Genomic DNA, 378,139 nt, shown 5'->3' with positions numbered 1-378,139 from the left:
AAAGCTCCGCGTCGTATCGCTGGCCGACCTTCAGTGGTTGCGCCTAATCGTGTGCAGCGGCAGTTTACCGTTGTCCGGGCCAATCAGGTCTGGGTCACCGATATTACTTATATCCGCACCTGGCAGGGCTGGCTGTATCTGGCGGTGGTTATCGATCTCTTCGCCCGTAATGTGGTCGGTTGGTCGATGAAACCCACTCTCTCACGCGAACTGGCGCTCGACGCGCTGATGATGGCCGTGTGGCGTCGAAAACCGGACGGCGAGGTTATCGTACATAGCGATCAGGGCAGCCAGTACGGTAGTGACGACTGGCAGCGCTTCTGCCGGGCCAATAACCTGGCGCCGAGCATGAGCAGGCGTGGCAACTGCTGGGATAATGCGGTGGCCGAATCGTTCTTCAGTTCGCTGAAAAAAGAACGGATCAGAAAACGCATATATAAAACCAGGGATCTGGCCCGGGCGGATATCTTCGATTACATTGAAGTGTTCTACAACCGGACCCGGCGTCACAGCCACCTCGGCGGCGTCAGTCCGGAGGCCTTTGAACAGGCCTCGTCGTGAGGACAGGAAATGTCTACTGTTGTGGGGTCAGTCCACAGACAGCAATACCTGGTCAGTAGGCTGGCATTTTAATCAACGTTACGAACATCAGGGATATGCAAGCGAGTCAGTTGCTGCACTGTTTGATTATTTATTTAAAGTAAAAGGCGCCAGACGTTTGTATGCCTGGGTGGAAGATTATAATTACGCCTCTCAAAAACTATGCGAACGACTACTTATGCGACGTGAAGGATGTTTTAAAGAATTTGTCTCCTTTGAAAACGAGGAGGGTAAAGCAAGGTATGACGACACATACATCTATGCGTTACTGCATAAAGAATGGACGAAGTAGAGGATGAAGAAAAATGTCCGCTCCTCGCTCATGGCGGACCTTTGGCTCAGTTAACAGTTCGCGCCGTGCCAGAAGCGGATCTCGCTTACTGCCAGGTATCAGTATTTACGGGAAGCAGATCAGCCAGGCTAGGGATATCTATTATTGAGTATTGAACTGAAATCGTATGTCTTGGATTTAAAATCGTTTGCGGGTGGGATATAGGCATTGAGCTTTTTACTGATGCTTGATACTCTCAGAGCACAAGCAGCGACCCAACACCATACTATAAAAGCCACAATAACGACGTATAGAGATTTCAAAATCTCTATACCATCACTCTGTGAAGAACCTCTGTATATCTCAGCACCGATATATAATAGCAAAGATATTAACACAAAAGGTATTATCCACTTATGGAATTTATGAGGGTATATATTCCCGTTAGTAATTGTGTACATGCCCTGATAACGCAAGACTGCCTTCAGGGACGGAATCAACGACTGTGCATAATCGGAACTCAAGCATATGATTTTATAAGATAAATGCCAATCTCTATGCAGTCCGAACGACTGTAGGCGGAACTGCTGTTCCGCCTTTGCTAACGGATCGGAGATGGGTACAGAAGAGGTTCTAAGCCATTCGACTGCTTTTATCTGCTCGGAGGATGAGCGTGAAAAAAAGTCTCTGCGATGAAACTGAATATACTTTTTTGTAATCGCTCCAATGATAGTAAGAATGACTGCGGAAACCACTTGATTACTAAATAGGTCCTTTATTATCGATATCATAGCTTTTCTCCTGCTTATCTGATTTCTAAAAGAGATAATATTTTATTTTTTAAAAGCTAAAAAATTTGGTTCCTCAATTTTATAGCAACTACAGTTCCTTTCAAAAGATCTCAGTCTAAAGAATACTACTTTCTCCGGCAGCAACTCCATTACCTGTGGTTTAACACGTAGCATAAAGTCATCAATGGAGCTATCCCGTTCCCGAACTTCCGCTCCTCGCTCAAATCAGACCTTCATCCCAGTCAGATTGCCCACGTCGTGCCAGAAGCGCAAGTAGGAACGCCAGAAGCCCTCAAATATTGATGCTTCGTTTCGCCGGGATGCTTACACTCAAACCAAAAAAAAGCCCCTGCGCGAAAGCAGGGGCAAGCCATGTCAGAGCTTATTTTTTATTAGTTAAATACCATCCCGCCGTCGATCAGCAATGACTGACCGGTCATGTAATCAGAATCCGGGCTGGCAAGATAGGAGACGCAGGCGGCGACATCTTCCGGCTCGGATAGCCGACCGAGGGTGATGCGTTTGGCGAACTCGGCGGTACCGTAGCCCAGCGGTTTACCGGCGGCTTCTGACACCTGGCGGTCAATTTCGGCCCACATCGGCGTTTTGACAATCCCCGGGCAGTAGCCGTTGACCGTGATGCCCAGCGGCGCGAGGTCGCGAGCGGCGGTCTGGGTTAAGCCGCGCACCGCGAATTTACTGGAGCTATACACCGCCAGCTCCGGGTTGCCGACGTGGCCGGCCTGGGAGCAGGCGTTGATGATTTTCCCGCCGTGCCCCTCTTTCTTAAAGGCTTCGACCGCCGCCTGAATGCCCCAGATCACCCCTTTGACGTTGATGTTGTAGACTTTGTCGACAATTTCCGGGGTAATGGACTCGATCGGCGTGGACGGCGCTACGCCGGCGTTATTGACGATGACGTCGAAGCCGCCCAGCGTTTTGCGTGCCTGTTCAACGGCGGCAAATACCTGGTCGCGGTCAGAAACATCCACTTTCACCGCCATGGCGCGGCCGCCGGCCTGGTTGATTTCCGAGGCGACCGCTTTGGCGGTGGCATCGTTATAATCGGCAATGGCCACGGCAAATCCATCCTTCACCAGACGAAGGGCGATAGCTTTACCAATCCCCTGGCCGGCGCCGGTAACAAGTGCGACTTTTTTCATTTTCCTTTCCTTATTGTGATGACTTACAGAATCTGACTCAGATGCAGCTGGCCCATCAGCAGCGGGTTATCACGATAATCCACCGGAATGGCCACCACCGCCGGGCCGTCGACGTCCATCGCCGCGCGCAGGGTCGGCTCCAGCGCCTCGGCGCTTTCCACGGCAAACCCTTTGGCGCCGAAGGACTCGGCATAGGCTTTAAAATCCATCGGCCCGAACTCGACGCCGGACAGGCGCTGATATTTTTTCTCTTCCTGGATGGCCACCATGTTGTAGCCGTTATCGACCCAGATCAGGTGCAGCACGTTGGCTTTCAGGCGGACGGCGGTCTCCAGCTCCATGCTCGACTGCAGGAAGCCGCCGTCGCCGGAGACGGAGACCACTTTGCGCTCAGGATTGACCAGCCAGGCGCCGATGGCCCAGGGCAGGGCGACGCCCATGGTCTGCTGGCCGTTGGAGATCATCACCTGACGGGCGCGGAAGCTGTACAGGTAGCGGGCAATCCAGATATGGAAGCTGCCCATGTCCACGGTCAGCGTGACGTCGCTGTTGACGATATCCTGCATGGCGCGAACGATGCGCAGCGGATGCAGAGCAAACTGATTCAGCTGCGCGCCGCGGCGGTCCAGCAGTTCGCGCTGGTGCTGGCGGTCGCGGAGGATCTCCGCCGCCTGCGGGGAGAGCACCAGCCGGCGATCGATATTTTGCGCCAGCTTGTTGAGGGTGCCGGCGATATCGCCCACCAGCTCGACGTCCGGGGTGTAGTTGCGCTCTTCATAGGCGGGCAGGACGTCGATATGCACCAGCGTCGCGTTGCCGCTGTTCCACATCGCCGGTTCATATTCCACCGGGCTGTAGCCGATGCAGATCACCAGGTCGGCGAGCTGCAGCAGACGGTCCCCGGCCTGGTTGTTAAACAGCCCGACCCGGCCGGCGAAGCGAGAGAAGTTATCCTGATTCACCGCCCCGGCGGCCTGATAGGTGCTGGTGACCGGAATATGGCTGGCCTCCAGCAAACGGCGCAGCGCCGCGCTGTTCTCCGGCTGGCTGGCCATCAGGCCGAGCAGGAAGATCGGGTTTTTCGCCTGAGCGATAAGCTTCGCCACCTGGTCGATGGCGGCATCCGGCGCGGCGCCCATCTGCGGGGCCCCGCTGGCCGGCAGTACTTTGCCGCTGACCGGGCCATCGACCACATCCTGCGGCAGGCTGACGAAAGCGCTGCCCGGGCGGCCCTGCTCGGCGGCGCGGAAGGCGTTGGAGACCACTTCCGCCAGCGCGTCCGGCGCGGTCACCTCGACGGCGTATTTCGTCACCGGGCTGAACATCGCCACCGTATCCATACTCTGGTGGACCTGTTTGGCTTTATCGGCGCGTTTCACCGCGCCGCCCAGGGCCACCACCGGGTCGCCTTCGCTGTTGGCGGTGGCCATACCGGTGATCAGGTTGGAGCAGCCCGGGCCGGAGGTGACCAGCGCCACGCCGGCTTTACCGGTAATGCGCCCGACGGCGGCGGCCATAAACGCGGCGTTGGCTTCGTGGCGTACCGGAATAATGCGAATGGAGGAATCCAGCAGTGAGTCGAATACCTTGTCGATTTTGGCGCCAGGGATGCCGAACACCTGACGTACCCCCTGGGCTTCCAGCTGGCTGACGACGAGATCGGCGCCGTGCGCCCACTGGCGTACCGGATACTGTTTGTCCATGTGACCCCCTTAACTTTCTACGGAACGGATGGCGGCATCGAGATTATCGGGATGCAGATTGGCCTGCAGGAACGCGCTGTCGGCGGGCAGGTCGATCATCAGCTTGTGAATTTCGCCGAAGGTCAACACACCGTGGTCGAGCTGGTAATCCAGCAGGTGACCGCCGCCTTTGCGGTCATCGGTAATAAAGTGCTCGTGATACCCGGCGACGTTGATCCCCTGCATATGCTGCGGGGTACGGAAGCCGACCAGTACCCCTTCGCGCTGGTTAAAGCGGAACACCGGCTGATCGTCGAGGACGTCGGTCATCGCCCGGTACGGCGGCGTCTGGCGCGGTACGGTGCGGGTATGGGCATGGCGGAAATGGCCATCGATGCGCAGGGCGCAGAACAGGTTGTCAGAGGGAATTTGCTGGTCGATCACCTCGTGCAGCTGCTGGCGGCTCACCGGGTGGTCGAAAGTTTTCCGGTACTGCGGCTGGAACCAGGTCATCACCGCGAACGGCGTTTTCTGCTCCGGCTGGGCTTTGCGCGCGCTGCCGTCGGCCCGCAGCTGATAGACCTGACTGCTAAAGGCGATCAGCTCCCCGTCCAGCTCATTAAAGGTGCCGAGACCGAAATCGCCGTGCTTCAGCAGGTCGGCGATGGTGGTGCTCCCTTCGTAAACCCCGCTTAGCAGGGCGCTCATGAGCGATGTCTGATAGAGCACGCTCTCGGGATGCTGCGCGGAAAACGCCCGCAGGGTTTCGCATAGACTCTCTTCGCAGGTGCATTCAGCAGAATGATTCATATACCACTTCCTCGTTCAACAAATATAAGAAAGGTTAAATAAATGTTGACCCGATTCAGCTCACAGTTCCAATATAGAAACCATGCTGGTTTGAGACGTTTTCGATATGGAACTTCGTTATCTTCGCTATTTTGTCGCCGTCGCCAGGACGCGGCACTTCACCCAGGCCGCCAAGGAACTGGGTATTTCACAGCCTCCGTTAAGTCAGCAAATTCAGCGGCTTGAGCGCGAGGTGGGGACCCCGCTGTTTCGGCGTTTGACCCGCGGGGTGGAGCTCACCGAGGCCGGTGAGTCGTTCTATGAGGATGCCCGTCAGATCCTCGCCATGAGCGATGCGGCGCTGGAGAAGGCCAAGGGCATTGCCCGCGGGATGAACGGCAGCCTGTCGCTAGGCATTACCAGTTCTGATGCTTTCCACCCGCAAATCTTCACGCTGCTGCACCGTTTTCAGCTCGACCACCCCGGGGTGACCCTGCACCAGATGGAAGACAACATGGCCAATCTGATGACCGCCCTGAGCGAGGCCGAGCTGGATATTGCCTTCGTCCGTCTGCCGTGCGAGAGCAGTAAGGCCTTTAATCTGCGGATTATCGATGAGGAGCCGATGGTTATCGCGCTGCCGCGCGATAACCCGCTGGCGACGCAGCCGACCCTGGCCCTGGAGCAGCTGCGCGACGTGGCGCCGATCCTCTTCCCGCGGGAAGTGGCTCCGGGGCTGTATGAGCTGGTGTACAACAGCTGCCTGCGCGCCGGCATCGATATGGAGCGCGCCTGGCAGTCGTCGCAGATTTCGTCGTCGCTGAGCATGGTCAATGCCGGGTTCGGCTTCGCGCTGGTTCCGCAGTCGATGACCTGCATCCAGCAGCCGAACGTGAGCTATCACCCGCTCAGCGGGGCGCCGCTGAAGACCGATATCGCCATTGCCTGGCGGCGCTTCGAGCGCTCGCGCACGGTGAAACGCTTTCTGGCGATGTTCTGATCTTCGCGACGCCAGTGGCTTACTGCGCCACCCAGCCGCCGTCCATGTTCCACGCCGCGCCGCGCACCTGGGCGGCGGCGTCGCTGCACAGAAACAGCGCCATTTCGCCCAACTGCTGCGGGGTGACAAACTCCCCGGAAGGCTGTTTTTCCGCCAGCAGCTGGGCGCTGGCCTGCTCCGGGTCGACCCCCTCGGCGATGCGCTTATCGATCTGCTGCTGCACCAGCGGGGTCAGCACCCAGCCGGGACAGATGGCGTTGCAGGTGATGCCGCTGCGCGCGGTTTCCAGGGCCACGGTTTTGGTCAGGCCGACCACCGCGTGCTTGGCGGCGACATAGGCCGATTTCTCTTTCGACGCCACCAGGCCATGCACTGAGGCAATGTTGATGATGCGCCCCCAGTTGCGCTGGCGCATGCCCGGCAGCGCCAGGCGAGTGGTGTGGAAGACGCTGGAGAGATTGATCGCGATGATGTCGTTCCATTTGTCCACCGGGAACTGCTCCACCGGGGCCACGTGCTGGATGCCGGCGTTATTGATCACGATATCGACGCCGCCGAAGGTGCTTTCGGCATAGCGCATCATCGCCTCGATCTGCCCGACGTCGCGGAGGTCGGCGTCGTGATAGCCGGGGATCTTGCCCAGCGCGGCGACTTCAGCCCGGGCGTGGCTGCTGTCGCCGAAGCCATTGAGCACCAGCTGGGCGCCTGCCTGCGCCAGCACTTTGGCGATCCCTAAGCCGATGCCGCTGGTGGAGCCGGTGACCAGCGCTGTTTTACCGTTTAAATTCATCATATTTCTCCTTCAGTCGGGTCTCAGACAATGCCGGTCACATAGAACGTGGCAATGACAAACAGTACCGCGAGGCTTTTGATCACTGTGATGGCGAAAATGCCGCCATAGGCCTGGCGATGGCTCAGGCCGGTGATCGCCAGCAGGGTGATCACCGCCCCGTTATGCGGCAGGGTATCCATGCCGCCGCTGGCCATGGCGGCGACGCGGTGCAGGACCTCCAGCGGAATATTGGCGGCGTGGGCGGCGGCGACAAAGGTCTCGGACATCGCCGCCAGGGCGATGCTCATTCCCCCGGAGGCCGAGCCGGTGATCCCGGCCAGCACCGTGACGCTGATCGCCTCGTTTAACAGCGGATTGGGAATAGCCGCGAGGGCTTTCGACAGCACCAGGAAACCCGGCAGGGCGGCGATAACCGCGCCGAAGCCATACTCAGAGGCGGTGTTCATCGCCGCGAGAATAGCCCCGCCCACCGCCGTCCGGCTTCCTTCCGCCAGCCGGCCGCGAATATTGCGGTAGCCGCAGACCAGTACCAGCACAATGCCGGAGAGCAGCGCCGCCTGTACCGCCCAGATGGCGGTGATTTTCCCCACCTCGGTGACCACAGGCTTCGCCAGACCCGGGAGGGTGAGCTCATGGCTGGCGCCGTACCACTGCGGGATCCAGTGGGTAAACAGCAGATTCAGCACCCCCACCAGCAGCAGCGGGGCGATAGCGATCAGCGGATGCGGCAGGTTGATGTCATCCGGGGTCTCCGGCTCATTTTGCAGGTCGGTCCCATAGCCTTCGCCGCTGGCCTGCGCTTTGCGGCGCTGGCGCTCCAGCCACAGCAAACCGAAGAGGATAATGAACAGCGAGCCGATAAGCCCCAGCCACGGGGCCGCCCAGGCGTTGGTGCCGAAGAAGCTGGTGGGAATAATATTCTGGATCTGCGGCGTGCCGGGCAGGGCGTCCATGGTAAACGAGAAGGCCCCGAGGGCGACGGTGGCCGGGATCAGCCGTTTGGGGATCCCGCTCTGGCGAAACAGCTCGGCGGCGAAAGGGTAGACGGCAAAGGCCACCACAAACAGCGATACCCCGCCGTAGGTCAGCAGGGCGCACACCAGCACGATCACCGGGATCGCATGGCGGCGTCCAAGGATGCGGATGGCGGCGGCGACAATCGACCGCGAGAATCCCGACAGCTCAATCAGCTTGCCGAATACCGCGCCCAGCAGAAACACCGGGAAATAGAGCTTCACAAAGCCGACCATTTTTTCCATAAACAGGCCGGTAAAGGCCGGGCCGACCGCGCCCGGGTCGGTGAGCAGCACCGCGCCGAGGGCGGCGATCGGCGCAAAGAGGATCACGCTGTATCCACGGTAGGCTGCCAGCATCAGTAATGCCAGCGCGGCCAGGGCTATTATCACACTCATCACGACGTCTCACTCTCATTGTTATTGTAGGGGTACAGAACGCGATACTAGGGCTTCAGGGCGAAGCGCAGCTGGTGTTCCCGGCGCGACTGGATGCGCTGGCGCCGGGCCTCGTCCCAGCGGTAAAAGCCTTGCCCGCTGCGGGCGCCGGTGTCGCCTCGCGCTACTTTCTCCGCCACCAGCGACATCATCTCGGTGCCGCTGGCCAGCTCCGGCAGCAAGTGCTGGCAGATATCCTGGACCGTCGCCAGGCCGGTCATGTCCGCTGCCTCCAGCGGGCCGACCATCGCATAGCGGCGCCCCAGCGAGGCGCGCATCACCTGGTCCACCACCTCCGGGGACGCGATGCCGCTGTGGACGATATGCAGCGCTTCGCGCAGCAGGGCGAACTGCAGCCGGTTGCCGACAAAGCCCGGCGCGGCGCGGTTGAGCACCACCGCTTCCAGCGCGCAGGCGGCGCAAAAGTCGCTCACCTGGCGCGCCAGATGAGGCAGGGTGGCGCTCCCGGGCACCACTTCCACCAGCGGGATCAGGTGCGGCGGATGCCAGAAATGGGCGATCAGTAGCCGTTCCGGGAGGCGCATGCCCTGCGCCAGCCGATCCGGCGGCAGGCCGCTGGTGTTGCTGGCGATAATCGCCTCGTCGGCGATCAGCGTTTCCAGTTCGGCATACAGGGCGTGCTTCAGCCCCAGCCGTTCGGGGATCGCTTCAATCAGCAGCGTGGCGTCCGCCAGCGCTTGCAGCGCCGGGGTAGGGGTTAAACGGCTCAGCACGGCGTCGCGGTCGGCGGGAGCCTGCTGACCGCTCGCCTCCAGCTCGCGCAGGATCGCCTCGGCTACTGTGGGTATCTCGGCGAGACGTTGCGGATCGGTGTCATACAGGCGGACGGCGTGACCGTGACGGGCGAAATGGCAGGCAATGCCGACGCCCATCAGTCCGGCGCCGAGTACCGCCAGGCGTGGTGTAAACATAGTGGCTCCTGTTAACGTTGAAGGGTCATGGCGATGCCCTGTCCGCCGCCGACGCACAGGGTGGCCAGCCCTTTGCTGGCGCCCCGGCGCTGCATCTCATGCACCGGGCTGACGAGGATCCGGCAGCCGGAGGCGCCGATGGGATGGCCAAGGGCGATGGCGCCGCCGTTAACGTTGACCTTCTCGCTGTCCCATTCGAGCAGCTGGCCGACGGCCAGCGCCTGGACGGCAAAGGCCTCGTTGGCTTCGATCAGATCCACCTCGTCCAGCGTCCAGCCGGCGCGCTGCAGCGCCTGGCGGCAGGCGCTCACCGGGCCGATGCCCATCACCGACGGGTCGACCCCGGCGACCGCCGCGCTGACAATGCGCGCCAGCACCGGCAGCCCAAGCTCGTGCGCTTTATCGACGCTCATCAGCAGGACCGCCGCAGCGCCGTCGTTCAGCGATGAGGCATTCCCGGCGGTGACGCTGCCGTCAGCCGGGCGAAACGCCGGGCGCAGCTGGGCCAGCTGCTGCTCGCTGGTCTCCGGGCGCGGTTGCTCATCGTCGGTCACGACACGCGGCGGCTTTTTGCCCTGCGGGACGCTGACCGGGACGATCTCCTCGCGAAAGCGTCCGGCGGCGATAGCGGCCGCCGCTTTGCGCTGGGAGCTGGCGGCGAAGGCGTCCTGGCGCTCGCGGCTGATGTCGAAGGCGTCGGCAAGGTTCTCGGCGGTAATGCCCATGTGGTAGTCGTTAAAAGCGTCCCATAGGCCGTCCTGGATCATGCTGTCCTGCAGGCTGGCATGGCCGAAACGCAGGCCGTCGCGGGCGCCATTCATCAGATAGGGAGCATTGCTCATGCTCTCCTGGCCGCCGGCGATAACGATCTCGGCGTCGCCGCAGCGGATCGCCTGCACCGCCTGCTGAACCGCTTTCAGCCCTGAGCCGCACACCAGATTGACGGTGACCGCTGGAGTGTCCACCGGCAGGCCGGCCCGCAGCGCGGTCTGGCGCGCCGGGTTCTGCCCGCAGCCGGCGGTGAGCACCTGGCCGAAAATCAGTTCATCGACCGCTGCGGCGGGCAGCTGGCAGCGTTCAAGCAGGCTGCGCACCACTGCCGCGCCGAGGTCGACGGCGGAAAGCGGGGCGAAGGCGCCGCGAAAGCTGCCGACCGGGGTGCGTACGGCAGCAACTATGGCAATATCGGTCATGGTCTCTCCTTAGCTGAAGCGCATTTCGCGCACGTCTTCGGCGACGATCAGCCGTCCCGCCGTTTTACGCATCACTTCGTCGGGGCTGACCCCCGGGGCCACTTCGCGCAGGACAAACGCCCCGTCGACAATGTCCAGCAGGGCCAGGTCGGTGAGCACCCGGCGAATGCAGCCCACGCCGGTGAGCGGCAGGGTGCACTGCGGCAGCAGTTTGGATTCGCCGTTCTTTGAGGCGTGGGTCATCACCACGATGATGTTCTGCGCGCCGGCCACCAGGTCCATGGCGCCGCCCATCCCCTTGACCATTTTTCCAGGGATCATCCACGAGGCGATATTCCCTGCGACGTCGACCTCAAAGGCGCCAAGAACCGTAAGATCGACGTGGCCGCCGCGGATCATGGCGAACGACTGGGCCGAATCGAAGATCGCCGCCCCGGTTTGCGCGGTGACGGTCTGTTTGCCGGCGTTGATCATGTCGGCGTCGAGAGTTTGCTCATCGGGAAACTCGCCCATCCCCAGCAGGCCGTTCTCCGACTGGAGCATCACTTCAATGCCGGCGGGAATGTAATTGGCCACCAGCGTCGGGATACCGATCCCGAGGTTGACGTAGTCGCCGTCGCGCAGCTCCTGGGCGACGCGCATCGCCATTTGTTCGCGGGTTAACATCTCAGTGCCCTCCGGCGCGCAGGGTGCGCTGTTCAATGCGTTTTTCGAATTGCCCGACGATCAGCCGGTCGACATAGATCCCCGGGGTGTGAATGGCGGAGGGCGGCAGTTCGCCCGGCGGCACAATCTCTTCCACCTCCACCACCGTAATGCGCCCGGCGGTGGCCATCAGCGGGTTGAAATTCTGTGCGGTATGGCGATAAACCACATTGCCGTACCAGTCAGCCTTCCAGCCCTTCACGAGGGCGAAATCGCCGCGAATAGCTTGTTCAAGAATGTAATTTTTACCGTCGAACTGGCGCACCTCTTTGCCTTCGGCGACCGGTGTGCCATAGCCGGTGGCGGTGTAAAAGCCGGGGATCCCGGCGCCGCCGGCGCGGATTTTTTCCGCCAGCGTTCCCTGCGGGGTGAGCTCTACCGCCAGCTCGCCGCTCAGCACCAGCTGTTCAAACAGCGCGTTTTCCCCGACGTAAGAGGCCACTACCTTGCTGACCTGGCGCGACTCCAATAGCATGCCGAGACCGAAGCCATCGACGCCGCAGTTGTTGGAAACCACCGTCAGCCCCTTCACCTGGCGACGCTTCACCTCGGCGATCAAATTCTCGGGTATACCGCACAGGCCGAAGCCGCCGGCGAGCAGCGTCATGCCGTCCGTTAACCCTTCCAGCGCCGCTTCGTAGCTGGCGACGCGTTTATCCAGTCCTGCCATCTTGTCTCTCCTGCCTTGCGATACCCTTATCATTGGCGCGGGCGACTGATTTGATAATTTTGAATTTGTGACTCACTCATTTGGAAATTTAATTAATTTCCTGTTAACTAATTTCTTTCAATTAGTTAACAGGATGAAAAATGAGAATGAGTGTCAAACAGTTACGCGCGTTTTTAGCGGTAGCTCACACTCTCAATTTCGCCCACGCCAGCGAAAGGCTGAATCTGTCGCAGCCAGCGCTCAGCCTGACCATCAAAGGGTTGGAGGAGGCGCTGGGGGGCGCGCTGCTGCAGCGCAGCACCCGCAAAGTGACCCTCACCCAGGAGGGGGAACTCTTTCTGCCGATGGCCCGTCAACTGCTGGCCGACTGGGATAACGTTGAGGAGGCGATGCGCCAGAGCTTTACCCTGCAGCGCGGCAAAATCTCGGTCGCCGCGATGCCGTCGTTCGCCGCCAACGTTCTGCCGGAGGCGCTGAAAGCCTTCCGCGACCGCTATGCCGGGGTGAACGTCACGGTGCATGATGTGATCAATGAGCAGGTAATCGAGATGGTGCGTGAGGGGCGGGTAGAGATGGGCATCGCTTTCGAGCCATCGCCCAACCACAACCTGCTGTTTACCCCGCTGGCGGTGGACCGCTTCGTGGCGATCGTTCCCCGGCAATCGCCGCTGGCGAAGAAAAAAAAGCTCACCTGGCAGGAGCTGTTAACTCTCGACTTTATCACCCTCCAGCGTCCCTCGGCGGTGCGCCTGATGCTGGAGGAGGCGCTGGCGCGCAGCGGGCGTCAGCTGGACGTGGCGCTGGAGAGCCACCAGCTGGTGACGGTGGGGAGGATGGTAGCCAGCGGGCTGGGAGGCAGCGCGGTGCCGGCGCTATGCAAAACGCAGATGACCTCGCTGGGGGCAGTGTGCATTCCGCTCAGCGATCCGCCGATTGAAAAGTGCGTTGGGGCGATCCATGCCGGACATCTGCCGTTGTCGAAGGCGGCGCAGGCGCTGCTGGATACGTTGAAAGGGTATTTACCCACCTGAGGGGGCGTGGGGGCAAAAAAACCGGCCCGCAGGCCGGTTTGATAATCAGATTTTGCAGGCGTCGCCGCAATCGTCATCGGCAACGATCGCCTGGGCTTTTTTGTCCGCTTCTTCCAGACGCTCCGCGTTGCGCTCTTCCGCTTCATCCAGGCCGCTGAAGACCAGGTTGTCGAGATCAATTTCCATAAGTTACCTATCGTTGCTGGTTTTGAATCAGCGTCAAGTATAGGGCATAACCGCCTGCGGAGGTAACCGCTCTTCGCGCCGAACGCACAGAGCGTTAAGTCCGCCGGCAGCAGATAAAACCCACCATAAATAACCGTTGACAGGATGGCGTTAGCTTTAAATATCTCCACCAGAATAATTTCCTGCCTAAATATTAAATGAAAGGACAACGAAGGTGTAATTAAGCATTGACGAATGGCTTTTATGTTAATATGGCCGCGATTATGGATGAATCTATGGATCTTAATCAATGGAACATACTGTTACAGGCGCCATCAAAGAATGGCGTAAACATAATAAAGTGATCGGTCAGGTCAAAATAAGCTATAAAAAATTCTTACGAAAATGCAGAGAGCTCTCGCTCGCAGGAGGTAAATACAGAGAATATCAAGGACTTTGCGCCAAATATCAGTGCGCACGATTGACCGCCGTGACCCAGGGACTGGTGCCTTTCGAGGATAAACCCTTTAAGGCCTATCTTAATAAACGGATGTCAAAACGGCGCAAGCTGGATATTGCCCACGGTTCGCTGAATTTTATCGAGAAAACGTTTCAGCCCGATGTGCTGCCGCAGCTCTATAACGTGGCGGATTTTGGCCGGACGATGTTTGCTATTCCTCTGAAAAATGGCGAAAAGCTTGACGTTAAGCTGCTGGCATCGCCGTTTCAGGAGGAGGGTGAGCTGATGCTGCAGCTGTTTCTCGGCGACCGGCGCGTTTATAGCGTCTGTTTTTCCTGTACCGACGATGGCCGCGCTTATATCGGCGGAATACAGGGCGGGAAAGATATCACCAATGATGAGGTGAAGGTGCTGACCAAAGAGCTGCATGGCGCGCGGCCGAAAAATATCATCATGAGCGTGCTGTATGGTTTCCTGCGTTATTTCGGCATCACTACGGTCTACGCGATCGATTCCGATTACCACGTGAAAAGCGATCTGGTGAAAGCCAGTTATTCATCGCTGTGGCTGGAAATGGGCGGAGAGAAACAGGCTCGCGGCTGGTATAAACTGCCGGCGCAGGAGATCAAAAAAAGTCTTGAAGAGGTAAAAAGTAAACACCGCAGCCAGTTTATTAAGCGCGAAGGTGTCAAAGAGCTGATTCAGCTCGAAATGGCGAACGCTCTGCGGCAAATAACCTTGAATCCGCAGATGAATTAACGCCTTTCCCACGTCAGGCAGGCAGCAGGGGGCTGTTGTCCGCCTGACGATATCCTTTCTTTACTGGCCGCTCTCGCCGATCGGCGGCGATACCGAGTTGGTGAGCAGCGGGGCGCTGCGCCACCACACTATCAGCGCGACCAGCGCGATAACGCTCAGCACGCCGAAGGCGGTAGCAAAAGAGTAGCGCCCGGCGATAGCGCCGGTTAACGCCGGACTCATCGCCGCCCCGGCGCCCTGCATTAGCATCACCACGCTTTGTCCGGCGTTAACGTGCCCGCTGCCGCGCAGCAGCGAGACGATAAAGCTGGGCACCGCCACCCCCAAAATCCCTGCCGCCAGACCATCAAGAATTTGCACCGGGACCATCATCGCCGGGGCGTCGCTGGCGGCCGCCAGCGCCGCGCGGATGGGCATGATCAGCAGCGCCAGCAGAATGCATCGCCAGTAACCATATTTGTCGATGCTGTCGGCGACCCGGATGGCCACCGGGATCATTACCACCTGCGAAATAATCACCGTGGCGGCGGCAAACAGCCCCGGATTGAGGTGTCCCGGCGCGGCGGCGATCCGCATGCTGAGCATCGGCAACAGCGCGGCGTTGGCGAGATGGAACAGCATCAGGGTCACGCCGGCGATCAGCAGCGGCGTATGGCGGAACAGGATGGCAAACCCAGGCACAGCGGGCGTGACGGCCGACTCGAGGCCGCGGGCGGCGTCATCGTCAATATCGCTGCTGCGGATTGCCAGCAGGGCGATCAGGGTAAACAGGGTGGTACAGGCCATCAGGATGAAAATGCCGCCGATGCCCCAGTACCAGGCGATGGCCCCGGCAATCAGCGCAGTGAAGAAATTCCCCGCATGGTTGAAGGCTTCGTTTTTTCCCATCTGAGCGCTAAAGCCGCGCTGTCGGGTCAGCCCAAGGGTGATCCCGGCGATTAACGGTCCGACAAAGGCCGCGCAGATCCCGCTGGCAACCTGTGAAAGGGCCACCACGCTGGTCTTCTGACTGAACCAGAGCAGGAGGGTGGTCAGGGTGATCGCCAGGCAGACCCCGGCCAACAGCACGCGCTTATGCCGCGAGGTGTCGGTGATGAAGCCGGCGGGCAGGGTCGCCAGCAGGCCGGCCACGCCGCCGACGGTCATCAACAGGCCGATGTCCTCCGCCTGCCAGTGACGCTGGGTGAGAAAGATCCCCAGAAACGGGCCGAGGCCGTCGCGAACGTCGGCGATAAAGAAGCTGGTCAAACATAAAGCCCGCAGTGAACGAAGCGACATTTTCTTCCTTTAGCATGAACGATCCGCGGATCAGCGGCGGACCAGGGCGGTCATGGCGTGCGCCACGAATAATAGCCGGGATCGGACCCGGCAGAGAGCCTCATTCTTTATCGCACCGTTCGATGAAACCAAAATGTCACCCAGTCGTCGGGTAACGTGGCAATGCAACATACCTGCTCGTCGCGGCTTCCGCCAGAGGCCTACGAAAGTTCTGTATCAGGGCAACCGCGCCGCTCTCAGCGTTCGTCTGCCTTAACGATCTGCAGCGCGGCGGGATTCGCCACGCTGCCGCTGGCGGTGACGAACCCGGGATGGACGGCCTCGCCGCTGGCGCTGTCCACCAGCGCAATATGCGGCGTGCTGTGCAGCACCTGCTGGTGGCCCCATTCCATCAGGGCGAACAGCACCAGCGCCAGGCTACGGCTTTTTTCGGTGAGAACATATTCATAGCGCTCGCGAGCCCCCGCTTCCCGATAGGGGACTTTGCGAAGCAAGCCCATTTCGGTCATGGTTTTCAACCGGGTGGTGAGCGTCTGGCGGGTGATATGGGTATGCGCTTGCATCGTTTCAAAGCGCGTCACGCCGTAAAACGCCTCGCGGAGGATCAGCAGCACCCAGCGGTCGCCCAGTATTTTGGCTCCTTCCGCCAGGCCGCACAGCTCAGGATCGAGGTAGGGCAATGATTTATTTTTTGACATCGTGAGATTGGCCTTCTAGTCTGAGTTTGAAATTTAGACTTAGATGCTAAGGAGCATAGCGTGCCATTTGTTAACGTGCAAACCTTTAAAGGGATCATGACCGCGGAACAGAAAAGTGAGCTGCTGCGGCGGATGACCGATCTGCTGGTGGAGATTGAGGGGCAGGGCGATCCGCAGTTCCGCCAGTCGGTGTGGATCCGCATTGATGAACATGACCCGGAGCAGTGGAGCCTGGGGGGCGTCCAGCCGACGGCCGCGATGATTGCGGCTAAATTCGCCGCCGCGCGGCGCGACTGATCCCCTGAAACAAGCGGGCTGCGAAGCCCGGCCCGGCGATCTGGCGCAGAAGCGGCGTCAGGTCGCCGGGTAATATTGCTATTCGCTATGGTGCAAAAGCGTATTTTGCGGCTAAGGTAACGGTCAGGGAACCCAACAAACAGGGCGCGATGCCAGACGACCCGCCTGGCGCCACTCTCAAACTGGTGAAAACAACGGATGTCTAGCGAACAGATGCTGCCGCTGGCGGCGCAGAACAACAATATCATCCGCCTGGCCGTCGCTCAGGCGCTGGCCGGCGCCAACTCGGTGGTGTTCTACGCCACTGGCGCTATCGTCGGCAATACCATCGCCCCCAGCCCGTCGCTGGCCACGCTGCCGATCACCCTGTTTGTGCTGGGGATGGCGGCCTCGATTCTGCCTTTCGGCGCGCTGGCGCGTAAGCGGGGCCGCAAAGCCGCGTTTATGGCCGGTACCGGCGCCGGGGTGGTTACCGGTCTGGCGGCCGCTCTGGCTGTGGTGCTGGGCTCTTTTCTGCTGTTTTGTTTCGCCGCGATGCTTGGCGGCGCCTATGCCGCGGTGGCGCTCAGTTTTCGCTTTGCCGCCACCGACGGCGTCGCTCCGGAACGTCGCGCCCGCGCGCTGTCGCTGGTGATGGGCGGCGGCGTGGCCGCCGGGATCATTGGCCCGATGCTGGTCACCGGCACCATGCACCTCTGGCCGACTCATACCTTCGCCTTCACCTTCCTCGCTCAGGCGCTGGTGGCGGCGCTCGCCGCCATTCTGCTGGCAGGCGTGACGCCAGCAGAGCCCGCGGCGGCCAGCGTTCACGGAGGGCGACCGCTGCGCGAGATTGTCCGCCAGCCGGGCTTTGCCACCACGGTGTTCAGCGGCGCGGTGGCCTATATGGTGATGAATTTTCTGATGACCGCCGCGCCGCTCTCCATGCATATGCACGGCCTTTCCCAGCAGGCCGCCAACCTCGGGATCCAGTGGCATGTGATGGCGATGTACGGTCCGGGATTTGTCACCGGCCGGCTGATCCAGCGCTTCGGCGCAGCGCGCATGGCGGCGGCGGGATTGCTGATCACCGGCGCCTCGGTGGCGGTCGGTCTCAGCGGCGTCGGGGTGTATCATTACTGGCTGTCGCTGATTTTGCTCGGCATCGGCTGGAACTTTGGCTTCACCGGCGCTTCGGCGAAAATCATCGATTTCCACCGCCCGGAAGAGAAGACCCAGGTTCAGTCGCTCAACGATTTTCTGGTCTTCGGAGTGATGATCGTGGGTTCGTTTTCGTCCGGCGTTCTGCTCAACGCCTTCGGCTGGAACGCGGTGCTGTGGGGCTCCCTGGCGCCGGTGGGGCTGGCGCTGTTCACCCTGCTGCTGCGCCCGTTATCGCCGCCCCGCGCTTAGCGCCTGGCCTGCCGCTGCGCGGGCCCTCGTTTTGTGCTTTTTAGCTATGCATTGCTGAAATTCATCTTAACCTGCGCGCGAATAAACGTCACACACGTTACATGCTGTAGTAATCTCTACATCATGACAATGCATCTCTTGATCCTTAACCTGACGACGTCTCAAGCCACGCTGCGCATGCGTGTCTGGCGAACCCTGAAGCAGAGTGGTGCGGCGGTCCTGCGCGACGGGGTCTATCTGCTGCCCGACGTGCGCCAGGGCTATGACATTTTCCTCAGCACCTGCCAGGCGATCCGCGCGGAGGGCGGGGCCGGGTATGTGTTTACGATTGAGTCGGCGGAAGAGGAGGCGCTCAGGCCGCTATTCGATCGTCGCGAACAGTATGATGCGCTGTTGCAGGATCTGCTGGCGCTGCAGGGGGCGTTATCCGCCGACGGACTGGCGGCTCAGCTCAAACAGCTGCGTAAAATTCAGCGTGACTACCAGCGGATCGCGGCTATCGATTTTTTCCCGGGGGCCGCCCGGGAGCAGGCCGCTGAGCGACTGGCCACCCTCGAGCAGGCGATTAATCAGCGGCTATCGCCGGACGAGCCGCAGGCGGTTGCGGGCGAACTGAGCCTTCTGGATAGAGAGGCCTTTCGCGGCCGTTTGTGGGCCACCCGCCGACGCCCGTGGGTCGATCGTCTGGCCAGCGCCTGGCTAATTCAGCGCTTTATCGACCCTGAGGCGCGGTTCCTGTGGATGGCCGCGCCTGAGGATTGTCCGGCGACGGCGGTCGGTTTTGATTTTGACGGGGCGCTGTTCAGCCACGTCGGCATGCGGGTGACCTTCGAAGTTCTGGTCCGGCGCTTTGCTCTGGAGGCCGCGATCCCCGACGCTCTGGGCCGGCTGATCCACTTCCTGGACGTCGGTGGGGTATCCACCCCGGAGGCGGCGGGGGTGGAAAGCATTCTTGCAGGGCTGCGGGAAACCATTACGGACGATGACCAACTGCTGGCGGCAGCCTGCTCGCTGTTCGACGGCTTACTGAAGTCCTGTGAAATGAGGTCTGGTAATCATGAGCAAAACGGTGGTTCTTCCGCAGACTGACAGCCCTTCCGTCGTCGCTTCCGTATCCTTCTGGCAGGCATTTCGCTTCTGGCTGAAGCTCGGCTTCATCAGCTTCGGCGGACCTGCCGGGCAGATCGCCATGATGCACCAGGAGCTGGTGGATAACCGACGCTGGATCTCGGAAGGGCGATTCCTGCACGCGCTCAACTTTTGTATGGTCCTGCCGGGCCCGGAGGCCCAGCAGCTGGCGACCTATATCGGCTGGCTGATGCATAAAACCTGGGGAGGCATCATCGCCGGGGTGCTGTTTATTTTGCCCTCGCTGGTGTTGCTCATCGCGCTGGCGTGGATCTACCTCGTCTGGGGAGATGTCGCGGTGGTGGCGGGAATTTTTTATGGCATCAAACCCGCCGTGGCGGCGATCGTGCTGCAGGCGGCGCACCGCATCGGCTCGCGGGCGCTGAAAAATGGCGCCTACTGGGCCATTGCCGCCGCAGCCTTTGTCGCTATTTTTGCGCTGAACGTACCTTTTCCGCTGATCGTCCTGACCGCGGCGATCGTCGGGTTTATCGGCGGACGGGTGGCGCCGGCGACCTTCGGCAAAGCCGACGCCCATCGCGCGCAGAGTCAGCCTGGCGGGGCAGCCATCATTGATGACGCGACGCCGATCCCAGCCCACGCCCTGTTCAGCTGGCGGCGCACCGCCCGGGTGCTGATCGCCGGGATACTGCTGTGGCTGGTGCCGATGGCCACCCTGGCGCTAATGCTGGGCTGGGCGCACCCGCTGACCCAGATGAGCTGGTTCTTTACCAAAGCCGCGTTGATGACTTTCGGCGGGGCGTATGCCGTCTTGCCTTACGTTTACCAGGGGGCGGTGACCCACTATGGCTGGCTGACCGCAGGGCAGATGATGGACGGCCTCGCCCTGGGGGAATCCACCCCCGGACCGTTGATCATGGTGGTGACCTTTGTCGGGTTTGTCGGCGGCTACACCAAAGCGGTGTTGGGCGTGGATGATGTGCTGCTGGGGGGCATCGCGGCGGCGTGCCTGGTGACATGGTTTACCTTTTTACCCTCGTTTATCTTTATTCTCGCCGGCGGGCCGTTTATTGAAACCACGCATAATAAAGTGGGATTTACCGCGCCGTTGACCGCCATTACCGCCGCGGTGGTGGGCGTTATCCTGAATCTGGCGCTGTTTTTTATCTGGCATAGCGTCTGGGGACCATCCGGTTTCGACCCATGGTCTGCGGCCATTGCTCTCGCCACCGCCGGGCTGCTGTTTCGCTATAAGTGGAAGCTGACCTGGGTACTGGCCGCCGCCGCCGCGGTAGGGTTTATCGTCCATATGGCGGGACTGTCCGGCGCAGGGTGAGGTCGGCTTCGGGCTGAAAAGGCGGGAGGCAGGGACGGTATGGGGAAAGGGGCCGATGCCTGGTGAAACAGTCGTCGGCCGGAAGGTGTGGTAATAGCAATGTCTCTATTTCTCAAAGCATCTATAAGACTTCGCGTTACCAAAAGCGAGCTGCGTAATTAAAATGCTTCATCTGATGTTCATCAACATATGAGCTAGTTTCATCGGTGACTACAGGATTTGTGGAGACGGTGTTACCTGAGATATATAACGGGATGCCTGCCTTATTTTTACCTGTGTAAATCCCGGCGTGATCTCCTGGCTTTTTGCCGTTAGACTGGGCGGGATAATCTACTCTTAAAACAATATCGCCAACGGCAATGTCGGAAATATTTATTATTTTTCCGTGCGCTAATGACTCCTGATAGAATTTCGCTACGCTGGCGGTTTTAGGCAGGCCGGGAATACCAGCCTGACAGCTACACCAGTAGACGAAAGCCATACACCATGGCGAGTCGGAGGGGCTACCCACGTAGTCGAGATAGGTATTTACCATCGGGCCAGAGTTGCTGTTAAGTGGTTCCTCTTTAACATTAAGCTGACTTCTTGCTGCGTTTATTAAGTCATTACCATTAGGCATGTTCTTATCCTCATCAGGTAGATTGTTAAATTGTGGATGGCAGAGAATGATTTTTTCGAGTTTCGCTCCTTATCTGGCTGAACTTTTCTGTTTTTATCTTTGAAGTATTTATTTGTTCTTGAAGTATCTATTTAATTTTGTAAGGGGAAGGCTTGTCTGATAAGCGGAAGTAATATCTCGCCTGATTTTTTTGTAATTATGCCAATCAAAATTAATAAGAAATTGATAAGCGGTTTCTGCGCCAAGTCTAAACAGTTTAAGTTTGTTGGCATCGCACATACTGAAGTCTAACCAGCCAATGTCTCCAGTGTCTATGAATGATACTAGCTTATTGTAATCAGGGTTTTTTTTAATGAAATCGTAATTCATGGCATGTCTGGCGGTGTTGAATGATTGAGCAAATATATCAAGGGTGCTATTAATTTCATGACTGTGATCATCAAGTTGCAGTTTGACACCAAATGTGGGTCTTGCTGGAATTTTTGTGGGGTTGTGAAAAACATCAATCGGAAAGTTTGACATGATGCCGCCATCAACAAAACAAGCGATAGGTGGCGGAAATCGAGTGGCTAATCTGCTTTGAAAACTAATGCCGGTATATTTTTGCCATTTCAATTGTAGATTATTATCCATATGAGGTATTTTTACCGTGTAGGGCTGAAAAACAAAAGGGATAGACATAGAGCAGCGGCAGAACACCGCGGGATTTACATCGTTCGGTTTTTCCCAGTATAGTTCTGCCATGACAGGAAGTTCAACTTTATATTCGGTGGCTAAATCTGCTGTTATCAGGCATAAATAGTCATGATTTACATCCAGTTCATCAAGGGATTGTTTACCTTCAAGTTGGGATGGTTTATCAATGCTGGTGCTTCTAAGCTTCCATCCGTATGGAGTCGTCGCCATTCTTTTTCTAAGATCGTTGACTGTATAAATATTAAAAGATGATAGCTGTTTTTTAAGCCAGGACTCAAATTCATCGCCTCTATTAAGTCCTTGCATTATTTTTAAGTTGTCCGTTGTCGTAAGAAACCTTAAAAATGCACTAAAATATTTAAACCCTGACTTGTTTTTAGAGTTCATTAAGCCTGTGGCGGTATCCATAAATTTCTTTGGGTCATAATCTCCGTCCTTTTTCCCATCAATAAATGTATTTATTGGCATGTTGGCGATCATATCTATTAGGCGTTCGCTTTTTTCTTTTTCAGGTACATCTATGGCAGATAATAACAAGGCGGCAATTGAACCGGCTGACGTGCCTGCGATACCAATGAATCTTATCCCTGCTTGCTCTAAAATATATATGTAACCTACAAGGGCTAATCCGAGGACGCCGCCACCCTCCATTACCAGATCAACGTATTGATGGCCATTTTCATCAATAGTGTCACTGAATTCTTTATTGGACAGGGCGGTGGCTTTATTTTTTATTTCTTCAACTTCTTTTAGGTACCTATTCACGGATAATGACATTTTAATTTCCTTAGCAACGGATCTGATCATTGTTGATCATACAAGGGAATTTATTGGCCGTTATCAGAAGACCTCTTTTTTGCTCAAAGAGAAAATTGAGAAAATGCTGTGAACAATTTTTAACGGCCGTCTCGTCAACTACAGAAAAGTATAACGGAGGAAACAGAGACACCACTCATTCATATGAATGAGTGACGTAAAAAAACTCGCCGTGCGGGCAGGGGGAAGAGAGACGGGCCCGCTCCGCGTTAGCCCGCACGCGGAGCGGGGGCGATCAGGTCGCGGGGCTTTCGCGGGTGGCCCGCGCCAGCGGGTTGCTGTCCAGCTCCAGCTGGTCGCGCAGCGCCCAGCCGCGCAGTTTGCCGGGGTTAAGCAATCCTGCCGGGTCGAGAGATTGTTTAACCGCCACCACGTCAGGGCGGATAACCCCCTGTTTGCCGTCCTCAACCTGCAGTACGTGGGGATTGTTAATTTTGACGTCGTTATCGCGAAATATCTGCATGATCGCGTTGAGACGTTCGGGCGTGGTATAGCGCACCAGCTGCAGACCGCTGGCGGTAAGGTTGCCTTCGATATCGCGCAGAAATTCAATATGGGAGATCACCTCCCCGGCGAAATGCTGCTCCATTTGTAAAATTTGCTGCGGATAGCGCAGCGGATCAAACGCCGTCTGTAGATAGGTCAGCGTATTGTCCACCTTGAGCGCATGCAGGGTGGTGTGGTTCCAGCAGTATTCCATTAACGAGGCGTTTTGCGCCCGGGCCTCGTCGCTGGCCTGACGGATGGCGTTACTCCCGCGATGGCGCGGTAACAGGCTGGCGCAGAGTCCTTCGCTCTCCACGGCGATCAGGCTGATAACCGCATGCTGGCCGGCGCGGTAACGATCGTTCAGGTGGCTAAAATAATCGGCGATCGGCGTGGCCAGCAGCGCCACCTGGCGCTTCACCAGTCCCGGGGAGCGGACGCAGGCGTTGGCATAGTTCAGCGCATCGGCGAAATCGTCAAACACGTCCAGGCGTTCTATCCACTGGTGCGCGGGAGCCAGCGCCAGCTCAACCTCGAGAATGATGCCGTTGGTGCCGTAGGCGTGATGCAGCAGCAGCGCTTCGGGAGCCGGGACGGTCAGTACGCGAGGGACCGGCTCGACGGTCATCACTTTGACGCTGAGCACATTGCCGGGCGCCGCCAGCGGCCCATAGTTGATGGAGCCGATGCCGCCGAACCCGCCGCCGTAGAGGCCGCCCAGGCTCGCCAGGCGATAGGTCGACGGCATACAGCGCAGCTCCCAGCCCGTCGGGCGGGCGGCGGTTTCGATGTCCGCCAGGCGAATGCCGGCCTGGGCTCTCACCGTGCCGTTGCCGAGGGCGACGATCTGGTTGAGCCCGGTCATATCCACCAGCATCCCGCCTTCGAGGGGGACCAGTTGGCCGTAGTTGCCGGTGGCGCTTCCGCGCAGGGTCAGCGGCAGCTGGTGCTGCGCGCAGGAGGAGACCAGTTGCCGCAGCTCCTCTTCATCGCGCGGGCGAACCACCGCGTCCGCCTGTTTTCCCGCCAGCTGCTCGGTGAGCACCGGACTGAACCAGTGAAAATCGCGGGAAAGCCGTTTGAGTTTCGCCGGCTGCAGGGTCCACTCCAGCGCCGGGAGTGCCTGCTGGATCGCCGCTATCGCTTGTTGACGCTGTTCATCAGTCATCATTCTTTTTCCTGTTCGTCAGCAGAACATTAATGAGATTGCACGGATTCGCTTTCATGCCAGGCGCTGAGCGCCCGACGCGAGACCCAGGACATCACGCCGAACAGCGCAATCCCGGCGAGAGAGATCAGCAGCAGCGCGGCAAACATCAGCGGGATATCCAGCTGATAGCCGGCCTGCAGGATCTGATAGGCCAGCCCGGTATTGGTCCCGCCAGTGCCGGCGACAAACTCCGCTACCACCGCGCCAATCAGCGACAGCCCGCTGGAAATACGCAGCGCGCCGAAGAAATAGGGCAGCGCCGAGGGGATACGCAGTCGCACCAGCGTTTGCCAGCGGCTGGCGTGATTGAGGCGGAAATAGCTCAGCAGGCCGGGAGAGACGCTGCGCAGTCCCTGGGTGGTATTGGAGATGATGGGGAAGACCGCCATCAGGGTGGCGCACACCACCAGCGAGAGGGTGGCGTCCTTCACCCAGATGATGATCAGCGGGGCGATGGCGACGATCGGCGTCACCTGCAAAAACACGATGTAGGGAAACAGGGCGGTTTCCACAAACCGGTTCTGCACCAGGATAAACGCCACGGCGGCGCCGATGACAATCGACAGCAGAAACGAGATCAGGGTGATCTTAAGGGTAAACAGCAGCGCCAGCAGCAGCGGCGTGAGATGCGTCCACAGGCTGTCCAGCATCACCAGCGGCGACGGCACCAGAAAGGCCGGGATGCGGAAATAGCTTACCGCGCCCTGCCACAGGAGCACCACCGCCACCGCGACGAGGGTCGGATAGAGAATTTTGAGAAAACGCGGATGCTGGATCCACGGCGTTGCGGTTGTGGTTTTCATATTATGGCTCCATACCAGACTGGCTGGCCTGCAACAGACTGTCCTGCAGCTGACGGGCATACAGGGAAAAGGCCGGACTGACGCGGAACGCCTCGCTGCGCGGGAACGGCTCCCGGATGGCGATATCTTCCACCACCCGTCCGGGACGGGCCGCCATCATGATCACCCGCTGCGAGAGAAACACCGCTTCGTGGATCGAGTGGGTGACGAAGACCACCGTCAGGTTCTGCTCCTGCCACAGACGCAGCAGATCGCTGTCGAGCTTGTTGCGCGTAATTTCATCCAGCGCGCCGAAGGGCTCATCCATCAGCAGCAGCTTTGGCCGGGTGACCAGACCGCGGGCGATGGAGACGCGCATTTGCATGCCGCCGGAGAGTTCGCGCGGCAGGACGTCGGCGAACTTGCCCAGCCCCACCAGCTCAAGGACTTCACTCACCCGGGTATTACCTTCCGCGCGCGGCACGCCGGCCAGATCCAGCGGCAGCCTGACGTTATTGCGCACGCTGCTCCACGGCATCAGGGTGGCTTCCTGGAAGACGAACGAGAGCGGATGCTGGGCCTTTTCCCGGCTGTCGCGCCGCCACAGCATCAGCTTGCCGTCGCTGGGCTCCACCAGGCCGGCGACCATCTTCAGCAGCGTACTTTTACCGCAGCCGGACGGACCGAGCAGGGTAATGAACTCCCCCTGATTGATGGTCAGGTTGACGGGCAGCAGCGCCCGGGTGCCGTTGCTGTAGATCTTCTCCGCCGACAGCACCTCAATGGCCGGCGTGGCGGAGGCGGGCGTAAAGCGGGTGTCGCTCATCACGGTCAGTTTCGGGGCGGTATTCATGGCATCACTCCGGCGTCTTTGACCATCTCCAGGGTGTAAGTCTGCTCAAACGGCACCTTGCTGGCGTCGATCAGTTTGTTTTTCACCAGCATGTCCCAGGTTTTTTTCAGCCGCGGCTCGGTGATGATGCCGATGCCGCCGGTCTTAGCATCGCCGCCGGTCACCAGCTGGTAGTGCTTCATCTGGGCAATGCCAAAGGCGATCTGCTCGGCGCCCATTTGTGGATTCGCTTTGCCGATCAGGTTGTTTCCGGGGGTGGGATTCTGCAGGTAGCTTTTCCAGCCCTCCATGGAGGCTTTGACGAAGGCCGCCACCGCCGCCGGACGTTTGCGGATGGTGTCCGCCATACAGATGATCGAGTTGCCGTAGGGCGGGTAGCCCCAGTCGCTGAGCGGATAGACATAGAACGGCTGCCCGCCTTTGGCGACGGAGAACGGCTCGGAGGTGACGTAGCCCTGCTGCACCAGATTTTTGTCGGCGAGGAACGGCTGGACGTTAAAGGTATAGGGGCGCACTTTGCTGCCAGCCAGACCCAGCTCGCTCTTCGCCCACGGCCAGAAGGAGGTATAGGCCTCGGTGGCGAGCAGGAAGGTTTTGTCTTTAAGCTCAGCCGGGTTGCTTACTTTGTCATGGGTGATAAACACCGTCGGCGAGTGCTGGAACACGGTGGCGACGGTTACCGCATGCACCCCGGCCTGCCAGGTCTCCAGCGCCTGGCCGTTGTCGCCAAGGGTGCAGTCCGCCTGACCGGCCGCCATCAGCTGCATAACGTTGATCTGCGGGCCGCCCATTTTAATTTCGACATCGAGACCGGCGTGTTGGTACAGCCCGGTGGCCTGGGCCTGGTAAAACCCGCCGTGCTCCGCCTGGGCATACCAGTTGGTGAGAAACGTAAACTTCTCCGCCGCGAAGGAGGAGGCTGAGGTGGCGAGGGCGGCCACGGTCAGCAGGGTAAAAACGGGCGTCGATCTGGTATTCATCAGGGCTCCTTGGAATCAGCAGCGAAAGAGGGGGGGAGGGACTGGACAAAGCCGTGCCAGTGCTGTTTGCCCCAGGTCGGTTCGCGACGTTCGACCCAGGCCATGCGGTGGATCTCGATGATTGCCTGCGCCCAGCTGGCGGCGAGGGAGTCGAGCAGCCCTTCGCCTTGCTCCCGCGTCGCCGGGGTCGGGTCGCCAATCACCCCGCTGGGGCCAAAGTCATACGCTGCCCATGCCGCCGCCGGGCGGCCTTTCGACAGGGTCGGGCAGGGGAATTCCGGCGGGAAGTTGGCGACCGCCCGCTCCATATGAACGCACTCCGGCGCCAGCGCCAGCATCAGCGCCGTTTCGCTATGGCCGGCGTGCATCGCCATCCGCTGTTCATGCGGGCTGAGAAACTGTTTTTCGCAGTTGGGCACGTTGAACACATCGTGCGGGATGGCGATGAAATCCCCGTGGCGCAGGCGCATTTCCCGGCAGGCGATCTGCAGGATCTGCGGCTGGCCGCCGTGGCCGTTGATCATCAGCAGCTTGCGAAAACCGGCCCGATAGAGAGATTCGGCGATCTCCAGCAGGGTATGCAGCAGCGTATCGCCGCTGAGGGTCAGGGTGCCGGGAAAATGCAGATGCTCCTCTGACTTACCGTAGACGATCGGCGGGATGGCGTAGGCCGGGATCGCCGCCGGTAGCCTGGCGAGGGCATGGCCCGCCACGCCGGAAGATATCACGCTGTCCACCGAGCAGGGCAGATGCGGGCCATGCTGTTCGATCGCCCCGGTGGGGAGGACGATAACCGTATTGCTTTTATCCGGCAGGGCGGCCACGTCCGTCCAGCTCAGGAAAGGGAGAAAGCGCGCTGCAGGAATGTAACCGTTAATCATCGCGGTGCCTCGAGTGAATTGGCTGGGGTAACCAGACGGTTGCTTCGACTTCAATCAATACCGTGGCGTCGGGCAGCATTTCGCTGACCTGCACCACGGTGGAAACGGGCGGTTGGTCGGGATAAAACAGCTTCCTGACCCGGCTGTAATAGGGAAAATGGTCAAGGTTGCGAAAGTACTGCACCAGCTTGATAACGTCGCTCATCTGCCCTCCCGCGGACTCCACGGTGCGGCGGATGCTTTCCAGGACGTACCAGCTCTGGGCGAGTATCGGCCCCTGTTTCGCATCGGTTGAAAATTCGCCGGTCGCCCCCAGCAGCTCCCGCACCGGCTCAGGCACATCCTGAAAGCCATTGACGATGGTGCCGGTCAGGGGATTGACCGGAATAATGCCGGAGAGAAAGATAAAATCGCCGGCTCTGCGCCAGGCGGCATACCGCGCCAGCGGCGCCCCCGCGCCTGCTTCAAGACTCATGTGCTATCTCCTCCTGCCACACTCGCCGGTGGGTTAACCTGCCGTGGTTAACCACCAGACGGGCGGCGCTGTTTAAAGGCCAGGTAAAGCGGTCGCTACCCGGGAAAATCACCACGCTGGCCGCCGCCCCGACGGCAAAGGGCACCGCGTCTGCCGGCGAACCGGTTAGCGCCGCGCGATCGCAGATCAGCCGCGACTGCCGGTCGAACGGGTCGCTAAGCTGGGCGCTGAACAGGCCGCAGGCCAGGGTGTCCAGCGGGTCGTAGCTTCCCGCCGGACAAAAAGCGTCCTGCACGTTGTCGCACCCAAGCAGGGTGGCCACGCCGGCGGCCTGCGCCTCGTGCAGCAGGGTGATCCCCCGCTGGCGCGGCGTGCGGCCGAACGTCGCATCCTGCAGCAGCAGGTTGGTCATCGGCAGGGCGATAAGGGTGACGCCGTGCGCCGCCAGCTGACGCAGGATTTGCGCCGCCTGCGCGTCGCTGCCGGCGGCCAGCGCGCAGCCGTGGCTGCAGCAGATATGTCCGGGGAAAGGGTGGCGGGAGAGATGATCCGCCAGCCAGGTCAGCCCCTGAGACACCTCGCTGAGCTCCTCATCGATATGCAAATCCAGATCCAGTTTCCAGCGGGCTGCGCTATGCACAAGGTTTGCCATGGCGGCGGCGTCCCAGTTGGAGGAGTGGATGAAGCCGCCCAGCAGGCAGCGCTCCCCGCTGTTGGCGACCGCGCGGGCAATGGCCTCGGCATCCGCCGGATCCTGAAACAGGGGCAGCGGGACCAGCGCCACCCGCTCCAGGGTGATGCCGCCGGTATCGAGGCGGGCGATCTCCTGCCAGGCGTCCGGCGCGTCGGCGGTAAACCAGTCGATATGGCTGCGCAAATGGGTCACGCCATTCGCTGCCGCCCGGGCCAGCGCGGCGGACGCCCGACGTTGAATATCCGCCCCGGTCCAGTGTCGGCGATCCTCATGCATGGCGTGGATCGCCGGCAGCAGCCCGGCCTGCGCCGGACGGCAGCGTTCAATGGTGAATGTCTTGTCCAGATGGGCATGGGGTTCCACCAGGCCGGGGAGCGTCAACGCCCCCGCCAGATCCCACAGGCCGGGAGCCGGCTGGTCGGTTGGGGTCAATGCGGCGATCCGGCCATCGCGAAAGGCCAGGTCCGCCAGCAGCGGTTCACCGTTGGCCTGCGTCGGCCAGCCTTCGGGCAGCGCCCAGGCCGGGAGTCGGGCGCGGCTGATACCGGTGAGCGGCGCGCAAGAGGAGGAGAATGTCATCGTCAGTCTCCTCACAGATCCAAAACCAGACCCGGCGATTTCGCCCGCGAACAGCAGAGCGTGATCTGGTCGTTGCCAGCTTTCTCTTCCGCCGTCAGCACGCTGTCCCGGTGCTCGGGGATCCCGTCGAGGACCCCGGTAATACATGACCCGCACATTCCCTGTTCGCAGGATAGCATGACCTCCACCCCGGCGTGCTGTAATACCTGAGCAATGGTTTGATCCGCGGCGACCTGCAGACGCTGCCCGCTGGAGGCCAGCTCAATATAAAAAGCGTTTTTCGCCGCAGTATTATTTTCCGCCGCGGGAGTGAAGCGCTCGAATACAAATTGCGACGGCGACCAGCGATATTCATCCATGACCGACCGCAGTCGCTGAATAAAGCCCTCCGGGCCGCAGGCCACCACCGCGGTATCAGGATCGGGCGCGGTTAAGCATGGGGGGATCTGCTGGCGAAACGACTCGCCTTCCTCGCTGCAGTGAATCGCCACCGTGCCGCTCGCGGCCAGCTGAGCCAGGCGCGGGGAGAAGGCGGTCTGGCGCGAGCTGGCGACATAATAATGCAGCTCCAGCTCTCCCTTTCTGGCGGCAATCGCGTCAGCCATCGCCAGCAACGGCGTGATGCCGATACCGCCGGCAAACAGCAGGTAGCGCCCGGCTTGCGGCAGGGGGAAATGGTTGCGCGGCTGCGAAATGGAGAGCCGATCGCCGGCTTTGAGCTGCTGGTGCAAATAGCGTGAGCCGCCGGTGGAAGCGTCCGCCAGCCTGACGCAAACTTCATAGCGATTTCCGCGGTCAGGCATGCCGCACAGGGAATATTGCCGCGGGCCGACGCCGGGAATAATAATATCGATATGCGCCCCGGCGGAGTAGGCCGGTAATATTTCCCCGGCCGCTGCCTGCAATATTAAAGACAGATTTCCCTCTCCGTTAGGCCGTATTTCCCCGACCGAGACCGAAATAAAATCGTGGCTGTGCATTACCGTTTACTCTCCCTCATTCCGCTGTCTGCAGGGCGGCCAGGGTCGGCGAAGAGATAACTCCCCTTCGCGGTGAACTGTCCGGCGTGCAAGAAAATGGGTGAAACGATCGTTTCTCCGCTATGAATGCTACGGTATTGTGATAAAACTGTTGCGTCCAGAGCTTTGATTCGCACAACCCGTTGCAAAAAAGAGAGCACCCAAACGATGTTTGCCTTCTCCCGATTTCTGCTCTATTTCACTGAAGTGGCCCGTCAGGGGTCGTTTCGTAAAGCGTCAGAGGCGCTGCATGTCTCTGCGTCCTCTATCGACCGTCAGATTTTGCGCGTGGAACAGGAGCTGGCGATGCCGCTCTTCGAGCGCCATCCCACCGGGCTGCGGCTGACCGCCGCCGGGGAGCTGCTGCTGCATGCGGCCAATAACTGGAAAAAGGACTTTACCCGGGTCTGTGAACAGCTGGATGACCTGCGCGGACTGCGGCGCGGGCATGTGCGCATCGCCACCATCGATGCCATTAACCGGCATTTCTTTTCGACGATGCTCAAAGAGGTGCATAAACATTATCCCAACATCTCTTTTACATTGACCACCATCAACAATATCCACATCCAGCAGGCGCTGATCTCCGGCGAGGCGGATTTCGGCATCATGCTCAACCCGCAGACCTCCCGTGAACTGCAGGTGAGGGCGTTTGCCGAAATGAATATGGGGATCGTGGTGCCGACCGGCCATCCGCTGGCTAGCCGCAGCGCTGTGCGCTTTAGCCAGTGCATCGACTACCCGTTTATCCTGCCCTCCGCCCCATTGATGATCAGCGAACCGGTAGAGGCGCTGGTGAACATCAGCGGCAACGAGGTGAAGGAGGTGGCGGTGTCGAATAACATCCACATGATCCGCACCCTGATTAAAGAACAGATGGGTATCGGCATACTGTGCCGGCTGGATATTCTCGATGAGATCGAGTCCGGCCAGCTGGCGTTTGTGCCGCTTACCGATCCGCAGCTTAAGCCTTTCACGCTGGCGCTGTGCGTCTCGCCCGCCCGCCAGCTTTCACTTGCCGCCTCGATGATGTTGAACCAGCTGGAGATGCTCTTCAGCCAGCTGTGAGAGACCGACAGGCACTAAAATCATTCATTAGCGCACCATAATGGTGCGTTTTTTGTGTGCATGAATCAAAGGTTGCATGCCCCAGGGCGGCGGCGCAGGCGATTTTGCGCGGCCGCGCGCGGGCGATAAAATCTGGCATTGTTTTTGTATAGCTAAGTGTGAGTAGAAGCGGTCAGTACGGGTTATCCATACGGGACATTGCTCAGTCACCATGTCGCGGTTCAATGTTGACCGGGATGGGAGGCTGAGCCACATTCGCTCGCTCCCCCTCCCGGCGTAAAGAGGAGAGGGATAATGAACACAGGCGCACGCCTTCCCCGGGGTTTACGCTGGCTGGGCCTGATGGCCCTCGGCGGTGTCTCGCTGGCCGTTCAGGCCGAGGAGAAAATCGTTCTGCTGACCTCCTGGTACGCTCAGGCGGAGCAGGGGGGGTATTATCAGGCTCAGGCCACTGGGCTGTATAAAAAATATGGTCTCGACGTCGAGATCCGCTCCGGTGGCCCCCAGGTCAACGGCATGCAGTTGCTGTTGTCGAAGCGGGCCGATGTGATCATCGGTTACGATCTGCAGCTACTGGAAGGCATTCAGCGCGGCTTCCAGGCGAAAGCCATTGCCGCGCCCTTTCAGTACGATCCCCAGGGGCTGCTGACCCATGCCGATGTCACCTCCCTGCAGGGGCTGAAAGATAAAACCATTCTGGTCTCCAGCTCCGGTCAGGCGACATGGTGGCCGTGGCTGAAGGCGCAATACCAGCTGAGCGACGCGCAGGTTCGCCCCTATACCTTCAATATTCAACCCTTTGTCGTCGATGACGCTGTCGCCCAGCAGGCCTATGTCAGCTCCGAGGTGTTCCAGGTGCAGAAGGCTGGGGTGAAGGCGAACTTCTTCCTCTTTTCTGAGCATGGTTACCCTCCCTATGGCGGCATTCTTATTGCCCGCCCGGACACCATCGCCGAGCGTAAAGCGGCGATGGCGAAGTTTGTCCGCGCTTCAATGGAGGGTTGGGTGAGCTATTTCAAGGATCCGGCGCCGGGCAATGCGCTGATTAAGCAGGACAACCCCAAAATGACCGACGATCTGCTCGCCTGGGGCGTGACCCAGATCCGTGAGCATCATCTGATCGACGGCGGGGATGCCGCCAGTCAGGGCTGGGGGACGATGACCGACGCGCGCTGGCAGAAGACCCGCGATTTTATGGTCAGCGCCGGTCTGCTGGCGGCGGCCACCGACTGGAAACAGGCCTACACCACCGAATTTGTTCAGGCCATGCAGGTTAAACCCTGAGGAGCGACGCCATGTCATTAATGATTAAAAATGCCCATGCCATCCTCAGCGGTCTGCCCGGAGAGGCGGCGAGGCTGGCCGGGCCAGATATTCGCATCCGCGACGGCAAGATTGCGGCCATCGGCAGCCTGACGCCGCTGCCGGAAGAGCGACAGATCGATGCCCGCGACTGTGTGATCTATCCGGCATGGGTGAACACGCACCACCATCTTTTTCAGTCGCTGCTGAAGGGCGAGCCGCAGGGGCTGAACCAGAGCCTGACGGCCTGGCTGAGCGCCACGCCGTACCGCTTTCGCGCGGCTTTCGATGAGCATACTTTTCGTCTGGCGGTGCGCATTGGCCTGGTGGAGCTTCTGCGCTCGGGCTGCGCCAGCGTGGCGGATCACAACTACCTGTACTGGCCAGATATGCCTTTCGATACCTCGGAGATTGTCTTCAGCGAAGGGGAAGCGCTGGGGATGCGCATCGTTCTGTGCCGGGGTGGGGCGACCCAGGGGCGGGCGGTGGAACAGGATCTGCCGGTGGCGCTGCGTCCGGAAACCTTCGACGGCTATATGGCGGATATCGAACGGCTGGTCAGCCGCTATCACGACCCCCGGCCCGATTCTCTGCGCCGGGTGGTGATGGCGCCCACTACCGTCCTGCACTCCGCGCCGGGCGCCCAGCTGCGGGAGATGGCGAAGCTGGCCCGCCAGCTGGGGATCCGGCTGCACAGCCATTTATCGGAAACCGTCGATTATCTTGACGCCGCGCGGCAGAAATTCGCCATGACGCCGGTGCAGTTCTGCGCGGAGCATGACTGGCTGGGAAATGACGTGTGGTTTGCCCATCTGGTGAAGCTGCTGCCGGAGGAGATTGCCCTGCTGGGCCGCACCAGAACCGGCATCGCCCATTGCCCGCAAAGCAACGGTCGGCTGGGCAGCGGCATCGCCGATCTGCTGGCGCTGGAGCAGGCCGGGGTCCCGGTCTCGCTGGGGGTGGATGGCGCTGCCTCCAATGAGGCGGCGGATATGCAAAGCGAAGCCCACGCCGCATGGCTGCTGCAGCGCGCGCGCAAGGGGATGCTGGCGCAGCCGCGCTACGCCGGAGGCACCTTCGAGGGCGGGGCCGATGCGGCCACGGTGGAGGATGTGGTGCGCTGGGGCAGCGCCGGCGGGGCGCAGATCCTCGGCTTAGCGCAGAGCGGCACTCTGCAGGTCGGGATGCAGGCGGACCTCGCCATTTACCGGCTGGACGATCCGCGCTACTTCGGCCTGCACGATATGGCCATTGGCCCGGTGGCCTGCGGCGGGCGCGCCGCGCTGAAGGCGCTGCTGCTCAATGGCCGACCCATCGTGGAAGATGACGCCATTCCCGGTCTCGACCTTGACGCGATGCGCCACGACGCGCTGGCGGCCGTCCGTACCCTCCAACAGCGCGCCGCTGTTTAACTGATAACAGGATAATGACGATGAACGCAACCACCCAGAATCAACGCTATGCCTTACAGGAACTGGAAAAAGAGGCGCTGATGGGCGCCGAGGGCGAAGAGACCTTCACCCGCGAAGTGCGCTGTATCGACCTGTCGAACTTTGCCGAAAGAAAAAATGATATTGCCGAACAACTGTGGGAGGCGGCGGTGGAGATCGGCTTCTTCCAGGTCAGCCACCATGGTATTCCGCTGGCGGAGATCCGCCAGGCGTTCAGCACGACCGAGGCGTTTTTCAACCTGCCCGACGAGGTGAAGCGCCAGTATCCGCTGGCCGGCAACGCCGGCTGGGAGAGCAAGGCGCAGGTTCGGCCATCGACCCGCACGCCGGATCAAAAAGAGTCCTATCAGATAACCCGTCCGCTGATGGATGGGCGCTGGCCCAGCGATCGGGAGCTGCCAGGCTTCCGACAGACGATGCTCGGGTTTGAATCGCAGTGCTGGCAGCTGGGGATGAAGATCCTCTCCTGCTTTGCGTTAAAGCTCGGTTTTCCGGAATCGTTTTTCACCACCGCGCACGATCCGCAGCGTGACACCTATCAGAGCACCTTGCGCATGCTGCACTACTATGCAACCGAGCAGTCGCAGCAGGGAATGTGGCGGGCCGGCGCGCATACCGATTTTGACTGTCTGACGCTGCTGTTCCAGCGCCCCGGTCAGGGCGGCCTGCAGGTTTGTCCCGGTAAAGACCGCGAAAGCCAGCAGTGGACCAGCATTGAGCCGCGCGAAGAGGTCATCACCTGCAATATCGGCGATATGCTAATGCGCTGGAGCGACGACCAGCTGCCGTCTAACTTCCACCGGGTGAGAAACCCGCTGCCCCACGAATATCAGGGGCCGCGCTACAGCCTGGCGTTTTTCTGCCAGGCCAATAAAGATGTCGAGATCCTCGGGCCGCAGAGGAAGTACCCGCCCATCAGCGCCGAGGATTATCTGCAGCAGCGGATCCAGGCCAATTTTGCCAAAGGGTAAGATGCGCTCTTGAATGGTATACCTGCCGCCGGCTTTCGCTGGCCGCGCGGCAGGACATCCGGCGCTGAGCTTTTCAGGGGGTAGGGCTTGCCGATACGGGTGACAAGGGTATCTCTGCCGCAGCCATAAAATCGATAAAACAGCGTATTCGCGGTGACAGGTAGCGGCTGGCGGGCCACAGGACCGAGAAATGCCCATCCTTGACGCAACAGCCGGGCAACACCTCCTGCAGTTGTCCCTCGTTGATGGCCTCGCGCACGACAAAATCAGGCACATAAGCGATGCCCATCCCCGCCGCGCTTAAGCGAATGGCGGCCTCAATGTTATTGACTGTCATAATGGCAGCGGCCCTGAAATCTCCCGTCAGCCGCATATCGCGCAGTTCCCTGGGCTGGATCAGCCCCGTCGCGGGGAAGCGAAAAAAAAAGCACTTGTGCGCCGCTAATTCCGCTGGCGAGCCGGGAACGCCGTATTCCGCCAGATAGGCCGGACTGGCGCAGAGCACAAAACGAAAGCCTCCCAGCTTTCTGGCGATCAAGCGGGAGTCCGCTAGTTCACCGCTGCGGATAGCGACATCAAATCCTTCATCGATCAGATTGACCAGCCGGTCACTAAAGTCGAGATCCAGTTCAACCTGCGGATAAAGACGGGTAAAGGCGGTGAGGGCGGGGAGCAACAGGCGGTAGCCAATGACGGGCAGTGAAATCCTCAGTTTGCCGGTGGGCTGTGAGAGACTGCTGGTCAGCTCTGACTCGGCCTCCTGGATCTGCTCCAGGATACTCTGGCAGCGCGTCAGAAATGCGGCCCCCTCCGCCGTCAGGCTGACGTTTCTGGTGCTGCGGTTGAACAGCCGGACTCCCAGTTTATGCTCAAGGCGGGCGACATTCTTACCCACCGCCGAGGCAGATATGCCCAGCAGCCTGGCGGCCTGAACAAAGCTTAGCATTTCGGCGGTGCGGACAAAGGACGTCAGCGAGGTGAGGCTGTCCATTGATTATAAACCTTATGTCTCTTAAGAAGATATTTTCAGTCTATTTATCGGCAAGAACATCCGCAATAGGATGGCGATAGTTTATTCATTCCTTGCCGACTGATGAGGGCCGCCCGATGTTACTCACCGCCAGAACACCTTCCCGATACGCCAGCGCCCTGGCGGCGCTTTCTGTCTTTATGGCGGCCTTGCTGCTGCCGTTAAGTTTTACCGGCGGCGTCATGACCACCCCCGCGATACAGCAGTCGCTGGGCGGCTCTCCCGCTGCGCTGTCGTGGCTGACCAATGGCTTTATGCTGACTTTCGGCAGCTTTTTGCTGGCCGCAGGGGTGACGGCGGATGCCATCGACAGAAAACGTATTTTTATCGCCGGCGCCGCGCTGTTTTGCCTGAGCAGCCTGCTGTTTTGTCTGACGCACAATCTCTTCCTGTCAGGCGTGCTGAGGGCGCTGCAAGGTCTGGCCGCGGCGATGATTTTAGCCAGCGGCAGTGCGGCGCTGGCCCAGCTGTATGATGGTGCTCAGCGGACGCGGGCATTCAGCATCCTGGGCACGGTGTTCGGCGCCGGCCTGGCGTTCGGCCCGCTGCTGATCGGCTTCATGACCGACGCGGTGGGTTGGCGCGGCGTATACGCCCTGTTTGCGCTGCTCTCGGCGATGGTTCTGCTTATCGGTCTGGCGTATCTGCCGGCGGCAGAACAAAGCCAGCCGCGGACACCTGACAACCTCGGCTTAACCCTGTTTACGCTGGCCCTGATGCTGTTTACTGCATCGCTTATGGTCATTCCGGCCCGCGGCTTTTTATCGCTGACCACGCTGGCCTTGTTCATCGCGTCGGCGGGACTGTTCGTGGCGTTTGCCGTGCGCTGCCGGAGGGTGAGCAACCCGGTGCTGGAACTCTCCCTGCTGCGCCATCCGCGTTTTGTCGGCGTACTGTTGCTGCCTGTCGCCACCTGCTGTTGCTACGTGGTCCTGCTGATTGTTGTTCCACTGCATTTTATGGGCGGAGAGGGGATGAGTGAGTCGAAGAGCGCGCTGTATCTGATGGCGCTGACCGCGCCGATGCTGATTTTCCCATCCGTTGCGGTCCTGCTCACCCGCTGGTTTTCACCGGGGCGGGTATCCACGGGAGGGCTGATGATGGCCTCCGTCGGGTTGCTGTTGCTGGGGAATGCTTTTCACAGTAACCATCTTCCGCAACTGGTGCTGGCGTTGATCCTCTGTGGGGCGGGGGCGGCGCTTCCCTGGGGGTTGATGGACGGCCTGGCGATATCCGCTGTGCCGGTGGCGAAAGCCGGTATGGCGGCAGGCCTGTTCAACACCGTTCGCGTTGCCGGTGAGGGGATCGCCCTGGCGATAGTCTCCGCGGTATTAACGGCAAGCAATACCCTGACCCTGCAGAGTCGCGTTCACGGGTATGCCCCCGAGGTGATTCACCGCGCCGCAGGCTGGCTGGGAGCCGGCAATATGCCGCAGGCGGCTGCGCTTTTGCCTGACTTTTCCCTCCGGGTGCTGCGCGAGAGCTATGACTCTGCTTATACGCTACTGTTTAGCGGGCTGGCGGTCGTCACCCTGCTGTGCGCCCTGATGGTCTGGCGGACGCTATGCCGGAAGGGGAGCGATTTCCAAACCCGCAACAGCGGATCCTGAGCCCCCTTGATAACGCATTGGCGTCACGCTCCCGGCAACCGCCTTTCCCGGTCTGCTTAGCGAACCGGGACTGTCATTGTTTCGCTGGCGGAACTATGCTGATCAGGGCGGCCACATGCGCCGCTCCGGCAGCGGAAACAGTGACTCACAGGTGGCAGTATGGCGAGTGATCCGGAACTGATTTACATCGAGATCCTGGAAACGGTGCTGATGGCCACCCTGGATCCCGATTTGTGGAAATCGGCATTGCAGAAACTGGCGTTCCTCACCGGCCATCAGTACGCGGCATTTCTGTTCTACGATAAAGGCAATGCGCATCTGTTGACCGATTCATTCCTGCTGGAGGAGAAGGTCTTCACTGCCTATCGCGACGTGTTTCTGGCCATCGATCCCGCCGAAAAAATATTGACCGCGTTACCGGTCGGGCAAATGTACCGAGACCGCGAGTATTTAGGCGATAAATTTATTGCCGGCAGCGTCTATTACAATGAGTTTCATCACCCCAACGATCTGAATAATCTTACCAGCGTCAAGCTATGCACCCTCAATGGCTATGCCACCTATCTGTCACTGATGACGGCCAATACGGCGGCTTATCCGCAGCCGGCGCAGTTTGAACTGTTCAGGCGCTTGATCCCGGCGTTAAAAACCGCCTGCCAGCTTCACGCCCGATTTGAACAGCTGCGAGACACCATAAAATACCAGAGCGCGGTGATGGACAACGGGATCTACCCGGTATGGCTGGTGGATCATGGCGGTAAAATTGTCTACGCCAGCGCGCATGCCGAACGCTACCTGCGCGCTAACACCCGCCTCTCCTGGTATAGCGGGGGCGATACGCTGTGCCTCAATACCGACAGCAAAAAACTGAAACGGGCTATCGAGCAGGCCACCCGGACGGCAGAGCCGCCGAGGGCAGGGGTGTGCTATACCGCCGGGCGTCAGCCGAAACCGATCCTCGTGATCCCGACGGCCCGCCTTGCCGGGGTCGCCTGCGTGATTATTCCCGAGCCGTTTCTCACCGGCAGCGCCTTGATGGAACTGTTTAACGTCAAGCCTGCCGAAAATGCGGTGGCGGAGTTGCTGGTGCGGGGCATGACGCCGGATGAATGCGCCTTACATCTGGGCGTATCTATCGCCACGATCAGAACTCACCTTAGCGCCCTGTACCGGAAAACCCACACCCGTAATCAGGCAGAACTACTGCTGATCATTCGTGCGATTCACGGCTGATGCTCTCGCATCCTCAGGAATGATGGTCGCGCAGGAAAACGGTCAGCACATCTTTCGGCGGCACGCCGCCGCATTCGCCAATCATCCAGCCTACCGCGCCGCGGTGATAGGCGCCGTGAAAGAGCATGTGGTTCAACATCTCCATCGCGGTCATATTGCCGTCGCCGCCGTCGACAAATTTGAAGGCGATACGTTCGTGGAAATCGGCGGGGGTCATGGCGCTGACGTAGTGAATGTATTCGTCCGTACAGGCGGTCATTGCCGTTTCCAGCGCATCAATGGTTGGCGTCTCGGGGGTATTCAGCGCGGTGTAACCGTGCGTCCTGCCGCGAAGATTCGCCCGGAAAATCATGTCAACGACATGGATATGGTTCATCAGCCTGAGGGTCAGGTGGCGTTTTTCGCCATGTACTGTTCCGTCTATCGTGCGGATCGCCTGTAAGGTGGCAAGGTCAATCCAGCGCTTGTACTTCAACAGCGTCACTACAGTGTCTTTGTCCATAGTCGGTCCCGGGTTGGTTGAGCCATTATCTTAGCGATGATGCCAGCGAGTTGTCACTCGCCAGCGCCAGGCACAAAAAAAGCCTCGCCGGGGCGAGGCTTTTCAATAAGCAGGTGAGTTAGTCAAACACACCGTTAATCACGGCGGTGACAATGGCAGTGCTCAGCGCTACCAGCACCAGGTCATCGCCGACCGCCCTCCATTCATAGCCCGGATAATAGGGCAGATCGTTAATCATAGAAGCTGGCAGGGTCTTTTTCGCGATACCCGGAGGGAGCGGTTTGCCGCGGGCGACATTTTTGGCGATACCCGGAGGCAGCGCCTGATAGCCGACCAGACCGTAGTTCACGGCCAGGGAGCGCGCCCGTGAGAAGCTAATATCGCTGTCGACGTGGTCGGGCTTGCCGTAGTTTTTGCGGTTGCCATGATCGGCGGTGGACTGACCTTTATTTTGTCCTTTATTACCATGGTCGCCGCTGTTACCGCTGTTACCATGATTGCCGCTATTGCCATGGTTACCACTGTTCCCGTGATTACCGCCGCCATTGCCATTACCGTTACCCGGGTTGGCATAGGCCGGTGCCGCCATGACGGCGAGAGAAATAACCGCCGCCAGTGCTGTTTTAATAGTGCGACGCTTAAGCATGATCTTGCTTCCTTAATGTGGAGTACACGCTTAAAAAATAAGATAACGCTATGCCTCAGGCAATCTCATAGAGTCTTATTTTTTTCCGGGATTTCACGGGAAGGTCATTAAGGAATAGCGGGACGCGGGCGAGCAATTCCATTGCTGCGTTTTGACAGACGGGCGACCGCGCCCCGCTAAATTTGTCGCCGGCAGGATCGCTCCCGGGCGTGTCGCAAAAAAATGCCCGAAGCCATCGGGCAAAAATGAACAAAAATATTACGCTTCATTCATAACGCGTCTCACAAGACGGAGCGGATAGTAAATCCTGGCGCCGCTGCGCACAATCGACCGGTTGTTTAGAAATAAATAACCCCCGTCGGCCGCGCTCAGGACGCGACCCAATGGCAGGCCACCCGATGACCAGGGGCCACCTCGCGCAGCGCCGGAGCTTCTCTGCGGCACAGATCGCCGGCCTGCGGGCAGCGAGATGAAAAGCGGCAGCCGGCGGGAGGATTGGTCGGATCCGGGATCTCGCCTTGCACCAGCGCCTGCGGTTCGCTGTGCGGGTCGAGGGTCGGCACCGCGGCTAGCAGAGCGCGGGTGTAGGGATGGAGGGGGCGGCTGAACAGCGCATCGCGGCTGGCGCTTTCCACCAGTTGCCCGAGATACATCACCGCCACATCGTCACATAAATGCTCCACCACCCCGAGGTCGTGGGAGATAAACAGAAACGTGACGCCGCGGTCGTCGCGCAGGTCGGAAAACAAATTGATGATCTGCGCCTGAATCGACACATCGAGGGCCGAGATGGGCTCATCGGCGACGATAAAATCCGGGTTGAGGATCAGCGCCCGGGCAATACCGATCCGCTGGCGCTGGCCGCCGGAAAACTGATGCGGGAAGCGGGCGTAGTGTTCCGGCGCCAGGCCGCAGATCTTCATCACGTCGATCACCCGGTCATAGAGCTCATCGCGGGTGCAGAGCTTGTGCTGCAGCATGGCTTCGCCTATCGCCTCGCCAATACGCAGCCGCGGGTTCAGTGAGCTGTAGGGATCCTGAAATACCAGCTGCATCCTCGGCCGAATGGCGCGCAGGGCGGGCCCGGTCAGGTCGGCCAGCTCCTGACCGTGAAATTTCACGCTGCCGGCGCTCTTCTCGTACAGGCCAAGCAGGGTTCGGCCGACGGTGGTTTTGCCGCTGCCGGACTCGCCCACCAGGCCAAAAATAGTGCCCGGACGGATGTTAAAGCTGACGCCGTCCACCGCGCGAAGCTCGCCGGTCTGCTGGCCAAAGAGGCCGTCGCGCAGCGGAAAATACTTCTTCAATCCATCCACTTCAATAACATAGCGATCGCTCATGCTGTCGCCTCCGCAAATTCGCTATAAAAGCAGGCGGCCCGCTGGCGCTCGCCGAGCAGCGGCGGAATCGCCTCCCGGCAGCGCGGCGTCGCCCGTTCGCAGCGCCCGGCAAAAGCGCAGCCCGCCGGCAGGGCGGCCAGATCCGGTACCTGACCGGGAATCGAGTACAGTCGCCGACGCCGCTCGCCCGGCACCGGGCGGGAGGCGATGAGCCCACGCGTATAAGGGTGCTGCGGATGGCGTAGCACCTCCGCCGTGGCGCCCTGTTCCACGATCCTTCCGGCATACATCACCACCACCTGTTCGGCCATCTGCGCGATCACCCCCAGGTCGTGGGTAATCAGCATCATCGCCATCTGGCTGGCCCGCGCCCGGTCCCGCAGCAGGCGCAGGATTTGCGCCTGCACGGTGACGTCCAGCGCGGTGGTCGGTTCGTCGGCAATCAGCAGTTTGGGCTGACAGCTCAGCGCCATGGCGATCATCACCCGCTGCAGCATGCCGCCGGATAGCTGGTGGGGGTAGCTGGCCATCAGGCTGTCGCCGCGCGCCAGGCCGACCTCGTTTAGCAGCCGGGTAGCCAGCTGCCAGGCGGCTTTCGGCGTGGCGCCGAGGTGGCGGATCGCTGGTTCGCACAGCTGTTCGCCGATGGTCAACACCGGGTTCAGGGCCGACATCGGTTCCTGAAAGATCATGGCCAGCTGGTGGCCGCGCAGGTCGGCCATCTGTCTGGGGTTCAGCCGCAGCAGATCGCGGTCCGCGAAACGAATTTCGCCGCCGTCGATGCGCGCTGCCTGCGACGGCAGGAGGCCCATCAGCGCCATGGCGGTGACGCTTTTGCCGCAGCCGGACTCGCCCACCACGCCAACGGTTTGCCCGGCCTGAATCGTGAAAGAGACGTCCTGCACCGCGCGCACGCGATGACGTTCGCCAGCGAAAGAGACGGAGAGATGATTAAAAGAGACTAACGGTAGGGTCATTTCAGCCTCGGTTTCATATTGGGATCCATGGCGTCGCGCAGGCCATCGCCCAGCACGTTAATGGCGATCACGGTGAGAAAGATGGCGATCCCAGGCGGCATCCACAGCCAGGGACGGCGCTGGAAATCGATCAGGCTATTGGCGGCATCCATCATATTGCCCCACGACGGCGTTGGCGGCACCACGCCGAGGCCGAGATAGCTCAGCGCGGATTCGCTGAGAATGGCGTTGGCGACAGCCATGGTCGCCATCACCACCAGAATCGGAATGGTATTCGGCAGCAGGTGGCCAAACAGCCGGCGACGCGCCGACAGGCCCAGTACTTGGGTGGCCAGCATAAAATCGCGTTCGCGCAGGGAGAGACATTGCCCGCGCACCAGCCGCGCCAGTCGGGGCCACTCCAGTAGGCTGAGCATTACCACCACCATATAGATGCGCGAGTCCGGGGAAAAATCGAGCTCGGAAAGCATCGCCCCGGCAACAATCAACAGCGGCAATCCAGGGATGGTCATCACCAGGTCGGCCACGCGCATGATCACTCTGTCGGTTAACCCACCGACATAACCCGAGAGGGCGCCGAGCAGATAGCCGAGGAATACCGACATCACCATGGTCAGCAGGCCGATAATCAGCGAGATGCGGCCGGCCAGCAGCAGGCGGGTGTAGACATCGCGACCAAGGAAATCGGTCCCCAGCCAGTGTTCCGCCCCGGGCGGTTGGTTGATGCTCAGGGCGTCGGTGGCATCATCTTTCCACGGCGACCAGACGGGCCCCAGCACGCACCACACCGCCATTACGGCCAGCAGGATCAGGCAGAACATGGCCAGCCGGTTACGGCGCAGCTGTCGCCATCCCTGGCGCCAGGGAGAGGGGGTAATGTGCGCCAGCACCGGGATAGCCGCCTGCCGCTGGCGGCGACGGGAAGCAAAGTAAGACAGGATCATCATGACCTCACCCGAATACGCGGATCGGCCCAGGCGTACAGCACGTCGGCGAGCAAATTACCGACTATCGTCAGCACCGCCAGAAACAGAGTAAACCCCATCAGCACCGGATAGTCGCGGGCGGCCAGCGAGTCGATATGGATGTGGCCTGCCCCCGGCCAGTTGAATACCTTTTCGGTAATGATCGCCCCGGAGAACAGCCCCGGCAGCTCAAAGCCCAGCAGGGTGATGATCGGCAGCAGGGCGTTGCGCAACGCATGTTTAAGGATCACCGTGCGCTCATGCAACCCCTTGGCGCGGGCGGTACGGATAAAATCCATTTTCACCACGTCGAGCATACTGGCGCGCACATAGCGCGTCAGGCTGCCCGCCTGCAGCATCACCAGCGCCAGCACCGGCAGCGCCAGGTGGGCAGCCACTTGCAGCACATACTGCCAGCCGCTTTCGTCGCTGCCGGTATTGGTCATCCCGCCTACCGGCAGCCAGTGGAGATCGACGGCAAACCATTTAATCAGCAACAGGCAGAGGAAAAAGGTGGGGAATGACATGGCGGCAAACACCGCAACGCTCACCAGATGATCAAACCAGGAGCCAGGTCGCAGGGCCGACACCACGCCGACCGCCAGGCCAATGCCCCAGTAAAAGACCAGCGCGACGCTGGCCAGCAGAAAAGAGTTCCAGATGTACTGATTGAGCAGCTGGCTGACCGGGATCTGATACTGCAGCGAAAAGCCTAAATCGCCGCGCAGAAGCTGTCCCAGCCAGTGGAGATAGCGGGTGAACAGCGGCTGGTCGAGGCCATAGATCGCCTTCAGCTCTGCAGCGCGGGCGGCGGTCAGGGTAATATTGCCATCGATAAAGTCGCCGGGGGTTTTGGCAAACAGCATAAAAATAATGAACGAGGCCAGCAGTAGCATCGGCAGCGTTTGCAGCAGGCGCCTCAGGATGAAATTTTTCATGACGATCTCGCATCAGCCGCCGGTTAACCCGGCGGCCAGGGGATTTACTTAACGATTTTCACATCCGGCAGGCTGCCGGTCAGGCCGTTGTAGATATCCGGTTTAAAGCCGGTGACGCGGGCGCTGCTGGCGGAAAGGATGTTGCGATAGCCGAGCAGGATCACCGGCGGATCGTCGGCCAGCACTTTATACAGCTGGTGATAGATCGGCTTGCGCTTTTCGATGTCGAGCACCGCGTTGCCGGCGTTAATCAGCTTATCGACCTCCGCGTTGTGGTAGCCGGACTCTTTAGCTTCGCTGCTGTAGAAATCCCATACCCCGTCGTGCGGGTCGTTGAGAGTGCTGGTGCTGAACGAGGCGAGATCGTAATTTCCGGCTTTGCGCTGCGCCATCAGAGCGTTGAAATCCACCACCTGCGGTTTAAGCAGCACGCCGATCTGCCGCCAGTTCTCCTTGGCGATGGGGATCAACGCATCGTTGAGCACCTTCTTGCTCACCAGCAGGGTCAGCTCCAGGCGCTGGCCCTCTTTGACGCGGATACCGTCGGCGCCAGCTTTCCAGCCGGCCTCATCCAGCAGTTTTTTCGCCTGCGCCGGATCGTAATGGTAAGGATTGACGCCTTCTGCGTTAAAGGCCCAGGAGATCGGGGCGATCGGCTCGATGGCGACTTTGCCGTACCCCTGATAGACCACGTCGATCAGCTTCTGCCGGTCCAGGCCGTAAATCAGCGCCTGGCGTACCCGCTTATCCTGCAGCGCCGGACGATGAACGTTGAATTCCACCTGGCTGTAGTCGCTGGAGCCGTAAAGATTAATGTTGGCGAAGCCGAGCATCTTCAGCTGTTCGATATCGTCAGGACGCGAGGTAAAGGCGTCGTAGTCGGTCTCCCCGGTCTGGAACAACTGGAAGTTGGTCGACGGATTGGTCACGCGATAGATAAAGCGCGGCGTTGGCGGCGTCCCACGGTAAAAATGGCTATTGGCATGGAAGCGAATTTCCTGACCGGGAATATAGGTATCGTACACGTAAGGGCCGTTGCCCAGCGGCTTGCCGTGCAGTGAGCGCAGATAGTCGAGATGTCCCCGTTGATATCCTTTGCCGTACCAGGCTTTCGACAGCACTGGCCCGCCAATTTTGGCCAGCGTGGTGGCGCCTGGCTGGGTGGTGGTCACCTGAAGAGTGAGCGGGTCGATGACCTTCAGGCCGCTGACGCTGTCAGCCTTGCCGGCTTTGTATTCTGCGCCGCCAGCGATATTGGCCAGGGTGATGTCGGTATCGCCATCATATTTGGGGTCGAGCAGGACCGTCAGGGTAAAGGCGACATCTTCCGCCGTCAGCGGTGAACCATCGCTGAAGGTCAGACCAGGGCGCAATTTAATGGTATAGACTTTACTGTCCGGGCTGACCGTCCAGCTCTCCGCCAGCCCCGGGACCAGCTTGCCCTGGCTGTCCCAGTCGATCAGGCGTGAAAAAATGACGTTAGTGACGTTCTCATCCCAGCCGTTGACGAAAAAGTAGGGGTTAAAGATCCCCTGCGGCTCGGAGATCCCGGCCACCACCGTGTCTTTGCGCAGCTTAGCGCTGGCCGGGATCTGACTGGCGTCAGTGGCCGGGGTGATGCCTTCTTTCAGGAGACCCTCAGCAAAGACAGCAGAAGAAAATGCTACCACGCCGCCGAGCAGGGCCACTTTTAGCGCCAGGGCGAAGCGGGTTTTTTGGGTTTTTAATCCTTGTTGTAATCTGGACAAAAGTGCTACCTCATCAAGTGATTGCGTGGTGATTTACAATTCATGACGAAAGATAAGAGGCGCACTTCGCCCTGTCTAACACTGAAACGCTATGATTTATAACCAATTATCCTTAGCAAAGGATCGGAAATATAATTCCATTCTATGGCTATGGCGCAGTGGTTTCCGCTGTCTGAAGAGGGTGGGTCAAAATGCTGTCCGCGACCCAGCCATCCTGCACCAGCGCGCTGGCGGCCAGCGGCCCGCTCAGCCGGACCTGCAGCTGGCCGATGACCCGGCCCTGGATACGCTCGCAGTTGCTGTACAGCAGGCGGGCGTCGCCCCCCAGCAGGCTGGCGATATGCTGCAGATTGGGTTCGCGACCGCTGCTGCCGTCAAACCGTAAGGTCACGATCTGCTCGCCGTCGCGCAGCGATGGCCCGGCCTCCGGGCGATCGGGGTGCTGCAGGCCGAGCATAGCGCGCGTCACCGGATGCTGCGGGTTGCCAAACACGCGCCAGACCTCCCCCTGTTCGACAATGCGTCCGCCTTCAAGCACGCTGACCCGATCGCAGAGGGTGCGAATAACCTCCATTTCGTGAGTGATCAGCACGATAGTCAGCCCCAGGCGCTGGTTAATCTCCTTCAGCAGGGTTAACACCGACAAGGTGTTTTCCGGATCCAGCGCCGAAGTTGCCTCATCGCACAGCAGAATTTCCGGTTGAGTGACCAGCGCCCGGGCGATGCCGGTTCGCTGTTTCTGGCCGCCGGAAAGGCGGGCAGGGTAGCTGTCGCGCAGGGCGCTGAGGCCCACCAGCTCAAGCATTTCCGTAACCCGCCGCTGACGTTCGCCGGCCGGGATGCCAGCCATCTTCAGCGGCAGCGCAATATTCTGCGCCACGGTTTTGGTGGCCATCAGGTTAAAGTGCTGAAAAATCATCGCCACCCGCCGACGCAGGTCGCGCAGCTGGCGCGGGGAGTAGCGAACGGTCGACTCGCCGTGGATGAACATCTCGCCGCTATCGGCACTTTCCAGGCGATTAAACAGGCGCAGCAGGGTGGATTTTCCGGCGCCGCTGCGGCCGATGATGCCGAAAATTTCGCCCTGACGGATGGTCAGGTCAATGTCCTGTAGCGCCTGCACGCCGTTAGGATAGGCTTTGCTGATACCAGCAAACTCAATATGGATCGGTGGGGCGGGGATATGCGTCACGATGATGCGCTCCGTTTGCCCGGGCAGCGGCTGTCGCCGCTGCCCGCGGTGATTAAAATCCGGGTAAAATTTTGCCCTGATAACGCGTCAGAATGAACTGACGAACGGCGTCCGAATGCAGCGCTTGCGCCAGTTTCTGAATGCCCGGGTCCTGAATATTGTCCGGACGCGCCACCAGATATTCGACGTACAGATCGCTGCCTTTTTCCACCAGCAACGCTTTATCGGTGTCGATACCAGCCTCCAGCGCATAGTTGGCAAAGATAAAGGCGAGGTCGACCTGCTTCACCGCCCGCGCCAGCATGGCGCCCTCCAGTTCGCGGATTTTAAAGTGATGCGGGTTGCTGGTGATGTCCTTCGTTGCCGATTGCGGATTGTGCGGATCCTTGAGGGTAATCAGCCCGGCGTTGCTTAACATCACCAGCGCGCGTCCGGTGTTCACCGGATCGTTAGGAATGGCGATCGTCGCCCCGTCCGGCACCGCGGTGAGACTCGTGTATTTGCTGGAGTAGGCGCCGAAAGGTTCGATATGCACCCCGACTACCGGAACAAGGTTGGTATGCCGGGTCTGGTTGTAGTTATCGAGAAACGGACGGTACTGGTAGTAGTTAGCGTCGAGGTGTTTCTCCGCCAGCTGCTGATTGGGCTGTATAAAATCGTTAAATACTTTGATCTGTAAATCGACGCCTTCCTTTGCCAACACGGGCTTCACAAACTCCAGGATTTCCGCATGCGGTACCGGCGTGGCGCCGACGATCAGCGTCTCGTTAGCCATTGCTGTGGTGGAGAAGAGGGCCAGAAGTCCGGCGGCGATAATGGATTTTTTCATGATAGTGATTCCTGAAACCTGGAAGGGTAAGTTATTTGCGGCTGACGTAGCGCACCAGGCGGTCGCCGCTCATTTGCAGAAGCTGTACCAGCGCAATCAGCATCAGGACGGTGACCACCATCACGTCAGTCTGAAAGCGCTGATAACCAAAACGAATGGCCAGATCGCCCAGCCCACCGCCGCCAATCACCCCCGCCATCGAGGTGTAGTCGACCAGCAAAATGGCCGTCACGGTCACAGCGGCGATCAGCCCGGCCCGCGACTCCGGTAACAGCGTGTGCCAGATAAGCTGCCAGGTGCTGCCGCCCATCGACCAGCTGGCCTCCACCAGGCCGTGCTCCACCTCGCGCAGAGCGGTTTCCACCAGCCGGGCGAAGAACGGGGCGCAGCCGGCGACCAGCGGCGGAATGGTTCCTTCCACCCCCAGCGAGGTGCCGGTCAGCAACGTGGTCAACGGGATCATGACAATGAGTAAAATGATGAACGGCAGGGAGCGCAGCACGTTGACGCACAATGACAACAGGCGGTAAAGACGCGGGGCGTACAGCAAACGCGGCTCGCCGGTGAGATAGAGTACGATCCCCAGCGGAAGGCCCAGCAGCACGGTCCAGCCCAGCGACCAGGCCAGCATGGTGAGGGTATCGAGGGCGGCCTGGGCCACATCGCTCCAGTCGATTTGTGCGAAAAATGCCAGCAGACTCGTCATATCAGTTCCAGTCGTGTCGTTGCGGACGAATACCGTTCAGCACCCAGTTTCCGAGCAGCTGATACTTCCAGCGTACCGGGTCGTGCAGGGTGTGCACCCGGGCATTGCGCCAGTGGCGGTCGAGGTTGAGCGACTCACCGGTAGCCCGCGTGCCCCCCAGCTCAAACAGGCGGCTGGCGGCCTCCAGCGCTACTTCAGTGGTCCAGATTTTGGCGCGGGCGACGGCCAGCGATGCCTCGGCGACATGTTCCTCACTGAGGTCATTTTTATAGCGGTCGAGCACCCGTCCGGCCCGCTCCAGCAGCGCGTCGGCAGCGGCAAGACGGCTATCCAGCTGACCGATATGGTAGATAGTCAGCGGGTCGTCACTGGCCCGCGCCACACCGGCGTCGATCCACGGTCGGGCGCTGTTGCGCACGAACGCCACGGTATCGTCCAGCGCCGCGCGGGCGATACCGGCGTCTATCGCCGCGGTGGTCAACTGGGCAAAGGGGCCGGCAAGGGTCGGGCTGGCGTAGGACTTCCACGTTGGGAAAAGGTGGAAGGAATTGACCGGAAGATTATCGGCCAGTACGGTGCCGCTGGCGGTAGTTCGCTGACCGAGGCACGCCCAGTCATCGACCACCGTCAGCCCCGGGCTGTTCTGTGGCACAAAGGCGAGCTGGGCGCGATCGTCAGCATCCAGCGCCAGAATGCCAATCCAGTGGGCATACAGTGATCCGGTGCAATAGCCTTTACGGCCATTGATCCCCAGCCCCTCGGCGCCTTGCACGATACGGGTACGAATATCGAGGACCGTTTTCCCCCCGGTTTCCGACAGGGCATTGGCGAAGCGATAGCCTTGCAGTACCTGGGCGAAAAAGAACGCCTGCTGGTCGTCGCTGCCCTGCAGACGAATATCTTCCAGCAGGCAATAGTGGTTCTGGGGAATCTGACCTAACGATGGATCGGCCGCGGAAAGAATGGCAATGACCTGCGCCAGGGTCGCGGCCGAGACCTCGGCGCCGCCAAAGCGGCGCGGCACCGTAATACCCCACAGCCCGCTGTTGGAGTAGGTGTTGACGATCTCCACCGGGACGATACCCGTGCGGTCGCGCTCGGCGGCGCCGGGTTTGAGCACGGCGGCGATCTCATCGGCGATGGCGAGGGCTTCCGCATCGCTGGCAATAATATGCGCCTGCGGCGAGGACTGGGTGTAAGGCAGAGCGGGTGAACTGGCTGACATCATCTTCTCTCTTATTCAGTGAATAGCTTATGCGTAAATTGGATAAATATATTATTCATAATGCCCATGGGTTATATGTATGGGTAAGCAAAACACGTGCCAGCGAGAGAGGAAGGCAGGTTGGCGATATTTAGCGGGGTGGCTATGTCTGCTGACGGAGCGGACTGCTGCAAATGCAGCGCGCTTTTGCGCTGCCTGTTGCAAAGGCGACAGTTAGGGAAAAGCGACCTCCGGACAGAGGGAAGACTGCCCGGCGGTGAGTGTGGCGAGTTCTCAGCGATCCTTCGCCGTAGGGGGGAGCAGTGAGGGGGCGGTCGCGGTTAGCGGCTGCCAGAGCCGCTCGGGGTCACGAAACCCCGCTTCGACGAGGGCATAAAAGCGGCTGGCATGGAGACCATCGACGAAGGCATGGTTAAATCGCCCGGCTACCGGGATCACGCCGTTCTGCAGTTTCCCCCAGGTGAGCGCAGGAACCGCGGCGCCCACCGCGTATTCCGCATGGGTCATCGAAGTAAAGTGGAGCCACGGCAGACAGCTGGCGCAGATAAAATGTTCGCCATCGACGATGAGCGGCGCCGGCGATGTCTCTCTTGCCGCGACGATCTTCGGCGTTGCCGCGGCGCTGAAGGCGGTGAACTCGGCAGCGTTGTCGCACCATACCTGGCGGAAGCCCTCCTCGACGGTCATCACCGGCGTCATGACCGCCAGGCTGTCATATTCAATCACCTCGCCATCGCGCACGCGCTGCCGGAGCTGCGGCACCCCGTTGGCCGCGCGCAGCAGGGCATAGAGCGCGAGCTGAAAAAATGAGACCCGCCGGTCCTTCGCACATTCGTACAGGCGCTGCGCCTCTATCGGAACGCAGAGATTAAAGCTGGGGTTGGCAAATTGTCGGTAAAAGGTGAAATGGTCCCGGCGGGGCCAGGCCGCGGTGTCGATGATCCGGTAACGTGCCATGGATGCCTCCTTATAGCTGGCGGTCTACTGACTATGCGACGATTTCAATCAGGTTGCCATCGGGATCGGCGATCACCGCCTCATAATAGCCGTCGCCGGTGGTGCGCGGGGGTGAAACCAGTATTCCCGCCGCTCCGGCGCGTTGGGCAAGGGCATCGACCTGTTCTGCACCGCCCACCGAGAGGGCCAGATGCGCCCAGCCGGTATGGTTATTATCCGCGCTGGCCTGCTGCAGGCCAGGCTTGGTCATCAGCTCGATCACTACTTCGTCGTCGATGGTGACAAAATAGGAGGCAAATCCGGGGTTGGTCTGGCTGAGGTATTTTTCATTGATACTGGCGGCAAAGAACTCGACCCAGAAGCGGGCCTGAGCCTCAAGCTGTTGGGTCCACAGAGCGAAATGGGCAATTTTCATGGTAAACCTCCGGGCTGGAACATTGACAATCACAGCAGGGCAGACGATCATGCTTACTGTTGCTCGTTTATGATTATTTAAGGAGTTGCCTTGCTCGATTATGCTGCTTTTCCCCAACAGCGACAAGCGCTGATTTGCCAGATCCTGCAGGAAAACGGCAGAGTGGTGTGTGCGGATCTGGCGGCGCGTCTTCAGGTGTCTGAACATACTATCCGCCGCGATCTGCATGAGCTTAGCCGCGAAGGCGTCTGTAAAAAAGTCTACGGCGGGGCGGTGTTGAGCCTGCCGGAAGCGGGAGACTACAGTGAACGGAAAGATAAAAACCGAGCAACAAAACTCAGGATCGCGCAGCAGTGCGCCCGGCTGGTGAAACCCGGCGGCACTATTTTCATTGATACCGGCACCACCAATCTGGCGATGGCCGAGGCGCTGCCCGCCGAGCTGGCGCTGACCGTGGTGACGAACTCTCCGGAGATCGCCGCGGTGCTGGTGAAAAAGCCGCTCTACGACGTGGTGATGCTCGGCGGCCAGGTACAGCGGGCAAGCGGGGGCTGCGTTGGGGCCGCGGCGGTGGCTCAGGTGCAGGGGATGTTATTCGACCAGGGGTTTATCGGCGGCTGCGCCATGGCGCCAGAGTCAGGCCTGACCGGTTTTGACTATGCCGACTGTGAGTTTAAGAAAGCGGTGATTAAGCAGTGCAGCGAAATTATCATCGGCCTGACCTCGGATAAAATTCCGGCGGTGGCGCGGTTCGTGGTGGCCGCGAGCAGCGATATCGATGTGCTGGTGGTGGAGGAGAATATTAGTCGCGAATATCGCGTTGCCTTTCAGCAACACGATATCCGTATCCATACCGTGTAGCCGCTAGCGGGTGAGAGAGGTAGCGATAAGCCGCAGGCCCAGCGCCCCCAGCACCGTCGCGGTGGCGATATCGATTCGCCGCTTCAACCGCAGGTAGACCCGACGCGGGCGATCGGCGGAGAGCACCAGCGCCACCAGTGAATACCAGCTAACGTCAATCAGAAAACTCATCAGCGGCACGATGTAATAGAACGCGGTGGGGATCTGCGTCGGCAGCAGGGCGGTAAAAATCGAGGCAAACACCAGCGCGGTTTTGGGATTGCTCAGCTGGGTATACAGCCCGTCGCGGAAGGTCTTCAGCAACGAATGGTTGCCGGCCATACCGCTGGCGGAAAAATCCATCGGCTGCGCCGAACCGCGGAAAATCTTATAGCCCAGCCACAACAGGTAGAGCCCGCCCGCTACTTTCAAGCCAATAAACAGCTCTGGCACCGCGGTGAGCACCTTCTGCAGGCCCAGCATCGCCATAATAGAAAAAATGGCGGCGCCGGCGCCGGTGCCGAGGGCGGTCACCAGACCGTGCAGGCGCGAGCGGGCGACCGCATTGCGCGCGACAAAAATAAAGCTCGGGCCGGGACTGATCACGCCCATGATCAGCACCGCGGCAATGGCCATCAGGCTGGATAAGAACATAGCAACTCCTGGTGTGTTCGCCGCCGTCAGGCGGTCGGCAACGTGGGGACGGTACGAGCAGACAGAGTAGCAAACTGGCTCAGGAAAGCACGTGAAAACCCTGTGGAATAGGCGAGGCTGAATGGGCATCCGCGGCGCGCGTTTTCTGCGCAACTGTTTGAATAACGATTCCCATTCTTGTCAGCAATGGTAAACTGAATAACTGTGATCTTTGTCATACCGTAATAACTACAGAGAAGAGACACTGCTATGCAACATATCATTGAGGGCTTCCTCAACTTCCAGAAAGAGATCTTCCCCCAGCGTAAAGAGCTCTTCCGCAGCCTGGCTTCCAGCCAGAATCCCAAAGCGCTTTTCATCTCCTGCTCTGACAGCCGTCTGGTGCCGGAACTGGTTACCCAGCAGGAGCCGGGACAGCTCTTTGTTATTCGTAATGCCGGGAATATCGTGCCGTCTTTCGGGCCGGAGCCGGGCGGTGTATCCGCGACCATTGAGTATGCCGTGGTTGCGCTGGGCGTGACTGATATCGTGATCTGCGGCCACTCAAACTGCGGGGCGATGAAAGCGATCGCCACCTGCCAGTGCCTGGAGCCGATGCCTGCGGTGTCTCACTGGCTGCGCTACGCTGATGCTGCAAAAGCGGTGGTGGAAAAGAAAACCTGGGCCAGCGAAACCGATAAGGTCAACGGCATGGTGCAGGAAAACGTCATCGCTCAGCTGAACAACATCAAAACCCACCCGTCGGTGGCCGTCGGCCTGCGCGACCATACCCTGCGCCTGCACGGCTGGTTCTACGACATTGAAAGCGGCGAGATTCAGGCGCTGGATAAAAACACGAAATCCTTTGTTTCGCTGTCGGACAATCCGGACGTCTTTTTCGAATAAAGCCGTTCCCAGGGCACGGAGGCCCTGTTCATCTCATCTCCTCACCCCTACCACTCCACGCAAATTTTGCCGAAATGGGCGCCGCTTTGCAGATAGCGGAAGGCGTCTGGTAAGGCCGCAAAATCAAACACTTTATCGATGACCGGCCGCGACGCCTGCAGGTTCAGCGCGTTGACATAGTCCTGTTGTTGCCGGCGATGACCCACCACCAGCCCCTGCAGCCGGGCCTGTTTACTCATCAGCAGATGGGTGGGCACATGACCTTCGAAGCCAGTCAGGACGCCGATGAGGGCGATGTGTCCGCCAACACGGACGGCTTCGAACGACTGGCTCAGGGTGCCCGGTCCGCCGAGCTCGAGGATAATATCGGCCCCGCGATGACCGGTGATGTCCTGCACCGTAGCACCCCACGCCGGGGTGGTGCGGTAATTGATGAGATGGTCAGCCCCCAGGGCGCGCGCGCGGGCGAGCTTTTCATCTGATGAGGAGGTGACGATGACCTGCGCGCCCATGCTTTTCGCCAGCTGCAGGGCGGTTATCGACACGCCGCCGGTGCCGAGCGTCAGCACCGTATCGCCCGCTTTTAGCCGCCCCTCCACCACCAGCGCGCGCCAGGCGGTGAGGCCGGAGGTGGTGATAGTCGCCGCTTCCCTGAAGCTCCATCCGTCAGGCGCATGGGTAAAATGGCTGGCCGGTCTGACCACATACTGGCAGGCAAACCCCTCGGCGCCGTCGCCCGGGGTCTGGCTGAAGTCCTTCACCTGCGGGCCAGGACGGCCATCCAGCCACTGCGGGAAAAAGCCAGCCACCACCCGGTCGCCTGGCTGAAACTCGCTGACTCCGGCGCCAACCGCTTCGACCACCCCCGCGCCGTCCGCCATCAGGATCCGCCGATCGGCGGTGGGAATCACCCCCGTCGCTACCAGCAAATCGTGATAATTCAGGGAGGTGGCGTGGAGCGCTACGCGGATCTCGCCTGCCGCCGGCGCGCCGGGGTCGGCAAGATCGACAAGCTGCAGATTGTCCAGTGAACCGGGTTTGTTGACGATCCAGGCTTTCATCATCGGGTTCTCTTTTCCGGGGGATACGGTAAGTATTGGCCCGGAATTGGCTGAACGCCACAGCGCGCCGCTCAGGAAATCACTGCCCGGAGAAAGAGGCGAAAAAAAAGCGCCGTTTTTGACGGCGCTTTTTTCATTGCGAAAGAACGAAGAGATTATTTGCTCAGCTCAGCCGTCATATGGACGCGATTATTAAACTGGGCGCTGGTGATTTTATAGGACGCACCCTGCTCAGCGGCCTGGGCGGCGATTTTGGCTTCAGCACGGTCCAGGGTGGAGGCGGTGGCGCTGACGCTCTGGGCGAAGCTAACGGAAGAGAACAGTGACAGTGCAGCAACAGCAACGAAAGTTTTGATGGATTTCATGGTCGTATTCCTTAATCTGGTGTCTGATATAGGGCTTGTCGCCCTGATGTGATAAAGAATACGCGCAATACCTCGTGGTTAAAATCAAAACAATTTGCGAAACTCATTCAAATTATATGAATGATTTTCGGCCGGTCGCGATGCGGCACGTCGTTGCCGGGCTGGCCGTACTCCTGGTCTATAGCAGCTGTGATCGGCGCAGAGGTGGCTAAACGTGGCCTCCGCGGTCATAAAATGATGAAAATGAGTATGGCTGACGAGGCGAAAATTCATTTTGATCCGCTCCAGTCCGTTATAAACCCGCTTGCGATTAACCCCCAGCGCGTCCGCCATCTGATTAATTGACTGTCCGTCGACCACGCCACGAATCATCTGCATCTCCAGGTCATTAAGTGGGGCTCGCAGCCGGGAGGAGTGACTCTGACGCTGATGGCGCGGCGCGAAAGGGCGGCTACGGTCTGCCAGCCGGCGCAGAAGGCGGCCGATCTCGTGAACGCTTTCCCGCTGGCTGACCCACAGGAGGGTATCCGCGTAAAAGGCGCGTCCGCGTCTCACATTGTTGGCGGAGGTAAATCCGACCACCAGACCGGGATAGCGCTGGGCTAATTCAGCAGCGGCCTGATAATCGTGATAGTTTTCCAGCGCTAAAATAATTACATCCATCCCGGCCAGATCGGGCAGATGGCTGAGCGGCAGTGAATGAATAATATTCAGACCGGGCAGGGTTTCCTGAATATCTCTGAAACACTGGGCGAGGCCGATATTAAAATAAATATTATTGCTGTGAATTAAAATATTCAAAGAATAAATCCTGTTGCAAGCGATCTAAACGGCGTGGAGAGGAGATTAGTTGCGAACCAGGAGCTTATTCATATCAGCAGGCGAGTTATTTATATAATTCATCATGCCCGGCGGTTTGAAGGAATAAATTTCGGCTACGCAAGCAGGGTTAATATAATACCCTGCGCATTTAACGCGGACAATTAACGTGCTTTCGACCCCCGCCTGGTTTAAGCGAGATTTTAGGGTCTGGATAACCTGCCATAATCGCTGCGCGGACGGACGGAGATTATTTTTTTCCCAGACGTTAATCATTAACTCTTCATCGCTGACCAGACGTTCTCTGCCATGCGCCAGCAAATACTCCAGTAAACAAGCCATGGTGCTGCGCAGCTGAACCTGCGTTCGCGTCCCACGTAACGCGATAATTTCCCGATGATGCAGGCAGTAGAAAATATTATCCGCTAACTTATAGCCAAGTAGTTTATAGCCTGTAGTCATCCACCACTCCCTGACAAATCCCCGTATTGCCGGTGCAGAGTAACCGCCTGCGGCGGTCTGACCAAGTGAATTTTATTAGCTAGAATAATCAAAACAATTAACCACATTAGCATACATAACTAGAATAAAAATCTGATAATCTTGCCCTCTTCTGTTGGATTATGTGGTATAGGAAAAGTCTTAATCAAGCGGTGGCCGAAGTTAAACGGTTGAAAATATAGGTGGCGAAATCAAAAAATCGCACTTACATTGATCTAGATCAATTTAATACCTTTCAGGTGGCAATCACCATTTACATAGCAAAACAAAGATTGAAATAACTACGTTTAAGCGGTGATAAGCTGATTCTGAACTTATGGAATTACCCAGGGAACTGTTCATTACTTTCAGGAGCGTTTTTATGGTCATTGCAACTCGTAAGCCTCTGTGCAACAAACGCTGGTCCGCCAGCCCGGCCTCTCAGGATCTTCAGTTGACCCAACTGCGTCACCCATGGGTCGCCACCAAAGCCAGCTGCAAAAGTAAAAAAGGCTGGAAGAGCCGCGGTTAACGGCTAGTCCACTTCCCCAGACACCACGCCCCGGTCGCGTTAATGTCACGACCGGGGTTTCGCTGTGATCGGTGTTCGCCGCGAAGGTCACACCGGGCGCAGGCAGTAGCCTGAGGCGGTATTCTCCACGCGGGCGAAACCCGGCAGGCCAAGATGCATACCGGCGATGAGCCACCGTTCGCGGGCGGCCTGGCGCAGCAGACTTTCCCGTGTATGCCGGGCCTGGTCAGGATCGACGTCAAATGCCACCGACACCTCTGGCCGGGCGCTCTGGATCGAGGGAAAGTGGACGATATCCCCCCAGATTAGCAGCGACGTTCCGCCCGCCTCAAGGCGATATCCGGTATGCCCTGGCGTATGGCCGGGCAGGGGACATGGCCGGATCCCGGCTACCGGCTCGTCTTCATCAATATCACGAATTTGCGTCGCACAGATCGCCATTATGCGGCGGACGAGCAGCACGTTACGTTGTCCACGATCGCTGGCGTTGTCCAGTGTCGATGGCGCCAGCCAGTAAGCGCTTTCCCGCGAGGGTAGGAACACCATGGCGTTGGGATAAGCCGGTGTACCGGCGGCGGTCAGCAGGCCGCCGATATGGTCCGGGTGCGCGTGAGTGAGAAGGATGGTGTCAATTTCCTCAGGGCGCACGCCGAGCAGCGCCAGATTGGCAATAAGCGCGCCGCCGACGCCGTTGGCCCCGCCGGTGCCGGTATCCACCAGCACCGTGTGCCCGCGTCCGCGGATCAGGTAAGCGCCGATCTCGATGGCCTCCGGCGAGGTTAACCCGGCCTGGCGCTGCAGACGCGCCGCCTCTTCAGGGGCGATCCCCGCGAGTAGCGTCAGCGGCGCTGTCATCTGACCATCACTGATGGCGCTTATCGTCAGGTCGCCTGCTGTCAGGGTATAAAAGGGAGCAGGTGTCATGTTGACCTCACGCTTGCTCCGCCGGGTGACGCAACCTGGCGGTAATGGGCTGATAGATAAAGACCGCGGCAGAGGTGACCCGGTGATGCAGATCGTCACGCGGGACGATGGCGGCATAGCGGGTATGCCGGGTGGCCAGACCCCCGGGCTGCAGGACGATCGGCGCAGCGACGGGCAGGGCTTCCGCGGTATCGCTCAGCAGCAGCACCTCGTCAGGAGCCACCTCCCGCAGCGCGTGAGTCGTGAGATAGAGGTGGCGATGCCAGTCGGCGATCGCCGATTGCCAGCGGGCAAAATGACCCCCACCATTGCGGCGATAGGCGTCGCTGTCGAGGACGGCGGCATCGCGGATATCGTGTAGGGCCAGGTAGCGAGGGCAGCCCTCGCTGAACGCGCAGAAGCGCTGGGAGGCATGAAAACCGGGCACCGAGACCAGCGCCGGCAATTTTTCCCGATTGTAAAAGGTATTCCACGCCGCTTCGCTTTGCGGGTCGGTGTAGGCGCATTCGACGACATAGAGCATAGTGACCTCGAGAGACAGATGATTCAGCGCATAACGCGTTTTAGTGAGTTTTCTTCATCCTATCCGGCAATAATGGCGCTGAAAAACGATGTTTATTCATCACTCAGTGATATTATGTCACTGACTTTCAATGGGCCCGCACAAGGAGCATTGGCTATGCGTCGTAAAATCCCCAGCAGCGCTGCGCTACTGGCCTTTGAGGCCGCCGCCCGCCACGGCAACTTTGCCCGCGCAGCGGCGGAGCTCGCGTTAACAGAAGGGGCCATCAGCCGGCAGATCGCCCGTCTGGAAGCGCTCCTCGACAGCAAACTCTTTGACAGGATCGGGAGCCGGGTACGGCTCAATCCGGCTGGCGCCCGCTATGCCAGACAGGTCCGCGAGATCCTCAGCAGGCTGGAGCGGGAAACCCACGACGTCAGCGGGATGCCCGCCGATGGCCGCAGTCTCGAGATCGCCGTGCTCCCCACCTTCGCCAGCCGCTGGCTCATCCCCCGGCTCGGGCAGTTCACGGCGCAGCATCCGCATATCGTGGTCAATATCGCCGCCCGCAGCGACCCCTTTATTCTGCCGGGCAGCGGATTTGATGCGGCCATCCATTTTGATCACCCGGCGTGGACCGGAATGGATGTGACGTTTTTGTTTGCGGAATATCTGCTGCCGGTCTGTCATGCCGCGCTGCTGACGGATGACGATCTCCCGGGGCTGCTGAACCGGCTGCCGCGCATTCATCGGCGGCAAAACCCGGACGCCTGGCTGCACTATGCCCGCGCGTGCGGTCTGGCGCTGGATAACCCGGCGCAGGGGCCGCGCTATGATCTGCATGAGATGGCGATCGCTGCGGTACTCAGCCAGCAGGGCGTGGCCCTGGTGCCGAAGATGTATGTGGAGAGCGAACTGCGCAGCGGGACGCTGGTCGCCCCATGGCCGGGCTTGCCGACGCTGGCCAAGCGCTTTTGCCTGATCAAACCCGGCGGCGGCGAGGGGGAGCCGGCGCTGCAGGTGTTTGAGCGCTGGCTGCAGACGACGATTGCGGCAGGTTAACTTATGGCGGGCCTGGGGGGCACTGCGCCGCCCGCTGGCGGGCATATTTGCCCGGCGATATCCCGGCATATCGGGTAAAGGCCACGCTGAACGCGCTGGTCGAGCCATAGCCGAGGCGCTCGGCGATATCCGTTATGCTGATGCCCGTCTCGCCCAGCCACTGCATGGCCAGGGTCATGCGCCAGCTCAACAAATAGCCCATCGGGGTCATTCCGGTCAGGCCGGTAAAGCGTTCAAATAACGTCGAGCGAGACAGCGCGCAGTCGGCGGCCAGGGCGTTGACGGTCCAGCGTCTGGCGGGGGCCTGATGCAGCAGGCGGATTGCCTGGGCGACCCGCGGGTCGCTCAGGCCGCGCATCAGTCCGGGGGTGGCGAGCGTTCCGCAGGATCGGATGGCCTCGATAAACAGCAGCTCAACCATCCGCGCCAGAACGAAAGATTTGCCTGCGCGATCCGCCTGGGCTTCCTCTTTCAGCAGCCCGACAAAGGTGGCCAGCCGCGGCTGGTCGCGAACCACCACTAAGGCGGGCAGCAGGGAGGTTAGCAGGCTGGCGTTATCCGAATCGGCAGCGCAGTGGCCAATCAGCGCCTGCATCTCCGCTGGCTGGTCGAGAGCTCCCAGGCGAAAGTGTTCCGCCGCAAGCTTCACCGGGGTGGTCTCCAGCGCCGGTGAAGGCGGCGGGGTCAGGCTGGTTAACGCGAAACGGTACGCCGCCGGGATCAACATAAAATCCCCGGCGCGCAGGATCTGCGGCGCATGCTGGTCTATTTCCAGCCGACAGCCGCCTTCCAGTACCACGCCGTAGAATGACATTCCCTGGTCTGAACGTTTAACGCGCCATTCTCCCGCCCCCTCAATGGTTTTGGTCAGCACCGCTCTGAGATTGAGCATCGCTATGATTTCCGCCAGCGGGTCGCTCATTTCCGGACTCCTGCTAAAGAATAATGGATTATTGACCCTATATCGTCCGGAGCGGGCTGTCTATGATGAAAAGGAAGAAACCAACGGAGACAGAGAGATGCAAACGATTATGATCACCGGCTGTTCATCGGGTTTTGGTCTGGAGACGGCACGTTATTTTCTTGAACAGGGCTGGAAGGTTATCGCCACGATGCGGGTTCCGCGCGAGGATCTGTTGCCGGCCAGCGACCGTCTGCGGCTGGTGCGTCTTGACGTCACCTCAGCGCAGAGTATCGCCGAGGCGATTGCCGAGGCCGGAGAGATTGACGTTCTGGTCAATAACGCCGGAGTGGGGATGCTCAATGCCCTGGAGGGGGCGTCGCACGAGGCGATAGCGAACCTGTTTGCCACCAACACGCTTGGGACTATCGCCATGACCCAGGCGGTACTTCCCCGGTTCAGAGCGCGCTGTAGCGGGACGATCATTAATATCACCTCGGCGGTCACCCTGCAGCCGATGCCCCTGCTGGCGGTCTATACCGCGAGTAAAGCGGCGGTGAATGCCTTCACGGAGTCGCTGGCGCTGGAGCTGCGGCCCTTTAATATTCGCGTCGGTTTGATCCTGCCGGGACGCGCTCCCCAGACCCGCTTCGGGGAAAACGCGCGTCGAACGATGGGCCAGCTCCCGGAGAGCTATGCGCCGCTCGGCCAGCAGATCCTCGACAGCATCCAGGATAACGCCAGCGTGACGCAGGCTGTCGATGTGGCTCAGGCCGTCTGGCGGATGGTGAACGATCCTCAAGCCCCTTCGCGGTTGCCGGCAGGGGAGGATGCCCTGGCGATGGCGCAGGCTATTCATAGTCGCGAATAATCGGGTTTCGCTTTGTCGCTGGCAGGGTTCGATGACGTTCAGGCTGGAAGCGCAGAAGGCGTGCGTTTTCCGGTCACGATGCAGCAGGCTAATGTTGAGAGGGAATGATACGAAACGAGATTGGTGCGTCTGAATGGACTCGAACCATCGACCCCCACCATGTCAAGGTGGTGCTCTAACCAACTGAGCTACAGACGCATTATGGTGCGTTTAATTGGACTCGAACCAACGACCCCCACCATGTCAAGGTGGTGCTCTAACCAACTGAGCTATAAACGCATAATGGTGCGTTCGATTGGACTCGAACCAACGACCCCCACCATGTCAAGGTGGTGCTCTAACCAACTGAGCTACGAACGCAATGTTGTGGTGACAACGGGGACGCATATTAGCGGCAGGCAGGGGATGTGGCAAGAGGTAAACGTCACTTTTCTTGTACATTGTATGCGATTGCGGATCTTTTACCCACTCCGGCGATATTTTACTGAACCACAAGGATATTTCTTCGCCAGCAGGCGCCTCGCCTCTCTTTTCTTTGCCGGTCTCACCCTGCGCGTAAGGGGTGCCGTTGTGTTAAATTATCGCCCACCAGAAGAGAGGAGTAATAAGGAAGATGAAATCGATTGGTATTTTCTGCGGTTCTTCAGCTGGCGAACATCCGCTGTATCTCGAAACCGCCCGACGGGTTGGCCACATGCTGGCGCAGCAGGGACTGGCTGTTGTCTATGGCGGCGGCAAAGTTGGCTTGATGGGGGCGGTTGCCGATGCGGCGCTGGAGGCCGGGGGCACGGTCATCGGCGTAATGCCGCGCGGCCTGGTGGAGCGGGAAATTGCCCACCGCGGGTTGACGGAGCTGCATGTGGTGGAGGATATGCACGAACGGAAAACCAAAATGGCGGCGCTGGCCGACGGCTTTATTGCTCTGCCGGGCGGAGCGGGGACGCTTGAAGAGATTTTCGAACAGTGGACCTGGGCGCAGTTGGGCATCCATGAAAAACCGTGCGCATTCCTGAATATCAAGGGGTATTACGATCCGCTGCAGGCGATGGTCAATAACATGGTACGGGAAGGATTTATGCACCCGCGCTACGCGGAGATGCTGCCGTTTGCTGCTTCGCCAGAGGAGATTATCGCCGGTTTCCGCGACTATACGCCGCCGGCCCGTAAATGGGTTCAGCAGCCCGCTATTTAAACATCAAGCGAAGGGTAAACAGCGCGCAGACGATGAGCAGAACCAACAGCAATTCGAAGCGATAGCGTTGCAGCATGATGTCCTCCTGAAAAAAAACCGGCGCTATTCAGCGCCGGTTTATCACCTTAACGCCCTGACCGTTATGCCGCCGGTTGTACCGCCGGTTTGGCTGCGTGGTGCGCCGCTTTATGGTGCTTCTTCGCCGCCTGGGCTTTCTGCGCTACGGCCGGTTTCGCCGCGGCTTTATGGTGCTTTTTAGCTGCCTGGGCTTTCTGCGCTGCTTCCGGTTTCGCCGCGGCTTTGTGGTGCTTCTTCGCTGCCTGGGCTTTCTGTTCGGCTGCCGGTTTCGCCGCCGCTTTGTGATGTTTCTTGTGGTGAACGGTGGTGTGGCTGGCTGCGGTAGCCGGGGTGGTGGTCGCGGCGTCGGCTGCGAAAGCAACAGATGACAGACCCATAGCAGCGGCAACAACCAGAGCTAATACTTTTTTCATGCTGAAATCCTCGAATTGGTTTCCTGAGTAACCCCACTGCGGGGCTGTTGGCCACACTATATGCATCTCCGGGGCGCTCATCAGTGAGTCTTTGGTGTCGGGGAGTAACGGAATGTACAACGTCGGAACATAACTGAAGAAAGAAAAAGCCCGCCAGGGTGGCGGGCTTTGGCAGGATTAGCGCGCGGCGCGCTGTAAGATGATGCTGGAGGGCTGGCGCTGCAGAAAACGCATCCGCAGCATCATCATAATAGCGGCGGAGGTCAGGCCGATGATAAATCCGCACCAGAAGCCGGCGGGCCCCATGCGGGGGACAATCACGTCGGTCAGCGCCAGCAGGTAGCCGCTGGGTAAACCCAGCACCCAGTACGCGGTAAAGGTGATAAAAAAGATAGACCGCGTATCTTTATAGCCGCGCAGGATACCGCTGCCGATCACCTGAATAGAGTCCGAGATCTGGTAGACCGCCGCCAGCAGCATCAGATGCGAGGCCAGCATCACCACCTCCGGGTTATCGTTGTACAGCAGGGCAATTTGCTTACGCATCAGCACGGTAAAGATAGCGGTAAACACCGCCAGGCAGACGCCCACGCCCACACCCGTACGGGCGGAAACCTGGGCATCGATCGTTGAGCCCTGGCCGAGGCGGAAGCCGACGCGAATGGTGACCGCGGCCGCCAGCGACAGCGGCAGAACGAACATCAGCGAGCTGAAGTTCAGCGCAATCTGGTGGCCGGCGACGTCAATGATCCCGAGCGGGGAGACCAGCAGCGCGACGACGGCAAACAGGGTCACTTCGAAGAATAGCGCCAGGGCGATGGGTAGCCCCAGCTGCACCAGCCGCAGCAGGACGGCGAAATCGGGGCCGCTGAAGCCCTCGGCGCAGCGGATATCGCGCATCGAACGCGACCGGCGCACCCACCACAGCATGCTGGCAAACATCACCCAGTAAACGGAGGCGGTCGCCACGCCGCAGCCGACGCCGCCCAGCTCTGGCATGCCGAAATGGCCATAGATAAAGATATAGTTCACCGGAATGTTGACCAGTAAACCGATAAAGCCCATGACCATTCCGGGCTTGGTTTTTGCCAGCCCTTCACACTGGTTACGGGCGACCTGGAAGAACAGATAGCCCGGCGCCCCCCACAGCAGCGCGCGCAGATAGCCAACCGCTTTCTCCGCCAGCAGCGGATCGATGTTATGCATGGAGCTGATGATATACCCGGCATTCCACAGCACGACCATGATCAGCACCGAGACCAGCCCCGCCAGCCAGAAGCCCTGACGTACCTGCGGCGCGATACGCTCCCGACGCCCGGAGCCATTAAGCTGCGCCACCACCGGGGTCAGCGCCAGCAGCAGCCCATGGCCGAAGAGAATGGCCGGCAGCCAGATGGAGGTTCCGATGGCCACCGCGGCCATATCGGTGGCGCTGTAGCCGCCCGCCATCACGGTATCGACAAAACCCATCGCCGTCTGCGCTACCTGCGCAAGAATGACGGGTATAGCCAGAGCTAATAACTGACGCGCTTCAATGAAATACTTCTGCACGTGAACACCTTTGTATTGTTGTTATTTTGAGACTAAAAAAGCCGCCGTAACTGGCAGCAAGGGGATAAAAATGAGGAAATTCCAGTCTATTGTAGCGAGGATTAGCCATTAAGCCAGTGAAAAAAGAGTCGAGGCACGAAGCGCGCTGGCAACCGCTCAGCCCTCCTGTTATTGTTCCCGATAGCGAAAACGGTAATGATACCGTCATGATTTTCAACAGGAGCCAAACATGTTTACTGGTATTGTTCAGGGAACCGCGAAAGTGGTCTCCATTGATGATAAACCCAATTTTCGCACCCACGTGGTGGAGCTGCCGGCGCATATGCTGGAGGGGCTCGAAACCGGGGCATCGGTAGCCAACAACGGTTGCTGTCTGACGGTGACCGACATCAACGGCGCGCGCATCAGCTTTGATCTCATGAAAGAGACGCTGCGGATTACCAATCTCGGCGATATTCAGGTCGGGGATGAAGTTAACGTCGAGCGGGCGGCGAAATTCAGTGATGAAATCGGCGGGCATTTGATGTCCGGCCATATTATGACCACCGCGGAAATCGTGAAGATCCTCACCTCCGAAAATAACCGTCAGATCTGGTTTAAAGTACAGGACCCGACGCTGATGAAATATATCCTTTATAAAGGATTCATCGGTATCGATGGCATCAGCCTGACGGTAGGTGAGGTGACGGCAACCCGATTCTGCGTGCATCTTATTCCGGAGACGCTGCAGCGGACCACGCTGGGGGCGAAAAAGCTGGGCGACCGCGTCAATATCGAGATCGACCCGCAAACCCAGGCGGTTGTCGATACGGTCGAACGCGTGCTGGCGGCGAAAGAGATGGCGGCAAAGGTCAGTGAAGCCTGAAAAAAAATCCCCCGTCGGTGAGCGGGGGACTGTGTTTTAACGGGCGACGCGCAGTCCGTGTTCAACCCCGCGCGAGAACACCACCTGCCAGAGCTGAATGTCGCGGGCGCGGAAGGCGCCGGCGCAGGCGTTCAGGTAATAACTGAACATGCGTTTGAAACGCTCTGAATAGTTATCGGCAATTTCCGGCCAGCTGGCGAGGAAACGCTCATACCAGGCCATCAGGGTGGTGTCGTAATCGGCGCCGAAGTTGTGCCAGTCTTCCATCACAAAGTGCTTCTCGCTGGCATCGGCGATCTGCCGTACCGACGGCAGGCAGCCGTTGGGGAAGATATATTTATTGATCCACGGGTCAACGTTATGGTCGGTGACTTTGGAACCGATGGTGTGCAGTAAGAAGCGGCCGTTGGGTTTTAAATTACGATCGGCGACCTCAAAGTAGGTGGCGTAATTTTTGGGACCCACATGCTCGAACATGCCGACGGAGACAATGCGGTCGAAGCTGTCGTGCAGATCGCGATAATCCTGAAGACGAATCTCTACGTCAAGGCCATCGCAGCGCGCCTGGGCCATCTTTTGCTGTTCGGCGGAGATGGTCACTCCGACAACGCTCACCTGGTAATTTCGCGCCATATATTCGGCAAGACCGCCCCAGCCGCAGCCGATATCCAACACTCGCATGCCTGGCTCGAGCTCCAGCTTACGGCAGATGAGATCCAGCTTATCCTGCTGCGCGGCTTCGAGGGTCTGCGCCTCTTTCCAGTAACCGCAGGAATATTGCATGTAGGGATCCAACATCCGGCTGAAAAGATCGTTGCCGAGGTCATAGTGCTCTTTGCCGACAATCCAGGCGCGTTTTTTACTTTGCAGGTTAAACAGGCGAGCGCCTGCGATGCGGAGTGTGTCTTTGAAATGATGAGGGAGTTGTTTTTCCAGCCCGGCGCGGAGCACTTTATGGAAGAATATATCCAGACGCTCGCAGTCCCACCAGCCGTCCATATAGCTTTCGCCTAAACCCAGCGACCCCTCCTGCAATACGCGTTTAAAAAAAAGAGGGTTTTTAATCCGCAGGTCTGACGGCGCGGAGCCGTTGATTTCAACTCCCGCACGGCCCAACAATTCAGCTGCAATCCGGTACCAGTCATCATTTGGTACACTTACTTCTTCTATACACGATGAACTCATAGCTTCTCCATCACGCCCAAGTGATCAGAACCTTAAAACAGCGTAGACGCTTTTTTGGCTTTGTGAGAAATCTCACGGATAATCCGTGAAGTCGCTATCCGACGTAGAACAGAGGAAGGGAGATAACCCTTGCCGAAAGGCCTTCCATGGTGAAACGGAGGCATCCTGCATCCGTTAATCTGTTAAATATTTTTTATTTATGTGAACCCGGATCCAGTATAGGACGCTAAGTACTGGCTTTCAATAAAAATATCTTAGCGTGCTAATCACTGGTCCGGGCTCTGGCGACGGGCGTCAGGCGTGGGAAGAGTGGACCGCCAGCTCTGGCGTCTGCTGCAGTCGATAACCCACTCCGGCTAACAAAATAGAGACCAGCATCACGCTGGTGGTGGTCAGCAGCGGCGTGGCGATCAGCGCGGAGACTAACAGGCTGGTCAGGAAGCACAGGCCAAGCTGGAGCGTGTTCTGCAGCGCCGCCGCGCGGCCGGTTGCCTGCGGGAAAGGCTTCAGCGCCTGAGCGACCACGATAGGGTAGATCCCGCCGTTGACTACCGCCATCAGGCAGAACGGGATCATTAACGCCACCAGCGAGGCATGCGTTTGCAGACCCACCAGCCAGGTGGCGGCGACGCTGACGGCGAAGATCACCAGCAGCCAAGGTAGCATCTGCTGTCCGGACCATTTTTGCAGCAGCGCACGACAGCCATAACCGCCCACCAGAAAAGCGATGGTCTGCGGGATATAGCTCAACCCGATAGCGGTTGGGCCGTAGCCCATCTCATGAAGGATAAACGGCGAACCGGTAAGCCAGGCGAAGAAGCTGGCGGAACAGGCGGCGTAGATCAGGACGTTGCCGCTGTATTCCCGGGAGCGCAGCAGCGCGAGAAAAGTGATTTTCTTTTCAGTCACAGTGGCCGACTTAGCGGCGGCTTTCAGGCGCAGGGCAGGCAGCATCAGCAGCAGGGTGATGGCAAACAAGGTGGCGAAGATGGCCTGCCACTCGAAATGCACCAGCAGCCAGCTGCCCAGCAGCGGGGCCAGCGCAGGGGACAGCCCTACCAGCGGCATAATGGTGGCGAAGATGCGGTTGGTGCGCTGGGCGGGATAGTAATCGGTCACCATCGCCTGCCAGGTGACCGCCGCGGCGCAGACGCCAATCGCCTGCAGAAAGCGCAGCGCCAGCATCAGAGTGGCGTTCTGCACCCACAGCATCCCCAGGCAGCCGACCGCGAAAATCGCCAGGCCGCTCAGCAGCACCGGTTTGCGCCCGTAGCGGTCCGACAGCGGCCCCCAGAACAGCTGGCCCAGCGCGAAGCCGGCAAGGAACAGGCTCAGGCTGGCGCTAATGGATGCGGCGGAGGTGTCGAGATCCTGCTGCATGGCGGCAAATGCCGGCAGGTACATATCGGTGGCCAGAAAGCCCAGCACGCTCAGGCCGGCCAGCCAGACTAAAAATCCTTTCCCAGGTTGTGACATAACGTTCTCTTTTTTGGAGTACAGGTACGATGCCGCAGAGTGTAGGGAGTGCATGGTGGCTTGTGAAACGCTAATATTTGTCACATGCATTCAAAAATTTTGCAGGCAGAAAATGTGGTCTGAATACTCTCTGGAAGTGGTTGATGCCGTCGCCCGTAACGGCAGCTTCAGCGCGGCGGCGCAGGAGCTGCACCGGGTGCCTTCCGCCGTCAGCTATACCGTGCGTCAGCTCGAAGAGTGGCTGGCCGTCCCCTTGTTTGAGCGCCGTCATCGTGACGTGGAGCTGACCCCTGCCGGGGTCTGGTTTTTACAGGAAGGGCGCTCTGTTATCAAAAAAATGCAGATCACCCGCCAGCAGTGCCAGCAAATCGCTAATGGCTGGCGCGGGCAGTTGTCAATCGCGGTGGACGATATCGTGAAACCCGCGCGGATGCGCCAGATGATCGTGGATTTCTATCGCCATTTTCCCGACGTCGAACTGATCGTTTTCCAGGAAGTGTTCAACGGCGTATGGGATGCGCTGGCCGACGGCCGCGTGGAGCTGGCGATTGGCGCAACGCGCTCTATTCCGGTCGGGGGGCGCTACGCGTTCCGCGATATGGGGATGCTGAGCTGGGACTGCGTGGTGGCGAGCGATCATCCGCTGGCGAAGATGGCGGGTCCGCTGAGCGATGATGTTCTGCGCAACTGGCCGTCGCTGGTGCGGGAGGATACCTCGCGTTCATTGCCCAAAAGGACAACGTGGCTGCTGGATAACCAGAAGAGGGTGGTGGTCCCCGACTGGGAATCGTCGGCCACCTGTCTGTCGGCAGGGCTCTGCGTCGGCATGGTGCCAAGCCATTTCGCCCGGCCATGGGTGGATCGCGGCGAGTGGACCGCGCTGGCGCTGGAAAATCCGTTTCCGGATGCGGCCTGCTGTCTGACCTGGCAGCAGAATGATGCTTCACCGGCGTTAAACTGGATGCTGGACTACCTGGGGGACAGCGACACGTTGAATCGGGAGTGGCTGCGGGCGCCGGAGTGATCCGCGCCCGCCAATGCTTTAGCGACGATAGTCGACAAACGGGCCATCCGCCACCGAGCGGCGTTCGACCAGCCGAGGGTGCACTTCGATAGACTGCGACTCTTCGCGCTTGTTGACGATACGATCCAACAACATATTGAACGCGGCTTCGCCCAGCGAATCTTTCGGCTGATGAATGGTGGTTAATGCCGGGCTGAAATAGCGGGCGTTGCGCACATTATCATAACCGATCAGCGAAATGTCCTGCGGCACGCGCAGCCCCATTTCATCCGCGGCGCAGATGGCGCCCATCGCCATAATGTCGCCGCCGCAGAAGACCGCCGTTGGACGGTGCTGCTGGCTGAGGATCTGCTGCATGGCGCGGTAGCCGGACTCCGGCTCGAAGTCGCCCTGAACAATCCAGTTTTCCGGCACGCTGATATGCGCCTCTTTCATCGCCTGCATGAAGCCGGCCAGTCGCCCCGCGCCGGTGTTGCGCTCCAGCGGGCCCGGGATCACGCCGATTTCGCGGTGACCGCGTTCAATCAGGTAACGTCCGGCGATATACCCGCCCTGGAAGGCGTTATCGATCACCGCATCGGTAAAGTCGGCTTTGGCTTCGCCCCAGTCCATCACCACCATCGGAATATGGCGGTACTCTTCCAGCATGCTCAGGACGGAATCCGGATATTCCGAACACATCACCAGCAGACCGTCGACGCGTTTTTGCGCCATCATCGACAGATAGGCACGCTGTTTTTCCGGGTCGTTCCAGGCGTTGCCGAGGATCAGAGTATAGCCCTTCTGGAAACAGCTCTTTTCCACGGACTCAATAATTTCAGCGAAATAGGCGGCTTCGCTACTGGTCGCCAGCAGGCCAATCGATTTTGTATGATTGACTTTCAGGCTGCGGGCCACCGCGCTCGGCGAGTAGTGCAGCTCTTTAATCGCCGCCCATACCGCATTACGCGTCTCTTCGGCAACGAAACGGGTTTTGTTAATTACATGTGACACAGTTGTAGTGGAAACGTTTGCGCGCTTCGCTACATCTTTAATAGTTGCCATTACATCTCACTCCATGCCTTGACCTGATCGCCTGATCATCGATACGTAAACGTTTGCCTACACACACCCTGAATACAATTTTCAACATTGCATCACGTCGGGAAAACGACACAGAACGACAGGAAGGGGTCAATGGCCGATACGCTTTTAAATTAGCGTGGGATTTTGTCCGATCTTGGGGCAAAGTGGAAGAGCAAAAATGTGCATCGCCCTAAATCCCGGAAGATTTTTGCGATTTTTTGTGCAAAAATGAGCAAGCTCACTTTTGGTGTGGGGATAACAAGAGGGAAAAATGATGGATACCAATTTAAAGTTTTCGCTGATCACCACGATTATTGCTCTCGGCGTGATCGTCGCATTCAGCCTGACCGCCATTCTGCACTAATGCTCCAATGAGGGAGGAGCGCGGCTTCCTCCCCGTATCCCGCCATTATTATCAATTCTGCAAAAATCTTTTGTCATTTCGTTCACTTTTGTTTTTTTGTGATTGATGTCATGCTTTTGGCTTCTGATGTTATGCCGTCCCTCCCGACGGTCTGATGGAGTCATTGAATGAAAATCAACTTTCCTTTACTCGCGCTGGCGATCGGCGCCTTTGGCATCGGTACCACCGAGTTCTCCCCAATGGGATTGCTGCCGGTGATTGCCAAAGGCGTGGACGTTTCAATACCGGTGGCGGGAATGCTGATCAGTGCATATGCCATCGGCGTCATGGTCGGCGCGCCGCTGATGACTCTGCTGCTGTCGCATCGCGCCCGACGCAATGCGCTGATTTTTCTGATGGGGATCTTCACCGTCGGCAACCTGCTGTCATCCATTGCGCCGGATTACACTACGCTGCTGCTGTCGCGCATTATTACCAGCCTCAACCACGGCGCCTTTTTTGGCCTGGGGTCGGTGGTGGCGGCCAGCGTGGTGCCCAGGCACAAGCAGGCCAGCGCGGTGGCCACCATGTTTATGGGCCTCACCATCGCTAATATCGGCGGCGTGCCTGCCGCGACCTGGCTTGGGGAAACCATCGGCTGGCGGATGTCCTTCCTCGCCACCGCGGGGTTAGGCCTGCTGGCAATGGTGAGCCTGTGGTTCTCCCTGCCGAAGGGCAGCGCGGGCGAGCGGCCGGATGTCAAACAAGAGCTTTCGGTCCTGTTACGGCCGCTGGTGCTCTCAGCCTTGCTGACCACCGTGCTGGGCGCCGGGGCGATGTTTACGCTGTATACCTACATTTCGCCGGTCCTAAATACGCTGACCCATGCTTCATCGCTGTTTATTACCGCGATGCTGGTGCTGATTGGGGTTGGTTTTTCGCTGGGCAACTATCTGGGTGGCAAATTCGCCGACCGGTCGGTCTCCGGCACGCTGAAAGGCTTTCTGCTGCTGCTGATGGCGATCATGCTGGCGATCCCGCTGCTGGCGCAATCCCAGGCGGGTGCGGCCATCAGTATGATCGTCTGGGGCGCAGCCACCTTTGCGGTGGTGCCGCCGCTACAGATGCGAGTGATGCGCGTGGCGCATGAGGCGCCGGGGCTCTCATCTTCGGTGAATATCGGGGCGTTCAACCTTGGCAACGCGCTGGGCGCCGCCGCCGGCGGGGCGGTGATCTCCGGCGGACTGGGATACGCTTTTGTGCCGGTGATGGGCGCGATCATTGCCGGTCTGGCGCTGCTGCTGGTCTGGTTTAGCGGACGAGCGCAGCCGGAAGAGGCCTTTGCCAGTCAGTCATAAACGGGTGGGAAAGCGCTAAAAAAAACCGCAGCCGGGGGGACCCAGCTGCGGTTTGTCGTTTATGCGGCCAGGTTAGCGGCAACAAACTTCCAGTTAACCAGCGCCCAGAAGTGATCCAGATAGCTTGGACGGGCGTTGCGGTAGTCGATGTAGTAAGCATGTTCCCAGACGTCAACGGTCAGCAGCGGCTTGGCGTCGGTGGTCAGCGGGGTACCGGCGTTGCTGGTGGAGACAATAGCCAGGCTGCCGTCGGCATTTTTGACCAGCCAGGTCCAGCCAGCGCCAAAGTTTTTCGCCGCGGCGTCGGTAAATTTGGCCTTAAACTCAGCGAAGCTGCCGAAGGATTTGGCAATAGCGGCAGCCAGCTCGCCTTCCGGTTCGCCGCCGGCGTTCGGTGCCAGGCAGTTCCAGTAGAAGGTGTGGTTCCAGACCTGCGCCGCGTTATTGAAAACACCGCCTTCAGAGGTGCGCACGATCTCTTCGAGCGACTTCCCTTCGAATGCGGTGCCTTTGATCAGGTTGTTAAGGTTAGTGACATACGCCTGGTGGTGTTTACCGTAGTGGTATTCCAGGGTTTCTGCGGAAATGTGCGGCGCGAGGGCGTCTTTTGCATATGGTAATGCAGGTAATTCAAACGACATTGCTACTCTCCTTATAACTTTTTTGTTTTATCTCACATTGACAAGATGAGGTTTTCACCTGAATCGAGTGCTGACCGGCCGACGCTGTCGCGTCCCGGCCTGTTATTGTATTGAGAATGTTAACATTTGCCGCAGGCAGTGAAAAGCCTTACAACGATAAAGGCTATTATCACAGGCGCAACTGCCGAAGGCTTAACCGTTTTCTGCGGAGCAGAGCGTAAGACGCCCGAAGATGTTGCAAAAATGTATAAGTTAAAGGGGGCAGGGTCACCAGTCTCTCGCCGCGATGGTTCATTTCTCAGCACGTCATTCGAAGATCCCTGCAGCGCAAGCGCCTGAGTGGAAATAAGCATTCTAAATCAATTAATTAATGATGCTATGCTTTCAGGTAATCGCCGCTATGCCAATAATTCATTGTCTATTTTCATATTTGTATGACAAATATAGCCGCCGGCAGCAATTTCCACAGGATGGCTACGATGGCAAAAACAGATGAAGTGGTAAGCCCGAAAATGATCCCGGTAGTGCAGGGGATCGTTGACTGGATCGAAGCACATATTTTTGACACCCTGCCGGTGAGCGCGATAGCGAAAAAGTCCGGCTACTCGCACTGGTATTTCCAACGGCAATTCGCCATGGTGACCGGCTGTACGCTGGCGAGCTACGTCAGCCGACGGAAGATGACCATCGCGACAATCTACTTAACGCAGACCGAGGCCTCGATGCAGAGTATTTCTCAACGTTTGGGGTACGACGGGCAGGCGGCATTCTGCCGCACCTTTCACCGTCACTTTGGCATGTCGCCCACCCGCTATCGTCGGGAAGGGCCGGTCACAGAGGCGAATATGCAGTTTCCCCTGACGGTAGGGGCGGAGAACGGGCAGGTGAAGAGGGCTGCCGCCGTAGCGGCAGACCGGGATCAGCGAATGGTTTTCGGGGTCATGACGCGCCGGGCACCGACGTAATGGCGAACCCAGTAATCTTCGCTCAGGGAGGTGATTTGTATATCGCGACCTGTGCGCGGTGACTGAATGAATTTCCCGTTGCCGACGTAAACGCCTACGTGGTCGGCAGTGCCGCGTCCGCGGGTGCGGAAGAAGACGAGGTCGCCGCTCTGCAGTTCGTCACGATCGACCGGACGCGCATCGCGCAGGTGATACATTTCGTTGGCGGTACGCGGGATATGAATCTTGACCAGGTCTTTGTAGGCGTAATAGACCAGCCCGCTGCAGTCGAACCCGGTGCGCGGGGAGGTGCCGCCCCAGCGATATGGTTTACCCAGCTGGCCCATCAGTTTGTTCATGGCGGTACTCTGCGCTTTTTGCACCCGGACTTTATGCGCATCGGCGATCGTCAGATTCGCTTCGCTGGCCTCGGGTTTACAGCGCTTTTTATAGCCCTTACGCACCACGCATTTGCTTTTGACGCTGTTCAACGCCAGGGTAGGCTCGGCGCTGGCGGCCACCGTTTTCGCGCACTGCTTTTTATACCCTTTACGCAGCACGCATTTTTTCGTGGCGCCGACGGCCTGACGATGAAGCGCGGTTTGGCTTGCTGCGGTAGTGCGGGTAGGGAGCCGGGTGCTCGAGGACTTTTTACTGGTGGTTTTAGCGGTGGTTTTACTTTTTTGACTGGTTGCTTTTTTCTTGCGCTCTGAGCCGCTTTTCGCGGGCAACGCCTTTGGCGAGGCGGAGGCGTGCGTATGCCCTGAAGCCTGAGCCAGTGGTGTGAATGAGATAGATGTGAACAGTAATGCACAGAGCGATATCGCGATTTTGTTTAGCCGCGCCACTGAGCAATCCCCTGATTAATTACAGACATGTACAAATGCCTGACGATGAATGACAAACCGGAACGATTCTAAAGCATAAAAACCCGGAAAGTTAATATTCTTTTGTATCAAAAATGTCGATTGGTTAACGATTGCAAGAAAACGCGTCAGACATTGACCGCCTCGCACAGAAAATGCGCAACGCGCGCCTGCCCGCGGCGTCAAAATGATATTTTTAAGGCAACTTCGCGCAACAGAAGATAAAATATGAATAGTGAAAAAAATGTTATTATCGGTCCTGCCCTCGGGACGCTACAATGACAAGTTACTGCCGTAGAAAGAAGTTTAAGGAAGCACGACAATGAGCTCGACTTTAGAAAAGATCCAACTCCAAATCGCTGAAAACCCGATCCTGCTGTACATGAAAGGTTCGCCGAAGCTGCCAAGCTGCGGTTTCTCCGCTCAGGCCGTTCAGGCGCTGTCCGCCTGTGGCGAACGTTTCGCTTACGTTGATATTCTGCAGAACCCGGATATCCGCGCTGAGCTGCCAAAATATGCCAACTGGCCGACCTTCCCGCAGCTGTGGGTGGACGGTGAACTGGTGGGCGGCTGCGATATCGTCATCGAAATGTACCAGCGCGGTGAACTGCAGCAGCTGATCAAAGAGACCGCGGCGAAATATCATACTGACGAGCCGAAAGCGGAATAATTCCCGCTGTCAGTAAAAAAGCGACTTCCTGGAAGTCGCTTTTTTTATCACTCCGGCGTCGCTACCGGCAGCGGCCAGCCGCCCAGACGCTTCCAGCGGTTCACTATCTCGCAAAACAGCTGCGCCGTCTGCTCGGTATCGTAGAGGGCGGAATGGGCCTGCGCGCCGTCGAACGGCATACCTGCGGCAATACAGGCTTTCGACAGCACCGTCTGGCCCAGCGCCAGCCCGCTCAGCGCGGCGGTGTCAAAGGTGACAAACGGATGGAACGGGTTGCGTTTTAGCCCCGCCCGTTCGGCGGCGGTCATGGTGAAGCTGTGGTCAAATGTGGCGTTGTGCGCCACCATGATAGCCCGACTGCAGTCGCTCTCTTTCATCCCTTTGCGTACCATTTTGAAGATGGCATGCAGGGCATCGTATTCGCTAACGGCGCCGCGCTCTGGATCGTGCGGGTTAATCCCGTTAAAGGCCAGCGCTTCGGGCTGGAGATTGGCGCCCTCGAAAGGTTCAACATGGAAATGCAGCGTTTCATCGGGCATCAGCCAGCCTTGCTCATCCATCTTCAACGTAATGGCGGCGATCTCCAGCAGGGCGTCGGTTTTGGCATTAAATCCTGCGGTTTCAACATCAATCACCACTGGATAAAAACCGCGGAAACGGTCGCACAGACCATTCAGTTGAGCGTTCTCGGACATCAGATTCTCTTAGCTGGTAAAAAGTAGCGCGCATTATGGCAAATTTTGCCACGGCTTGCAGCAGGCAGGGGTGAAAACAACGGGCGCCGCAGCGCCCGGGCGAGCGATGAAAATAAAGACGCTATGGTCGGGAGGGGTTAGTTGCCCAGCCCTTTGCCGGCGTCTTTCTCTTCAATCAGCTCAATTTTGTAACCGTCAGGATCTTCCACGAAGGCGATAACGGTGGTGCCGCCTTTTACCGGCCCGGCTTCACGGGTGACGTTGCCCCCGTTCTGGCGGATCCGCTCGCAGGCTTCGGCGGCGTTGTCGACGCTCAGCGCGATGTGACCGTAGGCGGTGCCCAGCTCATAGCTGTCCACGCCCCAGTTGTAGGTCAGTTCGATCACCGCGGTATCGCTCTCTTCGCCGTAGCCGACGAAGGCGAGGGAGTATTTGTACTCCGGGTTTTCGCTGGTGCGCAGCAGCTTCATGCCTAACACGTTGGTATAGAAGTCGATAGAACGTTGCAGGTCGCCAACGCGCAGCATGGTATGGAGTAAGCGCATAATGTCCCCTATGCAGTTTATTTGCTAGATCAGAGCGTTGAGTATAGCGGCGATACGTCGCCGCTATCAATGGAGGGATTACAGCGTAGGATAATCGGTGTAGCCTTCCGCGCCGCCGCCGTAGAAGGATTCCGGGCGCTGTGGGTTAAGCGCCGCTTTTTTCTGCAGGCGGGCCACCAGATCCGGGTTGGCGATGTAATCGCGGCCAAAGGCCACGGCATCAATCAGCCCTTTGTTGATCAGGTCGTTGGCTTTTTCAACGGTGTAGGCGCCAGCGCCAATGATCACGCCAGGGAAGCGGTCGAGAACTTTCTGACGGAAAGCTTCACTATACGGCTTGCCGCCCGCCCAGTCCGGCTCGGACATGTGCAGATAGGCGATACCGCGTTTCGCCAGCTCGCTAATCAGATACAGCGCGTCTTCTTCTTCATTCGGGCCATTATCCACATTCTGGAAGCTGCCAATCGGCGACACGCGGATGCCAATCCGGTCAGCGCTCCACTCTTTGCTCACGGCGTCGACCACTTCCAGCACCAGACGGGCGCGGTTTTCCACGCTGCCGCCATACTGGTCGGTACGCTGGTTCGCCGACGGCGAGAGGAACTGGTGCAGCAGATAGCCGTGGGCCGAGTGCAGTTCAACCAGATCGAAACCGGCGTCACGGGCATTGCCCACCGCCTGACGGAAATCATCGACGATCCCCGGGATCTCTTCGGTTTCCAGAGCGCGAGGCATCGAGGTGTCGACGCGGATGGCGTGGCCGTTTTCGTCGCGCAGCGAGGTGCGGGTGCCGGCGCTCAGCGCAGACGGCGCTACCGGTGCGGCGCCGCCGGGCTGCAGGCTGCTATGGGAAATTCGTCCGGTGTGCCACAGCTGCACGGCGATATGGCCGTTTTCCGCGTGAACGCCGGCGGTGATTTTCTGCCAGGCGGCAATCTGCTCCGGGCTGTGCAGCCCTGGCGCGCCGGCATAGCCTTTGGCCTGGGCGGAAATCTGCGTCGCTTCGGTGATGATCAGCCCGGCGCTGGCGCGCTGACGGTAGTATTCGCCCATCAGCGGGGTAGGGATATCGCCCGGCTCGATGCTGCGCAGACGCGTCAGTGGAGCCATAAATACGCGATTAGGGACGGTGACGGCACCGACTTTCAACGGGGTGAATAATTTTGATTCCGACATAATGACTCCTGAGTAGACCGGTCGTCTAGGAACTGATGAAATAAAAACGCCTGTTATACAGCAGGCGCCGCAATAATCTGTTTCGCGTGGGCAAGGGCGCTCTCCAGCGGCGTTGCGCTACGCGTTATTTTGGCCTGCAGGTTGGCGCCGAGCCACAGGGAATAGAGTACCTGCGACAGCGTCCTGGCCTCGCCGTCAAAGGTCAGACTGCCTTCCTGACGCCCTTTCTCCAGCGCGTCGCCCAGCAGGGCGATGATCTGGCTGGCGCCGTGGTCCATGGCGGTGCGCATGTCTTCCGACAGATCGCAAACCTCTGCCGACAGCTTGACGGTGAGACACCCGCTAATAATCCCCTGCTGGTAAAACTGATTCAGCGTGTGCTGATAGTAGGCCAGCAGCCGATCGCGATAGTTGCCCTCGCCATGGGCGAAGTGATCGACCAGGCGCTGCAGATATCCGGCGTAATGGTTTTCAAGCAAGGCGACGCCGAAGGCTTCTTTAGAGCGAAAGTAATGATAGAAAGAGCCCTTGGGCACTTCCGCCGTCTTCAGGAGTTCGCTCAAGCCCATGCCGGTAAAGCCGCGATGCATGCATAGCTGCTCGCCGGTGGCCAGGATATGTTCTCGGGTATCGCAATCGCTGTGTCTGTTCATGGCGCACACTGTAGTAGACCGATTGGTCTAATGCAAGACTTAGCGCAAAAATGTTAGCTGGCGCAGCACGGAGTGAACAAAATTTGCGTCGGCGCAGGGAAACGTCTTCAATGAAAGGAGATGAGGGGACAGGAGGCGTGTGGTGGCAGAGCAGTTAGAGTTTTTCCCGGTGCAGAGCCCGTGCCGGGGAATTTGTCAGACCGATGAGCGCGGCTACTGTCGCGGCTGTTTCCGTAGCCGTGAGGAGCGTTTTAACTGGCAAACGATGAGCGATGCGCAGAAACAGGAGGTATTGCGTCTGTGCCGTCAACGCCTGCTGCGCAAAATACGCGCGAACAGACCAGAGGCGGCGGAAGAACCGCAGCAACCCTCACTGTTTTAAGCCAAAAATTACGTATACTCAGAGCACTTTTTTATTGAGGAAGCGGTTATGGTTCAGCGTATTGCTATGGCTCCCCAGGGGCCGGAATTTTCGCGTTTTGTGATGGGCTACTGGCGTCTGATGGACTGGAAAATGTCGCCAGACGAGCTGGTCGGCTTTATCGAACAGCATCTCGATTTAGGCATTACCACCGTCGATCACGCCGATATCTATGGCGATTACCAGTGTGAATCCGCCTTTGGTGAAGCCCTGAAGCTGGCGCCGCATCTGCGTAGCCGGATGGAGATTGTCAGCAAATGCGGCATTGCCACCCGGGCGCGCGCTGAAAACACCATCGGTCACTACATTACCGACCGGGACCACATCGTGCTCAGCGCCGAGCAATCGCTGCGCAACCTGGCAACGGACCATCTCGATCTGCTGCTGATCCACCGGCCGGATCCGCTGATGGACGCCGACGAGGTGGCTGAAGCCTTCCTCGCGCTGCACCACAGCGGCAAGGTACGTCATTTCGGCGTCTCGAACTTTACCCCTGCCCAGTTCACCCTTCTGCAGTCGCGCCTGCCGTTTACGCTTGCTACCAACCAGGTGGAGATCTCGCCGGTGCATCAGCCGTTGCTGCTTGACGGTACCCTCGACCAGCTGCAGCAGCTGCGTATTCGTCCGATGGCCTGGTCCTGCCTCGGCGGCGGCCGCCTGTTTAATGAAGAGGGCTTTCAGCCGCTGCGCGACGAGCTGGCCCAGGTGGCCCACGAGCTCAACGCCGACAGCATCGAGCAGGTGGTTTACGCCTGGGTGATGCGCCTGCCGTCGCAGCCGCTGCCGATTATCGGCTCGGGTAAAATTGAGCGCGTGCGCTCGGCGATTGTGGCCGAAAAACTGAGTATGACCCGCCAGCAGTGGTTCCGTATCCGCAAAGCCGCGCTCGGTTACGACGTGCCGTAACGGCCATTTCGCCTCCGGAAAGCAGTTCCTGGTTTACACTTAACAGAGAGACAGCCATCCGGAGGTGTTATGCAACGATGTATTCTCGCTATCCTTTCCCTCGCATTTTGCGCTGGCGCGCAGGCCGTCAGTGAAGATGTGCCACTTAATCTCGTGACCAGCCAGGGCGTTGGTCAATCCATCGGCAGTGTAAAAATCACCGAAACCGACCGCGGACTCGAATTTGCTCCTAATCTGCGGGCGTTACCGCCGGGCAAGCACGGCTTTCATATTCATGCTGAAGGCAGCTGCCAGCCGGCGATGAAAGAGGGCAAAGCCGTAGCCGCCGGAGCGGCGGGCGGACATTACGATCCGCAACATACCGGTAAACATGAAGGGCCGTTGGGCACCGGGCATCTTGGCGATCTACCGCTGCTGGTGGTCAACGACGCGGGTGTGGCTGACCAGCCGATTATCGCTCCGCGTCTGAAAACGCTGGCGGAAGTGAAAGGCAAAGCGCTGATGGTTCATGTCGGCGGCGATAATATGGCCGACAGTCCGCAGCCGCTGGGCGGCGGCGGCGAACGGTTTGCCTGCGGGGTGATTAAGTAATCTTTTCGCCAATCGTTCCGGCGACCGGAGCCTGTTCCAGCTGCGACAGCGCGCAATACAGTCGCCATATCGCGGCGGCCAGCTCCCGGGCCGCCGGCTGATGATGGTGGTTCAGAACTTCGCAGATCCGCAGCAGCTCCTGCAGCGTGGAGGCCAGCGGCCGCTGCTGCACGCCACGCTCGCTCATCACATCGCGCAGCAGGTTGATACACAGGTCGCGCACCTGGGCGAGAGGATCGGAGCGCGTTTCCCACTCGCGAAGCTGCCAGACCACGTGGGAGCAGTTCAGCAATACCACCCCCCAGCGCAGCAGCCAGCGGCGAGCCAGCGCATCCTGGCTCTGACTGAGCTGGCTGACATGGTGATATACCAGCGATTCAAATTTGTGCTCGCTGTGCTGGGGGTGGCGGCTGAGCTGATCGACAAAGTGACGCCGTAACGCTCTGATGTGGCGTCGACCTTTACGGGCGTCCGAGCCGGGACTGAGCACCGCAAAGGCCAGCCATGCAAAGCCCACGCCGACAATCTTACTTAAATTGTCATTAAAAAAGGCCGCATAGTCGTAAACCGGTGGGTTGGTGACGGAGATAAACGAGCCCATAAAGACGATAAGCTGCCCCCACAGGCCGGCAAATTTTGGCCACTGCAGCTTGAGTAACTGCATGGTGGTCAGCAACGGGAACAGAAACAGCAAGAACTGCCACAGGTCGGTTATCTGCACCATCAGGCCAAATTTCACCACAAAACTGAACAGCGACAGCAGCACCAGGGTCTGCATCAGCAGCGTCAACGAACGAAACGGCGAGGCGGAAACCGAATAGAGCACGCAGCAAATGGAGGCCAGGGTCAGGGCCGCCGCGCAGCTGGTCCACTGGGTACTGATCCCCCACGCGCCAATCGCCACCAGCGCGCAAAAGGTACGGATGCCGTTGAGCAATGCCTCTGCCTGGTCGGTGTGGCGGGCCAGCGCGGGCGCGGAAGGGACATTGAACTCGGCGATCGCCGAGGCATTTTCAACCCGGCGGATCCAGCGGCTGTTTTCCAGATAAATGCGGCAGAAATAGCGTAACCGCGCCCAAAAGGCGAGGTGGCGGTAATCCGCGTCCGGCGGCGGCGCCAGCGGCGCCAGAATGCGGGCGACGTGATAGCTGTCAGCACTGGAGGTGGCGAGCTCCGCGAGCAACGATTCCAGCACCTGGCGGGTATTGGCCGGGGCGTCAGGCCAGTTCAGCAGCATACGCCGCAGACTGGAAATGACGCTGGTCATGCGGAGCTGCTGGTGCAGCAGGTAGTTCAGCAGGGGATTTTGCCGACGGAAGCGGTAGTGGCTCCAGAAGGCCTGGATGCGCAGCAGGTTCATGGTCAGGATCTGGCCAATTACGCTTTCATGGGCGGTGCGGATGGCATCCGTCGTTTCCGGGACCCACAGCAGACTGGCGTGCTCCAGCAGGCGGGCGTGCATGGTTTTCAGGGCCGTCAGCAGATTGCTGCCATCGGAGGTGCTGGGCAGGATCATCATCATCAACCCGCCGCACAAGATCCCAACGATGACTTCGCACACGCGCGACTGGGCAATCACCCATAGCTCGTAGCTGTCGCTGATATTAATCACCGGAAAGGCGATGATGGCGCAGGTATAGCCCGCCAGCTGAAAGGCGTAGGCCACGTTATTGGTGAACAAGGCGCAGGCCCAGGTGCACAGCGCCAGCCAGCCGGAGATACTGAACAGGAACAGCCAGGGATCGTTGAGCGTATGGCCCGCCAGCAGCAGGGCGGCGCAGGCGCCGAGAAGGCTGCCGGCAATGCGGCCAAAACTTTTACTGATCACCCCGCCGACGGTGGGAAAGCTGACCACCGCCGCGGAGGTCATCGCCCAGTAGGGCTCATCCAGATCCAGTGCGTAGGCGATGCTTAACGCGAGACACATGGCGATGCCGTTGCGTAGCGCGTATCGCCACTGCGGTCGGGTGGCTTTAACCCAGGGCAGCGTGCGCCATGACAGGGTCTGCAGATTCATCACTGTCCGCCGATCGAGACGGTGCAGGTGGTACCGGAGACCAGAGTGACATCGGCCGGCAACGTCTCAAAGGCAATCCGCACCGGCACGCGCTGGGCGAGGCGGACCCAAGGGATATTCGGTTTGATATTGGCCACCAGCCCGGTTCCCTGTTCCACGCTCTGGTCGACAATCGCGCGACCGATGCTGGCGACATGCCCCTGCAGCGTCTGCTGATTGCTGTAGAGAATGATTTGCGCCGGATCGCCGATGCGAATATGGCGCAGTTTGGTCTCTTCAAAGTAGCCCAGCACGTAGAACGAATGGCTGTCCACCAGGGCAAAGACCGGATGGCCGGTGGTGGCGTAATCGCCGACCCGGGTGGAGAGGTTAGTCACCCAGCCGTCTACCGGCGCTTTGACGACCGTCTGGCTGAGCTGCCACTGCGCATGTTTCAGCGCCGCCTCGCTGACACCGACTCCCGCTCTGGCGGCCGCCAGGGTAGTGGTGGCGGTATTCAGGGCGGTATTGGCGTTTTCAAGGTCTTCAGCTGAGATGGCATTTTGCGACAGGTTTCTGCGACGGCGGGCTTCGCTGGCGGCTTTGCTTTGCTCCGCCTGCGCTTTCGCCACCTCAGCTTGCGCTTTCGCCAGCTGTGCCTGGGCGTTCAGCACCGCGATGCGGTAGGGGGTGTCGTCGATGGTAAACAATACCTCACCGGCCTTGACCTGCTGGTTATCGGCCACGTTCAGCTGCAATATACTGCCGGAAACCTGAGGGGTGATCCCGACCTGCTCGGCGCGCACTTTACCGTCGCGGGTCCAGGGGGACTGAGTGTAGAAATTCCATAACAACCACGCGGCAACCAGAGCGATGGCCGCCACCAACAGTGTTGAAAGATATTTTAATTTTTTCATAGCAGGAAGATCACCAGGCAATCAGTAACACCAGGGCCAGACAGACCGAGAGCGCGAACAGGGAGAGATCCATCAGCAGTGGATGCCAGATGTCGCCCGCATACATCCAGTCACGCAGCTGGCGATGTAAAAACAGCCAGATAAAGAAGCCCAGCAGGACGGCTTTGAACAACGGAGGGAAATAGACGGATGCGCCGAACACCAGGTCCTGCAGCGGCAATCCGGATGAATTAAGACTCAGTTTCACAAGCAAAAATCCTTTGCCATAACAGGGATAACCTCAGGACGTGCTACTCTTTAACAGTGTAAATCATTGTTTTGGTTTTTGTTGAATCAAGTAATTCATTTGTTTTGATTATTCAAATGCTGCACACTATTCTAAAATCAGTATAATAACTTAGCAAGCTAATTATAAGGAGATGAAATTGGAATCGCCACTTGGTTCTGATCTGGCACGTTTAGTTCGCGTCTGGCGCGCGCTAATCGACCATCGCCTGAAACCTCTGGAGTTAACGCAGACCCACTGGGTTACGCTGCATAACATCCACCAGCTGCCGCCTGAGCAGTCGCAGATCCAGCTGGCGAAAGCCATCGGTATTGAACAACCGTCCCTGGTGCGCACGCTCGATCAGCTGGAGGAGAAAGGGCTTATTTCTCGCCAGACCTGCGCAAGCGATCGGCGAGCCAAACGCATCAAGCTGACGGAAAAAGCCGAACCGCTGATCAACGAGATGGAAGAGGTGATAGGCAAAACCCGCGATGAAATCCTCGCAGGGGTCTCGAAGCAGGAAGTGGAAACGTTGCTTCACTTAATTCGTAAACTTGAACAAAATATCCTCGATCTCCAGGCAAAAGATTAATCGTTTTGCGGCCCGGTTTATCCCGGGCCTTTTTTTACCTGCCCTGGCGTCGCCAGATTACCACCCGGTTACGTCCGCTGTTTTTTGCTTCATACATGGCTTCGTCCGCGCGCTGGACGCACTCTTCGGCGGTCACACTGCCGTCATGGGTCGTATACACGCCCATACTGATGGTCATCCGCTCCGGCAGAGGGGTTTGCTCGGCGCTGACCGCCAGGCGGACGCGCTCAGCGATCGCCTGCGCCTCGTCCTCTGCGGTGTTGACCAGCAGCAGGGCAAACTCCTCACCGCCAATGCGGGCGGCCGCGTCATCCTTACGTGAATGGCTGTCCAGCACCGAGGCGGCAAACTGGATCACCTTGTCGCCGGCGATGTGGCCATAGTTATCGTTGATGCGTTTGAAATGGTCGAGGTCGCAGATGATCACCGACAGCGGATGCTGGGCCTTCACCTTTGCCAGCTGCTGGTTGAGGGTATCGTAGAAGAAGCTGCGGTTGTAAAGCCGGGTCAGCGGGTCGCGTATCGAATTCTGGTATGAGTTGACATACTTGTGGTTAGACTCGCGATAGAGGATAAAGACGTCTACCAGCAGCACCAGGATCAGGAACAGGGTGCACAGCGTTTCAAAAAAACGCGCCTGATACCAGGCCTGATCGAGCTCCCCAACGGCAGAGAGCAGCTGGAAAATGGTGAACAAATATGCGCTGCAAAAAAAAGCGCCGCTGTACCAGAAAATATTGCGCAGTTTGCTAAACCAAATTATTAAAATCAGCGCGATAAACCAGACTGCCATCAGCAGCCAGCCAATAATACTTCGCCACAGCGGCGTAAAAGTATGGCTCAGATCGTCAATAAACCTAATGCTCAACCATGGCGAGTGGCTGGAGAAGATCCATGACAAAAAAATTATCATTAACGTAAAAACAATACATGCCGCGAAAGTCATTACATGGGCTTTAAAGGAGTGCATGATCCGTCGGCGAAAGTAATACAAAATAATTGACGACGTGAATAAGACGGCCATCATTATATTGCGAAAGAAATAATATATCACAGCGTCATTTTGTTTCACCACCGGCGCGGGATTACAGCTGAGCCAGTCCGGATAGCTACTGAGGGTGCCCAGCATCAGTAACGCCGAACAGGCAAAACCGAAAGCGACAGGCGTCAGATACAGGCGACGCTTGCTGCTCCAGTATTTCATGCCCATAAAACAGGCAATAGTGATATGAAAAACCATCAGAAAACTGGTCAGCAGGGGAAATAGTATTGATGAGGTGCTGTTGAATCTGGTCTCAAAAGAGCTGGTTAATCCGGTAATGCCGACTCCGGCCAGCAAACAAATAAAAAAATAAATGATAAGACGTCTAACAACATGACTCACATGTTTGGTCATAGGCAATATTCCAGAATAATAAACAACAGCAACGAGGTTGGGTTGGCTTAATAATATTAACGGTTATAAGAGTAGTGGGGGCTGTGGGCAAAGATATTGCGCAGGCGCAATGATTGATGAAATATTAAAATTAATATGTGTTATCGCTAATACAAAACTTTTACGGCGAGATAAATGTGGGTGATAAGTACGATGCGGCGCAACTGGCCGCATCGTGACAGGTGTTAGCGAGGAGAGACGGTGACCTGGCTGCCGCTGCCGGCAATGGCTACGCGCTGTCCAACAGAGAACGGGGTGCTGCCCTGTTTCTGTACCACCATGATGGTGTTGCCATCATCTTTACGAATTTCCAGTTCCACGCCCTGGGTTTTATTCATGGCGCCCTGTACGCCCTGACCGGCTACGCCGCCCGCGACCGCGCCAGCCGCAGTGGCCAGAGAACGTCCGGTGCCGCCGCCGATGGTATTCCCGAGGAAGCCGCCCAGAATCGCGCCGCCAATCGCCCCGATGGCATTGCTGTCGTCGCCGCTCTGGATCTGTACGGCGCGGGTATGCACGATGGTACCGTATGTCACGCTCTGCACCTGTTTGGCTTCAGATGCGGAATAAACGTCGCCGGACAGGCCGCTGCTGCTCACACAGCCCGCGAGCGTAAAACCAATCATCGATACAGCCAAAACACGTAAAATCATTTATGAATCTCCTGTTCACCGAAGGTGTTCAATTGAACGTCCATGCGGTTAATTATATGGCATTTAGTCGTCGGCGGGCATAGCTTCCCCCCGGGATATACAAAAAATAATAATTAATGGTGCTTCAACCTAAACTAAACGCCGGTTCTTTACGATGTTCTCCGAAATGTCTCTCTATTGTTAAAAAGTATTATTACAACATAGCATTAGCAGACACTTTATGATGGAGTGAGACGCATACGAGGGTCATGGAATGAAGGAAAAACGTATGAGATCGGGTCGCTTTATTGGCGTTATGTCGGGTACCAGCCTTGATGGTATTGATGTCGTTTTAGCCGCTATCAACGAAAACATGGTGGCGCAGCAGGCCAGTCTCACCTGGCCCATCCCACACGCGATAAAAGAAGAGATCCTGGCGATTTGTCAGGGCCAGTCGCTGACCCTCTCGCAGCTGGGGCGTTTGGATACCCGCCTCGGAAGGCTGTTTGCCGAGGCCGTGCTGGCGCTGATGCGTCAGGAAAGTCTCAAACCCGCGGACGTCATCGCCATCGGCTGTCATGGGCAGACTGTATGGCACGAGCCGCAGGGCGATGCCCCGCACACGCTGCAAATTGGCGACAACAACCAGATTGCCGCCCATACCGGCGTCACTGTGGTGGGGGATTTCCGTCGGCGTGATATGGCGCTTGGCGGGCAGGGGGCGCCGCTGGTGCCGGCTTTTCATCATGCGCTGCTGGCGCACCCCGTTGAGCGGCGGATAGTGCTGAATATTGGCGGGATCGCTAATGTGTCGCTTCTGGTGCCGGGCCAGCCGGTGCGTGGCTATGATACCGGGCCGGGCAATATGTTGCTGGACGCCTGGATCTGGCGTAAGCAAGGTAAACCTTACGATAAAGACGCCCAATGGGCCAGTGAAGGCAAAGTGATCCTGCCGCTGCTGCAGGATATGCTGAGCGATCCGTGGTTTGCCTTGCCGGCGCCGAAAAGCACCGGTCGGGAATATTTCAATTACGGCTGGCTGGAGCAGCATCTGGCTCGTTACCCGGGGCTGTGCGGACAGGATGTGCAGGCAACCCTCGTGGAATTAACCGCCGTGACCATCAGTGAGCAGGTATTGTTAAGCGGTGGCTGCGAGCGTTTGTTAGTGTGCGGCGGCGGCGCGCGTAACCCATTGTTAATGGCGCGCCTGGCGGCCCTGCTGCCGGGAACCGAAGTCTCCACCACCGATGAAGCGGGGATCAGCGGCGATGATATGGAAGCGCTGGCCTTTGCCTGGCTGGCCTGGCGCACCATCGCTGGCCTGCCGGGGAATCTGCCCTCTGTGACTGGCGCCAGCGAAGCCACGGTGCTGGGCGCCATTTTCCCTGCTAACCCGCCGCAGAATCGGAGTTAACTGAAATCTTAAATACGACGCGACCGGTAAACTGGACATGTTAAGCGGAGGGCGGAGTGCCCTCCGTGACCGGGAAAGTCGAAGGCAAACGAATGAAAAAAATTCTTATCGCAGTTGTACCTTTTATGCTGGCGGGCTGTAGCTACTACAACCAGTTTGTCGAGCGGATGCAGACGGACACGCTGGAGTATCAATGCGACCAGAAACCGTTGACGGTCCATCGCAATAACTCACGCCAGCAGGTGAGTTTTATTTATGACAATCAGCAGCTGAATCTGTCAGAGGGGCTGTCGGCTTCCGGAGCGCGCTACACCGACGGCGTCTATGTCTTCTGGTCGAAAGGCGATACCGCCACCGTCTATAAGCGCGACCGCATCGTTCTCGATAACTGCCAGCTGCAGACCGCCAAACGTTGAGATTTCTGTCCGGGGGGCGCACAATAACGCCACCTTATGACTATATCCTCAATGGCCATGTCTGATAACGACGAACTCCAGCAAATCGCGCACTTGCGCCGTGAATACACCCGTGGCGGTTTGCGTCGCCACGATCTTCCAGCTGAACCTCTGCCGCTGTTTGAGCGCTGGCTGCGTCAGGCCTGCGACGCGAAACTCGCCGACCCGACGGCCATGGTGGTTGCCACCGTAGATGAACGCGGCCAACCTTATCAGCGTATTGTGCTGCTAAAGCATTACGACGAAAAAGGGCTGGTGTTTTATACCAACCTTGGCAGCCGCAAAGCCCATCAGATTGAAAATAACCCGCAGGTCAGTCTGCTGTTTCCGTGGCATATGCTGGAGCGCCAGGTGATGGTGATCGGCAAAGCGGAACGCCTGTCCACGCTGGAGGTGGTCAAATATTTCCACAGTCGCCCGCGCGACAGCCAGATCGGCGCCTGGGTCTCGAAGCAGTCGAGTCGGATCTCTGCTCGGGGTATCCTGGAGAGCAAATTCCTCGAGCTGAAGCAGAAATTCCAGCAGGGTGAAGTACCGCTGCCGAGTTTCTGGGGCGGATTCCGCGTCAGCATTGAGCAGATGGAGTTCTGGCAGGGGGGCGAACATCGCCTGCACGATCGCTTTTTATACCAGCGCGATAACGGCGCCTGGAAAATAGACCGCCTGGCACCGTAATTGCCGAAATTAGTTATCGAAGCGCTGGCGCTGAAAGGGCCGGCGCTTTATTCTATGTACTTTTCGCATCTGGCGAAAAGTCGTGTACCGGCAGAGGTGCAGTCGTTTATACATGGAGAATTTGATGGCAAGCAGTAACTTGATTAAACAATTGCAAGAGCGGGGGCTGGTAGCCCAGGTGACGGACGAGGAAGCGTTAGCAGAGCGACTGGCGCAAGGCCCGATCGCGCTCTATTGCGGCTTCGATCCTACCGCTGACAGCTTGCATTTGGGGCATCTTGTTCCATTGTTATGCCTGAAACGCTTCCAGCAGGCAGGTCATAAACCTGTGGCGCTGGTGGGCGGCGCTACCGGTCTGATTGGCGACCCAAGCTTTAAAGCCGCTGAGCGTAAGCTGAATACCGAGGATACCGTGCAGGAGTGGGTGGATAAAATCCGCAAACAGGTAGCCCCGTTCCTTGATTTTGACTGCGGCGACAACTCGGCGATCGCGGCGAACAACTATGACTGGTTTGGCAGCATGAACGTGCTGACCTTCCTGCGCGATATCGGTAAACACTTCTCTGTTAACCAGATGATCAATAAAGAAGCGGTGAAGCAACGCCTGAATCGTGACGATCAGGGCATCTCCTTTACCGAGTTCTCCTACAATCTGCTGCAGGGTTACGACTTCGCCTGTCTGAACAAACTGCACGGCGTGGCGCTGCAGATTGGCGGCTCCGACCAGTGGGGCAACATTACCTCCGGTATCGATCTGACCCGTCGTCTGCACCAGAACCAGGTGTTTGGCCTCACCGTGCCGCTGATTACCAAAGCGGACGGCACCAAGTTCGGTAAAACCGAGGGCGGCGCCGTGTGGCTGGATCCGAAAAAGACCAGTCCGTATAAATTCTATCAGTTCTGGATCAACACCGCGGATGCTGACGTCTATCGCTTCCTCAAGTTCTTCACCTTCATGGACATTGCAGAGATCAATGCCCTGGAAGAAGAAGATAAAAACAGCGGTAAAGCGCCGCGCGCCCAGTACGTGCTGGCAGAGCAGGTGACGCGTCTGGTGCATGGCGAAGAGGGTCTGGAAGCGGCGAAACGCATTACCGAGAGCCTGTTCAACGGCAACCTGAGCGACCTCAGCGAAGCTGACTTCGAACAGCTGGCTCAGGACGGCGTGCCGATGATCGAGATGGAAAAAGGCGCCGATCTGCTGCAGGCGCTGGTGGATTCCGAGCTGCAGCCGTCCCGCGGCCAGGCGCGTAAAACCGTCGCCTCTAACGCGGTGACCATCAACGGTGAAAAACAGGCCGATCCGGAATATGTTTTTGCTGACAGCGATCGCCTGTTTGGTCGCTACACCTTGCTGCGCCGCGGTAAGAAGAATTACTGCCTGGTCTGCTGGAAATAAAAAAATACTACCAGGGCGTGGGAAACCACGCCCTTTTTCTTTTTAGGGTTGTGGTAAGAAAATGAAGAACATCCTCGCCATTCAGTCTCACGTGGTGTTTGGCCACGCCGGCAACAGTGCCGCCGAGTTCCCGATGCGCCGCCTGGGTGCCAATGTCTGGCCCCTCAATACCGTACAGTTCTCTAACCATACGCAGTACGGCAAATGGACCGGCTGTGTGATGCCGCCTTCGCACCTGACGGAGATCGTCCAGGGCATCGCCGACATCGACAAGCTGCAGACCTGCGATGCGGTACTGAGCGGCTATCTCGGTTCTGCTGAACAGGGCGAGCATATCCTGGGCATCGTGCGTCAGGTAAAAGCGGCCAATCCGGCGGCGAAGTATTTTTGTGACCCGGTGATGGGCCATCCGGAGAAGGGCTGCATCGTCGCCCCGGGCGTGGCGGAATTCCACGTGCGCTACGCGCTGCCGGCCAGCGATATCATTGCGCCTAATCTGGTGGAGCTGGAGATCCTCTGCGGTCATCCGGTCGCCAGCGTGAGCGAGGCGGTGGCCGCCGCGCGGGAGCTGATTGTCCAGGGGCCGGAGGTGGTGCTGGTTAAGCATCTTTCCCGCGCCGGCATGAGCATGGACCGCTTTGAGATGCTGCTGGTGACCGCAGAGGAAGCCTGGCATATCAGCCGGCCGCTGGTGGATTTTGGCCTGCGTCAGCCGGTGGGCGTTGGTGATGTGACCAGCGGTCTGCTGTTGGTGAAACTGCTGCAGGGCGCCAGCCTGCGCGACGCGCTTGAGCACGTCACCGCCGCGGTGTACGAGATCATGTTGACCACCAAAAACATGCAGGAGTATGAACTGCAGGTGGTGGCGGCGCAGGATCGTATTGCCGTGCCGGAGCACTGCTTCAGCGCTACCCGGCTGTAACTTTCTGACTCTGCCCGGCAGACCGCCGGGCAGAGTCTGGTCTTACTTTAAGCCTTCCGCCGCCAGTGCGTCAGCCACTGCCGGACGCGCCGCCACCTGCGCCATCCAGCTGCCGATATGACCGCAGGCGGCCATATCCAGTTTAATCGCATAGCCCCAGCGCAGCACCGTGAACAGATAACCATCGGCGATGGTGAAGCGATGGCCGGTCAGCCACTGTTTATCCGCCAGCGAGGCATCCACGTACTGCAGTTTTTTCTCGAGCAACGCGCGGGCAACGGGCTTATAGTCTTCCGGGGTGTCCGGGCGGAAGAGCGGCGTAAAGCCTTTATGCAGTTCGGTAGCCACGTAGTTCAGCCATTCCAGGGTCTGGTAACGGGCAACGGAGCCCACGGGCGCCAGCAGATGGCGGTCCGGCACCTGATCGGCGATGTACTGCATAATAGCCACGCCCTCGGTGAGCAGGATGTCATCATCCAGCAGCAGCGCCGGCACCTGACCTTTCGGGTTGATCAGCAGATAATCTTCCCCGTTTTCCAGCTGTTTCCTTGCCAGATCCACGCTCTGCAAAGTGAAATCCAGGCCGCTTTCGCGCAGGGCGATGTGTGAGGCGAGGGAACAGGCGCCGGGTTTGTAGAACAGTTTCATGCGTTACTCCTCGTGGCTGCAGTTTTCTGTATGTTAGTCCCGCCAGGGGTAAAAAAAAAGCCGCTAACATAACGTTAGCGGCTTAAAAATAATTGGTTTTCCCTGCGGCGTCAGGCTGCCGCGGTTTCGCGTGCTTTTACGTCCGCGCTGTCGTCCTGAGTCATTCGGTTCAGCTTCGGCGCGGTCAGCAGCATCAGAGCGGCGATGACCGCGGTGACGATACCGATCTGCAGGAACACGTGGCCGTACACTTCCAGCGACACCAGCGGATCGGTGACGTTTTCCGGTACCGCCATCAGGTTGGCGATTTTCCCGGCGATGATTGCCGCACCGGCGGTGGTGAGGAACCAGCTGCCCATAATGAAGCCCATCAGACGCTGAGGAACCAGCTGAGCGACCATCGCCAGGCCGAGGCCGGAAATCATCAGCTCACCGATAGACTGCAGCGCATAGCTCAGGATCAGCCAGTTAACCGAGACGATACCAGCGTCGCTGGCGAACTTCGCCCCTAAAGGCAGGACGAGGAACGCGCCGGAGCACAGCACCATACCGATAGCGAACTTGTGCGGCATCGGCAGGCGATCGCCCATCTTGTTATAGATGGCGGCCAGAATAGGGCTACCAATCATGATCCAGAACGGGTTCAGCGCCTGATACTGTTCCGGCTCGAAGGCGATGCCGAGGATCGAGTGCTCCACGTTGCGGATAGCGAAGAAGTTCAGAGAGGTCGGCATCTGGCTGTACAGTACGAAGAAGACGATCGCTTCTACCATCAGCAGGAAGGCGACGATCATTTTCCGACGCGCGGCACCTTTCAGGCCCATCGCTTCTTTGGCGAAAATCACCACGATACCCAGCGCGATGACGCCCAGCGCCATGCGTGCGATACCCTGGTTGTGCAGCAGCCAGGTCGCGATAGCGACCAGCACCACCACGCCAGCGATGGTCGCCAGCAGTTTACCCATATGCACCGGGGCAAAGTCCGGTTTCGAACCGTACTGTTTCACCCATTTCTGGCAGAAGGCGAAGTTGATGATGGTGATCACCATCCCCACCACGCTCAGGGCGAAGGCGACGCTCCAGCCGAAACGCGCGGCCAGCCACGGAGTTGCCAGCATCGAGAAGAACGAACCGATGTTGATGGACATGTAGTACATGGTAAATGCACCGTCCAGACGCGGGTCGTTTTTGTCATAGCAGGTAGAGAGCAGGGAAGACGGGTTGGCTTTAAACAGGCCGTTACCGACGGCGATAGTCGCCATACCCATATAGACGATAGCGGCGTCATGGCCGGACCAGGCGACCAGCGCATAGCCGATGGCCAACACGATAGCGCCCAGCATAATGACGCGTTTAGTACCCAGCACTTTATCGCCCAGCCAGCCGCCAATGGCGACCAGGCCATAAACCAGCGCGCTAAAGGAGGAGAACAGAGTAATGGAATCCGCTTCCGACATACCCAGCTGTTTTACCAGGTAAACGGCCATGATCCCTTGCAGGCCGTAGTAACCAAAACGCTCCCACAACTCGATCGAGAAAATGAGATAGAACGCGCGTGGTTGTTTGAAAGCGTTCAGACTCACGCTTTCTGCTGGTTTATTGTTTGCAGTAGACACATATACCTCTTTTTTTACATCCCATATTTACTGGGGGGTGTTCGGGGCGCAATCTCGTTGGACCGCCGCCTTTATAGTTATTCTTGGAGGGAAAACGGCAGGTAATGTTCACTATCCTGGCGCATCAGGCAAGGCTTTTGTAATAATCTGTTACACATAATCAGGGTGGCATAATGCTCCGGACATATGAATGTTATCTAGAGTTAAATTTCACCGTTACGTTATCGTTGATATTTTTATCTTTTTGATTGCCCACTTTTCGTCAAAATGGCGATATATTCTGCTGATCGCGCAGTGAGGTAGTGATATGGTCCATTATCCTAAAAATTCATGGGCTATTATCCTGGCAATCTTTGCTCAGCCGTTGTATTACCTGACTTTAATTTCCATTTTCATAACATTCGTTCAACATTGAGTTGCGAGCATGATCTGGATCACAAATGTATAGAAATTTTGCGTTGATAAAAAATGAATGAGCTAGTTGTTTGTTATATAACCGGATAATTGCCCAGCAAAATGCGGTTTATGCGGTGTTAACGGCGGGTTAAATAGCTAAATGCGGACCATAACCCAGAGTGAGGCTATGGTCGTGAGAAAGGCGCTCAGGCGTAGACTTTGTCTTTGAATTCGCAAAGGTCTTCAATCAGGCAAGAGCCGCAGCGCGGCTTGCGAGCGATACAGGTGTAACGGCCGTGCAGAATAAGCCAGTGATGGCAGTCGACCTTAAACTCGGCGGGAACGACCTTCAGAAGCTTCTCTTCAACCTGTTCGACGTTTTTCCCGGGAGCGAATTGCGTCCGGTTGCAAACACGGAAGATATGGGTATCCACGGCGATCGTCGGCCAGCCAAAGGCGGTATTCAGCACCACGTTGGCGGTTTTGCGGCCCACGCCGGGCAATGCCTCCAGCGCCGCTCTGTCCTCTGGTACCTCGCCGTTGTGCTGCTCCAGCAGGATACGGCAGGTTTTGATGACGTTTTCCGCTTTGCTGTTAAACAGGCCGATGGTCTTGATATAGGATTTCACGCCCTCCACCCCCAGCGCCAGCATCGCCGCGGGCGTGTTGGCCACCGGGTAGAGTTTGGCTGTCGCTTTATTGACGCTCACGTCGGTTGCCTGCGCCGAGAGCAGGACGGCAATCAGCAGCTCAAACGGCGAGCTGAAGTGCAGCTCGGTGGTGGGGTGGGGATCATTGTCCCGCAGCCTGGTCAGGATCGCCAGGCGTTTGGCTTTGTTCATGTTACGCTTTCCCTGTCGCGTCAGACGGGGCGACAGCGTCGGCCCGGGCCGCCTGCGCCTTCCGCTGCTTGCTACGTTCATCGATAAGGTATTTTACCGCCAGCATCATGCCGAGGCCAATAAAGGCGCCTGGCGGCAGCATAGCCAGCAGGAAAGGGGTGTCCGTATGGAAAACCTCGATGCGCAGCACCTTTGCCCAGCTGCCAAGCAGGCTGTCGGCGCCGTCAAACAGCGTGCCATTGCCGAGGATTTCGCGCAGGGAGCCCAGCACGAACATCGCGCAGGTGGCCCCCATACCGATAGAGAAACCGTCCAGCGCCGACAGCGCCGGCCCTTTTTTGGCGGCAAAGGCTTCGGCACGGCCTACCACGATGCAGTTGGTGACGATAAGCGGGATAAATATCCCCAGAGACTGATACAGACCGAACGCATAAGCGTTGATCAGCATCTGCACCACGCTCACTACCGAGGCGATGATCATCACGTAAATCGGGATGCGGATCTCCGCCGGGGTCCAGCGGCGCAGGCTGGAGATGGTCAGGTTGGTCAGGGTCAGCACCAGGGTGGTCGCCAGACCCAGCCCAAGGGCGTTGGTGGCCGTCGAGGTGACTGCCAGCAGGGGACACATCCCTAACAGCTGAACCAGAGCGGAGTTGTTTTTCCACAGACCCTGGACGATGACGTCTTTAACTTCGCTCATGGTTACTCTCCACAGGCGCTGAATTCAGGAAGTTGCGCAGGCAGCGTTTGTGCATACAGGCCTGCGCGCTTAACGGCATTGACCACCGCCCGGGGGGTGATGGTGGCGCCGGTGAACTGGTCAAAATCGCCGCCGTCTTTTTTGACCGCCCAATGGCTGTCGCCCTGACCGTGGATGACTTTCCCGGCAAAATGGGTGATCCAGTCCGACAGGCGAAGCTCGATTTTATCCCCCAGACCCGGGGTCTCATGATGCTCGGTCACGCGGGTGCCGAGGACCGTGCCGCTAAAATCGGCGGCCACCAGCAGCTGGATCGCTCCGGAATAGCCGTCCGGCGCGGTGGCTTCCATGACCGCGCCAATCGGCTGGTCGTTATTTTTGGCGATCCACACTTTATGCTGGCCTTTGCCCAGCGCCGGGGCGCTGACCAGATAGCAGCTCTTGAGCAGATCGTTATTATAGCGGTCGGCAGGTAAAACCTGGTCGAATAACGCTTTCTGCTGCAGGGCCGCCTGCTGGTCGATGGTGCTTTTGGTCAGCTCATTGATCGCCGCCGTTAGCCCGGTGGAGCCGGCGGCAAAAAGCGCCAACGTGACGCCGTGTTTTCGCATCGTTTTTAACATCATCGTTCTCTCAACGGTGGCCATACACGCGCGGGCGCGTGTAGTAATCGATCAGCGGCACGGTAATATTCGCCAGCAGAACGGCAAACGCCACACCGTCCGGGTAACCGCCGAAGCTGCGAATAAGCCACACCAGCAGGCCGGCGAGGGCGCCGAAGATCAGACGTCCGCGGTTGGTTGTCGAGGCCGTCACCGGGTCGGTCAGAATAAAGAAGGCGCCAAGCATGGTGGCCCCGGAGAATAAATGCATCTGCGGCGAGGCCAGACTCTGCGGCGAGAAGATCCAGCCGAGGGTTGCGCACAGGCCAAGGCTGACGAGGAAGCTGACCGGTATATGCCAGCGGATCGCCTTCTGCCACAGCAGGAACAGACCGCCCGCCAGCCAGGCGATATTCACCCACTGCCAGCCCAGCCCCGCCAGAACGCCGCCGTAAACCGGCAACTGCAGTACCTGCTGGACGCTATGCCCGGAATGCAGGGAGGTTTTAAAAGTATCCAGCGGGGTGGCCTGACTGATGCCGTCGATACCCAGCCGCAGGGTGGCCATGTCGTCTCCGACGGCGGTATGACCGGTGAAGATCATCTGCAGCGTATCGCTGAACGTCGGGATATGGGCGGCAATCTCGTAAGAAGGCAGCCAGGAGGTCATCTGCACTGGGAACGAAATCAGCAGCACGACATAGCCGATCATCGCCGGGTTGAAAGGGTTATGGCCGAGTCCACCGTACAACTGCTTGGCGATCACTACGGCAAAGGCGGTGCCGAGCACCACCATCCACCAGGGGGCCAGCGGCGGAATACTCACCGCCAGCAGCAGGCCGGTGAGCAGGGCGGAGTTATCCCTCAGGGTGGCCGCAACAGGCTGTTTGCGCAGTTTGAGAATAGCGGCTTCCGTTGCCCAGGCCGTCAGGGCGGCGAGGACAATCTGCAGGAGGGTGCCCCAGCCGAAAAACCACGTCTGGATCACAATACCAGGCACGGCGGCGAGCAGCACCAGCAGCATAATGCGCGAGGTCTGCCGCTGGTTATGGGTATAGGGGGAGCTTGCGATTCTGAAAACCATTTATTCCTCGTTAACTGCCTGCTGTGTTGCTTTGCGCGCCTGAACGCGAGCGATCGCCGCGGCGACGGCCGCTTTGCGTGGGTCGTCATTGGCTGCGGTTGACGCAATATCCGCCTGGGCAGCCTGCTGTTCGGCTTTGCGCGCTTTGGCGCGAGCGATAGCGGCCTCCACCGCGGCCTTGCGCGGGTCGACCGGCTCGGCTGGCGGGGCTTCCGCCGGCGCGGCCTGCTGTTCAGCTTTGCGCGCTTTGGCGCGGGCGATAGCGGCTTCCAACGCCGCCTTGCGCGGGTCGACCGGCTCGGCTTGCGGGGCTTCCGCCTGGGCAGCCTGCTGTTCGGCTTTGCGCGCTTTGGCGCGGGCGATGGCGGCTTCCACCGCCGCCTTGCGGGGGGCGACCGCCTCGGCTGGCGGGGTTTCCGCCGGCGCGGCCTGCTGTTCGGCTTTGCGCGCTTTGGCGCGGGCGATAGCGGCTTCCACCGCCGCCTTGCGCGGGTCGACCGGCTCGGCCGCCGGGGTTTCCGCCGGCGCGGCCTGCTGTTCGGCTTTGCGCGCTTTGGCGCGGGCGATGGCGGCTTCCACCGCCGCCTTGCGGGGATCGGCTGCGTCGGTCGACGGAGTTTCCACCGGCGCGGACTGCTGCTGTGCTTTACGCGCCCGGGCTTCGGCCTTCCGCGCTTCGCGGGCGGCAATCGCCTCGCTGTTGTCCGGTTTGGCGCCGGCCTGAATCACGATAGGCTGCGCGGCGTCGCGCTGTTTATCACGTACCCGGGCCAGGGCGGCGTTAATCGCATCCTGATCTTTGGCGGCTGGCTGGACGGCGGCTTTTTTATGCCGCTCGGCGCGGGCCGCTTTCTCACGCTCCAGGCGCGCCTGTCGGGCCTCGAATCGCGCCTTGGCTTCCGCAGCGCGCTGCTCTTCCAGACGAATCGCCGCGATCTCGGCTTTCTCCTGGCGGAAGTACTGCACCAGCGGAATATTGCTTGGGCATACCCACGCGCACGCGCCGCATTCGATGCAGTCCGCCAGATTGTGAGCGGTGGCTTTATCGTGCTGCTGGCCTTTACTGAACCAGTACAGCTGCTGTGGCAGCAGATCGGCCGGGCAGGCGTCGGCGCAGGCGCTACAGCGAATGCAGCCTTTTTCTTCCTGCGGCTCGCCCATTTCGCTGGCGGAGGGCGCTAACAGACAGTTGGTGATCTTCACTACCGGGACGTCGAGCCCCGGCAGAGTAAAGCCCATCAGCGGGCCGCCCATGATCACCATCGGCTCAGCGCTGGCGCAGAATCCGGCGTCGTTCAACAGATGGCGCACCGGCGTGCCAAGGCGCGCCCAGACATTGCCCGGCCGGGTTACCGCCTCGCCGGTGAGGGTGACCACGCGCTCGGTTAACGGTTCGCCGTCAATTACCGCGCGTTTCACCGCGTAGGCTGTACCGACGTTCTGCATTAGCACGCCAATGTCCGAAGAACGACCGCCGTGCGGCACCTGTTTGCCGGTGAGAATCTGGGTGAGCTGCTTGGCGCCACCGGAGGGGTATTTGGTGGGGATCACGCGCAGCGAAATGCCATGGGCGTCGCAGAGTACAGCCCGCAGCATGGAGATGGCCTGCGGCTTATTGTCTTCAATGCCTATCAGCACCTCGTCAGGCTGCAGAATGTGGGCGAGGATGCGGATCCCTTCGACAATCTGCGCCGCGCAGTCCTGCATCAGGCGGTCGTCCGCCGTGATATAGGGTTCGCACTCGGCGGCGTTAATGATCAGCGTTTTAATTTTATCGCCGCCGCCGCGCAGTTTACTGCCGGTGGGGAAGCCGGCGCCGCCGAGGCCGGCAACGCCAAACTGGTGGATGCGCTCAATCAGCGCTTCACGTGTGCGGGTCTGGTAGTCGCTCCAGCCGTCGCGTTCGATCCAGCGGTCTTCGCCGTCGGCGTCAATGATCACGCTCATCTCCGCCAGCGCGGATGGATGGGCGGTGGTGTGCGGGGCGATAGCGGCAACGGTGCCGGAGGTGGGGGCGTGAACCGGCAGCATTCTTCCCCAACCGCGGGTTAGCGGCTGGCCGCGCAGCACCCGGTCGCCTACTTTGACGCACAGTTCGCCTTCGGCGCCGATGTGCTGCTTCAGCGGGATCACAAAGCGCTGCGGCAGGGAAACCTGGCGCAGCGGGGTGCCGTTTGACTGGGTTTTCATCTCCGGCGGGTGAATACCGCCGTTAAAATCCCAGACTTTGTCTTTTCGGAAAGCGGAAAATAGCTTAAACATGTTGTTCCACAGGAATATTTCGCACCGGGATCGTGTGCAGATCCCATTTCCAGGTCTCCGGGGTGGTCGCCACCGGAACGAGTGAAATGCACTGGGTCGGGCAGGGGGCAACGCATAGGTTGCAGCCGGTGCACAGGTCGCTCATCACGGTATGCATGGCGCGGGTCGCCCCGACAATGGCATCCACGGGACACGCCTGAATACATTTGGTGCAGCCGATGCAGTTCGGTTCGTCAATTACGGCGAGCATGCGGGCCGGCTCGGCTGCCTGCTCGTCGCCGTCGACAGGCTGCGGGTCGACGTTGAGCAAGGCGGCGATTTTTAACATCACCGCTTCGCCACCCGGCGCGCAGCGATTAATTTTCTCACCCTGCACCCCCACCGCTTCCGCATAGGGGCGGCAACCAGGGTAGCCGCACTGCCCACATTGGCTCTGCGGTAACAGTTCATCAATTTTTTCCACCACCGGGTCGTCCTGCACCGCGAAACGGCGCGACGCATACCCCAGTATTAAGCCGAAAATCAGCCCCAACAGGCTGATGGCGATCACGGCTATCCAGACTGCGCTCATTACAACTTCACCAAACCACTAAAGCCCATAAAGGCCAGAGACATTAAACCGGCGGTAATCAGCGCGATGGCATTACCGCGGAACGGCGCGGGGACATCGGCCACCACCAGACGCTCGCGGATCGCCGCGAACAGCACCATCACCAGCGAGAAGCCGACGGCGGCGGCAAAGCCGTACAGCGCCGACTGCAGGAAATTGTGGCCCAGGTTGATGTTCAGCAGCGCCACCCCGAGCACCGCGCAGTTGGTGGTGATAAGGGGCAAAAAGATGCCCAGCAGGCGATAGAGCGCCGGGCTGGTTTTACGCACAACCATCTCAGTGAACTGAACCACCACGGCGATAACCAGAATAAAGGCCAGGGTACGTAAATAAACCAGATTTAGCGGGATAAGGATCCAGGTATCAATCAGCCAGGCGCAAATAGAGGCCAGGGTCATCACGAAGGTGGTGGCGAGCCCCATCCCCATTGCGGTTTCCAGCTTTTTGGAAACCCCCATAAACGGACACAGGCCAAGGAACTTCACCAAAACGAAGTTATTGACAAGGACAGTACCGATAAAGAGCAGTAAATAATCAGCCATCATGCGACCTGAAACGAAAAAAAGCCGCTTATTATCGAATAAAACGATACCGGCGACAACAGGTTAAGTGTGGGGTTATTACGGATTAACAAAGGTCCGTTTTACCCGCTGTGAACGGCGAAAATAGGGCGCCAGCAGCGCGGCGGCCAGCAGCGGAAACAGTAGCTGACGCAGTGCAAGGACATCCGAAACGGGGGAGAAGGCAAACGCCTTTATCGCCAGCAGCAGCGTAATGAGCAGCCAGATAATATAGTGTTTCGGCACCAGCGAGCGCCGCTTGAAAAAGGCGATGGTCAGCCAGAGCGTATAAAACCACATGGCGAGGGCAAACAGCAACGAGGCGACCCACAGCGCCATGTGTCCGGTGCTCATGGCGCGCAGCAGGGCCCAGGTTTGCGGCGACATGAGGGCATTGGCAAAAAACAGCAGCGATAACGAGGCGCTCAGCAGCGCCACCAGCAACCAGGCCAGCGGTGCCAGCAGCCATCCGCCGATGCGTTCCGCAGATTGAGACGTCATGGTTCTCCCCTATTTAACGCCAGTATATAAAAGCAGGCCGGGAAGTATAAGCAACTGGCGTGAAGGATGACAGTCTTACTGCACGAATCGCCAAACGGATTTAGGCACCTGGCCCACATCGAACAATTTACCGCCGGAAACCAGCTCTGCCCGGCGGTGATCGGCGGCGCGATACATATTAACGATCTCTTCGGTGTCAGTCAGGGAGTAGTTAAGGTGATCAAATAGTTTTTCAAGACTTTCCAGCGAACTGATTTTGCGGAATTTTAATAAATAGTCCAGAACGGTCATTTTCGTATCCATTTTATAATCGGAATAATTACGTTGAATATTATCAGCATTCACTAAACCTACTCTCAACCAACGGCGCCTTCTGCCGGGGCCGCGTGGAATGTTTCAGGTTATATAAACCCATGACAAGGGGCAAAGCCAGCCTTGAAGAGCAGGGAGATGTTTAAGAATATTCTAAATCAGACCGGGCGCCGAATGGCGCCCGCAGGAGAAGATTAACGCTGTTCGCCGCGACTGGCAATAACAGATTTGTACCAATAAAAACTCTTCTTTCGTTTCCGTGCCAGATTTTGCTGGTGGTCCACATAGACAAAGCCATATTGCTTTTGATATCCGTTGAGCCAGCTAAGCAGATCGATAAACGACCAGGGATAATAGCCGCGAACGTCAGCTCCCTGCGCCAGCGCCTTTTCCAGAGCGCCAATATGGCTGCTCAGGTAGTCGATTCGCGGATCGTCGACCACCTCACCGGCAATAATCGGGTCTTTCGCTCCCAGGCCATTCTCGGTGATATAGATCGGGATATCGCCATAGCGCGCCTTGATCATCATAATGCCGTCGGTTAGCCCCTGCGGCCAGATCTCCCAGCCCCATTCGGTATAAGTGCTCTGCGGATTACGCACGAAATAGAATAACCCCTCCACGCCAGGCTCGCCGCCGGTGGGGATTTCGGGCGGCTGGGCGGATACCGTTTCCCGACGATAGTAATTCAGACCGATAAAGTCACAGCGGTTGTCTCGCAGCAGCGCGTCGTCGCCTGGAGCAAAGCGCGGTACTCCCCACAGGGCTTGAGTCTGCGCCAGCAGGGCAGCAGGATAGGTGCCTTTTAGCACCGGATCGTACAGCCAGTGGGTATGGATGGCGTCAGCCAGGTCGGTAGCCTGCCTGTCCGCCTCGCTGTCGGTGAGCGGGGTATGCGGCTGCAGCACATTGACGAAACCAATCTCGCCCGCCACGGCCATCTCGCGAAACGCCTTCACCGCCAGCGCATGGGCGATAAACACGTGATGACAGGCCTGGATGGCGCGCGCCGGATCGCGAACGGCCGGCGGATGCAGGCCGTTAATGTAGCCGTGGCCGATAAAGACGATGGTCTCGTTAAAGGTAGCCCACAGCTTCACCCGCGAACCAAAGCGGGCGTAGCAGAGGCGGGCGTACTCGGCGAAGGCTTCGGCGGTGCTGCGTGCTTCCCAGCCGCCCTCATCCTGCAGGGCCTGCGGCAGGTCCCAGTGATAGAGGGTAATCATCGGCTCAATATTATGCGCCAGCAGTTCATCGATCAGATCGCTATAAAACTGCACGCCTGCTTCATTAACCTCGCCGCGCCCGGTGGGCAGCAGGCGCGGCCAGGAGATGGAAAAGCGATAGCTCTGCAGGCCCATCTCGGCCATCAACGCCACGTCTTCGCGAAAACGGTGATAGTGATCGACGGCGATATCGCCGGTGGTCCCTTCAAAGGTGGTTCCCGGCAGGTGAGAGTAGATATCCCAGATTGACGGTCCTTTACCGTCAGCGTCGTGCCCACCTTCAACCTGATACGCTGCGGTAGCGGCACCCCATAGAAAATGTTGCGGAAAAGCGGCCATGAAAAAACTCCCAGTCTGATGATAGAGGGAGTGTAATCAAAGCAAGGATAACTGTGCAACCGGTTTCTGAAACCGGTTGCACGGTTGCGAAGCGGGTCACTGTTTCACGGCGGCGCTACTTTGTCTGCACCACATCCGCTGGCGGTGGCGACTGGTAGTTATCAATATGGTGCGCGATAACCAAAAGCAGTGCGGAAATCCCAAAAACAATCCAGCCAATAAGTTCTACAATACGAGTAAAAACAGTCGTCATAACACTTCAATATCCTTTGAACACAGTGGGAAATGTTACTCTATGGTCAGCAGATCACAAGGGGTATCTGTCTGATTTTGCACGCATGCGTTAAAACCTTAAGTGAAAAAATGATAAGTTTTATTCACGTTTTGTAAGAATATTCTCATTAGTCAGATATTGACATCAGCTGAATAAGAGAGGCGGTTAAATGAGTGATGCGATCCGGGTGGGGCTGGTGGGCTATGGCTATGCCAGCAAAACGTTTCACGCGCCATTAATCAGCGGCACGCCGGGCCTGGCGCTGACGACGGTCTCCAGCAGCGGCGCGGCCAAAGTTCATGCCGACTGGCCTGGCGCGAAGGTGGTCAATGCGGCGGGTGAATTGCTGAACGACCCGGAGATCGATCTGGTGGTCATCGCCACGCCGAACGACACCCACTTCCCACTGGCGAAAGCGGCGCTGGAGGCCGGTAAGCACGTGGTGGTGGATAAACCCTTTACCGTGACACTGTCACAGGCTCGTGAGCTGGAGAGCCTGGCGAAGCACTGTGGCCGGGTGCTGTCGGTATTTCACAATCGGCGCTGGGACAGTGATTTCTTAACGGTCAGAACGTTAATCGACGAAGGCCTGCTGGGAGAGGTGTGTTACTTCGAATCCCATTTCGACCGCTTCCGCCCGCAGGTACGCCAGCGCTGGCGGGAACAGGCGGGCCCCGGGAGTGGAATTTGGTATGATCTCGGACCGCATCTGCTCGACCAGGCGGTGGTGCTGTTTGGTCTGCCGGTGAGCATCACGGTGGATCTCGCTCAACTTCGGCCCGGCGCGCAATCCACCGACTATTTTCACGCGGTGCTGGCCTATCCACAGCGGCGGGTGGTGCTGCACGGCACATTGCTCGCCGCCGCGGAGAGCGCGCGCTTTATCGTCCACGGCTCGCGGGCCAGCTTTATCAAGTACGGTCTCGACCCGCAGGAGGAGCGGCTGAAAAATGGCGAGCGTTTGCCGCAGGAGGACTGGGGGTATGATATGCGTGACGGTACCCTGACCCGCGCCGAAGGCGACGAACGTAGCGAGGAGACATGGCTGACGCTACCGGGCAATTATCCCGCTTACTATGCCGCTATCCGCGATGCGCTCAATGGGGTGGGAGAAAACCCGGTTCCGGCCAGCGAGGCGATTCAAATCATGACCCTGCTTGAGCTCGGTATCGAGTCGGCCCGGCATCGCGCCACGCTCAGCCTTGTGTAAGAGATAGCCCGGCAGCGCGGCTGCCGGGCCGGCTATCAGCCTTTAGCCACCCGCTGAATGAGCGCGGCTTTTTCCTGTTCGCTCAGAAACGCCTGGGTCAGACCATTGATCTGGGCCTGGCGGATCTGCTCCCGGCTCAGGCCCGCCGCCGGCGCCGCCACGGTGTATTCGTGGATAATATCGACCCCCTGGACCGCCGGATCGTCAGTGTTGAGGCTCGCCAGCACGCCGTGCTCAAGGAACTGCTTCAGCGGATGCTGGGCCAGAGAGGGTACGGTGCTGGTTTGCACGTTCGAGGTGAGACAGGATTCAATCCCGATGCGGTGCTCGGCCAGATAGTCCATCAGGGCGGGATCCTGTACCGCTTTTACCCCGTGGCCGATACGCTCGGCGCCCAGCTCACGAATGGCCTGCCAGATACTTTCCGGGCCGGCCGCTTCGCCAGCGTGAACGGTGATATGCCACCCGGCATCGCGGGCCTGGTTAAAATGACTGAGGAACAGCGCCCCCGGGAAGCCCAGCTCATCGCCAGCGAGGTCGAGGGCGGTGATGCCATCGCGGTGGGCGAGCAGCGCCGCCAGCTCTTCCTGACAGGCCGCTTCGCCAAAGGTGCGGCTCAAAATGCCGATCAGGCGGGCGTCGACCTGAAAATCGCGGCACCCCTCACGTACCCCGGCGATCACTGCCTCTACCACGCCGTCAACCGGCAACTGGTGGGTCATCGCCATATAGCGTGGGGAGAAGCGCAGCTCCACGTAGTGCAGGCCATTGCGCGCCGCGTCTTCGACGTTCTCATACGCCACGCGACGGCAGGCTTCCAGCGAGGCCAGGACTTTCACCCCCCAGTCGAGCTTGGCGAGAAAACTGACCAGATCGGGCTCCAGGCTGGTGACCTGGACGTGGGGACGCAGCGTGTCAAGGGTGGTAGCGGGAAGGGTGATATTAAACTCGCGGCCAAGATCGAGGATGGTTTGGGCCCGGATGTTACCGTCAAGGTGGCGGTGAATGTCGGTTAATGGCAATGAGGAATCAATCATGGTCGCACTCTTTTTTTAGTTAAAGTGCACGTCATTATACAACATGAGCATAACTGTTTAAAAGCATTGAAAAAATCTATGCGATACAAACAGCTGGGGGCAATCAGGTCATTTTTACGCGCTTTTTGACTGGCCCCTTCAAAACAGGGGCCGAATGTCATGATCGACGCGATCCTGACCAGACAAGAAAAGCACACGCGCTGACCGCGGCACCCGCAAGGCATACCGCCTGCCATCCCCAGTGGGAATAAAGCTGTGTGGCAACGATAGCCCCTGCCGCGCTACCCAGCGAATAAAAACACATGTAAGCCCCAACCAGGCGGCTTGCCGCTGCAGGCCTGGCGGCAATAATCAGGCTCTGGTTAGAGACATGTACGGCCTGTACCGCAAAGTCCAGCGCAATGACGCCAACTAACAGCCAGAGCAAAGAGGTTTCAACATAGGCGATAGGCAGCCATGAGAGAGCCAGCAGCGCCAGCGCCAAGCCGGTAGTACGCTGAGCCCATCCCTGGTCAGCCCACTTTCCCGCTCTTGAGGCGGCCAGCACGCCAGCGAGGCCGGCTAAGCCAAACATCCCCGCCTGGGTGTGCGAGAGGGAAAGGGCGGTAAGCGGCATGACCATAGTTGTCCATAGCATGCTGAAGGCGGCGAAGATAAGAAGCGCCAGGATGCCGCGCTTTCTCAGTTGCGGTTCAGTGATATATAGCTGAAACACTGACTTCAATAAGGAAAGGTAGGTGGACTTTTGTGGCTGCGATTGCTTTGAGGGCGAAGGCATGACCTTCCAGACGACACCGGCCATCAACAGCATCATACAGGCAGCCGTGAGATAAACGGCTCGCCAGCCGGCAATATCGGCTATCGCGCCTGAGATAAACCGAGACAACAGGATGCCTGAAACAATTCCGCTGGTCAGGGTACCCACCGCCTGGCCTCGTTTCTGCGGTGTCGCCAGTATTGCCACCCACGCCACCATCAACTGCACCACAACGGCCATCAGGCCAACGATCAGCATGGCGCCAAGCAGAGTGGCTATATTGGGGGATAACCCTGCTACAACTAACGCCGCCGCTGAAAGCAACAGCTGAGTCATCGCCACGTATTTACGGTTCAGCCAGTCCCCGAGCGGAACCAGGAACAGTAAGCCAATGGCATAGCCCAACTGCGTAGCGGTGATGACGCCGCCAATCATGCCTGGCGCCACCTTGAGGCTGACCGCCATCGAGTCGAGTAAAGGTTGAGCTGAATAAACGTTGGCTACCGCCAGCGCGCAGGTCAGTGAAAACAACGTCGTTATCCCTGCGGTGAGCATCGCGTCAGGGGCTGACGCGGTTTGAATTCCGTGGCCGGTACACCTGCTTGTCTTATCTTTCATAAGAGACCTTCTATCTGGTTGCTTTTTAAAACTCGTTTACCTATAGAAATAGCCATAGTGGTTTTTTTTTGCAACTGGTAAAACGGAAGATTAAGCTAGCATTAGTAGACAGATTGATGAGGAGCGCGCAGATGGCAAAACAGGAATCACTCAGAACCAGTGAATGTCCGGTGGCGAGAACGTTGGAATCAATTGGTGAACGCTGGTGCCTGATGATTATCCGCGAAGCATTTGACGATGTACGGAGATTCAGCGAGTTTCAAAAAAATTTAGGGCTGGCCAAAAATATCCTTGCCGCGCGCCTGAAGCACCTGGTCGAGATCGGTATTTTCGAGATTTTACCGGCATCGGATGGCAGCGCATATAAGGAATACGTCCTGACTGAAAAGGGGCGCTCCGTGTTTCCCATTGTTGTGGCGATTCGTCAATGGGGAGAGCGTTATATGTTTGAGCAGGGAGAAACCTACTCTGTCCTGCTGGATAACGAACACGGCCAGCCGCTTCAATATCTGGATGTGCGTTCCGCTCAGGGAGATAAATTGCAACCAGGCGACTGTCATCGCCGGCGCGTTGTATCAGATACCAGCGCCGAATAATGTCGTGAAGGGTTTGCGGAATTCTAGTGAGAATACGATCGTACCGCTAAAGGGTTGTGGAACAATCCTGACCTATTTTTTGCGCACTGCTTCTGATGCTAACTCCCCGGACGCGTAACAGTGACCCGCCGCCAGCCGCATAATCATTTACATTTATATTTTATTTGAATGTATTCATGTTACATATTAAATTCTGCTTACTTTATCGACGATGAGGCAGGGATGCGGATGTGGAAAGCGTAATCCATAATAATATTGAGGGTTTTCTGCTGTTGTTATTAAGCATGTGGCCCATTCTGCTGGTGGTATTCGTTGGCGTCGCGATCTCCTTCTATACCATGCTGTTACGCAAAACGGCGCTGGCCTGCCTGCTGTTCGCCGTCGCCATCGGCGCCGCAGGCTGGAGCTTTGCCTGACGCCAGGCCTCAGGGTTTATCCAGCAGGCTCATACTGGAGGTGGCGGCGCCATCATTCAGATTGGACGGCGAATGCCAGTCGCGACCCGCCAGGGCGCTGTCTCTCTGACCACTACTGGCGACGCTGTCCTGCTGCGTCGACAGCGTTGACCCTTCAAGCGCTTCCTCTGCCCCCGACTGGTCGGGCAGAGAACTGCTATACCCGCCATTATTCGAATACGTATCCATACCGTTGACTTCATTCGGCACCGTGTCGGTAGTGGTCCCGTCATCGTTAATGCAAAATGAGCCGCCGATGCCGTTAGGCTGACAGTCCGCGGCGAAAGTCGGGCTGGCCAGCGCGGTCAGCAGCAATAGCGGTAAGCTGATTTTCTTCATTTTCATCTCCATATGCAGCGTGGCCGACAGATGTTCTCAACTATAGAGGGGAGAGCGCGGCGGCAGGTAACAAAAATGTTTAATTTTGTAATAGCGGATGGTATCCGGCGCCCGTTCGCGTGGTCCGGGTGCAGCGGCTCAGCACAATGCGGTAATCAATTGTTAATTCAACGTAAAGGTTAATGAAAATTTAAGAGAAGGCCGCTATGTTGGCACAATCACACTTTCCATTAAGGATATTCCATGCGCGATAAATATTCCGGCCTGCAGATCGGCATCCACTGGCTGGTCTTTCTGCTGGTGGTGGTGGCCTATGCGGCGATGGAGCTGCGCGGATTTTTCCCCCGCAGCGATCGGCCGCTGATCAATATGGTTCATGTTTCCTGCGGAATCACCATTTGCGTGCTGATGGTGGCGCGTCTGCTGGTGCGGCTGAAAATGCCGACGCCGCCGATCGTGCCAAAGCCCTCACCGATGATGACTGGTTTCGCCCATCTCGGCCATCTGATTATCTATCTGCTGTTTATCGGCCTGCCGCTGATTGGCATGGTAATGATGTACTGGCGCGGGAATCCCTGGTACGCATTTGGCCTGACGATGCCGTATGCTCCGCAGAGCGATTTTGAGCGGGTGGACACCCTGAAAGCGATCCATGAATGGTTAGCGAACGCCGGTTACTTCGTGATTGGCCTGCATGCCTTTGCTGCGCTGCTCCATCATTACTGGTGGAAAGATAATACCCTGCTGCGAATGATGCCCCGTAAGCGCTGAAGGGTTTGCTTCAACATTCAGACCCCGTCCCGAGACGGGGTTTTTTTTGCCTTTGTGGTAAATAAAATATAGTATACCCCCCTATATGATACGGAGGCGTTATCGTGCCACATTCACCTGAAGATAAAAAACGGGCGCTCAGCCGCGTACGACGCATCCGCGGCCAGGTTGAAGCCCTTGAACGCGCGCTGGAGTCCGGCGAGCCCTGTATGACCATCCTGCAGCAGATCGCCTCGATTCGCGGGGCGGCAAACGGTCTGATGGGCGAAATGGTGGAGATCCACCTGCAGGACGAGCTGGTCAGCGGCGACACCACCCCGGACCAGCGGGCCGCGAGAATGGCAGAGGTCGGTCATCTGCTACGATCCTATTTAAAATAACATCACGACGAGGAAGAGACAGTTATGAAATCACGCGCAGCAGTGGCCTTTGGCCCCGGTCAGCCGTTAAAAATCGTAGAGTTTGACGTCGCGCCGCCGAAAAAAGGCGAAGTTCTGGTGAAAATCACCCATACCGGCGTGTGCCATACCGATGCTTTCACCCTTTCCGGCGACGATCCGGAAGGGGTCTTCCCGGCGGTGCTGGGCCATGAAGGCGGCGGCGTGGTCGTGGAAGTGGGCGAGGGCGTCACCAGCCTTAAGCCGGGCGATCATGTCATCCCGCTGTATACCGCCGAATGCGGCGAGTGCAAATTCTGTAAGTCGGGTAAAACCAATCTCTGTCAGGCGGTGCGCGCTACCCAGGGCAAAGGGCTGATGCCGGACGGCACCACCCGTTTCTCGTATAACGGCGAACCGATTTATCACTACATGGGCACCAGCACCTTCAGCGAATACACGGTCTGCGCTGAGATCTCGCTGGCGAAAGTCAATCCGCAGGCGCCGCTGGATAAAGTGTGTCTGCTGGGCTGCGGCGTGACCACCGGTATCGGCGCGGTGCACAACACGGCGAAGGTTAAGGCCGGGGATACCGTCGCGGTCTTTGGTCTGGGCGGCATCGGCCTGGCGGTGATCCAGGGCGCTGTGCAGGCGCAAGCCGGGCGCATTCTGGCAGTCGATACCAACCCGGATAAGTTCACTCTCGCTAAAGAGATGGGGGCTACCGACTTTATCAACCCCAACGACTACGATAAGCCGATTCAGGATGTGATCGTTGAGCTGACCGACGGCGGGGTGGATTTCAGCTTCGAGTGCATCGGTAATGTCAATGTGATGCGCGCGGCGCTGGAGTGCTGCCATAAGGGTTGGGGCGAGAGCGTCATTATCGGCGTGGCCGGCGCCGGGCAGGAGATCAAAACCCGTCCGTTCCAGCTGGTGACAGGCCGCGTGTGGCGCGGCTCCGCCTTTGGCGGCGTGAAAGGCCGTAGCCAGCTGCCGGGAATGGTGGAAGACGCGATGGCGGGTAAAATTCGCCTCGACCCGTTTATTACTCATCGCCTGCCGCTGGAGCAGATTAACGAGGCCTTTGACCTGATGCATGAAGGCAAATCGATTCGCACCGTGATCCACTTTGGCGACCAGTAATCACTAACGCGCAAGGCGTTTCGGCAACAGCAAAAAAGGGCCCGGATGGGCCCTTTTGCTTAAGTCAATCAGTGATGGTCAGGGAGCGCGTAGGCGATAATGTAATCGCCGCGATCCGGAGACTGACGGGCGCCGCCCGCATTGATAATGATGTACTGCTTACCGGTTTTCGGCGACACGTAGGTCATCGGGCCTGACTGGCTGCCAACCGGCAGACGGGATTTCCAGATCTCCTTGCCGTTAGCGGTATCAAAGGCGCGCAGGTAGAAATCCTGAGTGCCGGCGAAGAACAGCAGCCCGGACTGCGTCGCCAGCGACGCGCCAAGGGTCGGCATACCGATCGGAATCGGCATGTGCATGCGGATCCCCAGCGGCCCGGTATCTTCTACGGTACCTACCGGCACCTGCCACACCAGTTTCCCGGTTTTCAGATCCACCGCGGACATGGTGCCGAACGGCGGCTTCTGGCACGGAATGCCCAGCGGCGACAGGAAACGTTCGCGCATGGCGCCAAACGGCGTGCCTTCCATCGGCACGATGCCCATCTCGATGCCGCTGGCGTCTTTCGCCACCTTCTCGCGCGGCACCATATAGTTGGCGAGACCCAGACGCATATCGTTAACGAACATCAGGCTGTTGTTGGGATCCACCGAGACGCTGCCCCAGTTCATGCCGCCAAGCGAGCCCGGGAACTGCAGGGAGCGGTCTTCCCCCGGCGGGGTAAAGACGCCCTGATGGCGCATCTCTTTGAACTGGATACGGCACAGCAGCAGGTCGATCGGCGTCGCTCCCCACATATCGGACTCGGTCAGCGTCTGGTTACCGATCATCGGCATTCCCACCGAGTAAGGCTGCGTCGGCGAGTAGCGCTCGCCTTTGACATTGCCCACCGGCACCGGCCGCTCTTCCACTTTCGCCACCGGCTCGCCGGTTTCGCGGTTGAGCATAAAGATCATGCCCTGCTTGCTGGTCTGCACCAGCACCGGGGTGGTGCCGCCCTTGCCGTCAGGCAGATCGTACAGCAGCGGCTGAGACGGCAGGTCAAAGTCCCACAGGTCGTGGTGGGTGGTCTGGAAGTGCCAGCGTACCTGGCCGGTAGCGGCATCCACGGCGACGATGGAGGAGCTGTATTTATCGTCCAGCGCGGTTCGTTCGCCGCCAAAGAAGTCAGGCGTAGCGTTACCGGTCGGCAGATAGATCAGGTTCAGCTTCGCGTCGTAAGACATCGCCGACCAGACGTTCGGCGTGCCGCGCGTATAGGTCTGGCCCTCCGGCGGTACGCCGGTCAGCGCCGGATTACCCGGATCCCACGCCCAGGCCAGTTTACCGGTGTGGACGTCAAACGCACGGACCACCCCCGGCGGTTCGCCGGTAGAGTAGTTATCCGCGACGCGGCCGCCGACCACCACCACATTACCCGCGACCAGCGGGGTGGAGGTCTGCTGATAGTAGCCTGCTTTGACTTCGCCCATCCCGACGCTAAGGTCGACAATACCGCGATCGCCGAAGCTCTCGCACAGTTTGCCGGTGTCGGCATCAATGGCGATCAGGCGGGCATCGATCGTCGGCAGGAACAGACGGCGGGAGCAAGCGGCAGGCTGAGCGCCTGACGCTGGCGTCGTCTGCGCCTGGCTATCTTCGTAATAGCCTAAGCCGCGGCAGCGCTGCCAGTTAGGCGAAGAGGATTTGGAATCATAGCGCCATTTCTCTTTGCCGCTGTCGACATCCAGCGCCAGCACTTTGCTGTAAGGGGTACAGACGTAGAGGGTATCGCCAATCTGCAGCGGGGTATTCTGATCTTCCGCGCCGGAGCCATTGCTCTGTGGGATATCGCCAGTATGCGCCACCCAGGCTACCTGCAGCTGGTTGACGTTTTGCTTGTTGATTTGATCCAGGGCGGCGAAGCGGTCGCCGTGGGTGGTGTTGCCCCAGTGCGCCCAGTTTTTCTGCTCTTCGCCCGGCGCGACGGGTTTCACCGGCACCGCTTCCGTGGCGCTGACCAGCGGTTCGGATTTAAACATCCAGCCAAAGCTTCCCGCCAGCGCCACGGCGAGCACGGCGGCGATGGCAAAAGCCGGGCCTTTTTTCGCCGGCGAGCTGGCAAGGAAAGGCCAGACCAGGGCGGCGAGGAAGGCCAGCACGCCAAGGGCGAACAGACGCGAGAAGAGCGGCCAGAAGTTCCAGCCAGCGTCGCCGATCGCCCAGATCACCGAAGCGATAAACGCCACGGCGTACAGCAGAATACCCCCGCGGCGGCGACGGAAAATCAGCACCGCCGCGATAACCATCACCACGCCCATCAGCGCGAAGTACAGCGTGCCGCCGACGAGAGCCAGTTTTACCCCCAGAATACCGATAGCCAGACCGATGATGAGCATCAGTCCGGCGAGAAGCCACTGCAGGATCCGGGGGAATCCGCGCGGCGCGTTGCCAGTTGTCATGAAATCTCCTTAACCACACCAGCCACCTCAGTGCGAACCAAATGAAACAAAGTTATTTTGTTTTATTTTTGAATGAAGTGGTTTGTATCTTCATAAAGCCAAGTTTATTGCCTGTTTTGATTTCGTATGAACCATTTGGTGAAATCGCGATATGATAGATCTGTTAAAGAAATTTGCGCAAATGTTAATAAATAATTTCGCACTAAATGATTATTCTGCTGAATGTGACGCAGTCAGCGTTGGCTCCCCGGCCGCTACGGGCCGGGGGATCAGCGGATCAGGCAGGCATTGATTTACGAATAGCGCTGAGCAGGGTTTGTGTCCCGGGGGTCAGCGTCGCATCGACGCGGGTTAGAATGCCGATGGGCTCCCCGGCGCCCTGGGTGGCAATCGGCAGGGCGGTCAGTACGCCACGGCGAAGATCGTCTTTCACCGCCCCGGAAGGGACGAACCAGACATAGTCAAAATCGACCGTCAGCTGGCGCGACAGTGAAGCGGAGAGGGTCTCGATGCAGCCGGCGGGCATTTTACAGCCCTGGCTCTGGAGCAGCGCTTCGGCGTTTTGCCGCGGCACGGTGCCCTTTGGCGAGACCACCACCGGCCACTCCATCACCCGACTGAGGGTCACGGTCTCCTGCAGCAGAGGATGTCCCGGGCGTACCACCAGCTTAAGGGATTCCAGGAACAGCAGTTCGTAATGCAGCCCGCTCATCAGCTCCGGATCGGACATCCGTCCGATGCCGATGTCGATCTCCCCGGATTTTAACCCGGCGAGCAGCATGGTGTTGTTCATGGTGGCGACCTGCAGCGTGATATCTTTTTGCTGCTTATGGAACTGGCCGATCACCGTCGGCAGGATCCCCAGCGCGGCGGTAGGCAGCGCGCCGATGCGCACGATATCGTTATTCAGCCCCTCTTTACGGTTCAGCGCCTGGCCCGCCGAGTTAAGGGCATCAAGCACTTTCACGGCATGAGTCAGAAACTGTTCCCCGACCAGGGTCAATTGCGCCCCCAGACGTCCCCGCTCAAACAGACGGGTACCGGTCAGCTGTTCAAGCTCGTTAAGCGTTTTTGAAAGTGCTGGCTGGCTCAGATTTAAAGTTTCAGCCGCGCGCCCCAGCGTTCCCTGTTGAGCGACGGCCACGAAGGTGTGTAGATGGCGCAAGCGAATGCGCTGACTGAAGAGACCATTTTTTTCCATAGTAAGATGATGTTAAAAACACAGCGGTGAAAGAGACAAGCGGCCTTGTTTAAATTTGATAACCAGATAGCAAAATATTATTAACATTTGAGCTGATTACATTACAAGATCTTTCCCTATGGTTTAACACGCCGTCGCCCCGGCTGTGCGGGGCGACGGCGGTGGTCAGCATGGCCGCTAGATATCGAAAAAGACGGTTTCGTTCTCGCCCTGCAGATAAATGTCGAAACGATAGACCACTTCCGCACCGCGAACCTCGCGCTCGGCGATTAAGGTTTTGCGTCTCACCTCCCATTCGATGAGATTCAGCACCGGGTCGCTGGCGTTGGCCTCGTGCTCATCGGCGAAATACATCCGCGTATTCAGGCCAATGTTGATCCCCCGCGCCACCACCCACAGATTGACGTGCGGCGCCATCAGACGGCCGTCGCGGCCAACCACCGCGCCGGGCTTGATGGTTTCAAAGCGCCAGACGCCGGAGGTGAAGTCAGAGCAGGTGCGCCCCCAGCCGCGAAAGCCTGGGTCGACCGCTTTCTGCTGCTGACGGTCCTCAGGATGGTTATAGCGTCCCGCGGCGTTAGCCTGCCAGATCTCCAGCAGCACGTCGCGGACCGGGGTCCCGGAGCCGTCGATAACCCGGCCTTCAATGGTGATCCGTTCCCCGACCGTATCGGCGGTGGTGAGAACCGGACCAAAATTTTTTTCAAAAATATGAAAACCCGCCGCGTCCGGTGCCAGACCGATATGAACATAGGGTCCCGCAGTCTGCGAGGCGGTTTCAGGCAGATACTCTTTCATCGGGCGGCCCCCTGAGTGCGATTTTCAAACAGCGTGGCGCGATGGCCGCGCAGAACAAGGTCGAAGCGGTAGGCCAGACAATCCAGCGGCACGGCGGCGTGCATGTCCAGCTCGGCGATCAGGGTGCGCACGGCGTCGTCATTATTAATGGTCCTGACGATCGGGCACTGCTTGATCAACGGGTCGCCTTCGAAATACATCTGGGTGATCAGGCGCTGGGCCCAGGCGTCGCCTGAAAGCGAGAAATGAATATGCGCCGGACGCCAGTCGCTGGCCTGGTTGCGCCAGGGGTAGGGGCCGGGCTTGATGGTGCGAAAACAGTAATAACCGTTCTCGTCGGTCAGCACCCGACCGCAGCCGCCGAAGTTCGGGTCAATCGGCGCCAGATACTGATCTTTTTTATGTCGATAGCGGCCGCCGGCATTGGCCTGCCACACTTCCACCAGGGTGTTTTTCATTGGTCGGCCGAAACCATCCCGCACATAGCCGTGCACAATGATCCGCTCGCCAATCGGCAGGCCTTCTTTGGCATAGTTAAGGATAAGGTCATTATCCAGCGGTCCCAGGTCGTCGCGGCTAAACACCGGGCCGGTGATCTCTGACAGCGAGTTCTGCAGGGAGATTAGGGCGTTTTTCGGGGAGCGCAGGACGCTGGTTTTATAGCCCGGGGCGTAAGCGGGCGGGTGACTACTGTAATCGCGATGGATAACCTCGCGCGGGGACCATTTATCGTTCATCGGGTACTCCGTATAGAGGGTAGAGAGGCATGTTGTTGTAATGTCGCCAGAAACAGTGTGTGTAAATATATTGTTAATTTAAAGTGAAATTACCGGGTGTTTTTCATAACCGTCGGTTATGCCCTGCGCCATGCCCATGACCGGAAGCAGGTTATCGCCATCACAGTTTCTAAATTCTTCCCCCCGCCGGGAGGCAGCTTTCCTACACTCCAGGAAGTATTCACTGGAGGTAACACATCATGGCGAACACCATCACGGCTGATGAGATTCGGGAGCAGTTTTCGCAGGCCATGTCGGCCATGTACCAGCAGGAAGTTCCGCAGTACGGGACGCTGCTGGAGCTGGTGGCTGACGTCAACCTGGCGGTACTGGAAAATAATCCGAAGTTGCATGAACAACTGGCCAACGCCGACGAGCTGGCTCGCCTGAACGTTGAGCGCCACGGGGCGATCCGCGTGGGCACAGCGGAGGAACTGGCGACGCTGCGTCGCATGTTTGCCATCATGGGGATGTATCCCGTCAGCTATTATGATCTTTCACAGGCCGGCGTGCCGGTTCATTCCACGGCGTTTCGTCCTGTCGACGATGCCGCGCTGGCGCGCAATCCGTTTCGGGTTTTTACCTCGCTGCTGCGTCTGGAGCTGATCGAAAACCGCGCTCTGCGTGAGCGAGCCGAGGCGATCCTCGCCCGGCGCAACATATTCACTCCCCGCTGTCTGGCGCTGATCGCCCGGCACGAGGCCGAAGGGGCGTTCACCCCTGCGGAAGCCCGCGAGTTCGTGCAGGAGGCGCTGGAGACCTTCCGCTGGCACCGGCATGCCACCGTCGATGAGGAGACCTACCACGCGCTGCATCGCGAGCATCGCTTGATTGCCGATGTGGTCTGCTTCCCGGGATGTCATATCAACCACCTCACGCCGCGAACGTTGGATATTGACCGCGCGCAGGCCCTGATGCCGGAGTGCGGCATTGAGCCAAAGGCCCTGATCGAAGGTCCGCCGCGCCGGGAGGTACCGATCCTCCTGCGACAGACCAGCTTCAAGGCGCTTGAGGAACCAGTAATGTTCGCCGGCGAACACCGCGGCACTCACAGCGCCCGCTTCGGCGAAATTGAGCAGCGCGGCGTGGCGCTGACGCCAAAAGGACGCGCGCTATACGACCGATTGCTGCAGGCAGCAGGGACCGGCAAAGACAATCTCAGCCACCAGCTGCATCTGCAGGAGGTATTCCGCGAATTTCCCGACAGCGAATTTCTGCTGCGTCAGCAGGGGCTGGCCTGGTTTCGCTACCGCCTGACGCCGGCTGGCGAGGCCCATCGCCACGCGTTTCGCCCGGGCGACGATCCCCAGCCGCTGATCGAGCGCGGGTGGATAGTGGCCCAGCCTATCGTCTATGAGGATTTTTTACCGGTCAGCGCGGCGGGCATTTTTCAGTCCAATCTGGGTAACGAAACCCAGGCCCGCAGCCACGGGAATGCCAGCCGCGAAGCCTTTGAAGCGGCGCTGGGTTGTCCGGTGCAGGATGAATTTGAACTGTACCAGCAGGCGGAGGAGCGCAGCAAACGACGTTGCGGTCTGCTGTAAAATCAGTAACCTGCTGGCATCAGCCTTACAGGGAGCAGGTTATGCAACATCCGTCGAAACCGCTGGCGAAAACCCGGCAGGGCACGCTGGCCGGGAGCGCAGAGCAGGGGATCCATATCTGGCGCGGCATTCCGTACGCCGCGCCGCCCGTGGGGCCGCTGCGCTGGCGCGCGCCGCAGCCTCCCGCCCGCTGGCCGGGCGTGCGTCAGGCCGACGCCTTTTCCGCCGCCAGCTGGCAGGACATTGACTACTGCCGCGAACTTGGCGGCGGGGATCCCGGTCGCTTCAGCGAAGACTGTCTCTATCTCAACGTCTGGGCCCCCGCCAGCGCAGCGCAGCCGCTGCCGGTGATGGTCTGGCTGCACGGTGGTGGGTTTACCATCGGCGCCGGTAGCCTGCCGCCTTACGATGGCCTGGCGCTGGCCAGCCGCGACGTGGTGGTGGTGACGGTGAACTACCGTCTGGGCCACCTCGGCTTTTTCGCCCACCCGGCGCTGGAAGAAGAGGCGGGCGAGCGGCTGTATAACTTCGCGCTGCTCGACCAGATCGCCGCCCTGCAGTGGGTCCAGGAAAACATTCACGCCTTCGGCGGCGACGCCGCCAACGTCACGCTGTTTGGCGAATCCGCCGGCGCGCGCAGCGTGCTGTCGCTGATGGCCTCGCCGAAAGCGAAAGGGTTGTTCCATAAAGCGATTATTCAGAGCGGGTATACCTTACCCGATCTGCCGCGGGAAAAGGCGCTGGAGAAAGGCCGTCTGCTGGCGGAACATTTCGCCTTACCACAGGCCAGCGCTGAGCAACTGCGGGCAATCCCGGCGGAGGCCTTCTGGTCGCTTTCCGCCCCGCTGAATATCGGGCCAGCGCCCATCGCAGGCGATATCGTGCTCCCGCAGCCGATGCTGGAGACCTTTTTTGCCGGGCGCCAGCATCCGATGCCGGTGATCATCGGCTCCAACAGCGATGAAGCCAGCGTGATGGCGGTGTTTGGCGTCGACATCGCCGGGCAGATCCAGAAACTGCGCCGTGAGCGCCGTCTGGGTCTGGGACTGATCAAACTCCTCTATCCCGGCGTAAAAGGCGATGAAGCGCTGGGGCGGGAAGTCTGTCGGGATATGGCGTTTACCACCCTCGGCTATGTTGTGATGCAGGCCCAGCAGCGCGTGGGCCAGCCATGCTGGCGGTACTGGTTCGATTATGTCGCGGAAGCGGAACATGACGCCTATCCGCACGGCGCCTGGCACGGCAACGAGGTGCCCTACGTGTTTGATAACCTGCGGCTCACCGATCCGGTGCGGCAGTATGCCAGTGAAGCGGATCTGGCCTTCGCCGCTCAGGTCGCTGACTACTGGGTCCAGTTTGCCCGCGTCGCCAGCGGCGAGCAGGTGCTTGCCGGCGCGGTGCGCTGGCCGGCGTGCCTGCGCGGACGGGATCGTTTGCTGCGCATTGGCCTGCATAAGCGTGCCGGGTTTAAAGTGGAGAATCGCTTTATGCGCGCCCGGCTGGCGCTGTTTCGCCGGGTGATGAAGCACCACGTGACCCTCGAATAAAGGGGATGGGGGCGGCTCAGCGGGGCACGCCCCTGCTGCAGGCCGCGGGTGGCTAAGAAACGGCCCGGCGATGAGACAGGGCGCCGGGAGAGTGCTGTCCGCTTTGTTTAAGGCGGGTTTGCGTTAGATATTGCGCTCTCCCTCCGCCGGCGATGAAAAAACAGCCTGTTCTGGTAGACAGGGCTTTTTTACCGTTTTTCTGCTGGCAACAATTGGATTATTAATCGTTTTTGTCTAGAGTGGGCGGAAATTATCACGCAGCGTGATGACGCGTTGCGAATCATTTCACCCGTGCAGAAGGACGCTTTCTCAGGCATGAACCGCAGACGTTTTCTTAAATCTTCCATGGCTGTTGCCGCCGTATGCGGAACGTCAGGAGTCGCTTCCTTATTCAGTCAGGCCGCGTTTGCTGAAGACGCGGGCATTGCCGACGGGCAGACGCGTCGGTTCGATTATGCCGTGCTGCAGGCGATGGCCCACGATCTGGCGCGCCAGCCGTGGGGCGGGGCCCCGCGCGATCTACCGCCGACGCTGGCCAATCTCACCCCGCAGGCTTATAACAGCATTCAGTATGACGCTAACCACTCGCTATGGAACAATATTGAAGAACGCAAACTGGATATCCAGTTTTTCCACGTCGGGATGGGGTTCCGTCGCCGCGTGCGCATGTTCTCTTTAGACGCCGCCACCCAGCAGGCGCGCGAGATCCACTTCCGTCCGGAGCTGTTCAAGTACAATGACGCCGGGGTAGATACCCGCCAGCTGGAAGGACAGTCCGACCTCGGCTTCGCCGGGTTCCGGGTATTTAAAGCACCTGAGCTGGCGCGCCGGGATATCGTGGCGTTTCTCGGCGCCAGCTATTTTCGCGCGGTAGACAGCACCTACCAGTATGGCCTGTCGGCCCGTGGGCTGGCGGTGGATACCTTTACCGATACCCCGGAAGAGTTCCCCGATTTCACCTCTTTCTGGTTCGAAACGGTCAAAGGGGACGCCACGGTCTTTACCGTTTACGCCCTGCTCGACAGCCCGAGCATCACTGGCGCCTACAAGTTCACCATCCACTGCCAGGATACCCAGGTCATTATGGACGTGGAGAACCATCTCTACGCCCGCAAGGATATCAAACAGCTGGGGATCGCGCCGATGACCAGCATGTTCAGCTGCGGCAACAACGAGCGTCGGATGTGCGATACCATCCACCCGCAGATCCACGACTCCGATCGGCTGTCGATGTGGCTGGGCAACGGCGAATGGATCTGCCGGCCGCTGAACAACCCGCAGAAGCTGCAGTTCAACGCCTTCCAGGACAAGAACCCGCGCGGCTTTGGTCTGCTGCAGCTGGACCGTGATTTTTCCCACTACCAGGACGTGATGGGCTGGTATAACAAGCGTCCCAGCCTGTGGGTTGAGCCGCGTAACCAGTGGGGCAAAGGGGCGGTCAGCCTGATGGAGATCCCGACCACCGGTGAAACGCTGGATAATATCGTCTGCTTCTGGCAGCCGGAAAAGGCAGTGAAGGCGGGCGACGAACTCGACTTCAGCTACCGTCTCTACTGGAGCGCACAGCCGCCGGTCAGCACACCGCTGGCGCGTGTGCTCGCCACCCGCACCGGGATGGGGGGCTTCCCGGAGGGATGGGCGCCGGGCGAACACTACCCGGACAAGTGGGCGCGTCGTTTTGCCATCGACTTTGTTGGCGGCGATCTGAAAGCGGCCGCGCCGCGCGGTATTGAACCGGTGATCACCCTCTCCAGCGGCGAAGCGAAGCAGATTGAAATCCTCTACGTCGAGCCGTTCGATGGCTACCGGATCCTCTTCGACTGGTATCCGACTTCCAACTCGACCGACCCGGTGGAGATGCGTCTGTTCCTGCGCTGTCAGGGAGAAGCCATCAGCGAAACCTGGCTCTATCAGTACTTCCCGCCGGCGCCGGATAAACGTAACTACATTGACGACCGGATCATGAAATAACCCCGTGACAGCCGTGGCCCCAGGCACCCCCTGCGGGCCCGTAGAGAGCCCCATGACCACAGACATTCCAGCAGTACCGGAGTCGATCCCGGTGACCGAGGCGCTGACGCTTATCGCCATTGATGAACGCTACGTCAGCGACCTGCACCAGCTGGTGGTGAAAAACCAGCGCTGGCTACAGCAGTCGCTCAGCTGGGCCGGCGAGGTGCGCAGCGAAGAGGAGACCCGCCGCCATGTGCAGGGTAACGTGATGCTGCATCAGCGGGATTACGCCAAAATGTTTTTGCTGTTTCTCGAAAAGCGGCCGATTGGCGTTCTGTCGTTCAACCAGATCGAGCCGCAGAATAAGACGGCCTATATTGGCTACTGGATCGATGAGGATCACCAGGGGCAGGGGTATCTGTCCCGTTCCCTGCAGGCCTTTATCCACCACTATGCCCGCAGCGGGCTGGTGCGCCGGTTTGTGATCAAATGTCGGGTGGCGAATACCCGCAGCAACCAGGTGGCGTTGCGTAACGGGTTTGTTCTGGAAGGCTGTCTCCGACAGGCCGAGTATCTGAACGGCAGCTATGACGATCAGAATATCTACGCCCGTATTATTGACCGCGACGAGGCGCTACAGGGCGCCTAACAGCGGCGTTCGGGTGATCTGCTGTTGGCCGCCGAGGGTCTTCGGGCCGCGCAGGTGAATGGCTTCTCCTTCCCGTGCGGCGATTTGCACCTCGTCCCCAAGAGTGACCTGGTGCTCAACGATCACATCGCCGACGATGACAGCCCGCCCCTGGATCAGCACGTCATCATCAAGCAGAATCGGTCCACCGCGCAGCTGCGCCTCGCCGCCCACCATCGCCCGATGCTTTAGCAGACAGTTGCCTTCAATCACCGCATTCTCCGCGACCTGCGAGCTGTAGCGCACGGTGGGAATGGCGTCCTCACCGCGTCCCGCGATCAGACGGGCATGCCCGTAAATCCGCGCGTTATCGCACACCCAGACGTCGTTCTCCTCGTTTCCCTCGAGCCTGGCATGGTCAAAGACTTCCGCCCGATGTTCGACAAAAGCGTGTTCGACGAAGGCCTCGCCATAGATCTGCGCCTGGTGGAGAATGCGCGACGCGCTGACGGTGGCTCGCTGATAAATCTGCAGCACTTTGTCGCGATCGGCGGTCAGCCCACGGGCGGCAATGACTTGACAGTGGGGCAGAAGACGAGCCTCATCGGCGAGGCGACAGAAGCCGCGCACCAGACTCTGGCTAATCGTGACGTTGTCACCAATCTGCGCGTGATGGCTGACCTGCGAGGCGTGAATGGATGCCCGTCCGCTGATGATAGCCCCATGGCTGACCACGCAGGGGCCATTGAGTCGGGCATCGTCGAGGATGCGCGCCCCGGCGAAGACCACGCTATTGGCATCGTAGATCCAGCACTCTCCCTGCTGGCTGAGGGCGCTTTCTTCATCCACCCAGCCGCCTTCGCTGCCCGCTTTGACGTCAGCGAAATCGATAAGCGCCACAATCTGGCGCAGGGTGACGCACTGTTTGCCATCCTCTTCCTGGTAACAATACTGCCGGGTCTGTTCGCTGAGACGGTATTTACGCATTCCCGATCCTCATTACTTATGGTTAACATAAACATAGCAAAGATCGCCGTAGCGCGTGGTATAAGGTTCCTTTAGAATGCAACTTCAAATTTAATTGATAACATCAATAAAATGAGCAAAACGTATAGGTCGCAGCAGGTGCTTAACCTGCCGGCGGGATATTTTGGCATGGTGCTTGGCACCATCGGGATGGGCTTTGCCTGGCGTTACGCCAGCACCCTCTGGCCGGTCAGCCGCAGTATTGGTGATGGGCTGGTGACGCTGGCGATAGCGATATGGGTCCTGCTCAGTATGGCGTTTATCAGCCGGGCGATCCGCTTTCCGGCGAGTGTGCTGCAGGAGATGCGACATCCGGTCAGCAGCAGCTTCGTCAGCCTGTTTCCCGCCACCACGTTGCTGGTATCGATTGGTCTGGCGCCCTGGTGCCGACCGCTGGCCATCGGGCTGTTTGTGCCGGGCGTGGCGCTGCAGCTGGCCTATGCCGCCTGGCAAAGCGGCGGCCTGTGGCGGGGAAACCATCCTCGCGAGGCCACTACGCCGGGGCTGTATCTGCCCACGGTGGCGAATAATTTTATCAGCGCGATGGCCTGCGGCGCGCTGGGGTTTACCGACGCCGGACTGGTGTTCCTTGGCGCCGGGGTCTTCTCCTGGCTGAGCCTCGAGCCGGCTATCCTCCATCGTCTGCGCAGCGCAGGCGAACTGCCGACCGCGCTGCGCACGTCGCTGGGGATCCAGCTGGCGCCTGCGCTGGTGGCCTGCAGCGCCTGGCTCAGCGTTAACGGCGGTGAGGCCGATACCTTCGCTAAGCTGCTGTTCGGCTACGGTCTGTTACAGCTGCTGTTTATGCTGCGTCTGATGCCCTGGTATCTTCGCCAGCCGTTCAATGCTTCTTTCTGGAGCTTCTCGTTCGGTATCTCCGCCCTGGCCACCACCGGCCTGCATCTGGGCCAGGCGAAGGCGGACGGCTTTTTTCATCATCTGGCGCTGCCGCTCTTTATTTTTAGCAATCTGGTCATCGGCCTGCTGCTGCTGCGCACAGGGCTGCTATTGGTCAGCGGGAAACTGTTGCTACAGGTCGACCGGGAAACACTCCTGAATAAGAAGGAAGGATCATGACAACGCGAGACGCGGATTATTTTAGTGAAAAATATGGCCTGACCCGCACCCACTCTGATGTGCTGCATGCCGCGACGATTGTGCCGCCGGGAAGGGCGCTGGATCTGGGCTGCGGCAACGGACGTAACAGTCTTTATCTGGCGGCGAATGGCTTCACGGTGACGGCGTGGGATAAAAATGCCATGAGCATCAACAATCTGGAGACTATTCGCGCCGCCGAAGGGCTGGATAATCTGCAGACCGCGGTGAAAGACCTCAACAGCCTGGCCTTTGACGGCGAGTATGATCTGATACTCTCCACCGTAGTGATGATGTTCCTCGAGCCTGACACCATCCCTGGACTCATCGGCAATATGCAGCGCTGCACCGCCGCCGGGGGCTATAACCTGATTGTCGCGGCGATGGACACCGAGGACTATCCCTGCACCGTCGGCTTCCCGTTTGCTTTTAAACCCGATGAACTTCGGGAGTACTACCGGGACTGGGAATTACTGAAATATAATGAGGACGTCGGTGAGCTGCATCGGACCGACGCCAGCGGCAACCGGATCAAATTGCGCTTCGCCACGCTGCTGGCGCGCAAGCCCGCATAATCCTCAGCGGCGCGTGTAATTACTGAGATTGACCGCGCCGCCTCTCACGAATACACCTCGGATCAAGAAGCGCGAAAATCCTCGCTGAAAAGAAAGGTTAAAGCCGACCTGTTAACGTTTTAAGTAATTATTTAATAACGTAATGTTGATCCCATCAATATTTGTATATCTTCCTTGACGAAGCCCTCATTTTGTCACAAAACTAGTGGGTCTTATCTGCTATAACGTCTGCCGAAAAAACTGCATTTACAGGGATCTCTTTATGCGTACTCGCGTGTTATTTAAAGTCGCCGCTCTGGCGGGGATGTTAGCGTTGACGGGCTGTGCGTCCAAACTGGCGCAACCGAATCAGTATTCGGGCTTTTTAAAAGACTATTCCAACCTGAAAGAAGCCACCACTGCCTCCGGTAAGTCGGAGCTGCGTTGGATCGATCCAAACTACAATCCGGCCAACTACGATAATGTCGTCTACCATCCGGTAACGTACTATCCAGTACCGAAGCCGACGACCCAGGTGGGTGAAAAGGCGCTGCAGGATATTTTGAATTACACCAACAAACAGCTCAAACAGGCCATTTCCGAGCGTAAACCGCTGGCAACCACCGCCGGCAAGCGTAGCCTTATTTTCCGCGGGGCGATTACCGGAGTGGACTCCAGCAAAGAAGGGCTGCAGTTCTATGAAGTGGTTCCGGTAGCGATGATTGTTGCCGGTACTCAAGCCGCCACCGGCCATCGTACGATGGACACCGACCTCTATTTTGAAGCCGAACTGATTGACGCCAGCACCAACAAGCCGGTGATCAAAGTGGTTCGTAAAGGTGAGGGCAAAACCCTGGCCAATGAAAACACGCCGCTGACTATCGAAACCATGAAGCAGGTGATCGATGATATGGCGGTAGACGCCGTCAAATTCGACCCTTCCCAGCGGTAATCTCGTCAGCGCCGTCTGCCGACGGCGCTGATTTATCTTCCGCCGTTTCAGGCCAGCTTTCGGCGCAGCAGCAGCTGTTCCGGTTTGGCAAACATCACCAGATTACCCAACAGGATCAGCGCCAGTCCGATAACGGCGTTGCTGTGCCATACATACCCTTCATAGACGGTGGAGATGGACAGGGCGACCAGCGGAAACAGCAGCGTACTGTAGGCGGCTTTGCTGGCGCCGATGCGCCCTACAAGGGTGAAATAGGCGCCGAAGGCGACAACTGAGCCGAACAGCGCCAGGTAAAGCAGGGCGCCAAGATAGCTGACGGTCCACTCCGGCATGAAATTATCCCCGCGGAGCAGAGCGATAGCCCCCATCACCAGCGTGCCGTACAGCATCGCCCAGCTGTTGGTGGTCAGCGTCTCCAGCCCCCGCCGCTGGTGACGAATACTGAACATATTGCCCAGCGAAAAGCCATAGGTGCCCAGCGCGCTCAGACCGATCCCCCACAGTAGCGTAGCGTTTAGCCCGTTGGCCAGCAGGTCATCCCAGAACAGGGTGACGATACCGGCCAGACCGAGCGCGGCGGCAGCCCAGAAGCGTCCCGGCGGCTGCTGGCGGAAGAAAAGAAAGCTGTTGATGGCGTTAAACAGTACCGCCATGGAAAAGATCACCGACTCCAGACCGGTGTTGATCCAGGCGGCGGCGGTATAAAAGCACCAGAAATTGAAGCAGAAGACGCAGCAGCCCTGCAGCAGGCAGCAGAAATGGTCCTTCGCGCCCAGCGGCCGCAGACGTCGTGTGACGAGCAGAATCGTCAGCATTGTGACGCTGGCCACGGCGAAACGCCAGAATATCGATACCGGCGCCGCCACCGGCCCCTGTTGTAAAAAAATAGCAATCCACGTCGTCCCCCAGATAACGACAACGAGTGCATAAAGTAATGCGTTCACCCTGGTTCTCCTCTGCTTGTTGAACGGAGGAGTATGCCGCCTGCCGCAACCTGCGGCTTTCATCCGCTTGTTGTCGGCTTGCAAATTCTTGCGCTTATTTGTCTTTTGCCGGCGGTGAGGACTGGAAACCGCATCGCAGTCTCCCTAGACTAGAGTTTTCTTGACAGAACAGATGTGTGAAGGCGATGGGTTACGGGACGTTTGAAACATTACGGCGACAGAATGCGGTGCTGAAGGGCACCGTGGAGCTGAATTCCGGTATTCAACTGGCCGCGTGGTATAACAACTGCGATACCGTGACGGTGCGCAGCGATCATCATACCTTAAGCCTGTACATCGCCGATGGTTATGAAAGCTATCAAAAGACGCCGCACGGCTGGAAGAATGGCGGCGGCCCGGATCGCTTTTGCCTGATGCCGAAAGGCGATGAAAGCGTCTGGGATATCCGCGGCGATCTGTCGTTTGTCCATCTCTATTGTACCGATGCGCATCTGCGCCGCGTTGGGGAGGAAGTGTGGGATCGCAGCCCGGCTAACTTCACCCTGCAGGAAAAAACCTTCGCCAGCGATGACAAAATCACCAGCGTGTATCGTCAGTTTTTGCTGGCTAATGACTGGCGACAGCCGGCGAACCAGCTGACACTTAGCGCCGCCAGCAGTTTGTTGCTCACCCATCTGATCCAGCACTATTCCACAGTGCAGTGGCGCTTGCCCTCGGTCACAGGAGGACTGGCGCCAGGGGTGAAGCGTCACGTGCTGGCCTGGATTGACGCTCATCTCGATCAGCCGTTGACCCTGGCCGACCTGGCGCAGCAGGCGGGACTGAGTGAATTTCATTTTGCCCGTATGTTCCGCCAGTCGCTGAATATGGCTCCGCATCAATATGTGATGCAGCAGCGAATGGCGAAGGCGCAAAACCTGATCTGCCACAGCGCGCTGCCGCTCACCGAGATCGCTCTGGCATGCGGTTTCAGCTCCGCCAGCCATTTCAGCCATCGGGTCAAAGCCGCCACCGGCCTGACGCCCTCCCAGCTACGGGCGGCGCAGCGCGGATAACACGCCGTAGCTCACTCCGCCGAGCATCACGCCCCAGAACGCCGAACCAATTCCCGCCAGCGTCACCCCGCTGGCGGTGATCAGAAAGGTCAGCACCGCCGCGTCGCGCTCACTGGCCTGGTGTACCGCCTGAAACAGGCTACCGCCGATGGTGCCGAGCAGCGCCAGGCCGGCCAGCATCTGGATCCACGCTGTCGGCAGGGCCGACATCAGCGCAGTGATCGATCCCCCGAACAGACCGGCCAGCAGATAAAAACCGCCGGCAGCCATGGCCGCCAGCCAGCGCTGCTGAGGATCCGGGTGCGCTTCCGGGCTCTGGCAGATGGCGGCAGTGATCGCCGCAATACAGATGGAGTAGACCCCAAACGGCGCCAGCAGCAGCGCCAGCCCCCCGCAGACAACGATCAGCGCGGAGACCGGTACGACATAGCCTGCTGCCTGCAGGGTAGCGAACCCGGGCGCGTTCTGTGAAGCCATGGTGACGAGGAAGAACGGCAGGCCGACGCTGAGAAGCAGCGCCGGGGTAAACTGCGGGGCGATCCATTCCGGTGCGACAAACGCCAGCGGCACAGCGGCGCTGGCTACTTCCCCGGAGACCGCGGCTATCAGCGCCCCCGCAGCCAGCGCGGCCACCACGGCGAAGCGGGGCCACAGCGCCTTACACAGAAGCCAGGCGGCGAGCATGCCGCCGCACAGCAGCAGATGATCCTGTAAGCCGGCGAAGGCTTGCAAACCGAAACGCAGCAGAATGCCGGCCAGCATTGCGGCGGCCAGCGAATGGGGAATGATTTTCATCAGCCAGGCAAACAGGCCTGTGACGCCGCAGAGGACGATCAGCGCATTGGCGAAGATAAATACCCCCACCGCCTCGGGTAGGGGCACCCCCTGCAGGCCGCTGACCAGCAGGGCGGCGCCCGGCGTTGACCAGGCGGTGAGCACCGGCACTTTTCGCCAGCCGCTCAACGCGAGGGTGCTGACGCCCATGGCGAGGCCCAGGGCCGTCATCCAGCCGGCGATCTGCCCGGGCGTGGCGCCGGCGGCCGCGGCGGCCTGCCAGATGATGGCGGCAGAACTGGCGTAGCCCACCAGCACGGCGACGAAGCCGGCGAACAGGGTGGGAAGCGGAACGGTAAACGAGCGCATAGTTTTCTCTTGTGCGTTATAACGTCCGTTTACTCTATCATTGTACGTTATAGCGCACAAGCTATCCGCGGCGTGAGGGTAGCGCCACCGAGGCGCTCGTCGCAAACGGCCCGCGATGCCGCTAATCGCCCTGTAGAATGAGGCAAATGGGGGTATACTCTGGGCTGAAAAATCAGGAGGTAGGATGAATATTGCGCAACATCTGGCGGCCACCCTCAAACATCTGCGTCAGCAGCGCGGCTGGAGCCTGTCGCGTCTGGCGGAAGAGACCGGGGTGTCGAAAGCCATGCTCGGGCAGATAGAGCGGAATGAATCGAGTCCGACGGTAGCGACGCTGTGGAAGATTGCCACCGGGCTGAACGTGCCGTTTTCGGCATTTATCGTTCCGGATGACAGCGTGGCGCCCTCCGCGTTTGACCCGCAGCAGCAGGCGATGGTGGTAACCCCGGTCTTTCCGTGGGACCCGGAGCTGCGCTTTGATCATTTCTCGATAACCCTCGCTCCCGGGGCGTTGAGTGAATCGACGCCGCATGAACAAGGGGTGATTGAGCATGTGGTGGTGATTAGCGGTACTCTGGAGCTCTGCTTACAGGGGGAATGGCACTCGCTGCAGGCGGGTGAGGGTCGGCGCTTTGCCGGCGATGCGGCGCATGCCTATCGGAACAGCGGCGTCCTGGCGGCTCATTTCCATTCGCTTATCCATTATCCAAAAGAAAAAACCGCGGGCGAACCCGCGGCCAGACAAGATGACTGATGATAACCACTCACAACGTGACGAGGAAAATCCGGAATACGTAATGACAGTACTCTGTACGGTGATTTGAAGGAAATATCTTTTCCTTCAATACTTTGCTGAAAACTGAAAATTCGTCGTCCCATGACGGCGGAAAAGGTTTTCGTCTGCGCCCGGTTCTGACTACAATAGCCGCCATTTCGACCCCCTTATACTGGATAACAACACGCGTATGCGCCTGCACAATCATCGTCTTGAACTTCTTAGTCCTGCCCGCGACGCCGGTATCGCTCGCGAAGCGATCCTTCACGGCGCTGACGCCGTTTATATCGGTGGACCTGGCTTTGGCGCCCGCCACAACGCCAGCAACAGCCTGAGTGACATCGCCGGGCTGGTGCCTTTCGCCCATCGCTTTGGCGCCAAGGTCTTTGTGACGCTGAACACCATTCTGCATGACGATGAGCTGGAGCCGGCGCAGCGGCTGATCACGGATCTCTATGACGCGGGCGTCGATGCGCTGATTGTTCAGGATATGGGGATCATGGAGCTGGATCTGCCGCCAATCGAGCTGCACGCCAGCACCCAGTGCGATATCCGTAGCGTGGAGAAAGCAAAGTTTCTCTCAGACGCCGGCTTCAGCCAGATCGTGCTGGCGCGCGAGCTGAACCTCAGTCAAATCAAAGCCATCTACGATAATACTGACGCCACCATTGAATTCTTTATCCATGGCGCACTGTGCGTGGCCTATTCCGGCCAGTGCTACATTTCCCACGCCCAGACCGGACGCAGCGCCAACCGCGGCGACTGCTCGCAGGCCTGTCGCCTGCCGTATACCCTGAAGGACGATCAGGGGCGCGTGGTGGCCTATGAAAAGCATCTCCTGTCGATGAAAGACAACGACCAGACCGCCAACCTGGCGGCGCTGATCGACGCCGGGGTACGCTCCTTCAAAATTGAAGGCCGTTACAAAGACATGAGCTACGTGAAAAACATCACCGCTCACTACCGCCAGATGCTGGACGCCATAATCGAAGACCGCGGCGACCTCGCGCGCGCTTCAGCCGGCCGCACTGAGCATTTCTTTATCCCGTCCACCGATAAAACCTTCCACCGCGGCAGCACCGACTACTTCGTTAATGCCCGTAAAGGCGATATCGGCGCCTTTGATTCGCCAAAATTTATCGGACTGCCGGTGGGCGAAGTGCTGAAGGTGGGTAAAGACCATCTCGACGTCGAGGTTAGCGAACCGTTAACCAACGGCGACGGCCTTAACGTGATGATTAAGCGCGAAGTGGTGGGTTTCCGCGCCAATACCGTGGAAAAAACTGGCGAAAATCGCTATCGAGTGTGGCCGAACGAGATGCCTGCGGATCTGCATAAAGTGCGTCCGCATCAGGCGCTTAACCGCAACCTCGACCACAACTGGCAGCAGGCGCTGCTGAAGACCTCCAGCGAACGCCGCATCGCCGTAGACGTCACCCTAAGCGGCTGGCAGGAGCAGCTGGTTCTCACCATGACCTGTGAAGATGGCGTCAGCGTGACCCATACCCTTGACGGGGTGTTTGCCGAAGCTAACCAGGCAGAGAAAGCGCTAACCAACCTGCGTGACGGTGTCACAAAACTGGGGCAAACCATTTATTATGCGCGCGATGTGCAGGTCAACCTGCCGCCGCTGTTTGTTCCCAACAGCCTGCTCAACCAGCTGCGTCGTGAAACCGCCGAAATGCTGGATGACGCGCGTCTCAACGCCTGGCAGCGCGGTACCCGCAAGCCGGTCTCCGTGCCGCCCCCGGTTTACCCGGAGACCCATCTCTCCTTCCTCGCCAACGTCTATAACCATAAGGCGCGGGCGTTCTACCAGCGCTATGGCGTGCAGCTGATTGATGCCGCCTATGAAGCGCACGAAGAGAAGGGCGATGTGCCGGTGATGATCACCAAACACTGCCTGCGCTTTGCCTTCAATCTCTGTCCGAAACAGGCGAAAGGCTCCATCAAGAGCTGGAAAGCCACGCCGATGCAGCTGATCCATGGCGATGAAGTGTTGACCCTGAAGTTTGACTGCCGTCCGTGCGAAATGCACGTGGTCGGCAAGATCAAAAACCATATCCTCAAAATGCCGCATCCGGGGAGCATCGTGGCCTCCGTTAGCCCTGACGAGCTGATGAAGACCCTGCCGAAGCGCAAAGGGGCCTGATCTGCGGCGACGCTACTGGCTGTGTGATGCCCGCGGTTTGCGGGCGTCCTGCCAGCGGTGATGCTCGCGCAGGTCGGCGGCGTTCTCTTCGCACCGGCTGCGAAGCTCATCGCTATCCGCCTCATGCAGCAGCTGCTGTTCGAGACCCTGTACCGGAAAGTAATCGTGCCCCTGACGGTGGGCCAGCAGATGCCCGGAAAATAGCGCGCACAACAACAGCAGGGCACTCGTGCTTCTTCTCAACATACCTTTTCTCTGCGAATCAATGGCGTGGGCTTACTATGCCAGGGGCTGTGCAGGTTTTTTTCCCGGTTTATCAAAGAAGGGCAAGGGTTTGTCAATGTCTGCTGAAAGAGGGTGAAAAAAGCCTGGCGTAGAAGGCCAGGCCTGAGGGATTACGCTTTTGGCGGCAGTGGTTTCCCGCTGTGCTCGCCGCCTTTTGGCGGCTGCTTACCACCATGCTGCGGTTGTTTGCCGTCTCGTTGCGGCTGCTTGCCATCATGCTGCGGCTGCTTGCCGTTGTGTTGCACTTGCTTACCGTCGTGTTGGCCCTTTTTCGCCGGCAATTTACCCTGATGGTGCGCGCCTTTTTCTGGCGGCGGGTTGTCGGCAGCGAAAGCCCATGACGATATTCCCAGCGTCAACGCGGCGGAGAGTAAAGCTAACTTCTTCATAGCAATATCCTTTATTCTGATGTGTCCGCGTATTTCAGCAGGTAAAAGTGAAGACAAGATGGAGAAGTCCAGATCCGGAATACTCTGCATCCCGGTTCAAACTTTAAGACCTGCGGCGGCCATCAGCAGGCGAAATAGCAGGCTGATGGCGGCCAGCGTCAGCACGCTGCCTCCCCACAGCGCGATCAGCCACAGCAGACGTTTGGACCAGACGGTTTTCATCAATGATAACCCTCCCCGGGCTGGACTTTGCCGCGGAACACGTAATAGCTCCAGCAGGTATAGCCAAGAATAACCGGAATAATCAGCAGCGCGCCCACCAGCATAAAGCCCTGGCTTTGCGGCGGGGCGGCGGCCTGCCACAAGGTAATCGATGGCGGAATAATATGCGGCCAGATGCTGATCCCCAGGCCGCTAAAGCCGAGAAACACCAGGCCCAGCGTTAGGGTGAAAGGCGAGACATGGCGGTCATGCAGAGGTAGCGTGCGCCATAGCCAGGCGCTAATCAGGAGCACCAGCAGCGGCACCGGCAGCAGGAAATAGAGATTCGGCAGGCTGAACCAGCGGGCGGCGATCGCCGGGTGCGCCAGCGGCGTCCACAGGCTGATGACGGCAAATACCCCCAGCAGCGCGACCAGCATCTGCCGCGACGCCCTGCGCATCCGCTGCTGCAGCGCGCCTTCGCTCTTCATTACCAGCCAGGTGGCGCCGAGGAGCGCATAAGCCACGCACAGCCCGAGTCCGCAAAAGAGGTTGAACGGGGTCAGCCAGTCAAACATGCCGCCGCTGAAGGCGCGACCGCTGACGGTAAAACCATTAATCACCGCTCCGACCACCACGCCCTGGCTGAAGGTTGCCAGCAGGGAACCGCCGAAAAAGGCGCGATCCCAGAACGGCCGGTGCGACGGCGTGGCCTGGAAGCGAAATTCAAAGGCCACGCCGCGAAAGATCAGGCCGATCAGCATCAGGGTCAGGGGGATCGACAGGGCGTCGATAATCACCGCGTAGGCAAGAGGAAAGGCGCCAAACAGACCGGCGCCGCCCAGCACCAGCCAGGTCTCATTGCCATCCCAAACCGGGGCGACGCTGTTCACCATCACGTCGCGCTCTGTGCTGCCCTGGACCGTGCCGAACAGTATGCCAATGCCCAGATCAAAGCCGTCCATGACGATGTACATCAGAGTGGCAAAGACGATAATCACGAACCAGATCACCGATAATTCGATACCCATTAGCGGGACTCCTTCTGCAGATAACCTTCAGTAGCGGCGGACAGCGGGCGGGCTGGCGTACCGGTTGTCGCGGGTTGCACCGCCTGCGGCCCCTTGCGGATCAGGCGCAGCATATAGCTGTAGCCAACGCCGAAGACGGCGCTATAAACCACAATAAAGGTCAACAAACTGACCGACATATGCAGATCGCCGTGGGCGGAAACGGCCTCGGCGGTGCGCTGAACGCTATACACTACCCATGGCTGGCGGCCCACTTCGGTGGTCACCCAGCCGGCGAGAATGGCAATCAGTCCTGAGGGGCCCATCCACAGGGCGAAGCGCAGAAACGGCCGCGAGTGGTACAGCCGGTCGCCACGGCGCAGCCACAGGGCCAGCACCCCGAGCAGCAGCATCAGCATACCCAGACCGGCCATCAGGCGAAATGACCAGAACACCACGGTGGAGTTTGGGCGATCCTCTGGGGCGAACTCCTTCAGCGCCGGCACCTGTTTATCCAGGCTATGGGTGAGGATCAGACTGCCCAGCGCCGGGATCTCAAGCCCGTAGCGGGTGCGCTCCTGCTCCATATCTGGCCAGCCAAACAGCAATAATGGCGTAGGCTCGCCGGGCGGGTTTTCCCAGTGGCCCTCAATGGCGGCGATTTTTGCCGGCTGGTGTTTCAGGGTGTTCAGGCCATGCATATCGCCGATCAGCGCCTGGACCGGCGCGACCAGCAGCGTCATCCATAGCGCCATGGAGAACATCTTGCGGATCGCTGGCGACTGATTGCCGCGCAGCAGATGCCAGGCCGCCGAGGCGCCGACGAACAGCGCGCTGCTGAGAAATGCCGCCACCGTCATGTGCAGTAAGCGGTAGGGGAACGACGGGTTAAAAATCACCGCCAGCCAGTCGACGGGCACCACCTGGCCATCGACGATTTCAAATCCCTGCGGAGTCTGCATCCAGCTGTTGGAGGCGAGGATCCAGAAGGTTGAGATGATGGTCCCCAGGGCTACCATGCAGGTGGCGAAAAAGTGCAGCCCCGGCCCCACCCGGTTCCAGCCGAAGAGCATGACCCCGAGAAAACCGGCTTCCAGAAAGAACGCCGTCAGGACTTCATAGGTCAGCAGGGGGCCGGTGATGCTGCCCGCGAACTGCGAGAAACCGCTCCAGTTAGTGCCGAACTGATAGGCCATCACCAGCCCGGATACCACTCCCATACCGAAGTTGACGGCGAAGATCTTTGACCAGAAATGGTACAGCGAGCGCCAGGTGGGATTTTTGCTTTTCAGCCACAGGCCTTCGAGAACCGCCAGGTAGCTCGCCAGGCCAATGGTGATAGCGGGAAAGATAATATGAAACGAGACCGTAAAGGCGAATTGAATTCGCGCCAGATGGAATGCATCAAGACCGAACATGCAGGACTCCACAACAAAATTGATTCAGCGCAATTTTAGGCAGGGTGGCGGCAAGGGGGCAGAGGCAGTAGGGCCATTTTTTAGCATAACAGTTAGCGGCTGTTATGATCTTTTTGCCGGTCTCCGGGGACCGCCAACATGGAGATCCCCCGGGTGAACAGCGTCATTTTTAACGCTGAAAGCAAAGCCAGATTGTTGGCCAGGAAAATATTAATAATCTATTTCACTGTATTATCGTAGTCTTACGGATCAGCTTAGACCTATAGCTGCCCGGGAAAGCGCGGTCGTTTAATTTTTGTGAGCAATATCCTCTGATTACGACAGATATAGCATTTTATTATCTGTTCTTTATTAATGAATTTAACGTCTGCACACGTTTGCTAGTATGAGAATCAGTAAAAAGGATGAGTCAGTTAATTATGAATTAAATAATTTTAAATTTTCGTATTTAGCCGTGCTTTGTATTTTATTCTCAGGATATCAATAAAAGGGAATGGTCATGTCAGAAAAAGGATTACATAGCTTATGTATTACCATCGGTATCATGTTCATTTTTTGGTTATGCATCATATCGTTTTTTTGGACAATTTTCTCGTGAACCTTTCCTGCGGGCGTTCTGTGTGACCGGGTTGCGCTGTTTTACATAACAGTTACTTAAAAGTGTTAATTTATAACAACTGATATATGATAAAGGGAGGTTGCAGCAAGGAAAGGGTGACAATGAAAAAGTATCAACAGCTGGCGCAGCAGTTGACCGACCAGATCGCGCTGGGCGTCTGGTTGCCGGGCGATCGGCTCCCCTCGCTGCGCGAGCAGGTGATCAGCAGCGGCATGAGCTTTATGACCGTCAGCCATGCCTATCAGCTACTGGAAAGCCAGGGGCGCATCGTCGCCCGACCGCAGTCGGGATATTACGTCGCCCCCCAGCCGGTGAAGCTTCGTCAGCCGGCGCCGCCTGCTCAGGTGACCCGCGATGAAGCGGTCGATATCAATACCTACATCTTTGAGGTGCTCCAGGCCAGCCGCCAGGCGTCAATGCTGCCCTTTGCCTCGGCCTTCCCGGACCCGCGTCTCTTTCCACTCCAGCAGCTTAACCGTTCGCTGGCTCAGGTGAGTAAAACCGCCACCGCCATGAGCGTGATTGAGAACCTGCCGCCGGGCAACGCGGAGCTACGGCACGCCATTGCCCGGCGCTATGCCCTGCAGGGGATGAACGTCTCGCCCGACGAGATCGTCATTACCGCCGGAGCGCTGGAGGCGCTAAACCTCAGCCTGCAGGCGGTGACCGAGCCCGGCGACTGGGTGGTGGTGGAAAATCCCTGTTTCTACGGAGCCCTGCAGGCGCTGGAGAGGCTGCGTCTGAAGGCGCTGTCGGTGGCCACCGACGTCAAAGAGGGCATTGACCTGACGGCGCTGGAGGCGGCCCTGCAAAACTATCCGGTCAAGGCCTGCTGGCTGATGACCAACGGCCAGAACCCGCTCGGCTTCACCCTCAGCGCCGAAAAAAAAGCAGCGCTGGTGGCGCTGCTGGCGCGCTATGACGTGATGCTGATTGAAGATGATGTTTACAGCGAGCTCTACTTTGGCCGCGAGAAGCCGTTGCCGGCGAAGTTCTGGGATCAACAGGATATGACGCTGCACTGCAGTTCGTTTTCAAAATGTCTGGTGCCCGGCTTTCGCATCGGCTGGGTGGCGGCCGGGAAACAGGCGCGGCGGATCCAGCAGCTGCAGCTGATGAGTACGCTCTCCACCAGCTCGCCGATGCAGTTAGCCCTGGTGGATTACCTGTCGACCAAACGCTATGACGCCCATCTGCGCCGTCTCCGTCGCCAGCTGGCGGAACGTAAACAGCAGGCCTGGCAGGCGCTGCTGCGCCATCTGCCGCCGGAAGTCACTATCCATCACAGCGACAGCGGCTATTTTCTGTGGATCGAACTACCGGAAGGGGCCGACGCCAGCGTGCTGAGCGCCAGGGCGCTGGCGTCGCACATCAGCATCGCCCCGGGAAAAATGTTCTCCACCTCCGCCAGCTGGACCTCGTTTTTCCGCTTTAATACCGCCTGGGGCTGGGGAGAACGCGAAGAGCAGGGGGTGAAGCGCCTGGGCGAGCTAATTCGTGAGCAGCTTTCCTGATCGCTTTGGCTATTATTCGCCGCGATAACCAATCGCTATAAATAAACGAAGAGTTATTTTTATCGAGGCCGGCCATTATTTTACCGGCGCTCACCATAGGAAATACGCATACCCCTCCTTTTTCTCTAACTCGTTGTCTATAATCCATAAAGTCAGTCTTGTGTTGGCGATTTTTGCGTAATGCGTCCCGGGTCACAACCTGAATAAATTCCCCCGAGGGCGTTAATCCGCTGACTACCCTTATTTCAGGAGATATTTTTACGGCACGGCTGCCGCTAATTCCCTTGTGACAGGAGTAACACCTGATGAGCAAAAAATTGGCCCGTTGCAGCCTTTATGTGCTGGGGATGGCCTGCCTGACCGTCCAGGCGGCTGAGCCATTCACCTCGCTGGATAAACCGGAAGGGCGCCTGGATATTATCGCCTGGCCGGGGTATATCGAACGCGGTCAGACCGACAAGCAGTACGACTGGGTCAGCCAGTTTGAAAAGGAGACCGGCTGTCAGGTCAATGTGAAAACCGCCGCCACCTCCGACGAAATGGTCAGCCTGATGGCTAAGGGGGGCTACGATCTGGTGACCGCCTCGGGCGATGCTTCGCTGCGTCTGATCATGGGTAAACGCGTTCAGCCGATTAACACAGCGCTGATTGCCGGGTGGCGCACTCTTGACCCGCGCATTGCGCAAGGGGCATGGTTTAACGTCGGGGGCAAAGTCTACGGCACGCCGTATCAGTGGGGACCGAACCTGCTGATGTACAACACCCGCGTATTCCCGACGCCGCCGGACAGCTGGAGCGTGGTCTTCGTGAAGCAGGATCTTCCGGATGGCAAAACCAATCAGGGGCGAGTGCAGGCCTATGATGGCCCGATCTATATCGCCGACGCCGCGCTGTTTGTCAAAGCCACCCAACCACAGCTCGGGATCGACGACCCCTATCAGCTGACCGAAACCCAGTACAACGCGGTGCTGAAAGTGCTGCGTGACCAGCAACCGCTGATTCACCGCTACTGGCATGACGCCACCGTGCAGATGAACGACTTCAAAAACGAAGGGGTGGCCGCCTCCAGCTCGTGGCCCTATCAGGCCAACGGCCTGAAGGCGGAAGGCCAGCCTGTCGCCACCGTATTTCCGAAGGAGGGGGTGACCGGCTGGGCGGATACCACCATGCTGCACAGCGAGGCGAAGCACCCGGTCTGCGCCTATAAATGGATGAACTGGTCGCTCACGCCGAAGGTGCAGGGCGATGTGGCGGCCTGGTTCGGCTCGTTGCCGGTGGTGCCTGAGGGCTGTAAAGCCAGCGCGCTGCTCGGAGAGAAAGGCTGTGAGACCAACGGCTATGACCAGTTTACCCGCATCCACTTCTGGAAAACGCCGATTGCCGAGGGGGGGAAATACGTTCCCTACAGCCGCTGGACGCAGGACTACATTGCGATAATGGGCGGCCGCTAAGGATCGGAGGCAAACAATGACGTACGCGGTCGAGTTTCAGAATGTATCGCGCCTGTATGGCGATGTGCGGGCGGTGGACGGGGTCAGCATTGGCATCCGTGACGGCGAGTTTTTCTCGATGCTGGGTCCTTCGGGCTCGGGGAAAACCACCTGCCTGCGGCTGATTGCTGGTTTTGAGCAGCTCTCCGGCGGCACCATCCGGATCTTCGGTCAGCCGGCCAGCGAGCTGCCGCCCTGGCAGCGGGACGTCAATACCGTGTTCCAGGACTATGCGCTGTTTCCCCATATGTCGATCCTCGACAATGTTGCTTACGGCCTGATGGTCAAAGGCGTGGCGAAGAAAGCGCGCCATGCCCGCGCCCAGGAAGCGCTGGAAAAGGTGGCCCTCGGTTTTGCGCACCATCGCAAGCCCTCCCAGCTCTCCGGCGGTCAGCGGCAGCGGGTCGCCATCGCCCGGGCGCTGGTGAACCAGCCGCGGGTGCTGCTGCTCGACGAGCCGCTGGGCGCTCTGGATTTAAAGCTGCGCGAGCAGATGCAGGTGGAGCTGAAAAAGCTACAGCAGTCGCTGGGGATCACTTTCATCTTCGTTACCCACGACCAGAGCGAAGCGCTGTCGATGTCCGATCGCGTGGCGGTGTTTAACAACGGGCGCATTGAGCAGGTGGACGCCCCGCAGGATCTTTATCTGCATCCGAAGACCGCCTTTGTCGCCGGTTTCGTCGGCACCGCCAACGTCTTTGAGGCCGAGGCGGCCCGGCGGTTATGCGGCCTGGCGGGCTGCTGGTCGCTGCGCCCGGAGCATGTTCGCCTGCAGGGCGGCGGGGAGGTGCAGGTGCAGGGCGTGGTTCAGGCGGTACAGTATCAGGGGGCGGCGACGCGGATCGAGCTCCGGCTGGCGGATGGCGACAAGCTGCTGGTCAGCCAGGCCAATATCGACGGCGCGGCGGCGGCGAGCGTTCCTCGAACCGGGCAAACGGTGCAGGCGTCATGGTCGCGTGCGGCGATGACCCCGCTGGAAAGCGGAGGCTGAGATGACCATGGCGATTGTTCCTGCGCAGGCCGGACGCGTATCGGGGATCTTCTGGCGCCGGCCGGCGCTGGGCCTGTTTTTGCTGCTGCTTGGGCCGTTGATGTGGTTTGGCATCGTCTATCTGGGCTCGCTGCTGACCCTGCTGTGGCAGAGTATCTACACTTTTGACGACTTCACCATGTCGGTGACCAGCGACTTTACGCTGGCCAACCTGCAGGCATTGTTCAACCCCGCAAACTACGACATTATCGTCCGCACCCTGGTGATGGCGCTGTGCGTGACCTTGGCCAGCGCCCTGCTGGCGCTGCCGATGGCCTGGTATATGGCGCGCTACACCAGCGGCAAAATGAAGGCCTTCTTTTATATCGCGGTCATGCTGCCGATGTGGGCCAGCTATATCGTCAAGGCCTACGCGTGGGTGCTGCTGCTGGCCAAAGATGGCGTAGCGCAGTGGTTCCTCGGCCATCTCGGGCTGGAAGGGGCGCTGAACGCTCTGTTGACCGTCCCGGCGGTGGGCGGCAACACCTTATCCACTTCCGGCCTCGGACGCTTTCTGGTCTTCGTCTACATCTGGCTGCCTTTTATGATCCTGCCGGTGCAGGCGGCGCTGGAGCGTATTCCGGGCTCTCTGCTGCAGGCCTCGGCCGATCTTGGCGCTGCCCCACGGCAGACCTTTCGCTACGTGGTCCTGCCGCTGGCTATTCCCGGAATTGCCGCCGGGTCGATCTTCACCTTTTCGCTGACGCTGGGCGATTTTATCGTGCCGCAACTGGTCGGCCCGCCGGGGTACTTTATCGGCAATATGGTCTACTCGCAGCAGGGGGCGATCGGCAATATGCCGATGGCGGCGGCGTTTACCCTCGTGCCGATCGTGCTGATTGCCCTTTATCTGGCGTTCGTGAAACGTCTGGGAGCCTTCGATGCACTCTGAACGCGCACCCTGGTACCTGAAACTGGCGACATGGGGCGGGGTAGTGTTCCTCCACTTTCCGCTGCTGATCATCGCCATCTATGCTTTTAATACCGAAGATGCTGCCTTCAGCTTTCCGCCGCAGGGGCTGACGCTGCGCTGGTTCAGTGAGGCGGCAGGGCGCAGCGATATTCTGGAAGCAGTGACGTTGTCACTTAAGATCGCCGCCCTGTCGACGGCCATTGCCTTAGTGCTTGGCACGCTTGCTGCAGGCGCCCTGTGGCGGAGCACCTTTTTTGGTAAGAACGCGGTGTCGCTACTGCTGCTGCTGCCCATCGCCCTGCCGGGGATTATAACCGGCCTGGCGCTCCTGACAGCCTTTAAAGCGGTCGGCCTGGAGCCTGGTCTGCTGACCATCGTGGTGGGGCACGCGACCTTCTGCGTGGTGGTGGTGTTTAACAACGTCATCGCTCGCTTCCGCAGGACCTCCTGGAGCCTGGTGGAGGCCTCGATGGATTTGGGGGCGACTGGCTGGCAGACCTTTCGCTACGTGGTGCTACCCAATCTGGGTTCGGCGCTGCTGGCGGGCGGGATGCTGGCATTCGCCCTGTCATTTGATGAAATCATCGTCACGACTTTTACCGCGGGGCATGAGCGAACCTTGCCGCTGTGGTTACTGAATCAGCTGGGGCGGCCGCGAGATGTGCCCGTCACCAACGTTGTCGCGCTGTTGGTGATGCTGGTAACAACGATACCAATCTTAGGGGCCTGGTGGCTCACCCGCGACGGCGATAACGTCGCCGGAAACGGGAAATAAAACCATGAAACAGGATAATGCTATGCAACACAACCTCTTAATAAACGGTAAGTTAGTGGCAGGTGAAGGCGAAAAGGTGCCGGTATACAACCCTGCGACCGGCGAAGTGATCCTGGAGATTGCCGAAGCGACAGCGGCCCAGGTGGATGCCGCCGTTGAGGCGGCGGATCGGGCGTTTGATGCCTGGAGCCAGACGACGCCGAAAACGCGCGCGGAATGTCTGCTGAAGCTGGCGGATGCCATCGCGGCGCAGGCGGAGCCCCTGGCGCAGCTGGAGTCGCTGAACTGCGGCAAGCCGCTGCACTGCGTGCTTAACGATGAGATGCCGGCCATTGCGGACGTTTTCCGCTTCTTCGCCGGCGCCGCCCGTTGCCTGCCGGGGATGGCGGCCGGAGAGTATCTGGAAGGGCATACCTCGATGATCCGTCGCGACCCGGTGGGCGTGGTAGCCTCCATCGCGCCCTGGAACTATCCCCTGATGATGGCGGCCTGGAAGCTGGCCCCGGCGCTGGCGGCAGGCAACTGTGTGGTGATAAAACCCTCCGAGATCACGCCGCTGACGGCGCTGAAGCTGGCAGAGCTGGCAAAAGATATTTTCCCGGAAGGGGTGATCAACGTACTGTTCGGCCGCGGCAAAACGGTGGGCGATCCGCTGACCGCCCACGCGAAAGTGCGGATGGTTTCTCTGACCGGGTCGATTGCCACCGGCGCCCATATCATCGGCCATACCGCCTCGTCGATTAAACGTACCCATATGGAGCTGGGCGGTAAGGCGCCGGTCATCGTCTTTGACGACGCGGATATCGACGCGGTAGTGGACGGCGTTCGGACCTTCGGGTTTTACAACGCCGGCCAGGACTGTACGGCCGCCTGCCGGATCTACGCCCAGCAGGGTATTTATGAGCAGCTGGTGGAGAAGCTCGGGGCGGCGGTGGCCAGCCTGAAAATGGGGGCGCCGGAGGATGCCGCCACCGAGCTGGGGCCGCTGAGCTCGCTGGCCCATCTTGAGCGGGTCAGCGCCGCGGTGGAAGCCGCAAAGGCGCTACCGCATATTAAAGTGGTTACCGGTGGCAATCGGGCTGACGGCGCCGGCTATTATTTCCAGCCGACGCTGCTCGCCGGAGCCCGGCAGGAGGACGCTATCGTGCAGCGCGAAGTGTTTGGCCCGGTGGTCAGCGTGACGCCTTTCAGCGATGAAGCGCAGGCCCTGAGCTGGGCAAATGACTCCCAGTATGGGCTGGCCTCTTCGGTGTGGACGAAAGATGTTGGCCGCGCCCACCGGCTCAGCGCCAGGCTGCAGTACGGCTGCACCTGGGTCAACACCCACTTTATGCTGGTGAGTGAAATGCCGCATGGCGGCCAGAAGCTGTCGGGCTACGGGAAAGACATGTCGATGTATGGCCTTGAGGATTACACCGTGGTTCGCCATGTGATGGTTAAACATGGCTAACGGATTGACCCTTAAGCGGTAAAAGATTATTACGCAATGGGTGTATTAGTGCGCTAATAGTCACGATGGCAAAAATGGTTAAAACTCGCGGCGGGGGATGTGAGATTATTCTGATACCCCTTCAAGAGCTAAGCCATCGTGAGTGCCGGAGATAAGCGCCGGATGGGGTTCGCCAGCCACCCTGGGCGCATCGCGCCCGGCGGGTGAGGCGGCAACGTCGCGGTTTGCGACCGGATACCGGCCCCTGCCTGATGGCAGGGGCTTTTTTATGTCCACAGTAAGCCAGGAAGAGGAGGATGCCAGCGACGCTGGAGCAGGGAGGAATTTGTTTTAACCGTGTTCAGCGTTTGGTTTTTTTGCTCGGCAAGCTGGCGCTGCGACGGTCACGTATATAGGAAATAAGATTATACACCGCCGCGACCAGCAGGATCAGCGCGATGACCAGCGTGATGATTCCGGACATATCCACCTCGAAATATAAAAGCGCACTGCGCTAAAAACATTACCAATAGTTATGAATGTAAGTATTCTCTGCAGAGAAGGCAAATGATATTTGTTGTCATTTAGCGCTATTTTGGGCCCTGGCCAGCGAGGCCAGACAGGAAAAGGTTTGGTTACAATAGCTTGTAGTCGCCTGTTATCTTATTCAGATCCAGCGCCAGTGTGGTATATCGCATTTTCGGTCAAGGCGCGCTAATCTTTTCATTTGCGATTGGCGAAATATTATCTTTATCAGATGAATCAGATTGCGCTGAACAGAAACTATTTCACGACTATAAATAAGGCTTTTATATTTGCAGTCAGCGGGTGATATTTATTCGCAATATTTAATCACCGACGAATCAATCCACCATACGCGCCAGCGCGGTGGCGCACGCTCCCGGGTTTGACTTTCCGCCGCCGCTCATGCGATCATTTCATGCATATTCGGTTTTAACGTTGATGTCGCTGTGAAAATTTTGGCTTTTATTCTGCTGGCAATCGGCACCGTGGCGCTGAGCTATGGTAACGCGCCGGCAAAACGTATTAAGGACTGTGAGAACGCGGGAGTGGGGCAGGCCGTCTGCGCCGCTGCCGAATGGGATAATGAGAAAGTAAATGTTCTGCCTCATTATAACCCTGAGCTGAACAAGGTTATTATCGCAGGCCATTCAGCCCGTAGCGTTTATGACTCTGATAATGGCGCCAGCCTCCGCACGTAAAAAAGCAGCCCAGTGGGCTGCTTTTTTAGGTTTCGTTGCTGAGTAAAATGATTAAAACCAGCCAAATCTCACCGACAGCAGGCTGATAAGCGCGAACGCGGCGCAGACATTAATCATAACGACGGTCTTGCTGGAGACATCCATAACGCCACCTTAATGAGTAAGTCCCTAAAGGTATAGTACGGCGGGCGCGGTTGCGCTATCGGATTAAGACGAATCAGGCTTTGTTCTGAATATTGAGCCCGATTCTGAATTTGTTATACAGGTATCTCTGAATCACGACGTCATGGCAGATAATTATCCCACCATGGAACGCTCCTCAGGGAAGGAAAACTAAGAATGACGTTATATCAAAAAATGTTGGTGTTTTACGCCATTATGGGCGTGATCTGTGCCGTAATTAGCTGGTTTTTAACCAAAGAGAGTTGGGTGATCCGCCTGCTGGCGGCCCTGTTGATCGGTGCCACCTGGCCGTTCAGCTTCCCCATGGCGCTGCTCGTCTCGCTGTTTTAACCTTCCGGCGGCGGACGACAGAAAAGGGTGGCGGCAAAGGTAAGGTTACTGTATAAAAACACAGTAACCTTATCATGGAGGCAAACAGGTGAACGGTTTCTTTTCGTCCGTCGCAGGCGCCACATTGCGCTGGCTCGATCTCCCGGGAGAGGGGCTTCCGCTGGTGTTTATCCACGGCCTCGGCTGCGCGTCCTCTTACGACTACCCCCGCGTCGCCAGCGACCCCGCGCTCAACGGGCGGCGCAAAATACTTATCGACCTCCCGGGCTTCGGCTACAGCGATAAACCGCACGACTTTAGTTACAACATACATAAGCAAGCGCAAGCTGTGGAGCAGGTCCTCAACCACCTGCGCCTGCAGCGCTTCGCGCTGTATGGGCATAGCATGGGTGGAAGCATCGCCATCGAAGCGGCAGGGCTGCTGGCGGAGCGAGTGACGACGCTGCTGGTGTCTGAACCCAACCTGTTCGCCGGAGGCGGTGGGTACAGCAGACGCATTGCGGCGCAGGCAGAGGGGGCCTTTATCGCTGAAGGTTACGCCAGGATGCTGGCGGAAGAGCGCTCGCCGTGGGCCGGCTGTTTGCAAAACAGCGCCCCCTGGGCCGTCTGGCGAGCCGCCAGCAGCCTGATAAACGGCAGCGACACGCCCTGGTTTACCCAGCTCTGCCAGCTGCGCTGTCAGAAGATGCTGATCGTCGGCGAGCAGTCGCTCCCTTATGCGGATATCGAACGGGCAGAGGCGCACGGGATCCCGGTCGGGATTGTGCCCCACGCGGGGCACTCGATGGCGTGGGAAAACCCGGAAGGGCTGGCGCAACTCATCGCCAGCCACGGCTGAGGGGAGACGGCGTCAGAAAGGCAGTTCGCGGGGCTGGGTCTGGAGCGTTATCCAGCGCAGCTCAGTGAATTCTGCAATTCCGGCCCGGCCGCCGAACCGGCCATAGCCGGAGGCTTTGCAGCCGCCAAACGGCATCTGCGCTTCATCATGAACGGTTGGACCATTGATATGGCAAATGCCGGTTTGCAGACGTTGCGCCAGGTTCCACGCTCTGGCGCTGTCGCGGCTGTAGACCGCCGCGGAAAGGCCATATTCGCTGTCGTTGGCTACCGCCAGCGCCTCTTCGTCATTATTAACCCGAATAATCGCTTTTACCGGGCCGAAGGACTCTTCGTTCCACAGCCGCATCTCGCGGGTGACGCCGTCCAGTAAGGTCGGCGCCATGTGGGTATCGCTGGCTTTACCGCCGGTCAGCAGGCGGGCGCCCTTGGCTAAGGCATCGTCGATTAACGCGTTGCAGCGGGTGACGGTATTCATGTCGACCACCGGGCCGGTCAGGCTGGCGGGGAGAGAGGCGGCGCGCCTCGCCAGCAGAGGGATAAAGCGCTCCGCCACGGCGTTGTCGACAATAATGCGCTCGGTGGACATGCAGATCTGTCCGGCGTTGGCGAAGGCGCCAAAAATGGCGCCCGCCGCCGCCTGTTCGATATCGGCATCGTCGAGGACCAGCAGCGGCGCTTTGCCACCGAGCTCCAGCACCGCTGGTTTCAGATACTGCCCGCAGGTGCGGGCGATAATCCGCCCCACCGGCGTGGAGCCGGTAAAGTTGACGCGCCGCACCGCCGGATGGGCGATCAGCGACTCCACCAGCGCCGGCGCGTCTTGCGGCGCGCAGGTAAGATAGTTCACCACACCCGGCGGGAAGCCCGCCGCGTCGAGGGCGTCGATAATCAATCCTTGTGTCGCCGGGGAGAGCTCAGCGCCCTTGAGGATCACCGTGTTGCCGCAGGCCAGCGGCGTCGCCAGCGCCCGGGTGGCAAGGATCAGCGGCGCGTTCCACGGCGCCATGCCCAGCACCACGCCAGCCCCCTGGCGGACGCCCATCGCCAGATTGCCCGGCACGTTGGATGGAATGATCTGTCCTTCAATCTGGGTGGTCAGCGCCGCCGCTTCGCGCAGGATTTCAGCCGCCAGATGGACGTTAAATCCGGCCCAGTGCGCGGTCGCGCCGGTTTCCGCCGCCATGGCGGCGATAAATTTAGCCTCCCGCAACAGCATATGTTCCGCCGCGTCGAGCAGTAAGCGACGCCGTTCCGCCGGGAGCGTATCGCGCCACTGTGGGAAGGCGCTGGCCGCGGCCTCGACGCAGCGTTTGCCGTCGGCGAGACTGGCGGCAGCGGCAACCGAAGCGACATCGTCTTGGGCCGGGTGGCGCCGGGTGAAGGTCCGACGGTCTTCGGCATCATGCCACTGGCCATCAATGTACAGATTGCAGGTGATTGTCATGGGGGTAGTAACCTCTTGTTCTGCGGTCCCTCCAGTGTACCGGTCGCCGCTGATGGCGAGCGTGAGCGGGGCGGTTATCGCACATTTTTTTGCCGGAATTGTGCGTAGCTCACAACATCCCAATCGTGCCTGACGCAAAAAGCAGCGCGACGCCGATTAAACCAGCAAATTCAGCGCGATTGGCATAAGGTGATAGCCATTGATTATTTGCCGGTGGCGAGGGGCTGTGCTGTTATTACTGTTCTTATAATCAATAATCAGGACTTATAACCATGTCTACAGGGAAAACCACGCTGGCGCTGCTGCTGAGCGCGCTGTTGCCGGTCAGCGCCGCATGGGCCGCGGGCAATGATACGCTGGTCTATTGCTCAGAGGCCTCCCCGGAGTCTTTCAACCCGCAGATCGCCAGCTCCGGCCCGTCGTTCGTCGCCAGCTCGCAGGTGCTGTATAACCGCCTGGTCACTTTTGACCCGGTGAAGAACACGCCGATCCCGTCGCTGGCCACCGAGTGGCACGTCTCTGAGGATGGCAAGACCTGGACCTTCACGCTGCGTCAGGGGGTGAAGTTCAACAGCAATAAATTCTTCAAACCGACCCGCGATTTTAACGCCGACGACGTCCTGTTTTCCGTGCTGCGCCAGATGGATCCTCAGCATCCTTATCACAAGGTGTCGCAGGGGAACTATGAGTACTTCCACGACGTGGGCCTCGATAAGCTGATTAAGTCGGTGAAAAAGGTCGATGACTATCACGTCCAGTTCGTACTTAACGAGCCGAACGCGGCGTTTCTTGCCGACTGGGGAATGGACTTCGCCTCTATTCTGTCGGCGGAGTATGGCGAGGCGATGCTGAAGAAAGGGACGCCGGAAAACGTTGATAACTGGCCTGTCGGTACCGGACCCTATGCCCTGCAGCAGTATAAAGTGGATTCGCAAATCCGCTATATCGCCAATCCCCACTACTGGGAAGGCGAGGTGCCGACTAAGCACTTAATCTTTTCCATCACGCCAAACGTCGAGACACGCCTGGCGAAACTGCAGACTAACGAGTGCCAGATTATTCCTGCGCCTTCGCCGGTTCAGTTCCCGGTAATTAAGGGCAATAAAGATCTGGCGCTGCACGCCGTCGAGGCGCTGAACGTCGGCTACCTGGCGTTTAACACGGAGAAAAAACCGTTTGATAATGTGCTGGTGCGCCAGGCGTTAAACTATGCCACCGACAAGCAGGCAATCGTTAAGGCGGTGTTCCTCGATTCCGGTACGGTGGCGAAGTCACCGATCCCGTCCACCATGCTCGGGTATAAAAAAGACCTCCCGGACTACGACTACGATCCGCAGAAAGCGAAAGCGCTGCTCAAGCAGGCGGGTCTGGAGCAAGGGGCGGAAGTGACCCTGTGGTCGATGCCGGTTCAACGTCCGTACAACCCGAACTCAAAACGCATTGCTGAAATGATCCAAAATGACTGGGCGAAAGTCGGGGTGAAAGCGAAGATCGTCAGCTATGAGTGGGGCGAATACCTCGCCGGCATGCGTAAAGGTGAACACGATAGCGCGCTGTACGGCTGGATGTCGGACAATGGCGACCCGGACAACTTTGCCGGCACGCTGCTCAGCTGTGATAATATCCAGACCGGCTCTAACGCCGCCCGCTGGTGCGATAAGTCGTATGACGCGCTGGTGAAGAAAGCGCTGCTGGTGAGCGATCCGCAGGCGCGCGCCACGCTCTATGAACAGGCGCAAGAGATCTTCTACCAGCAGGCGCCGTGGATCACCCTGGCGACCGGCAAGACCTTCTATGCCACCCGCAGTAACGTCAGCGGCTACCGCGTGAGCATGATGGGCAGCGATTTTTCCAAAGCGAAGCTGAATTAAGCGAAAGGAGAACAGGATGGCACATCTGGATGAGGTTATCGTCAAAGTCGATGACACTATTGCCGAGGGGGTTATCACTCATATGAATGAGCTGCTGATCGCCCTGAGCGATGACGCGCAACTCAGTCGTGAGGAGCGCTATACCCAGCAGCAGCGCCTGCGCACCGCTATCGCCCACCATGGCCGACAGCATCAGGAAGAGCAGGACGCGCGCCGCGAGCAGTTGACCAAAGGCGGCGCGATCCTCTGAAGAGGCGCTCAGAACTGGCGTCTGGCCACCAGCCAGGCGCCCACCACCAGCATCACTGCGCCGCATAATGGCCCGAGCAGCGCCCGCAGCGGTACGCCGTGGGCGCGAATTAAATCCATGATCAACCCGCCGACCAGCTGGCTGGCCACCAGTACCGCAATGGTGGTGGCCGCGCCGACGTTTTGATAGCCGCTGATGCTGGCAAAAACGAAAAAGGACCCCAGCAGGCCGGGGATCAGCGTCCACCACTTCACGCTCAGGGCCAGCTCCTGAAAGCCAGCGGCGCCCTGGCGCAGGAGTAACAGGGTCACGAAAATAACGATACCCACCAGCGAATTGAGCAGCATGGCGATGAGGATCGTCGACGCTGACTGGGTGATGCGCACCATCAGGGTGTTCTGTAGTACCAGGCCTACGCCGGCGGCCACCAGACAGGCGAGGGTGAGCGACGCATTCATGCCTTACCGTCCGGTTCCTGGCGCGCATCCAGCTGCAGCTGCATAAAGGTGAGATCCAGCCAGCGGCCAAATTTGGTTCCCACCTGCGGCATCTGCCCGGTGGTGATAAAGCCCAGCGTTTCATGCAGGTGCAGCGAGGCGTGGTTCTGCGACTCGATCCCGGCGACCATCACATGTTTATTCAGCCGCCGCGCTTCGGCGATCAGCGCAACCAGCAGTTTGCGGCCCAGGCCTTTCCCCTGATGGTCGGGGTGAACGTACACCGAATGCTCCACGGTGTGGCGAAAGCCGTCAAACGCGCGCCAGTCGCCAAAGGAGGAATAGCCGGTGATGACGCCGTTTTCCTCGCTCACCAGCACCGGAAAGCCGGCCAGCTGGCGGGCTTCAAACCACGCGATGCGGTTGTCGGTATCCACGGTTTTATCATTCCAGATAGCGGCGGTATGCACGACGGCGTGGTTATAGATCTCGGCGATCGCCGCGCAATCGTCTTTAATGGCAGGGCGGATGGACATAGCAAACCTCAGTTCTCGTACACTATAGTAGTACGTTATTATTACAATAATGTACGCCACGCTGTCATCCGTTTTCAGCGAAATATTGCTGATGGGCCAGGGGGGGGGGCGCGGCCCAACGGGCGATTGTGTAATGCGTGCGCGCACACTATAGTGTTACGTTATGAATACTATAGAAGACAACCTCAATCAGCGCATCAGCGCGCGCATCCGCATCGAGCGCGAATCCCGCGGCTGGTCGCTGAACGACCTCGCCGAACGGGCCGGCGCCTCGCGGGCGATGATCCATAAGATCGAGCGCGGTGAAAGCAGCCCGACGGCCTCAATGCTGGGCCGCCTTTCCGGCGCCTTCGGCATCAGTATGTCGACCCTGATCGCCCGGGCGGAAATGCAGGAGGGCAAGCTGCTGCGCTTTGCCAGCCAGCCGGTGTGGCACGACCCGCAAAGCCACTATCTCCGTCGCCACGTCTCGCCGCGCAGCGATCTGCCCATTGACATGGTGCAGATCGAGCTGCCGCCCGGCAGCGATGTGCCGATGCCGGCCTCGTCCTACGTGCTGGCCCGCCAGCTGATCTGGCTGCAGCAGGGCGAACTGGTGTTCATGGAAGGGAATACCCGCCACGAGATGCAGACAGGGGACTGTCTGGAGCTCGGCCCGCCGAACGACTGCCGCTTTATCAATGAGTCCGCAGAGACCTGCGTCTATCTGGTGGTGCGCCTTAATCAATCGCCATCCGGCTCTTAATGTTAAAGCGCATTGCGCATAAAGCAGCTAGCCTCAGTACAGTCTGCTAACAAGAGGAGTTTGCTATGACAGAACAAACGCAACGCCATCGCCGCTGGGTACTGGCTTCCCGTCCCCATGGTGAACCGACGGCAGAGCATTTCCGCCTGGAAGAGAGCGAGGTACCGACGCCAGGGCCGGGCCAGGTTCTGCTGCGTACCGTTTATTTATCGCTGGATCCCTATATGCGCGGGCGGATGAGCGACGCGCCGTCCTATTCACCGCCGGTGGCCATCGGCGCGGTGATGGTGGGCGGGACCGTGAGTCGCGTCGTGACCTCGCAGCATGATGATTTTCAACCAGGCGACTGGGTGCTGGGCTACAGCGGCTGGCAGGATTATGAGCTTTCCGACGGCAGCGGACTGGTGAAGCTGGGGGACAACCCGCAGCACCCGTCCTGGTCGCTGGGGGTTCTGGGGATGCCGGGCTTCACCGCCTACATGGGGTTGCTGGACATTGGCCAGCCGAAGGCGGGTGACACGCTGGTGGTCGCTGCGGCCACCGGGCCGGTGGGCGCCACGGTCGGACAGATCGGCAACATTAAGGGCTGCCGTACCGTCGGCATCGCCGGCGGCGCGGAGAAGTGTCGCTATGCGGTTGACACCTTAGGCTTTGATGTCTGCCTTGACCATCGCGCAGCGGACTTTGCCGAACAGCTGGCCCAGGCCTGCCCGCAGGGCATTGACGTCTACTACGAAAACGTCGGCGGCAAGGTGTTTGACGCGGTGCTGCCGCTGCTGAATACCTCGGCCCGGGTTCCGGTCTGCGGGCTGGTGAGCGGCTATAACGCCACCGGTCTGCCGGATGGGCCGGATCGTCTGCCTTTGCTGATGGCGACCATCCTCAAGAAACGCATCCGGATGCAGGGCTTTATTATCGGCCAGGATTACGGGCATCGGATCGCGGAATTCCAGCAGCAGATGGGGCGCTGGGTGCAGGAGGGGAAAATTAAATATCGCGAACAGCTGATTGACGGTCTGGAGCAGGCGCCGCAGGCGCTGATCGGCCTGTTGAAAGGCGAAAACTTTGGTAAGGTGGTGATCCGCGTGGCGGCGGACGACTAATACGCCGGGTTTAGCCTGAATGCGCCTCTCTCCCGGCCGGGAAGAGAGGCGCTGCATGAATATCAGGCGTAAAAGGCTAACCGCTGGGCGAGCAGATCGACAAAGGCTTCGCGGTCCACATCCAGCAGCAGGGTGGTATTGGGCGGATTGCCGGTCAGATGGTAGTAATCGACCACCGTCATCCCCTGGGTATATTTTCCTTCCGTTTCCACGCCGACCCAGCGCTCGATGGTGGTAAAGAGCTCCGGCTTGAGGAGCCAGGCGATGGTGCAAGGGTCGTGCAGCGGCGCGCCGTCGAAGCCCCACTTTTCATCCTTATGGTAGGCCATAAAGAAGTCGAGCAGTTCGGCGACGATAGTGGATACCGGATTGCCAATCTTGCGGAATCGCTCAATATCCGCAGGAAGGATCTGCGCCCGGTGGGTGACATCCAGGCCCGCCATTACCACCGGGATCCCCGACTGAAAGACCATCTCCGCAGCCTGCGGATCAACGTAGATATTAAACTCCGCCGCCGGCTGCCAGTTGCCCAGCCCCATGGCGCCCCCCATGATCACGATGCGGGCGATCTTCACGTGCAGCTCCGGATGGCTGGCGAGCAGCAACGCCACGTTAGTCTGCGGCCCGGTGGCCACCAGTGTCACTGGCTCCCGGCTTTCCCGCAGCACCCTGGCCATCAGCTCGACGGCGGTGCAGTTCTGCGGGGCAAAGGCCGGCTCCGGCAGGTTCGGGCCATCCAGTCCGCTTTCCCCGTGCACGTTATCGGCGATGATCAGGTCGCGCATCAATGGCTTCCACGCGCCGCCGGCGACCGGAATATCCGCTCGGTTCAGCAGGGTCAGCATACGCAGCACGTTGCGCAGGGTCTTCTCCGGCGTCTGGTTGCCTGCGGAGGCGGTGACGGCTTTCACCTCCAGCTCCGGCGAGGCGAGAGCGAGGACCAGGGCGATCGCGTCATCATGTCCCGGATCGCAATCAATCATAATCGGCAGTGCCATAGCAGCTCCTTGTTGGCGTTGTTCTGTGACCAGACTAACGCTGCGGCGCGAAGCAGACGAGATAGTGTGCAGAATAGTGTGATGGCAAGCACGGTTGCACCGGCAATCGCACGGTTAGTCGCGGCGGTCCTGCGTCATCAGGCCTCGCCTTGCGGTGGCGCAAGCTTGCGTCCGCCGCGGCGCGATAGAATAAAAATCGCTAATCCTTACGGATATTAATGGTTTGCTTTTCGGCGAGCGGATTCTTATCCTTAAGAAAACTCAAGAGGTTATGACGATGAAAGATGTAGTAGATAAATGCAGCACCAAAGGCTGCGCCATTGATGTCGGGACGATCATTGATAACGAGGACTGCGTCTACCGGGCTGAGAAATTATTCCCGAGCCGCGAGGAAGCGGAGTCAACCGTAGCCGCCGTTCGCGAGCGTGCCGCCGCGGCGGCGCCCGCCAGTGAACCGCCGCAGGTTGACTACACCCTCGCCGCCGCCGGCGACGAGGTGAAGCTCGATCTGTCCATCGCCTTCTCCTGCCAGGCGGAAAAGATCATTTTCGAATTGTCCCTGAGAAACCTGCTTTAATCAGCGTCCTGGGCGCCAGCGCCTGAGAATAACGCCTTCGCCCGCGAATCCGCGGGCGAAGTCGAGCGTTACTCGAAGCGCCAGGCGAGGTTCAGTCCGATACCGTAGTTGCGTCCGGGCGCGGGCTCGTAGTAGCGTCCGTTGGACTCGTTAACGATGACGGACCCGACGTATTCGCGGTCGAACAGGTTGTCGACCCGGCCGAACAGATCCATATCCATCCTGCCATAGCTCCACTTATAGCCGGTCGTCAGGCCGACCACCGTCCAGGACGGGGCTTTGGCGGTGTTTTCGTCATTCGCCATGATGTCGCTCATGTAGCGAATATCGCTTCCGGCGTACCAGCCCTGCTCAGGCTGATAGCCGAAGGAGGCGTAGCCCATATTGCGCGCGATCCCCGGAATACGGTTACCGTTGCAGCTGGCGTCGCCGCAGACGTTGGTGCGATAGGTCGCGTCCAGCCAGGTCCAGGCCGCCTTCAGGCGCCAGCTCTCGCCAAACTGCTGATCCAGTCCCAGCTCCATGCCCTGACGACGGGTCTTGCCGGCGTTTTTATAGCTGGTGCGCCCGCCGCTGCTGCTGTCGACCACGATCTCATTATCGGTATCAGTCTGGAACAGGGCGGCGGTGAGCAGCCCATTGCCGATCCGCGTCTTGCTGCCGATCTCCACCGTGTCGTTGGTGGAGGGCTTAAGGCCGAAATTAAGGCCGCTCTGGTTATCGGAGCGGTATGACAGTTCGTTGATGGTCGGCGTCTCGAAGCCGCGGCCGGCGGAGAGGTAGACGTTCCACGCGTCGGTCAGGGCATACTTCAGCGAGCCTGCGGGCAGCCATTTGTGATAGCTGGCATCGCCGCTGTCATCGCCATTGCCCGGCGTGATGTAGTAGTCATTCGAATCGAACCATACCGAGCTGTAGCGCACCCCGGCATCGAGCGAAAGTTTGTCGGTGAGCTGCCACTGGGTCTGCAGGTAAGGGTCGACGTTCCACATCAGGTTGCGTTCGTTACGACGCAGCGCGCCCTGTTCGCCATACTGCGGCGCGCCGTTGACCATCACAAAGTTTTCATAGCCTTTGCGGCGCTCGCTCATGTTCTCGTAGTCAAGACCGGCGGTCAGGGTGACCGGCACCAGCAGCTCCCCGCGATGGGTCAGCCGGGTATCGATCCCCTGGTAGTGGCGGGTGAGGTCAATCACCCCGCCGGCGTGGCTCGGCTTCAGCTGCGGCGCGCGCGGGATCGACTGGAACTGGGTGGTTTCGCGTTCCCCGGCGTACATCATGACGCTGAGATCGTCCTGGGCGCTCAGCTGGCGCTCATAGCGCAGACCGGCCTGGGTCTGCCGGGTATTTTTGCGGGTATTATACTGGTCGCCGCGCGGCGACTGGCGCGGGTTATCGCGCCATTCATCGGCGGTTAAGCCGCCGGCGTCATTGGCTTTGATATCGACGCTATTCAGCAGCAGAGTCAGCTTACTGACGTCGTTGATACGCACCCCCAGCCGGGCGTTGGCCAGATTTTTGCGCGCGCCGCTGTGATCGCGATAGCCGTGGGTGGTGAAGCGGTTAGTCGACACCGTGTAATCCACATCGCCCGCGTGGCTGCCGTCGCCAACGGCGCCGGTGGCTTTCATTCCATAGTGCCAGGTGCCAAAGCTGCCATAGTAGCTGCTGGCTTCCACGGTGGGCGGCTGGGTGCCGGTCTGGCTGGTGACGTTGATCACCCCGCCGGACGAGTTACCGTAGAGGGCAGAGAAGGGGCCGCGCAGCACCTCAATGGTGTCGACGCTGCCGATATCGATATTGGACGTCTGCCCCTGGCCGTCGGGCATGGTCGCCGGAATGCCGTCCACATAGATGCGCAGCCCGCGCACGCCGTAGGTGGAGCGGGAGCCAAAGCCGCGAATCGACAGCTGCAGATCCTGGGCATAGTTTTGCCGGTTCTGCACCTGCAGGCCCGGCACGGCGCCCAGCGATTCAGAGAGGTTGACGCGCGGCGCGGCCTGGCGCATCTCATCCCCATTGACCACGCTGACGGCGGCGGGGGTATCCAGTTCAGAAACGGTGGTTGGCGCAGCGGTCACCACCATGGTTTGTTCATCGGCGGCCTGGGCGGCGGCGATGAGCGGCAGCAGCAGGGCCGGCAGGGCCGCGTGTCGCACGGATAGGATTTTCATCGATAGTACTCGGGAGACGAACCAAATGGAACATATGTATATATGTTACCCCGTTTGTAAAATATTTGAAAATTATTAACTGCTGTTAGTTAACGGATAGTGCTTCAGGCTGACGAATTTACCGGGCAACAACAATTAGCGCTCCACTTTAATAAGAATAATGATTACTATTCTCATTCAAAACAAGGTAGAGCCATGACTTTGCCGCCGGAAGCGATGTCGGGTCAGCACATATAGGTTTATCAAAGGGAGTCGTCATGTCATTACGTCAGTTTGCCGCGCCGCGTCTGCGCCATTCACTGTTATTCACTTCTCTGCTGCTGGCTGGCAGCTTTAGCGCCCACGCCGCGGAAGAGATGCTGCGCAAGGCCGTCGGAAAAGGGGCCTACGAAATGGCCTACAGCCAGCAGGAGAACGCGCTGTGGGTTGCCACTTCGCAGAGTCGTTCGCTGGACAAGGGCGGGATTGTGTATCGTCTTGACCCCACCACCCTCGACGTGACGCAGATTATTCACAACGATCTGAAGCCGTTCGGCGCCGCTATCAACCATGCCACCGGTACGCTGTGGTTTGGCAATACCGTTGACAGCACCGTCACCGCCATTGACGCCAAAACCGGCGCCGTGAAGGGGCGACTGGTGCTGGACGAGCGTCAGCGCAGTGAAACCGTGCGCCCGCTGCAGCCGCGCGAGCTGGCGGTCAATGAGCAAACCAACACCGTCTACATTACCGGTCTGGGCAAAGAGAGCGTGATTTGGGTGGTGGACGGCGCTACCCTGAAGCTGAAAACGACCATTACCGGCACCGGGGCAATGGCGACGGGCCTGGCGATCGACCCGCAGGCTAAGCGTCTCTATACCACCAACGCCGACGGCGAACTGCTGACCATTAACAGCGAGAACAACACCATTGTGTCGCGCAAAAAATTGCTGGATGACGGCAAAGCGCATTTCTACCTTAACCTGAGCCTAGATACCGCCGGCCACCGCGCCTTTATTACCGACAGCAAGCAGCCGGAAGTGCTGGTGGTCGATACCCGCGACGGCAAGGTGCTGGAGAAAATCGCCGCGCCGGAATCGCTGGCGGTGCTGTTCAACCCCACCCGCAACGAAGCCTATGTGACGCATCGTAAAGCGGGGGAGGTGAGCGTTATCGACGGCAAGAGTTATAAGGTGGTGAAGACCTTTAAAACGCCGACCCATCCCAACAGCCTGGCGCTCTCTGATGACGGCAAAACGCTGTACGTCAGCGTGAAACAAGCTTCCAGCCGTGAGAAAGAGGCCACCGCCCCGGACGATGTGATCCGCATCGCGCTGTAAGGTCCCCGGGCGCGACGACCACTGCCACCGGTGGTCGCGCCCGGCATCTCACCCTCTGTTACAAACGCGTATTGGCCTGATAAACCAGATGGTTATACACTTATCCCTTTCCCGCCTCGCGCGGGCAGTGGTAATCAGTGGAGATAAAATGAAAAAGCCATTTATGGTGATTTGCGCCGGCGCGATGCTGGCCTTGCTGGCAGGCTGTTCGTCCAACTACGTTATGACCACCAAAAGCGGTCAGACGATCGTGACTCACGGCAAGCCGCAGCTGGATAAAGAAACGGGGATGACCAGCTATATCGATGAGTCTGGTAATAAGCGGGAAATTAACAGCAGCGACGTGTCGCAGTTGGTTGAGGATAACTAAGTCCTGACCTCCCGGTTTGCCCGCGATGGACAAACCGGGAGTCCTGCCATTTACTGCTTGAGCGTCGGCGCTGTGCTGTGAATCGCATGCACGCGTTTACGTACGCCAAACCAGCCCGCCACCAACAGCACCGCCAGCAACGGGATGGAGCCAATGGTATAGGTGCCGTTCGGATAATCGAAGGCCATCAGCACCAGCACGCTAAACAGGAACAGCAGCGTCAGCCACGAGGTGAACGGCGCCCCCGGCATTCTGAAGCTCACCTGAGCCGCTTTCCCTTCCTTAATCGCTTTGCGCAGACGCATCTGACACACCACGATAAAGCCCCAGGAAGCAATGATCCCCAGCGAAGCGACGTTGAGGACGATCTCAAACACCTGCGACGGCACCAGATAGTTGAGGAACACCCCGACCACGTACACCGCCAGCGTCGCCAGGATCCCGGCGTAAGGGACGTGGTGACGGCTCATCTTCGACATGAACTTCGGCGCGGAGCCCCCCATCGACATGGAGCGCAGAATACGTCCGGTGCTGTAGAGGCCGGAGTTAAGGCTGGAGAGGGCGGCGGTTAATACCACGATGTTCATCACGCTGCCGATGTACGGCACGCCCAGTTTTGAGAAGAAGGTAACAAACGGGCTCTGTCCCGCCTGGTAGGCGTTCCACGGCAGCAGCAGCACCAGCAGCACCACCGACCCGACGTAGAACAGGCCGATACGCCAGATCACGCTGTTGATGGCCTTCGGCACCATCGTCTCCGGATCTTTACACTCACCGGCCGCGGTGCCCACCAGCTCAATGGAGGCGAAGGCGAAGACCACGCCCTGCACCAGCACCAGCGCCGGCAGGAGGCCGTGCGGGAAGAAGCCGCCGTTATCGGTGATCAGGTGGAAGCCTGTGGCATTACCGTCCAGCGGCTTACCGGAGCCGAGGAAAATGGTACCGACCACGAGAAACGCGACGATCGCCAGTACTTTGACCAGTGCGAACCAGAACTCCATCTCGGCGAACCACTTCACGCCGATCATGTTCATGGTGCCAACGATGGCGAGCGCGCCAAGGGCGAAGACCCACTGCGGCACATCGCCAAAGGCGCCCCAATAGTGCATATACAGCGCCACGGCGGTGATATCGACGATCCCGGTCATTGCCCAGTTAACGAAGTACATCCAGCCGGCCACGTAGGCGGCTTTTTCGCCGAGGAATTCCCTGGCATAAGAGACGAAGCTGCCGCTCGAGGGGCGGTGGAGAACCAGTTCGCCGAGCGCGCGAAGAATAAAGAAAGAGAAGATGCCGCAGACCAGATAGACCAGTGCGAGCGCTGGCCCTGCCATTTGTAAACGTGCCCCGGCGCCGAGGAACAAACCGGTACCGATGGCGCCGCCGATGGCAATCATCTGTACCTGACGGTTGCCCATCGCTTTGTGATAACCCGCTTCGTGTGAGTTGAGCCAGTGGCGTTTTGCAGCATGGTGCTCCGCTGCAGTGTCGTGTTTCGTATTCATTGATGTATCAGTTTCCTGTCAATGCCCATGTTTGCAGCCGGTGTGGAGGACGGCTGGCACATTATGCTGGCTTTCTCATCATTCTGACGTAGGAGATAAGCTCAGACATGGCGCTGAATCCTACACGTAACCTAATAGTTACGCACCTAAAACATTTACCGATAGCATTTGACAGATTTATCAATGAGATCAGCGTCGCAGAGTTTCCCGCAACAGAATGAAAGCGCTGGTATGTTGGCGTCGACTGGGGTAATAGCGAGGCTGTCCGGGGACGGCGTGGGGCCAGTTCGCCTGCTGGCGCATTCGTTGGTCACAGGCGATAGCCAGCTGTTCGCCGAGTCGCAGCCCAGCGTTTAACCGGTCATCGACGACCACCGTTTGGCCATTATCATCAGTGCTTTTGATGTTAATATCCGGATATTCCAGCATAAATGGCTTCAGCGTCAGTCACGGCGGGGATGCGCAGACGGGAGAAGCATGACGCCTGCCTGCCGAAGAGCAGAATGAACAGAGCGGTTAAGCCTTAGTGTTTAATTCATTCTGGCGGCGCAGGTATTGTAAGATGCAAGATCAGACCCATAGCGCCAGGCGACCCCACACAATGACCCCCTTACACTTTCATAAATATCACGGACTGGGTAATGATTACCTGGTATGCCATCGCGCCGTTGCCGACCAGCTGAGCAACGAGCATATTCGAATTCTGTGCCATCGCCACTATGGCGTTGGTTCCGATGGTCTGCTGATCGACAGCGGCGATCAAACCCATCCCACGCTGCGTATAATCAATCCGGACGGCTCCGAGGCGGAGAAAAGCGGTAATGGGCTACGGATCTATGCGCGCTATCTGTTTGATATCGGTCGCGTCGGCCATGAGCCTTTTTTAGTGCACACGGCGGGCGGAGATGTCTATTGCACCGTGGAGAGTGATTTTCATCAGATTAGCGTGGATATGGGGCGGGCGAATTTCAATCCGGCGGCGTTACCCGCCTTAGTGAATTTGCCCGAGGCGGTGAATTATCCGTTGACGCTGGCGGATGAAACCCTGTCCGTCGTGCTGGTCTCCATGGGCAATCCCCACTGCGTTGTCCTCGTGGATAAGCTCGACCTGGAACAGGTTCATCGTTTAGGACCGCAAATTGAACATCATCCCTTATTCCCCAAACGCTGCAATGTGCAGTTCGTGGAAATTGTCGATCGCCATACGCTGAAGATTGGTATCTGGGAGCGGGGCGCCGGGTTTACGATGGCCTCCGGGAGCAGCAGCTGCGCGGCGGCCAGCGCCATGCGCCGGTTAGGGAAGGTGGACGATCGGGTGGATGTCAACATGCCTGGTGGTCAGCTGCACATCACCTTCGACGCAGATTTTCAGGTCCGTATGCGTGGCCCGGTGCATAAAATCGCCAGCCTGACGCTGGATAAAGACTGCTTTGTTGGCGGCTGCGCCATCTTCACTGGCGCGGCATGACAGGTGGGGCGATCAGCCGGAAATTTTTTGCCTTTCGCTTGCTGGCGTAAGCGGCTGTACATACTGCCTTTTCCCATCCGGGCAAAGGCGGCGAACAACGGGAATGGCTACCAGGGAGAAACAGAGATGAACATCAACGTGGTCGGCACCAGCGGCTCAGGTAAATCCACCCTGGCTCGTCGCCTGGCGCACAGGCTGGGGCTGCGCTGGATCGAACTGGATCGCCTGTACTGGCGGCCGAACTGGCAGGGCACGCCGGATGAGGCGTTTTTCGCCGCCATTGCCGCCGCGACGGCCTCGCCGGGCTGGGTGCTGGATGGCAATTACAATCGCAGCCGCGGGGTCAAATGGCGCGAGGTGGATCTGGTGATCTGGCTGGATTATGGCCTCTGGCGCACGCTGCGCCAGGCGGTGTGGCGGGCCGCGAGCCGGGCGTGGCGACAACAGGAGCTATGGCCGGGCACCGGCAACCGCGAGAGTTTCCGCCGTTCGTTCTGCAGCCGGGAATCCATCATCCTCTGGACGCTGAAGACCTGGCGGCAGAATCGTCGACGCTATCTGGCCGATATGCAGGATCCGCAATATCGGCATATTCGCTTCGTCCGGCTGCGCAGTCCGCGGCAGGCCGAGGCGCTGCTCCGCGAGCTGGAAGCGCAGCGGTCAGGCGGGCATATCTAATTTTCAGCAGTACACATGTGAATTAATTGTTTCTCAATAGTTAGCAGAGATTTTAATAATGCAGGCACGTACTTTCATATGAGCCTGCGAAATGTCTTATCGAATCAGTATCCTGGATAAAAGTCCGCTTGCCGCCGGGGAAACCGCCGCGCAGGCGCTGGCGCGCACATTAACGCTGGCGCAACACGCCGAAGCCTGGGGCTATCACCGCTTCTGGGTCGCCGAACACCACAATACCGATCAGCTGGCGAGCCCCTCTCCGGAGCTGGTTATCGCCTGGCTGCTGGGCCACACCCGGCGCATTCGTCTTGGGTCCGGCGGCGTTATGCTCCAGCACTACAGCCCCTATAAAGTCGCGGAAAACTTTAACCTGCTGGCCGCCCTCGCGCCGGGTCGCATCGATCTCGGGGTGGGCAAGGCGCCTGGCGGCCTGCCGCTCTCCACCCGCGCCCTGCAGCAGGGCCTGCATCAGGAGGAGAAAGGGACCTTTGCCGATCAGCTGGCGCAGCTGGATAACTGGCTGTCACTGACTGAGCCAGGGGGAGAGGAGAGCCTGCGCGCCACGCCGATCCCGCCGCGCCGGGCCGACGGATTTCTGCTCGGCGCCAGCCTGGAGAGTGCGGAACTGGCCGCCCGTCTTGACTGGAACTTCGTGTTTGCGGCCCATCTCAATGGCGACAGCGCGCTGCGCCGCACGGTGATCAACCGCTGGCGCGAGCTCAGCCCGCGTGAGGCGATCGTCGCCGTGCAGGTGGTGGTGGCTGACGATCCGGCCACCGCCGCTGCGCTGGCGCAGCAGGTCGAGGTGTGGGGCGTCGAGCTGGAGAACGGCCAGCGGGTGACCGTCGGCAGTGAGGCTCAGGCCGTCGCCTTTGCCCGCCAGGCTGGCAGCCGGCCGACACGCATCCACCGCCGCGAATCTTCACTGATCTCCGGTACTCCCGAACAGGTTAAAGCCCGGCTTGACGCGCTGCAGGCGGAAGATCAGCTGGATGAACTCATCATTGATACCCCCATTAGCGACGGGCCAGCGCGCCTGCACTCCCTGCGCCTGCTGGCGCAGGCTCACTACGGCAAGGAGGTGCTGAATGTCCTTTGAACAACAACTGATTAGCTGGCGGCGCGAGCTGCACCAGAACCCAGAGCTCTCCCTACAGGAAGTAGCCACCACCGCGCGGATCCGCGACTGGCTGCAGAGCGGCGGGCTGACTCTGCTGCCCTTCGATCTGAAAACCGGGCTGGTCGCCGAAGTCGGCAGCGGCGACAAGGTGATTGCCCTGCGGGCGGATATCGATGCGTTGCCCATCGAGGAGGCGACCGGTCTGCCTTACCGCTCGCAAAATGAAGGGGTGATGCATGCCTGCGGCCATGATATTCACACCAGCGTGATGCTGGGGGCGGCGCTGCTGCTGAAGGAGCGGGAAGCGGAACTCCCGGGGCGGGTACGGATCCTGTTTCAGCCGGCGGAGGAAAATTTTGGCGGCGCGAAAACCCTGATCCGCGCCGGGGCGCTGGAGGACGTGTCGGCGATCTTTGGTATGCACAATGAGCCCGGCCTGCCGGTGGGCGAATTTGCCACCCGCGGCGGCGCGTTCTACGCCAACGTCGATCGCTTCGTCTTCAAAGTGACCGGGAAGGGGGCGCATGCCGCCCGCCCACATGAAGGAAAGGATGCGATCCTGCTGGCCAGCCAGCTGGTGACGGTGCTGCAGAGCGTAGCCAGCCGGGAAGTGAACACCCTCGACTCGGTGGTGCTCAGCGTGACGCGGATCCAGGGAGGCAATACCTGGAACGTGCTGCCGGAGAGCGTCGAACTGGAGGGGACGCTGCGCACCCACAGCAGTGAAGTGCAACAGCGGGTCAAGGCCCGGGTCAGCGAGATTGCGGCCGGTTTCGCCAGCGCTTTTGGCGCGCAGATTGACGTCTTCTGGTACGCCGGCCCGACGGCGCTGGTCAACGACGCCCGTTGGGCCGACTTCGCCAGCGAGGTGGCAGCTCAGGCCGGGTATCGCACTCACCACGCCGATCTGCATCTCGGTGGCGAAGATTTTGCGGTCTATCTTCAGCATATTCCCGGGGCGTTCGTCAGCATCGGCAGCGCCAGCGAATATGGTCTGCACCATCCGGCATTTAATCCGGATGAACGGCTGATTGCGCCCGCGGCACATTATTTCGCCCGGCTCGCGGAAGAAGCGTTACAACACATTTAACGGATGGCAGGGGAAGGGGTAGCTATGTCTGAAAATCGACAATTGCGTCTGGGAACCATATTACATGGTGCATCGGGAAATATGTCCGCATGGCGTCATCCGGCGGCCCAGGCCGACGCCAGTATTAATTTTGATTTTGTTACAGAGACGGCGTTAAAAGCGGAAGCGGGTAAGCTGGATTTTATTTTTGTCGCCGACGGTTTATATATTAATGAAAAATCGATTCCCCATTTTTTAAATCGCTTCGAGCCCTTAACGGTGCTTTCCGCGCTGGCCGCGGTTACCCGGCGGCTGGGGCTGGTGGGGACTTTATCCACTTCATACAGCGAGCCGTTTACCACCGCCCGACAGTTCGCCAGCCTTGACCATTTAAGCCAGGGACGGGCAGGCTGGAACGTGGTCACTTCGCCGCTGGAAGGGTCGGCGAAAAACTTCTCCCGGGCCCAGCATCCGGATCATGCGCTGCGCTATCGCATTGCCGATGAATATCTGCAGGTGGTGAAAGGCTTATGGGATTCATGGGAAGAGGACGCCTTTGTGCGCAATAAGGAGACTGGCCAGTTCTTTGATAAAAATAAACTGCATACGCTCGATCACCATGGCGATTTCTTTAAAGTGGCCGGGCCGCTAAATATTGCCCGCACGCCACAGGGACGGCCGATTATTTTCCAGGCTGGCGCGTCGGACGACGGCAAGAAATTAGCCGCACGCCACGCCGATGCCATTTTTACCCATCAGGAATCGCTGGCCGAGGCGCAGGCATTTTATCAGGATGTCAAAAGCCAGCTGGCGGCATGGCAGCGCACCCCGGACCAACTGCATATCTTCCAGGGCGTCAGCGTCATCGTCGGGGATGACGCCGAGGATGCGGAACGTCAGTACCAGACTACCGCGGCGCTGGTTTCCATCGAGGATGCGCTGAACTATCTTGGGCGCTATTTCGAACACCATGATTTTTCGCAGTACCCGCTTGATGAACCGTTCCCGGATATTGGCGACCTGGGACAAAACAGCTTCCGCAGCACCACCGACGAGATTAAACGTCACGCCCGCGAGCGGGGATTAACCCTGCGCCAGGTGGCCCTGGAGGCCGCGAGCCCACGTCCGCGCTTTACCGGCACCGCCAGCGATGTCGCCGATGGCCTGCAGCTGTGGTTCGAACAGCGCGCGGCGGACGGTTTCATCATTCAGGGCGGCACGCCGGAAACCTTCCCGCGCTTTGTTGACGAGGTGGTGCCTCTGTTACAGGCGCGCGGTCTGTTCCGTCGCGACTATCCGGGCACCACCCTGCGGGAAAGTCTGGGCCTGGCGCTACCCGCTAATCAATTCCAAAAATAAGAAAAGAGAATCACGCTATGCAGAAAACAACACTCTTGCTGGCCGTCGCGTTGGCATTTAGCGCCTCGTCGTGGGCACAGGACGTCAAGATCAATGGCACCGGGGTAAGCCTGGAGGCCAACAAAACGCCGATTCACACAGCGAAAAACCCGAAGGCCATTGCCCTGTTGCCGAAAGATCTGCATCTGGCGGTGCCGGGGAAATTCACCGTCGCGGTGGCGGCCCTGAACTCACCGCCGCTGACGGTCTTCGCCGATGACAACAAAACCCTGCTCGGCAGCGAGGCGGATATCGCCCGGCTGGTGGCGGAGAGTCTCGGGCTGGAGGTGAACGTAGTTCCCACCTCCTGGGAAGACTGGCCGCTGGGAGTCACCTCCGGCAAATATGATGCCGCGATCAGCAATATTACCGTCACCAAAGAGCGAAAAGAAAAGTTCGATTTCGCCACCTACCGCAAAGATTCGCTGGGCTTCTACGTCAAAAGCACCAGTCCGCTGAACAAAATTGACAAGGCGGAGGACATCGCCGGGCTGAAGATTATCGTCGGCTCCGGTACTAACCAGGAGGCGATCCTGCTGGCGTGGAACGCGGAGAACGTCAAGAAGGGGCTGAAGCCGTTTACCCCGGTTTACACCAAGGATGATGCCGCCCAGACGCTGGCGCTGCAGACCGGGCGAGCCGACGCCTTTTTCGGCCCTAACGTAATTGGCGCATGGAAGGCGGCGCTGACCGGCAAAACCAAACTGGTGGGCAGCGTCGATGGCGGCTGGCCGAAAGCGGCGCATATCGCGGTAACGCTGAAAAAAGACAGCGGGCTGGTGAATGCCGTCCAGGCGGCGCTGAACGGCGCTATCGCCAGCGGGGACTACGCCAAAGTGCTTAACCGCTGGGGCGAAGGGGTGGAAAGCATACCGCAATCGGAAATCAACCCGCCCGGGCTGGGCGACTGACAGGAGGCGCGATGAGCGAAGCATTCCGCGATATTTCTCCGGACGCACCGGAGCTGCAGCCGATTATTAGCGGGCTGTTTGCTGAATACGCCGCCCGCTACGGCGACTATTTTTCCCGCGATGCGGAAGTGGAGTTGAGCGAGTGGTATTTGCCGCCGCAGGGGCTGTTTATCGTCCTTGAGCGTGAGGGCGAAATTATCGCCACCGGCGCTTATAAACCTAAGGATCGCCACACCGCAGAGATCAAACGTATCTGGACGCACCGCCGTCTGCGCCAGCAGGGGCTGGCGGCGAAAGTGGTTCAGGAGCTGGAGCGGCGGGCGGTGCTGGCCGGGTACAGCCATATCTACTTGACCACCGGCTTCCGCCAGCCGGAGGCGGTAAAGCTCTATCTCAGCCAGGGGTATGAGGCGCAGTTTGACCTCGCGCGAGACCCGGAAGAGTACAGTCAGCCGCCTTACGATGGCCGGCTGCGGTTCACTAAAGCGCTGGCGGTGAGCGCCTTTAGCCACAGCGCCTGAGGAGGCATTATGCATACATCTGAAACGATAAAAGTGGTGCCGGCGCGCTATCCGCTGCGGGTGGTGGGAGCCCTGGTGGCCCTGCTGGTGCTGGCGGTAGTGATCCAGTCGGTGGCCTTCAACCCGCGCTGGGAGTGGGGCGTCTTCGCCCGCTGGTTCTTTGACCCGGTGATCCTCGAAGGGCTGGGACAAACCCTGCTTCTGACCCTGCTCGGCACGGTGCTGAGCGTGATCTTCGGCGGCCTGCTGGCGCTGGCCCGCTTGTCCTCATCCTGGCTGCTCAGCAGCCTCGCCTGGAGCTATATCTGGCTGTTTCGCTCGCTGCCGCTGATTGTAGTGCTGATCATTCTCTACAACTTCTCCTATCTTTACGACACCCTGTCGCTGGGGATCCCGTTTACCGGCGTCACTTGGGCCAGCTACCAGACGATAAACGTGCTGGGGCAATTCTCCACGGCGGTGGTGGGCCTGACCCTGGTGCAGAGCGCCTATACCGCGGAGATTATTCGCGGCGGCTTCCTCGGCGTTGACCATGGGCAGTATGAGGCCGCTGCCGCGCTGGGGCTGCCCGCCTGGCGACGCACGCTGCGCATTATTTTGCCGCAGGCGCTGCGCACCATTCTGCCATCCGGCTTCAACGAGATCATCAGTCTGGCGAAAGGAACGGCGATGGTGTATGTCCTGGCGATGCCGGAGCTGTTCTACACCATCCAGATGATCTACAACCGTACCCAGGAGGTGATCCCGCTGTTGATGGTCGGCGCCGCCTGGTATCTGGCGATCACCAGCGTTCTCTCCGCCATACAGTACCTGGTAGAACGTGGACTGGCGCGCAGCGAGCGCCGCTCGGCGGTGAACAGCGCCCGCAGCAGCCGTCTGAATCAACCCGCACGTCAACCACAGCCCCAGGAGGCCGTCCATGCCCAGCTCTCGTAATGGCCATATCTCTATCACCGGCGTCAGCAAATACTATGGCCGCCACAAAGCGCTGGACGATGTGTCCTTGGAGATACTTCCGGGCACGGTGACGGTGATCCTCGGCCCTTCCGGTTCGGGCAAGTCCACGCTGCTGCGCACCATTAATCACCTCGAGCGCGTTGATGAGGGGTTTATTCAGATTGATGGCGACTATATCGGCTATCGCCGCAAAGGCGACAAGCTGTATGAGATGAAAGAGAAGGAGATCCTCCGCCAGCGGATCAACGTCGGCTACGTGTTTCAGAACTTTAACCTGTTTCCGCACCTGACGGTGCTGGAGAACCTGATAGAGGCGCCGATCGCCCACAAGCAGGCCACGCGCAAAGAGGCCATTGCCCGTGCCTGGGAGCTGCTGGACGTGGTTGGACTGCGCAATAAAGCAGATGCCTGGTCGCGGCATCTCTCCGGCGGCCAGCAGCAGCGTATCGCTATTGCCCGGGCGCTGGCGCTGGACCCGCGGGTGATCCTGTTTGATGAGCCCACCTCGGCGCTGGATCCGGAGCTGGTGGGCGAGGTGCTGGATGTCATCAAGAAGCTGGCGCGCTCTGGCACCACTCTGGTGGTGGTGACCCACGAGGTTGGCTTTGCCCGCGAGGTGGCCGATCAGGTGGTGTTTATGGTCGACGGCAGGATCGTCGAGCAGGGCAGCAGCGACGAGGTGCTCAACCATCCGCAGCATCCGCGTACCCGGCAGTTTTTATCCAGGGTGCTGCCGTCATGAACAGAGCGATAGCGACCCTTGTATTCAGCGCCCTGGCGCTGGACGCTCACGCGGCGCTGGATCTGCGCGCCAATGAGCAGCCATTGCCGGTCACCCGCGACCCGCAGGCGATCGCGAAAATTCCACCGGGCTATCGCTTCGTGGAACCGGGGACGCTGACGGTGGCGATCTCGGCGCTCAATTCTCCGCCGCTGGCGCTGCTTGCCAGCGACAACCGCACGCGGATCGGCAGCGACCCGGATATAGCCCGCCTGCTGGCCGGGAGCCTTGGCCTGAAGCTCAGGCTGGTGCCCACCGCGTGGGAGGACTGGCCGCTGGGCATCGCCGCCGGCCGCTACGATGTGGCGCTGATCAATATCGCGGTAACCGAGAAGCGCAAAGAGAAGTTCGATTTCGCCACCTACCGGGTGGACTCCCTGGCCTTCTCGGTGAAATCCACCAGCGACATCGCCGCGGTAAACGGACCCGCAGACCTCGCCGGGCGCAAAGTGATCGTCGGGTCTGGCACCAACCAGGAGCGGATCCTGCTGGGCTGGAATGAGGACAACCGGGCCGCCGGGCGGCCGCCGGCCCAGCCGGTCTACCTGACCGATGATGCCTCCGGCAACCTCTATATCCAGTCCGGGCGGGCGGATATCTTTTTCGGCCCGCAGTCGGTGGCCGCCTATAAAGCGGCCCTTAATGGCCAGACCCGGGTGGTAGGCCTGGGGCCGAAAAAAGCGTGGGTGGCGACAACCACCAAAAAAGGCAACGGCCTGGTCTTTGCCCTGCAGGCAGCCCTCGACGGGGCGATTGCCCGCGGTGAATATCAGCAGGTGCTGGCGCGCTGGGGAGAGCAGGGCGAGGCGGTGGCGCAGTCGGTGGTCAACCCGCCGGGGATCACCTACTAACCACCCGGGCCATGGTGTGCCGGTTGGGTGAGCGGTAATTTTCTGCCTACACTTAGGCTTTATCCTGGAGGCAGACCATGATTACCGTTTATGGCGTGCCGGGATGGGGCTCGACGATTAGCGAGCTGATGCTCTCCCTGGCCGATATTCCCTACGAGGTGGTTGACGTTGAGGGCTTTGACCAGCCCGGCCCGGCGCGCGAGCGCCTGCGGCAGATTAACCCGCTGTGTCAGGTGCCCACCCTGAGGCTGGCCGACGGCAACATCATGACCGAAACCGCCGCCATCGCGCTGATGATCCTCGACCAGCGTCCCGACCTGGCCCCCGCGCCGGGGACGCCGCAGCGTCAGCAGTTTCAGCGCCTGCTGGTCTGGCTGGTGGCTAATGTCTATCCCACCTTTACCTATGCCGATTATCCGGAACGCTGGGCGCCCGCCGCAGCGGAGCAGCTTGTGGAGAATTGTCGCCAGTACCGGAACAACCTCTATCTCTGGTTCGAACAGCAACTGGCCGCCAGGCCGTGGGCGCTGGGCGCGTCGATTACCCTCCTGGACTGTTATATCGCGGCGATGTACAGCTGGGGGCCGCGGGAGGCGTGGTTTGACGACCACGCGCCAAAATTCGCGGCCGTCGCCCGGGCGGTCTACCAGCGGCCGGAGTTGGCCGCGGCGCTGCGCCGTAACAAGCTGATTTAACGCACGCGATGCCAACCATAACGGCCATTGTGTGGTAGCGTTATGGCTCTGACCACAAGGAGTCTTTGCTATGCCGCATGTAGATATTAAATGTTTTCCCCGTGAACTGACTGACGAACAAAAAACCGCACTGGCCGCCGACATTACCGAGGTGCTGATCCGTCATCTGAACAGCAAAGAGAGCGCGGTCAGCGTCGCGCTCACCCAGGTTGAGCCGGACGCGTGGCAGGCGGTGTGGGATAGTGAGATCGCCCCGCAGATGGCGCAGTTGATTAAGAAGCCGGGTTATAGCATGTAATTGCCACTGGCGGGCATGATGCCCGCCAGTGACGCTCGGTCAGAACCAAATCTCCGTCTGCACGCCGAAGTTCCATGTCCCGCCAGCGGTAAAGCCTTTGCTGCCGAAATCATCGTTGATCGCATAACGATCCAGGTCTTTATCCCAGTTCATCCACGTGACAAAGAAACGTATCTCCGGCCGCGCTTTGATATCAAACACATCGCCCACTTTAAAGGTGGGGGCGAAGGTCAGCTTGTAGAAATCACCGCGCACCGCCTGATACTGATAAACGTTGTCATTATAGCGATAGCTGCGCCCGTTCGGATTGAGATCCATATACTGCCACGAGGCCTCATACAGCAGGGCGAAGTGAGCGGAGATCCCTTGCGATACCCGCAGGTTAAACGTCGCCCAGTCGTAGCGGTCGCCGTCGCGATAGCGGTCTTCGCTGTGCTGGGCTATCACCGACGGCGCCAGCTGCCAGTTTTTCCCCAGCGGCAGGATCCCGTACGACGCAAAGCGCAGGGAGGCCGCGTTCTCGGTCAGGTCGCCATCGCTCCCCGGCTGACGCGCTTCGGCGCCCAGCCCGACGCCGTACTGCAGGGCGCTTTCCGACACCCCCGGCGCCAGGCCGTAGAACTGCTGTTTGTCGTGGAGGGCCAGCATCGCGTAGTAGCCGTTTTTGGCGGTGTTATCGCTGCGCAGGGCATAGCTCCCGGTGGTCGAGGTATTATCTTTCAGGTCATCGTTGCCCTGGGCGGTCATCACCGTGGTCATCAGCTGCCAGTTGCCGTAAAAATGGTTGGCGGTGAACAGCAGATTCTGGATGTCATTATCCGCGTAATTATCGCTGCCAAGGTCGCCGAAGTTACGCGCATACACCGAATAATCGCCGCGCAGGCCGCTTCCCCAGTCGACATCATTGATCCCGCCGCCGGTGCCACCGAGGAACATGATGTCGCTATCGGTAAAGTGGATATCGAAGTTATCCCGATCGAAGCGCTTGCCAGCCCAGATCGAGGCGCGTTTTAACGGCCCGGTGAACTCGGCGAAATCGCCCATCTCGACGTACAGCTGACGAATGTTCAGATGGTGGCTGTCGTTATCCTGAACCCACGGATCCGGGTTGGTGGCCCCGTCGGCGAGCATGGTCTTAAAGCGCGCCCATGAGCCATCGTTGAAGGTAAGCTTTTTGCCAAAGCTCAGCTCAGCGTAATTATCTTTTTCGTTGCCGAGACGGCCGACGTGGGCATCGCCGTTGAGCGAACTGGCCGGGGAGATACCTGGCCCGCCGCGGGCGCCTTTGCCGTGGCTGTTGACTAACATTCCGGAGCGGGCGTAGGCGTTGAACTCGAAGCCATCGCTGAGGCTGCTTTTCGCCAACTGTTTGTCGGTGTCCTGCTGCTTTTGCTCGGTCGCTGCGGTGCGCTGACTGAGGGTCTGCACCTGCTTTTCCGCTGCCGCCGCGCGCTGTTCCGCGGCGCTGGTGCGCAGCTCCGCCTGCTGCGCCCGACGTTTAGCTTCTCCCGCCTCCTGCTCCGCATGATTTAGCCGGGCCTCCAACAGAGCCAGCCGTTGCTCGACAGTGAGTGGGGCCGCACTCGCGCCGTAAGCCGAAAAAAGGGCGCAGCAAACCGCTGCGCTTATCAAAGAGATACGCATATCAATCCTTATTTTTTTCAGAGGTATGAAGCGTGTGCTGCGCCTTACAGGGCGTGGTTTTCTCCACCAACAGACGATGCGTTCGACGGCGCACGGCGTCCAGCGTCAAGGTCAGCGCGGATCTGCTCGTACTGGTCGTCGAGGCGGTAGAAGCGACCCATCCACAACATTGAGGCCACAATCAGCAGCGCGGGGATATAGAGGTAGCAGGCTTTTATCGCCAGCATCGCGCCGTCGCTTTGCGTCTGGTTAGCGATATAACCGGCGGATGAGAGCAGTACCCCGGTAATGGCTCCTGCGCCCGCCATCGCCACCTTGCCAAGAAAGCCGTTGATGGAGGTTAAAATGCCGGCGGTATTGATGCCGGTTTTCCATACCCCGTAATCCACCGGATCGGCCTGCATGGAAAAGTAAATTGCCGTGCGCTGTCCGGCGCCAAGCGATAACACGACCGCTCCGGCAACCAGACCCCAGCTGTTAACGCCTGCCGCCATCATCATACCCATGCCGACCAGGTTGATCCCGCTGGCGACCAGATACACGTGGAGCTTTTTCATCCGGCTGGCGAGCAGCGGCACGGTGAGGGTGCCCAGCAGGGGAACGAAGGTCGAGATCCCGGCGACGACCGCCGTGAGTTCGTTATTGCCGACGTAATAATGGAAGAAGTAGACCAGCGCCCCGGTTTGGAAGAAAAACGCGCCCCACATCAGGAAAATGTTGATGGCGAAGACGAACCACGGTCGATTGGCGCGCAGGCTGACCCAGGCGCGTTTTAAGGTCATGCGCTCCTGAGTAATGCTGATATTTTCCTTAACGTTCCGGAAGCTCACCAGCAGAAAAAAGGTGGCAATAACGCCGAAAACTACCGCCGTATAGAAGAAGCCGTGCTCCTGATTGCCTTTCCCCAGCGCGCCAACCAGCGGCAGAGTGGCGACCGCGACAATGGTCGCCCCGAGCGAGCCGAGCAGAATACGCACTGCCGACAGCGTCGTGCGCTCTCGCGAGTCGTTCGTCAGAAACGGCAGCATGGCGCAGAATGGAATATTAACGAGGGTATAGAGAAACGACAGGCACAAATAGGTGACAAAAGCGTAGATCAGCTTACCGGTGGTGCCGAAATCGGGCACGTAGAAGGCCAGAATACACAGCAGTCCAAAGGGGATCGCGCCAATCAGCAGATACGGACGGCAGCGCCCCCAGCGGGTGGCGGTATTGTCGATTACCAGCCCCATCAGCACGTCGGCCACGCCGTCCACCAGTCGGGTGACCAGAAACATCAGGCCGACGTAATAGGCCGGGAGGCCCATCACGTCGGTGTAAAAAAACATCAGATACAGAGAGATCATCTGCCACACAAGGTTGCAGGAGAGATCGGCAATGCCATAGCCAAGGCGCTGCCGCCACAGGGTAAACGTTGTTTCTGCCATAAATCACTCGCTTATCGTTGTTGTTAAAGTCCGTACTGGCGAATAAACCAGGCCGGCGTACAGCTCCACGCATGGCAGTAACTTTTGATGAGCTTACTGCCATAGGGGGAAAAGTCAGGATGCTGCGGATCGAAAATTTCCCAGAAGGTGTCGGCGCCGTAGTCGACCATCGCTCCCCAGTAGGCCTTGATCTCCGCTACCGCCTCCTCGCGCAGGCCGCATTGCAGCAGGGCGACAATGTGATGATGGCGCAAGTACGGGGTATTCATGGCAATGGCGGGCGGATGTTGCCGCAGGCGGCGCATCAGCGCTTGCCGCTGCCCGGCGGTGCCAACCTCCGCCAGTACCAGCCAGATCTGCGATGCCCATGAGACCTGGCGCGCGGCGCCGCTGATAAACACCTGCCGCTCGCTGTCCCACAGGTGGCGGAGGGCGGCCTCTTTCAGCTGCGCGAGCGTAGCGGTGTAGTCGGCTACCCGCTGCGGTTCAACACGCTGCGCCAGCCAGAGGGCACGCTGCAGGCAGTAGATAAGCACCCCCTGCGCCGACGACTGTTTATTCAGCTCTGCCTGCCAGTAGATAAATACCCATCAGTCATCGCTGTCGCGCACCAGGCCGCGGGTATCGCAGCGGGTCAGCGCCAGCTCGATTTGCCGTCGCGCCGTGGGCCACAGTTCACGGGCGGTTTCCATGTCGCCAGTGCTTTGCAGGTAGTGATAGAGTACGTCGACAAAAAATAATGAATAATCAAAGAGAAATGTGTCATCGGCACGCACGTCAGGCTGAACAAAGACATTGGCGGAGACCATGCCATCTTCCCGGGTATGGCCGGCAAACAGGTACAGGCAGCGGCGGACCAGATCGTGGTGGCCGAAGGTCACGTCATTGACCAGCGCCTGCAGGCGCAGGTCGCCGAGCCACAGCCGACGGTCGCGTTTCGGCCCATCCTCAAACACCTCCTGCATGCAGTTTTGCAGGGTGCGAACCGCGACGTCATCAATGGCTTTCAGCTCCGAATCGGCGATGACCGCCGGCTGCGGGCTGCCGGCTGAGGTAACGGTTTCCAGGGCTATCTCATCGAACTGCAGACGAAATTTGCGCGACAGCGCTTTGATTTCCACCTTCAGGTAGCGCAGGCAGTAGCGACGCGGCAGGTCAACCCGGGCGGGCAGGACGTCGAGCCACAGATCCTGTTGCTGCAACCAGCTACTGCTCAGCCACCCCTGGTACTCGCTGAACGGCTCGCAGACTTCGCTCAGCGTTTCGCCGAAGGTGAAGTGCAGATGGGCCGGGGCATCCGGCGGGCTGCCGACGCTGCGGCAGCTGAACTGCAGGTAGCCAACAAAATGGCTGCCAAAGTCAATGATAATGCTGTCGCCGACGCGAAGCGGCTGCTGATAAAACTGCTCAGGCGTGCAGACGGTGTGTCCCCGCCAGCCGTTCAGCGCCGCCGGATCGGCGACGGCCTCGACGATGGCCTGCGGCGCCTGGCGCTGACGATGTAGCGCGGGCGTTAGGGCGGCCGCACGCTCTAATAAATGCGGATGGCGGGTCATCGCCACACTGGAATTGTATTGAATTGCCTGTGACATACTGCGTCCTCTCCATTAGGTTAGGCGCAGCATAGGCCGTCGTCCGGCGGCACCACCACTCTGGCAATGCCAAACCGTCAGTGAAAATGGCAGGAATAATGAGGTGGGGGCGCTGGCGATCACAAATCCGCACATCGGGCGCGTGCCGAGGGCCGGAATAGATTATCGTGCCCCTGCGCACCAGGCTGTTCAGGATTTGCTGTAATGATGACACTGACCGTTGAGTATTATTTCACCCACCCCCAGGATAAGCTCGGCATGTACGCCAGCGACCCGGAAGATAATAGCCAGGAACATGGCCACGAGTTTGCCGAGCTGGTGATCGTCGAGGAGGGGCATGGATTACACGTTATTAATGGCCGCCCGCTGTATATCCAGCAGGGCGATGTATTTTATGTCCAGCCTGGCGATGTCCACTATTATGATGAGCTGGGGACGCTGAAGTTGATTAATGTCTTAATTAATCCGGCGGTGGCCTTTCGCTATTTACAGCAGATGGAGGGATTGCTGCAGCAATTATCGGCGCAGCGCGCCGCCTGCTATGGCTGGCTGGCACCGGAGACCCGCAGCTATTGTCGGGAACTGGTGGAAAAGATATTTTCCCCGGCGCTGAGGGCGGCGGATAATACCCCGCAACGGGAGTCTCTCTTTTTCCAGCTGGTGACCACCATTCTCACAGCCGAGTCGGAAGCCGAATATAGCAGCACCCGCTATAAACTGCATAAATTACTCACCTGGCTGCAGGAGCACTGTTTCGAAGAACATAACTGGCAGCAGCTGGCGGAGCAATTTCATCTCACCACCCGCACGGCGTTTCGCCATATTAAAGAGGCCACCGGATTAACGCCGGATAATTATCTGAAACGTCTGCGACTGGTCTCCGCGCGGGTCAAATTACGCGAAACGGAGATGACCATTACCGAAGTGGCTTATCTGTGCGGCTTCGCCAACAGCAACCACTTTACCACCCTGTATAAAAAAGTGTTTGGCCTGACCCCAAGCGCCGATCGCCGCCGCCCACCGGGTTAAAAGGGGGGCCGCAGGCCGGGCAGGGGAAAAATCTGCCACCCGCGGCAGGTCACGCTTATTCGTCGAGGGAGTTTGCCCGCACGTGGCGGCCACTGGCGACAAAATTGCCTGTCCCCAGATGATGCAGGGTATTGATCTTATCGTCGTCGAACTGCCAGCGTCCGGTGACGAATGCGCGTTCATCGGCGGCGGCAGACACCACCTCCCCGAACAGGGTGTCGTACTGGGTCTGGGCCGCCGTCGCCGGCAGCAGGCGGCACTCCATCCATGCCAGACACTTCTCCTCGATCAGCGGCAGGCCCAGCTCCGGACCGGTCACCACCGGAATTCCGTAAGCATTGAATTTGTCTTCATCGCGGCCGCTGACGCTGCCGACGGCGTAGGTCCAGCTGGCGGCGGCCACGCCGGGAACCACGATGCCGAAGGTGCCGTTGCGCTCGATGATTTCCCGCGTCCAGGTGCTTTTATCCACCACGATAGCCACCCGCGGTGGGGCGAATTCCACCGGCATCGACCAGGCGGCGGCCATGACGTTGCGCCGGTCGGACGCAGCGTCGTAGCTGGTGATCAAAATGGTCGGACCGTGGTTGAGCAGGCGGCTGGCATACTGCAGTTCCACGTGGCGAAAGCGGCTCATAGGCGTTCCTTGAGTAATGGGTCGGTTGGCGGGTAATACGTTAAGCCGCAATGAAAATGTAATCAATACGTCATCTCGTCTGACTATAGTCGCCAGCACAAAGTCCCAAAGAGGATCACAATATGTTGGCTCCCCTGATGTTATCCCAGGTGAGCGCGCCCCGTCGGATGTCGACCGCCGGGCAGGGGTTGCTTTCCCGCAAGGGAGGGCGACAATGCGCGCGCTGACCCCTATCACTCTGCAGGCGGTCTCATTCGCCTTCGCAGAGACCCCCATTCTCGATCGCTTCTCGCTGCATATCGAACCCGGCAGCATTGTGGCGCTGCTGGGCCCGTCCGGCTGCGGCAAAAGCACCTTGCTGCGCCTGCTGGCGGGGCTGAGCGTGCCGGCCAGCGGTGAAATCCGCTTTGGCGATCGGCTGGTGGCCCGCGCAGGCTGGGGATTGCCCCCGGAACAACGCGATATCGGCATGGTTTTCCAGGATTACGCCCTCTGGCCGCATATGAGCGTGGCGCAGAACGTCGCCTTTCCGCTGCGCATGCGCGGCATTGCCCGCGCCGAACGCGAGCGCCGGGTGAGCGAGGCGCTGGCGCGGGTGGGCCTCGACGGCTTTGCCGAACGTAAACCTTCAGGCCTTTCCGGCGGCCAGCAGCAGCGGGTGGCGCTGGCGCGGGCGATCGTCGCCGCGCCGCGGGTGCTGCTGTTTGATGAGCCGCTCTCCAACCTGGACAGCGAACTGCGCGAATCGCTGTGTGGCGAAATGAGCCGCCTGCTGCGCCAGCTCGGCATCACCGCCGTGTATGTTACCCATGACCGCCGTGAAGCCGAGCTGTTAGCCGACCGGATAGTCCATTTATCCGCGGGCCGCGTGGCCGCTGTCCGCGCCGTTACGCCAACCTCAGGGGACGTTGTATGAACACCGTTATGACCGTTAAGAAAGGAGTGGTACTCGCGATGGCTCTCTCCGCCATGATGCTCTCAAGCGCCCATGCGCTGACCGTTTACACCGCCGGCCCTGGCTCGCTGGCGAAAAGCCTGGCCAGCGGTTTTGAACAACAGACCGGGGTGAAGGTGACCGTTTTCCAGGCCACCACCGGCAAAGTGATGGCCCGTCTGGAGGCCGAGCAGGCCAACCCACAGGCGGATGTGCTGATCTCCGCTTCATGGGATACCGCGGAGGATCTGCACCAGCGGGGTTGGTTGCTGCCTTTTCACAGCGCCAACGCCGACAAGGTACCGGCTAATCTGAAATCGGCGGACTATATCGCCCAGGGGGTCTCGGCGCTTGGCATCGTCTGGAACAGCAAAAGCGGCACTCCGGAGCCGAAAGAGTGGCGGGATCTCACCCAGCCGGCGTTTAAAGATAAGGTGACGACGCCTGACCCGGCGCTCTCCGGCGCGTCGCTGGATCTGCTGATTGGCCTGCAAAACAGCATGGGCGACCAGGCCTGGCAGCTGTTTGACGATCTGAAAAAGAACGGCATGGTGGTCAGCGGCCCCAACGCCCAGGCGGTGACGCCGGTGATGCAGGGGGCGAAAGCGGCGGTGTTCGGCGCGGTGGATTATGTCTCCTACGGCAATATTCAGCAGGGCGAGTCGCTGAAGGTGATCTTCCCGGCCAGCGGGACGGTGATTGCCCCACGCCCGATGATGATCCTCAAAACCAGCCAGCATGCCGACGACGCCAAAGCCTTTATCGATTACGTGCTGTCGCCGGAAGGTCAGGCGCGGGTCGCCGACGCCTGGCTGATGCCCGCTCGCCGCGATGTGGCCGCTAAACGCCCGCTGCTGGACGCGCTGAAGGTCTTGCCCACCAGCGGCGAGGGGAGTAGCGAGCGTAGCGCCGTCCTGACCCGCTTCAGTCAGCTGTATGCCCAATAATTGACACGATTCTCCGGCGCTGGCCGCCGGAGAACGCTTCGTTTCAGGAACCGCTGTGAAACAAAAATTCCTTTCCGGCGTGACCCTTGCTGCCCTGACGCTGCTGGTCGCGTTACCGCTGTTGTTTATTCTGCTGCAGGCAATTTTTCCCCATTTTAGCGCCGGTTCGCTCCATGACGCCTTTGGCGGCGTCTCGCCGCTGCTGGCGGACCCTCAGCTGATGTCGATGCTCGGCGGTACGCTGTGGATCGCCGGCGGCGTGGCGCTGGCCAGCGTCCTCATTGGCCTGCCGCTCGGCATTCTGCGCGGTATGTTTTCGTTGCCGCTGCCCCGGCTATGGGACCTGCTGTTTTTGATCCCCTTTCTGACGCCGCCCTATATCTCGGCGCTCTCGTGGATGTTGGCGCTGCAACGCCAGGGCTATCTGCAGCAGCTGACCGGCTGGCAGCTTAACGATCTGCTATTCAGCCGCAGCGGGATCGTGCTGGTGATGACCTTTAATATTTTTCCCGTGGTCTACTTTGCCGTTTCCCGCAGCCTGCTGGCGAGCGGGCAACGGCTGGCGATGGTCGCCCGGGTCCATGGCGCCAGCGCCTGGCGCGCCTTCTGGCACGTGACGCTGCCGATGCTCTCCCCGGCGCTGGCGGCGGGGATGCTGTTGGCGTTTACTCTCGCCATCGAGGAGTTTGGCGTACCGGCGGCGCTGGGCAGCCGGGCGGGAGTGGTGATGCTGACGGTGGGCATTGAGAAAAAGCTGGCCGACTGGCCGGTGGATCTCACCGGCGCTGCGCTGCTGTCGCTGCTGCTGATGGCGGTAGCGCTGTTCGCCTGGTGGCTGCAAACGCGGCTGGTGGGTGAGAAGGAGGTCACCAGCGTCACCGGCAAACCGGGAGAAAACCGTGGGACGTCGCTGGGCTGGATGACGCTGCCCGCGCTGCTGGCGATGGCGGCCGTCGGCGGCCTGGCGGTCGGGGTCCCCGCCGCCTCGATGATGCTCACCAGCCTGATGGGCACCCTCTCGGGCGGAGTCAGCCTGGAGAATGTCACGCTGCGTCATTTCGCGGCGCTATTCGACCAGCAGGGCGATGCCCTGTCGACCCTCGGCGTCAGCCTGTCTCTGGCGCTAGGTTCGGCGCTGATCGTCGGCGCGCTGGGGCTGCTGGCCGCCTGGCTGGTGATGGTGCAGAAGATCAAAGGGCGCGGGGTGGTGGATGCGCTGTCGCTGATGCCGGCGGCGCTGCCGGGCGTGGTGGTGGGGGTGGGATTGATCCTGCTGTGGAACCAGCCCTTCTGGCCGCGCTCGCCCTACAACACGCTGTGGATGCTGCTGCTCTCCTATTGTTGCCTGCTGCTGCCCTGGCCGGTGCGCTATGTCGGCAGCGCGCTGCGCCAACTCGGCCCCAATCTTGAGCCCGCCGCCCGGGTCCACGGCGCGTCGCCGCTGCAGGCGCTGCGGCTAATTGTTCTGCCGCTGGTCTTTCCGGCGCTGCTGGCGGCGATGCTGATGGTGTTTGCGGTGGCGTCCCGGGAGCTGGTGACCTCGCTGCTGCTGGCGCCCGCCGGCACGCAGACCGTGGCGGTGTTTATCTGGCGCCAGTTCGAACAGGGATCCGTTGGTCAGGGCATGGCGATGGCCAGCCTGACGCTGTTGACCGGTCTGCTCCTGATGCTGACGGCGCTGGCGCTGATGCAGCGCAGCACGCGCGGTTAACGACAAGCGCACAAAAAAGAGGGTCGGCGCGGGAATATAGGCTATAAATGTCGGACACCAACAGCTGGAGACCCTGATGAGTCCCTTTTTACGCGCCTATTTTTCCCGTCTGGGCTGGACGGGAGAGCCTGATGTTTCTATTGATACCTTGCGCCAACTGCATCTGCAGCATAACAGCGCTATCCCTTTCGAAAACCTCGACGTCCTGCTGCCGCGCGAGATCCATCTTGACGACCTGGCGCTGGAAGCGAAGCTGATCGCCGGCCGACGTGGGGGGTATTGTTTTGAACAAAATGGCCTGCTGGAGCGCGCGCTACGCGAAATAGGTTTTAATGTCCGCAGCCTGCTGGGCCGGGTGGTGCTGGCCAATCCGCCGCAGATGCCGCCGCGCACCCATCGTTTATTGCTGGTGGAAGTGGCGGGTGAGCGCTGGATCGCCGACGTTGGCTTCGGCGGCCAGACGCTGACCGCGCCGATTAAGCTGCTGGCCGATATCCCGCAGCAGACGCCGCACGGCAGCTATCGTCTGGTGCATGAAGGGGATGAGTGGACGCTGCAGTTCAACCATCACGAGCATTGGCAGTCGATGTACCATTTCGATTTAGGTCGCCAGTATGCGTCTGATTATGTGATGGGTAACTTCTGGTCGGCGCACTGGCCGCAGTCACACTTTCGTCACCACCTGCTGATGTGTCGTCATCTGCCGGACGGCGGCAAAATGACCCTTACCAATTTCCACTTTACCCACTGGGAAAATAACCACGTGGTGGAGAAGGTCGATTTTGCCGATGTCTCCGCGCTGTACGAAGGGCTGCAAACCCGCTTCGGCCTGGGCGTGGACGATCCTAAACATGGCTTCAGCGAAGCGGCGCTGGCGGCGGTGATGGCGGCTTTCGATACGCATCCGGAAGCCGGGAAGTAAATTTCCTCATGCCCGGCGGCCGGGCCTACGGGGTGTGAGCCTGTGAGTGGATCCTGTAGGCCGGGTAAGGCGCAGCCGCCACCCGGCGAAATCAAGGATACCGTGCCTGATATCTTGCCCGGCGGCGCTGCGCTTGCGCGGGCCTACGGGGTGTGAGCCTGTGAGTGGATCCTGTAGGCCAGGTAAGGCGCAGCCGCCACCCGGCGAAATCAAGGATACCGTGCCTGATATCTAGCCCGGCGGCGCTGCGCTTGCGCGGGCCTACGGGGTGTGAGCCTGTGAGTGGATCCTGTAGGCCGGGTAAGGCGCAGCCGCCACCCGGCGAAATCAAGGATACCGTGCCTGATATCTTGCCCGGCGGCGCTGCGCTGGCGCGGGCCTACGGGGTGTGAGCCTGTGAGTGGATCCTGTAGGCCGGGTAAGGCGTAGCCGCCACCCGGCATAAAAGTGGCTCCGTGCCCACAGTCATCGCCCGGTGGCGCTGCGCTTGCACGGGCCTGAACGCCAGCCGGACGGTTCCCTCTCCCTCCGGGAGAGGGCCAGGGTGAGGGGAAGCACTGCAGTGTGGTTGTTTATGTTATCTGTGGCTTCAGCGTAGTTTGCGCTCCCGGTTAATTGTCTGCGTTATGTCTCTTAAGGCGCAGGGAGCGCACAGGGGGCGGCCAGTCGCCGCCGCCCCCTGTACCCCCGGGCTCCGGCCAGCAAAATCGCCACTGCGTGGTGCCTTCGACTTATCCCGCCAGGCTTCGGGTCGGGCCGAGGCAGCGTCCTTGCAAAACACGGCCCTCAGCCCGCATCCATGCGGGCTGCCCCGGCCTGCCGGGAACGTCTCAGCGATTTTGAGGCCGCCAGCACCGGCAGTTTCAGCAACAATGGTGAATAAATTAACGGCAGGTCGCACGAACCGTAGGCCGGGAACGTAGGCCGGGTAAGGCGCAGCCGTCACCCGGCGAAATCAAGGATACCGTGCCTGATATCTTGCCCGGCGGCGCTGCGCTTGCGCGGGCCTACGGGGTGTGAGCCTGTGAGTGGATCCTGTAGGCCGGATAAGGCGTAGCCGCCATCCGGCATAAAGGCTGGAACCGGGGCCGATAAATATGACCCGGAGTCGGCACGAGCGCCTCGTCCGGGCTACTGGTAAGGATGAATGATAAACGCCGTCAGCGTCGGGAGCGCACCACCTGGTAACGGCGGGTGAAATACTCCACCGGCGCACTCCAGACGTGAACCAGACGGGTGAACGGGAAGATCAGGAAGATGGTCATCCCCAGCACCAGGTGGACGCGGTAAATCCACGCCACGCCGTCCAGATGCGCCGAGGCGCCGCCGTGGAAGGTGACCACCGCCTGCGCCCAGTCCACCAGCTTGAGCATTTCGCTGCCGTCCGGATGCTGGGCGGAGAAGGGGATCGTCGTCAGCCCCAGCGCGCACTGAATCAGCAAAATGCACAGGATCAGAATATCTGCCGTGGTGGAGGTGGCGCGAATGCGCGGGTTGGTCAGGCGGCGAGCCAGCAAGCCGATGCCGCCCACCAGGGTGAGCACCCCACACACGCCGCCGAGGATCATCGCCATCAGCTGCTTCTGCGACATTGGCAGGAACCACGAGTAGACCCAGTGCGGGGTCAGCATGCCAAAGAGATGGCCGAAAAAAATGCCGAGAATGCCGATATGAAACAAGTTCGACCATAGCACCATCCCGCGTTTATCCAGCATCTGGCTGGATGACGCGCGCCAGGTATACTGCCCGTAGTCGTAGCGTAGCCAGCTGCCGAGCAGAAACACGGCGCCGCAAAGGTAAGGGTAGATATCGTAAAAGAAGACGTTCAGATACTGGATCATTTCGGGCCTCCGGCGCGGATGTCGACGTACAGCGGCGCCACATCCTGGCTAAAGCGTCGTTGATAAGCTTGCATAGGCGAGCTGTCGCAAGCGGTCGCATTATCTTCAATAAACTTCACCTGCTCTTCTTCCCACACTTCGTCCAGCGCCTGACAGGTATCGTCGCGCTTTTCTCCCGCCACCTGTTTGGTGACACTGTCACTGGTGAGCGGGCTTTTTGCCAGTTCCAGCAGGGCGTCAAACAGTTGATAATACGAGCATTCTCGTTGCTTCAGGCGGCCGCCGATCAGCGCCAGAATCGGCGCGATATTCTGCAGCCCTTCACGGGCGTCGGCGAGGGGTAAAATACTGAGATACTCCAGATACAGCGGCAGATAGTCGGGCAGTTCTCGGCAATCGATCAGCAGACCTGCCTGCTGATACTGATTCATCAGGTCCACCATCGCCTGGCCACGGTCGCGGGACTCAGCATGCACATGTTCAAACAGCAGCAGCGAGGTGGCGCGCCCTCGCTCGAACACCTCGCACCAGTCGGCCTGGCGATCCAACAGCGGCGCCGCCAGCAGCTCCCCGACAAAGGGCGTCAGGGAAGGGATATCGGCGCTGACCAGCGCCAGGGCTTCGTCGCGGTTCTCCCACAGCACCTCGTCGGGATACTCCAGCAGCAGACCGAGCACTTTCAGGATCCGCATCACTCTCCCTCCCCATGCTTACGCACGCCGCTGACGTCGATGGCGTCAATCCGCCGGCTGTTAAACAGGTTGAATTTCGTATCTGACCCGTGGCAGCCGTCGCCGAAGGTAAAGCCGCAGCCGTTGCGTTCCGGGAAGGCATCCTCCGCCAGTTCGCGATGGCTGGTGGGGATCACGAAGCGGTCTTCGTAGTTGGCGATCGCCAGATAGCGATACATCTCTTCGACCTGCTCAACGCTGAGTCCCACCTCTTCAATTGCCCGGGTATCGGTCACGCCCTCAACGGTTTGCGAGCGCTTGTAGTGGCGCATCGCCATCATCCGTTTCAGCGCGCGCAATACCGGTCCGGTATCCCCGGCGCTCAACAGGTTCGCCAAGTACTGGACCGGAATGCGCAGGCTCTCCACCGCCGGCAGGATGGCTCCGTTGTTGGGCAGGCCGCCGGCGTCGGCAACCGACTGGATCGGCGACAGGGGCGGCACATACCAGACCATCGGCAGGGTGCGATACTCCGGATGCAGCGGCAGGGCCAGCTTCCAGTCCATCGCCAGCTTATAGACCGGCGATTTCTGCGCCGCCTCAATGACATTGTGGGGGATGCCTTGTTTTAACGCTTCCTCGATGACCGCCGGATCGTTTGGATTAAGGAATACCTCGCACTGGCGCTCATAGAGGTCGGTTTCATGCTCGGCGCTGGCAGCCTCTTCGATACGGTCGGCGTCATACAGCAAGACGCCGAGATAGCGGATGCGCCCGACGCAGGTTTCGGAGCACACCGTTGGCTGCCCGGACTCAATGCGCGGATAGCAGAAGATGCATTTTTCCGACTTACCGCTCTTCCAGTTAAAGTAGATTTTTTTATATGGACAGCCGCTGATGCACATCCGCCAGCCGCGGCATTTGTCCTGATCGATCAGCACGATGCCATCTTCCTCACGCTTGTAGATGGCGCCGCTCGGGCAGGTGGCCACGCAGCTCGGGTTGAGGCAGTGCTCGCACAGGCGCGGGAGGTACATCATAAAGGTGTTTTCGAACTGGCCGTACATCTCTTTCTGCATGGCTTCGAAGTTACGGTCGCGGGCGCGTTTCTCGAACTCACCGCCGAGCAGTTCCTCCCAGTTCGGGCCCCAGTCAATTTTATCCATCCGCTCGCCGCTGATCAGCGAGCGTGGGCGGGCGGTAGGCAGATATTTTCCCTCCGGCGCGTTGTGCAGGTGCTGGTAATCGTAGGTGAAGGGTTCGTAGTAATCGTCAATCGCCGGCAGCACCGGGTTGGCGAATATCTTCGACAGCACGCTAACCCGATTGCCGAGGCGGGGCGTCAGTTTACCGCTGATGCCGCGGATCCAGCCGCCTTGCCACTTCTCCTGGTCTTCCCAGTTTTTTGGGTAGCCAATGCCCGGTTTGGTTTCCACATTATTGAACCACGCGTACTCCATGCCCTCCCGGCTGCTCCAGACGTTTTTACAGGTGACCGAGCAGGTGTGACAGCCGATGCATTTGTCCAGATTCAGCACCATTCCAACCTGAGAACGGATTTTCATTTTTTCGCCTCCTGTACCTGATCGCGACCTTCGTCATCCAGCCAGGCAATATTTTTCATTTTGCGGATCATGATGAACTCGTCGCGGTTGGAGCCGACGGTGCCGTAGTAGTTAAAGCCATAGGCCAGCTGGGCGTAGCCGCCGATCATGTGCGTCGGCTTCGGGCAGACGCGGGTAACGGAGTTGTGAATGCCGCCGCGGCGGCCGGTCACTTCCGAACCCGGGATATTCATAATCCGCTCCTGAGCGTGATACATCATGGTCATCCCCGGCGGCACGCGCTGGCTCACCACCGCCCGGGCGGTGAGGGCGCCGTTGGCGTTGAACGCTTCAATCCAGTCGTTATCTTCAATGCCCAGCTCTCTGGCGTCAGTTTCACTGAGCCAGACGATCGGCCCGCCGCGCGACAGCGTCAGCATCAGCAGGTTTTCGCTGTATGTGGAGTGGATCCCCCATTTCTGGTGCGGGGTCAGGAAGTTCAGCGCTTTCTCCGGAAAACCGTTCGGCGGCACGGCCTTCATCTGGCTGACGCTGCGGGTATCAATGGGCGGGCGATAAGCCACCAGGCTTTCGCCGAAAGCCCGCATCCACGGATGGTCCTGATACAGCTGTTGCCGCCCGGAGAGGGTGCGCCACGGGATCAGTTCGTGCACATTGGTATAACCAGCGTTGTAGGAGACGTGCTCGCTTTCCAGTCCGGACCACGTTGGGCTGGAGATGATCTTGCGCGGCTGCGCCTGAATATCGCGGAAGCGGATCTTCTCATCCTCTTTATTCAGCGCCAGATGAGTGTGGTCGCGACCGGTAAATTCTCCCAGCGCCTGCCAGGCTTTCACCGCCACCTGGCCGTTGGTTTCCGGCGCGAGGCTGAGAATAACTTCTGAGGCGTCAATGGCGCTGTCGATCCGCGGCCGGCCTTTGGCCGGACCGTCCTGCTTGAGGTAGTTAAGCTTGCCGAGGAAATCGACTTCGCTTTGCGTATTCCACGAGATGCCTTTTCCGCCGTTGCCAAGCTTATCGAGCAGCGGCCCGAGAGAGGTGAAGCGTTCCCAGGTGGCGGGATAGTCGCGCTCCACCAGGGCAATCGACGGAGCGGTTTTCCCGGGGATCAGATCGCATTCGCCCTTGCGCCAGTCAAGCACCTCGAACGGCTGCGCCAGCTCAGCCGGAGAGTCATGCTGCAGCGGGACCAGCACCACGTCGGTCTCTTTCCCGAGATGGCCGACGCAGACCTGCGAGAAGGATTTGGCGATATCTTTGTAAATCTCCCAGTCGCTCTTTGCCTCCCACGCCGGGTCGACGGCGGCGGAAAGCGGGTGGATAAACGGATGCATATCCGAGGTGTTCATATCGTCTTTTTCGTACCAGGTGGCGGTCGGTAGAACAATATCGGAAAAGAGACAGGTACTGGACATGCGGAAATCCAGCGTCACCAGTAGGTCGAGTTTGCCCTCGATAGCCGCCGTCTGCCACTCGACTTCCTCAGGTTTCACCTCATCGCTGGCGCCCAGTTCATCCCCCTGAATACCGCTGTCGGTCCCGAGCAGGTATTTCAACATGTACTCATGCCCCTTACCGGACGATCCCAGCAGGTTAGAGCGCCAGATAAACAGGTTCCGCGGATGGTTTTTGCCGCTGTCCGGCTGCTCGGCGGCAAAGCGGATCTCGCCGGATTTTAGCGACCGCACCGTGAACGCCGAGGGCGATAGCCCGGCGGCCTCGGCCTGCTGCTTGATGGCCAGCGGGTTGACGTTGAGCTGTGGCGCAGAAGGCAACCAGCCCATCCGTTCCGCGCGGACGTTGAAGTCGATAAGGCTGCCGCTAAATTTGCTGGCGTCGGCCAGCGGCGACAACAGCTCCTGCGCGGTCAGTTTTTCATAGCGCCACTGGCTGGCGTGATTGTAGAAATAGGAGGTGCTGTTCATTTGCCGCGGCGGGCGGTTCCAGTCCAGCGCGAACGCCAGCGGCAGCCAGCCGGTCTGTGGGCGCAGCTTCTCCTGGCCGACATAGTGCGACCAGCCGCCGCCGCTCTGGCCGACGCAGCCGCAGAACACCAGCAGGTTAATCATCCCCCGGTAGTTCATATCCATGTGGTACCAGTGGTTTACCCCGGCGCCGAGGATAATCATCGAACGGCCATGGGTTTTATGCGCCGTATCGGCGAACTCGCGGGCGATTTGTTCGATATGCTGGCGCGGCACGCCGGTGATCTGCTCCGCCCACGCCGGGGTATAGGCTTTAACCTCGGCGAAATCTTTCGCCGCATTGACATCATCAAGCCCTCGGTCCAGGCCGTAGTTAGCCAGAATCAGGTCATATACGCTGACCACCAGGCCGCTTTCGCCACTGGCCAGCGTCAGCTGTTTCACCGGGAGCGGATGAAGGGTTACCGGTGCCTGCGGCACGCTGCGGAAATGCGGGTTTTCATTGCCGCCGAAGTAGGGGAAGGCGACTGACGCCACGCTGTCGCGAATATCCAGCAGAGACAGCGTGAGCTCCACCGTTTTGCCGTCAGCCAGCGGTTCGAGGTTCCATTTCCCTTTTTCGCCCCAGCGAAAGCCGATGGAACCGTTTGGCGCCACCAGTTCGCCGTCGGCGGTGCAGGCGACGGTTTTCCATTCCGGGTTATTCGTTTCGCCCAGTCCATCCAGCAGGTCGGAGGCGCGCAGCATGCGGCCTGGCACATAGCTGCCATCGTCGCGCGGCTCAAGCATCACCAGCATCGGCATGTCGGTATAGGTGCGGCAGTAGTTAAGAAAGTAATCGCTCGGGTTATCAAGGTGGAAGGTTTTGAGGATCACGTGGCCCATGGCCATCGCCAGCGCGCTGTCGGTACCTTGCTTCGGCGCCAGCCAGTGGTCGCACAGTTTGGCCACTTCCGAATAGTCCGGAGTGATGGCGATGGTTTTGGTGCCTTTGTAGCGCACTTCGGTGAAGAAGTGGGCATCCGGGGTCCGGGTCTGCGGCACGTTGGAGCCCCAGGCGATAATGTAGCTGGCGTTGTACCAGTCGGCGGATTCCGGCACGTCGGTCTGCTCGCCCCAGGTCATCGGCGAGGCGGGGGGCAGGTCGCAGTACCAGTCATAGAAGCTAAGGCAGGTGCCGCCGATAAGGGATAAATAGCGGGTACCCGCGGCGTAGGAGACCATCGACATCGCCGGGATCGGCGAGAACCCGGCGACGCGGTCCGGACCGTAGTGTTTGATGGTCCAGACGTTGGCGGAGGCGATAAGCTGATTCAGCTCTTTCCAGCTGGAGCGGACAAAGCCGCCTTTGCCGCGCGCCGCTTTATAGCTGGAGGTTTTGGCCGGATCCTGCATGATGCTATCCCAGGCCTGCACCGGGTCGGGAAACTGCGCCAGTGCTTCGCGCCACAACGCAATCAGCCGTTTACGCGCCAGCGGGTACTTCAGACGGTTGGCGCTATAGAGATACCAGGAGTAGCTGGCGCCTCGCGGGCAGCCGCGTGGTTCATGGTTCGGCAGATCCGGGCGGGTACGCGGATAATCGGTCTGCTGGGTTTCCCAGGTCACCAGACCGTTTTTGACATAAATTTTCCAGCTGCAGGAGCCGGTGCAATTCACGCCGTGGGTGGAGCGGACAATTTTGTCGAACTGCCAGCGTTGACGGTAGCTATCTTCCCAGTCACGGTTGTTGTTGTAGACCTGACCGTGGCCGTTGGCAAAGGTCTCGCCTTTCTGCTTAAAGTAGCGAAAGCGATCCAGTAGTTTACTCATGACATTTCTCCTGCTCCGATGATGTCCGGCATCGTGCCACCCGGCCGGATGAGCGAACGAACGCGTAGGCCGGATAAGGCGTAAGCCGCCATCCGGCAGATAAATCGTTATGGTTAAGCGGGTTTACGTCGGCCGTAGACCAGCCAGGTCACCAATACGCAAACCACGTAAAAAACGAAGAAGACCTTCATCGCCCCGACCGGCGAACCGGTCATCGCCAGCGAGGTGCCGAAGGCTTTCGGGATAAAGAAGCCGCCGATGGCGCCAATTGCCGAGATAAAGCCCAGCGCGGCAGCGGTATCGGTTACGGCTTCGTGCTGCGCTTCTTCTTCGCTGCCGCCGCGCTGCCTCACGCTGTCGATGGTGAGCTGACGGAAGATGACGGCGATCATCTGGAAGGTGGAGCCGCTGCCGAGTCCGGCGGTTAAAAACAGCCCCATAAACACCACGTAGAAGGCGAGGAAGCTGCCGGATCCGCTGCCCGGCAGGGTGAGGAACAGCAGGCCGGTAAAGAGCGCCATCAGCACGAAATTGACCAGCGTCACCCGCACACCGCCCAGACGGTCGGAGATGATCCCGCCGAACGAGCGCGCCAGCGCGCCGATAAACGGCCCAAAGAAAGCCAGCTTGAGAATGTCGACCGCAGGAAACTGGGTTTTCGCCAGCATGGCGAAGCCGGCGGAGAAGCCGATAAATGAGCCAAAGGTCGCCAGATAAAGCAGGCTGAGCAGCCACATATGCGGACGCTTGAGCACCGGGAGTTGATCGCGAATCGAGGCCTTCGAACTGGCGATGTCATTCATACCGAACCAGGCGGCAGCGGTGGCGAACAGCAGGAGCGGCACCCAGACGAGCGCCGCATTGCTCAGGGCTATCGTTGAACCATCGGGCTGGGTGACGCCATGGACGCCGAGGAAGGTGAAGAGCGGCAGGAAGATTACCGCCGGAGCGACCATCTGCATCACGCTGACCCCCAGATTGCCAAGGCCGCCGTTGACCCCCAGCGCGCTGCCCTGTTTGGCTTTGGGAAAAAAGAAACTGATATTTCCCATACTGGAAGCAAAATTCGCCCCGGCAAAACCACACAGCAGCGCAATAACAATAAATCCCCAAAATGGAGTAGCAATATTCTGGATCGCCACGCCCAGCCAAATACAAGGCACAATCAGGATCACTGTACTTAATACAGTCCAGTAGCGCCCGCCGAAGAGGGGCACCATAAAGGAGTAGGGCACCCGTAATATCGCGCCGGAAAGTGAAGGAAGTGCGGTTAATAAAAAAAGCTGGTCGGTAGTGAAATGAAAACCGACCTTATTAAGATTGACCGCCACGGCGCTGAATAACATCCAGACGCAGAAGGCCAGTAGTAAGCAGGTTACTGATATCCATAAGTTTCTTCTCGCAATAGCCTGGCCCTTGTTTTCCCAGAAGGCCTTATTTTCTGGCCGCCAGTTTTTCAAAAGGTAATGATTATCTTTCTCATTTTGTACCGACATATTGCCCTCTAATTGCCCGGAATGGAGTAAATAAATAAGGTCAACAGCTGAATACAAGGGGACGGAGAATAACCCTTAATTGGCGTTATCTAAAAAGCGTAGATAAAAAAAACGTGCTGTAGGAGAGCACGTGGAGAGCGTAGCGGGATTAATTGTTACTAAATGTAAAATTTAACTAAAATAACTCCAGGGTTATCATCTTATTGACGTAACGGCTAAACGCCGTCTCGTCCAGGGTCTGGGTGCCGAGGGCGTAAATCCCGTCGAGGCCGCACACCAGGGCGATAAAACGCCAGGCGATATCCGCCGGCGGCTCGGTCGAATGAAACTCACCGCAGGCGAGGCCCTGCTCAACGATCGCCACGGTCTCGGCATGCCACATGGTCATGGTTAGCAGGTAGGCCGCTTTGATGTCCGGGTCGCTGTCGGCCAGTACCTGGCCTTCCCGCCACAGGCGGATATAGGGTTCCAGCCGGCCATCCTCGCTGCCGATCATCGAGAATAACCGCTCGCGCCAGCTGGCGTCCTCGGCCACCAGCGGCATGTCGAGCATCTCGCGGATAAGACGGATGAACACCTGGGACTTCAGCTCGCCGATGGAGGCGAAGTGGTGGTGCAGTTGCCCGGCGGCCACTTGCGCTTCGCAGGCGATCTGCCGGACGGTCATGGCGCTGAAGCCGCCGCGCAGCGCCAGGCGCATGGCGGCTTGCATAATCCCTTCCCGTCGCTCATCCCGCTGTAAATAGTGCATAGAACCCCGCTGATATCTGGCTTTGGCCGAGTGTAACAAAAAGTTGGACATGTGTTCAACAATCCGGCAGGATCGCCATCCTGGACGTGTGTCCAAGTTCTAACATTGAGGTACAAGCTATGTCACGGCAATGGATGACGCTGATGGCGATTTTGCTGGTTTATATTCCGGTGGCGATTGACGCCACGGTGTTGCATGTGGCCGCACCTACCCTCAGCGTCGCGCTGGGCAGCAGCGGCAATGAGCTGCTGTGGATCATTGATATCTATTCATTGGTGATGGCCGGGATGGTGCTGCCGATGGGCGCCCTTGGCGATAAAATCGGCTTTAAACGTCTGCTGCTGCTCGGCAGCGCTATTTTTGGCGTCGCCTCGCTGTGCGCCGCACTGTCGCCGACGGCTCTGACGCTGATTGCCTCCCGTGCCCTGCTGGCGGTGGGGGCGGCGATGATCGTGCCGGCGACGCTGGCCGGCATCCGCAGCACCTTTGCCGAGGCCAGCCAGCGCAATATGGCGCTGGGGCTGTGGGCGGCGGTGGGCTCCGGCGGCGCGGCCTTTGGCCCGCTGGTGGGCGGCATGCTGTTGGAGCATTTCTACTGGGGATCGGTGTTCCTGATCAACGTACCGATTGTGCTGGTGGTTATCGCCATTAACGCCAAAGTGGTGCCGCGCCAGCCCGCGCGCCGCGACCAGCCGCTGAACCTGCTGCAGGCGCTCATTTTGATTGCGGCGATCCTGATGCTGGTGTTTAGCGCCAAATCGGCCCTGAAGGGCCAGCTGGCGTTGTGGCTCACCGCGCTGGTGGCGATCGGCGGGGCGGCGATGCTCACCTGGTTTATCCGCAAACAGCTGTCGGCGGCCCGGCCGATGGTGGATATGCGACTGTTCACTCATCGCATTATTTTAAGCGGGGTGATGATGGCGATGACTGCCCTGATTACCCTGGTGGGTTTTGAGCTGTTGATGGCTCAGGAGCTGCAGTTTGTGCATCAGAAAACGCCGTTCGAGGCGGGGATGTTTATGCTGCCGGTGATGGTGGCCAGCGGCTTTAGCGGGCCGATTGCCGGGATGCTGGTGTCGAAGCTCGGGCTGCGCGAGGTGGCGACCGGCGGGATGTTGCTCAGCGCCTTCAGCTTTCTGGGCCTGGCGCTGACCGATTTCAGCACTCAGCAATGGTTGGCCTGGGGGCTGATGACGCTGCTCGGCTTTAGCGTCGCCAGCGCGCTGCTGGCCTCCAGCTCCGCCATTATGGCGGCGGCGCCGAAGGAGAAAGCGGCGGCGGCCGGGGCGATCGAAACCATGGCCTATGAGCTGGGCGCTGGCCTCGGCATTGCCCTGTTCGGCCTGATCCTGACCCGCAGCTACAGCGCCACCATTGTGCTACCGTCCGGGCTGAATGAGACCATGGCGCAGCGGGCGTCGTCATCGATCGGCGAGGCGGTTAGCCTGACCCAGGCGCTACCCGCCGGGGTGGCGGAGGCGCTGATGGCGGCGGCGAAGGCGGCCTTTACCCAGGCGCACAGTCTGGTGCTGGCGACAGCGGGTGTCATGCTTCTGCTGCTGGCCGCCGGGATCTGGCGCAGCCTCGCCACGGTGAAGAAGCCGCAGACGGCGCTATAGCTGTAGCGACAGGTCCATCGCCGCGCGGCGTAGCGGGGCGAGGGCCTTCTCTTTTAACGCCGCGGCGCTGACCGACGCGGCCGGCACCCCGACATTCAGCGCGGCCACCACCTGACCGTGACGCGACAGCACGGGTACCGCCAGCGAGCACAAGCCTACCTCGATCTGCCGGTCGGCGAGGGCATAGCCCTGCATGCGCACCCGATCAATCTCCGCGCGTAGCCCGGCCATATCGCACAGGGTGTGTGGGGTGTAGCGAATGAGCACGGCACGTGACAGTGTCACCTCTAGCTGCTCTTCCGGCAGCGCGCTGAGCAATACCCGACCCATCGACGTCGCCCACGCCGGCAGGCGACTGCCGCGTCCGATATCGACGCTCAATAAATTATTCACCGCCGCGCGGGCAATATAGAGCACGTTATCCCCGTCGAGCGTCGCCGCCGAACAGGATTCGCCGAGGGCTTTGCCGAGGCTGTCCAGCGCCGTCTGCGCCACTTTCGCCAGCGGGGTGCCGGCGAGATAGGCATGGCCCACCGCCAGCACCCGGGGGAGCAGCTCATAATGGCGGCCATCCGGGCTATGGACCATGCCCAGCGCGGCGAGGGTATACAGGCAGCGGCGTACCGCCGCGCGGGAAATTTGCGTTTTCTGGCTTAACTGGGAAATGGTCAGCCGCTGACGCTGTGGGGTGAAGGCGTTAAGCACCTCCAGACCGCGGGCCAGAGACAGCATAAAGTTGGGATCGTGCTCGGCCTGCCTGGCGCTCAGCGTATTGGGGATATTGTCGCTCATCGCATCCTTCTCCGTTGCAGCGTAAAGCTCACGGCAGATCACTATACCTTGCGCAAAATGGGGCGCGCTGAATTGTGCCGGTTTTACCACCACGATCACATTAATAACCGTCTTTTAACAAACGCGTCGATAATCGCACAACATTTCGATTATCGCCGTTGACCATCCGCCAGGCCGAACCCTATTGTCAATGGCACAGCCCTCCCCGTTATGGATGTGGGTACAAAAAGTTATACATCTCATCAGGAAGCGAAAATGACTGCCACCGTAGAACGTATTGAGAGCTGGATTGTGGATGTCCCAACCATCCGGCCACATAAATTGTCGATGACCACCATGGGATGTCAGACGCTGGTGATCGTGCGCCTTACCCGCTCCGACGGCATCTGCGGCATTGGCGAGGCCACCACCATCGGCGGCTTGAGCTATGGCGTCGAGAGCCCGGAGGCTATCTCGTCGGCGATAACGCATTACCTGACGCCGCTGCTGCTGGGGCAACCGGCTGATAACCTGAATGCGCTGACCGCCCGCATGAACAGCGCCATTAAAGGCAACACTTTTGCCAGGTCCGCCATTGAAACCGCGCTGCTGGATGCCCAGGGCAAAGCGCTGGGGCTGCCGGTGTCGGCGCTGCTCGGCGGCGCGCTGCAAACGGCGTTGCCGGTGCTGTGGACGTTAGCCAGCGGCGATACCGCGAAAGATATTGCCGAAGGGGAAAAACTGTTAACCGAGCGGCGCCATCAGGCGTTCAAGCTGAAAATTGGCGCACGCGAATTAGCGACCGACCTGCGCCATACCCGCGCCATTGTGGAGGCGCTAGGGGATCGCGCCAGCATCCGCGTCGACGTCAATCAGGCCTGGGACGCCGCAACCGGCGCGAAAGGCTGCCGCGAGCTGGCGGCGATGGGCGTCGACCTCATCGAACAGCCGGTCAGCGCCCACGACAACGCGGCGCTGGTGCGGTTAAGCCAGCATATTGAAACCGCGATCCTCGCCGACGAAGCGGTGGCCACCGCTTACGATGGCTATCAACTGGCGCAGCAGGGCTTTACCGGCGCTTACGCGTTGAAAATCGCCAAGGCCGGCGGACCGAACAGCGTACTGGCGCTGGCCCGCGTCGCCCAGGCGGCGGGTATTGGCCTGTATGGCGGCACCATGCTGGAGGGGACCGTCGGGACTGTCGCCTCGCTACACGCCTGGTCGACGCTGCCGCTGCAGTGGGGCACCGAAATGTTCGGCCCGCTGTTGCTGAAAGACGATATCGTCAGCGTACCGCTCTCCTTTGCCGACGGCGAGGTGGTGCTGCCGCAAATCCCGGGTCTTGGCGTCGAGCTGGATGAAGACAAACTGCGTTTTTACACCCGCCAGGCGTAGCGGGAAACAGGAGAAACAGATGCTATTTAAAGTGGATATGACCGTGAATATACCGCTCGGCTTTCCCGTCGCCGAAGCGGAGGAAATAAAACAACGCGAAAAAGCCTATTCGCAACAATTACAGCGGGAAGGCAAATGGCGACATATCTGGCGCGTCGCCGGTCTTTACGCCAATGTCAGTATTTTCGATGTCAAAGATACCGAAGAGTTACATCAAATATTAATGGGATTGCCGCTGTATCCTTTTATGGATATTCGCGTCGAGGCGCTGTGCCGCCATCCCTCGTCTGTTCGTGACGATGATAGCTAATAATAATAACACCTGACCTCATGCCGGGGTGACCCGGTAAATACCCTACAACGATAAGAGAGAATAATAATGAGTAATGCTTTCGTACAACAAGAAGCCGTGCAGAAATTATTACGTGAAGGGGCGGGTTTACACGTCCCTGGCGGAAACGAACGTTTTAAAGCCATTATTCACCGTCTGCTGGAGAATATCTGTACGCTGATCGACGACTATAACATCACCGAAGAAGAGTTCTGGCATGCGGTGAACTATCTGCATGCGCTGGGTGGTCGTCAGGAGGCGGCGCTGCTGGCGGCAGGGCTGGGTCTGGAGCATTTCCTCGACTTGCGTCAGGATGCCATTGACGCAGCGGCGCGCCGGGAAACCGGCACCCCGCGCACCATCGAAGGGCCGCTGTATGTGGCCAATGCGCCGCTGGCCGAAGGTCACGCCCGGATGGATGATGGCGCCGACCCAGGGGAAGTGATGTGGCTGCATGGCCAGGTCAAAGATACCGAGGGCCGGCCGGTGGCCAACGCCATCGTCGATATCTGGCACGCCAATACCCTCGGCAATTACTCCTTCTTCGACCCGAGCCAGAGCGAATACAACCTGCGCCGTCGGATCCGTACCGGCGCCGATGGCCGCTATAGCGTGCGCAGCATCCTGCCTTCCGGCTACGGCTGTCCGCCGGATGGCCCAACGCAGAAATTGCTGGATCAGTTAGGCCGCCACGGCAACCGTCCGGCGCATATTCACTTCTTCGTCTCCGCGCCGGGGCATAAACATCTCACCAGCCAGATCAACCTCAGCGGCGATAAATACCTGTGGGATGATTTTGCCTTCGCCACCCGCGACGGTCTGATTGCCGACCCGATTAAAGTGACGGACCGCGAGACTATCGCGCAGCGCGACCTTGAGGGAGAGCACACTGAGGTTTGTTTTGATTTCACCCTGTGTAAAGCGCTCAGCGCCGACGAAGAGCAGCGCGGCGCCCGCCTGCGCGCCAAAGCGTAATCTGCTGTAACGGCCCCGGGCACGCGGTTGCCCGGGCCAGACATTGCACCTGAAAGCTAACAATTCACCCGGTTTATTTCATCCTGAATACTGCAGGAGGGACTGACTCATGCAAAAAACGCTATCAGCGCTTAAAGACAAAATTAACAACGCCTTAATTGTCGATCGTGAAAATCATATTTACCGCTGCCACCGGTCGATATTTACCGACCCGCAGCTGTTTGAATTTGAAATGAAGCATATCTTCGAAGGTAACTGGGTATTTCTCGCCCATGAAAGCCAAATTGCCGAACCGGGTGATTATTATACCCTGACGCTGGGGCGTCAGCCGGTGATTATTACCCGCGATAAAAAGCATGAGCTGCATGCGTTAATTAACAGCTGCGCTCATCGCGGCGCCATGTTATGTCGACGGAAAACCGGGAATAAAAACTCTTTTACCTGTCCGTTTCACGGCTGGACCTTCAGCAATAACGGCAAATTATTAAAAGCCAAAGATGAAAGCACCGGCGCTTATCCTGACACCTTCAAACAGGAAGGATCTCACGACCTGCAAAAGCTGCCGCGTTTTCAGTCCTATCGCGGTTTTTTATTCGGTAGCCTCAATGCCGACGTGCAGCCGCTGGAAGCCTATCTCGGGGAAACTTGTAAAATCATCGATCTGATCGTCGACCAGGCGCCGGAGGGGCTGGAAGTGCTCAAGGGTTCGTCGAGCTACGTTTACGAAGGCAACTGGAAGCTGGGCGCGGAGAACGGCGCTGATGGCTACCATGTCAGCGTAGTGCACTGGAACTACGCCTCCACCATGTCGCGACGCAACTATGAAGCGCAAGGCACCCATGCGGTGGACGCCAACGGCTGGTCAAAAAGCCTCGGCGGCGGCTACGGATTTGATAACGGCCATATGCTGCTGTGGACCCGGGCGCTGAATCCGGACGCCCGGTGTATGCCCATCGCGAGCGTCTGCAGGCGGAATTCGGCGAACGGCGCGCCGACCAGATGGTCAACGAAACCCGCAACCTGTGCCTGTATCCCAACGTCTACCTGATGGATCAGTTTTCTACCCAGATCCGCGTAATCCGCCCGATTGCGGTCGACAAAACCGAAGTCACTATCTGGTGCTTTGCCCCGAAGGGGGAATCCGACCAGGCGCGGGCCCTGCGTATCCGCCAGTATGAAGATTTCTTTAACGTTAGCGGGATGGGTACCCCGGACGATCTCGAAGAGTTCAGCGCCTGTCAGCGCGGCTATCTCGGTGAAAATCTGGCGTGGAGCGATCTCAGCCGCGGCGCGCTGCGCTGGGTCGATGGTCCGGATGAGCATGCGCAGCACGCCGGATTTAATCCGCGCTTAAGCGGCGTGAAATCGGAGGACGAGGCGCTGTACATCGCCCATCACCATCACTGGCAGACGCTGATGCTCGCGGCGATTGAACAAGAGCAGAAGCGCTATGACCAGTCGATCACCCAGCGTGTGGAGGTGGCCTGATGCTGAACCTCGAACAGGTACGCCAGTTTCTCTATCACGAAGCCCGTCTGCTGGATGACCGTCAGTGGGATGAATGGCTCAGCTGCTACAGCCCGCAGGTGATCTACTGGATGCCGGCGTGGGGCGACGACGATCAGCTGACGCGCGACCCGCAAAAAGAGATTTCGCTTATCTACTACCCCAACCGGGAAGGACTGGAGGATCGTGTCTATCGCATTAAAACCGAACGTTCCGGCGCCAGCACGCCGGAGCCGCGGACCACCCATATCATCAGCAACGTCGAACTGCTGGGGGAGAGCGACGAGGGGCTGGAGGTGCGCTACAGCTGGGTGACCTGGAGCCACCGCTATCAGCACACCGATGCCTTTTTCGGCGCCACCTGCTGCACGCTGACCGAGCAGGACGGCCGGCCGCAGATCGTGCGCAAAACCGTGCGCCTGAATAACGACTATATCCGTCAGGTGATTGACGTTTACCACATTTAAGAGGCGCCTATGACCTTCACTATTGCTCTTAATTTTGAGGACGGTATCACCCGCTTTATTCAATGCCATGCCGGAGAGAAAGTCCTGGATGCTGCCTATCGGCAGAAGGTGAATCTGCCGATGGACTGCTCGGACGGCGTGTGCGGCACCTGCAAATGCCACTGCGCCAGCGGGGAATACGATCTCGGCGAGGAGTATCTCGACGAGGCGTTAAGCGATGAGGAAGCGCAGGCCCGCCAGGTGCTGACCTGCCAGATGGTGCCCACCAGCGACTGCGTTGTCGATGTGCCGGTGGCCGCCGCGCAGTGTAAAACCGCCTTGACGAACACCGGGGCGCAGGTGCGACAGGTGAATTGTCTGTCCGATACCGCCACCGAGCTGGTGGTCGCCCTCGATGAGCCGCTGGACTTCCTGGCGGGGCAGTACGTCAACATTCAGGTGCCAGGCACGCCGCACGTTCGCGCCTATTCCTTCAGCTCACGGCCAGGCTCGGCAGAAGGGCGTTTCCTGATCCGTAACGTGCCCGGCGGCATGATGAGCCAGTGGTTAACCCTGCAGGCGCGGCCCGGGGATCGTCTTACCCTCAGCGGCCCGATGGGCAGCTTCTATCTGCGCCACGGCGAACGTCCGTTGCTGATGCTGGCCGGCGGTACCGGGCTGGCGCCGCTGCTCTCCATGCTCGAGACCTTGCAGGCGCAGAACGCCGCGCGCCCGGTGACCCTGATGTATGGCGTCACGCGCGACGCGGATCTGGTGAAGACCGAGGCGCTGGAGGCATTCCGTCAGCAGTTAAACCACTTTCGCTGGCTACCGGTAGTGGCGGAGGAAAACAGTCCTTGCCCGCAGCGCGGCTTCGTCACCGATCATCTTGACGACGCCATGCTGAATAATGGCGAGGTCGATATCTACCTTTGCGGACCGCCGCCGATGGTCAACGCGGTCGCCACGGCGCTGCGTGAGCGAGGGATCACCCCGGCGGGCTTCTGGTACGAGAAATTTATCGCCAGCCAGAGCGCGGCGGCATAAGGAGGCAGTATGCGTTTTAGCGATAAAGTGGTCGCCATCACCGGCGCGGCCCAGGGCATTGGCCGACAAACCGCGGAGCAGGCGGCTGCGGAAGGCGCGGCTCTGCTGCTCATCGATCGTTCGCCCTGGGTGCATGAGCTGGCGGCGACGCTGGCTCAGTCCGGCAGTCAGGTGCTGGCGCTGGAGGCGGACCTGGAACAGTGGCCGAGCGCCGAGCAGGCGTTTGCCGACGGGGTGGCGCATTTTGGCCGCATCGATGTGTTAATCAATAACGTCGGGGGGACCATCTGGGCGCGGCCGTTTGCCGAATACCAACCGGAGCAGATTGAGAAAGAGATCCGCCGCTCGCTGTTTCCCACCCTGTGGGGCTGCCGCGCGGCGCTGCCGTGGATGCTGAAGCAGGGCAAAGGCAGCATCGTCAACGTCTCGTCGGTGGCGACGGCGGGGGTCAACCGGGTGCCTTACTCGGCGGCGAAAGGCGGCGTTAACGCGCTGACCCGGTCGATTGCCATGGAGTACAGCGGCAGCGGCATCCGTATCAATGTCGTCGCGCCGGGCGGGACGGAGGCGCCGCCGCGCCTGACGCCGCGTAACGACGAGCAGCCCAGTGAGCAGGAGAAGGCGTGGTATCAGCAGGTGGTCGATCAGACGGTGGCCAGCAGTCTGATGCACCGCTACGGCACGCTGGCGGAACAGGCAAACGCGATCCTGTTTCTCGCCAGCGATGAGGCCAGCTATATCACCGGCGTCACCCTCCCGGTGGCGGGCGGCGATCTCGGCTAACGGCGGGTCGCGTACCAGCAGAGCAGGGAGCCGAGACACACCATCCCGGCCCCCTGCCAGAACGACCACGATAGCGCGGCGCTAAGCAGGATCGCCGCCAGCGCGGAGGAGAGCACCGGGGTGAAGTAGGAGGCCGCCGCCAGCAGGCTGACGTTGCCGTGGAGGATCCCCACGTTCCACGCGGCGTAGGCCAGACCGAGCGCCACCGCTACCGTCAGCAGCTTGATGCTGACCGGCCAGCTGAAGACCATCGGCGGCTGCGGCGTGGCGAGAAACTTCAGCCACAGCGTCAGCGCGGTTAACAGGACGAACAGGGTAATGGCATTTTTGCCGCCGGCATATTTGGCCGTCACCGTGCAGTAGGCCGCCCAGATAAAGGCGCCGACAAAGGCCAGCAGATAGCTGAGCGGACTGGAGATGACGTTGCTGATAATCTCCTCCAGCTGCAGGCCGTGCTCACCCCCCAACACCCAGCCGACGCCAAGCAGGGCGAGAAGCAAACCGGGGATCACCAGCCAGCTGCTTTTCTGACCATTAAACAGGATGGCGAACAGGATGGTCAGGCTGGGCCACAGATAATTGACCATCCCCACCTCAATGGCCTGTTGACGGCTGGCGGCATAGCCCAGGGACAGCGCGAGGCAGATTTCATAGCTGACGAACAGCACGCTGCCGGCCAGCAGATAGCGGCGCGGGATCTGGCGCAGGTTAGGGAAACCGACGGTAAAAATCAGCAGCAGGCCGCTGAGGCTGTAAATCATCGCCGCGCCGCCGACCGGGCCCAGTCCTTCGCTGACGCCGCGAATCAATCCGACCATCGTGCTCCATAAAATAATGGCGGCGAAGCCGATGGTCGTGGCTCTCTTTTTCTCCATGCTTATCCTGAGGGTTACGCGAATGCAGCCGGCATATATATCATCTTTTGACCGCCGCGGGGCGAAATTTTCCGCCATGGGTAACCCCTGGGGATTAGTGAAAACGGCCGCGGCTGGCGATTAAGGGGGAGTGGGTTTTGCTCCTTGATTTGACGCAAATTTTCCCGGGATTTTACTGTTAGTTTCCTCCGCGCGATGAATCAACATCCTGCATGGAGGAATGCAATGGACGTCAGCCGCAGAAAGTTCTTTAAGATCTGCGCAGGCGGTATGGCCGGAACCACAGCTGCCGCCCTGGGCTTTGCCCCCAAAATGGCGCTGGCTCAGGCACGCAACTACAAATTGCTGCGTGCGAAAGAGATCCGCAACACCTGCACTTACTGCTCCGTTGGCTGCGGGCTATTAATGTATAGCCTCGGCGACGGCGCGAAAAACGCCAAAGAAGCGATTTACCATATCGAAGGAGATCCGGACCATCCGGTGAGCCGCGGCGCGCTATGCCCGAAAGGCGCCGGCCTGCTGGACTATGTCCACAGTGATAACCGCCTGCGCTACCCGGAGTACCGCGCCCCGGGATCCGATAAATGGCAGCGACTCTCCTGGGATGAAGCCTTCAGCCGCATTGCCCGGCTGATGAAAGCCGACCGCGACGCCAACTTTATGGAAAAGAACGAGCAGGGCGCGACGGTTAACCGCTGGCTTTCCACCGGTATGCTGTGCGCCTCGGCGGCGAGTAATGAGACCGGCATGCTGACGCAAAAATTTGTGCGATCGCTGGGTATGCTGGCGGTAGACAACCAGGCGCGCGTCTGACACGGACCAACGGTAGCAAGTCTTGCTCCAACATTTGGTCGCGGTGCGATGACTAACCACTGGGTGGATATCAAAAACGCGAACGTCGTGGTGGTGATGGGCGGTAACGCCGCGGAAGCCCACCCGGTGGGATTCCGCTGGGCGATGGAGGCGAAGAACAACAACGACGCCACGCTTATCGTCGTCGACCCGCGCTTTACGCGCACTGCGTCGGTGGCCGATATCTATGCGCCGATTCGCTCCGGTACCGACATTACCTTCCTGTCGGGGGTGCTGCTGTACCTGATCGAACATAACAAAATCAATGCCGAGTACGTGAAGCACTACACCAACGCCAGCCTGCTGGTGCGGGATGATTTTGCCTTCGAAGAGGGGCTGTTCAGCGGCTATGATGCGGACAAACGCCAGTATGATAAATCGTCCTGGAACTACCAGTTCGATGAAAACGGCTACGCTAAACGCGATGAGACGCTAAGCCATCCGCGCTGCGTGTGGAATCTGCTGAAGCAGCACGTTTCCCGTTACACGCCAGAGGTGGTCGAAAACATCTGCGGTACGCCGAAAGCGGACTTCCTCAAGGTGTGCGATGTGCTGGCCTCAACCAGCGCCGCCGATCGCACCACCACCTTCCTGTATGCCCTGGGCTGGACGCAGCACACCGTCGGCGCGCAGAACATTCGCACCATGGCGATGATCCAATTGCTGCTCGGCAATATGGGCATGGCCGGCGGTGGCGTGAATGCCCTGCGCGGTCACTCTAATATTCAGGGGCTGACCGACCTTGGCCTGCTGTCTACCAGCCTGCCAGGCTACCTGACCCTGCCTTCTGAAAAGCAGCCGGATCTGCAGACGTACCTGGCGGCCAACACGCCAAAAGCGACCCTGCCGGACCAGGTGAACTACTGGAGCAACTACCCGAAATTCTTTGTCAGCCTGATGAAATCCTTCTACGGCGAGGCGGCGCAAAAAGAGAACGACTGGGGCTTTGAGTGGTTACCAAAGTGGGACCAGGCTTACGACGTTATCAAATACTTCAACATGATGGATAACGGCAAAGTCACTGGCTATATCTGCCAGGGCTTTAACCCGGTCGCGTCCTTTCCGGACAAAAACAAAGTGGTTCGCAGCCTGAGCAAGCTGAAGTATATGGTGGTTATCGATCCGCTGGTCACCGAAACTTCCACTTTCTGGCAGAACCACGGCGAGTCTAATGACGTCGACCCCTCGACGATTCAGACGGAAGTCTTCCGCCTGCCATCGACCTGCTTTGCCGAAGAGGACGGTTCGATCGCCAACTCCGGCCGCTGGCTGCAGTGGCACTGGAAAGGTCAGGATGCCCCAGGTGAAGCACGTAACGACGGCGAGATCCTGGCCGGGATTTACCATCGCCTGCGCGAACTGTACCGCACCGAAGGCGGGAAGGGTGCGGAACCCCTGCTGAAGATGAGCTGGCGCTATAAGCAGCCGGACCATCCGGAATCGGAAGAAGTCGCGAAAGAGAACAACGGCTACGCACTGGCGGATCTTTATGACGCCAACGGCACCCTGGTGGCGAAAAAAGGCCAGCTGCTGAACAGCTTCGCGCTGCTGCGTGACGACGGGACGACGGCGTCTTCCTGTTGGATCTATGCCGGCAGCTGGACGGAGCAGGGCAACCAGATGGCGAATCGCGATAATGCCGACCCTTCGGGTCTGGGCAATACGCTGGGCTGGGCCTGGGCGTGGCCGCTTAATCGCCGGGTGCTCTATAACCGCGCTTCGGCCGATATCAACGGCAAGCCGTGGGATGCGAAGCGGATGCTGATCCAGTGGAACGGCAGCAAGTGGGTCGGGAATGATATTCCGGACTTCAATACCGCGCCGCCGGGGAGTAACACCGGGCCATTTATCATGCAGCAGGAGGGGCTGGGTCGCCTGTTCGCGCTGGATAAGCTGGCGGAAGGACCGTTCCCGGAACACTACGAGCCGATGGAAACCCCGCTTGGCACTAACCCGCTGCACCCGAAGGTGGTCTCCAGCCCGGTGGTGCGTTTGTATGAAGAGGACGCCATCCGCTTAGGTAAGAAGGATAAGTTCCCGTATGTCGGGACCACCTATCGTCTGACCGAGCATTTCCATACCTGGACCAAGCATGCGCTGCTCAATTCCATCGCGCAGCCGGAACAGTTTGTCGAAATTAGCGAAGGGCTGGCAAAAGCGAAAGGGATTGCCAACGGCGACCGGGTGAAAGTCAGCAGCCAGCGCGGCTTTATTCGCGCGGTAGCGGTGGTGACGCGCCGCCTGCAAACGCTCAACGTCAACGGCCAGCAGGTGGAGACCGTCGGGATCCCGCTGCACTGGGGTTTTGAAGGCGTGGCTCGCAAAGGCTATATCGCTAACACCCTGACGCCGAACGTTGGCGATTCCAACTCGCAAACGCCGGAATATAAGGCGTTTCTGGTCAACATCGAGAAAGCGTAAGGAGCGATTCAATGGCGATGGAAACACAAGACATTATTAAACGCTCCGCGACCAACCCGATCACCCCCGCGCCGCGCGCGCGGGACCATAAAGCGGAAGTCGCCAAGCTTATCGATGTCTCCTCCTGCGTGGGCTGTAAAGCCTGCCAGGTGGCCTGCTCCGAATGGAATGACATCCGCGATGACGTGGGGCACTGCGTCGGGGTGTACGATAACCCGGCGGATCTTAGCGCCAAATCCTGGACGGTAATGCGCTTTAGCGAGACCGAACAGAACGGCAAGCTGGAGTGGCTTATCCGCAAGGATGGCTGTATGCACTGCGCAGAGCCGGGTTGTCTGAAGGCCTGCCCATCCGCCGGGGCGATTATTCAGTACGCCAACGGCATCGTCGATTTCCAGCAGGAAAACTGCATCGGCTGCGGCTACTGCATTGCTGGCTGTCCCTTTAACGTACCGCGTCTCAATAAAGAGGATAACCGGGTCTATAAATGCACCCTGTGCGTGGACCGGGTCAGCGTCGGTCAGGAACCGGCGTGCGTGAAAACCTGTCCTACCGGCGCGATCCACTTCGGTACGAAGAAAGAGATGCTGGAGGTGGCCGAGGAGCGGGTGGCTAAGCTGAAAAAACGCGGTTATGCCAGGGCCGGGATTTACAACCCGCAGGGCGTCGGCGGCACCCACGTGATGTACGTCCTGCATCATGCCGACCAGCCCGAGCTGTATCACAAGCTGCCGAAGGAACCGCAGATCGATACCAGTATCAATCTGTGGAAGGGGGCGCTGAAGCCGCTGTCGGCGGCGGGCTTTATCGCCACCTTTGCCGGGCTTATCTATCACTACATCGGTATCGGGCCGAACAAGGAAGTTGACGACGATGAGGAGAAGCATGATGAGTAAATCGAAGATGATTGTGCGCACGACCTTTATCGATCGCGCCTGTCACTGGACGGTGGTTATCTGTTTCTTCCTCGTGGCGCTGTCGGGAATATCGTTTTTCTTCCCGACGCTGCAGTGGCTGACCGAAACCTTCGGTACCCCGCAGATGGGGCGTATTCTGCACCCCTTCTTTGGCGTGCTGATTTTTATCGCCCTGATGTTTATGTTCGTGCGTTTTGTCCATCACAACATCCCGGATAAACAGGATATTCCGTGGCTGAAAGGCATTGTGGAGGTGCTGAAAGGCAACGAGCATAAGGTGGCGCGGGTCGGTAAATATAACGCCGGGCAGAAGATGATGTTCTGGACCATCATGAGCATGATTTTCGTGCTGCTGGTGACCGGGGTGATTATCTGGCGGCCCTGGTTTGCCCAATATTTCCCGATTCCGGTGATTCGCTATAGCCTGCTGATACACGCCACTTCAGCCATTATTCTGATCCACGCCATCCTTATCCATATGTATATGGCGTTCTGGGTGAAGGGGTCGATTAAGGGGATGATTGAAGGCAAAGTCAGCCGCCGCTGGGCGAAGAAACACCACCCGCGCTGGTATCGCGATGTCGAACGCCTTGAAGCGATGAAAGAGAGTCGCGAAGGGATGAAGTAAGCCTTCACGGCGCGAAACCCGCTCCGGAGATGTCGGAGCGGGTTCCCGGCAGTCAGCAGTTCGTGATAAGTGTATCGATTGAATCGATAACGCCCTGGCGCGCATGACTCAGATTGCAGACGAAATCCTGTGGCTGGATCCGTTTATTATTTAAGTTACTGATCATTGGCGTACAAAGTAAAAAGCTGTCAAATTCAATATTTATCCTTGGTACGACATGCTGATGCCAGCGTGGTAACTGTTGTGGTCGCATTAAAGGAATAATGACTCTCGTGGCCAGGTCTGCATAATAATCATTCTGCACAATCATATAATATGGCAGGGTTTTATTTGTCTGAGCAGAACAATTTCGATAAACATTGAATTGTTCAAGCATCATAGTACCCTGAAAAATTCATCATCAGTAAGAGTGCCTCCTTTTGCAATAAATTCATTCATTGCGGCAATGAATTCCTTGTGCTGTCTCTGTTTATCTGCTTCTCGTAAATCCTTACCTGGCTGTACTGACACCTTCTGGACGGGTACGTCAGTGGGTCTTTTACGTAGCGTATTACTTTTCATCATAGGCTCCTTGCGGTTGGTTCTGTGATTATTCACTTTACTCACTAAAAGATAAATGCCAGCAGTAATTTTAATGTTTATTTTGCGAGGCAGCTTCCAGAGGAAAGTAATCGCCTGAAATATTAATGGTTATAGTAATAAACCCGGCGCTGGTATTAACCAGCGCGGCGGGAAATAATCAGAACTTCTCCGGAATAAAGCGGAAGGGAAAATTGGTCTGTTTCATTTTACCAATTTTGCGCTTCGGCAGCGTGACATGCTCCACTGGCAAGGCTTCGTAGGGGATCTGCGACAGCAGGTGGGTGATGATATTCAGACGCACCCGCTTTTTATCCTCGGAGCGGGCGACGAACCACGGCGCCCAGGCGGTGTCGGTGGCGGCGAACATGGCGTCGCGGGCGGCGGTATATTCATCCCAGCGATTGAAAGACTTGATGTCCATCGGCGAGAGCTTCCAGATCTTGCGCCCGTCGTCGATGCGATCCCGCAGGCGCCGCTCCTGCTCCTGCGGGGAGACCTCCAGCCAGTACTTGAGCAGGATAATGCCCGACTCGACCATGCCGCGCTCCACCATCGGCGCGCCGTCGAGAAATTTCTGCACCTCCTCCGGGGTACAAAAGCCCATCACGCGTTCGACGCCGGCGCGGTTGTACCAGCTGCGATCGAAAATCACGATTTCCCCAGCCGCCGGGAGATGCTTGATATAGCGCTGAAAATAGAGCTGACTTTTCTCGCGTTCGGTGGGCGAGGGTAAGGCGACGACCCGGAAGATACGCGGGCTGACGCGCTCGGTGATCGCCTTAATGGTGCCGCCTTTGCCGGCGCCGTCCCGGCCTTCAAAGACGATGCACACCTTCAACCCTTTATGCACCACCCAGCGCTGCAGTTTCACCAGCTCCACGTGGAGCTTGCGCAACGCCTTCTCATACGCTTTATTGTCAAGCGGGGCGATCTTCACCGCCGCGTCGACCGGATTACCGCTTTTCTTATTACCCATCGCCATGCTCCGTGTTGCCGAGGTATCCCTTTGAAGTGTAATCCTTCACCGGCGAGGCGGTGGAAAATATTCCGCCCGGGACGGGTTAGCGGGCGCTCCCCGCGGCGATGACTTCCAGTCCCACCCGCTGCCCCCACGACAGCTCAAGGGTGTTACCGTCCGGGTCGGCAAAGAAAGCGAAATAGCCTACCGGATCGCCCAACTGCTCCGGTTCCCGACGCAAAACGCCTTCCCGCCGCGCCTGAGCGACTTTCTCATCGATCTCCGCCTGGGTGGCGCAGGCGACGCCGAGATGGCCGAACGGACCCAGCGGCGTGTCGGCAGGGTCATCACTTTGCACCAGCACCAGGGCGAAAGGTCGGGTGCGATCGCTGAGCCACGCCACTTTACGCGCCGAGGGGAGGTCGGGTTCGCGCTGGTGAATAACGGTCATCGCCGTATAGCGGGTATAAAAATCGATGCTGCTGGCCAGACAGCGGACGGTAAAGGCGACATGGGTAAAGCCGACATCAACATTTTGCATGGATGATTCTCCCGAGGTGAACGATGTCTCGACTTTACAACCTCAAGTAAACTTGAGATCAATCCGCGATGTATCCCTGCGTGCCCACCAATTTTTACAGGGGATTATCCACCGCCAGGCGCCTCTGCCGTCGGCTGGAAAGCCAACAGTGGCGCTGGCGAGCGCATGAACGAATCAGGCCGTTGTATGGAGGATACTGCCGTCGGGCGTTTTTAGCTGGTGTGGCGAGGCGGGATGGTCAATAATGCCGGCCGTCTCTCAATACCCCTAAAAGATGTATGAAAAAAACGATTTTTTCACTGGCGCTGGGCACTTTCGGACTCGGCATGGCGGAATTTGGCATTATGGGCGTGCTGCCGGACATGGCGCGCGATGTCGGAATATCCATTCCCGCCGCCGGCAATATGATTGCCTGGTATGCCTTCGGCGTGGTGATCGGCGCGCCGATCATGGCGTTGCTCTCCAGTCGGTTTTCGTTGAAATCGGTGATGCTGTTTCTCGCGGCCCTGTGCATTCTCGGCAATACCCTGTTTACCTTCTCCAGTAGCTACGCCATGCTGGCGCTAGGCCGGCTGGTTTCCGGGTTTCCCCACGGGGCGTTCTTTGGCGTCGGCGCGATTATCCTGTCGAAAATCGCGCCGCCAGGGAAGGTGACCGCCGCGGTGGCCGGGATGATTGGCGGCATGACGATCGCTAACCTGGTGGGCGTCCCCGGCGGCACCTGGCTTGGGCATCACTTTAGCTGGCGCTATACCTTCGCGCTTATCGCGGTGTTTAACGTCGCGGTGTTTCTGGCCATCTGCTGCTGGGTGCCCACGCTGTATGACCGGGCCAGCACGCGGCTGCGCGAGCAGTTCCGTTTTCTGGCTTCCCCGGCGCCGTGGCTGATTTTTGCCGCCACCATGTTCGGTAACGCCGGGGTGTTCGCGTGGTTCAGCTATATCAAGCCCTTTATGCTCAACGTCTCCGGCTTTGCCGAAAGCCGGATGATGCTGATTATGATGCTGGCGGGGCTGGGTATGGTGGTTGGCAATCTGTTCAGCGGTAAAATTTCCGGGCGCTACAGTCCGCTGCGCATCGCGGCCATGACTGACGGGGCGATCGCCGTGACGCTGCTGCTGATCTTTGCCTTCGGGGAGCATAAAGTCGCTTCGCTGACGCTGGCGTTTTTCTGCTGTGCCGGGCTGTTTGCCCTGTCGGCGCCGCTGCAGATCCTGCTGCTGCAGCACGCCAAAGGCGGCGAGATGCTGGGGGCGGCAGGGGGGCAGATCGCCTTTAACCTCGGGAGCGCCATCGGCGCCTTCTGCGGCGGAATGATGATTGCCCAGGGGTTCGGCTGGAACAGCGTGGCGCTTCCCGCCGCCACGCTGTCGTTTCTGGCGATGAGCGCCTTGCTCATCTACGGTCGCCATCAGCGCCGACAGGCTTGCTAACGACGCTTACTCACGCCAGGGTTCGCCGAGCGTCAGCATCAGCCGGTTGGCCCAGGCGAAAAAGGCCGCTGACTGCAGCAGATCCAGCTGGGCCAGGGTATCTAAGCCCTGCTCATCAAGCGCAGCCAGATGGCTGGCTTTCAGCGCGGGCGGCGTCACCGACAGCGCGGCGGCGGCATCGATCTCCGCCTGCCAGCGCGGCGACTGCCCGCCGCGCAGATCGTCTCCCGGCGTCACCGCCAGCAGCGTGTCGACGGCGGTCTCGTCCTTCGCCAGCTGCGCCGCTTTGCGGGCATGTACCGAGGCGCAGTAAATACAGCCGTTGATTTTACTGGCCACCGTGGCGGCCAGTTCACGTTCGGCGCGCGGCAACCCCCCTGGGGTATAGAAAATGCCTTTATCAGTCAGCGTCCGCTGCTCCAGCACCGGCTGGTTGCGCGCCAGCAGGCGGAAGTAAGGCGAATCGCTATGGCCATATTTTGCCAGGATCGCCTGTTCTTCAGGGCTAAATTCCGCCAGCGGTTTATCCGCCAGCCAGGGTTCCCAATGCAGTTCATCACGGGTGAAACGCACCGGGGCCGCTTTGCCGCTTTGAGTTTGTGGGGTGGTGTGCCAGTACCCGGCCACCACCGGCGTGTCGGCGCTGACGATGGGCTGATGGTTGAGCGCCCGCAGGCCCAGCAGCAGGCGGCTCTGGAAGCTGACAAAGGCTACCAGCTGCGCCAGGGTGACGATGCCCCGCAGGCTCCAGCCTGCTTTTGTCAGAGCCAGCAGCGCGGCGGGGGTCGCTTCGACAGGAGTGAAGGTCAGCAGGCGGGCAAAGGCCAGCGCCGGAACCAGACGGTCCGTGGTCGGGTCGGCAAGGCCGAAGCCGGCATAGTGCGCCGCCAGCGCGTCCGCCTGGTGCAGTTTCGCCACCTTCGCGGCCACGGCGAAGCGTTCATCAAGAGGAAAGTCAGTATCCTGCTGGCTGAACAGCACTTCATAACTTCCCTGGGCGTGACGGGTGGCGGCGTCGCGGACTGCGCGCGCCTGATCGAGCGGGGAACCGATGGCGATCTCCGCCAGTTCGGCCAGAATATCCTGACTCAGCGTCATGGTGACTCCTTATCTGATGTGGGGGGCAATATGCTGGGCGATCAGCTCAATGGAACGCAGCGTATCCCGGTGCGAAGGCTCCACCGAGTGCACCTGAAACGAAATATCGGTAGCGCGGGCCAGCACGCTGTCTTGCGCCAGGGAGGCGATAACATGCTCAGGATCGCCGACGTGGGCATCCAGCTGCTGCAGATAGTCAGTGACACTGTCACCTTCTATCCGATGACCCGCTTCCCGGTGCTGTGCCGCCTGTTTGCGCAGGCCGGGTTCGGCGACCTGCAGGGCGTGGGCGTGGCTGTCAGCGACAAAGGCGGTGCGCGAGGCGAGGATCCGCGGCGCAACGCCGTCCGGCAGCGCCGACAGATAGGCGTCGATGATCGGGTTCTGAATGGCGTCCAGCGGCAGGCGCGGCTCACCGGGCGGCCGGGGCTGCGTGCGGGACAGCATCAGCCCGTGTCCCGCCTGACCGGCACGGATGGCGCCCTCCACCGAGAAGGTGGCGATCCAGATTCGCGCCGCCAGCTGCGGCGCCGGCGGATAGAGATGGTTGTCCGGGTGGCTGAGGGTGTCGCCGCGCCAGGCGCTGTGGATCAGGTGCAGATGGTCAGCAAACACCGCTCCGCGCTGCTCGCTGGTCAGGCCGAAGGGCAGAAATGAGGTTGGCGTGCCGCCGGAGCCAAACCCCACCTCCAGACGCCCGTCGGTGAGTAAATCCAGCACCGCCGCGTCTTCGGCGACGCGCAGCGGATTTTCCATCGGCAAGGTGATAATGGCTGTGCCGAGGCGAATGCGGTCAGTCTGCGCCGCGACGTGGGCGAGAAACACCAGCGGGGAAGGCAGGCCGCCTTCCTGTTCATGAAAATGGTGTTGGGCAATCCATGCGCTGTCGAAGCCGACGCGCTCCGCGTGGCGGATCTGTTCGGCCGCCAGCAGGTAGCGCGTTTGCGCAGAGCCCTGGTCGAGCAGACGGGTAAAAAAGCCGAGGCGTTTAGGCATTATGCGTTCTCCGTATAGGGCTGCGCTAAGCGGGGGGAAACCTGGGGGATAGCGGCGATCAGCTCGCGGGTGTAGGCCTGCTGCGGGGCGGCGAACAGGCGGCCAACGTCGCCATGCTCCACCACCTGGCCGGCGCGCAGCACCGTGACGCTGTCGGCAATCCGCCTCACCGTCGCCAGATCGTGGGTAATGAACAGATAGCTCAGACCAAGCTGCTGCTGTAGCTGCTCTAGCAGGGCGAGGATCTGCGCCTGAACGGTGACGTCGAGTGCCGAGGTCGCTTCGTCAAGGACCAGGATCGCCGGCTCGAGGATCAGCGCCCGGGCAATCGCCACCCGCTGCCGCTGGCCGCCGGAAAGCTCCCGCGGCGTCCGCGACAGCAGCTCCGGGGCCAGTGCCACCCGCGCGGCGACGCTCTCCACACGCTGGCGACGCGTCGCCGCGCTGAGGCGCTCAAAGTTTTTTAATGGCTCTTCGATAATCGCGAACAGCGTCTGGCGCGGGTCGAGCGAAGCGAAGGGGTTCTGATAGACGAACTGGATTTTGCGCCGCAGCTGACGCTGCGCCTCGCGGCTAAGATGCCCGGCGTCAATACCGTCGATGGTCACCTGTCCGGCGTCGGCGCGCTCGAAGCCCAGCAGGATCCTCGCCAGGGTGGTTTTCCCGGAGCCGGACTCGCCCACCAGCGCATGGGTGCTGCCGCGCCTGACCTCAAAGCTGACGCTGTCGAGCGCCTGCAGCGCCTGCAGCGCCTGTTTGCCCAGCGAGAAGCGTTTGCTGATCCCGTCGACGCGAATGGCCGGCGTGGCCAGCGGACGAGGACGATCCGCCGTCAGCCTCAGCGGCGCGTCCTGCAGATCGCGGAGCAGCTGGCGGGTGTAAGGGTGCTGCGGACGCCGGACAATCGTCTCGGTGGCGCCTTGTTCCTGAATCTCGCCCTGGCGAAACACCATGATCCGGTCGGCGCGTTCGGCGGCCAGCGCCAGATCGTGGGTGACAAACAGCACGGCGGTTCCCGACTCGCGACGCAGGATATCGAGCAGGTCGAGAATGCGCTTCTGCACCGTGACGTCAAGGGCGCTGGTAGGCTCGTCGGCAATAATCAGATCCGGCTGCAGGGCAATGGCGATGGCGATCAGCACCCGCTGCTTCATCCCGCCCGACAGCTGATGCGGGTACTGGTCAAGACGCTGTTCCGGGTGGCTGAGCCCGACTTTAGCGAGCAGGTTGAGGACCTGCTGCCGGCGTTCGGCGGCGGAGAGGGATTGATGCAGTTGCAGAATCTCTTCCACCTGCTGACCAATGGTTTTTACTGGGTTAAGCGAATTGCCTGGGTCCTGCGGCACCAGGCTGATGCTCACTCCGCGCAGGCGGTTCAGGCGTTTTGCCGACCAGTCGCTAATCACTTCGCCATTGAGAATAATTCGCCCGGCGTCGCGGCGGGCATTATCCGCCAGCAGGCCGATAATCGCCTGCGCGGTTGTGGTTTTCCCCGAGCCGGATTCCCCAACGAAGGCCAGCATTTCGCCGCGCTGAATGGAAAAGCTGACGTTATGCACCACTTCGCGCCATTCGCCCCGCGAGCGGTAGCTGATGCGCAGATCTTCAACAGACAGAACGTTCATGGGCGTACTCCACTCCACTGGCGGCTAAGACGATTGGCGGCAAGGACCACCGCGACCACGGCGAGGCCGGGGAAGGTGGTCAGCCACCAGGCGGTCGACAGGTAATTACGACCTTCGGCGATCAGTAATCCCCACTCCGGGACCGGCGGCGGGGTGCCGTAGCCGAGGAAGCTGAGGGTGGCCAGAGCCAGCATCGCCTGACCAAACTGCAGCGTTGCGAAGGCGAGCACCGCGGTGAGCGAGTTGGGCAGGATATGACGCCAGAAGATGGCGAGAAAGGTGCCGCCGCTGCCCCGGGCCGCTTCGACGTAATCGCTGTGGCGCACGCGCACCACTTCCGCCCGCGCCAGGCGCGCGAAGCTGGCGATAGCCGCGACGCCGACCGCCACCGCCGCATTCACCGTGCCAAAACCCAGCAGAATGATCACCGTCAGCTGCAGCAGCAGCGAGGGGATGGCCAGCAGGACATCCACCAGGCGCATGAGGGTGGATTCCACACGTCCGGCCAGTGCCCCGGCGAGGGTGCCAAGGGCGGTGCCGACCACCAGGCCGATGGCGACGGCGATTAGCGCCGCCGACAGAGAATGTACCGCGCCGTAAACCACCCGCGTCCACAGGTCGCGGCCCAACTGGTCGGTGCCCAGCCAGTAGTGCGCCTGCGGCGCCAGGCGCTGAGCGCCGGGGATCCCTTCCAGTGGGTTAGCGGAGGTAAACCACTGTGGGGCAAGGGCCATTAACAGGGCGGTGATCATCACCGCCCACGCCAGCCACAGGCCTGGCTGCAGACGCACTCTGCGCCACTCCGGGCGGCGGCGAACCGCGATGGCATAGTCGACCAGGCTCATTTCACACCTCCGGTCTGTAATTGGAGTCGGGGATCCAGCCGCGGCATGACCAGGTCGACCAGCAGGTTGATCAGGACGAAACCGAGGGCGGAGATCATCACCACCGCCTGCAGCACAGCAATATCCTGGTTATTGACCGCCTGCTGGGTCAGCTGCCCGAGGCCGCTGCGGCCGAAGACGGTCTCGGTGATCAGCGCCCCGGCAATCAGCTCGCCCAGCAGTAGCCCGGCTATGTTCAGCGCAGGCAGCAGGGCGTTACCCATCACATGGCGCCAGAGGACGCCGGTCTCGCTCATTCCCTTGGCGCGGGCGACCGCGACGAAGGGCTGAACCGCCACCTGATCCATGCTGCGCATCAGGATCTGCGCCAGCGGGGCGGAGATGGGCAGCGCGACGGCGATAACCGGTAAAATCAGCCCTTCCAGCGGACCGGGGTTGATCACCGGGATCCAGCGCAACTGAAACGAAAAGAGCTGGATCAGGGCGATACCCAGCCAGAAGGTGGGCAGCGAGATAAACAGCACCGGCAGCGACTGCAGGAGGTTGCTCAGCCAGCGCAGCCCCGGCAGACGCGAGGCGAAGGCGAGGGTGAACGCCAGGATCACGGCCAGCAGGAAGGCCGGCAGGGCGAGGCTTAAGGTATCCGGCAGGTTGCTGGCAATCAGGCTACTGACCGCCAGACCCGCCTGCAGGGAATAGCCAAAGTCGCCGTGCAGCATTGCCAGCAGCGTGTGCAGGTACTGGCGCCACAGCGGGCTGTCGGCGCCGTAGGCCAGCCGCATGTCGGCGATTTGCGCCGGGCTCAGACCGAGGTCCGGGTTCTGAAACTTGATCAGCACCGCATCCCCTGGCAGCACCTGCAGCAGGAAAAAGGTGAGGGTAAAGGCCGCCCACAGGACCAGCAGCCCCTGACCGAACCGTCGCAGAAGATAAGCGCTCATATCCGGCCTCTTAATGTTTATCCAGCCAGGCGCTGTAGAACGACGGACGACCGACGGCCTCGAAGCTGACGCCTTTCACCCACGGCGCGCCGGCGAACACCTGCGGCTCTTCGAAAATCGGGATCACATAGGCGTTTTCGATCAGATAGCGCTGGGCATCGCCGGTTAACTGCAGACGCTGCTGTGGCTCCACCGCCGCGGAGATGCCGGTCAGCAGATCGTTCAGCTTATCATCGCGGAAGTGCTGTACTTTATCGCTGGAGCCGCCTTTCTGCAGCAGCGCGTCGCGGTTGTTGGGGAAAAACATGCTTTTTACCACATCCGGATCGGCGCGGCCCACTTCCGAAACGGTGAGCGGCGTTTTCTGCGGGTCGAGGTTGTCAAGCGTACGGCTGCCGGCATCCCCGGCTTTGACCGTTAACGCGACTCCCACCTGGCGCCATTGCTGGGCGATCAGCTGCAGCACCTCTTTATTCTGCGGCTGCGGGAGCGACTCATAGACCGTCAGCGCCAGCCGCTGCCCGTCTTTGCTGCGAATCCCGTCGGCGGCCGCTTTCCAGCCGGCCTCATCCAGCAACTGCCGGGCTTTGGCCTGGTCGAAGGTCAGTTTATCGCTCAGATTGACATAGCCGGCGGCAGAGCTGGCCAGCACGGAGGTGGCTTGCGGGTAGTTAGCGGAGAACAGCGTCTCCACCACCTGTTTGGCGTTGGTGGCATGGAGCAGGGCCTGGCGCACCCGCAGGTCGGCGACCAGAGGGTTATCCGGGCGGAAGCTCAGGCTGTCGTTGACCCCGCGGGTAGGGGCGGCGTAGACCTTAAATCCCTGATCGGTCGCCTGCTTTTCATCGTAGGCCTGCACCTGGCGAATAAAGCCCGCCTGGCCGGCCAGCAGCGCGCCGATGCGCACGCTGTCTTCCGGGGTCACAATATAGGTGATGCCGTCGAGGTTGGCGGGCCCCTGCTGGGCGATGTTTTTCGGCCCCCACTGATAATCCTTGCGCGCCACCAGCGTCAGCTCGCGGCCCGGTTTTTCATCCTGCACCACAAAGGGACCGGAGCCGATGATATGCCGGGCATCGCCCAGCTCCTCAAAATTGCGCTGCAGGGTGCTGAGGGACACCAGACCGGAGCCGATGGTGGCGGTCCCTTGCAGGAAGCCCGGCGACGGTTTGTTGAAGTAAAATTTCACCGTCAGCGGGTCGATCACTTCGCTGCGCTGGTAGTTATTGATCACCTCCGAGACAGGCAGGCGGTGGGCTTTATCGCCCAGCCCATAGGTGTCGAAGTTTTTGGCGACGGCGGTGGCATCCAGCGGCGTACCGTCCGAGAAGGTGACCCCTTTGCGCAGGTGGAAAGTGTACTCGGTTTTATCGGCATTACTGGTCCAGCTCTCGGCGATCCACGGCTCAATCTCCAGCGTTTTCGGGTTCTGCCAGGTCAGCTTGTCGGTGATCTGATTGAGAATGCCGCCGTTTGGATAAAAGCCGCCGGCGGGTGGATAGAGATTGGTGTGCGGTTGCTGCTCCAGATAAATTAAGGTACCGCCTTTAACCGGCGTGTCGGCGGCCCAGACGGAGAAGGCGCCGGAAAGAAACAGCGCGGCCAGCGCGGGCAGGCGAAAATGACGATGCATGGTGAATTCCTTTGTTATCTATTGTGTTGCCATCATCGGGCGCGACTAAAAACAAAGGAACCAAGGAATTGCGCTAAGCATTTGCGGAAATTGCATTTACTTTTCGCGGCGGGAAGCGAGGGGAAGCGCCTCTCCCGGGCGGGAGAGGCGCTGGCGATTAGCTACGCAGATCGATAACCATACGGCCGCGGATCTGACCCTGCTCCATCTCTTTAAAAATGGCGTTGATATCTTCCAGCGGGCGCAGGGTGACTTTCGGCACCACTTTGCCTTCGGCGGCGAACTGGAAGGCTTCCACCAGATCCTGACGGGTACCGACCAGCGAGCCGACCACTTCGATGCCGTCGAGCACCAGACGTGGAATATCGAGGCTCATTGCTTCCGGCGGCAGGCCTACCGCCACCACGCGGCCGCCGGCGCGAACGGCATCCACCGCCGAGTTAAAGGCCGCTTTAGCAACCGCGGTCACCACGGCAGCATGCGCGCCGCCGGTTTTTTCCTGAATCACTTTCGCCGCATCTTCATTGCGCGAGTTGATGGTCAGATCGGCGCCCATCGAGGCCGCCAGCTCCAGCTGGCCGTCGTTGACGTCGATGGCGATCACTTTGGCGTTAAAGACATTCTTGGCATACTGCAGCGCCAGGTTGCCCAGGCCGCCGAGGCCGTAGATAGCGATCCACTGGCCCGGTTTGATGTGGGAGACCTTAACGGCTTTGTAGGTGGTGACCCCGGCGCAGGTGATGCTGCTGGCGGCGGCGGAGTCGAGGCCGTCCGGGACTTTAACCGCGTAGTTGGCGGTGACGATGCACTCTTCCGCCATGCCGCCGTCGACGGTATAACCGGCGTTTTTCACCGAGCGGCACAGCGTCTCGTTGCCGCTGTTACAGTATTCGCAGTGGCCGCAGCCTTCGAAGAACCACGCCACGCTGGCGCGATCGCCCGGCTTCAGGGAGGTGACGCCAGGGCCGACTTTTTGTACTACCCCGATCCCTTCATGACCAAGAATAACGCCGGTTTTATCGCCAAAATCGCCGTTTTTCACGTGCAGGTCAGTATGACACACGCCGCAGCATTCCATTTTCAACAGCGCTTCGCCGTATTCCAGCGGGCGCAGCGTTTTTTCCGTAACGTTAACCTGATGGTCGTGGGTAACAACAGCTGCCTTCATGCCTGTCTCCTTGTGAGGGGAATGATTAATTTTATTAATGCAATACTACCTAATAAGGATTAGACGCTATGGGGAAAAAAACAAGGCGCTTTAGTACAGGATGTGGTTTTTTGCTACAACGATAGCACAAAATTCAGACAATACCTCTAATTTTGGTAGGTAATAATAGCGTCACTGAATGGTCATGTTTTCTTCATCACTCAACACTATTGTTTTGCGCATCAATTTCTTATAACAACAGAGTGATACAACAATGCATCTGGTCAAAACGCTCCTCACTGCCGGTCTGCTTTTTTCCGCCGCCGCACAGGCTCACAATGTGCTGGAATTCCCGCAGCCGGAAAACAATCCCGAAGAGTTTTACGCGGTTACCGAGATCCCGGCTGGCGGGATCATTAAGTATGAAACCGACGCCAAAACAGGATTTATCATCGCCGACCGCTTTCAGTCGATGCCGGTGGCTTACCCGGCAAACTACGGTTCATTAACCCAGTCGCTGGCCGGGGATGGCGACCCGCTGGACGTGGTGTTTTACACCCGCGCGCCAATGGCCCCGGGCACGCTGATTAAGCTGCGGCCGATCGGCGTCCTTAAGATGGTAGACGGCGGTGAGAAAGACGACAAAATCATCGCCGTGCCGGCCAGTAAAATTGATCCCACCTATGACGACATCAAGACCATCGCCGATTTGCCGAAAATCGAGCAGCAGCGGCTGGAGGCCTTCTTCCGGGTCTATAAAGAACTGCCGGAGGGGCGGAAAAAGGTCGAGCTGGCCGGGTTTAATGATGCCGCCGCCGCGAAGCAGGAGATCAAATCGGCCTGGGAAGCCTGGAAGGGGAAGAACCCGCAATAATATTCATCGCGGGCGCAGTCCGGCGCCCGCAGCATTCCATCATCCGATACGCTACCCAGCCGTACTGGAGGGGTTATCCTCTTGACGCGTCCTGCGATAGATGGTTGTATAATACAACTATATCTTGATCTGGACGCATCGCTATGGCTGACATCTCCTTAATCCAACAGATCCGTACCGCCTCACGGTTAATGGTGCGCGAGCTGGGTTTTATGAACACCACGCTGGCCGCCACCCACTATTCGCCGTCGGCGGTGCATACCCTGCTCGAAGTGTCGGTGAGAGGGGCGATGACCGCCGCCCAGCTGGTGACTTTGCTGGGCCTGGAAAAATCGAGCGTCAGCCGGATGGTTGCCCGTCTGCTGGCGGCCGGGGAGCTGGAGGAACGTCCCTGCGCGGAGGATGCGCGGTCTAAATCGCTGGCGCTGACCGCCAAGGGGCACGATACGGTGGCGATGATCAACGCGTGGGCTACCCGCCGGGTGGTGGAGGCGTTAGGCCATCTGGATGAGCCGCAGCAGCGGACCGTCGCCAGCGGACTGGCGGCCTATGCGCAGGCGCTGGCGCAGTGTCGGGATACTGCGCTGGCGGATACGACCCCGCAGATTTCGCTGGTGACCGGCTATCAGCCGGGAATGATCGGTCGGATAGCCCAGATGCACGGGGAGTATTACGCCCGGCACCATGACTTTGGCGCTTTTTTTGAAGGCAAGGTCGCCAGCGGCGTGGCGGAATTTGCCACCCGGCTTTCCTCGCCGGCCAACCAGATCTGGCTGGCGATGCGCGAGGGGAAGATTGTCGGTTCGGTGGCGATCGATGGCGAGGATCTCGGCCAGCAGCAGGCGCATCTACGCTGGTTCATTCTCGATGACAGCTGTCGGGGAACCGGCATTGGCAGGCGGCTCCTCAGTGAGGCGATGGCTTTCTGCGATAGTCGTCAGTTCAGCGCCGTTCAGCTGTGGACGTTTAAAGGTCTGGACGCGGCCCGCAAACTGTATGAGTCCTTTGGCTTCACGTTAACCCGCGAATGGCAGGGGGATCAGTGGGGAAAGGTGATGACCGAGCAGCAGTTTACCCGGCCAGGCAACGCCGGCTAAGGGCGGGGTGCCTTAGCCGGCGGGGGGGCGAAGATTACCCCAGTTGATTAAGCAGCCGGGCGATCTCCTCTCGCCACTGCGCCTGCAGCGCAGGCTTTTGATGTTTCGGCTTACGGGCCATGTCGTCCGCCAGCCATTGCTCCAGAGCGATCAGGCGCGCCAGCAGCGCCTCTTCATCATCAGCCGCGAGTGACGGCTCCTGAGGTGAGTAGGCCACCGTCGGGGTGGAGGGCTGCGCCTGCATACGGGCATAAACCTCTTCCAGACTGTGCCACTCCGTTAGCCCGGCGCGGTCGATCAGCCAGAAGCGGTTACAGCTTTCGCTAATAAGCTGGCGGTCATGACTAACCAGCAGCACGCCGCCGGGGTAGTCGCGGAGCGTCTGCGCCAGCGCCGCTTTGCCCTCCATATCAAGATGGTTGGTGGGTTCATCCAGCAGCAGCAGGCTGTAGCGCGCCAGCGACAGGCCGACGAACAGCAGTCGCGACCGCTCACCGCCGCTGAGGGTGCTCACCTTCTGGCTATGCCTCGCCCAGTCAAATCCAGCGGCGATCAGCGCCCGTTTCCGGGTGTCCGCCGACGGGGCGAACGGCGTCAGGGCGTCGAGCAGGCTGGCATCGTCCGGCAACTGCGCCAGCGTCTGGTCGTAATACCCGGGGTGAAGCCGGGGGTGCAGACGCAGCCCCGGAAGAGGCGATGCGTCGTTCATCTGCTGCCACAGCAGGCGCAGCAAGGACGATTTACCGCCGCCGTTGCGTCCCATGATGGCCACGCGATCTCCGCTGCGCAGTCGCGCCACGCCGGTGGTAAACAGGGCCGGCAGTCCCGGCGCGGGGGCCACCGGCAGCCTGTCCATCTCCAGCAGGCGGTCCGCCGGCAGGGCGTCCCCTTGCAACACCAGGCGCCACGGCGGGCCGACGCTGAGCTCAGTCTGCTCGTCTTTCAGGCGGGCGACCTGCTTCTCCATCTGTTTGGCTTTGCGGGCGAGATCTTCGTTGTCATACACCCGACCCCAGGTGGCCAGCCGCCGGGCGCTGGCGCTGACCCGGTCGATCTCTTTTTGCTCGGCCTTATGACGTAATGCGGCGCTTTCATCCTGCTCCTGCAGTGCCTGACGGGCAGCGCTGCAGGGCAAGGCGAAGCTGTGCAGCGTCTGGTCGCGAAGGATCCAACTGGCATTAGTTACAGCATCCAGTAAGGTGTTGTCATGTGACACCAGCACGAAGCTCCCCTGCCAGGTTTGCAGGAAGCTTTCCAGCCACAACAGGGTGGGCAGATCGAGATGGTTGCCGGGCTCATCCAGCAGCAGCAGGTCAGGCTGGCGGATCAGCGCCCGGGCCAGCAGCAGGCGCGTGTGCTGCCCGCCGCTTAGGGTGCTGGTTTGCTGCGCCATCACCGCCGGCGTGAAGCCCATCTGCGCCAGCAGGCGTTCGGCCAGCCAGCGCTGTGCTTCCCGGGCGTCGGCGGGTAACGGGGCCAGCACCGCCTGCAGCAGTGACTGCGAACGCAGCGCCTCCGGCAGATGCTGTTCAACGCGGGCCATCAGACACTGACCGGCGAGCGAGACGCTGCCCGAGGTGGGCGCGAGAGTGCCATCCAGCACCTGCAGCAGGGTGCTTTTGCCGCAACCGTTATGGCCAATGAGACCGATACGGTCGCCTTTCTTCAGGGTGAAGGAGAGGGTGTTAAACAGCGGCCCAAAAGCCGTCTCCACGTGGAGCGCATGGGCAGTTAGTAATGTACTCATAGTCAACTTACTCAAGAGTTACAGGCATGCGAATGCCTCGTCAAAACTCGCTGACGATAACCCGGTAAGCCGGAGAGAAGGGATTCTGTGAAGGGTCTTCGCTCAAGCCAAAGTTATCGCAGCACGATACCGATAACGCTTGAGCTGGCGCCATTGCCTAAGGCATGTGAAACAATAAACATTTCACAATACAGCATGGGGGGCCTCCTTTTATATTCAGTTAGTGAATGGGTGATGGCAGTGTAGTGGGGAAAGGAAAAGCGCGCCAGTGACAAAACTGGCAGGGGGCGAGCGCGGCGCCCCTCAGAGTTTAGCGTACAAAGGGAAACCAATACGCTTTTGCCAGTACCGCTTCGGTCAGGGTATTAGCGTCAGTTATTTTTTGGCACTGGGCTTCGAGGACATCAGGTTTACCCTTCGGGAACCAGCGTTGAGAAATGTAAAGCGTCAGGAAAACAGTTTCACGTGTTTGCTCACAGTGATAGGCATTTTTAATGTTATCAATTCTTCGGAATCCATATGGGTCTCTGTATTCTATGTAAGTTTCATAGTGGGATCTGGATTCAAAATAATTATCTGGTTCCATGCTTGCCCAGACAATACTGAGATAATGCTTATCATGAAGGAAGTAACGATAACGGGTTGTCTCTCCACCGGGAATAACGCCGGGGAACAATCCAAAAAAGATGAAAATCAGCAAAGATAGCATAACGGGAATAACCGGATGACGCAGTTTACGATGCGTTGATTTTCTCGTTGATAACAGCCAAATCAACGGTATAACGAGTGAGGAGAGAATAGCGACAAACGGTTTATAGAAGGTGTACAGACTATGTTCGATAAGATCACCAGCAACGGCATCATATGAACTGATTTCAAAGGGGGAATGCAGTGTTTCACCACTCAGTGAACATAAGCCATAGACTAACCCTGTTATTCCTGTCAGTGCTAAATATAAAATGATCATCCTATTCGTCATATTTTTTGTCGCAACCTGGTGGGGCATATTAACGTTCCTTGTTTGTCTTAGTAGTGAGAATCATTGAAAGTATTATCATTGATTTATTTAAAAAATAATGGGAAACCAGCGGGCGTGGTCGCGGGTATATTCCGTCATCGCCTGGGGATCCTTTATCGCCTGGCAGGGAGCCTCGAGAATATTCGGATACTCATCCGGATACCAATCCTCTTCGGTCGTTAAGGTAAAAAAGCGAGACTCCCGGTGGGTTTCACAGGTATAGGCGTTTTTAATATTGTCGGCTTTGCGATATCCCTTGGGATCGCGATATTCGATATACACGTTGTACTCAGAGCGGATACCCCGCCACGCGCCCGGCTCCGGTTTCTGCCAGCGGACCGTCTGGTAGTAGCGCTCCCGCTCGCCGTAGCGATAGACGGCGGTCTCCCCGCCGGGAATCACGTCGGGTCTGAGGAAGAAAAAAGCCAGTCCCGCCAGCAGCAGTAGCAATGGCGGGAGAAGGTGGGTCAGCGGCCGCTGCGGCAGACGGTTGACCAGCAGCAGCCACAGCAGCGGCGGGATCAGGCTGACGATAATAGCGAAGAGGATTTTCGCCGGCGTGTAGAGTTCATGCACCGACACCTCGCCGGCTTTCGCCGCGTAAAGCGCCTGCTTATCGCCGAAATACCAGTACTCGCCGTGAAAGCCGCTGATGGCGCTCACCAGCAGCAGCCCGCTAAACAACCCCAGCCAGACCCGTAATAGCGGTTGCAGAACCATTTTTTGCTGGCTCATTTATGGTGCCTCCACAGGAACGGTGGCGATCGGGCGGGCAATCATGATTGCCGTGTCGCTGAGCGCGTTCAGATCGCTTACCTGAGTACACTGGCGGGCCATGACCTGCGGATCGCCGTTCGGAAACCAGCCCTCATTGAATGACAGGGTGTAAAACTGGCTGTGCCGCTGTACTTCACAGCGCCAGGCGCGGCGAAGATTATCCCTGTCGACAGGCCAGCGCGGATCTTTCGCTTCAACAAAAATCTCATATTTAGAGGGCTGAGTGATACGTTGGTTAGAATTTGTCTTCATCCAGAAAATGGCAGTGTAGTAAACGTTGTGTTTCCCGTACTGAATACTGGCATCCCGTCCGGGGGTGACCTCCGGATGGAGGAAAATAAAGATCCCGGCGGCAATCAGTACCATCAGCGGGAATAGCGGATGCTGTATCGGCCGCCAGGGAATATTACGCACCGCCAACAGCCAGACCAGAGTCAGAAATAACACGTAGAGCAGGGCGAAGAAGAATTTACTCGGCGTATAGATGACGATATCCACCAGATCGCCGGTAGCGGGCTGATACTGCTCAGCGCGCGGGGTGAGCATCCACATATCGCCGCCAGAGTGGCACAGGCCGGCGATGATGGCGATACTACCCGTGAGGAGTAAGACAATCCGGATCAGAATAGCCTTCGCTTTATTCGCGTCAGGGGTTAATTTTTGCATTTCACATTCCGTTGTGAGGGGGTGAGAAACAACTATTTTGCACAGCGGAGGGCGCGCGGCAAATGCTATCCGTTTTCTATTTTTACGATAAATGAATATGGGCGGAAAAGGCGTTTCTGTGGCGGGAAATATTATCCGGACGCTATTAATAACCGGGCCGATCGCTCGGCCCGGTGAGCGCGATTAAATTGAGGTGCGGCGGTAATTACGATATTCCGGCAGCCAGAAATTATCGCTGATGGACTGCAGCAGCGCTTCTGCGGAGGTTTTCACCGCCACGCCCTGCTCCTGAGCCACCTTACCGACCGCGAAGGCGATCGCCCGCGAGACGGTTTGGATATCCTTCAGCTCCGGCAGCACCGGACCTTCACCGTTGTTCACCAGCGGCGAGTGTTTCGCCAGGGTTTCGCTGGCGGCCATCAGCATCTCGTCGGTGACCCGCGACGCGCCGGAGGCGATCACCCCCAGACCAATGCCCGGGAAGATATAGGAGTTGTTGCACTGGGCGATGGGGTACTGTTTGCCTTTGACGGTAACCGGGGCAAACGGACTGCCGGTGGCGACCAGCGCCTCGCCGTCGGTCCAGCTCAGGATATTCTGCGGCGTGGCTTCCACCCGTGACGTTGGGTTGGAGAGCGGCATCACGATTGGCCGCGGGCAATGCTTGTGCATTTCGCGGATAATCTCTTCCGTGAACAGCCCCGGCTGACCGGAAACGCCGATCAGGATGTTCGGTTTCACGTTGCGCACCACGTCGAGCAGGGAGAGCACATCGTTAGTGGTATCCCAGCCCTGCAGATGTTCGCGTTTCTGCACCAGCTTGTTCTGGAACGGCAGCAGATTAGGCATGCCGTCGGTTAACAGGCCAAAGCGGTCAACCATGAACACGCGCTGGCGGGCCTCTTCTTCACTGAGTCCTTCGCGGACGATCTGGGCGATAATTTGCTCGGCGATGCCGCAGCCGGCGGAGCCCGCCCCGAGGAAGACAATTTTCTGTTCGCTCAGCTGGCTGCCGGCGCCGCGGCTGGCGGCGATCAGCGTCCCGACGGTCACCGCCGCGGTACCCTGGATATCGTCGTTAAAGGAGCAGATCTCATTGCGGTAGCGGTTGAGCAGCGGCATGGCGTTCTTCTGCGCAAAATCTTCAAACTGCAGCAGCACGTCCGGCCAGCGGGCCTTAATCGCCTGGATCACGTCGTCAACGAACTGGTAGTACTCGTCATCGGTAATACGCGGGTGGCGCCAGCCCATATACAGCGGATCGTCCAGCAACTGCTGGTTGTTTGTTCCGACGTCCAGCACGATGGGCAGGGTGTAAGCCGGACTGATGCCGCCGCAAGTGGTGTACAGCGACAGTTTGCCGATCGGGATCCCCATCCCGCCGATGCCCTGGTCGCCGAGGCCGAGGATACGCTCGCCATCGGTCACCACAATCACTTTGACGTTATGGTTCGGGACGTTCTGCAGAATGTCGTCAAGATTATGGCGATTCTGGTAGGAGATAAAGACGCCGCGGGCGCGACGGTAAATCTCGGAGAAACGTTCGCAGGCGGCGCCTACCGTCGGGGTATAGATAACCGGCATCATCTCTTCGAGATGGTTGCCAATCAGGCGATAGAAAAGGGTCTCGTTGGTGTCCTGGATGTTACGCAGGTAAATGTGTTTGTCGATTTCTGTTTTGAATCCCTGATACTGGATCCACGCGCGTTCCGCTTGCTCTTCGATGGTTTCAACCACTTCCGGCAGCAGGCCAAGAAGGTTGAAACTGCTGCGCTCTTCCATACTGAAGGCGCTGCCCTTGTTGAGCAGGGGGAATTCAAGCAGAACGGGACCCGCGTAGGGGATGTACAGGGAACGGTTTTTCTTATGGGTAAATTGCATCGCACTAACTCCTTGATCGTGTCCACAGTCCCGGCGCGGCGATAAGCGAAGGGCGGGTGGAAAAGCAGCGGGCAGAGTATAGAGCAGAAGGTCTTCAAGCGGGTAAACAAGCCGTCAATTGCCATAAAAAAACACCATCCTGGCAACAGGACGGTGTTGTTTATCATCACTCAGGCTGAAAATTAACCACCGCGGCGTTTGCGGCCGGTAGCATGGATATGGTTGAGGGTGGTTGCTTCATCGCCTTCCAGCACCACTTTTTTCTGCTGGGAAAGCTTGTAGTTCAGACCGAGAAGATGACGTGCCTGATGGTTCGATTTCATTCTGACTCCTTTATCCTGTTCTGGTTTCAAGGGCAAACCCGGTGGTGACCGGATGAAATGTAACCCAAAGTTGGCCGCACGTTTTTTATGCGGCCACAGGTAGGGTGGTCCATTTTCAGGGCAATAGCAACCTCAGTGTGCCAGATTAAGAACAGTCTCCCTCGCGCAGCGCCGGCGTTACCACTTCATCTCGCCGGTATTAACTTTGGCGCTGAGCTCCAGCGAGCTGGTTTCCGCCAGCCCTGGCCACTGTGTATCCATCGCCTTGATCACCCCGGCGGAATCCTTATGTGTCTTCAGCGCTTGCTCAAACTGCTGGAGGTAGGTTTTGGTAAAGCGCACCGCGCTGTCACCCTCCGGCGGCGTGCCGAGGTAATGTCCCGGGATCACCTGCTGCGGGTGCAGAGCAATCATCTGGTCCAGCGTAGTGCGCCACTGCTGTCGACTGGCCGGCGTCTGGGTGTCGGCGGTCCAGAGATGCATGCCCCACGCCACGCCGGTGCCGCCGAGGATCGTTTTGTTCGCCCGGATCCAAACGAACGCCGCGTAGTCATGAGGCTGCATAATCGTCACTTTTTCGCCATCGATGGTAAAGCTGTTGGCTTTCAGCGCCTGCGGGACGTATACCTGCGTCGGCGCGCCGTCTTTCATCTGTGGTCCCCAGTACGCCAGCTTTGCCGCTTTGGTGGCTTCAATATGTTTAACCACTTCCGGCGTGGCGACCACTTCCGCCTGCGGGAAGGCTTTCACCAGCGGCTCAAGGCCAAAATAGAAGTCAGGATCGCCGGAGGTGATCACAATCCGCGACAGCGGTTTGCCGTTTTTCTTGATCATGTCTACCAGCTTTTCGCCGTCTTTGACGCTGAACTGGGCGTCAAACAGCACCGCTTCATGCGGGCCGGAAACGAGGGTGGAGTTGACGGCAAAAAGACCTTTCTCCTGAGGGTTGTAAGTCTGCAGCGTCAGCGGCGCCGCGAAGACCGCGCCGCTGAACAGGGCGGTGGCAATAGCAAGAGCAGATAATTTCATGATTCATTCTCAATGACAGGGGAATGCGTAGCATTGTACGGATTTCGCCATTTGATAGAATTCCTGAAATAAGAGATGCTGAGTTTCATAAATCGTGCAGATAAAGGGGGCGTGATGGACAGGGTAATTGCGGCGCAGGTGTATCTGCGAATTTGCGAGCTGGGAAGCCTCAGCGCCGCGGCGCGCGCGCTGGGGATGTCGCGCCCGATGGTCAGCCGCTATCTGGAACAGATGGAGAGCTGGGCCGGCGCCCGGCTGATCCATCGCTCAACCCGGCGGCTGACGCTGACCCCGGCCGGGGAGAAGGTATTGCTCAAGACCCGCGGCCTGACGCGGATCGCCGATGAAATCGCCGGCGAACGCCAGCGTGCCGACCCCAGCGGCACGCTGCGGGTGGCGTGCGCGCATTTTACCGCGATGCAGCTGATCTCCCCGCTGCTGCCGGATTTTCTTGCCCGTTATCCGCTGTTGCGTCTGGAGCTGGATATCAATAACCATCCGGTCAGCCTGATCGGCGAGCGCATCGACGTGGCTATTCGCATTACCGATAATCCGGAGGTGGGGGCTATCGCTCGCCGCCTCGGCGTGTGCCGGTCGCTACTCTGCGCTGCGCCGCGCTGGATCCGCCAGCATGGTCCGCTGACGACCCTTGACGATCTGCAACAGCATAACTGCCTGTTATACAGTCATTTTGCCGGCCAGCGCTGGCAATTCAGCGATGCACAGGGTCAGGAGGCGTCGGTGGCAGTGAACGGTAATCTGAGCGCCGGGATCTCTTCCTTACTGCTGGAGGCGGCGGTCGCGGGGTGCGGCATCGCGATGCTCCCCGAACTGGAGGCGCGGAGCGCGATTGCCAGCGGCGCGCTGGAGGTGGTGCTTCCTGACTGGACGCCGAAGGCGCTGAGCGTTTACGGCATCTATCTTTCCCGCGACTATCAGCCCGATGGGCTGCCGCTGTTTCTGGATGAGCTGCAGCGACGGCTGGGGGAGACGCTCGCCGATGCCTGAGCAACGGCGCCGCCTTCAGCGGCAGCGCCGGCGGGCGGTTGCCCTGCCGGAAAGCCAAGGATCAACCTTACTCATTGCCCCACTGATTAAGGAAGTTGGCGATATCGTCAATACGGCGTTCGTCAATGGCCGCCTCGCGGGCCATCTCCTGCTGCGCTTCTTCATCGATCTCTTCGTTGTTGGTTAATCGCGCAATCAGCAGCTGAAAATAGCGCGCCAGCGCATCGCGTTCCTCATCCTTAACCGGGGCAGCCGCTTCGGTCTCGTATTCGTCCACGATGTCATAAAATTTCAGGGGAATGTCGTTGCTCATCTGTCGTCCTCAGGATTGGCGTCAGGGCCGGGGTTAGCGCACAGCGGCGGGCGAGTATCATAGCACGCAGCCGGTCGGCTGCAGGAGAGGAAAAATCGCTGCGGCGGCGAGGCGAGAGGGCAGATATCGCTCCCCGGGGGACGGAGGGTAAAACCGGCGCGCGATGCCGCACGCCGGTCTGCCAGGAGGCTTAGACTACCCCGTCTCCACCGTCAGAGCACCACACCTGGCCGGAGGTATATGAGCAGGCATCGGATGCCAGGGTGACGTACAGCGGGGCGATCTCGACCGGCTGCCCCGGGCGCCCCATCGGCGTGTCTTTCCCGAACTGTTTCACTTTCTCGTCCGGCTGACCGCCGCTGGACTGCAGCACCGTCCAGTAAGGGCCGGGGGCTACGGCGTTAACGCGAATGCCGCGTTTTGCCACCTGTTTGGCCAGCGATTTGGTGAAGATCGCCAGGCAGGCTTTGGTCTGGGCGTAATCGAGGAGGATCGGACTGGGTTTATAGGCCTGCACCGAGGTGGTGTTGATGATCGCGCTCCCGGCCTGGAGATGGGGCAGCGCGGCGCGGGTGATCCAGAACGGCGCGTAGACATTGGTCTTAAAGGTGGCGTCAAAGTCTTCAGTGGTCAGCTCCTCAAGGGTCTCACAATATTGCTGACGTCCGGCGTTATTGACCAGGATGCTCAGGCCACCCAGCTGTTGCACCGCGTCGGCCACCAGCGACTGACAGAAGGACTCGGAGCGAATATCCCCCGGCAGGGCCACCGCGGTGCGGCCTTCGGCTTTGATCAGAGCGATGACTTCATCGGCGTCCTCTTGCTCCTCCGGCAGATAGCTTATGGCGACATCGGCCCCTTCGCGGGCAAAGGCGATCGCCACCGCGCGGCCAATGCCGGAGTCGCCGCCGGTAATTAGCGCTTTCTTACCGGCCAGCCGCCCGGTGCCGGTGTAGCTGGTTTCCCCATGGTCCGGTGACGGCTCCATTTCCGCATCCAGACCCGGCGGGTTCTGTTCTTGCTCCGGGAACTCCGGACGTGGAGCCGTCTCTTCTGGCAACATGGAGGTGGGTAGTTTCTTCATGGGCGGTTTTTCATCTTGCATAGTCATCTCCTTCAGACAGAACGGGCCAGCTGTAAGGATAGGTCAGGTTCCCCCATCGCCAGACCCCGGATGACTCACCCAGGGCCAGTGAATGGCCGCTAAAAGACGCATTGTTATTCCTTAACCGACTGATCCCCGGCGTATTTAAGCAAATAGCGCTGCGTTATCATTGCCGGGGTTAAATTAGGATTATTCCATCATGACTTAATGCGGGCTGGCTATTTTATTTGCTGCGCGGCGGAGATTTTTTAAAGGCAGAGAGGGAGACAAAGTGAAAAGGGGAATAATAGGGTAATCCGCTACGCATGGATAATAATGGTATACCTCTTTGGTGTTAATTTTTGGAAGGGTGGCAGCCCGGGATTAGTAGAAACATTTATTCATCAGATTATTTTCATTAGTTTACAAACGTGAACCAATGTCCACAGTACAGTTCACAAGGTACATATAACCCAAAGCGAATAAGGGAGTTGCGTAAAAATTAATTTTTATTGCCGCTTCGCTGTGGTTAATTTATTTTGTCGATGCGCTGGGTGATGGCCAAAATTAATTTGACTCCTGCGGGTATTCCTCTAGTGTTAGATATCGAGGGCGATGATTTGTAACAGGGTCATTTTCCATTTACCAACCGATATTGATCAAACCAAAGGTGAAAATTATGGCAGAGCATAGAGGCGGTTCAGGTAATTTTGCAGAAGATCGTGAAAAAGCATCCGAAGCCGGGCGTAAAGGTGGGCAGCACAGCGGCGGGAACTTCAAAAATGATCCTGAGCGTGCATCCGAAGCCGGTAAAAAGGGTGGTAAGAACAGCCATGGCGGCGGCCGTAAATCCGGCGACAGCTGATGACTGATGACCCGTGACGCCGTTATGACGGCGTCGGGAAAGAAACCTGTGGGCCTGTGGGTCCGCAGGTTTCTGTTTATTTGCAAACGCTTCCCTCAGCTAGTGTCTATTGTCCGCGACGGGAAAAGAGGTGCAGGATAATTCAATTACAGCCATCTTAACAATTAAATACTGATTACCGCAACGGCATTGTGCCGGCGAAGCGCTAAGAGTGAGTAAATAACAGTTCGGAGCAATACGTAACAGTACTGCTTTTTATCGCTGTAAAAAAGTAAGCTATTTTAAGCCTGGTGTCAATCGTCGGACGCCAGGGGCGGGTAGCAACACATTCGCTTGCTAAATATTGTTCAGATCTAAGGTAATAAAATGAAACTGACGCCGTTATTTATTAAGCGCTGTCATCTTGTGGCCGCCGTTATGTGGGTGGGCCTGGCGATACCCTCGTTAATCTGGTGGAAAGACAGCGTCCTGTGGGTCATTCTCATCAGTATTTATGCCAATATTGTTGGACATTTATCCGGATATAGCGCAGCGCGAGCTGACCAGGCGGCGGAAGAGAATGAAGATTCCCCGTCAAAATAAATAATTAACGATCAGAGGTGTATATGACGGATAGTGAAAATTACCACAACTGGCTTCGCGATGCCCATGCCATGGAAAAACAGGCCGAGTCACTGCTTATGGCCACCATCAGACGCCTCGATAATGAACCGCAACTGCGAACCCGCCTTGAACAACATCTTTATGAAACTCGTCGGCAACTGTCTGCTCTGCAGGACCTTATCGCCCGCAACCATATTTCCCGCTCGGCGCTGAAGGATGCGATGAGCCGGGTCGCAGCCCTGGACCAGACTATCGGCATCATGCTACCCGGCGATGAGCTCATTAAACTCATTATCACCGCCTACGTTTTTGCCCATTTTGAGGTCGCCTGCTATACCGCTTTATTAACGGCGGCGAAGCGCGTGGGGGACCATAGCGCGATGCCGACTCTGGAAGGGATCCTTGCCGAAGAGAGAGGGATGGCTGACTGGCTGCTGCATCATCTGCCGGCGCTGACCGGACAATATCTGATGCATAACTCTCTGCCCGGCGTTGAGTCCGGACAATAAGCCGCCGGAGTCAATCATGGTTAAGCGCCACACCATCGCGATCCTCGCCACAGAGAAAGCGGTTCCGCTGAAATTAACCGCCAGGCAGCAGGCGCTGGTGGACGCGGTGGCGAACAGGGTGCCACCTGCAGAGCACGACCCCGTATTGCCAGTCGACAAAACGCGCACGAAAACCAGCAGGGCGCGCTGAGGACGCTGACAGTGGCGGGCAGAACGCAAGGTGATAGTGATGCAACAGGAAGAGTGGTTTCACAGAGCGGTCATCTATCAGGTTGACAGTGCTCTGTTTTACGACGCCAACGGCGATGGGTTTGGCGATCTTGCCGGTATACGCCAAAAGCTGCACTACATTCGTAGCCTGGGGGCGACGGTGCTCTGGCTGACCCCTTTCTATCTCACCCCACTGCAGGATGATGGCTATGATATCAGCGACCATTTGCAGCCCGATCCCCGTTTCGGGACCATCGCCGACGTGATTGAGCTGATTGCCCGCGCCCGGGAGCTGGGGCTGCGGGTGATTGTTGAGCTGGTTATCCAGCACACTTCTGCCCAGCACCCGTGGTTTCAGGCGGCGCGACGCGATCCCCGGTCGCCGTGGCGGCCATACTATCTTTGGGCCGATCGGCCGCCGGAGAACGACGATCCTCCCATGTTTCCCGGCGTCGAGGAGAGCGTCTGGAGCTGGGACGACCAGGCCGGACAATACTATCGCCACATGTTTTATCGCCATGAGCCCGACCTGAATCTCGCTCATCCGCCGGTGATCGCTGAAATTGAAAACATCATCACCTTCTGGCTGCAGGCCGGGGTGTCAGGATTTCGCCTCGATGCGGCGTCACATCTGGTGAAGCAGGCCGGGAAGGGCGACGAGGCGCGGGGCTACCCGCTGTTGACGCATCTCCGGCAGGTCGTGCAGCGCCTCAATCCCGACGCGATACTGTTGGGTGAAGTGGACGTGGAAGTGGAAGATTATCGCCATTATTTCGGCCGCGACGATCGGCTGCAGATGGTGCTCAATTTTTGGCTTAATAAATATCTCTATGTCAGCCTGGCGCAGCAGCGCGCCACCCCGGTAGTGAAGGCGTTGCAGGCAATGGTGGCCCCGCCGGACGGATGCTGCTTCGTCAACTGGCTGCGTAACCATGATGAACTGGATCTTGAGGGGATTGGCGAACGCAACAAACGCCAGGTTATCCGCACCTTTGCCCCTGATAAATCGATGTCGGTTTACCAGCGTGGCGTGCGCCGGCGGCTGGCGCCGATGCTGGATGGCGATACCCGACGCATCGCGCTGGCCCATGCCATCCTGCTCGCGCTGCCTGGCGTGCCGGTGATGCGCTATGGCGACGAGATTGGTATGGGCGACGATCTGCGCTTACCGGAGCGCTACGCGGTCCGAACGCCGATGCAGTGGTCGGGCGCGCCCAACGGCGGCTTTTCCCGGGCGGCGCCGGATGATTTGCCGGTGAAACCGGTGGCCAGTGGACGGTTTCGCTACCAGCGGATCAATGTCGAAGCGGCGTTGCGCCACCCCCGGTCACTACTGCATCGGGTACGCAATATGGTGCTGGTGCGCACGGAATATACTGAACCGGGATCCATCCCTTTTACCCTTATTACGGTGAAGCCAGCCGCGGTGCTGGGCTTGTGCTATCGCAGCGAATCGCGGGAGGTGCTGATGCTGGCGAACTGCAGCCAGCAGGCGGTGGAGGTCCAGCTCCCGCCGCTGGCCGAGGGTTACTGGAGCCCGATCCTGGAAGATAAGTTCTACCAGGACGGGCTATACGGCGGGGAAAAGGCGCGGCTGGCGCTCTCCGGCTATGGTTACCGCTGGTTCAGCCGCAGCCTGCTTTAGCGCCGTCTTCCTGGTCGGCGGAAGAACGCCCGCAGGGCCATCGTCGCCACCGCCACACCGACGCCGGCAGCCACTTTACCCGGAAGATCGGCGCTGATGGTCACCGCTTTACGCCGCGCGCCATCGTTAAAGGGGCCGTGTCCGGGATGATTGCCGCGCACTGGCGTGAACAGGTCGTCCTGATGTTCTGCCGGCTTCGGCTGGCCGGTAAACTGTCCCTCCCACGCTTTTTTCACCATCAGCCGATCGAGCAGACGAGGGAAGAAGATCTGGCCGAGGATCGACTGGATGGTGCTTTTCCCCACCCACAGCTCGTTCACCGGCCGCTGGATCACGCTGTAGATGGCCTCAGCGGCGACCTCCGGCTGATAGACCGGCGGTACCGGCTGCATGGCCTGCTCCATTTTGTTGCGCGCCCAGCCAAACTGAGCAGTGTTCATCCCCGGCAGCTGGACCATGGTCAACTGGATGTGGCTTTTCTCATGCATTAGCTCGGTGCGCACGGCATCGGTGAAGCCGCGGATCGCCGCTTTCGCGCCGCAATAGGCCGACTGCAGGGGGATCGAGCGCCAGGCCAGCGCCGATCCAGCCTGAATAATCACCCCCCGATCCCGGGGCGTCATGACCTTGAGCGCCGCGCGGGTGCCGTTGACATAGCCGAGATAGGTCACCTCCGTCACCCGGCGAAATTCGTCGTCGCTCATCTGCCGAAAGGGCGCCAGCACGGTGGTCATGGCGTTATTGATCCAGACGTCTATGGCGCCGAGGGTGGCTTCCACCTCGGCGGCGGCGCGCTGCACGGCCCCGGCATCGGCGACATCGGCGCTAATCGCCAGCGTTTTGACGCCGAAACGTTCACAAGCCTGCTGCGTCTCCTGCAGACCCGTTTCATCGCGGGCGATCAGCGCCACGTGATACCCTGCGCGGGCGAAACGCAGCGCGGTGGCTTTTCCTGCCCCGGCGGTTCCGCCGGTAATAACCATCACGGACATAGTGACCTCATTAATTGTTTCGCTATCGTAAATTTAAGCTGCACGGATCGAATCATTATTAAGCATAAATAACGACGGTGAGGTGGGAAATATCCTGGAATAAGCGCAGTGTGAATCAGGCGACATATCCTGATGACTCTGGCCTGTTTCTGCATAAGCAGGCGTTAAGGTTCTATAATCTGTAAGATACTTGACAACCCGCGAGGAGGAAAAATGTTGACAGTAAACACGCGTAGCGTTGAAAAAGAAGAGGACGACGCCACCCGCGCCCCGGAATCGGGGGATAAACAACCGGAGCGCGATAAATAGCTAAGCCGGTGTTATTCCTGTTCCGGAATAATGGATATCTGGCCGTTACGTTCGAGAATAGCGAATTTTATCGCTTTCAGTTCATAAATCCCATGGTGCTGCCTGGCCGCCAGCAGGATATCATCGACAGAAATATTGACGAGCTTCATTTTCTCATCGATGACAGCACCATTTTCCACTACGATAACCGGCGTGCCATCCAGAAAATTTTCCGCCTGGGCAAATTTTTTCTTAATATAGCCGCATAAAATATCAATACTGACCAGGGTGACGATAGTCAGCATCGAACCGGTAACGGAATAGTCTGTGCTGAGCATCGGCTGCTGGGTCGCTTCACTGATAATCAGCAGCAGTATCAGGTCAAAATTGGTTAACTGCATCAGGGTTCGTCTGCCGGCAATCTTGAAAATAATCAGCAGGATCAGATAGATTGCTGCGGCTCTGAGGACCATTTCCATCGCGACTCCTACGGATAGACAAACTGTTGCCAGCTGACGGCAGGGCGATCGTTGACTGCCGCCTGCAGGGAAATATTGCCTATCGTTTTGGGGGTAATAGATAACCATACCGATTGCGGCGAGCGGCTGGTTGTCCGCTGATACACCAGATGTAATTTCCCGTCGGCACTGTACATCTTATCCGGCTGCGGGCGGATATCGCCAACCTGGTAGCGGGTTAATAACGTGGCGGCGAAACTGATCGTCGTATCATTTTCCTGCGTGGGTTTGATTTGAATATTCAGTTCGGTTTCACTCATCAGTCTGGCATAACGCTGGTAATCGACGCGTAATTCACCTTCAGGGCTTTCCCGGTGCGCCTCACTGAAATATCCGGAGGACCACAGGCCGCTTAATGCGGTAAGAATGATGAGGCTGAGAACAATTATCCCATAGCGCCTGAAGCGATATTCAAAGCGGAGGGCCTGTTCATTCTCGTCGACGATGTGACAAGGTTGTTGATTCTCAGTCATTATTATTTCCCCGCGTTTCGTTTCGCCATCAGCGTAACGATAAGGACATTCTTATATTAGACGATATCAGAACAATTGACTTTGTAAAAATGGCCAGCCTCAGCCAGGCTTTAATCTGTTCATCAGCAAAAACAAGGAGGCATGATGAAAAAATTAGCCTTGGCCATGGCCTGTTTGTTTGCCGCCGCGGTCGCGCAGGCGGACGATAAAGGCGGTTTTAGCCAGGATGCCGCGCCGCCGCCGCCGCACAAACTCGATGACGGCTATCGCGGCGTCGAGGAGGGGCGGATCATGACCGTTGAGCAGGCGAAAACCATGCACGACGGCGCCACGGTTTCCCTGCGCGGCAATCTGCTCACCCGACAGGGGGATGACCGTTATCAGTTTCGCGATAAAAGCGGCACCATCACCGCCATTATTCCGGTTGCCGCGTTTAATGAACAGCACGTAGAGCCTGACGATCTGGTCAGTATTAACGGCAGCCTTGATCGCAAAATGACGCCGCCGGTAGTACGTATCGATCGCCTGCTCAAACAGTCGCCTAAGTAAGGGGAGCTTACCGGTATGAGCACAACATCCCACCCGCATGACGAGGAGCGCGGGAAGCACCCTGCGCGCGAGGCGCCTGACGAACATGGCGAAGTGCCGCGTAAACGGGACGACAGCGAGGATGACAAAACCGATCCTTACCATCCTCACGATGGCCGTTAGCGTCATCCGCAACGGGAACTTTTTGGGAACGCTGATGCGGCGGGCCGCAGAATAGAAGCAGGTTCAGCATCAGGCACTATACTTTTTGTTCGACATCATCACAGGAGGAGTCATATGGCGATTCATAAGAAAGGGCTGGCGCACTGGGAAGGCGATCTCAAGCATGGCAAAGGCACCGTGTCGACGGAGAGCGGGGCGCTGAGCCAGCAGCCCTACGGCTTTAATACCCGTTTTGAAGGGGTGAAAGGCACCAATCCCGAAGAGCTGATCGGCGCCGCACATGCCGCCTGCTTCTCGATGGCCCTATCGTTGATGCTCAGCGAAGAGGGCTATACCGCGACGTCCATCGACACCACCGCAGTGGTCACCCTTAATAAAACCGACGGTGGGTTTGCAATAACCGACATCGCGTTGCAAAGCCAGATTGTCCTGCCCGGCGTTGCGCCGGCGGCGTTCGATGAGATCATCCAGAAAGCGAAGGCCGGCTGCCCGGTATCACAGGTGCTGAAAGCCAATATCACCCTTGACTACCAGCTAAATCCATAAGCTGTTGTGCCCGCACTCTGCGGGCACCGTTCCCGCGATCTCTCTCCCTGTCACTGCCTCCGCTGCGCAATAGTGGTATCTTTGGTCCTTTGGTAAACGTAAGGGACTCCAGCATGATCGGCATTCGCGGAATGATCGAGGCGCAGGTGCTCGGCCTGACCGGCATGGCGCTAAAAGAGATTGATTTTGAACAGCCCAAAGGGGAGCCGGGGCTTTTTGGTCCGCAATCAGCCATCTGGCAGGTGCATGGCGATTTTACCTCAATGCTGTGCGGCGGCATTAGCGCGCTGTTGCTGCAGATGCTGCACCCCCTGGCGCTGGCCAGCGTCTGGGACCACTCCCGTTTCCGCGAGGATATCTTTGGCCGCCTGCGTCGCACCAGTCAGTTTATCTCCGCTACCACCTTCGCCGCCACCCCCGACGCCGAGCGGTTGATCGCCAAAGTGCAGGGGATCCATCAGCGGATCGCCGGGGTGGACAAGGACGGCACGCCGTATCAGGCAAGCGACCCGGCGCTGTTGACCTGGGTGCATGTCGCTGAGTGCAGCCGCTTTATGGCCTCCCACCTGCGCTACAAGCGGACGGTGGTCAGCGTCCAGCGCCAGGAGGACTATTTTCGCGAGTCGGCGGAGATCGCTCGTCGGCTGGGAGCCAAAGATATTCCCCAGACGCCGAATGAGGTCGCGGACTATCTTGAGGCGATGCGGCCGCAGCTGCGCTGTGACGAACGTACCCGGGAGGTAGCCGAGGTGCTGCTCACCACCCGTCTGCCGGGTCGCCTGAGTCAGCCGGTTGGCCAGGTGATGATGCGGGCCGGGATCGATCTTCTGCCGCCATGGGCGCAGGAGATGCTGGGACTGTCGCTGACGCCGCTGCAGCGGCGCACGACGCGTCTGATGGTACTGGCCATCGCCCGCGTGCTGCGCGCCTCGGTACGTAACGGCGCCTGGCATTGCGCCATGCGCCGGATGGCGGAGGCGTGATTCAGCCCGCCTTGCCCAGGTGCCGGGCAATCAGCGCCTCCAGGCTACCGTCCGCCCGCCATTCGTCCAACGCGTCATTCACCGCGCTAAAGCGGACCACATCATCCCGGGCGACGCAGATGGCCTGCTGGATCTCGGTAAAATTATCCGCTAAGACCCGCACCCCCGGATGGCGGCGCGCTGTCGCCTCCAGCGGCTGACGGATGCCAGCGACCATATCCCCTTCACCGGCGAGGAAGGCGTCGATGGCCTCCTGCGAGGAGGGGAGACGATTCAGGCTGGCGTGCTGCAGATGGCGGGTGAGCCACAGATCGTAGGCGGCGTTTTGCCCGACGTTAATCGTGGTTGCCGGGCGATCCATATCGGCCACGCTCTGGCAGGGCGAACCGGCTCTCACCAGCGCGGTCCCCTGAATGGTGATATAGGGAGAAGTAAAGCGCAGGGTCGCCTCCCTCGCCGGGTCGATGGCCAGAAAGGCGATATCCCAGCGTTCGCCGCCGGCGTCGGCCACCACTTTACCGGCGGCAGGATAGGTGACGAACTCGGCGACGACGCCCCAGCGCTGCGCCAGTCGATGGCTGAGCTCGGGGGTAATGCCTGTCGGCTCGCCGTTTTCTCCAGGATGGGCCAGTACCGCATTGCCCAGATTAATGGCAAAACGCAGCCGGGATGGTGTGATTGCTGACATCGCTGACTCCTGTGGTGGCTAAGAGAAGGTGGCCCGACCTGTTGGTCGCCAGTGAAAAGATAGTCCATCCGCGCGCGGTTGTACCTCCGGGGCCACACTTTCAGAATACAGTAATTAACGACCGCAGCGATTTCGTTAAACAGCAAGGCAATGGCTTTTATATTGTTAAGCATAAACTCAGCTTGTCAGTTTATTCTTCCCGCTCACTGAGGGAGAGAAATAATGGCACAACATAATTTTGAAAATGATAATAAATATCATCAGCGTTCTGAGCAGGCGCGAAGGAGTACCCTGGTTAGCGTGGTGGTCAATATTTTTCTCTCCGCGTTGCAGATTGCGGTGGGAATATATTCTGGTTCCCAGGGGTTAATTGCCGATGGCATGCACTCTTTTTCCGATCTGCTCGCCGATGGCGTCGTGCTGGTGGCGAATAAAAAGAGTCGCCGACCGTCTGACCACGATCACCATTATGGCCACTGGCGTTATGAGAACGGCGCCTCTCTGGTCCTCGGCGCGATCCTGGTGCTGGTCGGGGTCGGTATGCTGTGGTCTGCCGCGGGTCATCTCGCGCAACCGCAGACGATTCCGCCGGTGCACAGCGTGGCGCTGTGGATGGCGCTGACGGCGCTGGTGGTCAAAGAGGGGCTGTTTCGCTATATGCTGGCGGCCGCCAGGCGGCTGAACTCCTCGCTGCTCATCGCCAACGCCTGGCATGCCCGCTCAGACGCCGCGTCATCCCTGGTGGTGGCGCTGGGGATTATCGGTAATCTGGCCGGGTTCGCCTGGTTCGACCCGCTCGCCGCGCTGGCGGTAGGGCTGGTGATTACGCGGATGGGCTATCGTTTCGCCGCCACCGCGCTGCACGATTTAATGGACCGCGCTGTCGATGAAGAGACGCAGCGGGCAATCGCCGGCACGCTGCGGGCCACGCCGGGCGTGGCGGGTCTGCACGATTTGAAAACCCGTAAGGCGGGGGATCTGGTGCTGGTGGATGTCCATCTCGAGGTAGCCGGAGAGCTGTCGGTCGCTGAAGGGCATCAGATTGCCCGGCAGGCGCGGGAGCGGGTCATGGCGCAGCATCCGGTGCTTAATGTGATGGTGCATCTGGATCCCTGCGCGGCGGTTGCCAGTTCGCCGGAGGAGGCAAACTGCCTGACGTCATAAGCAGAAATAGACTGGCTCAGCGGTTATTTTATCCCTGAGCCATTATTCCTCGCGCCTTCCGCCCGCGCATTGATTGCCTGAACGATAAATAAGGCTCATACTGAGCCGGCCATTACCATCGCTAAATAATGGCGCAGATCTGCCCGTTGCAGTTAACGATAAAATAAACCAATCGGTTCATAGATAATCTCTATTCTTTATTTCGAGATAATGACCAGAGCGGTAATTCAGGAAGTCAGACAATGATCATTCGGCCAGAACAACACTGGTTTCTTCGCCTATTTGACTGGCACGGCTCCGTGCTGTCAAAAATCATCTTTCGTCTGCTGCTTAATGTGCTGATGTCCATCATCGCCATTATCAGCTATCAATGGTACGCGCAGCTGGGGATCCACTTAACGGTGGCGCCGTTCAGTCTGCTGGGCATCGCGATAGCGATTTTCCTCGGCTTTCGCAACAGCGCCAGCTATAGCCGCTTCGTCGAGGCGCGCAATCTGTGGGGGACGGTGCTTATCGCCGAACGTACCCTGGTGCGCCAGCTGCGCAATATCCTGCCGGCGGAACACGACGCCCATCAGCGCATCGTCAGCTATCTCGTGGCCTTCAGCTGGAGCCTGAAGCACCAGCTGCGCAAAACCGATCCGACGGCTGACCTGCAGCGGCTGCTGCCCGAGGAGAGGGTGACGGAGATCCTCGCCAGTTCGATGCCCACCAACCGGATCCTGCTGCTGGCCGGTAACGAAATTGGCCAGCTGCGCGAGGCGGGCAAGCTGAGCGACATCACCTACGGGCTGATGGACAATAAGCTCGATGAGCTGGCGCACGTGCTGGGCGGCTGCGAAAGGCTGGCCACCACCCCGGTGCCGTTCGCCTATACCCTGATCCTACAGCGCACCGTGTACCTGTTCTGCACGCTGCTGCCGTTCGCCCTGGTCGGGGATCTGCACTACATGACGCCGTTTGTCTCGGTCTTTATCTCCTACACCTTTTTATCCTGGGATTCGCTGGCGGAAGAGCTGGAGGATCCTTTCGGCACCGCCGCCAACGACCTGCCGCTGAACGCGATGTGCAACACCATTGAGCGCAATCTGCTCGACATGACCGGTCAACATCCGCTGCCGGAGACGCTGCGTCCGGACCGTTACTTCAACCTGACCTGAACCCCTGCGCGCCGGGCAGTTTCCGCTGCCCGGTCATCACTTTCCCGTCCCCGCGTGACCCGCCGCGCAGAGGGCGGCGATAAAAGCAAAATTTGCAAATAAGTTAAATTTAACACCCGATAGATAACATCAATTATACAGATTTGTGGCGTATGTTATTATTCGGTTAACAAACGCAGTACCTACGCTTTCCCATCGTACTATCCTTGAGAAACAGCATTCTTATCAGGTGACGCCGCGCACACCACGCCTCGTCGCCGGAGTCGTCGCACGCTTTTTTTCGGCCGGCGGCGGCCAGAACAGAGCAGCAGGAGTAAAAAGATGACCAATAAAAGACGCGCGGTTCCCGGTGTTCACCCCTATGACGGTCCGGCAGGCGGATGGGGCGCGCTGAAGGCCACGGCCATTGCCGTGCGTACCCAGATGGATGCCTTCGAGGCGCCCGCCACGCTGCTGCGAACTAACCAGCCGGATGGGTTTGACTGCCCGGGCTGCGCCTGGCCGGATAAAGAGCATAAATCCACTTTTCAGTTTTGCGAAAATGGCGCCAAAGCCGTTACCTGGGAGGCGACCACCAAACGGGTGACGCCAGCGTTCCTCGCGGCTAACACCGTGACCTCCCTGCTGGCGAAAAGCGATTTTGAACTGGAGGGCTATGGCCGCTTAACCCATCCTTTGGTCTACGACCGCGCCAGCGATACCCTGCGACCGGTGGCGTGGGAGGCGGCCTTCGCCCGTATCGGCGAGATCCTTCGCGGCCTGCAGCCAGATGAAGTTGAATTCTACACCTCCGGACGGGCCTCCAATGAAGCGGCGTGGCTGTTTCAGCTGTTTGCCCGCGAGTACGGCACCAATAACTTTCCCGACTGCTCTAACATGTGCCATGAATCCACCAGCGTGGGCCTGCCGCAGTCGATCGGCATTGGCAAAGGCACCGTCTCCCTCGACGATTTTGACCAGACCGAGCTGGTGATCTCCATCGGCCATAATCCGGGCACCAACCATCCGCGGATGATGGGCACTCTGCATGAGCTTTCCCGCCGGGGTGTGCCGATTATCGTTTTTAACCCATTGCGTGAGCGGGCGCTGGAGCGTTTTGCCGACCCGCAGAACGTGATGGAGATGGCGACATATCGCTCGACGCCGATCGCGTCGACCTACTACCAGGTACGGGCCGGCGGCGACGCGGCGGCGCTGAAAGGGATCGCCAAAGCGCTGCTGCAGCTGGAGGAGGAGCAGGGCCAGGTGCTCGACCACGCGTTTATTGCGCAACATACCCAGGGGTTCGCCGCCTTCGCCGAGGATCTGCACGCCACCCGCTGGCAGGATATTGAGCAGGAGTCCGGTCTGACGCGCGAGTCGCTAACCCAGGTCGCCGTGGCCTACGCCAAATCCACGGCCACCATCGTCACCTACGGCATGGGCATCACCCAGCATAATAAAGGCACCTCCAACGTCCGGCTGATTGCCGACCTGCTGCTGATGCGCGGCAATATCGGCAAGCCAGGAGCCGGGATCTGCCCATTACGCGGCCATTCAAACGTGCAGGGAAACCGCACCGTCGGGATCAGCGAAAAACCCACTGCGGCCTTCCTCGACAGCCTGCAGCGGGTGATGGGGATCGTGCCGCCGCGGCATCATGGTCACGATGCGGTGAAGGCGCTGGAGGCCATGATCGCTGGCGACGCCAAAGCCCTGATCTGCCTCGGGGGCAACTTCGCCGTGGCGATGCCGGATCACGAACGCGCTTTCCCGGCGATGCGCAACCTTGAGCTCAGCGTTCACGTCGGCACCAAGCTCAACCGCTCGCACCTGCTGACGGCGAAAGAGGCCTTTATTCTGCCGTGTCTGGGCCGCACCGAGCTTGACCTGCAGGCCAGCGGCCGACAGTCGATCACCGTCGAGGATTCGATGTCGATGGTACATGCCTCCTCAGGCAAGCTTAAGCCCGCCTCGCCGACGCTGCGCTCGGAGCCGGCGATTGTCGCCGGTCTGGCGAAGGCCACACTGCCGGCCAGCAAAGTCGACTGGCTGTATCTGGTGGAAGATTACGACCGCATTCGCGATCTGATCGAACAGACCATTCCGGGGTTCGAGGATTACAACCAGCGCATTCGTCACCCAGGGGGCTTTCGCATGCCGCTGCCGCCGACCGAGCGCATCTGGCCTACCGCCACCGGCAAAGCCATGTTCTCGGTTTTCAAAGGCGTGCATGAGAACGTGGTGGTGGAGGGCGAGGATGTGATGCGCTTAGTGACCCTGCGCAGCCACGACCAGTACAACACCACCATCTACGCTATGGATGACCGTTACCGCGGCGTTTTTGGCCGTCGCGACGTGCTGTTTATGAACGAGCAGGATATGGCCGCCCAGGGCCTGGAGCATGGCGATCGGGTGGATATCCACACCGCGCTGCCGGGCAGCGCATTGACGCTCAGAGATATCACCGTGGTGGCCTACGGCATCGCGCCCGGCACCGTCGGCGCCTATTATCCGGAAGCCAACGTGCTGGTGCCCTTGAACTATCTGGATGAAGAGAGCGGTACGCCCTCCTATAAGTCAGTTCCTGTCCGCCTGACGCTGCGCTCGAAAGAGATCCGCCCGCTGGCTGGCGTGCGTTAAAGAAGCAGGGCGTTGGGCGGCGTTGCGCCGTCCTGCGCCCCGTCGCCCCTCCTGTCCTCGCTTGAATTTATCGGTGATGAAACTAACATTCTGGTAACCTGTGCGCGGCCCCGGGGGTGAACGGCGGGGTTCAAACGGGAAAGAGAATGGATATTAAGCAACTCAAGTATTTGATCGCGCTCGATCAGACGCGCCATTTTGGCCAGGCGGCGGCAGCCTGCCATATTACCCAGCCGACCCTCTCCATGCGCATTCGTAATCTGGAAGAGGAGCTGAACCTGACCCTTATCCAGCGCGGGCAGCGCTTTGAAGGTTTTACCCCGGAGGGGGAGCGGATTCTCGCCTGGGCGCGAGCGGTGCTTGCCGCCCATGACGGCCTGGCGGCGGAGGCGGCCATCTGTCGCGGGCAGATGGTCGGCCAGCTGCGGGTTGGTATGGTGCCACTGGCGAGCCTCAACCCGATGCAGCTGATTAAACCCCTCGCGGAGAAGTACCCGGCGCTGCAGTTCAGCCTGCTGTCAATGACCTCGGAGCAGATTATCGATGGCGTTAGCCGCAACCAGCTGGACCTGGGGATCTGTTACCTGCAGCATCTGGATGAACGCCTGTTTAAGATCGCCCGGCTGCCGCAAACCCGGATGGGACTGCTGCACGATAAACGCCATTTCGACTTCAGCGCCGGGACGCCGGGCTGGGATACGCTGGCGGCGCTGCCCCTTGGCTTTCTGACCAAGGGAATGTACTACCGGGAATCCATTGAAATCAGCTTTAAGGCCAAAGGGCTAACCCCGACGTCTGTCTTTGAAAGCGATTCAACGTTTCAGATTATCCAGGCGGTGCAGGCGGGGATCTGCTGCGCCATTATGCCGCTTAACAACGGCCTCGAAGCGCTGAGCGATAATCTTGAGATCCTGCCCATCGCCGAAAGCCAGGTCGATTCGCAGCTGGCGCTGATTATGCGCCAGCAGGAGCCGGTCTCGTCCCTGGCGGAAAAATGCTTCGCCGAGGCGCAGGGGATTTTTGGCTGAGGCCAGCCTCAGATATTCTCCAGTCGAATGCCCCGGGTTCTCGGGCCGAAGATCCCCACCGACAGCATCACCATCAGCATACTGACGACGATAAAGCTAATCACCCCCGGCGTGCCGGCATATTGCAGAATAATGCCGATCAGGATGCTGGTCACCGCGGTCGAGAGACGACTGAACGAGTAGCAGAAGCCGACGGCGCGGGCGCGAATATGGGTCGGGAAGACCTCGGCCTGGTAGGCGTGGTAGCTGATGGTCAGCCAGGCGTTGGACCAGGTGATCATAAACCCGCAGATCACCAGCAGGATAGGATTGTTTTGCAGCGCAAACAGGGTGCCGAAGATGACGGTCATCAGCGCGGAGAGAACGATCTGCCACTTGTTCTCAAAGCGATGCACGAATCGGGTGCAGAACAGGCAGCCCAGCGGATAGGCGAGGGTGATAAAGAAGGCGTACAGCAGACTGTGGGTGATACTGGCCCCCTGACCGGAAAGCAGCGCCGGCAGCCAGTTGCCAAAGCCGAAGAAACCGATCGCCTGGAAGAAATTCATCACCATCAGCATCAGGGTTCGCCGCCGATACTGCGGCGCCCAGATTTCGCGGAAGGTGCCGCGTTTGACGACGCTCTGTGCCGCCTGCGCATGCTTCGGCGACGGCGTCAGGCCGCAGCGGGCTTCCATGGCGCACATCACCGCATGCGCCTCATCATGCCGCCCTTTGCTTTCCAGCCAGCGGGCTGACTCCGGCAGCTTTTTGCGGATAAACCAGATCGCCAGCGAGAACAGCGCACCGAAGATGATCACCCAGCGCCAGCCGCTGAGGCCGAAGAGGGTGGTTGGCACCAATATCCAGGACATCAGCGCTACCGCCGGAACCGACAAGAACTGAATAAAGAAGGCAAAGGCGAAGGCTTTATTGCGCAGGTGGGTAGGTACCCATTCGCTGAGGTAGGTGTCAATGGTCACCAGCTCAATGCCGAGGCCGATTCCCACCAGAAAGCGGAAGAAGATCACCCCTTCCGCACTGCTCTGGGTCGCCATCAGCAGCGAGAAAAAGCCGTACCAGGCGAGCGCCACCATAAAGGTCAGGCGGCGCCCCAGCTTGTCCGCCAGCGGCGCCAGCAGACTCGCGCCGATAAACAGCCCCATAAAGGTGGCGGAGGCAAAGGCCGCCTGATCGGCGATGCCAAAGATCCCCGCCGCGCCGGTGTGGAAAATACCCTCCGCCAGCAGGCCCGCGCTGATGTACCCGGTCTGGAACAAATCGTAGAGCTCAAAGAAGCCGCCGAGGGAGAGTAGGGTGATAAACGACCATAACCCGAAGGAGGCGGGCAGCGCGTCAATGCGTCCGGTTAAGCTGGCGTGCGGTTGTCCTGGCGAAGCATAGGGCGATTCGCCGAGAACCTGGGTGGTAGACATGGTGTTGTGTTCCTCAGGAAGAATGGTTTGCTTGCTAATGTTAAGTGATTGTTAATAGTTTTAAATTTTTAATCTTTAGCGTTAACGGCAATCTTTAGCGCAAGATCGCGCCATGCAGGGTAAAAGATGATATTCATGCTGGTTTTCGCCGCACGCTGAGGGAAGAATTGAAGTAAATCACCGTGGGGGGCAATGTTCTCCGCCAGGCGCTGTCGCGCTGCGCAGGGCCAGGCCCAGGCCCAGGGCCAGGGCCAGACAGAGTAAACGAATCCTCACTGGCGGCGTTTTCCCGCTTTACCCGCTATTGCGCCGGGCTATAATGTGCCCACTTTCATACAGGAGTCATGCGTTGGACAGTCATCCTTATTGTTATTCTCCGGCAAGTTAACGCGACTATTTTCGCTGCTTGCCGAACCGGCGGGCAGCAATCTTTGATTACCGGATTGCCTCCCTGAATGTAGTGATTCGCGACCGAACGCGAGAGGCATCGTTATGTTTCTGTTTCCCACTACCTTATTTCCTCCACCATCATCCGCCCGCTAATTGCCCGGCGCGGCTGAGCGCGACATCAATACATTTTTATTGCTTTCTGTTATCTGGAGGAAGGCGCGATGGTATTTCCTTATATGACACATTTACTCGCGGCAATGCTGCTGGGAGCGCTGATCGGCGCGGAAAGACAATGGCGGCAACGTATGGCCGGTTTGCGGACCAATGCGCTGGTGGCCACCGGCGCGGCGGTGTTTATTCTTAGCGCGATGTCGGCCTCGCCGGACAGCCCGGGGCGCATTGCGGCGCAGATCGTCTCCGGTATCGGCTTCCTGGGGGCGGGAGTGATTATGCGCGATGGCATGAACGTTCGCGGCCTCAATACCGCCGCCACCCTGTGGTGCTCGGCCGGTATCGGTGTCCTTTGCGGCCTGGGGCAGTTCTGGAACGCGACGGCGGCGACGCTGATTATTCTGTGCGCCAATATCCTGCTCCGCGAAGCGGCGCAGCGTATTCATGCCTTGCCGGGCGCCGGTGACGAAGAAAAACGCTATATCTTACGCGTCACCTGTTTGCGCGAGCATGAAAAGGCCGTGCGTCAGCTGCTGCTGAATATTGCTCAGCAGCAGAGGTTCACCCTGCAGGGATTACAGTCGGCGGCAGCAGACACGGCGGATCAGCTGGAGATTTGCGCGGAGCTGATTAGCCATAAGCAGCATCAGAAAACGCTGGCGCAGATTATGGCGCAAGTGGGCGTTCAGCAGAACGTCACCTCGGTACACTGGCGCGTCGGAGAAGCGTAGAGACAGGCGGTGGGGCAGCGGAAACGGCCGCTGGCCGCGCGATTCGCCAACCCGTGGGAAAGCGGCTAGAATGGCCTCCTGCCGGAGGTTATAAGAATGTTAAATAATGGATGTGTGCCGTCGGAATCTGGCCAGACTATGACGACGGCTGATTTTCGCTTTACCCGCGTGATGGCCGAGCAGGCGGCGCGTGCCCGTCTGACGCTGGACAACGATCAGCTGTCGCTCATCGCTCGCCTGGACGCCCTGGGCCAGCAGCTGTTGTCCGCGCCCGGCACGCCGCAGGGACTGTACGTCTGGGGACGCACCGGGCGAGGGAAAAGCTATATTCTCGATCACTTTTTTGCCAGCCTGCCGCTTGCCGCCCGGCGTCGGGTCCATTTTCATCACTTCTTCCGCGAACTGCACCAGCGGCTGAATGCCCCCGGCGCGCCCGGCCTGCAGACGGTGATGATGCAGATGACCTCCGGCTGCCGCCTGCTGTGTTTCGACGAATTTCATCTTCACGACCCAGGCGACGCCATGCTGATGAAGGCGCTGCTGGAACACCTTTTTCAACGGGGCATCGTGCTGCTGGCAACCTCTAACTACCCGCCGGAGATGCTGCTGCCTAATCCGCTGTATCACGATCGCTTTTTACCGTCGATCGCGCTGATCCGCGCCCACCTGGCGGTCGTCGCGCTTAACGGCGAGGAGGATTATCGCGAACGGCATCTGAGCCAGGATAACGCCTTCTGCAGCGGGCGGCTATGGGTTAACCCGGGCGAATCACAGCGTCAGCTGTACGAGCTGCCCTCGCTGCCTGCCGAACCGGTCCCGCTGGAGGTAGGCTACCGCACGCTGCAGGCGGCCGCGGCGTCACCCGCCTTGCTCCATTTCTCTTTTGCCCAGCTCTGCCAGGCCGCCACGGCGGTGATGGACTATCTGGCGCTCAGCGAACGTTATGCCGTCTGGTTACTGGACGAGGTGCCGCCGCTAGCCACGGTAGGGCCGGCGGCCCAGCAGCGCTTTATCAACGTGATTGATGTGTTGTATGAAAAGCAGATCCGCCTGCTGCTGGTGACCCGCTGCGACCTGGAGACGCTGGTGGCCGGGGTGGAACTGGAGGATATTCAGCGAACGCGGAGCCGCCTGCAACAGCTGCCGCGGGCGGTATAAAAAAAAGCCCCGGCGGGTGCCGGGGCGAGGGGATCACAGGTCGAAACGGTCGAGGTTCATCACCTTGGTCCAGGCGGCGACAAAGTCATGCACCAGCTTCTGCTGCCCGTCGGCGCAGGCGTACACTTCCGCCAGGGCGCGAAGGACCGAGTTGGAGCCAAACACCAGATCCACGCGGGTGGCGCTGTACTTCGCTTCGCCGGTTTTACGGTCGCTGCCGGTAAACAGCTCCGCCCGATCATCGGCCGGTTTCCAGACGGTGGCCATATCCAGCAGGTTGACGAAGAAGTCATTGCTGAGCACGCCGACGCGGTCGGTAAACACCCCGTGTTTGCTGCCGTCGTAGTTGGCGCCCAGCACGCGCAGTCCACCCACCAGAACCGTCATTTCCGGAGCGGTTAAGGTCAGCTGCTGCGCTTTATCGATCAGCAGCGTTTCCGTCGACACACCGCCCTCGATGCGACGGTAGTTGCGGAAGCCATCCGCCAGCGGCTGCAGCAGGTCAAACGACTCGACGTCGGTCTGCTCAGGCAGGGCGTCGACGCGGCCAGGGGTAAACGGCACGTTGACGCTGACGCCAGCCGCCGCCGCAGCCTGCTCAACGCCGACCACGCCAGCCAGCACGATGATATCGGCCAGCGACGCTTTGCCGGAAGCTCGCTGGATCGCCTGCAGGGTCGGCAGCACCCGGCTGGCGATAGCATTGACCGGCCAGTCCTTCTGCGGGGCCAGCGCCAGACGCGCGCCGTTGGCGCCGCCGCGCTTATCGCCGCCGCGGAAAGTGGAGGCGGAGGCCCAGGCTACCGATACCAGCTCACTCACCGACAGGCCGGCGCCGGCGATGGCGGTTTTCAGGCTGGCGATGTCTTCCGCGCTCGGCTGATGGGTGGCCGCCGGCAGCGGATCCTGCCAAATCAGATCTTCTTTTGGCACTTCCGGCCCGAGGTAACGGGATTTCGGCCCCATATCGCGGTGGGTCAGCTTGAACCACGCCCGGGCGAAGGCCTCGTTAAAAGCCTGCGGGTCGTTGAGGAAGCGACGGGAGATCTTCTCAAACTCCGGGTCGAAGCGCAGGGTCAGGTCGGTGACCAGCATGGTCGGTTTGCGCTTTTTCCCCGGGTTAAACGGATCCGGGATAATTTCCGGGGCGTCTTTGGCTTCGAACTGGATAGCGCCCGCCGGGCTGCGGGTCTGCACCCATTCGTATTTGAACAGGTTCTCGAAAAAATAGTTGCTCCACTGGGTGGGCGTCTGCGTCCAGACCACTTCCAGACCGGAGGTAATGGCATCCGCGCCTGCGCCGCTGCCGTAGCTGGAGTGCCAGCCCAGGCCCTGTGCTTCCAGCGGCGCGGCTTCCGGCTCGGCGCCGACGTGGCTGGTTTCTGCGGCGCCATGGGTTTTACCCAGCGTGTGGCCGCCGGCGATCAGCGCGACTATTTCTTCATCGTCCATCGCCATATTGCCGAAGGTGGCGCGAATGGCCGCGGCGGCGGACAGCGGCTCGCCGCTGGCGTTCGGTCCTTCCGGGTTAACGTAAATCAGCCCCATTTCGGTGGCGCCGATGGCCTGTTTCGCCAGGCTTTCCGGGTGACGGTGGGCCAGCCACTCTTTCTCATCGCCCCAGTCAACGTCCAGATCCGGTTCCCAGACATCTTCACGACCGGCGCCAAAACCGAAGGTGCGGAAGCCGGCGTTTTCCAGCGCCACGTTACCCGCCAGCATGTAAAGGTCGGCCCAGGAGATTTTCTGGCCATATTTCTGTTTCACCGGCCACAGCAGACGGCGGGCCTTATCTAGGCTGACGTTGTCAGGCCAGGAGTTCAGCGGCGCAAAGCGCTGTTGCCCACGACCCGCGCCGCCGCGACCGTCAACGGTGCGGTAGGTGCCGGCGCCGTGCCAGGCCATACGAATAAACAGACCGATATAGCTGCCCCAGTCTGCTGGCCACCACTCTTGCGAATCGGTCAGCAGCGCTCTGAGGTCAGCCTTCAGCGCGGAGTAATCGAGCTTTTTAAACTCTTCCCTGTAGTTAAAATCCTCACCCAACGGGTTGGAACGACTGGAGTGCTGGTTCAGCAGATCGACACGCAGCTGGTTAGGCCACCAGTCGCGGTTGCCGGTGCCGCTGCCGGCGCTCTGCTTGGGCGTCTCGGCGTGGAAAGGGCACTTTCCGGCGGATGCGTTGTTGGATGGGTCGTTAGACGTGCTCATATCAGGCTCCGTTTGCTTTTGTGAATGCCGTTACGATATACACTGCTACCAATAAGCGATATTTGAATGAGTCTACGGATTTAATAGCTAATTCCGTTCAACGAAGGGCGAAACACCCTCTTATATGACCTGGCGGATCCAGGGGTAAAAAATACACCTCACCATTAACCATAGACGTAACGAGACGGCAAAGGAAACGATCTGCGTCAATCGGGCCGAAGGAATGCTAATTGTTTGAGATATGACAATTTTACTATGAGAAAAGGATGAGGGTTTTCCGCTGAGCGAGCGTAACGAATGCCCGGCGCAGGGGTTGTTGGCGGACACAGAATAAGCTAATACTTAGACACCATGTGACTGGCGCTAAAGACAGAATACTGTTGGGGAGCATGGTCGACGTCGCCGCGCGCCTGGGCATTACCGCTATCTGGAGATAAGTTATGCCTGAATTCGCTTCATTAATGGCCTTTGCCGCGGTGGCGCTGGGATTAGTGTTAACCCCCGGCCCCAATATGATGTATCTCACTTCGCGTTCGATTTGCCAGGGAAAACGCGCTGGCTTTATCTCCCTTGCCGGGGTTGCCGTGGGCTTTTTCTTCTATATGCTGTGTGCCGCTTTCGGCATTACCGCGTTGGTTTTCGCGGTCCCTTATGCCTACGATGCCTTGCGTTTATGCGGGGTCGCTTATTTGCTCTATCTGGCGTGGCAGGCGATAAAACCAGGAGGGAGGCCGATATTCGCGGTGCGTGAATTACCTGCGGACAGTGGGCGTAAGCTGTTTCTGATGGGATTTATCACCAGCCTGGCGAACCCCAAAGTTGCTATCCTCTATTTGTCCCTGCTGCCGCAGTTTATCACCCCCGGACTCGGTAGCGTGCTCAGCCAGTCGTTAATGTTAGGCTGTACTCAGGTATTAATCAGTGTGGCGGTGAACGGCCTGATTATCTTGCTGGCCGGGCAGGTGGCGTTATTTCTTAGCCGGCGGCCGGGCTGGCAACAATTTCAACGCTGGCTGATGGCGACGGTACTGGCCGGAATGGCGGTTAAGATCGCTTTTGAGGCCAGAAAATAACCGGGTTTGTCGGGAAAAGGGAGGCCAGCGATATCCGTCGCTGGCTAACCTCGCACCCTGATGCCTTTCTGCCACAGAGAAAGGCTCTCCAGGCTCTAACATGCTGAAACATTTCTGCCAGATCATTAGCAACCTTTCAGTAGGGCTAACGCCGCGATAAGGCTATGCTTCCCGGCCGTTACGCCGTTGGCTTTTCCCGTGATCCAGGTGATGTACCGCTAATGCCCCTTTTGAGAGATGAAATTCGCGACCACTCCGCGGAAGAGATGCTGTTTATCCGCCGGGCCGCAATCGCCTTTCTGCTGGTGGTGGTCTGCTTTGGCGTGCTGATTTTCAACCTCTACCATCTGCAGGTGGAGCAGCACGATTTCTACCAGACCCGCTCCAACCAAAACGATATTAAAATGCTGCCCATCGCCCCCAGCCGCGGGCTGATATTCGATCGCAACGGCATACCGCTGGTGCAGAATATTACCCTGTATCGCCTGCAGGTGATCCCGAGCAAAATTCCCGATATGGCCGCGCTGCTGCAAACCCTGACGCCGATTGTCGACCTGACGCCGGACGACATCGCCAGCTTCCGCGACGATATGCACCACAGCAGCCGCTATAAAGCGGTTACCCTCAAATCCGACCTCAGCGACGTGGAGGTGGCCCGCTTCGCGGTCAACGAATTCCGTTTCCCCGGGGTGACGGTGGAGAGCTATCAGCAGCGTGAATACCCCTACGGCGCAGAGCTGGCGCACGTGGTGGGCTATGTGTCGAAAATCAACGACAGCGACCTGCAGCGGCTGGCGAAAGATGGCGAAGAGGAGAACTATGCTGCCGACCACAATATCGGCAAGCAGGGGATCGAGGGTTATTACGAAAAAGCGCTCCACGGCACCACCGGCTACCAGGAGGTGGAAGTGGACAACCACGGCCGGGTGGTGCGTCTGTTGAAAGAAGTACCGCCGGTGGCCGGGAAAAACCTCTACCTGACCCTTGACCTGCACCTGCAGCAGTATATTGAGTCGGTACTGAAGGGGCAGCGCGCGGCGGTGGTGGTGGTCGATCCCCGGGATGGCGGGGTGCTGGCGATGGTCTCCAGCCCCAGCTATGATCCTAACCCGTTCGTCAAAGGTATCGGCTATCAGGCCTATAAATCGCTGCTGGATAACCCGGACCGGCCGCTGATCAACCGCGTCACCCAGGGGCTGTATCCCCCGGCCTCGACGGTGAAGCCCTATATGGCGCTGTCGGCGCTCTCCGCCGGTGTGATCACGCCGAACACCACCTTCTTCGGGGCGCCGACGTGGACCCTGCCGGGCACGCAGCGTCGCTACCGCGACTGGCTGAAAACCGGCCACGGCATGCTCAACGTGACCAAAGCCATTGAAGAGTCGGCGGACACCTTTTTCTACCAGGTTGCCTTCGAGATGGGCATCGACCGGATCCATGAGTGGCTGAGCAAATTCGGCTACGGCCAGTCCACCGGCATCGATCTCAATGAGGAGTATAGCGGGGTGCTGCCCAGCCGGGAGTGGAAACAGCGAGTGCATAAAAAGCCCTGGTACCAGGGGGATACCATCTCCGTCGGTATCGGCCAGGGATACTGGATCGCCACCCCCATCCAGATGGTGAAAGCGCTCACCACGCTGCTGAACAACGGTAAGGTGCAGGACCCGCATCTGCTCTATTCGATGAAGCAGGGCAATCATGTGGAACGTTATCAGCAGCCGGCGGATCTGCCTCAGGTGGGCGATCCAAAATCCCCGTACTGGGGTATTGTGCGCAACGGCATGTACGGGATGGCGAATTTGCCCAACGGCACCGGCTACAAGCTGTTCCATACCGCGCCGTACCAGATTGCGGCGAAGTCCGGGACTTCGCAGGTGTTCAGTCTGAAGCAAAACCAGACCTATAACGCCAAAATGATCCCGGTGCGTCTGCGGGATCACATCTTCTATACCCTGTTTGCCCCTTATCAGCATCCGAAGGTGGCGATGGCGCTAATCCTGGAGAACGGCGGCGGGGATGGGGTGGTGGCCGGACCGACGGCGCGCGCCATTCTGGACCATATTTTTGTCCCGCAGCAGGCGCCGGCGGCCGCAGCCGACGTGCCGCAGCGGGAGAGCGCGGACGCCCAGTAAGCGGCTGGACTTATTCCGCAGGCGCATCGTTCATAGAAATTGGTTATTTGTCCCGTCATCTTCCAGGCGGCATAGTATTTTCCAGGGAACATGACGAGCGAGGAGGAAGGGTGACACGTAACCGATTATTGCTGGTTCAGACCGGGACGCCGCCGGCAGCCATCCGTGAGGAGCATGGCGATCTGCCGCGCTGGTTCCGCACGCTGCTGGCGCCGTGGCAGGCGCAGCTCACCGCGGTACGGGTGTTTGAGGACGAGCCGCTGCCGGCGCCGGATCGCCAGACGGTGGCGGTGCTGACCGGCTCCTGGGCGATGGTCTCCGACCGTCTGGCATGGAGCGAACGGACCGCCGACTGGATCCGTCAGGCGGTGGCCATCGGCATGCCGCTGTTCGGCGTTTGCTATGGCCATCAGCTGATGGCTCATGCCCTGGGGGGCGAGGTGGCGTATCATCCCGCCGGACGGGAAAGCGGCAGCCAGACCGTTTCGCTATCGCCGTGGGGTGTCGACGACCCGCTGCTGCGGGGCCTGCCGGCCGCATTTCCCGCGCATCTGAGCCATTTGCAAACCGTGACCCGTCTGCCGGAGGGGGCCACGGTGCTGGCCGCATCCTCCCACGATCCCCACCAGATCGTGCGCTACGGGCCGCACGCGGTCTCCACGCAGTTTCACCCGGAATTCACCGCGCCGATTGCCCGCTCGCTGATCCGCTACCGGGAGGCGGTGCTGCAGGCGGAGGGCATCGACGCGAAGCGATTACACGATGAAGTGCAGGAGAGCCCGCAGGCCGCGGCGATCCTCTCGCGCTTCGTCAGTGCCTATCTGCCCCCTGATGCCCCCGGCCATTAATCCCCGGCAGTGAACAGTACCCGCCAGCGGCGACGACGGCGGGACATCTCGTAGGCCAGGTCGTCGACCTCTTCAACGCGCAGCGCGTCAGCCGCCTGCGGCGTCAGCTCCGCTAAACCATACTTCTGACGCAGGACGGCCAGAGCTTGCGCCTCGGGCGGCGTCCGGGCGCGAACCTGTGCGGCCAGGCGCTGCTGTAGCGGCCTGAAGGTCGCTTCATCCAGCGGCGGCAGCTGGCGCAAAAAGGTGTTGCAACAGCGCAGCAGCGCCACGGCGCGGCGATCCGGGGACTGGAGCGCCATCAGCAGCCCGTCGCGATCGGCGACGCGCTGATAGCGGCAGCTCACCACATAGCCGATCTGCTGCTCCACCCGCAGGCGCTGGAAAAAGAGTGGCTCACAGCGCTGCGCCAGCACCCTCAGGGCCGCCAGCGAGGCGCCTTCCGGCAGCGGAATAAAGACCAGCAGCGCTGTATCGCCCCCGGGGAAAGTCAGCCGTTCGACGCCGCGGCGGCAAGGGACGGGGAGGTTGCCCGGCGGGTTAACCCGGGCGCTAAGCAGGCTCAGCTGGCGCGCGATCCACTGCGCATCCTCTGCGCTGCCGCCGGTCAGGGCCGCCAGCCAACCTTCCTGAAGCTCTGATGCGCCCAACCGATCGGGGAGCAAAGCCATGAGATGACGGATAGCAATACTCTCCGGCGGCGGGGCCAGCGGGGCGACCGGGAGTGCGAGCTGCCGCACAATGGCCTGCAGGATCGCCGCCGGCCGTCGGCCGGACGCTGGCCACTGCAGGAGCAACTGCCAGCTGCCGTCGACGCGATGCCACTCGCCGCGGCCCCCGGCGTGGCGCAGCGCGGCGAGCAGCGGGCGCAGCTGTTCCCCGCGCGCCAGCCCTTCGGCCTGATCGGGCGAGCAGTAGAAGGGCGGTCGGAGCAGGAGCCTCGGCGGCTCGCCCGGTGACGGGAGATGGAGCAGCGGCGCAGCTTTCTCCGGGTTTTCCGCGGCGAGGCCGCCAGCGGCTTGCGGATAAAAAGCGAATTCCAGCGCCGGGTCAGAGACCGGGCGGCGCCACCACCGGCTAAGCGGCAGGCTAAAGCCCTGGGTGGCAACAGGCTCCCCTGGGGAAATGGTCTGGCAGGCCAGGCTGACCGTGGGGGCGGCCTGCAGGGCGGCGCAAAAATCGGCGAACCCGACGGGCGGCCCGCCGGGGGCAAAGCCGAATGCCCGCTGGCGCAGCTGATCGAGGGGCGACAGCGTTTGAAAACGGCGCCAGGACAGCTGATAGTAGTGTTGCTGCTGGTCTGGCGTCGTCTGCCGTAGCGCCTGCAGCCAGTGGGTTATCTGCTGGTCGACCTGTTCCGGCCGGTCGCTGGCGAAGACCAGCGCCAGCCAGCCGAGGCGCTGATCCTGATACAACCAGCTCAGCGCCACCTCTTGCGCCTGGCCACGCTGGCGCAGCCCGGCCATCAGGCTGCCAGGGGCTTCATCAAGCAAAAACTCGCGCAATAACGTGACGTTGTCACTTAAGGCGATCAGCGGGCTGCGCCACAGCGCGGGCTGGCTGGAGACCGCCAGCTGCAGTGCAGTGGACTCGCCCAGGCGCAGCGGCGGCGCCGGCGGTGGAGCCTCGCCTGCGGCAAGCCCGACGGCGAAACGGGCCGCCAGCTCGCCGAGCGCCTCCAGCGACTGCGGCCCTTGCAGCCAGAGCTGCATCCGCCGGGCGACGTAATGGGTGCGGTGAAAATCACGTAACGCCGCCTGCAGTGCAGGGAGATCGCCCGCCAGCGCGTCGGCATTGCCTACCTGAAAGCGGCGAAAGGCCGCGGGCGCGCTGGCGGCGTGGCGCACGGCGGCTTCCCGGCGCGACGGCTCATGCTGCTGGATCAGGCGGTACTCGGCGTCAATCACCGCCACTTCACGCTGAATATCTTCCCTGAGCAGCCGCGGCGCCTGCAGCATCTCCTGTAGACGCGCGACACCGTCAGCCAGACCATCGGCGGCGACCTCGAAAAAGAACGCGCTGTGGCGGGCCAGGGTGGTGGCATTCACGCTTCCGCCCTGGCGCTGCACCCAGCCCATCAGCCGGTCATCATCCCGGTAGCGCTCACCGCCGTAAAACAGCAGATGCTCCAGCAGGTGCGCCAGACCGGGAAAGCGCGATGGTTCGTGGTGGCTGCCGGCGGCGACCCGCGCCAGGGCCGCGGCGCGATCGGCATGCGGCTGATGGACCAGGGTGGCCTGCAGGCCGCCCGGCAGCGTGACGGTGCGTGTCGCCAGCGTCATTACAGGTCCCGGGTTTTGTAGATCAGCTGCGAGCGGGTACGGTTGCGGAACTGCAGCTGGCTGACTTTTATGTCGCTGCAGGCCGCTTCGCGCCGGGCGTCGAGGATTTTGTGATGATGCGGCGATTTGCTGCACACCGGGTCGGCGTTATCGGCGCTGCCGGTCAGCATAAAGGCCTGGCAGCGGCAGCCGCCGAAGTCTTTCTCTTTTTCATCACAGGAGCGGCACGGCTCCGGCATCCAGTCATACCCACGGTAGCGATTGAAGCCGAACGAGTCATACCAGATCGACTCCAGGCTCTGCTCCAGCACCGACGGAAACGCCACCGGCAGCTGACGCGCGCTGTGGCACGGCAGGGCGGTGCCTTCCGGGGTAACGCTGAGGAAAATCGATCCCCAGCCGCCCATGCAGCCTTTCGGCCGCTCTTCGTAATAGTCCGGGGTGACAAACAGCAGGTTGGTGAGATTGCCGCTGGCGGCCATTTTCTGCCGGTAGTCGGCGACCACCTGCTCGGCGCGGGCGATCTGTTCCCGGGTCGGCAGCAGCCCCTCGCGATTGAGGAACGCCCAACCGTAGAACTGGCAGGTGGCCAGCTCAACGTCATCCGCTTCCAGCTCAATGCACAGCGCGATAATTTTATCCAGCTGATCGATGTTGTGCCGGTGAAGAACGAAGTTGAGCACCATCGGGTAGTCGCGCGCTTTTACCGCCCTGGCCATCGCCAGCTTCTGCTGGAAGGCTTTTTTGTTACCGGCCAGCGCAGCGTTGAGCACCTCATCGCTGGCCTGGAAGCTAATCTGGATATGGTCCAGCCCGGCCTCGCTGAAGGCGTCGAGTTTGCTCTCCGTCAGCCCTATGCCGGAGGTGATCAGGTTGGTATAGAATCCGAGGTCGCGCGCGGCGCGGATCAGCTCTGGCAGATCTTTACGGGTCAGCGGCTCGCCGCCGGAAAAGCCCAGCTGTACGCTGCCCATCGCCCGCGCCTGGCGAAAGACCTCGATCCATTGTTCGGTGGTCAGCTCCTTGTCCTGTTGGGCGAAGTCCAGCGGATTCGAACAGTAGGGGCACTGCAGCGGGCAGCGGTAGGTTAGCTCCGCCAGCAGCCACAGCGGCGGATTGACGGCGGGTTTACTCTGGCTCACGGCAGGTGATCCACTTCTGTTGACAGGCTATCTGCAGGAACTCGATGACGTCGTCATCGACGCCACCGGCTTCCGGGAAGCGTTCGTTGAGCACGGCGATAATTGCCGCGACGTCACGCCGGCCGTCCACCAGCTCGAGGATCGCCGCGGCGGTCTCATTGAGTTTAGCCATTCCCTCCGGATAGAGGATCACATGGCTCTCCTGGGCAGCTTCCCACTGCAGACGGTAGCCGCGACGAAAGGCGACGATGGAGGTTTTTTGCATGGTTACACCAGTCGGGTCGTGTGCCAGGCCGCCTTGTCGGTGACCGTATGATAGGGCGGGCGCTGCAGGGCATAGGCCATGGTCATGGCGTCAAGCATCGACCATAAAATGTCGAGCTTAAACTGCAGGATCTCCAGCATCCGGTTCTGTTTTTCAGCGCTGTCGCAGTAGGCCTTCGCCAGCGCCAGGCCATGCTCCACGTCGCGGTTGGCCTGGCTCAGACGGCTGCGGAAGTAAAAATAGCCTTCCTCTTTGATCCACGGGTAGTGCTGCGGCCAGCTGTCGAGGCGCGACTGATGGATCTGCGGGGCGAACAGCTCGGTCAGAGAGCTGCAGGCCGCCTCCTGCCAGCAGGCGCGACGGGCGAAATTAAGATAGGCATCCACCGCGAAGCGCACGCCGGGCAAGACGTGGCGCTCGCTGAGCAGATCGTCGCGGCTCAGACCGACCGCTTCTCCCAGCCGCAGCCAGGCTTCAATCCCGCCGTCCTCGCCATGGCTGCCATCGTGGTCGAGGATCCGCTGCACCCATTTGCGCCGGGTCTGCGCGTCCGGGCAGTTGGCCATGATCGCCGCGTCTTTCAGCGGAATGGTGGTCTGGTAGTAAAACCGGTTCGCCACCCAGCCCTGAATTTGCTCGCGGGTCGCGTCGCCGTTATGCATGGCAATGTGGTAAGGGTGGTGAATATGGTAGAAGGCGCCTTTGGCCCGCAGGGCCTCTTCAAAGGCCTGCGGCGACAGCGTGTCGGTGATCAGCATGCGGTTTCCTGAAGGGTGATAGCCATCCCGTCCCAGCTCACTTCAATCCCCTGTTGCGTCAGCGCCTGGCGCTGGGGAGACCGCTCGTTAAGGATCGGGTTGGTGTTATTGATATGAATAAGAATTTTACGTTTTGCCGACAGGGAGGCCAGCAGGGCCATCATCCCGTGCTCATCACCGAGCGCCAGGTGGCCCATATCGCGGCCGGTATTGCGCCCAACGCCGGCGGCCTGCAGTTCGTCATCCTGCCAGACGGTGCCATCGATCAGCAGACAATCCGCTTTTTGCAGCCATGGCAGAATGGTCTTATCCGGTTCACCGAGCCCCGGTGCGTAGAACAGCGTCTGCCCGTTGCGGCGGTTTTCGATAAACAGCGCCACGTTATGGCCCGGCAGCGGCCGGTCGCGATACGGTGAATAGGGCGGCGCGTTGCTGGCGATAGGCACCGCGGTAAACTGCAAATCAGGACAGGCGTCAACGGTAAAAGGCTGCTGCGGCGCGATGGGGTGATGCACCAGGCCGCCGTTCCAGTGTCGAAGCATGGTAAACACCGGGAAACCGGTGGAGAGATCCTCATGGACCTCCGGGGTGCACCACACCTGGTGCGGGCAGCCTTCGCGCAGGCTCAGTAACCCGGTGGTGTGGTCGATCTGGCTGTCGGTGAGAATAATGCCGCCGATATGCGTTCCGCGCAGCACGCCGGCTTTATTTAACTCGGGCGTGTGGGAAATCTGCTGACTGATATCCGGCGAGGCGTTGCACAGCACCCACTCCTGACCGTTATCGCTGACGATGATCGACGACTGGGTGCGGGCGCTGGCCTGGATCGTGCCGTCGCGCAGACCCTGGCAGTTGGCGCAGTTGCAGTTCCATTGCGGGAAACCGCCGCCGGCGGCGGAACCGAGGACTTTAATGAACATGAAGACGGACCGGGTAATGTAAAAAGATGCCCGCGCGAACGGCGGGCGGGGCGATTAGCGGTTAGAAATGTACAGCGTCACTTCCAGACCGAGACGTAAATCGATAAAAGCAGGTTTCTTCCACATGTTTTGTTCCTCTTAAAAATGACCACAGGCCTCACGGATAATGCAGGATCTGTGACGGCCGCCGCATATTGCGCTTCACCGGGTGAGAGATCAACCCGGAATCTGTAAGGATTTAACTTTATGTTTACAATATAACCTATTGTTGCCAAACATGTTTTAATACCCGCAGCCAGTTACGCCACAGCAGCTTATCCAGCACCAATTGATCATAGCCGCTGTCACGCAAGGCATTGATTAGCAGCGGTAAGCCGGCCACATCCCCCAGCGCGTCCGGCAGGGTGACGCCGTCAAAATCCGAACCGAGGGCCACATGATCCTCACCCATTATGTTAATAAGATAGTCGATATGCCGGACGATGGTGGCGATGGGCGTGTCGCTATCGCGCCGTCCGTCGGCGCGCAGGAAGGCGTTGCCGAAATTGACGCCCACTACGCCGCCGCTGTCGCGGATCGCCCGCAGTTGCCGATCGGTCAGGTTGCGCGGCTGCGGGCACAGGGCGTGGGCATTGGAGTGGGTGGCCACCAGCGGGGCGGTGGAATGGTGGGCGGTATCCCAAAAAGCCTGTTCATTCATGTGCGAAACATCGATCTGCATCTTCAGGGCGTTGGCCTGGGCGATGAGCGCGATGCCCTCGCCGGTAAGACCCGGCCCGCTGTCCGGGCTGCCGGGAAAGGCGCCGGTGACCCCGCAGCCGAAGCGATTAGCGATATTCCAGAACGGACCGATGCTGCGCACCCCGGCGCGATAAAAGGCCTGCAGATCGTCGCCTTGCGCGTCGAACCCGCCGGCGCCTTCGATGTGCGCCACCATCGCCAGCGCCTTATCCTGACGACAGCGTTCGATATCCGCCGCGCTCAGGCACAGCCGCGCGCGGCTGGCGTCATGGGCGCAAATCGCCTTGAGAATAGCCAGCTGCTGCCAGAGGATCGTTAAGGGATCCCACGCCTGGCTGGCGTACTGCGGCGCCATACGGGCGATGTACTCCTGCGGCGGCACAAAGAGGGCGAACAGGCCGCCGGCCAGACCGCCCTGGAGAATACGCGGATAATCGAGGTGGCCGTTCTCTATCCCGGCAAAGAAGGCGGTCACCGGATCCTCGCGATGGTGAAGCCAGAGATTCAGCAGCAGGTCATTGTGACCATCAAAAATCGCCATAGCGGGCTCCTGGGTTATCAGGTGGTAAAAATGGCTGACACGGTAGCGGATTTATGCCCGGGGGCAAGCAGAAATTCACAAGCCCGCAACAATTGCCAACGTGAACTGTGTATCACACTGTATCCCGCGGCGGGTTCCTGACATTAAGAGATAAAAATGGCCCCGGTCGGGCACATGGCGGATACAAATTTCCGCTTAACTGGTCACGTACTCTCTTGATGAAGATAAAAGGTGAGAAAGCGATGAACAGATTATCCCTGATCCGGTATGCCAGCGCCGCGGCGCTGGGGTTATCCACCCTGTGGTCCGCCGCCGTTTGCGCCGCTGAAGACGCGGGGGCGTTCGACAAAATCCACCAGATTCACGCTGGCGATCTGAATATTGGCTACGTGGATATCGGTCCGCGGGACGGCCAGCCGGTGATTCTGCTGCACGGCTGGCCCTACGATATTCAGAGCTATGCCCAGGTGGCGCCGGCTTTAGCGCAGAAGGGTTACCGGGTGATTGTGCCGTATCTGCGCGGCTACGGCGCCACCCGTTTCCTGTCGGCGAAAACGCCGCGTAATGGTCAGCCGTCGGCGATGGCGGCCGATATTGTCCATTTGATGGACGCCCTGAACATCAGGCAGGCAGATCTGGCCGGCTTTGACTGGGGGGCGCGCACGGCGGATATCGTCGCCGCGCTGTGGCCGCAGCGGGTGAAATCCCTGGTCTCGGTGAGCGGGTATCTGATCAGCAGCCAGCAGATTGGCGAAAAACCGCTGCCGCCGCAGGCGGAACTGTCGTGGTGGTATCAGTTCTATTTTGCCACCCCGCGCGGCGAAGCCGGTTACCGGCAGAACACCCACGACTTTGCGAAATTTATCTGGCATCAGGCGTCTCCGCAGTGGCCATTCAGCGACGCGACCTTTGCCAAAACCGCCCGGGCGCTGGATAACCCGGACCACGTGGCGATCGCCATCAGCAACTACCGCTGGCGCCTGGGGCTGGAGAAGGGGGAAGCGAAGTATGCCGGCTATGAACAACGGCTGGCGGCGCTGCCGCCGATAACCGTGCCCACCATCACTCTGGAAGGGGCGAATAACGGCGCGCCGCATCCGGCTCCGGCCAGCTACCGGGCCAAATTTACCGGTAAATATGAGCACCGGGATCTGCCGGGGGCGGTAGGCCATAACCCGCCGCAGGAGGATCCGACGGCGTTTGTGCAGGCGGTGGTGGACGCCGATCGGTTGTAACCCGCGACTTGCCGGCGGCGCGACGTTGCGCTTCCGGCAACACGGCTTATGCTTGTGAAGAGTTTATTTTGCCGCAGGAGCATCCTTTGGAGCGTGTTGACCACATCCTGGTCGTCGATGACGACCGCGACATCCGGGAACTGATTGTCGACTATCTGGAAAAATCGGGATATCGCGCCAGCGGCGCGGCGAACGGCAAAGCCATGTGGTCGGTGCTCAAAAATCATCAAATTGACCTGATTGTGCTGGATATCATGATGCCGGGCGAGGATGGCTTAACGCTCTGCCGCCTGCTGCGCGCTAACCCGCAGCAGGATATTCCGGTGCTGATGCTCACCGCCCGCACCGACGACAGCGACCGGATCCTCGGCCTGGAAATGGGGGCTGACGATTATCTGATTAAACCCTTTGTGGCCCGCGAACTGCTGGCGCGCATCAAGGCCATTTTACGCCGCACCCGGGCGCTGCCGCCCAACCTGCAGATCACCGAGGCGGGCAGGCTGATCGCCTTTGGCGACTGGCTGCTCGATACCGCCGCCCGCCATCTGCTGGACGACAGCGGGGCGATTGTCGCCCTCAGCGGGGCGATTGTCGCCCTCAGCGGGGCGGAATATCGACTGCTGCGGGTGTTTCTCGACCATCCCCAGCGGGTGCTGAACCGCGATCAGCTGCTCAATCTGACCCAGGGACGCGACGCCGAACTGTTCGAACGGTCAATCGACCTGCTGGTGAGCCGACTGCGTCAGCGCCTGCGGGAGGATGCCCGGGAGCCGGCCTATATTAAGACGGTGCGTAGCGAAGGCTATGTGCTGTCGGTCCCGGTCTCCATCCGCGAGAGGAATGAATGAGGTTCTGGCCCGTCTCGCTGCAGTCGAGGCTGATGGCGCTGCTGTTTCTGGCGCTGCTGCTGGCGAACACCTTAACCCTGTCGCTGCTGTTTTATGAGCGAATGAGCAGCGTCCGCAGTGTGATGCTGGGCAATCTGGCGTCTGATGTCGCCACCAGCGTGGCGATCCTCGACCGTCTGCCGCCCGCTGAACGCCCGCAATGGCTGCCGAAGCTGGCGCGCGGCAACTACCGCTATCAGCTGGACGCCGGCGAACGCGGCGACTACCCGGACAGCTGGCGCGCCCGGGACGCGGCGCGCTCCCTGCAGGAGGCGCTGAGCGCGCAATATCCGGTGAGTATTGTGGCGATCCCCGGTCCGCGTCAGCATATCCAGGCCCATATTACCCTCCACGATGGCGCCCCCTTGACCCTCGACCTGTGGCCAAAGCTACCGCCCATCGCCCGCTGGCTACCGGTGGTGCTGATCGCTCAGTTTGTCCTCCTGCTGGCCTGCGCCTGGTACGCGGTTCGCCAGGTACTGCTGCCCATCACCCGTTTTACCCATGCGGTGAATGCGCTTGAGCCGGCCAGCGACACGGCGGGAACCATGGCCGAGCAGGGGCCGGAGGAGGTGCGCCGTGCCGCCCGCGCGTTTAATGCGATGCAGACCCGCATCCACGATCATCTGCAGGAGCGGGCGCGGATCCTCGCCGCCATCTCCCACGATCTGCAAACGCCGATCACCCGGATGAAGCTGCGGGTGGAGATGGCCGACCAGCCGGAACTGCGCGACAAACTGCTGCAGGATCTCGACAATATGACCCGCCTGGTGCGCGAAGGTATCGCCTTCGCCCGCACCTCGCAGCCGCTGGCGGAGGCGCGCCAGCGGCTGAACCTTGACGCCTTTCTCGACAGTATCGCCTGCGATTATGCCGACGTTGGCCGGCCGGTGCGGTTTTGCCCCGAGGAGAGCGCCGGGGTGGTGTGGATCCCACCGCAGGCCCTGCGCCGGGTGATGACTAACCTTATCGATAACGGGCTGAAATTCGGCGCCACGGTAACGGTAACCCTGACCCGCGACGCCGCCGGGGATATCACTATCCATGTGCTGGATGAGGGGCCGGGGATCCCTGAGGCGTCGCTGCAGGCGGTGCTGCAGCCCTTTTTTCGCCTGGAGGACTCGCGCAATCGCGATACCGGCGGCACCGGTCTGGGACTGGCGATCGCCGCGCAGCTTGTCAGGCAGATGAACGGCACGCTGCGCCTGTCCAACCGCCCGCAGGGCGGCCTGGACGCCAGCGTGCGTCTCGCCGCGCAGGGATTGTATCCTGCTGTATCTCCGGCGCAGTTGGAAAACTAAGCCGACAATTCTCCCGCTTTCCTGACACATCCGCCCTACATCTCCTTGCTGTAATGTCGTGGCTGCCACTCCCGGCAGCGACGACACAATGAGGAGAAGGCGATGTCGATATTAATTGCGTTTTTCGGCGGGATGTTAACCCTGCTGAGCCCCTGTACGCTGCCGGTGATCCCGCTGCTGTTCGCCAGCGTCCGGGGCCGCCGGGGGCAGCTGGCGATCATGCTGGCGGGAATGGCGCTGATGTTCGGCGTTGTCTCGTGGCTGGTGACGGTCGCCAGCGGCTGGGTGGTCAATCTGACTCTGGTTGGACGCAGCCTGGCGCTGGCGTTCTTCGCCCTTGTCGGGCTGAGTCTGCTTTCGCAGCGCATCGCACAGCGGCTGACTTCACCGCTGGTGGCGCTGGGGAATCAGCTTAACGACGCCAGCTCACGCCAGCGCGGCTGGATCGGTTCGTTGCTGGCCGGGCTGGCGGTGGGTCTGCTGTGGGCGCCGTGCGCCGGGCCGGTACTGGGGGCGATACTGAGCCTGGGCTTTGTGCATCCGGGCCAGGCGACCACCGGTGGGTTGCTGCTGGCCTACGGCAGCGGCGGGGCGCTGATGTTATTCCTGCTCGGGTGGTGCGGCGCGGCGTTGATTGCCCGTCTGCGTTTCGGGCTGGCGTTCGGCGAACGGCTGCGCCGGCTGGCGGGGGTGGCGATGCTGGCCTCGGTGGCGCTGATCGCCAGCGGCGGCGACCGCTATTTGCAAAGCGCGGGAGGGTGGAGTCAGGCGCTGGAGCAGCGGCTGGCCGCCCGTCTGCCGCAGCCGACGCAGAAAACGGTTCTGCAACCGATCGCTATGCCCGAGCCCAGCAGCGCCATGCCTTCGCTGGTGGGGGGCAGCGCATGGCTCAATAGCCCGGCGTTAACCCCGGAGCGTCTGAAGGGCAAAGTGGTGCTGGTGGATTTCTGGACCCGGGAGTGCATCAACTGCCAGCATACCCTGCCTTACGTGCGCGACTGGGCGAACAAATACCGCGCGGCCGGGCTGGTGGTGATTGGCGTGCATACTCCTGAATATCCCTGGGAGCGTTCGCTGCCGCTGCTTCGCCAGGCGGTGAAGGAGTGGCGGATAACCTACCCGGTGGTGGCGGATAATGAGTACAGCATCTGGAACGCCTTTGGCAATCAATACTGGCCGGCGCATTACATTTTTGACGCTCGCGGGCAGCTTCGCTATACCGCCTTCGGCGAAGGGGATTATGCCCGCCAGGAGCAGGTGATCCAGCAGCTGTTGCAGGAGAGCAAAGCCTGACCCGCGGCGCAGGCCTCTGGCGGATGGATCCCTCCAGGCCTTATACCTGATGCCGGGCGGCGCTGCGCTTGCCCGGCCTACGGGAGCGCGTAGGAAGAATGTAGGCCCGGTAAGGCGCAGCCGCCACCGGGCACTGAAACGGGAACGGCGCAGAATACCCCTTGCCGGTGACTGCCGAACGGTTCCCTCTCCCTTCGGGAGAGGGTTAGGGGAGTTATCGTGACACTGTCACCTTTCAACCCACCCCTGCAGGGCTTCGGTCATCAGTTCGCCGAGCAGCGCGACCGCGGCGGAATGGGGTTCCTGACGCGGGGTTTGTTGCAGACTGACGGCCAGACTGCCAGGGGATGGCAGCAGTCCGCCGGCGGGGCGCAGATTGCCGGGCATGCCGATGCGGGTGCGAACCGTCAGCCCCAGGCCGGCCTGCACCGCCGCCCAGATGCCGCTCAGGCTGTGGCTGACGAACACCACCTGCCAGGGGATCCCAGCGGCATCGAGACAGGCAATGGCGCGGGAACGCATCAGGCACGGGCTGTCGAACATCACCAGCGGCAGCGGCTCGCCGGACGCCAGCCGCGCGCGAACGTCAAAGTCAGGATGCGCAATCCACGCCAGCGGACAGCGGCCCAGCCCCGGACCCTGATCTTCGGTTTGCCACAGCAGCGCCAGATCCAGCGTCTCCTCCGCCAGCGCCTGGCGCAGCGGGCCATTGCGATCCACCCTCGCGACTATCCGTACCTGCGGATGGTGGCGGGTAAACTGCCCAAGGATCCCCGGCATCAGCGATTCGCCAAAATCTTCCTGCATGCCAAGGTGAATTTCGCCGGTGAGCCGCTCGCCCTGCAGCGCGCGCAGGGTTTCATCATTGAGCGCCAGCAGCCGTCTGGCGTAGCTCATTAACTTTTCGCCTTCCGCGGTCAGCGCCAGGTGCCGCCCCTGCTTAACCACCAGCGCGGCGCCGCACTGGCCCTCCAGCTTTTTAAGCTGGGCGCTGACGGCGGAGGTGGAGCGCGCCAGACGCTGCGCCGCCAGGGCGAAGCTGCCGCACTCCATGCCGGTCACAAAGCTGCGCAGGGCGTCGAGATCGAGGCCGGGTAAGCGTTTCTCCATTATCATCCTTATTACCGGGACGTTAGGTTCTGGCGATTGCCATTATCGGGACCATACTGTGGCATCGCGGCGGGCAGGCGTCAACGAACCTACGGCGAGAAGCGTAGAAGCGCGTCGGTAGCGCAGGCAGGCATAAAAAAAGCCGATAAGAGAACTTATCGGCTTAGTACTGGCTGGGCTGGCCGTTGAGCGGGGCGACAGACGCCGCCTCGCTCAGGCAGATTATTGCGCCAGCAGCTCCTGAGCGGTGCGCTCCACCAGGCTCAGCAGGACCTTCACATCATCCAGCGTCACCACCGGGTTCAGCAGGGTCAGCTTCAGGCAGGTAACGCCGTTGTGCTCGGTCACGCCGACGTTAGCGCGGCCGGAAGTCAGCAGGGCGTCGCCGACGCGCTGGTTGAGCAGGGCGATTACCGCCGCGTCGCTCTGCGCCATCTGCGCCGGACGGGAACGGAACAGCACGCTCGCTAGCTGCGGCTGCATCACCAGCTCCAGCGTCGGCTGAGACTTCACGTACTCCGCGACGTTTTTCGCCATGGTGACGCCGTGATCGATGATCGCGGCATACTGCTTCTGGCCCAGCGCTTCGAGGCCCATCCACAGCTTCAGCGCATCGAAGCGTCGGGTGGTCTGCAGCGATTTGGACACCAGGTTCGGCACGCCGTGTTCTTCATCGAACTCGGAGTTGAGATAGGCCGCCTGATAACGCATCAGCTCGTAATGGCGGGCATCCTTCAGCAGGAACGCGCCGCAGCTGATGGTCTGGAAAAACTGCTTGTGGAAGTCCAGGGTAACGGAATCCACCAGCTCCAGACCGTCAAGATAGTCGCGATACTGCTCAGACAGCAGCAGCGCGCCGCCCCATGCTGCGTCAACGTGCAGCCAGATCTGATGCTCCGCGGCGATACCGGCGATGTCGCGCAGCGGGTCGATAGCCCCCGCGTCGGTGGTGCCGGCGGTGGCGACGATCGCCATGATCTGCTCGCCGTTAGCCTGCGCTTGCGCAATCTTCGCCTGCAGATCGGCCACGTCCATCCGCGCGAATTCGTCGGTTTTCACCAGCGTGACCGAGCGGTAGCCGAGCCCCATCAGCGCCATGTTCTTCTGCACGGAGAAGTGGGCGTTTTCGGAGCACAGTACTTTGTACTTGCGGATATCCCCCGGCAGCCCATCCTGCTGGATGGAGTGTCCCTGACGGGCAAAGAAGGCGTCGCGCGCCAGCATCAGCCCCATCAGATTGCTCTGGGTGCCGCCGCTGGTGAAGACGCCGGCGTCGCCTGCCGGATAGCCGACCCGGGCGCGCAGCCACTCGATCAGCTTCATCTCAATGATGGTCGCCGACGGGCTCTGGTCCCAGGAGTCCATGCTCTGGTTGGTGGCGTTGATCAACACTTCCGCCGCCTGGCTAATCACCAGGCTCGGGCAGTGCAGGTGCGCCACGCACTGCGGGTGATGCACCGACAGACTGTCTTTCAGGAAGTACTCGATTGCACGGTCAATCGCCGCCTGGTTACCCAAACCCTGTTCGTTAAACTCAAGGGAGATACGCTCACGCAGTTCGTCAACGCTTTTCCCCTGATACATCTCAGGTTGCTTCAGCCACTGCACAACGGCCTGACTGGTCTGCTCGATAACCTGCTGATAGGCCTCAACGCTCTGCGCCGAACCAGCAAGAATCGGATTCAATGTGGACATGGTGGTCACTTACTCCACTCAGACCGGTTTTACGCCGGCGGCCAGCAGGGCCTGTTCAAATTTGTCGAGGAACACATCCAGTTCCGCGTTGCTGATCAGCAGGGACGGCAGCAGGCGCAGCACGCAGCCGTGACGGCCACCGCGCTCCAGAATCAGGCCCGCTTCGAAGCATTTCTTCTGCAGCAGGGCAGAGAGTTCGCCGTCAGCCGGGTAGCAACCCATGTGATCCTGCGCTTCGTTCGGCTTGACGATTTCGATACCGATCATCAGACCGAGACCGCGAACGTGGCCGATTACCGGGTAGCGCTTCTGCAGCTCCGCCAGTTTGCCTTTCAGCCACTCGCCCTGGGCGGCGACTTTGTCAGCAATCTTGTTGTCGCGCAGATGACGCAGGGTGGTCAGGCCGGTAGCCATCGCCAGCTGGTTGCCGCGGAAGGTGCCGGTGTGGTGACCCGGTTCCCAGGCGTCGAACTGCTTTTTAATGCCCAGCACCGCCAGCGGCAGACCGCCGCCAACCGCTTTCGACATCACGATGATGTCCGGCTGAATACCGGCGTGTTCGAAGGCGAAGAATTTACCGGTACGGGCAAAGCCAGCCTGCACTTCATCGACGATCAGCAGAATGCCGTGCTCTTCGGTCACTTTGCGGATGCGCTGCAGCCACTCGACCGGCGCCGGGTTCACGCCGCCTTCGCCCTGAACGGCTTCGAGGATAACCGCCGCCGGTTTACGGACGCCGCTCTCTACGTCCTTGATCAGGTTTTCGAAGTAGTAGGTTAGCGCTTTGACGCCGGCTTCGCCGCCGATGCCCAGCGGGCAACGATACAGGTGCGGGTAAGGCATGAACTGGACTTCCGGCATCATGCCGTTGACCGCCGCTTTCGGCGACAGGTTGCCAGTGACGGACAGCGCGCCATGGGTCATCCCGTGATAGCCGCCGGAGAAGCTGATCACCGCGGAACGGCCGGTGTATTTTTTCGCCAGCTTCAGCGCCGCTTCCACGGCGTCAGCCCCGGAAGGACCGGTGAACTGCAGGCAATACTCTTTCCCTTCGCCCGGCAGGCAAGAGAGCAGGTATTCGGAGAAACGATCTTTTAACGGGGTAGTCAGATCGAGAGTATGTAACGGCAAGCCGCTGGTAATGACACTTTGGATGCTCTGCAATACATCAGGGTGGTTGTGGCCCAGAGCGAGAGTACCGGCGCCGGCGAGGCAGTCCAGGTACTGTTTGTTATCCGCATCCGTCAGCCACACGCCTTCAGCTTTAGTGATAGCCAGCGGTAACTTACGCGGGTAACTCCTGACATTCGATTCAAATTCGGCCTGACGGGCCAAAAAGGTTTCGTTGTTTGCGTCTAATAAATCAGCACGTAAAGTATCAATACGGACTTTATCCGTCATCATATCACTCCCACAACCAGCATTGCGGTTGAACGCTGGTTGAATAATTGGTGTAAGGAATTGAATTGGCATTCATAAAGCGCGCACAATATATGGCTTTTTAAATCCGCATTCAACGTTTTATTGATTGCGTTATTTTGACGCTATTCTTACCGGGGTAAAAATTAACATAACCTGCTGAATTATAATAAAACAACCCAAGGTAACGATAACCCTTTAAAGTGTAATTATTAGTGAGAAAGTCTCTATATTTTTATTGCCGCTGCGTTAAAGCGCTGACGGAAAGCCTTCCGTCAGCGATAGCAAGAGTCAATGCAGCTCAACCGCATAATTTGTTAAAGGTGTAACTTTTTTCACCAACTTATTGTTATATAAAAACTGTTCGTAAGTGTCATAGCGCGCTTTATCCAGCGCCGCCGGATCGGTGGCGAACAGCGGCACGGTTTGCAGCCACGCCTGATGGTTAAGCTCGGTCTTCAGCTCCGGGTGCGCGGCGGCGAACGCCTCCCAGCTCTCCTGCGGATGGGCGCGCAGGTAGCTGACCCCGGCCTGCAGGGCGGTGAGGAATTTACGGATTTTCGCCTCATGAATCGCGTCGCGGTGGGCGACAATCACCAGCTCGTCATAGGCCGGCACGCCGTAATCCTCGACGTTCATCACCACCGGAGCTTTGCCCTGCAGCTTCAGCTCCTGCGCTTCTATATTACGATAGCCGCCGATGACCGCGTCCACCTGGCCCGCCAGCAGAGCGCTGGTCAGCTGAAAATTGACGTTGACCAGCTTGATACTGGCCGGATCGATCCCCGAATGCTGCGCCATGGTCGCCAGGGTGGCCTGCTCAATGCCGCTGACCGAGTAACCCACCTTCCTGCCTTGCAGATCCGCCGGGGTTTTGATCTGCTTATCGAGGGCGATCACCGTATTCAGCGGCGAGTTGATCAGGGTGCCCACGCGCACCAGCGGTAATCCTTCGTCAGCGAAGAAGTGCACCTGCGGCTGGTAGGTGATGGCCAGGTCTGCCTGACGGGCGGCCACCATACGGGGCGGCAGCGCCGGATCCGACGGAGGGACAATCTTGACGTCCAGACCCTGGGCCTTAAAGGCGCCGATCTGCTCGGCCACCATAATCGGCGCATGGTCGGGGTTAATATACCAGTCCAGCACCAGGGTGAGCGGTTCATTGGCCAGCGCGTGACCGCTGAGCAGCGTCGTCAGGGTTGCCCCGGCGAAAAGCGACGTTTTCATCTGTTTTCCTTTATTACTTCATGATTATTCCGGCGACCAGTCGATCAGCCGGTGCAGCAGGGTGTCTACCGCCAGCCACAGGAAGAGGGTCAGCAGCACTAAAATAAACAGCGCGGCGAAGCAGATATCGGTTTGCAGCCGCGCGTTGGCATTGAGCATGACGTAGCCCAGTCCCTCGGCGGAGCCGACCCATTCGCCGATAATGGCGCCGATGGGGGCCACCGCCGCCGCCATGCGCAGGCCCGAGCCCAGCGCCGGCAGGGCGGCCATCAGGCGGACATGCCGTAGCTGAGCGCCAAAGGAGGCGTTCATGCTGCGCGCCAGATCGAGATAGTCGTGGTTGACCCGTCGCAAGCCGTCAAAGAAGGCGGAAGTGACGGGAAAGAAAATCACCAGCACCGCCATCGCCACTTTGGCGCTCATGCCAAACCCCAGCCACAGCACCAGCAGCGGGGCGAGGGCAAAGACCGGGATCGCCTGGCTGGTGAGCACCAGCGGCATCAGCCAGCGCTGCAGGCGCGGGGAGAGGATCATGCCCAGCGCCAGCGTGACGCCGAGCGCCACCCCCAGCGCCAGGCCGCTGAGGATCTCGCTGAGGGTAATCAGCGTGTGCCAGCCGAGATAGGCGCGATTGACCCACAGCGCCTCGGCGACCGCCGCCGGGGAGGGTAAAAGAAAGCGCGGAATGCCGCTGCGGCTGGCCAGCCCCCAGAGAAGCATCAGTCCGCAGAACACCATGCCGCCGCGCCAGAGACGTCCGCTCATGAGTGGGCCCTCATCAACTGCTGCAGCAGCGCCGCCTGGGCGTTCAACAGCTCGGGCGCGTCCGGCGCGCGCGGAGGCGCGCCGGTGAGGTGATGGCTGTCGTCGATCTCCCCGTCGGCGGCCGAGAGGACCAGCAGACGGTGGCTCAGCCGGCAGGCTTCCAGCGGATCGTGGGTGATCAGCACCACCGTCCGCCCCGCCAGCAGAGTGGCCGCGAGGGTCTGAATGCGCGTGCGGGTGAGGGTGTCCAGCGCCGAGAAAGGCTCATCCATTAGCACGATGGGCCGGTCCTCATACAGGGTGCGGGCCAGCGCGGCGCGCTGACGCATCCCGCCGGAGAGCGTCGCCGGCCGGGCGTCGGCGCAGGAGGCGAGCTCCACCTGTTCCAGCAGGGTGGCGACCCGGGCGTGATCCACTTTCTCACCGCGCAGCCGCGCGCCGAGGGCGACGTTCTCCCGAACGCTCAGCCAGGGGTAAAGCAGATCTTTCTGCCCCATCCACGCCAGGCGGCCGGGTATCGGCTTGCCGTCGCTGGCGACCACTTCCCCGCAGGTGGCGGGGGCCAGGCCGGCCATGACCCGCAGCAGGCTGGTTTTTCCGGCCCCGCTGGCGCCGAGCAGCGACACCCACTGGCCGCCGGGGACCGTCAGCGACAGATTGTCGAACAGGCGGCGGTCGCCGAAATGGAGGCTCAGATTGCGGACCTCGATACCTGGCGCCGTCACGCCCGGGACTCCACCGCGGCGTTGAGCCCCATCTGCCAGAACTGCGCCTCAAGGCGGGTGGCGGTGGTGAAGATGTCGCTCAGTTCAGTGATACGGGTCTCGCTTCCACGCTGTTGCCACACGGTCTCCAGCAGCGCCAGCGCGGCGCTGACGCCCTGCAGATAGCCTTCATCGCCGTAGTTGCGGATCCACGAGGCGTAAGGATTGTCGTCCAGTCGGGTGGTGGGGTGATGCAGCAGGCCCAGACCGATTTCGGCGTAACCCGCTACGCAGGGCATCAGAGCGACCAGCAGATCCAGCGCGTCGCCTGCATGGCCGATATCCAGCACGTAGCGGGTATAGTTGATGGTTTCCGGCGCTTCAGGCTGGGCGGCCATCTCCGGTTCGCTAATGCCCCACTGGGCGCAGTAGCCGACGTGCAGCGGCACTTCGTTAAGAATGGCGTTCATGGAGGCGGCCGCGGCGCGCATCTCCGGCAGCGTGCGCAGTTTACTCACCAGCAGCGCGTAGCTGCGGGCGAAATGGATCAGAAACAGATAATCCTGGGTGAGATAGCGACGAAATGCGCTTTCAGCAAGGGTGCCTTCGGCGAGCTGCCGGACGAAAGGGTGCGCCACATAGTGCTGCCAGTCAGCGGCGGCCAGCTGGCGTAAACGGCCATAAAGACCTTGGCTAAACGCGGGAACAATCACAGGACCTCCAGTTGTGCAGGGGAGATCCGGGCGTGCAGGGGTGTGAACAGGCAATGGCGGTAATGCTGGCAAAATTGCCGACCCGTCCCTTCGCTGGCATGACCCAGATCAGGTTCAAAGGGTTCGGCTTGCGCCATCTCAGCCCTCACGGGACACCCCTCGGTAGCGCTATGTTATACGACATTCACCTTATGAATACAATCATCGCGCCGTCCGGCGGAGCGAAGGCGGCTTTCTGTGACGGCCAGCTCTTTTTTATCCAAAAATACCCAAAAAACAGGCCACTGCGCGTTGGTGAGGGTTCTCCGGTTACGTTATATTTTCCTTATTCCGTTGTAATAATCCTGTTCGCCACGCGTGTCGTGCGCGCCCCAACGCCCTGGAGTGAGCATGAAATTCCCGCTGTCCACGCTGGCGCTTCTGTTCCTGTTGTGCCCGCCTGGCGATGCCGCCGATCTGTTCGATGCGGAAGATGGCATGCTCGACATGAGTCAGTATCTGGCGGAAAACCGTTACGGTTTTCTGCCGGTGCCGCTGGCGATAACCGAGCCGGCCATCGGCTATGGTGGCGGACTGTTTGGCCTGTTTTTACACGGCAAAGGTAGCCGGGAGGGCGGGCAGTTTATTCCTCCGCCGCTCACCGCTTTTGGCGGGGCCGCCACGCAGAATGGCACCTGGTTTATTGGCGGCGGTCATCGTCACACCTGGCAGCATGATCGCATTCGTTACCTGGCGGGCGCCGGCTACGCTAACGTCAATCTGGATATCTATTCCGGCGACACCGGCGGCTTCAGCCATGCTAAACCGGTGCAGACGCAGACCAAAGGCGTCGCCGCGCTGCAAAAGCTGTTGTTTCGCCTGGGCGACACGCCGGTGTTCCTCGGGGCCTCCCAGGTGTATGCCCGGGCGGATGTCTCTACCGATAATCCACGAGTCAACCGGGTGTGGCAGCAGGTGCTCGGGCAAAACAGCACCTCTTCGGCGCTGGGGGTGGTGGCGGAATATGACACTACCGATAATATTTTCTATCCTCAGAGTGGGTTAGCGCTGAAGGGGGAATATCGGTTTTTCCGTTCGCTGCTCGGGGGCGATTATCACTACAACACTTTTTCGCTGGACGGAAAGGTGTTTATTCCGCTCAGCCAGACGCTGACCCTGGCGGTCGCGGGCAATTATCAGTCCTTAACCCACCATGATAAGCATCTGATGCCGATGGCGCGTCCTTATATCGCGTTGCGCGGGATTTCGCGCTACCGCTATCAGGGCGACTACGTGGCCACGGCGCAAACCCAGCTGGCCTGGGCGGTTACTCCGCGCTGGATCCTGCAGGGATTCGTTGGCGCCGGGAGCGCCGCTGACGCGGCGGATACGCTATGGGAAGAGTCAGAGGTGGCATGGGGGGCCGGTTTTCGATACCTGATCGCGCGACAGTACGGTTTACGTACCGGGATTGACGTGGCGTTCAGCGAGCATGAACAGGCGGTCTATTTCAATGTCGGTTCGGGTTTATAACTACACATGAGAACAAAAATGAGATCATCCGGCGCGGTGTTAACGCTGCTGTTAGCGGCCTGGGGCACGTCGGCTGCGGAGCCGGACCAGAGCGACAGCTATTTTCCGATCTGGGGCGAGGAGGCTCGCGCCAGGGGATATTCCATTCCGTTACCTTACGGCGTCAATCTGAGCTATATGAATATCCGACAGGATATCATGGTCGACAGTATTACCTTTTCCGGGCTTAAGCTCGGCAACCATCCCATTCCCAGCGATATGTTCGCCATCGATGCCGGGCACACCCGCGAGAAGAGCAAAACCGAAAACCTGCGCCTTGATATGTGGGTCTTTCCGTTCCTCAACGTATACGGACTGGTGGGGCATACCCGCGGGTCGTCCGTCTCCCAGGTCTCAGTGGATTCAGATCCGTCGCAGTTTCGCGGTCTGGACCGGGTCATCGCCGGCGCGGTTCATCAGCTTTATCAAAGCGGAAAGCTGCAGAATATTGATTTTACGCTTGATTTTAAAGGCACCACCTGGGGGACCGGCTTTACGCTCGCCGGCGGCTACGGCAACTGGTTTGGGTTGGTGGATACTAACTACACCCGCACCGACTTCGATATCCTCGACGGCAGCATTTCGGCGGTCACCGTCTCGCCGCGCGTCGGCTACCGCTTCAGTTTTCAGGGGATCGACGGGCCGTCCCATCTCAGCCTGTGGGTCGGCAGCATGTATCAGGACGTGCAGCAGGAGTTTAAGGGCGATCTCGCCGACCTGCACATGCCGCCAGAGCTGCAGCCCCTAATTGCCGCGGTCAATAAAGACGGCGAGGGCAAATTCGACGTTAAGCAAAAGCTGACCTCGCCGTGGAATATGCTGATTGGCGCCCAGTATGAAGTCACCAAAAACTTTAACGTGCTGACTGAATTCGGTTTTAACGACCGCAATAGCTTCTTTGTCTCCGGTGAATACCGCTTTTAACTAAACCTGCAGGCGCCGTCTGCCGGTAAGATGCGCGTTCTTTTGTTGCTGTGGAGAGGCTGTTGATGCGTAAAGCCTTATGGCTGTTATTCGCGCTGGCGCTGCCGGCGCTGGCGCAGGACCCGGTATTGCCCGCGGTGACGGCGATCCATCCGGTTCCCACCCTGGGCGAGCTGTCGCCGCCGGAATCGCTGCGGCCATGCTGCGCCTTTGGTTACGACCTGCACGTGCGGGCGGTGGGCATCCCCATCCCGGTGTACCAGATTGGTAACGTGCTGACTCTGGATTCTCTGGGCAAGCACCATTACAACGACAGCGCGCTCGGGGCGGTGAAAAATCTGCTGGGACTGAGCGAGGAGCAAAACGGGCTTATTTATACCCGTCGCGGCGGGTTTATCGATATTGCCCATGTGCGCGACACGGCGGATTACACCTTTTATCTGTTCAATCGCATTTCGCCGACGCTGGGCCAGGCGGGGCGCATATTCTACAGCGAAGAGCTGGGGGTGCGCCGCGTTCAGCTGAATGCCTTTACGCCGCCGCCGGGCGTCAGGCAGCGCTATCAGCTGGCGGCCTGGCTCGCCGGGCATCTGGCCTTCGAAATCGCCCAGTGGCATGAGATCGCCCAGTGGTATGGCTTCCAGTCGGTGCCGGGGTTTTCTGAGGAGATCTCCGCGTTTTCGCCGGAAGATCTCTATTCCAATTTACTGGGCGCCAGGCTGGCGATTAACGTCATCCTTAGCGGCCATGGCGGGTCAGTGGAAGCGTATAACCAGGCCATGGAGGCGGCGCTGAAAAAGGCGCTGACCCGGCTGATGGTGGCCACGCGAGGGGAGACGGAAGCGATGTTCCAGCGGATAGATGGCGACTGGTGGAACAGTCGCCGACGGGTGCCGGATAAATTTCTGGTGCTGAAGCGTAATTACGACCTGCAGGAAAACCGGCTGCCGACGCCGGTCCCTTTCGAAACCATGCCGCCATATCGCCTGACCATGCCCTCGCAGGTGGCGGGGTTCCGCTTGCGCGACCTCGGCGAGCTGCAGATCTACCCGGGGCACGATATGCAGGCTCTACCGGCGCCCGAGCAATACTATGGCGCCGCAGCGTTTCAGGGGCTGGCCGATCGCGCCCGCGAGGCCGATAAAACCCAGCTGGCGCGCATTGAAAAGTAACGTGGAAGGCTCAGGGCTAGGCCCTGAGCCGGCGAGTTAGCGGAAGTCGACCCAGCAGGCGCCGTTGTCGGCCGAGCGCACGCAGTTTTCCACCCAGCGGACGCCGAACGCCCCGGCGCGGGCGTCCGGATACCAGAAGTCGGCCAGCAGCGCTTCGTCGCGCCGGTCCGCGGCGTCCATAGCGATGGCGAAGCGGCGATAGAGATTCGACCAGGCCTCGAACAGCCCCTCCGGGTGACCACCGCCGATGCGATCATCCTGACGCGCCAGCGGATCAAGATAGTCCATGCCTCGCTCCAGAATGCGCGCTGGCTCGCCCTGCACCTCGTAACGCAGCTGGTTGGGCTGTTCATCCCACCATTCGAGACTGGCCTTTTCCCCCACGATGCGCACCTTTTGCCCGTGCATGGAGCCGCAGTTAACGGCGGAGCTCCACAGCGAGCCGATGGCACCGTTGTCATACTCCATCAGCACCTGCGCGTTATCCTCCAGCGGCGCGCGGCTTTTGACGAAGCTTTGTCTGGCGCACATCAGCCGGGCGATCTTCAGCTGCGGGGCCATGGTTTCGACCAGAAACAGCGGGTGGGTGGCTAAATCCCCCAGCACATAGCTGGGGCCGACGAAGCGGGGATCGACCCGCCAGCGGGTACTGGCGTTTTCCTGCTCCACCGGCTGGGCGTGGAAACCATGAGCAAACTGCATATTGACGATACGGATGTCGCCCAGCAGTCCGTCGGCGATCATCTGCCGGGCCTGGAGGATAAGCTGATGACCGGCATAGCCGTAGGTCACGCCGATGATTTTGTGCTGCCGCTGGCTGAGGGCCACCAGGTCGTCCGCCTCTTCGCTGCTGAAGCACAGCGGCTTTTCGCACACCACGTGCAGCCCGGCCTCCAGCGCCGCCCGGCAGATGGCATAATGGGTATTATTCGGCGTGGCAATCGACACGGCCTGAATACCGTCCGGGCGGGCAGCCTCGCCGCGAAACAGACTCTGGTAGTCGGCGTAACAGCGATCGGGATCCACCCCCAGCTGTTGGCCGAACTGGCGCCCGCGTTCGGCATCAATATCAAAGGCGCCTGCCAGCAGCGCAAAGGTGTTATCGCGCAGGGCGGCAGAGCGGTGAATATAGCCGATCTGGCTGCCGCCGCCGCCGCCGACCATGCCCCAGCGCAGGGTGCGATCGAGAGGTCTTAAACCGTTAATCATGGGGTGTCTCCTGTCAGAATCCAACGTCGCGCAGATAGCGCAGGCTCTCCGTGACCGCCTGCAGGCTGCCTGCGGCATGGCGCGGATCACGCTCTTGTTCAATAGTTATCCAGCCCTGATAGCCGCGGCGGGCAAGGAAATCGTTAATGGCCGGGTAGTCAATGGCGCCGCTGCCGAGCGGGCACATCACCCCTTCGGCGCAGGCGGTGAAAAAGTCGATGCCTTCGGCGATGGCGCGCTGGTAAACCTGCGGATCCACATCCTTGAAGTGCAGATAGTCGAGTCGCGCGTAATAGCGATCCAGCCAGGTGAGCGGATCCATTCCGGCGTAGTAGAGATGCCCGGTATCCAGACACAACCCCGCCACGTCGTGCGGGATATCGTTGGCCAGCCGCTCGATTTCATCGGCAAATTCGATGCAGCCCCCGGCGTGGGGATGGATAACCGCCCGCACACCGTACTCCCGCCAGGCGAGGGTGCTGAGGGCGGTAATGTGCGCCATCATCCGCTGCCAGTCCTGGTCATTGAGGCGCGGAGCCAGCGCGCTGCGTCCGGCAAAGCGCGCCCGCTCGGGGTTGCCGAAGTCGATAATCACCAGATAGGGCGGCTGGAAAGGGTGCCCCGGGATAGGTTCGGCGGCCTGAACCTGAGACAGATTGCGGCATATTTGATGGGTCAGCGCCTCCAGAGTGGGGTAATGGGCCTCGCTGACCAGATCGTCAAAGATCGTCCCGGCGACCAGCGACAGCTGATGCTGTTCCAGCGCCGCGCGTAGGCTGGACGGGTCGGTGGGCAGGTAGCCCCACGGGCCGAGCTCGATGCTGCGATACCCGGCCTGCGCCGCCTCCTTCAGCACGGTAGCCCAGGCGGGAAGGTCAGGGTTTTTCGGGTCATCCACACCCCAGCTGCAGGGGGCGTTGGCGATAGGATGTGTCATGTCGGCTTCCTTTTTTCACAGGGGATGCCGCAGAGTATTGAATGAAAATTTCATAGCCAACAATATTGGAATGATGATTTTATGATGGCCATCATGATTTATATTGAGGTTGTTTTTGATAGTTATTTATCAAAATGAGGCGAGGCGTGGTTCAGGCGTGAGGCAGCCCCGTTGGCGACGGGGCGAGCGTTTACATATTTTCTTTGGTGATGATATCGAAAGGCTGAGGGTGCGAAATCACGTCGCTGGGCGGCCGCGAAACGGCTTCCGTCATGGCGCGCAGGGTGGCGGCGGCCAGGTCATCCAGCCGGTGGTTGAGAATGACATCGATGGTGCCGTCGATCAGCGCCAGTTCACTGCCGCTTAGCGGGCCATGGCAGACCAGGGTGACGGCCTGCTGGCGGCCGCTGTCGCGCAGCGCCCTACAATTCCTTCGACGCCGCCGCAGGGAGCATAGATCGCCTGCAGGGCCGGGTACTGGCTGAGCAGCTTTTCCGTTACGCTTCTGGCGACATCCGCCCGTTCGTGGCTGCGAACCGGCTCGAGGATCTGCTGCCCTTTACCCTGCTCACGCAGGCAGGAGCGGAAGCTGATCTCACAGCTTTCCTGACAGGTAAAACGATTATCGCCAATGATAATGGCTATTTCGCCTTCGCCACGGCATAAGCGGTCGATAAACCAGGCGGCGGTGCGCCCGGCTTTTTGGTTATCGAGGCCGATATAGCCGCTGCGCTGGGGAACCGACAGATCTGAAAGTAGAGTGAATACGCGAACGCCGCGGGCGGCGGCCCGGCCCACCGCATGGCGAATCAGCGGGTGATCCAGCGCCACCAGGCCTAACACGTCCACTTCGTCACTTAGCCGGTGAATGGCCTGAGCCATCGCTTCCACCGCATCGATGGCAAAATGTAGTATCACCGGCACCTGGCCCGCCGGTAGCCATGGGGCGGCCTCTCGCGTCAGCGCCTGGGCCAGCGGCAGGTAGAAGGAGTGGGTCTCCTGCAGCAGAATAAACCCCATTCTGACCGTGACCGGCGCTTTCCCCGCCGCCAGGCGATAGTGGGGCTGCTCGAGGGTAAACCCCAGTCGTCGTGCCGCCTCCAGTACGCGGTACGCGGTCGATTCCTTCACCGCCGCGCGCTTGTTGAGTACCCGGTCGACGGTGGCCACGCCGACGTTAGCTTCACGCGCAATGTCGGAAAGCGTGATTTTGCTGGTGGATTTTTTCACTGTGATGACCATTAAAAATGAGCGTTATGATAGAAACTATCACGGTAACCCTGCGCAGAACAGCGACAATCTGCGTGCCACAGGACAAGCCTGCGTTCCTGCCGCGTAAAGTGTGACGGGTATACACAGTCTGTGATCAAAAGCGACTACCTGTTCTGGCATTGCTGCTATGCAATTGAAATAAAATTAATAATAAAGGCAGTGTCGTCTTTGTCGGTTAAACCGTGCGCAAAGTCGCTCCGGATGGGCGTCGCTGGGCCTGTAACCGACTATACTTGCCGCGCACGCGCGTAATGACGTTTACTCGATGACTTTTTGCTATCACTTTATGCCAGCGTCAGGGCTGCACTGAATAATGTGCCGTTCCGCGCCGGGAGTGGGTCGGTTTGGGGCCTGTATGTTATTAAAAGAGCTGGCTGTTTTTGATGTATTAAGCACGCCGATATGGGTAGTCCATCCTTTTACTGAAAGTGTGGTCTATGCCAATCCGGCTTCCCGGACATTGAGCGGCGATATGTCGCTGAAGGAGATGCGCAACGGTATCTATTCGACCTGTCCTGAAACGCAGCTGCAGCATTATCTTCGCTATCTCGATACGATGACCGAGATATTTGAAGTCTGGACGTTACAGACGGGCAAGGGCCTGCAGTCGGTATATTGTAAAACCACCCTGGTCGACACCGACGACAGCGGTACCTTATTGCTGTTTGAAGCCGTGAAGCTGCTGGCGCAAAATCAATCCATTCATACCGGCTCCCGCCGTTATCAGCGACGCAACAATGGTTTTTTTGCCCGTTTTTTTATGACCAATACCGCGCCGATGCTATTGATCGATCCCAGTAAGGATGGTCGAATTGTCGATGCCAATATTGCGGCGCTGCGTTTTTATCATTATTCCGATGAGGAAATGCGCAATAAACATACCTGGCAAATTAATACCCTTGGTCGGGACGTGATCCCCATCATGAATAATATTGCCAATATGCCAGGCGGGCATAAACCGCTTAATTTTACGCATATTTTAGCCGACGGTACGCTGCGCCATGTCCAAACCTATGCCGGGCCCGTAGTGCTTTATAATATTCGACCGATGTTGTGCATTATTCACGATATCACCGAGGAAGTGCATCTGAAAAAAGAGCTGGAATTCTCTGCCGCCCACGATCCGCTCACCGGATTGCTTAATCGACGTGAATTTTATCGCCTCGTCGATGCGCCGTCATTTATCGCGCAAGGCTTTTGTCTGCTGTTAATCGATATCGATCATTTCAAAAGTATTAATGATATTCACGGTCATCAAAAAGGGGATGAAGTCCTGCTGGTGATCTCCCGCATTCTGGAAACGTCGGTGGATCGCGAAGATAAAATTTATCGCTGGGGGGGAGAAGAGTTTCTGCTCTTTTTACCCCATTCGCCGATAGCGCGCGCCCTGATACTGGCGGAAGGGATCCGCCAGGCGGTCAGCGAGTATCAGACGCTGTCGGTGACGGTGAGCATCGGCGTGGCCGAACACCATGACGGGGAAGCGATTGATCAGCTTTTTTCCCGCGTCGATAAAGCGCTGTATGTGGCCAAAAATGGTGGGCGCAACCGGGTCTCGCGCCTGCCGTTTGAAAATGTGGAACTGCTGCATAGCCGCGGAGGCGCGGCCTGACCAGCCCGATGCTTTTTCTCCCCGCCGGACGCGCAGGCTGACTCACCGACTATACTGAGTGAACGCCAGCCTGCTGATTTAGGTGGCAATATTGTTAGCCTGTCGCTGAGGTGGCAAACGACATATGGTGCGTCTTTTCGTTCTCCTGTCGGTACTTTCGCTTTACGCGCCGGCGACGCTGGCGGCGAACGGTCACGCCATCAAGCAGCGTGCCGATGCTGTCCTGACCCTGATGAGCTATACCGTGGTCCCCGACGTGACCGCCAGCGATCTCAATATTGGCTCCGGGAGCAACGACAAACACAACCTGGCCATTACTCAGTTTGGCGGCGGGGCGACCCTGAGCGAGTCGTTTCCTCTCTATCTCGAAGGAACGATGGGCTACAGCCGTTACGACCCGCGTTTTGTGGTCAGCAATGGCGAACAGACGCGGAATGTGCCCACCAAGTGGAACAGCCTGACCACCACCGGCGGCGTCGGCTGGGATTTTTCGCTGCACCGGGATCGCTTTGGCGGCAACCTGGTGCTGCGGCCGATCGTCAATGTGATGCTCGGCACCCTGGCCAGCGATGCGCGCCTCGGCAGCTGGGTAATTGAGCGAAAAACCAACGCCGATCTGCAGTTCCTCGACGGCGGTCGGTTCAATGCATGGGGGCTCGGCGGGGCGCTGATGCTGGATTATGAACGCTTCTCCGCCACCCAGGATATTGATGCCGAGCTGCGTTACTCCTATATGCAACTGCAAAGTTTCGGCAGCAGCGCCGAGGTGGTGCAGGGGGAGGCCAGCGCGGAGAATCTCGGTCTGTATCTGCGCCGCCGCGCGCCGATCGCTGACTGGACGCTGCTGGGCAACCCGCTGCGCTACGTGCTGGAAGGGGCGCATACTGCATATCTGGGCGAACAGCGAGGGGCGCTGGGCTTCTCCGGTTTAACGTCGCTGGGGATTGGACTCGAGCTGGACAGCAGTAAATACCCGGTCTTTATCACCCGCACCCGGCTGGTGGCGCGCTATATGTTCGGCAATAACACCACGGGCTATGGCGTTGGACTGGCGATGAGTTTTTGAAGGCCACTAACCCAGCCGCCGCCGGCCAGCGCCTTCTTACCCCCGGGAGAGACCAGGGCGAAGGGGGTCCATAACCGTCCCCGCAGCCAGACGGTTTCCTCTCCCCCCAGTGTGAGGGCCAGGGTGAGGGTTAACCCTGACACCACACCCGCTCGCCGTTCACCCACGTCTCGCTGATATTGCGCTCATCACCCAGGGTCATCAGTACGAACAGCTGCTCATAAATATCATGGCAGCGGCCCATCCGCAGACGCTGCAGCGGAGTGACCGCCGGGTCAATCACCACAAAATCGGCCTCTTTGCCCGGCTGAAAATTGCCAATCTTCTCTTCCAGCCGCAGGGCGCGCGCGCCGCCGAGGGTGGCGTGATAGAAGGCCTCGCTGGCGCGCAGGCGATAGCTTTGCAGTTGTCCTACCTTGTAGGCCTCGCCCAGCGTCCGCAGCATGCTGAAGGTGGTCCCGGCCCCGACGTCGCTGCCGATACCCATCCGCACCTTGTGCTGCCAGCAGGCGGGCAGGCGAAACAACCCGCTGCCGAGAAACAGATTCGAGGTCGGACAGAAGGCGACTGCGGAACCGGTGTCATGCAGGCACTGCCACTCGGCATCATCAAGATGGATCCCGTGAGCAAATACGCTGCGTTCGCCGGTGAGCTGATAGTGATGATAGACATCCAGATAGCGCGCATGCTCCGGCCACAGCTGCTTAACCCAGGCGATCTCCTCGCGGTTTTCACTGAGATGCGTCTGCAGCCAGGTATCGGGAAACTCGGCCCGCAGACGCTGCACCGCCTCCAGCAACGCCGGCGTCGAGGTGGGAGCAAAGCGCGGGGTAATGGCATACCCCAGCCTGCCGCGCTGATGCCAGCGGCGGATCAGCCCCCGGGTCTGCTCGTAGCTCTCCCCGGCGGTTTCGCACAGGTAGTCGGGCACATGGCGATCCATCATCACTTTCCCGGCGATCAGGCGCATATTGAGGCGCAGCGCTTCGCTGAATAACGCCTCCACCGAGGCCGGATGCAGGGTACAAAACACCAGCGCGGTGGTGGTTCCATGGCTTATCAATTGATTTACAAAAAACTGCGCTATCTCCTGGGCATACTCCGCATCGGCAAACTGGCTCTCCACCGGGAAGGTGTAAGTGGTAAGCCACTCCAGCAGCTGTTCGCCAAAGGCGCCGATCATCTCGGTCTGCGGATAGTGGACGTGGGCATCGACGAACCCCGGCAACAGCAGTTTACCCCGCAGGTCAACATAGCCCTTCAGCGGATGCAGAAAGGCTTCACCCTCCTGCCATGGCAGCAGCGCGACAATTTTTCCGTCCTGCAAGAACAACAGGCCATCATCGAGATAGCGGGCCTGGGCGGCCACCTCATCCGGGGTCTCCGCCACGCCGGCGATATCAAAAAATGCACCGCGCACCGCGGTCTGGTAATCCATCATCGAACCTGCCTTCTCTTAACACTCTGGGAATAGTGATAAACAGCAAGATTGGTGCCAGTTTGCAGCCTGCCGTGGCCAGACGCCGCGGCAGAAGGGGAAGGTTACTCTTTTTGCGCCACCGCGCCGGAGCGGAAGGCGGCTTTCGCCTGCACTTCGCGCTCGTCGCGAGCCAGCCAGCGGTAGGTGGTCGCGCCGAGGAAGACGCCGATAAACCAGCTGAAGTTCGCCACTTCATGCAGGGCCGGAATAAAGCTGATAATCAGTCCCAGGCCCACCGACGGCAGCAGGGCGGCAATGGCTTTCGGGTTAAAGCCGTTGCGGTACCAGTATTTACCCTTCGGCGTATCGTCAAACAGGTCGTCCACCGACACCCGGCCGCGTTTGATCAGATAGAAGTCGGCGATCAGGATGCCAAACAGCGGGCCAATAAAGGCACCCAGCACGTCGAGGGTATAGTGGATCAGCTCCGGTGAGTTAAACAGGTTCCACGGCGTCAGGAGTATCGAGCCCACCGCAGCGATCATCCCGCCGGCGCGGAAGCTGATTTTCTGCGGCGCGCAGTTGGAAAAATCGAAGGCTGGCGAGACGAAGTTAGCCACGATATTGATGCCGATAGTGGCGGTGATCATGGTCAGCAGGCCGATGGCCACCGCCAGATCGTTGCCCACGCGGCTGACGGTTTCAATCGGGTCGGTGATCATTTTGCCGAACAGCGACTGGGTGCCGGAGACAATCACCACGGTGACCACCGAGAACAGCAGGAAGTTAAACGGCAGTCCCCAGCGGTTGCCGCGGCGGATCTCGCCCATGCTTTTGCCGTAGCGGGAAAAGTCGCCGAAGTTGAGCAGCGGCCCGGAGAAGTAAGAGACGACCAGCGCCGTGGCGGTGATCATCTGCCAGGTCTGCTCGCCAGCGCTGAGGGATTTGCTGGCGAGGGTAAAGGAGATCCCATCCAGACCGGTCTTGTATACAATCCAGCCAGCCAGGGCCAACATCACCACATACACCGCCGGACCGGCGATATCGATAAAACGCTTGATGGCGTTCATGCCGTGCCAGAACACCATCGCCTGCAGCAGCCACATGGTGGCGAAGCAGAGCCAGCCAAGGGTCGACAGCCCGAGGAAACTGCTGCTGGTCAGCGAGGAAAGGGAGGGCCAGAACTTGAGCAGGACCAGCATCAGGGCGTTCGCCGCCAGATAGGTTTGAATACCGTACCAGGCGAAGGCGATTAGCCCGCGGATCACCGCGGGGATATTGGCGCCGAAGACACCGAACGCCTGACGACAGATCACCGCGTAAGGCACCCCGGCCATCTGGCTGGGCTTCGCCACCAGGTTAGCGCACAGCTGCACAATACAGATGCCCACCAGCAGGCAGAGCAAAACCTGCCAGCTGGCCAGCCCAAGCGTAAAAAAGCTTGCCGCCACCACGTAGCCGCCCATGCTGTGCACGTCCGACATCCAGAACGAAAAGATATTGTACCAGCTCCAGTTCTGGTCGCGGGTGGGCGCCAGATCGTCATTACAAAGCCGCGGACTGTAGCCGGCGGCCGCCTCGTGAGTCTTCGTCTGCTGCGTGTGGGATGAATGTGGCATGAAACCTGCTCCTCTGAATGAAAACCCTTTGATATGGATTGCTGAGGCTATTGCAGGATCCAGGCCAGAATGATGAATCTTGTATACAAAAAATAAATTTTATGTATACGATCTGCTATCGATAAGTGAAACCGGAGTGGGTTAATGAATAATGAACATCGTCTCCAGGCCGCGCCAGCGCTGCAGGATAAGGACGAAAGCATTTACCAGGCGCTGATGACGGCTATCGTCGAACATCAGCTGCCGCCGGGCAGCAAACTGCCGGAAGAGGCGCTGGCGGAAGTGTTCGCCGTGAGCCGCACCGGCATCAGAAAAGTGCTGCAACGACTCGCCTCTGTGCAACTGGTCACATTAACGCCCAAACGTGGTGCACACGTCACCAGCCCGAGTGTGGAAGAGTCCCAGGCGATCTTTCGCACCCGGGCGCTGCTTGAGGTCGCGAATCTGCCCGATGTGATCGCGCGCTGTCAGCCGCCGCATCTGGCGGCGCTGGAGAACATTATTCAGCGTGAGCAGCAGGCTCATGAGGCGCACGACGGCCCGGCGGCCATCCGCCACTCCGCTGACTTTCACATTCAGCTGCAGGCTATCTCCGGCAACCCGGTGCTCACTGAGATGGTGACCCGCCTCAGCCAGCGCTCCTCGTTAGTGATTGCCGCCTGGGGCGCACCCTGGCGCCAGGGCTGTCGCTGCGACGATCACCAGCAGCTGGTCGGTTTGCTGCGGGATAAAGCCCTGCAGCCGCTCAGCGAGGCGCTGATGCACCATTTTGATCATATTGTCGCCAGCCTGTGCTTCGAGCGCGATGGCGTCAGCCTGCCCGATTTTTCCCGGCTGTTCGCCGGTCACAAGGAGTCGTGATGTCTTTTGTTTGTATACAAGTGATCAACCCCAACACCAGCCTGGCGATGACCGAAACGATAGGCGCCGCCGCGCGCGCGGTCGCCGCGCCGGGTACCGAGATCCTTGCGGTCTGTCCCCGCGCCGGCGTGCCGTCAATTGAGGGCCATTTTGACGAAGCCATCGCAGCGGTCGGTGTGCTGGAGCAGATCAAGGCCGGACGCGAGCAGGGGGTGGATGGACATGTGATCGCCTGCTTCGGCGACCCGGGGCTGCTGGCAGCGCGCGAACTGGCCCAGGGGCCGGTGATCGGCATTGCGGAAGCGGCGATGCATATGGCGACGATGGTCGCCACCCGTTTCTCCATTGTGACCACGCTGCCGCGCACGCTGATCATCGCCCGTCATTTACTGCACCAGTACGGATTTCATCAACACTGCGCGGCGCTGCACGCCATTGATTTGCCGGTACTGGCGCTGGAAGACGGCAGTGGCCTGGCGCAGGAGAAAGTGCGCGAGCGCTGCATTCGCGCGCTGAAAGAGGATGGCAGCGGGGCGATAGTCCTTGGCTGCGGCGGGATGGCGACCCTGGCGCAGGAGCTGACCCGCGAGCTGCGGGTGCCGGTGATCGATGGCGTCAGCGCGGCGGTGAAGATGGTGGAGTCGCTGGTCGCGCTGGGCCTGGCGACCAGCAAGCACGGGGACTTAGCGTTCCCGGAGAAAAAGGCGTTAAGCGGGCAATTTCAGTCGTTAAATCCATTTTAAAAGGGGCAGAAGATGGTTGAGAACCAGGAACACTATCCTCGCGATCTGCGAGGTTATGCAGGGCAGCCGCCGCACGCGCGCTGGCCGGGCGGGGCGCGGATCGCGGTGCAGTTCGTCCTCAACTATGAGGAAGGCGCGGAGAATCACGTCCTGCATGGCGATGCGGGTTCGGAACAGTTCCTGTCCGATATCATCGGCGCCGCCAGCTATCCGGCGCGTCATATGTCGATGGACTCGCTCTATGAGTACGGCAGTCGGGCCGGGTTCTGGCGCATCCATCGCGAATTCAGCCAGCGAGGGCTGCCGCTGACGGTTTTCGGCGTGGCGATGGCGCTAGCGCGTCATCCGGAGATTGTGGCGGCGATCAAGGCGGCGGATTACGATGTGGTCAGCCACGGCTGGCGCTGGATCCACTATCAGCACATGGATATCGCCGAGGAGCGAGAGCATCTGCACAAAGCGGTGCAGGTGCTGACCGACCTGTTCGGCAAGCCGCCCACCGGCTGGTATACCGGCCGCGACAGTCCCAACACCCGCCAACTGGTGGTGGAGCACGGCGGCTTTGACTATGACAGTGATTATTACGGTGATGATTTACCCTTCTGGAGCGAAGTGGCCTGCAGCGACGGCAGCCGCCGACCGCACCTGATCGTGCCTTATACCCTCGACGCCAACGACATGCGCTTTGCCACCGCCCAGGGGTTCAACACCGCGGAGCAGTTTTATACCTATCTGAAAGACAGCTTTGACGTACTGTACGCCGAGGGAGAAACCGCGCCGAAGATGATGTCCGTGGGGATGCACTGCCGGCTGCTTGGGCGTCCGGGGCGTTTCCGCGCGCTGCAGCGATTCCTCGACTATATCCAGCAGCACGACAAGGTGTGGGTCTGCACCCGGCAGCAGATCGCCGACCACTGGCGCGAGGTTCATCCGTATCGCGGGTAGCCTGCTGCCCCTTTTCCTTGCCCTCTCCCCGGTGAGAGGGCATCACCCGATCGCGACTCTTGCACCGATAAACCCTGAAAGACGCCGTGATGAATCGTGATTATTGAATCAGCATGGCGAGGAGCACCAGGAACAGTAGCAGGACATAGATGCGTGCATACCATACATCCGGTACCGCAGGGATAGCCCGGCGGCTAAACGCTATCCCTGCCCAGCCGGTCAGGACGAGCAGGCCTAGAATTTTCAGGCTGATAAAACCCAGAAATCCGCTCAACGGAATGGTGTGCCAGCCAATGATGGCATAGGTCACAGCGCCGCATAGCGCCACGGGCAAAGAAAGCGGGTTGGATGCGCTAACGCACTCCTGCATCGCATACCCGTGTCGCCGTAGCAGGGGCACCGTCATGACGCTGCCGCCCACGCCCAGCAATGCGGCAATCGTACCGATAACCACACCGCCGCCGGTGACCATTGGCAGTGACAGCCGACGCCGAGCGCTGCCCGTGAAAAATCCCTTGCGCAACAAACAATCGCTGATGGTTGCCAGCATATAGAGAATAAACAGCGCGCGAACGATATTCTCGCTAAATATCCCCGCCAGACAGGAGCCTGCTACTGCCCCAATGGCAATAAACCATATCAACGGAAACAGCGTCTGTGCGGCAAGCTTGCCCGCCCGCCAGTTACGATAGCTGATCCAGCCGGCGTTAAATATCATCACCGCCGTTGAGGTAGCCACCGCGACGTGCATAGCGTTTTCCGTGAGTTCCGGCTGGCGGAGCATCAGTTGATAGACAAAGGGCACCACCACAAAGCCGCCCCCGAAGCCGAACAGCACCGTGGTAATACCGGTAGTAAAGCCTGCCATTGCAATAATAACGATATCATTCAACAGAATATCCCCGCCCTGAAAATGAGCGAGCAGCTTATACCGGTCGCGTACAACTTCCCATTTGCACAGCGCTCAATTACCTTTGTAAATCGGTCAAAGGGAGACAGATGTGCGCAACGTAAAAATTGACGAGGTCGATCGGCTCGATCGCGAAGTGGTGGCGTTAGGTAATGACTATGCGCAAGGGTTTATCCTGCCCCCGCACCAGCATCGCCGCGCACAGCTGCTGTATGGCGCGACCGGACTGATGTATGTCACTACGCAGGACGGAGAATGGGTGGTTCCTCCGCAACACGCTGTCTGGATCCCCCCTGAAACCGTGCACGCTGTCAGATTTGTGGGGGTGACCACGCGCAGCTTATATATTGAGCCAGATTGTGTGTCCGCTTTCATTAAACACCATCGTTGCGAAGTGATCAGCGTCTCGCCGCTGTTGCGCCAGCTACTGCTGGAGGCTGTGGATTTACCACCGTTGTACGACAGCCCACGCGATCGCATGCTGATACAGTTGATGTTGCTGGAACTGGCCGCCATGCCGGTCCGCGAATTTGACATTCCGTTGCCACAGCATCCGGCGCTGCTGGCGCTTTGTCAGGCTTTTTTGCTTAACCCCACTATCCATGATCCTGCGGCGCGCTGGGCCAGGGCGCTGTTTATGAGTCCCAGTACCTTTCGCCGCCATTTCCTGAAGCAGCTGGGCCTGTCATTTTCCGCCTGGCGACAGCGAGCCTGCGTGGTGAGCGCCCTGGCATGGTTGATAGCAGGGAAACCGGTGAACGAAGTGGCCTTATCCCTCGGATACGACAATGCGTCCTCTTTCGCCACCATGTTCCGCCGCGTGACCGGGCAACCGCCGTCGTTTTATCACCCAGCCTGATGCTCAGGGGAAGGGGGCTCCCGGCAGCATGTGTCGGCAATGAATGTCACTTTCATGGCGTTGCTATGCATTAACGCAGCCATAAGACAGACACCTGGCTTGCGTCTTCAGGTACCCCAACATTTAGTGGTTGCTACCTCGATGCGGTTTATCTATTCTGCCTGTAACCATGAGAAGACCGGAATCTCTCTTTGTGAACCATCTAATCTTTGAAAAAGTCATCATCATCTTCATTCTCGTCCTGTGGGTATTCGATACATTCAGAACCAGGAAAAGAAAACGTTTTGATCCTGCCATTGAAGCGGCTGATGCCAGAGAACGTTATCAATGGCGTTATTTCAGATGGGGTTTTCGGATCATACAAGTGGTAGCGGGAGTGTATATCTTCGTACAGCTGATTCAGGTTTTACTGAGATAGAGGCCGCCGGCAGGGGCTACTGAACATAATCCGTGTAAGCGACACGTGTTCCTGTTTTTCGTTGAGAGCTGAGAACTTGCCAGCATATAAACGGGGTGTTTTTAGTTTGTAACATTTTAAACAACAGCATATGTGACCCTTCAATGATGCAAGTAATACTGGTTCGACACGCGGAAACAGAGTGGAATGTAAAAGGTATTATTCAGGGACACAGTGATAGCGCCTTGACGCTTCGTGGGGAGCGTCAAACAGCAGCCTTGCTGGCAGCGTTTGTAGCGAGTGATTACCGGGTAGAATGTGTTTACGCTTCTCCGCTTGGCCGGGCCTGGCAAATGGGACAGCGCCTGGCGGAGAGTTTTCATTGTTCACTGATAGCTGAACCAGCTCTGAAAGAACAGGCTTTTGGTCAGTTTGAAGGTATGACAACCATAGAGCTCCTGCAGAATAATCCAGACGCCGCAGAAGCGTTATTCAACCTTGATGCAGAGTATTGTCCGCCAGAGGGTGAGTCTCTCTCACATGCTTCGCAGCGAATTATGCATTTTTTAACCAATTTGGAAAAAAAACGTCATCATCGAACAATATGTATTGTGTCTCACGGACAGGTCATTCAGGGTGTGCTTGCGATGCTAAAAAGTGGTGCTGTGGATGATTTTCACCGGTATGCACAACCCAACGCGAGTTACTCCGTGTTCGAACTGATTAATGGAAGATGTACCGCCCTAAAATGGGGGATCGCGACGCATTTACGTCACCTGGATTAAACAGTCTGACTTACCCCAGATTCCTGCTGTTCATGTTTGCTGTTCTTCCTCAGTTTGTCGTTCCCGTCGCGGGTCCGGTCTGGTTGCAATTGCTTGTTCTGGGGAGTATCAAAAAAGCGGGCTGGAATGGTTTCCCTGGGTTCAGTCGCGATGGCATCAGGGACGTTTGGAAACGGTCCTTAACACCCGGGCGTTATCAAATGGCAGGAGCGGTGTACAGGCGTTGTCATCCGCATGATATTTAGCGGGGCCGGCATAGTATCGACATCCCCCCGTTAAGGTATACACAACCGGTAAACCCGCTGTCCGTTTCTCGTTCAGAGTGGAACGTAACCTCAGTTGGTTCGTCCGCTCTGTGCCAGAAGCGGACAGCCATGGAGTATAGGTATGTTGCTCTGAATACCGGTCAGGAATTAATCCCGTTCAGATCGGCAACTGCGCGGAATACCATCCTCAGGTGAAAGTTCAACGCGTCCATTAGCAACTCGAATTTCAAGGGCGCTTTATTAAAAGACGCTTTCTGAAACTTCCAGGGGACATCCCCATTATGGTGCTAAAGGCACGCCTGAACGCTGTTTCATCGCCGTATCCGCATGCACTTGCGATCTGAGAAATAGTTTTTCCTGGGCTTTCCAGCAGCACGGATGCCGTTTCAATACGAACTCGGGTAATGAAGTCTTTTGGGCTTTCCTGGACGAGTAGTTTCATTTTACGGTTTAGCGTCCGGGTGGTCATATTCAGAGCTGCAGCAAGTTGCTCAACCGTCATTGCAGGATTTTGATAACGAAGCAGGCTCTCTGCTTTAGTCAGCAAAGGATGTCTTGAATTGAGAAAACCTGCGGGCGCATAAATTTGCTGTGACAGAGGCTGGCTGTCAGCAACGGCCATGTCAGCTGTTAACTTTGCCAGCTCATTACCTGCGTATTTGCGAACTAGGTATATGACCAGATCAACCCATGAAAGTGGTCCACCCGCAGTGACAACATTGTCCTGCTCGGCCAGGGTTTTTCCCCATACAGGTTTTGCCAGTGGATAGCGTTCAGCGAAAGTGGGATATAACCACCACGTTGTGGTGCAGACCCGTCCGTTGAGTAAACCCGCTTCTCCCAGTACAAAACTGCCTGCACAGGCTGAGGCAATACAACTTCCCTTTAAATACTTCACTTTCAGCCACTCGGCTGCATTTGATACAGCGGCTCTGTCAACGGGAAATCTATGCTCATCCAGCTGCATACCGCTGGCAATAATCACCCCAAAGGTATCAGGTCCACTAAATGCGCCATCACTTTCAATACTGCGTCCCTGAACATCCCTGACCGGCTGACCATCAGCGGTAATCGTCCTGACGTCGAATAAAGGAACATCTCTGGATAACTCAGGATTTACCGTAGGGTTCATCCTGACCACCTGATTCGCCAGCCAGAACATATCAGCCAGCCCCGCAAGCGCCGAACGCATGCTGCCCGGAAGAGCAAGTAACGCAACGCGCATGTTTAACCCCGTCATGAAGAATGTCTGATTTCGCATGTTACCTGTCATTAATGACACTTCATACCCTTTGTCATGGTGATTACACTGCCTGAAATTCAACACCGCAGGAAGAATACAAACATGTGGATGAGAAATGTTATGTCACGCGCGCTGATAAAAGGAGCATTTGCCTTGTGTCTTCTATTCATGAATAGCCCGTTGCTTATGGCACAGGAAGAGGGGATAAAAAATATCGTGCTGGTTCACGGTGCCTTTGCTGATGGCTCGTGCTGGTCAGCCGTCATCTCCCTGCTGCAGGAGAGGGGATACCACGTTTCGGCTGTTCAGAATCCTCTGACGTCATTACGAGACGATGTAACTGCAACTGAGCGTGTGCTTGAGCGCCAGAAGGGTAACGTTCTGCTCGTGGGGCATTCATGGGCAGGAGCCGTGATCACTCAGGCTGGCAATGCGAGCAACGTCAGGGGACTGGTCTATTTATCCGCTCTTGTTCCTGACAGCAATCAATCCGTATCTGACGCACTGGCGCGATTTCATGCACCCATGACAGGGATGGAAGCCGATAAGAACGGCCTTATCTGGCTTGATGAGCCAGAGTTTTTTCACCAGGTTATGGCCAATGAGCTAAGCATCAAAAAGAGCCGGCAGCTCGCTGCTGTGCAGCAGCCTGTCGCCGCTACCGCCTTTCAGGAAAAAGTGAAGGAAGCCGCCTGGCGAAAGAAACCGTCCTGGTATCTCATCACAGAAAACGACAACGCGCTGAATCCGTCAGTACAGGCCCGTTTTGCCCATGAGGCTGGGGCGCACATCACGCGAATTCACTCAGACCACCTGTCCATGATTTCTCATCCCGAAGAGGTTGCCGCATTGATTGTTAACGCGGCGCAGAGCATCCACTGATCCGTACATGCCAGGAAAATTTGCAATGAAAATTCTCCATCTTGATTCCAGCATCAACCATGAGTTTTCAGTAACCCGCCAGTTGTCGGCTGAAATAGTAAGGCAACTGGTGGCAACCGGTCAGGGGCATCAGCTGACTTATCGGGATCTTGTTAAAGACGAAATCAGTCATCTGACCGGGGAGATCGCTTCAGGTTTCAGGTCTGTATCGGAACGGCCGATTGCTACACCCCTTCTGGCATCTGAGCAGCAAATATCAGACGCTCTGGTCTCGGAGTTTCTTGAAAGCGAGATGATTGTTGTCGGCGCGCCAATGTACAACTTTTCTGTATCCAGCCAGCTGAAGGCCTGGATGGACAGAATTGCTCAGCCAGGGAAAACCTTCAGCTATACCCCAGCTGGGCCCGTTGGACTTGCGGGGGGCAAAAAAGTCATCATCGTCTCAGCGCGGGGCGGTTTTTATGCCGGTACGGGACTGGAAGATATGGATTTTCAGGAACAGTTCCTGCGCAAGTTTCTGGGCTTCCTGGGCATCTCGTGTGTTGAATTTGTCCGTGCTGAAGGTGTGTCGAAAGGCGAGGACGTAAAACTCAGAGAAATTTCCCGTGCTTTGTCTTTAATTCCACAGGCCATTAATGCGATTTTTGCCGCTAAGGAATGAACCATGCTGTACGCCGTTACACTGACTTACCTGACACAACCCGATGCAATTTCTGCTCATCTTGACGCACATAAGCAATGGCTGGTCAGGGGTTTTAAAGAAGGCAAAATCCTTTTTGCTGGCCCCCTCAGCAATCATGCCGGCGGCTACATACTTTTTAAAGGAGACAATGCAAGTGAAATTCAACACTGTCTTCAGGATGACCCCTTCATCATGCATAACATTGCCGATGCAGAAATAATGGGTATTGAGCCAGCGCTATGTGCGCAGGGATTCCCTGAGAAATGGGCAGAGAAAGCCCGTTTCATTTGACTATTAATCGCTGTAAAGTGCCCTGCATCCTGTGAAATGACTCCGTAACAGTTATTTAGAGGGCACTTTCTCTTATCATTTTTATGTCCGCTCCTCGTTCATAGCGGACCTTCAACTCAGGAAGCTTGTCCGCTCTGTGACAGGAGCGGACATTAAAATCAAAACCGACGGCAAGCTCACCAGCATGACATTATGCTTGCGCTGCTTTGTAACGTGCCTCCAGCTTATCCAAAAAGCCAAAAAGTACTTGGTTCATTTCGCTATAATCGTGCGCCCGGAGCGCTTCAGGCGTGTCAACGAAACGATATTCTGCTGCACGGCTCAGGTCTTTCTCAGAATGAGCGATCAGCAGCTCTACAACGTCCAATGTGAGCTCCATGTGGCACTGGAAACCAAAGACGCGGTCAGAATAGGCAACGATCTGCCGCGGACAGCCTTCGCTGTAAGCAATAATTTTGGCCTCTGGCGTCAAACCCGGCATATCGTTATGCCAATGACCCACTGCCAGTGTTTTCCCAAAGTGAGAGAACATCTCATCCTTCCTGCCGTCTTCGGTCAATGTGATCGGGAATTTACCAATCTCTTTTTCCGGGCTATGAGAGAAGGGCGCGCCCAGCGCTTCACCGATTAGCTGTGAACCCAGGCAAATACCGATCACCGCCTTACCGGTTTTAACCGCAGAAGCAATCAGCGTCTGTTCCGCTTTAGCATTAAAGTGCGGGCACGCTTCAAGCGTTGTGTCCGGATCTTGCGGACCGCCCATAACGATAAGAAAATCGATGCCTTCGGCGTCAGCAGGTAGCCGATCGCCTCCATAGACGTGTGAGTAAGTTACATCATGACCCTGGTTTATTGCCCAGGTTGCATATGCGCCCGGGGCTTCAAAACTTTCATGTACGATAAAGTGTACGCGCATGAGGTTAAGCTCCTGTAATATCTTTGATGATCAGAATGATAAGTCACGCACCCATTGCCTAAGGCTCTTCTCCGGGTGGTTCCAGTTTCGATATGATAATGGCAGGGGCTAAATCTGAAATGCCAGGTAGTATAGATAAAGCGCCAAGACATGATGAGGCCACAGGCTGGTCCAGTACTGCGATAAGCTATCAACGCGGCGAGGCAGATCCTCCCCATCATCATGTTGAGGGGCAGCTACTCTTCGCCACCAGAGGGGTTATGCTGGTGCAAACAGAGAGCGACCGGTGGGTGATCCCTCCTCAGCGGGCATTATGGTTACCGCCTCTGCATATCCATAGTTACCATCTGCTTTCACAAACCGATCTCAGAGCGATCTATTTCAGCAGTAGCCTTATCGCAGAATGTACGAGCTTTACGAAGAGTCAGCAGGTGCATGTGATCACGGCTACGCCGTTAGTCAAAGAGCTTATCGCTGGGCTGTTCAGTGAGGACTACGCCAGACCGATTCAACGGAAGATAGCTTTGTTGCTTCTGGAAATTCTCAGCGAGGCTCCACCTTTAACGATGGCGCTACCCATGCCGAATGATGAGCGATTATTTAGCGCGGCCAGATCGCTACTGGTCAATCAGCGCTGGGAAGCATCGCTAAGCGAGCTGGCTTTTATGTCGGCCATGTCGGAACGGACCTTTTCCCGCTTGTTTATGAAGGATACAGGCTTTAGTTTTAGAACATGGAAGCAGAGAGCCAGAATTTGCGCTTCGTTGGATCTTCTTGCGAACGGCATTCCAATCAAACAGGTCGCTTACCAGCTTGGTTTCTCATGCCCGGCGGCCTTTACCGCTGCTTTTCGCTGCATTTTGGGGGCAACGCCGCGCGATTATGTGCCTTAAACCGGGAAACCCTCAAAGCGGTCTTTGAGACTGTCATGGGCATATTACCAGACGCAGAAACCCTGCGAGGGTAGGCGTATCCCGCCTTTGCTGTTGAGAAAGGTAGTTTAATTTGCACCCGACACACTCTCATTGATTAAAGCACGGAGTGGAGATTACTGCGGTCCACAGTTCTGACAAACCGTGAAAGAGAAGGCCTGCGTCAAGAAAAAAGGTGTCGCGATACGTTATGAAATTACCTTATGACAGACCTTGCGGTGATTTACGGCACCGGGTGGATTCCGGACGCTGTGAACCGACTCATTGCTACGAAGCCTGATTCTGCTGTACCTCAGGCCATATGATAGCCTGCACAACAATCACATACCGCCCATTAGTGCGTCCAGGGGAGTACACCCGGGCCCTTGACGTCCCCTGTGTGCCAAAAGCGGAAGTAGGCTGAAGATAAATTAGCATTGCTGTTAGTCGTGGGTTCTGCAGATGGGTAGAAATTGATAACTTAGGATGCAAGTTCGTCCCGCTCTTTCTGCAGTTTTCATCGAGGGGATATTCTCCGGAATAATTGTGCCCATATACAAAGATAGTTCAGAATCGGAATGAGTTAATAATCGGTACAGCAGGCGTTGCGCTCGGGCTGACAATGATCGACCACGAAAAGCAGGAAGTATTACTTTGTCAGTAATACGATATCCTCGCAGAAAAGCGATGTTTCCTTTCTGGCATATTAGCAACCCGGCGCGAACGTCGTTTTCATAGATAATATATACTTCTCTCTCAGAAATATGGTCACACAACTCTTCGTCATCAACTGCTACCAAATTGTTTGCAGAAAGTTCGCGAACTGTCTGCCATGTATGCTTATAGGCATCGCCCAGAGCCTGACAACACCAGTCAAAATCTTCGTATGTCGCCACTTGCAAAGTAAGAGATTTATCATTGAATTCAGGGGGTTCAGAAAAAGAGGTGGCGTATATATACTGGTCGGGAATACCCTGCGGGAAGGACTGGCCGGGTACAAGAATGCGAACATATTGAGCTCTGAGTTGTGACCATTCCTTACTAATGAGTTCTAATGCAGTATGATTTAGGTCAGAATCCATACCTACAATATCAATAAAAGGTTTGTTAATATTTCCGCCCTGATAACGGGGGCCAGTAAGAAATTGCTTTCCATCAATTTTGAGTTTTCGTTGTAAAAAATATTCCTGACATAATCCAGTTTCTCTCCAGGGAAATCGCGCCGAGAAACTTCTGTCTGTACACATCGATTCCTGCTCTGACAACCATTGTTTTAGTCATGAACGTAGGGTAAATTCAGGCACAGGTAGCCTGGCATATTGAGATAGCATGTAAGATAGCATAAAAAATATTTCGCCCTTGGATGTAAAAATGTTCTTTATAAACAAATTAGAATAGCTCTACTCTCATTTTATTACCAATTATAGCTGGCACGTCCGCTCCTTGCTCAATGCGAACCTTTAGCTCGATAGCTTGTCCGCTCCGCGCCAGAAGCGAACAGTGTTATCAGTGGCGATTGATAAAAACGTCAGCCCGTTGACCTTTTCTCACAGCACCTCAACCACTTCAAATTCTTCTGCGATCAACTCCATATCCTTAGAAAAATGACCTTCGGAGCTGAAAAATCTCTGATGCTCTCTCTTCCAGTATTCAAGGCTTAAATCGCCTTCACCTTCTTTGCGGGCGAACGCTTCTGTGACATCACAAAAACGAACCAGCTGCATCGAAATCAGTCTGATCACGCAAACTGGAACATTCTGGCCATCAAGAATAATGTGATAACTCCCTATCCTCGGAGCAGATTCTTCCTGCTGGTAAGAGGCAATAGATCCGCAAGAGGCCGTTTTGATCCCTTTTTTGATCAGTTCCGCAAGCTCGTTAGCCAGCTCCGGACTGTCACCCATTTGCCAGGCGTCTGCGCCGGGATACTTCTTTTTTATTTCCTCAACCTCAACCATGAAAATCCCTTCGTTATCGTCAATGAAAAGAAATGGCATACCTTTTTTAATAAGAGCGGTCCCAACATTATCAGCGATATCTTTCTTTAGATAGTGTGGTCCGTTTTTCGCTCAGAACGGACCTTAAGGGCATTTAACGCGTCAGAAACGGCAGTTAACTTCAAGACGAGCCATAAAGTCGCCTGTCTTATTGAGACTGCCAGTAAAGCGGTGAACCGAACGCGTCGATGTAGTAATCGATAATCGCCCGCACGTTCAGCGGAGGGTGGCGGGCATTCGGATAGATTGCCGCGATATGCTGTGGCTCCGTTTTTATGGACCTATCCAGCTCCGGCAGCAGTTCGACAAGCTCGCCGCTCTTTAGCCGGTCTCCAATCAGCCAGTCAGGAAACAGCACAATCCCCATCCCTCCGAGTGCGGCAATCAGCAGGGTTTCAGCATTATTCGATGACATCAGGGGCGAGACGGGGTAGTGCACCCATTCCTCTCCGTGCCGGCGCAGCAGCCATTGGTTTGGTCCTGACGAACCGCGGTAGACCAGGCATTTATGCCGGGCGAGCTCTTCGGGCGATCCCAGCATGCCGTGCCGGCGGATATAATCCGGTGACGCGGCAAGATGATAGCACTGCTGGCCAAACACGCGCGCATGAAATGCGGAATCCGTCAGCACGCCAATCCGGAAAATCACGTCAGCCGGCTCACGGTGCGGATCGATGTAATCATCAGTCAACGTAAGCTCAATGCTGAGCTTCGGATATCGCTCCGTCAGGCCCGGTAACGCGGGTGCGACATGGCGCTGTCCAAAGAATACGGGTGCGTTTATGCGGACCATTCCGGAAGGCTCAAGCGTTCTCTCGTTGAGTTCCCGCCGCGCCTCCTCCATGCTGCCAGTCATCGCTCGCGCATAGCGGATAAAAAGATGGCCGCTTTCCGTCGGGATTATCGCCCGGGTATTGCGGTAAAAAAGCTGCTGGCCGAGCACATCCTCTATCTGATGGATGACCCGCGATACCTGAGAGGCCGATATCCCTTCCCGCCGGGCCACCACAGAGAAATTCTGCGTCTCATAGACGTCTATAAAAATCAGCAGGGCGCGAATACTGATGTTCCCAAGCTCATTCATTAATGCATATCCTGCACAGGTGTTTATCTCATTATGGCATTTTTCTCATCCATATTAAGCCGTAATCTCCTCCGCCTGGAGTACTGGAGATGATTGCTATGCAGCTAATATTGATTTTTATCGTCATTGCCGGAGGCATGGGACTGTCCATAGAGGCAGGATTGCTCGGACCATTGGGTGGGGAGGTCGGTGACCTCTGGGCAACCTTCAGCATATTCGGCGTGGGCGCGGCGCTGACCTTTCTGCTGATGCTTTTTTTCAGCCCGCGCAACAGCCCGTCGTTCTTTGCGCAACCAGCGTGGCAGCTGCTTGGCGGCGTGCTTGGGCCGATTTACGTCATCATCCTGACCGTGGTAACGCCGGCAATCGGCATCGCCATGACGATGATCGGCATCCTGGCAGGCCAGGTGTTCAAGAGCCTGATTATTGATCACTTCGGTCTGCTCGGTACGTCACGCAGGAAAATTGACAGTAAACGTATCATTGCGCTGATTTTCATTATTGCAGCGCTGGTTATGGTTGCACAGGGGTAAAGTAACATTATGACTATTATCATGATTCTGCTCGCCGTCGCCGGTGGCGCCATGCTGAGTATCCAGGCGGCTATCAATGGCCAGCTGGGCAGCAAGGTCGGCGTATTCAAAAGCGCGTTCCTGACATTTTCTGTCGGCGCCCTGGTGACGGGACTGCTGATCTTCTTCTTCGAACCCAAACACCCCCTGACGCTGATGGACGTGCCTAAATGGCAGCTGCTGGGCGCAATGTTTGGTGTGCCTTATATCGTTATTATGGTACTGGCCGTCCAGCGTATTGGCGCAGCAGTGGCTACGGTCGCTGTCATTTTTGGTCAGTTGACCATGAGCATGCTGATCGATAACTTCGGCTGGCTTGGCAATGCGTCGATTCCATTCTCGATGAGCCGAATCGGCGCCATTGTCTGCCTGGGTATCGCGCTGTTCTTCATTTACTCCAGCAGCAGGGCAAAAGCTGCCACGGCGAAAATCCCCCGCCAGCCATCGCCGGGGGGGAGCTGACGCTTATTCCCAGCGTTTCAGCAGCAGGCTGGCGTTAACGCCGCCAAAGCCAAAACCGTTCGACAGCGCATAGCGCATCTTCTGCGGGCGGGCCTGCAGCGCCACCAGATTCATGCCTGCCGCCTCTTCATCGGGGTGATGCAGGTTCAGCGTCGGCGGCACCACCTGATCACGCAGCGCCTGAATGGTGAAGATGGCCTCAATCCCGCCGGCAGCGCCTAACAGATGGCCGGTGGCGGATTTCGTCGAGGTAATGGCGACCGGATGCGCGCCAAACAGCGTTTTAATCGCCGCCAGCTCACCTTTATCACCGACCTGCGTCGAGGTGGCGTGGGCGTTGATATGGTCAATCTCGTCGACGGTCACCCCGGCCTGGCGAATAGCGGTCTCCATGGCCCGACGCGCGCCGTTCCCGTCTTCCGGGCCTGCGGTCAGGTGATAAGCATCTGCGCTGGTGCCGTAGCCGACCAGCTCGGCCAGCGGCGTGGCGCCGCGCGCCAGCGCGTGCTCCAGTGACTCGATCACGATAAGCCCCGCGCCTTCTCCCATCACAAATCCATCGCGGTCGCGGTCAAAGGGGCGGGAAGCGGCTTCCGGCTGGTCGTTGGAGGCGCTGGAGAGCGCCCTTGCCGCGGCAAACCCGGCCAGGCTAACGCGATGAATTGCCGCTTCCGCGCCGCCGCAGAGGGCAATATCCGCCTCGCCGCTGCGGATCATCCGCGCCGCATCGCCAATGGCCTGGGCACCCGCTGCGCAGGCGGTGACCGGCGCGCCGATGGGGCCCCGGAAGCCGTGAGCGATAGACACATGCCCGGCGGCCAGGTTGGCCAGAAAAGAGGGGATAGTGAACGGCGAGAGGCGACGCGGCCCGCGTTCATCGGTGGTATGTACCGCATTGGCGATCTCGCTGAAGCCGCCGATCCCGGTGGCGATCACCGTGGCGGTACGTTCCTGTTCGGCCGCAGATGCTGGCGACCAGCCGGCCTGGGTCAGCGCTTCACGGGCGGCGACCAGCGCAAACTCGATAAAGCGATCCATCTTTTTGCGCTCTTTCGCCGGGATGGTCGCCAGCGGGTCGAAGCCGTGCAGCGGATCGCTTTCAATGGACGGCACCTGGCCGGCCACTTTGCAGGGAATATCCGCGACCAGCTGCTCGCTGAGTCGGGTGATCCCTGTCTTTCCTGCCAGCAGCGACTGCCAGACGTGCTGTACGCCGCAGCCCAGCGGGCTGACAATCCCCATCCCGGTGACGACAATGCGTTTAACGGAAACGCCCATAGTTTACTCTCCTGTAGTATCAGTGTGCCGGCGGCTTTTTCATCAAGGGAACCAGCAGCGCGGCAAGCAAAAAACCCATCATGATGAGGTAGAAAGCATCGGAAAAGGCCTGGGTTCGCGCCTCCCGCAGCGCCAGCGCGGAAAGATTTTTCAGCGCCGCCGTCTGCGCGGCATCCGGCGAGATCCCCTGGACGGTGAAGTTTGCCGCGCTGCGCTGAACAAAATCGCTCATTGCCAGGTTGGCGTTATTCAGATGGTCCGCCAGGCGGTTGTAGTGCAAATTGGTTCTGTCGTTAAGCACTGTGCCGCACAGGGCGATGCCGATGGCGCCTCCGAGGTTGCGCATGAGATTAAACAGCCCGGAGGCCAGCTTCAGGCGCGCGGGCGGCAGGCTGCCCAGCGTCAGGGTCACCGTTGGCGCGACGGCAAACTGCTGCGCCAGTCCGCGAAACGCCTGAGGGAGCAGCAACTGGTCCGCCCCCCAGTCATGGGTTATCGGGACGAAGCTGTACATCGACACCGCAAAGCCGATCAGCCCGGCCATCAGCAGCCAGCGCAGGTCAACGCGGTTGGCCAGCCACGAATAAAACGGAATAGACATGACCTGGAACAAGCCGGTGGAAAATACCGCCAGGCCGATCTCCAGCGCGCTGAAACCGCGCACGCTACCGAGATACAGCGGAGTTAAATAGATGGTGGCGAAGATGCCGACGCCTGCCATAAACGAGAAATAGCAGCCGAGGCTGAAAGTTCGGTCCTGCAGGGCCCGCAGATCCATCACCGGCTGCGGATGGCGGAGGGTGCGGATAACAAAAGCCACGCCGCAGAGCAGGGCGACCCAGGCGGTGGTCGTCAGGGTCGCGTCATCAAACCAGCCCCAGCGAGGACCTTCTTCGAGGGTATATTCCAGGCAGCCGAGGGACACGGCCAGCAGCAGAATACTGAGATAGTCGGCGCCGCGCAGCAGAGTGGGGTCGGCGCTGTCTACTTTCACCAGCAGCGGCACTGCCACCGCGATGTAAATCCCCGGAACAACGTTGATAAAGAACAGCCAGTGCCAGTTGTAGTTTTCGGTGATCCAGCCGCCCACCGTCGGGCCCAGCGTCGGGGCGAGGGAGGCCAGGCCGCCGATTGTCGCCGCGGCAATGACCCGCTGTTTGCCCTGAAAAAAGGCGAAAGCGGTGGTGAACACCAGGGGGATCATCGACCCGCCCGCCAGCCCCTGCAGGGCGCGGAAGGCGATCATACTCTGGATGTTCCACGCCCAGCCGCACAGCAGGCTCATCAGCGTGAAGCCCGCCGCGGAGGCGGCAAACAGCCAGCGGGTCGACATGACCCGGGCCAGCCAGCCGGAAAGCGGGATAATAATGATCTCGGCGATCAGGTAGCTGGTTTGTACCCAGACGGTCTCATCGTCGCCCGCCGACAGGCCACCGCCGATATCCCGCAGCGAGGCGGAGACAATCTGGATGTCGATAAGGGCGATAAACATCCCCACGCACATGCTGGCGAAGGCAAAGATTTTCTTCGCCGTCGGCATCGACAGACTTTGCGGGGCGGACAGCGCCTGAGCGGTGCTCATCGAGGGCTCTTTTCATTCACGGTGACGATCACCGACAGTCCCGGGCGCAGGACGTCAAGCTTTGCCCCGTCACCTTCCAGCGCAATGCGGACCGGCACCCGCTGCACGATTTTAGTGAAATTCCCGGTCGCGTTCTCCGCCGGCAGAATGCTGAAGCGTGAGCCGGTCGCCGGCGCCAGGCTGGCGACATGGCCCTTAAAGGTATGGTTCGGCAGCACATCGGCGACGATGGTCACCGCCTGGCCGGCGCGCATATGCGCCAGCTGGTTTTCCTTAAAGTTGGCGTCAATCCACAGGCCGTGCGCGGGCACCAGGGAGAGCAGCTGCGTGCCGCTGCTGACGAAGGAGCCGGACCACGCGCGGCGGTTGCCAATCACCCCATCGAACGGCGCGCGAATGTCGGTATAGCTGAGGTTCAGCCTCGCCATCTCGAGGTTAGCCTGGGCCTGCGCCAGGGCAGCCAGGGTTTGCTGCTGGCGAGCATCCAGCACCGTCAGCTGACGTTCGGCCACGGTTTTATCCGCTTTGGCTTTCTCCTGCTCGGCATGCGCCCGGCGATAATCGGCGGAGGCGTTATCGCGGATCTGTGCGGAAATCGCGCTCGACGCGGCCAGGGCGTTATAGCGTCGGTTGTCGTTAGCCAGTTTTTCGGTTGCCGCCGTGGCGGCCAGTAACGAGGCCGTAGAGCCGGCAATGGTCGCCTGCTGTAGCTGGCGGGTAGCCTGGATATCGGCCAGCGCGGCCTGCTGCGCCGCCACTTCTCCGGCGGCTTTCGCAAGGGCGGCGCGGTAATCGCGGTCGTCAATGCGGATCAACAGGTCACCTTTTTTCACCGCCATATTGTCCTGCACCGCCAGCTGCTGGATATAGCCGGAGACTTTGCTGGAGATGGCGCTAATGTCGCCGCCAACATAGGCGTCATCGGTGGTCTGCAGAAAACGTCCGGTATGCCACCAGTACGCGCCGTAGCTCGCTGCCGCCAGAACGGCGGAGAGGGCCGCCAGGACGAGGACGCTTTTCTTATTGGCCAGCTTCATGGTTGGCATCTCTGTAGGGTTCAGGCTGGAATTTTTGCCCGCTATCGCCTTCGCGTTTGCGCAGCAGATATTCATGACGATATTGCATCAGCGGCGAGGCGGCGGGGCCCGGCACCATGGCGTATTTACCCGGGATAATCTCTTCCCCGGTCGCTTTATCCACCATGACTGGCTCCACCCGGCGCTGGGTGGCGGTTTCCACCAGCTGCATCTGACGGCCTTCGGGAGCGAAGTGGCGGTTACCCCATTCCGCCAGCGCCAGCAGCACCATGCGGAAATCGCGGCCGCGCGGGGTGAGGTGGTATTCGTAGCGCGGCGGCGTGCTGCTGTAGCACACCTTCTCCAGCAGGCCGTCGTCGACCAGCGCCTTCAGGCGGCGCGACAGAATATTGGGCGCGACGTTGCTGCTTTTCTGAAATTCGTCGAAGCGGGTAAAGCCCGCAAAGGCGTCGCGCAAGATCATGATGCTCCAGCTGTCGCCGATGCGGCCCAGGCTGCGGGCGATGGGGCAGGGAGCGTGGCAAAGCGGTTCATTTTTCATGGGCGGTCCAGGTAGCAGGTGGCTTTTGCCAGCAAATTGACATAGTCACTATCAAAATGCAAGTGACTATTCATGGCAGCCAGGGGAGAAGCCGCTGCCGTTCCGCTACGTCGTTTCTCCCTTTGAACAGTCTCCGCCGCCTATATCTGCTTGACCGTAATAAGAGATAACTATCGCTGATGGCAGATGAAACATTTTAATAATGATAAAAATCGATGTGCTGGGTAATGACCTTTATTGGGGGATACGATATAAGGTATGGCGACACTCAAATTAACATTCTCATAACTTTTTAAGGTTAAATAAATGAAGCAGGTGGGTATTGTTGGCTGGCGGGGCATGGTTGGCTCAGTATTGTTGCAGCGCATGATCGAAGAAAATGATTTCGACGATATTTCAGCGCATTTTTTTAGTACCTCCAGTGCGGGTGCCGCTGGCCCGGTTATTAATGGTAAAAGCGACAAACTGAAAGATGCGAATTCCCTTAGCGCCCTCGCCGAAATGGATATTATTATAACCTGTCAGGGCGGCGATTATACAAAAGCCATCTATCCTGCGTTAATTAACTCTGGCTGGCAAGGGTACTGGATTGACGCCGCTTCGGCGCTGCGGATGGATGACAACGTCTGCATTATTCTCGACCCGGTCAACCGCGATAATATCGATCGCGCGGTAAAAGCAGGAATGAAACTGTTTGTCGGCGGCAACTGCTCCATCACACTGAGCCTGATGGGGCTGGCCGGGTTGATAAAAGCGGGTCTGATCGAATGGATGAGCGTAATGACCTATCAGTCTGCCTCCGGGGCGGGCGCCAAACAGGTGCGGGAATTCATCGCGCAAAGCGCGTATATCAGTCAGCACTTGTCTGCGGATGAACTGACGGTATCAGGTTCCGTGCTGCCTTTAGTCAATAAAGTGAGTGAGTTGATTAATAGCGCCGGCATGCCGGTGGAGAATTTTGGCGTCCCGCTGATGGGCAGCATCATTCCCTGGATCGACAGCGATTTAGGCGATGGAAACAGCCGCGAAGAATGGAAGGGCGAGGCGGAAACCAATAAAATTCTTGGCCTTGCGCCCGGCACCATTCCGGTCAATGGCTTATGTATTCGGGTCGGCGTAATCCGCTGCCACAGCGCTGCCATTACCCTTAAACTGAAACGTGAGGTCAGCGAAGCGGAATTTGCTGAGTTAGTCACCCATTCCCATCCGTGGGTAAACTATATCCCCAATAATAAGCAAGAGAGTGTCAGTAAATTGACCCCGGCTGCTATTAGTGGTTCGTTGCAGGTAGGAATTGGCCGCTACAAGAAAATGTCGCTAAATAATGAACCCGTCTATTCGGTGTTAACGGTTGGCGATCAGCTATTATGGGGCGCGGCGGAACCTTTACGCCGCATGTTAAATATCCTGCTTGGCAAAGTGTAACTGATATTATCCGGACAAAAAGCACCTGCCTCAGGTGCTTTTGTTATATCCGGAAGGCGCCCGGGCTGCATTACCGCAATATTAACGAACATATTGCTGTTCATGCGCCGCAATCGCTCCGTTTAAAGACTTCCTGGCGGCTAAGACAAACGTTTAACGAAGCGTTTGCGGACTTCCTTGTAGCCGTTATTTTCATAAAATTGATGCGCTCTGATTCTTTTTTCACTGCTTGAAAGCTCAATATGAGCGCATTGTTTATCGCGGGCGAGGCGCTCTGCGGCATGGAGAAGCTGCTGGCCTATCCCTGAACCCCGTGACGATTCCTCTATCACCAGCGCGGAAATTAATGCCCACAATCGGTTTTCATGTACCGGTAAGATAAAATTGATAACGACCACGCCACACACGGTGTTTTCTGCTTCAGCCACCAGCGTATGCATCATACTTTGGGGTTCAGTGATGCGTTGCGCTAAGATCGCCGTCTCCGTCTGATAGCCCAGCTGCAGAAATAGCGTTTTCAGCGCGGGGATATCTTTTGATTCAGCAGCCCTGATTAACACCATGACCATCGTCTCCTCACGTATTGATACCGGGCGGGTGCGGGCCGGTGGATAGCCACATTCCCCCGGCCCGCGTCAGTGTATGCCTCTCAGTCCATCAGACTGACCTGGGCGGCGACAATCCGCCAGCCGTAGGGAAAGCGCACCCACGTTTGCTGCTGACGCCCAAGGCGCGCGCTGCCTTCGCGGGTAAACTCGGTGCTGCATACCGCCATGTCCGCGCCAAAGGTGGTGATGGTGGTATGGCGCAGGTCGCGGGCCAGACCGGCGGCGGGGCGGGCGGCGCGAAAGGCGCGGATCGCCTCAATGCCATACAGATTTTCGCCGGCCCCCAGCCGCACGGTGCGCGGATCGTGCCAGAACAACGCGTCCAGCGCCTCGATGTTATTGCTGACCAGCGCCTCTTCATACTGATAAAACGCCGCCGTCACCTCGGCGAGGATCGCCGGGCGGTCTACATTGTCCAGATTGATCATGCTGCACTCTCCGCCACTCGGGCATCGGTAACGCCCATCGCTTCCAGCGCTCGCGCGGCGCGAAGACAGGCTTGTTCGTTAAACGGCGCGGCTATCAGCTGCAGGCCAATCGGCTTGCCGCTGGCGGTACGCAGGGGCACGGTCACTACCGGCAGCCCGAGGAAGGAGATCGGCTGGGTCAGCATACCCATGCTGGCGCGCACCGGCAGCGGCTGGCCGTTAATCACCATCTCCTCGGCGCCAATCGGCGTAGCGCTGCATGGGGTGGCCGGGGCGATCAGCACGTCGGCCTGACTGAACAGGGATTTCATCGCCTGACGGGCATGACGGCGGAAGCGCTGGGCCTGCAGATACCACGCCGAGGGGATCATCGCCCCGGCCAGCAGCCGCTCGCGGGAGTGGGGTTCAAAGCGCTCGGGCGAGTGGCGAAGATCCGGCAGATATTGATTGCCGCCTTCGCTGGCGCTGATGATAAAGGCCGCCGAGCGTGCCAGGGCGGCATCCGCAAACTGCAGCTCGCTGTCGGCGCCCAGCGCGTGGGCGACTCGATCCACGGCCGCCCTGGCGTCATCATCGCACCAGGTGGTGAAATAGCCCCCCAGCCGCGCGCAGCGCAGCCCCTCCAGTCCGCGCTCCAGCAGGTTGCCGGTGCGCTCGCTGGCTTTATCGGCCTGAAAGTCATCGGCCGGGTCGCGCCCCTGCAGGGCGTCATACACCGCGGCGAGGTCGGCCACCCGGCGGGCAAAGGGACCAATATGATCCAGACTGGCGACAAACGGATGGCTGCCGGAGCGGGAGAGGCGGCCGAAGGTGGGTTTCAGGCCAAAGATCCCGCACAGCGACGCGGGGACGCGAATCGAGCCGTTGGTGTCGCTACCGAGACTGAAATGGACCAGCCCGGCGGCCACCGCTGCGGCCGAACCGCCGGAGGATCCGCCGGCGATCCGCGACAGATCGTGCGGGTTGCGCGTCGCGCCATAGTGGCTGTTTTCGGTGGTGAAGCCATAGGCGTAGGCATCCATATTGAGCATCCCGCTGAGCAGGGCGCCGGCGCTGTGCAGCTGGCGCACCGCCCAGCTGTCGCTGGCGGCCGGCGGCCGGTCGCTCAGCAGCTCCGCCCCGGCGAGGGTGGTATACCCGGCGACATCAAACAGATTTTTCACCGCGTAGGGAATGCCTGCCAGCGGCGGCAAGGGGCGCTTTTCCCGGCGCAGGGCGTCGATGCTGTCGGCCTCCGCCAGCATGCGCTGGGCGGTGACCTCGGTCCAGGCGTTGATCTTCGGATTCACGCGGGCGATATCGTCCAGCGTCTGGCAGGCGATCTCCCGGGCGCTCAGTTCGCCATCGTGCAGCGCACGCTGGATCTCGGCGATGGTGAAATGGTGAAGCGTCATGCTTTATACACCCCCGCAATGTCGTCGCGCGGCCCGAGGGGATAGTCCATCAGCGGCTGCGCCATGGCGGCGATGCGGGAAAACTGGCGCTCCAGCTCCTCACGGCGCGGCGCCTCCAGCTCCATGCGTAACAGGTGGGTCATCTGCGTCAGATACTCGCTCCAGTCAGGCTGTGTGGTCATGGTCTGCTCCTTAGTATCCGGCGGCGGCGCCGTTGCTGCGTGGATCGGTAGCCCCTTCAAGCAGGCCGTTGGGATGGCGGACAATGGCCCCGGCGTGGCCCATCGCTTCGCTGAAATCGGCCAGCACTTCCACCTCGTGCCCCAGATCGCGCAGACGCGCGATGCAGGCGGGGGCAAAGCGTCCCTCCAGCTTCAGTGAATCCGAGGACTGCCCCCAGGTGCGGCCCAGCAGCCAGCGCGGACGGGAGATGCTCTCCTGCAGCGGCGCCCCCTGCAGGATATAGCGGGTAAACAGCGCGGCCTGGGTCTGCGGCTGACCGTCGCCGCCCATCGAGCCATAGACCATCACCCGGCCATCGTTCAGGCGCGCGGCGGCAGGGTTGAGGGTGTGGAATGGCTGTTTGCCAGGGGCCAGCGCCAGGAGATGCTGCGGATCGAGGCTGAAGGCCGCCCCGCGGTTTTGCCAGACGATCCCGGTGTCCGGGATCACCACGCCGCTGCCGAACTCGTGATAGATGCTCTGAATAAACGACACTGCCAGTCCGCTGTTATCCACGACGCCCATCCAGACGGTATCGCCCGGGCCTTTGCCGCCGCCCCAGGGGGAAGCGCTGGCGTCGTCGATGCTTTCGGCCAGCGGCTGCAGGGCTTCCGGGGTGAGCAACTGCTGTACATCCACATCCAGATGGCGCGGATCGGTGATATGCGCATCGCGCAGGGCAAACGCCCGCTTGGTAGCTTCGACGATACGGTGCACCGTTTGCGCGTCGTCGGCATCGGCCATCTTCAGACGGTCGGTAATGCCAAGGATCGCCAGCGATACCAGCCCCTGCGTGGGCGGGGCGAGGTTCCACAGCGTGCCCTGCTGGTGCTGAAGGGTCAGCGGCGCCGGACGCCGGGCGCGGTGGGCCTGCAGGTCGCCGAGGGTGACGGGCATCCCCAGCGCGGCCATCCCCTGGGCGAGACGTTCGGCCAGCGGCCCGCGATAGAAACTGTCGAGACCGTCGCTGGCCAGCATGCGCAGCGTTCCGGCGAGGGCGGGCTGGCGGAAGCGGCTGCCGGTCCGGGGGGGCTCGCCCGCGACCAGCCAGGTTTCGCTGAAGCCCGGCTGATGGCGCAGCTCTTCCAGTTTGCTGGCGGTGGCGTGGGCCTGCGAGGCGGTGACCGGAATGCCGTCTTCGGCATAGCCGATCGCATCGGCCAGCAGGCGGGCCACCGGCAGCGCGCGGCCGGTTAAGTCCCGAGAAATACGCAGCGCCTCGTCCCAGCCGCTAACGGTGCCGGCGACGGTCAGCGCGGCCTGCGGTCCCCGGTGGGGAATATGCTGCTGTCCGGCGTAGGCCTCGAGGGTCGCCAGCGACCCGGCGGCCCCGCTGGCGTCAATGGCGATGGGGTCTCCCTCAGGCGGCACGATCAGCCAGAAACCATCCCCACCCAGGCCATTCATATGGGGATAGACGACGGCGATGGCCGCCGCGGCAGCCACCATCGCTTCAATGGCGCTGCCGCCCTCGCGCAGGATGGCCAGCGCGCTCTGGCTGGCGAGGTGGTGGGGAGCGACCGCCATGCCGTGGGTCGAAACGTTGCTACTGTGCATAAATTATCCTTTCTGAACGAATCACCCGCAGAACACTGCAAAAGCTGTTCCAGCTCTGAACGTTTCGTTTCATTGATAAAAACAATGACCGGAATTTTCCCGCTGGCACGCTATGTGTAAGGCATAGCAGATACAGTATGATGAGGGATGGACGATGAAACGAAAGTTACAGGGGCGCTATGCAACAACTCGATGAACGACTGAAAGGGCAATACGCCTCGCTGTCGCCGCAGGAACAGCGGGTGGCGGATTTCATCTTTGACCACTTTGATGACCTGATAAGCTACAACAGCGCCGAGCTGGCGCAGCTGAGCGGTGTATCGAAAGCCACCGTCAGCCGGCTGTTCAAGCGCCTGGGCTATGACAAATATAAGGACATGCGCGATGAGCTGCGAACCCTGCGCCAGAGCGGGATGCCGTTGACTGATCAGCGCGACGCGGTGCAGGGTAACACGCTGCTGGCGCGTCATTATAAGCAGGAGATGGCGAACCTCACCCAATGGGTCAACGCCCTTGACGCGCGCCAGTTCGCCGAGGCGCTGACGGCGATGGTGGCCGCGCGTCGTATTGTGGTGATTGGTATGCGCAATGCCTATCCGGCGGCGCTGCACCTGCGCCAGCAGCTGCTGCAGGCCCGCGGTCAGGTGCTGGTGCTGCCCCAGCCTGGGCAGAGTCTCAGCGAAGAGCTGGTCGATCTGACCGCCGATGATCTGGTGGTGATGATGGCATTTCGCCGGCGGCCGCGGATCGTCCGCCCGCTCCTGCAGCAGCTGCAGCGCGACGGGGTGCCGGTCCTGTTAATGTGCGAGCCGCAGGCCCACAGTCTGTTCCCGCTCTCCCGCTGGCAGCTCTGCGCGCCGCTGGACAGCGTCTCGGCTTACGACAGCTATGCCTCGGTCAACAGCCTGATCAATCTGCTGGCCAATGCCTTTCTGCACGAAACGCTCGATAGCGGTCGTCCGCGCATCCACGATATCGCTACGCTTTACCAGCAGCTGGACGAGCTGGAACAACGCTGATGGGGCGCCAGCGTGGTGCTGTGCATCAATATGGTGCATATTGTTCCGCGTTCTGGCGCCGTTGTTTTTTGTTCTTCGGCTCCTTACTGCCTGTCCTTTCTCACTTTTAGCTTAAATTCCTCGCCAACCCGCGCATCGACCGTATCTGGCACATTAGTTGCAAAAACAGATTCAAAGAATCTTTTGTTTCATGCTAACGTAACGGGTAAACATCATGAAGAAACTGTTGATCGCACTGGCCGGGGCCGCTTGTCTCCTTTCGTCTGTTTCTGCCGCGCAGGCTGACCAGCTCCAGGATATTGAAAAACGCGGCGTCATCCGTATTGCCGTGCCCCAGGATTTTCCGCCGTTCGGCTCGGTGGGGACTGACCTGCAGCCGCAGGGGTATGACATCGATATGGCGCGCTATCTGGCGAAGTCGATGAAGCTCAAGCTGCAGCTGGTCCCGGTGACCAGCGCCAACCGCGTGCCGTATCTGCAGACCGATAAGGTGGACCTGGTGATCTCCAGCCTCGGCAAGAACGCCGAGCGCGAGAAAGTGATCGACTTCAGCCGCGCCTACGCCCCGTTCTTCCTCGGGGTGTTTGGCCCGAAAGGGGCGGAACTGAAGGACGCGGCCGCGCTGAGCGGTAAAAGCATCGGCGTGACCCGTGGGGCGGTGGAAGATATGGTGCTGACCAGCGTGGCGCCGCAGGCGGCGCAGATTAAGCGCTACGAGGACAATAACACCACGCTGTCGGCCTATCTGTCGGGCCAGGTGCAGTATGTCGCCACCGGTAACCTGGTGGTGGCGGCCATCTCCCGGCAGAACGCTGACAAAGCGCCGGTGCCGAGCTTTATGCTGAAGGACTCGCCGTGCTTTATCGGGCTGAAAAAGAACGAACCGGCGCTGAAGGCGAAAGTGGATACCCTGATCGAGCAGGGCATTAAGGACGGCACCCTCAACGGTTTGTCTGAGAAGTGGCTGAAAGCGCCGCTGCCTGCCAGCCTCGGCGCGTAAGGTCTGTGGATGACGGAGCAACTTCATTTTTCTGAGCTCTGGCCGCACTGGCCGGAGCTGCTGGCCGGTCTGTGGGTGACGGTGCAGCTGACGGTGCTGGCGACGATCGGCGGACTGGCGATTGGGATCCTCGGGGCGGCGATCCGCAGCGGCCGCCCGGGCGTCCTCAGCCGGATCTGGGGCGGATATGTGGAAATCATCCGTAACACGCCGTTCGTGGTGCAGCTCTTTTTTATCGTTTTTGGTTTACCGAACCTGGGTCTGAAGATGACCGCCGGCGAAGCGGCGCTGCTGGCGATGGTGGTTAACCTTGGGGCTTACAGCACCGAGATCGTGCGCGCCGGCATCCAGGTGACGCCGAAAGGCCAGTGGGAGGCCGGACGCGTGCTCGGGCTCAGCCGGACGCAAACTTTCGTTCGCGTGGTGCTGCCCCCGGCGCTGCAGCGGATTTATCCGGCGCTGGTTAGCCAGTGCATCATCGTGATGCTCGGCTCGTCGGTGGTGTCGCAGGTCTCCTATGAGGAGCTGACCTTCGCCGCCAACCTGATCCAGTCGCGGACGTTTTTGAGCTTTGAGGTCTATCTGGTGACCACCGGGATCTACTTAGCGTTATCGATAGCGATGCGCCAGCTGCTGATGGCGGCGGGGCGTAAATGGCTGGGGGTGCAGGCATGATGACCACCTTTACCGACTGGGACATTATCCGCAACCTGCTGCTGGCCGGTCGCTGGACGGTGCTGCTGTCGCTGGTCGCGTTCACCGGCGGGGCGCTGGTGACCTTACCGCTGCTGCTGCTGCGCCTGACTGGCGGACGGCAGGTGAAACGGCTGATCCGCGGCTACGTCGAACTGTTTCAGGGGACGCCGCTGCTGATGCAGCTGTTTCTGGCATTTTTCGGCGTAGCGCTGTTCGGCATCGACGTCTCGGCATGGACCGCGGCGTCGGTGGCTCTGACGCTTTATACCAGCGCCTTTCTGCTGGATATCTGGTTCGGCAGCATTCGCGCGCTGCCGAAAGGCCAGTGGGAAGCCTCGCGCTGTCTCGGGCTGAGCTTCGGCCAGACCCTGTACCGGGTGGTGGCGCCGCAGGCGCTGCGCATCGCCATCGCGCCAACGGTGGGGTTCGCCGTGCAGGTGATCAAAGGCACGGCGCTGGCATCGATTATCGGCTTTGTGGAGCTGACCAAGGCAGGAACCATGCTGACCAACGTCACTTACCAGCCGTTTAAAGTGTTTGCCCTGGTGGCGCTGGGCTATTTCATTCTGTGCTATCCGCTGTCCCGCTACAGCCGTTATCTGGAGAACAAATTCAATGCCTCTCATCACCATTAATCAGATGCAGAAGTACTACGGCGACAACCATGTGCTGAAGGGCGTCGATCTGGATATCGACATGGGGGAAGTGATCTCGATCATCGGCCGCAGCGGCTCGGGCAAAAGCACCCTGCTGCGCTGCATCAATGGTCTGGAGGGGTACCAGGAGGGGAGCATCAAGCTCGGGGGCATGACCATCACCGACCGCGATTCCCAGGCCCGGGAGATCAGCCGCTCCATCGGCATGGTGTTTCAGAACTTCAATCTCTTTCCGCACATGACGGCGCTGGAGAACGTCATGCTGGCCCCGCGGCGGGTGCTGAAGAAGTCCCAGGCCGAATGTCGCGAGCTGGCGCAGCGGATGCTGGAGAAGGTCGGTCTTGGCGATCGTCTGGATTACTATCCGGCCAACCTCTCCGGCGGCCAGCAGCAGCGCGTGGCCATCGCCCGGGCGCTGGCCATGTCGCCAAAAGTTTTACTCTGTGACGAAATCACTTCGGCGCTTGACCCGGAACTGGTGGGCGAAGTGCTGAAGGTGCTGGAGCAGCTGGCGGCGGAAGGCATGACGCTGATCCTCGTCACCCATGAAATGAATTTTGCCCGCGAAGTGGGCGACCGCGTGGTGTTTATGCATCAGGGGCGCGTCTGGGAGCAGGGCGACAGCAAAACGCTGTTCGCCAGTCCGCAGACAACCGAACTGAAACAGTTTATCTCCTCGGTGCGCGGTCTTAACTAACGTAAGGAATGGCAGATGGATATCACTCAGTTTTCGCAAATTAACCCGCCACAGCGCCTGCTGATGGGCCCGGGGCCGATCAACGCCGACCCGCGCGTGCTGCGCGCCATGGCGAGCCAGCTGGTGGGTCAGTACGATCCGGCGATGACCCACTACATGAATGAAGTGATGGCGCTGTACCGCGGCGTATTTCGCACCGAAAACCGCTGGACGATGCTGGTGGACGGCACCTCCCGCGCCGGTATCGAAGCGATTCTGGTGTCGGCGATCCGGCCGGGTGACAAGGTGCTGGTGCCGGTGTTCGGCCGGTTTGGTCATCTGCTGTGCGAGATTGCGCGCCGCTGCCGGGCAGAAGTACACACCATCGAGGTGCCGTGGGGGGAAGTCTTTACCCCGGACCAGGTTGAAGACGCGATCAAGCGCGTGCGCCCGCGCCTGCTGCTCACCGTGCAGGGCGATACCTCGACCACCATGCTGCAGCCGCTGGCGGAGCTGGGAGAGATTTGTCGTCGCCACGATGTGCTGTTCTATACCGACGCCACCGCGTCGCTCGGCGGCAACCCGCTGGAAACCGACGCCTGGCAGCTGGACGGGGTGTCCGCCGGGATGCAGAAGTGCCTTGGTGGCCCCTCCGGCACCTCGCCCATCACCCTCAGCCCACGGATGGAAGAGGTCATCCGCCGCCGCCGCTGCATTGAGCAGGGGATCCGCACCGATGCCCACCACGATGGCGTCGACGAGATGATCTACTCCAACTATTTCGATCTCGGCATGGTGATGGATTACTGGGGGCCGGAGCGCCTGAACCACCATACCGAAGCGACCTCGGCGCTGTTCGCCGCCCGGGAGTGCGCGCGCCTGATCCTTCAGGAGGGACTCGACAATGGCATCGCCCGCCACAAGCTACATGGCGATGCGCTGCTGAAAGGGATCCAGGCGATGGGTCTTGAGACCTTTGGCGACCTGCGGCACAAAATGAATAACGTGCTGGGGGTGGTGATCCCCAACGGGATCAACGGCGATCAGGTGCGTAAGCTGATGCTGGAAGATTTCGGCATTGAGATTGGCACCTCGTTCGGCCCGCTGCACGGTAAAGTCTGGCGCATTGGCACCATGGGCTATAACGCGCGTAAAGACTGTGTGATGCAGACCCTCAGCGCGCTGGAGGCGGTCCTGAACTACCTCAAGTTCACCACCACCCAGGGCGCGGCGATGCAGGCGGCCTGGGATCACTACCGCACCGAGGCCACCCTATGAGTGATACCGTCCGCCAGCAGGCGGAGAGAGAGGCGGCCGCCAGCCGGGTGATGGCGCGCGCCGACCAGCTGGCCGCCCTCAGCGAAACCGCCGACGCCCTGACCCGGGTCTATCTGTCGCCGGAGCATCTGCAGGCCAACCAGCTGGTGGGCCAGTGGATGCAGGCCGCCGGCATGATGGTATGGCAGGACAGCGTCGGTAATATCTGCGGTCGCTATGAAGGCGTGCAGGAGGGCGCGCCGGCGGTGCTGCTGGGCTCTCATCTCGACACCGTGCGCAACGCCGGGCGCTACGACGGCATGCTCGGCGTGCTGGCGGCGATTGAGGTGGTCCAGCGTCTGCACCAGCAGGGGCGACGGCTGGCGAAGGCTATCGAGATCGTCGGCTTTGGCGATGAAGAGGGCACCCGCTTCGGCATCACCCTGCTGGGTAGCCGCGGCGTTACCGGCACCTGGCCCGAAAGCTGGCTGTCACAGTGCGATGCCGACGGGGTGAGCGTCGCCCAGGCGCTGGTGAATGCCGGACTCGATCCGGCGCGGATCGCCCATGCCGCCCGCAACCCGCAGGATATCGCCGCCTATCTCGAACTGCATATCGAGCAGGGGCCGTGCCTGGAGCAGGCGGGTCTGGCGCTCGGCGTGGTGGAGGCGATTAACGGCGCCCGCCGCCTGACCTGCCGCTTTACCGGCGAAGCCGGCCATGCCGGCACGGTGCCGATGCTCCATCGTAAGGACGCGCTCGCCGCGGCGGCGGAATGGATGGTGCAGGTGGAAAGCCTGACCCGGCAGCGCGGCGGCAACCTGGTGGCGACGGTCGGCACCCTGCGCTGTGCGCCGGGCGCGGTGAACGTGATTCCGGGCGAGGTGCAGCTGACGCTAGATATTCGCGGCCCGCAGGATGCACCGCTTGCGGCGCTGCTGGAAGAGCTGCTGGCGCAGGCGCAGGCCATTGCCGGGCGCCGCCAGCTGAGCTTCACCGCCGAGGAGTATTACCGTATCGCCGCCACCGCCTGCGACAGTCAACTGCAGGCGGTTCTGAGCGAGGCGGTGACGGCGGTGCAGGGGCGTTCACTGACGCTGCCGAGCGGCGCAGGGCATGACGCCATCGCCATCGCCGAGCGCTGGCCATCGGCCATGCTGTTTGTGCGCTGCCTGGGGGGCGTCAGCCATCACCCGGCGGAGTCGGTCACCGCCGCCGACGTCGGGCTGGCTATCGACGCGTTCTCCCGGGCGGTAGAGAAGGTAGCTGACGCCTGATCGCGCCGGTTACCGTGCCCCGGCTGGCGGCTTCACACCGCCAGCTGGTTGACTACCTCGGCGACGGAGGCGATGGCATGGATGTTGCCGATCCCCGCCCCCAGCGAGATATACCCCTCATCGGTATTCCCCTCCAGCATGCCCAGCCGCATTCCGCGCAGACCGCCCATCGCCTGGGCCAGCTCGGCCTTTGAGGCTCCGGCCCGGTCCATGGCCACCAGCTTGTCGCTCAGTTTGCCAGGCAGGGCGCGGTAGTAGTCCGGCAGCGTACGAAACAGCCGCAGATCCAGGCCGTTGGCGGCGAGAATTTTCGCTTTCACCGAGTCGGGAACGCGACTTTCGACGGTGCTGATGAATACCGAACCGGCGAAGACGCCTTCCGCGCCGAGGGCGTGAGCAGCGCGCGCTCCCCGGGCGTCGGTGATGCCCCCCGCGGCCATCACCGGAACCCGCTGAACAGCGTCAACGATCAGCGGGACGATAGTGAAGGTCCCCATTGCGGTAGCCGGCAGCGTGCCGCCTTCGTCAAAGCCGGTGGCGACGATGATGTCCGCTCCGGCCTGCTCCGCGCGACGGCTGTTCTCCGGCGTCGGGTTAATATCGCGGTAGATAATGGTGATCCCGGCGGTTTTCAGCTCATCGAACAGCGCCGGTTTTAACGAACCGTCTCCGTAGCCGGTGTAGACCACCACCTTAACGCCTTCCTCTTTGATCACCGGAAGGATCGCCGGCGTCCAGATGTCGTTTTCCGCCGTCGGGATCAGGTTGACGCCAAAGGGTTTCTCGGTCAGCTGTTTGGTTTTGCGGATCTCTTCGCGCATTTTCTCTGCCGTCGCCTCCGGCGTGGAGACGGCGGTTGCCGCCGTCAGGCCGGCGTTCGGGCCCAGCACCCCGAGACCACCGGCGTTGCCGACGGCCGCCACCAGACGAGCATCGGTCAGCCAGGAGAGCGGGCCCTGGACTACCGGTTTTTCAATACCCAAAATGCGGGCCACACGGTTAGTTTGCATGATATTTTTCCTTGTACGTTAATGAGTTATCAATTTCTTCGCCCCAGCGATGCGGCAATGAGGGCAGTGTAGGCGCCTTTATTGTTTTAAAAAATGAGCAAAAACTTTCATCACTGTTATTAAATTGGTAATAATTGAGGCAGGCGAAGAGACGGGGAGCGAGCCGTTATGCAGATGAATCTGTTTGAAAATATTAAAATCTTTATTGAAATCGTCGACGCCGGTAGCTTTGCCCAGGCGGCGGAAAATTTGCAGATCCACCGGCCGGCGGTGACCAAAGCGCTGCAGCAGCTGGAGCGGGAGAGCGGTGTCAGGTTGCTGCAGCGCACTACCCGCCGCCTGTATCTCACGCCGGAAGGAGAAGAGTTTTATCGGCGCAGTAAACCGCTGCTCTCCCAGGCCGACGATCTGCTGGAGTCGTTCGCGCCGGACCGGCCGATCCGCGGCCAGCTACGCGTCGATATGCCAATCGCTTTTGCGCGGCTGCTGGTGATCCCGCATCTGGCGGATTTTTATCAGGCCCATCCGGAAGTGGAAATTGTCCTCAGTAGCTCCGATGTGCGCCGGGATATGCTGCGCGATGGCCTGGATTGTCTGCTGCGGGTGGGGGATCTGGAGGATGGCGACTATGTGGCGCGCTCGCTGGGGGAGGTGGCGTTAACCACCTGCGCGAGTCCTGCGTATCTGGCTCGCTATGGAGCGCCCGCCACGCTGGAGGAACTGCAGTCGCACCTGGCGGTGAACTGGGTAAACAGCAGCAGCCGACAGATTATGCCCTGGCGATTCCAGACCCCGGAGGGCATCAGGCAGATCGCCATCCCCGGTAAACTGGTGCTGGACAACTCAGAAGTTTTTACCGCCGCCGGGCTGGCAGGGCTGGGCATGCTGCAGGGAATGCGATTCTTTCTACAACCCTATATCGACAGTGGGGAGCTGGTAGAAATTCTGCCGGACTTCCCGGCGCCGCGTCGGCCACTGTCGCTGCTCTATCCGCACCGGCATCTCTCGCATAAGGTGCGGGTGTTTGCCGAGTGGCTACAGGGGCTGGTGGCGACGCTGGATCGACCGGTGTCGCCTTGACTCTGGTGGCTGAGCGTTTATATATAAAATGTGAATGCTATTAAGGCAATAAATCACAAGGCTGGATAATGACTCAACCTGTAAGGGAATGCTGATGAAACTCTGGAATAAAACACTGCTTGCTTCCGCCCTTTGCCTGACCCTGTTTGGCTGCGACGATGCGTCGAAAGTGGATAACAAACTGGATAAGGCCAAAGATAATGCGGAGCAGATGAAGGATGCCGCGGCGGACAAAGCCCAGGCGATTAAGCAGGATGCGGATAAGCAAATCGATACGCTGAAAAGCCAGGCCGACGCCGAGGCCGATCGTCTGAAGGATCAGGCCAGCGCCATCAAGGCGGAGGCGGACAAGAAAGCGGATGCCATCGCCCAGCAGGCGAAAGCCCAGGCCGATGCGGTGAAGCAGAACGCAAAGCAGGAAAGTGACCGCATAGTCAAAGAGGCGGGTCAGATTAAAGACAACGCCATCGGTGACGCCAATCAGCTTTCGGCGGAAGCGGCGAGCAAAACCAAAGCCATTCAGGACAGTATCGCGAAGGATAAACAGAACACCACGCCACCGCCCGCCCAGCAGTAACTCGCGGTGTTTGCCGGGCCGTCGCCCGGAAATATAGGGAGCGGAGCCTGATAGATTGCCCGGCGGCGCTGCGCTTGCGCGGGCCTACGCAGGGGGCGGGTTGGCTGCGCAATGACCGGGCATCACCCTTTTATAGGCCGGGCAAGACGACGCCGCCCGGCATATGGACCGCAATAACATCCTGCTGAGGGGTATCTTACGATACCCCTTTTTTATGCCCGCCGCGGGTTCAACGGTTTGGCAGCAGGGTGCCTTTCAGGCCGTGTGGCTCGGAGCGCAGATATTGCGAAGGAACGCGAACCTGGGCGCCGAGGCTGGCGGCAGCGTGCCATGGCCAGTGCGGATCGTAGAGCACCGCGCGGGCGAGGGCGATCAGGTCGGCATCGCCATTCTCCAGCGCCGCTTCCGCCTGCTGCGGGTCGGTGATCAGCCCTACGCCAATCACCGGGATGGCTACCTGCTCGCGAATGTCGCGGGCGAAAGGCAACTGGTAGCCCGGCCCGACGGTGATGGCCTGCTGCGGCGACAAACCGCCGCTGGAGACATGGATATAGTCGCTGCCCAGCGCTTCCAGCTGCTGGCTGAACTGAATGGACTGCTCGCCGTCCCAGCCGCCTTCAACCCAGTCGGTCGCCGACAACCTGACGCCCACCGCCATGGCGTTGCCCACCGCCTCGCGGATTGCCTTAAACACTTCCAGCGGATAGCGCATTCGGTTTTCCAGCGAACCGCCATACTCGTCACGGCGCTGATTGCTGAGCGGTGAAAGAAACTGGTGCAGCAGATAGCCGTGAGCGGCGTGCAGCTCAATCAGCTCAAAGCCCAGGCGTTGGGCGCGCAACGCGCTGGCGACAAAGGCCGCTTTGATGCGTGCCAGATCGGCATGGCTCAGCTCGGCCGGGGCGCGGTCGCCGTCGTGAAACGCCACCGCGGAGGGGGCGACGTTCTGCCAGCCGCCCTGGTTGAGCGCCAGCTGATGGCCACCCTGCCAGGGGGCCGCGCAGGAGGCCTTGCGCCCGGCATGCCCCAGCTGGATCCCCAGAGGGATCGGTGACCAGGCCCGGATATCCTCCACCACGGCACGCAGGGCGTTTTCGGTTTCATCATCCCACAGCCCCAGATCCCCAGGCGAGATACGTCCCGCCGGCTCTACTGCCGTGGCTTCCAGAATTAACAGGCCGGCGCCGGAGAACGCCAGCTGCCCGAGGTGGATCCGGTGCCAGGAGGTTGCCTTCCCCTCGTCGGCAGAATACTGACACATGGGGGCGATAACGATACGGTTATCCAGCGTCAACTGACCAATACGCGTCGCGCTAAAAAGATGACTCATGAGTACCTCGTAAATGTTAGACGTGGTCTTGCACGGGGGCGAACAGCCACTGTTTATAGCACGCCTGCTGGCCCCCCTTTATTCGGATATTGCGTTTAAACGTCCTGCTATTCGATAAACCAGAGACGACGCCGCCGGCCAGTTGCCTGCTGTGAGACCGCGCGGGCCATTGCGCTGCCAATCTCGGCGCTGGCCGTCAGCCCCTGGACAAAGGGGCGATCGTGCATCAGCCAGGGAAGAGCGCCGAAGGCGACCCGGCCGCGCACGGCCTCCGGCGCCTGCAGCGTGTAGTCATCGCCAACGTCAGGAATAGCGTCGCCGCAGGCCAGCAGCTGCTGGCGCAGTGAAGGAAAGGGCAGATCCCGGGTTTTCAATGCTTTCTGTCCGCGGGCATCGATAAAGACATCGAATTCACAGCGCTGCTGATGATGGACAATCAGCGTCCGGTCAGACTCGCGCTGCAGCTCGTAATTCTCACCCAGCGCCACAATTCGCAGAATGCCCGCCCGGTGCAGAGCCAGCAGCCGGCGAATGGACTCCGGCGGGATCGCAGCGTAGTTATCAATAAACACGCGGGCGAGCCCCTGGCGGAAGCGACGGCTGTCCTCGTCGTTGAGCTGCGGCACCACGGTTTCAATCGCCTCGTGCAGGCGGAGAATGGCATAGCGCCAGGGCACCGTGTGGCGCTCACGCTTATTGCGCTCCACCTCCTGCAGATTGTGCTGCGCCCACTGGAACGGGTCATGGGTGAGACGGTCAGCAAACCAGGCGTCGGCGATGCTGTCAGGCGTCAGCTGGCGCAGCCCCGTCGCCTCGCACCAGGCCGGGGCGGCATATTCCAGCTCATGGACGATCAGCTGGAACACCCGATCCAGCAGGCCGTCGCTGCCCTCAGCGACGGCCGCCTCAAGGGCGGCGGGGGTGGCGATCTCCAGCGGCTCCCACGGGATCGGGCAGTAAAAATCGGCCTCCGGCAGCACGCCGTTACGTGACATCAGCGTGATCTCCAGCGCGTCGCTGCCGGGATGCAGGGAAAAATGGGTGGTTTTGTCGTGCTCAGTATGGAAAACGCCGTGGCGGGCCACCACCGCCACGGCGGCATCAATCGCGCTTAAGGAGGTCCCGAGGATCCCGACCCGACAGGGGGCGATGCGGGCCTCCATCAGGCCGGTCCACGGACTGGGGAAGTACTGCCGGCTGGCGCGTTCTTCTTCAGGCCACAAATGGCCGGTGGCAATCACCACCAGATCGACCATTACCGGCTGTGCCGCGCCGTCGGTGTGGATGGCGATCCCGACGGGCTGCACCGCAATATCTGTGACCTCACAGGACTCGCAGACGCTCACCACGAAGCCGGCGTCTCTGGCCCGTTGCACAAGATATAGAAAGCGGTCGCGGTAGTACTCGCCGAGGATCACCCGCGGCAGAAACTGGCGCTCATGCAGAGCCTGCCGTTCAAGACCGCGCGCCGCCAGCCAGTCGTCGCTCTGCTGCTGCAGCCATTGCAGATAGGTCAGGTCAATAGGGGGGATCTCAATGCTGGCAATATTGGCCAGCATCTGCGCAGCGGTATTATCGTCGCTATAGGGCATACCCACCCCGGCCTGCGCCTCTTTTTCAAACAGCGCGATCGATAGCGGCTCACCACGCTTCACCAGTTCATACAAGGTGTAAATCCCCGTCGGCCCGGCGCCGACGATGGCGATTCTCTTCATGATTCTCTCCCTTCCTGTGGGTGGATGCGGCATCTGGGGCAGTGCACTGAAGCCAGCCTGTCCTTAATTCTGGTCGAAAATTAGCGAACCGGTGGGCCGTCGCACGCAATTTGAAACAAATTAGCGTGCTAATAAACTTGCCGCCGGCTGGAAAAGGGGTGTAATTAACAAAAGAGCAACTTTCTATACAAACAATTTACACAAGCGGTGGCACCAGCCTGCTCTGCCGGACGCCGCGCAAGCTCCCGGCAACGCCGTCGGGATAGGGATGACAAGATGCACGGCTGGACTTCACGACAGCGCAACGCGGCGATCGCCAGTTTTTTAAGCTGGACGCTCGATGCTTTCGACTTTTTCCTGTTGGTTTTTTTACTGAGCGATATCGCCCACTCGTTTCACGTCGACCTTGAAGAGGTCACCCTGGCGATTCTGCTGACCCTTGCCGTGCGACCTGTCGGCGCGCTGATCTTCGGCAGGGCGGCGGAAAAGTTTGGCCGCAAACCGATCCTGATGCTCAACATCGTTTTCTTCTCCGCCTTTGAGCTGCTCTCCGCCGCGGCGCCGTCGTTGATGCTGTTTTTTCTGCTGCGGGTACTGTACGGCGTGGCGATGGGCGGGATCTGGGGCGTGGCTTCGTCGCTGGCGATGGAGACGATCCCTGACCGCTCGCGCGGCCTGATGTCCGGTCTGTTCCAGGCGGGGTATCCTTTCGGCTATCTGCTGGCGGCCGTGGCCTACGGGCTGTTGTTTACACAGCTCGGCTGGCGCGGGATGTTTGTCATTGGCGCCGCCCCGGTGCTGCTGTTGCCGTTTATCTATTTCTGCGTCGAGGAGTCCCCGGTCTGGCTGGCGGCACGGCAGAGTAAAGCGAGCACGGCTCTGCTGCCGGTGTTGCGTAGCCACTGGAAGCTGTGCCTGTACCTGGTGGTGCTGATGGCGGCCTTTAACTTCTTCTCCCACGGGACGCAGGATCTCTACCCGGTCTTTTTGAAAGTCCAGCACGGCTTCGAGCCTAAAACGGTCAGCATTATCGCGGTGTGCTACAACATCGCCTCGATCATCGGCGGGGTTTTCTTCGGCTCGCTGTCGGAGAAGATTGGCCGGCGCAAAGCGATTATGAGCGCCGCCCTGCTGGCGCTGCCGGTGATCCCGCTGTGGGCTTTCGCCAGCGGCTCGCTGGCGCTGGGGGCCGGGGCGTTTCTGATGCAGTTTATGGTGCAGGGCGCCTGGGGGGTGATCCCTACCTGGCTCAACGAACTGGTTCCGGCCAACACCCGGGCAGTGTTGCCCGGCTTCGTCTATCAGTTGGGGAATCTGCTGGCCTCGGTGAATGCCACCCTGCAGGCCTCCATTGCCCAGCACCACGGGCATAACTACGGCCTGGCGATGGCCCTGGTGGCCGGGACGGTGGCGATCGTCATTACCATTCTGACCTTCTTTGGCCGTGAAGGCCGGATGACGCAACCCGCCGGGACGGCGCCTCACCAGCCGCTCTCCACCAGCCGTTAAGTGCTGACGCCGGGCGTTGTCAGACGCCCGGCAGACAAGCTAACCGCGCAGGCGAACCGTCGCCGCCTGGCGTTTCTCCAGCGAGCAGATGCCAATCCCCAGCATAATGAACAGCGCGCTGAACAGGTGCCAGGCATGGGGCTGGGTATGCAGGAAGAGGATGCTCAACACCCCGCCGGAGAGCGGGATGATATGGGTGTAAATCTCCCCCCGCGTGGCGCCAATCGTAGCGATACCTTTATTCCAGAAAAGATAGGCCAGCCACGACGGGAAAATCACCAGATAAGCCAAACCGCTGAGGAAAAACGGCTCACGCCAGGCGGTCCAGTCCTGCGCCGGGTGGCGCATCAGCCAGAAGGCGACGATTGGCAGCAGGAGCAGGGCGCCGAGCAGCGAGCTGACGGCGACAAAGCCATTCGCCGGGATGCGGCGGTCCTTCAGACGTAACAGCGAACAATAGAGCGCCCAGCTCAGCGCCGAACCCATCGCCCACAAATCGCCGACGGAAAAGGTATGCAGCGAGGCGGCATGCAGCGGATCCCCCTGGAATAAGAGGATCATCACCCCAAGAGTGCTGAAGACCACCCCCAGCCAGTTGCGGGCCGATACCGGGTCGCGAAAAATCAGCCGGTTAATCAGCAGCACCATGCTCGGCGTGGCGGACATATAGATGGCGGCGTTGAGGGCGGAGGTAGTTTGCAGACCGATATAGAGCGTGAGCGGGAAACTGACCTGACCGCACAGGGTGAGCACCAGCACCGCCGGGGCGTTTTCCCGCAGCAGGTGACGACTGTCGGCAATCTGCCGGCGGTAGAGCAGGCCCAGCAGCAGCGCCGTCAGCGCCCACCGCGCTTCGGTCATCAGGATCGGATCCACGCCCTGAACCAGCACGTGACCGACAACGTAATTCCCCCCCCAGAACAGGGCGGCCAGCGTCAGTAACAGATAGGGCATAGTGATTCCTTGTGTCGTTTGTCACTGTACTGGATGGTAACGTTATTATTTTTATAATATCAATAATATTTTAGTGGTTTTTGTTTGTTTTGTTTAAATTCCTTAACAAACAGAATGTTAGTAATATGAATGAAATTTACGTTGCCGCATTGTGAGCGGTACTATACCGTATAGTCGCCATGCATTTCACAGGGATAAATTCATGCATAATACCGACAATGAGGTCATTGGTCGTGACCAAACCGCGGTGATGGCCAGGCTGGCGCTGGATGAGTTAATTGACCAGCTTCTGCACAGTAACGCGCTGTCGCTGAAGTTGACGGCCAATCCGCAGGTCGCCGACAGAGCCTGGCATCTGGCTGAGAATATCTGCATCCGCGCCTTCTCCGCTGACGACCCGCAGGCCAAAAAGCGCGCGCACCATGCGCTGTTCGTCCTCTATCAGTCCTGGCTTGCCGACCCGCTCTCGCCGGCGGCTGCCAATCAGTTTCATCCACTGCTCTCCGGGATCCGAAATTACATTGAGTCTGAGTGGCTGCGGGCGGAAAGCAAACGTTTCCATCGCCAGAGACCGGTGCTCAATGCCGGCAATATCGTCGACGAACTGCGCGCTCTATGCCAGCAGCACCCGGCGTCTCATCATCCGCTGTTCGATTTCCTTGCCAGCGAGGCCTCCGCCGCGCAGATCGACTATTTCTTCAAAAGCGACAGCGCGCTGAATCTGCTTTTCTTCGATCTGGTGGCGATGGGGCTGGTGGGCTCGTTGCCGGAAACCCGCGCCGAGATTGCGCAGAATCTGTGGGATGAGATAGGTCAGGGCAGCACTGAGATCACCCACGTCAATCTGTATAAGGATTTACTGAAGCGGCGGAATATCGCCTTACCGGACAACCATTTTGCCCATCTGTACGAGTGGCAGGGGCTGGCCGGGTATAACGCCTTTATGGTCGGCGGCGTAAATCGTCAGCATTACTACAAATCGCTGGGGGTGATGGCGATGACCGAACTGCTCGACCCGCCGCAGTATGAAAAACTGGTGGCGGGCTGTCGGCGGATTGGGCTTTCCGATCGCGACGTGCATTACTATGCCGAACATATCACGGTCGATATCGGCCATGCGGACGGTTGGCTGAACAATGTGATTGTGCCGATTGGCAAAAAACATCCGGCGGCGATGGAGGAGGTCTACTTTGGCGCCGCGCTGCGCCTGCAAACCTGCAACGATTACTATGATGGCCTGCTGGCGGCGCTGCAGTCGCTGGACGGCAGCGCATCATCTCACAGCGTACCGCCTTCTGAGTAGATAAGCGCTTTGGCCGCGCTCCAGGCGGTCGTCCCCGGCGGGATCTCCCGGCATTCGGCGGACTCGGCCTGCTGGGCGGCGATGGCGCCATCGATGAGCATCACCATCATCATAGCGACCCGTTCGGCAGGCTCTGGTTTTAATACCAGAGTCAGGATATCGCGGAAAAACTGCCACAGGCGCGACTTGAACCGGGAGCACTGCTCCCGGATCGCCGGCGATGACGCGCCATATTCGAACAGCGCGCGGGTGAACATGCAGCCGTGGAACGTTTCGCAGGTCAACCAGCACTGATAGTAGTCGAACACGGCGAACAGCTTCTCCCGCGCGGTGGCTTTATCCGCGGTGATCTGCGTCAGATCCTGCATAAACTCGCTCTCTTTTTGCCGGAGGATAGCCAGAATGAGCGCCTCTTTATCGGCATAGTAGCGGTAGAAGGTCATTTTGGAGATGCCGGCATGCTCAGCAATCCGCTCGATGCTGGGGGACTGATATCCTTCGCGATTAAACAGCGCGCTGGCGTGGCGGAGAATGTCCGCTTGTTTTGGCTTCATGCGTTTTCCTGTCGACTGGTTCGCTGTCACAACGGCCGGAGACACGGCCGTCCTGCGACAGCGGTGCATTATGCCGGATATTGCCGCCAGGCGGGGAAAAAGTAAATCAGCCGCACCTTAGCGGCGCCGGTGTGTCTGTATAAGGTTACAAGGATGAAGAAGAACATTGCCTTTTTTGACTTCGATGGCACGATCACCCACGAAGATACGTTTACCCCTTTTATTTATCAGTCCCTCGATGCGAAAGCCATTCGTCAGGGCAAATTGCGGCTGTTGCCGTATATTCTCGCCTGGAAAATGGGCTGGCTTTCCGCCTCTGCCATCCGGCAAAAAGTATTTCATTATGCTTTTGCCGGGAAATCGCAACCTGAGATCCTGCAGCGCGGGAACGATCATAGCCAGGTATTTATTCCCCATACACTGCGGGAGAACGCGATGCAGCGCATAGCCTGGCATCAGGCGAGAGGGGACACCGTGGTGGTGGTTTCAGCCTCGCTGGATGTCTATCTTCGACCGTGGTGCCAGCAGCATAATCTTGAGCTGCTGTGCAGCGAAGTGGAATTTCAAAACGGGGCAGCGACCGGAAAGTATCAGGGGGGAGACTGCAGCGGCCTGGCCAAAAAGGCGCGTATCCTGGCGAACTACTCCCTGGCCGATTACGAGGAGATCTTCGCCTACGGCGATACGCCGGAAGATTTCGCCATGCTGGCGCTGGCCACCACTCAAATCTATCGCTGGGATGAGGCTCCGCCATGAGCCTGGCAGCGCCAGGCTGCGCAGGTTAAGATGACGCGCTATTGCCCGGCTCACCAGGAAGAAGAGAAGAGATGTTGCTACCCCTGACCACGCCCCGGCTGCTGCTGCGCCGGTTCAGAACGGAAGATCTGCCGTCTTTCAGCCATTATCGCAACCTGCCGGAAGTGGCCCGCTTTCAGAGCTGGAGCCATTACGGGATGGCAGAGGCGACAGCCTTCTATGAACAACAGCGTTCGCTGGCCTTTGCTGAGGATGAAAGCTGGTTCCAGCTTGCCGTAGCGATCCAGGCCAACGGTGCGCTGGCGGGAGATGTGGGGATCCATTTTTTCGATCGGGGCAGACAGGCCGAGCTTGGGATGACCTTTTCCCCGGCATATCAGCATCAGGGGTATGCCCGGGAAGCCATGAGGGCGGTGATAGCCTTACTCTTTGAGCAGTTAGCCCATCACCGGCTAATAGCGGTGGTAGACACTCGCAATACCGGGGCGATCAAACTTCTGGAAGGGCTGGGCTTTCGTCGCGAGGCGCATTACCGGCAGAATATCTTTTTTAAAGGCGAGTGGGGCGATGAGTATCTGTACGCGCTGCTGCGCAGCGAATATCAGTGAAGTGACGGCATGGCCGTCACTTCTGTCCGGCCGGGCGATCAGCTATGTTGGCGGATAAAGCGCGCGCGCCACGGTTTTAGCACCCACAGCGCGAGGGCAGCGGTGATAAAATCCAGACCAATGGCGCAGCTGAAAACCACATGCCAGCCGTGGGTGTACTGATAGAGCAGAGCCGCCAGCGGGCCGCCGAAGATGGACCCGATGCCCTGCGAAATATACAGCCAGCCATAGTTGCTGGCGGCATGTTCGCTGCCAAAGGTATCAGTGAGCGTCGACGGGAAGAGCGAGAAGATCTCCCCCCAGCCAAAGAACACCACCCCGGAGAGCAGGACAAACAGCAGCGGATCTTCCCGGCACGCCAGCCAGAGCGTCATCGCCACTCCCTCCAGCGCAAAGGCGATAAACATGGTTTGCTCGCGGCCGAAGCGGTCGGAAATAAAACCAAACAGCGGCCGGGTTAAGCCGTTGGTGAAGCGGTCTATCGTTAACGCCAGCGGCAGCGCCGCCATGCCAAACACCACCGCCTGGCTAATGCCGAAGTCCTCGGCGAACACCGCCATCTGCGAGGTGACCATCAGCCCGGAAGTCGACATCATCGCCATCATGGCAAACATCAGCCAGAACAGCGGCTGGCGCAGCATTTCCCGGGAGGTAAACGATCTGCTGCTCTGCGCCACCGTCTGGCTGACGGGCAGGGAGACAGCAGGCGGCGGCAGCTTCAGCCCCTGACTGGCGAGGAAGCCGACGAGGGCGAAAAGGATCCCGAAAGTTGTCAGCGTGTGTTCAAGGCCGTTAGTGGTCAGCGACAGGGAGATGGGGAAAGTGGTTATGATCGCCCCCATCCCGTAGCCCGCCGCCACCGCGCCGGCGGCAAAACCCCGCTGCCTTGGGAACCATTTAACCATCAGGCCGACAACGCCGATATAGACGATCCCGGTCCCGAGGCCGCCCATGCAGCCATAAACCAGCCACAGCGTCGCCAGGCTCTTCACCTGCGCAGAAAGCACCCAGCTCATTCCGGCCATCACCGTGCCGATAGCGATCAGCCGCCGTGGGCCAAATTTTTCCACTAACCGCCCCTGAAAGGGCGAAAAGAAGGTCTGGAGGATGATCAGCAGCGAGAAGGTGACCTGCAGCTCGGGCAGACCGACGCCCAGCCTGGCGGCCAGGGGTTTCGTCAGCAGCGTCCAGACATATTGCGGGCTGGAGATGGCGGCCATACAGATCAAGCCCAGCACCAGCTGGCGCCATTTGCCATATTTCGGGGTAACCAACGGTTCGCTGAGTGTCGTCATGTTGTTCTCCGTTTTCAGTTAACAGACTTCCGTGAAACGCATTCACCCTGGATGCCTCACGGAAAGGGGAAGGTGGCGACCGCAGAGTGACGACGTGTTGTGGCCATACGGCATACGATCTTGTCCACATCGCGGTATACAAGCGCACAGCATTAAACGTGCCACCTAAAATAATCATTTATATTCAAGATATTAATGTGATGAGGTGGGATCTGAAGGGATGCGGCATGGTGAGCAAGCGGCACTGAGGCGGTGCAAATGCGTGATTGCGGTGCGCGGGGAAACACGCCGATATGCGGGAAGGCATGCTTATCTTTCCTGCACCAAAGCCATGCAATGCCCCACTTTTACTCCCCATTTTTGGGAGGCGATGCCCCGGTTGGCGGTAAATCGCTGATGGAACGGCTATCTGGCTCCTGGCATGGTGCTTGCCAGAACATCGGCAGAAAGCAGCGCAACAGACAATTCAGATCACACAATAGCTGGCTAGGGTTCCGGTTCACCGCGGTGAACGTCTGGTCCGAGAGCTGGCGACCTCGGCGAGGTTACACGGCGGGATAAAAGCCCGGGAGACAGCAGCACCGTTGGGTGTCGCGCTGCTCCGTTTCTCGTGCTAACTAGAGGTCCACCATGAAAACATCGCCGCTCCTCCGCTCACTCGTCCTGTCGCTGACGCTGCTGACCAGCGTCCCGTCCTTTGCCGCCGTCAAAAAAGAGTTCAACGTCTGCTGGACCATCTACGCCGGCTGGATGCCCTGGGGCGCCATCAGCAATGAAAAGATCATTGATAAATGGGCCAGCAAATACGGCATCAAAATCAATATCGTTCAGCTCAACGATTACATCGAATCCATCAACCAGTACACCGCCGGGCAGTTTGACGGCTGCACGATGACCAACATGGACGCGTTGACGATCCCGGCGGCGGGCGGTGTCGACAGTACGGCGCTGATCACCGGCAGCTACTCCGACGGTAACGACGGGGTAGTCCTCAAAGGGGCGGATAAAAAGCTCAGCGACCTGAAAGGAATGTCGGTGTATCTCCCGGAGCTGTCGGTATCCCACTATCTGCTGGTGCGCGGCCTGGAAAAAGCCGGGCTGCAGGAAAAAGACGTCAAGGTGGTGAATACCTCCGATGCCGATATCGTCTCGGCCTTCGGCACCAGCGGCGTGCGGGCGGCGGTGGCCTGGAATCCACAGCTGTCGGTTATCAAAAAGACCCCGCAAACCAGCGAAGTGTTTAGCTCCTCGCAGGTGCCCGGCGAGCTTATCGACATGATGGTGGTGAATACCCAGACCCTAAAAGATAACCCCGCGCTGGGCAAAGCCCTGACCGGCGCCTGGTTTGAAATGATGGCCAAAATGAAGGCCGGGGATAGCCAGGCGTTGAGCGCTATGGCCGCCGACGCCGGTACCGATCTTGCCGGCTACCAGGCGCAGCTGAAAACCACCCATCTGTTCTGGACGCCTGCCGACACCCTGGCGTTTATCTCCTCGCCGGATCTGGCGAAAACCATGCAGCGAGTGGCGCAGTTCTCGTTCGATAAAGGCCTGCTGGGTGAAGGGGCGCAGAGCGCGGACTTTATCGGCATGACCTTTCCGGGAAATGTCACCCTCGGCGATGCCGCCAACCGCAAACTGCGCTTTGACGACAGCTACCTGAAGCTGGCCGCCGCGGGCCAGCTCTAATGATTGCCGCCGGGAGACCACGCCATGCGCCACATTAACCGTTATCCCCAAAAGGGGATGCGCCTGACGCTGATGCTGCTGCCTTTTGTCGTGCTGATCGCCGCCTGGTTTATGGGATCGGCGGTGCGGCTGGAAGCCAATCCGCAGGACAAGTTGCTGCCAGGCCTGTCGCAGATGGTGGCAGCCATTGACCGGATGGCGTTCACCCCGGACAAACGCAGCGGCGAGTATCTGCTGTGGGCCGATACGCTGATCAGCCTGAGCCGTCTGCTGACGGGCCTGGCCGTCTCGTCGCTGATCGGCCTCGGCATCGGCATCGCCGCCGGCGTCTTCCCGATGTACCGCGCGGCGCTGTCGCCGCTGCTGACGGTAGTGTCAATGATCCCGCCGCTGGCGATCCTGCCGGTGCTGTTTATCGTCTTTGGCCTGGATGAGCTATCGAAAGTGATGCTGATCGTCATCGGTATTACGCCGATGCTGGCGCGCGACCTGGAGCAGCGGGCGCAGGAGATCCCGGCGGAGCTGTTTATTAAGGCGCAGACCCTCGGCGCCAATAGCTGGACCCTGGTGCTGCGGGTGGTGCTTCCCCAGCTGCTGTCGCGGCTGATTACCTCCCTGCGCCTGCTGCTGGGCTCGGCATGGCTGTTCCTCATCTCCGCCGAGGCCATCTCCGCCACCGCCGGGCTGGGGTACCGCATTTTCCTGGTGCGGCGCTATATGGCGATGGACGTGATTATTCCCTATGTCATCTGGATCACTTTGCTGGCATGGCTGATGGATCTGGCGCTGCGCCAGCTGCACAAGGCCTGTTTCCCGTGGGCGGAAGGAGGTCGGGGATGAGTTTTATCGACATCAAAAACATCTGGCAGGAGTACGGCGACCACGTGGTGCTGGAGCGCATCAATCTGCAGGTGAAAGAGGGCGAGTTTTGCTCGATGGTCGGTGCGTCCGGCTGTGGTAAATCGACCTTTCTGCGCCTGCTGCTCGGTCAGGAAAAACCGACCCGTGGTGCCATCCTGCTCGACGGCCAGCCGCTGGCGGCGGAGCCGGACCGCAGTCGTGGTGTGGTCTTCCAGCGCTATTCGGTGTTTCCGCATCTCAACGTGCTGGATAACGTCGCCATCGGCCTGGAGCTGCCGGCGTCCCCGCTGCTGGGGCGCCTGTTTGGCGGCAGAAAGCGCGAGGCCCGGCAACAGGCCCAGCGGATGCTGGAGAAAGTGGGCCTGGGACACGCCCTGGATAAATACCCGGCGCAGCTCTCGGGCGGGATGCAACAGCGGCTGGCCATTGCCCAGGTGTTCGTGATGCAGCCGCGGGTGCTGCTGCTGGACGAGCCCTTCGGCGCGCTGGATCCCGGCATTCGCAAGGATATGCATGCGCTGCTGCTCCAGCTGTGGAGCGAAACGCGCATGACGGTGTTTATGGTCACCCACGACCTGGCGGAAGGCTTCAACCTCGGCACGAGGCTGCTGGTGTTCGACAAAGTGCGCATCGACCCGCAGGCGCCCAACGCCTGGGGAGCGCGTATTACCTACGACATCCCGCTCAATGAAGCGCGGATGGCACAGCTGGCCGCCGGTAGCGACACCAACGTTTACGCATTAAGGAGATAAATTGATGACTGAACAGCTTCACTCCACCCCCAGCCTGCGCGAAGAGCAGCTTCCCGGCGGGGCGCACACCTCGCTGATTTTGCGCAAAGGGCAGATCCTGCGCCTGACCGATATCGACGGCGGGGCGAACGTCAGCATGATGATGCTCAACCCCCATGAGAAAAGTGAGCGCCTGAACCTGCCGGATACCCTCAAGGGGCAGCATACCGCGCGTCTGACCGCCGGGCACTGTTTCTACTCCGATATGGGCCGGGTGCTCGCCGGGATCGTCGCCGACAGCTGCGGCTGGCACGATCCGTTCGGCGGGGTCCTTAACGCCGAAGAGACGCACGACAAATATGGCGCCGGACGCTACCAGGAATTACGCAATGGCTTCTACCGCAACGGCGTCGATAACCTGCTGGTGGAGATGGGTAAATGGGATCTCGGTCTGGAAGATCTGCTGATGGTGGTCAACTTCTTCAGCAAAGTCACCGTCGATGACCAGGGGCGCTTTCACTTTGTCTCCGGCAACAGCCGCGCCGGGGATTACGTGGAACTGTATGCCCCGATGGACGTCCTGCTGGTGCTCACCGCGCTGCCGCATCCCCAGGATCCGGCCACCGAGTATGCCCCCCGTCCGGTGCAGCTGAGCTGGTATCAGGCCGACGATGAAGACGCAGCCACCCAGGCGCTCCTGACCCGCGATGAGAACCAGCGCGCGTTCCGCAATACCCAACTTTTTGCCCTGTAAGGAGGCGTTTATGACCCTTATCACCAGTAACCGACGCCCGGAAGAGGCCGTCTATCGCCATGTGATCCCCGCCGGGGAGCCGTGGCTGTTTGAGGTAAAAAAAGGGCAAACCCTGCGCCTGCTCGATCTCGAAGGCAACCAGGCGATTGATACCCTGTTTTACAACGCCGACAACCCGCGCGAGCGCTACGATGCGCAGCGCACGCTGCGCCGCCAGGGTAACGCCTACCTGACCGCCGGCAGCGTGCTCTATTCCAATCTTGGTCATCCGCTGATGACCATCGTGGCCGATACCTGCGGGCGGCACGATACCCTCGGCGGCGCCTGCGCCCAGGAGAGCAACACCGTGCGCTACGCTCTCGACAAGCGCTATATGCACAGCTGCCGGGACAATTTTCTCTGCGCCTGTCTGCACGATGGCCGTCTGCATAAACGCGATATCGGCGCCAACATTAACTTCTTTATGAACGTGCCGGTGACGCCGGAGGGGGGTCTGACCTTCGAGGATGGCATCTCGGCGGCGGGAAAATACGTGGAACTGCGCGCGGAGTGTAACGCCATGGTGCTGATCTCCAACTGCCCGCAGCTCAACAATCCCTGCAACGGCTGGAACCCGACCCCAGCCGAGGTGCTGGTATGGAACTGACCCGCTGGCAGCGCTGGCGTTTGCTGGCCTTTCGGCTGTTCGCCGTTCGCGCCGACCGCCTGAACCACACGCCGACGCGCCACCTTTAAGCGCCGGCTCTCCCGGGGACGACCTCAGGGGAAGACGAATTGTTGCGGGACGACCCGCTTCGCTGTGAGTTCCGCTTATGTTTGATACCTTACTGATTGCTAACCGCGGGGCGATTGCCTGCCGCATTCTGCGCACCCTGCGCGCCATGCAGGTGAAGGGCGTCGCCGTTTACGCCGAAGCCGACCTGAGCAGTCTGCACGTCCGCGAAGCGGATGAGGCGCTCAGCCTTGGCGAGGGGCCGGCAGCGCAAACCTATCTGATGGTAGAGAAGATCATTGCCGCCGCGCTGCAGAGCGGCGCCCGCGCTATCCATCCCGGTTACGGCTTTCTGTCGGAAAACGCCGCCTTCGCCGAAGCCTGTGAGGCGGCGGGACTGGCGTTTGTTGGCCCGACTCCGCAACAGCTGCGAACCTTCGGCCTGAAGCATACCGCCCGCGCCCTGGCGAAGGCGGAAGGCGTTCCGCTGCTGGAAGGCAGCGAACTGCTGGCCGACAGTGAGGAAGCCTGCCGGGCGGCTGAGGCGGTGGGCTACCCGGTGATGCTCAAGAGCACGGCGGGCGGCGGAGGGATTGGCATGCGCGTCTGCCGCGACGCCCGCGAACTGAGCGAGGCGTTTGCCACGGTACAGCGGTTGGGGCAAAACAACTTCAGCGACGCCGGGGTGTTTCTCGAAAAATATATCGAACGCGCCCGCCATCTGGAGGTGCAAATCTTCGGCGACGGGAAGGGGGAAGTTATCGCCCTCGGCGTGCGCGACTGCTCGCTGCAGCGACGTAACCAGAAAGTGATTGAAGAGACCCCGGCGCCAAATCTGCCGGACGGGATGGCGCAGGCGCTGTGTAGCGCGGCCATTGCCCTTGGAAAAGCAGTGAACTACCGCAGCGCCGGGACGGTGGAGTTTGTCTACGACAGCGCGGCGCAGCGTTTCTATTTCCTCGAGGTCAATACCCGGCTGCAGGTGGAGCACGGCGTGACGGAGCAGGTGTGGGGCGTGGACCTGGTGCACTGGATGATCGCCCTGGCGGCAGGGGATTTACCGCCGCTGAGCGAGCTGGCCGCCGGGCTACAGCCCCGGGGCCATGCTATTCAGGCGCGAATTTACGCCGAAGATCCTGGCCGCCAGTTTCAGCCTTCTCCCGGAATGTTAACCGACGTCTGGTTTCCATCGGCGGACGGCGCCACCCTGCGCATCGATCGCTGGGTGGAGGCCGGGTGTGAGGTGCCGCCGTTTTTCGACCCGCTGTTGGCGAAAGCTATCGTCTGGCGCCCCAGCCGCGATGAGGCGATCGCCGGCCTGGCGCAGGCTCTGGCGGAGACCCGCCTGTACGGCGTCGAAACCAACCGCCAGTACCTGCAGCAGATCCTCAGCTTTGCGCCGTTTACTGCCGGAGAACCCTGGACCCGCTGTCTGGAGCAGTTGCGCTACCGGGCCGATACCGTGGAGGTTCTGAGCGCCGGCACCCAGACCAGCGTCCAGGACTACCCGGGACGTCTGGGGTACTGGGCGGTGGGTGTACCGCCCTCGGGACCGATGGATGACCGGGCGCTGCGCCTGGGCAACCGTCTGCTGGGCAATGCCGAGGGCGAAGCTGCGCTGGAGATCACCCTTAGCGGACCCACCCTGAAATTTAATACCGCCGTACAGGCGGTGGTCTGCGGCGCGCCGCTGGCCGTAACGCTCGACGGCGTCGACCAGGAGATGGACTGCGTATTCACTATTCCGGCGGGGGCGACCCTCAGGCTGGGGGCAATAAGCGGGCCTGGGGTCAGAAGCTATCTTTGCCTGCGCGGCGGTATTCAGGTACCGGATTATTTGGGCAGTAAAAGCACCTTTACCCTCGGTCAGTTTGGCGGCCACGGCGGACGGGCGCTGCGCGCCGGCGACGTGCTGCATATTGCACCTCCGGCTGAGACCACGGAAAGCGCGGCGCTTCCTGCAGGGTTGCGCACTGAGCTTGCGGCAGTGCGAACGCTGCGGGTGATCTATGGTCCCCACGGCGCGCCGGAGTTCTTTGCCCCGGCGTATATGGCGACCTTTTTTGCCACCGACTGGGAGGTGCATTTTAACTCCAGCCGCACCGGCGTGCGCCTGATCGGGCCCAAGCCGGTCTGGGCCCGCGACAGCGGCGGCGAAGCCGGGCTGCATCCGTCGAATATTCATGACAACCCCTATGCCGTGGGGGCGGTGGATTTTACCGGCGATATGCCGGTGATCCTCGGGCCGGACGGCCCAAGCCTCGGGGGCTTCGTCTGCCCGGTGACGGTGATCGAAGCCGATCTCTGGCAACTGGGCCAGCTTAAGGCGGGGGATAAAGTGCGCTTTGTGGCGGTGGACGTCCCCACCGCCCGGCGGCTGGCGGCAGGCCGTCGCGCGGAGCTGGCGACTCTGCAGGCGCAGGACGTTGCCTGGCGGCCTGTGCCGCTTACCTCGCCGGTGGTGATGACCTGCGGCAACGCTGACAAACGCCTGGTGGCGCGCCTCTCCGGCGATACCCATCTGCTGCTGGAGGCCGGTGAGGCGGAGCTGGATCTGGTGCTGCGCTTTCGCATCCATGCCCTGATGCAGGCCCTTGAGGAGCAAGCCCGGGAAGGGATCATTGATATCACACCGGGGATCCGCTCCCTGCAGCTGCATTACCAGCCGGAAACGCTGGCGCTGGAGAACTTGCTGGCGTGGGTCAGCGGGGAGTGGGCCACGGTCTGCATGAGCGACGATCTGCAGGTGCCAACACGGGTGGTGCATCTCCCGCTCTCCTGGGACGATCCCGCCTGCCGCAAGGCGATCGACAAATATATGACCACCGTCCGCCCGGACGCCCCCTGGTGCCCAAGCAACCTCGAGTTTATTCGCCGGATAAACGATCTCCCGGATGAGCAGGCAGTGTGGCAAACGGTGTTTGACGCCAGCTATCTGGTGATGGGGCTCGGCGATGTCTATCTCGGCGCACCGGTGGCTACCCCCCTTGATCCGCGCCATCGGCTGGTCACCACCAAATACAACCCGGCGCGAACCTGGACGGCGGAAAACTCGGTGGGCATCGGCGGGGCGTATCTGTGCGTCTACGGCATGGAGGGCCCGGGCGGCTATCAGTTTGTCGGCCGCACCCTGCAGATGTGGAGTCGCTATCACGAGGTGGCTGATTTTGCTGGCAAGCCCTGGCTGCTGCGCTTTTTCGACCAGTTGCGTTTCTATCCGGTCTCGGCGGAGGAACTGCTGGAGATTCGCCGCGATTTCCCGCTCGGACGCTACCCGCTGCGCATCGAGCACAGCACGCTGCGGCTGGCGGAGTACCAGCAGTTTCTCGCTCGCGAGGCGCAGAGCATTAGCGCATTTCGCGACCATCAGCAGCGGGCGTTTAACGACGAGCGCGAGCGCTGGATCGCCAGCGGCCAGGCTCATTTCGACAGTCAGGAGAGCGTGACAGAAGAGGCGGGCGAGGCGCCGCTGCAGCCGGGGGAGCAGGGGGTGGAAAGCCCGGTATCCGGTAATCTGTGGCAGGTACAGACCGCGGTGGGCCGCCAGGTACGTGCCGGCGATGTGCTGGTGGTGCTTGAGTCGATGAAAATGGAGATCCCGCTGTTGGCGCCGTGCGATGGCAGGGTTCAGCAGGTCAATGTGCAGCCAGGCAGCGCGGTGCGTGCCGGGCAGCGGGTGGCAGTGATTATTGAGGAGAAGGCATGATGCAGCAGACGTTTGATTTACGCCTGGCGACCCTGGCGGCGAACTATCGTAACGGCAACACCACCCCGCGCGCCCTGCTGGCGGCGATCCGCCAGCGGGCGGAAGCGCTGAATCCCGAGTTTAATCTGTTTATTCATCTCCTGAGCGAAGCGGAGCAGGCGCCGTTTCTGGCGGCGCTGGAAGGCCATTCGCCAGAGACGCTCCCGCTGTACGGGGTGCCGTTCGCGATCAAAGATAATATTGACCTTGCGGAGATCGTCACCACCGCTGCCTGTCCGGCGTTTGCTTACCGGCCGACGCAAAGCGCGACCATTGTCGCTCAGCTGATTGCCCTGGGGGCGGTGCCGGTGGGCAAAACCAATCTCGACCAGTTTGCCACCGGCCTGAACGGGACCCGTTCGCCGTATGGCCGCTGCCGCAACGCGTACCATCCCGCTTATCCCTCCGGCGGCTCCAGCGCCGGCTCCGCGCTGGCGGTAGCGCTGGGCGTGGCAAGCTTCGCGCTGGGGACCGACACCGCCGGCAGCGGTCGCGTCCCGGCCGGGCTGAATAACCTGGTGGGGCTGAAAGCGACGAAAGGGGTGATCTCTACCGCTGGAGTGGTACCTGCCTGCCGGACGCTGGACTGCGTGACCTTTTTCAGCGCCACCGCCGACGAGGCCAGCCAGCTGCTGGCGCTGGTTGCCCGATCCGATCAGCAGGATAGCTACAGCCGCCGCAATCCCCAGTGGAACAGCCGTCAGGCCTTCGGCAGGCCGTCCGCCGGGTTTCGCTTTGGCGTCCCGCGGGAGCTTAACTTCCTCGGCTGCCGCGTCAGCGAAGCGCTGTTCGCCCAGGCCGTGCAGCGGCTGACGGCGCTCGGCGGCGTGCCGGTAGCGATCGATTTCGCGCCATTTCTGGCCGCCGCCCGCCTGCTATATGACGGACCATGGGTTGCTGAACGCTATGCGGTGGCTGGCCCGCTGATTGAGCAGCAGCCGGATGCCGTGCTGCCGGTCATTCGCGATGTGCTGGCGAAAGCGCCTGATATCGACGCGACGGCGACTTTTAAGGCGATGTATCAGCTGCAGGGGTGTAAAGCGCAGTGCGATGCCATTCTCGAGACGCTGGACTGCGTGCTGACGCCAACCGTTCCGCGCCCGGTAACGCTCGACGAGCTGGCGGTGGAGCCCATCGCCCGCAATGCCGACCTGGGCTACTACACCAACTTTATGAACCTGCTGGACTATGCGGCGGTGAGCGTGCCGTGCGGGTTTATGCCCGACGGACTTCCCTCCGGCGTCACGTTGTTTGGCCGGGCCTTTACCGATCAGTATTTGCTGAGCCTGGCCGACGCCTTCCAGCGCGCGGAGCGGCTACCGCTGGCAGGCGGCGCGCGGCTGGAAAGCCCGCCGCCTGCGCATCCCGCGGGTCATGATCGGATGGCTCTCGCGGTATGCGGCGCGCATCTGTCCGGCCAGCCGCTGAACGGTCAATTGCTGGCGCGGGGCGGCAGGCTGCTGCAGGCGACCCACAGCGCGCCGCGCTATCGGTTGTATGTCCTTCCGGATGGCAAGCGCCCGGCGATGGTGCGTGACGAGCCAGAGGGGGACGCGATAGCCGTGGAAGTCTGGGAGATCCCCAGCGCCGAGGTGGGGTCGCTGCTGGCCGCCATCCCCGCGCCGCTGGGGCTGGGACAGATTGAGCTGGCCGACGGCCGCTGGGTGACAGGCTTTATTTGCGAAGCCGGAGGGCTGGGCGCGGCCACAGAGATCACTGCCTGGGGCGGCTGGCGTCAGTGGCTGGCCAGGTAAACGGGAAACCCTCTGCGGTAGCGCCGCAGAGGGAACCCTCGCTTATAACGGGCTGTTCTCATCGAGCAGGGTGACGCTCCAGACGCGGGCGTGCGTGTCATCGATGCGATAGTAGCTTTTCACGCTTGCCGTACCGCCGATGGCGTAGCCCACCAGAGCGACAATGTTGAGCTGATGCCCTTGCTTATCGGTAAACGCATAATACTCATCCAGCACATAACCGCTGGCGCTGGCCGCTGATTCCAGACGATCGTCCCTGGCTTTCAGGTCCGGGGTATAGTCGGCGATGGTTTTCCCCACATAGTTTTTGGCGACGTCCTGCTTTTCGTCATCGCTGACGATAAACGCCGCACTGGCAGGAAAGTGCTGAACCACCTCAGCCAGGGTTGGTTTCGGCGCAGCAGAGGGGAATAACGTATGATCGATGGTGTAGGCCTGTAGCCAGCAGGAGAATAACGCCGCTTCCGCCGCACGGCCATCCGGGTCGGAAAGCCCGGGCAGCGCATCGACGGTCTCTCCCGCTTTACGCAGCGCAATGAAATCGGCACAGGAAGAGACCCGTGCCTGATTCTGATCGCTCAACACCAGCGTCAGGGGAGACTGGTTAATCTCAAGCTCGCCCGCCGCCAGCACCGGCGTGCTCAACAATAACGTCACCGCCATACCGATAAAATATTTCATCACATAGCCTCCATGAATATCGTCGTATCCTGATCCGAGGTGACAGGGAAAGCAAGCGATGGATGACGTTTCTTCCGCACGTCCGGGCGATGGCTCCCGGACGCCTGGCGACGGCCGGGGAGGGTTACTGATGGTGTGGGGCTGAGTGGCAAACATGCCGCCAGTCAGCAGGATCGCGCCTTCTCCACGCGCGGCCATCCGCGGAGAGACCGCTTTGATGGCGGCATACCCGGGTATTTATCGACACGGTATGCCAACAGCTGGCGTCATCCCCGCTGTGGCAGGACGAGTTGAAGCGATAAGCAGGGGTTGCCGATGGCGCAGAACGTTGATAGCGCAGGGAAGCGCAAGCCTCGATAGGTTTCTGCTGAATGTAGGGACCAATGAATTAATCTTCGGCCAGATAATGCCCCTGCGGACTTTCTTCGTGCAGTAAGAAGGATCAAATCTCTCGAGTTAATAGAGAATATCAAATGCCAATTCGATATTAACGTTTATCAATAAAGCCATTAATATCACCAGTATGGGGGATTTATGAATTTAATTGATAACGTTAAGAATGAAGAGCTACAGAATATTCGTTTTGTTTTAACTGATATGGATGAAACGCTGACTTATAAGGGCAGACTGCAGGCCCGAACCTATCAGAGTCTGGAAATGCTACAACATGCGGGCATCAAGGTGATTCCGGTAACGGCGGCCTCTGCCGGCTGGGCCGATCAGATGGCGAGAATGTGGCCAGTTGATGGGGTCATCGCTGAAAATGGAGGATTATTTCTTACCAGAAATAACATCGAACATGGTATTAACAGGTACTTCTGGCATGAAGACAAATATCTTCTCAATCGAGAAAAAATCAGCCATATTCTTCTCAAGATTCGCCAGAAATACCCCTGGGTTGAAGTGTCTGACGATCAGGATTTTCGCCTGACGAGTATCGCTTTCAAACTTCCCAAAAATCATGAGCAGACCAGACAGCTCATTGACGAATTAGCGGAAAATAAATGCAGCTATACCATTAATAATCTATGGGTACTGGGGTGGTTAGGGGGGTATGACAAACTCGTCATGAGCAGAAAAGTGTTAAAGCATTTTTACGTACTGGAAGAATCAGATGAACAGGCATCGGTTTTCTACAGTGGTGATTCGCTCAATGATGCCCCCATGTTCAGCTACTACAGCAAAACGTTGGGAATGAACACGATCAATGATATAGCGCAAGTTATACCATCATTGCCGCGCTGGATAAGTCAATTTCCAGGTGGTGAAGGGTTTGTTGATGGCGCTAACAGAATTTTAAATGCTAAAAGGGCAAGTATCCGTTAAGTTGCCTTCTCCGCTCTGGCAGATGGCAACCGGGCAACAGGTCCGGTTGTTGTATGCGTTGGATAGAGAGCCTCATAGGGGACTTCCCGTTATCCAGGCGGACGCCATCCATGTTGAATGGCTCATCATTCTTGTTGCAAAAATGTGAACACTTCAGTAACCTTGTCTCTTTCGGAGACAGGAAATGCTCGTCACGGATTCACTTCTTGCTTACACCCTCGCTGCCACGCTGCTTACCCTGACGCCAGGTCTGGATACTGCTCTTATCCTGCGCACGGCGACCGCTGAAGGTGGACGCAAAGCCTTGCATGCCGCGTTAGGCATTGATCTCGGATGCTTTATCTGGGGCGCCGTGGTGGCCTTTGGGTTAGGGACGCTACTGGCGGTTTCTGAACTGGCTTACACCTTGTTGAAATGGTGCGGCGCGGGCTACCTTTGTTGGCTGGGCATCCAGCTGCTCCTGCGCCCACGCCAGCAATTTAACCCCAACCCGACCGAATCGCATTCCACCAGCAACTGGTTTCTGCGTGGGATGTTGGGGAATGTGCTTAATCCCAAAATGGGCGTCTTCTACGTTTCGTTTTTACCTCAGTTTATCCCCGCCGGGCATTCACCCGTCAGCTGGACCTTTCTGCTGGTCGCTATCCATGTATTGATTGGGACGCTGTGGTCGTTAACGCTGATTACCGCCACTCGCTATGCCGCGGGCATTCTGAAAAAACCGGTCGTAGTGAAATGGATGGATCGGACTACCGGCTGCCTGTTTCTGTTATTCGCCGCGAAGCTGGCGATGAGCCGGCGGTAACCATGCAGGGGCTCGCGCCCCTGTGTCAGTTGCCTTCTCAGCGCATTGGTATCACTGGCTAACTTTTATAAAGCCATTTGGCCAGTCGTTATTTTTTGTCAGTTTATTGAGCAGAAGCATTAGCTCATAATCGTTGCGTAAGTTAAATTTACTCATGACCATATATTTATGCGCATAGACCGTTTTCTCACTGATCATAAGCTCATCGGCAATTTGCGTTACCGACATCCCCTCATATAAACAGATCATGATGCGGATTTGCTGCGGTGACAATTTGGTCGGCTGACAGTCAAAACATGACGCGGGTGACTGTCGATAATTTGTCTGCTGCAGCCGGTGCCAGGCCGTATGTACTGCTCTACGTAACTGTCTCACGGAATGCCGGCGAGAGATAAAGATAATATCCTGAAAGCAAGAGGGGAGCGCAGAGGCTCGCATATCATCATCAACAAAACCAATCACAATGCCTTTTTTTCGCTTCTGTAGTTCAGGGCAGCAAATAAAACATTCGCCTGGACATAATGCCAGCACAATGACGTCTGCTAGCTGAACGCTTTCTGACGTAAAGTTAAAATTGAAATCAACTGTAGTATTGTGTTGGGAAAAGAAATCACTAAAAAAAAAGGTCAGGCCACATTGGAAGAGGGTATCCGACTCTTTTATTACAATATTAACCATTTACCATACCGAAACATATTTATTAAGCGCTCCTGCATTCGGGTAATGATAGACGCAGCACATTATTTCACCCTGTTAGCTTCCTGAAGGGGATGATGACTAACGCGCCTATGACCCTCTATAGCCAGCGCCCCATCAGTTGTATTGCATTGTTAAAACGACGACGGCGCGAATGGAACCTGGTGTCGGCCTTCCCGCCACGGAGGTCACCATGGCTTTCATCGGTATCGTCGCCGTTCTGTCTTCAGCTATATTTTGCGTGATGCTGGATCCGCTGCCCATCAACAGACCCGTTGTGGCATCAGACATCGCAATGGCCACGCGGGTTGCCGTGCCGCTGTTTTGGTAATAATTCACGCCCGCTTCCGGGTCAGGCGTTCCGCTAAAACGGGTCGTCACGCTCAGCGTGCCCGGCGGACAGCGGGTAAACAGGAGATGAAAAGTAACCGGATCGGAAGAAGACCCGGGGGTGAACATGTTTGTTGCTTGGATATTGCCAAGATCAACATTCATATTTTCACTACCACCGTTAAAGACGCAGGGCGCAGCGATAATACGCCCGGTGACTTTGATATCTACATTGTCTGCGGACATTGCAGGTAATACCATTGCGCATGCCATCAGCAAGATTAGTTTATTCATCTTCATTTAACAGCCTTTATTGATAGGTAAGACTCAGCGTTGCGGACGCATTTGCGATGCCGGTGGTTACCGTTGTATTGGTCTGATAGTAGCGTGCGGTTAACGGGAACATCTCCTGGCCGCCATTGGTTCTCTTCAGAACAAGATTATTGCCAAGGATTAGAGGGGTATTGTTATAAACCAGCTGCACGCCAACCCCCTGTGCGACGCCTGCGCTTCCCTGACCGGTTAACGCCAGCACGGTATTATCACTGACGTCAGGATTCTGTGCGCCGGAGAGCATGACGTTAATATTGGCTCCGGCATCACAGTCCAGAATGAGATTCTGCGTTTTCTGCGCATTAGCGGGGGTTAATCCCACCGTAGAACCAAACTCAGTGACCAAAACGTCACCCAGTTCAAATACAATATTCGATGTTGTCACCGCACATGCCACCTGGGTAATAGATCCGGCCCCCGCATTCACGGGAATCTCAGGCGCTTGTTCTCCGCCGAGATATTGCATCGTAAAGGCGACAAACGATGCCAGTTGCCCCGTTACTGAGCCAGAGGTAATATCACCAATCTTCCAGAATTGTATAACTGGCTGATAATCGTGAATAACCAGTTCTCCAGGGTTTGATGACCAACTGGACATTGAAGCGTTACCGCGGTCAATATAATCGGTGCCGCTAAACGTCGACGCGCCTGCTTTGGAGTTCATGTAAAAGCCAAAAGAAATACCCACCCCAGGCACATTGGTTTGATAAACGCGCCGCGCGCCGTACGTCGCGACATAGGGTAAAATAGCGCTTTTCATTCCTGAGCTTGACCCTTCATTGCCGGTGGTGACGCAGGTATAAGCATGTGCTAAGGAACCATATATCTCATTGCTTATTGCTTGCCCAACGGGAACATCGCGCTGAACAATAATATTGCCATAATCCACGGTATAGGGAGAGCCGATGTAAGTATAATCACAACAGAAGCCCGTCAATGGAAACAACAAAGCCAGCATTAATAATGCAGATCGGAAAAGTCGCATATCTATGCACCTGATTTAAAAATTTGGTTCAACGTTAACGGCAAACAGCATTATCGATAATCACATCGTTATTCTGCTTCGTCATGTTTATCGCGTAATAGACCCTGCAGGTGTTTGCGGATTGATTTCCCCATTTCACGATCAGGTTTACCTGGGGATCGAGCCCCGTCAAATACACCTGTCCGCTATCACCAACGATAAAGCTGCTTGGTTCTGCTCCTTCAATGCTGGCCATTGCGCCAAACGGCACTAACTGGCCGTTTCGCTGGGTCAAGGTCATCAACATGCGAACACCGACGCTTGCCCGATAGTTCGCCCTGACAATCGCGCCACGCGTAGGGACCACGGTTTTGACCGTTTGTTCTAACTCAACGTTAGCCGGTAATGTTTCAGTGATTAATGACACATCATTTTTGCGATAAGGCATTAAGTTAGAGGCAACCGTATATCCGCGATAATCGGTTGTCGCTCCAGTCATATTCTGGATGCCTACGCCGGCAGCCCCGGGGGCGGCAATCAGCACGTTGGTTTCGCCCAATGGTTGAGAGAACGTCACGCCATTGGCATGCGCAACCACGCCTCCCTGAATCCCATAGTTCAGACGATCGGTATTTTTGTCATAGCTGTACCCGGCGGTGATTTCACCATAGGTGCCGCGATAATCACCATTCATGTTGCCGGTATAGGCCACGTCGTGAGTGCCGTAACCCTGTTGAATATTCCAGTTGAGCGCATTATTCGGCAGAGCAACACCATTTAACCCAGCGCTGTGTGTCGTACCGTTATTCTTGCTGGCATTCATGCCATAGTTTGCCCATGTCTGCGGCAACAGTTTTTCCAGTGGAATACTGATATTCAGCGCCAGCATCTGGTTTTTATCGTCGCTCTGGGGTGCGCTGTACGTTCCCGCGCCCCCATTCTTACTCAGAGTCCAGGTCAGGCCATAACTAATACTGTGCCAGTAGTTGTTATACCCAACGCTCCATGATTCCATCGCCTTACCTGAGTTCCAGTAATCTTCACGTGCGGCGTTCAGCATCAACGATCCCAGACGGTCTCCCAGCCCCTGGCTCAGCGTCAGCTCAGCACGGTTGCGGCGTCGGTCCTGAAGCGCATGACTGTCACCGTAAGAATCCAGGACCTCTTGCATGCCATAGTAGCCGCTGGTCGAATAGCGGTAGCCGGCAATCGCGAAGTTGGTGCCCGTTGCGGCAAAATTTTTACTGTATCGAGCCCGCCATGATTGCCCCCTGGTTTTCGGCATATTTTGCGGCGTGGACCAGCCCTGGGTGATGTCGCTGGAGATAGCGCCAAAGTCACCCATGTTTTTACCGACGCCCGCGGCGAGCGACTGGTACTTACTCGACTCCTGCAATCCGCCGTAAAACGTAAAGCCGTAGGGCAAGCCGAGAATAACGCTCATCTGAGCAAAGGGCGTTTTGTCCACGCTGCCGTTGTACGAACGATATTGGCCGCCCGTTAACGCATATTTTATTCGGCCTTCACGCTGTAATACGGGAAGGGAGGCAAATGGCACGCTAAAGTGCTGCTCGCTGCCATCAGCCTCTTTAATAGTGACATCAAGATCGCCGGCGCCTCCGGTAGGATACATGTCCGTGATTTCAAAAGCGCCCGGTGCCACAAAGCTCTGGTATATCTGATAGCCATTCTGGCGAATTATCACCTGGGCATTAGTCCGGGCGATCCCACGCACCACTGGGGCATAGCCCTTGAGGGAGTCGGGCAGCATGTCATCATCGGAAGCAAGTTGTCCTCCCCGGAAAGGCATACTGTCGAACACATCTGCCGGGGCAGAGCTGTCACCCAGCGTGAGCTGAGACTTTAACGGGATTATCGTACGTTGAGCATAGGTATAAACCGTCTTCCACGCATCATGACCCTGTGAATCTCGCGACCAGGTGGTGTAGTTTCTTAACCGCCAGGGGCCAATGTTCAGACCAGGACGCAGGTTGGCATACTGATTATCGCTGGTGCTGCTGTTGTTATTTTTGGCCCAGTTATTCGCCCCACTCAGACTGTAGTTGAGCAGGGCGGCGTTAATGCCTTGATCCCAGCGATCCGGTGGCACCGATCCGCGCGCTTGCGCTGAAAGTGCCGCTTGCGGAATGCTCAATACCAGACGTTGCATGGCAAACTGGAAATCCGTACTAGCCTGAGGGATCGCGGACAGGTTCGCACAGGATGTTTCGCCTTTTAACGCGGGAAAAAGTCCAGTCTTCACCCCCCAGCTTTCTAATTGCTCAATGGATAAACAGGGGATTAATTTGTCATCACCGCCAGGCTCTTTCATCAACACAAACCTGATATCGCGGGTATCAACTAACCGATCGTCCAGGACGATATCAACATGATAATCCCCGGGAGCTTGCGCGCCCGATTCAAAACCAGAAAGATCGACTTTTTCTGTCCCCGGATTATCCAGTTCAACCAGTTCTGGGTTAAAAAAATCGCGACTATAGCTATTTTGTGTATTACCGAAGAGCGCGATGGTTATCAATAATGCCAACCGTGGAGACCGTGCTTTTATATAATCCATTGCCATCATCATAAATCCCACTCAGTGTCTTTGCGCCGGTCTACAGACTGGCTTTGTGTTCTGCCCCGGGACTGCCATAATCATTAATAATTTTGAATGTCACTGGCCCGCCCGTTACGCCGGAGGGTAAATCGAACATCGCGGTACTGCCGGGTAATACATAACTGACATCTGGTAATTTTTTACCTGATAGTGAAATCTCGTTAAAATTCATGACATGCTGAGTCGGATTGTTTACCTGTATCTTATTACCAACACGTTGCCAGCGTAGTTTATCGACCTGTTCTCCAGGGGAGGCGCCTTTCATCGCCGCCGGACGGTAGATAAGTTTAATTCTGGTTTTAATGGCAATTTGCAACGTATTGTCAACCTTAGCTGCGGAGGGGATGGCTTTTATATTAAGCCAAAACAAGCTCTCTTTATCCTGAGGTAAGGCTCCGGTGGCAACAATGCGCTCGACGTTTTGTTGGCCATTATTTAGTCGATATAGTGGTGGCGTAATGATAAAAGGCGCCTTTTCGCCAGCCCCCCCAGGTGTTTCGATCCACGACTGGATAAGGTAAGGGGTTTTATCAGGGTTATTTATGCCAATCGAGGCTTCTTTTTTATTACCATCAAAAATGACGCGCGTACCACCAATAACGACACCGGCCTGAGCAACGGATACGCCAATACTCAATATCGTGATGGTAAGCAAGATACTGCCAAGAACATTCATTTTAGACCTCTGAAATATGGGGCCGTATCGACCCCATCAGCATTTCTTGAAAGAAAATTAGTTATATACAATGGAGAAGTTAGCAACAGAGTTGGCCGTACCCGGCGTTACTGATGCCGTGGTGGAGATATATTGCGCATAGAATTTCAGCGTATTGTCCTGGGTACTGCTAAGTATGTAGTTATAGCTGTTCTCACCGTGCAAAGGCAGGTCGACTTTATCGGCGGTCATCAGGTTAATCGCCACCCCTGACGCCGCACTGGAGGTTGATGTATCAATAGCCAGCAGGTTAGGGTTGGTCAGATCGGGGGTGCCATCAAAGCGTACTTTGGTCGAAGTCACCGTGGTTGGGCAGTTTTTAAGTACGATATTAAAATCCTTTGCAGCCGCTTTTGTGCCACTGCTCGGAAATTCAGTTTTATAAAAGTTACCGAGATTGACCTGCTGGTTTTGCGATGCCACATCGACTTCACAGGCAGTATCCAGAATATTGCCGACGAAATTCACGGTGCCAGCGGCAGCAAAAGCGTGAGACATAGACAGCGCTGCAGTTGCGGTCAAGGCAACTAAAACAAGACTTTTTTTCATTACGTTGTTTCCTTATTAACTTTGTTTGCCATTTATATTCAGGCAATAGGGTGCCGATGAGCGTTACACTCTTTTTGTACCAGTACCTTAATTTTCACTGTGCAGCATGGCAGCCATAAATAATTACGGTAAGACCATGAACTGTTCTGCTGACTGGCTAAAATTTATCTAATCATTTTCTTAAACTCAAATGTTTTGTGGGTCTATAAGTAGACTCCCACTTAACGAATAAGCAACATTTCTTCTTTTTTATCATGCTTATTAAGGTCCGGTCTATTTTTAGACTCAAAGGTCATGAGGCACAAAATCAATTACTTAGAGTACATCTTTAGCACGGTCTACTTTTGGACCCTAAACCAATATTTCGCGGTTTCTTCATTTTTAAGATAATTCGTCGGGTCGATCAATAAAGCGATCACCGTAGAGGAATTGAGGCAGCATATGAACACGCGCTTAACCACCCCGGAAAACCAGGACAAATCAATTGCCCTGGAATTAAAACCATTTCGGCACATCGAGACTCTGATAAATCATGTGTTGCCAGCAGCAGAAAGAATAGTGATCGGCAGAGGTGAGGTCGTGCATTATTATAAAGATGATATCCGGCAATGTTTTTTACTATTGCATGGTAGCGTCGCGCTGCACCGTCGCGGCGATGGCATTGTTTTAAATTCTGAATCATCACCGTTTATTCTGGGCGTCAGTAGTCAGTTTTCCTCAGAGCATCTCTATGTGAGAGCGCTGGAGACGTCAGAGATCGCCCGGGTGTCACTGGATTGTTTTAATCACATCGTGGCGCAACTGGATCTATGGGAGCATTTTTCGAAACTCCTGATTTACACGGCCTCCCGGGTGTATGAGCATTGCGCACAAATCTCGCAGATGTCGGCTTATGACATCATCCGCTTTCAGCTTGTTGAACTGATGCAAGAGCCGGATGCGATACGGCAACAAATTACGGCTGCAGCCTATATTAAGAGCCGAACCTATCTTTCACGGAGCGGGATTATGCGAATTCTGGCAGAGCTGCGAACCGGGAACTACATCACCATGGAACGGGGTATACTTCTTGATATCAATCATTTGCCTCGAAAATACTGACGATGAGGATACCCGCATCAGGAAGACAAGCTATAATCAGACAGGTCAATCTAAAGGTTATCGGTTATGTCCTCTTCAGCAAAACCTCACAGAGGTTCACCCTACGCGCAAGAGTTGATGACGCATTTACAGCCGTATTGCATGCCACGTAAAACTGAAAGGGGGGAGCAACTGGATTTCAAGGTGAATGGCCAGGGGATGTGTTACCTCATCCTTGAGGGAACCGTAGCGGTTTATCGCCGAAACGATAATATGATGCTGTCCACTGCGCGCAGTCCCGCCGTGTTTGGTCTTGCCAATCTGACGGATATATACTTCGATGATTATATTAAAACCATTAATTCCTGCGTGATTGGCGTGATCTCCACCGCTCGCGTTCATGACATTATTAAAGAAAAGTCGTTATGGGGGCTGCTCTCAAAGCAACTGATGTTTGTGTATGGCCGCCTTTACAACAATGTGATGCCGCAGGGCGCACCGACGGCCTATGAGATGATCCGCCAGCAGTTGCTCAATTTAATCGAAGAAGAGGAGAGTTATCGCGCCGCAGTCACAGCGGAACTCTACATTCGCGAGAAAACCCATCTTTCTCGCAGCGGCGTGATGCGCATACTTGCAGATTTAAAAACGGGTGGTTTTATCGAAATGGAAGAGGGAAGACTCATTAAAATCCATAAGCTTCCCGCCAGGTACTAAATTCAGACCCCGTCAGACAAAAAAACGCCCCTCATCTCCATTTAGCGACCACACCAGGGTCAATGATAATTTTTAATGCCCAGGGCAGGGCGCGCCATGTTCTACCCAGTGGTGTGCCGATCGGGCGGGATCGTCCGCTTAGCCAGTTTTTTTTGCAAAATGATGATAATAATTGGGGATCCTGATGCGGAAATTGCACATAGCGCCAGCAACGTGTCCATATTCTGGAGCGCCATGCGATGGTCAGGTAACAGACAAGCGGACAGGAAAAATGCGGCAGTCGTCATCAGATACATCATGGACGTCTGTAATGAAGAGAATCCCGCTCGTTGGTTGTTATCAGGAAACTGAATCGTAACCGCCGAAGATGAAACCAGACGACTGTAAGCTGCCCCGAGAAATAACGTCATAAACAGCGCCGGATGCGGATAGCCCAGGAAGGGTATCAGCAAGCTCAGAATAAAAACGAGGGTTGACCCGGTCGCCAAACTCAAGGCAGAAAAACGAGAGGTTAATGCCCCTGTCATTCTTGTAGACAGATACCCCGCCAGTCCCCCGCCGAAGAACAGCCAGGGCAGCAGGCCTTCAGAAGCCCCCAACAGCTGCGTCATTAACGGCGCCAGAACAGGAATGATCAGCATTGGACTAAACTGTACCAGCGCATTACCGGAAGCAAACAGTAAAGTATCAACATCGAGGGGCAGCGCGTAAGACGTGTCGAAAGTGACGGGGTCCTGAGGGATGACAGTGACGATGAATGGCAATGCCAACAAACAGAGCGTGCTGATTAACCACAACGCGACATGCCAACCGTAATGAGTACACAAAAATAATATAGCGGGCATCCCCACAACGCTTACCAGCGAAAATGACGCAATCACCGTCGCCAACATTTTTCCGCGCAAGTCAGCCGGCGTGTGGTTTATCAAAATACCGATCCCCACACCCATTGTCGTCCCTCCAACCAGCCCTGCGAAGAATCGCAAGGTAAGAAGAAGAGGAAAACGGGTTATGAATGTTGTCAACAGTGTCGCTATGGCTAGCAGCACCATATTAGCGATAAGAAAACGCTTCTTATTGCAACGGTCAACCCAGTAAAAGGCGATAATTCCCGACAGGACGGCTCCAGAGGTGTACATACCGGATACATAGCCTGAGAAGGAGACGGGAACAGCGAAATCCGCGGCCATAAATGTAAAAACAGGACTGAATATCATATATTCCAGCGCGTTAGTAAACTGCACAAAAGCGATGACCAGCGCTATCCGTATCAGCGCCTTTTGATTAAATGTTGTGGTGACCCGTGGCATAGCAAGCGACCTGTTGATGAAAGATAACCTAGCTTAACTACTATCAAACTTATCGATTAGATGGTAAAAATGGCACTCATTATTATCATATGTGGGATAGTTGATGCGGCCAGTTCTTGATTTTAATGCGCTGAAAGTCTTCATCGCTGTAGTTGAAAGAGACAGTTTTGTTGGGGCTTCGAAAGCCCTTGAAATGCCGGCATCAAATGTGAGCCGTTGCATTGCTCAGCTAGAAGACAAACTGAATCTTCAGCTTATTGAACGCAGTACCCGACATATGAAACTCACTCAGGCGGGGCATCTACTCTATACCCGGACGAAGCCATTACTGGAAGCGCTTGAGCAAACTGAAACCGAATTAACGTTGCGGCAAATGCAATTCAAGGGGCCACTACGTATCTGTATTCCCAATGAAATCGGTCCTGCACTGCTGGGCGCTATTGTTGCCGATTTCGCCTGTCAGCATCCGGACCTGGAGATAAGTTGCGTCACCAATTTGTCTGGTTATGAATCCCTGCGCGATGATCTGGATCTCGCTGTCATTGTGAGTCGTGGTCAGATGGATGACAGTGACTACATAGCCCGTCATCTGGTGACCATCCCTTGCACCATCGTTGCGGCCCCCTCCGTTATCCAGCGTTATGGCACGCCTTCTCGTATACAGCAATTTGAAGAATTGCCCTGTATTACAACGGTAAATGCGCTTAAAGGCGCTCCCTGGCAGTTTGTGAATAAAAAGGGCGGATTCGAGACGATTAAAGTTAACGGTCGTTATCGGGTCAACAGCGGGGAGATGGCAGGGCGAGCGGCCATCTCAGGCGTCGGTTATGCCATCCTGTCGAAACAAGCCTGCCAGCCCTATATTGACGATGGCCGGTTAATCGAAATTGAATTTGAACAATCGGCGGCCCCCTTGCAATTGTTCGCCCTGTATTCCGATCGGCGTTATTTGCCGGCAAAAACAAGAGGGCTTATTGATTTCATGTATCAGAGATTGAGTCATGAATAAGAGGCCATCATCAGCGCACCTGGATGCGCTGTCTCGTTCAGCCGGCGCTCTTGCCGCTCATCACCTCGACTCAAGCACCATTGAATCACTCCTCGCCGATCGCCAAAAAGCGTCTGTTAAGGAGGCTGTCAGCTTATCTTTTTAGCCATTGCCCTGGCGATGGCCGGGGCGCTTTCTAGGGCAAGCTCAGGCCTTCAAGTCCAGAACGACATGGCTGAATGTTTGATAAGTTTTTTCATCGGGGGCAGGCGGAATTTTGGCGACTTTCAGCGCGGACATCACCTGCGCGCAGAATGGCCGATCGCCGCTCTCGACCGTCGGATCCTGCACTGTCCCGTCACGCTGTAGCGTAAAGCGCACCGAGCATTTTTGCCCTTGCCAGGAGGCCGGTTGGTCTATGTTAGCGAATATAGCCGCCTGGATCCGCGCCAGATAGCGTGAGGCATTGGCCTGGGGTGAAGTATCGGAACCCGTTTGATAATCGCGAAGTATCTTATCCACTTCAGCCGATATTTTAGCGTCTTCGGCGCTGTCCGGCGCAGAAGCACCACCCGAGCAGGCGGAAAGAAGTAAAGAGAGGGTGCAAACGAGCACAGCGTTGGTTTTCACGGACATGCTAAGCCTCCTTGCTGGTGGGGATACCGTCGTGTACGAGGCGGTTATCCTCTGTTATTCCGCGAAATTATTCAAACGCTGAATGCATGGCACGCGCTTTCAGTGACAGTGTCACTCATTTTTTACTTTCGTCGCGGGCGGTGATGCCATCCAGTCGCGAATAATGTCACCGTATAGCTGTTCTGCCTCCGCCAGTCGGCTGAGCAGGCAGTACTCGTCGGTTTGATGCGCCATCGACGGCTCGCCGGGGCCGAGAATAATACATGGCGGATCGCCCAATGCAGGCAGCAGCAGCGAGGCGTCGGTAAAGTAGGGCACGACGCGCGGCGCAATCGGCTCAGCGTGCAGCGGCTGACAGCGTTGGTAAACCTGCTTAATCCACGCGTGATCCTCCCGGCTGAGGACGGCGGGCAGGTCGACCAGCGTGGAGACGGTGACGCTTTCGCCAAGCAGCGTCGTCAAGCGCTCCCGGATAGTGGCGTGCTGTAAATTGGGCGCGCTGCGGATATCGACATCAAAACGCGTGCGGTCCGGTACGGAATTAATATTGAGTCCGCCTTCTATGCGTCCGACGTTGAGGGTGGGTTGCTTCATTAGCGGATGCGGCGCGCCTGGCGAAAAATGCTGAATCTTACCCAACGCATCCGCCGCAAGATAGATAGCATTGATCCCCAGCTCCGGCATCGCGCCGTGGGCGGTTTTCCCCCGCGTTTCGCAGCGCAGCCAGAGCGCGCCTTTATGGCCGATAACCGGATAGTTGGCGGTGGGTTCACCGACGATCAGCGCGCCCACCTCCGGCAACGTTGCGGAGGCGATCAGCGCCCGCGCGCCGTCGCAGCCGGTCTCTTCTCCGCCGGTTATCAGCAATACCGCGCCGCGTCCGGCGAGGATCGCTTCCCGCTGATGAACGCAGGCGACGGCAAACGCCGCTATCGCCGCTTTCATATCGCTGGATCCGCGGCCATAAAGACGCCCGTCTTCCATCTGCGAGCCAAAAGGATCGTACTGCCAGCGGGCATTTCCCAGCGGGACGGTATCCAGATGTCCGGTAAAGGCCAGCGGTTTACCGCTCTTCGCCCCGGGAAGGCTGGCGATAAGATTGCAGCGTCCCTCGCCGAACGACGACAGCGAAACCTCAAAACCGCTATCGTCAAGCCAGTCGGCGAAGAACCGCATGCAGTCAGCTTCGCTGCCCGGCGGGTTAATGGTGTTAAAGCCCAGCAGCTGCCGGGCGAGCTCAAGGGTCGTGGTCATCAGCGGCGTTCCGTCAGCCAGTCGAGGCAGTTAATCCATAGCTGGCGATAGCCGGGCCATTTGGCAAACTCTTCCGGCAGCCAGTGCGCCGACATGTCGCTGGTCCACACCAGCGAACGACCCTGCTGATATTCGCGAACAGCCAACAGCGGATGACCGGTACCGGCCACGCTCGCCAGCAGTTTGCCTTCCGGGTGCATTTCAACTTCGTTATAGCCCAGCAGCCACGGCCATTCGCCCGGAATATCGTTAAACAGGGGGTGAGACTCCGTCACTTCGGCATAGCAGCCTTCCGGGGTTTCAATGCGGTCGTCCCAGGCCAGGCAGCGTACCGGCAGCACTTTCTCCACCGCGGTATGGCGGTAGCGCGCGCCGCCGTTGATTCCCTGGAAGCTGTAATAGCCGCCGATCATCATCAGCGCCCCCCCGCCGGCCACGTAATCATGCAGGAGCGTTAAACGGTTGGCGGTTCGGCGGCTCTTCAGCCAGGTGTCCGGATGCAGCAGCAGCGTATTGGCGCCAATGTCCGAGAGAATAATCGCATCCCACTCCTGCAGCGCTTCCAGCGTCAGCGGAAAGTCGGTCGCCGCCGCGTGGGCGGGCATATAGGTAATGGCATAGGGACTGTCGGCGAGCGCGGCCAGAAAGTCCGTTGCGCCGGTGTGCCAGGTGGCGGTGGCAAACTGGTCGAAGCCTTTAACGTGCGTTGACGTGCTGGTCCAGGACTCACCGACCAGTAAGATTTTTTTCTGCATGATGACGTTTCCTTTTATCCGCCAAAGACCCGCTGGGGGTTTCCAATCATTAAGGTTTCAAGTTGTTCGCCGCTGACGCCGTGGCGCCGCAGACGCGGAACAAAATGCTTGAGTATGTAGCCATAACCGTGGCCGCCGTAGCGGGTGAGCATGGTTTTCAGGAAGACGTCCTGCGACAGCAGAATTTGCTGGATGTAGCCGTCGTCAATCAGCTCGCGGATCGCGCGGGCGTTCTCCTCGTCGGAGGGCGACTGCGCCGACTCGTCGGCGTAGTAATAGCTCATGCCGATCATGTCGTATTCGAGAAACGCCCCGCGCTGTGCCAGTTCGCGCTGGTAGCGCTTATCGGCAAAGCTGGGATTCATATGGCACAGCACGGTATGGCGTAAATCGGCGCCTTCCTGCTCGAGAATATCCAGCACCCGATGGCCCAGCCGCTCCCAGCCGGGCAGATGGACCTCGATCGGCACGCCGGTCGCGGCGCTGGCCCGACCCGCAGCGCGCAGGGATTTCTCCTCATCCGGCGTAAAGCGGCTGGAGATACCGATTTCGCCGATGAGCCCGGCGAGCACCTCCGGTTTCTCCTCCGCGCCGCCAAGATCGTAAATCAGCCGTTCGGTCAGCTGTTCGACGCTGCTGATTTTTACCCACTCAGGGTGCGAAGCTTCCAGATAGAGCCCGGTACCCATAATGATGTTCAGACCGGTCAGACGCGCGATGCGCGCCAGCGCTTTCGGATCGCGGCCAATGCCGATATTGGTCGGGTCGACCACCGTTTCTCCGCCAAGGGCTCGATATTTAGTCAGCTCGTCAATCGCAACGTCGACATCAAACAGCTGACAGTTATCGCGGCTCATCAGCGGGTTAAGCGACAGTTCGCCAAGGTTTTCCATTTTCACCGGCATTTCGGCAAGATGGCGATCGCTGCAGCAGCAGGGTGGCACCCATTTGCCGGAGGCATCCAGTAGAATATGCTCATGCATCAGAGTAACGCCCATTTCGTTAATCGGTAGTGGGCCAAGCACAGTTATTACATAACCGCTGCTGACGCCAACCGGCAGCGGGGAGGGATGGCGAAAAATTGATCCTTTCATCAGCTATCCTTTTGCCGCGGAGCGCGTCGGGTTGAGAATGCGGGTGTTCAGCCAGATAGCCAGCAGGATAATGGTGCCGGTGGCTATCTGGGTGTAAAACGGCGAAATATGCGACAGGATCAGCCCGTTCTGAATGACCGCAATCGACAGCGCGCCCAGCAGCGTGCCAATAATAGTCCCGAAGCCGCCAAACAGACTGGTGCTGCCTAGCACAACGGCAGCAATGACCTGCAGTTCAAAGCCTTCGCCCTGGTTGGAAGAGCCGCTGCCGAGGCGTGCGGTAATGATCATCCCCGCCAGCGCGGCGGCCATTCCGCTGATGATATAGACCTTCATGGTCACCGCTTTGGTGTTAATGCCGCTGCGCCGCGCGCCTTCGGCGTTGGCGCCGATAGCGGTCACGTAGCGGCCAAAGCGCATATGGTTGAGAACGATATGCCCGATCACCAGTATCATCATGCCGATCAGCGCGGGCATGGGGATACCAACTACCCACGCGCGTCCGATAAAGGTAAACAGGCTGTCAGCCGGTACCGGAATCGAGTAGCCCTGGGTGACCAGCAGCGCGATGCCGCGAACTACGGCCAGGGTGGCGAGCGTGACGATGAACGCCGGAATGCCTTCATAGGCAATAAAGAAGCCGTTGATGGCGCCAACGAATCCGCCGAGCAGCAGGCCGCCGAGGAGTACCACCGGCCACGGCAGCCCCCAGTTATTCAGAGCGATAGCGGAGAGTGCGCCGACCAGCGCCAGGGTGGAGCCTACCGACAGATCGATACCGCCGGTGGTAATGACCAGAGTCATAGCCGTCGCGACGATCAGCAGTGGGGCGCTCTGACGGATAATGTTGAGCCAGTTGGTGCCGGTGAGAAAGTTGCTGGTGATCAGCGAAAACACCACGCAGCAGAAGACGAAAAAGAGCGCGATGCTGACCACGCCTGAGTGGTTATGCAGCAGGCGGCGCGGCAGCGAATGCTGGATCATGCGGGAGCTGCTTAAGTTCATGATACTCATCCTGTTACCTCAATGTGCTGCCGCAGAGCGGGCGGTGAATTTTTCGCCCACAATCAGGTTAACGATATCGCTCAGGCTGGTGTCGGACACCCGTCTGTCGGCGACGTTCGTACCCTCATACATCACCATGATCCGGTCGCAGACCAGGAACAGGTCCTGCAGGCGGTGGGTAATCAGAATCACGCTCACCCCGCGAGCGGAAACGCGGCGAATGAGCTCCAGAACCGCTTCAACTTCCGCGACGGCCAGCGCGGCGGTGGGTTCATCCATAATCAGCACTTTCGGGTCAAAGGCCGCGGCGCGGGCGATGGCTATAGCCTGGCGCTGGCCGCCGGAGAGATTTCGCACCAGCAGGTGAGTATCCGGAATGGAGATCCCGAGCCCTTTAAGCATCTCTCTGGCATCGGCGTGCATTTTGGCCTCGTCGAGAAAGGGGATGCCGAGGACCGATTTCATCGGCTCACGGCCCATAAACAGATTGCCCGCGACGTCGACCGTGTCGCAGAGCGACAGATCCTGGTAGACCATCTCGATATGGCAACGGCGCGAATCGGCCGGATTCGTAAACTGTTGCTGTTCACCGTCGATACGAATCGTGCCGCTGGAGGGGATCACCGCGCCAGAGAGCACTTTGGTCAGGGTGGATTTCCCCGCACCGTTATCGCCCACTAAGCCCAGCACTTCGCCCGGGGCCAGCTCAAGGTTGACTCCGCGCAATGAGCGTATCGACCCGTAGGTCTTGGTGATATTGATCATCTCTACCCTTGGCGGGGTAGTTTGTGGCTGCTGCATCTGATAACTCCCATCGCTGTGGCCGGGAAAATGTTCGCCATCCTGCGGGAGGGACTCTATCCGACACGGTTTACAATCTAGTAAACCGGTTTACCTGCGGAATAGAGCCCTCGCCAGTACAGTCAGGACAAACGCTATGTAAGATATTTGTTCGCCAGTAAGAACGTTGCAGCATCCGTGCCAGGGCAGGAACCACACAGCAGCCCTGTAACTTAACCTTATGTATTCAATACACTTAATTGAATAAAATCCGGTAAACCGGTTTACTGATTATAGTGAATAAATTGTTAATTGATCGTTTTTTGCGCCAAAAGCGGGCGCTTTTGCGCCATTTTGGAACGGGCTTAACAGATCTTGATCGAGTCGCGGCCAATCCATTCAACCGGCAGGCGGGTTTCCGCAGGGATATCCGGATCGTCGTTTAGCAGGCGCATCATGATGTTCACCGCGGTACGGCCCAGTTCGCGGGCGGGCTGACGGATAGTGGAGATCCGCGGCTGGGTAAAATCGGCGTAGTTGGCGTCATCGAAGCCGACTAACGAAAGCGCCTCCGGCGCCTGGAGCCCGATGGCGCGCAAGCCATCGAGCAGGCCGAGCACCAGATAGTCGCTGGCCGCGAAGACGGCGGTGGGGCGAACCGGTTGGCTGAACAGGTACCGCAGCGCCTGCTGGCCAAACTCGCGCTGGTAGTCGCCATACATCACCCATTCGGGCGGCCAGCTCAGGCCCGCTTGCTCCATCGCGGTGCAAAAGCCCTGATAGCGCTCACGGACGCTCATCAGCTTGTCCGGGCCACCGACGAAAGCGATATGGCGATGCCCGGCGGCGATCAGTTTTTCGGTGGCGATCCGCCCGCCCTGGACGTTATCGGCAAACACTTTCGGTACCTTACTGCCGGGAATATCTTCATCCAGCAGGACAATGCGTTCGTGACGCTGGACTTCCTTGCGCAGCAGGCCATTATCGGGGCGGTTGGTGGTGAACAGCAGACCGTCGACCTGGCAGGTATCCAGCCAGCGAATGAACTGGCACTCTTTTTCCGGGTTGTTGCGGGTGATACACAGCACCAGGCTGTAGCCGCTGGCAGAAGCAGCCTCTTCGGCAGCGTCGGCCAGTTCGGCAAAGAAGGGGTTGGTAATATCGGGAAGCACCAGGCCAAGCGTTTCGCTGCCGCCTTTGCTAAGACGACGTGCCAGGCTATTGCCGCGATAGTCCAGTTCGCGAATGGCGGTTTCGATGCGGTCGATGGTGTCCTGCGGCAGCACAATACTGTTGTTCATATAGCGCGACAGGGTCGCCTTCGACAGCCCCGCCAGCTTTGCCACATCGGATAACAATACGCGTTTTATACTCATTTCCTGCGCCATTTCTGCCAGAATCGGCTATCTGTAACATAGTTAAGCGCGGTGGATACAGCAATTTCTCTGCGAACAATCACCAAAAATAAATGCTTGACAAATTTTAATCAGCAGAGAATTGTATAGGCAGTTTACCGCATCATCCGGGAAGTCATTCCCAACCCCGTTTAAGTTATTCCAGTCGCGCACCGACACGGACCGGTTGCCGGGATGACATTAAGCAGGTATCCGCCGAACGTTCAATGATTGTTCTGGCGATATAGACGATATTTGCCCGCCAAAAAAATAATCCTTCTGCGTTCGCATGCGGCGCGGAACTCTGCTGGCTATCAACTATTCCCGACGAGGATACTGATGATGTTATTTCACACCGGAAAACTGCGTTTCCTTGCTGTCGCCACGACCATGCTGGCATCAATGAGTTTTATTTCTGCCGCCAGCGCTGCCGGTCCGACTTATGCGCTGGTACAAATCAACCAACAGGCGCTGTTCTTTAATCTGATGAATAAAGGCGCACAGGATGCGGCCAAAGCCAGTGGCAAGGATTTAGTTATTTTTAACTCTAACGATAATCCCGTGGCGCAAAACGACGCGATAGAAAACTATATTCAGCAAGGCGTTAAAGGCATTCTGGTTGCTGCTATCGACGTTAACGGGATCATGCCAGCGGTTAAAGAAGCCGCCGCCGCAAACATTCCGGTGATTGCGATTGATGCCGTATTACCGGCCGGGCCACAGGCAGCTCAGGTCGGCGTTGATAATATTGAAGGCGGCAGAATTATTGGTCAATACTTCGTAGACTACGTGCAGAAAGAGATGGGCGGCCAGGCGCGACTGGGTATTGTCGGTGCGCTGAATTCGGCCATTCAGAACCAGCGGCAGAAAGGGTTCGAAGATACGCTGAAAAGCAATCCGAAGATTACTATCGCTAACGTGGTCGACCGGCAGAATGTGCAGGATAAAGCGATGACCGCGGCGGAAAACCTGATCACCGGTAATCCGGATCTGACAGCGATTTATGCCACCGGCGAACCCGCGCTGCTCGGCGCTATCGCCGCCGTGGAAAACCAGGGGCGGCAGAAGGATATTAAAGTCTTTGGCTGGGATCTGACGGCGAAGGCGATTTCCGGTATTGACGGCGGCTACGTCACCGCCGTACTGCAGCAGGACCCGGAAAAGATGGGCGCAGAAGCCCTGAATGCGCTGAACAGCATCACGTCGGGTAAAACCGTGCCGAAAACCATTCTGGTTCCGGCGACGGTGGTAACCAAAGCGAACGTCGATTCATACCGTCCACTGTTTAAGTAGGTCAGCGCGCGCCGCCCGTGGTTAACAGGGCGGCGAGCTCATGGCTGCCGGGAAACGCGCTGAGCGTTCCCCGGCGGCTAACGGTAATGGCGGCAGCGCGACTGGCGTGCGCCAGCGCCAGCGCATCCGGCGCGACGCCGCGCAGCAGGGCGGAAGCCAACATGACGGCGAGGAACGTGTCGCCCGCGCCGGTAGTATCAAGCGCCTCGGCGGGCACGGCGGGACAAAACTGACGCTGGCCCTCCTGGACCAGCCAGGCGCCTGCGGCACCCTGGGTAATCACTAAGGTTTTCACCCCGTATGGCTGGAGCAGCTCGGCCTCGGATTCATTGACCACAGCGATGTCGATGAGTGGCCACAGATGGCAAAAGTCAGGATTGACAGGTGAGGGGTTGAATACCGTCGTCATGCCGCGGCTTCTGGCGTACTGGAACAGCGCCCGCGTTTTATCGAGGGAGAAATTGCCCTGCTGTAGCAGAATATCGCCAGCGACGGCATCCGCCATATGCGGAATAATTTCATCCAGGCTGAATGTATCGGCCGCCGCCGTAGTGGTAATGATGGCGTTGTCGCCATCAGCGCTATTTAAAATAATCGAGGTATCGCTATGTTGATTGAAATGGCCGTCGGGTAGTAGCGTCAGTGGTTCATTTTTTATCTGCTGGCGGATCCACGCGCCGTTGCTGTCATTTCCCGTGGCGGCAATTAAACGCGTCTCTATTCCGCAGCGGGATAATATAATCGCCTGGTTCGCGCCTTTACCGCCGATATCCTGCGACACTTTAACGCCGTGAATGGAGGCTCCTTTTTTCGGTATATCCGGAATGGACCAGGTTTCATCTACGGTAATATTACCAGTAACGTAAACACGCATAGTGTTCCCTTAACAGGATGGATAAGATGGTTGCTATCTCAGCAGAAAAAACGAATGCAATACAAGCTATTTTTTCACGAAGCAAGGCTGTTATTGGTGTTATTCATTGTGACCCATTTCCTGGCTCACCAAAATATCGAGGAAAATCAGTCTCGGATATTGTTGAACGTGCGCTTCGTGATGCTGAAAATTATATTTCAGGCGGTGTTCATGGTCTGATTATTGAAAACCATGGCGATATTCCTTTCTCTAAACCTGAGGATATCGGCCATGAAACCTCAGCGCTGATGGCGGTCATTACCGAGAAAGTTCGTGAACGTTTTGCTGTGCCGCTGGGCATTAACGTTCTGGCTAACGCGGCGATCCCGGCAATGGCGATCGCCCTGGCGGGAGGCGCCGATTTCGTCCGCGTCAACCAGTGGGCCAACGCCTATATCGCCAACGAAGGATTTATAGAAGGGGCGGCCGCTAAGGCGCTGCGCTACCGCAGTATGCTGCGCGCTGAACATATTCGCGTTTTTGCCGATAGCCACGTTAAGCACGGTAGCCATGCCATTGTCGCCGATCGTTCGATTCAGGAACTGACGCGCGATGTCGATTTCTTCGAGGCTGACGCGGTGATCGCCACCGGCCAGCGTACGGGCGATAGCGCCACGATGGCGGAAATTGACGAGATCCGCGCGGCGACGGAACTACCGCTCCTGGTGGGCTCCGGGGTGACACCGGCTAACGTGATGCAGATCCTCGGGCGGACTCAGGGGGTCATTGTGGCCAGTACAATGAAGGTCGATGGCGTCTGGTGGAACGATGTTGAGCTGGCCCGGGTGAAACATTTTATGTCGGTCGCGCAGGCCGCGCTGGAGGAAGCTTAATGGAAGCGTTTAGCGAACGCCTGCTGCGCGAACATCAACCGGCGTGGCAGGCGATGCAGCAGCACCCGTTTGTGACTGATATCGAACAGGATCGTCTGCCGACAGTCGTCTTCAACCGCTATCTGGTGTTTGAGGGCAACTTTGTCGCGACGGCGATCGCGATTTTTGCCCTCGGGGTCAGCAAAGCGCCGGGTATTCAACAGCAGCGCTGGCTGATTGGCGTGCTGAATGCCCTGGTAGATACGCAGATCGCGTGGTTTGAGCAGGTGTTGTCAGCGCGGCAGATCGAACCCGCTGAGTACCCGGGTGATTTACCCGGGGTGCGGCGCTTTCGCGACGGCATGCTGCGAACCGCCCGCGAGGGTAGCTATGAGCAGATCGTGACCCTGATGTTCGGTGCGGAGTGGATGTATTATTTCTGGTGCCGACGGGCGAGCGAATATCGGCAGGGCGATGCTGATTTACGCCGCTGGGTGGAAATGCACGCAGAGGACGAATTTTATCAGCAGGCTCTCTGGCTAAAGAACGAACTCGACCGCTGCGCCATGGCGCTGAGTGAAGACGAAAAGCAGGTGTTATCGGCGCTTTACGGCGAGGTGCTGCAGTGGGAAATTGATTTCCATCATGCGGCATACGAGGAGTAGCCGCGAGGTGAATCACAGGAGGCGCCGCAAGCGGCGTCTCCTGAACGCTGATCTTATTAGTGGACCGATCGCCATTTACATGGGAACCATGAAGATAGTTGAAGAACGCTAGAGTGGTAGTCAGCTTTCGTTGACCACCATAACAGCATAAAGCCAAATATAACAGTAAGTTAGCTTAGCCATAACCAACCCTTGAGATTTATTAATCTGTAGCCAATTAATTCACTATGCTAGTAGTAGATGCTTTTAATTTCCATGTTGAGTTCACCTCAACTGAATAATCGACCATGGGAGGATCCTGATGATTAACCTGCGTGAGTCCCATAATCAATATCAGAAGCTTAGCCTGCTTTTCGTTACTTTGCTCGGCATTGTGATGACCTTTATTTCAGTTCCGGCTTCCGGGTACAGTGAAGCCTGGGGAGGGTGCTTGATTCCTGTTGGAACCGAGACCGCAACAGGTCCTGTCATTAGTATGGTAAAACTGCAGGACAATAAACAGGAACTCATTGTTGCGTGGAAAGGTTTGTTCCTTTTGGATAATAAGCTGAAGCAAGTGGCCATAGTTGATCATGAAATAATTGGCGAAATTACCGCGATACAAAAACTGCCTGGCATCGATGAAGTACTTATTGGTGCTATTAATGGTGTATTTCTATATGACGCTGCATCACGAAAAGTGAATATGGTTGACGGAGGTGGTACTGAGCCCGTGATCTTGATGCACTCATTGGCTGATGGTAAAGGGGTTTTGATCGGCACCTGGGATGGCCTATTTTTATTTGATATAGAATTGAAAAAAGTGGTAAGGCTAGAGTGGGAGAAGCCGGGGGCGGTAGTTTGGATGTATGACTTACCTGGACGTAATGGAGTGCTAATAAGTACTTGGAGGGAAGTATTCCTGTTTGATCCTGAATCAAAAAAAGTGGTTATGGCCAGCGATACTGAGACGGGGAAAGCTGGTGAAACATTTGCCCTCCCAAAAAGTGACCAAGTACTCATTGGAGCTCAGAATGGCTTATTTATCTCAGAAGGAAAACGAGTGAAAGTGGTCCCAGGAGTTATAATAAATTCAGTAAATGCGATACATGACCTGCCTGGTAGCTCCGAGATACTCATCGCTGCGAAAAGTGGCATTTATTTGTTTAATAAGGAGTTATCTATAACAAAGTTGGCTGACGGTAACACCGGATCAGTCTACGACACGCAGGATCTGACGGATGGCAAAGGTGTCATTATCGCTGCGGAGAAAGGTTTTTATTTGTTTGATAAGGCTTTGGGAAAAGTAGTTCCGGTTGAGGGGGAAATTCCTGACCATGTGTTTGTCATGCACGATTTACCCGGAGCTAATGGAATACTCATTGGTGCGAAGAATGGGTTATATCGTTTCGATATTGCTTCAAAAAAGATCGTGTCAGTTGGTGATGTAAGTACGGGTACTGTGGACCAAATGCATGACTTGCCCGGCAATGATGGACTATTAATTGGCTCTGCGAACGGGTGGTTTTGGCTCGATATGGTGTCATTGAAGGTGATCCCTGCGGGAGGTGCGAGGACAGGGCCAGTGTTCGCGTTAGATACTGCACCTGAAAGCGATGTAGCCTTAATCGGTGCCCAGAATGGTCTTTATACAATTCCTTCTTTGCCATTGAGTAAAGCTGATGTCCAATTTATTCAGAAGGATTCATTTCTTAAGGATATGGCCCAAGAGGTTGAGCTACGTATTTTACATCCCTGCGCTTCTCAGATTGAAGAGCTCGGACTGCGTCTCTCACTCTTACACGATAAAGCTGAACCGAATACGAAAGAATGGGTTGAGATTAATCGAGTTAAAAGTACGAAGATGACGACTGAATTCGCTGACGTTTCTTCAATCGTGACATTTAAGGAAGAAGGTAACTGGCAGTTACAACTATCTCAGGCTGGAACCACCATAGGAAATACTATCCAGATTCCTGTCAAAGGAAAAACACTGATAGAATATTTAATGTCTATCTGGCCACAATTAGTGGTCGTGACCGTAGCTATATATGTCATACTATTTTTGGTTTTGTTAGTATTATCTCATTATTCACTCTCCGTTTTTGGTGTGCTTTCGGATCCGGCCTGGGGCGCAAAATTATTGACCTGTCCATTTTTTCTTTTGCGACATGTGCCGGCAGTACAGTGTTGGGTATTGGAGCCTTGGTTTCAGAACGTCCGCAGAAAGTTACTAGCCGCAGAACCTTCTCCTTTCCTTGATTCACTTGTACAAAATAATAAGAGAGAAATGTTAGCGTCCTCAGCCTTGCTCGGTGAATTAAACTCCCTAAAACGTGTTTGGTTGCAAGGGGGCATTGGAATGGGGAAAACAGCTATTTTTAAAGCATGGGCGAGGGCCTACTACTGTGACCCAGAAAATACAACACTTTCAAATGTAGTTCGGCAGTATGGTTTTTTATTGGTTATGGTGCCAGTTAGAGATTATGCAATGATTAAGCCCCCAGATTCAGCTCATCCTGAAAGCTGGGTTGTCGAAGTCATAAGCAGGAGATTCATGCAATTTGGGTTGCCGCTTGGCGATGTAAGCTTACTGACAGCTATGCTGCGTGCAGGTCATATTGCTATTGGGCTCGATGGTACAAATGAAGCTGATTGCAAGGAGGCGATTAATTCGTTTGAACGGCAGTTCCCTCAAGTAAAAATAATTGCTACCTCGCAGTCCGTAGTGCCAGAGAATTGGTCATCTTGGACTTTACCGAAAACGATTGCCAAACAACGTGTAGAGCTGCTGACGATATGGTTCAGAAATAGCGAAACAGGTAAAGCACTGGATAAACGTCTGGCTTCGGAGAGTAACGTTGAAATCGTGTCAGGCTATGACCTCCGGCTTCTGTTTGAACTTATGGAAAGCGATCCCTATGGTACACCAATACCAGAGGGGCGAATTGGACTCTATTGTGCCATTTTGTCAAGGGCCACACGTGGTGATGGGGAACCGCTTGACCTGTCACCACTCCGGCAACTTGCGGTGAAAATGGTCATCGATAAACGACGTTCGTTTACGTTCGAAGAGGGAGATGTACTTGGCGATGACGTTGCAGATATTCTGTCCAAAGACAGTCCAAAGGTGATACGTAAGGTGCATAATAAATGGGAGTTCCGCCATGACCAAATGCGTGCTTTTCTCGCAGCCTGTTCATTAGCTGATGACTCTCCAACGATGAAAATACTCATATGTCGCATCGAAGAGAGCAAAATGTTTCGGTTGATGAGGGATGATCAAGAGGCCCTATGGGGATTTCTGGCTGGTGTACTCAGCGATACAGATTTGCGGACTTTATGGATCTACGCGCAAAACGAACCTGAAGAGAGAGCATTGTTGCAGAGCGCGCTTCAACGCATAGCCGATAAGCGTAAGATACAACTGTCACGACCAGTGGCAGATTAAACTTTTAATGGGTGATGAGTGGAATTGTCCGATATTCATACGTTTGGTTGCTGGTCTGTGACGCTGTTTTCGATCTAACAGTTCGCTGCAGCAGGCCCGGCGATAACGTGGCTGCTGAGTTTTCGGCGTACAACCAGACACTGAGCAGCCATCTGCGTGGTCAGACGCCGAACGATAACGTCCTAATAACTTTGAGTCGGTTAACTTTATCCAAAGCAAAAAACTCCGCCGCATGAGCCGTCATCAGAATCTATCGATGCTGAATCTACGAGTAACTTATCCAGGAGAAAACCTTACAACTTAGCCACCACAATAGTGTCTAGCCAATGTTGAAATGTCGTATTTAAAGCCAAGCTGAAGTGACGTCTGTGGTGAGTCCGGGCAATGCCTTCTTCAGTCTGATTCAGGGTTTGAGGACGGGCGAGGGTGCCAGGTTTTCTCGGCAATCATCATTTTCCGCACGGTCTCTTTTGAAATCCGGACACCGTATTCTGTGGTCAGAATTCGCCAGATGGCTGACGGATTCATACCCCGGCCGCGTGAGCGAATAAGCTGCAGTGCCTGATCTCTGATGGTGGTGTTTAACTGATGATTGCCTGGCTTTCCACGGCGCCGGCTGACCAGACCGGCTGGCCCCAGCTCGCGGTAGCGTTTAATCAGACGGGAGCACTGACGACGGGTGAGCTCCATGGATTCCGCCACTTTTGCCAGCGTAATTTCCCGCGCCATATAGGCTTCAATCAAATCCAGGCGTAGCGCTTCGTGAAGTGTCAGGAGCACTGGTTTGTTGTCGTCCATTTTTCTCTCATCTGTCGGCCATATCAGATCCGCAGGTGAGGGAAGGGCTCATCGCTTCAGGCTGGGGATAAAATCCTGCGGACTGGCCAGCACCGGGTTGATCGCCCTGAGCTCTTCCAGTGCACGTTCCTGAGCGCGCCTGCGGGGCATTTTTGTACTGCGCATTCGCTTTCCTTCAGCCTCCAGCTCTTCCTGTTTCTGCTGTGCCAGCCTCAGAACGGCACCCAGTCGTTTGTTATCAACAACCGCCCCCTGATCAACGCAGGTCAGTTTATCGAAAATCTTATAACCCAGTGGCCGGTGCTGATGCCGGAAAGTAATGCTTCCGTCAGGGTAATCATAAACGGTAATTTTTTCACCTGCTATGCGCGTATTTTGTTCGGTGGGTTCAATGATATACATCACTTTATCATACTGAAAAGTCAGTGCTTTCGATAAGGTCCGCAGCTCCTGCCAGGCGAAGATATCATTCAGCTCCAGTGGACTCTGTGTGACCGCACGGTGCAGATCTTTAGGGTATTTTGCCGGCCGGGAGAAACGACGGTTAAAATCAGACATGAAATGTTCAATCCACTGATTGGCTTCAGCAACCGAGCTGATGTTCTGCAGTCGCATCTCTTTAATCAGGCGATCCTGCAGGGTTTTATTGACCCGTTCCACGCGTCCTTTTGCCTGGCTGCTGTTGGCACAAATCAATTCGATCGCCAGTTCCCGGAGAGCCCGTCCGAACTGGGTTGTGCCGGTACGTCGGCTTTCGGGTCCGCTGACCCTGAACACCGCATGCTTGTCGCTGTAAAATGCGACAGGTTTACCATGTTTATCAATGTATTGCCGGGTAGCCATCATGTAGTCAAAGGCGTTTTCTGAATCACAGAATCGCAGGTGCATCAGGCGACCTGTGGCGTCATCCATGAAGACCAGAAGACAGCATTTTGGGGCTCTGCCTTCGAACCAGTCATGGTGAGAGCCATCGATCTGAACCAGTTCGCCGAGACAGTCGCGACGATATCGCGGCTGGTAAACCCGGGGTCGCCGGCGGGAATGAGGACGCCAGAGACCGTCGGCTGTCATCCAGTTACGGATGGTTTCAACGGAGAGATATATATGATGGCGTTCAGCCAGTTTTTCGGTTGCGAGCGTTGGGCCAAAATCTGAATAGTGGCACCGGATCAAATCCAGGGCTTTACAGCGTGTTTCTTCGTCGATCCGGTTGTTTGCAGGACGTCCACGGCGGGAAGATGCAAATGCGGTTGCGCCATCTGTCCGGTACAGACGCACAAGACGCTGCACCTGACGAACACTGAGCTTAAGTATGTCTGCTGCGTCGCGCTGAAGCAAAGCCCGGTCAAATACTCGCTGAATGATGCCAAGCCGGTAAAGTTCTTTGTCTGTCATAGTCACCAACATAAGATCGCGGTCCTGTGCTGAGCAAAATGAAGGCTTAGCGTACACGACGCGTGTGAATTGTGCTGAGACGACAATAACGCTTTGTGCTGACAATATGAGTACGCATAATGTATATTATGTTAAATTGCAGGCCAAAACGAGTAAACCGCTTGTTATGCGCGTTAATCTCAGAAAACCCTTGTTCTCCGTGCCTTAAAGCGTATCCGTAGTCAGTTTAAAAATCAACTACAAACAAGCAATCCACATCACATCCCCGCCCTTTTCATTCAACCATCCAAATTATCAATCACATACGGGCATTAATTGATCCGTTTCGATCACTCAACAGATCGCGTTACCGCGTCATATGTGCGTTCGCAGACGCTACCGGCACTGGCTGCTGCGTCAGCATATTTAGCGATTTCTCCCGCGCGACGGTCTGATTCTTCGTACAGGTCGGCAAGCAAACTTGCGGTCTCGGCGGCTGTCTGCCTTCTGGCGGCATCTGCGGAAATCCTGCCTGTTTCACTGGTTGCGAGTTCACGCCTGATTTTGGCGAGTTGCCCGCGCAACTGGTCAGCAGCATTATCAGCGTCAACAGCATCAGCCAGTGCCTTTTGTTTTTCCCGTTCTGCATCATTTACAATTTCCTCTGTTTTCTTCTTACGCCGGAGTTCTTCTTCACGCTGCGCTTGTTCCTGTGTCAATTGCGCTTCTTTATCGGCCTTGTCGCGCGACGACCACTTCAGTTTCCATTCTTTATCGTTATCCTTTTTCCCGGCCTCAAAAGCTGATTCATGGATGACATAACCAACGCCGCCTAATGACGACGCTACAATCAGGCCAATTAACACGGCATATTTTGTTTTCATTTGTCCATGCCCCAGCAAGTTAACTCTGATTCCTGGTCTCTGCGAATGACCTGACCATAGCAATTATTCTCCCGGATGCGACAATCGCGCCCGGCATCCCATACCCAGCGCTGAATTTGTTCACAAGCGCCTTTAAAGTTTCCCGCGTTCAGGTCACGATAAAAACCAGATGGAAAACATTTACCGGGGCCAATATTCCACGGACAAAAAGAAGCAATACCAACTTTTTGCGGGGCCGTTAATGGCACGTGGACATTTTTATCCACCCATGCCAGCGCCTTAGCTTGTTCAGCTTTATCTATTTGATCGCACTGTGCTCGCGTTAATTTCATGCCTTTGATTACCGGCTTTCCGTCAACGTAAGTCACACCGCCGCAAATAGTCCATACACCCCTGCTTTTGTCCTGGTATGCCGTCAGGCTGGTTCCTTCTTTTTCGTGTTGAAACTGCGCCATCAATACCGGAGCGCTGGCCCCGGCAGCAATCAAACCCAGCATAACGGCACTTAATTTGCTCTTATTCCCCACGCACACCCCCACCTAAAGCGATTAGGTATTTTTTGCGCTCGTAATACCAGTTAACGAGGCATGTGACCACAGTGCATAAAATGCCGATAATTACCGCCCATTCATTAAGAGAAAGCACCGCAAGAGCCGCCGTAATAATTCCCACCCTGTATTTAAACCAGTCCCAAAACCTAATCGCACCCAGCGTGAACCCCACCACCAAAGCCAGCAGAACACCCAGCTTTTTAGGCGAAAGTGATTCAATAAATCGCTTCCAGAGTCTCCCCACTTAATCACTCTCCAGTTCGTCATAAAAGAAAAGGCCAAAGCCTCCATCAAAAGCGTTAACGTCTCCAAATTTTTCATTTGGTCTAAGACGAGCAACGCCAATTGCTCCCGCGCCAGCATAGCCCGGCAATTTCCCGCTAAGGCCGTGCCAGACTCCCGGACGCAAGCAAATTTGTGACAGTGTAACTGTCCTGTCTGCGTTGGATATTTCAAGCCACCACAGCGCTGTGGTTGTTGCGAAGAACAGGCGCATATTCAAAACCACGCCGTTTAGTGATGATGTAAATTCCTGGTCTGGGATCGATGCAATAACGCCAATCTCGTAGTAGGCAGGCTCCATTTACGCCCCTCCCAATCCACGACGCATCTTTTCAAGCGCGTAGACTTTTTGCGGCTCTTTGTTCGCGTCTACCGCGGTGGCGCTCTTTTTACCTGCGGAGGTTTTCCCCTTCCCTGCCGGCTTAGAAGTTTTTGCGGATTTAGTCCTGCTACGCTGGAACGCTATCGTTTCAACTTTCTGAGCTGTTAGCTTGACGGTATAGCTGTTTTTCTTCGGAACAGCTTCGATTGAAAGCGATGTGATACGGCATTGAGGCATTGCCATGAAGGATGTATAGACCGATACAAATTCCTTCGTATCGTATGCTGCCTGAATGGCCTGCGCCTGATTCATGGCGGAGACCATATGCAGCGGCGCAAAAGGCAAATCAGTGCCGGTGATGACGCCCTCAAAGCTGGCTACCTTTGGATCGTCAACTTCACCATCTGATATTTTATATCCCGTCTCAATCTTCCCCTGTGTAATGGTTCTTTTTGCCGATACTTCCTCACGCGTTTTGAGCCTGAGTGACACTGTCACCCCTGACTCAAACACCATGACAGCCCGTTTATCGCGTGGTGCACTAATCGCCGCGTCCATACCTTCAGCCATAAAAACCCCAAAAAAAATCCCCTTCGTAGAGGGGATTTTCACATCTTAGCTGTGTGGGTTACATGCTGTTACCGCTGGCGGTTAATCGCTCTTTTTAGCTTCTGCCGCTTCACAAATTCGGCGTAGATACTCGTTGTTTTTGAATGAAACCATGATTAACTCAAAAATCACCCTCGTAGCCACCAGAGATACAGCAAAACTAATACTCATACCTTCGCTTTGACGCAGCCAGCTTAAAATGCTGCCGAGGATGAGAAGCACTGTAACCAACCAGTAAACAACAGTGATTATTTTTGGTGTTATGAGAGTTTCGAAGGTTGCGAAATCCTTAAACTCATTCTTTGGCATTGCCTTATCCTTATCTTGCCCCTGTTGACTCCGCGATATTACCACCAATATCACCAGATAGAGTACCTGGCTCATCAATATTATTTACCGTGTCAGCGGCCTCTTTTGGGCTATTAACAATAATGGTGGTTGTTTTATTTCCACTATTGCTAATATTTGGTGTACCTGTAGCCGTTGAAGGGAGGATTCCAAGAGCGCTTTCTATGCCCGGTAATGGATTAAGGTCGAACATGTCACTTAGCCCACCCAATGACCTGAATGTATTCGGTAGCGGCGTAAGGTTATAAAGCCCTTTGAAAGCCGTCATCCACGGATTTTCAATAGCATCGGAGATAATCCCGTTGCTGCCATTTTGCTTAGTTGCATTGTCTATACCTGAAGCAGCCTTTCCAGCCAAATCAATAATTGTTCTGAGCGCTGCTATAAGATTTGGGTAACGCCGTTCAAATTCGTCAAAACTGCCAAAAACACTATCAAAAATGGTGCCTCCCTTGCCATCTAACCATGCTTTCCATTCTACAAACGCTTCATAAACAACCCATACAGCAGCGCCAATTGCCAGAAAAGGCCATATAGCAGCCATAACCGGAATTGCCAACGCGGTAAATGCTGCACCAACAGCGCCAAGAATACCGATAAGAATCGCTGACTTGCTTTCATCTGCCAGCGTTGACCAGAACGCGGCAACCTCTTTTTCCGCGCTTCTGGCTAAAGGAATAAGAGTATTAGCAGCCCAATCAGTGAATTTTTTCCACTCTCCGCCGATAGTCGCCTGCGCTAAAAATGCCTGCCAGTCATTTTTCATGACTGTCATTGTCTGGCCCCACGTCCAGCCCTGTTTTTTAAGCAGTTCGGCATTACTTGCCGCCATTTTTTCAAAGGCTTTAATCATCGTTTCCGCCGTCAGCTTCCCGGCTTCTGACATTGCCCGTAGCCCTTTCACATCCGTGCCGAAAGCCTTCGCCACTTCCGGGGCCATTGTACCGATGGCCTCCATGAAAGATCTAAACTCATCTCCGCCGAATCGGTCAGAAGAAAATGCCTGGCCCATCTGGTAAAGCGCTGCATTTACCGCTTCAGCACTGCCGCCGCCTAGTTGTAATGCGCCAACCAGCCCCTGAGTCGCCCGGATTGTTTCCTCCTGAGACTTTCCAAGTTTCTGCGTGGCGGTCGCCATATTGGTATACGTTGATATAAACGCTCCGCTGTCACTTCGTACATCACTCGCGGCCTGATTAAGTGCAAAGAAAGCCTCTTTTGCGTCTCCGGTTGTCTGCGTCAACCTCGCAATCTGCGCCTGCTGCCGCTGGATTGAATCAAGGCTGTCAGCCAGCGCATTACCCGCCGCCATAATGCCAACAGTTAGCCCGGCCCCTGCCAGCATCGTATCAACACCAAACGGGTTACGTATCCCGCTCTGTACGGCATCAGCAACAGGTTTCTTCCTGGTATTTAACGGCTCTCCGGAAAAATTTGACGCGTCGAACGGGTTAAAACCACCAGCACGCGGCGGCGGTAAAAGCAGACCTCCTCCACCAGAACCGCCACCGCCCAGAAGAGGAAGGCCAATACCGTTACCCATGCCCTGAACGGCTGCACGTGCGACCTTCTGAGACTCGCGTCGTACAGTCTCCGCCAGAGGTGTACGAGCAATCAAATTCGTGCCTGTAGCGGCTACTGTGGCTATTGCTGCTGTAGCGGCGGCTGTCGGTGCTGTTGATGCACTGCTGGGCGCGTATGGGCTTGCAGGCTTCAGGTTGTTAACGCGCTTGATAGCAGCGTCAAGCTGATTAACCTTTGCGATAGCCTTATCAATCGCAGCATCAAAGCTGTTGAGCCCGTCAAGGTCTGGAATAACGTCAATTTTCGTTACGAGATCGGCTGACTGGTCTGTCATTTTTTCACCTTACTAAGCGCGTGCTGAACCGCATTATCAAACTGGATAACGGCGGAGGCTCTCATAATGGAATCAAAGGAGGCGCGGCCTGACACTACATCGCTGAAGCTAATCAGGCCGCTTTCTATCACTCGCCAGATGACAAGCTCTGTGCGGACGGTTCGGTCAAGGTTTTCAGCAAGGCGCTGAACAGTTGCCGCATGGCTCCCTGCATCGTTCCCGCTGTGTCCAGACCAATATTTTTTTTTAACCCTGCTGTAACCGGAAGAATGGAGAGCTTCAGGCACTCCAGCGCCACCAGATAAACATCGGCAATGTTAGTAGCGGTGAAATTGGTATTCACTGCGTCCCAGCTATCCAGAAACTCGCCATTATCGACCAGTTGAGCGCGGGATTTTGCCAGCAAGGTAAATAACAGCTCGTCGTGGTCTTCCCGGTTAAGCACACCGAAAATCTTCGACGACATAGAAAGAATGCTTTCTACCTGGCTGATACCGTGTTTGGCGAGAATCTCCGCCACGCGCAAATTAAAGTGAATGGCATCAAAAGCGCTCATTCGGACTACACAGAATTTACGCCCGTTGATTTCAACGTGTTTGATTGAGTCGTCCATCAGGTAATATTCACTCCATTAATGACCGAATCCACCTCGCCAGTAACGAGTTTCCATTCCAGTGTTTGAGCACCAGCGCCGTTATTTGCGCCATCAGTAGGCTGACGGGCAAACATCGCGTAACCCATGCGGTGTACCGACAGATTACGCGTATTGGTTAGCGTGACGGGTACTACAGACTTCGTTTTCTGCATCAGAAAAAGAGCCGTGTTAACCGGGGAATTTCGCTGTGTGACGAAGGTTAAAGACCCTTCCTCCGTTGGATTATCAATAAAAGACCAGTCGCCGCCGATGCCGGAAGAAACGGTAATCTGGTCATCCGTCATTTCCAGCGTGATATTGCTGTCTTTAGCCAGACCGATTACCGGCACAACGCCTACGGTAATCAGCCAGTCCTTAGAGGACATTACGCCTAAATACATAGTTAAACCCCGTAAGTCATTGCGGTGCCAACAGCATCAACGTGCTTAATGGCGTAGCGGAGATAGAAATAGAATTTAATGGTGATATCGCCTTTGATACGCTGCACGGCACTGATTTCTGACATCGTCGGACGTACTACAGTAAATCCACGGACATAATCGCCGTTATCGTCCGTAAAATTCTCCATAATGCCGCCAGCAGTCTGGCCCGCCTTCAGCGAGCTTTCCATCTGGTTAGAGACCAGTTCATAGCCCGGCATGTCGTGCCCTACTTTGTTGCGGTTGATATGCAGCGTAGCAAGGTCTTTTTGCATCTTGTCGGCCTGCCAGTAGCAGAAACGAACAACTTCAATCGCTTCTCCGTCGCCACACGTGCCGGGGTAAGTTACCGTGACACCGGAACCATAATCTTCAAAGGTATTACCGTTGAGCGCCTTAATTTTCTGGTAATCGGTTTCGGTGAATCCATCACTTTGAACGGCGTTAAGTGTCTTGAGCGCCCACGTTTCTGAGCCCGGTTGCATGACAAGACAACGCCCGGCGATAGCAGCGTCGAGGAAGTTCTTTTCCAGCTTCGTCGAAATAGCAAACGAACCCGCCATATTCTTATCGAAAAGGTATTTCGTAATGCTGTCAGTCGCCCAGGTGGAGGACGTGTAGTCGTCGATAAACACCGCCATTTTATCAATCTGCGATTCGACCCAATCAGCAATAGCTTTCTGAATCGACAGATTCCGCGACGGCGTCATGCACATAAAGAACTTGTTGTACTGGTTTTTGATGGCAGCAATCGCAGCACTGACGCCAGCAGCCAGCGCTGTAGATTTAGCATGGACAACTTCGGCCCCTTCCAGATAAACAATGCGACCATCAACCAGAAACTGACCTGTAGTCGTTGCATCAGCAACGATATCAGCCGCTGCGCCAGTGCTCCCGGCCCAAGTAGTGCCGTTATAACTGGCGTAGCGATATTCCGTACCTTTCACATAGCCGATGGTGGCCTTTGTAGTTGTAGGTGCGCCGGAAACCGGAACCCCCGTCAGGGTAATCATAGTTTTGCTGTAAGCGGCGGAGAAATCGCCGACAACCAGCGTATCCGGTGACGGACTTTGAGAGAAATACGCCTGAACCGACAGAAGATTATCGCCGGACACGCCGTCTGAAATGGCATCATCAGCGCTGGTATAGACCCGGTAGAGATCGGCAAAATCCGCGATGGTTGCGGATTCGTAATCTGTGAATTTTTTCCCGAAAAATGCCGCGCCCGGCGCGAGGATTAACCCGACACCAAACACGCCATATTGAGCGGCGGTAGTTTGACGCCCAATTTTTACACTAAAAAGCCGACTTAAATTCGCCATTTAATAGCCCCTGATAGCGAGAGTGACTTTATCGCACGGTGTGACCGTCGCGCTTTCAATCCAACTCTCTCGTTTGTAATGCTGGTACACAAATGTCAAAGACAGCGTTACCTGTGCCATCTGCTGGTAAACGAGGTTATCAATTAGAGGGGAGCTATTCTCGAAATCGCCCGAGCGGTCAATACAGCAGTTATTTTCGAACTGCCAGAAATCACCTTCAGTCGAATCGACCTGATTCAAAAAGTTTTCCAGAAATGCCTGAGCGTCATCTGATGACCGGATAACGATAATTTTCGCTTCACAGTTGTAGTGATAAACGCGGTAATCGCCATCCCATGACTTTGCGAATGCCTGCGGCTCTCTCGATGACGTGAGAAGATGGACGGCAGTAAACGGATCCTTTGACTCTGGAATCTTCTGTTGTGCGTAAATGGGACTATCGCCCACCAACTCAATCATTGCCTGTCTTGCCCGTACCATTGCAACGTAGGGCGCACCGCTCAGGATTGTTGGTCTGGCCTGCGTATCGGTTTCTTTGAGTGTGCCAGCCGGAAATTTTACAACATCGCCAACATCCAGCCGGAAATCAGCCGAAATATTGATAGTGGTTCCGCTGCCATTATCCAGCACAACAGAACTGACCACGGACGGATCCCGATAATTATATGGCGTGAATAAAATATCTTTGCTGTTGCCGTTAGCGGTGAATGTCGCCTTTTCTGCACGATAATCAGAATATGATAATTCCCCGTCAACGGTCATTAATTTGACCGTATAATTAGTCATTATCCCACCAGCGCGAGCGCGTCCCGTTCTTTCATACCAAATAGCAAATATTCGTAGTGGTTAATAACGCCGTTTTGCCATTCCTGCCGCTGCACCACTTCGTAATATTTACCCGCACATAGCACTATAGCGCCGTTATGCTCACCCTCTTCTGTAACCTCTAAATCCGTTTCGCCAATGGCTTCCATGTAATCTTGAGGTTTGCGCCCGGTAAGGTACGCCCGAAATGAACCGCCACCATCAACCGGCTGCATACTGAGGAAAGCGGATTGTTGCTCTGAATATCCCTCGCGTGACATACCGCCAACTATCTCAATCGGTAATGGACGCCAGTAGTGAATTAATCGTCTCATGCAAAAGCCCTGTAGTTGACTGTCTGAATAAGCGTACCGCTATGAATAAGCGGCTTTGTTGAACCCTTGCGGGCGATGGTGATATCTGAGTTAGGACGGTATAGCGCGGAATCAGCGATTGTTTTTCTGGTAATTTGAACAGCCTGAGCACCTATGCGAGCAATAGCCTGTTGCGGAGTAATGCGACCTCGTGCAACATCACGCAGAACCTCTTTGTAAGCGTCTGTGCGCATCCAGTCAGCTATTCTGTCTGCCGCAAATCGCATAAACGGACGCTCTGGTATTAACTCCCATCCCATAGCGTTCTTTGTGCCGAAGTTATTCCAGGCTCCATACAGCGCAACATCGACGCCCTGATTCATTTTCCCTCTATGAATACCAACGGTAAGCTTGATGCCCGCCAGCGCATTCACGCGCTGACGGATTACACGGTCAAAGCCCTTTGTTTCAAACTTTGCACCTCCACGCATGGATCAAACTCCGTTAAACGTTTTCAAATATCAGAATATTTATCTTCAAAATCGAGCGTTGACCCTCTTATTATTGCTGATGGCCAAGTTGGCCATTCGCATTTTTTAGAATAAAATCCCGTTAAGAGGCGTAACCGATAAGAATGCAACCGCCTGTCAAATCCCCCATTGCGTCTAAAAACTCCTGCCCCCACTGCGTACCCTGCCAGCCAGACTTTTGCGCGGCTTCTGTGAATGTCACCGCTACTTTCCCTTCCCGGCGACTTGCAACACCGCGAACACTTGCGCTTATGCCTTCTACTGCTATTGGGGCGAGATTGGCAGCAACATACAGCGCTTTCAGGCGCTCAATGTCGTAACCGTACTCCGCAGCGGCCCGCAGGTTGTAAAGCCGCTCACATTGAGAAGAAAGGGCGCTAATAGCGCCCTCATCAAGTGTCACCCCCGGTAGCAGAATGGCGAGCCAGTCATTTACCGTCATGCTATGCCCTTACTCGTCGTCAGAATCAACTACGCCGTCATGCTCTTTATTGAGCTTTTTGGCTTCAGCGGCTGGAACTTCTTTTAATCGTCCTTCGTCCAGAAACTGCTTAACGCCGCCGATGGTCAGTGTTGCGCCGTCCACTTCGACCGCTGCCAGCGGAGCGATTGAGATAGTAATAACGGTGCCTTCGCTGTTTTTTGCACCGATGTGAATCGGTGCCTGAGTAGTGTTAGTCAGAAAAACTTTTTCTTTCTCAGCCATGGGTTAAATCACCTTTGAGGATTTGGCAGCAGCCAGCGGCGCACGGACGATAACGCCAGCAGAGCGCGACAGGCACGGGATAGACAGGTCTAACCCGCTACGCTGAACCGGCAACTGACGGAACAGCACAGGAGTAGCCTGGGCGAAGTGGCGACGATTGTTTGCCAGCGCGATACAGATACCTTCATCATCCAGATCGGAGTTTTTGCGGAAAGTAACTTCCGGGTAAGAGCTAC

General features: G+C 58.6%; 372 protein-coding genes, 3 tRNA genes, 10 pseudogenes and 3 riboswitches (1 of these 388 running past the window's edge). Of the genes and pseudogenes, 171 read left to right on the top strand and 214 right to left on the bottom strand.

The window, feature by feature from the left end:
- Both MKS11_RS06685 and MKS11_RS06680 read left to right on the top strand, forming a co-directional pair.
- A pseudogene (locus tag MKS11_RS06685) lies at positions 1-561 on the top strand (IS3-like element ISEc14 family transposase); the annotation flags it as partial.
- Positions 562-598: 37 nt separating this feature from the next.
- Positions 599-892 (top strand): annotated as a pseudogene (locus tag MKS11_RS06680) (GNAT family N-acetyltransferase); the annotation flags it as partial.
- Between the two features lie 128 nt (positions 893-1,020).
- Here MKS11_RS06680 and MKS11_RS06675 read toward each other — a convergent pair.
- The 4 genes from MKS11_RS06675 to budA all read right to left on the bottom strand — a co-directional run bounded on the left by MKS11_RS06675 (position 1,021) and on the right by budA (position 5,317).
- Positions 1,021-1,662, bottom strand: coding sequence for a hypothetical protein (locus tag MKS11_RS06675; RefSeq protein WP_064149824.1), 642 nt, complete (start codon positions 1,660-1,662; stop codon positions 1,021-1,023).
- A gap of 392 nt (positions 1,663-2,054) precedes the next feature.
- Positions 2,055-2,825, bottom strand: coding sequence for a (S)-acetoin forming diacetyl reductase (locus MKS11_RS06670; protein WP_004151179.1), 771 nt, complete (start codon positions 2,823-2,825; stop codon positions 2,055-2,057).
- A gap of 23 nt (positions 2,826-2,848) precedes the next feature.
- Positions 2,849-4,528 (bottom strand): acetolactate synthase AlsS, encoded by a 1,680-nt coding sequence (gene alsS, locus MKS11_RS06665; protein ID WP_004202990.1) that lies wholly within the window; start codon positions 4,526-4,528, stop codon positions 2,849-2,851.
- Positions 4,529-4,537: 9 nt separating this feature from the next.
- Positions 4,538-5,317 (bottom strand): acetolactate decarboxylase, encoded by a 780-nt coding sequence (gene budA / locus MKS11_RS06660; protein ID WP_002908205.1) that lies wholly within the window; start codon positions 5,315-5,317, stop codon positions 4,538-4,540.
- A gap of 106 nt (positions 5,318-5,423) precedes the next feature.
- Here budA and MKS11_RS06655 point away from each other — a divergent pair, with 106 nt between their 5' ends.
- Entirely contained in the window at positions 5,424-6,296 is an 873-nt protein-coding gene (locus MKS11_RS06655; RefSeq protein ID WP_004145376.1) for a LysR family transcriptional regulator, read from the top strand.
- A 19-nt stretch (positions 6,297-6,315) separates the two neighbouring features.
- On the opposite strand, the gene MKS11_RS06650 is transcribed toward MKS11_RS06655, so the two are convergent.
- The 6 genes from MKS11_RS06650 to MKS11_RS06625 are packed head-to-tail and all read right to left on the bottom strand — an operon-like array spanning position 6,316 to position 12,040.
- Positions 6,316-7,086: a 3-hydroxybutyrate dehydrogenase gene (locus MKS11_RS06650; RefSeq protein WP_004202988.1), complete on the bottom strand. Its 771-nt coding sequence runs from the start codon at positions 7,084-7,086 to the stop codon at positions 6,316-6,318.
- Between the two features lie 23 nt (positions 7,087-7,109).
- Complete coding sequence (locus MKS11_RS06645; RefSeq protein WP_196531944.1) at positions 7,110-8,504, bottom strand: GntP family permease; 1,395 nt, start codon at positions 8,502-8,504, stop codon at positions 7,110-7,112.
- A gap of 44 nt (positions 8,505-8,548) precedes the next feature.
- A complete protein-coding gene (locus MKS11_RS06640) occupies positions 8,549-9,472 on the bottom strand; it encodes a 3-hydroxyacyl-CoA dehydrogenase family protein (RefSeq protein ID WP_064188104.1) in 924 nt (307 codons plus the stop codon).
- A gap of 11 nt (positions 9,473-9,483) precedes the next feature.
- Positions 9,484-10,665, bottom strand: a complete 1,182-nt coding sequence (locus MKS11_RS06635; protein ID WP_284109451.1) for an acetyl-CoA C-acetyltransferase — start codon at positions 10,663-10,665, stop codon at positions 9,484-9,486.
- Positions 10,666-10,674: 9 nt separating this feature from the next.
- Positions 10,675-11,331, bottom strand: coding sequence for a CoA transferase subunit B (locus MKS11_RS06630; RefSeq protein ID WP_064183301.1), 657 nt, complete (start codon positions 11,329-11,331; stop codon positions 10,675-10,677).
- 1 nt (position 11,332) lies between these two features.
- Positions 11,333-12,040: a CoA transferase subunit A gene (locus MKS11_RS06625; protein ID WP_004202983.1), complete on the bottom strand. Its 708-nt coding sequence runs from the start codon at positions 12,038-12,040 to the stop codon at positions 11,333-11,335.
- Between the two features lie 140 nt (positions 12,041-12,180).
- On the opposite strand from MKS11_RS06625, the gene MKS11_RS06620 reads away from it, so the two are divergent.
- Positions 12,181-13,071 carry a LysR family transcriptional regulator gene (locus MKS11_RS06620; protein WP_017899570.1) on the top strand — a complete coding sequence of 297 codons (891 nt, stop codon included), beginning with the start codon at positions 12,181-12,183 and terminating at the stop codon, positions 13,069-13,071.
- 45 nt (positions 13,072-13,116) lie between these two features.
- On the opposite strand, the gene MKS11_RS06615 is transcribed toward MKS11_RS06620, so the two are convergent.
- Complete coding sequence (locus MKS11_RS06615) at positions 13,117-13,257, bottom strand: hypothetical protein (protein ID WP_002908189.1); 141 nt, start codon at positions 13,255-13,257, stop codon at positions 13,117-13,119.
- A 289-nt stretch (positions 13,258-13,546) separates the two neighbouring features.
- On the opposite strand from MKS11_RS06615, the gene MKS11_RS06610 reads away from it, so the two are divergent.
- Positions 13,547-14,455, top strand: coding sequence for a DUF535 family protein (locus MKS11_RS06610; protein ID WP_004202981.1), 909 nt, complete (start codon positions 13,547-13,549; stop codon positions 14,453-14,455).
- A 60-nt stretch (positions 14,456-14,515) separates the two neighbouring features.
- Here MKS11_RS06610 and MKS11_RS06605 read toward each other — a convergent pair whose 3' ends face one another.
- Positions 14,516-15,733: an MFS transporter gene (locus tag MKS11_RS06605; RefSeq protein ID WP_087771068.1), complete on the bottom strand. Its 1,218-nt coding sequence runs from the start codon at positions 15,731-15,733 to the stop codon at positions 14,516-14,518.
- Positions 15,734-15,969: 236 nt separating this feature from the next.
- A complete protein-coding gene (locus MKS11_RS06600) occupies positions 15,970-16,431 on the bottom strand; it encodes a helix-turn-helix domain-containing protein (protein ID WP_032456203.1) in 462 nt (153 codons plus the stop codon).
- Between the two features lie 60 nt (positions 16,432-16,491).
- On the opposite strand from MKS11_RS06600, the gene MKS11_RS06595 reads away from it, so the two are divergent.
- The 4 genes from MKS11_RS06595 to chrA all read left to right on the top strand — a co-directional run bounded on the left by MKS11_RS06595 (position 16,492) and on the right by chrA (position 20,545).
- Positions 16,492-16,728, top strand: a complete 237-nt coding sequence (locus MKS11_RS06595; protein WP_032456202.1) for a tautomerase family protein — start codon at positions 16,492-16,494, stop codon at positions 16,726-16,728.
- Positions 16,729-16,926: 198 nt separating this feature from the next.
- The gene (locus tag MKS11_RS06590) at positions 16,927-18,120 is read left to right on the top strand and encodes an MFS transporter (protein WP_227523446.1); all 1,194 of its coding nucleotides are present in this window, start codon (positions 16,927-16,929) and stop codon (positions 18,118-18,120) included.
- Positions 18,121-18,249: 129 nt separating this feature from the next.
- On the top strand, positions 18,250-19,209 hold the full coding sequence (locus MKS11_RS06585; RefSeq protein ID WP_087771067.1) for a chromate resistance protein ChrB domain-containing protein: 960 nt from the start codon (positions 18,250-18,252) through the stop codon (positions 19,207-19,209).
- The gene (gene chrA / locus MKS11_RS06580; RefSeq protein WP_284109449.1) at positions 19,178-20,545 is read left to right on the top strand and encodes a chromate efflux transporter; all 1,368 of its coding nucleotides are present in this window, start codon (positions 19,178-19,180) and stop codon (positions 20,543-20,545) included. The genes MKS11_RS06585 and chrA overlap by 32 nt, the downstream gene beginning before the upstream one ends.
- Positions 20,546-20,681: 136 nt before the next feature.
- On the opposite strand, the gene MKS11_RS06575 is transcribed toward chrA, so the two are convergent.
- The 10 genes from MKS11_RS06575 to MKS11_RS06530 all read right to left on the bottom strand — a co-directional run bounded on the left by MKS11_RS06575 (position 20,682) and on the right by MKS11_RS06530 (position 30,596).
- On the bottom strand, positions 20,682-21,164 hold the full coding sequence (locus tag MKS11_RS06575) for a hypothetical protein (RefSeq protein WP_087771065.1): 483 nt from the start codon (positions 21,162-21,164) through the stop codon (positions 20,682-20,684).
- A 108-nt stretch (positions 21,165-21,272) separates the two neighbouring features.
- On the bottom strand, positions 21,273-22,637 hold the full coding sequence (locus tag MKS11_RS06570; protein ID WP_211773157.1) for a patatin-like phospholipase family protein: 1,365 nt from the start codon (positions 22,635-22,637) through the stop codon (positions 21,273-21,275).
- Between the two features lie 274 nt (positions 22,638-22,911).
- Positions 22,912-24,333: an FAD-binding oxidoreductase gene (locus MKS11_RS06565; RefSeq protein WP_087771063.1), complete on the bottom strand. Its 1,422-nt coding sequence runs from the start codon at positions 24,331-24,333 to the stop codon at positions 22,912-22,914.
- A 26-nt stretch (positions 24,334-24,359) separates the two neighbouring features.
- Positions 24,360-25,175 carry an ABC transporter permease gene (locus MKS11_RS06560; protein WP_032456197.1) on the bottom strand — a complete coding sequence of 272 codons (816 nt, stop codon included), beginning with the start codon at positions 25,173-25,175 and terminating at the stop codon, positions 24,360-24,362.
- A 1-nt stretch (position 25,176) separates the two neighbouring features.
- A complete protein-coding gene (locus MKS11_RS06555; RefSeq protein ID WP_032431880.1) occupies positions 25,177-26,007 on the bottom strand; it encodes an ABC transporter ATP-binding protein in 831 nt (276 codons plus the stop codon).
- Entirely contained in the window at positions 26,004-26,987 is a 984-nt protein-coding gene (locus MKS11_RS06550) for an ABC transporter substrate-binding protein (RefSeq protein ID WP_087771062.1), read from the bottom strand. Before MKS11_RS06550 ends, MKS11_RS06555 begins: the two co-directional genes overlap by 4 nt.
- Positions 26,987-27,868 carry a creatininase family protein gene (locus tag MKS11_RS06545; protein WP_023318467.1) on the bottom strand — a complete coding sequence of 294 codons (882 nt, stop codon included), beginning with the start codon at positions 27,866-27,868 and terminating at the stop codon, positions 26,987-26,989. The genes MKS11_RS06550 and MKS11_RS06545 overlap by 1 nt, the downstream gene beginning before the upstream one ends.
- Complete coding sequence (locus MKS11_RS06540; protein WP_004202959.1) at positions 27,861-28,343, bottom strand: RidA family protein; 483 nt, start codon at positions 28,341-28,343, stop codon at positions 27,861-27,863. The genes MKS11_RS06545 and MKS11_RS06540 overlap by 8 nt, the downstream gene beginning before the upstream one ends.
- Positions 28,333-29,616: an amidohydrolase family protein gene (locus MKS11_RS06535; RefSeq protein ID WP_087771061.1), complete on the bottom strand. Its 1,284-nt coding sequence runs from the start codon at positions 29,614-29,616 to the stop codon at positions 28,333-28,335. Before MKS11_RS06535 ends, MKS11_RS06540 begins: the two co-directional genes overlap by 11 nt.
- Before the next feature lie 11 nt (positions 29,617-29,627).
- The gene (locus MKS11_RS06530) at positions 29,628-30,596 is read right to left on the bottom strand and encodes a PDR/VanB family oxidoreductase (RefSeq protein ID WP_004202954.1); all 969 of its coding nucleotides are present in this window, start codon (positions 30,594-30,596) and stop codon (positions 29,628-29,630) included.
- 207 nt (positions 30,597-30,803) lie between these two features.
- Between MKS11_RS06530 and MKS11_RS06525 the strand changes: the two genes are divergently transcribed.
- The 4 genes from MKS11_RS06525 to MKS11_RS06510 all read left to right on the top strand — a co-directional run bounded on the left by MKS11_RS06525 (position 30,804) and on the right by MKS11_RS06510 (position 35,427).
- Positions 30,804-31,703: a LysR family transcriptional regulator gene (locus MKS11_RS06525; protein WP_004202952.1), complete on the top strand. Its 900-nt coding sequence runs from the start codon at positions 30,804-30,806 to the stop codon at positions 31,701-31,703.
- 294 nt (positions 31,704-31,997) lie between these two features.
- Complete coding sequence (locus tag MKS11_RS06520; protein ID WP_087771060.1) at positions 31,998-32,987, top strand: ABC transporter substrate-binding protein; 990 nt, start codon at positions 31,998-32,000, stop codon at positions 32,985-32,987.
- 11 nt (positions 32,988-32,998) lie between these two features.
- Positions 32,999-34,417 (top strand): amidohydrolase family protein, encoded by a 1,419-nt coding sequence (locus MKS11_RS06515; RefSeq protein ID WP_087771059.1) that lies wholly within the window; start codon positions 32,999-33,001, stop codon positions 34,415-34,417.
- Between the two features lie 20 nt (positions 34,418-34,437).
- On the top strand, positions 34,438-35,427 hold the full coding sequence (locus MKS11_RS06510; protein ID WP_074440893.1) for an isopenicillin N synthase family oxygenase: 990 nt from the start codon (positions 34,438-34,440) through the stop codon (positions 35,425-35,427).
- 73 nt (positions 35,428-35,500) lie between these two features.
- On the opposite strand, the gene MKS11_RS06505 is transcribed toward MKS11_RS06510, so the two are convergent.
- Positions 35,501-36,418 (bottom strand): LysR family transcriptional regulator, encoded by a 918-nt coding sequence (locus MKS11_RS06505; RefSeq protein WP_284109448.1) that lies wholly within the window; start codon positions 36,416-36,418, stop codon positions 35,501-35,503.
- A 116-nt stretch (positions 36,419-36,534) separates the two neighbouring features.
- Between MKS11_RS06505 and MKS11_RS06500 the strand changes: the two genes are divergently transcribed.
- From MKS11_RS06500 to MKS11_RS27585, 3 genes and pseudogenes are all read left to right on the top strand, one after another.
- Positions 36,535-38,067, top strand: a complete 1,533-nt coding sequence (locus MKS11_RS06500) for an MFS transporter (protein WP_087771057.1) — start codon at positions 36,535-36,537, stop codon at positions 38,065-38,067.
- A gap of 159 nt (positions 38,068-38,226) precedes the next feature.
- A pseudogene (locus MKS11_RS06495) lies at positions 38,227-38,340 on the top strand (LuxR family transcriptional regulator); the annotation flags it as partial.
- 156 nt (positions 38,341-38,496) lie between these two features.
- Positions 38,497-39,300: a helix-turn-helix transcriptional regulator gene (locus MKS11_RS27585; protein WP_306490390.1), complete on the top strand. Its 804-nt coding sequence runs from the start codon at positions 38,497-38,499 to the stop codon at positions 39,298-39,300.
- 13 nt (positions 39,301-39,313) lie between these two features.
- On the opposite strand, the gene MKS11_RS06485 is transcribed toward MKS11_RS27585, so the two are convergent.
- The 13 genes from MKS11_RS06485 to MKS11_RS06425 form a co-directional block, all read right to left on the bottom strand.
- The gene (locus tag MKS11_RS06485) at positions 39,314-39,802 is read right to left on the bottom strand and encodes a DinB family protein (protein ID WP_094334033.1); all 489 of its coding nucleotides are present in this window, start codon (positions 39,800-39,802) and stop codon (positions 39,314-39,316) included.
- A gap of 118 nt (positions 39,803-39,920) precedes the next feature.
- Positions 39,921-40,448 (bottom strand): anti-virulence regulator CigR family protein, encoded by a 528-nt coding sequence (locus MKS11_RS06480; RefSeq protein WP_023318456.1) that lies wholly within the window; start codon positions 40,446-40,448, stop codon positions 39,921-39,923.
- A gap of 368 nt (positions 40,449-40,816) precedes the next feature.
- Positions 40,817-41,788, bottom strand: a complete 972-nt coding sequence (locus MKS11_RS06475; RefSeq protein ID WP_017899544.1) for an ABC transporter ATP-binding protein — start codon at positions 41,786-41,788, stop codon at positions 40,817-40,819.
- A complete protein-coding gene (locus MKS11_RS06470; protein WP_087771054.1) occupies positions 41,785-42,765 on the bottom strand; it encodes an ABC transporter ATP-binding protein in 981 nt (326 codons plus the stop codon). The genes MKS11_RS06475 and MKS11_RS06470 overlap by 4 nt, the downstream gene beginning before the upstream one ends.
- Positions 42,762-43,712: an oligopeptide ABC transporter permease gene (opp4C, locus tag MKS11_RS06465; protein WP_072500751.1), complete on the bottom strand. Its 951-nt coding sequence runs from the start codon at positions 43,710-43,712 to the stop codon at positions 42,762-42,764. Before opp4C ends, MKS11_RS06470 begins: the two co-directional genes overlap by 4 nt.
- Positions 43,709-44,668 (bottom strand): ABC transporter permease, encoded by a 960-nt coding sequence (locus MKS11_RS06460; RefSeq protein ID WP_004202926.1) that lies wholly within the window; start codon positions 44,666-44,668, stop codon positions 43,709-43,711. The genes opp4C and MKS11_RS06460 overlap by 4 nt, the downstream gene beginning before the upstream one ends.
- A gap of 44 nt (positions 44,669-44,712) precedes the next feature.
- Positions 44,713-46,416: an ABC transporter substrate-binding protein gene (locus MKS11_RS06455; RefSeq protein WP_004202925.1), complete on the bottom strand. Its 1,704-nt coding sequence runs from the start codon at positions 46,414-46,416 to the stop codon at positions 44,713-44,715.
- Between the two features lie 148 nt (positions 46,417-46,564).
- On the bottom strand, positions 46,565-47,608 hold the full coding sequence (locus MKS11_RS06450; protein WP_057215651.1) for a methionine ABC transporter ATP-binding protein: 1,044 nt from the start codon (positions 47,606-47,608) through the stop codon (positions 46,565-46,567).
- A 52-nt stretch (positions 47,609-47,660) separates the two neighbouring features.
- Positions 47,661-48,437 carry a MetQ/NlpA family ABC transporter substrate-binding protein gene (locus MKS11_RS06445; RefSeq protein ID WP_017899539.1) on the bottom strand — a complete coding sequence of 259 codons (777 nt, stop codon included), beginning with the start codon at positions 48,435-48,437 and terminating at the stop codon, positions 47,661-47,663.
- 31 nt (positions 48,438-48,468) lie between these two features.
- Positions 48,469-49,143, bottom strand: a complete 675-nt coding sequence (locus tag MKS11_RS06440) for a methionine ABC transporter permease (RefSeq protein WP_004202921.1) — start codon at positions 49,141-49,143, stop codon at positions 48,469-48,471.
- Between the two features lies 1 nt (position 49,144).
- The gene (locus MKS11_RS06435; RefSeq protein WP_087771053.1) at positions 49,145-50,371 is read right to left on the bottom strand and encodes an SfnB family sulfur acquisition oxidoreductase; all 1,227 of its coding nucleotides are present in this window, start codon (positions 50,369-50,371) and stop codon (positions 49,145-49,147) included.
- A gap of 270 nt (positions 50,372-50,641) precedes the next feature.
- Positions 50,642-51,325, bottom strand: a complete 684-nt coding sequence (locus MKS11_RS06430; protein WP_004202919.1) for a CatA-like O-acetyltransferase, family 1 — start codon at positions 51,323-51,325, stop codon at positions 50,642-50,644.
- A gap of 31 nt (positions 51,326-51,356) precedes the next feature.
- Positions 51,357-51,740 carry a VOC family protein gene (locus MKS11_RS06425; RefSeq protein ID WP_004202917.1) on the bottom strand — a complete coding sequence of 128 codons (384 nt, stop codon included), beginning with the start codon at positions 51,738-51,740 and terminating at the stop codon, positions 51,357-51,359.
- Between the two features lie 90 nt (positions 51,741-51,830).
- Between MKS11_RS06425 and MKS11_RS06420 the strand changes: the two genes are divergently transcribed.
- Entirely contained in the window at positions 51,831-52,601 is a 771-nt protein-coding gene (locus MKS11_RS06420) for a DeoR/GlpR family DNA-binding transcription regulator (protein WP_004202915.1), read from the top strand.
- 3 nt (positions 52,602-52,604) lie between these two features.
- Here the strand turns inward: MKS11_RS06420 and MKS11_RS06415 are convergent, their stop codons facing one another.
- Positions 52,605-53,234 (bottom strand): LysE family translocator, encoded by a 630-nt coding sequence (locus tag MKS11_RS06415; RefSeq protein ID WP_023318448.1) that lies wholly within the window; start codon positions 53,232-53,234, stop codon positions 52,605-52,607.
- 249 nt (positions 53,235-53,483) lie between these two features.
- Here MKS11_RS06415 and MKS11_RS06410 point away from each other — a divergent pair, with 249 nt between their 5' ends.
- Positions 53,484-54,119: a carbonic anhydrase gene (locus MKS11_RS06410; RefSeq protein ID WP_004202911.1), complete on the top strand. Its 636-nt coding sequence runs from the start codon at positions 53,484-53,486 to the stop codon at positions 54,117-54,119.
- Between the two features lie 47 nt (positions 54,120-54,166).
- Here MKS11_RS06410 and MKS11_RS06405 read toward each other — a convergent pair whose 3' ends face one another.
- From MKS11_RS06405 to MKS11_RS06390, 4 genes are all read right to left on the bottom strand, one after another.
- Positions 54,167-55,183: an NAD(P)-dependent alcohol dehydrogenase gene (locus MKS11_RS06405; protein WP_023318447.1), complete on the bottom strand. Its 1,017-nt coding sequence runs from the start codon at positions 55,181-55,183 to the stop codon at positions 54,167-54,169.
- Positions 55,184-55,335: 152 nt separating this feature from the next.
- Positions 55,336-55,545 (bottom strand): YdgH/BhsA/McbA-like domain containing protein, encoded by a 210-nt coding sequence (locus MKS11_RS06400; RefSeq protein WP_004202908.1) that lies wholly within the window; start codon positions 55,543-55,545, stop codon positions 55,336-55,338.
- Positions 55,546-55,629: 84 nt separating this feature from the next.
- Positions 55,630-56,346, bottom strand: coding sequence for a hypothetical protein (locus MKS11_RS06395; RefSeq protein ID WP_064177741.1), 717 nt, complete (start codon positions 56,344-56,346; stop codon positions 55,630-55,632).
- Between the two features lie 45 nt (positions 56,347-56,391).
- The gene (locus MKS11_RS06390; RefSeq protein ID WP_017899535.1) at positions 56,392-56,826 is read right to left on the bottom strand and encodes a winged helix-turn-helix domain-containing protein; all 435 of its coding nucleotides are present in this window, start codon (positions 56,824-56,826) and stop codon (positions 56,392-56,394) included.
- Positions 56,827-57,226: 400 nt separating this feature from the next.
- Here MKS11_RS06390 and MKS11_RS06385 point away from each other — a divergent pair, with 400 nt between their 5' ends.
- Entirely contained in the window at positions 57,227-57,376 is a 150-nt protein-coding gene (locus MKS11_RS06385) for a hypothetical protein (RefSeq protein WP_002907802.1), read from the top strand.
- 87 nt (positions 57,377-57,463) lie between these two features.
- Here MKS11_RS06385 and MKS11_RS06380 read toward each other — a convergent pair whose 3' ends face one another.
- On the bottom strand, positions 57,464-58,300 hold the full coding sequence (locus MKS11_RS06380; protein WP_023318445.1) for an MBL fold metallo-hydrolase: 837 nt from the start codon (positions 58,298-58,300) through the stop codon (positions 57,464-57,466).
- 7 nt (positions 58,301-58,307) lie between these two features.
- Positions 58,308-58,823 (bottom strand): hypothetical protein, encoded by a 516-nt coding sequence (locus MKS11_RS06375; RefSeq protein ID WP_048294980.1) that lies wholly within the window; start codon positions 58,821-58,823, stop codon positions 58,308-58,310.
- 156 nt (positions 58,824-58,979) lie between these two features.
- Between MKS11_RS06375 and MKS11_RS06370 the strand changes: the two genes are divergently transcribed.
- On the top strand, positions 58,980-59,864 hold the full coding sequence (locus MKS11_RS06370; RefSeq protein ID WP_087771051.1) for a LysR substrate-binding domain-containing protein: 885 nt from the start codon (positions 58,980-58,982) through the stop codon (positions 59,862-59,864).
- 1 nt (position 59,865) lies between these two features.
- On the opposite strand, the gene MKS11_RS06365 is transcribed toward MKS11_RS06370, so the two are convergent.
- Positions 59,866-60,786 carry an AraC family transcriptional regulator gene (locus MKS11_RS06365; protein WP_057215636.1) on the bottom strand — a complete coding sequence of 307 codons (921 nt, stop codon included), beginning with the start codon at positions 60,784-60,786 and terminating at the stop codon, positions 59,866-59,868.
- A 97-nt stretch (positions 60,787-60,883) separates the two neighbouring features.
- Between MKS11_RS06365 and MKS11_RS06360 the strand changes: the two genes are divergently transcribed.
- Positions 60,884-61,636, top strand: coding sequence for an SDR family oxidoreductase (locus MKS11_RS06360; RefSeq protein ID WP_087771050.1), 753 nt, complete (start codon positions 60,884-60,886; stop codon positions 61,634-61,636).
- A 121-nt stretch (positions 61,637-61,757) separates the two neighbouring features.
- On the opposite strand, the gene MKS11_RS06355 is transcribed toward MKS11_RS06360, so the two are convergent.
- From MKS11_RS06355 to MKS11_RS06345, 3 genes are all read right to left on the bottom strand, one after another.
- A tRNA-Val gene (locus tag MKS11_RS06355) sits at positions 61,758-61,834 on the bottom strand.
- Between the two features lie 4 nt (positions 61,835-61,838).
- Positions 61,839-61,915: transfer RNA gene (locus MKS11_RS06350), tRNA-Val, on the bottom strand.
- 4 nt (positions 61,916-61,919) lie between these two features.
- A tRNA-Val gene (locus MKS11_RS06345) sits at positions 61,920-61,996 on the bottom strand.
- Positions 61,997-62,249: 253 nt separating this feature from the next.
- Between MKS11_RS06345 and MKS11_RS06340 the strand changes: the two genes are divergently transcribed.
- Positions 62,250-62,828 carry a TIGR00730 family Rossman fold protein gene (locus MKS11_RS06340; protein ID WP_004202897.1) on the top strand — a complete coding sequence of 193 codons (579 nt, stop codon included), beginning with the start codon at positions 62,250-62,252 and terminating at the stop codon, positions 62,826-62,828.
- A 140-nt stretch (positions 62,829-62,968) separates the two neighbouring features.
- Here MKS11_RS06340 and asr read toward each other — a convergent pair whose 3' ends face one another.
- Both asr and mdtK read right to left on the bottom strand, forming a co-directional pair.
- Positions 62,969-63,319, bottom strand: a complete 351-nt coding sequence (gene asr, locus MKS11_RS06335) for an acid resistance repetitive basic protein Asr (RefSeq protein WP_048294977.1) — start codon at positions 63,317-63,319, stop codon at positions 62,969-62,971.
- 177 nt (positions 63,320-63,496) lie between these two features.
- Complete coding sequence (mdtK, locus tag MKS11_RS06330) at positions 63,497-64,870, bottom strand: MdtK family multidrug efflux MATE transporter (protein ID WP_004202895.1); 1,374 nt, start codon at positions 64,868-64,870, stop codon at positions 63,497-63,499.
- 229 nt (positions 64,871-65,099) lie between these two features.
- Here mdtK and MKS11_RS06325 point away from each other — a divergent pair, with 229 nt between their 5' ends.
- The gene (locus tag MKS11_RS06325) at positions 65,100-65,735 is read left to right on the top strand and encodes a riboflavin synthase (protein WP_004202894.1); all 636 of its coding nucleotides are present in this window, start codon (positions 65,100-65,102) and stop codon (positions 65,733-65,735) included.
- Positions 65,736-65,771: 36 nt separating this feature from the next.
- On the opposite strand, the gene cfa is transcribed toward MKS11_RS06325, so the two are convergent.
- Both cfa and punC read right to left on the bottom strand, forming a co-directional pair.
- Positions 65,772-66,920, bottom strand: a complete 1,149-nt coding sequence (gene cfa, locus MKS11_RS06320) for a cyclopropane fatty acyl phospholipid synthase (RefSeq protein WP_049093860.1) — start codon at positions 66,918-66,920, stop codon at positions 65,772-65,774.
- A 294-nt stretch (positions 66,921-67,214) separates the two neighbouring features.
- Complete coding sequence (punC, locus tag MKS11_RS06315; RefSeq protein ID WP_048294975.1) at positions 67,215-68,396, bottom strand: purine nucleoside transporter PunC; 1,182 nt, start codon at positions 68,394-68,396, stop codon at positions 67,215-67,217.
- 112 nt (positions 68,397-68,508) lie between these two features.
- Here punC and punR point away from each other — a divergent pair, with 112 nt between their 5' ends.
- A complete protein-coding gene (gene punR / locus MKS11_RS06310; protein ID WP_004202889.1) occupies positions 68,509-69,420 on the top strand; it encodes a DNA-binding transcriptional activator PunR in 912 nt (303 codons plus the stop codon).
- A gap of 18 nt (positions 69,421-69,438) precedes the next feature.
- On the opposite strand, the gene purR is transcribed toward punR, so the two are convergent.
- Entirely contained in the window at positions 69,439-70,464 is a 1,026-nt protein-coding gene (gene purR, locus MKS11_RS06305; protein WP_004202888.1) for an HTH-type transcriptional repressor PurR, read from the bottom strand.
- A 292-nt stretch (positions 70,465-70,756) separates the two neighbouring features.
- Between purR and MKS11_RS06300 the strand changes: the two genes are divergently transcribed.
- Positions 70,757-70,849 carry a YnhF family membrane protein gene (locus MKS11_RS06300; RefSeq protein ID WP_002907776.1) on the top strand — a complete coding sequence of 31 codons (93 nt, stop codon included), beginning with the start codon at positions 70,757-70,759 and terminating at the stop codon, positions 70,847-70,849.
- 167 nt (positions 70,850-71,016) lie between these two features.
- Positions 71,017-72,186 carry an MFS transporter gene (locus tag MKS11_RS06295; RefSeq protein WP_087771049.1) on the top strand — a complete coding sequence of 390 codons (1,170 nt, stop codon included), beginning with the start codon at positions 71,017-71,019 and terminating at the stop codon, positions 72,184-72,186.
- Positions 72,187-72,245: 59 nt separating this feature from the next.
- Here MKS11_RS06295 and sodB read toward each other — a convergent pair whose 3' ends face one another.
- Positions 72,246-72,827, bottom strand: a complete 582-nt coding sequence (gene sodB / locus MKS11_RS06290) for a superoxide dismutase [Fe] (RefSeq protein ID WP_004202885.1) — start codon at positions 72,825-72,827, stop codon at positions 72,246-72,248.
- Positions 72,828-73,306: 479 nt separating this feature from the next.
- Here sodB and MKS11_RS06285 point away from each other — a divergent pair, with 479 nt between their 5' ends.
- Positions 73,307-73,792 carry an AraC family transcriptional regulator gene (locus MKS11_RS06285; RefSeq protein WP_004202883.1) on the top strand — a complete coding sequence of 162 codons (486 nt, stop codon included), beginning with the start codon at positions 73,307-73,309 and terminating at the stop codon, positions 73,790-73,792.
- Here MKS11_RS06285 and MKS11_RS06280 read toward each other — a convergent pair.
- Positions 73,747-74,619, bottom strand: coding sequence for a C40 family peptidase (locus MKS11_RS06280; RefSeq protein WP_004189707.1), 873 nt, complete (start codon positions 74,617-74,619; stop codon positions 73,747-73,749). The two genes, MKS11_RS06285 and MKS11_RS06280, sit on opposite strands and share 46 nt — an antisense overlap.
- Before the next feature lie 340 nt (positions 74,620-74,959).
- Between MKS11_RS06280 and MKS11_RS06275 the strand changes: the two genes are divergently transcribed.
- Positions 74,960-75,307 carry a Grx4 family monothiol glutaredoxin gene (locus MKS11_RS06275; RefSeq protein ID WP_117081706.1) on the top strand — a complete coding sequence of 116 codons (348 nt, stop codon included), beginning with the start codon at positions 74,960-74,962 and terminating at the stop codon, positions 75,305-75,307.
- 47 nt (positions 75,308-75,354) lie between these two features.
- On the opposite strand, the gene rnt is transcribed toward MKS11_RS06275, so the two are convergent.
- From rnt to MKS11_RS06255, 4 genes are all read right to left on the bottom strand, one after another.
- Entirely contained in the window at positions 75,355-76,002 is a 648-nt protein-coding gene (gene rnt / locus MKS11_RS06270) for a ribonuclease T (protein ID WP_004202881.1), read from the bottom strand.
- A 137-nt stretch (positions 76,003-76,139) separates the two neighbouring features.
- Entirely contained in the window at positions 76,140-76,547 is a 408-nt protein-coding gene (gene gloA / locus MKS11_RS06265; RefSeq protein ID WP_004202879.1) for a lactoylglutathione lyase, read from the bottom strand.
- A gap of 78 nt (positions 76,548-76,625) precedes the next feature.
- Positions 76,626-77,723: an alkene reductase gene (locus MKS11_RS06260; protein ID WP_087771048.1), complete on the bottom strand. Its 1,098-nt coding sequence runs from the start codon at positions 77,721-77,723 to the stop codon at positions 76,626-76,628.
- A gap of 53 nt (positions 77,724-77,776) precedes the next feature.
- Positions 77,777-78,376 carry a TetR/AcrR family transcriptional regulator gene (locus MKS11_RS06255; RefSeq protein WP_004202876.1) on the bottom strand — a complete coding sequence of 200 codons (600 nt, stop codon included), beginning with the start codon at positions 78,374-78,376 and terminating at the stop codon, positions 77,777-77,779.
- 139 nt (positions 78,377-78,515) lie between these two features.
- Between MKS11_RS06255 and MKS11_RS06250 the strand changes: the two genes are divergently transcribed.
- The 3 genes from MKS11_RS06250 to sodC all read left to right on the top strand — a co-directional run bounded on the left by MKS11_RS06250 (position 78,516) and on the right by sodC (position 80,294).
- Positions 78,516-78,758, top strand: coding sequence for a DUF1289 domain-containing protein (locus MKS11_RS06250; RefSeq protein WP_017901094.1), 243 nt, complete (start codon positions 78,516-78,518; stop codon positions 78,756-78,758).
- Between the two features lie 48 nt (positions 78,759-78,806).
- A complete protein-coding gene (locus tag MKS11_RS06245; protein ID WP_004202873.1) occupies positions 78,807-79,703 on the top strand; it encodes an aldo/keto reductase family oxidoreductase in 897 nt (298 codons plus the stop codon).
- A gap of 69 nt (positions 79,704-79,772) precedes the next feature.
- A complete protein-coding gene (gene sodC / locus MKS11_RS06240; RefSeq protein WP_017901092.1) occupies positions 79,773-80,294 on the top strand; it encodes a superoxide dismutase [Cu-Zn] SodC in 522 nt (173 codons plus the stop codon).
- Here the strand turns inward: sodC and MKS11_RS06235 are convergent.
- From MKS11_RS06235 to MKS11_RS06225, 3 genes are read right to left on the bottom strand one after another with little or no spacing between them, the layout of a single operon-like run.
- Positions 80,287-82,311 (bottom strand): FUSC family protein, encoded by a 2,025-nt coding sequence (locus tag MKS11_RS06235; RefSeq protein WP_284109447.1) that lies wholly within the window; start codon positions 82,309-82,311, stop codon positions 80,287-80,289. The genes sodC and MKS11_RS06235 overlap by 8 nt on opposite strands.
- Positions 82,311-83,207 (bottom strand): HlyD family secretion protein, encoded by an 897-nt coding sequence (locus MKS11_RS06230; RefSeq protein WP_048294971.1) that lies wholly within the window; start codon positions 83,205-83,207, stop codon positions 82,311-82,313. The genes MKS11_RS06235 and MKS11_RS06230 overlap by 1 nt, the downstream gene beginning before the upstream one ends.
- A 10-nt stretch (positions 83,208-83,217) precedes the next feature.
- On the bottom strand, positions 83,218-83,454 hold the full coding sequence (locus MKS11_RS06225; protein ID WP_004202868.1) for a DUF1656 domain-containing protein: 237 nt from the start codon (positions 83,452-83,454) through the stop codon (positions 83,218-83,220).
- 172 nt (positions 83,455-83,626) lie between these two features.
- Between MKS11_RS06225 and slyA the strand changes: the two genes are divergently transcribed.
- Complete coding sequence (gene slyA / locus MKS11_RS06220) at positions 83,627-84,067, top strand: transcriptional regulator SlyA (protein WP_017901090.1); 441 nt, start codon at positions 83,627-83,629, stop codon at positions 84,065-84,067.
- 34 nt (positions 84,068-84,101) lie between these two features.
- On the opposite strand, the gene MKS11_RS06215 is transcribed toward slyA, so the two are convergent.
- Together MKS11_RS06215 and slyB are read right to left on the bottom strand one after the other, a co-directional pair.
- Positions 84,102-85,463: a GGDEF domain-containing protein gene (locus tag MKS11_RS06215; protein WP_087771046.1), complete on the bottom strand. Its 1,362-nt coding sequence runs from the start codon at positions 85,461-85,463 to the stop codon at positions 84,102-84,104.
- A 224-nt stretch (positions 85,464-85,687) separates the two neighbouring features.
- Positions 85,688-86,155 (bottom strand): outer membrane lipoprotein SlyB, encoded by a 468-nt coding sequence (gene slyB / locus MKS11_RS06210; protein WP_284109446.1) that lies wholly within the window; start codon positions 86,153-86,155, stop codon positions 85,688-85,690.
- Positions 86,156-86,423: 268 nt separating this feature from the next.
- Between slyB and anmK the strand changes: the two genes are divergently transcribed.
- The 5 genes from anmK to pdxY all read left to right on the top strand — a co-directional run bounded on the left by anmK (position 86,424) and on the right by pdxY (position 90,999).
- Entirely contained in the window at positions 86,424-87,548 is a 1,125-nt protein-coding gene (anmK, locus tag MKS11_RS06205; RefSeq protein ID WP_284109445.1) for an anhydro-N-acetylmuramic acid kinase, read from the top strand.
- Between the two features lie 92 nt (positions 87,549-87,640).
- Positions 87,641-87,964 (top strand): C-type lysozyme inhibitor, encoded by a 324-nt coding sequence (mliC, locus tag MKS11_RS06200; protein WP_004202862.1) that lies wholly within the window; start codon positions 87,641-87,643, stop codon positions 87,962-87,964.
- Between the two features lie 57 nt (positions 87,965-88,021).
- Positions 88,022-88,678, top strand: coding sequence for a pyridoxamine 5'-phosphate oxidase (gene pdxH / locus MKS11_RS06195; RefSeq protein WP_025710831.1), 657 nt, complete (start codon positions 88,022-88,024; stop codon positions 88,676-88,678).
- A gap of 124 nt (positions 88,679-88,802) precedes the next feature.
- Positions 88,803-90,077 carry a tyrosine--tRNA ligase gene (tyrS, locus tag MKS11_RS06190; RefSeq protein ID WP_004175868.1) on the top strand — a complete coding sequence of 425 codons (1,275 nt, stop codon included), beginning with the start codon at positions 88,803-88,805 and terminating at the stop codon, positions 90,075-90,077.
- 61 nt (positions 90,078-90,138) lie between these two features.
- Positions 90,139-90,999 (top strand): pyridoxal kinase PdxY, encoded by an 861-nt coding sequence (pdxY, locus tag MKS11_RS06185; RefSeq protein ID WP_048294968.1) that lies wholly within the window; start codon positions 90,139-90,141, stop codon positions 90,997-90,999.
- Between the two features lie 42 nt (positions 91,000-91,041).
- Here the strand turns inward: pdxY and gstA are convergent, their stop codons facing one another.
- The 13 genes from gstA to blr form a co-directional block, all read right to left on the bottom strand.
- A complete protein-coding gene (gene gstA / locus MKS11_RS06180; protein WP_004202856.1) occupies positions 91,042-91,647 on the bottom strand; it encodes a glutathione transferase GstA in 606 nt (201 codons plus the stop codon).
- Positions 91,648-91,757: 110 nt separating this feature from the next.
- Entirely contained in the window at positions 91,758-93,263 is a 1,506-nt protein-coding gene (gene dtpA, locus MKS11_RS06175; RefSeq protein WP_004202855.1) for a dipeptide/tripeptide permease DtpA, read from the bottom strand.
- Between the two features lie 602 nt (positions 93,264-93,865).
- Positions 93,866-94,501, bottom strand: coding sequence for an endonuclease III (nth, locus tag MKS11_RS06170; protein ID WP_023289926.1), 636 nt, complete (start codon positions 94,499-94,501; stop codon positions 93,866-93,868).
- 1 nt (position 94,502) lies between these two features.
- Positions 94,503-95,201, bottom strand: a complete 699-nt coding sequence (locus tag MKS11_RS06165) for an electron transport complex subunit E (protein ID WP_017900824.1) — start codon at positions 95,199-95,201, stop codon at positions 94,503-94,505.
- A 2-nt stretch (positions 95,202-95,203) separates the two neighbouring features.
- Positions 95,204-95,824, bottom strand: a complete 621-nt coding sequence (gene rsxG / locus MKS11_RS06160; protein WP_004202852.1) for an electron transport complex subunit RsxG — start codon at positions 95,822-95,824, stop codon at positions 95,204-95,206.
- A 10-nt stretch (positions 95,825-95,834) separates the two neighbouring features.
- Complete coding sequence (gene rsxD, locus MKS11_RS06155; protein WP_087771043.1) at positions 95,835-96,887, bottom strand: electron transport complex subunit RsxD; 1,053 nt, start codon at positions 96,885-96,887, stop codon at positions 95,835-95,837.
- Complete coding sequence (rsxC, locus tag MKS11_RS06150; RefSeq protein ID WP_087771042.1) at positions 96,888-99,149, bottom strand: electron transport complex subunit RsxC; 2,262 nt, start codon at positions 99,147-99,149, stop codon at positions 96,888-96,890. It abuts the gene before it with no gap.
- Entirely contained in the window at positions 99,142-99,720 is a 579-nt protein-coding gene (gene rsxB / locus MKS11_RS06145; protein WP_004202846.1) for an electron transport complex subunit RsxB, read from the bottom strand. The genes rsxC and rsxB overlap by 8 nt, the downstream gene beginning before the upstream one ends.
- Positions 99,720-100,301, bottom strand: a complete 582-nt coding sequence (gene rsxA / locus MKS11_RS06140) for an electron transport complex subunit RsxA (RefSeq protein WP_002907658.1) — start codon at positions 100,299-100,301, stop codon at positions 99,720-99,722. Before rsxA ends, rsxB begins: the two co-directional genes overlap by 1 nt.
- A 78-nt stretch (positions 100,302-100,379) precedes the next feature.
- A complete protein-coding gene (locus tag MKS11_RS06135; protein ID WP_004202845.1) occupies positions 100,380-100,820 on the bottom strand; it encodes a DUF2569 domain-containing protein in 441 nt (146 codons plus the stop codon).
- Positions 100,821-100,895: 75 nt separating this feature from the next.
- A complete protein-coding gene (gene ydgT, locus MKS11_RS06130; RefSeq protein ID WP_004202843.1) occupies positions 100,896-101,111 on the bottom strand; it encodes a transcription modulator YdgT in 216 nt (71 codons plus the stop codon).
- 215 nt (positions 101,112-101,326) lie between these two features.
- On the bottom strand, positions 101,327-102,697 hold the full coding sequence (locus MKS11_RS06125; RefSeq protein WP_017900465.1) for a GH1 family beta-glucosidase: 1,371 nt from the start codon (positions 102,695-102,697) through the stop codon (positions 101,327-101,329).
- Between the two features lie 115 nt (positions 102,698-102,812).
- Entirely contained in the window at positions 102,813-102,950 is a 138-nt protein-coding gene (blr, locus tag MKS11_RS06120) for a division septum protein Blr (RefSeq protein ID WP_012541534.1), read from the bottom strand.
- A 190-nt stretch (positions 102,951-103,140) separates the two neighbouring features.
- Here blr and MKS11_RS06115 point away from each other — a divergent pair, with 190 nt between their 5' ends.
- Positions 103,141-104,181 (top strand): oxidoreductase, encoded by a 1,041-nt coding sequence (locus MKS11_RS06115; RefSeq protein ID WP_284109444.1) that lies wholly within the window; start codon positions 103,141-103,143, stop codon positions 104,179-104,181.
- Between the two features lie 35 nt (positions 104,182-104,216).
- Here MKS11_RS06115 and add read toward each other — a convergent pair whose 3' ends face one another.
- Complete coding sequence (gene add / locus MKS11_RS06110) at positions 104,217-105,218, bottom strand: adenosine deaminase (protein ID WP_004202835.1); 1,002 nt, start codon at positions 105,216-105,218, stop codon at positions 104,217-104,219.
- A 157-nt stretch (positions 105,219-105,375) separates the two neighbouring features.
- Positions 105,376-106,530 carry an MFS transporter gene (locus MKS11_RS06105; RefSeq protein ID WP_065697000.1) on the bottom strand — a complete coding sequence of 385 codons (1,155 nt, stop codon included), beginning with the start codon at positions 106,528-106,530 and terminating at the stop codon, positions 105,376-105,378.
- Between the two features lie 194 nt (positions 106,531-106,724).
- On the opposite strand from MKS11_RS06105, the gene MKS11_RS06100 reads away from it, so the two are divergent.
- Positions 106,725-107,189: a helix-turn-helix domain-containing protein gene (locus MKS11_RS06100; protein ID WP_087771041.1), complete on the top strand. Its 465-nt coding sequence runs from the start codon at positions 106,725-106,727 to the stop codon at positions 107,187-107,189.
- Positions 107,190-107,419: 230 nt separating this feature from the next.
- The gene (locus MKS11_RS06095) at positions 107,420-107,605 is read left to right on the top strand and encodes a hypothetical protein (RefSeq protein ID WP_004202827.1); all 186 of its coding nucleotides are present in this window, start codon (positions 107,420-107,422) and stop codon (positions 107,603-107,605) included.
- Between the two features lie 9 nt (positions 107,606-107,614).
- Here MKS11_RS06095 and MKS11_RS06090 read toward each other — a convergent pair whose 3' ends face one another.
- Positions 107,615-107,983, bottom strand: a complete 369-nt coding sequence (locus MKS11_RS06090; protein ID WP_048294964.1) for a hypothetical protein — start codon at positions 107,981-107,983, stop codon at positions 107,615-107,617.
- A 243-nt stretch (positions 107,984-108,226) separates the two neighbouring features.
- On the opposite strand from MKS11_RS06090, the gene cybB reads away from it, so the two are divergent.
- The 3 genes from cybB (at position 108,227) to MKS11_RS06075 (ending at position 110,277) form a co-directional block, all read left to right on the top strand.
- Entirely contained in the window at positions 108,227-108,754 is a 528-nt protein-coding gene (cybB, locus tag MKS11_RS06085) for a cytochrome b561 (RefSeq protein WP_032456162.1), read from the top strand.
- A 104-nt stretch (positions 108,755-108,858) separates the two neighbouring features.
- Complete coding sequence (locus MKS11_RS06080) at positions 108,859-109,134, top strand: metal/formaldehyde-sensitive transcriptional repressor (protein ID WP_004202822.1); 276 nt, start codon at positions 108,859-108,861, stop codon at positions 109,132-109,134.
- 24 nt (positions 109,135-109,158) lie between these two features.
- The gene (locus MKS11_RS06075) at positions 109,159-110,277 is read left to right on the top strand and encodes an S-(hydroxymethyl)glutathione dehydrogenase/class III alcohol dehydrogenase (protein ID WP_284109443.1); all 1,119 of its coding nucleotides are present in this window, start codon (positions 109,159-109,161) and stop codon (positions 110,275-110,277) included.
- A gap of 68 nt (positions 110,278-110,345) precedes the next feature.
- Here MKS11_RS06075 and MKS11_RS06070 read toward each other — a convergent pair whose 3' ends face one another.
- The 4 genes from MKS11_RS06070 to pcaH form a co-directional block, all read right to left on the bottom strand.
- Positions 110,346-112,718 carry a glucose/quinate/shikimate family membrane-bound PQQ-dependent dehydrogenase gene (locus MKS11_RS06070; protein WP_032456161.1) on the bottom strand — a complete coding sequence of 791 codons (2,373 nt, stop codon included), beginning with the start codon at positions 112,716-112,718 and terminating at the stop codon, positions 110,346-110,348.
- Between the two features lie 277 nt (positions 112,719-112,995).
- A complete protein-coding gene (locus tag MKS11_RS06065; protein WP_004143800.1) occupies positions 112,996-113,919 on the bottom strand; it encodes a LysR substrate-binding domain-containing protein in 924 nt (307 codons plus the stop codon).
- Between the two features lie 177 nt (positions 113,920-114,096).
- Entirely contained in the window at positions 114,097-114,717 is a 621-nt protein-coding gene (gene pcaG / locus MKS11_RS06060; protein WP_004202817.1) for a protocatechuate 3,4-dioxygenase subunit alpha, read from the bottom strand.
- A complete protein-coding gene (gene pcaH, locus MKS11_RS06055; RefSeq protein ID WP_004202816.1) occupies positions 114,714-115,454 on the bottom strand; it encodes a protocatechuate 3,4-dioxygenase subunit beta in 741 nt (246 codons plus the stop codon). The genes pcaG and pcaH overlap by 4 nt, the downstream gene beginning before the upstream one ends.
- Before the next feature lie 239 nt (positions 115,455-115,693).
- Here pcaH and MKS11_RS06050 point away from each other — a divergent pair, with 239 nt between their 5' ends.
- The 4 genes from MKS11_RS06050 (at position 115,694) to rimL (ending at position 121,186) form a co-directional block, all read left to right on the top strand.
- Positions 115,694-117,037, top strand: a complete 1,344-nt coding sequence (locus MKS11_RS06050; protein WP_023318417.1) for a VOC family protein — start codon at positions 115,694-115,696, stop codon at positions 117,035-117,037.
- A gap of 41 nt (positions 117,038-117,078) precedes the next feature.
- A complete protein-coding gene (locus MKS11_RS06045; RefSeq protein ID WP_023318416.1) occupies positions 117,079-118,584 on the top strand; it encodes a carboxylesterase/lipase family protein in 1,506 nt (501 codons plus the stop codon).
- A 315-nt stretch (positions 118,585-118,899) separates the two neighbouring features.
- The gene (locus MKS11_RS06040) at positions 118,900-120,555 is read left to right on the top strand and encodes a glucan biosynthesis protein D (protein ID WP_087771040.1); all 1,656 of its coding nucleotides are present in this window, start codon (positions 118,900-118,902) and stop codon (positions 120,553-120,555) included.
- Between the two features lie 52 nt (positions 120,556-120,607).
- Complete coding sequence (gene rimL / locus MKS11_RS06035) at positions 120,608-121,186, top strand: 50S ribosomal protein L7/L12-serine acetyltransferase (protein ID WP_004202802.1); 579 nt, start codon at positions 120,608-120,610, stop codon at positions 121,184-121,186.
- On the opposite strand, the gene ydcK is transcribed toward rimL, so the two are convergent.
- Positions 121,172-122,152, bottom strand: a complete 981-nt coding sequence (ydcK, locus tag MKS11_RS06030) for a YdcK family protein (RefSeq protein ID WP_049092912.1) — start codon at positions 122,150-122,152, stop codon at positions 121,172-121,174. The two genes, rimL and ydcK, sit on opposite strands and share 15 nt — an antisense overlap.
- 111 nt (positions 122,153-122,263) lie before the next feature.
- Between ydcK and tehA the strand changes: the two genes are divergently transcribed.
- The 3 genes from tehA (at position 122,264) to MKS11_RS06015 (ending at position 124,792) form a co-directional block, all read left to right on the top strand.
- On the top strand, positions 122,264-123,268 hold the full coding sequence (tehA, locus tag MKS11_RS06025; RefSeq protein WP_049092914.1) for a dicarboxylate transporter/tellurite-resistance protein TehA: 1,005 nt from the start codon (positions 122,264-122,266) through the stop codon (positions 123,266-123,268).
- On the top strand, positions 123,265-123,861 hold the full coding sequence (gene tehB, locus MKS11_RS06020; RefSeq protein WP_087771039.1) for a tellurite resistance methyltransferase TehB: 597 nt from the start codon (positions 123,265-123,267) through the stop codon (positions 123,859-123,861). Before tehA ends, tehB begins: the two co-directional genes overlap by 4 nt.
- A 262-nt stretch (positions 123,862-124,123) precedes the next feature.
- Positions 124,124-124,792, top strand: coding sequence for a DUF3313 domain-containing protein (locus MKS11_RS06015; protein ID WP_004202796.1), 669 nt, complete (start codon positions 124,124-124,126; stop codon positions 124,790-124,792).
- A gap of 47 nt (positions 124,793-124,839) precedes the next feature.
- Here MKS11_RS06015 and MKS11_RS06010 read toward each other — a convergent pair whose 3' ends face one another.
- Positions 124,840-125,736: a DMT family transporter gene (locus MKS11_RS06010; RefSeq protein WP_032456156.1), complete on the bottom strand. Its 897-nt coding sequence runs from the start codon at positions 125,734-125,736 to the stop codon at positions 124,840-124,842.
- A gap of 185 nt (positions 125,737-125,921) precedes the next feature.
- Here MKS11_RS06010 and MKS11_RS06005 point away from each other — a divergent pair, with 185 nt between their 5' ends.
- Positions 125,922-126,791: an AraC family transcriptional regulator gene (locus MKS11_RS06005; protein ID WP_004202793.1), complete on the top strand. Its 870-nt coding sequence runs from the start codon at positions 125,922-125,924 to the stop codon at positions 126,789-126,791.
- Here MKS11_RS06005 and MKS11_RS06000 read toward each other — a convergent pair.
- Positions 126,768-127,934: a benzoate/H(+) symporter BenE family transporter gene (locus MKS11_RS06000; protein ID WP_087771038.1), complete on the bottom strand. Its 1,167-nt coding sequence runs from the start codon at positions 127,932-127,934 to the stop codon at positions 126,768-126,770. The two genes, MKS11_RS06005 and MKS11_RS06000, sit on opposite strands and share 24 nt — an antisense overlap.
- 184 nt (positions 127,935-128,118) lie before the next feature.
- Here MKS11_RS06000 and MKS11_RS05995 point away from each other — a divergent pair, with 184 nt between their 5' ends.
- Positions 128,119-128,688 (top strand): helix-turn-helix domain-containing protein, encoded by a 570-nt coding sequence (locus MKS11_RS05995; RefSeq protein ID WP_004202791.1) that lies wholly within the window; start codon positions 128,119-128,121, stop codon positions 128,686-128,688.
- A 10-nt stretch (positions 128,689-128,698) separates the two neighbouring features.
- Here the strand turns inward: MKS11_RS05995 and MKS11_RS05990 are convergent, their stop codons facing one another.
- Positions 128,699-128,866 (bottom strand): hypothetical protein, encoded by a 168-nt coding sequence (locus tag MKS11_RS05990; RefSeq protein WP_032425876.1) that lies wholly within the window; start codon positions 128,864-128,866, stop codon positions 128,699-128,701.
- 33 nt (positions 128,867-128,899) lie between these two features.
- Between MKS11_RS05990 and MKS11_RS05985 the strand changes: the two genes are divergently transcribed.
- On the top strand, positions 128,900-130,861 hold the full coding sequence (locus MKS11_RS05985; RefSeq protein WP_004202789.1) for a U32 family peptidase: 1,962 nt from the start codon (positions 128,900-128,902) through the stop codon (positions 130,859-130,861).
- A 12-nt stretch (positions 130,862-130,873) separates the two neighbouring features.
- Here the strand turns inward: MKS11_RS05985 and MKS11_RS05980 are convergent, their stop codons facing one another.
- The 5 genes from MKS11_RS05980 to MKS11_RS05960 form a co-directional block, all read right to left on the bottom strand.
- Positions 130,874-131,107, bottom strand: a complete 234-nt coding sequence (locus tag MKS11_RS05980) for a DUF2554 family protein (protein ID WP_017900476.1) — start codon at positions 131,105-131,107, stop codon at positions 130,874-130,876.
- 149 nt (positions 131,108-131,256) lie between these two features.
- The gene (locus MKS11_RS05975) at positions 131,257-131,535 is read right to left on the bottom strand and encodes a hypothetical protein (protein ID WP_087771036.1); all 279 of its coding nucleotides are present in this window, start codon (positions 131,533-131,535) and stop codon (positions 131,257-131,259) included.
- A 96-nt stretch (positions 131,536-131,631) separates the two neighbouring features.
- Positions 131,632-131,757 (bottom strand): DUF2474 domain-containing protein, encoded by a 126-nt coding sequence (locus MKS11_RS05970; RefSeq protein ID WP_087771035.1) that lies wholly within the window; start codon positions 131,755-131,757, stop codon positions 131,632-131,634.
- On the bottom strand, positions 131,757-132,767 hold the full coding sequence (gene cydB / locus MKS11_RS05965; RefSeq protein WP_032456154.1) for a cytochrome d ubiquinol oxidase subunit II: 1,011 nt from the start codon (positions 132,765-132,767) through the stop codon (positions 131,757-131,759). Before cydB ends, MKS11_RS05970 begins: the two co-directional genes overlap by 1 nt.
- Positions 132,767-134,164 carry a cytochrome ubiquinol oxidase subunit I gene (locus MKS11_RS05960; RefSeq protein WP_087771034.1) on the bottom strand — a complete coding sequence of 466 codons (1,398 nt, stop codon included), beginning with the start codon at positions 134,162-134,164 and terminating at the stop codon, positions 132,767-132,769. Before MKS11_RS05960 ends, cydB begins: the two co-directional genes overlap by 1 nt.
- A gap of 720 nt (positions 134,165-134,884) precedes the next feature.
- Between MKS11_RS05960 and MKS11_RS05955 the strand changes: the two genes are divergently transcribed.
- The 6 genes from MKS11_RS05955 to patD all read left to right on the top strand — a co-directional run bounded on the left by MKS11_RS05955 (position 134,885) and on the right by patD (position 141,955).
- Positions 134,885-136,297 carry a PLP-dependent aminotransferase family protein gene (locus MKS11_RS05955; RefSeq protein WP_049003827.1) on the top strand — a complete coding sequence of 471 codons (1,413 nt, stop codon included), beginning with the start codon at positions 134,885-134,887 and terminating at the stop codon, positions 136,295-136,297.
- 305 nt (positions 136,298-136,602) lie between these two features.
- Positions 136,603-137,748 carry a putative ABC transporter substrate-binding protein YdcS gene (ydcS, locus tag MKS11_RS05950; RefSeq protein WP_087771033.1) on the top strand — a complete coding sequence of 382 codons (1,146 nt, stop codon included), beginning with the start codon at positions 136,603-136,605 and terminating at the stop codon, positions 137,746-137,748.
- A gap of 16 nt (positions 137,749-137,764) precedes the next feature.
- Positions 137,765-138,778 carry an ABC transporter ATP-binding protein gene (locus tag MKS11_RS05945; protein ID WP_004202778.1) on the top strand — a complete coding sequence of 338 codons (1,014 nt, stop codon included), beginning with the start codon at positions 137,765-137,767 and terminating at the stop codon, positions 138,776-138,778.
- Position 138,779: 1 nt separating this feature from the next.
- Positions 138,780-139,709: an ABC transporter permease gene (locus MKS11_RS05940; RefSeq protein ID WP_004202776.1), complete on the top strand. Its 930-nt coding sequence runs from the start codon at positions 138,780-138,782 to the stop codon at positions 139,707-139,709.
- Positions 139,699-140,505: an ABC transporter permease gene (locus MKS11_RS05935; RefSeq protein WP_017900483.1), complete on the top strand. Its 807-nt coding sequence runs from the start codon at positions 139,699-139,701 to the stop codon at positions 140,503-140,505. Before MKS11_RS05940 ends, MKS11_RS05935 begins: the two co-directional genes overlap by 11 nt.
- Before the next feature lie 22 nt (positions 140,506-140,527).
- On the top strand, positions 140,528-141,955 hold the full coding sequence (gene patD, locus MKS11_RS05930) for an aminobutyraldehyde dehydrogenase (protein WP_043520012.1): 1,428 nt from the start codon (positions 140,528-140,530) through the stop codon (positions 141,953-141,955).
- 340 nt (positions 141,956-142,295) lie between these two features.
- Here the strand turns inward: patD and MKS11_RS05925 are convergent, their stop codons facing one another.
- Complete coding sequence (locus MKS11_RS05925) at positions 142,296-142,418, bottom strand: small membrane protein (RefSeq protein ID WP_004175940.1); 123 nt, start codon at positions 142,416-142,418, stop codon at positions 142,296-142,298.
- Between the two features lie 487 nt (positions 142,419-142,905).
- Here MKS11_RS05925 and MKS11_RS05920 point away from each other — a divergent pair, with 487 nt between their 5' ends.
- Positions 142,906-143,157, top strand: coding sequence for a hypothetical protein (locus tag MKS11_RS05920; protein ID WP_087771032.1), 252 nt, complete (start codon positions 142,906-142,908; stop codon positions 143,155-143,157).
- Positions 143,158-143,208: 51 nt separating this feature from the next.
- On the opposite strand, the gene yncL is transcribed toward MKS11_RS05920, so the two are convergent.
- A complete protein-coding gene (gene yncL, locus MKS11_RS05915) occupies positions 143,209-143,301 on the bottom strand; it encodes a stress response membrane protein YncL (RefSeq protein WP_002906891.1) in 93 nt (30 codons plus the stop codon).
- 195 nt (positions 143,302-143,496) lie between these two features.
- Between yncL and MKS11_RS05910 the strand changes: the two genes are divergently transcribed.
- A complete protein-coding gene (locus tag MKS11_RS05910; protein WP_004202771.1) occupies positions 143,497-143,670 on the top strand; it encodes a GhoT/OrtT family toxin in 174 nt (57 codons plus the stop codon).
- Between the two features lie 88 nt (positions 143,671-143,758).
- Entirely contained in the window at positions 143,759-144,508 is a 750-nt protein-coding gene (locus MKS11_RS05905; RefSeq protein ID WP_284109442.1) for an alpha/beta fold hydrolase, read from the top strand.
- Between the two features lie 12 nt (positions 144,509-144,520).
- Here MKS11_RS05905 and MKS11_RS05900 read toward each other — a convergent pair whose 3' ends face one another.
- Positions 144,521-145,954 carry an aldehyde dehydrogenase gene (locus tag MKS11_RS05900; protein WP_064794634.1) on the bottom strand — a complete coding sequence of 478 codons (1,434 nt, stop codon included), beginning with the start codon at positions 145,952-145,954 and terminating at the stop codon, positions 144,521-144,523.
- 272 nt (positions 145,955-146,226) lie between these two features.
- Here MKS11_RS05900 and MKS11_RS05895 point away from each other — a divergent pair, with 272 nt between their 5' ends.
- Both MKS11_RS05895 and MKS11_RS05890 read left to right on the top strand, forming a co-directional pair.
- A complete protein-coding gene (locus MKS11_RS05895) occupies positions 146,227-147,825 on the top strand; it encodes an ABC transporter substrate-binding protein (protein ID WP_004202766.1) in 1,599 nt (532 codons plus the stop codon).
- Positions 147,826-147,841: 16 nt separating this feature from the next.
- Positions 147,842-148,075 (top strand): YdcY family protein, encoded by a 234-nt coding sequence (locus tag MKS11_RS05890; protein ID WP_048294945.1) that lies wholly within the window; start codon positions 147,842-147,844, stop codon positions 148,073-148,075.
- Positions 148,076-148,083: 8 nt separating this feature from the next.
- On the opposite strand, the gene MKS11_RS05885 is transcribed toward MKS11_RS05890, so the two are convergent.
- Complete coding sequence (locus MKS11_RS05885) at positions 148,084-148,533, bottom strand: DMT family transporter (protein WP_023318399.1); 450 nt, start codon at positions 148,531-148,533, stop codon at positions 148,084-148,086.
- Positions 148,530-149,048, bottom strand: coding sequence for a GNAT family N-acetyltransferase (locus tag MKS11_RS05880; RefSeq protein ID WP_004202758.1), 519 nt, complete (start codon positions 149,046-149,048; stop codon positions 148,530-148,532). The genes MKS11_RS05885 and MKS11_RS05880 overlap by 4 nt, the downstream gene beginning before the upstream one ends.
- A gap of 163 nt (positions 149,049-149,211) precedes the next feature.
- On the opposite strand from MKS11_RS05880, the gene MKS11_RS05875 reads away from it, so the two are divergent.
- Positions 149,212-149,793 carry an XRE family transcriptional regulator gene (locus tag MKS11_RS05875; RefSeq protein ID WP_087771031.1) on the top strand — a complete coding sequence of 194 codons (582 nt, stop codon included), beginning with the start codon at positions 149,212-149,214 and terminating at the stop codon, positions 149,791-149,793.
- 65 nt (positions 149,794-149,858) lie between these two features.
- Positions 149,859-150,896, top strand: a complete 1,038-nt coding sequence (locus MKS11_RS05870) for an NADP-dependent oxidoreductase (RefSeq protein ID WP_087771030.1) — start codon at positions 149,859-149,861, stop codon at positions 150,894-150,896.
- 62 nt (positions 150,897-150,958) lie between these two features.
- On the opposite strand, the gene rihA is transcribed toward MKS11_RS05870, so the two are convergent.
- Positions 150,959-151,894, bottom strand: coding sequence for a pyrimidine-specific ribonucleoside hydrolase RihA (gene rihA, locus MKS11_RS05865; RefSeq protein ID WP_004202753.1), 936 nt, complete (start codon positions 151,892-151,894; stop codon positions 150,959-150,961).
- A 277-nt stretch (positions 151,895-152,171) separates the two neighbouring features.
- Between rihA and MKS11_RS05860 the strand changes: the two genes are divergently transcribed.
- Positions 152,172-152,471 carry a DUF406 domain-containing protein gene (locus MKS11_RS05860; protein ID WP_020481014.1) on the top strand — a complete coding sequence of 100 codons (300 nt, stop codon included), beginning with the start codon at positions 152,172-152,174 and terminating at the stop codon, positions 152,469-152,471.
- Between the two features lie 68 nt (positions 152,472-152,539).
- Here MKS11_RS05860 and pqqU read toward each other — a convergent pair whose 3' ends face one another.
- On the bottom strand, positions 152,540-154,645 hold the full coding sequence (gene pqqU / locus MKS11_RS05855; RefSeq protein WP_017900492.1) for a TonB-dependent receptor PqqU: 2,106 nt from the start codon (positions 154,643-154,645) through the stop codon (positions 152,540-152,542).
- Positions 154,646-154,902: 257 nt separating this feature from the next.
- Between pqqU and MKS11_RS05850 the strand changes: the two genes are divergently transcribed.
- Positions 154,903-155,964 (top strand): YncE family protein, encoded by a 1,062-nt coding sequence (locus MKS11_RS05850; RefSeq protein WP_087771029.1) that lies wholly within the window; start codon positions 154,903-154,905, stop codon positions 155,962-155,964.
- A 148-nt stretch (positions 155,965-156,112) separates the two neighbouring features.
- Positions 156,113-156,334 carry a YgdI/YgdR family lipoprotein gene (locus MKS11_RS05845; RefSeq protein ID WP_002906779.1) on the top strand — a complete coding sequence of 74 codons (222 nt, stop codon included), beginning with the start codon at positions 156,113-156,115 and terminating at the stop codon, positions 156,332-156,334.
- A gap of 50 nt (positions 156,335-156,384) precedes the next feature.
- Here MKS11_RS05845 and ansP read toward each other — a convergent pair whose 3' ends face one another.
- Positions 156,385-157,839, bottom strand: coding sequence for an L-asparagine permease (ansP, locus tag MKS11_RS05840; RefSeq protein ID WP_032456141.1), 1,455 nt, complete (start codon positions 157,837-157,839; stop codon positions 156,385-156,387).
- A gap of 189 nt (positions 157,840-158,028) precedes the next feature.
- Positions 158,029-158,280: pseudogene (locus MKS11_RS05835) on the bottom strand (hypothetical protein); the annotation flags it as partial.
- Positions 158,281-158,440: 160 nt separating this feature from the next.
- Here MKS11_RS05835 and dapF point away from each other — a divergent pair.
- The 11 genes and pseudogenes from dapF (at position 158,441) to pptA (ending at position 168,586) form a co-directional block, all read left to right on the top strand.
- Positions 158,441-159,307 (top strand): diaminopimelate epimerase, encoded by an 867-nt coding sequence (gene dapF, locus MKS11_RS05830; RefSeq protein WP_087771028.1) that lies wholly within the window; start codon positions 158,441-158,443, stop codon positions 159,305-159,307.
- A 126-nt stretch (positions 159,308-159,433) separates the two neighbouring features.
- Positions 159,434-159,985, top strand: coding sequence for an adenylate kinase (locus MKS11_RS05825; protein ID WP_062914258.1), 552 nt, complete (start codon positions 159,434-159,436; stop codon positions 159,983-159,985).
- 91 nt (positions 159,986-160,076) lie between these two features.
- A complete protein-coding gene (locus MKS11_RS05820; RefSeq protein ID WP_012541571.1) occupies positions 160,077-161,084 on the top strand; it encodes an MsnO8 family LLM class oxidoreductase in 1,008 nt (335 codons plus the stop codon).
- Positions 161,074-162,195 carry a M20 peptidase aminoacylase family protein gene (locus MKS11_RS05815; protein WP_004202734.1) on the top strand — a complete coding sequence of 374 codons (1,122 nt, stop codon included), beginning with the start codon at positions 161,074-161,076 and terminating at the stop codon, positions 162,193-162,195. The genes MKS11_RS05820 and MKS11_RS05815 overlap by 11 nt, the downstream gene beginning before the upstream one ends.
- A gap of 24 nt (positions 162,196-162,219) precedes the next feature.
- A pseudogene (locus MKS11_RS05810) lies at positions 162,220-164,483 on the top strand (NtaA/DmoA family FMN-dependent monooxygenase).
- An 11-nt stretch (positions 164,484-164,494) separates the two neighbouring features.
- On the top strand, positions 164,495-165,004 hold the full coding sequence (locus MKS11_RS05805; protein ID WP_004202731.1) for a GNAT family N-acetyltransferase: 510 nt from the start codon (positions 164,495-164,497) through the stop codon (positions 165,002-165,004).
- Between the two features lie 9 nt (positions 165,005-165,013).
- Complete coding sequence (locus tag MKS11_RS05800) at positions 165,014-165,940, top strand: amino acid ABC transporter permease (RefSeq protein WP_004202730.1); 927 nt, start codon at positions 165,014-165,016, stop codon at positions 165,938-165,940.
- On the top strand, positions 165,924-166,703 hold the full coding sequence (locus MKS11_RS05795) for an amino acid ABC transporter ATP-binding protein (protein ID WP_004202729.1): 780 nt from the start codon (positions 165,924-165,926) through the stop codon (positions 166,701-166,703). Before MKS11_RS05800 ends, MKS11_RS05795 begins: the two co-directional genes overlap by 17 nt.
- Positions 166,704-166,741: 38 nt before the next feature.
- Entirely contained in the window at positions 166,742-167,593 is an 852-nt protein-coding gene (locus MKS11_RS05790; RefSeq protein ID WP_074440910.1) for a transporter substrate-binding domain-containing protein, read from the top strand.
- A gap of 77 nt (positions 167,594-167,670) precedes the next feature.
- The gene (locus MKS11_RS05785) at positions 167,671-168,288 is read left to right on the top strand and encodes a glutathione S-transferase family protein (RefSeq protein ID WP_087771027.1); all 618 of its coding nucleotides are present in this window, start codon (positions 167,671-167,673) and stop codon (positions 168,286-168,288) included.
- 70 nt (positions 168,289-168,358) lie between these two features.
- On the top strand, positions 168,359-168,586 hold the full coding sequence (pptA, locus tag MKS11_RS05780) for a tautomerase PptA (protein ID WP_002906690.1): 228 nt from the start codon (positions 168,359-168,361) through the stop codon (positions 168,584-168,586).
- Between the two features lie 39 nt (positions 168,587-168,625).
- Here pptA and MKS11_RS05775 read toward each other — a convergent pair whose 3' ends face one another.
- The 3 genes and pseudogenes from MKS11_RS05775 to MKS11_RS05765 form a co-directional block, all read right to left on the bottom strand.
- Positions 168,626-170,230 carry a carbohydrate porin gene (locus MKS11_RS05775; protein ID WP_017900502.1) on the bottom strand — a complete coding sequence of 535 codons (1,605 nt, stop codon included), beginning with the start codon at positions 170,228-170,230 and terminating at the stop codon, positions 168,626-168,628.
- Positions 170,231-170,274: 44 nt separating this feature from the next.
- Complete coding sequence (locus MKS11_RS05770; protein ID WP_284109440.1) at positions 170,275-171,657, bottom strand: glycoside-pentoside-hexuronide (GPH):cation symporter; 1,383 nt, start codon at positions 171,655-171,657, stop codon at positions 170,275-170,277.
- Between the two features lie 23 nt (positions 171,658-171,680).
- Positions 171,681-173,249, bottom strand: a pseudogene (locus tag MKS11_RS05765) (sugar hydrolase).
- 204 nt (positions 173,250-173,453) lie between these two features.
- Between MKS11_RS05765 and MKS11_RS05760 the strand changes: the two are divergent.
- Positions 173,454-174,278, top strand: coding sequence for a helix-turn-helix domain-containing protein (locus MKS11_RS05760; RefSeq protein WP_004202721.1), 825 nt, complete (start codon positions 173,454-173,456; stop codon positions 174,276-174,278).
- 55 nt (positions 174,279-174,333) lie between these two features.
- On the opposite strand, the gene MKS11_RS05755 is transcribed toward MKS11_RS05760, so the two are convergent.
- The gene (locus tag MKS11_RS05755; RefSeq protein ID WP_004202718.1) at positions 174,334-174,915 is read right to left on the bottom strand and encodes a flavin reductase family protein; all 582 of its coding nucleotides are present in this window, start codon (positions 174,913-174,915) and stop codon (positions 174,334-174,336) included.
- A 214-nt stretch (positions 174,916-175,129) separates the two neighbouring features.
- On the opposite strand from MKS11_RS05755, the gene MKS11_RS05750 reads away from it, so the two are divergent.
- The 4 genes from MKS11_RS05750 (at position 175,130) to nhoA (ending at position 179,429) form a co-directional block, all read left to right on the top strand.
- A complete protein-coding gene (locus MKS11_RS05750) occupies positions 175,130-175,831 on the top strand; it encodes an ABC transporter ATP-binding protein (protein WP_004202717.1) in 702 nt (233 codons plus the stop codon).
- Entirely contained in the window at positions 175,828-176,796 is a 969-nt protein-coding gene (locus tag MKS11_RS05745; protein WP_023318383.1) for an ABC transporter substrate-binding protein, read from the top strand. Before MKS11_RS05750 ends, MKS11_RS05745 begins: the two co-directional genes overlap by 4 nt.
- Before the next feature lie 55 nt (positions 176,797-176,851).
- Positions 176,852-178,507, top strand: a complete 1,656-nt coding sequence (locus MKS11_RS05740; RefSeq protein ID WP_087771025.1) for an iron ABC transporter permease — start codon at positions 176,852-176,854, stop codon at positions 178,505-178,507.
- 76 nt (positions 178,508-178,583) lie between these two features.
- Positions 178,584-179,429: an N-hydroxyarylamine O-acetyltransferase gene (nhoA, locus tag MKS11_RS05735; protein WP_004202712.1), complete on the top strand. Its 846-nt coding sequence runs from the start codon at positions 178,584-178,586 to the stop codon at positions 179,427-179,429.
- Between the two features lie 1,160 nt (positions 179,430-180,589).
- On the opposite strand, the gene narI is transcribed toward nhoA, so the two are convergent.
- The 6 genes from narI to MKS11_RS05705 all read right to left on the bottom strand — a co-directional run bounded on the left by narI (position 180,590) and on the right by MKS11_RS05705 (position 189,490).
- Complete coding sequence (narI, locus tag MKS11_RS05730; protein WP_023289864.1) at positions 180,590-181,270, bottom strand: respiratory nitrate reductase subunit gamma; 681 nt, start codon at positions 181,268-181,270, stop codon at positions 180,590-180,592.
- Positions 181,267-181,962 (bottom strand): nitrate reductase molybdenum cofactor assembly chaperone, encoded by a 696-nt coding sequence (gene narW, locus MKS11_RS05725; RefSeq protein WP_032453024.1) that lies wholly within the window; start codon positions 181,960-181,962, stop codon positions 181,267-181,269. Before narW ends, narI begins: the two co-directional genes overlap by 4 nt.
- Entirely contained in the window at positions 181,962-183,506 is a 1,545-nt protein-coding gene (narH, locus tag MKS11_RS05720; protein WP_087770997.1) for a nitrate reductase subunit beta, read from the bottom strand. The genes narW and narH overlap by 1 nt, the downstream gene beginning before the upstream one ends.
- Complete coding sequence (locus tag MKS11_RS05715; protein WP_087770998.1) at positions 183,503-187,243, bottom strand: nitrate reductase subunit alpha; 3,741 nt, start codon at positions 187,241-187,243, stop codon at positions 183,503-183,505. The genes narH and MKS11_RS05715 overlap by 4 nt, the downstream gene beginning before the upstream one ends.
- A 113-nt stretch (positions 187,244-187,356) precedes the next feature.
- The gene (locus MKS11_RS05710) at positions 187,357-188,739 is read right to left on the bottom strand and encodes a NarK family nitrate/nitrite MFS transporter (protein WP_087770999.1); all 1,383 of its coding nucleotides are present in this window, start codon (positions 188,737-188,739) and stop codon (positions 187,357-187,359) included.
- A gap of 175 nt (positions 188,740-188,914) precedes the next feature.
- Positions 188,915-189,490 carry a TetR family transcriptional regulator gene (locus tag MKS11_RS05705; protein ID WP_087771024.1) on the bottom strand — a complete coding sequence of 192 codons (576 nt, stop codon included), beginning with the start codon at positions 189,488-189,490 and terminating at the stop codon, positions 188,915-188,917.
- 119 nt (positions 189,491-189,609) lie between these two features.
- On the opposite strand from MKS11_RS05705, the gene kmrA reads away from it, so the two are divergent.
- Positions 189,610-191,109: an efflux MFS transporter KmrA gene (gene kmrA, locus MKS11_RS05700; RefSeq protein ID WP_087771000.1), complete on the top strand. Its 1,500-nt coding sequence runs from the start codon at positions 189,610-189,612 to the stop codon at positions 191,107-191,109.
- On the opposite strand, the gene MKS11_RS05695 is transcribed toward kmrA, so the two are convergent.
- Positions 191,104-191,994 carry an IclR family transcriptional regulator C-terminal domain-containing protein gene (locus MKS11_RS05695; RefSeq protein ID WP_074195301.1) on the bottom strand — a complete coding sequence of 297 codons (891 nt, stop codon included), beginning with the start codon at positions 191,992-191,994 and terminating at the stop codon, positions 191,104-191,106. The two genes, kmrA and MKS11_RS05695, sit on opposite strands and share 6 nt — an antisense overlap.
- A 117-nt stretch (positions 191,995-192,111) precedes the next feature.
- On the opposite strand from MKS11_RS05695, the gene MKS11_RS05690 reads away from it, so the two are divergent.
- The 7 genes and pseudogenes from MKS11_RS05690 (at position 192,112) to benD (ending at position 198,363) form a co-directional block, all read left to right on the top strand.
- On the top strand, positions 192,112-193,275 hold the full coding sequence (locus MKS11_RS05690) for a muconate cycloisomerase family protein (protein ID WP_074194069.1): 1,164 nt from the start codon (positions 192,112-192,114) through the stop codon (positions 193,273-193,275).
- Positions 193,276-193,294: 19 nt separating this feature from the next.
- Positions 193,295-193,585, top strand: coding sequence for a muconolactone Delta-isomerase (gene catC / locus MKS11_RS05685; RefSeq protein WP_004202698.1), 291 nt, complete (start codon positions 193,295-193,297; stop codon positions 193,583-193,585).
- Between the two features lie 69 nt (positions 193,586-193,654).
- Complete coding sequence (gene catA / locus MKS11_RS05680) at positions 193,655-194,581, top strand: catechol 1,2-dioxygenase (RefSeq protein ID WP_004202696.1); 927 nt, start codon at positions 193,655-193,657, stop codon at positions 194,579-194,581.
- A gap of 109 nt (positions 194,582-194,690) precedes the next feature.
- Positions 194,691-196,069, top strand: a pseudogene (locus tag MKS11_RS05675) (Rieske 2Fe-2S domain-containing protein).
- Entirely contained in the window at positions 196,069-196,554 is a 486-nt protein-coding gene (gene benB / locus MKS11_RS05670) for a benzoate 1,2-dioxygenase small subunit (protein WP_004202692.1), read from the top strand. The pseudogene MKS11_RS05675 and the gene benB overlap by 1 nt, the downstream one beginning before the upstream one ends.
- Before the next feature lie 9 nt (positions 196,555-196,563).
- Positions 196,564-197,580: a benzoate 1,2-dioxygenase electron transfer component BenC gene (gene benC, locus MKS11_RS05665; protein ID WP_087771002.1), complete on the top strand. Its 1,017-nt coding sequence runs from the start codon at positions 196,564-196,566 to the stop codon at positions 197,578-197,580.
- A gap of 9 nt (positions 197,581-197,589) precedes the next feature.
- Complete coding sequence (gene benD / locus MKS11_RS05660) at positions 197,590-198,363, top strand: benzoate diol dehydrogenase BenD (RefSeq protein WP_087771003.1); 774 nt, start codon at positions 197,590-197,592, stop codon at positions 198,361-198,363.
- Here the strand turns inward: benD and yddG are convergent.
- Positions 198,360-199,238 carry an aromatic amino acid DMT transporter YddG gene (yddG, locus tag MKS11_RS05655; protein WP_004202687.1) on the bottom strand — a complete coding sequence of 293 codons (879 nt, stop codon included), beginning with the start codon at positions 199,236-199,238 and terminating at the stop codon, positions 198,360-198,362. The genes benD and yddG overlap by 4 nt on opposite strands.
- A gap of 225 nt (positions 199,239-199,463) precedes the next feature.
- On the opposite strand from yddG, the gene fdnG reads away from it, so the two are divergent.
- From fdnG to fdnI, 3 genes are read left to right on the top strand one after another with little or no spacing between them, the layout of a single operon-like run.
- The gene (fdnG, locus tag MKS11_RS05650) at positions 199,464-202,511 is read left to right on the top strand and encodes a formate dehydrogenase-N subunit alpha (RefSeq protein WP_085956532.1); all 3,048 of its coding nucleotides are present in this window, start codon (positions 199,464-199,466) and stop codon (positions 202,509-202,511) included.
- An 11-nt stretch (positions 202,512-202,522) separates the two neighbouring features.
- The gene (fdxH, locus tag MKS11_RS05645; protein WP_043519640.1) at positions 202,523-203,407 is read left to right on the top strand and encodes a formate dehydrogenase subunit beta; all 885 of its coding nucleotides are present in this window, start codon (positions 202,523-202,525) and stop codon (positions 203,405-203,407) included.
- Positions 203,400-204,056: a formate dehydrogenase-N subunit gamma gene (gene fdnI, locus MKS11_RS05640; RefSeq protein ID WP_043519639.1), complete on the top strand. Its 657-nt coding sequence runs from the start codon at positions 203,400-203,402 to the stop codon at positions 204,054-204,056. The genes fdxH and fdnI overlap by 8 nt, the downstream gene beginning before the upstream one ends.
- Positions 204,057-204,108: 52 nt before the next feature.
- Here fdnI and MKS11_RS05635 read toward each other — a convergent pair whose 3' ends face one another.
- From MKS11_RS05635 to MKS11_RS05620, 4 genes are all read right to left on the bottom strand, one after another.
- Positions 204,109-204,435, bottom strand: a complete 327-nt coding sequence (locus MKS11_RS05635) for a CcdB family protein (RefSeq protein WP_004202676.1) — start codon at positions 204,433-204,435, stop codon at positions 204,109-204,111.
- Positions 204,432-204,617 (bottom strand): hypothetical protein, encoded by a 186-nt coding sequence (locus MKS11_RS05630; RefSeq protein ID WP_004202675.1) that lies wholly within the window; start codon positions 204,615-204,617, stop codon positions 204,432-204,434. The genes MKS11_RS05635 and MKS11_RS05630 overlap by 4 nt, the downstream gene beginning before the upstream one ends.
- A gap of 178 nt (positions 204,618-204,795) precedes the next feature.
- Positions 204,796-205,614 carry a polyphosphate kinase 2 gene (ppk2, locus tag MKS11_RS05625; protein ID WP_004202673.1) on the bottom strand — a complete coding sequence of 273 codons (819 nt, stop codon included), beginning with the start codon at positions 205,612-205,614 and terminating at the stop codon, positions 204,796-204,798.
- An 85-nt stretch (positions 205,615-205,699) separates the two neighbouring features.
- Complete coding sequence (locus tag MKS11_RS05620) at positions 205,700-206,137, bottom strand: VOC family protein (protein ID WP_004202671.1); 438 nt, start codon at positions 206,135-206,137, stop codon at positions 205,700-205,702.
- A 278-nt stretch (positions 206,138-206,415) separates the two neighbouring features.
- Here MKS11_RS05620 and araJ point away from each other — a divergent pair, with 278 nt between their 5' ends.
- Complete coding sequence (gene araJ, locus MKS11_RS05615) at positions 206,416-207,570, top strand: MFS transporter AraJ (RefSeq protein ID WP_087771004.1); 1,155 nt, start codon at positions 206,416-206,418, stop codon at positions 207,568-207,570.
- Positions 207,571-207,576: 6 nt separating this feature from the next.
- Here araJ and MKS11_RS05610 read toward each other — a convergent pair whose 3' ends face one another.
- From MKS11_RS05610 to adhP, 7 genes are all read right to left on the bottom strand, one after another.
- Positions 207,577-208,668, bottom strand: a complete 1,092-nt coding sequence (locus MKS11_RS05610) for an alkylhydroperoxidase domain protein (protein ID WP_043519637.1) — start codon at positions 208,666-208,668, stop codon at positions 207,577-207,579.
- 9 nt (positions 208,669-208,677) lie between these two features.
- Positions 208,678-209,664: a putative FMN-dependent luciferase-like monooxygenase gene (locus MKS11_RS05605; RefSeq protein ID WP_062914235.1), complete on the bottom strand. Its 987-nt coding sequence runs from the start codon at positions 209,662-209,664 to the stop codon at positions 208,678-208,680.
- Complete coding sequence (locus MKS11_RS05600; RefSeq protein WP_284109439.1) at positions 209,664-211,289, bottom strand: ABC transporter ATP-binding protein; 1,626 nt, start codon at positions 211,287-211,289, stop codon at positions 209,664-209,666. Before MKS11_RS05600 ends, MKS11_RS05605 begins: the two co-directional genes overlap by 1 nt.
- Positions 211,286-212,134, bottom strand: a complete 849-nt coding sequence (locus MKS11_RS05595; protein WP_017900524.1) for an ABC transporter permease — start codon at positions 212,132-212,134, stop codon at positions 211,286-211,288. Before MKS11_RS05595 ends, MKS11_RS05600 begins: the two co-directional genes overlap by 4 nt.
- Positions 212,131-213,075 (bottom strand): ABC transporter permease, encoded by a 945-nt coding sequence (locus MKS11_RS05590; RefSeq protein ID WP_004202661.1) that lies wholly within the window; start codon positions 213,073-213,075, stop codon positions 212,131-212,133. Before MKS11_RS05590 ends, MKS11_RS05595 begins: the two co-directional genes overlap by 4 nt.
- 10 nt (positions 213,076-213,085) lie before the next feature.
- On the bottom strand, positions 213,086-214,708 hold the full coding sequence (locus tag MKS11_RS05585; RefSeq protein WP_087771006.1) for a TIGR04028 family ABC transporter substrate-binding protein: 1,623 nt from the start codon (positions 214,706-214,708) through the stop codon (positions 213,086-213,088).
- Positions 214,709-214,865: 157 nt separating this feature from the next.
- Complete coding sequence (gene adhP / locus MKS11_RS05580; RefSeq protein WP_004202657.1) at positions 214,866-215,876, bottom strand: alcohol dehydrogenase AdhP; 1,011 nt, start codon at positions 215,874-215,876, stop codon at positions 214,866-214,868.
- Between the two features lie 253 nt (positions 215,877-216,129).
- Here adhP and MKS11_RS05575 point away from each other — a divergent pair, with 253 nt between their 5' ends.
- Positions 216,130-216,729, top strand: a complete 600-nt coding sequence (locus MKS11_RS05575; RefSeq protein ID WP_004202655.1) for an inorganic diphosphatase — start codon at positions 216,130-216,132, stop codon at positions 216,727-216,729.
- Positions 216,730-216,872: 143 nt separating this feature from the next.
- Positions 216,873-217,826 carry a bifunctional helix-turn-helix transcriptional regulator/GNAT family N-acetyltransferase gene (locus MKS11_RS27675; protein ID WP_087771007.1) on the top strand — a complete coding sequence of 318 codons (954 nt, stop codon included), beginning with the start codon at positions 216,873-216,875 and terminating at the stop codon, positions 217,824-217,826.
- Positions 217,827-217,860: 34 nt separating this feature from the next.
- On the opposite strand, the gene MKS11_RS05555 is transcribed toward MKS11_RS27675, so the two are convergent.
- The 5 genes from MKS11_RS05555 to MKS11_RS05535 form a co-directional block, all read right to left on the bottom strand.
- Positions 217,861-219,573 carry an ABC-F family ATP-binding cassette domain-containing protein gene (locus MKS11_RS05555; RefSeq protein WP_049116409.1) on the bottom strand — a complete coding sequence of 571 codons (1,713 nt, stop codon included), beginning with the start codon at positions 219,571-219,573 and terminating at the stop codon, positions 217,861-217,863.
- Positions 219,574-219,883: 310 nt separating this feature from the next.
- Entirely contained in the window at positions 219,884-220,579 is a 696-nt protein-coding gene (locus MKS11_RS05550; protein ID WP_284109438.1) for a hypothetical protein, read from the bottom strand.
- Positions 220,580-220,639: 60 nt separating this feature from the next.
- On the bottom strand, positions 220,640-221,326 hold the full coding sequence (locus tag MKS11_RS05545; RefSeq protein WP_087771009.1) for a hypothetical protein: 687 nt from the start codon (positions 221,324-221,326) through the stop codon (positions 220,640-220,642).
- Positions 221,327-222,034 carry a glycosyl transferase gene (locus MKS11_RS05540; RefSeq protein WP_087771010.1) on the bottom strand — a complete coding sequence of 236 codons (708 nt, stop codon included), beginning with the start codon at positions 222,032-222,034 and terminating at the stop codon, positions 221,327-221,329. It lies immediately after the preceding gene.
- A 183-nt stretch (positions 222,035-222,217) separates the two neighbouring features.
- Entirely contained in the window at positions 222,218-223,915 is a 1,698-nt protein-coding gene (locus MKS11_RS05535) for an NAD-dependent malic enzyme (protein ID WP_004202648.1), read from the bottom strand.
- A gap of 78 nt (positions 223,916-223,993) precedes the next feature.
- On the opposite strand from MKS11_RS05535, the gene MKS11_RS05530 reads away from it, so the two are divergent.
- On the top strand, positions 223,994-224,101 hold the full coding sequence (locus MKS11_RS05530) for a hypothetical protein (protein WP_032425875.1): 108 nt from the start codon (positions 223,994-223,996) through the stop codon (positions 224,099-224,101).
- On the opposite strand, the gene sra is transcribed toward MKS11_RS05530, so the two are convergent.
- Entirely contained in the window at positions 224,098-224,238 is a 141-nt protein-coding gene (sra, locus tag MKS11_RS05525) for a stationary-phase-induced ribosome-associated protein (RefSeq protein ID WP_004202647.1), read from the bottom strand. The genes MKS11_RS05530 and sra overlap by 4 nt on opposite strands.
- A gap of 177 nt (positions 224,239-224,415) precedes the next feature.
- Positions 224,416-225,267 (bottom strand): Vmh family MBL fold metallo-hydrolase, encoded by an 852-nt coding sequence (locus MKS11_RS05520; protein ID WP_087771011.1) that lies wholly within the window; start codon positions 225,265-225,267, stop codon positions 224,416-224,418.
- Between the two features lie 114 nt (positions 225,268-225,381).
- Between MKS11_RS05520 and MKS11_RS05515 the strand changes: the two genes are divergently transcribed.
- Positions 225,382-226,275 carry a LysR family transcriptional regulator gene (locus MKS11_RS05515; protein ID WP_087771012.1) on the top strand — a complete coding sequence of 298 codons (894 nt, stop codon included), beginning with the start codon at positions 225,382-225,384 and terminating at the stop codon, positions 226,273-226,275.
- A gap of 67 nt (positions 226,276-226,342) precedes the next feature.
- Here the strand turns inward: MKS11_RS05515 and MKS11_RS05510 are convergent, their stop codons facing one another.
- Positions 226,343-226,588 (bottom strand): YmjA family protein, encoded by a 246-nt coding sequence (locus tag MKS11_RS05510; protein ID WP_004202643.1) that lies wholly within the window; start codon positions 226,586-226,588, stop codon positions 226,343-226,345.
- 190 nt (positions 226,589-226,778) lie between these two features.
- Complete coding sequence (locus MKS11_RS05505; RefSeq protein WP_004202642.1) at positions 226,779-227,693, bottom strand: SDR family oxidoreductase; 915 nt, start codon at positions 227,691-227,693, stop codon at positions 226,779-226,781.
- Positions 227,694-228,351: 658 nt separating this feature from the next.
- On the opposite strand from MKS11_RS05505, the gene MKS11_RS05500 reads away from it, so the two are divergent.
- The 5 genes from MKS11_RS05500 to MKS11_RS05480 all read left to right on the top strand — a co-directional run bounded on the left by MKS11_RS05500 (position 228,352) and on the right by MKS11_RS05480 (position 231,504).
- Positions 228,352-228,537, top strand: coding sequence for a general stress protein (locus MKS11_RS05500; RefSeq protein ID WP_004143718.1), 186 nt, complete (start codon positions 228,352-228,354; stop codon positions 228,535-228,537).
- 366 nt (positions 228,538-228,903) lie between these two features.
- Entirely contained in the window at positions 228,904-229,119 is a 216-nt protein-coding gene (locus MKS11_RS05495; RefSeq protein ID WP_048335840.1) for a hypothetical protein, read from the top strand.
- 23 nt (positions 229,120-229,142) lie between these two features.
- Positions 229,143-229,649: a ferritin-like domain-containing protein gene (locus MKS11_RS05490; RefSeq protein WP_087771013.1), complete on the top strand. Its 507-nt coding sequence runs from the start codon at positions 229,143-229,145 to the stop codon at positions 229,647-229,649.
- Between the two features lie 16 nt (positions 229,650-229,665).
- Entirely contained in the window at positions 229,666-229,839 is a 174-nt protein-coding gene (locus MKS11_RS05485) for a hypothetical protein (RefSeq protein WP_165474078.1), read from the top strand.
- Between the two features lie 39 nt (positions 229,840-229,878).
- Positions 229,879-231,504: an alpha-amylase family protein gene (locus tag MKS11_RS05480; RefSeq protein ID WP_087771014.1), complete on the top strand. Its 1,626-nt coding sequence runs from the start codon at positions 229,879-229,881 to the stop codon at positions 231,502-231,504.
- Here the strand turns inward: MKS11_RS05480 and MKS11_RS05475 are convergent.
- From MKS11_RS05475 to MKS11_RS05465, 3 genes are all read right to left on the bottom strand, one after another.
- Entirely contained in the window at positions 231,501-232,496 is a 996-nt protein-coding gene (locus MKS11_RS05475) for an SDR family oxidoreductase (RefSeq protein ID WP_087771015.1), read from the bottom strand. The genes MKS11_RS05480 and MKS11_RS05475 overlap by 4 nt on opposite strands.
- 320 nt (positions 232,497-232,816) lie before the next feature.
- A complete protein-coding gene (locus MKS11_RS05470) occupies positions 232,817-233,263 on the bottom strand; it encodes a DUF421 domain-containing protein (protein WP_284109437.1) in 447 nt (148 codons plus the stop codon).
- An 8-nt stretch (positions 233,264-233,271) separates the two neighbouring features.
- Positions 233,272-233,775, bottom strand: coding sequence for a hypothetical protein (locus MKS11_RS05465; RefSeq protein WP_004202633.1), 504 nt, complete (start codon positions 233,773-233,775; stop codon positions 233,272-233,274).
- Between the two features lie 144 nt (positions 233,776-233,919).
- Here MKS11_RS05465 and MKS11_RS05460 point away from each other — a divergent pair, with 144 nt between their 5' ends.
- The 4 genes from MKS11_RS05460 (at position 233,920) to MKS11_RS05445 (ending at position 236,015) form a co-directional block, all read left to right on the top strand.
- Positions 233,920-234,324 carry a YdeI family stress tolerance OB fold protein gene (locus MKS11_RS05460; RefSeq protein ID WP_004202632.1) on the top strand — a complete coding sequence of 135 codons (405 nt, stop codon included), beginning with the start codon at positions 233,920-233,922 and terminating at the stop codon, positions 234,322-234,324.
- A 15-nt stretch (positions 234,325-234,339) separates the two neighbouring features.
- Positions 234,340-234,486, top strand: a complete 147-nt coding sequence (locus tag MKS11_RS05455) for a hypothetical protein (protein ID WP_017900537.1) — start codon at positions 234,340-234,342, stop codon at positions 234,484-234,486.
- A gap of 114 nt (positions 234,487-234,600) precedes the next feature.
- Positions 234,601-235,032 carry an OsmC family protein gene (locus tag MKS11_RS05450; RefSeq protein ID WP_004202630.1) on the top strand — a complete coding sequence of 144 codons (432 nt, stop codon included), beginning with the start codon at positions 234,601-234,603 and terminating at the stop codon, positions 235,030-235,032.
- A 113-nt stretch (positions 235,033-235,145) separates the two neighbouring features.
- Positions 235,146-236,015: an oxygenase MpaB family protein gene (locus tag MKS11_RS05445; RefSeq protein ID WP_284109436.1), complete on the top strand. Its 870-nt coding sequence runs from the start codon at positions 235,146-235,148 to the stop codon at positions 236,013-236,015.
- Between the two features lies 1 nt (position 236,016).
- Here MKS11_RS05445 and MKS11_RS05440 read toward each other — a convergent pair whose 3' ends face one another.
- The gene (locus MKS11_RS05440) at positions 236,017-236,703 is read right to left on the bottom strand and encodes an ABC transporter substrate-binding protein (RefSeq protein WP_017900539.1); all 687 of its coding nucleotides are present in this window, start codon (positions 236,701-236,703) and stop codon (positions 236,017-236,019) included.
- A 222-nt stretch (positions 236,704-236,925) separates the two neighbouring features.
- Between MKS11_RS05440 and MKS11_RS05435 the strand changes: the two genes are divergently transcribed.
- The 4 genes from MKS11_RS05435 (at position 236,926) to MKS11_RS05420 (ending at position 242,677) form a co-directional block, all read left to right on the top strand.
- On the top strand, positions 236,926-237,867 hold the full coding sequence (locus MKS11_RS05435) for a cation diffusion facilitator family transporter (protein WP_017900540.1): 942 nt from the start codon (positions 236,926-236,928) through the stop codon (positions 237,865-237,867).
- A 242-nt stretch (positions 237,868-238,109) separates the two neighbouring features.
- On the top strand, positions 238,110-239,027 hold the full coding sequence (locus MKS11_RS05430) for a bestrophin family protein (RefSeq protein WP_017900541.1): 918 nt from the start codon (positions 238,110-238,112) through the stop codon (positions 239,025-239,027).
- 321 nt (positions 239,028-239,348) lie between these two features.
- On the top strand, positions 239,349-241,649 hold the full coding sequence (locus tag MKS11_RS05425; protein WP_087771017.1) for an FdhF/YdeP family oxidoreductase: 2,301 nt from the start codon (positions 239,349-239,351) through the stop codon (positions 241,647-241,649).
- 146 nt (positions 241,650-241,795) lie between these two features.
- Positions 241,796-242,677 (top strand): LysR family transcriptional regulator, encoded by an 882-nt coding sequence (locus MKS11_RS05420; RefSeq protein WP_023318340.1) that lies wholly within the window; start codon positions 241,796-241,798, stop codon positions 242,675-242,677.
- Positions 242,678-242,685: 8 nt separating this feature from the next.
- Here MKS11_RS05420 and MKS11_RS05415 read toward each other — a convergent pair whose 3' ends face one another.
- A complete protein-coding gene (locus MKS11_RS05415; protein ID WP_064183355.1) occupies positions 242,686-244,092 on the bottom strand; it encodes an MFS transporter in 1,407 nt (468 codons plus the stop codon).
- A gap of 611 nt (positions 244,093-244,703) precedes the next feature.
- Here MKS11_RS05415 and MKS11_RS05410 point away from each other — a divergent pair.
- Both MKS11_RS05410 and zapE read left to right on the top strand, forming a co-directional pair.
- A complete protein-coding gene (locus tag MKS11_RS05410) occupies positions 244,704-245,384 on the top strand; it encodes an MgtC family protein (RefSeq protein WP_004202612.1) in 681 nt (226 codons plus the stop codon).
- 96 nt (positions 245,385-245,480) lie between these two features.
- Positions 245,481-246,542 (top strand): cell division protein ZapE, encoded by a 1,062-nt coding sequence (gene zapE / locus MKS11_RS05405; protein ID WP_032456111.1) that lies wholly within the window; start codon positions 245,481-245,483, stop codon positions 246,540-246,542.
- A 33-nt stretch (positions 246,543-246,575) separates the two neighbouring features.
- Here the strand turns inward: zapE and katG are convergent, their stop codons facing one another.
- On the bottom strand, positions 246,576-248,753 hold the full coding sequence (katG, locus tag MKS11_RS05400; RefSeq protein WP_004202604.1) for a catalase/peroxidase HPI: 2,178 nt from the start codon (positions 248,751-248,753) through the stop codon (positions 246,576-246,578).
- A gap of 343 nt (positions 248,754-249,096) precedes the next feature.
- A riboswitch (ZMP/ZTP riboswitch) is annotated at positions 249,097-249,176 on the top strand.
- A gap of 17 nt (positions 249,177-249,193) precedes the next feature.
- On the opposite strand from katG, the gene MKS11_RS05395 reads away from it, so the two are divergent.
- From MKS11_RS05395 to MKS11_RS05385, 3 genes are all read left to right on the top strand, one after another.
- Complete coding sequence (locus MKS11_RS05395) at positions 249,194-249,826, top strand: LysE family translocator (RefSeq protein ID WP_004202603.1); 633 nt, start codon at positions 249,194-249,196, stop codon at positions 249,824-249,826.
- Between the two features lie 221 nt (positions 249,827-250,047).
- Entirely contained in the window at positions 250,048-251,958 is a 1,911-nt protein-coding gene (mrdA, locus tag MKS11_RS05390; RefSeq protein ID WP_165474077.1) for a penicillin-binding protein 2, read from the top strand.
- Between the two features lie 110 nt (positions 251,959-252,068).
- Positions 252,069-252,806, top strand: coding sequence for a glutamine amidotransferase (locus tag MKS11_RS05385; protein WP_069603046.1), 738 nt, complete (start codon positions 252,069-252,071; stop codon positions 252,804-252,806).
- Here MKS11_RS05385 and pqqF read toward each other — a convergent pair.
- From pqqF to MKS11_RS05350, 7 genes are all read right to left on the bottom strand, one after another.
- Positions 252,803-255,088, bottom strand: a complete 2,286-nt coding sequence (pqqF, locus tag MKS11_RS05380; protein ID WP_087771405.1) for a pyrroloquinoline quinone biosynthesis protein PqqF — start codon at positions 255,086-255,088, stop codon at positions 252,803-252,805. The two genes, MKS11_RS05385 and pqqF, sit on opposite strands and share 4 nt — an antisense overlap.
- On the bottom strand, positions 255,088-256,230 hold the full coding sequence (gene pqqE / locus MKS11_RS05375; protein WP_023318333.1) for a pyrroloquinoline quinone biosynthesis protein PqqE: 1,143 nt from the start codon (positions 256,228-256,230) through the stop codon (positions 255,088-255,090). Before pqqE ends, pqqF begins: the two co-directional genes overlap by 1 nt.
- Complete coding sequence (gene pqqD / locus MKS11_RS05370) at positions 256,217-256,495, bottom strand: pyrroloquinoline quinone biosynthesis peptide chaperone PqqD (RefSeq protein WP_004202592.1); 279 nt, start codon at positions 256,493-256,495, stop codon at positions 256,217-256,219. Before pqqD ends, pqqE begins: the two co-directional genes overlap by 14 nt.
- 2 nt (positions 256,496-256,497) lie before the next feature.
- Positions 256,498-257,253: a pyrroloquinoline-quinone synthase PqqC gene (pqqC, locus tag MKS11_RS05365; protein WP_004143685.1), complete on the bottom strand. Its 756-nt coding sequence runs from the start codon at positions 257,251-257,253 to the stop codon at positions 256,498-256,500.
- On the bottom strand, positions 257,247-258,173 hold the full coding sequence (gene pqqB, locus MKS11_RS05360) for a pyrroloquinoline quinone biosynthesis protein PqqB (protein WP_048294906.1): 927 nt from the start codon (positions 258,171-258,173) through the stop codon (positions 257,247-257,249). The genes pqqC and pqqB overlap by 7 nt, the downstream gene beginning before the upstream one ends.
- A 54-nt stretch (positions 258,174-258,227) precedes the next feature.
- Complete coding sequence (gene pqqA / locus MKS11_RS05355) at positions 258,228-258,299, bottom strand: pyrroloquinoline quinone precursor peptide PqqA (RefSeq protein ID WP_002905689.1); 72 nt, start codon at positions 258,297-258,299, stop codon at positions 258,228-258,230.
- A gap of 136 nt (positions 258,300-258,435) precedes the next feature.
- The gene (locus tag MKS11_RS05350; RefSeq protein WP_060655872.1) at positions 258,436-259,455 is read right to left on the bottom strand and encodes a dipeptidase; all 1,020 of its coding nucleotides are present in this window, start codon (positions 259,453-259,455) and stop codon (positions 258,436-258,438) included.
- Between the two features lie 242 nt (positions 259,456-259,697).
- Here MKS11_RS05350 and MKS11_RS05345 point away from each other — a divergent pair, with 242 nt between their 5' ends.
- The 4 genes from MKS11_RS05345 to MKS11_RS05330 all read left to right on the top strand — a co-directional run bounded on the left by MKS11_RS05345 (position 259,698) and on the right by MKS11_RS05330 (position 264,171).
- The gene (locus MKS11_RS05345; protein ID WP_087771404.1) at positions 259,698-260,690 is read left to right on the top strand and encodes an alpha/beta fold hydrolase; all 993 of its coding nucleotides are present in this window, start codon (positions 259,698-259,700) and stop codon (positions 260,688-260,690) included.
- Positions 260,691-260,776: 86 nt separating this feature from the next.
- Complete coding sequence (locus tag MKS11_RS05340; protein WP_284109435.1) at positions 260,777-261,538, top strand: response regulator; 762 nt, start codon at positions 260,777-260,779, stop codon at positions 261,536-261,538.
- Positions 261,535-262,878, top strand: a complete 1,344-nt coding sequence (locus MKS11_RS05335; protein WP_087771402.1) for a HAMP domain-containing sensor histidine kinase — start codon at positions 261,535-261,537, stop codon at positions 262,876-262,878. Before MKS11_RS05340 ends, MKS11_RS05335 begins: the two co-directional genes overlap by 4 nt.
- A 102-nt stretch (positions 262,879-262,980) precedes the next feature.
- Positions 262,981-264,171: a cytochrome c biogenesis protein/redoxin gene (locus tag MKS11_RS05330; RefSeq protein WP_087771401.1), complete on the top strand. Its 1,191-nt coding sequence runs from the start codon at positions 262,981-262,983 to the stop codon at positions 264,169-264,171.
- 228 nt (positions 264,172-264,399) lie between these two features.
- Here the strand turns inward: MKS11_RS05330 and MKS11_RS05325 are convergent, their stop codons facing one another.
- From MKS11_RS05325 to MKS11_RS05295, 7 genes are all read right to left on the bottom strand, one after another.
- Positions 264,400-265,293 (bottom strand): LysR substrate-binding domain-containing protein, encoded by an 894-nt coding sequence (locus MKS11_RS05325; RefSeq protein ID WP_087771400.1) that lies wholly within the window; start codon positions 265,291-265,293, stop codon positions 264,400-264,402.
- Between the two features lie 210 nt (positions 265,294-265,503).
- Positions 265,504-266,985 (bottom strand): aspartate aminotransferase family protein, encoded by a 1,482-nt coding sequence (locus tag MKS11_RS05320; RefSeq protein ID WP_284109434.1) that lies wholly within the window; start codon positions 266,983-266,985, stop codon positions 265,504-265,506.
- A gap of 9 nt (positions 266,986-266,994) precedes the next feature.
- Complete coding sequence (locus tag MKS11_RS05315) at positions 266,995-268,380, bottom strand: diaminobutyrate--2-oxoglutarate transaminase (protein WP_284109433.1); 1,386 nt, start codon at positions 268,378-268,380, stop codon at positions 266,995-266,997.
- A gap of 306 nt (positions 268,381-268,686) precedes the next feature.
- Positions 268,687-269,622, bottom strand: a complete 936-nt coding sequence (locus MKS11_RS05310) for an ABC transporter substrate-binding protein (RefSeq protein ID WP_064189655.1) — start codon at positions 269,620-269,622, stop codon at positions 268,687-268,689.
- A 24-nt stretch (positions 269,623-269,646) separates the two neighbouring features.
- Positions 269,647-270,387 (bottom strand): ABC transporter permease, encoded by a 741-nt coding sequence (locus tag MKS11_RS05305; RefSeq protein WP_043519612.1) that lies wholly within the window; start codon positions 270,385-270,387, stop codon positions 269,647-269,649.
- The gene (locus MKS11_RS05300) at positions 270,384-271,112 is read right to left on the bottom strand and encodes an ABC transporter ATP-binding protein (RefSeq protein WP_043519611.1); all 729 of its coding nucleotides are present in this window, start codon (positions 271,110-271,112) and stop codon (positions 270,384-270,386) included. The genes MKS11_RS05305 and MKS11_RS05300 overlap by 4 nt, the downstream gene beginning before the upstream one ends.
- Positions 271,109-271,804 carry a TenA family protein gene (locus MKS11_RS05295; RefSeq protein WP_043519610.1) on the bottom strand — a complete coding sequence of 232 codons (696 nt, stop codon included), beginning with the start codon at positions 271,802-271,804 and terminating at the stop codon, positions 271,109-271,111. Before MKS11_RS05295 ends, MKS11_RS05300 begins: the two co-directional genes overlap by 4 nt.
- 68 nt (positions 271,805-271,872) lie before the next feature.
- Positions 271,873-271,974, bottom strand: a riboswitch (TPP riboswitch).
- A 220-nt stretch (positions 271,975-272,194) separates the two neighbouring features.
- Here MKS11_RS05295 and MKS11_RS05290 point away from each other — a divergent pair.
- From MKS11_RS05290 to MKS11_RS05280, 3 genes are all read left to right on the top strand, one after another.
- Positions 272,195-273,316: a BamA/TamA family outer membrane protein gene (locus MKS11_RS05290; RefSeq protein WP_057215404.1), complete on the top strand. Its 1,122-nt coding sequence runs from the start codon at positions 272,195-272,197 to the stop codon at positions 273,314-273,316.
- A gap of 18 nt (positions 273,317-273,334) precedes the next feature.
- A complete protein-coding gene (locus tag MKS11_RS05285) occupies positions 273,335-274,279 on the top strand; it encodes a hypothetical protein (RefSeq protein ID WP_064177796.1) in 945 nt (314 codons plus the stop codon).
- Positions 274,280-274,344: 65 nt separating this feature from the next.
- The gene (locus MKS11_RS05280; RefSeq protein WP_004202562.1) at positions 274,345-275,451 is read left to right on the top strand and encodes a DUF4056 domain-containing protein; all 1,107 of its coding nucleotides are present in this window, start codon (positions 274,345-274,347) and stop codon (positions 275,449-275,451) included.
- A 36-nt stretch (positions 275,452-275,487) separates the two neighbouring features.
- On the opposite strand, the gene MKS11_RS05275 is transcribed toward MKS11_RS05280, so the two are convergent.
- From MKS11_RS05275 to MKS11_RS05265, 3 genes and pseudogenes are all read right to left on the bottom strand, one after another.
- Positions 275,488-276,660, bottom strand: coding sequence for a Gfo/Idh/MocA family protein (locus MKS11_RS05275; RefSeq protein WP_043519608.1), 1,173 nt, complete (start codon positions 276,658-276,660; stop codon positions 275,488-275,490).
- Between the two features lie 13 nt (positions 276,661-276,673).
- A complete protein-coding gene (locus MKS11_RS05270; protein WP_087771397.1) occupies positions 276,674-277,597 on the bottom strand; it encodes a TIM barrel protein in 924 nt (307 codons plus the stop codon).
- Positions 277,598-277,787: 190 nt separating this feature from the next.
- Positions 277,788-278,827: pseudogene (locus MKS11_RS05265) on the bottom strand (LacI family DNA-binding transcriptional regulator).
- A 397-nt stretch (positions 278,828-279,224) separates the two neighbouring features.
- Here MKS11_RS05265 and MKS11_RS05260 point away from each other — a divergent pair.
- Positions 279,225-280,481: a sensor domain-containing diguanylate cyclase gene (locus tag MKS11_RS05260; RefSeq protein ID WP_284109432.1), complete on the top strand. Its 1,257-nt coding sequence runs from the start codon at positions 279,225-279,227 to the stop codon at positions 280,479-280,481.
- A 124-nt stretch (positions 280,482-280,605) separates the two neighbouring features.
- Positions 280,606-281,547, top strand: coding sequence for a hypothetical protein (locus tag MKS11_RS05255; protein WP_087771395.1), 942 nt, complete (start codon positions 280,606-280,608; stop codon positions 281,545-281,547).
- 130 nt (positions 281,548-281,677) lie between these two features.
- Here the strand turns inward: MKS11_RS05255 and guaD are convergent, their stop codons facing one another.
- On the bottom strand, positions 281,678-282,988 hold the full coding sequence (gene guaD, locus MKS11_RS05250; RefSeq protein WP_087771394.1) for a guanine deaminase: 1,311 nt from the start codon (positions 282,986-282,988) through the stop codon (positions 281,678-281,680).
- 101 nt (positions 282,989-283,089) lie between these two features.
- On the bottom strand, positions 283,090-284,586 hold the full coding sequence (locus MKS11_RS05245) for an NCS1 family nucleobase:cation symporter-1 (protein WP_002905524.1): 1,497 nt from the start codon (positions 284,584-284,586) through the stop codon (positions 283,090-283,092).
- A gap of 144 nt (positions 284,587-284,730) precedes the next feature.
- Between MKS11_RS05245 and MKS11_RS05240 the strand changes: the two genes are divergently transcribed.
- The 3 genes and pseudogenes from MKS11_RS05240 to puuE all read left to right on the top strand — a co-directional run bounded on the left by MKS11_RS05240 (position 284,731) and on the right by puuE (position 287,135).
- Positions 284,731-285,447: a GntR family transcriptional regulator gene (locus tag MKS11_RS05240; RefSeq protein ID WP_284109431.1), complete on the top strand. Its 717-nt coding sequence runs from the start codon at positions 284,731-284,733 to the stop codon at positions 285,445-285,447.
- A pseudogene (hpxA, locus tag MKS11_RS05235) lies at positions 285,447-286,318 on the top strand (allantoin racemase). Before MKS11_RS05240 ends, hpxA begins: the two are co-directional and overlap by 1 nt.
- The gene (gene puuE / locus MKS11_RS05230; protein WP_223171644.1) at positions 286,236-287,135 is read left to right on the top strand and encodes an allantoinase PuuE; all 900 of its coding nucleotides are present in this window, start codon (positions 286,236-286,238) and stop codon (positions 287,133-287,135) included. The pseudogene hpxA and the gene puuE overlap by 83 nt, the downstream one beginning before the upstream one ends.
- A 100-nt stretch (positions 287,136-287,235) precedes the next feature.
- On the opposite strand, the gene MKS11_RS05225 is transcribed toward puuE, so the two are convergent.
- Positions 287,236-288,027 carry a sulfite exporter TauE/SafE family protein gene (locus MKS11_RS05225; RefSeq protein WP_048294888.1) on the bottom strand — a complete coding sequence of 264 codons (792 nt, stop codon included), beginning with the start codon at positions 288,025-288,027 and terminating at the stop codon, positions 287,236-287,238.
- A 109-nt stretch (positions 288,028-288,136) separates the two neighbouring features.
- On the opposite strand from MKS11_RS05225, the gene MKS11_RS05220 reads away from it, so the two are divergent.
- The 4 genes and pseudogenes from MKS11_RS05220 to MKS11_RS05205 form a co-directional block, all read left to right on the top strand.
- Positions 288,137-288,904, top strand: coding sequence for a helix-turn-helix domain-containing protein (locus MKS11_RS05220; protein ID WP_087771392.1), 768 nt, complete (start codon positions 288,137-288,139; stop codon positions 288,902-288,904).
- Positions 288,905-289,097: 193 nt separating this feature from the next.
- A complete protein-coding gene (locus MKS11_RS05215; RefSeq protein WP_004202530.1) occupies positions 289,098-289,322 on the top strand; it encodes a hypothetical protein in 225 nt (74 codons plus the stop codon).
- Positions 289,323-289,465: 143 nt separating this feature from the next.
- Entirely contained in the window at positions 289,466-290,086 is a 621-nt protein-coding gene (locus MKS11_RS05210) for a histidine phosphatase family protein (protein ID WP_004151880.1), read from the top strand.
- Positions 290,080-290,365, top strand: a pseudogene (locus tag MKS11_RS05205) (LysE family translocator); the annotation flags it as partial. The gene MKS11_RS05210 and the pseudogene MKS11_RS05205, both read left to right, overlap by 7 nt.
- 213 nt (positions 290,366-290,578) lie before the next feature.
- Here MKS11_RS05205 and MKS11_RS05200 read toward each other — a convergent pair.
- Entirely contained in the window at positions 290,579-291,625 is a 1,047-nt protein-coding gene (locus MKS11_RS05200; RefSeq protein WP_017900254.1) for a GlxA family transcriptional regulator, read from the bottom strand.
- Between the two features lie 72 nt (positions 291,626-291,697).
- Here MKS11_RS05200 and MKS11_RS05195 point away from each other — a divergent pair, with 72 nt between their 5' ends.
- From MKS11_RS05195 to MKS11_RS05185, 3 genes are read left to right on the top strand one after another with little or no spacing between them, the layout of a single operon-like run.
- Complete coding sequence (locus MKS11_RS05195; RefSeq protein ID WP_002905509.1) at positions 291,698-292,477, top strand: alpha/beta hydrolase; 780 nt, start codon at positions 291,698-291,700, stop codon at positions 292,475-292,477.
- Between the two features lie 25 nt (positions 292,478-292,502).
- On the top strand, positions 292,503-293,138 hold the full coding sequence (locus tag MKS11_RS05190) for an FMN-dependent NADH-azoreductase (protein ID WP_087771391.1): 636 nt from the start codon (positions 292,503-292,505) through the stop codon (positions 293,136-293,138).
- 3 nt (positions 293,139-293,141) lie between these two features.
- A complete protein-coding gene (locus tag MKS11_RS05185; protein WP_017900257.1) occupies positions 293,142-293,450 on the top strand; it encodes a YciI family protein in 309 nt (102 codons plus the stop codon).
- 190 nt (positions 293,451-293,640) lie between these two features.
- Here MKS11_RS05185 and MKS11_RS05180 read toward each other — a convergent pair whose 3' ends face one another.
- Positions 293,641-294,366 carry a type 1 glutamine amidotransferase gene (locus MKS11_RS05180; RefSeq protein ID WP_087771390.1) on the bottom strand — a complete coding sequence of 242 codons (726 nt, stop codon included), beginning with the start codon at positions 294,364-294,366 and terminating at the stop codon, positions 293,641-293,643.
- A 92-nt stretch (positions 294,367-294,458) separates the two neighbouring features.
- Between MKS11_RS05180 and MKS11_RS05175 the strand changes: the two genes are divergently transcribed.
- Positions 294,459-295,259, top strand: coding sequence for a helix-turn-helix domain-containing protein (locus tag MKS11_RS05175; RefSeq protein WP_170928056.1), 801 nt, complete (start codon positions 294,459-294,461; stop codon positions 295,257-295,259).
- A 461-nt stretch (positions 295,260-295,720) separates the two neighbouring features.
- Here the strand turns inward: MKS11_RS05175 and MKS11_RS05170 are convergent, their stop codons facing one another.
- The 3 genes from MKS11_RS05170 to MKS11_RS05160 form a co-directional block, all read right to left on the bottom strand.
- Positions 295,721-296,524, bottom strand: coding sequence for a hypothetical protein (locus MKS11_RS05170; protein ID WP_023318303.1), 804 nt, complete (start codon positions 296,522-296,524; stop codon positions 295,721-295,723).
- Positions 296,525-296,824: 300 nt separating this feature from the next.
- Complete coding sequence (locus MKS11_RS05165) at positions 296,825-297,181, bottom strand: ASCH domain-containing protein (RefSeq protein WP_165474075.1); 357 nt, start codon at positions 297,179-297,181, stop codon at positions 296,825-296,827.
- A gap of 241 nt (positions 297,182-297,422) precedes the next feature.
- Entirely contained in the window at positions 297,423-298,358 is a 936-nt protein-coding gene (locus tag MKS11_RS05160) for a LysR family transcriptional regulator (protein ID WP_284109430.1), read from the bottom strand.
- A 98-nt stretch (positions 298,359-298,456) separates the two neighbouring features.
- On the opposite strand from MKS11_RS05160, the gene MKS11_RS05155 reads away from it, so the two are divergent.
- Together MKS11_RS05155 and MKS11_RS05150 are read left to right on the top strand one after the other, a co-directional pair.
- A complete protein-coding gene (locus MKS11_RS05155; protein ID WP_004151877.1) occupies positions 298,457-298,891 on the top strand; it encodes a DMT family transporter in 435 nt (144 codons plus the stop codon).
- A gap of 9 nt (positions 298,892-298,900) precedes the next feature.
- Entirely contained in the window at positions 298,901-299,392 is a 492-nt protein-coding gene (locus MKS11_RS05150; RefSeq protein WP_043519595.1) for a DMT family transporter, read from the top strand.
- Positions 299,393-299,395: 3 nt separating this feature from the next.
- Here MKS11_RS05150 and fabF read toward each other — a convergent pair whose 3' ends face one another.
- The 4 genes from fabF to MKS11_RS05130 are packed head-to-tail and all read right to left on the bottom strand — an operon-like array spanning position 299,396 to position 303,830.
- Entirely contained in the window at positions 299,396-300,670 is a 1,275-nt protein-coding gene (fabF, locus tag MKS11_RS05145; protein ID WP_101865659.1) for a beta-ketoacyl-ACP synthase II, read from the bottom strand.
- Positions 300,671-300,689: 19 nt separating this feature from the next.
- The gene (locus MKS11_RS05140) at positions 300,690-302,252 is read right to left on the bottom strand and encodes a DHA2 family efflux MFS transporter permease subunit (protein WP_053810365.1); all 1,563 of its coding nucleotides are present in this window, start codon (positions 302,250-302,252) and stop codon (positions 300,690-300,692) included.
- Positions 302,249-303,289, bottom strand: a complete 1,041-nt coding sequence (locus tag MKS11_RS05135) for an HlyD family secretion protein (RefSeq protein ID WP_101865660.1) — start codon at positions 303,287-303,289, stop codon at positions 302,249-302,251. The genes MKS11_RS05140 and MKS11_RS05135 overlap by 4 nt, the downstream gene beginning before the upstream one ends.
- Positions 303,273-303,830, bottom strand: a complete 558-nt coding sequence (locus MKS11_RS05130) for a helix-turn-helix domain-containing protein (RefSeq protein WP_032426151.1) — start codon at positions 303,828-303,830, stop codon at positions 303,273-303,275. Before MKS11_RS05130 ends, MKS11_RS05135 begins: the two co-directional genes overlap by 17 nt.
- A gap of 306 nt (positions 303,831-304,136) precedes the next feature.
- Between MKS11_RS05130 and asd the strand changes: the two genes are divergently transcribed.
- Entirely contained in the window at positions 304,137-305,255 is a 1,119-nt protein-coding gene (asd, locus tag MKS11_RS05125) for an aspartate-semialdehyde dehydrogenase (RefSeq protein ID WP_101865661.1), read from the top strand.
- Positions 305,256-305,395: 140 nt separating this feature from the next.
- On the opposite strand, the gene MKS11_RS05120 is transcribed toward asd, so the two are convergent.
- The 5 genes from MKS11_RS05120 to hpxW all read right to left on the bottom strand — a co-directional run bounded on the left by MKS11_RS05120 (position 305,396) and on the right by hpxW (position 309,464).
- Positions 305,396-305,818, bottom strand: a complete 423-nt coding sequence (locus tag MKS11_RS05120) for a GNAT family N-acetyltransferase (RefSeq protein WP_023318294.1) — start codon at positions 305,816-305,818, stop codon at positions 305,396-305,398.
- An 86-nt stretch (positions 305,819-305,904) separates the two neighbouring features.
- Positions 305,905-306,291 (bottom strand): oxalurate catabolism protein HpxZ, encoded by a 387-nt coding sequence (gene hpxZ / locus MKS11_RS05115; protein ID WP_002905421.1) that lies wholly within the window; start codon positions 306,289-306,291, stop codon positions 305,905-305,907.
- Positions 306,288-307,685 (bottom strand): AtzE family amidohydrolase, encoded by a 1,398-nt coding sequence (locus MKS11_RS05110; RefSeq protein ID WP_087771757.1) that lies wholly within the window; start codon positions 307,683-307,685, stop codon positions 306,288-306,290. The genes hpxZ and MKS11_RS05110 overlap by 4 nt, the downstream gene beginning before the upstream one ends.
- Positions 307,682-307,867 carry an oxalurate catabolism protein HpxX gene (hpxX, locus tag MKS11_RS05105; protein ID WP_043519591.1) on the bottom strand — a complete coding sequence of 62 codons (186 nt, stop codon included), beginning with the start codon at positions 307,865-307,867 and terminating at the stop codon, positions 307,682-307,684. The genes MKS11_RS05110 and hpxX overlap by 4 nt, the downstream gene beginning before the upstream one ends.
- A 10-nt stretch (positions 307,868-307,877) precedes the next feature.
- Complete coding sequence (gene hpxW / locus MKS11_RS05100) at positions 307,878-309,464, bottom strand: oxamate amidohydrolase (protein WP_064189641.1); 1,587 nt, start codon at positions 309,462-309,464, stop codon at positions 307,878-307,880.
- Between the two features lie 179 nt (positions 309,465-309,643).
- On the opposite strand from hpxW, the gene hpxU reads away from it, so the two are divergent.
- The 7 genes from hpxU to hpxK all read left to right on the top strand — a co-directional run bounded on the left by hpxU (position 309,644) and on the right by hpxK (position 316,045).
- Positions 309,644-310,483, top strand: coding sequence for a MurR/RpiR family transcriptional regulator HpxU (gene hpxU / locus MKS11_RS05095; RefSeq protein ID WP_004176115.1), 840 nt, complete (start codon positions 309,644-309,646; stop codon positions 310,481-310,483).
- 214 nt (positions 310,484-310,697) lie between these two features.
- Complete coding sequence (locus MKS11_RS05090) at positions 310,698-311,483, top strand: transporter substrate-binding domain-containing protein (protein ID WP_004143665.1); 786 nt, start codon at positions 310,698-310,700, stop codon at positions 311,481-311,483.
- Between the two features lie 9 nt (positions 311,484-311,492).
- Positions 311,493-312,158, top strand: a complete 666-nt coding sequence (locus MKS11_RS05085; RefSeq protein WP_002905296.1) for an amino acid ABC transporter permease — start codon at positions 311,493-311,495, stop codon at positions 312,156-312,158.
- Positions 312,158-312,814: an amino acid ABC transporter permease gene (locus tag MKS11_RS05080; protein WP_002905295.1), complete on the top strand. Its 657-nt coding sequence runs from the start codon at positions 312,158-312,160 to the stop codon at positions 312,812-312,814. Before MKS11_RS05085 ends, MKS11_RS05080 begins: the two co-directional genes overlap by 1 nt.
- Positions 312,795-313,532, top strand: coding sequence for an amino acid ABC transporter ATP-binding protein (locus MKS11_RS05075; protein WP_002905293.1), 738 nt, complete (start codon positions 312,795-312,797; stop codon positions 313,530-313,532). Before MKS11_RS05080 ends, MKS11_RS05075 begins: the two co-directional genes overlap by 20 nt.
- A gap of 15 nt (positions 313,533-313,547) precedes the next feature.
- Positions 313,548-314,789, top strand: a complete 1,242-nt coding sequence (locus MKS11_RS05070; RefSeq protein ID WP_284109429.1) for an alanine--glyoxylate aminotransferase family protein — start codon at positions 313,548-313,550, stop codon at positions 314,787-314,789.
- Positions 314,786-316,045: an allantoate amidohydrolase gene (hpxK, locus tag MKS11_RS05065; RefSeq protein ID WP_004205837.1), complete on the top strand. Its 1,260-nt coding sequence runs from the start codon at positions 314,786-314,788 to the stop codon at positions 316,043-316,045. Before MKS11_RS05070 ends, hpxK begins: the two co-directional genes overlap by 4 nt.
- A 32-nt stretch (positions 316,046-316,077) precedes the next feature.
- Here hpxK and MKS11_RS05060 read toward each other — a convergent pair whose 3' ends face one another.
- Positions 316,078-317,055: a nitronate monooxygenase family protein gene (locus MKS11_RS05060; protein WP_017900276.1), complete on the bottom strand. Its 978-nt coding sequence runs from the start codon at positions 317,053-317,055 to the stop codon at positions 316,078-316,080.
- Between the two features lie 174 nt (positions 317,056-317,229).
- Between MKS11_RS05060 and MKS11_RS05055 the strand changes: the two genes are divergently transcribed.
- Positions 317,230-318,135: a LysR family transcriptional regulator gene (locus MKS11_RS05055; protein ID WP_072206860.1), complete on the top strand. Its 906-nt coding sequence runs from the start codon at positions 317,230-317,232 to the stop codon at positions 318,133-318,135.
- Between the two features lie 88 nt (positions 318,136-318,223).
- On the top strand, positions 318,224-318,712 hold the full coding sequence (locus MKS11_RS05050) for a hypothetical protein (RefSeq protein WP_004205841.1): 489 nt from the start codon (positions 318,224-318,226) through the stop codon (positions 318,710-318,712).
- 229 nt (positions 318,713-318,941) lie between these two features.
- On the opposite strand, the gene MKS11_RS05045 is transcribed toward MKS11_RS05050, so the two are convergent.
- A complete protein-coding gene (locus MKS11_RS05045; protein WP_087771756.1) occupies positions 318,942-320,042 on the bottom strand; it encodes an NADH:flavin oxidoreductase/NADH oxidase in 1,101 nt (366 codons plus the stop codon).
- A gap of 107 nt (positions 320,043-320,149) precedes the next feature.
- Positions 320,150-321,757, bottom strand: coding sequence for an FAD-NAD(P)-binding protein (locus MKS11_RS05040; protein WP_087771755.1), 1,608 nt, complete (start codon positions 321,755-321,757; stop codon positions 320,150-320,152).
- A gap of 276 nt (positions 321,758-322,033) precedes the next feature.
- Between MKS11_RS05040 and MKS11_RS05035 the strand changes: the two genes are divergently transcribed.
- On the top strand, positions 322,034-323,266 hold the full coding sequence (locus tag MKS11_RS05035; protein ID WP_004205848.1) for an MFS transporter: 1,233 nt from the start codon (positions 322,034-322,036) through the stop codon (positions 323,264-323,266).
- A gap of 39 nt (positions 323,267-323,305) precedes the next feature.
- Here MKS11_RS05035 and MKS11_RS05030 read toward each other — a convergent pair whose 3' ends face one another.
- Complete coding sequence (locus MKS11_RS05030; protein WP_032456073.1) at positions 323,306-324,220, bottom strand: DMT family transporter; 915 nt, start codon at positions 324,218-324,220, stop codon at positions 323,306-323,308.
- A gap of 202 nt (positions 324,221-324,422) precedes the next feature.
- Here MKS11_RS05030 and MKS11_RS05025 point away from each other — a divergent pair, with 202 nt between their 5' ends.
- On the top strand, positions 324,423-325,523 hold the full coding sequence (locus MKS11_RS05025) for an iron-containing redox enzyme family protein (protein WP_087771754.1): 1,101 nt from the start codon (positions 324,423-324,425) through the stop codon (positions 325,521-325,523).
- Here MKS11_RS05025 and MKS11_RS05020 read toward each other — a convergent pair.
- Positions 325,499-326,077, bottom strand: a complete 579-nt coding sequence (locus MKS11_RS05020; protein WP_004205853.1) for a TetR/AcrR family transcriptional regulator — start codon at positions 326,075-326,077, stop codon at positions 325,499-325,501. The genes MKS11_RS05025 and MKS11_RS05020 overlap by 25 nt on opposite strands.
- A 153-nt stretch (positions 326,078-326,230) precedes the next feature.
- Between MKS11_RS05020 and MKS11_RS05015 the strand changes: the two genes are divergently transcribed.
- Positions 326,231-326,833: an HAD-IB family hydrolase gene (locus tag MKS11_RS05015; protein WP_023318284.1), complete on the top strand. Its 603-nt coding sequence runs from the start codon at positions 326,231-326,233 to the stop codon at positions 326,831-326,833.
- 71 nt (positions 326,834-326,904) lie between these two features.
- Positions 326,905-327,441, top strand: a complete 537-nt coding sequence (locus MKS11_RS05010; RefSeq protein WP_057215306.1) for a GNAT family N-acetyltransferase — start codon at positions 326,905-326,907, stop codon at positions 327,439-327,441.
- A 38-nt stretch (positions 327,442-327,479) separates the two neighbouring features.
- On the opposite strand, the gene oxlT is transcribed toward MKS11_RS05010, so the two are convergent.
- Positions 327,480-328,736: an oxalate/formate MFS antiporter gene (oxlT, locus tag MKS11_RS05005; protein ID WP_064177819.1), complete on the bottom strand. Its 1,257-nt coding sequence runs from the start codon at positions 328,734-328,736 to the stop codon at positions 327,480-327,482.
- Between the two features lie 475 nt (positions 328,737-329,211).
- Positions 329,212-329,310: riboswitch (guanidine-I (ykkC/yxkD leader) on the top strand.
- 56 nt (positions 329,311-329,366) lie between these two features.
- On the opposite strand from oxlT, the gene MKS11_RS05000 reads away from it, so the two are divergent.
- The 7 genes from MKS11_RS05000 (at position 329,367) to atzF (ending at position 338,982) form a co-directional block, all read left to right on the top strand.
- Complete coding sequence (locus MKS11_RS05000; protein WP_048324232.1) at positions 329,367-330,425, top strand: putative urea ABC transporter substrate-binding protein; 1,059 nt, start codon at positions 329,367-329,369, stop codon at positions 330,423-330,425.
- Positions 330,426-330,449: 24 nt separating this feature from the next.
- Positions 330,450-331,265, top strand: coding sequence for an ABC transporter permease (locus MKS11_RS04995; RefSeq protein ID WP_023318280.1), 816 nt, complete (start codon positions 330,450-330,452; stop codon positions 331,263-331,265).
- Entirely contained in the window at positions 331,262-332,038 is a 777-nt protein-coding gene (locus MKS11_RS04990; RefSeq protein WP_284109428.1) for an ABC transporter ATP-binding protein, read from the top strand. Before MKS11_RS04995 ends, MKS11_RS04990 begins: the two co-directional genes overlap by 4 nt.
- Before the next feature lie 4 nt (positions 332,039-332,042).
- Positions 332,043-332,771 (top strand): urea amidolyase associated protein UAAP1, encoded by a 729-nt coding sequence (locus MKS11_RS04985; RefSeq protein WP_087771753.1) that lies wholly within the window; start codon positions 332,043-332,045, stop codon positions 332,769-332,771.
- A gap of 10 nt (positions 332,772-332,781) precedes the next feature.
- On the top strand, positions 332,782-333,417 hold the full coding sequence (locus tag MKS11_RS04980; protein WP_017900291.1) for an urea amidolyase associated protein UAAP2: 636 nt from the start codon (positions 332,782-332,784) through the stop codon (positions 333,415-333,417).
- Positions 333,418-333,583: 166 nt separating this feature from the next.
- Complete coding sequence (gene uca, locus MKS11_RS04975) at positions 333,584-337,189, top strand: urea carboxylase (RefSeq protein WP_087771752.1); 3,606 nt, start codon at positions 333,584-333,586, stop codon at positions 337,187-337,189.
- The gene (gene atzF, locus MKS11_RS04970; RefSeq protein WP_284109427.1) at positions 337,186-338,982 is read left to right on the top strand and encodes an allophanate hydrolase; all 1,797 of its coding nucleotides are present in this window, start codon (positions 337,186-337,188) and stop codon (positions 338,980-338,982) included. The genes uca and atzF overlap by 4 nt, the downstream gene beginning before the upstream one ends.
- 42 nt (positions 338,983-339,024) lie before the next feature.
- On the opposite strand, the gene MKS11_RS04965 is transcribed toward atzF, so the two are convergent.
- Complete coding sequence (locus tag MKS11_RS04965) at positions 339,025-339,663, bottom strand: hypothetical protein (RefSeq protein ID WP_012968198.1); 639 nt, start codon at positions 339,661-339,663, stop codon at positions 339,025-339,027.
- Between the two features lie 534 nt (positions 339,664-340,197).
- Between MKS11_RS04965 and MKS11_RS04960 the strand changes: the two genes are divergently transcribed.
- Together MKS11_RS04960 and MKS11_RS04955 are read left to right on the top strand one after the other, a co-directional pair.
- Positions 340,198-340,989 carry an HAD-IIB family hydrolase gene (locus MKS11_RS04960; protein WP_043519573.1) on the top strand — a complete coding sequence of 264 codons (792 nt, stop codon included), beginning with the start codon at positions 340,198-340,200 and terminating at the stop codon, positions 340,987-340,989.
- A 184-nt stretch (positions 340,990-341,173) separates the two neighbouring features.
- On the top strand, positions 341,174-341,794 hold the full coding sequence (locus tag MKS11_RS04955; RefSeq protein ID WP_087771751.1) for a LysE family translocator: 621 nt from the start codon (positions 341,174-341,176) through the stop codon (positions 341,792-341,794).
- Between the two features lie 51 nt (positions 341,795-341,845).
- On the opposite strand, the gene MKS11_RS04950 is transcribed toward MKS11_RS04955, so the two are convergent.
- The 6 genes from MKS11_RS04950 to MKS11_RS04925 all read right to left on the bottom strand — a co-directional run bounded on the left by MKS11_RS04950 (position 341,846) and on the right by MKS11_RS04925 (position 348,001).
- Entirely contained in the window at positions 341,846-342,472 is a 627-nt protein-coding gene (locus MKS11_RS04950; protein WP_032456064.1) for a helix-turn-helix transcriptional regulator, read from the bottom strand.
- Between the two features lie 135 nt (positions 342,473-342,607).
- Positions 342,608-343,120: a fimbrial protein gene (locus MKS11_RS04945; RefSeq protein WP_032456063.1), complete on the bottom strand. Its 513-nt coding sequence runs from the start codon at positions 343,118-343,120 to the stop codon at positions 342,608-342,610.
- A 10-nt stretch (positions 343,121-343,130) separates the two neighbouring features.
- Positions 343,131-344,138 (bottom strand): fimbrial protein, encoded by a 1,008-nt coding sequence (locus MKS11_RS04940; RefSeq protein WP_032456062.1) that lies wholly within the window; start codon positions 344,136-344,138, stop codon positions 343,131-343,133.
- Positions 344,139-344,172: 34 nt separating this feature from the next.
- Positions 344,173-346,707: a fimbria/pilus outer membrane usher protein gene (locus MKS11_RS04935; protein WP_077258593.1), complete on the bottom strand. Its 2,535-nt coding sequence runs from the start codon at positions 346,705-346,707 to the stop codon at positions 344,173-344,175.
- Between the two features lie 28 nt (positions 346,708-346,735).
- Positions 346,736-347,413, bottom strand: coding sequence for a molecular chaperone (locus MKS11_RS04930; RefSeq protein WP_087771748.1), 678 nt, complete (start codon positions 347,411-347,413; stop codon positions 346,736-346,738).
- A 57-nt stretch (positions 347,414-347,470) separates the two neighbouring features.
- Positions 347,471-348,001, bottom strand: coding sequence for a fimbrial protein (locus tag MKS11_RS04925; protein WP_064183388.1), 531 nt, complete (start codon positions 347,999-348,001; stop codon positions 347,471-347,473).
- 441 nt (positions 348,002-348,442) lie between these two features.
- On the opposite strand from MKS11_RS04925, the gene MKS11_RS04920 reads away from it, so the two are divergent.
- Together MKS11_RS04920 and MKS11_RS04915 are read left to right on the top strand one after the other, a co-directional pair.
- Positions 348,443-349,102, top strand: coding sequence for a winged helix-turn-helix transcriptional regulator (locus MKS11_RS04920; RefSeq protein WP_087771746.1), 660 nt, complete (start codon positions 348,443-348,445; stop codon positions 349,100-349,102).
- A 66-nt stretch (positions 349,103-349,168) separates the two neighbouring features.
- Positions 349,169-349,798, top strand: coding sequence for a helix-turn-helix domain-containing protein (locus MKS11_RS04915; RefSeq protein ID WP_087771744.1), 630 nt, complete (start codon positions 349,169-349,171; stop codon positions 349,796-349,798).
- Between the two features lie 101 nt (positions 349,799-349,899).
- Here the strand turns inward: MKS11_RS04915 and MKS11_RS04910 are convergent, their stop codons facing one another.
- Entirely contained in the window at positions 349,900-351,108 is a 1,209-nt protein-coding gene (locus tag MKS11_RS04910; protein WP_087771743.1) for an MFS transporter, read from the bottom strand.
- A gap of 103 nt (positions 351,109-351,211) precedes the next feature.
- Here MKS11_RS04910 and MKS11_RS04905 point away from each other — a divergent pair, with 103 nt between their 5' ends.
- Positions 351,212-352,117: a LysR family transcriptional regulator gene (locus tag MKS11_RS04905; protein WP_284109426.1), complete on the top strand. Its 906-nt coding sequence runs from the start codon at positions 351,212-351,214 to the stop codon at positions 352,115-352,117.
- Between the two features lie 186 nt (positions 352,118-352,303).
- Here the strand turns inward: MKS11_RS04905 and MKS11_RS04900 are convergent, their stop codons facing one another.
- From MKS11_RS04900 to MKS11_RS04870, 7 genes are all read right to left on the bottom strand, one after another.
- The gene (locus tag MKS11_RS04900; protein ID WP_049092256.1) at positions 352,304-352,732 is read right to left on the bottom strand and encodes a cell envelope integrity TolA C-terminal domain-containing protein; all 429 of its coding nucleotides are present in this window, start codon (positions 352,730-352,732) and stop codon (positions 352,304-352,306) included.
- Positions 352,733-352,843: 111 nt separating this feature from the next.
- Positions 352,844-353,986 carry a M20 family metallopeptidase gene (locus MKS11_RS04895; protein WP_023297627.1) on the bottom strand — a complete coding sequence of 381 codons (1,143 nt, stop codon included), beginning with the start codon at positions 353,984-353,986 and terminating at the stop codon, positions 352,844-352,846.
- The gene (locus tag MKS11_RS04890) at positions 353,986-354,741 is read right to left on the bottom strand and encodes a glutamine amidotransferase (RefSeq protein ID WP_023297626.1); all 756 of its coding nucleotides are present in this window, start codon (positions 354,739-354,741) and stop codon (positions 353,986-353,988) included. Before MKS11_RS04890 ends, MKS11_RS04895 begins: the two co-directional genes overlap by 1 nt.
- A 14-nt stretch (positions 354,742-354,755) precedes the next feature.
- Complete coding sequence (locus tag MKS11_RS04885) at positions 354,756-355,835, bottom strand: phosphotriesterase (RefSeq protein ID WP_087771742.1); 1,080 nt, start codon at positions 355,833-355,835, stop codon at positions 354,756-354,758.
- Positions 355,836-355,838: 3 nt separating this feature from the next.
- The gene (locus MKS11_RS04880; RefSeq protein ID WP_016161045.1) at positions 355,839-356,840 is read right to left on the bottom strand and encodes an ABC transporter permease; all 1,002 of its coding nucleotides are present in this window, start codon (positions 356,838-356,840) and stop codon (positions 355,839-355,841) included.
- Positions 356,841-356,858: 18 nt separating this feature from the next.
- Positions 356,859-357,605: an ATP-binding cassette domain-containing protein gene (locus MKS11_RS04875; RefSeq protein WP_074186512.1), complete on the bottom strand. Its 747-nt coding sequence runs from the start codon at positions 357,603-357,605 to the stop codon at positions 356,859-356,861.
- 380 nt (positions 357,606-357,985) lie between these two features.
- Positions 357,986-359,008: a LacI family DNA-binding transcriptional regulator gene (locus tag MKS11_RS04870; RefSeq protein WP_087771741.1), complete on the bottom strand. Its 1,023-nt coding sequence runs from the start codon at positions 359,006-359,008 to the stop codon at positions 357,986-357,988.
- 345 nt (positions 359,009-359,353) lie between these two features.
- Between MKS11_RS04870 and MKS11_RS04865 the strand changes: the two genes are divergently transcribed.
- Positions 359,354-360,307 (top strand): substrate-binding domain-containing protein, encoded by a 954-nt coding sequence (locus MKS11_RS04865; RefSeq protein ID WP_284109425.1) that lies wholly within the window; start codon positions 359,354-359,356, stop codon positions 360,305-360,307.
- A 1-nt stretch (position 360,308) separates the two neighbouring features.
- On the opposite strand, the gene MKS11_RS04860 is transcribed toward MKS11_RS04865, so the two are convergent.
- Entirely contained in the window at positions 360,309-361,181 is an 873-nt protein-coding gene (locus MKS11_RS04860; protein ID WP_032456053.1) for a PfkB family carbohydrate kinase, read from the bottom strand.
- Positions 361,182-361,207: 26 nt separating this feature from the next.
- Here MKS11_RS04860 and MKS11_RS04855 point away from each other — a divergent pair, with 26 nt between their 5' ends.
- The 3 genes from MKS11_RS04855 (at position 361,208) to MKS11_RS04845 (ending at position 366,127) form a co-directional block, all read left to right on the top strand.
- Positions 361,208-362,053, top strand: a complete 846-nt coding sequence (locus tag MKS11_RS04855) for a BtpA/SgcQ family protein (protein WP_032740651.1) — start codon at positions 361,208-361,210, stop codon at positions 362,051-362,053.
- A complete protein-coding gene (locus MKS11_RS04850; RefSeq protein WP_087771740.1) occupies positions 362,053-362,697 on the top strand; it encodes a TenA family protein in 645 nt (214 codons plus the stop codon). The genes MKS11_RS04855 and MKS11_RS04850 overlap by 1 nt, the downstream gene beginning before the upstream one ends.
- A gap of 301 nt (positions 362,698-362,998) precedes the next feature.
- Positions 362,999-366,127: a hypothetical protein gene (locus tag MKS11_RS04845; RefSeq protein WP_284109423.1), complete on the top strand. Its 3,129-nt coding sequence runs from the start codon at positions 362,999-363,001 to the stop codon at positions 366,125-366,127.
- 393 nt (positions 366,128-366,520) lie between these two features.
- Here MKS11_RS04845 and MKS11_RS04840 read toward each other — a convergent pair whose 3' ends face one another.
- The 18 genes from MKS11_RS04840 to MKS11_RS04755 form a co-directional block, all read right to left on the bottom strand.
- On the bottom strand, positions 366,521-366,925 hold the full coding sequence (locus MKS11_RS04840) for a helix-turn-helix domain-containing protein (RefSeq protein ID WP_009484309.1): 405 nt from the start codon (positions 366,923-366,925) through the stop codon (positions 366,521-366,523).
- A 48-nt stretch (positions 366,926-366,973) separates the two neighbouring features.
- The gene (locus MKS11_RS04835) at positions 366,974-368,320 is read right to left on the bottom strand and encodes an ISNCY family transposase (protein ID WP_077249638.1); all 1,347 of its coding nucleotides are present in this window, start codon (positions 368,318-368,320) and stop codon (positions 366,974-366,976) included.
- Positions 368,321-368,649: 329 nt separating this feature from the next.
- A complete protein-coding gene (locus MKS11_RS04830; RefSeq protein ID WP_284109422.1) occupies positions 368,650-369,183 on the bottom strand; it encodes a DUF2514 family protein in 534 nt (177 codons plus the stop codon).
- A complete protein-coding gene (locus MKS11_RS04825) occupies positions 369,180-369,680 on the bottom strand; it encodes a lysozyme (RefSeq protein WP_284109452.1) in 501 nt (166 codons plus the stop codon). The genes MKS11_RS04830 and MKS11_RS04825 overlap by 4 nt, the downstream gene beginning before the upstream one ends.
- 19 nt (positions 369,681-369,699) lie before the next feature.
- Entirely contained in the window at positions 369,700-369,978 is a 279-nt protein-coding gene (locus MKS11_RS04820) for an HP1 family phage holin (RefSeq protein ID WP_409254978.1), read from the bottom strand.
- A complete protein-coding gene (locus tag MKS11_RS04815) occupies positions 369,979-370,317 on the bottom strand; it encodes a phage baseplate plug protein (RefSeq protein ID WP_094963540.1) in 339 nt (112 codons plus the stop codon). It lies immediately after the preceding gene.
- Entirely contained in the window at positions 370,318-370,908 is a 591-nt protein-coding gene (locus MKS11_RS04810; protein WP_284109421.1) for a phage baseplate protein, read from the bottom strand.
- Between the two features lie 81 nt (positions 370,909-370,989).
- Positions 370,990-371,256, bottom strand: coding sequence for a DUF4282 domain-containing protein (locus MKS11_RS04805; protein ID WP_016808969.1), 267 nt, complete (start codon positions 371,254-371,256; stop codon positions 370,990-370,992).
- 10 nt (positions 371,257-371,266) lie between these two features.
- Entirely contained in the window at positions 371,267-373,153 is a 1,887-nt protein-coding gene (locus tag MKS11_RS04800) for a tape measure protein (protein ID WP_284109420.1), read from the bottom strand.
- Between the two features lie 127 nt (positions 373,154-373,280).
- Positions 373,281-373,766, bottom strand: coding sequence for a phage tail assembly chaperone (locus tag MKS11_RS04795; RefSeq protein ID WP_117111834.1), 486 nt, complete (start codon positions 373,764-373,766; stop codon positions 373,281-373,283).
- The gene (locus MKS11_RS04790; RefSeq protein ID WP_016808972.1) at positions 373,766-374,188 is read right to left on the bottom strand and encodes a phage protein; all 423 of its coding nucleotides are present in this window, start codon (positions 374,186-374,188) and stop codon (positions 373,766-373,768) included. The genes MKS11_RS04795 and MKS11_RS04790 overlap by 1 nt, the downstream gene beginning before the upstream one ends.
- A 2-nt stretch (positions 374,189-374,190) precedes the next feature.
- A complete protein-coding gene (locus MKS11_RS04785) occupies positions 374,191-375,549 on the bottom strand; it encodes a DUF3383 family protein (protein ID WP_284109419.1) in 1,359 nt (452 codons plus the stop codon).
- Complete coding sequence (locus MKS11_RS04780) at positions 375,550-376,335, bottom strand: hypothetical protein (protein ID WP_284109418.1); 786 nt, start codon at positions 376,333-376,335, stop codon at positions 375,550-375,552.
- On the bottom strand, positions 376,335-376,688 hold the full coding sequence (locus MKS11_RS04775) for a hypothetical protein (RefSeq protein ID WP_284109417.1): 354 nt from the start codon (positions 376,686-376,688) through the stop codon (positions 376,335-376,337). Before MKS11_RS04775 ends, MKS11_RS04780 begins: the two co-directional genes overlap by 1 nt.
- On the bottom strand, positions 376,685-377,158 hold the full coding sequence (locus MKS11_RS04770) for a hypothetical protein (protein WP_284109416.1): 474 nt from the start codon (positions 377,156-377,158) through the stop codon (positions 376,685-376,687). Before MKS11_RS04770 ends, MKS11_RS04775 begins: the two co-directional genes overlap by 4 nt.
- Before the next feature lie 121 nt (positions 377,159-377,279).
- The gene (locus tag MKS11_RS04765; RefSeq protein ID WP_284109415.1) at positions 377,280-377,639 is read right to left on the bottom strand and encodes a DUF4054 domain-containing protein; all 360 of its coding nucleotides are present in this window, start codon (positions 377,637-377,639) and stop codon (positions 377,280-377,282) included.
- A 9-nt stretch (positions 377,640-377,648) separates the two neighbouring features.
- Positions 377,649-377,903, bottom strand: a complete 255-nt coding sequence (locus tag MKS11_RS04760) for a hypothetical protein (protein WP_284109414.1) — start codon at positions 377,901-377,903, stop codon at positions 377,649-377,651.
- Positions 377,904-377,906: 3 nt separating this feature from the next.
- Positions 377,907-378,139, bottom strand: the end of a protein-coding gene (locus tag MKS11_RS04755; protein WP_223566374.1) for a major capsid family protein. 706 nt of this gene lie beyond the right edge of the window; 233 of the gene's 939 nt are visible here — the last part of the coding sequence; its start codon lies beyond the right edge, outside the window; it ends in the stop codon at positions 377,907-377,909.

The sequence above is a fragment of the Klebsiella sp. K5-45 genome (genome assembly GCF_030128605.1).
Taxonomy (GTDB): Bacteria; Pseudomonadota; Gammaproteobacteria; order Enterobacterales; family Enterobacteriaceae; genus Klebsiella; species Klebsiella quasipneumoniae.
This window is presented reverse-complemented; position numbering and strand designations above follow the sequence as displayed.

Coding starts and splice junctions, on each gene's coding strand:
- MKS11_RS06675 (WP_064149824.1), bottom strand. CDS start 1,662: ATGATATCGATAATAAAGGACCTATTTAGTAATCAAGTGGTTTCCGCA.
- MKS11_RS06670 (WP_004151179.1), bottom strand. CDS start 2,825: ATGAAAAAAGTCGCACTTGTTACCGGCGCCGGCCAGGGGATTGGTAAA.
- alsS (WP_004202990.1), bottom strand. CDS start 4,528: ATGGACAAACAGTATCCGGTACGCCAGTGGGCGCACGGCGCCGATCTC.
- budA (WP_002908205.1), bottom strand. CDS start 5,317: ATGAATCATTCTGCTGAATGCACCTGCGAAGAGAGTCTATGCGAAACC.
- MKS11_RS06655 (WP_004145376.1), top strand. CDS start 5,424: ATGGAACTTCGTTATCTTCGCTATTTTGTCGCCGTCGCCAGGACGCGG.
- MKS11_RS06650 (WP_004202988.1), bottom strand. CDS start 7,086: ATGAATTTAAACGGTAAAACAGCGCTGGTCACCGGCTCCACCAGCGGC.
- MKS11_RS06640 (WP_064188104.1), bottom strand. CDS start 9,472: ATGTTTACACCACGCCTGGCGGTACTCGGCGCCGGACTGATGGGCGTC.
- MKS11_RS06635 (WP_284109451.1), bottom strand. CDS start 10,665: ATGACCGATATTGCCATAGTTGCTGCCGTACGCACCCCGGTCGGCAGC.
- MKS11_RS06630 (WP_064183301.1), bottom strand. CDS start 11,331: ATGTTAACCCGCGAACAAATGGCGATGCGCGTCGCCCAGGAGCTGCGC.
- MKS11_RS06625 (WP_004202983.1), bottom strand. CDS start 12,040: ATGGCAGGACTGGATAAACGCGTCGCCAGCTACGAAGCGGCGCTGGAA.
- MKS11_RS06620 (WP_017899570.1), top strand. CDS start 12,181: ATGAGAATGAGTGTCAAACAGTTACGCGCGTTTTTAGCGGTAGCTCAC.
- MKS11_RS06615 (WP_002908189.1), bottom strand. CDS start 13,257: ATGGAAATTGATCTCGACAACCTGGTCTTCAGCGGCCTGGATGAAGCG.
- MKS11_RS06610 (WP_004202981.1), top strand. CDS start 13,547: ATGGAACATACTGTTACAGGCGCCATCAAAGAATGGCGTAAACATAAT.
- MKS11_RS06605 (WP_087771068.1), bottom strand. CDS start 15,733: ATGTCGCTTCGTTCACTGCGGGCTTTATGTTTGACCAGCTTCTTTATC.
- MKS11_RS06600 (WP_032456203.1), bottom strand. CDS start 16,431: ATGTCAAAAAATAAATCATTGCCCTACCTCGATCCTGAGCTGTGCGGC.
- MKS11_RS06590 (WP_227523446.1), top strand. CDS start 16,927: ATGTCTAGCGAACAGATGCTGCCGCTGGCGGCGCAGAACAACAATATC.
- MKS11_RS06585 (WP_087771067.1), top strand. CDS start 18,250: ATGCATCTCTTGATCCTTAACCTGACGACGTCTCAAGCCACGCTGCGC.
- chrA (WP_284109449.1), top strand. CDS start 19,178: ATGAGCAAAACGGTGGTTCTTCCGCAGACTGACAGCCCTTCCGTCGTC.
- MKS11_RS06575 (WP_087771065.1), bottom strand. CDS start 21,164: ATGCCTAATGGTAATGACTTAATAAACGCAGCAAGAAGTCAGCTTAAT.
- MKS11_RS06570 (WP_211773157.1), bottom strand. CDS start 22,637: ATGTCATTATCCGTGAATAGGTACCTAAAAGAAGTTGAAGAAATAAAA.
- MKS11_RS06565 (WP_087771063.1), bottom strand. CDS start 24,333: ATGATGACTGATGAACAGCGTCAACAAGCGATAGCGGCGATCCAGCAG.
- MKS11_RS06560 (WP_032456197.1), bottom strand. CDS start 25,175: ATGAAAACCACAACCGCAACGCCGTGGATCCAGCATCCGCGTTTTCTC.
- MKS11_RS06555 (WP_032431880.1), bottom strand. CDS start 26,007: ATGAATACCGCCCCGAAACTGACCGTGATGAGCGACACCCGCTTTACG.
- MKS11_RS06550 (WP_087771062.1), bottom strand. CDS start 26,987: ATGAATACCAGATCGACGCCCGTTTTTACCCTGCTGACCGTGGCCGCC.
- MKS11_RS06545 (WP_023318467.1), bottom strand. CDS start 27,868: ATGATTAACGGTTACATTCCTGCAGCGCGCTTTCTCCCTTTCCTGAGC.
- MKS11_RS06540 (WP_004202959.1), bottom strand. CDS start 28,343: ATGAGTCTTGAAGCAGGCGCGGGGGCGCCGCTGGCGCGGTATGCCGCC.
- MKS11_RS06535 (WP_087771061.1), bottom strand. CDS start 29,616: ATGACATTCTCCTCCTCTTGCGCGCCGCTCACCGGTATCAGCCGCGCC.
- MKS11_RS06530 (WP_004202954.1), bottom strand. CDS start 30,596: ATGCACAGCCACGATTTTATTTCGGTCTCGGTCGGGGAAATACGGCCT.
- MKS11_RS06525 (WP_004202952.1), top strand. CDS start 30,804: ATGTTTGCCTTCTCCCGATTTCTGCTCTATTTCACTGAAGTGGCCCGT.
- MKS11_RS06520 (WP_087771060.1), top strand. CDS start 31,998: ATGAACACAGGCGCACGCCTTCCCCGGGGTTTACGCTGGCTGGGCCTG.
- MKS11_RS06515 (WP_087771059.1), top strand. CDS start 32,999: ATGTCATTAATGATTAAAAATGCCCATGCCATCCTCAGCGGTCTGCCC.
- MKS11_RS06510 (WP_074440893.1), top strand. CDS start 34,438: ATGAACGCAACCACCCAGAATCAACGCTATGCCTTACAGGAACTGGAA.
- MKS11_RS06505 (WP_284109448.1), bottom strand. CDS start 36,418: ATGGACAGCCTCACCTCGCTGACGTCCTTTGTCCGCACCGCCGAAATG.
- MKS11_RS06500 (WP_087771057.1), top strand. CDS start 36,535: ATGTTACTCACCGCCAGAACACCTTCCCGATACGCCAGCGCCCTGGCG.
- MKS11_RS27585 (WP_306490390.1), top strand. CDS start 38,497: ATGTACCGAGACCGCGAGTATTTAGGCGATAAATTTATTGCCGGCAGC.
- MKS11_RS06485 (WP_094334033.1), bottom strand. CDS start 39,802: ATGGACAAAGACACTGTAGTGACGCTGTTGAAGTACAAGCGCTGGATT.
- MKS11_RS06480 (WP_023318456.1), bottom strand. CDS start 40,448: ATGCTTAAGCGTCGCACTATTAAAACAGCACTGGCGGCGGTTATTTCT.
- MKS11_RS06475 (WP_017899544.1), bottom strand. CDS start 41,788: ATGAGCGATCGCTATGTTATTGAAGTGGATGGATTGAAGAAGTATTTT.
- MKS11_RS06470 (WP_087771054.1), bottom strand. CDS start 42,765: ATGACCCTACCGTTAGTCTCTTTTAATCATCTCTCCGTCTCTTTCGCT.
- opp4C (WP_072500751.1), bottom strand. CDS start 43,712: ATGATGATCCTGTCTTACTTTGCTTCCCGTCGCCGCCAGCGGCAGGCG.
- MKS11_RS06460 (WP_004202926.1), bottom strand. CDS start 44,668: ATGAAAAATTTCATCCTGAGGCGCCTGCTGCAAACGCTGCCGATGCTA.
- MKS11_RS06445 (WP_017899539.1), bottom strand. CDS start 48,437: ATGAAAAAATCCATTATCGCCGCCGGACTTCTGGCCCTCTTCTCCACC.
- MKS11_RS06440 (WP_004202921.1), bottom strand. CDS start 49,143: ATGACGAGTCTGCTGGCATTTTTCGCACAAATCGACTGGAGCGATGTG.
- MKS11_RS06435 (WP_087771053.1), bottom strand. CDS start 50,371: ATGATGTCAGCCAGTTCACCCGCTCTGCCTTACACCCAGTCCTCGCCG.
- MKS11_RS06430 (WP_004202919.1), bottom strand. CDS start 51,325: ATGGCACGTTACCGGATCATCGACACCGCGGCCTGGCCCCGCCGGGAC.
- MKS11_RS06425 (WP_004202917.1), bottom strand. CDS start 51,740: ATGAAAATTGCCCATTTCGCTCTGTGGACCCAACAGCTTGAGGCTCAG.
- MKS11_RS06415 (WP_023318448.1), bottom strand. CDS start 53,234: ATGTTCTTATCCAGCCTGATGGCCATTGCCGCGGTGCTGATCATGGGC.
- MKS11_RS06410 (WP_004202911.1), top strand. CDS start 53,484: ATGCAACATATCATTGAGGGCTTCCTCAACTTCCAGAAAGAGATCTTC.
- MKS11_RS06405 (WP_023318447.1), bottom strand. CDS start 55,183: ATGATGAAAGCCTGGATCGTCAACAAACCCGGTTCACTGGACAATCTG.
- MKS11_RS06400 (WP_004202908.1), bottom strand. CDS start 55,545: ATGAAATCCATCAAAACTTTCGTTGCTGTTGCTGCACTGTCACTGTTC.
- MKS11_RS06390 (WP_017899535.1), bottom strand. CDS start 56,826: ATGACTACAGGCTATAAACTACTTGGCTATAAGTTAGCGGATAATATT.
- MKS11_RS06385 (WP_002907802.1), top strand. CDS start 57,227: ATGGTCATTGCAACTCGTAAGCCTCTGTGCAACAAACGCTGGTCCGCC.
- MKS11_RS06380 (WP_023318445.1), bottom strand. CDS start 58,300: ATGACACCTGCTCCCTTTTATACCCTGACAGCAGGCGACCTGACGATA.
- MKS11_RS06375 (WP_048294980.1), bottom strand. CDS start 58,823: ATGCTCTATGTCGTCGAATGCGCCTACACCGACCCGCAAAGCGAAGCG.
- MKS11_RS06370 (WP_087771051.1), top strand. CDS start 58,980: ATGCGTCGTAAAATCCCCAGCAGCGCTGCGCTACTGGCCTTTGAGGCC.
- MKS11_RS06365 (WP_057215636.1), bottom strand. CDS start 60,786: ATGAGCGACCCGCTGGCGGAAATCATAGCGATGCTCAATCTCAGAGCG.
- MKS11_RS06360 (WP_087771050.1), top strand. CDS start 60,884: ATGCAAACGATTATGATCACCGGCTGTTCATCGGGTTTTGGTCTGGAG.
- MKS11_RS06340 (WP_004202897.1), top strand. CDS start 62,250: ATGAAATCGATTGGTATTTTCTGCGGTTCTTCAGCTGGCGAACATCCG.
- asr (WP_048294977.1), bottom strand. CDS start 63,319: ATGAAAAAAGTATTAGCTCTGGTTGTTGCCGCTGCTATGGGTCTGTCA.
- MKS11_RS06325 (WP_004202894.1), top strand. CDS start 65,100: ATGTTTACTGGTATTGTTCAGGGAACCGCGAAAGTGGTCTCCATTGAT.
- cfa (WP_049093860.1), bottom strand. CDS start 66,920: ATGAGTTCATCGTGTATAGAAGAAGTAAGTGTACCAAATGATGACTGG.
- punC (WP_048294975.1), bottom strand. CDS start 68,396: ATGTCACAACCTGGGAAAGGATTTTTAGTCTGGCTGGCCGGCCTGAGC.
- punR (WP_004202889.1), top strand. CDS start 68,509: ATGTGGTCTGAATACTCTCTGGAAGTGGTTGATGCCGTCGCCCGTAAC.
- purR (WP_004202888.1), bottom strand. CDS start 70,464: ATGGCAACTATTAAAGATGTAGCGAAGCGCGCAAACGTTTCCACTACA.
- MKS11_RS06300 (WP_002907776.1), top strand. CDS start 70,757: ATGATGGATACCAATTTAAAGTTTTCGCTGATCACCACGATTATTGCT.
- MKS11_RS06295 (WP_087771049.1), top strand. CDS start 71,017: ATGAAAATCAACTTTCCTTTACTCGCGCTGGCGATCGGCGCCTTTGGC.
- sodB (WP_004202885.1), bottom strand. CDS start 72,827: ATGTCGTTTGAATTACCTGCATTACCATATGCAAAAGACGCCCTCGCG.
- MKS11_RS06285 (WP_004202883.1), top strand. CDS start 73,307: ATGGCAAAAACAGATGAAGTGGTAAGCCCGAAAATGATCCCGGTAGTG.
- MKS11_RS06275 (WP_117081706.1), top strand. CDS start 74,960: ATGAGCTCGACTTTAGAAAAGATCCAACTCCAAATCGCTGAAAACCCG.
- rnt (WP_004202881.1), bottom strand. CDS start 76,002: ATGTCCGAGAACGCTCAACTGAATGGTCTGTGCGACCGTTTCCGCGGT.
- gloA (WP_004202879.1), bottom strand. CDS start 76,547: ATGCGCTTACTCCATACCATGCTGCGCGTTGGCGACCTGCAACGTTCT.
- MKS11_RS06260 (WP_087771048.1), bottom strand. CDS start 77,723: ATGTCGGAATCAAAATTATTCACCCCGTTGAAAGTCGGTGCCGTCACC.
- MKS11_RS06255 (WP_004202876.1), bottom strand. CDS start 78,376: ATGAACAGACACAGCGATTGCGATACCCGAGAACATATCCTGGCCACC.
- MKS11_RS06245 (WP_004202873.1), top strand. CDS start 78,807: ATGGTTCAGCGTATTGCTATGGCTCCCCAGGGGCCGGAATTTTCGCGT.
- sodC (WP_017901092.1), top strand. CDS start 79,773: ATGCAACGATGTATTCTCGCTATCCTTTCCCTCGCATTTTGCGCTGGC.
- MKS11_RS06235 (WP_284109447.1), bottom strand. CDS start 82,311: ATGAATCTGCAGACCCTGTCATGGCGCACGCTGCCCTGGGTTAAAGCC.
- MKS11_RS06230 (WP_048294971.1), bottom strand. CDS start 83,207: ATGAAAAAATTAAAATATCTTTCAACACTGTTGGTGGCGGCCATCGCT.
- slyA (WP_017901090.1), top strand. CDS start 83,627: ATGAAATTGGAATCGCCACTTGGTTCTGATCTGGCACGTTTAGTTCGC.
- MKS11_RS06215 (WP_087771046.1), bottom strand. CDS start 85,463: ATGACCAAACATGTGAGTCATGTTGTTAGACGTCTTATCATTTATTTT.
- slyB (WP_284109446.1), bottom strand. CDS start 86,155: ATGATTTTACGTGTTTTGGCTGTATCGATGATTGGTTTTACGCTCGCG.
- anmK (WP_284109445.1), top strand. CDS start 86,424: ATGAGATCGGGTCGCTTTATTGGCGTTATGTCGGGTACCAGCCTTGAT.
- mliC (WP_004202862.1), top strand. CDS start 87,641: ATGAAAAAAATTCTTATCGCAGTTGTACCTTTTATGCTGGCGGGCTGT.
- pdxH (WP_025710831.1), top strand. CDS start 88,022: ATGTCTGATAACGACGAACTCCAGCAAATCGCGCACTTGCGCCGTGAA.
- tyrS (WP_004175868.1), top strand. CDS start 88,803: ATGGCAAGCAGTAACTTGATTAAACAATTGCAAGAGCGGGGGCTGGTA.
- pdxY (WP_048294968.1), top strand. CDS start 90,139: ATGAAGAACATCCTCGCCATTCAGTCTCACGTGGTGTTTGGCCACGCC.
- gstA (WP_004202856.1), bottom strand. CDS start 91,647: ATGAAACTGTTCTACAAACCCGGCGCCTGTTCCCTCGCCTCACACATC.
- nth (WP_023289926.1), bottom strand. CDS start 94,501: ATGAACAAAGCCAAACGCCTGGCGATCCTGACCAGGCTGCGGGACAAT.
- MKS11_RS06165 (WP_017900824.1), bottom strand. CDS start 95,201: ATGAGCGAAGTTAAAGACGTCATCGTCCAGGGTCTGTGGAAAAACAAC.
- rsxG (WP_004202852.1), bottom strand. CDS start 95,824: ATGTTAAAAACGATGCGAAAACACGGCGTCACGTTGGCGCTTTTTGCC.
- rsxD (WP_087771043.1), bottom strand. CDS start 96,887: ATGGTTTTCAGAATCGCAAGCTCCCCCTATACCCATAACCAGCGGCAG.
- rsxC (WP_087771042.1), bottom strand. CDS start 99,149: ATGTTTAAGCTATTTTCCGCTTTCCGAAAAGACAAAGTCTGGGATTTT.
- rsxB (WP_004202846.1), bottom strand. CDS start 99,720: ATGAGCGCAGTCTGGATAGCCGTGATCGCCATCAGCCTGTTGGGGCTG.
- rsxA (WP_002907658.1), bottom strand. CDS start 100,301: ATGGCTGATTATTTACTGCTCTTTATCGGTACTGTCCTTGTCAATAAC.
- MKS11_RS06135 (WP_004202845.1), bottom strand. CDS start 100,820: ATGACGTCTCAATCTGCGGAACGCATCGGCGGATGGCTGCTGGCACCG.
- ydgT (WP_004202843.1), bottom strand. CDS start 101,111: ATGACCGTTCTGGACTATTTATTAAAATTCCGCAAAATCAGTTCGCTG.
- MKS11_RS06125 (WP_017900465.1), bottom strand. CDS start 102,697: ATGGCCGCTTTTCCGCAACATTTTCTATGGGGTGCCGCTACCGCAGCG.
- blr (WP_012541534.1), bottom strand. CDS start 102,950: ATGACGACTGTTTTTACTCGTATTGTAGAACTTATTGGCTGGATTGTT.
- MKS11_RS06115 (WP_284109444.1), top strand. CDS start 103,141: ATGAGTGATGCGATCCGGGTGGGGCTGGTGGGCTATGGCTATGCCAGC.
- add (WP_004202835.1), bottom strand. CDS start 105,218: ATGATTGATTCCTCATTGCCATTAACCGACATTCACCGCCACCTTGAC.
- MKS11_RS06105 (WP_065697000.1), bottom strand. CDS start 106,530: ATGCTCACCGCAGGGATAACGACGTTGTTTTCACTGACCTGCGCGCTG.
- MKS11_RS06100 (WP_087771041.1), top strand. CDS start 106,725: ATGGCAAAACAGGAATCACTCAGAACCAGTGAATGTCCGGTGGCGAGA.
- MKS11_RS06090 (WP_048294964.1), bottom strand. CDS start 107,983: ATGAAGAAAATCAGCTTACCGCTATTGCTGCTGACCGCGCTGGCCAGC.
- cybB (WP_032456162.1), top strand. CDS start 108,227: ATGCGCGATAAATATTCCGGCCTGCAGATCGGCATCCACTGGCTGGTC.
- MKS11_RS06075 (WP_284109443.1), top strand. CDS start 109,159: ATGAAATCACGCGCAGCAGTGGCCTTTGGCCCCGGTCAGCCGTTAAAA.
- MKS11_RS06070 (WP_032456161.1), bottom strand. CDS start 112,718: ATGACAACTGGCAACGCGCCGCGCGGATTCCCCCGGATCCTGCAGTGG.
- MKS11_RS06065 (WP_004143800.1), bottom strand. CDS start 113,919: ATGGAAAAAAATGGTCTCTTCAGTCAGCGCATTCGCTTGCGCCATCTA.
- pcaG (WP_004202817.1), bottom strand. CDS start 114,717: ATGAAAGAGTATCTGCCTGAAACCGCCTCGCAGACTGCGGGACCCTAT.
- pcaH (WP_004202816.1), bottom strand. CDS start 115,454: ATGAACGATAAATGGTCCCCGCGCGAGGTTATCCATCGCGATTACAGT.
- MKS11_RS06050 (WP_023318417.1), top strand. CDS start 115,694: ATGGCGAACACCATCACGGCTGATGAGATTCGGGAGCAGTTTTCGCAG.
- MKS11_RS06045 (WP_023318416.1), top strand. CDS start 117,079: ATGCAACATCCGTCGAAACCGCTGGCGAAAACCCGGCAGGGCACGCTG.
- MKS11_RS06040 (WP_087771040.1), top strand. CDS start 118,900: ATGAACCGCAGACGTTTTCTTAAATCTTCCATGGCTGTTGCCGCCGTA.
- rimL (WP_004202802.1), top strand. CDS start 120,608: ATGACCACAGACATTCCAGCAGTACCGGAGTCGATCCCGGTGACCGAG.
- ydcK (WP_049092912.1), bottom strand. CDS start 122,152: ATGCGTAAATACCGTCTCAGCGAACAGACCCGGCAGTATTGTTACCAG.
- tehA (WP_049092914.1), top strand. CDS start 122,264: ATGAGCAAAACGTATAGGTCGCAGCAGGTGCTTAACCTGCCGGCGGGA.
- tehB (WP_087771039.1), top strand. CDS start 123,265: ATGACAACGCGAGACGCGGATTATTTTAGTGAAAAATATGGCCTGACC.
- MKS11_RS06015 (WP_004202796.1), top strand. CDS start 124,124: ATGCGTACTCGCGTGTTATTTAAAGTCGCCGCTCTGGCGGGGATGTTA.
- MKS11_RS06005 (WP_004202793.1), top strand. CDS start 125,922: ATGGGTTACGGGACGTTTGAAACATTACGGCGACAGAATGCGGTGCTG.
- MKS11_RS06000 (WP_087771038.1), bottom strand. CDS start 127,934: ATGCGCTCGTTTACCGTTCCGCTTCCCACCCTGTTCGCCGGCTTCGTC.
- MKS11_RS05995 (WP_004202791.1), top strand. CDS start 128,119: ATGAATATTGCGCAACATCTGGCGGCCACCCTCAAACATCTGCGTCAG.
- MKS11_RS05990 (WP_032425876.1), bottom strand. CDS start 128,866: ATGGCGGCTATTGTAGTCAGAACCGGGCGCAGACGAAAACCTTTTCCG.
- MKS11_RS05985 (WP_004202789.1), top strand. CDS start 128,900: ATGCGCCTGCACAATCATCGTCTTGAACTTCTTAGTCCTGCCCGCGAC.
- MKS11_RS05980 (WP_017900476.1), bottom strand. CDS start 131,107: ATGTTGAGAAGAAGCACGAGTGCCCTGCTGTTGTTGTGCGCGCTATTT.
- MKS11_RS05975 (WP_087771036.1), bottom strand. CDS start 131,535: ATGAAGAAGTTAGCTTTACTCTCCGCCGCGTTGACGCTGGGAATATCG.
- MKS11_RS05970 (WP_087771035.1), bottom strand. CDS start 131,757: ATGAAAACCGTCTGGTCCAAACGTCTGCTGTGGCTGATCGCGCTGTGG.
- cydB (WP_032456154.1), bottom strand. CDS start 132,767: ATGGGTATCGAATTATCGGTGATCTGGTTCGTGATTATCGTCTTTGCC.
- MKS11_RS05960 (WP_087771034.1), bottom strand. CDS start 134,164: ATGTTCGGTCTTGATGCATTCCATCTGGCGCGAATTCAATTCGCCTTT.
- MKS11_RS05955 (WP_049003827.1), top strand. CDS start 134,885: ATGAAAAAGTATCAACAGCTGGCGCAGCAGTTGACCGACCAGATCGCG.
- ydcS (WP_087771033.1), top strand. CDS start 136,603: ATGAGCAAAAAATTGGCCCGTTGCAGCCTTTATGTGCTGGGGATGGCC.
- MKS11_RS05945 (WP_004202778.1), top strand. CDS start 137,765: ATGACGTACGCGGTCGAGTTTCAGAATGTATCGCGCCTGTATGGCGAT.
- MKS11_RS05940 (WP_004202776.1), top strand. CDS start 138,780: ATGACCATGGCGATTGTTCCTGCGCAGGCCGGACGCGTATCGGGGATC.
- MKS11_RS05935 (WP_017900483.1), top strand. CDS start 139,699: ATGCACTCTGAACGCGCACCCTGGTACCTGAAACTGGCGACATGGGGC.
- patD (WP_043520012.1), top strand. CDS start 140,528: ATGCAACACAACCTCTTAATAAACGGTAAGTTAGTGGCAGGTGAAGGC.
- MKS11_RS05925 (WP_004175940.1), bottom strand. CDS start 142,418: ATGTCCGGAATCATCACGCTGGTCATCGCGCTGATCCTGCTGGTCGCG.
- yncL (WP_002906891.1), bottom strand. CDS start 143,301: ATGGATGTCTCCAGCAAGACCGTCGTTATGATTAATGTCTGCGCCGCG.
- MKS11_RS05910 (WP_004202771.1), top strand. CDS start 143,497: ATGACGTTATATCAAAAAATGTTGGTGTTTTACGCCATTATGGGCGTG.
- MKS11_RS05900 (WP_064794634.1), bottom strand. CDS start 145,954: ATGACAATCACCTGCAATCTGTACATTGATGGCCAGTGGCATGATGCC.
- MKS11_RS05895 (WP_004202766.1), top strand. CDS start 146,227: ATGTCTACAGGGAAAACCACGCTGGCGCTGCTGCTGAGCGCGCTGTTG.
- MKS11_RS05890 (WP_048294945.1), top strand. CDS start 147,842: ATGGCACATCTGGATGAGGTTATCGTCAAAGTCGATGACACTATTGCC.
- MKS11_RS05885 (WP_023318399.1), bottom strand. CDS start 148,533: ATGAATGCGTCGCTCACCCTCGCCTGTCTGGTGGCCGCCGGCGTAGGC.
- MKS11_RS05880 (WP_004202758.1), bottom strand. CDS start 149,048: ATGTCCATCCGCCCTGCCATTAAAGACGATTGCGCGGCGATCGCCGAG.
- MKS11_RS05875 (WP_087771031.1), top strand. CDS start 149,212: ATGAATACTATAGAAGACAACCTCAATCAGCGCATCAGCGCGCGCATC.
- MKS11_RS05870 (WP_087771030.1), top strand. CDS start 149,859: ATGACAGAACAAACGCAACGCCATCGCCGCTGGGTACTGGCTTCCCGT.
- rihA (WP_004202753.1), bottom strand. CDS start 151,894: ATGGCACTGCCGATTATGATTGATTGCGATCCGGGACATGATGACGCG.
- MKS11_RS05860 (WP_020481014.1), top strand. CDS start 152,172: ATGAAAGATGTAGTAGATAAATGCAGCACCAAAGGCTGCGCCATTGAT.
- pqqU (WP_017900492.1), bottom strand. CDS start 154,645: ATGAAAATCCTATCCGTGCGACACGCGGCCCTGCCGGCCCTGCTGCTG.
- MKS11_RS05850 (WP_087771029.1), top strand. CDS start 154,903: ATGTCATTACGTCAGTTTGCCGCGCCGCGTCTGCGCCATTCACTGTTA.
- MKS11_RS05845 (WP_002906779.1), top strand. CDS start 156,113: ATGAAAAAGCCATTTATGGTGATTTGCGCCGGCGCGATGCTGGCCTTG.
- ansP (WP_032456141.1), bottom strand. CDS start 157,839: ATGAATACGAAACACGACACTGCAGCGGAGCACCATGCTGCAAAACGC.
- dapF (WP_087771028.1), top strand. CDS start 158,441: ATGACCCCCTTACACTTTCATAAATATCACGGACTGGGTAATGATTAC.
- MKS11_RS05825 (WP_062914258.1), top strand. CDS start 159,434: ATGAACATCAACGTGGTCGGCACCAGCGGCTCAGGTAAATCCACCCTG.
- MKS11_RS05820 (WP_012541571.1), top strand. CDS start 160,077: ATGTCTTATCGAATCAGTATCCTGGATAAAAGTCCGCTTGCCGCCGGG.
- MKS11_RS05815 (WP_004202734.1), top strand. CDS start 161,074: ATGTCCTTTGAACAACAACTGATTAGCTGGCGGCGCGAGCTGCACCAG.
- MKS11_RS05805 (WP_004202731.1), top strand. CDS start 164,495: ATGAGCGAAGCATTCCGCGATATTTCTCCGGACGCACCGGAGCTGCAG.
- MKS11_RS05800 (WP_004202730.1), top strand. CDS start 165,014: ATGCATACATCTGAAACGATAAAAGTGGTGCCGGCGCGCTATCCGCTG.
- MKS11_RS05795 (WP_004202729.1), top strand. CDS start 165,924: ATGCCCAGCTCTCGTAATGGCCATATCTCTATCACCGGCGTCAGCAAA.
- MKS11_RS05785 (WP_087771027.1), top strand. CDS start 167,671: ATGATTACCGTTTATGGCGTGCCGGGATGGGGCTCGACGATTAGCGAG.
- pptA (WP_002906690.1), top strand. CDS start 168,359: ATGCCGCATGTAGATATTAAATGTTTTCCCCGTGAACTGACTGACGAA.
- MKS11_RS05775 (WP_017900502.1), bottom strand. CDS start 170,230: ATGCGTATCTCTTTGATAAGCGCAGCGGTTTGCTGCGCCCTTTTTTCG.
- MKS11_RS05770 (WP_284109440.1), bottom strand. CDS start 171,657: ATGGCAGAAACAACGTTTACCCTGTGGCGGCAGCGCCTTGGCTATGGC.
- MKS11_RS05760 (WP_004202721.1), top strand. CDS start 173,454: ATGATGACACTGACCGTTGAGTATTATTTCACCCACCCCCAGGATAAG.
- MKS11_RS05755 (WP_004202718.1), bottom strand. CDS start 174,915: ATGAGCCGCTTTCGCCACGTGGAACTGCAGTATGCCAGCCGCCTGCTC.
- MKS11_RS05750 (WP_004202717.1), top strand. CDS start 175,130: ATGCGCGCGCTGACCCCTATCACTCTGCAGGCGGTCTCATTCGCCTTC.
- MKS11_RS05745 (WP_023318383.1), top strand. CDS start 175,828: ATGAACACCGTTATGACCGTTAAGAAAGGAGTGGTACTCGCGATGGCT.
- nhoA (WP_004202712.1), top strand. CDS start 178,584: ATGAGTCCCTTTTTACGCGCCTATTTTTCCCGTCTGGGCTGGACGGGA.
- narI (WP_023289864.1), bottom strand. CDS start 181,270: ATGATCCAGTATCTGAACGTCTTCTTTTACGATATCTACCCTTACCTT.
- narW (WP_032453024.1), bottom strand. CDS start 181,962: ATGCGGATCCTGAAAGTGCTCGGTCTGCTGCTGGAGTATCCCGACGAG.
- narH (WP_087770997.1), bottom strand. CDS start 183,506: ATGAAAATCCGTTCTCAGGTTGGAATGGTGCTGAATCTGGACAAATGC.
- MKS11_RS05715 (WP_087770998.1), bottom strand. CDS start 187,243: ATGAGTAAACTACTGGATCGCTTTCGCTACTTTAAGCAGAAAGGCGAG.
- MKS11_RS05710 (WP_087770999.1), bottom strand. CDS start 188,739: ATGTCGGTACAAAATGAGAAAGATAATCATTACCTTTTGAAAAACTGG.
- MKS11_RS05705 (WP_087771024.1), bottom strand. CDS start 189,490: ATGCACTATTTACAGCGGGATGAGCGACGGGAAGGGATTATGCAAGCC.
- kmrA (WP_087771000.1), top strand. CDS start 189,610: ATGTCACGGCAATGGATGACGCTGATGGCGATTTTGCTGGTTTATATT.
- MKS11_RS05690 (WP_074194069.1), top strand. CDS start 192,112: ATGGATGTGGGTACAAAAAGTTATACATCTCATCAGGAAGCGAAAATG.
- catC (WP_004202698.1), top strand. CDS start 193,295: ATGCTATTTAAAGTGGATATGACCGTGAATATACCGCTCGGCTTTCCC.
- catA (WP_004202696.1), top strand. CDS start 193,655: ATGAGTAATGCTTTCGTACAACAAGAAGCCGTGCAGAAATTATTACGT.
- benB (WP_004202692.1), top strand. CDS start 196,069: ATGCTGAACCTCGAACAGGTACGCCAGTTTCTCTATCACGAAGCCCGT.
- benC (WP_087771002.1), top strand. CDS start 196,564: ATGACCTTCACTATTGCTCTTAATTTTGAGGACGGTATCACCCGCTTT.
- benD (WP_087771003.1), top strand. CDS start 197,590: ATGCGTTTTAGCGATAAAGTGGTCGCCATCACCGGCGCGGCCCAGGGC.
- yddG (WP_004202687.1), bottom strand. CDS start 199,238: ATGGAGAAAAAGAGAGCCACGACCATCGGCTTCGCCGCCATTATTTTA.
- fdxH (WP_043519640.1), top strand. CDS start 202,523: ATGGCGATGGAAACACAAGACATTATTAAACGCTCCGCGACCAACCCG.
- fdnI (WP_043519639.1), top strand. CDS start 203,400: ATGAGTAAATCGAAGATGATTGTGCGCACGACCTTTATCGATCGCGCC.
- MKS11_RS05635 (WP_004202676.1), bottom strand. CDS start 204,435: ATGATGCTTGAACAATTCAATGTTTATCGAAATTGTTCTGCTCAGACA.
- MKS11_RS05630 (WP_004202675.1), bottom strand. CDS start 204,617: ATGAAAAGTAATACGCTACGTAAAAGACCCACTGACGTACCCGTCCAG.
- ppk2 (WP_004202673.1), bottom strand. CDS start 205,614: ATGGGTAATAAGAAAAGCGGTAATCCGGTCGACGCGGCGGTGAAGATC.
- MKS11_RS05620 (WP_004202671.1), bottom strand. CDS start 206,137: ATGCAAAATGTTGATGTCGGCTTTACCCATGTCGCCTTTACCGTCCGC.
- araJ (WP_087771004.1), top strand. CDS start 206,416: ATGAAAAAAACGATTTTTTCACTGGCGCTGGGCACTTTCGGACTCGGC.
- MKS11_RS05610 (WP_043519637.1), bottom strand. CDS start 208,668: ATGACGCTGAGTCAGGATATTCTGGCCGAACTGGCGGAGATCGCCATC.
- MKS11_RS05605 (WP_062914235.1), bottom strand. CDS start 209,664: ATGCCTAAACGCCTCGGCTTTTTTACCCGTCTGCTCGACCAGGGCTCT.
- MKS11_RS05600 (WP_284109439.1), bottom strand. CDS start 211,289: ATGAACGTTCTGTCTGTTGAAGATCTGCGCATCAGCTACCGCTCGCGG.
- MKS11_RS05595 (WP_017900524.1), bottom strand. CDS start 212,134: ATGAGCCTGGTCGACTATGCCATCGCGGTTCGCCGCCGCCCGGAGTGG.
- MKS11_RS05590 (WP_004202661.1), bottom strand. CDS start 213,075: ATGAGCGCTTATCTTCTGCGACGGTTCGGTCAGGGGCTGCTGGTCCTG.
- MKS11_RS05585 (WP_087771006.1), bottom strand. CDS start 214,708: ATGCATCGTCATTTTCGCCTGCCCGCGCTGGCCGCGCTGTTTCTTTCC.
- adhP (WP_004202657.1), bottom strand. CDS start 215,876: ATGAAGGCAGCTGTTGTTACCCACGACCATCAGGTTAACGTTACGGAA.
- MKS11_RS05575 (WP_004202655.1), top strand. CDS start 216,130: ATGCATCTGGTCAAAACGCTCCTCACTGCCGGTCTGCTTTTTTCCGCC.
- MKS11_RS27675 (WP_087771007.1), top strand. CDS start 216,873: ATGGCTGACATCTCCTTAATCCAACAGATCCGTACCGCCTCACGGTTA.
- MKS11_RS05555 (WP_049116409.1), bottom strand. CDS start 219,573: ATGAGTACATTACTAACTGCCCATGCGCTCCACGTGGAGACGGCTTTT.
- MKS11_RS05550 (WP_284109438.1), bottom strand. CDS start 220,579: ATGCCCCACCAGGTTGCGACAAAAAATATGACGAATAGGATGATCATT.
- MKS11_RS05545 (WP_087771009.1), bottom strand. CDS start 221,326: ATGAGCCAGCAAAAAATGGTTCTGCAACCGCTATTACGGGTCTGGCTG.
- MKS11_RS05540 (WP_087771010.1), bottom strand. CDS start 222,034: ATGCAAAAATTAACCCCTGACGCGAATAAAGCGAAGGCTATTCTGATC.
- MKS11_RS05535 (WP_004202648.1), bottom strand. CDS start 223,915: ATGCAATTTACCCATAAGAAAAACCGTTCCCTGTACATCCCCTACGCG.
- sra (WP_004202647.1), bottom strand. CDS start 224,238: ATGAAATCGAACCATCAGGCACGTCATCTTCTCGGTCTGAACTACAAG.
- MKS11_RS05520 (WP_087771011.1), bottom strand. CDS start 225,267: ATGAAATTATCTGCTCTTGCTATTGCCACCGCCCTGTTCAGCGGCGCG.
- MKS11_RS05515 (WP_087771012.1), top strand. CDS start 225,382: ATGGACAGGGTAATTGCGGCGCAGGTGTATCTGCGAATTTGCGAGCTG.
- MKS11_RS05510 (WP_004202643.1), bottom strand. CDS start 226,588: ATGAGCAACGACATTCCCCTGAAATTTTATGACATCGTGGACGAATAC.
- MKS11_RS05505 (WP_004202642.1), bottom strand. CDS start 227,693: ATGCAAGATGAAAAACCGCCCATGAAGAAACTACCCACCTCCATGTTG.
- MKS11_RS05500 (WP_004143718.1), top strand. CDS start 228,352: ATGGCAGAGCATAGAGGCGGTTCAGGTAATTTTGCAGAAGATCGTGAA.
- MKS11_RS05495 (WP_048335840.1), top strand. CDS start 228,904: ATGAAACTGACGCCGTTATTTATTAAGCGCTGTCATCTTGTGGCCGCC.
- MKS11_RS05490 (WP_087771013.1), top strand. CDS start 229,143: ATGACGGATAGTGAAAATTACCACAACTGGCTTCGCGATGCCCATGCC.
- MKS11_RS05485 (WP_165474078.1), top strand. CDS start 229,666: ATGGTTAAGCGCCACACCATCGCGATCCTCGCCACAGAGAAAGCGGTT.
- MKS11_RS05480 (WP_087771014.1), top strand. CDS start 229,879: ATGCAACAGGAAGAGTGGTTTCACAGAGCGGTCATCTATCAGGTTGAC.
- MKS11_RS05475 (WP_087771015.1), bottom strand. CDS start 232,496: ATGTCCGTGATGGTTATTACCGGCGGAACCGCCGGGGCAGGAAAAGCC.
- MKS11_RS05470 (WP_284109437.1), bottom strand. CDS start 233,263: ATGGAAATGGTCCTCAGAGCCGCAGCAATCTATCTGATCCTGCTGATT.
- MKS11_RS05465 (WP_004202633.1), bottom strand. CDS start 233,775: ATGACTGAGAATCAACAACCTTGTCACATCGTCGACGAGAATGAACAG.
- MKS11_RS05460 (WP_004202632.1), top strand. CDS start 233,920: ATGAAAAAATTAGCCTTGGCCATGGCCTGTTTGTTTGCCGCCGCGGTC.
- MKS11_RS05455 (WP_017900537.1), top strand. CDS start 234,340: ATGAGCACAACATCCCACCCGCATGACGAGGAGCGCGGGAAGCACCCT.
- MKS11_RS05450 (WP_004202630.1), top strand. CDS start 234,601: ATGGCGATTCATAAGAAAGGGCTGGCGCACTGGGAAGGCGATCTCAAG.
- MKS11_RS05445 (WP_284109436.1), top strand. CDS start 235,146: ATGATCGGCATTCGCGGAATGATCGAGGCGCAGGTGCTCGGCCTGACC.
- MKS11_RS05440 (WP_017900539.1), bottom strand. CDS start 236,703: ATGTCAGCAATCACACCATCCCGGCTGCGTTTTGCCATTAATCTGGGC.
- MKS11_RS05435 (WP_017900540.1), top strand. CDS start 236,926: ATGGCACAACATAATTTTGAAAATGATAATAAATATCATCAGCGTTCT.
- MKS11_RS05430 (WP_017900541.1), top strand. CDS start 238,110: ATGATCATTCGGCCAGAACAACACTGGTTTCTTCGCCTATTTGACTGG.
- MKS11_RS05425 (WP_087771017.1), top strand. CDS start 239,349: ATGACCAATAAAAGACGCGCGGTTCCCGGTGTTCACCCCTATGACGGT.
- MKS11_RS05420 (WP_023318340.1), top strand. CDS start 241,796: ATGGATATTAAGCAACTCAAGTATTTGATCGCGCTCGATCAGACGCGC.
- MKS11_RS05415 (WP_064183355.1), bottom strand. CDS start 244,092: ATGTCTACCACCCAGGTTCTCGGCGAATCGCCCTATGCTTCGCCAGGA.
- MKS11_RS05410 (WP_004202612.1), top strand. CDS start 244,704: ATGGTATTTCCTTATATGACACATTTACTCGCGGCAATGCTGCTGGGA.
- zapE (WP_032456111.1), top strand. CDS start 245,481: ATGTTAAATAATGGATGTGTGCCGTCGGAATCTGGCCAGACTATGACG.
- katG (WP_004202604.1), bottom strand. CDS start 248,753: ATGAGCACGTCTAACGACCCATCCAACAACGCATCCGCCGGAAAGTGC.
- MKS11_RS05395 (WP_004202603.1), top strand. CDS start 249,194: ATGCCTGAATTCGCTTCATTAATGGCCTTTGCCGCGGTGGCGCTGGGA.
- mrdA (WP_165474077.1), top strand. CDS start 250,048: ATGCCCCTTTTGAGAGATGAAATTCGCGACCACTCCGCGGAAGAGATG.
- pqqF (WP_087771405.1), bottom strand. CDS start 255,088: ATGACGCTGGCGACACGCACCGTCACGCTGCCGGGCGGCCTGCAGGCC.
- pqqD (WP_004202592.1), bottom strand. CDS start 256,495: ATGCAAAAAACCTCCATCGTCGCCTTTCGTCGCGGCTACCGTCTGCAG.
- pqqC (WP_004143685.1), bottom strand. CDS start 257,253: ATGCTGATCACCGACACGCTGTCGCCGCAGGCCTTTGAAGAGGCCCTG.
- pqqB (WP_048294906.1), bottom strand. CDS start 258,173: ATGTTCATTAAAGTCCTCGGTTCCGCCGCCGGCGGCGGTTTCCCGCAA.
- MKS11_RS05350 (WP_060655872.1), bottom strand. CDS start 259,455: ATGGCGATTTTTGATGGTCACAATGACCTGCTGCTGAATCTCTGGCTT.
- MKS11_RS05345 (WP_087771404.1), top strand. CDS start 259,698: ATGAACAGATTATCCCTGATCCGGTATGCCAGCGCCGCGGCGCTGGGG.
- MKS11_RS05335 (WP_087771402.1), top strand. CDS start 261,535: ATGAGGTTCTGGCCCGTCTCGCTGCAGTCGAGGCTGATGGCGCTGCTG.
- MKS11_RS05330 (WP_087771401.1), top strand. CDS start 262,981: ATGTCGATATTAATTGCGTTTTTCGGCGGGATGTTAACCCTGCTGAGC.
- MKS11_RS05315 (WP_284109433.1), bottom strand. CDS start 268,380: ATGATGACGGATAAAGTCCGTATTGATACTTTACGTGCTGATTTATTA.
- MKS11_RS05310 (WP_064189655.1), bottom strand. CDS start 269,622: ATGAAAACGTCGCTTTTCGCCGGGGCAACCCTGACGACGCTGCTCAGC.
- MKS11_RS05305 (WP_043519612.1), bottom strand. CDS start 270,387: ATGAGCGGACGTCTCTGGCGCGGCGGCATGGTGTTCTGCGGACTGATG.
- MKS11_RS05290 (WP_057215404.1), top strand. CDS start 272,195: ATGAAATTCCCGCTGTCCACGCTGGCGCTTCTGTTCCTGTTGTGCCCG.
- MKS11_RS05285 (WP_064177796.1), top strand. CDS start 273,335: ATGAGATCATCCGGCGCGGTGTTAACGCTGCTGTTAGCGGCCTGGGGC.
- MKS11_RS05280 (WP_004202562.1), top strand. CDS start 274,345: ATGCGTAAAGCCTTATGGCTGTTATTCGCGCTGGCGCTGCCGGCGCTG.
- MKS11_RS05275 (WP_043519608.1), bottom strand. CDS start 276,660: ATGATTAACGGTTTAAGACCTCTCGATCGCACCCTGCGCTGGGGCATG.
- MKS11_RS05270 (WP_087771397.1), bottom strand. CDS start 277,597: ATGACACATCCTATCGCCAACGCCCCCTGCAGCTGGGGTGTGGATGAC.
- MKS11_RS05260 (WP_284109432.1), top strand. CDS start 279,225: ATGTTATTAAAAGAGCTGGCTGTTTTTGATGTATTAAGCACGCCGATA.
- MKS11_RS05255 (WP_087771395.1), top strand. CDS start 280,606: ATGGTGCGTCTTTTCGTTCTCCTGTCGGTACTTTCGCTTTACGCGCCG.
- guaD (WP_087771394.1), bottom strand. CDS start 282,988: ATGATGGATTACCAGACCGCGGTGCGCGGTGCATTTTTTGATATCGCC.
- MKS11_RS05245 (WP_002905524.1), bottom strand. CDS start 284,586: ATGCCACATTCATCCCACACGCAGCAGACGAAGACTCACGAGGCGGCC.
- MKS11_RS05240 (WP_284109431.1), top strand. CDS start 284,731: ATGAATAATGAACATCGTCTCCAGGCCGCGCCAGCGCTGCAGGATAAG.
- MKS11_RS05210 (WP_004151880.1), top strand. CDS start 289,466: ATGATGCAAGTAATACTGGTTCGACACGCGGAAACAGAGTGGAATGTA.
- MKS11_RS05200 (WP_017900254.1), bottom strand. CDS start 291,625: ATGACAGGTAACATGCGAAATCAGACATTCTTCATGACGGGGTTAAAC.
- MKS11_RS05195 (WP_002905509.1), top strand. CDS start 291,698: ATGTGGATGAGAAATGTTATGTCACGCGCGCTGATAAAAGGAGCATTT.
- MKS11_RS05190 (WP_087771391.1), top strand. CDS start 292,503: ATGAAAATTCTCCATCTTGATTCCAGCATCAACCATGAGTTTTCAGTA.
- MKS11_RS05185 (WP_017900257.1), top strand. CDS start 293,142: ATGCTGTACGCCGTTACACTGACTTACCTGACACAACCCGATGCAATT.
- MKS11_RS05180 (WP_087771390.1), bottom strand. CDS start 294,366: ATGCGCGTACACTTTATCGTACATGAAAGTTTTGAAGCCCCGGGCGCA.
- MKS11_RS05175 (WP_170928056.1), top strand. CDS start 294,459: ATGATAATGGCAGGGGCTAAATCTGAAATGCCAGGTAGTATAGATAAA.
- MKS11_RS05170 (WP_023318303.1), bottom strand. CDS start 296,524: ATGTGTACAGACAGAAGTTTCTCGGCGCGATTTCCCTGGAGAGAAACT.
- MKS11_RS05165 (WP_165474075.1), bottom strand. CDS start 297,181: ATGGGTGACAGTCCGGAGCTGGCTAACGAGCTTGCGGAACTGATCAAA.
- MKS11_RS05160 (WP_284109430.1), bottom strand. CDS start 298,358: ATGAATGAGCTTGGGAACATCAGTATTCGCGCCCTGCTGATTTTTATA.
- MKS11_RS05155 (WP_004151877.1), top strand. CDS start 298,457: ATGCAGCTAATATTGATTTTTATCGTCATTGCCGGAGGCATGGGACTG.
- MKS11_RS05150 (WP_043519595.1), top strand. CDS start 298,901: ATGACTATTATCATGATTCTGCTCGCCGTCGCCGGTGGCGCCATGCTG.
- fabF (WP_101865659.1), bottom strand. CDS start 300,670: ATGGGCGTTTCCGTTAAACGCATTGTCGTCACCGGGATGGGGATTGTC.
- MKS11_RS05140 (WP_053810365.1), bottom strand. CDS start 302,252: ATGAGCACCGCTCAGGCGCTGTCCGCCCCGCAAAGTCTGTCGATGCCG.
- MKS11_RS05135 (WP_101865660.1), bottom strand. CDS start 303,289: ATGAAGCTGGCCAATAAGAAAAGCGTCCTCGTCCTGGCGGCCCTCTCC.
- MKS11_RS05130 (WP_032426151.1), bottom strand. CDS start 303,830: ATGAAAAATGAACCGCTTTGCCACGCTCCCTGCCCCATCGCCCGCAGC.
- asd (WP_101865661.1), top strand. CDS start 304,137: ATGAAGCAGGTGGGTATTGTTGGCTGGCGGGGCATGGTTGGCTCAGTA.
- MKS11_RS05120 (WP_023318294.1), bottom strand. CDS start 305,818: ATGGTGTTAATCAGGGCTGCTGAATCAAAAGATATCCCCGCGCTGAAA.
- hpxZ (WP_002905421.1), bottom strand. CDS start 306,291: ATGATCAATCTGGACAATGTAGACCGCCCGGCGATCCTCGCCGAGGTG.
- MKS11_RS05110 (WP_087771757.1), bottom strand. CDS start 307,685: ATGACGCTTCACCATTTCACCATCGCCGAGATCCAGCGTGCGCTGCAC.
- hpxX (WP_043519591.1), bottom strand. CDS start 307,867: ATGACCACACAGCCTGACTGGAGCGAGTATCTGACGCAGATGACCCAC.
- hpxW (WP_064189641.1), bottom strand. CDS start 309,464: ATGCACAGTAGCAACGTTTCGACCCACGGCATGGCGGTCGCTCCCCAC.
- hpxU (WP_004176115.1), top strand. CDS start 309,644: ATGCAACAACTCGATGAACGACTGAAAGGGCAATACGCCTCGCTGTCG.
- MKS11_RS05090 (WP_004143665.1), top strand. CDS start 310,698: ATGAAGAAACTGTTGATCGCACTGGCCGGGGCCGCTTGTCTCCTTTCG.
- MKS11_RS05085 (WP_002905296.1), top strand. CDS start 311,493: ATGACGGAGCAACTTCATTTTTCTGAGCTCTGGCCGCACTGGCCGGAG.
- MKS11_RS05080 (WP_002905295.1), top strand. CDS start 312,158: ATGACCACCTTTACCGACTGGGACATTATCCGCAACCTGCTGCTGGCC.
- MKS11_RS05075 (WP_002905293.1), top strand. CDS start 312,795: ATGCCTCTCATCACCATTAATCAGATGCAGAAGTACTACGGCGACAAC.
- MKS11_RS05070 (WP_284109429.1), top strand. CDS start 313,548: ATGGATATCACTCAGTTTTCGCAAATTAACCCGCCACAGCGCCTGCTG.
- hpxK (WP_004205837.1), top strand. CDS start 314,786: ATGAGTGATACCGTCCGCCAGCAGGCGGAGAGAGAGGCGGCCGCCAGC.
- MKS11_RS05060 (WP_017900276.1), bottom strand. CDS start 317,055: ATGCAAACTAACCGTGTGGCCCGCATTTTGGGTATTGAAAAACCGGTA.
- MKS11_RS05055 (WP_072206860.1), top strand. CDS start 317,230: ATGAATCTGTTTGAAAATATTAAAATCTTTATTGAAATCGTCGACGCC.
- MKS11_RS05050 (WP_004205841.1), top strand. CDS start 318,224: ATGCTGATGAAACTCTGGAATAAAACACTGCTTGCTTCCGCCCTTTGC.
- MKS11_RS05045 (WP_087771756.1), bottom strand. CDS start 320,042: ATGAGTCATCTTTTTAGCGCGACGCGTATTGGTCAGTTGACGCTGGAT.
- MKS11_RS05040 (WP_087771755.1), bottom strand. CDS start 321,757: ATGAAGAGAATCGCCATCGTCGGCGCCGGGCCGACGGGGATTTACACC.
- MKS11_RS05035 (WP_004205848.1), top strand. CDS start 322,034: ATGCACGGCTGGACTTCACGACAGCGCAACGCGGCGATCGCCAGTTTT.
- MKS11_RS05030 (WP_032456073.1), bottom strand. CDS start 324,220: ATGCCCTATCTGTTACTGACGCTGGCCGCCCTGTTCTGGGGGGGGAAT.
- MKS11_RS05025 (WP_087771754.1), top strand. CDS start 324,423: ATGCATAATACCGACAATGAGGTCATTGGTCGTGACCAAACCGCGGTG.
- MKS11_RS05020 (WP_004205853.1), bottom strand. CDS start 326,077: ATGAAGCCAAAACAAGCGGACATTCTCCGCCACGCCAGCGCGCTGTTT.
- MKS11_RS05015 (WP_023318284.1), top strand. CDS start 326,231: ATGAAGAAGAACATTGCCTTTTTTGACTTCGATGGCACGATCACCCAC.
- MKS11_RS05010 (WP_057215306.1), top strand. CDS start 326,905: ATGTTGCTACCCCTGACCACGCCCCGGCTGCTGCTGCGCCGGTTCAGA.
- oxlT (WP_064177819.1), bottom strand. CDS start 328,736: ATGACGACACTCAGCGAACCGTTGGTTACCCCGAAATATGGCAAATGG.
- MKS11_RS05000 (WP_048324232.1), top strand. CDS start 329,367: ATGAAAACATCGCCGCTCCTCCGCTCACTCGTCCTGTCGCTGACGCTG.
- MKS11_RS04995 (WP_023318280.1), top strand. CDS start 330,450: ATGCGCCACATTAACCGTTATCCCCAAAAGGGGATGCGCCTGACGCTG.
- MKS11_RS04990 (WP_284109428.1), top strand. CDS start 331,262: ATGAGTTTTATCGACATCAAAAACATCTGGCAGGAGTACGGCGACCAC.
- MKS11_RS04985 (WP_087771753.1), top strand. CDS start 332,043: ATGACTGAACAGCTTCACTCCACCCCCAGCCTGCGCGAAGAGCAGCTT.
- MKS11_RS04980 (WP_017900291.1), top strand. CDS start 332,782: ATGACCCTTATCACCAGTAACCGACGCCCGGAAGAGGCCGTCTATCGC.
- uca (WP_087771752.1), top strand. CDS start 333,584: ATGTTTGATACCTTACTGATTGCTAACCGCGGGGCGATTGCCTGCCGC.
- atzF (WP_284109427.1), top strand. CDS start 337,186: ATGATGCAGCAGACGTTTGATTTACGCCTGGCGACCCTGGCGGCGAAC.
- MKS11_RS04965 (WP_012968198.1), bottom strand. CDS start 339,663: ATGAAATATTTTATCGGTATGGCGGTGACGTTATTGTTGAGCACGCCG.
- MKS11_RS04960 (WP_043519573.1), top strand. CDS start 340,198: ATGAATTTAATTGATAACGTTAAGAATGAAGAGCTACAGAATATTCGT.
- MKS11_RS04955 (WP_087771751.1), top strand. CDS start 341,174: ATGCTCGTCACGGATTCACTTCTTGCTTACACCCTCGCTGCCACGCTG.
- MKS11_RS04950 (WP_032456064.1), bottom strand. CDS start 342,472: ATGGTTAATATTGTAATAAAAGAGTCGGATACCCTCTTCCAATGTGGC.
- MKS11_RS04945 (WP_032456063.1), bottom strand. CDS start 343,120: ATGAAGATGAATAAACTAATCTTGCTGATGGCATGCGCAATGGTATTA.
- MKS11_RS04940 (WP_032456062.1), bottom strand. CDS start 344,138: ATGCGACTTTTCCGATCTGCATTATTAATGCTGGCTTTGTTGTTTCCA.
- MKS11_RS04935 (WP_077258593.1), bottom strand. CDS start 346,707: ATGATGATGGCAATGGATTATATAAAAGCACGGTCTCCACGGTTGGCA.
- MKS11_RS04930 (WP_087771748.1), bottom strand. CDS start 347,413: ATGAATGTTCTTGGCAGTATCTTGCTTACCATCACGATATTGAGTATT.
- MKS11_RS04925 (WP_064183388.1), bottom strand. CDS start 348,001: ATGAAAAAAAGTCTTGTTTTAGTTGCCTTGACCGCAACTGCAGCGCTG.
- MKS11_RS04920 (WP_087771746.1), top strand. CDS start 348,443: ATGAACACGCGCTTAACCACCCCGGAAAACCAGGACAAATCAATTGCC.
- MKS11_RS04915 (WP_087771744.1), top strand. CDS start 349,169: ATGTCCTCTTCAGCAAAACCTCACAGAGGTTCACCCTACGCGCAAGAG.
- MKS11_RS04910 (WP_087771743.1), bottom strand. CDS start 351,108: ATGCCACGGGTCACCACAACATTTAATCAAAAGGCGCTGATACGGATA.
- MKS11_RS04905 (WP_284109426.1), top strand. CDS start 351,212: ATGCGGCCAGTTCTTGATTTTAATGCGCTGAAAGTCTTCATCGCTGTA.
- MKS11_RS04900 (WP_049092256.1), bottom strand. CDS start 352,732: ATGTCCGTGAAAACCAACGCTGTGCTCGTTTGCACCCTCTCTTTACTT.
- MKS11_RS04895 (WP_023297627.1), bottom strand. CDS start 353,986: ATGACCACGACCCTTGAGCTCGCCCGGCAGCTGCTGGGCTTTAACACC.
- MKS11_RS04890 (WP_023297626.1), bottom strand. CDS start 354,741: ATGCAGAAAAAAATCTTACTGGTCGGTGAGTCCTGGACCAGCACGTCA.
- MKS11_RS04885 (WP_087771742.1), bottom strand. CDS start 355,835: ATGAAAGGATCAATTTTTCGCCATCCCTCCCCGCTGCCGGTTGGCGTC.
- MKS11_RS04880 (WP_016161045.1), bottom strand. CDS start 356,840: ATGAACTTAAGCAGCTCCCGCATGATCCAGCATTCGCTGCCGCGCCGC.
- MKS11_RS04875 (WP_074186512.1), bottom strand. CDS start 357,605: ATGATCAATATCACCAAGACCTACGGGTCGATACGCTCATTGCGCGGA.
- MKS11_RS04870 (WP_087771741.1), bottom strand. CDS start 359,008: ATGGCGCAGGAAATGAGTATAAAACGCGTATTGTTATCCGATGTGGCA.
- MKS11_RS04865 (WP_284109425.1), top strand. CDS start 359,354: ATGATGTTATTTCACACCGGAAAACTGCGTTTCCTTGCTGTCGCCACG.
- MKS11_RS04860 (WP_032456053.1), bottom strand. CDS start 361,181: ATGCGTGTTTACGTTACTGGTAATATTACCGTAGATGAAACCTGGTCC.
- MKS11_RS04855 (WP_032740651.1), top strand. CDS start 361,208: ATGGTTGCTATCTCAGCAGAAAAAACGAATGCAATACAAGCTATTTTT.
- MKS11_RS04850 (WP_087771740.1), top strand. CDS start 362,053: ATGGAAGCGTTTAGCGAACGCCTGCTGCGCGAACATCAACCGGCGTGG.
- MKS11_RS04845 (WP_284109423.1), top strand. CDS start 362,999: ATGATTAACCTGCGTGAGTCCCATAATCAATATCAGAAGCTTAGCCTG.
- MKS11_RS04840 (WP_009484309.1), bottom strand. CDS start 366,925: ATGGACGACAACAAACCAGTGCTCCTGACACTTCACGAAGCGCTACGC.
- MKS11_RS04835 (WP_077249638.1), bottom strand. CDS start 368,320: ATGACAGACAAAGAACTTTACCGGCTTGGCATCATTCAGCGAGTATTT.
- MKS11_RS04830 (WP_284109422.1), bottom strand. CDS start 369,183: ATGAAAACAAAATATGCCGTGTTAATTGGCCTGATTGTAGCGTCGTCA.
- MKS11_RS04825 (WP_284109452.1), bottom strand. CDS start 369,680: ATGCTGGGTTTGATTGCTGCCGGGGCCAGCGCTCCGGTATTGATGGCG.
- MKS11_RS04815 (WP_094963540.1), bottom strand. CDS start 370,317: ATGGAGCCTGCCTACTACGAGATTGGCGTTATTGCATCGATCCCAGAC.
- MKS11_RS04810 (WP_284109421.1), bottom strand. CDS start 370,908: ATGGCTGAAGGTATGGACGCGGCGATTAGTGCACCACGCGATAAACGG.
- MKS11_RS04805 (WP_016808969.1), bottom strand. CDS start 371,256: ATGCCAAAGAATGAGTTTAAGGATTTCGCAACCTTCGAAACTCTCATA.
- MKS11_RS04800 (WP_284109420.1), bottom strand. CDS start 373,153: ATGACAGACCAGTCAGCCGATCTCGTAACGAAAATTGACGTTATTCCA.
- MKS11_RS04795 (WP_117111834.1), bottom strand. CDS start 373,766: ATGGACGACTCAATCAAACACGTTGAAATCAACGGGCGTAAATTCTGT.
- MKS11_RS04790 (WP_016808972.1), bottom strand. CDS start 374,188: ATGTATTTAGGCGTAATGTCCTCTAAGGACTGGCTGATTACCGTAGGC.
- MKS11_RS04785 (WP_284109419.1), bottom strand. CDS start 375,549: ATGGCGAATTTAAGTCGGCTTTTTAGTGTAAAAATTGGGCGTCAAACT.
- MKS11_RS04780 (WP_284109418.1), bottom strand. CDS start 376,335: ATGACTAATTATACGGTCAAATTAATGACCGTTGACGGGGAATTATCA.
- MKS11_RS04775 (WP_284109417.1), bottom strand. CDS start 376,688: ATGAGACGATTAATTCACTACTGGCGTCCATTACCGATTGAGATAGTT.
- MKS11_RS04770 (WP_284109416.1), bottom strand. CDS start 377,158: ATGCGTGGAGGTGCAAAGTTTGAAACAAAGGGCTTTGACCGTGTAATC.
- MKS11_RS04765 (WP_284109415.1), bottom strand. CDS start 377,639: ATGACGGTAAATGACTGGCTCGCCATTCTGCTACCGGGGGTGACACTT.
- MKS11_RS04760 (WP_284109414.1), bottom strand. CDS start 377,903: ATGGCTGAGAAAGAAAAAGTTTTTCTGACTAACACTACTCAGGCACCG.